The sequence below is a fragment of the Lysinibacillus sp. FSL P2-0066 genome, assembly GCF_037969495.1.
GTDB classification, from domain to species: domain Bacteria; phylum Bacillota; class Bacilli; order Bacillales_A; family Planococcaceae; genus Lysinibacillus; species Lysinibacillus boronitolerans.
On sequence record NZ_CP150202.1, the window covers coordinates 2,136,015 to 2,597,387 of the forward strand.

A 461,373-nucleotide genomic window follows, 5' to 3' on the forward strand; every position below is an offset into this window, starting at 1 on the left:
GAGCTTTCAGGATACTCGAAAATACCGCTATTGTATGACGATTGAACATGAAATCTTTGTTGAGGTGTATGCAACTTGTCTTTTTGATGGTCAGGAAAAGGTAGGTACAATTTTTGTACATCGTGATATCACTAGAGAATATGAAGTAGATCAAATGAAATCCGAATTAGTGAGTACGGTAAGTCATGAGCTGCGAACGCCATTATCAAGCGTACTTGGCTTTACAGAGCTGCTGTTAACGAAAACGATAAAACCCGAACGACAAATTAAATATATCGATACAATTCATAGAGAAGCGGTACGCCTAACCAATCTTATAAATGACTTTTTGGATTTACAGCGAATGGAGTCAGGCAAGCAGCAATATAACATGGAGACACTACAATTAAATGAAATAGCCTTTGAAATTGTCAATCGATTCCGACATGAGCAAAAGCATAATGTCCATCTAATTGATAAGGCAAGAGAGGTCTATGTCAATGCAGATCAAGATAGACTCGTTCAATTATTTATTAATTTAATAGGGAATGCTATCAAATTTTCTCCACAAGGGGGAGATGTGGAGATTTTGTTAGAAAACATAAATAATAGAATTCAAGTGAGTATAAAAGATGAGGGCATTGGTATTCCTAAACAGGATATTGCTCAGTTGTTCCAAAAATTCAAACGAATCGATAATAGTCTTAGACGTAAAATAGGAGGGACTGGACTGGGTCTCTCCATTTGTAGAGAAATCATCTTAAAGCATGAAGGCGAAATATGGATAGAATCCGAAGAAGGACAAGGTACTACTGTGTACTTTACTTTACCACTTGCAAATAACAGTATCACCTTCGATGAAGAGGATGTAATGGAGGATAGCAGTGGCTTAAACATTATGATTGTCGAGGATGACTTAAGCTTAGCTTTACTGTTGTCAGAAGAGCTAAAAAGCAAGGGCTTTACCGTGATTCATCATCATGACCCAAAAAAAGCTTTTGAAGATACACTCAATACGCCTTTACTTGGTATGGTGATTGACATAATGCTTGGCGAAGAAAAGAGCGGCTGGGATTTAGTCCGTGAACTAAGGAAAAGAGAGCAAACAAAAGAGTTGCCAATTATTATATCTTCAGCATTAGATGAGGTAAAAGAAATGGTGGACCAATTTCAAATTAAAAAATACTTAACCAAGCCATATCCACCTGAAGAAATATCTAAACTGTTTGTGAAATAATATGATAGGATAGCTTTATGAGTTCAGTAGCGTAATGATGAACAGCTCATAATATAGCTTACATCATTTAGCCTGTAAAATATTTTCCTAGATACTATAGTAGTATAGAGTAAAAAAGTGATAGTTTTCATAGTAGCATGTCGCTGCTTCTATAATATAAGTCTCATAAAAAATCTTTAAACGGCTACCTCAAAATAGAATAAAAATTCTCTATTAAACTAGGTATTGTTCAACAGTACCTGGTTTTTTTAGTATTGCAGTGTTAATTAAATTAATGTATAAAAATTCATCTATTAAAAAATTTAATTTAAACCCTTTCTAATTTAGGAAAATTGAAGTAAAATAATCCTTATAAAAATACTGCATGTTTATTTCTAATTTCCTAGAAATTATGTGGATGTGCCTATTTATTAAGGATGGTGGTGAAATAATTATGAATATTAAAGATTATAATAGTGATTTTTTGTGGAAAAGTAAAAATATCATCAATAAAAAGTAAAAATAATAAGAACGCTAACTGATCCATGGTAGAAATGGAGGCCTATTCCCTTGATTACGCAGAGGGAAAGTATTACTAGATTAAATAGTGTAAAAATTTTCATTTAAAGGTTTATTATTGAATAAAAGAGGGGATCGTTATGAAGTTCAAATCATTGCGAACAAAAATCTTATTTGGATTTTTCGTCATTCTAATAGGGATTATGATACAAAGTGGTTATATCATTTATTCAAATATCAAAATGAATAAAGAGATTGAAGATATGGTGCATCGTGAGCTGGAATTGTCCATCGTCGATCAGCACTTAGCCAACTCCATTTCGGTGAGGATTGGTGCTGCCAGAGGGTATGTATTAACAGGCGAAAAAGTATACAAAGATACATATGAAGAATATACAAAATTGTCTTTAGCAAACGTGGAAAAAGCTCGTCAAATAATTGAATCGCCAGAACTGGAGGTAGTTGCGGCAAGAGCAAAGGCATGGCGTCAATATGTGGAGGAAAATGTCTTTCCAATCTATGAAGGAGGCAATCCTGAATTAGCCGTTAAAAACCTAATTAGTAAAGAGGATGAAATTAGGGCAGTGCGTGAAGGCTTTGAAGCATTGGCAAGCTCACGCGAGGAGTCGATTCGTCAGGCTGGACAAACATTAATAGAGAATAATGACCGTCTCAATACAATTAGTATAGTGGCATTTGGTATCGTTGTATTATTAGCAATTGGAGCGGGTCTCACTTCTGCATTGTCAATTTCTAGACCTGTTCAGCAAATTTCTGAACGAGTGAAGCTGATTGCGGAGGGTGATTTAAGCCATGAGATGCTAACCATTAAGGCCAAAGATGAAATAGGAGAATTAAGTGTTTCCACCAATATGATGAATGGAAAAATGAAGGACATGCTTCAGCGAATTCAAGATGTGTCCAATGAGGTGGCTGCACACAGTGAACAACTTCTACAATCTTCCATCGAAATAAAGTCAGGAACCGAGCAGGTAGCACTGACAATGAATGATATTGCGGAGGGCACAGAATCACAGGCAAATAATACGAGTGACCTATCCAATCTAATGAGTGATTTTGTCATTCGAATGAATGAGGCAAGTCAAAATGGTGAACACGTACAGAGTAATTCCAATCATGTACTTTCTCTCACGAATTCAGGTCAACATTTAATTGAAGCGTCTACTAATCAAATGACAAAGATTGATGCCATCGTCCATGATGCAGTAGATAAGGTAGAGGGATTAAATCATAAATCTCAGGATATTTCCAAGCTAGTCGTTGTTATAAATGATATTGCCAAACAAACGAATTTATTGGCACTCAATGCAGCGATTGAGGCGGCAAGGGCAGGCGTGCAAGGTCAGGGCTTCGCCGTAGTGGCAGAAGAAGTTCGTAAATTGGCAGAGCAGGTGTCATTGTCTGTTATCGATATTGAACTCATCGTTGGGCAAATTGTAGAGGAAACCAATGATGTCACAAATTCTTTAAAGCGTAGCTATGAAGAGGTACAGCAAGGGACAGAACAAATCTCTTTAACAAATCAAACATTTATCGAGATTGATCAGGCTGTTAGAGAGATGGCCACAAACATTACAAGTGTCTCTCAAAATTTAAATAAGCTAGTAGAAAACTCTGTAAGAATTGATGAAGCCATCGAAGAAATTGCTGCGATATCTCAGGAATCTGCAGCAGGGGTGGAAGAAACCTCCGCAACAATGCAGCAAACTTCGAGTGCGATGGAGGAAATTTCGAATAGCTCCAATCAGCTTGCAAAAATGGCGGAAGAATTAAATAGTCAGGTAGGACAGTTTAAGCTTAACTAAGCATAAAACCAGGTCTCATCAAAAGGGTGAGCCCTGGTTTAAGTGTTGGATACAATTTTTTATTGCGCATCTCATGACTTAGATCAATCCAATACACTGTTTCCCCTCTTGTATGACGTGGATTTTATAATTCACTCGTTTTGATAAATCCTTTTTAAAAGGGTATTATTGGTATTGTTGTAAGTTCAGATTTAGTTAAAGGAGTCGACTCACACATGGAATGTGCATGTCCATCACAAATGACCGATCAGCTAAGAGTAGAAGGGGATATAGGGGCAGACCCAATTTGGTGTCATCGTTGTTTTTGTAATTTAAATATAGAGGATGTCCCACTATCAGCTCCATTAAAACACGAATTAGAAATATGGATTCGACAATATGGAGAATGGATTGATTGGAAGAATGATGGCATTTTTCCGCATGGCGTTGAATTAGAAGACCGATTTAATCAGCAAGGAATGCAGCTAACAGAACGGGTGAGAGCAGAGCTTGCCGATACATACAAGGTATTCTATAAGCCTTCCACTTTTGCGAGGAGATATGCAGATAAGTAATAAGGCAAGGGGGATCGCAATGGAAACAACCGTTTTAATGATTCGACATGCAGAATCACCATTACTCTTTGGAAAGGAACGGACAAGAGGCTTATCTAAAAAGGGTAAGGAAGATGCGAGTGCAATAACGACAGTGCTCCATTCATTTAACATAGATGTGATTGTTTCAAGTCCTTATACACGAGCTATTCAAACAATCCAAGGATTGGCTGATGATCACAAGCTGGAGATACGCATAATTGAAAGTTTAAGAGAAAAACAGTTAAAGGGAGCTTATCAACTTCCTGCCGAAGAAATAGATAAAGCGATAAAAAAATCATTTCAAGACCTCGATTACTGTTTGGAGGGTGGAGAATCGAGCAGGAATGTCCTAAATCGAGCCATGCCAGAAATCATTCATCTATTAGAGAAATATGCAGGTCAAACAATCGTCATCGGTACACATGGTAATATTATGGCAATCATCTTACATTATTTCGATACCCGTTATGGCTATGATTTTTGGAAAAATACATCTAAACCGGATATCTATCAGTGCATTTTTGAAGGCGTACAACTTAATACGGTTCAAAGATTAAATGAGGAAAATATGTTTTGCGAAATTTTCTTCAAAAATGTGTAACCTTTGCCAAGCTGGCACGACTACTGTACTAGTAGAATACAAAACACTAAAGCAAACTAGTAGGTTTCACTTTTCACAAAAAGACCAGGGCTCAAATTTTTTGAGGATACTTGGTCTTTTTGTGTGCTGGCAACAAAGCTGTTGTAATGCTAAAATAAGAGTAATATTTTAGAATTTTCTTGAAATTAATAGCAAGGCGATCAAAATCACGCATAGAAATGGAAAAAATGAAATCCCCCATTGTTTTTTTCAACTAGGCGTAAAAAGGAGTTCAGACATGCAGGCTCGTCCAATTTAAAAATCTCCCAAGAAAAAATAAAATCTTAATTTTGGGGGATAAAACGTGTTTAAAAACCGATCTTTTTCACTTTTATTAACAGGTCAATCTTTAGCGGATATTGGCGATATTCTCTATATTGTAAGCGTGATTAGTATAATTTATCGTTTAACCAACTCGGCGATTGCTACTTCCTTCGTACCGTTTATTATTACTACTTGTATGTTGATTTCCAGTCTGCTAACACCTCTTATTACGGCGAAAATCTCATTGAATCAATTGCTAACCATTTCTCAGGGCGTTAAAACCGCTGTCATTTTGGGCCTCGCCTTGTATGTACAATGGGTAGGTGACCAGCCGATGATTGTCCTTGTGTTTTTATTGATTGCGATGGTTGCGTTTTTGGATGGCTGTGCCAACCCTATTCGTCAATCCTTGCTGCCTCATTATGTGGAAGAAAGGGATTTATTACGAGCAAATAGCATTGCAGAAACGGTTATCCAATCCATTCAAGTGGGTTCTTGGTTTGTTGGCAGTTCCTTGCTTCTTCTCTTTACACCATCACGGCTTATATGGGGTGTTGTCGTCCTTTTTTTCATCGCAACCTTGCTTTTAAAGCTTCTACCAGATGTGGCACCTATGGAACGTCCACAAACAAAGAAATGGTCGTTAATTATGGAAGGGTGGCAATCCATCCATCAAACGCCTGTACTAAAAGTAGCTGCACGTATGGATTTACTGGAATCGATGGCAGGAGCAGTGTGGGTCGCAGCGATTTTACTTGTCTTTGTAGAAGAAGCATTGCAGGCTTCTTCTCAATGGTGGGGTTATCTCAACGGCATTTTTTTTATTGGCATGATCATAGGCAGTATGATTTGTTTAAAATGGACCAAATTTATTGAGCGTAAAAAGGCTATGTTCATAAGTGGAGGTGCGCTGCTATCCGCTATTTTTACATTATGCTTTGCGGTGAGTATCACACCATTTATGGCGTTACTCTGTTCTTTACTGATTGGCTTATGTGGGCAATTAAAAAACATTCCACAGCAAACCATCATTCAAACAAGTATCTCAAAGGAGAAATTACCAACGGTCTATACATCGTTGAATGTCATTGTGACAGGGGTATTCGGCCTTTCATCTTTCATGATGGGCATGTTGTCAGAATGGTATGGGATACGAGTTGTTTTTTTCCTTTCAGCTAGTTTGCTACTTCTCGTAAGTGTGATTGCCTATAAAAATAAAACATCTTTCACGTAAGAAAGAGTAGCCCTTACTTTCAGAGTAGGGGCTATTTTTTAGGAAAAGTTTATATCCTGTTAGTTGATAGTATGGTAAAATATACAAATATTTGTATATTTTAAAAGGAGAAGTAGTATGAATCGTAAAAAAATAAGTTTTATTATCTCAGCACTTATCATCGCAATTTTTATTGGTGTGGCATTAAAAAATGTTTTTTTTCAAGCAACTCTTACACCCGCTATGACTGTTTTGGAGGATGGCACAAAACAAATTAATTATGAAACTGCTTTAACTAAGCTAGATCAATCCTCCACAACGTTTGAAGCTTATAAGGGCAAAATAGTAGTAGTGAATTTTTGGGCGTCCTGGTGTGGACCTTGTCAACAGGAAGCACCTGAACTAGAGGCATTCTATCAACAAAAATCAAAGGATGTCGAGCTACTAGCCATTAATGCCACAGCCTATGATAGCTATAAGAAGGCGGCAGCATTTAAGGACACCTATGATTTATCGTTTCCTATCTTCCTAGACGAAGAGGGAGTACTACAGAAAACGTTTGAAGTGATGAATTATCCTAGTACCTTTATCTTTGATGAAGAAGGGAAATTACAGCACAGCGTGAAAGGTGAACTCACTCAACAACAATTAACACAGTTGATTGATGAGCTCTAAGAACAGAAAAATGAAACTTCTTCTAAAAAGTTGCGTAGAAGAAGTTAAAGAAAAAGGGAAGGGGGCTCTTTGAATGCCACGGAAACACATTCTTATTATCATCATTGCATGGATTGTAGAAATATCGTTGACGTATTGGGTTGCCACAATGTTCTCTGTGCGATTTATCGAAGTGATGTTTTTCACGGGCGTTGCCTTTACCTTAGGAACGTTTTACTTTTCGAGTAGCGGTGGAGCCATGTCAAGGTTTTATACATCCCAAGTGAGTGCACAAACAGGGATCATTCATGAGCGGGAACGGTTCAAGGTTAAACTTGGCCCCGTATTTATAGCGTCACTATTATTTTTCCTTATTGGATTGGTATTCTTTATTTTACTTGTAACAGGCATTATTCCACCACAAAAGGTGTGAAAGTTATTGGCTTTCACATGCAAAAAATCAAGATGGCTAGGTGCTCATTTTGATTTTTTTGCGTTGTATAGAATTTGTAGCGTGCTATATTATAAAGTAGGCTTCAATAATTGTATTTTTACAATGAGAAAGGAATGAAAGGATAACTATTATACTAGAATTACCTTTCATTATTAGTAATTTGTCATGCAAAATATGTATATCTATGGAGGTATACGATATGTTAAAGGAGTTATCAAACCGCAGTGCCCCAAAATCGAAACCAACAAAATACAGAGAAGAGTAGACAGCAAGCACCTGACGTTCAATCGAAAGCTATGCTAGAAATTCAAACGATGGAAAGTAGTATCAAAAGATACATAACAATGCATGGTGACCCCTTGAATGCAGCTGAATATCATTCTTTACTGCAAATGATTAAGAGCTTAGAGGAATTGAAAACAGCGATTAAAGGTGTTTCATTAGACTAGACACATGCTTTTAAATTGGATGATCTGACAATATGGTTTGTCAGATCATTCTAGGATTTATTCCACCGATAATAAGTAAAAGTGAAGTTTTGACCATTCATTTCAAATGATTCTCCGCTTCTATCCAATTGTTTAAAGCCGTTTTTTTCTAATACTTTTTGAGAGGCTCTATTGTTCGTCGTTGTTTGTGCCTCAATGATGAGCATGCCTTGCTGGCGCATAAGGTCTAAGACTAATTGTAAGGCTGTATGGGCAACCCCTTTTCCACTATATTCTTCTCCCACTCGATAACCGATATGACCTAATCGTTGATCCTTATCAATATCGATTACATTGATTCTGCCTATAATTTCTTCAAGCTCATTTTTTATTAGATAGAAAAAGGATAGCTGCTGTGCTTGTTCCTCTAATAGCATGTCGTTTTTTCTTATGAAATTTGGTAATTGGTAATAGTCATCCCCTCGACTTGGTACTGTTTTTTCAAAATACGCCCTATTTTTAACCTCAAAAGCAAATAAGTTTTCAAAATCATCCCTTGTTAATTTTTCTAATCGAATGTTCATGGTATCTCCAATCTAGTTTACTTTTTTATTTTATTATACCTGTAGTCTAGCGCTAATTTCACCTGTTTTTAATTGTTCAGGAGGTGTAGATGTGCGATTAGTACAATGGTTGCGTTCATAGAACAGATGTTATTCATCATTGGATCGTGACCTAGGAGGTGAAATAGGCAAAAGTGAATAGGTGTATTTTGTAAAAGAGTGTTGGATCAGGACAGACATGAATACTGGTTTGCTTCTTTCAGCCATCCACTAAAAAAGGGGGTGTTATCCATTAGCCTTTCTGATGTTTTATAAAAAAGGTTGGTACGGATGACACTATGACGGCATTCATTAAAACATCACCTTTTGCCAAGATCGCTTATGAAAAAGATGGTAGTTATTATTATCTTCTTTATTTTATTGTTAACAGGCTCGCGATTGTTATGGTTGCAATTATTTATACAGTCACATCAACCCTATGCTGAAAAGGGACAAATGGATTTACGAGATTTCGATTTCCAACATCGCACGCTTACATTAGATGGGGAATGGTTATTTTATCCGTCTGGCTGGTTGATGGACAAGGACAATCCTCCGACGTCCACGACATATATACAGGTTCCAGATGGCTGGGACGAAATTTTTCAAGAGGATGAATGGACACCATATGGTTATGGTTCTTATCATTTGAAACTATTGATAGACCCTGAAAGAGCTTTTACATTTAGTATGAGAGTACCAAGTATTCGTAGTGCTGCAGAAATATATGTGGATGGACATTTAATTGCGGCTGCAGGAGAACTAGGTGAAAATCGACAGCAAACGGTTGCCAAAAATGTACCGTTTACCGCTTCGTTTGAAACAAAAGGACGTATTTGAAATCGACATTATCGTGCAGGCTGCGAACTTTCAAGACCCACGGAATGGGGGGATTGTACGTTCCATTAAATTCGGACAAGAAGAGATGATTTTTCGGGAAACACAATTATCTATCACGATGCAGCTTCTAGTAGCAGTTGTGTTAATCTTACATGCTATCTATTCTGTTATTCTGTACTTACTTGGCAATAAGGATAGACGTTTACTATTCTTTTCTGTTCTAACCATTAGTATTATGTTTTTTACCTTTTAGGGAGTGATGATAAGCTTCTCTCTTTTTGGTTTCCAATCAATTATGAATGGGGCTTTAAATTCGTTCATCTTTCGATGGTTGGCATTGGATATTCACTGCTCCAATGTATTGATCCATGGTTACCCCGCCATATCCATCGTGCTAAACAGGGTTTTGCCCTTGTTTGTGCTTGTGCAGTCGTATTGGCGATTCTTTTACCAACACGTTATGCTGTCACAATGCTAGGTGTTTATATTGTCCTTTTAGCTGTGCCTATTGTTATTACACTGGTATTAATGCTAGGAAGGACAATAAAAGATATACGTCATAATGTGTTTCTACTTTTAGCCATCCTTGCTTTTGTCAACAGCATTCTTTGGGATGTCTTGCTGCTTATTACAGGGATTAAGGTGATATCGTATCCATTTGATTTGATTATTACCATTGCCTGTTTAGCCACATTGTGGTTTAAGGATTATGTGAAAGTACATGCCGATACAAAAGAATTTGCACATAAACTACAAAAGGCAAATCGACTCAAGGATGAATTTTTAGCTAGTACTTCTCATGAGTTGCGTAATCCACTTCATAGTATTATCAATATGTCAGAAGCCGTGTTAGAGCGTGAATCAGCCGTTCTTACTCATAAAAGTGTCAATGATTTAGAAACGGTGCTAGCTGTTGGCAAACGCATGTCCTTATTGTTAAATGATTTACTTGATGTAATGAGTCTAAACGAAAATACGAAAAAGCTTCATCTAGGTCCTGTTTCCATACACACAATTGTCGAGGCAGTGTTAGATATGCTTCGCTTTATGATTGAAGGGAAGCCGATTGACTTTGTTAACCAAATTCCAAGGGACTTTCACAAGGTATTAGCAGATGAAAATCGAGTGATTCAAATTGTCTTTAATTTAGTACATAATGCAGTAAAGTTTACCGATGAAGGAGCTATTACGCTATCAGGCTATACGACAGGAGAGGGTATGGCTAAAATTGTTATAGCAGATACTGGCATTGGTGTGGATGCGGAGACAATGCAGCGTATATTTGAGCCATATGAACAAGGTACCATTAGTAAGACCATAGTCGAAGGGGGATTTGGACTAGGGCTCAATATTAGCAAACGGCTTATTGAATTACATGGGGGAACACTAGAGGTACAATCTGTAGTAGGGCAAGGCTCAACTTTTGCCTTTACCTTACCTTTATCGGACGAAGCAGAGATTCAAGGTACCTATGAGAAAGAACAGAATCACAAAAAACAGGAAAGCGTAGTTGAACAGTCAGACGTGGAGAAAAAGCGTTTAACAGTATGTAACCGTCCCCGCATTTTAGTCGTAGATGACGAGCCCATAAATTTAAGAGTAATCGAAACGATATTAACGAATGAAAAATATGAAGTGGTGACTGTGACAAGTGGTTTGAAGGCTCTTAAATGCCTTTTGTCTGAGGAGTGGGATTTAGTGATATCAGACGTGATGATGCCGAAAATGTCTGGATATGAGTTAGTACGTAGCATTCGCAAGCAATTTACAATGACCGATTTACCTGTCTTATTGTTGACAGCGCGCAGTCAACCCCATGATATTGAAAATGGCTTTTTAGCAGGGGCCAATGATTACGTCGTCAAGCCTGTGGATGCCTTGGAGCTACGATCTCGTGTTGAGGCGTTAACAAAGGTGAAGCGCTCCATTCAAGAGCTACATCGTATGGAGGCTGCATGGCTTCAGGCACAAATCGAGCCGCATTTTCTCTTTAATACGTTAAATGCCATATTGACGTTAAGCGAATTAGATAGTGAGCGGACAAGTAAATTAGTAGAGGCATTGAGCGATTTTTTAAGAGAGTCCTATAATTTTCAAAATGGTCAAGCACTTGTTCCACTAGAAAATGAACTTAGATTGGTTCAAGCCTACCTCTATATTCAGCAGGAGCGTTTTGGAAAGCGTATTCAGGTTGTATGGCAACTAGAGGCCGAGACAAATGTACTTATTCCATCACTGACTATCCAGCCATTAATTGAAAATGCATTAAAGCATGGAATATTAAAGCGTTCTGAGGGGGGAACGATACATATTCGTATGATCAATGTTGATACCCATCTTGAAATTACCGTAGCGGATAATGGCGTCGGAATGGATGAAGAGCAATTGGCAAAACTACTGCAGCCTAAAGAACGTTCATCCAGCAGTATTGGTTTAATCAATACCCATAGAAGATTGCAACACCATTATGGTCAAGGCTTACGTATTACAAGCAAGCTTCACGAAGGAACGTCGGTTTCGTTTGTTGTAGTAGCAAAAACACCATTAGATGCATTGCCTCTCGATAAGTATTAAGAGGGGAATGCATCTTTTATTTATTTGCATGTTTGAAAAATATGAATTTAAAGCACAGCCTGAGGCGTCTTCGTTTTAAAATGTGTGAATAAGTAGCATCCCAAAATCACGATGATTCCCCCAATGCCTTGCAGCCAGCTTAGCTGTTCACCGATAAATAAAAAGGCGAGCAATGCTGTAAAAATAGGATTAAAGTTTAGAAAAATACCAGAGGTGGTGGCACCTAATTGTTGAACGCCAATATTCCAAAATACCATACAAACTACTGTAGAGATGACCCCTGTATAAAGAAGCGAAAGGATGAAAGAGGAGTCGATTTCGGAGAAGGTAAAATCCGTAATCGTGAATGGGACTAGGATGAGTACCCCAAACAAACCTGCATACAATGTCGCCATTAACGGAGAGGTTGTTTGCATAGCCCACTTACTACATACAGAATAAAGTCCCCATACGCAAACGGCTGCCACCATCCATAAATCTCCTGTATTCAATTGGAAGTGCCATAACAGCTGCCAATCTCCTTTTGAAAGGACAAGAACGACACCAATTAAAGAGAGTACCATCGCCAGAAGCTGTAAGCCATTTATTTTTTCTTTCAGGAAGGCGAAGGAAAAAAGGGCGATGGACATGGTATTCATTGTAGAAATAAGACCAGCATTCGTGGATGTTGTTCGTTCCAACGCTAAAAATTGAAATAGATTAAACAAGGCAACACCTGTAATGCCCATCAGGAATAATGGCACAAGAGCGGCCTTAGCAGGAATCAATTTCTTCTCTTTCCACCAAACTAACGGTAGAAGGACGATTACCGCAATTAACCATCTGGCCATCGTTAATGTCATTGGAGAAGCATGAGCCACTAGCGTCTTAGCCACAACAAAATTGCCTCCCCATAGTAAGCTTGTGACGAGCATTAAGCCCATATAAAATTTTGCCACAGTATAGGAACACTCCTTTTAATTTCATATATAATAAGAATCATAGCATTATTGGTGGTTTGTCAGTATAATATTTTGTATAGATGGATAAATTCGAAATAATTAAAAGTTATTTAACGATTATTGAAATAATATTTTGAAATCGTGCTAAAAACTTACTTATCTAAAAATAATCAAAAGAGGAGAAAGCGATGGAGGATATAAAAAATAAAGGATTAGATAATGTGGATCTGCTAATCTTAGCGATTTTGCAGCGAGAGGTTCAGATTAGCAATGCGGAATTAGCTAGACGGGTGAATTTGTCCCCACCAGCAACCCATACAAGGGTAAAACGCCTAGAAAATGAAGGCTATATTGATCAACAAGTGGCGATTTTAAATCAGGAAAAGCTAGGTTTTGATTTATTGTGCTATATTTTTATGAGCACAAATATTCATCAGGAAAAGGAAATAGAGGAGTTAGAAAACAGCTTGAAAACAATGACCGAAATTTTGGAATGTCATTGCTTAACGGGTGCCTATGATTATTTGTTAAAGGTCGTAATTCGAGACCGCAAAGGCTTAGATCAATTCATCCGAAAATTAAATAAGCTTGGCATTTCTAGAATTCAAACGAATTTATCCTTACGGGAAATTAAATATTCTACGGTATTACCTATCGAAGAAAGCAGCAAGCCTGAGTGAGTTAACTCAGGCTTGCTGTTTTTTAGTATTCATGAGGATCTTTTGTTATTTTAGAGTGGTGAAATTTACTCATGAAAGGTTAGCAGCCGCTCTAAATCAGTAGAACCCCGCTCACGAGAGATTAGCCCTGCTTCAAATAAAGCAATCACACGCACAAAAATCATGCAACCCATAAGTTGCTTATAGTTGACATGCAACCATTTAGTTGCCTATAATCAAGCTATGAATTGGGATAAAGACGCTGTTTTTAAAGCACTTGCGGACTCGACTCGGAGACTTATATTAGATGAACTAGCTGAGTGTGAAGAGATGACGTTGTATGAACTGACGGTGCGTCTTCTAATGAAACATGAGCTTTCAATTTCGAGACAGGGGATTGCTAAGCATCTCTCTGTATTGGAGGGTGCTGGACTCGTCCTATCACAGCGGAAGGGAAAATATCGAGTCATTTTCTTCAATAAGGAACCCCTTAAAGATTTACTGAAAGGATGGGTAGAGTAAAGCTTACATGTGAAGGATGCTTCTTAAACGACTCAAAAGGAGGAAAATCAATTGAATATTATTGTCAACAGTATCTTTGTACAAGATCAGGAAAAGGCACTAGCCTTTTATACGGAAAAGCTAGGGTTTGTAAAAAAGGTGGATGTCCCAGTAGGAAAACATAGATGGCTAACGCTTGTGTCACCTGATGATTTAGAGGGCACTGAGCTATTACTTGAGCCAGATGAGCATCCTGCAGCAAAGGACTATCAAAAAAAGATTTTCGCTGATGGCATTCCAGCAACAATGTTTGGCGTTAGTGATTTAGAAAAGGAGTATAGCCGCCTACTGGAGAAAGGCGTTGAATTTACAATTAAGCCGACAAAAGCGGGAGAAGTCACACTAGCAGTTTTTAATGATACATGTGGCAACCTTATTCAGATTATACAAAAATAGTGTATAAAAGCGTGTTTTGATAAAAAAATATCAAAACACGCTTTTCTCATTACTCAGCCATTGCCCAATCTTTGTCATCGTTCAAAATGTTTAAATTTTCTTTTGGCTGCGCATTTACGGTCTGTTCTTTGGCTTCTGCTTCCTCGCTGGGCGGAGCTTCTTCCGACGAACAAGCAGATAAGAGGAATAGTAGCGCTATACTTAATGACAGGAATTTCTGCATGAGGCAAACCTCCATCAATCAATCGTTGATATGAATATTTTGCACATTTTCTTACAGAATATGTTGTGTATAGCTGCCATAAAAAAATTTATTTAAGCGACTGTATTACTAATTATTTTGCTAAAGCCGTTACTATCTGCGCTATTAATCAGCTGCTGAATTGCCTTTACAGCTTGTTCAGAGAATAGATACCAGTTATCCTCTGTTGCATCATGTAGGAGAACTTTAGGATAGCCCTGTAATAGTTCCTCAGGGAAAGGTTGATTTAATGTATAGATATCATATTGTTTGACACTGTTCTGATCATGGCTCATAAAATCAAATTGGCCGAGCTTATAATAAGATCCAGGTGCTTCTAAATTGAAGTGCCAATAATATTCTTTTGGAGCCTCAACTTTGTCGCCTTTCTTTTCTTGGAAAATTTTGAAAAGCGCTTGGTGATAGGCATTGCCCTTGATGTCCTGAATGACACCGCCCATTGTCATATGGTATTCATAGCGTAGCACCTTGATTTTTTCATCTTCAATTAGCAATGGTTCAGTCGTAATATTCACTGTGCCATCATTATAATGCACTTGGCTGCCGAATGTTTCAGCAATAAAGCGAATTGGTACATAGGTGCGATTGTTTTTCATGTATGGTTGTACATCCAATTGCTCTTTTTCACCATTTTTAATGACTGTTCGGTTATTAAGATTCAATTTAATGGTTGTTTGATCCATTGTAAGGGTGATTTGGGAATCCTGCCAATGAACTTGCGCACCAAGATTTTCACTGATCACTCGTAATGGCACCATTGTTCGATTGTTTTTTTGCTCGGGTGCTGTATCAGATTTTACCACAACATCGTCGATTTTGATTTGTGTCGTTGCGGCATCAGCAGGTGTTGCTACAAATAATGTAGATGTTAAAAATAGCCCTGTAAAAAATTTTTTCATGGTATATAACCTCCTTATACTTTAACACTTACCACCATCGGAAATTTTACCATAATATTCTTATGTATATAATAAAAACTTTACTATTTTTTCTTTTGGCTGGAAAAGGTTGTGTATCATCATCAATATTTTGGACTTGATTTCGCAGTGTGTCATTTAGATTAAAACCATCGTGTTGCTAGATATCAAAGTAAAGAAGTTGAAATAAAATAACACAAAATCACCACCGCTATTAGCAACTTTTTGACAGTGTATAATCTGTATTTGTTCTCGAATACTAATGCTGAAAGGAGGTTTTTTAAATGAAGTTTTTGACATGGGGCATTGTTGGTGCAGCATTATTTGCTGTGATGAAAGGCTACGGAAAATCGAATCAAGGACAAAAGGATAGCTTTCAACAAACAACTACGCCTGTACAATTAGTCGCCAATGCAAACCCGCTGACAGCCAATACACCAAAACAGTAAAACAAAAGCTTATAGATTATAGGGATCTATAAGCTTACTATTTTTTACATAAATATACTATCATCGGTATAATAGATTGTGAAAATAAATGCTCGATTTAACAAAGCTATTATGACGATGATTTAGAAGAAATTTTGCGATTATTTTAGCCAGTTAAAGTAGCGGCTTGGCATCAGTCTTATAAGCCATCTCAGATTTATAGAAGCAGATACAAAAAAATTGGTCTTACCCATATTCGGATGCTCGTCTTACAACGAGACCATTTTTTGAATGGAAAGGATACCAAATCATGCAAACACAAACAGTTGAGGACAGGGTATATCGTTAATGAAAAGGACAGGTGAAAAGCATGAATTATGTCAAGGTTGTTCTTTTGAAACAAGAACAACAGACCCAGTGTCAAACTCGGTCTGTTGCTTCTTTTAGGCATCGATGAATGGTTAAAATCGCTTGTAAATGCATACCTTCATGAAAGATGGTACGTAACAGTACTTGTTCGATGGTTTGCATACCCATATCAATAGGAGGGAATTCCTCAGCCAATCGATGACCATATCGCTCCTTTAATCGTTCAGGCTGCTGAGCCAAATACATTTTTAACTCCTCAAAGGTTGGCGTTTCGTCGTCAAAGTGCTTAGGCGATGTACCAAAGCCAAACCATTTCTGGAGAGCTTCTAATTCTGTATCCTTTTCTTTTGTTAAAGCCTCTATCCATAAATATTGATCGAGATAAACATGACCCATATTCCAGCGAATATTATTATGAAATCCAGCTGGGATGATGTTCGCTTTTTCTTCTGACACATGCTCGAGTAAGTGAAGCAACTCGCCACGATAATTGGCTAGCTGCTGAAATAAATTTTCTTGACGTTGATTCAAATGTAACCCTCCTTTTTTAATATTATTGGCTATAATACTCCATTTTCCTGCAAAAAAAGAAGAACACTTTTTGTGTTCTTCTCCAATTTATCTACTTTGTGTCTGTAATGCTAAACGGACACCGAGACCAATATAAACGAAGCCAACTGTCTTTTCAAGCCAGCGTGAACTGCCGCTTGTTTTTGTAAAGATTTTTTCGCCAATGAAGCTTGTAATAACTGCGAGTAGGATTGTATATAAAGCACTCATCACGACAAATGTAATACCTAGTGTGAGCAATTGGCTTGTGACAGATTGCTCGTTATGCTGAACAAATTGCGGTAAGAAGGCAAGGAAAAACAGAGCCGTCTTTGGATTAAGAATTTCTGCTAAGAAGCCTTGGCGAAACGAAGTACTAGCAGGACTTTGTTCAACGGTTGGTTGCTCGATTTTCTTTGGTTTTGTGAGGAGCATCTGAATGCCTAAGTAAACAAGGTATGCCACCCCAATATATTTCACCACTTCAAAGGCTGTGGCTGATTTCATTAAAATAGCAGAAAGACCTAAAACAGCCGCTAATGTATGAACCAAGTCACCGAGACCAATGCCTAAAGCTGTATAAATACCATTCTTTTTCCCACTTTTTAGCGTTTGGGTAATGGTAATAATAACCGCAGGACCTGGGATTAAAAATAATAAAAGAACTATTGCGATAAAAGATAACATGCGAAACCATCCTATTCTAATAAACTAATCATTCTAGGGTGAATGCATGAAATATTATATTCTAGCTATTGTACGGCTGTCGATAAAGAAATATTGAAAAAATAATGAAAAATAATTCAGAAAACTAATGAACAATGCTAATATGATTTTATTACCTAGTATTAATATTTAGTGTTAGAATAAGACTATAAAAAATGCTTTGGAGGAATTTTCATATGTTAACAAGTCAACAAATACAAGCTATTTTGCCACACCGTTATCCATTTCTGTTGGTAGACCGTATTGTGGAGTTAGAAGAGGGCAAGCGCGCGGTAGGGATGAAAAATGTGACGATGAATGAAGAGTTCTTTAAAGGTCATTTTCCACAGTATCCTGTCATGCCAGGTGTGCTAATTGTTGAAGCATTAGCACAGATTAGTGCAGTGATTATGCTGACAAAGGTAGGGAATGAGGGACGATTAGGCTTATTGGCAGGAATTGATCATTGTCGCTTTAAAAAGCAAGTAAAGCCTGGTGATCAGCTACATCTAGAGGTGGAGATTACGCGTGTGAAGGGCGCTGTCGGGAAAGGCAGAGGGATTGCAATGGTAGATGGAGAAATCGTTTGTGAAACGGATCTTGTTTTCGCTTTTGGATCATAGAATACGGCGGTGCTCAGTTGAGTTACACATGTATGCTTTATAGCGCCATTTGTATTATGCAAATAACGCTATTAGTGAATATTACGATTGCTAAAGGCGCTTGGAATGGGCTGACAATGTAGCTCTGTACGGTAGGGTTTGTTTTCGCAACAGCTATTTTTGGATTAAGTAGAGGATGGCGAAGAGAGACTCAAAAATAAACGATTTTGCTTCAATTCGTACTATACGGCTCTCTTTCCTTCATATAGTAAATGGAATGAAGTTTTAATGATGAGAGGGTGAGGAGGTTTTATAGCACATAAAGAAGAACAGCTACAGCCAGAGCAAGCATTGGCGCACGATTTCTGTGATCAATTTGTGCAAAAGATGCATAAAAATATATTGCATAAAAAGCTTGATAAGGATGTGTATCAATCCTATTTTGTTATCCTTCAGCAACAATTTACAAGACAAGAGCTACAATTTATCGTCCATCTTTTAAAGGTACAGGCAAATGAGATACTACGCATGAAGCCCATGTTTATTACTATGAGTGGGGCCATTCTATTCGTGTTTACATTCATTGCAACAGCCATAAACAGCAAGGTCATGATGGACGTGTCACTTGTCCAAATTGTAGCATTAGCCGTCTTAAGTTTTCATATCGCCATTATATGGATTTCATTTAAAATTGAAATTGAACATAAGCGAGTGCAAGCAGTAATCGCATTATTAGATTATTACGTAACAATTGTTTCTGAGGGGAGTGACCTTCATGCAAAAGACTGCAGATCGATTTCATGATTGGCTTATAAAAGTATCGGAAATATTTCATGTGAAGATGGAACCAGCTACCTGCTTCGAAAAAAAGAAATAAACGATCATTTATATGATTCAGCTATTGTCAATTTCGAACGATTTCTTCAAATTGAGTATGAAGCTTTCCCCTTATGTAGTGACTACATACGACCAAGTACAATGGGTCGCGTACCATTAATAGAGGATATTTGGACAAGCATGAAAAAAATCAAGAACACCTAGCTGAAGAGACGTTGCCCTTCCATGTAGGATCAATCAACAACATAGGACTTTGGCATGGTTGAACGCGGAGTTTATGGAACATCTGGCACATCCTATCAACCATCAAATTTTAATAAATGAATGCGAAACGTAGGCATTTTTTTATGAAATCCTCAAATAATAAAGTACGAAAAAATTATTTGGGGACGTGAAAATGTGAAAAAGTTTTTATTGCTTTTACTACCACTTAGTCTAATCACGGTGTCGCTTTTTTATGTAAAAGTGAGTTCTTCTGAAAATAAAGGAAGAAAGTATTATGAGGAAGCGGGTCAAATTCTTTGGGAAATTCAGACGGATGAAAAAATCATTGCCTTAACATTTGATGATGGGCCGCATCGCAAATATACAGCGGAAATCCTTGATGTCCTGGAAAAATATAATGCAAAAGCAACTTTTTTTATTGTCGGTCAAAATGCAGAAAAAAATCCTGAGCTGATTACAAGAATGTATGAAGAAGGGCATGAATTGGCCAATCATACCTTTTCACACCCTTTAAGAACCAATGTCGCCAATTTAATGAAAGAAATACAGCAAACTGATGAAGTGATTGCAGGGATTACAGGCTATCAGCCAACATTATTTAGACCAGTTGAAGGACAATATACCGATGCGATGATTGATGCAATTTCAAAAAAAGGCTATAAGGTTGTTATGTGGTCTTGGCATTTAGATACGCTTGATTGGAAAAGTCCTGGTGTCCCTCGGATCGTGAATACGGTTTTAAAAGGTGTGAAGGCAGGTAATATTGTGCTATTTCATGATGGCGGGGGAAACCGAGCACAAACGGTTAAGGCAATGGAACAAATCATACCAGAGCTTGAAAAACAGGGCTACCAGTTTGTGACAGTTTCTGAATTATTGGAAATCCAAAGGACAAATAAGAGAATTGAAAAAAAACAGTAGTGTTGAAGCGATACATCTTCAACACTTCTCTTTATGTAAGGGAAGGATTATTTTAACATTTTTTTAATTTGCTTAAGTTCAGCAATTAAATAATCAATTTGCTTTTGCATGTTATCGACTTTGACTGTTTGTTCACCATTTGACGGAGATGAATTATTGTTGGCATTTTGGAGGGCTTCTAAAGCTAAGCCTGCTGCGATGGTTTGTAAACCATCCCCTAATGTTGATATGGCTGTACCAATATAGGCTAACTTTGCCGCATAAATTTCGAGCGAATCATTATTTTGGTTCGGTTTATTCGTTCTCCCCATTATTTTGCCTCTTTACATTTGTTATTACTTGCATCATATGCGACAACAAGTGAAAAGGCGATTCCGAGTGGTTGAATGATTCACTAAAAATGGTAAAATTAGCACAATCAACGGATTGGGGGACTAGCATTGACACAACATGTAGAGCTGATTGAAATGAATGGTGAGCTGCTAGAGGGGAAAGGCAGCTATTGTTTACGAAGCAAGAAGAAAACAGAGGGCTATCAGAACAAAAACAAATGGCTTAATCAACAATTTGAAAAGGGCTTACATTACATACAAGTACTTGAAAATCAAAAACAAGTGGGTTTTATAGAATATACGGACGCGGAATACTCTTCAAGAGTTGTACATGCAGATGGCTACGTGGTAATTCACTGTTTATGGGTAAGTGCAGTGGGCAAGGGCTATGGCACACGATTATTGAAGAGATGCTTAAAGGATGCCGAGGAACGTGGGAAAAAGGGAGTGGTGGTCATAACGAATGACCAAACCTCCTGGACGCCAAGCAAGGATTTATTTTTACAACATCATTTTCAACATATTGCAACAGCACTCGACAATTTTGAACTATGGGTGTTTCCATTTCATGAAAGCAATGAACGGCCATACTTTCCTGATAATTGGCAGGAACGATTAACGAGGTTTCCTCATTTAACGATTTTACGTTCCTTTCAATGTCCCTATGTAGACGTTGCCACGGAAAATATTCAACTAGCTGCCGAAAAATTAGGGCTGCAGCCAGCGTTAGTGGATCTTCAAACGAGAGAAGAGCTGATGGAGAAATCACCGACGCCATATGGTATTTTTTCAGTGGTTTATAAAGGACAATTGATTTCCTTTCATCGATTAACCGTGCATTCCGTTTATAAAAAACTGCAAAAACTCATGAATAATTCCTGATTGGATGCAACTTTTTTGGACACTGGCACGTTATATTCTTATAGCACTTCTATGATTCTTTGAGTTTTTTGTTGACTGCTACTAGGAAATGAGTAAAATTAAAAGGCAGTACCATAATATGCCTAAACTTAGTAGTATGATGGGTGAATAGGTGCTGGAATGCTAGTTAAAATGAAGCATGATAGGACAAGGTCTGTCATGAAATTTTGACAGTCTTTTTCTTTTCGTCTTCTGGATAACCTGTTAAGATGGTAGTAGTGTGACAAAGTTAGTGTAAATGAGAGTGGTGACAATCAAGATGGATGAACAGAAAAAAGAAAGTACAGAACAGCAGCAGGAGCCGACTCCAGCTGAAATTAAGCCGGCAGGACAATTTATACAACTGAAACCGTTTAAATTTATCATGCTAATGTTCTTTACAATTCTTATTACGGCAGGTTTAACGATTTTTGCGTTAACCTTTGGTGATAAGAAAGTAGTAGAAGTGAAAGTTCCGATTGAACGAGAGGAATTTACAAAATTATATGAAGCATTTGATTTACTGAAAAATAACTATTACAAAGATATTGACGATGAAAAAGTGGTCGATGGTGCAATTAATGGTATGTTTGATGCATTAGACGATCCTTATTCCGATTTCATGGTAAAGGAAGAAGCGGATCAATTTAATTCGGGCTTATCTTCAAGTTTCCAAGGAATTGGTGCAGAAATCCAAGAACGTAATGGTTATATTACAGTTGTGTCACCTATCAAAAATTCTCCTGCTGAAAAGGCAGGCTTATTACCAAAAGATATTATCTTAACAGTTGATGGGAAAAGCATTCAGGGCTTAAGTGCAACAGAGGCAGTTGCACTCATTCGTGGCGAAAAAGGAACACCCGTAAAACTAACGGTAAAACGTGGCGAAAATACGGAACCCATTCAAATGACCATCGTTCGTGATGATATCCCAGTTGAAACCGTTTATGGTGAAATGCTTGATGGCAATATTGCCCATATTCAAATTACGTCATTTAGTGAACAAACGGCCCAAGAGCTTGAAAAAATCCTTGCTGAGTATGAAGGTAAAGGAATGAAGGGCATTGTATTGGATTTACGTCAAAATCCTGGTGGCTACCTAAAGGCTGCAGTTGATATTTCTAATTTCTTTGTACCAGAAGGAAAAGCGATTGTTCAGGTACAAGAAAAAGATGCGGAACCTCAAATAACAAATGCCATTGCAGGTAAAAAATATAACCTACCGATCACGGTACTAGTTGATAGTGGCAGTGCTTCAGCCTCTGAGATATTAGCAGGAGCATTAAAAGAGTCCGTTGGTGCTAAAGTTGTTGGTGAAACATCATTCGGTAAAGGGACTGTCCAAAATGTTACACCATTAAAAGATGGCTCTAATTTAAAATTTACGACAGGTAAATGGTTAACACCGAATGGCAACTGGATTAATGAAAAAGGAATTGAGCCTGATGTCAAAGTTGCGTATCCATCCTATGCCTCTCTACCTTACTTGAATGCCTCTTTAGAAATGAAGACAGGCTTACAATCTGACTCTGTGAAAGCAGCAGAGGAAATGCTTCAGGTGCTAGGGTATGAGCCTGGTGAAGTAGATGGAATCTTCGATGACAATACCGCGCAGGCAGTAGAAAAACTACAAGCCGCGAACAACCTTGAAGAAACTGGTATTTTAACAGGCAATACAACGTATGCATTAATGGATGCGTTACGTGCAAAAATGAAAGCCGATGATCCTCAGTTATTAAAAGCGAAAGAGCTTCTTGTAGGAACAGCCGAAAAAACAGAGGAAACAACAAACTAACAATGTAGCTGTCGCAGCAGTCGTCTTTCACGGCATCTGCGACAGCTTTTTTTATGGGAGGAACGAGAATGAAAGATGTGTACCTATTTAGTGGCTTTTTAGGGAGTGGCAAGACATCCATGCTGACAGATGTCATTCGCCAGCTAAAAGAAAAGAAATTAAAGCCTGCTGTTATTATGAATGAGCTAGGGAAGCTACCATTTGACTCACAGGCAGTGGAAAAGGATATTCCGCTCAAGGAGATGCTAGAGGGCTGTATTTGCTGTTCAGGTGCTGAAAAAACAGAGGCCCAAATTCAATCTCTTCTATTAGATAGTGATTTTGATGTGCTCATTATCGAAACAACAGGTGCAGCACATCCTGTAGAAGCTTTAGATGCCGTTTTTTCACCGCTTTTTGCAGATCAGCTCAATGTGAAAGGCATTATCACGGTGGCAGATTCCAAGCTCTGGCTACACCGTGATACATTAACACCACAAGTGCGCTCTTTATTTATGGAGCAAATTCGCCATGCCCACCTCTTATTAGCAAATAAAACAGACTTATTAACAGAGGCAGAGCAAGGCCAGGTCGTCTATGAACTGCAGGGCTTGAATCCCCATGCCTTTATATTGCAAACAACAAATGGGCGCGTACCACTCAGCTTATTAGAGGGACTGAAGGCAACGACACAGGTCGATAAAGCAGATATAGTTAAAGCACCAATAGCCTCCATGCAGCTAGGCTCTCGCTTAGTGGAATTCTCAGATCGGGAATTTACACAGGAGCAGTTTGAAGATTGGGTGCGTGCATTACCTGAAACGATTTATCGTATGAAAGGCTATGTACCGATTGAGGGCATCAAAAACCCAATGCTGTTCCAATATGCTTATGGAATGGTTCAGTGGCTCCCAGAATATCTAAAAATGCCAGCAAAACTTGTTATTATTGGAGAGAATGTTAGTGCTTTACCTGTTATTGGGGAGAATTGAAGAATAAAGCAACCAGTGAATTTCTGCACGTGAACAACCTGTGTAGCTTTACACAGGTTGTTTTATTTTTATGTAAATGAAATGTAACGATCTTGTAACACAATTGTAATATTAGGCTAACATGAGGCTACGACACTAGCCATCTCTAGGGTGATGCAAAGAAAGTAATGAAGAAAGGCGATTAAAAAATGAGTGTATAAAACATACATTTTTTATTCATATCAGCTGTTTATTTTCTAAAATATTTACGAGTTTAGGAGGGGTGTCAACCCTCTTTCAAACGTAAGTATTTCATAGATTGGTTAAACCTACTAAAAAATAGCGCGAAAAAAACGTGATTTTTCGCGCATTTTCTTCTTCGTTGGCGTAGTTAGCAGATGTTGGTAAGATTTTAATGAAAATCATCCCTTACGATTAGTGGCAGAGAAGGAGGAATTGCAAACATGAAAAAAACACTAACTGCAATTTGTGCAACATTTCTTTTAGCAGCTCCAATTCAAATAGCTTCTGCTGCTGCCAATACAACAGAGGGGAATTCCGTACAGCAATCAACAAACTGTAATGTTTATTATTATAAATGGTCAAACAATAATCATAAGTGGACGATTAAACTTCCACAGGCATCTACACCATCTAATGAGACGCCAACAACAAATAATACAACACCAACAAAGCCAAATAATAATCAATCATCACAAAATGAAAAGCCAGCAACACCACCAACTACTTCAACACCATCAACAACAACTTCAGATGTGGACGCATTTGAACAAGAAGTAGTAAAATTAACAAACGCTGAGCGTACAAAAGCTGGTTTATCACCACTTCAAACAGATGCAAAATTAATGGCTGCAGCTCGTGAAAAATCACAAGATATGCAAACAAATAAATATTTCTCACATACGAGCCCAACATTTGGTTCACCATTTGATCGTATGAAAGCTTTAGGTATCGCTTATAAAGCTGCAGGTGAAAACATTGCTCAAGGTCAACGTTCACCACAAGAAGTAGTACAAGCGTGGATGGACTCACCAGGACACCGTGCGAACATTTTAAACGGTAAATTTACACACATCGGTGTAGGTTATGTGAAATCAGGTAACTACTGGACACAACAATTTATCCAAAAATAATCATTTATTAATAGAAAGATGCTCTATAAGTCTATAAAGGCTTATAGAGCATCTTTTTTTATTGAATTAATGGTAAAATTTGATGAGAAAGGGAGGATAGAATTGAAACAATATAGCATAGCAATGGCGGTTTTCTCATTAGCCGTGTCGTTTTTAATAGGAAGCTGGCTCATCGCCACTAGTTTAAAAGAGCAGCCAAAGGAATCCGTGCAACACCAGCTATTGTCACAACAAGAGGCAGCTGATTATTTAGGAATCAGTGTAGTGGAAGTGCTAAAATTAACAGAAGTGCCAGACGGATCTAATAGTTACATAAGCGAAATCCCTCATGTGAAGGTAGGGAACAATGTCTATTATCCAAAGCAAGCTATGGATCGATGGCTACTGGATATGGAATTAATCGTAGTACCTTAAGAAAAACATATGAACTATTTCTTTGGATAGGGGCATCACCTAATAAAAAGAGCGCTTCTCCCTCGAAAAGGAGCAGTTCTCCAGCGAAAAACGGTCGATGAAACTTTTCTTTCTCTTTTATAAGATAGAAGTTTTTAAACTGTATTTTGGGGGAATTGATAAATAAGTAGTGGGTAAAAAGTAGGGAGAGGTGAGAAGGATGAAAAAGCCGAATCTATTAAAGCAGTTTTTTGCAAAAGAAGAAAGACCACATACGATTGCGCTAGCAACAGCTCAAGACCATCGTTTATTTTCATATGTCATGTCCTTTGCCAAGTATCACCCCGATATGATGATTGTGTTTTCGGCAGATGGCGAAATTATTTATGTCAATCAAGAAGCACTCTTTGAACTATTACAATATCGACCTAGCCATGCGAAGGATTTTAAGAAAATTCTGACTGAGGCAGATTATAAACGATTAAAAAGAGCATTCAATCGAACATTGCGAGGAAAGTCGGTCAAAATTGATATTGAACGACTACAGCATCAAGGACAAAACCTAAGCCTAGTGCTGACGTTTATACCGATCAAAAATGACGACAATCATTCGGAGGGGCTTTATTTAATCATTGAAGATATGTCGACGTATTCCGCCATGAAGCATCAGTTAATGCTCCATGAGAAGCATTTAAATTACGCCCAGCATATTGCGGCAGTTGGGAGCTGGGAGTACTTTATTCAGCATGACAAACTTTATTGCTCAGATAACTTTTATCATATTTTTGGCTTTACGCGTTCAGATAACGATGGGATTGATCACGTTTTCCAGTTCATTCATCCAGATGATTATGAAAGGACATATGATGCATTTAATCATGCGCGAAAAGGGACTAATTTTGACAGTGACTTCCGAATTTATCACGGCAAAACCAATGAACTGCGTTTTTTACAAGCTGCCGCCGAAGTCATTTGGAAGGATGACAAGCCCTTTAAGATGATTGGGGTTGTCAAAGACGAAACGGCTTTCAAACTACTTGAGAAAACGCTAAATGATACGTTAGCCAACTTTCATTCTATCTTTGACAATTTAGATGCAGGGATTTGGATGCGGGATTCCATTCGTGGTAATATGCTGTTTGCCTCTAAAGGACTGGAGGGAATTCTAGGTATTCCATTAGCTAAGCTTTACGAAGACTCAGAAGTATGGATTAATATGATTCATCCTGCACATCGTGAGGAAGTATTAGCGTATACAGATCATCTCGCTTCAGGCAAAAGCTATCAAGTGATTTATCGTATCCTAACGGGGAAGAATGAGACAAAGTGGTTACTGGAGCAAATTGTGCCGAGACTAGATCAGGAGGGGGAGGTCAACCATATTTTTGGCTTAGTAACTGATATTACAAAGGAAATCGAACGAGAAAAGAAGCTGAATTATTTAGTGTATTATGATGAATTAACAGGTTTACCAAATCGATTGAGCTTACATGATAAAGTCGATACATTATGCTTAGCTGGCGAACCCTTCGCGCTATTATATATTTCGATTAACCGCTTTCATATCATAAATAATGCGCTAGGTACGAAAATCAGTGATGAGCTTCTGCGCACGGTGACCAACTACTTTTCCACACTAACAGATGATCGCAGTTACATGGCACGCCTAGACAATCAGCATTTTATCATTGTCATTAAAAAATATGGGAGCAAGCAGCATATTTCCGCGCTGGCTAGCCGTATACTGAAAACCTTTGATACACCTTTTTCGATAAAAGACTATCGCTTGCACCTATCTGCTAGCATTGGCATTGCCTTTTATCCAGAGGAGGGCCTAACGAGAAACATTTTATTAGAAAATGCCTATTCAGCTTTATGCTACGCGCAACAGCAGGGAAGGAATCGTTTTCATATTTATGCCTTTACGGAGGATATTACTTCCTATAAGCAGTACGTGTTAGACCGAGATATGCGACAAGCCATGTTAAATGAGGAATTCGAATTATATTTCCAACCATTGGTGGAGCCGCAAAAGGGGATTATCAACGGCGCAGAAGCATTAATTCGTTGGCATCATAAAGAATGGGGCCTTGTGTCACCTGGTGAATTTATTCCATTAGCGGAAGAAAACCATATGATTCATATCATTACAGATTGGGTGATTAAAAAAGCATGTGCGTTGTTACAGCACTGGAAGCAGCAAGGGCATGTGCTGCGAACAATTAGTATTAAGATATCGCCAATCCGTCTGATGAAAAAGGGCTTTATTCAGTTTGTCCAAGAGCAATTACAGGTAAATTCGATTGACGCGCATTATTTACAATTCGAGATAAGTGAAAGTACCATCTTAAAAAATAGTACAAGTGTAATGACTGTTCTCAAAGAATTACAAGAAGTTGGTGTCAAAATTGCTATTGGTGATTTTGGAACAGGCTACTCATCCTTAGAATCCTTGCGAACATTCCAGCCAACGACACTCCATATCTATGAAGCGTTTATTCGTGAAATTCGTCATGATCGTCCGATTGAAAATGGACTCATTTCAACAACGATTTATTTAGCCAAAATGCTTGGTATTCAGGTAGTGGCAAAAGGAGTTGAAAGTTACGAGCAATTTATCTTTTTAAAGCAGCAAGCATGTGATTATCTGCAAGGTAGCATTTATACGAAGGCTGTTCCAGCAAAAGCCTTTGAAAAAATGCTGGCACAAGGCATTTTAACACCACAAAAAGCTAGTGTTCATAAAAAGCCTGTGGTGGAACGACGCAAATATTACCGCTTTCAATTCCCTGCCTATGTGAAGGGCTTCATGACGATTATTGAAATGAATGAACAAAAGCTAAATATTGGACATACCCCTATCATCATCGAAAATATTAGCTTAGGCGGCATGAAGATACGCTCTTCTTTGAAGCTACCAGTTAATCAAACGATGAAATTTAAATTTAGCTTTATTTTGATGAATCAATCATTTAACCTAGAGGGCACATTTAGATGGACCCTAGAAGAAAAATACCAAATCTACTCTTATGGGGTCGCCTTCAATCTGGCGCAGGAGGATGAAGGAAAATTAGCACCGATTATCAATCGAATGACCGCCCTGCATAATCACCATGAAAAAATAGAGGGAACGCCCTTTATGTATGAGGATATTGAAGCTTATTTTAAAAAATAGCGAATCATGAAGATGCCCAAATGTTCTAGTGGGCATCTTTTTTCATGGTGTGGAATCACACGATCTAAGCGTTTGAAATACATGAAAGATGCTTATACTCTCCAGTAGAGGAGGCGTTTTATGGATAAAGTGGAGTATATGATGAAAAGCCTACAAAAAGCATTCTACCATTCCTCGGATTTGACCGTCAGACAAATAGATTGGCATGAAGGAGACACGGCTATTTTATGCTTTTACGCTTCTCTTGTTGATGCGAAGGAAGTACAAAAAATACTGGATACGATTTATGCACGTTTAGATACAGAAAAACCCTTTTGGAGTGAAACCCTCCTTACAACACTCGATAATTTTGCGCTACCGCAAGCAATTGAACGAGTTTGCCAAGGTGAAACGCTCGTGATTTTGCCTGACATGGGAAAAATGCTGACTTTAGCGATTCCCAATGAAGTTCGTCGTAACCTTGAGGAGCCAAACAATGAACATATTCTGCGAGGCTCCCATGAAGGGCTTGTGGAGCGGGCGGATACTAATTTAACGTTGATCCGAAAGCGAGTGAATAATCCCGCTCTTGTGGTCAAATCTTTTACAATTGGACAACAAACGAACACAAAGGCTTATTATCTCAATATGGATGGGGTCATAAAGCCTGAAACCTTACAAGAGATGGAAAAGCGGATTGCGGACATTAAAATCGACTATTTTTATAGTATTGGCCAGTTAAGTGATGCCCTTGAGGATTCTGTGTTATCGCCATTTCCACAATTGTTAAATACAGAGCATCCAGATCGTGTCGTAGCTCATTTAGTGGAGGGTAAAGTTGTGGTCATGACCAATATTTCGCCGTCTGCCTTGATTGGCCCTGTGACATTTTTCTCTTTCTATCAAACACCTGATGACTATAATAGTCGGGTATTGGTTGGCTCTTTTTATAAAATAGTTCGTTTACTGTCGTTTGTAACGGCGGTTTTTTTACCAGCATTTTATATTGCTGTGATTAGCTTTCACTTTGAGGTATTACCGTTAGAATTAAGTAATCAAGTGAAAAATGATGTTAATGATATCCCTTATCGACCGCTAATTGAAGCACTGATACTTGAGATTATTATGGAGCTCATACGAGAATCAAGTATTCGCTTGCCACAATCAGTAGGGCAAACGATTGGGATCGTAGGAGGATTAGTGATCGGTGATGCCATTGTAAGTGCGGGACTCGTGTCAAACTTAATGGTCATTGTTGTTGCCTTAACGGCCATTTCAAGCTATGTTGTCCCGTCCGTTGAATTGAATAGCACGATTCGCATGATCCGTTTTCCGTTTATGCTACTTGCCTCATTATTTGGGTTTTTAGGCATTGTGGTAGGAGTTGTCATCCTATTAATTCATTTAATTAGTTTAACGTCATTGAAACAGCCGTATTTTTCACCTATCGTACCATTTCAACCGAAAGCTGTTTATAAAATTTTTTTACGCTGGCCATTTATTAGACCGACAGTCCAAGTTACTTCCTTTCAACCACCGAAGGATGAAAAGGGAAAAAATGAGGATACACCATGAATTTTTCTCTATCAAAGGCACAATTTTTTTTACTACTCTTTATCATTCAGACAGGTGTTGTCTACATTGCCTTTCAAACACCGTTAATCATATACAGTCAACATAGTGCATGGTATGTCTTCTTCCTTGCTAGCATCTTCCATTACGGCTTGCTGTTATTTTTTGAACGCTATTATCAATTTTTCTTTTTAAATGGGTTCTTTCGCTGGGTCTATCTGATCTATTGGTTATTAATAACAGCTGTATTAATTGCCTATATGGGGTATGTTCTGGCCTCATGGGTCTTGCCCCGAACACCTGAATGGATTGTTGTCATGATGATTGTAGGGCTATCTTTGTATGCCAATTTAGTTAGACCAGAAACCATCATCAATATTGGTGTCATGCTAATTCCTATCATTTTCCTCTTTGTCATTTTTTTAATGCTGGCTATTCCAGATTTAACGTGGAGTAATCTTTTTCCCGTTGAGTGGAATAATACTAGGCAAATCATGGCGGGCATGATTCATAGCATGTATGCCTTTTTTGGGATTGAAATGTACCTCCTTTATCGTCCATTTCTCAAACAGGATTTACAGGTGAAGGGAAAGCCCTTATTGATTTATCAACTCGTCATTTTTATCTTTTATTTTATTTCGGTTGTCTTTACACAAATGTTCTTTGCTTTGGAGGAGGTTCAACTAATACCAGAGCCTATTATGTATATTTTAAAATCACAGGAAGTGACTTTTGTAAAACGGCTGGATATTTTTTTCATCTATATTTGGCTTTCTTGGTCCATTGTTACGGTCATGATCTACGGTTTGTCCTTTCGTGTGCTTTATTTGTCAAAAAAACGGAAGCATCCGAAACGAATTATTGTTTTTTTTCATCTTCTCTTAGCCATCCTGCCGCTATTTGTCATGCAATTTCAGCGCATTGAGTTTATCAAAAATTCTATACACTACGTACTCATTGTGTTTACGATTCTACTACCAATGATGATAATTTGTTGGAATAAATGGAGGGGAAAACGTGTATCGTAAAGGGATTATGCTCCTCTTGTCTATGTTACTTTTAGCTGGCTGTTGGGATGAACGACTTTATAAAAACGCTTCCGTTGTGACGCTCGTTGGGGTGGACGGATATATAGGGGCATACAAGGGATATTATGCCTATCCGAATACAGCAGCTCAGCAAAATGAAGTGATTGAAGCGGACGGCATTTCACCAAGAGATGTACGGAATCAAGCCAATTTAAAAGTAGAACAAACACTTGATTTATCTGAACTATCGACCATCCTTGTATCGGACCAAACGGTAAGAGAGCCTCTTTATGATATTTTGGATATTTATTTTCGTGATCCCCAAAACCCGATTTCGATAAAAATTGCTGTAACAGAAGGGGATGTCAAGCCGTTTATAGAGCTAACAAAGGATTTAGCAGGGGGGGCAGGAGGCTATTATGAACGTTTTATGGAAAGCACAGAGGAAAATACAATTTTTCCGAAATTAGATTTACAGACGGTTGGCTCCATGCTATTTGAACAGACAATTGATATAGCACTTCCGTATATTCAGTTAAGTGAGGATAAAAAGCATGCTGTTGCGGCAGGTGTCGCTTTGTTCTCAGGTCAAACGTTTACGGGTACAATATTAACACCAAAACAATCTCTCACGATGCTTCTCTTAATGAATCAACCTAGCAAACAAGCGCGGATGAGCTATATGTGGAAGCATGATGGAAAATCGATGCCAATCACGGCTGATGTTATTCATATCAAGCGTCAATGGACGGTGAATGAGGAATTAAAAAGAATAGACATGGATTATCTCATAGAGGTAGAAATTGAGGAATTTGCACATGACCATTTATATAAAGACCCCGTTTTCAAGGAGGTTCAGCAGCTGATTCAAAATCAAATGCAGACAGAGTTTGAGGAGGTTTTGCGGATTCTTCAAGGTCAGCAATCGGATACGTTGGGAATTGGTCGATATATTCGTGCCTATCACCCTAAAATGTTTCAGAAGGATTGGCATACTATCTATGCATCCTTACAGCTAGTGCCGTCTGTTCAAGTGAAAATCATTCGTACAGGTGTTTTACGTTAAAAATCGCCTTTCTCAAGTTTGGAGAAAAGGCGATTTTTTATTAAACAGTTACTCTTTTTTGAACAATCAGCAGACGGATTAATAGAGTAACGGCGCCCATTGTTAAACCTGCCACAAGGCCAATCCAATAGCCAAATGGGCCGAAATCCGTATGTGTGGCAAGGGTGTACCCAACTGGCAAGCCAATCACCCAATAAGAAATAATGGCCATGATAAATGTGATCATGACATCTTTGTAGCCTCTCAATGCGCCTTGCACTGGTGCTTGTATCGCATCAGATAGCTGGAAAATGGCTGCATAGACTAAAAATTGTACAGCATACTCAAGAACCATCTGATCTGTCGTATACATATGCGCTACAGGTTCACGTAAAATAAATAAGATGCAAGCTGATATAAAGCTAAATAGAATGGCTGTACCGACACATAGATAACTATACATACGAGCATCTCGCATGCGACCAGCGCCGATCTCAAAACCTACTAATATTGTGACACCCATAGAAATACTGAGCGGAACCATGTATAACAGAGAAGTGAAATTGATGGCAATCTGATGGGCTGCGATGATTTCTGTGCTAAAATTACTCATCATCATGGTCACAGCAGAAAAAATACTTGTTTCTGCAAATAGGGAAATACCGATCGGAACCCCAATCAATAAAATTTCCTTCCATCGAAGCCATTCAAGCTTAGGCCAATCATGAAACAGACGGAATCGTTCGAACGGTACTCGTTTAGCGATGATCCATACTGTAATCATGAATATTAGCCAGTACGTTATTGCTGTCGCTACACCAGCTCCGATGCCGCCAAGCTCAGGCGCACCAAATTTGCCGAAAATAAAGATATAGTTCAGCACGATATTAATGGGTGTTGTCATTAAGGTAATGATCATCGTGACCCGTGTCTGACCAAGGGCGTCAATAAAGCAACGCATAACAAAAAATAAGAAAAGTGGCAAAAGACCCGCACACATCGCATAGATGTAGCCTTTTGCAATGCTATGTACAGCAGACTCTAAGTTCATCTTACTAAGTATCCAATCAATGCCAAAGAAGAGTCCTGTAAAAATAAGGATCGCCAGCAATATGGCGACATAAATGCCTTGCTGGACTGCCTTTTTTGCATCCATCTCTTTTTTCGCTCCCACAAGCTGTGAGACAATTGGCGTAATAGCTAGGAGTATACCTGAAAGTCCAGTATAAATTGGCATCCAGATAGAGGAACCAATCGAAACACCTGCTAAATCAACCGTCCCGTAACGACTGGACATTAAAATATCAAAAAATGAAATAAGATAAATAGCTACCTGTGTCACTAAAATAGGGACAATCATTTTTAAGAGTAGCACGTATTTTTCCTTAATTGTGGATGTTTGATACATATTTTCTACTTCCTTCATGAACATAATGAACAAGTATAGCATATGTAAAGAGAGAAAAGCTGAAATTTTCATGCTTCATCTATATCTTTTCGTCAGCATATAGTAAAATAGAACACTGTAAACAAAAAGTAGTGCTAACTACAATGGTTTTTAAGGAATAGGAGAATTTGTGTGAAACAACAAACAATCATTTTAACCGGTGGTGGGACAGCTGGCCATGTATCGTTAAATCAGGCGATACTCCCGTCTTTACTTGAACTTGGTTATGATGTCCACTATATTGGCTCAGAGCAAGGTATTGAAAAAGAATTAATTGGCGAGGCGTTCCCCGATGTTCCGTTTTATGGCATTGCGAGTGGTAAATTGCGTCGTTATTTCTCAATGAAAAATTTTACAGATCCATTTAAAGTGCTTGCTGGAATGATGCAGGCTTTTCGTATTATAAAAAAAGTGAAGCCACAGGTTGTCTTTTCAAAGGGTGGGTTTGTCTCTGTACCTGTTGTGATGGCGGCGAAATTAGCGGGTGTGCCAGTTGTCATCCATGAATCTGATGTAACACCTGGTCTTGCCAATAAAATAGCCTTACCTTTTGCTTCACATGTTTTTACAATTTTTGAAGAAACACTGAAGCATTTACCTCAAGAGAAGGCTACTTGCACAGGCTCCATTATTCGTCCTGAGTTATTTGAGGGAGAAAGAGCAAGGGGGCTAGCTTTCTGCGGCTTTTCTACTTTAAAGCCTGTGTTACTTGTTATGGGAGGGAGTTTAGGCTCTGTTGTCTTAAATGAGGCACTACGTAAAAACTTACCAGAGCTCCTAAAGCAATTTCACATCATTCATTTATGTGGGAAGGGGAATTTTGACCAATCACTGGAGGCAATGCCAGGCTACAAGCAATTTGAGTATGTGACAACAGAGTTACCTGATTTATTGCATGCTGCAGATTTTATTGTGTCACGAGCAGGCTCTAACTCCATTTTTGAATTTTTAGCGCTTCACAAGCCGATGCTATTAGTACCTCTCTCAGCGCAAAAAAGCCGTGGGGATCAAATTTTAAATGCCAACCTGTTTAAAAAACAAGGTTACGCAGAAGTGTTACAGGAAGACGAGTTGACGAAGGAATCTTTTATGAAGTCTGTTCATACACTAACAGAGCGTAAAGTGGAAATGGTGGAGACAATGGCAAAAACGCAAAAGCCAAAAACACCAGATGAAATGGCGTCATTAATTTTACGTTACAAGAAATAAGTATTATTTGAAAAAAGAAAAGAAGCTGTGAGGTAGGTCGAAACGACAAAACCTTATAGCTTCTCTTTTATATATATCGCACACTACATTGCTTGCTCTTCGCCCTCTTGCAATTGATGTGCCGTTGTTAGGTAGAATAAATCTTTTGGAATTTTAAATAAATTAAATTGTGCCTCACCGCTATTAACCTGCGCTAATAATGTTGGATGACTTTCATTGGCGCTCACCACATAAGGAAGCTTTAAAGCAGCACGTTGTGATTTTAAATTTTCAACACGTATACGGAGAAAGACCGTATGAAAATTATAGTCAAAAAATAACTCGTTCAAAAATAACATTTTTGCTTTTTGATTATAACCTTTACCTTGGTAAGGGAGTCCAATCCACGTTCCTAGAAAGCCTGCACCGTCCTCCACATCGTGAATACTAATGGTGCCGATTGGTTGACCCCAATCATCAGTTATGGTCCTCGAGATAGCGAGTCCTCTCGCTTCCTCTTCAATCAGTTGTTTTGTCATAAACCAATATTCATCAGCGGATGTGGCTTTTTGACGGACAAAAGGGAATACAGAAGGGTGTGATAATAGCTCATAAAGCTCTGTACATTCATGCAGGTCTCGATGTTTAAGCATACGAAACGCCTCCTTTACTAGGGTAGTTAAAACAATTCCGTTGAAGCATAAAGAAGAAAACTAAAATTCGTACTGGAATTAAAACCCAAAGAACTAGACGTTATAACTATGATATTCCATAATCTCCCGCTGTCTTACTGATTTCGACCATACCGAAAAAAGGCTAGTTTTTTAAATATAATATAACATATAATCTGCTTGATGCAATTATTTTGCTCGTAAAAAACAAAATTTGAGTTTAATAGTCAGTAAATTCTGATAAATGAAACGAGATGATCGATAATATTGTTGTTTTATAACATTAAGCCTATCCTATCAATTTTATCTAATATTAATCATTTATCTACATCTTTAGTAGTATTGGTTACTTGTTATAATAGGTAATATATCAAATGTTATCCTTAAAAGGATATAAATTTTATGATTCTAGAAAGGTAATTTTTTATTTTTATGTTATAATAGTAGTATTATTTTTAATCTCACGAAACATACATATGAACATTTCTATCATGATGGCAAGGGCTTTTCTGGAGGTGACAGCATGGAGTATATTTTAAGCGAAGATTTCTTTAACTCATTATTTATTGGCAAGGATTTTGTTTTTCTCGTGAAAAAAGTAGGGGACGATTATCAATATATTCGCTTAAATCAAGCAGCTCAAGATCTGTTATCGAATGAGGCGATTGGCAAAATGATTTCGACCGTTACCTCAAAGCGTAATTTTTCGATCATTCAGAAAAATTATGATGAGGCAATTAGAGAACATAAACAGGTTGACTATGTAGATTATGCATATGTTCAGTCGGAGGTTCGTAAATATGAAACATCCGTCAGACCGTTGAAATATAAGAATGAAGACTATATATTAGCCATTACGAAGGAAATACTCTATGACCGTAGTATTGAAGATAAATTTTTATTTATGCGGTCCATGTTTGACCATGCCTTTTTTTCTACGGTCATTTTATCGGCTGAGGGCATAATATACGAAGTGAATTCAAGCTTTATGGATGATTTTCAATTAGATAATGAAACCGTCAAACAAAAAATGTTTGTGGATTTACCAATTATTCCAAAAGAAGAAGTTGAACAACTTAAAATTTGTTTGCAAAAAGCTGCAAGAGGGGAAAACGTTGGCGAGAAGTTCATTAAATTGCATACAATGGACCAGCAGGAACGCATGTATTTGCTGTCACTATCACCAGTGATGCAGGATGATAATTCCTTTGCCATATTTCTAATCATGCAGGATTTTACACAATTTACTATACAAAAAGCAGAATTACGTTCGAAGTCTCACGGGCTAGAGGTATTTAAATCGGCATTAAACTCAGCTACGGCCATTGCCGTATTAGATAATAAAGGGAATATTACTGAAGTGAGTGATATGTTTTTACAGGCTTCTGGCTACACGGCAGAGGAGTTAATCGGTCAGCCCTACGCATTAATCGAACCTCGATTCCGTGGGCAAAATCTTTTACAAATAATTGAAGATAAGCTGGATACGATGGGGATGTGGCGTGGAGAGCTTTGTTATCGAACGAAATATCATGCCGATTACTGGGTAGAAGCTACCATCGTTCCATTAAAAGATGAGTTTGGTCAAATCGAACAAATTTTAACCATTAACTATGATATTACAGATAAGAAAAGAATGTTCACAGAATTAAAAAATATTGAACGTACTTTCCGGCTCATCACGGAAAATACAAATGACTTAATTGTGATTACAAATGAGGATGGCATCATTATCTATGCTTCCCCGTCGTATGGTATTTATTTAGGGTATGAAAATGTAGAGCTACAAGGACAATTTTACAGTGACATTATTGATCGAGAAAGTAAAGGCGAGTGGCAAACATTCTTAAATAATTATACGGGACAAACAGATTCACAGTTTGAGCTTTTACTGAAGGCGAAGGATGGAACACCGATATGGACAGAAGGAAATGTCACAGTTGTGCATGATCCTGAACGTGAAAAGGTTTCGCAAATTATGATGGTGTCTCGTGAAATTACGCATCGCAAAGAAAGAGAAAATGATTTGCTGTATCTAGCCTATCATGACGCCTTAACACAGCTACCAAATCGGCGCTTTTTACAAAAGGAGTTTCCTAAAATCCTAGCAGAAGCAAATGAAAATCAAACTTGTGTGGCGATGCTCTATTTAGATGGTGACGATTTTAAAGAAGTGAATGATCGCTTTGGCCATGAGACGGGCGATGCGTTTATTCAGCGATTCGGCATTTCCTTGAACAAAACAGTTCGAAGCCATGATCTAGTTATTCGAATAGGTGGCGATGAATTTATTGTCATCTTAACTGGCTTAACGAGAGATCAAGAAAAAAGACATCATCAAATTATGCATATTATTCGTCGGATACGCGATGAATTAGCAGAAGGCTGGATGATAGAGGACCATCTTTTTACACCCACTGCTTCTATTGGCATTGCCTATTACCCAGACCATGCACAAACACTGGATGAGCTAATGGATTTAGCTGACCAAGCATTATATAAATCAAAGGAATTGGGGAAAAACAACCTCTCTATTTCCGACATACACTAAAAAAGTCTGTCCACAAGGTTTTCCTTGTGAGACAGACTTTTTATTTGATGTTATGCTATAACAGTATAGGGATAAATATCCTACATCGTTATTTTGGAATAGAAGGTGATACGATGCCTAAGAAGATATTGTTGGTAGAAGATGAGAAGCATATTGCTCGTTTTGTTGAACTTGAATTACAGCACGAAGGCTATGAAGTGAAAACTGCCTATGATGGTCGAGAAGGATTGGCTTTGGCAACATCCGAAAATTTTGATGTACTTTTACTGGATGTGATGTTACCGAGCATTAATGGAATTGAGATTTGTCGTCGTATCCGTACACAATCACAAGTGCCGATTATTTTATTAACGGCACGAGATGCTGTGATGGATCGTGTAGCAGGACTCGATGCAGGGGCAGATGACTATATCGTCAAGCCTTTTGCGATTGAAGAGCTGCTGGCTAGAATACGGACGATTTTACGTCGTGTCACACCAGAGCAGACAAGCAGTGAATCTTTATGCCTAAGGGATATTGAAATAGATGTAGCAGCCTATGAAGTTTTCGTTCAGGGGAATAAACTTGACCTAACAAAGACAGAATATGACTTACTGAAACTATTAATCGAGCACAAAAATAGAGTCTGTACACGAGAGCATATTTTAACATCGGTTTGGGGTTATGATACGGATATTGAGACCAATGTGGTAGATGTTTATATCAGACATTTACGAACAAAGCTCCCAGGGGCAATGAACGATTATATTGAAACCGTTCGCGGTGTCGGGTATGTGATGCGAGAATGAATAGATTAAGAAATTATTTGCGTCAGCAGTCGTTGCAGAAAAAATGGATGCTGACCTCAAGCAGTGTCATCTTTATTAGCTTTACGATTATTTGTGTAGTCGTCTATCTTTCTTTGCATACATGGTTATTAAACGATGAGGAGAGTAAGGTCAATCGGACAAGTAAGGATATCATCTCTTTTTTTGAGTCACAGGGTCCTACAATTACCATTCAGCAAATTCAGCAAAATACAGGCTTGCTCAAATCGATTGCGGATCGTGATGAGACGGTCCGAATATTTAATGCAGATGGTGTGGATATTTTACGGATCAATGATACCTCTGCTGCTGCACCACTTAATTCGTTGCAAGAAATTTTTGAGATGACCATTGATAAGCAGGATGTGCTGGTCATCAATGAACCGATTCGGATGGGCTTTTTCCAAGGCTATATTCAAGTGATTCATCCGTTAACTAGTTTTCAATCTCTCATGCATTATCTCTTGACAGCCATGCTGATTGCAGGGTTAGGAGCCTTAGTGTTATCTGGCTCTATTGGCTATTATCTAGCGAACTATTTAATGAAGCCACTACATGAATTGCGTGCATCCATGAAAACAGTAATGGATCAAGGATTTAATGAGCCAATACAGCTAACCTATACATCACATGACGAAATTGGAGATTTACTGAAAATGTACAATGCCATGATGAATGAGCTCCAAATCTCATTTACCCAGCAGCAGCAATTTGTCGCGGATGCTTCACATGAGCTGCGTACGCCTATTCAAGCAATTGAAGGGCATCTTTCTCTTTTAAAAAGGTGGGGCAAACATGATCCTGCCATATTAGAGGAATCCATTGATACCTCCTTAACAGAAATTGCACGTATGCGCAAAATGATTGAGGAATTATTAGAGCTTGCACGCCGTGAGGAAAAAGATGAAACAAGTGAGGCCAATGCACTAGTGGTCATTGAAGCAGTAATGGATGAGCTTAGGCTTGTTCATCCACAAGCGCGAATGTCGCTGTCGAAACATGGTGAAATCGGTCCATTATTTATCACCGAAAATGCACTAAGTCAAATCGTCCGTAATATAATAGAAAATGCTATTCGTTATTGTGAAAAAATTCCTGAGATACAAATTTCTATTTCTGTTGCTGGAAATTATGCATGTTTAGAAATTGCTGATAATGGTATAGGAATAGCACCAGACAATATTCCGTTTATCTTTGATCGTTTTTATCGAGTGGATGAAGCAAGAAATCGCCAAATTGGTGGAACAGGCTTAGGGCTTAGTATTTCGAAGATGTTACTTGAAAAATACAATGCAACAGTAGAAGTCAAGAGTGAGGTTCATATTGGAACCGTTTTCTCGCTGAAAATCCCACTAAAATATTAAGAAAAATACACGCTTTATTTCATTATTCTATCCTTTGCGAAAAAAATTGCTTAATTTGCTAAAAAGAGTTGTATTTTTTGTGAAGAGTAGTAAGATTGAGATGGAAAAAACGTTCTTTAAAATATGGTAAAGTAGTGTGAAACATTCTTTTAAAGAACGGCTAAATATTATATAATTAATTGCAATTTAATTAATGGAACTGCCGAAAGGCAAAATTTGGAGGTCATTTTTCATGTCGAACAACGTTACAACTGTAAGTTCTCCATGGTCAGCTTTCTCTGGTCCTAACCTAGGATATGTGATGGAGCAATACGACTTATTCTTACAGTCTCCTGAAGAAGTAGAACCGGAGTTAGTTTCTTTATTCCAACAATTTGGTGCACCAGTAGTAGTAGAAGGTGAAGTAGCTGTAGCTAGTCATACAGCAGCGGCTCCTGCTGGCGATTACAAAAAAGTGTTAGCCGCTGTAAAACTAGCAGATGCAATTCGTTCACGCGGTCATTTAGCGGCAGATATTTATCCTCTGAAAAACCGTGAACTACAAACAGCTCAAATTGAAGAAAGCGCGTTCAACTTAAGCGCTGCAGATTTAGCTGAAATTCCTGCAGCAATCTTCTTCAAAGATGTGCCAGCAAACGTGAAAAATGGTAAGGATGCAATCGACTATTTAAAAGCTATTTATACAGATAAAGTAGCATTTGAATATGGTCACGTAGTAGCTACTGAAGAACGTGATTGGATTCAAGCGCAAATCGAATCAGGCTCATTCAAACAAGCATTATCTGCGGATGAGAAGAAAGCCTTATTAGATCGTTTAACTCGCGTTGAAAATTTCGAGAAATTTATTCATAAAACATTTGTAGGACAAAAGCGTTTCTCTGGTGAGGGCTTAGACACGCAAATCGTTCTATTTGATGAAATCATTAAAACGGCAGAAGCGAAAAATGTGGAAAACGTACGTATTGGTATGGCACACCGTGGTCGCTTAAACGTTTTAACACACATTTTAAATAAACCTTATGACATGATGTTCTCTGATTTTGCACATGTTTCCAATGATTTATTTATGCCAGAGCATGGCCGCCTTGAAATTACAAAAGGATGGACAGGTGATGTGAAATACCACATGGGGGCTTCTTACAACCGTGAATCTGGTATGAACGTGAAATTGGCTTACAACCCATCTCACTTAGAAGTAGGCAATCCAGTCGTACTTGGTGCTACTCGTGCAACACAAGATGATACGTCTAAACCAGGGCAACCTGTTTTCGACCGTACAAAGGGCTTAGGCATTCTTGTGCATGGTGATGCTGCCTTCCCAGGTCAAGGGATTGTAACTGAAGTGTTAAACTTCGCTAAAACAGAAGGCTTTACAACAGGTGGAACAATCCACATTATCGCAAACAATATGATCGGTTTCACAACGGAACATTATGATTCTCGTTCTTCTGTGTATTCTTCTGACCCAGCAAAAGGCTATGAAGTACCAGTAATCCATGTCAATGCAGATAGCCCAGAGGCAGTAGCACAAGTTGGTCGTTTTGCAGCAAACTACCGTCAAACATTTGGCAAAGACATTATTGTGGACTTAGTAGGTTACCGTCGCCATGGTCATAATGAAACAGATGACCCAACCGTGACAAACCCAGAAACATACAAATTAGTGTCTAAACATGAAACAGTGCGTGCATTATATGGTGCACAATTAGTGGCAGAAGGTCTTGTAACTGCTGATGATGTAGCGGCACTAGATACAGCTATCTATGCAGAAATGCAAGCAGCCTATGACCACGTCAAAGAAATGGCAGAAAAAGATGATCATCATCATTTAGAAATGCCAGAAGAATTAAAAGTAGAGTTCCCACAAATTGATACAGCAGTAGGTGCGGAACGTTTAGAAAAAATCAATGAAGAGCTTTTAGTGTTTGAAGAAAACTTCGAACCACAGAAAAAGCTTGGTAAAATCTTAGAAAAACGCCGTGATGCTTACGCGTCTGCAAAAGTTGACTGGGGTCATGCTGAAACTTTAGCGTATGCAACGATTATTCAAGATGGCACACCAGTACGCTTTACAGGTCAAGATGCACAACGTGGTACATTCTCTCAACGTCACTTAGTACTGCATGATAAAAACAATGGCAATGTCTTCACACCACTACACCATATTTCTGGTGCGAACGCATCCTTTACAGTACACAACTCTCCACTGACTGAAGCTGGGGTGGTAGGCTTTGAGTATGGTTACAACCTAGAAAATAGCCATGTACTAACAGTATGGGAAGCACAATTCGGTGACTTTGCGAATATGGCACAAGTGATGTTTGATAACTTTATTTCAGGGGCACGCTCAAAATGGGGTCAAAAATCTGGTCTAGTTATCCTTTTACCTCATGGTTATGAAGGTCAAGGTCCAGAGCACTCTTCAAGCCGTATGGAACGCTATTTACAAATGTCAGCTGAAAATAACTGGTTTGTAGCGAACTGTTCAAATGCAGGAAACTACTACCACTTATTACGCCGTCAAGCAGCATTATTAGGTACAGAAGGGGTACGTCCACTTGTAGTCGTATCACCAAAATCATTATTACGTCACCCATTAGCTGCGGCGAATGCTGAGCAATTAGCAAATGGTTCATTCCAAGAAGTGATTGAACAACCAGGCTTAGGGGCTAAACCAGAAGCTGTAGAGCGTATCGTTTTAGGTACAGGTAAAGTGATGATCGACTTAGCAGAGCGCGTGAAAGACGGCGAAGGCTTCGATCACCTACACATTATTCGTGTAGAACAACTTTACCCATTCCCAAAAGAGCAAGTAGCTGGTATCATTGCTAAGTATCCTAATGCAAAAGAGATTGTTTGGGTACAAGAAGAACCTAAAAACCAAGGCTCATGGAATTATGCATTAGAAACATTATATGAACTTTCAGAAGGTAAAAAACTTCGCTATGTAGGCCGTCCTGCAATGAGCTCAACTTCTGAAGGGGATGCAGATTCTCATAAAGCAGCACAAGCAGCTCTTATTGAAGAAGCGGTTGCTGAGCCAGTAAAGGTTAAATAACATATATCAATTTTTGAAACCGGGCTACTTGCCCTTAAGCAGTAGCCCTTCTATGTGCGTCATGCACGTTAATCAAAGGAGGAAATGAAAGTGGCTGAAATTAAAGTCCCTGAATTAGCAGAATCGATTACAGAAGGTAGTATCGCACAGTGGGTAAAAAAAGTGGGCGATCGCGTTGAAAAAGGTGAATTCATCGTTGAACTTGAAACAGATAAAGTAAACGCTGAGATCATTTCTGAAGAAGCAGGTGTATTAACACAAATTTTAGCTGAAGAAGGCGATACTGTACTAGTTGGTCAAGTTATCGCAGTAGTAGAAGCAGGCGAAGGCGCAGCAGCAGCTCCAGCAGCGGCAGCACCAACTGAGGCAGCACCTGCACCAGCAGCGCCACAAGCAGCACCTGCACCAGTTGCAGCAGCTCCAGTAGTAGAAGAAACTTCTGGTGAGCGTGTAGTTGCATCTCCAGCAGCACGTCGTCTTGCACGTGAAAAAGGTATTGACCTTGCCGCGGTATCTCCAGTAGATCCACAAGGACGTGTACGTGTACAAGATGTAGCAGCTCATGGTACAGCACCAGCTGTAGCACCAGCAGCAGCACCTACATCCGTAGCAACTTCAGGTGGCCCAGTAGTATTCACACCAGCAGCTAATTCTGACCGTGTAACAATTGAAAAAATGAGCCGTCGTCGCCAAACAATTGCAAAACGTTTATTAGAAGTTAAACAATCAACAGCAATGTTAACAACATTCAACGAAATTGACATGACAAACATCATGGCACTTCGTAAACGTAAACAAGAAGAGTTTGTAAAAGCAAACGACATCAAACTTGGTTTCATGTCATTCTTCACTAAAGCTGTTGTTGCAGCACTGAAAAAATACCCATACGTAAACGCTCAAATCTCTGGCGATGAAATTCATTTAAATAACTTCTTTGATATCGGTATTGCTGTATCGACTGAAGAAGGTTTAGTCGTACCAGTTGTACGCGATGCAAATAGCAAAAACTTTGCAGAAATCGAAAAAGATATCGCTAACTTAGCGACAAAAGCTCGTGATAAAAAATTAGGCTTAAATGACATGGCTGGTGGATCATTCACAATCACAAATGGTGGTGTATTCGGTTCATTAATGTCAACACCAATTATGAACGGTACACAAGCTGGTATTTTAGGTATGCACTCAATTGTAAACCGTCCCGTTGCAGTAAATGGTGAAGTTCAAATCCGTCCAATGATGTATGTAGCACTTTCATACGATCACCGTATCATCGATGGTAAAGATTCTGTAGGATTCTTAAAAACGGTTAAAGAATTAATCGAAAATCCTGAAGATTTATTATTAAATTCATAATGTCATTAGACCCTGCGAACAATGTTCAGCAGGGTTTTTTGTGCATGACGAAAGGTTTGGCCAATTCTAGTTTTGAAAGAGTACTAATGTTATATCGTTAAGAGGAGCAAAAAAGAAATAAACACAACTTTTCTCACATAGATCACGTAGTCTATAATAAAAATTTGTTGTAATTTTCAGAAATATCGACGAAAGCTCAACGATTTAAAATGGATACAGAACGCGCAATATCCTAATATTGTCATTAGTCAGAAAAATGTCAAAATCGTCTTGACGAACATATTAGTTTTATAGTAGTATCTAAATATCAATTAAATAAACAAACCTCACGGATTTTTACCAGTGAGGTAGAGGCGCGGTATTTATTAGTTCATTGTTGAGTACAAGCAAGCGAAGACGCAATGAAGAAGGAAATATCGCCGAAGTATAAAAGGAGCTCGTACTTTTATACTGGGTCTGCAGTGAATAAGTGCAGGACTGTCCTAGTAAATGGATTTCCAGATTTACTAGGTTGTGCTATCTCGGAAACATGGAAATTATAGTGAGGATTTGGGCAACTGTCATAAAAGGTAAGACCTAAGTTCAATATACTTAGGTCTTTTTTAGTACAGTTGTCTTATTTTTTTACAGAAAAGGGGAGTTTTTCATGAAAAGAAAATGGTTGTTAGTAATGATCTCTATCATGACGGCAATTGTGCTAGCTGCATGTGGCACGAGTGACAAAAAAGAGGGCGGTTCAAGTGATGCTGGAACTGACAAAGAAGAAGGCGGCGGTGAATTCCGAATCGGAATGGAGGCTGGCTACCCACCGTTCAACTGGACACAGCAAGACGATGCAAATGGCGCAGTGAAAATTGCGGATAATGCAGAGTATGCAGGTGGCTATGATGTACAAATGGCAAAGAAAATTGCTGAAGGTTTAGGCAAAGAGTTAGTCATTGTTAAAATGGAGTGGGACGGATTAGTTCCAGCGCTACAATCGAACAAAATTGATGCAATTATCGCAGGTATGTCACCAACAGAAGAACGTAAGAAAACAATTGATTTTACAGAAAACTATTATACTTCTGATTTTGTTATGGTTATTAAAAAAGGTAGCAAATATGAAGACGCAAAATCGATTCAAGACTTCTCAGGTGCTAAAATTACATCACAATTAAATACATCTAACTACACAGTGATTGACCAAATTAAAGGTGTAGAAAAACAAACGGCAATGGAGAGCTTCCCAGCAATGCGTGTGGCTTTAGAAGCAGGTAAAATTGATGGCTATGTAGCTGAACGTCCAGAGGGCATTTCCGCTTCTGCTGCCAACGATAAATTCACATATGTAGCATTTGAAGAAGGCTTTGATACAGACCTCTCAAATACTTCAATTGCTGTAGGCTTACGTAAAGATGACGCAAATCGTGAAAAAATCAATGAAATCCTAAAAGGCATTTCAGAAGATGATCGTCAAGCGATTATGGAAGAAGCTATTTCTCAACAACCCGCAGCACAATAATGACATGGCACGGACTAGCAAATAGTCCGTGCATGATCATTTCATCATTATCAAAATGAGAACCTCTCTACATAATGATAATGTCCTAGCGTGACAAATCATAGAATGGTAGAAAGAGCTAGGGCACAAAAAAATAAGCAAGCAAGATGACATTGTTAGGAGGAACATCATGAGTCTTGAATGGATACTTTCAATTATTGAAAACAACTGGCAAATGTTTTTACGAGGTGCGTATTATACGTTACTGATTTCGAGTATTAGTACAATTATTGGTGCATTTATCGGATTTTTCATCGGAATTATGCATACGATTCCAGTTCGTAAAAAAGGTGTGAAATTTTATAGCTTAAAGCTCATTAATTTTATACTGACATGCTATGTTGAATTTTTCCGTGGTACACCAATGATTGTACAGGCTATGGTTGTCTACTACGGATTAGATATCGCATTCGGTATCGATATGCACTTTATTACAGCAGGTATTTTAGTCGTTTCCCTCAATACAGGGGCTTATATGGCAGAAATTGTTCGTGGCGGTATTGTCTCCATTGATAATGGTCAATACGAGGCAGCATCAGCAATTGGCATGAATCACTTCCAAATTATGCTTCATGTTGTCTTACCACAAGTAGCGCGTAATGTTTTACCAGCGACAGGTAACCAATTAATCATGAATATTAAAGATACAGCCGTATTAAATGTCATTGGGGTAACGGAATTATTCTTCCAAACAAAATCAATTTCGGGTAACAACTTCCGTTACTTCGAATCATTCTTCGTTGCATGTGTTCTTTATTTCATCATGACATTTACCGCATCTCGCATCCTTCTGTATGTTGAAAAACGTCTAGATGGTCCTGATGCCTATCAAAAAGAACAAAAAGAAGCCGTATAGGGGGACGCACAAATGGCAGTCATTAAAATCGAGCATTTAAGTAAATCATTTGGACGTAACCAAGTGTTAAAAGATGTGAATTTCCAAGTGGAAAAAGGGGAGGTAGTTTGTTTAATTGGCTCCTCTGGCTCTGGTAAATCCACATTGCTTCGTTGCATAAATTTATTAGAAACGCCAAGTGGCGGTCAAATTATTTATAAAGGGGAAGACATCCTAGATGAAAAGCACAATATTCAAGAATATCGCACACATTTAGGCATGGTGTTCCAGCAGTTCAATTTATTTAACAACCACAATGTCATAAGTAATTGCACGGTGGGCCAAATCAAAGTGTTAAAACGTTCGAAAAAAGAAGCAGAAGAAACGGCGCTTAAATACTTGAAAATCGTTGGCATGGATCAATATGTGAATGCCAAGCCCCGTCAACTCTCAGGCGGACAAAAGCAGCGTGTGGCCATCGCTCGTGCCTTATCAATGAATCCTGATGTAATGCTATTCGATGAGCCAACATCCGCATTAGACCCAGAAATGGTGGGTGAGGTATTAAAGGTAATGCGTCAGCTAGCAAACGAGGGCAATACGATGCTCATCGTGACACATGAGATGGAATTTGCCAAAGAAGTAGCAGATCGTGTTGTCTTTATGGATAAAGGTGTAATTGTGGAAGAAGGCCCTCCAGCACAAGTATTAGTCAATCCACAACATGAACGTACGAAGGAATTTTTAAAGCGTACATTAAAATAAGCACAAAAAAGTGAGTCCAACCTGTTGGACTCACTTATTTTCTAGAATTCCATTCTGCATAAAGTACAAAGCAGATTGCGAATGCTACAGCAATGATAAAAAACCATTGCGGTACACCACCAAAACTCATCATAACACCTCAAATTTTCATTTTTTTTGGATAGAATAGGTATAGTATTTCTTTTTTCTCCACAAAAGACCAAAAATATTATAAAATAAGCAATAGACATTAGCTTTTGCTAGTAAAGAGAGGTAGAGAGAATATGTTACATTTAAAATGGAAAGATGCGCCAACATTACGAACGGTTACTTGCAAACATACAAATGCATCGAAATACTTAGTATCAAACGTGTTAACAGTAGGCAAAGAATATGAAGTGAAAAACGAAACAGAAGAGTTCATTTTTATTATCGACAACACAGGAAATGTCGGCGGCTATTATAAAGATTATTTTGAATAAATAAAAACAGGGTGGTTCAGAGCATTTGCTGAGCCACCCATTTTTTTTAATCCCGCTGATAGCCTTGAGCACCCGCTACATCTTGCAGCTGTTGTTTCTCTTGTTCGGTTGCTGTATGCAGTGCAAAGACATCCTTAATCGCTGTTTGTAATTCTCGCTGTGTTTCTTTAAATTTCGAAACTTGCTGTTCAAACGTAGGACTTGAGAAGCGATCATGGGCCCTTGATAATCGTTCTTCTAAACGTGCATAATGATGATCCATATGCATGGACAGCATCATCGCCAGTTGATTTTTCCAGAGCGGAATTAAGGTAACGATAGAAAATTCAATTTTTTCAGCTAACGTTTGATTGGCCTGCTGAATCATACGGATTTGAGGAGCTGTTTGGAGCGCGACTTGCTGTGATACTTGTAAATCATAAATACGTTGATCCAGTCTTTCAATTTGAGCAGCAAAGTCATTTAATTGCTGGATCGCAAGTGGCTGTTTGCTTGCTTGGACACTCGTTATTTGTGCAGGTAGCTCTACCTCAATGGCTTGCTGCTTCTTCATTTGTCCTGCGGCAATGGCAGTTGCCAATTCCTCAAAAAATCCTCGATTATGGGCATAAAGCGCCTCTAGGTTTTCAACATCCTTTATCAGCTGGAGCTGTGCACGTTCCAGCTGTACACCAATACGCTCCACCTGTATACTAATACGTTCAAATTCTGTTAGTGTTTGCTTTACAGTAGGCTCGGTTTTGCCAAAGATTTTTTTGAAAAAGGTTTGCTTCTTTGGTTCCAAGGCTGTCGGATCTACTCGATCTAACGTCTGCATTAAAGAATCAAGCATTTGGCCAATTTTTGTAACGTCCTTTTGTTTTACTTGAGCAAGCATGCGGTCGGCAAATTGAGACAGAGCTCGCTGTGAATCTTGCCCAAGGGACAGCAATGATTCAAAATCAGTCAAATCAATTTGACTGGCATATAGTAATGCACGACTTTGTGCAAGAGGCGATAGCGTTTCATAAGTCGCCATCGCCTCGTTTTGTGGAGTTGTTTCTAAATAGGATTGGACTAGTGGAGAAAGCCCTGGTATGGTATTTAGTTGAAATGCGTGTTCGTTTGCTGTCATTTATCATCGCCTCGCCAGTCCAATTGTTCTCTACGTCTAAGATTGGAACGATTTGCGAATTCAATCTCCATTTGCAGATGATCGATATCATTAGCAAGCGCATCCTTTAAATCAATTTGAATTGTATCATTCAAATCTGTTAGGGTTTCACGTGTTTTTGATAAGGTCAATTGAATTTCCTTATCCTTCACAGGCTGCTTTGAAAGCATCGTATATTTATCCGTTAATTCCACAGCAGAAGGTAAGTGTGCATAGAAAAATGGTTCCACATTATAAAATTTACGTGGGTCTGTCTTGACGATTTTGACGATATTTTTGGAGATACGTGTCATTTCAAGTAGTTGTTTAAAAGCAGAAACAGAACGTACACGTAAATAGTTTTGACTCAATGTTTGAATATGCTTATTAGCTGTTAATACTTGTGTTTCAATATGTTTGAATTCTTCTTTTGTGATGCCTGCTATTTGCATGACTTTCTTTTTTTGTCTATGTTTCAGCAACGCTGTACTCGTCGCATAGGAACCCGCAAACAGTAAACCACCAAGGAAGAATCCAGGATTTGCCGCAATTGCTGCGATAGAAACAGTCGTGAGCGAAATAAGAAAGCTGGCACTATGTCTAGAGAAAAACTGTCCGACACTAAGCATTGTTTCATCCTCCTTGCTTTTCAATATGTCTATCTTCTTATACGAAATAATCGACATAAAGTTTCATTGAAAATTAATCCCTTACATAAATTTTACTGCTATTTGTGAACTTTCTCAATGATAATACATAGAATAAGTGAGTTGTTTCGATGAATAAGTCGGTTTTGTAATCCTAAGGAGCCATTTTGGCATCTGAATGAGCGATTTTTTGCAATTCGGTCTTTGCATAGAGGAGCGCAATTTGATTCAAGATCGCTTCTGCCTCAGAGCGAGCGGTTAAATGAAATCCATAAGCTAATAAATGGAATTTTAGAGGCCTTGTATGAAACTTTTTCCAAATGAATTCGTAATTGATACAAAGGGGGATATAGGATGACGAAAATTTTTCTGGTGTCTATTACTAAAAATATCGATGAACAAGTAAGTGAGCAGAAAGTGAAAGAAAAAGTCTTTGAGAAAAAATCAAAAGTAAAAGCCTATTTAAACAAAGAAGGGTATATGAAGGAATCTAAAAATCAATATGTGAAAATCACTGATGAATCGATATTAGTTGCTGCAATTCAAAAAATAAAAATCAAAAAATGATGATGAGGTCATGTTCTTAAGAGCATGACTTTTTTATGATTTTAAAAGCCATTTAACCCTAACAAAAAAGCCAGACATTAAACAATGTCTGACTCCATACGTATATAGCCTTTTAAATCATCGTATAATTCTAAAGAAAATGAATTGGAATCGGCTTGGGGGCTAACGCCTTTTTGGACAAAAAGAAGAAATTCATTGAGTGCCTTTTCTGAGCCCTCCACTTCCACTTCAATTTGTTCAGCGTCATTCAATCGACAGTATCCTTTTAACCCTAATTCAATAGCTTTTTGCTTGATGAAGAAACGGTAGCCTGTGCCGTAGACATCACCAAAAAATTTTATACTTGCTCGTTTGTTCAAGGGAATACCTCCTACTTCATGAGGGAGAGGGGCGAACCTCCCCATTATTGCATGACACGTTCTTTTTCTAAATAGGCAATTAAGTTATTAATGTGATAGAGTACATGCTTGGATGCCTCATCGACCTCTTTTAGATGAACATCAGCTTGCTCGATATGACCCGCTTTATGGGCTTCAGCCGCAAGCTTCGCTGATTCATGGACGCGCAAATGATAGCCATCTAATTCATGATAGTCCTGTAAATGACCGAAACGTTCGACTGTCCGAGGTGCTGTGTACCATTTGCCAAGTCGACAGTCTCGATGAGAAGAAACATCGCTTGGATCAACGTTTTCTAGACCAAGGAACATGTTATAAATGCGCCATTTCCATAAGATATGATCCGCCTTCGATAATTGTAAAAGGGCAATAGATGAAAGCTGTACATTATTGTTTGCAATAAGATCATTACGGAAGCGGTTAATTTCTTTCCCTAATAAATGAATATCGCTGGAAGTATTATGACTATAATCACGAATATCTTCCTGCAAGCTTGAAATTTGGATCATTCTTGCTGAGACTTCATCAATCGCGGCTGCTTGTTCCTGGGAAATGGCAGCTGTATTTGTGACATCTAAATTAATACCCTCAATCGCTTGAACAATGGCATTTAATAATGGTAACGAATCTTTTGCTTCTACGGTTGCTTCTTTAATAATAGCTGTTGTATCTGTAATCGAGTTAGATACATCGTTGGAATAACTCTTTAAATGATGAACATTGGCAGAAACTTCACTTAGCGCAGATACCGTGTTTTCAGCAAGCTTTCGTACTTCCTGTGCAACGACCGCAAAGCCTTTTCCATGCTCACCTGCACGCGCTGCTTCAATGGAGGCATTAAGCGCGAGTAGGTTGGTTTGATCGGCGATTTGGTTGATCAATGTGACAACTTGCTCAATATCATTTACCCGTTTTTGCAGTTCTGAAAATGAGTCTACAATGGAAGTAAAGGTTTCTTCTGTTTTAAAAATCTCCGACAAAGCATGCTCAATTGCGTTTTTACCTTTCGTAGCATGGTCAACAGATTCAGTTGTTTTCTCGGATATATGGGAAGACATGCGTGCAACCTCATTGATAGAGGCAGCGATCTGTTCTGTTGCAGCAGTAGAGGATTGAATCTCCTCATTTTGCTTATCTAGGCTAAAAACTAAATCCTTCATGTACATAATTTTGGCATTGACATCCATTAAAGAGGATACTTCTCCCACCACATTTTCAATAATGCGCTCTGTCAACACTTCCACTAATAATTCTTGATCAACATTGACAGCGGATTGGAATGATTTCATATATTGAAATGCTTTATTCGGCTTGATTCCAAAATTATATAAAATATATGTAGTAATATAGAAGGCAAATTGGTTGAAGACAACAATTAATTTACCTGGCTCATATTGATGCTTGCGAAATAGATTGAAAAATTTGACAGTTTCGTCTACATAATGATCATCACGAGTTGCTAAGAAAAACTGCGTTAAGTATTGATTAATATTTTCTTCACTAATGATTAATTGAGAGGTAGGGGAAATCTCGCTTAAATAATGATGAAAAATGGCATTCATGGAAGGGGTAATATCTTTGAGCTTTTGATAGAGTGCCTTTAAGTGCTCCTCATCTTGTGAATTGAAATGATTGAATGCCAGTGTTTGGTAAAATCGGCCTGTTGCATGTAAATCTGTACCACGTTTTAGTAGTTCTTCTAGCTCTGCTTTAGGTCGAATACTTGAAAACATAAAAAAACCTCCAAAAAGTATGTATAATAAGGTAATAATAGCATAATTCAGGTGGTTTTAATAGACATTTCAGTTGTGTTTGCTAAAATGAAACTATCTTATGACAGCAAGGAATGGGCAAATATGTATACAATTATTTACATGAAAGCAGACTATGAGCCTTGGTGGAAATTTGAAGGCTGGGAAGCTTATATTCAAACAGAGGATACATTTGACACGAAGGAGCTCTTTGAACGTGCATTACAGCAAAAATTAGCGCATTTTCGTTCCTCTTACGATAATGAGGCAACGAAAGAGGAGCAATATTGGGCTTTTTGGTCTGAGGATGAAAGCTTTTATTGTGAGGCTTGCGATGATGATGCACAAGTATATCATGGAATAATTGCGTGTAAAATAGAAGAGAAGTAAAATAATTTTGAAAAAAAGTAAAAAAGATTTTTTCTTTATTTGACAAAATTATGAATGGCAGTTATACTTGAGTTAACAATTTAATTGCTTCACCGGAAACATGAATTCACATATTACAAAAAGTGATCGCGTTAGTTCGGTACTCTTTGTAATATGTGAATTTTTTTCAATCGCTGAAGAAATTACATATTGTTCACTTTTATTTTTTGGAGGTTTTCTTAAATGAAACAAGGTACAGTAAAATGGTTTAACTCAGAAAAAGGTTTTGGATTTATCGAAGTTGAAGGTGAAAACGACGTATTCGTACACTTCTCAGCTATCCAAGGCGAAGGTTTCAAAACTCTTGACGAAGGTCAAAAAGTGGAATTCGAAGTTGTAGATGGCAACCGCGGACCACAAGCTGCTAACGTAACTAAACTTTAATTCTCAGTAATTAAAATTACTTCGTTAAACCCAAGACATCCTATGCAAATAGGATGTCTTTTTTGTATCATTTGTAAGTTTAAGGATTACAAATCCTATTTTAGGTTAAATATATAGTAGTGGCGGATAGACTTGCAAAAGTGAAGGATAGCATTGCCAAAGTAGCGGATAGCGCTATAAAAGTAGCAGATAGCCATACGAAAGTAATGGATAGCTACACAAAAGTAGCAGCTAACCCCATAAAATGAAGATTAGTACCGCCAAAATACCGCATCACTTGTAATGAAGGAGGCAGATGAATGTGAATAATGAAGAAAAATTACCTGATGAACAGGAGCAGCAAGATTTTTATCAGAAACTACGTACAAAATTAGTAGCGTTTCTTGGATCGAAAAAGGGAAAAAGTAATAAGTTTACACCATATTTAATGTTTGTGCCTGATTTATTTCATTTATTAATTAAAACCGTAACCGATGCGGGTGTGGATAAGAAGAGTCGTGCATTAATTGGGGCATCCATTGCGTATTTTGTATTGCCAATGGATTTAATGCCAGAAGGACTGCTAGGCTTTGGTGGCTATTTAGATGATGTTGTACTAGCAACTTTTGTAATAAATACGATTATTAATAAGTTGGGCCCAGATGTAGTGGAAAAGCATTGGACAGGGGATGACAAGCTCTTACATGTGCTACAAAAGGTAGCAGAAGTGAGTGATGAGGTTGTCAGTAAAATTCCTGTAAAATCGCCAATTGCTCAGTTTGTTAAGCAAGAAAGTAAAGACAAATAATATTATTATGTAAACTTAAGATACCCCAAAAAAAGAACCTGTCATCAGCAGGTTCTTTTTTATTGCTTCTCTAATAAATTACGGAGCTGTTGTACAGGTACAAATAGGCCAACGCGACCAATGGGCTCATATTTCATCGTGGCAAAGATAATCCCAATGACCTCACCATGTTGATCGATTACAGGGCTACCACTATTGCCACGATAAACAGGAGCTTTTAGCATCCTAACTGGCTCCTGCCAATCTTCTAATTGAATGGATTCTAGCAAGGTTCCTTCATTAGCAATGCCGGTGAATGCAAGTGGATTTCCAATAAAATAGACATGTTCATTAACCGTGTAAGGTGGATCTTCTGCAAGAGGTAGATAGGGCAGTTGCTCGGCTTGCACCTGGACGAAGGCTAAATCTACAGCTGGATAGCTCTCGATTAATGTTGCCTCCATCAATCCCTCATCAGGAAAGACGACTGATAATGTTGTGGCATGTTCTACTACATGGGCGTTGGTGACAATCAGACCATCTGGTGAGATGGCAAATCCAGTGCCTTTACTGGAGCCTGTTGAAATTTCTACGACTGCCTTTTTATAGGTTTGTATCTCTTCTTGTGCAGAGAGCCGCGTTGAAACCTTGATAAATTCAAGCGCAGGTATGGAGTAGATTTGAAAAATGAGGGCAAAGGTATTGAAAAACAGCACCAGGGCCATACCCCACACAATCCAGCGTACAAGAGGCTTTTGTTTTTTGGGCTTTTTTCCATGAATGCGTTCTTCTCTCGCTTGTGCCAATGCTTTTTGCTGTTCCTCAAGTACAAGTTCAATAAATTCTTCTTCCGTTAATTCATCTTGCTTTGGTGTTGCATTATGTATATCACTCATTGATTGGCCCCCTTTGCTAAAAAACAGACGCCCAAGCAGGACGCCTGTTTTCTTTCAATTATTCTATTTTTTGCAAGGTTGATGTCACAACAAATGGCTCATCTTGCTCTGTTTCCATCCTATCCTCTTTTCGAATTAGACCAATGTTCTTTGCAAAATATTTGGTTGTGGTCATTTGTTCTTCAGAGCGACTTAGCTGGATGACATCTCGATAGACCGTTGTACCAGTATCAACAGTAGCAGAAGTTGATTCAATGGTCCAACCTTGAAAGCTTGTCCCGACTTGCAATGGCTTTTGAAGTATGGTTTCCATTACAGGATAAGAAGCTGCCTCAGCTGTACTTGGCATGCTTGGATTACTGTCAACAGGTTCTCGATAGACAAGATCAATACTTGTATCCGTTATGCGATAGATTTTTAATAGTGTCACTCCACCATTATCCTCTATTTGTACGATATGCTGTGTATCGAGATAGGTAGTTTTTAGTGTGAAGCTGGCAAATTCATTTCCTTCCCCTTGAAAAGAAGCAACAGATCCATCAGGTGGAAAATAGGAGAGAAGTGACGTGTGATCTTGTTCTACTGTTTGCTTGTCCTCCACAGCCGGAGTTGGTGATGGCACCGACCCTTCCTGGACTTCTTCACGACAGCCAGCAAGTAAAAATGCTACAGAAAGTACTAGAACAGGGTATCTCATAGGCAAACTCCTTCGCTATTTTCTTTTATTATACGTGAACGAGAAGTGTTATACGAATGAAATGAGATATTAATGCAATAATATTATTATGTAAACTAAATAATAGAAACTTGTAACAGCATGGAAAATTATCTATGATAGAATTGAAATTAAAAAATGGGGGGCAAAGACATGTATAGACAAGTAGATGATTTCTTACAAGAATGGTCCAATGCATCAAACGGAACACTGCAGGTATTACAGGCTTTAACAGATGATAAGCTAGATCAAAGTATTGTAGAGGGTCACAGTACACTTGGCTGGTTAGGCTGGCATTTAGTTGGAGCAGCAGGTTATTTTAGCTATCTTGCAGGTTTAAAGGTGCCGTCGATTCGTCAAGAAGATCCTGTGCCAACGACTGCGGCTGAGATCGTGACAGCCTATGAAAACGTAGCAAGAGGTATTAAAGAGGAAGTGGCTAAGCTTGCTAATGAAGATTTATTAGAGGTTGTAAATGGCTTTACTGCGCCAATGCCAAAAGGGGCTATATTACGTGTATTAATCGATCATCAAACACATCATCGTGGACAAATGACGGTTCTGCTACGTCAAGCAGGTTTACCAGTACCTGGCGTGATGGGGCCAACAAAGGAAATGCAATAATCACGTGAGCGGCGGATAAATAGTTTATCTGCTGCATTTTTTTAAATTGACACTTACCTACTAGTAAGTTAGTATAAAGCCATGACAAATAGAAAAATGGAAATTATAGAGTTAACATTGAAGAATATTCAGGAAAAAGGATTCACATCATTTAGTTATGAGCATTTAGCAAAGGAGCTTGGCGTCACGAAGGCCAGTATTCACTATCATTTCGAGAAGAAGGGAGATTTAGGGATTGCTGTTTGCGAAAGAATTCAACAAGGGTTAGAGAGAACTTTTACATTGATAAAGGAGTCCACTATGCCAGCTGAGGAAAAGCCGTTTGCCTTTATTATGCAACGCATAAAATTTCTTGAGCAAGATGGCATTTGTCCTATCTCAGCGTTGCAGGCAGATTATCAAGAATTACCGCAACCAATGCAAGATAAGCTTCAGCAGCTTAGTCAAATGGAAATCGATGTCTTTGTTGAGCTATTGAAAGAAGCAAAACAACAGGGCGCACTCCAAGCTACTAATGATTTGGAGGCTCTCGCTATATTACTTATTTCGAGTACGAAAGGGGCATTACAATATAAACGTGTTGTAGGAGAAGCATTCTTTTTAAAGATGCTGGAGCAATTAAAGGAACTGTTAAAGTAAGACATGAAACGAAAAGGAGCGATGTGCATGGTACGAAGAGTCGTTGTGACTGGCTATGGTGTTGTTTCCCCGTTAGGTAATTCGGTATCAGCCTTATGGGAGAATATTAAAGCAGGAAAATCAGGGATTCAAAAAATTCAAGGGGAGGCATTCAGCGGCATTCATACGCAAATTGCTGGGACGAGTACGGATTTCGATGCAACGCAGTATATGGATAAAAAAGAAATCAGTAAGTACGATCTTTTTGTGCAATATGCTGTTGCCGCTGCCCAACAAGCTCTGACACAAGCCAATTTAAATATGGAGCAGGTAGATAAGGAGCGTTTAGGCGTTTACATTGGCTCTGGCATTGGGGGCATTGAAACGATTTTAGAAAATCATCAAGCGATGCTCAATCAAGGGCCTAGGAAGGTGTCACCATTTATGGTGCCAATGATGATAAGCAATATGGCTGCAGGAATACTAGCAATTAAAACGGGCTTTAAAGGACCAAGCTTTTCACCTGTTTCAGCCTGTGCGACAGGAAACCAAGCGATTGGAGAAGCTTTCTTAGCGATTCGACATGGCTATGCGGATGGCATTTTAGCTGGCGGAGCGGAGGCACCGATCAATCCACTTAGCTTTGCAGGATTCTCACGCATGAAAGCCATGTCCACTAGAAATGATGAGCCAACAAAGGCCAGTCGACCATTCGATAGCGAGCGCGATGGCTTTGTCATGTCTGAAGGAGCTGGCATCGTATTCCTAGAGGAGTATGAACACGCCAAACAAAGGGGCGCTACAATTCTCGGTGAGATTGTTGGCTATGGTGTGACAACAGATGCTTATCATATTACAGCACCTGATTTTACAGGTGCCGCCAATGCCATGAAGCTGGCATTAAAAATGGCAGCTATCGATCGGGTAGCTATCGATTATATCAATGCACATGGTACAAGCACACCAGAGGGAGATAAATCTGAAACGAAGGCGATTAAATACGTTTTTGGTGACCATGCCTATCAACTAAAGGTCAGCTCCACAAAGTCAATGACAGGACATCTATTTGGCGCGGCTGGTGGAATTGAAGCCATTATTACATTGAAAAGTATAATGGATGGCATTATTCCACCAACAATCAATTATGAAACACCAGATCCCGAGTGTGATTTAAACTATGTTCCTAATGAGGTGCTTCATCAAGACGTTAACTTTGCGCTATCCAATGGGTTTGGCTTTGGTGGTCATAATGCTGTGCTAGCATTTAAAAAATTTGAGGAATAAGGCATTCGCTATTAGATAAAAAGAGTGGTATGAATTTGATTGTTCATACCATTTTTTTACGCTTGTTCTATCAACTTGAAAAGAGAAGAAGGAACATAAGCTATGGCAAGTCAATAAGTTTTCTTTATGACAAATGGCTAGAAATTCGTATTATAACTTATATTTAGAGTATGGTAAATTCAAAGGAAAAAGGGGGATGGATAATGCGAATCTTTGATGCACATTTTCATATCATTGACTTTAATTTTCCGATTATCGAAAATCAAGGATATACACCACCAAGCTATATAGTAGCGGATTATCAAAAGGATACAGTGAATCTTCAGATAGCGGGAGGCGCCATTGTATCAGGATCTTTTCAAGGATTTGACCAAGCCTATCTTTTAAAAGCATTGAAACAACTGGGTCCCACGTTTTGTGGGGTAACGCAATTACCTAATACGGTCACGGATGATGAAATTGTGCATTTACATAACAATGGGGTACGGGCATTACGCTTTAATATAAAACGAGGTGGCTCAGAGGATTTATCACAGCTAGATACCTTTGCACGACGGGTTTATGATTTGGTGGGCTGGCATAGTGAATTATATATCGATGCGAAGGAATTACCCGAGATAGCCTCGACAATTGAAGCATTACCAGCCATCTCCATCGATCATTTAGGGCTGTCGGAAGAAGGGCTACCACATCTATTAAAGCTTGTTGATAAGGGTATACGTGTCAAGGCGACTGGCTTTGGTCGTGTAGAGCTAGATGTGCAGCATGCGTTACAAGCGATTTATCATGTTAATCCAGATGCGCTTATGTTTGGAACAGATTTGCCATCCACAAGAGCCAAACGACCTTTTAACAATGCGGATGTTGAATTGATTCAACAGCTTTTTGATCAACAGGCTGCTGATAAAATCCTCTATGAGAATGCGCTACAATGGTATTTCCAACGTTGAATAGGAGAAAAGAATCCATTTTGACATCAAAATGGATTCTTTTTTGATTGTGACGGTACTAAGCATTTCGATAGTTGGCAAACATAATTTCCTTATAATACTGGTCTAATTGAGGCATACCCAGCTCTTTTGCGATCATTAGCTCAGCCTCACGGTCATATGCTACTCTAATAAATTGGATGGCATTATTGGACTGTGTTCCATCTAGGATGGCATAGGAAGCGGAAGTTAAGTCAAGTGAATTACCAACACTCCCAACATTACAAAGAATTCCTTGTTTATATGTATGTAAAAAAGTTGTATGGATATCACCATAGAACACAATATCAGGTTGTTTCTTGTAATGGATTGAATTGGTTACTGCATTATTCTCAAACATAGATAAACGCTTTTCAAGTGGATGACTCGGTAAGATACGTTCAAACTCGCTTCTTGGGGATGCATGGAAAAATCTAATAAGCTGGTCATTTAATTCAAGATCAATATGAAAGGGTAATGACCCGAGATACTGATAGTCTTTTGTTGTTAATCGATCTTTAAACCATTGTAGAAAATCATTGTCAGTAGGGGATTGAATAAATACATCCCAATTGCCTCGAACGACTTGCTCACAATTCTGTTGGATGAGCTCTATACATGCAGATCCTTGAGGACCCTTGCCAATTAAATCACCTAAACAAAAAATTCTGTCAATTTTTCTTAAACGAATGTCTGCTAACACGGCCTCTAATGCCGTTTTATTTCCATGAATATCTGATATAATGGCAATTTTTTTCACAACGTTTCCCCCTCATCAATGCTATACTCTATCATTCTATAAAAATCCTTTAATACCTTTATAAACCATATAAACGCAAAAGACAAAAAAATCCTCTACCACTGTTGGTAGAGGATTTTTGTAAAGCTTAGCTTAAGCCTTGGCTATCTTTCCACTCTAAGAATTCATCATATGTTAATTGCTTATCTAAAATAGTACCGTCTTCACGGATTTCGATGACACGGTTAGCAATTGTTTGGATGAATTGATGGTCATGAGATGTGAAAATCATTGCGCCTTTGAAACGAATTAAGCCTTCGTTCAATGCTTGAATAGATTCAAGGTCAAGGTGGTTCGTTGGCTCATCTAATAAAATAACGTTTGCTGTTGCAAGCATCATTTTTGATAGCATACAACGTACCTTTTCGCCCCCTGATAGAACAGCAGGGGATTTCTTCACTTCTTCACCAGAGAACAGCATACGTCCTAGGAAACCACGTAGGAAGCTTTCTGTTTCATCGTCTGGAGAATATTGGCGTAGCCATTCTACTAATGTTTTTTCAGAACCTTCGAAGTACTTGTCATGATCGTTTTCGAAGTAGCTTTGAGATGTCGTTACACCCCATTTAAATGTGCCAGCATCTGCTTCTTTTTCTTCCATTAAAATATCTAGAAGTGCTGTTTTCGCCATTGGGCTACCAAGTAAAACAATTTTATCTTCTTTGTTCATCGAGAAGCGAATGTCCTTGAATAGTGTTTCGCCTTCATGACTTGCCGTTAGGCCGTCTACTGTTAGGACATCGTTACCGATTTCACGGCCGATTTGGAAGTTGATGAATGGATATTTACGGCTTGATGGCTTAATATCATCCAGCTCAATTTTATCCAGCATTTTTTTACGAGATGTTGCTTGCTTTGATTTAGAAGCATTCGCAGAGAAACGTGCGATGAACGCCTGTAGTTCTTTAATTTTCTCTTCTTTTTTCGCATTTTGGTCTTGTGCCATTTTTTGCGCTAATTGAGAAGACTCATACCAGAAATCATAGTTCCCTACATATAATTGGATTTTAGAGAAGTCCAAATCCGCAATATGTGTACATACTTTGTTTAAGAAGTGACGGTCATGGGATACAACAATAACTGTATTCTCAAAGTTAATCAGGAACTCTTCCAGCCATTGAATTGCCTTTAAGTCAAGGTGGTTGGTAGGCTCATCGAGTAATAGCACATCAGGCTGACCAAAAAGGGCCTGTGCAAGTAATACTTTAACTTTGTCAGAACCTTCAAGATCGCCCATTAGCATGTAATGAAGATCATCTGAGATACCTAAACCGTTCAATAGTGTAGCTGCTTCTGAATCAGCTTCCCAACCGTTTAGCTCTGCAAATTCACCTTCTAACTCTGCAGCACGCATGCCATCCTCATCTGAGAAGTCTTCCTTTGCATAGATAGCGTCTTTTTCTGTTTTCACGTCATAAAGGCGTTTATTCCCCATAATAACTGTGTCGAGCACTGTATGCTCATCGTATTCGAAGTGGTTTTGTTTCAGAACAGATAAACGTTCGTCCTTACCCATCGATACATTGCCTTCTTGCGCTTCAATTTCACCAGAAAGGATTTTTAAAAATGTTGATTTACCAGCACCATTTGCCCCAATTAAACCGTAGCAATTGCCTGGTGTGAATTTTATATTTACGTCTTCAAATAGTTTACGATCGCCATAGCGAAGACCTACATTACTAACTTGAATCATGCAAGTTCCTCCTTTTTTCACAATGGCTCTAGTATAGCATGAAATATGTTCCATAGTCTATAAACATTATTAAATCAAGGTTTGGCGTCGGTGAAAGAAGGATGCTTAAGCGAAACAAGAGAGTTGAGGGTGAAATTGGAAAAATATGAACGGTTATTATGTGTGTATTTAATCGTTTGTAGGGAGAAAAACAGGTAAGTAAATAAAATAAATTTATCCCTAATTTATTACCTTTTAATTTTCCACAAAGGGGAGATGTCTCATGCCTAGAAAAGTAAAGGAATTGAGAATGGATGATGTTGTTTTTAAGCCAAATTTAAAACCCTCATTATCTGAAAAGAAGGATACCATTCAAAAGACTGATTCTATTTTAATTGAACAAGCCATCGAAATAGTAAATCAACAAATGAAATTACAAGGACTAAGACACAAAACTTTGCTTGTATACAATCACACTATGCAGAAATACGTTGAGTTTTTAAATCTTAAAACAGTAGATGATATCAATAAAGAAGGATTCATGGATTGGTTAGAATCACTTAATCATTTAGATAAAGTAACTCAAGCAAACAGATTTAGATTTGTATCGGCAGTTTTAACAAGGTTTTATGATAATGGTTGGATTAAAGGTAATAAATTTTGGAAGGACATTAAAATTAAAGTTGATAAAAAAGTCAAACAAGCAGCACAAGAAAAGGAATTAGAGATTTTGTTATCAGTAATTGATGCAACCAACTTCATAGGTTTTAGGGATTTGGTTGTTGTGCTTTTACTTTATAGAACAGGGATCAGAATAAATACCTTGGCAAGTTTAAAAGAAGAGCATATTCATTTTAGTGAAAAAATGCTAGTGCTTTCGGGAGATATAATGAAGAATCACAGGGTTTTAAAGTTACCACTGGATGATGAATTGTTAGCATTATTAAAAAGATTAATTCAACAAAATGAAGAAGTACGAAAACGTTACAAAGAGAAGAATGACTACGTGTTTATCACGAAATCAGGAAAATCAACTTTAAATTCCTATGCTCATAATAACGCAATATCTAAACGCCTTTATCATTACGCTAAAAAATATGGTCTTAAATCGGTAAAACCACACAATATTCGAAGAACTTATGCAACGAATTTAAATCGAAAAGGGGTAAATATAGCGGTTATAAGTAAGGCTTTGGGGCATAGTTCCTTAGTAGTTACTGAACGTTATTTAGAAGTAAATGTTGATGAAGTAGCGGATACTTTACGTAAATATTTATGATTTTAAGCAAAATAAAAAGAGGGGAAGTGTTCCAGCACTAACCCCTCCATACTCATTTAGCAGCAGCCAATACAACTAAATATGAGCGATTATATGCCTTCATTTTACTTCAAAAAAAGTTAAAATGCAAAGGTCTAGTTTCCTATTCTCAAAAATAGGTTCGTTCCGTCTTGGTTGCCCACTAACAGGACGTTAAACAAAACTGGACAGGTTTGTCGTACCATTGCACAAAAACGACTATATCACAGCAAAACTCTTTTCTTGTTCAGGGTGTGATGAATTGGTGAGAGCCACCATAAAGGGCTAGGGGGATTACGGGCATGTTACGGCATGGGTAATCACATTCACGCTATATTTAATTGCAAATAGCACATACAGGACTGTAATTGTATGAGGATGTGACAGATGAAAATCTGCTACAGAATAAGACGATTAGAAACCTCAGACACGACATGACGGTGTAATTGGTAGTTACTTTATGTCTAACTTACTTTTAATAGTTTGCTAGATATAAGGTAACTACTTTGCGAATATTTCCTAGAGCAGCAGCCATTCTGGTGTAATGGGGTTCAGTTGTCAAGCGTTAAATAATATTGATAGCAATTAAATATACTAGAGTTATAGAGTAACTAGATAAATTGTATGGAGAGAATATATGACGTCTTAAATCAATTGGAATTAATTAAATATGAGATGCTTGAAAATTGGGGGTTGTCAAAAGCAAAAAGTAGAATGTCCAAAAGCAGACACACCTCTTGACACTTACTCTCCCTAGTGTTACAAGAGTCGATGACAATTGGTATATATGATAGAGAAAAAATCTAAGCATCTATAATGGTATTTATCACAGTGGATAGACTACCTAATTAGAAACTTATTTATCACAATGAATACAAGTTAGGAAAATAGAAACACTACAAACCATTGATACACCAACAATGTAGTCATATTTGAAAGAGTATGATGTGCTACAAACAGCGTCATATCAACGTTTGTTAGCGTTTTTCAAGAATTGTCTACAAAGGAAGAAAAAACTGTCATTTTTGCATAAAAATTGCGGTAAAAGTATCCATGAACGTTGATATGATAATGTTTTCAAAGTTCCGTATAGGAAGGATATGTGTATATTCAGAAGCGTAGCGCAATCCTTACTCTCCCAATGGTTACAAGCGTCGATAACATTTCGTATATATGATAGAGAAGAAAAATAAGCATGTTTTGCGTGCTAGAACAGAATAGCGTATTTATCACAGTGGATAAAGAAAAGAAATATGTCCAAGTTTAGAAACTCTCTTAACTATTGATATATCAACAACATGTTCAAATTTGAATGAGTATTAAGTGTTATAAATAGCGCCACATCAACGTTTGTGAGTGTTTTTCAAAAATATTCGTTAAAGGAATAAAAATAAATAAACTTTACCGTTTTAGAAACGCCACGAACCCTTGGTACATCAACATTCTTCTAAAATTTCATTTTCATGAAACCATTATAGATAGCGTCCTATCAACGTTCATAGACGTTTTTAGAGAATGTTCTCTAAAGGAATAAAAAACGTCATTTTTGCATGAAAACCTTCGCAAAAGTATCTATAAACGTTGATATAACAATATTCTTAGTGTCACCTATAGGAAGAATGCGACAAGTTAAGTGTGAAGTAGTTGTATGGTATTTATCACAGTGGATACAAGTTGGACATATGTCAAAAGAAAAATATATTAAATATAATATGAAAAGAAAATAACCACCGTTGCACATACACCTCTAGACTTACTCTCCCAACAGTTTATAAGGTATCTAGTCTAAATACATATATGATAGAAAGAATAATAAAGCGTACACTAAAGCACTTAATCAATACGATTGAGTGTTTTTATTATGCTTTAGTTGTCTAGTGCCATTTAGTATTTCCTTTGTTGAGGGTAGATTAATTTCTACTCTCTATTTTTTTTAGCAAATATTTAACCTAGGTTAAATAATTCCAATTGATTTAAGAAGGTTTAATAGTTAGATGACAAATACTATTAGATTGTATTTTAAACGTCTATATTAATACGCTACGTACTTAAAAGTACAGGGTATTTATATATAAAAAATAACAGAAAGTAGGTAATTTAATGCCAGAGGAACAAACAAAAGTAATTGAGCAAGTTGCGGAAGTCGAAAAAGTAGATGCTCAAAAAAGAGCAGAAGTTGAAAAACTGGAGGAAACAGAATCCCTCGAAGAACGAGTTGCTAAGATGCAAGAAGAAAATCAGAAGTTGCAAGAACAACTAGAAGAACAGCAAGTCCAAGCAGAAAAGAATAATCTTATTGCAAGTTTAAATGCTGAGGGATTGAGTCAGTTTGTTGGTTTGTTTGATTTAACAACTACAGATGATAAAGTAGCGTTTCTTAAAAATGCAGTAAATCAAATTTTAGTAGCCAATGCATACCAACCTAAGCAACAAGCCAAGCAAGAGGCATACGAGCAAGCCATTAATGATGGTGATGTTAACGGTGCAATCAAATTTAAATTAAGTAAATTTTTCGGTAAGTGAGGGTGCGAATAATTTTTCGTATCCTTTTTTAATACAAAAAAACTATAACAAACAGAAAGTAGGAATTTAATAATGATTACAAGTCAAAACGGTTTCACAGCAACAGAGTCAATTTCACTATCTCAGGAGTTAGCATTACTAGGGGTACAAGATTGTCCTCTGTCCTCTTTATTGCTTTCAAAAGGTGTCGAAGCAGCAATGTCAACTGTCTACACATGGAAGGAAAAATCACTTGCTACAGATGGTGAAACAGATGCTATCGAAGGTGCTGATACTGTTACTTTCCAACAATCTGATAAACGTGAATTAAGTAATATTCTACAAATTTTCAAACGTGCTGTAAGCGTGAGTGGAAGTGCTGAAGCAATGCAATCAACTAAATTTAATGAAGAGATTGCAGACCGCCTATTAGAATTAAAAATGAAACTAGAGTCAGTATTGATTAATGGTCTTAAAAAGGATGGTTCTAAAACACCCTTCATTAGAAACATGAGCGGTTTGATTGAGATGGCAGATAATACTAATGCTAAATCAAATACAGATGTAGAAGCGTTAATTAAAGACGGTATGCGTCAACTTTGGAATAACAAATTAACAGGTGGAACATATTACGCTTTTGTTAATGCAGATGTAAAAGACAAAATTGACGGTATCTACAAGGACAAATATTCCTATCAGCATAAAGAGACGAATTTCGGCTTATTAGTCGAAACGATCAATACTAACTACGGTATTGTCAACGTTGTATTAAGTCGTGATATTCCTGCTGATAAAATTGTTTTATTTAATGACTCATACGTGAATATGGCAGCGTTACGTCCTGTAACGTTTACACCATTAGCAAAAACAGGTGATAATACGAAAGGTCATGTTCTAGGTGAGTATACTCTGAAGGTAGGTAGCCCTAAAGCAGTAGCAGTTTTAACAGTTACGGAATAGTACATAGTTTACAAGGAGGATTCCCCTTAATTGGGGTGTCCTCTTTTTTATTAATTTGAGGATATATAGGGGGAGCAATAAGGATGTCAAAGGATGATTTATATGTAATGCGTAAACGTAAAAAAATTAAATTAAAAGATTTATCAGCGCATATGGGTATTAGTATCAGTTTACTAAGTCGATACGAGAATAATTTATACAACTTTACAGAACGTAACCAAAAAATGTATGAGGACTACATTATTAACGAATAAGTGATAAAACAAAAAATTAAACGAAAGTGAGTTGAAAAGGTTGGTTATTAATTTAAACTACTTCTCCTTGATTCCGCTCTAATTATTTTTAATAGGATTATATGATTAAAAATGATAAAAGTTAAAAAAACAATCAATAAATTGTTAATTTAATTGCAATGTATATTGTATCTAATACTAGATATACGTTGCTTTGAGGATATAAGGAGGAGATTTAATTATGATGAAACAAGAAGTAGAGGTGGTTGTTATTAATGCAATCGCTAATGAATGGAAAAAAATATTAAGGATATGTTCCCACAATGGAGTAAAGAAAAACAAGAAGGTCATATGCTAATGGGTACTGATGATTTAGATTCTCAAGGTGGTATTTCATTACTAAATCAAGTATTTGGGTATGAGCAAAATGGATATGTAACTAGAGATGGAATTTATGTGATTGATACAGAGCATAGAAATCATATTGGTGTAGATTTAGCAATGATACATAACAGAAAGACTTATGATAATCATGTAACAATGTTAAATAAGGATAGTTTTGTAAATCCTAATAGTGCTAATGTAAATGCGATTATGAAGATCAATCAAAAGGACAATTACACTCAAAAATGTGCATTCTCAACAATGTTGCAGATTTATAGTTTATTTGATATTCCACTACCTAAAACGGATGAAGGTAAGATGTTCTTACTGTCAATTGATAGTAGCCACCTAGGACATTACGCTCCAGCATTCAAACGTATACATAATGAATGGTTGGAAAAGTTAGATTTAACTGAATTAATAGACATACTTAATAAATATTCAAAAGCAGAAATCTCAAACATGCGTAAAGGTGAGAAATTAACTTTTGAAAACAATATACTTACATACAATAAAGAATATAAAGATTGGGCAGAAAAGCACCTAGGTTATGAAATTATCCTTCCAAAAGGTGAATTTACTCAAGTTGTAGAGTTTAAACAGGAATATGACCCAAGTATAACTTTAAAATTAGACATTACACATGATAAAAATGTATTTTCGTGTGCAATGACTACTGGAAAACATGTTTCATATTCAAGAATTAAAAAAATAATTAAACCTGCAGCATCTTAATTTAGTGCTACACTGTCAGATTGAATAAAATACTATTATTATAAGAATAGAAAATGTAAACAAGAAATGGAGAAATTAAACATGAGCAAATTAAACGATAAAAATTTTTACTATTGCTATGATGCAAATATGTCACGATATTTAGCAGAAAATAATATCAACTACATTGTAAAGGCTAAATCATTGAAAGATGGTCGTATCTTTACTATGTACGAACGAGATAAAACGTTTTACGATGTGCTACATGATTATTCATTAATTACAAAAGCACAATAAATTTGAATACATAAGGCATGATTCAGTTTTGAGTTGTGCCTTTCTATATACATATAAAATATTATAAAAAAGAAGGTAACTAAGAGATGAAATTAAAAGAAAACTTACAACAATACAACTTATCAGTAGCAATGCCAAATGAATTATTTCCACAACTATTACAGATGAAAGAAGATAAGGAATTGAAGCCAGTACACATTGGTTTTGCTTATTCCTATATCTATTTACAAACGTATATGTACCGCTATTCAACTTATGATAGATATGTACCTAGTGTAGAGGAAATTAAAGAATTATTTGGTTTCAATGCTAATGAACAACGTGTAAATTACATAATTAAGAAGAATGGATTACTTGAGCAAAAGGATATTCTTACTACTACAAATGAATTTCCTGTAATTAATGAAATGGTATTCGATGAATTTGATAATAGAGTACCAAAAATCACAACAATTCAAGAGTTTTGTAAGGAAATTCAATTTGAAACAGTTGATGAGTGGAGAGAACAAATGGGAATCACTCGCAGAGCAACATGTAAATATCCAGTATTCGGATTTGAACGTGAATATGACGATGGATATGTAGAAGGTACATTCTTTGACATCTCAGATACTACTATGATTGATATGGATACTTTCCTATTCTGCATGAACCATGAAGATTTAGGTGCAAATGGATTCTATGTATATGCTTATTTATTAGATAGAAGTAACAAATTTGATGATGATTTTAATGCTACATACAAACGTATTTCCCAAGAAACAGGAATTGGATTAAATAGTATTACAAATATAATGAATGCTTTACGTTCACATAATCTAATTACAACAGTACATAATGTAGAATATTTCAGTTTTGCAGTACCTAAGAAAGATAGAAAAGCATCTACTCATAAAGTAAATGTGAGTGCTAACTTTTCAGCCGACAAGATTGAATATGAAAAACTTAAATTTATATCTAGTAAATGGTATAAAGAAAAGTTTAAAGATAAATTTAAATATGAAGATACATTTACACATGATGGAATTGATATAGATTTTAGCGATTTACCATTTTAAAATTGTGTTTTTCTAAAACCATACACTTTTAACTATATATATAATATACTTTACCTTTTATATTAATACTCTACTATATATAAGAAATGGGAATATATATTATATATATTATTAAAATGGTATGGTTTTAGAAATTTAATTAGTCGTAGTATGAGGAGAGACCTGACTGTAACATTATTACTATCAGGTGCAAACTCACCTTATCCGCAGTTACTGAGTGGAACAACGAAATTGGGTAGTCCGAAAATATCGGATTACCTTTTTTTAATTGAAGGAGGAAATAAAATATGAATATATATGAAGCATTAAATACAGTGTCGTGGAAGAAGAAAGAATATTTTTTGTGGAAGCATAATTTAAGTGTCCTGAGAGAAGTACCATTAACAGAAGAAGAAATATGCAATAAGATCAAAAGTAAAAGTTTATCTTACATGAAGAAGTGGGAGAAAACAGAGGAATATCACAATTTAGTCAATATTATGATTGAGTCACAGGCAGGTAAAGATTTAGAGGATATTTATGCCGTTGTAAAGGAAAAAGCCTTAACAGGTGATGAAAAGTCAATAAAGTTACTTTTAGGCCTTCAAAAGCAAGTACAGGCTTATAACAAACAAGCAAATAAAGGGAAGCAGTCCACTAATACATATGATGAGTTGGAGTTAGAATAAGATGGATGCAAAGATTAAAAAAGTATTCGATAGTTTCCCACTATTTGCGAAGAATTTCATATACATAACAGATAATAATAATGATGTAGTTAAATTTGAATTGAACGATGCACAGTTAGAAATTGATGAATTAATGCAGCGTAACAGGTTTATAATAGTTGGGAAAGCAAGGCAATCAGGTATTTCTACATTTACATTAGGTCGTGCATTATGGAGAGCATTGACTAAACCAAATGAGAATATCCTAATTGTTTCTTATAAGGGTGATAGTGCTACAGCGTTATTTGAGAAGTTAAAACAGATGAATGATGCTATACCTAGAGATAAATATCCTAATCTGTTCCCAGCCATTTTAAGAGACAATAGGGATGAACTCTGTTTCAAAAATGGTTCTAAAATTAAATCGGTAACTGCTGGTAATAAAGATATAGGTAGGGGATCAACATACAGTTACGTGCATTTAAGTGAGATGGCTTTTTATAGTAATCAAGAAAAGCAATTATTATCTGTAGAGCAATCTTTAGCAAAAGGTGAACATAGTCAATTAACAATTGAAACAACTTCTAATGGCACAGGCAGTCATTTCTATCGCATGTATATGCAAGCCATGAAGAATAAATCTAAGTATATCGCTTATTTTGTACCTTTCTATCATAAGTTATATGCCAAACAATTTGCACATGATTATTCAGAATCTATTGCTTGGTATAAGGCTAATAATGGTGGTAAAAAATTAACTAGAGAGGATTTGGATGAGGAAGAAATGGCATTACATAAGTTAGGTGCTACATTAACTCAATTAACGTGGAGACGTTGGAAGATGTTAGATTTAGAATCAGAAAGTGACTTTTATCAGGAGTACCCTTCAAATCCATTAGAAAGTTTTATTTCGACAGGTAATAGCGTATTCAATCAAACTAAGGTATTACAACGTTTATCTTATGCAAAAGAGCCAATTGATAAAAATGAAGTACGCTCAAACTTACCTGAGAGCATTCGACAATGGGCTACTAAGGGTATTACATTGTTCGATTCTCCACAAGTGGGGAAAAAATATTACTTTGGAGTGGATACTGCATCTGGATCAGGTGGAAATAATGATAGTAGTACAATTGTTGGCTTTGATGATGAGGGGCAACAGGTTTTAACATTTGAATCGAATAAAATAGCAGTATATGAATTTGCGGAGTTGATTGACGTTTTAGGACGTTGGTATAACTACGCTTTTTTAGTTGTCGAAAAAAATAGTTATGGTTTGCCAGTTATCGAGCGATTAAGAAAAGAATCTGGATATGAAAATATGTATAAGCAGAAGATTTTTGATGAACGTGGTAAGAAAAAGTTACAACTAGGTTACATGACAACAGAGAAAACGAAAGCAATTATGATATCCGACTTTAAAGAACAATTTGAAAAGGGCTTAATCAATATTGAATGTAAGCAACTTTTACAACAGATGCAAATGTTCATAGAGAATAACGGGAAATTAGGAAACAAACGAGGAAATACAGAAAAAAATCACGATGATTTAGTGATTGCTGCATGTTTATCTGTACAAGGTATGAAGGTAAATAAATGGTATGTCTGATTTAAATGGAAAATGTTCAGTTTAAATTTGAAATTAAGAGGAATTATTCACCTTTATGTCGAATGTAGTAGATAGAAAGGAGGTATTTAAGTTGAATATTGAACAATTAATCCAAAGAGGTTTAGGTTTTAAAGGTAATATTAATAAAACAACTTTTACTAATTTTAGTGAATGGACTACTGAATGTACTTTATATTTACAAGATAAATATAATTCAAAAGATAGTACTAAACAATTCATAGAAAAGTCCAATAGTATTATTGATATTTACTTATCAGAAGAAATAGTTTTAGAAGATACTTTAAACTACATCATAGGTTTATTACAAGGTGTAAAGAATCATGAAGAAAAAAATAGTGAGCAATGGGGTAACTTCTTCGAAGAAATAAATAAGTAATATATTAAACACTCTCATTAGTGAGGGTGTTTTTTATTTTATCAAAGAAAGGATGTAGAAAATGAATTTAGAATACTATATTGCAGTCAAACATAAAAATAAAGTCACATGGTTTGTTGAGGAAGTAACTTCATTCGAGAATCAAAGTCGTATATTAAACGTTTCGGAAATACGTAATTACTTGAACGGTGAACATGAAATATTGAAACGCAAATCTTTTAAGTACAATGGTGAGGATGTTCAACCACGTAGAATTGTGAATCAAGTTGCTAAGACTATCCTGAATTTCAAGACACAGTATTTATTAAAGAATAAGGTTACTCTAATTGGTGATGAGAGTATGGTTAAAGAATTTAATAAGGTGAATAAATTAGGTAAGTTTGATGAAAATAACGTGCAGATTCTTTCACAATTACTTAAATTTGGTGAAGTATCAGAGTATTTATACATAGATAACAGTGGTCGAATTAAATCTAAGTTGATTAGTGCCGATAATGGCATACCTGTCTATAACAACTATAACGAAATGATTGCATTTATAGAACATTATACGTTTGATGGTATCACTTACTATAACTTATATACAGGTGAAAGCGTTCAGGAATGGTCAAATGAAGGGGGTAAGACATTCACCAAATTGGGGGAGCGTCCATCTCTTAGTGGTTTACCAGTACACTATAAAACAGTAAATGAACTTAGTGATCGTATTGGTAGGTCAGATTTAGATGATTATATTGGAATCTTAAATAATTTAGAAGATTTAATTAGTAAGTATACGGACTCAATATACAAATTTATTAATCCGATTGCCGTCGTAACAGGTCAACAACTTACTAATACCTCTATACCCTCTGAAATCGTTGGTACAGGACTTACATTGGATGATGGTAGTACATTTTCGCTTGTAAATGGTCAATTAGATAGTAAGTCATTCGATTTAGTTTATAAGACACTTATGCAGAATTTATTAGATGTATCTGCTACACCCTCAGTTGCTTTTAATAAGAGTGACGTATCTAACTTATCGTCTGAATCAATCCGTATGATGTTTTCATTAGCAAATGTACAAGCAGGAGTAAACGAGACGTACCTTAAAGAAGGTTTCTCAGAACGATGGGAAAAGGTGCAGCGGTTATTAAAATATAAAGGTATTACTGTATCAGATGATGAGATGATCTCCTTAGATTTTAACTTCCAGTATGATATGCCAAGTAATCATAAAGAAATTTTAGATAACCTTAAAACTCAATTTGACATGGGTGCTATTAGTGTAGAAAGTATCGTTGAAATATCGCCTTATGTCACAGATAAATCACGTGAGATGAGTCGTTTAAAAGGTGTAGAGTATGATGTACATAATGGTAATGATACAGTTGGTACAGTTTAGTTATAAATGAATAACACAGAATAACATAGAAGCGTAGTATAGAAAAGTGGGAAATAGGTGTGTACGAGTTGAGTTAAAATGTAGTAGTGACAAGGGAATTTGCTTTATAGTGAATATGCTAAAAAACTCACGCTCTGTTATATAAAATAAACACGTACCTACTTTCCAATTTTGAAAAGTAAAATGTTATTAACTTACTATTAATAAATTAAATAAAAAAAGGATTGAATAATTATGACAATAGAACAGTTATCACAAGTAGCATTGTCCCCAGCAGTTTGGGCTATGTGTTGCATAGTATTAGTAGGATTTATTTTAAAGAAGGTATATGAAAAGAGTGATAAGCAAGAAGATAAATTAACTACTTTGCATGATGAATATAGAGCAGAATCTAAGGAACGTGAGAATAAGTTAATGGAGCATCTATCCGAATCAAATAAGATACAGGAACAAACTTCTAAATCATTATTACAAGTGGAGAAGTCATTAGTTTCATTAGAACAAGGATTAAATTCATTAGATGATCGAGTAACTAATATTGAAAGAAATGGTAATGTATAAAACCACATAATTTTATGCATGATTTCATGTGACTACTTAGTATTTAGTATTCTAAAAACGTTGATATATCAATGATGTATAAAAAATGTATAAAGGTAAAGTTGTGTACAGTAGACAAACGTTGATATATCAATACTTCTTACTTACTTTTAGTTTACATAATCTTATATTATCGGAAGTAAAAACTGTATATTGTATGCATATGAATTTAACAATTAGAAAGGATGATTGAATGAATATTACTAATTTACAACGATTGAAGATGGACATACAAGGCATTGAGTTAGATGATAAGCAGTTAACTATATACCTTGCAGAGAACGGACTACAAGCAACTGATACATATAATACAAATGATACATCTAACTTAAAAGGTATCTATGCTACTGCTCTATCAGTGTTAGAGGGAGTGGCTAACGATATAACGCTAATGAAGTCAATAAAACTAGACGACCTTACAGTGAGTGAACTCCATGAGTCATTGAGGGCACGTATAGACCAACTAGACAATAAGATTAGACAGATTAAAGTAAGCAATAATAGTAGCAGCACATTCCTTTTTTACAATTGAGAGGTGATTATATGAAGTTATTAGATGATAAATTAATTAAAGATACGATCAAGTCAATCCAAACTCCATATAATTTTAACTTTTATGAGGAAAATCCATTTTCGATTAATGCATTTATTAGCAATTCTACATTTAGCCCTAATAGTAGTTATCATATCCATTCCTTAGAATTATTTAAGAGTGGTGACTATACTAAGATCAATGAGCATAGCGATAATATCTACATGGTTACGTCTGACGTTTTAGAAATGCGTGGGGGGAAGTATAAGGGAACATTAGAGTATTGTAACTATGCTGTACCGTGGATTGTAATAGAGAAAGTAAAAATAGGAAATGACCATTTAGGACGTCCAGTATATGAAGATAGAGAAGTGTTAAAAGGTTATATAAATTGTATTTTAAAATACAAAGATTTTTCAATCTCATCTAATGAAGCGATTAATCTAACTAAACCTATTTATGAAATTACAGTAAAAGATAATGATGCATCTCGAGGATATTTTAAATTAAATGAAAGTACATATGAAAAGGTAGATATATATGGTAAACCATTCCGTATTATCAATGTGGATTATAGTAAGAAAGGATTAATTAACTTAAGATTAGAAAAGTATTGACAAGAAGCGGATACCCCTAACTTTTTATTTTGTACGCTACCATATCAATTTTCACACGCCCATAAAAATAGGTGTTTCCTGACTTTGTTTTTATTGGTAATATATAACTACAAAATACATTGGGAGTGGTATTATGGGTTATTTCACAGGATGCATGATTCAATTAGTTGGGTTATTTTTATTATTCATTTTAGCGCCTACTTTAGGCGGATTTGCATGGATAGTTTTTAGTATTTTTGTGTTTGCAGGTATTATTGTTGGATTTAAATTGGCTTCTAATAGGATTACTGAATTGAAACAAGAAATAGATAAAAAAATGGATATTGTTAATCCTGAAAAGGGTACATTAATAGATACAAAATCATATATTGCATATAATTATGAATCAAAAATTGTGTTGGATGATACCAATAAGCAAATGGGGTTATGGTTAAACACTATAAAAAATGTTGTTTTTTTGTCAAAAACATCAAGTAAATATGATTTTAAATTTATTTTGCTACCATTTAAAGATATTTTATCTGTTGAAATAATGGTAGACGGAGTTTCAGTAACTAAAACATCAAGAAGTTCACAACTAGGTGGGGCATTGGTTGGTGGAGTATTAGCAGGGGGAATAGGGGCGATAATTGGTGGTACTTCTGGAAGCAAAACTACAACAGAAGATGTTAAACAAATTAATTTACTAATAACTGTTAATGATGTCCATAATCCGATCTATATTGTTAATTTCTTTTCTTCTAATGTAGATACTGGTTTACAAATTACAAACCATAAAGACGCAATGATGGTTTGTAAGGAATGGTATGGTATTTTGACTCATATTATTAAAGCAGATAATTCAAGTGAAAAACTTCCTTCTAATTCCACCACTTCGGAAACAGTTAATATGTCTGATAAATTAAAAGAGTTAAAGCAGTTAAATATAGATGGTATTTTAACCGATGATGAATTTAATAAACAAAAACAGAAAATACTGAATAGATTATAAAGGATTATATTAGAGGGGTAATTTCCCTCTTTTTTTATTGATTAGAAACTTGAAAACGTAGCAATAAATAGTGTATAGTTGGAATATAAAAGGTAATTAAATTTAATTAGTAGATGTTTTTCTACCTTACAAACGAATTTAATCCATATAAACCTCTATATATCAACGTTTCTTCGCTAATGATTTAGTTAAACTAGACAGAAGTGAATTTTATATTTACGTCTTCAAATAGTTTACGATCGCCATAGCGAAGACCTACATTACTAACTTGAATCATGCAAGTTCCTCCTTTTTTCACAATGGCTCTAGTATAGCATGAAATATGTTCCATAGTCTATAAACATTATTAAATCAAGGTTTGGCGTTCTTTCCACATTTTTTGTTAAACATAAACTGAATAAAGATACAATAAAAAAATTAAATTTGGTGTAACTTTCTTTGAGAGTGGAGCGTCTATTGTAGTGTGATTAACTATTTTTGAAAAAGAATAGAAAAATGACATCATTTTCCATGGGGATTTTAGTTGCTTATTCACAAAGGTTTCGTCTAAAATGATTCTGACTGTTTATATGTCAAGTAAATCATCACTGGTGCCCACAAGACCATCCCCGTTTTGAATGCCAGCTACTCGTGGCTCTTTCATTTATCCTAGATTGGTGTTGCTAATGTTAGACTAAAAACATCACAATCCTCATAAATGATTTCATTCATTTATCTTGATGATAATTTCATAGAGAATGCTATAAGCTAAAAAATTATTCATTTGTGGTAATGATATGCCTGCGTTCAACTAGGACATTCAGCCCTTGAGGCGGGAATGATGATTAAACAAACACATTGATGGTAAATTTAACAATTGGAGGTATATTATGGGTAAGGGCTTATTATGGACAGCCACTTGTGTAATAGTAGTTTTACTTGGGTTTGGTAGCTACTATTTTATTAAAGAAATAACAAACTCTATGGCATACAATAAATTAGTGGATGAGTATAAAAAGCCAGAACCAATTGAACATATAGAGGCAGAATATGATGTTATTGTCATCGGTGGTGAACCAGAGGGTGTTGCTGCTGCTGTTGCTGCTGCTCGAAATGGTGCAAAAACATTGTTGGTCGAAAAACGACAAGAGTTAGGTGGATTATTTACATATGGTATGCTGAATTTCCTCGACATTCCTCGTGATGGCCATAACAACTCGATAAGTGAGGGAATATTTAAGGAATGGCATGAGCTTGTTAGAGGGAATGACGCTTTTGGCATTGTAGGTGCTAAGGCAGCCTTTAAAAAGCTGATCGATGAAGAGCCCAACTTAACTTTATCCGTGCAAACCGAGATCGTGAAAGCGAATGTTAAACAACAACAATTAACGTCCGTGGAATTAAAAAATAAGTACGGTACATATGTTGTGACGGGGAAATCTTTCATAGATGCTACACAGGATGCTGATTTTGCAGCCATGTCAGGCGTTCCATTCTTTGTGGGTGGAGAAGATATTGGCATAAAGGATAAGCGTATGGCTGTGACTTTAATGCTGCATCTAAAAAATGTCGATTGGGATGAAGTAAAAAAAGCGGCTAAGTCTGGTGTATTTGGCGGTGCTAATTTAAATCATACCGTTATGTGGGGCTTTACAAAGCTGCATGATGAATACAAGCCATTACAAGAGGGTACAAGATTACGAGGGTTAAACTTAGCTCGTGTAGATGATGAATATTTCATCAATGCCTTACAGATTTTTGGTATTGATGGCTTGAATGAATCCTCCAAACAAGCGGCTATTGCCACTGGGAAGAAAGAAACGTTACACATTCTAAAATATTTACAAACAAACTTCCCAGGATTTGAAAAGGCTGAAATTGTTAGCTATCCAGAAGAACTCTACGTCCGAGAAACAAGACATATTTGGGCAGAGTATCAATTACCAATGGCAGACCTTTGGAAAAATAGTGATCAGTGGGATAGCATTGGCATTGCCTCTTATCCAGTCGATGTGCAAGCGCAAACGCCTCATGATTACGGCTATGTGATCGCATCACCAAAGCAATATGCCATTCCATTCCGTTCATTAGTACCGAAGGACATTGATGGCTTACTGGTTGTCGGACGCTCTGCTGGTTACTCATCACTCGCGGCTGGTAGTGCACGTATTGTTCCAACAGGGATGGTGACAGGTGAAGCGGCTGGGACTGCGGCTGCTCTTGCACAGAAGCACGATGTAACTTTTAGAGACATGAGTAAGGATAAATCATTAATCGCTACATTACGAAAGCAATTAGCTAAACAAGGTGCCTATGTTGATTCATTTTCAATTGAGTACCCATATCAAGGAGAATGGTATGATGAAGCCATTCAAACGCTCATTAATTACGGCCTTGTAGTGGGTGGCTATGATAATGACCTAAAAGTAGATAGTAAGGCGACAAAAATAAAGTTTGCGAAAATGTTAAAAGAGAGTATGCTACGTGCTGGTAGAGAAAGTGCATTAGAAATGAAGGATCAGCTCGAAATTGTTATCAATAAAGTTTATAATCAAGGTGATGAACCCATTGAGCGAGATGAGCTAGCCCAATATTTGGCTGATGTCCTCATCGGTGAATCCAATGCGACTAGCTGGGATACGTTAGTTGAAAAAGGAATCGTCACGGAGAAAGTAGCGAAGAAAGTCACTGATAATAAGAAATTAAAATTAAAAGAGATGTATGCGATTATGGCTGATGTTATTCATTATGTAGAAAAAGAACGTTCCTCATTGTGAGGAGCGTTTTTTGCTGAAACGGCAACGTAAAAAAGGGTTGACGCCAATTAGAAAGTCCTGTAATATATGTCAAAATCATAAAAAATTCGATGAAAAAGAGAGTAATTGATGGGAAGACTGGCAAGCGAGTTAGGGATGGTGGGAGCCTAATGCAGGAACCATGAATGAAGCGCACTTTGGAGAAGATTCTCGAAATAGTAGTAGAGAATAGCGGGGCGTCACCTCGTTAACAATGGAAAGTGGTCATGTCACATGGCAACTAGAGTGGTACCACGGGATTATCATGCTCTCGTCTCTAATTATAGAGGCGAGGGCTTTTTTATTTAGATAGGAGGAGCAAGATGAATAAACAAATCGCCGATAGTATAGCAGTCGTATTAAAGCAGCAAATAACAGGGGAGGAAATATTGTCACTATTAGAAAAACCAAAAAGCTTGGAGCTAGGGGACGTGGCCTTTCCATGCTTTACCCTAGCAAAAGTGTGGAAACAGTCACCACAAAGTATCGCAGCACAAATAGCAAGTCAATTAAACCATGACAGTATCGAGCGTGTGCAAGCCGTTGGTGGCTATGTCAATATTTTTCTAGCTCAGCAACAGGTAACGCAACAGGTGTTGAGCAAGATTCTACGCGATAAGCAACAATATGGTACTAGCTCAACAAAGATGGGAACGGTCGTCTTGGATTTTTCATCTCCTAATATTGCCAAGCCCTTCTCAATGGGACATTTACGTTCAACGGTTATCGGCAATGCCTTAGCAAATATAGCAGAGAAAAATGGCTATCAAGCGATTCGTATCAATCATTTAGGGGACTGGGGTACACAGTTTGGTAAGCTTATTGTTGCCTATCAGCTTTGGGGGGACAAACAGGCTATTTCAGCGTCACCGATTAAGGAGTTGCTAAAGATTTATGTGAAATTTCATGAAGAGGCAGAGCAAGATCCAACATTGAATGAACAGGCTCGTGCCGCCTTTAAAGCATTGGAGGATGGTGATGCAGAGGCACTAGCATTGTGGCAATGGTTCCGAGATGTGTCATTAGATGAGTTTCAAACAATCTATAAGCTGTTAGGAATTGATTTTGATGCCTTTACAGGTGAAGCCTTTTACAATGACAAAATGACGCCCGTTGTGACAGCGCTAAAAGACAAAGGGCTACTCGTAGAATCAGACGGTGCGTATGTTGTGGAGATGGAGGAGATGCCTCCATGTTTAATAACGAAAACGGATGGTGCCACGCTGTATGCGACGCGTGATTTAGCAGCCGCCCTGTATCGTCAACAGCACTATCAGCCCGAAAAGATGTTCTATGTCGTTGGTAATGAGCAGTCCCTCCACTTTAAACAACTTTTTCAGGTCATCGAAAAAATGGGCGATCCTTGGGCAAAGAATCTGCAGCATGTCCCATTTGGCATGATGCTGAAGGATGGCAAAAAAATGTCGACTCGTAAAGGCAAGGTGGTGTTATTAGCAGATGTGCTAGCTGAGGCCATTGCGACGGCAAAGCGTAATATTGAGCAGAAAAATCCTCATCTTTCAAATAAAGAGCAAGTAGCACAGCAAGTGGGGGTTGGAGCGGTAATTTTTAATGATTTAAAATCCCATCGTCTAAACGATATTGAATTTTCAATCGAGCAGATGATGAATTTTGAAGGCGAAACAGGTCCATATGTACAGTATACGTATGCGCGTATTTGCTCTATTTTAGATAAAGCGAAAGCTCCGACTCAAGGTAAGATATTGAATTCTTTAGGAGAGCTGGCTTGGCCGATTATCTTATTACTAGAACAGTTTCCCAAAACGGTAGCTATGGCTTTTGAGCAGGCTGATCCGTCTCAAATAGCGAAATATGCCTTACAATTGGCACGCTTATTCAATAAATATTATGCACAGCACAAAATAGTAGCAGATGATGAACAGCAAGCATCCCGTCTTGCACTATGTCAGAGTGTCGCCATTGTTTTAAAAGAGTCATTAGCCTTATTAGGTATTGAAGCACCAGAAAATATGTAATAAACAATAGCCATTTAAAGGCAAACTGGCCAATGATTGACCATCCTTCGAAAACATGATAAAAGGATAGAGGAATCCATGCAAGCTTTTCATAAATGAAGGCTGCGTAATAGTAGAGAGGATCGAACAAATGGCTAAAAAACAATGGACCATTTCACTCACCTTCGTAGTCATTAGTATATTTTTTGTTGCACTTAATATGAGACCAGCCGTCACGGGAATAGGACCTCTTTTTAACATCCTCATGACATCCTTACATGTCTCGAATACAAGCATGAGCTTTCTCACAGCGATTCCCGTTTTTTGTATGGGATTATTTGCTCCATTGGCTGTCCCGCTTCAGCGAAAAATGGGCACGAAATCAGCTATCACCCTTTTAGTGGCTATCCTGGTCGTCGCGAATGGGCTACGCTTTTTCCAAGCAAGCTATCTCTTGCTCATCGTGACAAGCTTTGCGGCAGGCTTAGCGATTGCAATGATTGGTCCTATTCTAAATGCTTATATTAAGAAAAAGTTTCCAGAACGCTTTACGACAGTAGTCGGTATCTATTCATTCGGTATAGGCGTAGGGGCTACTTTAAGTGCAGCCTTAACCGTGACTTTTTATCAGAGTTTCAGTAATAGCTGGACAATCGCCCTTGGTATGTGGTCAATCCTTGCGATAGTTGCTCTCGCTATCTGGCTAGCGGCAATTCCATCCGAACACAACGAGCAGCTACACCAAGTAACTGCGTCAGAAGATGTCCGTAATCCGTGGACATCTAGACGTGCCTGGGTAATCTTACTGTACTTTGGTTTACAAACATCACTTTTTTTCTCAATCATGTCATGGCTTACACCGCTATTGCAGGATAAAGGCCTGTCATTAGAGGCAGCAAGTACCATGCTGACCATTATGTCGATTGTACAAATGATAGGGAATATGGCGGTACCAATGTTCATGGAAAAATGGCCCAGTCGAATGGCATGGCTACTAGTGTTAAGCTTTGTTGGCGTGATAGGATTTATGCTGCTGTGGCTGACAACAGGTATTTACCTATGGCTGGCTGTTTTATTAATTGGTATTGTGTTAAGTGGGCTGTTTCCAATCGGCCTATTGTTGCCTCTTGATGAAGCCAAAAATGATCAGGAGGCCACTAGTTGGTCATCTATGGTGTTGGCAGGAGGCTTTATGGTAAGTGCCATTATCCCCATTCTAATAGGCGTTTGCTATGACCTAACTAGCAACCATATATGGACGTATCTGATCTTTGTACTATTAATGCTCGGCATTCTAGTAACGACAGGACTATTAAGGAAAAAATCATTGTAAGAGACATGTGTCAGGTTGCACATGTCTTTTTATGTGAAAATTATTTTGTGGGTATGATATCCTTCCATCCTCATAGCAAATTTCGTCTTTCACCAATATTAATGGGTAGAAAGAAATGACTTTAGGGTAGTTGCTACATTTTTCTAATATTAATTAACTTATAATAATATTATGTAAACTTGAAACATTACTAGTCCTTGATTATGATAGAGAAGAGAGAATGTAGAAAAGAAAGTTTTGGTGAAGGTATGTATAAAAAAGTGCTCATTTTAGGAGCGACAGCTTTTCTTGTAGCAGGCTGCGACAGTCAAATAGGGACAGGATGGTTTCAAAATAAAAAGGCAGAGGTGGAAACAGAGGGAGCTGTGACGAAGCAACAGGAAAAAATTGTCCCAGAGGTCAAAGTGATTGGAGAGCATGGTGTTGGAGCAGGCATTATTATCAGACAACAGGATGATCAACTGTATATTTTAACGAATGGCGCACTAGTGGCATCCAAACCAACTGCCCTTGTTCAATTTGGTCAGGACAAGCTGGTAGCAGCAACTATTCATGTTATGTCAACCGCCTATAATATGGCCCTGTTACGAGTAACCTATCAAGCGGATGTGCAAGTGCCCAAGCTATATGATGGTGAGCTCAATCAGCTAGCTGTTTATGTGAATGGCTTACCCTATACGATTCAAAAATACCAAGATAAAGTTGCGGCTTATTATATAGAAGCAGAACAATCGATACCTCTAGGAAGCCCTGTTATGGAGGCTGAAAATGGCGCCATTGTCGGTCTATATTTTAATCGACAACAGCAAGGAGAATCCCAGCCATACATATTGCCTATAAAGGAATTCCAAGCATCCATTGATGAATGGATTGAAGAGGGCATGACAGCCAATGTACGACTTTCCCAATCGAAAAACTTGTACCCCTATATTGAACAAGGGGATAAAGAAGCTGTACAGCAAGCAATCGAACAATATGGAGAAAATGTATTTGCATATAATACCGATGAAATTAAGCTATTTTTAGATACGTTTCACAAGTATTTAAAGGGGGCAGTGACAACTCAGGATGCAAGTGTGATGAAATCGATTGTCGGCACAGAGGCTATACAAGAAACCTTGGCTAGTATGGTTGCCTATTATGCTTCCAAGCAAGCCAAAATTCATTTCTCCGACACGGATATTCAGGCAATTCGTGTAGAGGGACAGCGTCTTATCGTACAGGCTAAAACGGAATATATCCTAACGAATGCTGCTGGACAGGAGGCACTTGCCTACTCCAATATGGTGTATGAGTTAGAAAAAAATGAACAGGGCGAGTACAAGCTACTTGGTCTCACAAACAAGGAGTGAATTTTGCATGGAGCAAGCTAGACAAATGCTACAGCATCATTTTGGCTATGATACCTTTCGCCAAGGACAAGCCCAAATTATTGAACAAACATTACGAGGGCAGTCAAGTCTTTGTGTCATGCCAACAGGTGGAGGGAAATCCATTTGCTATCAAATTCCAGCGTTAATGCTTGAGGGGTTAACCATCGTGATTTCGCCTCTGATTTCACTGATGCAAGATCAGGTGGAGGCTTTACGTACAGCGAATATTCCAGCAGCCTATATCAATAGTACGCTGACAGCACAGGAAGTGGATGAAACCATGCAGCTTGCTCGTGCAGGTTATTTAAAGCTCCTCTATATTGCACCTGAACGACTGGAAAGTACGACGTTTCTTCAAGCATTGTCGTATTTATCTGTCCCATTACTTGCGGTGGATGAGGCCCATTGTATATCGCAATGGGGGCATGATTTTAGACCAAGCTATCGTTCGATCCACAAGCTTTTTACGCTATGGCCACAAAAGCCCACTGTTTTAGCGCTGACAGCCACGGCAACGCCAACGGTTTGTGATGATATTCGTCAATTGTTAGCGATTGATGAGCAGGCAACGGTCATGACAGGCTTTTCACGTGAGAATTTGGCACTTTCGGTGTTAATTGGTGAAAATAAAGAACGGTATGTAAAAAATTATGTACAACAAAATAAACAGGAAGTGGGCATCATTTATGCAGCTACACGAAAAGCGGTGGACGCCATTTATGATGTGCTGAGCCGCTCTGGTGAAGCCGTTGCGAAATATCATGCAGGTCTATCAGAGAGCTTGCGGATGGCTGAGCAGGAGCGGTTTTTAAAAGATGAGGCACGTATCATGGTGGCAACGAATGCTTTTGGTATGGGGATTGATAAAAGTAATGTGCGCTTTGTGTTGCATTATCAAATGCCTCGTAATATGGAGAGCTATTACCAGGAAGCGGGACGTGCTGGCCGAGATGGTCTGCCAAGTGCCTGCATTTTACTGTATGCTTCAGGGGACGTTCAAACACAGCGTTTTCTTATCGAACAGTCACAGGATGAGGCACGTATTACACAGGAGCTAGCTAAACTACAAACAATGGTCGATTATTGCCATACAGAGGGCTGCTTACAGAATGCGATTTTAGCGTATTTTGGAGAAGTAGAGGAGGAGCCATGTGGGCGTTGTAGTAACTGTATTGACGGGCGAGCAGTGACAGATGTGACAGAGGATGCGCAAAAGGTGCTGGCCTGTGTTGTGCGTATGGGACAAAAATTCGGTAAGACCATGGTGGCACAAGTGTTAATTGGCTCTAAAAATCAAAAAATAGCTGAATTTGGCTTTGCCCGTTTATCGACCTATGGCATTTTAAAAGGACAATATGCCTCAAAGGATGTCTCCAACTTTATCGAATTTTTAATTGCAGAGGGCTTGCTGGCCGTGAAGCACGGTACATTCCCAACAATTTATGTATCAGCTGAAGGCAAGGAAGTGCTACTTGGCAATCGACAGGTCATGCGGAAGGAAGCTGTCACAGTGAAGAAGCTGGTGGATAATGATCCATTATTCGAACACTTACGGGTATTACGCAAAGAGATTGCTGATGAGGAAAAAGTACCGCCATTTGTTGTATTTTCCGATAAAACATTGCGTGATCTATGTGATAAAAGACCAACCGTATTGGAGGATTTACGACAGGTGAGTGGTATAGGCGAAGTAAAATTTGAGAAGTATGGTCAACGCTTCTTTGACGCACTACAATCGTTTTTAGAGGCCTCCGTTTAATAAATTTGTTGCCATCGCATAGAAAAGAGGTGTCTCCAACTTGTGAGACCCCTCTTTCTTTATTATTTTTCCCAATGCTTCGCAATGAATGTATCTCGCCCAGAAACGGCACGGTCTTGCTGATAGTGTGCTGCCTCTTTTTTATAATAATCCTGATGATAGTCCTCTGCTGGATAGAAGCGTTCAGCATTGCGAATTTTGGTTACAATAGGTTTATCAAAGCGTCCGCTATTGGCAAGCTTTTCTTTCGAGGCCTCTGCGATTTGCTTTTGCTCATCTGTATAGGTAAAGATTGCGGTTGTATAGGATTCGCCACGGTCATGGAATTGTCCATACGCATCCGTCGGGTCAATTTGCATCCAATAAATATCAAGGAGCTGCTCATAACTAAAAATAGCAGGGTCGAATTCGATTTCCACTACTTCTAAATGACCTGACGTTCCTTTTTTGACATCTTCATAGGTTGGGTTTTCTAGGTGGCCACCCATATAGCCTGAAGTGACTTTATGTATACCGTCCCACTCGACGAATGGCTTGACCATACACCAAAAACAGCCACCAGCAAATGTCGCTTTTTCTATCATTTGAATCATCCTTTCTTTTGTGAAAATATTATAGCATTGTTTTACGCCAAACTGTGCAAATGGGTGTAAAATAACGTTTAGATAGAAAAACATGGAATAGATCCTTTTTAAAATGAAACTTTCTAGCTAATCAATCGTTACATTAACTATATCAAAATAGAGGAGTTAGTTGTTATGGAAGAGCAAGATTATACAAGACGCTCCCAACGTCCTAAAAAGCGTCGATTACGTAAAGGGAGAGCATTTTTTACACTATTACTATTGTGTATCATTGTGATTGTCGGCTATTCGGTCATGCAATATCGCAGTGGACTAGAGCTAGCCAATGACACGAAAGTAGCACAGGAGGATTTTACTGGTGATAGCATCAAAGGGGATATCGAAAACTATTTGATTTTAGGGGTCGATACACGTGGAGAGGAAAAATCACGTACCGATACAATGATGGTATTATCCTGGAATAAAGCAAATAACGATATTAAACTCGTATCCTTTATGCGTGATATTTACGCGGATATACCAGGCTATCAATCCTATAAGCTTAATACAGCCTACTACCTAGACGGTGTTCAGCTATTAAAGGATACATTGACAAATATGTTTGGCCTACCGATCCATCATTATGCACTGATTGATTTTAAAAACTTTGAATCATTAGTGGATATTTTAGCACCAAATGGTGTGGAAATGGATGTTGAAAAGGATATGTCTGAAAATATTGGGGTAGAGTTAAAGCAAGGTGTTCATCGTTTAAATGGTCAGGAGCTACTAGGCTATGCGCGTTTCCGTCATGATGCAGAAGGCGATTTTGGGCGTGTTGCACGTCAGCAAAAAGTAATTGAAGCATTAAAAACAGAGTTATTAACACCTTCGAATATGCTGCATTTACCAAAATTTGTTGGTGCGGCACAGGGCTATATCACAACAGATTATTCATCTACTGAGGAAATGCAGCAAGTGCTAAAATTGCTATCAAAGGGCAAGGTAAACATTGAGAAAGCAACCATCCCTATCGAGGGGAGCTATCGATTCCAAAACTTTAGCCATGCGGGCGATTCCATTGTCATCGATGTAGAGCAAAACAAAGCCTTTTTAAGTGATTTTTTAGGTATTTCACTAGAGTGATGTTTCGCAAAAACCAGCATTATCCTGTAATATAAAGGTAGAGCATTTGGATTGGGGTGGATATATGGAAAAAGAGAGACCAAAAGAGCGTTCAAGCCTGTTAGCAACCAAGTTTATTCGTTTTTTAGGTGGTAGAAACCTATTATTTACACTGGTGATTTTATTACTGGTGGCATGTGTTATTTTTATGTTTAATCAAGTTTCCTTTATCTTTACCCCGCTACAAGTTTTATTTGAAGTAGTCATTTTACCTGGGGTACTAGCCGTCATTGGTTACTATTTATTACGCCCATTGCTGGCGATTCTAGTACGATGGCGTATCCCAAGGATATGGGGTATTTTAATCCTCTATATTGCGGTCATTGGTGTCATTACATTACTTGTGGTGCTAGTCTATCCATTTTTACGCGATCAGTTCACTAATTTAGCACAGGAATTCCCAGAGTACTTCATGGCATTTACGCAAAACATTGTAGAATTCCTGAATCATTCACGTTTTAATGAGTACTTAGATAAAATTAGTTTTAATTTTGATGAAGTTTTGAATAACTTCACAACAGATATGGTAAAAACAGTGAAGGATATGGCTACCAATGTAGCGCAGGGTGTGGCATCTGGTATTACGGGCTTCCTATCAACGTTAACAGGTATTGTGCTATCACTTGTAACGGTGCCATTCATCCTGTTTTATTTACTAAAAGAGGGCGAAAAATTACCGAAATTTATGCTGAAAGTGTGCCCGCCACGTATGCGTAAAGAGGTAACTGAGATTTTCCATGACATGGACAAGCAAATTAGTTCGTACATACAGGGACAGATTTTAGTATCCATGTGTATTGGAGCAATGGTGACGATTGGCTTCTTAATTATTGGCATGAAGTATGCTTTATTGCTCGGCTTCCTTGCGATGATTACAAGTGTGGTGCCCTATTTAGGACCCGTTATTGCGATCACACCAGCAGTCATTATCGCTCTTGTTACATCCCCATTGATGCTGATTAAGCTAGCGATTGTATGGACAATCGTTCAGTTAATCGAAGGAAAGTTCATTTCTCCGCAAATTATGGGGAAATCACTCAGTATTCATCCAATTACGATTATCTTTGTGCTATTAACGGCAGGCTCGTTATTTGGTGTCCCAGGTGTTATTTTAGGGATTCCTGGCTATGCGATCTTTAAGGTACTTGTCACGCATTTATTCAAGCTCTTTAAGCAGCGCTATAACCGCTACGAAGATGACGTTCATCAAAAATATGATATCTAACAAAACAGCTACTGCTAGCAACGCAGTAGCTGTTTTTTGCTGTGGAAAATCGCATTATGCTATTCTATTAGTAGAGCTAAAACAAGGGAGAAAGGAAATGGCATACATACCGATCAATTTTCAAGAGAAATTGGCTAAATTTCAAGAGCATTGGTCTCCAAAGGTCATTGCTGAAATGAACGATTATCAATTCAAACTCGTTAAAGTTCAGGGGGATTTTGTTTGGCATAAGCATGAGGATACGGATGAGGTGTTTATTGTCCTTGAGGGGCATTTAATCATCGAATTCCGAGATGGCCAGGTAAGCTTGCACGCAGGAGAGATGTTTGTGGTTCCTCGCAATGTGGAACATAAACCCTTTGCTGCTTCGGAGTGTAAAATTCTGCTTGTAGAGCCAATGGGTGTCGTGAATACAGGTGAGGAGCAATCAGCACTTACCGCTGAAAATGATGTGTGGATTTAACTATCATAGAAAAACCCTTCCAACTAAATGTTAGAAGGGTTTTTACATTGACTAATTATTGCTTTGCTAATAACTGTACTTTTGCTAAGCGATCCACGGCTTCTTGCAGAAGTTCCTTTGGTTGGACTAATGCTAAACGTAAATAGCCTTGTCCAGCTGTACCAAATACGGTTCCTGGAACTGTGACAACGCCTACTTGTTCAATCAATTGAAAGGCTAATTCTGTGCAATCGATAGCATAGGGATATTTAGCCCATACGAACATTCCACCATCAGAGGGTGCTGCTTCCCAGCCTAAAGCTTGTAAGCCATTCATTAGCGTTTTATGGCGCTCAGAGAAAGTGGCACGTAAGCTTTCCGTAATTTCCTCAGCGTTATCCAGTGCGACGACAGCCGCATCCTGAATAGGCTCGAAAATACCGAAATCTAAATTTGATTTTAATTGCTTAATAACAGCGATCATTTCTGCATTTCCTGCGATATAGGCAATACGTGTACCAGCAAGACTAAAGCTTTTAGAGAGGGAGTTAATCTCCATACCGACCTCTTTTGCTCCTGGTGCAGCTAGGAAGCTAATAGGGCCATCTCCTGTAAAATAGAACTCTGAATAGGCTGCATCATGGAGGACGATGATATTATACTTTTTAGCAAAGGCGATGACTTTTTCAAAGTATGCTAATGACGGCATCGCTGGTACAGGATTTCCTGGTAAGTTTAAAATCAATAGCTTTGCTTTCTGTGCAATTTCTTCTGGTACAGCGTCTAAATCAGGTAAATAATCGTTGTCGGCTGTTTGAGGCATGTAATAAGGTGTTGCGCCAGCTAAGTGAATCCCTGCGTCATATGCTACATAAGCTGGGTTTGTGGATAAGACGATGTCTCCTGGATCACAAAAGGCGATGGGCAAATGGACTAAGCCTTCTTGTGATCCAATGGTTTGAATAATTTCTGTTGCGGGATCTAAATCAACATTACTACGACGCTTATAGTAGCGACTTACTGCGTCATAAAAACGCTGTGTGCCAGTCAGTGTATAGCCGTAAGATTCAGCTAAACCTGCACGATAGGAAAGATGCTCACGTATTTTGGCATGTGGAGGAAGATCAGGGCTGCCTAAGCTTAAGTCAATTAAGGTCATGCCCTTTGCTTGCTGTTCTCGAGCAAAATTTTTCAAATCTCCGAAAATTGCTGGTGTAAATAATGACATTTTTTTAGATGGTACGATTTTCAAAACTAGTACACTCCTTGTAGTTGTATAACAGAATAGTAGTTCACATTTTATCATACTGAAGCGCAGAAAGGGACAGATATTCTGAAAAAAGAAAATATTTATATAATGAAGAGGATGTGTGCATAGACTAGCGAAAAAAGATTTTCTACTATTGGGAGAAGCTACTATAAATTCCTTCAAAGAGGAAAGTGTATTATACTGAGTATAAAGCTTTTCAGGTGGGGGGAGCCTTATGAGAACAGAGCAAGAAATGTATGGTTTAATTCTGGCCACTGCACAACAGGACACTAGAATTCGTGCTGTTTACCTAAATGGCTCAAGAGCAAATCCGAATGTTCCAAGGGATATGTTTCAAGATTTTGATGTTGTGTATGTCGTAACAGACATAGCCTCTTTCTTACAAGATGATAAATGGATTCACGTATTTGGTGAGCGGCTGATGGTGCAGGAGCCTGATCGATTGGATAAGGGGCTTGGCTTGGACAAAGACTTTACTTATAGCTATACATATTTAATGCTACTGAAGGATGGGCATCGCATTGACCTTCGCTTATTATCGATACAAGCTATGCTAGATGAGTATGGGCAAGACAAGCTGACCGTCCCTTTACTCGATAAAGATCAGCTTTTGCCACCTATCTCTCCATCCTCAGATTGTGACTATCATATTAGTCCACCAACTGTGGGGCAATTTGCTAGCTGTACGAATGATTTTTGGTGGTGTTTACAAAATGTAGCCAAGGGCATTTGGCGAGACGAACTCCCATATGCCAAGCAAATGTTTGAGGAAACGACAAGGCAGTCCTTGCATCAAATGCTTAATTGGTGGATTGGTCAGCACTATCATTATCAGATATCTACAGGCAAAATGGGGAAGTATTTAAAAAACTATGTGCCAGCTAATTATTGGGCATTGTACGTAAAAACCTATGCCGACGCTGATTATGCTAACATGTGGAATGCCCTGTTTGAGGCATGCACACTCTTTCGAAGTATCGCAAAGGAGGTAGCCCATCACTTTCAGTTCGCGTACCCTCACGAGGATGATGCTCATATGTCAGCCTATTTGAAGCATGTACGTACATTACCACCAGATGCAAAACGATATTGTAAGGGGGAAGAGGGCAGTGAAGGTTTATTCATTAAGTGGACCAAGTGGCACAGGCAAAAGTACAAGTGCGCTGGCCTTTGCCCATAAATTAGGGGTGGAGGCCATTGTTGATGATGGATTACTCATTGTGAATGGTGTCAGGGTTGCAGGCGTTTCTGCAAAATTTGAAAAAAATACAATTACCGCTGTACGACGCGCCATTTTTACAGATCCTGTTCATCGTGAGGCTGTCCAAAAGGCGCTAGCTCATCATCAGGTACAGTCTATTTTACTGATAGGTACATCGACTAAAATGACGAATAGTATTGCCAAGCAGCTAGAGCTAGGTCCGATTGAACACTATTATAATGTAGAAGATGTCCGTTCATTAAAAGAAATTCAAAAAGCACGCTTTATCCGTCAAACACAGGGTAAGCATGTTATGCCAATTCCATATAGACAAGTGGAGCAAAATTTCTTTAAACGATTGGTGCAAAAGGGCATGGAGATTTTTTCATCGAAACGTGAAAAAATCGGAGAAACGACAATTGTACGCCCTGATTTTCAGCGGGAATATATAGAAATCAGCAAGCATGTTTATGTACAGCTACTGACATACTGCTGTAGCCAACAAGCAATTGTACAAAAGGTGGAGCAGGCACAATTTGTGCTAGGAGATCAGGTTCAAGCTATCCTCACTATTCAGGTAAAGCTACCGATCGATTATCCACTAGCAGCACGTTTATTGGCATTACAACAAGCTGTGCAGCAAGACTTTTATCTACATTTTGGCTATGAATTAGATGCTATTCATGTACATGTGAAAACGGCTTTGCAAAAGAAAAAAGCGTAAAAAAACAGGTACTCTGCTCGCACGTTGGCGTTAAGAGTACCTGTTTTTTACTTTGGTTGGCGGGTGAACCGTGGCTGGCGTTTTTCCACAAAGGCACGACAACCCTCCGCGAAATCACTGCCTACAAATGGTGAAGAGCCTTGCCATAAGGTCGGCGCACTATCGAGACATTCTTGAACAGATTGCTTCACGGCAAGTAAGGATTCAGGCGACATTCCTGCAACAAGCTTACCCATTCGAATCATGTATTTATTTAAATCTTTTTCAGCTACTAGGTAGTTAAGCATTCCAAGCTTGAAGGCTTCCTCTGCTTTAAACATTCGTCCTGTAAAGACTAAATCCTTGGTTGTGGCAGGGCCAACGAGCTGGACTAAACGCTGTGCAAATTTGTTGTTTAAGGTGATTCCTAATTTACCGACAGGAATACCGAGCTTGGCCTTGTCCGAGCCAATGCGGATATCGCAGGCCAAGGCTAATTCCAAGCCAGCACCCATCGCAGGCCCATTGATGACGCCAATCGTTGGAATTGGGAGACGCTCAATGGTAGAAATGGTTTTTTCCATATGTACAAAGGCTTCTTCAGCTTGTTCAAGAGAAATGGCATTGAACTCTTTAATATCGGAACCCGCTGTAAAGTTTTGGCCAGAGCCCCGTAAAATTAGTACTTTATTTTTCGGATTATCTAATACTTGTAGGGCAATCTTGGCTAATTGATCCCACATGTTTGCGGTTAATGCATTTTTTGCTTGTGGTCGATGAATCGTAATTATCGCTAGTCCAGCTGTTTCTTGATAAATAATTTTCGCATCTTCTGCTTCCAGTCGAGTCGTTTTTACTTGCATATCGGAAAGCCTCCTACATGTTAGTGTCTACCTTTATTATATAACACAATCAACGATAAACACGAAATGATACGAATTTTCACATAAAATTGCGTTGTTATACAAGAATGTAGGGAATAGTAAGCATTTATTGTACTACAACAGGGGAGCGGAATTTACTATTGTAAGAAAGCAAAAATTATGAGAAACTACTTTCGGAACATATGTTTCTTCATTATGTAAGGGGCATTTAAATGGTAGAAGCGGGTTTATGTTATGAAACTACAGATTATCCGACATTACAATATAATAAAATGAAATTAAACCTACGCACCCAAAATATAGTAAAATATAAATAACTCACGCAAAGTAAACAAGGAGGGGCGATATGGTTACACTCAAGGACGCATGGAATAGCTATGTATTACTGCTGCAATCATTGAAAAAAAGTGCTGCCACAAAAAAACAATACAATATGGATGGGCAGCAATTTTTAACATTCGCCCATAAGCAAAACTACTTGTATGTAGATCATCAATTGAAACATTTATTACAGCTCTACTGCGACTATTTAAAGGACACCTATAGTAATATCAACACGTTTAACCATAAAATAGCGACATTGCGAGGCTTTGTGGACTTTATTTTTTTACGAGAATGGGTGGAGCCTTTTGATTATCAGCATCTTTTACAGCCGAAAAAAAGACAAAAAGAGACACTGCAAGCACTGACAAATAAGCAGATCATGCAAATTGCAAACGTATGGCCCACCTATTTTCAATATGCTAAAACAAAGGAGCATGCATGGCTGGCAAGACGCAATGGCTGTATCGTTCAAGTGTTGATGGAAACAGGTTGTAAGCCTGCCGAGCTCGTTCGCATGAAATGGACACACTTTAATGAAGAAAAAGCGACTCTTTTTATAGCCAACCGAAATGGTCGTCGAGAAATAAAGTGTTCAACGATCCTCATGGACATGCTCGCACAGTATAAAAAAGAGACGAGCAATTTACATGAGCAAGAGGTGGGAGAATGGGTTTGGGTAAGCGAGGCAAGTATAGCGAAGCCAATTACTACGAAAACAGTTGAACGCATTTTTCAAACGATATCCCAAGATATAGGGAAGAATATAAGAGCCACTGACTTGCGTTATACGGTGATGCAACGGGCGTTTCAACAGGAAAAAACACTGGAGCATATTCAACAAGAAATGGGCTATGTACGAAAATGGGTGCTAACAGAAAGACAGCAGCGCCTAGAATAAAAGCGTGCAGTAATCGCGATTTATCACCATTACTGCACGCCTTTTATAAATGATTCAATGCTTTGACATTCACTTTCACTGTTAAATCATGCTTGCCTCCAGAATATACACCTTCCACAGGGCTAATGTCACTATAATCGCGACCAATACATAAAATAATATGGTTTTCTAATACTTCCACATTATTTGTGGGATCAAGACCGATCCAGCCAATGCCTGGAATCATGACCTCTACCCAGGCATGTGTTGCAATATCGCCGATGAGGGCAGAGTTTTCATCGACATATAGATAGCCACTGACATAGCGAGCCGGTATTCCTTTCGCCCGTAAAACAGCAAGCATGACATGGGTGAAGTCCTGACAAACGCCCCGTTTTAGTGCAAAAGCTTCACTTGCTGTTGTCGTGACATCTGTTGCGGTCGGGTCATACTCAAAGCTAGCATATAAATACTGCATTAAATTAAGCGAAAAGAGCACAGGATTTTCAGCGTGACCGATCGCATGATAAACTTCCTCTAATTGCTGCTCTGTCATAAATGTAAAATGTGTTGCTTTTAAATACGGTAAATAATGCTCATAGAATAGCTGTGAATGAAAGATTGTCTGCATTTCGGGTGAATATTGTATACGATGAATAAATGGTGCACGCTGAATACTAACAATTGAAGATGTATGAATTTCTAGTATTTGATGTTGCTCTGGTATATAAAAAGAACCAACTGTATTGCCCCAAATATCCGTATGCTCACGGGTTAGAGAGGATGGCGTGATGGCAATTCGATAAGATAATAATCGCTGACGCTCATCGCTACGCGGCTTTAAACGAATCGTATTCAAGCTTTGATCGACTTCAGACTCATATTGAAAAATATTTGTATGCTGAATTTCAAATTTCATCGTGTCCGCTTCCTTCTGCTTACTGACTTGCCTGTTGAAAGGGAGCTGTGGTGAATTCCTTTCAAGGTTGTACGCTGGGTTCATATAAATGATAGATTGTCGAAAAGGCTTCACTAAAAGCCATACATTGAGACAATCTTTCCTCCATCAGTTTTAGGGTTTCCTCAATAGTCATTTGCCAAAAATCAATATGATCGATTGCAAGAACGAGGCTACTAATATCCGACTGAAGCGTTAAAAATCGTGAGGATAAAGAATCGTGTTCAATAGCCGTTATGGCTTCTTCTATTTTCTTTACACAGAACATCACAGAACATGGGAAATGCACATCTTGGACTAAATACCGAATGACCGTTAGTAAATTGGTCTGGCGATGCTTCCGCATGTAGGATTCTCTAGCTGCGGAAAGCTCCAATAAAAAGGTACCATCATCCTCTAACAGTGATGTGCCTGTTAGCTTCTGTTGTTCTACGATTACAACGATCATCCGAATGGTTTTTTCTGCTCGTTCAAGCCATTTGCCGACCTGCATAAAATAGAAGGGAAGATCGCGATCCATTGTACCCTCAATTAGCCCTGTCTCCATCCATAAAGTCTTTCGAACATCCTGTAAAAAATCTTGAAGGGCAATGAGTGGAATAGGTCGCTCTCTTTTTAGTATGGACTGTTGCTTTGTTAAATAAAAGGAATTTTGAATTTCCCAAAGTTCCGTTGGCATACTATCACGTGTAACTCGTGCATTTTCCCGAATAGCACGTAATGTGGCATGAAGGGCATTACCGTTTTTCTCAGAAAACAGAAGATAATCAATCAATGGGTTAACACGAATCGTTGTGTAATGTGCTAAATACTCCTCCTTAGAGGCACAAATATTTAAAACAGCCTCCCAATGATCAATATAATCATGTTCTTGCCCTGATTGCTCCAACATATTCAACAGCTGTACCTGTAATATATGTGCATTTGTTTGTGTACGTTCACTATAACGTGCCATCCAGTACAACGCGTCGGCTACTCGACTTAGCATGCTGCAATTCCTCCTTTAAAATCCACGTATCCTTTGCACCGCCCCCTTGAGATGAATTCACAACAAGAGACCCTTCTTGTAGTGCCACTCTAGATAAACCGCCAGGCAACACATAGCAATCCTCACCCTTCATAACATAAACACGTAAATCAACATGGCAAGGATAAAATCGCCCATTCTGGAAGGCAGGGGCTCTGGACAATTTAATCGTTGGTTGTGCAATATATTGATAGGGCTGATCAATAATTTTTTGCTTAAACAAAGCAATCTCTTCTTTATTTGCATGTGGACCAATTAACATGTCATAGCCACCAGAGGCTCCTACATTTTTAATAACGAGCTTGTGTATATGCTCTAGCACCCATTCACGCTGACTGTCATCTCCAAGATGATAGGTTTTCACATTTGGTAGAATAGGTTCTTCCTGTAAATAATAGCGAATCATCTCAGGCACATAGGCATACATTGCCTTATCATCTGCCACCCCATTCCCAACGGCATTCAAGATGGATACATGACCTGCTTGATAAGCAGCCATTAAATGTGGAACACCTAATAAAGAATCCTCACGAAAGACAGTAGGATCTAAAAAGTCATCATCAATTCGACGATAAATAATATCGATTTGCTGTAGGCCATAAATGGTTTTCATATAGACCTTCAAATCCTGTACAACTAAATCACGGCCCTCGACGAGCTGGATGTTTAAATGCTGGGCTAAAAAAACATGGTCATAATACGCAGAATTGTACATGCCTGCTGTTAGGAGGACAGCTTTAGGCTCTCTTTCTGCTTGCAAGGAAGGTGGGCGATGTGTAAGAAGTGCTTTTTTCATATAAGCCATCTGTTTATCAAGAGGACGAATCGTATGCTTGGAGAAAAATTCAGGGTATACTTCCTTCATCACATCTCGATTTTCAAAGACATAGGAAATGCCAGAAGGGTTGCGTAAATTATCTTCGAGTACATGATAATCACCTTTTTCATCCCGAATTAAATCAATCCCTGCTAAAAAGATATGATTCGCAATTGGTACTTGAAGTCCTCTCATGGTTGGTTTGAAATATGGGTTATTTTCGACAAGCTGTCTCGGAATAAGACCGTCCTGAATGATCTTTTGCTGTCCATAAACATCCTGTAAAAATTTATTGAGGGCTTCCACGCGCTGTTTGACCCCTGCTTCAATCATGGACCATTTGGTTTGAGGAATAATAATTGGGACACAATCAAAAGGCATGGTACGTTCTGTTCCGTCTTGTGCACCATATACCGTAAATGTAATCCCTTGTCTGAGAAAGCTCGCTTGCGCTTGTCGGTATTTTTCTTCAAGTTGCTCCCGCGAAAAAAAGGATAGCTTATGATGAAAAGATCGATAATGAGGCTTTGGCTTATTGCCATCAAACATTTCATCGAAAAACAGACTAGAATCATATAAATTCATCATATGGATCGCCTCCGAATTCAAGTAGTAGTGAAAACATGTTACACTGTGAATAAATACATAAAAGGAGCTAACAACCATGACCATCATTAATTTAATGCAAGCGTATGAATTAGATAAACTATCCAAATTAAATTTATCAGACGAGGAGATTTTACGAGCTTTGCGTTCGGGGGATGTATCAGCTTGGCAAGAACAAGTACCAAACTATGAATTTAGTGAGACAATGGCTCTTTTTCAGGAAGGGGAACAAAAGTTCTTAGATGCGTACAATGGCCATTATCGAATCAAGTATGTAACATTACCAGGCATCCAACGTTTATTGCAGCTACGCTTTCAATTAGAAGAAGGGGAGGATTACCAACTATTAGAAACAGGTATCCAGCATTTAACGTGTGATGAGGAGACAGTCACAAGACTTCAGCAAATGTTATCGACAAACTGGTCACTAACAAAACAAGAAGATGGGACTTATTCAGTTTTTGTAAAATAATTCCATGTGTGTTGTGAGACGAATTGACATGGACAGTTACCCATCTACTGTTTTTTCAACGCGTCTCACACAGCAAATAAAGTCTACTAGATTTTAATATTCATTTATCGTGAACTTTATGCCTAAAATCCTATAACTGTCACAAAATAGTTGTAACAAAAAACCTCTTTTTAAAAAGGGTTTTTTTATTACCCTCAAATAGAACATTTGTTCTGTAGTGCGTAAAAGGGCATTTTTTTTCAATAAAGTTCCCAAATTTATATTTGGGAACGTTTTTTCATGGTAAAATAGAGCAAATAGAGGTGATGAGCATGCAAAAAACAAAACAACCAAAATTCATGAAGGATTTTCTTGTCTATTTAACAACCATCAAAGGAAAGTCTCAGCGCACAAGAAAAGAATATGAATATGACCTGACCTTATTTTTTCGCTTCTACAAAGCTGTCCAGGAGGATTTGGATATAGAGAATTTATCCACCATTGATATTGGCACTATTACAATAGAAGAAATACGCGAAATGAAATTAGAGGATCTTTATTTATTCATGGAATATTGCGAAGTACAGCGAGGCAATTCAGCTGCTGCAAGAGCGCGAAAAGTGGCAACATTAAAATCCTTTTTTAAATATTTAAAAGGCAAACGTCGACTTATCGAGGAAAATCCAGCAGATGAATTAGAAACACCAAAGATAGGCAGAAAACGACCTATTTATATGAACCTACAAGAAGCTACACAATTTATAGATGGGATAAAAAGCAATCAGGCATCCCCGAGAAATTATTGCATGATGATGTTTTTCTTAAATTTAGGAATACGTGTCACCGAGCTATGTCAGCTTAACAAGACATCCATTCAAGGACGTTATTTAACCGTAATTGGGAAGGGCAACAAAGAGCGCACAGTCTATTTAAATGATAGCTGTATGCAGGCACTTGCTGACTATGAAAACAGTGGGAAGACACCCTATAAAGGAGAAGGCGAGGAGCCCCTTTTTGTGTCACAAAAGGGAACACGCTTTACACGTCAAACCGTTGCCAAAATCGTTAAACGCATTAATCAGCAGTCAGGTCTTCAAAAAGAACGTCTTACACCACACAAGCTACGCCATACATCTGCAACGATGATGTATAAAGCAGGGGCAGATATCCGTAGTTTGCAGCACATTTTAGGGCATTCTAGCGTCGCAACCACGCAAATTTATACACATATTGAAGATGAGCAGCTACAGCATGTTTTAGAGAATAATCCATTTAATATTGTTCGTGAAAGATGATTTTCACCCCTCCATATCGAATATATAGAAGAAGACCTAATGAAAGGGGTAGCCTAAGTATGTCAAACGTCAAAGATCATCTTGATGCCACAAGAACACAATTGCTTCAGGAGATTCACTCATTGGACGATACAGCCTTTAATAAGAAACCAGATGCACAAAGCTGGAGTGTAGCGCAAATCTGCCACCATCTCGTATTAGTAGAGGAAGCAACAAAGAAAGCCATTACATGGGGATTAAAGGCAGAGGAACAGTCAACACCCGCTCGAAAAAATGTGCAGCTCATCTTAGATCGAACAAGAAAGTTCCAAGCACCGCCTATTGTAGAGCCAGCAGAAGAGCCCTTCACTGTTCAAGCGATGCTGGATTTACTCGCTACAACAAGACAGAACCTCCTCGCTTTTTTGCAAACAATCGAGGAACCCGAAGCATTAGCTAAGCGCGCTGTGCAGCACCCAGCCTTAGGAGAATTACCACTCGACCAATGGATTGAAATGGTCTATATGCATGAGCAGCGTCATATCAAGCAATTACAAGAAATCGTTAGAAAATAGCATGTATCAAAGGAATTTGGCCACTGGGAGTGAGCTAAATTCCTTTTATTGTTATTCAATTTTTCTGTTATAATCTCTTGACGTGCTACATAATCTGTTATATATTAAATAAAAATAATAAAAACTGTTATAAAACAGATTTCGTTAGAGGAGGAATTTTAAATGTCAAAATATCGTGAAGGTTATGAATTTTATTGTGAAATGTGTGAGCGCTACGGATTAGAGCCAATTTCTTTCCGCTATTATGTATTACAATTATCACAGCAACAACTTTCAGCTTACAATATGCAAGCAAAACAATTAGGAATTTAAAAGGATGTGATTATGACGGAAGCCGCCGTGAATATTTTATGAAAAGCCCAGCCATACTAAATAAAATGGTCTGGGCTTTCGTGATTTCATCAAGAAATTTCAGATAATTTATTGACAAGTATAGTAGTCTGTTATATATTTTTAAACAAATAATATTTCTGTTATATAACAAAATGAACTAGATATTATAGTAGCGAATGGGAAAGGAAGTTATGAGGATGACGGATTATCGAGAAGGTTATGAATTTTATCGTCAAGTATGTGAGGAGCATGGGCTAGAGCCTATTAATTTTCACTATTACATTTCAAGTTTATCCCAAGAGCAATTAGATGCCTACAACAAGCAGGCGAAATCGATAGGGGGTTCAATAGAATATGAGGTCTCTTAACATCTAAAATGCCTTACTTCCTATGCGGGACAGTAAGGCATTTTACTTTAACAAAAATTTTACAAGACATCAAAACGTACTATATGAAACTTTTATATTTTGTATTAAAAAGATAAATAGCCTAAATAAACTAACTTATATAGTTCAAAAGTATTGAAAAACTATATATTTAGACAATTTCAAGGTGTTTAGATACACTAAATTTTGTCTATTTTATTAAAAACTATCAAATGCTGCTTTGAATGTTTTTGAGATTTGGGTTGAATTAACTGCTTTTTTAAGACTATAATATAATTACATAAAAAAGGGCGATATACCACAACTTTATACCTCGCTGTAAGATAAAGCAAAAGTACCAAACCCTTCATATTTTAATGAATGGAGAATGAAAATGATGAATATCACGCCTAGTAGTGTTAATCAAATGAACTACAGTCTAAAAGAATTACAAGATATCTTTTCCGCCATGAATAGTTCCATCATTGTAGCGATTACAGATCGCACCGGAAAAATTACTTTTGTTAATGATCATTTTTGTAAAATTTCAAAGTATACGCGTGAAGAATTAGTTGGCCAAGATCACCGTTTACTAAATTCAGGCTTTCATCCTAAATCTTTCTTTAGAGAGATGTGGAAAACAATCGGTAATGGCGATATGTGGAATGGCGAGGTGTGCAATCGTGCGAAAGATGGCAGTTTATATTGGGTGAAAACAACGATTTTTCCGTTCCTAGATGAACGAGGAAAGCCTTATCAATATATTGCCATTCGCGTAGATATTACAGCGCAAAAGGACATTAAAAAAATTACTCATATTGCCTATCACGATGAACTAACAGGGCTACCAAATCGTCGCAAATTAGAACAGCGTTTAGAAAATGAATTTCATCAATCTCGACGTACAGGAGAGAAGTTTGCGTTATTTTTCATTGATGTGAATCGTTTCAAACACATTAACGACGGACTTGGTCATATTATTGGCGATATGTTTTTAGTGGAAATGTCCAATCGTCTGCGCAATATTGATCATACATCGAATTCTTTCTATCGCCACAATAGCGATGAATTTGTCATGATTTTAAATGATGTCAATCGCATTGATGAAATGGCTAAGGAAATTATTGGCGTCTTCAATGAAAGCTTTATTGTCGATACCTATGAATTTTACGCGAGTATTAGTATCGGCATCAGTGTATTCCCAGATCATGCAAACTCTGTGGAAGAATTATTGAAAAATGCGGATATTGCTATGTATGCAGCAAAATCTACACGAGGCAATCAATATCGACTCTATCGTGATAATATGGACGAGGCCAATGATAAATGGCTTTTGCTTGAAACAAAATTACATCAAGCATTAAAGCAAGATCGTCTAGAATTACATTATCAGCCAAAGATCGACTTAAAAACGGATTCTGTTATTGGTATGGAGGCATTGCTACGCTGGTATGACCCAGAATTAGGTCATATTCCACCAGATCGTTTTATTCCATTTGCAGAGGATTGTGGGCTGATTAATGATATCGGTGTCTGGGTTTTACGTAAAGCCTGTGCTCAAGCTCGTCAGTGGAATGAATCACATGAATTGCTATTGCGTGTAGCTGTGAATATTTCGCCGATTCATATTAGTACAGGTGGCTTTGTAGATATGGTGCGTGGTGTCATTGCAGAAACAGGCATTGACCCTCATTTATTAGAAATTGAAATTACCGAGATGAGTATGCTTGATTATACGGAAGATTTAATTGATACGATCAAGCAATTACGAGAACTAGGTATTACTATTTCATTAGATGATTTCGGGACAGGCTATTCATCGTTAAATTACTTAAAAAAATTCCCAGTGGATGTGCTTAAAATTGATCGTGCCTTTGTCCGTGATATCGTACCTGAAAAGTCAGGAATCGCTATGATTTCAGCCATGATTTCATTAGCCCATGCCTTAAACCTACAAGTAGTAGCTGAGGGTGTAGAGGAGGAAGCTGAATTAAACGTCCTGCGTGAGCATGGCTGTGAGTATGTGCAGGGCTATTATTTCAGTAAGCCTTTATCCGTAGGAGATTTTACGAATCTCATTGTTAATACTGTCACAAATAAATCCAGCTATTAATTGCTATTCCTGAATGATTTTGCTAAAGTGGGATAAAGTAAAACTGTAAACAAGATAAACCATTTGATGATGTGGCCAAGTAAGTAAGAATTGTGAAACAGAAAATATAGCAACTGCTGAGAGCTATATCACCGCTTCTTCACTGAACACCTACCACGGAGATGTTATGCAAACATAACCGAGTCGTTTTCGTTACCAAACGTGAGAGGGCTTTAAATTCTATTTAAAGCTAAATCAAGGTGGTACCACGTCATCCCAGCACAAAGACGTCCTTATTCAGAGGACAGCTTTGTGCTTTTTTCTTGATTCAACAGCATTCATTTTACAAAATTGGAGGAGAACACATGTCAAAACAACTAGAAGATTTTTCGAAATGGTATATTGAGACCATCCAAAAAGCCGATTTAATGGATTATACACCTGTTCGAGGCTGTATCGCCTTTAAACCAGACGGCTATGAAATTTGGGAGCATATTCAGGAGGAAATGGATCGCCGCTTTAAAGAGACAGGACATCGTAATGCCTATTTCCCGATGCTTATTCCTGAATCCTTCTTCCAAAAGGAAAAGGATCATATCGAAGGGTTCTCACCAGAGCTTCCTTGGGTAACCGAGGCAGCAGGAGAACAATTAGAAGAACGGCTAGCGCTTCGTCCAACATCTGAGACGATGATTGGTCATCTTTACTCTAATTGGATTAAAAGCTACCGTGACCTACCGGTGCTGATCAATCAATGGGCAAATGTCTTCCGTTGGGAAAAGAAAACACTGCCTTTTATTCGTACCTCTGAATTTTTATGGCAAGAAGGGCATACAGCGCATGTAGATGAAACCGATGCTCGTCAGGAAACAATGCAAATGCTAGACATTTATAAAGAAGTGGTAGAACAGGTGCTAGCAATTCCTGTCTATGATGGACAAAAAACCCCTTCTGAGCGTTTCGCAGGGGCTGTCGATACGTACTCTATTGAGGCAATGATGAAAAACGGCAAGGCTGTTCAAGCAGGAACATCGCATTATTTAGGAACAAAATTTGCTGAAGCCTTTAATATCAAATATTTAAATAAAGCAAACCAGCATGAATATGTGCATACAACATCTTGGGGTACTTCTACACGCTTAATTGGCTCGGTTATTATGGTGCATGGGGATGAGCAGGGACTTGTTTTACCTCCACGTATCGCACCAACGCAAGTCGTTTTAATTCCAGTAGGTCCATGGAAAAAGAACCCTCAAATCATGGAGCATTTAGATGAGATTTTTGCGGCCTTAAAAGCGAAGGGAATTCGTGTACGTCTGGATGACTCAGACCAATCACCAGGCTATAAGTTCAATGAATGGGAGCTAAAAGGCGTACCTGTTCGTGTTGAATTAGGGCCACGTGACCTAGAAAATAAGCAAGCTTTACTGAAAGCGCGTGATGAAGAGGAAAAACGAACTGTCGATTTAGCTACAATCATCACAGCTATTGAAGAAGAGTTAACAACAATGCAAACGCGCTTATTAGAAAAAGCTCGTCAATTCCGTGAAGCAAATGCTCACACAACGATAGACACGCTTCCACAATTACAGCAGCACATTGACACTGCCAAAGACAATGGAACAATCCCAGGGTGGGTGCTTGCTGGATGGTGTGGTGAGGATGCATGCGAGGAAAAAGTGAAGGAAGAAACAAAATACACATCTCGCAATATTCCATTTAATCCACCAACAACGAAAACGACATGTATTGGCTGTGGAAACGAAGCAAAACATATAGTTTGGTTTGCACAAGCATATTAATATCGTTCGAACACCCTCCTATTTTGTAGGAGGGTGTTGTTGTTAGATTATGATAAAATAAAGGGACGTTATGACTTGCCATAAAGAAATGAGGATATGCATGGTGAATGTACAAGCATTATTCAATAACTATCTAAATATCAAATTCAATCGGGGATTACAAGCTGTTCCAATGGAGGACTTTGAGTATGCTGTATTAGACGATCATAGCGCAGAGCTCTTTTTTAGTGCTCATGAGCATGAAACATTTTTGGCGTGGGCAGAGGAGCTTCAACCACCAGATCCGCAGTACAGTGATATGCCAAATGAGAAACCTATACTCTCATCGAAATTCCATCAGCTCGATGTTTACGATGAGCAAGTATTTTACTATTTAATCTATACTATTAACGCTACGACGAAGATTGTTCCGCGTAATCGTTATAATAAGATGAATGACTTGATGAAAAATTATTGTTTCTTCCAGCTATCTCAGCTAGCGTCTATTACTAGATTAGACGATAAGCAAAGACGACAATTAAAGGATTTTTTCTTCTTTTTCTATCTGTATGCGCATCCAGTGAATGAGGAAACGCTATACGCCTTTTCTTTTCTCGACCAGACGTTAGTGCATACAAAAACGAATATCCATCTAGGGCAATATATTTCTCTTTACCATGATTATTTTAATGAGCATTTCTACAACTATCAGGAGCAATTAGTCATTGCGCCTGAAGACATAGATGCTTGTAAGCACCTCACCTTAGAGCTCTTACATACTTTAGAGGGGAAATCCAAGAAGCTCGCGATGCCTTATGAGGAAGGACTAGGGGAAATCATACTATTGCTGAATGATGTCAACCATTTTTTACATATGTATACGGAAAATAAACTAGCATTCTTTCAACTGCTACACAGCACTGTGCTAGAAGAACAGACAAATCCTTATCGAGAACATTGCGTAAGTATGTTATTACAAAATTATGCTACTTATATTTTGTCTTTCCATTTCGGTGAGCTCGATGATTTAATCGAGTATTTTCAGGACCACCCATTACCATGTAAGCTCATCCTCAATAAATTGTTTGCCGAAACGATCTTTTTACAGAAAATCATGAGGCAGTCCAATATGGACATCAACAACTATCCGAAAATTACTCAGTTTTTCGACGAGGAAGCTAAAAAAATCTATCTCGATAAATAATAGGGAGGAACGTAAAATGACAGATAGCACAAACTGGAAAAATAATGCGCTGAATCAAAAATTTATTGCTTCATTTAGTGGTGGAAAGGATAGTGTCTTAGCTTTATATAAAGCATCACAGGAGGGTCAAGCAATGGGTCTTATCGTGATGTTGGAGGAAGAAGGGCAACGCTCAAGGTCGCATGGAATGCCACCAGAAATTATCCAAGCACAAGCCGACTCTATTGGGCTACCTGTCTATACGGCTGCTGCAAGCTGGGCCGAGTATGAGCAAGTGTTTATTGGTCTTTTAGAAAATGCAAAAAATCAAGGAGCTGAGGTATTAGTTACAGGTGATTTAGATATGCCTGCACACGGCTGCTGGCATGATCAAGTGACAAAAAAGGCCGGATTAAAGCTTGGTATGCCTTTATGGGAAATGAACCATCGGGAAGCTGTCGATGAATTTATTCACTTAGGATTTAGCACGATGATTGTCACAGTTAACCTATCGTTAGGTATGACCGAAGCAGATTTAGGAAGAATCCTTACTAACGATTTTGTTCAGGAACTCGAAGCTCGCGGCATTGACCCTTGTGGTGAGGGCGGAGAATTCCATACAACCGTCTTAGATGGACCGCTTTTTCAGCAGCCAATTACTGTCCGGAAATGCCCAGTAATACGAGATGGAGACTATGCATTTTTACCTTTGGAGCTTGCGTAAGTCACTCAAGATAACCTTTAATGTGATGACCAATTCATTACATTAAAGGTTTTTTGATCTCTTCTTGTCTTTTTATTTCATATGTAATAAAATTATTACATATGAAAGATATATTTAAAGGTGATGAGCTGTTAACAGTATTGGGTGCGCTGTCAAATCCTTATCGTTTAAAAATTATTGCCATTCTTCATCAAGAAAAGCAATATGTTAGTCAACTTGCAAGAGAGTTAGGAATTAGTAGACCATTACTTTATTTGCACTTACAGAAATTAGAGGAAGCCAACTTAATTAATGGCTATCATGAGGTTTCTGAAAGTGGTAAAGCAATGAAGTATTATACCCTAAACCCTTTTAGCCTGACCTTAAATGCTGATGTCATTTCCCAAGTTGCAAACGACATCACGGATAAAAATAGTAAGGAGTAGACTTTGTAAGAATTATATAGAAAAGGAGTTTCAACAAATGTCATCAATGTCGATAGTTTCTGTAGTTTCTTTGCTGCCACTTATCGTTCTTATTTTAATTTTTATTTTTGTGTTCAGTGTCATTCGTCGAGCGGAGCGCCGTGCCGAAGAACAACTAAAATTAGATAAAGAAACAGCTCAATTGCAACAACAGCAAATTCAAGAAATAAACAAACGCTTAACGAATATCGAAAATATACTGAAACAAGTGGATTAGGGAATACTACCGTTTGTAGGATTATTGTCCTGTATTAAATATTTGAAGAATTTTCTTTTCAGATAATCAGTCTAAGGATCATCCTTTGTCTACGTATGCTGGATAGTTATAAAAAATGAATTAGTTTAGTAAAAGTACAAGGTGCTCACCTCTGTACTTTTTTTGTATTTCACCTATATCTTTTTTGGTGATTAGAATACATAGCATTTTGTCTAAAATAACATTTGACTGGACACTAAATGGTGGCATATAATTAAGACACCATTTAGTGTCCTATTAGAAAGGGTGGTGGTTTTGAGTAACAATCATCAAGAGCGTGACGTCTATGTAGCTATCGCTGATCCAACAAGACGAACATTGATTCGTTTATTAGCAGAGGCAGAGGAGTTACCGCTTCACGAATTAACCGCTCAATTTGATATGGGGCGTACGGCCGTATCGAAACATTTAGCCATCCTGAAAGATGCAGGTCTTGTTCTGGCTCGCAAGGAAGGTAGAGAGACGAGGTACCGCTTGAATGCTGCTCCATTGAAGGAAATACAGGATTGGGTCTCGTTGTATGAAGGATTTTGGAAAGAAAGAATATCAAAACTACAGCTTTTATTGGAGGAAAACAAATGAAACCAGATGTATCCTTAGATTTTAAATTTACAAGTTCAATCGAGCAAGTATGGCACGCTTTAACTGATTCAGAGACACTTGCAAAATGGATATGGAGCAATGACTTCCAACCCGTTGTGGGGCATAAATTTCAATTTCGTGCTGAACCAAACGAATGGTGGGACGGCATTGTAGATTGTGAGGTGCTGGAAGTAGAAGAGCCTCACAAATTATCTTATACGTGGACAAGTGCTGGCGAAACGACTACAGTAACTTGGACATTAGCAGAACAATCAGATGGCACAATACAGCTTCACCTCGATCAAAGTGGCTTTAGCGAAGAAACAAAGGCTCGTCAAGGAGCAATTGAAGGTGCTAAATACGCTTGGACAAATATGGGTGCCCAGCTTGAAAAAGTATTAGCCTAGTATTAATTAAATGACAACAGGAGAGCGCAATTCCGTAGCAAGAATTGTGTTCTTTCATTTTCAGTTCCATCTTTTGATATTTTAAAATGGAAGGATAACTAAATGAAGATTAATGAACTAATTGCCAATAATATCAACCGTTTAGATGTCGTTTTACCCGAAGATCAATCGTTAGCGATAGCAGGTTTGTCTGGCTCAGGGAAAACGACATTTTGTCAAACGATTGGGGAAGAGTCAAAAAAACGTCTCGTCTCTTTATTACCAAAGGCTGAATATCAATATTTGTTTCCAAACATTATGGAAACGAACTTCAGTGCCATTAAAATGGAGGACATGCCTCTTGTACTTTTTCTAGGAAAATCCTCAATCTCTAGCAACCCACGTTCCACGATTGGTACACACACAGGTGTTTTTAAAGAAATTCGTAATCGACTGGCAGATGAATTTCATCTTTCTCCAGAGATGTTTTCCTTTAACAATGCGTTAGGCTGGTGTCCTGCATGTAAGGGGCGAGGCACGACAAAAAATGTAGAATGTAAAAAATGTTTGGGTAAGCGCTATTGCCCAGAAGTGGAGCAGCATAAAATCACTTTATGGAATGAACTCTATAGTATTTCTGATATTCACAATTTAAGTATAGAAGCCATCTATTCCTTATCAGAAGAATTAAATATCAGCGAAGAAAAACAGCATATTCTTCACAATATTATGCAAATGAATATTGGCTACTTAACATTAAATCGCATTATAGGGACTTTATCAGGTGGAGAATTAACAAGACTGTACTTAGCAGAATTCATGGCAACAAGCGAAAATACAGTGATTATTGTTGATGAAATTTCTGTGGGTCTGGACCATAACACCTTACTAAAAATTTTAGAGCAAACTATATATGCTTTGGCTGTATTTGTTATATCTGCTATTGTTGCCGCTTTCGCATCATGAATACCCATACCTGTAAAGAACATAAACGATGCGAAAATGGGTAGTAACCATTTTTTCTTCAATTCATTCTTACTCCTTTCAAAAAGCTTTCGCCTTTTTGAACTAAAGTAAGAATAGCATGAAATAGGGTAGAGTTATTTTTCAATAATATTACCGATTACCCTTCAACACCAAAATTGAAACCTTAATTTTAATTGTGTAAAACTTTTGCAATAATAATGGGCAATTTTACTAAAAATATATGAAATTAATGGATTTATAGGGACATAAGTGTTAATTTAAACGTTTTATCCAATTGAAAAATCGTTATTGTAATAGTGGCTTTCCAGCATAACGGTTATTTAAACATTATTATTTTTAGGTGATACTACGTTATGACACTAAGGATAGTGGTAGAAAATTCTGCTTTTATGTAGCTCCCGTAACTGCAAAGTCGTTTACTGTTAGATAGGAAAAGTTAGCCTTAATTTATGTTTTTGAGCAATGGATACGTTAAACTATATAAAATAAGTAGGTTCAACATGAAGAAATACAGCTGCGAGCTAATGAAATAATAAGGAAACATAAATCGAATGAATACTAAAGGAGAAGGAGGTATTCCATTGCAGCAAATTTTTAATGAATTAATAAAACAGGACATCAAGCCATTTCTAATCAAGCTAGGCTTTAAAAGGAAAGGATTGAATTTCTATCGAACAACCGAAAACCTTATCTATCTGATCAATTTCCAAAAATCTTCTGGTAATACAGTCGATACGATGATGTTTTATGTGAACTGTGGGATATATGCAGCAGAGCTAGCACAGCTACAATCAAGAGAAATGGTGACAGCACCCAAAGAAGCAGAATGTCACTTCCGAGCAAGGATTAACTCCATTGTCGAAAATGCACCTGATCGATTTTCCATCACAGCCACTACAAATTTGGAAGAATTAACAAAATTATTGCTGCTGGGGTTAGAGGAGGTTCATAATTTCTATGAAACGATGACTTCTGCAAGATCCATTGTTGATTATTACATTGCAGGTCCATTTCTGCACTTGGGCGAAGAAAGCTTTCATTTGTTATTACAAGCCAATGATGTTACAACAGCTAAGCTCTACTATAATGCATTGCAGAAAAAGCATGGAACCGAACCAAGATGGCCTATTTTCAAAAATAAATACCAAGCCATTTTCAATCAATACGCAGTGGAACTTGAGGAAAATTAGGCATCACAAAACCAGAACTTATTTTTGAGCGAGTAACTAGTTTTATAAGTTAGGATTTATTCAATATGTTATCTAGTATTCTTCCAGTTATCGGCATAAAAAAATGGAGGATATAGCCACCGAAGCAAACGGTTAATAATGTACCGACACCGATTGGACCATTAAAAAAGATAGCCAACATGAAAAATAAAAGATAAATAAGAGTTCTTGAGAAAAAAATCGTTTTTCTAGTTAATTCTTTGATAATTAAAGTAAGTCGATCTACAGGAATTGGTGCAAAATTTGTATGTAAATAAGTCGCCGTTCCTAACCCAACTATAACTAAACCAGTAGTAAAACAGACAGCTTGGCTAAACCAAAGATCTGGGGACACTATATCATGTAATAAAAATAACCACATATCAATCCCTATGCCAGTGATCAATGCAGTAACCAACCCTAAAATTTCAGGTCTTTGTCTAGCTAATAGGGAATTACTACCTATTAATAGGAGAGCTAAGATGATTTCCCAACTACCTACAGTTAGCCCCACATTTTTAGATAATCCTACTAGAAGCGCATCGAAAGGTGATGTGCCGAGTTTAGATTGAATCGTGAGCGAAATACCTAGCGTTAAAATTAAAATGCCCACTACATAAAAGACATATTTCAACAAAAAGATCTCCTCCTACTATTTTTATTGCAAATACAACAAAATTGCGTTAAATTGACTATATACTCTTTTTATTGCATTTGCAATATAAAATCCAGAAAGAGTTTACAACAAAGGAGTGGAATCAATGTCTGTTAAATTAGAGAAGTGTGAGCACGCAGATTTAAAACAGCTTCAAGCAATAAGTATTGAAACATTTAATGATACATTTAAAGACCAGAACTCCCCTGAAAATATGAAGGCTTATTTAGAGCGTGCCTTTCATAAGCAACAGCTAGAGAAGGAATTGGCCAATTTGGATTCAGCATTCTATTTTATCTATTATGAGGAAGAAATAGCTGGCTATTTAAAAGTAAATGTCAATGAAGCACAATCCGAACGAATGGGAGATGAGTCATTAGAGGTGGAGAGAATTTATGTTCGACATCAATATCAAGGAAAAGGGCTTGGCAAATACCTTATGAATAAAGCAATAGAGGAGGCTGTGGCCCAAAATAAAAAAAGCATTTGGCTAGGGGTTTGGGAGAAAAATGACAGTGCCATCGGTTTTTATCAGAAAATAGGCTTTGTCCAAACCGGCGCCCACTCATTTTATATGGGTGACGAAGAACAAATTGATCTTATCATGACGAAAACACTTGCCTAAATTTTATGGCAGAAACGTTGATTCTCAACATTTCTGCCTGCTGTTTTAATTGCTTCTATTTTTCTTCATGGCCTCAGCCACCGCATCAGCATGGGGATTTTCCTCTTTATAAAGTTCCTTTATAATATTGGCGTAATCACTAGCATTCCGATTTTGACTTAATTTATAGGCTGCCTGCACTTCTTCCACCTTTATTTTAAACCCTTTTATTCCTTTCATTTCTTGCTGCAAAAGCTCAGGAGATAGTTTATCCCATAAAACAGGATTTTCACGGAATGACTCATATTTTTCAAGTAAGCTAGCCAAATCTTGTTCTAAATCTATTCCTTCAATCAGACTGGCCTTTCCATATATATGGACAGCTTGATAATTCCAGGTTGGCACATTTTCTTGCTCATACCAAGAGGAAGAGATATAAGCATGTGGACCATTAAATATCACGAGAATATCTTGTACTTCCTCAAAGGTCTTCCATAAAGGGTTACCATAGGCTAAGTGACCAGTCAGATAATAGTCACCTTCGATTTTTTTCAGCAACACGGGTATATGGGCTGCAATAGGCTTACCTTTTCGAATTGAAACGATTGTTGCAAAGGAATTATGTTGAATAAATTCTTTGATTTCTTCTAAATCCGATACTTTGTAATACTTAGGAACATACATGGAAACCTCTCCTTATACATAAAATCATCGTGAGTTTTTTGAATAAACAAATAATTATGTAGGCACATCTTTACATTTTCTACTCAACGATGTAGATTTTATTATAATCAATCACTGGCACCTCATAAAAGTGCCAATAACGCTATTTCTAAAGGAGCCAAGAATCATGCTCGAAATAACCCCACACCTGAATAATGAGGAACCACTTTACCTTCAATTATATAACTATATAAAAGCCGAAATCCAAAATGGAAAGATAAGAGCTCAAAGCAAATTGCCGTCTCAACGTAGTCTAGCTAAACATTTACAAATTAGTCGCAACACGGTAGATGCAGCTTATCAGCAGCTCCTTGCAGAGGGCTATGTGGTTAGTAGAGAAAGAAAGGGACTATTTGTAGTTGATCTTGAAAAAGGTTATTTTCAAGGGGACCCTCAGCATTTTAAGCCACAATTAGCGACTCAGCAGAAACAAGACCGACCAGCAATTAAGTACGATTTTAATTATGGGGATATTAATTTAAAAGATTTTCCCTTTAAAATATGGCGTAAATTATCGATGCAGAGCCTTGATGAAGAACAGGCTCAACTCCTTTTATATGGAGATCCACAGGGAGAGCTGGAATTAAGAAATTATATGGCAAGCTATCTTTATGAAGCTAGAGGGGTGCAATGTCGTGCAGAGCAAATTGTTATTGGGGCAGGCTTGCAGTTTCTGCTAGGTATCGTATGTAACCTAATTGGACGAAATGAGCTTTTTGCTATGGAAGATCCAGGTTATTATCGCGTTCGTTACCTGTTTAAAGATAATGGTATAAAGGTGAAACCAATCGCTCTTGATGAGCATGGTATTCATATCGATCAATTAAGAAAAAATAACATTAAGGCCGTTTATGTCACACCCTCCCATCAATTTCCACTTGGAACGGTTATGCCGATCTCAAGAAGATTAGCATTACTAGAGTGGGCAAGGGAAGAAGATGCCTATATCATCGAGGATGATTATGATGGGGAATTTCGATATGCTGGAAAACCGATTCCTGCTCTACAGGGATTAGATTCGAGTGATCGCGTCATCTATATGGGCACCTTTTCAAAATCTTTGATTCCATCCATTAAGCTAAGCTATATGATATTACCAAGAACATTAATGGATTTATTTCATCAGAACAATTACTATGTTCAAACTGTGTCCAGACTCCACCAGCATACGTTACAGCTATTTATAGAGAGTGGGTATTGGGAGAGACACTTGAATAAAACAAGGAATAGTTATAAGCGAAGATATGAGGCTTTAGTAAAGTCCATTCATCAAACTTTCGGGGAAAATGGGAAAATATATGGGGCCAGCAGTGGCTTACATATTTTACTTGAACCAAATAATAAGATGACTGAAGAGGAATTGATTAATACAGCAAAGATGGCCGGCGTTAAGGTCTACCCAACATCCATTTTTTATGCAAATCCCTCGTTCGTACAGCCCGCTAAGGTATTATTGGGGTTTGCTAATTTGGCGGAAGATGAGATAGCCATGGGCATTAAGCTAGTAAACCATGCTTGGTTTAATAGCTCTACTATGACATGAATCTCTTTCAAAGTTCTATTTCCACATTTCTTGTATATACATAATAGAGATAAGTGGGAGGGGGATTTTCATGCAATTTTATTATGGCAATCAAATGCCATTACGTGTATTAGATGAAGCTGAATTTTGGAAGCACCAAGAAGAAGAGCATACAGTAGTAATAAGAGAGCTTGTGAAAGATTTGGAGCAGCCATATGTCGATGCGTTAAAGGAATGGGAAAAGGCTTTCGCTCAAACACATCAGCAAGTTGTAAGATATATAGAAACCGTCAATCGTTCACAGGGACAAGTTTCTCCAGCTTTATTTCAGGATATTTTACAGCTGACTTCCTTCTGTCTTCAACAGAGTGATCAATTTATCCAGTTTTGCCGAACGCTTATGCAAGAAAGTCAACCGATAAGCGCCAATCCGACAGCTAAAGTTGTATTAAATCATATCATTGTAGAATCCGAATATTTTATCGGAATCGCTCAAACCATTTTGTATCAACAGAAATACTAGGTCATGCGTCTGGAAATGGAGTTTGGAGAAAAAACACTTGCCACACTCCATTTTTAGGACGTTTTCACCATCACAATATTAACTATTCGGAATTTTCTCTTTATATTTAAAGGAAAGGAGACTTAAAGAATAATTTTTAAGTGTATCTGTGTGAACAAAGTCATTTAGAATACTTTCAATTGAATGACAATGTTGATTGATTAAATTAATTTCTTCTATATAATTTGAATCAATCAATACTTCTTTTAATGTTTTAAACACTACTTTCTGCTCGTTAAATAAATAAACCAGTTCAAACCTAGTGTTCAATATTAGAGTGGTAATCTCAGGGAAAATAATTCGATCCTTTAGTACTTCAAGAATGGAATTCACGGATTTTACTCCATCAATAGTTTGTAAAGATGAAAAAACACCATTTAATAACTCTTCAAAATCAACCTTCATCAAAATCCTCCATCAATCAAAATCCTTTCTGATCATAACATTTTTTTAGAAAAATTTTAATGATTAATATTTTCCTTCAATAATGTGGAAAGTCTATTTAGACAATAGTAATTTATTGAAAACAATTCACTTCACATGTTTCCAGAGGCTAATAAAAATTTTTAATTCGCTTACAATCATTTTTTTAAAATAACAACAAACGAAACATCAAGAAAGGTATTATTATTGTTTGTTTAGATTTTGTTCAAACACAGTATGCTACTATCTCAAAAGGGGTTGATTGTAAAAACAGTGAGCAATATGATGTAAAGATACATCATAAATGATCGATCTTTGGGGGCACGAAAATGAAAAAAAATATCATAATTATTGTAAGTATAATCATGCTTTTTGTGATTGTTTTTTTTATTGGTAATTGGCATTATTTCTCCACTAATCAGCCAAAAATTATACATAAAGGTGTAGGAGAGTTAGAGGAAGAGCAATTATTAAAGCCTGTAAAACTAGAAGGAGAATGGGCCTTTTATCCAAATGTATTAATTTCTTTGGGAGAAAATTTTGATAGCTATCAACATAAAAAACTGAATTTAAATATACCCTTTAATTGGCAAGCATATGTAGAGCCAAATGAAGAGGGGCTTTCGGTGGGAACCTATCACGTCAACATAGAGGTACCATCAGATGGAGTTTACGGCCTATATATTCGAACGATTCGTCAAGCTAGTCGTGTATTCATTAATGGCGTTGAAGTAGGGGCTAAAGGAAATCCAAGTACTGTTTTAAGCGCATATGCATCTGAAAATGATGATAAATATACCGTTTTTTCTCCTAGTGTCAATAAAAGACTAGACGTTGTCATCCATGTTGCAAATTACAATTATCCTCAGGCTGGAATTGTTTATCCTATTGAATTTGGTACGATGAAGGCTATTCAAAAGCATTATCACTGGAAAGTGTTTTTAGATATAGTAGTGAGTATAGGTCATATTATAGTTGGTGCGATCTATGTCTTTACATTTTTACAGAATCGCAAGCGTAAGGAAGAGTTATTCTTTGGTCTATTTACTATTTCATTAGGATTTTATATGTCGTTTATCAATCAAAAAGTGTTTTTCCTGTTATTTACTGATCTATCGACGGTCAATCAATTACGTCTGCAATTAGGAATCATTCCACTCGCATTGCTTGCTTTAACATTTTTTATAAATGCGATGTACCCACAATTACTAGAAAGAAAAATTTTATACACGCTTGCCATATTACTTGGTATCGTGTTTGTTATGTACGGTATCTATAATCCCTTTACAAAAAATGAAAGGGCCTCCTCAGAATTTGAAATGATTATGAGAAAAATAATCTATATCAGTGTCACGGCTCCAGTTATTTTCTATAATATATGGTTGCTTATAAAGGTCATGCTAAAACGTTTAGAGGCTGTGCGTTATGTGCTAATAGTTATTACAGCGATTAGTTGTTATTCTATTTTACTCATTTGTAACTTTTTATTTGGGATGCCTTTTGACTATACAGAATTTATGTTATTTTTACTAATATTATTTGGCTTTGCCTCATTATTAAATTATCGTGCCAATCAAGCTGTTTTAAAAATAGCAGCATTGTCAGAAGAATTGCTTGAACATAATCAAATGAAGAATGAATTTCTTCTGAAAACTTCGCATGAACTCCGTGCCCCCCTAAACGGAATATTAAATATATCCAGATCCTTAATGGAAGGTGCTCAAGGACCATTAAAACGATCTCAACAGGAGCAAGTTATTCTAATTCATAGCGTTACACAGCGCATAGGTCATTTAGTAGAAGATTTATTGTTTTCTTCTAATCAAATGACAGGAGAAGTAAGGATTAGTCTACGCAGTGTATCTCTATCTGTTATACATGAGGTAGTAGCCGAAATTCGTAGTCTTATGCCCAAAAATAGTCAAGTAAGGGTAACAGCAGAGATAAACTTAGATTTGCCAAAGATCTACACGGATGAATTACGCTTTAAACAAATTTTATATAACTTGCTGCATAATGCGATTAAATTTACACAAAATGGAACAATCATAGTCACTGCGCATGTTGAACAGGAGCAGATGGTCATCCAAGTAAGTGATACAGGCTGTGGAATTCCGACACAAGAATTAGATCGTATTTTTAACGCCTTTTATCAAGGAAACAATCATCATAATAAAGAAGGGCTAGGTTTGGGACTAAGTATTACTAAAAATATTGTTGAAAAATTAAATGGTAACATTTATGTGACAAGCACTGTAGGGGAAGGGACAACATTTACATTTACAATGCCCCTCTCAACACTAGAAAACGTAAGTAATGAACAAGCTATCATTACATCACATACAGATACAGAAATACAGCTTCGACTGCCCCTTATTTATAAAGGAAGCGATAAAAAAATACTGGTGGTAGATGACAACCATGTCAATATAAAAACTTTAACGGAAGCACTAAGTTTAAAGGGATATACAGTGATCGCCTTAGATAACGGCTTTGATGCGATCGATTATATTAAAACCAATCATGTAGATTGTATGTTAATCGACCTAATGATGAATGGGATGTCAGGTTATGAGTTATGTAAACGTGTACGTAAACAATATGATATGCTGGAACTACCAATAATTATCTTAACTACAGTTATGAAGCAATCTGACTTACTGCAAACGGTAAAAGTAGGGGCGAATGATTATCTACAAAAGCCGATTTCTACCGATGAACTTTTTATTCGTATTGAATCTTTATTGGCTGTTCGACAATCATCAATCGATGCAATCGAAGTAGAAATGAACTATTTATATTCACAGGTCACACCACATTTTGTATATAACACACTTAATACGATTATTGGTTTAAGTTATACAGATATGGAAAACACACGTGAAGCTCTTTATTGTTTAGCCACTTATTTCCGTGCAAAACTGAATGTTCATTATCGAAATAGCATTGTCCCCATCGATGAGGAGATGGAGCTTGTAAAAGCCTATTTATCAATTGAAAAAATGCGCTTTGGAGATCGTTTACGTATTAAATATGATATTGACGAATCGATACAATTAGGAATCCCTGCATTGTCCATTCAACCTTTAATTGAAAACGCAGTGTTCCATGGTATCTCTAAGAAAGTAGAGGGAGGGACCATAGAATTAAGCCTACAGAGAGAGGGACAATTTGTAAGAATTAAAATCTATGATAATGGTGTAGGAATTTCAGAAGAAAAATTGCACCAATTGCTAAATGAAGAAAGTACAAGAATTGGCTTTATGAATCCATTAAAGAAATTTAAATTAATAAAAAATGCTAGTTTACGAATTTACAGCGAAGAAGGAAAGGGAACAACAATTGTCATTTTATTACCAGAGGGTGGTGTCACATGAATATAATGATCGTTGATGATGAAAAATTGGCCATTGATGTTTTATCTATTATGGTTAAACAACTTGCCCAATTTCAGATTAACATTAAGGGAACATTTACAAATCCAACTGAGGCCCTCCAGTTTCTTGAAAAAGAAATAATTGATGTAGTGTTTTTAGATATTGAAATGATTGACACACACGGTATGCAACTTGCAAAGCAGCTCCTACACAAGCAACCATCCTTACAAATCATTTTTGTTACAGCTCATACACAATTTGCCGTGGAGGCTTTTGAAGTAGAAGCAACAGATTATTTATTAAAGCCAGTACAGGAAAAACGACTGATTAATGCGTTAACAAAAGCACAGAAAAAAATGGTCGTGACGGTGGCGCCGAGGGATGAGAAGAAAAACTCATTATATGCGCATACATTAGGCAGCTTTTATCTACTGGATGTTCAACATAATGTGATTAAGTGGCGAACAAGAAAAGTACGTGAACTATTTTTATATTTACTATTTCACCAAAAACGGCCTATGTTAAATGCAGTTCTTTTAGAGGAATTGTGGCCAGATTTGAACTTTGAAAAGGCAGCTAGTAATTTACATACAACTATTTATCATTTAAGAAAGATATTAAAGGACAATGGTATTCAAGATCCCATACTCTTGGTCAATAATCACTATAAATTAAATGCGGAAATTCAAACTGATTATGATGAGCTGAATCAACTATTGGAGCAGGATCAACATGATGAGAAATCCATTCAGCAGTTATTGAATTGCTATGAGGGTGATTTTTTAATAGATGAGGAGTATTTATGGGTTAATCAAATCAGGCTTCGCTTAAAGCAATCTGTATTACATGTGCTTGAACAGTATATTGCACGTATAGACGCTGCCCATACTTTATTAAAGTATAATTGCCTACAAAAGCTATTAGAGCTAGACGAATACAATGAACAGTATATGTTTCAATTGTTAGAATTCTTAATTCAACAAAATAGGAAACAAGAATGTATAAAATTCTTTGAATCTATAGAGGCAAAATTAGCTGAAATTGATCTCGCTGTGCCAGAAAAATTTTATAGAAAATACAACGAGTTCTTACTCAACGTTTAGAAACGATTTCGGAAAAGTAATTTCTGTTTTAATAGTAGGTAATAATTTTATAAAAAGGAGATGCTTTCGGCATGCAAAAGATTGAAATAATTGAGCTTCACCATATTGAGCAAGATTTGGAGAGGCTTACTGAATTATTGATTATGGTCGTAGATGAAGGAGCATCCGTAGGTTTTTTACCTCCACTCACACAAGAACAAGCGATAAAATATTGGCAATCTGTCTTAGCGTCAGATGTCTTACTGTTCATTGCGAAAATAAATAATGAAATTGCAGGTAGTATTCAATTGCATTTAACTAGCAAACCAAATGGCATTCATCGTGCTGAAATTTGCAAGTTAATGACACATCCCAACTTTAGACGCAACGGTATTGGACGAGCGCTGATGCAACAAGCAGAGGAACGAGCAAAACAAGAAAACCGCTCCTTGCTAGTTTTAGATACGAGAGAAGGGGATCCTTCTAATAAATTATATAAATCATTAGATTATCAAGAAGTAGGGAAAATTCCGCAATATACTATTTCACCAGATGGAGAATTAGAAGCAACCGTAATTTACTATAAATTAATTTAATCCATGGTATTGAATATAACTTAAAACGTGTAGAAAGGGAGCTAGTATATGAACGAAGCACAATTATTTAAGCAAATGAAAATGTGGCGTAATTGGACTGTTGAATTTCTACGTACAATCCCTGAGAATATTGTTGATCAGATACCCATTGGACATAAAAACACTATTCGTTGGAATGCTGGTCATCTATTAGTTGGTTGGGATCATACCGTTTTTCCAGCTGTTTCACAAGAAAGGCATTTGCCCCTATCCTATCATGTCATGTTTCCTAGTGGCAGTAATCCGGATAACTGGACTGAGCAACCGCCACCAATGGATCAAATCATTAAGCTCCTAGAGGAACAACCTATACTTATTGAACAAGCTTGTGCGGGACATTTACATGAACCGCTAAAAGAGCCTTTTTTAGGTATGAAAACATTGGGGGATATGGTTGTCTTTCATATGAACCATGAAAGTCTACACATGGGCATTATAAAAAGTATGATGCAAATACTCTTAAAGAATGAAGCCTAACTGATGGAATCAGTTGGCTTCATTTTTTCTATATATACCAAGGCAACAGATCCTCCATTTTCCTACCTGGTTTACTTGCTTTATCTGTTACGATCCATGTGCCGTCTTTCTTTTGCAGTTGATAGCTTACATTTGTACCATCCGCCCTTTTAAAGAGCATATAGCCTGTATCACCCTTGATGTAGGTGACAGGGTCTATGACATTTTTGTATGGTATCTTTCGCTCAGGAAATAAAATGGTGGTCACTATTTCCTCTGCAATCGTAGCAAGGGGTTTCATATCATGATTTATTTCAGCTTGATATTGCAATTGATCGTATCGGTAGGAAGTATACGATGATAAGTCCAGCTTAAAACTCTGCTGTATATCTAACAGTGTTGCCCTATAAAATGCGTCTATTGCTTTTTCTACATCATCCGCCTCATGTATATAGCGAATTGTGCTGACCCCACTTGGACTGATTTCAAATGTAATGATTTCCTTACTATAAGGCGGGGAATGTGCATGCTCAAAGGTGGTAACTTCCACGCTAACTTTAAAGCTAAACTGACTTTCTTTGACAATCTTTAAAATTTTCACATCATACAAGCCATACTGCTTAGGATATCCGTAGTAATGATCAATTTCCTTTTCGATAAATGGATTAAGGATTGTAATGAATGTGTCCCTGATTAGTTGATCATCAGTTTGTTCACTTTGCGCATAGATCTTACATGGCAGAATCAATATAGTTAAGATAGCCATTAAAACATAAGCAAATTTTTTCATGGAATAGTGACCTTTCTGCAGGATGATACTTTATAGAGTGCACCAATCACAGTAAATTATCGAGCATTTTTAAAGAAAGGGAGTTGAACAATGGAAAAAATAATAATGCCCTTTTTATGTATGCTTTTGTTATTTCCAACAGCTACTTCGGGATCAGAACCTGAAGGCTTCATATGTCCAAATCCAGATGTATTGATGAAAACAACGGAGAAAGACAAAGACGAGCTTAGTCAAGCATTAGCTGACATCATTCCAAAAGTATATGGCTCAAGCCCTAATTATCAGGAGTGGCAAATTGAGGTGATAAAGCCCATGCCAATATTAACTGGCATGGAGAAGAATTACTATAAAATGGCGGTGAACTTCTGTGGAGAAAATGTGGCTAATCACTCCTGGTTTGTTCGATTAAGGTTTCCAAGATTACTGCCAGCGCAAAGTGCATCACTAGGTGAGCTATATATCGTGAAAGAGACAACTACTAAATGGGTTCATTGGTTTCAATATCATTAAAAAGGAAGAATCCATAAAATGGATTCTTCTCTTTACGACATCGCTATCGTTTTCGTTGCTACAGTTTGTTGAAATGCCTGATCATGCTCAACAATCACCATTGTGAGATGAGAGCTTTTTATGAGCTCTTCAATCTGCATGCGTGAATAGATATCAATAAAATTGAGTGGTTCATCTCAAATATATAAATGAGCCTTCTCACACAAGCTTTTAGCAATTAGCAGCTTTTTCTTTTGCCCACCGGAATAATGAGAGATATCCTTCTCAAATTGAATACGCTCAAAATCCATCTTGCGCAGGATTGATTTAAATAACGTCTCATCAATACCATGCTCTTCAATAAATTCCGAAAGCAATCCCTTTAAATGGGATGTATCCTGCTGAACATAGGAAATGACTAGACCTGAAGCTAACTTGATGGAGCCTGTATGTTGGATGGGCTTACCTAGAATAAGTTTTAACATACTACTTTTTCCGCTTCCATTTTTGCCATCTAAAACAACTCGATCCCCTTGTGCCACTTTGAAGCTAATAGGCTTATTCACGATATGGTCATCGTACCGAATCGATACATCCGTGACAACAACCATTTCTTTTGATGGATATGCCAATGGCTCTACTTTCAATGACTCGGTTTTTTCAACATTTTTTAGCAGTTTTGATTTTTCCTCAATAGCTCTTTGTTGTCTGGATTCCAGGTTCTTCGCTCGTTTCATCATTTTGGCTGCTTTATGTCCAACAAAGCCTTTGTCCAGTTTGGAACCTGAATTGGTTGTGCCGTTTTTGGAGGCTTCCACTTGATTAGACCAACCTGACGAACGCTTTGAGGATTGTTTTAATCGGTCGATATCTTTTTGCAGTCGTTGATTGGTTACTTCTTCGTGTTCCTGCTGACGATCAAAATTTAACTTCCAAGAAGAATAATTTCCACTTTGAACGTCAATATTGGCTCTATTGATCGATAGGATATGGTCAACACAGCCATCTAAAAAGCTTCTGTCATGTGAAATTAAAATAAATCCTTTTTTCCTGCGAAGATAATCTGAAACCGTCTTTCGTGCATCCGTGTCTAGATGATTGGTTGGCTCATCAATTAATAAAAATTGACCCTCTGTCAAAAACAACGCAGCAAGCAGCACCTTTGTTTGCTCGCCATTGGATAATGTTTTAAAAGGTCGATACATGACCTCTGCATCTACATGTAGGTAAGCTATTTCACGTAGACATTCCCAATCCTCTGCCTGAGGACAAATTTCCTCAAATATTTCGTGGGTATATTTATTTGGATCTGAAACAGGGTAGGGGAAATAAGTAAAGTCTACAGAAGAGATGATTTTTCCGCTATACTCATATTTTCCTAATAACAACTGAAAGAATGTTGTTTTACCTCGCCCGTTTCTACCGATAAATCCAAGTTTCCAATCCGTATCGATTTGAAAGTTGACATTCTCAAAAATATTGTCAAAGCTGCTTGGATAAGAAAAAGTTAGGTTTTGTACTTGTATAATGGACATGATAATTCCTCCTTTGTATTACAACAGTTTACTTTTCATACAAAGTCGGTCTATCCATCTATGTTTTATTTCTCCGTATAAGCAGATGGATATTAACGACTTATACGGAGTGTTACATGCGTCACAATAGTTTCTGAATCGCTCATATTTTTCCTCTCCCTTTATGAGTAAATGAAAGGTACAAAATCAACTATGAAAGCAAGAAAAAATCCCTCCAATTGTGCATTGGAAGGATTAGTCTTTCACTGAATAAATGCGATTTGCCATTTGTGTCATGACAAATAAAATGCAAACTGATTGTTAAAAATGGATAGACTAACCCTATATTTTGTGTTTGAAATCATTCAATTCAAATAAAAATATAGTTTAGTTCTTCATTGTCCATTCATCAGTCCTCTCATAATTGTCTTTTACAGAATACAATGTAACCTTATTTTCATTCAGTACGATACAATAATTCCTATAATATTTATAGAAATAATTTATATCACTAACGTCGCATGAATTTTGATTGAATTTTCTGTTTTCAATTTCTTGCGTTTTTAAGAAATTGAAAGACACTTAAACAAAAGTAGTAAACACCCTTTTTTTACTATAACCTTTGACTGGGGCAACTGAGGATTCAAAATCCTTATGGTACTGTATTTCCTTCTATTTTCCGAAGCCAAATACGTGCCGGTTTCCATAGTACTGCTTTTAAGTACCTACTAATTTGTAGATACGTCCGTGAACTGTTTGTGTGAAGCTGTGCTAGCACGTTTAAGCAGTATACGATCATCGCAATGAACACCTGATTGTGCACAGCTTGCTCGCTTTGCCCGTAGAACTTTTTAATGTTCAGATGCTGTTTCATCCACTTGAAAAACAGCTCAATTGCCCAGCGTGACTTATACAGTTCAGCGACTTCATCTGCACTTAAATCAAAACGATTTGTTATCAGATATAGCTCTTTACCATTTGGATCCAGTATTTCGATACGGCGAAATACATTTTCAGCACGATTTTGCGTGTTGCCAATCAGAATCATTTCATCCGATAACACAGATGACTGTTCAGATACTTCAAACGATTCAACCACACGTGTTACGGCGTTTTTTCGTAAGCGTGAGACAAAGAAAAATCCATCATCTGTCATGCGGTCAAAACGCTCATAATCTAAGTAGCCTCGGTCAAACACGTACATGCATTCCTTGTCATCAACGAGAATTTCAAGCTGACCACGATCATGTTCTTTCGCGTTCGTTAACACCGCTTTATCAGGGTACGAACAACCTTTTTCTAGATAAACAAGGCGCAAATGTAACTTCACACCTGATTTTGTTTTACGGAATTCAGCCCACCTATGATTTTTTAAGTTCAATGGCAATGTGCTGGAATCAATGATTTTCAGTGGTGTTGTGATGATTCGACGCTGCTCAAAAAGTGTTTTCTCATGAATTTGCGTGACTAAGTCTAGAAAAATGTGTTGGAAAAACTCAGATGGTACTTGATTTAATCGTCGACCTAACTGCGAAAAACTGATGGACTCTAAATACGTTGCTTTTTGTAAGTCGTCTGATAACAGCGTATCACTGATAGCACGTAGACTTTCGGTTTCATTCAGCTGGGCAAACAGTAATAATCTTAAGAATGAAGCGATGTGAAGCTTCTTTGTAAAGTAATTTAATTGATGATTTTCAACTAATTTTTCCATTTGTGTAGAAGAAATAGGTGAAAACCATTGTTCAAATGATGTTTTTCGTGTAAACTTGTCCATGCGTATGTCCTTTATTTTGGATTTGGATGGTTTACTACCGCCCAACCATTATAAAGGATTTTTTTATGTCAGGATTGGATTACAGAAAATTCAGACTTAATGGAAACGTTGAATTATTTTAATGCGACGCTAGTGAATTTATATAATAGTTGAAAAATAATTTCTACTATTCTGAAATGTGTGCTATAGTAGGAGCATAATTGAATATTGTGTAAGACTTGGTGCCAAATGAAAGTTTGGCTTAAAAGGGAAGTCGGTGCAAATCCGACGCTGTCCCGCAACTGTAATTCGGAGCAAATCACAAATGCCACTGGAGAAACTGGGAAGGCTGTGAGGCGTGTTGATGGAAAGCCAGGAGACCTGCCAATTTCTAGTACACACCAAATACCTACGTGGAAATAGGTGGTGAAAAGTGACCAAATAGGCACTGTGCGATAACGTTTATGCGAAAGTAGATACTTTTTCGTATTGTTTTAGCATTATTAATTTTAACATGCAGCCATTTTCCTAATAGGAGAATGGCTTTTTATTTTTTCTAAAAAAGGAGCTTAAAAACATGAACTATACAAGTACATTGATCGGTTATCCCTATATAGGGGAGGAACGCGAATGGAAAAAAGCACTAGAAGCATTTTGGCGCAATGAACTTTCTGAGGAGGACTTTGAGGAAAAATTAAAGAAAATCCGTTTATCAAGAATAAACAAGCAGCTGCAACTTGGAATCGATATGGTGACAGTTGGCGACTTTACGTTTTACGATAGAATGTTAGATACAGCTTTGATGTTTGGTTTAGTTCCAAAGCGCTTTAACTGGCAAGGTGGTAAAGTCGATTTTCATACCTACTTCAGTGTAGCAAGAGGAGACAAAACAGCCGTAGCTAGTGAAATGACAAAATGGTTTAATACAAATTATCATTACATTGTTCCAGAGTATGAGGGACAAGCCTTACAACTAACAGAAAATAAAGTGTTAGCCGACTTTTTAGAGGCGAAGGAAACTTTCGGTATCATTGCGAAGCCGACACTAATTGGTCCCTATACATTTTATAAGTTAACGAAAGGCTACAACAAATTAACACAGGTTGAGTACTTATTAGCTTTATTACCACTCTATACGCAGGTATTAAAAGAATTAGTGGATGCAGGTGCCACTTGGATTCAGCTAGAAGAGCCATCCCTCGTCTTAACACTTGATCCAGCAGAGATAAAGCTGGTGAAAGAAATGTATGACCAGTTAGCCACTGCCGTTCCTGAGGCTAAAATAATGCTACAGACTTATTTCGAAGCTTTAAGTGCCTATGAAGCATTAAGTACATTGCCTGTTCAAGGATTCGGTTTGGACTTTGTTCATGGCTATAAAGGAAATATGGCGTCACTTCGTCAATTTGGTTTCCCGCAGGATAAAGTATTAGGAATAGGGGTAGTGAATGGCCGTGATATTTGGCGTTCAAACCTGGCGGAGGTCAATGCGACAATTCAAGCCATTGAACAGCTAAGTCATGCTGCTGAACTATGGATTCAACCATCAAGTAACCTACAGCACGTTCCAATCACAACCTCTCTTGAAAATGATCTTGACCCTGTTTTAAAGCAGTCTCTGGCCTTCGCAGATGAGAAAATCGTAGAAATCACGGGGCTGACTAAATTCAGACGAGATAAAGATGGTTCCTTACAACATAATTTTTCAGAAAGTATGAAGGCGATTGAGGCTCTAAAAAATCATCCAATCCGCCAAAATAAGTTAATTCATCAAGCCGTTCAAACTGTGACAAAGCAAGATTTTGAACGACACAGTAATTTTACGAAGCGACAAACGATCCAACAACAAGCCTTAGGATTACCGCTGTTTCCAACAACTACAATCGGTAGCTTCCCGCAATCAGATGAAGTGAAAAGAAATCGTAATGCGTGGCGAAAGAAACAATTATCGAATGAAGCCTATGAAACATTTTTAGAAGACGAAACAAAGCGCTGGATCACTATACAAGAGGAATTAGATATCGATGTACTTGTTCATGGTGAATTTGAGCGTACAGACATGGTAGAATATTTTGGTGAAAAATTGACTGGCTTTGCCTTTACAGAAAAAGCATGGGTCGTTTCATACGGGTCACGCTGTGTGAAGCCTCCGATCATTTATGGAGATGTTGCGTGGGCCTCACCAATTACCGTAAAAGAATCAGCCTATGCTCAAAGCCTAACAAAGCGATTTGTAAAGGGCATGCTGACAGGGCCAGTAACGATATTAAATTGGTCCTTTGTGCGCGATGATCTTTCCCGTCAAGATGTCGCTTATCAAATTGCATTAGCACTTCGCAAAGAGGTGGAAGCACTAGAAAACGCAGGAATTTCGATTATTCAAGTGGACGAGCCAGCGTTAAGAGAAGGTTTACCGCTTAGAAAGGAAGAATGGGGGGCTTACTTAGATTGGGCTGTCAATTCCTTCAAGCTTGCTACATCTAGTGTCAAAGATGAAACACAAATCCATACACATATGTGTTACTGCGAATTTAATGATTTCATCGAACCGATTAGCGCACTAGATGCAGATGTGATTTCCATTGAAACATCGCGAAGCCATGGGGAACTTATTTCTTCACTACAAGTGCAACCCTATAATAAAGGAATTGGCTTAGGCGTCTATGATATTCATAGCCCTCGTGTACCAAGCGAGGAAGAAATGCTCACTATTATGAAAGATAGTCTACAGGTGCTGGACCGTCATCAATTCTGGGTGAATCCAGATTGTGGCTTAAAAACGAGAAAAGAAGAAGAAACCGTTGCAGCTTTAGCCAATATGGTTGCTGCTACTAAAACGTTGCGTCAAGCTGTACAGCAATCTACATTAAGATAACGAAATGATTTTTTAATCTACTACATCTACTCTCCAATTACGAAGACTAGGGTGAATCCCTAGTCTTTTTATGTTATTTATTATATTCAGAAAATAAAATTGACGTGACCATGCGAGCATGTTATGTTTATTACTAATTTCATAGCAATCATTACAAGTTTGAGTGAAATCGTCTTTCATTCAATTAAAAGGAAAATGGGTGAAATCCCCATGCTGTCCCGCAGCTGTAAATGAGTAGTTTTGTTTCAAATACCACTGAGTGAGTACTTGGGAAGGTGAAGCAAAATGATGATTCATGAGCCAGAATGCCTGCTTGTAAGAAGATTCATTGATGATCTACGAAAGATAGGGAGATGGATGGAGACTTGTTCATCGTGGGTTTTTCTGTCCTTATTCTTTTTTAGAATAAGGTTTTTTTATGCCTTCTCTTCTTCAACAAGTAGATTTATTTGTACTACGAATAGAGATAGGAGACAGAAAATGAGATTGACAAAGTATTTACTTCCTTTCCTGCTTGTCCTGACGTTCAGTTTACTTGCTGGCTGTACAGGCATGGATGAAGAAAAGGAAAAGACCTCAGCAAACCAAACAGATGAAAAAATGATAACGATTGGCTGGCCATTAGATGTAGGTCCATTGAATCCTCATACATATTTACCGAATCAAATGACTGCCCAAGCAATGGTTTATGAATCCTTGGTGGAATACAACGATGATGGTACTGTTACGCCTAAGCTCGCCGAAAGCTGGGACATCTCAGAGGATAAAACTTCGTATACTTTCCATCTAAGAAAAGATGTGAAATATTCAGACGGCACCACATTTAATGCAGATAATGTCATTCGTAACTTTGACGCCGTATTAGCGAATCGAGATATGCATTCTTGGATGGGGATGGTTAACCACATGAAAGAGGTTGTAAAAGTGGATGATTTTACAATTCGTCTGCAATTGGATGAGCCATATTATCCTGTCTTAAACGAACTTGCCTTTGTCAGACCTTTCCGTTTTTTAGGGGATGACGGATTCCCAGATGGTGATATGACGCAAGATTCTATCAAAGCACCGATTGGAACAGGCCCTTGGGTATTAACTGAATACAAAAAGGATGAATATGCATTATTTAGTCGCAATGAAAACTATTGGGGAGAACAACCATTAGTAGAACAAATAAAAGTAAAAATTATCCCAGACTCAGAATCTATTTCATTAGCATTTGAAAACGAAGAATTAGATTTAATTTATGGCCGTGGCATTATTAGTTTAGATAACTATACGTATTTAAAAGACAGTGGCAAATACAAAACTGCTACCTCTGAGCCTTTATCTACGAAAGCACTGCTATTCAATACACAATCTGGTCCATTATCTGAGTTAAAGGTACGTCAAGCCATTCAGTATGCTATTAATAAGGAACAAATGGTCGACAGTATTACACATGGTACGGAAAAAGTAGCGAACACATTGTTCTGGGATGCAATTCCTTATGCCAATATAGATTTAGCACCTATTGTATACAATCCAGAAAAAGCCCAACAATTGCTAGATGAGGCAGGGTGGACATTACCGAAGGGTGAAAAAATTCGTTCAAAAAACGGACAGCCGTTGACTTTAGATTTGATTTACATTGCATCCGATGCGATTCAAAAACCAATGGCAGAATTAATGCAAGGTGAACTCGCAAAAATTGGCGTTCAGTTGAATTTAGAAGGGGCAGATGTAATGGTCGGTCTTCAAAAATTGATGGATGACCAGGTAGATATTAATTTCTGGCGGACCAATGGACCACCTACAGATCCACATAGCTTTGCAAATGAATCAGCTACACCAAATGCTAGTGGTGTGTATGAGGCGAAATTAGGCTTAGCAAACGCCAAAGAAATCGATACGAAAATTCACCAATTATTAGTAGGGACAGATGAAGAGGAACGCGTGCAGCTTTACACAAATATTTTAACGATGTTTCATGACCAGGCACTCTTTTACCCTATTTCTTACGAAACAAATAATGTGATTTATCAACCATCTCTAAAGGATTTTGCCCCACGTGCATCTGAATATGATATACCTTATGCACAAATGGCTAAAGAAAAATAAAAGTGGAGGAGAGAGTGTGTCTAGCAGAGACAGCTCTCTCTTTATCATAGGATTGAGTAGGAAGTGACAGCATGTACGAATCGACATGGATGTTTTGTTTAAAAAGAATTTTAACATTGCCCTTTGTCTTATTAGGCGTTTCCATCCTAACCTTTGTATTTATTCGTTTTGTTCCAGTAGAGCCTGCTGAAGTCATACTACGTTTGGCAAGGGTTGCGCCAACAGAGGAAGCCATTCAGGCATTGCGTGAGGAACTAGGGACAGACAAGTCGTTTCTTCTTCAATATTTGCTATGGGGAAAGGGCGTATTACAGCTAGATTTTGGAACATCTTTTGTTAGTAAATTACCCGTGGCACATGAGCTATTCACGAAATTACCCGCAACCATTGAATTAGCTATTGCTGCGTTTATCCTCATTTTAGGGCTAAGTATTCCATTCGGGGTAATAAGCGCATTGTATAAGCACACCATCATCGATAAAATCATACAATTCTTTTCCATCTTGAGTGTGTCGATTCCAACCTTTTGGTTAGGTTTCCTATTACTCTATTTATTTAGCTTAAAATTAGGACTCTTTCCGACAAACGGGAAGGGCACACCTGCTCATTTAGTTTTACCCGCCTTCGCACTGGCGTTACCAACAATTGGATTATTCGTTCAGTTTATCCGTTCAACCATCCTAGAAGAATTACAACAGCAATATGTTCAATATGCACGGCTAAGAGGATTAAAAAGCTCTGTGATTCTTATCCGTCATGTGTTGCGAAATGCTGCTATTCCCTTGACTCCCTTGCTAGGCATGACCCTTGGCAATCTATTAGGTGGAGCCGTGATTGTGGAGCAGGTTTTTAGCTGGCCAGGACTCGGCAGGTACTTAATAGAATCCATTATGAACAGGGATTATCCAGTTGTACAATGCTATGTATTAATTATTGCGGTTATCTATGTGCTTGCCAATTTATGTACAGATATATTGCATCGTTTATTGGACCCTCATCTAATGATGAAGGGCAGGAGAGATTGATATGAATTTCTTACGAAGAAAAAGTAGCAAGCTAACAGGATTAATCAGTCTATCCCTCCTTGTTATCATTGGCTTGTTAGGGCTATTTGCGCCAATTTTAATGCCACACGATCCTTTAGCTGTCGATATAGCTAAGAAATTTTCAGTTCCGTCTTGGGACTATCCATTAGGTACAGATCATTTAGGACGGTGTATCTTGTCACGCCTCCTTTTAGGTATTCGATATTCATTAGGATCAGCGCTCGTCATTCAGCTAATTGCCATTGTTTTAGCTATCCTACTAGGTGCCTTTGTAGCGTTGAAAAGGGGCTTAATCGATTTCCTTTTTATTCGACTATGTGATAGTTTATTAGCCTTTCCGACACTCGTACTTGCATTTGGGCTGTTAGGTATATTAGGTCCTAGCCTAAAAAACGTTTTAATAGCGCTCATTTTTACACAGCTCATTTATTATGCAAGAATGGTCCGAAGTTTGTTTATTGGCATGAATGAGAAAGACTTTGTTCAAGCTGCAAGGATTACTGGCACTACAGGTATCCAATTAATTAGACGTCATTATATACCCAATATATTGCCAACTATTGTCACGATAGTTACATTTGACATAGGAAAGGTAATTTTAGAAATTGCGAGTTTTTCCTTTATCGGGCTTGGTGTACAGGCGCCGATTCCAGAATGGGGCATGATGATCAATGAAGGGAAGCAATACATGCGGCAGCATCCTGAATTAATGCTTTATCCTGGGCTTGCCATTATCCTTGTTGTGTTATTGTTTAATCAATTAGCAAATCGTTTAAAAAAGTTTGACTAGGAAAGGGGAAGTTATGGAGAAAGTTTTAGAAGTGAAAGACCTAACAGTCAAAATCGGACAGAAAAATATATTAACCTCTATCAATCTGACAGCTTATAAAGGGAGAGTCCTAGGAATTATTGGGGAAAGTGGCAGTGGAAAATCTATGCTTTGCCATGCCATCATGCAAACATTGCCATCCGTAGCGCATGTCAGCCAGGGTGAAGTACTCTATCTGCAAGAAAATTTATTAAATGTTTCAGCTGCTAAATGGAGAGCTTATCGTGGCCGGCATCTTTCGATGATTTTGCAAAACCCATCCGCTGCATTCGATCGTATTCAAACGATTGAAGGTCATTTTCGAGAAACCTTAAAAGCGCACTTTAAGCTTACAAAAAAAGAAATGAGACAGATCGCCCTTGACGCTTTGAAAAAAGTTCATTTACCTTATCCAGAGCAGCTTTTATCCTACTATCCTTTTCAGTTAAGTGGAGGTATGCTGCAGCGAGTAATGATTGCCCTGTCATTGGCGATACAGGCCTCTCTCTACATTGCAGACGAGCCTACGACTGCTCTTGATACCATCAATCAAAAACAAGTATTAACATTATTTAATCAAATTCGCTCAGAAACAGATGCTACCATACTCCTTGTCACCCATGATTTAGGTGTAATTGCTGAACTTGCTGACGATGTGGCTGTGATGTATCAAGGAGAAATCATTGAGCAAGCAAATGTTTTTGATTTTTTTGATGTGCCTCAGCATCCTTATACAAAGAAACTTTTACAAGCAAGAATGCTATGATAGAGGTGATAAAATGACGCTGCTAGACGTAAAAAATATTGATATGCATTATGCGCAACGAACAGCCCTATTTCAACGAGGAGCAAAAATTCCTATATTACAGAAGGTAACATTCTCACTTCAGGAGGGCGAATGTCTTGGCATCGTCGGTCAAAGTGGTTCAGGAAAGAGTACATTAGGACGCATTATTTTAGGAATTGAACGACCAACAAATGGGGAGATATTTTTTCAAGGAATCAACTTATACGAATCTACCAGCAAGCATATAAAAATAATTCGGAGAGATTTACAAGCTGTTTTTCAAAATAGCTATCATTCATTTAATCCAAAGCAGACGATTTTTGAAATACTAGAAGAACCGTTTTTGAATTTCGAGCATTTCAGTAAATTAGAGCGACGACAGAAAGTAAGGGAATTACTAGACTGCGTGGAGTTAGAGTGGGCAATGGCTCAAAACTATCCCTCTCAGCTCAGTGGGGGACAACAGCAACGAGTCAACATAGCTAGAGCTCTTGCATTAAAGCCGAAACTGATTGTTTTAGATGAAGCCATTAGTAGTCTTGATATGATTTTGCAAAAGACGATTATAGAGTTACTACAATCACTGCAAAAAGAGCTACAGCTATCCTATATATTTATTTCGCATGATTTACAGGCCACACGTTTTATGTCAGATCGCATCCTTGTGATGCAGCATGGTCAGCTAGTGGAGGAGATAGGCAAGGATGGGACATATCAGCACCCCGCTTCACAAGAATTACACAATGCTATTTTACCATCACACCCACGAGAAAGAAAAAAGAAGGATAGACCAAATTAAGCAGAAACTCCATTTTGATTTTTTAAAAATGGGGTTTTCTTAATTATTAAAGTAATGCAGAAAAATAATTAATAATATCAATCACAAGATTAACTTTATTTATATTTTAATTTAAAAAGTTAATTTTTATTATTTACTTCTTTAAATTCTTTGTTATATAATCAATTTAACTTAAAGGAAGGAGTTCACTATGGCTTATCAAGTAATCACAAATTGCCCTGTTTGCAGTAAAACATTGAAAATTACCAAGTTACAGTGTTCTCATTGTCACACGACCATTGAAAATGAGTTTGAATTGTCTAAGCTAGCATCCTTATCAAAGGATCAGCTTCATTTTGTGGAAGTATTTTTAACCTGTCGAGGGAATATTAAAGAGGTTGAAAAGGAACTGGGAGTTTCATATCCAACAGTTCGAGGCAAGCTAAACGATATTATTTCATCCCTTGGCTATGCTGAAAAGAAGAAAAATGCAGTAGACGAGAAAAAAATTGTAAGTATGCTAGAAAATGGCGAAATCACAACAGATGAAGCCATCAAGCTTTTAAAAGACGAATAGGGAGGAACGAACCATGAAAGAGGAAATTACAAAAGTATTAACCATGATTCAAGAGGGAAAAATTGATGCGGATAAAGGATCAGAACTGATTCAAGTGCTACAACAGAAAGAAGAATCAGAGAATAAATTTGTGGAAAAAACAAAGTATTTAGATAAAACGTTAAAGGTCCGTGTAGTATCCACCGAAAATGATAATGTCACGGTAAATTTGCCGATTAAACTTGTCAAAGCCGTACTGATGGCAGGACACAGCATCGCTGCGAGTATTCCACAATCAGAAAAATACGTGAAAGATATCGATATCAATCTTCTTCTTGAAGCGATTGAAAATGAATTAGATGGACAAATTGTAGATATAAAATCAGCAAACGGGGATACCGTTGCAGTCTTCATTGAGTAGAGGCGACGAATGATGCATGTAAAAGTGAAAGCAAAAGACGTTCGCTTTACCGTCCCAGTTCCCTATACTGTGGTAACCATTGTCCTCTCCATTTTAACTTCTAAATGGATTCAGCAACAAGCCAATAAGTGGACAAAGGCATACTTCGAACGAAAGAAAATAGACTTTACCTTTCCGCTCATCGACAAAGAAATGCTCAAGCCGATTATCAAGGAACTAAAAAATTATAAAGGACTCGTGCTAGTCGATGTCAAAGCTCAGGACGGGACTGAGGTTAAGGTTAGACTATAATATCCAAAAAAGAATGATTAGAGCATGTTCTATTAAAAAGCATGCTCTTTATTATTTTAAAGAGCGTAATTTGCAAATGAACTACCTAAATCCCACAATTTATCTTCTAAATTGCTTAATAGCAGTTTCGTTCTCTTCTCAAGGTGGTCTGGTAGCTCATTTTTACTGAAATATGTAAGTTTTAAGCTCTCATCATCCTTCATCTCCAAAGTACCCCTTACATTTTTTGCAACATAAAGATGAATAACTGTATAGACTTCATCCCCATTTGGATATTGAAAATAATAATCTGGCCCTGAAAAAACACCAATCAAGTCAAATTCATTAGCCACAAGTCCTGTTTCTTCATGAAGCTCACGAGAGCAGCAGCCTCTTCTAACGTTTCGTTTAGCTCCAATGCACCGCCAGGTAATCCCCAATCCAACGTATCTGATCGATGTTGAAAGAGAATTTTCATGTCATCGTTAATCACAAGAATGGTCGCCCCAACACTAATAATAGGTCTACCACCGATGTGTTTCCTTAATTCTGAAATATACCCCATATTGGCCTCTCCTATCCATCCATCATAAAAAACTATTCGCCTTTCTTCTTGTAAAAACCTCTTTTTTCTTTGTAATGCTTGAAAATGGATAGATTGTGATAAATGTATAATCTTTTTTGTGCGAAATATTGCTAAAAAACGTAGAATAGTTCATTAAAGATGAAAAATAGCTTTTTATAATCAGTCTTTTCTGAATTTTACCTATATTGATTGTTTTGAAAACTCTATGTTAAGGTAAAAAGACAAATTGAATATGCTAAATTTTGGTGGTTCAAATAGGAGTGGATTCTATTTGATTAAAAGGGAAGTTGGTGAGAGTCCAACACTGTCCCGCAACTGTATTTAGGAGCTCGATAACAAAGCCACTGTTTTGTTTATCAAAATGGGAAGGTGTTATGGGAGCGTTGATCATAAGTCAGGAGACCTGCCACGAAAGAAGCATCAATTAACCTACGAGGATAGGGAGGTGTTAGCTACTGCATGATTGTGAATTCATGTTAAATTCACTGTTTTTTTGGTCTGTCATGCTTTTGTAGATTAACAACTTCTAAAAAGGGATAGAAGTTGTTTTTTTGTTGTTCTGTCGTGTTTGAATGGTAACGCTTACAAGAATAATTAAACAAAGGGGCTGTCATTAAATGGAGTTAAATTATTCACCAGGTCTTGATGGGATCATTGCTGCTGAAACAAAGCTATCTTTTTTAGACACTGTAGGAAGTCAAATAGTTATTCGAGGCTATGACTTGATTGAATTATCACAGCGATATTCGTATTTAGATATTGTTTACTTATTGCTGCATGGAGAAATACCAACTACCGAGCAACAGGCTGACTTACAGGATAAATTGAAAGCTCATTATCAGGTACCACAAGAGATATTTCAAATTTTCAAGCTATTACCTAATGAAACACACGCGATGGATGGGCTGAGAACAGGAATTTCTGTTTTAGCAGGCTTTGATCAGCACATCAATGATCGTTCGACTGAAAGGAATTTATCGCGAGCATATAGACTTTTAGGTGGTATGCCCAACATCGTAGCAAATAGCTATCGTGTATTAAATGGACAAGATGTTGTCGAGCCGGATAGTCAACTTTCCTATAGTGCCAATTTTTATTACATGATTACGGGTAGAAAGCCAACTGCGTTAGAAGAAGAAATTTTTGATCAGTCACTCGTTTTATATAGTGAGCATGAGATGCCAAATTCGACGTTTGCGGCTCGTGTCATTGCTTCTACACAATCTGATTTGTATGGCGCTTTAACGGGAGCTGTCGCATCATTGAAAGGGAATTTACATGGAGGGGCTAACGAGGCAGTCATGTACATGCTTCTTGAAGCAAAAACAGTAGAAGGCTTTGAAGCATTGTTGAAAAACAAGCTACAAAATAAAGAAAAGATTATGGGCTTTGGCCACCGTGTCTATATGAAAAAGATGGACCCAAGAGCACAAATTATGAAAGAAGCCTTGCATAAATTATGTTTGGAGCAAGGGGATGATCGCTTATATCACATGTGTGAAGCTGGTGAAAAAGTGATGGCACAGGAGAAAGGGTTGTATCCAAATTTAGATTATTATGCAGCACCCGTGTACTACATGCTTGGTTTACCAATTGAAATCTATACGCCAATCTTCTTTGGCTCACGAACAACTGGCTTATGTGCCCATGTGATTGAGCAGCATGACAATAATCGATTATTTAGACCTCGTGTCAATTATATTGGCGAGCGTCATAACCTTGAAGAATTGTCGGTATAATCAAGTTTTAACAACTCGCCATAAAGCTGATGGGCATTCTGACCAATGCCTATCAGCATACTAGTATATCAAACTCAAGCCTTGAAAGGAAGATATAGATGATTAAAACAAATGACATAACGAAGACAGATCAATTACTTACAGATATTGCGGATTATGTACTAAATACAAAGATTACAAGTGAAGAGGCATACGAAACGGCACGCTATGTTCTATTGGATACTTTAGGCTGTGGCATTTTGGCCTTACAATATCCTGAATGCACGAAGCTTCTTGGCCCAGTAGTACCAGGCACAGTCGTTCCTAATGGTACACGTGTTCCAGGAACATCTTATGTTCTTGATCCAGTTAAAGGCGCGTTTAATATCGGTTGTATGATTCGTTGGTTAGATTACAACGATACTTGGCTCGCAGCTGAATGGGGGCATCCTTCTGATAATTTAGGTGGCATATTAGCTGTGGCAGATTATTTAAGTCGCGTGCGTGTGGCAGAGGGTAAGGAGCCTCTTAAAGTGAAAGATGTTTTAGAAATGATGATTCAAGCCCATGAAATACAAGGTATTTTAGCACTAGAAAATAGCTTAAATCGTGTTGGGCTAGATCACGTTTTGTTTGTCAAAATTGCAACAACAGCTGTTGTGACAAAGGCATTAGGAGGCACGCATCAGGAAATTGTCAATGCATTGTCCAATGCCTGGATTGATAATTCAAGTCTGCGAACATATCGTCATGCACCGAATACAGGTTCTAGAAAATCATGGGCTGCTGGGGATGCAACAAGTCGAGCAGTGCAATTAGCGATGATGGCTGTGAAAGGCGAAATGGGCTACGCAACGGCCTTATCTGCACCAGGCTGGGGATTCCAAGACGTTCTCTTTAATAAACAAGAATTAAAGCTTGCTAGACCACTTACATCTTATGTGATGGAAAATGTACTATTCAAGGTTTCTTATCCAGCTGAATTCCATGCACAAACAGCTGCAGAATGTGCCGTTCATTTACACCATGAAGTGAAAAATCGTTTACAGGACATTGACCGCATTCAAATTACGACACATGAATCAGCAATACGAATTATCGATAAAGAAGGGCCTCTTCTTAATCCAGCTGATCGCGATCACTGTCTTCAATATATTACAGCTATTGGTCTAATCTTTGGTGATATTATTGCAGATCACTATGAAGATGATGTGGCAGCAGATCCACGCATCGATGATTTAAGAAATAAAATGGTGGTTGTGGAAAACGCTCAATATACAATCGATTACCTAGATCCTGAAAAACGTTCGATTGCCAATGCTGTTCAAATTTATTACAACGATGGTACATCGTCTGAGCTTATTGAGTGTGAATATCCATTAGGACACCGTTTCCGTCGTGAGGAAGCATACCCTCAAATCATTAATAAATTCCAGCAAAACATAGGTACTCATTATTCACAAAAACAATTACGTAAAATTAATGAGGTTTGTGTTGATCAAGAGCTACTTGAGAATCATGCCGTCCATGAATTTGTTAATTTATTTGTTTAACTATCTAGACGATTTTGGACGTACTTATGGTGAGACATCATTGATTATTAGGGGGTTTTTATAGATGGCGTGGATTGTAAACGAAGCGATAACACAAAAACAACTGGCGGAGCAATTTCGAGCACTCATTAAACGTTCAACGATTTTGCAAATACCAGGCGCTCATGATGCAATGGCAGGTTTAATGGCTAAAAAAGTTGGCTTTGAGGCACTGTATCTATCTGGCGCTGCCTACACAGCCAGTAGAGGGTTACCTGATTTAGGAATGATTTATTCCAATGAAGTGGCGGAGCGAGCAAACGATGTTATTCGTGCTACGAATTTACCAATGCTCGTAGATATCGATACTGGCTTCGGTGGTGTACTAAACGTTGCCCGTACAGCGTGCGAAATGGTAGAGGCAGGGGTTGCTGCTGTACAGCTAGAAGATCAAAATCTTCCAAAAAAATGTGGTCACTTGAATGGAAAAACGCTTGTTTCCCAAGAGGAAATGATACAAAAAATAAAGATGATTAAGCAAACAGCCCCTACCTTAGTGATTGTTGCCCGCACGGATGCGAGGTCTGTAGAAGGCTTAGAACAGGCTATCTTAAGATCTAAAGCCTATGTAGCAGCTGGCGCAGATGCTATTTTTCCAGAGGCTTTACAAACAGAAAAAGAGTTTAAACAATTCGCCAGTGAGCTGGATGCTCCCTTATTAGCTAATATGACTGAGTTTGGACGAACGCCTTATTATACCGCAAAGGAGTTTGAAAAAATGGGCTATTCGATGGTGATTTATCCCGTTACCTCCATGAGAGTTGCAGCCAAAGCCTATGAGCAAGTGTTTGCCTTAATAAAAAACACAGGAACGCAGAAAGATGCTATTGAGGATATGCAAACCAGAAGTGAATTATATGAAACCATTTCCTATTACAAATTTGAAGATCTAGATAGTGAGTTGTCGAAAACCATCTTACCAAAAGAGGAAGTAAAGTAGGAGAAAAGTTGTTTTTCTCCTATTCTTTCAAGGAGGGCTAGCATGGATAAACTAGAGGACAAAATGAACATCTTTACACCAGAGGACTTTCAAGATGAGGAAGAGCTTATCGCAAAAACGGCAGAGCTCTTCATTAAACAGGATGTCTCACCTAAAATTACAGCTATTGAAAAGCATCAATATGAAGTTACTCGTCATTTATTTCAAAAAGCAGGTGACCTTGGTTTACTAGCCATTGAGATACCTGAAGACTATGGTGGGCTGGCACTCAATAAAAAAATTTCAGGGCTCGTTGCAGAAAAAATGGGCTATGGCGGCTCATTTAGTGTCTCTTACAATATTCATGCTGGAGTCGGGACATTGCCCTATGTCTATTTTGGAGACGCGTCACAAAAGCACAGATACTTACCAAAATTGGCCTCAGGGGAATGGATTGGAGCCTACGCACTGACAGAGCCGGACGCAGGTTCAGATGCATTACATCCCCAAACAAATGCGATTTTAAATGGAGATGGCTCAGCATGGATCTTAAACGGTGAAAAGCAATGGATTACCAATGCGCAACTAGCAAATATCTTTGTTGTTTTTGCAAAAACAAGTGAAGGCATGACTGCTTTCATTGTCGAACGTACCTTTACAGGGGTATCTGTGGGACAGGAAGAAGAGAAGATGGGCATTAAGGGATCTTCGACGGCTACCCTTATATTAGAGGATGTTAGCGTACCGAGGGATAATGTACTTGGCGAGGTTGGAAAAGGCCATAAAGTGGCGATGAATATATTGAATATGGCACGTCTAAAGCTAGCTTTCTCCAACATTGGCACTGCCAAGCAGGCTCTACAATTAGCTGTGGGTTACGGGAAGGAACGGAAGCAATTTCACAAGCCAATTGTTGATTTTACTATGATACAGGAAAAGCTAGCGGACATGGCCATTTCAATATATGGGGCAGAAAGTGCTGCCTATCGGACAGCTGGAGAAATAGATGATGCGATTAAGTTAGCTAGTAAAGAGTCGATGGTTCATAAAATAGCTGATTTCGCTTTGGAATGCGCCCTTAATAAAGTCAATTGCTCAGAAGCCCTTGGCAAAATTGTAGATGAAGCTGTACAAATCCATGGTGGCTATGGCTATATGCAAGATTATGAGGTAGAACGATTGTATCGTGATGCGAGGATTAGCCGTATTTTTGAAGGGACAAACGAAATCAATCGTTTAACCATTGCGAAAATGTTATATAAAAAATATACGCTCGCACCTTCTACGTATAATGCACCAGCAGCCGAGCAGCCAGCTGAAATAAATCAGCAATACATCCAACTTTCCAATTACTTAATGCAAGTAGCTCTTGCTGTCATTACAGACGCACAGATCCATTTGGAACAAGAGCAGGAATACATGCGTCTGTTGGCTGATATGGCAAAGGATCTTTATGTTATGGAAGCTTCTTTACTGAGAACAGTAAAAAATGCAAATGAAAAAACAAAGTACTTGATGACTGATATCATTTGTCAGGAAGGCTACCGTAAAATAGAAAAAAGTACAATTGATATTATTTGTGCTGCTGAAACAAACGAACAAAAGCGAAAAATATGGCTAGATGCAATTCAACAGCTAAACATCCCGCTACATCAAAATCTCTTTATGAAAAAGCGAGAGATTGCAAGAAATATTATTAACAATCCAAAATCGATAAGTTAATTGTTATTAAATAGGAGGGAAACGATAATGGTCGATACTTTTGCCAATGTAAGCAAGGAAGGTGCCATCACGATCATTCATTTAAATCATCCACCAGCAAATACTTTATCATCTACATCGATTGAAAATCTTCGACTCATTCTCAAAGAGTTAGCTGTGGACGAACAAACGAATGCTATCATTATTACAGGCTCCGGACGATTTTTTGCCGCTGGTGCAGATATTAAGGAATTTGTTTCTGCCTTTGGGCAACAGGAAAAAGCATTGAAGATGGCTGAGTCAGGTCAAGCACTATGTGATGAGATTGAAGCCATGAAAAAGCCTGTTATTGCTGCTATTAATGGTCCCGCTCTTGGAGGAGGATTAGAGTTAGCATTAGGCTGTCATTTCAGAATTGCATCAAGTAATGCCATTCTTGGTTTACCAGAATTAAAGCTGGGCTTATTACCGACATTCGGAGGGACTCAACGATTGAGCAGAATAACGGGACAAGCAAAGGCACTCCAATTAATTTTAACAAGTCAACAATTAAGTGCTGACGAAGCACTCCAATTAGGTATTATTCAACTGAGGACGGAGCCAGAGGAGCTTCTACCAATTGCAAAAGCTATTGCGAATTCCTTCGTTGAGGGTAAAAGTATGACAAGTGTGTCCCGTACAATTGAATGTGTTATACAGGGTGGCAAAGATCATCTCCATAATGGGCTGGAACTTGAACGAAGACGTTTTGCCGAGTTGTTTTTAACAGAGGATGCTAAGGAAGGAGTTCAGGCATTTATTGAAAAAAGACAGCCAGATTTTAAACATTCTTAAAGGAGGGAATCGATATGACGAACGAAGTACTATTTTCTGTCAGTAACGGTGGTGCAGCAAGCATTACACTAAATCGTCCTAAAGCCTTAAATTCACTTTCTACTGAAATGCTAAAGCCCATTCGAGAAAAGTTGAAGGAATGGCAAGCAAATGATGAGATTAAGTTAATCATCCTAAAAGGAGCTGGCGAGAAGGGATTTTGCGCAGGGGGTGACATTAAAACACTTTATAAAGCTCGCTCCAGTCAGGAAGCTTTCAAAAATGCTGAAATCTTTTTTGAAGAAGAATATCAAGTAGATATGGCTGTCTACCACTACCCTAAACCAATTATCGCTTGCCTAGATGGCATTGTCATGGGTGGTGGGGTCGGTTTAGCCAATGGGGCCAGTCATCGAATCGTTACTGAACGGACAAAATGGGCTATGCCAGAAATGAATATTGGTTTCTTTCCGGATGTTGGCGCTGCCTATTTCTTAAATCAAGCACCAGGCTATGTAGGATACTATTTAGCCTTAACAGCATCGATTATCCAAGCTGCAGATATTCTCTTTGCTAAGGGCGCAGATTGCTACATGATGAGCGATCAGTTAAACACTTTCCTAGCACATATTGAACAATTAGACTGGCATACATTGGAGACCAGTACAACGCTACGCCAACTAATGGAGGCCTATTCAAGTACATCTTTAACAAACAGTGATCTTGCCAACCTCCAACATAAGATCGATCAGCATTTTTCAAAAAATACAGTGGAAGAGATCGTTGAATCCTTAGACAATGACGCAAGTAAATTTGCACAAGAAACAAAGCAGTTACTTCTATCTAAATCTCCATCATCGTTAAAGATTACGTTAAAGCAACTAATAGATGCGCGCGATAAATCACTAGAAGAATGCTTTGCAACAGATTTAATCTTGGCTAAAAACTTTTTAACACATGAGGATTTCTTTGAAGGTGTACGCTCTGTCGTCATTGATAAGGACCGAAATCCACAGTATATCTATCAAACACTCAATGAATTTACAGATAAAGACCTCGAAAAGTTTTTTCAAGATCATCATGTGACAGTAAAAGAGTAAGACCAAGTGGATTTTCTATTCATAAACGTGGAAACCATTTACTATTTAAAAGGTAGATGGTTTTCTGTTTGTAGTAAGATGCAAAGTAAGTTAGCAAAGAGATTGGTATGTTATACTATAAAAAACGGAATAACAGGATAAAGGTACAAATTCATAATGAGTTTGTTTAAAAGGGAAGTTCGGTGAAAATCCGGCGCTGTCCCGCAACTGTAATTCGGAGTACATTTTCAAAGCCACTGTTATGTCATGTAATGGGAAGGGAAAATGTGTGATGATCATAAGCCAGGAGACCTGCCTTTGTCTAGTACAGCCAAAAAACCTACGAGGATAGGGGGTGTTGAGTGTGACGAATTTCCTTCATCATACTCATAGTGCGACAACCAAGAAGAGGGTCTCTATTCAGTATAGACGACTTATTTTATATTGGTTGAAGAACTATGTAGTATTTATGTCATAGCTAGCATCTAACCTTTAGAAGGAAGATGCTTTTTTTATGAACGATAGGAGTGAACTAGATGACATCACATTCAATATTATTTTATGAAAATCAAGTAAAGCAACAAATCATGAACAACCTTTCTAGTGAGCACAGTATTTCCCTACAAACTTATATCAAAAAATTAATACAAAAAAATCCTGAAGATTACAAAAGTATTAATTATGCCTATTTAAATATAAAACGCGAATTAGTCGGTACAGTATAATGCTGATAGATGATAAAATTGTAGAGGATAGTATTGATATTGATCAAGACACTCTATTTAGAAATTTGGATCATTTTGAGATAGAGAGATGCTTTGTATTAGAATATTTAGAAATGCTTTTAAGATGGAATAAACAAACACACGCTATATCTGAAGAGAAACTTCAAAAGCTTTGGATGAAACTGATAAGAAAATATAAATTTTCTCTTGATGAATGGGAAAGAAATGCTGGGAATAGGAATATTCATTCTTACCTTGTGAAAGAACAAGGACATGGTTTACAAAGATTAATTCGTTTTTACAGGGAACGGCATGGAGTGAAATGGTTAGAAAATGCCTTTGATTATGGGATGACATTGCTATTGAAATTTGGTGAAATGCCAGCATTAGAAATGTTTTTCCTCACAAATTTAATATGTTACAAATGGCAACTAGATTACTTAGAGGATGAAGAAGTGCAACATTACTTTTCTCATTTAGCAAATGGGAAAGTGAAAGAGGTCTATAATAGCTTTAGGGCTTACGATAGAGAACAAAATCTTTTAACTGCTACTAAATTATATAAACTTATATCCAAATATAATCCTCAATTTCATACAAATTCTGCTGCAACGCCGGAATTTTATAAGGAATTGGCCCTGTTTATTGAAAGGAAATAATATATTCGTAGTGTCAATCAGTCTATTTTTCTTCAGAATCTAGACTGTTCTATGTTAGCTATTCAACTAGATTATCATAGTCATTCTACAATTAATTAGATTTGCTGTAGATCGATTTTAATAGAGAATTTCATACATCATTTAAAATAAATAATTTAATTAGGAAGTAGTAATTATTGATAATCTATTTCGTACTACATAATTAAAAATACTGAATAATCCAAAAATAAAGAAGTTTAGAATCTTGATTTACTTTTCATTTGAAGGATGGTACACTTAAAACTATTGAACAACAACTATATATTGTGTTCGTTTTACAAAGGTACTACTATATGTAGTTTAAAAGGGAAGTTCGGTACAATTCCGACGCTGTCCCCGCAACTGTGAAGCTGACGATGATTGCAACCACTGTGCATTTGCATGGGAAGGGAATCAGAGAATGAAGCAAAGCCAGGAGACCTGCCTTTATAAAACAAATTTATCATTTCTTCGGGGATTAAGAGATGGGAACGTCAGTATTTTTGGTATGTTAACGTTTCCATTTAGCCTATCTCTCTAGAGGAGATAGGCTTTTTTATTTTATGAAAAGAGGGATTTCTATGAAACTTTATACGAAAACAATTTGTCCAAAATGCCTATGGGTAAAATCTGAACTACAACGTGCAGGACTTGAAGCTGAAATTGTTAACATTGATCACGATGAACAAGCAAAGCAAACGATTATTAATGCAGGTTTTTTAAGTGTGCCTGTTTTAGAGATGAATGGAACTTTTATAGGAGATGTTCAGGAAATTGTTTCTCAAATTGAGTTGATTGCCCTATGATCGTATTCGCTAGTCGTACTGGCAATGTGCGCAATGTGGTATCCAAATTAAAGGCAGAATGTATCGAGCTCTCCGAGGAATTGCGATTGAACAAGCCATATCTTTTAATTACCTACACAGATGGTTTAGGTGACATTCCAGCAAAGGTACAACGTTTTTTAGAAAAAAACAGGGATTTTTGTAAAGGAGTAGTTGCCAGTGGGAATAGTAACTTCGGTCATCATGTATTTGGCGCTGCTGGTGAGAAAATCGCTGCTACGTATCATGTACCCCTAGTAAGGAAATTAGATTTACGAGGTAATCAAACGGATTACGAAGCAATACAAACGTTTTATGAAACGAGGGTAATGGGATGAAAACCTATTTAAAGCTTAATAATGACGTACTGAATCGTTATAGTACAACTGGGTTACTTGAGTTAGAAAAGGACCGCGAAGCTACGCGCCGCTACTTTTTAGAGTATGTTAACGTACGTTTGCGTTATTTTATAGATATTGAGGAAAAAATCCGCTATTTAGTTGATGAGGGCTACTATGAGAAAGCATTTATCGACATGTACGAGATGGAATTTATAAAGAAGTTGTACAAAAAAGCCTATGATTATAATTTCCGCTTTCCATCCTTTATGAGCGCAAGTAAATTTTATGATAGCTATGCTATGAAAAGTCGTGATGGGGAAGAGATCTTAGAAAAATATGAGGATCGTATAGTCATTATCGCTTTGTATTTGGCTCAAGGAAATACAGCTCTAGCAGAACGCTCTGTCGAAGCGATGATGGAAGCTTATCAGCCAGCAACACCAACTGCTTTAAATAGTGGCAAGAAAGCACGTGGTGAATTAGTTAGCTGCTTTAAATTATCAATGGATGACTCCATGAATAGTATTGCCGAAAATATTGGCTATTGTTTAGAGCTATCACGCCTTGGTGGTGGGGTTGGGGTCAACCTAACAGATTTACGCCCTTTAGGTGATCCAATTAAAGAGATATTAAATCGTGCAAGTGGTGTCATCCCAGTAGCAAAACTGTTAGAAAATTCTTTCAGTTATTCGAATCAGCTAGGGCAACGAAATGGCTCAGGTGTTGTCTATCTAAATATTTTCCATGCAGACATAGAAAATTTCATTTCATCAAAAAAACCAAATGCGGATGATAAAATTCGTCTTGCTACACTTTCAACAGGAATTATTATACCAAGTATTTTCTTCGAACTGATGAAACGTGATAAGGATATTGTTTTGTTTAGCCCATACGATATTTTTAAAGAATATGGCAAACGGATGTCTGAGATTTCCATTTCAGACATGTACTACGAGCTACTTGATAACCCTAAAATTCGTAAAATTAAACGTTTAAATGCACGTAAGCTTTACACAGAGGTGAAAAAAGCACAATTTGAATCAGGCTATCCGTTTGAAATCTTTGATGATAATGTCAATAAGGTACATCCTTTAAAAAATATTGGACGTGTCAAAATGTCCAATTTATGTACAGAAATCTTACAAGTACAAGAGACAAGTATCATTACGGACCAGGATCAACCAAACGACTATGGATTAGATGTATCGTGTAACTTAGGTTCCATCGATATCCATGCAGCAAGTAAAGTGAAGGATTTCGGCGCATTAGTCGATACAGCGATGCACCTATTAACAAATGTATCGCAAATGACACATATTAAAAATGTACCGTCTGTTGCAAAAGCCAACCAATTAATGCATTCTGTAGGGCTTGGCTGTATGAACCTCCATGGGCATCTCGTGACGGAGGGCATCCTGTACGGCTCAAAAGATTCGATTGATTTCATGGATCACTTTATGGAAGCGATGAACTATTATTCTTTGAAATCTTCGATGGAAATGGCGAAAGAAAAAGCTGCAACCTTCTACCGATTTGAGGACAGTGATTATGCATCAGGTAGCTATTTTGACCAATATATCAATAAAATTGACGAAGAACTATCACCTGTTGTATTGAAGGCGCTTGGCAATATACCAATCATTACGAACAAGATGTGGGAAACGTTAAAGCAGGATGTAATGCAATACGGTCTATTCCATTCCTATCGTTTGGCTATTGCCCCAACTGGTAGTATTTCATATATTCGTAGCTGTACGGCTTCAATCGCACCATGTACAGAGCGCGTAGAGGTTCGTGATTACGCCGATAGTAGAACCATTTATCCAATGCCTCATTTAACAAATGACAATAGTCATTTATATGTGGAGGCGTATGATGTGAATCCTTATGATTTAATTGATTTATATGCAGCTTCTCAAAAGCACGTTGACCAAGGTATTTCCATGACGCTTTATGTAACGGACAATTGGACAACCGAACAATTGGCTAAAGTATACATTTATGCGTGGATCAAGGGCATTAAGTCTGTTTACTATGTTCGTCAACGATTACAAAGCTTAGAGGAGTGTGTAGCATGTCAAATATAATTTATGAGGCAGTCAATTGGAATAAGGCAACAAGTGAGCTTGCCCAAATATTTTGGGACCAGCAATGGAAGCAAATTTGGTTTCCAGAAGAAATTGCGGTCAGTAAAGATATTAAACAATGGAAAAGCTTTGAGCATCAGGACACATATAAAAAAGTATTTGCAGGATTAACCTTACTGGATACTGTACAAACAAATATCGGAATGAATCGTGTTGCCGCTTATACAGACGATTTACAGGAAAAGGCTGTCCTAACCGTTTTTGATGCATTCGAGGCGATACATGCCAAGTCCTATTCTTATATTTTCACAACGCTTTGTACAAACGAAGAAATCGACGAGCTATTTGAGTGGGTCAAGAAAAATGAATTTCTACAGTATAAGGCCAATAAAATAGCAGACATTTATAATAGTATTGAAGAAGGCAATCCAGAGAGCTTATGGAAAGCGATGTTCTCATCCGTTATGCTTGAATCTTTCCTGTTTTATTCTGGCTTTTTCTATCCACTCTACTTAGGAGGACAAGGCTTCCTACGAAATAGTGCAGAAATTATTTCACTCATCTTGCGCGATGAATCTATCCATGGGGTAGCAGTTGGATTTTTTGCTCAAAATCTATTCAAGCAATTTTCAAAGGAAAAGCAAGAAGAGCTACATTTATGGGGCTATGAGCTATTATTAGATTTATATCAAAATGAAATGAAGTATACAGATGATATTTATGCGGAAACAGGATTATCACCTGAAGTGCGCGCATATGTACGTTATAATGCAAATAAAGCTTTAATGAATGTCGGCTTTGAAGCCATGTTCCCAGAAGAGGAAGTCAATCCAATTGTGATGAATGGGATTCGTAATGAAGGCTCCACATATGATTTCTTTTCACAAAAGGGTGCTACCTATGCCAAGGCAAAAGTTGCGCCGATCACAGATGACACATTCAATTTTAATCGTTAAGGATGAAGAACAATGAATCTAGAAGTAAAAATTAAAAAAGTTCACGCTGAAGCCATGCTACCGATACAAGCCAACCCTGGTGATGCAGGCATGGATCTCTATTCCATAGAAGCAGTAGAAATCCCAGCAGGCGTAGCCAAACTCATTAAGACAGGTATACAGATTGAATTACCTAAGGGAACGGAAGCCCAAATTCGACCAAGAAGTGGATTAGCATTAAAGCATAGTGTAACTGTACTGAATAGCCCAGGCACTATAGATGAAGGCTATAGAGGAGAAATCGGTGTTATTTTAATCAACCATGGTCAAGAACCATTTATTGTAGAAAAATCAATGCGCATTGCTCAAATGGTTATTCAATTTGTTCCTTCTATTCAATTAGTGGAAGTAGATGAATTATCTCAAACGGTCCGTGGAGAATCTGGATTTGGTGCAAGTGGTACGAAATAGCGTACCTATATATAAACCTCATAAAGTTTACTTAAAAATCCTGCTTAAAATGCAGGATTTTTTTGTTACCGTTGCTAATAGCAGAAGGAAATAATAGGGTTCATATGGAATGAAGTAATGATAGCGAAGTAAAGGAGCTAATAATCATGAAAAAAAATATGTTCAGGTATTTTCCTTATGTTGATTGTCATTCTTACATCGATCACAACTGCTGCAGCAGCTAGTAGTCAACTAAAAGTGGACGGTATGACAGTACAAACGGATGTGAAGCCCGAAATAAAAAACAATCGAACAATGGTACCTTTACGCGTGATTAGTGAAAATTTAGGGGCTAAGGTGCATTGGTCGGATGGGCAAGTGATACTGACCCAAAGTGAGATGAAAGTCAGTTTAAAGTTAAACAGTAGTAAAGCCACAGTAAATGGAAAAACGGTATTATTGGATGCAAAGCCATACTTAAAGAATGGACGCACCATTGTACCATTACGTTTTCTAGCAGAAATCTTTGGCTGTAAAGTTCATTACGATCATTTAACGATCTCAATCGATACAGAGCCATTGATGATTAAGGGTGTGGAAGTGAAAGCATTACTTCATGAATACCACATGACAATGGGGGGAGTAGTCGAGCAAATCAATGGCAATGCCTATATGGAAGAAATGCACCGTATATTTACTAAAAATATGGGCAAGAAGATAAAACAGCCTAACGACTACACATGGTCTGTGCATAGCACCGTAATTGGGGGCTATTATAAAATGGGCCAATATGATTTCTTGAACAAGGAAGGTAGTAGCATAGCACGTTATGATCTCTATTCGTTGGTGCAATCTTCAGATAAACCTTTGACTGGACAGCCAGACGTGTTGATTTATGACGCCACTGTTGACCAATGGTATGAGTTTAACAAAACTGCCAGTGACTCTATTTATTCGTTAATGGAAACTGCCACGAGAAATGGCTTTGTGACAGTTATTAGTAATACAGTTCCTTGATTATGAATCCATTAAAAACGCAATAGAAGAGCACATCTATGAATAAGATGTGCTCTTCTTATTAAAAATGCTAATCATTTTTATTTAGAAAAGTACTAGGCATGACTACAAGGACTACTGTTCCACGAGCACAAAGCGTATCCTGCGCGTAAACTTCAGTTTCTACTTTCCATTTCTTCGGATGAATTTCTTCAACAGTGCCAATTGCCTTTAAGGGAACATCTTGGGGTGTTGGCTTGAGGAAATCTACATTAAGGTTAGCCGTTACAAATCGAGGTGGCTCCACTCCATCACCAATTTCATGTCCATTTTTACGATGCAAGGCAAGCGCTGCCGACCCTGTTCCATGGCAATCAATTAATGAAGCAATTAAACCACCATAGATAAATCCTGGAATACCCATATATTTTGATTCAGGTGTATAGATTGTAATCGTCTTATCACCATGCCACCCCGTGCGAAGATGATGACCATCATCATTCAAACGGCCACACCCATAACACCAAGCGATATCATCTGGATAAATATCTTGAATTGCTTTTTCTACTTTTAATTCTTCCATTCTTCTCTCCCCAATACTCTAGTATTATTTGTTTCTAATCGAACGTTAATCATTTAAGTATAATTAATCATTTCCATTCCATCAATAAAAATCTAAATATTCCATCTATTCAAACTATTTAAGAAAGCACGACCATGAAGTTGGACAAGTTTTATTACTGACAGATGGGGAGGGCTGGTATCAGGAAGAAGGAAAAGCTGCATAGCTTGTAAAACGCTGGCATGGTGCAACTAAAGAAAGATGGTATACTAAGGTCGTTACGTTTTTCTTTTACCGTGCTGAAGAAGGAATTAAAGGAGTCAAAAGGTATGTCATTAGAAAATATAATCGATTGTATTTGCAAGGAAGCAACTAATAAAGACAGTAAAAAATTAGAAGAATTACTAGAGCAATTGTATGATTATGAAAGTGCTAAAATACTCGATATTTACCCTTATCAGATAAAAAGTAATAAAAAATATAGTCAAGTAGAAGTATTCTTCGATAAATTGGAGATGGTCGATTTCCAAGAAAAAACGCAGGATTATCATTCTTATCAGAAAAGCCTAGAAAAATTCGAGAGATTTTTTGAATTGATGTGGTTAAAATCATCTGAATTTTATGCATTTTATTACATACCAGATCCTTTATATAAGGATCAATTGTATTATAAAGTCTACGAGAATGAGTGGAATAAAATTATCCCTAAAGATCTTACAGAAGGCATTTTATTAAACATTGATGAGTACACAATATTAATTTCACTAATAAAATTAGCTGTTTCGGACCATCTCCATCTACATATCATTTTACCTGAGGAGAATATGGTATTTAGTGGGAATGGATTAGCCTTTTTAATCTATAGCCAGCGTAATCTTGAGCTATTTGAAAAGATAGCTAATACGGAGGGGCTCTATATCCGTTGAAAAAGTGATAGAACATTTCCAGCAACATGGAGCCAGATAAATATGAAACATACCCTAAAAAATAGCAACAATCTATGTTGCGTACAGATCGTTGCTACTATTATTTAAAAATCATTTATTTTGCTCTCGATAATTAATGGCCTCTTTAAATTCATCGGTAGCTAGGATGTTGTAAAACATATTTCTACTGTTTACGTTTGCTATTGTCCCAGTGTTTGTATTATCAATCCATAGATAGTATTCATCATCGTTTAGTTTGATCTTATACTGCGGAGCAATTTCGTTATCAACCTCACCGAATTCTCTAGCTTTTTTAAATGTTTTTTCTATAATTTTAACATCTTCCGTATTAGAGATTTGTTGTAAAGTATCGGGTTGTACTTCATCGAAATTAATTAATTCTTGAATTTCTATCACCTTTGATGCTTCTTTCTGATCGTTACAAGCAACTAACGCTAAAGAACAAATCATTAACAACAAAATTGTCTTTATTTTCACCTTGATCTTCACCCCTCTTTATTCATTCTAGTATATTCCCTTATGAACACTTCTTCAAACCGCAAACCCTCAAAATATTTACATATTCTAACAGTCTAAAAAAGGTTTAACCATAGAATAAAAACTTATCTGAGAGCTTTCCCCTTGAATGGAATTTATAGTATGCTGATTAAAAGGGAGGAGAGGGATTTTATGGTTAAACAATTGATTGTTGGGGATACAATACAGGAATTGGCTTCTACTCGTCGCATACTGGAACGCTTGCCCGACGAGCATTTGACATGGAGGCCACATGAGAAATCAATGACACTAGGAGGTCTGGCCACGCACCTAATCAATCTGCTAAACTGGCAAATGGCTATTTTACAGTACTCAGACTTTGATCTTTCCACCGTTCCGTTACGACGAGAGGCATTAGAAAAGCGAGCTGACATTCTGGATGAGTTCGATACAAACGTAAGAAAACTGGAAATGATGCTTACTGAATGTGATGAGAAAACGCTCGGAGAGGTATGGACACTACGTCATGGTGACCATATTATTCGCCAGGAGCCTCGAGCAATTGCGTTCCGCACCTTCGGATTAAGCCACATGGTCCATCATCGGGCGCAGCTTGGGGTATACTTGCGACTTCTCGATATTCCAGTACCAGGCATCTACGGCCCCTCTGCAGACGAAGAAGCCTAGTAAACTACTTCCATGAATCGCTATTTAGAAAGGTATGAGGTGTTCGATTGACTAAGATAATGACGAAAACAGAACGATTAATTATTCGATTAATGGAAGAGGGAGATTACTCTTCTTGGCTTACGCAATATGAAAATCGTTTACCTTCCCAGCATAAATACGATGAAGGTAAATTAGATATGAGCATCTGTACGAAAGAATGGTTTATTGATTTAGTTACTAAGCATCATCAGATGGCTGAGGATGATAAGGTGTATGTATTTGGAGTATTTAGAAAAACAGATAATACGCATATTGGTTTTGTAGACTTTTCCACAATTATGAGGGAAGAATTTCAATGGGCTAGGTTCGGGTATACCATTCATAACCATTTTTGGAGAAAAGGTTATGGTAAAGAGGCTGTAAAGGCAGCGATTGATCTAGCATTTGAAAAATTAAATTATCATCGAATAGAAGCTCATATAAACCTCGACAATACGGCATCTATAAAATTAGCAGAAAATGTTGGGATGCTTTATGAATGCACGAGGAAAGGATTCATATACGAGGACAACAAGTGGACTGATCAGCTGGTTTATTTTATAAATGCAGAAGACATTTAAAAGGGAGGAGCTGTATGTACGACATGGAGAACTCTTTAGAAGTGCAAAAGAAAGAGGATATAAAAATTTCAATAGTCATACCAGCCCATAATGAAGAAAAATACATTGGAAAGTGCTTAGAATCTATTTTAAAGGCTTCCAAATCCTTTGAAAATCAAGTAGAGATTATTGTTGTTTTAAATCGCTGTACAGATAGAACAGAGCAAATTGCAAAATCGTATAATTGTATCCTACTAAAAAATAGCGATAAGAACCTTTCGAAGATTAGGAACGCTGGCGTTGATATAGCAAGAGGGGAAATCATCGTCACAATTGATGCCGATACACAGATGAACGAACATGTGTTATCGAAGGCAGTGGAGAACTTAATCACAGGTAAGTACATTGGCGGGGGCGTTACAGGAAAGTTTGAAAGAATGTCCTTAGGAATTTTTGTTTCAGCTTTGTTATTAATCGGACCAATATTTTTAAAATATGGTGCAATTTCTGTAGGCATCTTTTGGTGCTACAAAAAAGATTTTCAAGCAATTAATGGATTTAATGAAAATATGCTCATGGCAGAAGATGCCGATTTTGCTAAACGATTAAAAGATTGGGGAAAAAAGAACGAAAAAAAATACGGAACAATTCAAAATGGAATGATCACTTCAAGCAGAAAATTTGATAAGCATGGAGACTGGGTTTTACTTAAACGTCCTAAAATGATCCTAGCATACCTTAAAGGTACAGATCAGAAACATGCGAATGAAGCATATTATGAAAATGAAGATAGATAAAAAGAAACCGTAACGTTAATCGAACAAGGATTAACGTTTTTTTGTTACGATGCAATCATTCTAGCTATATTAAAGAAAAGAATTGAATAATTTTTTATAATAAATTATTCTTTATTACATCAATATTGATGATTCATTTTTGCGAAAGGATTGGGATTGATATAGCTGACGTCAATGTGTCAAACCCAAAAAGTCAGAATGATGAATAACTTTGAAGATTTAATCGGAAAAGAGTATGCCAATATAGCAGGCATCGCTATTAGAAAAGATAATCATTTAATCTATGAAAAATACTTTCATGGGTACACCCAAGATGATGCTTTGCATATAGCATCTGTCACTAAAAGCATCATCTCCATTCTTATTGGTATGGCAATTGATAAAGGATATATAAAAAATATCGAACAGCATGTGTTAGATTTTTTTCCGAATTATACAGTGAAGCGTGGCGAAAAAACCATTCAAAACATCACCCTAGCAAATTTGTTGTCAATGACTGCACCCTATAAATACAAGTCAGAGCCTTATACGAAAGTATATTCAAGCGATGACTGGGTAAAAGCTGCATTGGATTTACTAGGGGGCAAAGGTAGTATTGGGGAGTTTAACTATTCTACCGTTGGCACACATATTTTATCAGGTGTTCTTACAAATGCCACGGGTCAATCTGTCCATGATTTCGCTACAGAAAACTTGTTTAAACCTCTTGCAATCAAAGCTCCCTCCAATACAACTATACAAAATAAAGAAGACTATTTCGCTTTTCTGAAGGATAAATATGTCACTGGCTGGATCATAGACCCTAAAGGAGTAAACACAGCTGGCTGGGGGCTTACTTTAACGCCACGGGATATGGCGAAAATAGGGCAATTATATTTAAATGGAGGTGTGTGGAACGGACAGCACATCATTTCTTCCAAATGGATAGAGGATAGCACAAAAGAGAAAAGTCGATGGGGAGAGTTAGCCTATGGTTACTTGTGGTGGATCGTTGATGATTGCTATGCAGCTTTGGGGGATGGTGGAAATGTAATCTTCATAAATCCTCAAAAGAAGATGGTCATTTCGATTACTTCGCGCTTTATGCCACGTGCCAAGGATCGTGTTGAATTGATTAGAAAGCATCTAATGCCATTGTTTGAATAACAGCTAGACTATAAAAAGTTACGGTAAATACACTCCATTTTGATCATCATCAATCAAAATGGAGTTTTTATAATTAATATAAGGGTATTAATGAATCAATTTTGTCAATCATCCTTAATGGGCATAAAAGCAAAATAACAAAAGTGAATAATTACAAGCCATCCAAAACAGTTTTGGGGATCCGTTCAATTTTGTTCAAAATGACATTTTTAAAATCAATTAAAGTTTCGCATTTTTAATCAAAATTTTTTTAAACTAACAAAAATACTTGCAACACCCATTGTAGTACTGTATAGTACTAATTATGACAAAGGTAAAATTAATGAATCAAAAACGTGTAATTGAAGTAGCTGCAACATTATTTTTAGAAAAAGGGTTTGCTTATACAAGCATGGATGAATTAGTTCGTGTAAGCAAAGTTTCAAAGTCTAATGTATATTATCACTTCTCTAATAAGGAAGAATTGTTGGAGGGGGTCGTTGATTATTGGATTGAAATGTATCAATCTGCAATAGATGACTTACTATCTCAAAACCAATTATTAGTTGAAGATCGTATCCAACTGTTTTTAAAACAAATAACACAAGGAGTTCAGACGAGAGAATATAAGGGGAGCTGTCCATTTATTACGCTTTATATTCAAAGTCCTACAAATGCCACAAAAGTAAAAGAAAAAATAGGTCTTTTTTTTAAAGGCTTACAAACAAAGGTTTCTCTGTTACTTAAACAAGGGGTAGAGAAGGGTGAATTTAGAAAGACAATAAATATTGACGAGGTTGCATCTCTTTTTATAACAAATCTTGAAGGAGCGCTATTTATTTCAGAAACACTGGAGGATGCAACTGTAATCATGAAAACAGCAGATCATTTGTTTAACTTGCTTCGGTAAAAGAAGCATTTTTTTTACATCGAATTAGTACTGAATAGTACTACAAGGAGGCTTTTTATGAGAACAGTATTTTTAACAGGTGGAACAGGTTTTATCGGAAAGCAATTAGTGAAGGAATTAGCCAAAGAGCATGTTACAATTCTTCTATTAGTAAGATCGAAAAGTAAAGCAACACGCATTTATCAAGAAAGAGGCATCTTAAAAGAGGCAAATATGCACTTTATTGAAGGTGATTTAACGAAAATAGACTTAGGTCTAAGTGCTGAAGATAAGGAGTTGGTATTGAAAACGGATGTGATTATTCACGCAGGAGGCCCCATGGATATTCAAGCGACAAGCAAAGAGGCAGCCTCCGTATTTTTGAATGGTGCCCAACATATTAGTGAATTCGCTAAAAATATTCATCAATTGAAGGGATTGCAACAATTTATTCATATTGTAGGCTATATGAGTCCCTTTGATGATAATAATAGCAAGGTTACGATAGATGTATTTAAAGAAGGAAACAATTTTTTAAAAATAAAAAATCCATATGAGCGAACAAAGTTTTTAGCAGATCTATATATCCGTCAGCAGGCATCAGCAGTAGGTTATCCGCTGTCTGTCATTAATCCGCCAACTGTGGTCGGTAGTAGTAAAACAGGGAGTACAGAGCAGATAGCTGGATTAGGTTTGCTTGTGACAAGTATGCGAAGAGGGCTCATGCCAGTGATTCCAGGAGGTAAGGGATATAGGTTGCCATTGATTTCAAACGATGAGTTTGCGAAGTTTATTGTGCAGGTTTTCAAATTGGAGCAGCCGGCTATTCAAACATATACACTTGTTGATGACAAAGAGAACGATCCGAACATTGCTGAATTATTAAGTGTTATGTCGGAAAGTATGAATATGAGGGCACCAAAAATCTCTGTTCCAATGCCGCTTATGAAAACAATAATGAAAAGTGGAGTAAGTAAAATAACAAACATTCCTTCTGATGGACTGAATTTTATGACAAAACGAACATTTTCAAATGTTTCGGTGAAAAACATGATGGGGGGAGATTGGTTTAAGAAGACGAGTGTCATGAACTTTTTCCCTGCCGTAGTAGCTGATCTGGATTATCGATTGATGTATCAAAATGCTGAGCATCATCATTTATTTGAGCGAACATTATGCGATAACCATACCCTTTACCAATTACAAGGAGAGGGAAAACCGTTTATTTTATTACATGGTTTATTGAGTGATGGAGAGGATTTATTTCCTTTAGCGCAAGAGCTTCATGAAAAAACGGGTCAACCTGTATGGATCTTGGATCTTCCAGGTTTGGGACGTTCTCCTTTTAAACGAGAGAAAAATCTTTTAAATATCTATTTGAATGTAGTGAAAAAGTTATTGGAGAAAGCTACTAACGGTGCCCATCTAATTGGCCATTCATTTGGTGCATATATTCTTTTGGAAGCATTAGTACAAAAGTACATAGATAAGAAGCATACAATTACTTTACTTCAGCCACCTATTGCTAAAAAAAATGCTAAATCCATAAATGTTCCTCAATTTATGAACAAATGGACATTGAAATTGGCAACAACTAATTTGATAGAGCGATATCTTTTAAGTAATGGTTTATTTGAAAGTATAGAGAGCATCCCTGAACATTATATTGAAAAACTAAGTAAAAGTTTTACTTCTCCTAGAATTTTAAATACTACGGTTCAGCTTAATAGTTTACTATCGAAAAACGTTCAAGGTGATTTCAATGAAGTAACAAAGTATAATCTTCACATTATTTGGGGGGATTCTGACAGAGGCTATTCTGCTCCTTCACATCTGGGTAAGGTTGATTTTGTTCCATATGGTCATCATTTTCCTCTTAGCCATCCGAGTGAAACGGCTAATTTGGTAATAAAAAATAGTAGTACTAGCAGATGAGCGTGTGGGATAAATAAAAAGCATGAAAATGAATTTGCAAAAGAAGATGAGATCTTGCTTCGGTAAAACGAATCCTTTGATATTGCATTCGAAAAGTATACACCTAACCAGTTGTCGAAATTTATGTGACGACTGGTTATTTAGTATTATTCTTCAGAATTGAGGAATCAAGAAGAACAAATTCAATAAAAGGAAACTAAGATATACCGATGCAGTATATTGTTTTATTTATAGAAAATCTCTTTTTAGAGTATGGGGAAGACGAAAGAGGCTACGATATTTTTTATAAAACGATTTAATAGATATCGAGGTGATTGAGGATTAATATCTTTTTCAATGAGCATTCGTAAATAAAAGCTTATGTTCATTTGTCCTCTTATTGGATATTGCAGCTGAAAACAACTTTTTTAATTGAGAAAAATAATTAATACTTTATATGTTTATTAACAATAAGGTTTTTTAACATATATTAAATTTTTTCATTAAACAATTGGGCCAATTGTGGAGTAACGTCAGGACATAAAAAACTTCTAACTAATAAACATACTATGCACGTTATTCGTTAGAAGTTATCATACTCCATTTAATAGTAGGCTATCCCATAACCTCATCGAATCGGTACGAGTCATGCCATAAGATTAATTGGACTGGTTCGATATTGCCTCAAAATAGTCTAGAACTACCTCGCGGAATTCCAATGAAGCTTGCGTCATGTAGCGACTTTTATGCCATAATAAAGCGATATCACGTACAAGTTCATGATTCTCAACTTGCAAATATTTAATCTTTCCCCATGATATTTTTGCGGTGCTTGGTATGAAGGCAAGACCAATTTCAGCTTCTACAAGAGTGATTAAACGTGTAGGTTCATCGCCCTCATACACATATTTAAGGTCAATTCCAGCCGATTTGCATACAGCGTCTACTAAATCACGAGTGCCGTATCCTCTTTTCACACCGACAAAGCATTCATCCTTAAGTTCTGTTAAACATACGCTACTTCGGTCTGCCAGCCGATGCCCATTAGGAACAGCAACAAGAATGGGATCAACATAGACAACTTGACATTCGATGTCTTCTCCTTGAAAAGGGGAGGACGACAAGCAAAAATCGACTTCGCCTCGATTTAAAAGCGTGACCATTTCCAGTGTGGTCAGCATTTGCACATGAAATTGGATATTAGGACGTTTTTTACGAAACTCTCGCATAATCTGGGGCAAAGTGCTTGCAGTGGTTACCGCAAGCTTGAGTGTGCCAGATTCCGCTCTGGACAAATCGCTAATCTCCTGCTTTCCCTGTTCCAACTCGAACAAAGCCCTTTCCGCGCGACGGATGAATTTGTTGCCAAATTCATTTAATCGCAGTTTCCTGCCTGTGCGATCAAATAAAGGTACCCCTAAATCTTCTTCCAGACGCTGTATCGTTTTGCTTAGCGACGATTGCGTTACGTGGAGACTTCGTGCAGCTTCGGTTACATGCTCTAATCGAGCTACCTCTAGAAAATATTGTAGTTGAAGAAGTTCCATTTCTTTTTCTCTCCAATCATTCCTTTGGATCAATGATATCATAACTTTAAATGCGTTGGAATGAATGTAAAATTTCAAGTAAGATATCAATGGAACAAATATAAAGGGGGGTAAAAAATGAATTCTCGTAGCAGGTGGTTAATGATATCCGTTGGGCTAGGAATATTATTAAACCCTTTAAATTCATCCATGATTTCTGTTGCTATTGCTAGGTTGCAACATGTGTATAGCATTGATTTTACTACTGTTTCTTGGATTGTGTTTTCATTTTATATCGCTAGTGCTATCGCCCAACCTATAATGGGGAAGGCTAGTGATGTATTCGGTCGGAGGAAGATATTTCTTGCTGGTCTTGTTGTATCTTTAGTTTCTTCAATTCTGGCTCCATTTTCTCCAAATTTCGGATGGCTTATAGTGTCTAGAATCGTACAATCAATCGGAACTAGTATGCTGATTGCAGTTGGAACAGCTATAGTACGTATTCATATTACAGAAAAGCAAGCAGATGCTTTAGCAGGTTTATCGATTTTCCTATCCGGTGCGGCAGCTATAGGACCTTTTGCCGGAGGAGTACTTATTCAATGGTGGGATTGGCCAGCGATCTTCCTCGTCAATATCCCGTTTGTAGTGGCGAGCTTTATATTAGCTTGGAAAATGATTCCTAATGATGGATCAGCAGCAACGGTTTCACGTGACATGTCGTTTCGAAAATTACTGGGTGTGATTGATGTGCCAGGAATTCTGCTCTTTGCGGTGGGGCTGATTGCCTTTCTAGTTGGCTTGCTGTCAGCGAAATCATCTGGGCATTTCTCTATGTGGAATATCATTGTTGTGCTAACCGGGCTCGTTGCGTTGGGAATATTCGTACGACATGAGCTAAAAACAGTGTCGCCATTTATTCCTTTACGCACCTTCGCCAAATACCCAGGGATGACATGGGTCAATATACAATACTTGCTAGTTAACTTACTTTATTATTCACTCTTTTTTGGGATTCCATCATACCTGCAAATGGTGCGGCATGTCAGTGAATTCCAGACAGGGATTCTTATGTTAACCTTGGGCTTGAGCTCGATTGTCGCTTCACCAATAGCAGGGAAATGGGTCGGTAAATCGGGACCCAGACCTGCATTGATTGTATCCTCATTACTGATGGTAGTAGGGGCAGTGTGGATCGTGACATGGACGCAAAGTTCACCAGTCATCAGTGTGTGCCTGGCGTTAGCCACATTCGGTTTTAGCAACGGGCTAAACGCTGTTAGTATGCAGGCAGCTCTGTTTAAAAGCTCTCCAAAAGAAATTGCTGGTGTAGCATCTGGCCTATTTAATACATCGAGATACTTGGGAACAATTTTATCTTCACTGTTGACAGGTATCATTATGGGAGATGCGTTCAGCTTTACAGGATTCCGATTGCTGGGAGTTTTCCTAACGGTCATTGCATTGGTCTTAGTATTTATAAGTCTGCGACTCAGATATTCTGAGCAATTGGATGAACCGAGTACAAGCAATTAAAACAAAAAATAAAAATAGGAGTTGAATGTTATGACAACTGTTATCAAGGATGGTCCTAATGGGATCAAGCTTGGCAGGAAATGCAAAAGGATAAACAACCCCAAGGTGAAAAAGTCATCCAGAAGTGGAATTCGAGAGCGCAAACTTTCGCCGCGAATACCTTTGGAAATGCAGGTCAAAAACGGACGTAGCAAGTTATTTAATGGCTTAAACAGATCAGTGTCCGTTTAGGGAGCGAAGGTTCTAGACAGGTGTCGGCAGTTGAACCGTCTTCGTCTATGAACGTACTGCTAAGGGAACATGCGCTCAGCAATGTATGTGAGCATAGTATGTGATCGAGGCATTATGGGAAGACATGGATGTTGATCAAAAAGGTTGAAACAAGGAATAAGTACGTTGCAGTGTGCTTTTACATTTTACATCCATTCCGTCTCACTATTATTAGTATACTTTTTAATGAAACATAACTTCCTATAATTTATATTATGTAAACTAAAATTATTGGCGAGGAGGAGGGCTTGGATACGTCAACACCCCATAATACAATCGTTCGCTTTTATCTAGAGGCTGGAATTTTCTTGTCCCAGCCTCTATTAATTGCTTCATTACAATGAGTCACTTCATCAAGTTTAACTTTATTATCTAAAATAGCCATACAATTTCCATATATAATCGGAAATTACATTTGAATTATATTCAGCCAAACTATACGCATAATCAAAACCATTATTTAGTATATCGTGTAACTGAACGATCGGATTATAGAAAAAATAAATTTCATCTGAGTTCTTACTATCCTGTAATATTTTATAACTCATTTCTTTCTCTTCTTTACCAAGATGATAAAGATACATTACAATTATTTTTAAACTTTCTCTTTCGGATTTTTTACTATTTGCAAAACGGAAATCTTCTAATGACTCTATTTGTTCTAGAAGGCTACAGAATATATGTTGATTCATACCATACTTTAAATATAAAGCATATAAAAGATATACAGACTCCAAATAATCTATTATTATCAAATCATTGGGTGATCTCATAACCACAACTTCATGGTCTTTTTCGGGTGATGCAACTTTTTTTAAACCTTTTTGTGTTCTGTCCTTTAAATATTCGTTCAAAATTTTATTGTCAGAGATATCAAGCACAAAATTGTCAATCCTGATTTTTTTATCTTCGTTAAATGTATTTTTTTCTTTTAAATCAAAGATTATACACTTTTTCTCTTTGGTTTTGGCTATTTTATACTTAACTGCATTTAAGATATAAGGGTTTTTTAATATTTTAATATGGAGTTCATTGTCCGTATATTTGTTATATTTAAGTAGACAAACACCTAATGACTTTGAATAACTCAATAAACGTCTATCATTACAATTGTTAACCTCTTTTCGAATTTCTGTTGCAATATAATCATCAAGCTGACTTAATCTAATTACAGGCCGTTCTTTTTTAGGAATTTGGTATCTTCTATGATTACCATCAATATTTTCACTATCTTCTATTCTAAATAACAGCATATATTCTCCTTTATTCAATTTTACATAAATTTTTCGGTGTTCTGTGACCGAGTTTTCGACACATGGATTTAAAAATCTATTTTGCCACTCTATAACTATTTGACATAAGTCATTTCAACTTTCTCAGTAATTAAATCTTGTTAATATAAAAATGCTCTTTCGCCTTAAATTTAGTTCTCTAAAAGGTAAACAATATGTTCCAAACTAAATTGTTTTACTGTTGATCTTTGCGCTACTAATTTCAATTTATACCTCAGTGGCTACTGAAGATAGCTCTTACTTTATGATATTGTAGGTTGTTATTCCTTTTTTCCTTTTCGAGTAATTCGATAGAGCCACTTAAATATTCTTGAACCACCATCAATTTAAATTCTTCACTATATTTAGTCATATAAATCATCCCAAAAGTTAGTTTTTCACTCTAACTTTTGGGGTGCAGGACCGAATTGCACCAGATTGTTGAAGACCGTTATTGAACTAAAGCCTCCGTTACTTTAATAAGGATGTGCTTTAAAAGTAATCGGGGATATGTAGTGATATAGAGTCAATCTCATTTTCTTTTGAGTAATACATACAAACACTGTCTTTATATTTTTGACAATCATTAGGTAGTTCAATAAAGCCTAATCCTTTATAAAATTCTATCCCAATATCACTATAAAGGAAAAAGTTGTTACAGTTTTCTTCCAGTTCTAGTTTATTTATCATTTCTTTGACCAATAAAGAAGCGTATCCTTTTTTTCTTAATAATAAGGGAGTAGCGATTGAACCAAGCCCTTTTACAATTTGGTCTTCAGAAAGATTTAGTTCATATACGATGAGGGAGCTTAATAGTTGCTTTGTATCTGTTGCTTCAAGAACGTACCACTTTCCCTTTTTATACTTATTGGAAGCCTGGCACAAAGTTATATATTCTTCATATGGCATATTATCTCCCCAAACATCATAGCCCATCTTGTAAATTTCTATCATATCCTCTTTTGTTGCTTCCCTAATTTTTTTCAAAGAACCTCTCCTTTTGTTTTAAGCGATTATACATTCTTTTCGACATTAAGTTTATCAAAACCTCTATTCTTCTAAAGCTAAACTGCTCCATTATCTTAAGTACATTTTTTTAAAAAACTCCACATAGAAATTAACACAAAACACCATTTAAAATTTAGAAGTGTAATTTAATTAAATGGCCCTTTAATGAAACCAAGCGCCGATTTTTATTACAGAATCGCGCCCGATTGTTGAATATGTTTTCGAAATAGTGAAAATAAATATTAAATAAAGGAAATATCCTCTTGAAAGTAGAATATTACCCTACAACCATAATTAACTATTCCGATGAGGAGGATTTTTGTGCGTCCACGACCATTATTTATTGAAAATCCAGAGCATGATAGGTATGTTAGTCTTGTGCCAGATGGAGATATTGAAGAAATACTGAGTAAGCAACGAACTAATACCCTTACCCTCTTAGGCAGCGTATCAGAGGAGTTAGCAAGGAAGACGTACGCACCAGGGAAATGGACTTTAAAAGAAGTGATTGGGCATATGACCGACTCGGAACGTGTGATGTCGTATCGAATGCTTGCCATTGCACGAAATGAAAGTGCACCACTCCCAGCACTGGATCAGGATCAATACGTTTCTGCGGCAAACTTCAACAAATTATCTTGGGAACAATTACTAGCTGGTTTAGATACGGTACGCTCCAACACGTTAAGCCTGATTTCAACTATTGATGAAGCTGCGTGGGTTCGTAATGGAACTGTAATGAACAGCCCCGTTTCGGTAGGTACCATTGCATATGGCATTGCCGGGCACGAGTTACACCATATGAAAGTGATTAGTGATAAATACTTATAAGTCTCTTTCTATTAATGAAAAAACTTAATTTCTCATTTAATACTGAGAAATTAGGTTTTTTAATAGTGGAACTTCCTTAGCGTTATAAATCCGCATTTTCCTGACGTTATCTCTATTTATAAGTTTCTTATTTTATTTAATTTCTTATTCAATTATATGGCCCTATAACAAAAAAAACCCATTTCTACATGAGTGTCTTAATTGAATGAAAGTTTTTTAAAAGTATTTACTGTATAAATCCTGTCTTAGCTTTCCGCTTAGCTGAGCGTACATCTTTGTAGTCTCACTCTTTTCATGACCTAGTAAACTTTGAATGACATCAATTGGCGCACCGTTATTAATCTTAGCTACAGGATTTTTTAGAGTATAACCTTCTTCATGTGACCACCTAAATAATGATTTAACACAACGAATCCTATGTCCTAAACTGGAAGGCTTTAAGTGGTCTCCTGATCGTATTAAATATTCTTTTAATCTATCTGTATTAAATTCGTTCATATCAATATCACCAAATAATCGTAATAATAGATTGTATTGAAAACAATATGTTTTTAATGTAAGCGATGAATATCCCTCGATTTTTTTATCCTGTTGTTACCTTTTCCATGCTTCGGATAATAACCTGTGTCTTTCACTCTCCCATCTATAAATCTATTAATTCTAAATTTTATTATGTTCAATGAAAGATTTTTTCATACAAGGATATTCAACAACCTAAAAAATAGTGATAGTTTTGAACTCTAATTAATCTAAAAGGCACTTTCCATATTTCCAGGAAAGCGCCCTATTGTTGAGTACCTTATTGAAGATAAGCACCCGTTAGCCGAATAACAACCTTCTTATTGAAAACATTATTAAATACTTAATAACTAAACATACTTACATACTTCATAAAATCTTAAGTTTTATACTTAAAGAACCTTAAGATTTTCTTGCTACAATGAACAAGGCAAATTATTAAGGAGGTTACGTTACAATGGATTTGATTAGTATAGTATCGGGTCTTTTACCGTATGTAAAATATTCTATTTTTATCATCACAATCTTGATAATTGGATACTTTATATATAGAAAATTTTATCAGGGGAAATATCCAATACGTCTTTCTAAATTTGTTCTCATCACTTTACTTATTTGTTGGTTCATTGTAGTATTTGGAATCACTACTCTCAGTAGAGGGGCAAATTATACAGATCAGATTAATTTCAGTCTATTCACTAGTTATGTAAATGCATGGAACAAGTGGTCACTGACTGAATATCAATTAATCATCTTTAATATGTTAATGTTTGTACCGTTAGGCGTACTATTACCGTTGATTCATCATAAAAACAAATCATTTTGGCGTGTACTCATCATATCAATTGCTTTCACGTCTTGTATTGAAATTTCCCAATTGATTACAGGTAAAGGGATTTTTGAATTAGACGACCTTTTGCATAATACCATTGGGAGTTTAGCAGGGTACTTTATCGTGATGGTATTCATTTTATGGACCGAACAACGAAAATTAACATTTATACCGATTGTGAAAGCTATTTCTATTCCAGTAGTTTTTATTACGTTATTTGGCGTAGCAAATGTGGTATATAACGCTCAAGAATTTGGGAATCTGCCATTCATACCTGCACAAAAACAAAATATGGAACACATACAGATGCAACTGGAAACTGAACTTTCCAATAAATCACCTAACGCATGTGTTTATTACAATAAAGATGTGAATGATATAAAAAAAGGAAAATTAATTGCCCAATCCATTGCTAAACAATTTAATTTGAAACAACAAGGTGGCATACGGATTGAAGTGGATAATCGTATATTTACATTTCAAGACGATGAAGGCAGTAACTATAATTTAACTTATTTCATGTCAAATGGTTCTTGGTCCTTATCATTCGATAATATAAATGATGACCCCTTAAAAGTTGATATTAAACAGAAAAAGCAACTTTTAGAAAATTGGTTAAAAAGTGAAGGATTATTACCTAATAACGCTATCTATCAGCAGCAAGATGAACGTACAATTCGTTGGGATTTAGCTGAACCAGAGAATTTACAATCCACATGTGAAGATTTCTCTAAAGGTCTGGTTATGATTAGTCTTTTTAATCAGCAAGTACCCGACATATTATTTGACATCAGTGACAATGAAATGGTTGCGAAAAAGCAATTAATTTCACAACAGCAAGCATATAATGTAATGGTAAACGGAGAGTTTAGCACATACAATCCTTTACAAAAAGGTGATACATTAACGATAACGAATGTTCGTCTAACATATACTTATGATACAAAAGGTTATTATCAGCCCGTATATGTATTTACATGCAATGTAAATGATTCAGACTACATAATTGAAGTTTTAATCTCAGCTATTCAGTAAATAAAAAACTGAACTTGCCCAAATGGTGAACACTAAAAAAGTGTAGCTATTCGGGTTTTTTGTTCAACATCCCTTATTCAATTAAACTGGCCCTATTCTTGAAGGAGAAGCGCAATCTCTACTCTAGAATTGCGCCCGATTGTTGAAGAATAATCTCGAAGCTTACATCATTCCTTCGATTTTAGCTCTACACCAGTGAAAGGTCCTTCTTCTAAGCAAGAAAGACCACAAGAAGAAGCAAAGGCTGAGCTAGTTGATACGGTAGCACAATCAAGTAACAATACCAATACTCCCCCTATTTCTCCTATAGAGAAAGTAAAAAAGGAACAAGAAAAAGTCATTATTTCAGCTGAACAAGAGGCATTAGCAATGTTATTTTCCACACAAAAATAAATACCTTAATGAAGTAGGCATATGCTTACTTCTTTTTTTATCCCCTTTTATCCGTAGTAAAGACCACAAAAAAACAAGGATAGTATAAGCTAACCTTGCCCAGAAACTTAGGATTTTCTTTCATATTTTGCATTATAGGCTTGTATTGCTACTGTCGCGCCTAATACAAATAACACACAAAATAAAGCATATATTGTTAAACCAAATTTAGGTGGGTTGTTTAAAACACCCAAAATTGAAGATGCCATAACTGGAATGCTTGTCTTTATAAGGACTTTCATTGGTGTGTATTTTTCAGATTTATTATAGTGTTCTTTTGCAAAAAGAAAATAAATGGCTTGTAAGAACAGATACAAGATCGTCGTGAAGTTATTTACATACACTAAACTATTGAATAGTTCTGTTTTCCCATATTCTGAGTATCTAAAACCTATTAATACTACGGTGTATAAGAACAGAACCCACATGAAAACTACTAAGGTTAACGGTGGTTTAGCGGGTTCATGCAATTCTAATTGGCCATCTACTACGGAATAATAATCTCCCCAACCTGATATTTTTACATCAGTGCTGCGCTTATCATAGAAGCGGTACGCAAGTTGCCTACCCACTAACTCTTTGTTTGTTTTGCCATTCGCTTTCTTTTCCTTGTACCAGTTAAGGTGAATAAGAGGTAACGGAGCTTTTTCATCCCTACCTGCTAATACACCACTTAATGATACTCTTTCTACCGCTAATGACTGGTTGTAACTCAACTCACCTTTTGTATCTTTAAGTGATTCACTCCACACATAAGATAAGTCCATTGAGGTATCAGATGCATTAGTGTCATTATTTGCTACTTCTATTGCAAGGATCAGTTTCATATCTTTGCACCCCCTCTCTAATATCTAGCATACAACTAGTTAAATACTAAAATCTACTAATATGTTGCTAAGATTTTCCTTACCGTTTCACACTACTTTAATTCAAGTTATCCCTTCTAAACTAAAAAAACTAGTTTATGCTAGTTTACTTTTATCTAAAAATAAACTAGAAAAGATATAGTGGTTCCTTATTAAAGGAAAGCGCCCTATTCTTGAATAAGGTACAATCCCTAAATAGAATAGCGCCCAATTATAGTATAACAACATACAATGTTTTCGAGTTGTTCATTAGTTGTTAATGCCACTCTAACCTACATAAAAACTAAAAAGATGTTTTATTCATTCAATTTAGTGGAATACATTGAATGTGAACATATTAGGAGGGATAAATAATGACAGTCAAATTGACAGTAGAAAACGTTGTACAGGCAAAACAAGAAGTGGAGAAATTAGAAGCCCAAGGATATCTTCGAGATAACATTTACATCTTTGCGCACTATGAAGAACGTGAAGAGGATATTAACGAAGCACTCGGGACAGAAGAAGTTGGTATTGGCGAGCAAGGGTTCCTGACTTCTATGAAGAATCTGGTGAATTCCCGTGGAGATGAACTCCGCAATGAGTTAGCTTCTGTTGGATTAAGTGAATCGGAAGCTGCACAATTCGAAAAGGAACTGGATACAGGTAAATTGGTCATAGTTGCCAAAAAGTAAAAACAAACCCGGGAACCCAATCCCGGGTTTGTTTTTACTTTAACAAGTTCTTCTCGTATTCCGTGGACTCTGTATTTCGATAGCTTTTCAACCAATTCAGTATAAAAAAACATCTTTTTTTATTGTCAATGATCTGTTCGAGGAAATTTAGAGTCTTCTTAACAATAAGGCCCTATAAAAGGAAAAAACGCTTCCTAAATAAACGCGCCCTATTGTGGAAGATAATAAGCACATCTCTTCTTTAACTAACTTATCATTAGTAGAAGATTCTATCTCCTAAAACCCAATAGTTTTTCGGGGAAAATAATTATTCAATCCATATAATTAAATGTATGATTGGACTTTGTAATATTCAATATCATGCGCTGTTCCTGTCTAGAGCTTTTCTCGATATAAGTAAATATGATGAAATATTCCACACGCTCATCTGCTAGTACTACTATTTTATTACCAAATTAGCCGTTTCACTAGGATGGTTAAGAGGAAAATGATGACCATATGGAACAAAATCAACCTTACCCAGATGTGAAGGAGCAGAATAGCCTCTGTCAGAATCCCCCCAAATAATGTGAAGATTAAACTTTGCTACTTCATTGAAATCACCTTGAACGTTTTTCGATAGTAAACTGTTAAGCTGAACCGTAGTATTTATAATTCTAGGAGAAGTAAAACTTTTACTTAGTTTTTCAAATTAATAAAAAAATTGATCAAAAAAGCTAAACTTTAATGGACTTTACTGCTAAAAATTAATCTGATTTTGAACAAAGTTGAACTGAACCACAAAACTGTTTGGGATGGCTTGCAATTCTTCACTTGTGTTATAACGCTAGGTTCATATATTTTTGAAATCTAACTACAGCATTATTCTCTAGTGGTCTTTATTTTCAGCATAACGAAATAATGAGAAAAAATGTTAAGTTCCGAAGAGATATTGCTCTTGACGTTATGAAACCTATCGAGATTCAGTAACACGTACCTTTACCCGTCTCGATCGCTCTCACAGCACAAAATATTTTACATAATACAGAATGAATACCTCATTGATTTTCTACAACTATAGACTTCAGCTTTTTCTTATTCCTACAATATTTGTATGTATTAAATAACTCATAATACTATCCGTATTTGACTAAACCATCTACAAAATCAATTCATGATAATAAAAAGTTGATAAGGTGAAACACACCATATCAATTTTTTATCCTTTGTAAACTACCCATGAGTTGTTGTTCTATATGGACAAGAACTTTGCGTCCATCCCATTTCTCTTCTTAGTTTTTAAAAGGACTGCTAGCTTTCGCTAACAGTCGAATTTTTAACAACATGTATTTGATTGATTAACAAGATTAATACTACATACCCCTGTTTCTGGTAATTCCAATTCCACACGTTTCGACGCTTCTTCATCTCCTGATAAATAAGCTGTTATGGAACGAACCTGTTCGTAGCCTGTGGCCATTAAGAATGTAGGTGCGCGTCCATAACTTTTTGCACCGACAATGTAGAAGTTCTTTTCTGGTTGTCGTAGTGTTTCTTCTCCATGCTCCCTTACTGTGCCACAACTATGCTCATTAGGATCAATTAAGGGCGCTAATGCTTGCACACTTTCTGTTGCTGAATCAATCGAAAGGCGTAATTCGCTGTTAATTGATAGGTCTGGTCGATTTCCTGTATTGACAATAAGCTCTTCAAATCCTGTTAATACTTTTTGTTCTCCGTTTATAGTACCAACAATATGGATGTTCTCTTCTTTCTTCACCTGTGAGATATAGAAAGGAGTTATTACTTCAACCTTACCTGTATCTACTAACTCATGGATGCGAATACCCAGTGCGCCACGTGCTGCCAACGCATCTTTTTCCTCCCCGCCATAGGCCTCTTCTACAGATTTTTTACGCATAATCCACACAAGCTTTGTTGCAGGATTATCTTTTTGTAATTCAGCCAAAGCTAATAAGGTATTGATCGCTGAATGACCACCACCAATGACAGCAACCTTCTTATTTGCATATCTCTTAGGGTTCGTATTTATATCTGGAATACCATACTTAATGTGATCTGCTAATGCTTTTTCATTTTTCAGCCAAATACCTGTAGAATTTGCTGGGTTTGGATTCCCCCATGTTCCTGTTGCATCAATAACTGCTTTTGCCTCAATAATATCGATATCATCCTCTTTTTCAACATATATATTAAAGGACTGATTGAATCGATTTTTTGATTTCATTTTATCATTAAATTGTCTTGATATACCTACTACTTTTGAGTTCAATCGGATACTTGGTTTTATTTGTGTTAACTCTGCTAAAGGTTTTAAATAAAGATCTATTAATTCATGCCCCGTAGGTATTGTTTCTAAGTTAGGTTCTATCCAATCAGACCCCTCTAATAATGATTTAGCAGCTTTATTGATGTTATAACGCCATGGAGAAAATAATGTGACATGACCCCAAGTACGAATATTGTGTGCTATTTCATTGCCAGCCTCAAGTAAAATAAATGACTGGTTCTGCTCTACTAGATGAGCAGCAGTAGCTAACCCGATAGGACCTGCACCAATTATGACAATCGGTAAATTCTTATTGGAATTATTAACAGTCTCTTGGACTTCAATAGCGTTAGTAGTACAACAAGATTCATGTTGGTTGATTATTTTAAGTGTTTTCATCATTAATTTCTCCTCTATTTTCTTTATATAAGCATTCCCTTATATAAAATATATTTTTTACGCCTAGCAGTTAGCTAGACGTTGTAAACTTTGTAATTAAAAAATTTCAATTTCACACATTGTTTTATCAATTTCTTTTATAGCTTTTTCAAATTGCAAACATGTCGAAGTGCCGTAACGATCCATATCTCCTTTAAAAAAGAAATCAAAAGCAAATTCTTTAGCCTGTATCAATGTGTATTCTCTACTATTCATAATTAACTTTAAATAAGCGATAAAATAATCTTTAGTTAATACGCTAGCATGGTTAACTGTCATTATCGTATCCTCCATTCAACAGATTGAATAATTGCTAACAGAAGTATTACAGCTGCTCAGCTATAAATTGTTCAATCCGTTTTCCAATTGCATCACGTACAGTTTGGAATACAATCCATTTTTCTTCATCTGTACCTGTCGCTTTCGCAGGATCTTCAAATCCCCAATGCTCACGACGAACGTGAGGAGGTGTCATCGGGCATTTATCTGCTGCATCCCCACATAACGTGACAACTAACGTTGCACTGTTTAATGTCTCAGTATCAATTACATCTGATGTATGATTCGAAATATCGATGCCTACCTCGGCCATCGCTTTTATAGCATTCGGGTTTACACCATGTGCTTCAATACCCGCACTTTTAACTGTCCAATTGGTAGGTTAATTTCTTTGCCCATCCTTCAGCCATCTGACTACGGCATGAGTTCCCTGTACATAGGAAATAAAGTGTATTTGTCATAGTAATTGCTCCTTATAATTTAATGGTTTTAAAGTATTTTTTCTGCCAACGTAGGGCAACCCATACAAGTCCTATGAGAACAGGTACTTCTACAAGTGGACCAATAACAGCAGCAAATGCCACGCCACTATGCAGGCCAAACACACCCACTGCAACCGCAATCGCTAGCTCAAAATTGTTACTTGCAGCTGTAAAAGAAAGAGCTGCTGTGACAGGATAAGATGCCCCAACTTTATGGGAAGAGAAGAATGACACAGCAAACATGATCACAAAGTAAATAAATAATGGAATAGCAATTCCCACTACATCAAGTGGCAGTTCTACTAATTGCTCACCCTTTAAAGCAAACATCATCACAATCGTGAACAACAGTGCAATTAGAGTCAGTGGTGAAATCTTCGGTAAGAACTTTTCCTCATACCACTGTTTCCCTTTTGTTTTAATCCCTATCCAACGTGTGAGGAACCCTACAGCAAACGGGATACCTAAGTATATAAGTACGCTCTTAGTAATCTCCCACATAGAAATGGATACATGGAAATTCTCTAAACCAAACCAACCAGGTAATACATTTAAGAAAAAGTAAGCAAAAATTGAATAAGTCACGATTTGAAAGATGGAGTTAAACGCTACTAAACCAGCTACATATTCACGGTCTCCACGTGCTAAATCGTTCCATACAATGACCATTGCAATACAACGAGCTAAACCAATCATAATCAGTCCAGCCATATACTCTGGATAATCGTGCAGGAAAATGATGGCTAAAAAGAACATTAAGAACGGTCCGAGTAACCAGTTTTGAAAAAGAGAAAGTAAAAGCACTTTCCAATCCTTAAACACACGCCACATTTCTTCATACTTTACTTTCGCTAATGGTGGGTACATCATGACAATTAACCCGATAGCAATCGGTATGGAGGTTGTGCCAATAGACATGGCCTCTAATGCTTTTCCAATATTAGGCATTGTCAAACTTAATAAAACACCTATTCCCATCGCAACAAATATCCATAAGGTAAGGTAACGATCTAGAAAAGATAGCTGCTTGGTTAAAGAATCATTACTCATTTATATTTCCCCCTACATGACAACAATCTGTGCCACAGTTGCAACCCTTTAAAGGCTGAATTTGTTCTAAAATGCCCTTCATCAATGGAGTTTGATCCTCTACTAAACGGTAATGTTTCCAAGTCCCTACTTTTCGTTCCGTAATAATGCCTGCCTCCTTTAATTTTCGTAAATGTTGACTAACAGCTGGTTGCGATATTCCGAGAACATCTACAAAATCACATACACATACCTCCCCATTCTTCATGCATGCAAGTAATTTAATGCGGTTTAAATCTGCAGCTGCTTTTAGTTGTTTTTCAATTAGTGTATTTTCCATTTATCTGCACTCCTTATATAATTATTTGCTTATATATTATTTTAAATAAAATCACCTCGTTAAAGAAAGGTGAATTAATCCATATATAACTATATTCTTATATTATGATTTAATGTTTTGAATTGCAACAGATTTTTATCCAATTTGACGTTGCTTTGAAATAAAGTTTGAGCAAAAATGCCTCGCAAACCTTTATTTCAAGTTAAATAAGAAGAATCCCTTTTTGAAAAAGATTGATCAAAAGGGATACCTCTTGAGCAGTTTTAAGTTAGGTTTTTATAAAAAAGTTTGATTGTTTTCTACATGTGTTACTCCACTATCGCGCCCTATTATGGAAAATGTATAACTAATATTTCACCTGCATATTATCTTGTAGTATTTTCTCTGCAAGTTTAATGTTTTCTTTTAGAAATAAAGGTAGTTCCGTATGTGCAAGAACCTCTGATGTAGTCATCCAAATAACATCATCCACTTCTTCAGTACTTTTAGCGTAAGGTTCTCCGGATTTATGATGACATAGGAAAACTATATCGATTACATTTATCCCTGATTCTGTCACGAAGGAAGAGCTATTTACATATTTAATGCCTGTAATTTCGCTACCTACTTCTTCAAAAACTTCTCGTTTTAATGTTCTTTCCAGAATATCAGACGAATCACCTTCAATTTCACACTTTCCTCCTACTAATGAGAGACCTCCACCAGCATGCTCCTCCTTTTCACTTCTGCGGATTAAAAGCCATTTCTCATTGCGACGAATAGCCCCTTCTACATTTACTACAAACATAAAATACCCCCTAAAATCTAAAATTTATACTTTATCCATAAACACATGGCCCATTTTATTTCGTAGACGCATTTTTTTCTGCAGAAATGCGCCCGGTTATAGAATATTCACAATATTCTGTTAATAATATCACACACCAATTATTACCACCACGACTCCAGCACTTTAATTTGAACTAATAAAATAGATTTTTAAAATGAAAATCCACCATCAACATTCCACAAGAAAGGGAAAGAACAAATTGCTATGCATTTCATTGTCATTAGCTACTTCATTTGTATTAGTAAATAAATGATAAACAAACCCTCTTGTATTTTGTTTGCTCTAAAAGGCGTTTGACGCAATTAAATTATTAAAGCACATTTGCTCAACATTTTGATTAACGACATCTTTGGTGCATGGATTGGTGGAATGCTTGTTGTATGGTGAAGTCCTAAATTTTCTGATTTCTGATTCGTGCAATCATTGCGGAAAGCTCCGTAAGCTAAATAGATCTTTTATTTTACATCTATATGGTTAAGTGAACCAAGATGTAAACAATTATAAATGGTGACTGTTTTTATAATAAAGGCGGCCTTCCACAAACTAATCTGTGGAGGACCGCTTTTAATTTGTTCTTATTTACTTAACAATCCTCGACTCTTGAATTCAGAAGAACAGAACGCTATTCAACAATAGCGCCCAATTGTTGAAGATTGTTATCTAACTAAAGCACTCTAACGTTTAAGTGAAACTGTTCACAACTTATAATCAGTGTTTTAGGAACTCGGATAACGCCTGTTCCTCACCATCTAACATCGAAGTAACGATTGTCATAAAATCTTCAGCTCCAATTTCAAAATGACCTCGACGAAATGGATATCCCCAATTGCGATTTCCACGCGTAAAAGTGAGCTGGTTTAACAACAATGCAATCTTAACTTCTCGACAAGGAATATAACGCATATCTCTGCGAAATGGCACAAACGACTCCGACACTTGATGTTTGTAAGCACCGTTATCCGTAACCTGACCAATAGCAGTAAATGCTTGAACTGGCTTCCCTTTGGACATGTCTGTGCGAGGGGAATAGTATATCAGCCAATCACCTGGAGACATTTTACGCAAAGGTGCTGCCTTACCGTGACACAACTGTGCAAAACCACCTTCTATGGCTAAATTCACATGAGAAGCGGATACAACGCCAATCCAATATCTGCTTTTCTGACTTGTTATATTCGACATGATGCATCCCCCTACTCTTCAAATACTAAACTTTTCAACCGATCCAGTTGTAAAAAATGGTGTCTGTAATGCATTTCAATCAACATAAACCATTCCTGCGCGTTTAAAGCACCGAACGCCGGATGAAGGATCTTGTTACTTACAGGCGCTTGTAGTAGAACTGATTCCGTATTCCTCATCCGTTCCACTACACTGTGAAGGCCTTCTACCAAATGCTCCATGCTCTCTGGTGGTTGCGGAGTATAAATCGGCGAAGCAGGGACATTAATACGAACAGCAGGAAATTGTTCTAGTTTAAAAACAAACTTGCCCTGCTCAGTTTTTTCCTTCTCTGGGTTCAATGTCGATTCGCTACCACCTAAACATTGCTCGACATTATGTAGATGCATGAAAGCTGATTGAATTAAATGTACATACATCTGTCCAATGGACCAATCTTCTTCGCTTTGCTTTCTATGTAATTTATCCATATTGAGTTTTGTCAGTTCTGCCAAATATCTTTCTACTGTAAGTTCAAATGACGTCAATACTTCCTTTGTACTTTTCATCCTTCAAGCAGCTCCTCTTCTTCTTGGTATAGTCACAGTATAAAAAAACACTACTGACAGGTGTATGTCAGTAGTGTCAGACTGTAGACAAACTCAATAAATTTTGAGTTTGCCTACAGTCTTTTTTCTTTTACAATAAAATAAAGTAAAGCCGTTGATTTCCACTACGGGCGGACGCTTTCCGCGGGCGGGGTCGAGCTGCTTCCCTCGCTTCGCTCAGTCCAGGATCTCGACTTTCCCGCTTTTCCCGCAGGAGTCGCCACCCTTCGTTCCAATCAACTTCTACATAAAGAATTATTGATAAAAAGTACACTTTCGAGGTGATCAACCATGATGACGAAAAATCAAATCAATGAACGTGAACAATTAGAAATGCTAACGATTGATCAATTAGTTCCCCAAGATCATTTAGTACGAAAACTAGAGGCGGCTATTGATTTTTCATTTATCTATCCTTTAGTAGAAAACCTCTACTCTGCTAAAGGACGCCCTAGTATTGATCCTGTTGTTCTCTTTAAAATGACGTTTATTCAGTACGTTTTTGGTATACGGTCCATGCGTCAAACCATCAAAGAAATTGAAACGAATATGGCGTATCGTTGGTTTTTAGGATTTGGCTTCCATACAGAAGTCCCGCATTTCTCTACCTTCGGTAAAAATTATGTCCGTCGCTTTCAAGACACTGATATATTTGAGCAGATATTCTATCGTATATTAAAAGAGATTATGCATCAAGGACTCCTCCATGCAGACCATTTATTTATCGATTCTACGCATGTGAAAGCGAGTGCGAATAAACGAAAGTATGATAAAAAAGTTGTGCGAAAAGAAACACGGGCTTATGAAGAGAAACTTCAATTAGAGTTAAATATGGATCGTGAGGAACACGGAAAAAAGCCCTTTCCCCCGGAGAAGTTTGAAAAGGAAGAATGGAAAGAAATAAAGGAAAGCACGACAGATCCTGAAAGTGGCTATTACGTGAAGGATGAACGTACGAAACAGTTTGCGTATTCTTTTCATGCAGCGACAGATGAAAAGGGCTTTGTCTTGGGTGCCATTGTAACTCCGGGAAATGTGCACGATAGTCATGTATTACAGCCACTTGTGGAAAAAGTCATTGAAAACGTTCAAAAACCATTAGCTGTTGCGGCAGATGCAGCCTATAAAACACCAGCGATTACGAATTTTTTATTAGAGAATCAAATGTTGCCTGTTCTTCCTTATACACGTCCTAAAACGAAAGATGGATTCTTCCGAAAGCATGAGTATATATATGATGAGCACTATAATTGTTATCTTTGTCCACAAGGACAGATATTGAAGTATACGACAACGACTAAAGAAGGGTATCGTCAATATAAATCGAATCCTTTGATTTGTGCGAAGTGTCCAAGCCTTTCCCAATGTACAGAAAGTAAGCATCATCAAAAACTCATTCAACGCCATATTTGGGAGTCGTATGTGGAGGAAGCTGAACATTTACGCCATTCCTATGACATCAAACAGATTTATGCAAAGCGCAAAGAAACGATTGAGCGTGTATTTGCGGATGCAAAAGAAAAGCATGGTATGCGATGGACAACCTTAAGAGGTCTAAAAAAATTGTCCATGCAGGCGATGCTTACTTTTGCTGCCATGAATTTAAAGAAACTGGCTACTTGGACGTGGCAAGTAGCTTAAAAGAGCAACTATGCTCGAAAAGTATGTTGGAATCGGCAGTAATTTTCCAATTTTTGAAAATGACATAGGAAGAAAAATGACAAAAGCCATCGAGAGTGAACTTCTCGATGGGCTTTTGTCTACAGTCTGACACTACTGACAGGTGTATGTCAGTAGTGTTTTAAAATTTTTTTCGCTACTTCCCGAATCTTGAAGCGTAAAGACTTCGGCTCAATCACCTCAATATCTCCGCCCCAGCCAAGTAAATGATGTAATAGTTCCTCTGGATATCGAACACGAAATTGAAAGATTAGATCCTCCTTCCGCTCCTCAATGGATTCAATATAAAAATTAACTGCCTCAATGATTTTGTCGGCAATTTCGGGGTTTGCCCTCATTATTATTCTTTCATCTCGATTGTCAGGTGGCCGATAGCTACTTAGGTCAAAATCATTTGGTAGAAGAAATTGATCTTCCAACACAGAAAGGTCGGACATCCGGGACAAACGGAAATGTCGCATTTCTTGCCTCATATCACAGTATGCTAGTAAAACCCAATTTTCATGGACAAGTGTTAATCCATATGGAGAGACCACACGTTTATTTTTCCGATTTCCATCTGTTCCTGGCATTTTTTTAATATACATAAAACTGATTTTGCACTGTTTCAAAATTGCATCGCGAACTTGATTAAGATACGTTTTTACCCGCTCTTCAGTTGACTGCTCACCTATATGAAGCAGTCGCATTGTTTCCCGAACAAGCCTTGACTCATTACGAACTGACTCCGACAAAGTAGCCTCGATTTTGCGTTTAGCGGACCTTGCATTAATACCATAATCTGTATCCAACCTTTGCTCGATAAAATCAGCTCCCATGAGCAGGGAGACGGCCTCTTCTGCTGTGAACCTAACCGGGGGTAGAAAATATCCTTCCATTAAGGAATAACCCTGACCAGGGGCGCCTAAAATGGGAACCCCAGCCTCACTTAGTGCTTGAATATCCCTATATATCGTACGTACACTTGTCTCAAATTGAGAAGCTAAATCTTCTGCTCTCAATGTTTTGCTTCGCTGTAATTCAAGCGTGATCGCAAGCTGCCTCTCCGTTTTATTCATTTTTTTCCTCCACAATTTCAGCATTCTATTACAGTACTTGCCCAATAATTGAATAACAGCAAGCAATATTGAAGCTGTATTCCTAAAAATGAGCTGCCTATGCAACTCCGTGTTCTTCAAGCAAAGCACCCGTTTTAGCTTAAATATTTTCTTTCATATGTTTGGTGTTAATCAGATTTAATAACCTCCCATAACGCCGTTTTATTGCTATCCTATTTCAAAAGTGTTACTGCCTCTTCAAAACATGCTCTTTGGATAATGATATATCTTTTGTAGGAACTTTAACACCAAATGAAAATTCTTTTAATACTTAAACGACTTGTCCCCAAAGGAAATTCCCAACTACATCTTCTACTGCTAGTGAAGAACTAGAATCTAATGCAATATATGGATAATCTCTTGTAAAGCCAGCTTCTTCAAATGCTTCTCGTTTAGTAGGAGTCTCACCCTCTTCTTCAGCACCAGCTAATCCCTGCCAATATCCATAATCACTTCTCTTAAAAATTGCATATTCAACTCGTGAAAGTAAACACCGAGTGCGCCATGTGCTGGCCAAAGCATCTTTTTCTTCGACCTATAGGCTTTTTCTACAGACTTTTTACGCATTCCACACTAGCTTTGTTGCAGAATTCTCTACTTGTAATTCCGCAAGTGCTAGCAATAACAGAATGGCCACCACCCAAAACTGTAATTTTCTTTCGTATTTATAGTTGGGATACCATACTTTATGATCTGCTAATACTTATTCATTTTGTAATTATATCCCTGTAGAAATTACTGGATTTGGATTCCCCCCATGTATCGTAGCATCCATAACAGCTCACACTTCAATAATTAGGAAAGCTTTGTAAAAGATGTTTACAAACAACTTAAATTTAGATATACTTACAAAGTAAACAAAAAATTCTTAAGGAGGTCGAATAAAATGATCGTTATCGTTAAATTGATGTCATTGGTAGCTACAACTTCATTAAAAATGAAAATCACACATTCGACCGCATCGGAATGGATCGCTTAAGGTTTTTTTTGTAAATAAGCATACCCATACCGCAGGGAGAAGTGTGCCCCTGCGGTATTTTTGTGCCTTTTTTCACCGTAGAGGAGTCTCTCTGCGGTTTTTTTATTTTTCATGGCACTTTAAGGAGGTGATAATAAATGATATTAAACTTTTTTGCGCTCACGATAACTATTACAAAACGTAAGGTCTCTCTTGAGAAAGCACTTCATGATGAATACGTGAAAAAAATCTTTGAAGAGAACCGAAAAAAAATTGACGATTATATTCGTATTCGTCAATATTAATCTTGTTAATTAAAAAACATGAAAGGTGGGAATTGAATGTTTTATATGATCAAAAGACGTTATGCAGTTTTATGGCTGGAGAAAGACACAACCACCAGATGAAGTAATATAAAGTGATAATATAGCTAATTTTATAATCTCAGATGAGCTAACCCGTTCTAATCTAGGACGGGTTGCTTACTCCAATCGCAATGTTAATTAAGTTAAAAAGAAACTTATAAACTAACTATTCCAGACTACACAGCGATAACCCTTCTTGCTTAGAAATTCATTAAATCCTTATTACTTTAACCTTCCCAGTTAGTTAAGTACATTACTTTTCCAACTAACCTAATTTTCAACATAATTCCTTTAAAAACGTTATTCAATTAAATAGCCCTTAAACTGAACAATGAGCTTTCCTTTTTCCAGGAAAGAGTCCGATTGTTGAAGATCGTTGTTATTAAATTAAAGCACACGTTAGTTTAAGAAGAACAAAAGGTTAACGCATCGTCTAAGATTAATTTTGAAAGTTTATGGTCATTAATTACAAATGGTATTTCAGAGGGTTCTACCCAAATTCGAGCAGATGATTCATGTTCTCGGAGAAAAGGTAAGCATTCGGTAACATCCATTCTAAAAAATGCCTGATAAGCAATCAATGGATATTTTCCACTTGAATCAAAGGACAGATTTTCTTTATGGCTTACTTCAATTGAACCTATGTATTTAATTGTTCCCTTTACATACCCCTCTTCATATGTTTCGCGTAGTATAGCTTCTTCTACGTTCTCCCCAATCTCTACGTGTCCACCTGGATAATTAAACCCTCGATTTTTTATTTGTGATAATAACACTTTCCCATCTCTAAAGCACACTGCATGAACACTCGTCACTATGAAAGATTCTGTTAATTTCATTCGAGGCATCCAAGTTAGCTTCACATTATTTCCACCCCAGTCTACAAAAATCGTCTGCATATATCTATCCCATCTCCTGTTAAATGCAATTTATCACCTAATATTAACTTTCTACACTGTTTCAAAAATCCCTCTTATACAACAAACCGGAAATAGATTTTAAAACGTGGTAAATATAAGTTCTTTATGTTGCATCAATTGTAGAATATATTACGAGTAACCATTCTTATGCCAATAGAATATATTTGGAATTTGCATATTGGTCCGTTTAAAAGAATGAGGCTTCTGACTCTTATTCGAGTTCTCGTCATCTAGTAGATTGAAAAGTCTTATCAGCAAAGCCTCTCTCATGGTAATAGATTTCTTGATTGTTTTACAACTTGTATTCCACAATCTGGCCCTTTAATGAAACGAGCGCTAATCCTTATTACAGAATCTCACCCTATTGTTGAAGATCGTTTTTCTTATTGAACTAACGTATTTGTTCGTTAAATGTAACTCTTCACATTTTACTTAATATTATAAAGGTGAATAGAAAGATAAGTTATAATTTAGTTTAGTAGTTGTAAAAGTATGTTATTTATATTATTCTCTTATAATTTTTCAAAAAGGAGTGTTTATGAAAAAGATTATTGTTGTTGTATTAATGATAATTATATTATTCTTAGGATCCACAACACAAAGTTATGCACTGTCAGATTCGAAATCTGCGGCAATACAAGCGTTGCTAGATGATGCCTCTCGTATATCAGGTGTGCCAGGAATTTCAATCTCAATAATTGTCGATGATGAAGTGTTCTACTTTTCTTCAGGGTATGCTGACCGTGAAAAGGGGTTGACTGCAAGTGAAAATACACTCTATGAGTTAGCCTCAGTCAGTAAAGCTTTTACTGGTATGGGTATTATGCTGTTGGAAGAGCAAGGGCTGCTCTCAATGACGGACCCTGTGCAAAAATATTTACCTTGGTTTACGTTAAAGTATCAAGGAAAACCTGTTGATACGCAAAGCCTTACACTAAATAACTTTCTTCACCATACCAGTGGTCTAACAAATATTAGGCATACTCAAAATATTCCACAAGGCAATACACCGGATATGTTGCAAAAGACTGTGGAAATGCTCGTAGATGCTGAATTGGCGTTCCCTCCTGGTGAACAGTATAACTATGGAACCGTTAATTATGACGTATTGGGTTTGGTTATTGAGATTGTGTCGCAACAAAGCTATGAAGACTTTATGAAGGAACAAGTATTTCAGCCGTTAGGTCTTTACCAGACGTATGTTTATAAAGAAGATGCCCAAGCCACTGGACAGTTGGCACAAGGCTACCGTTCTTCCTTTTTTATGACAACTCCATTTAAAGCTCCGGATTATGCTGGGAACAAACTCGCAGGCTACATCATTTCTAATACAAAAGATATGGCACGTTGGATGGGCATACAGATGGGTATTGTGCAGGACATACCCGAAATATTTCACACGGTTATCGAAAAATCACATAGGGGTGATATGTCTGTCTCGGCTGTCAACGATATGTATTATGCGGCAGGCTGGTCGGTAAACGCCGACCAAACAATTATCGAACACACTGGGGGCAATCCAAATTTCCGAACCGAAGTAGCCATACTGCTAAATGACAGAACAGCCGTCTGCTTGCTGAGCAACGGCGCAAATACCAATATAAACTTGGTACTAAAAGTTAAAGATATATTAGACGGCAATCTAACTCAGTCATATGAAATAAGTGGCACACAGCTTTTGGATATCATTTTGTCGTCTATCACTATTATTCTTTGCCTATTGGCTGTTCTGCTATTTCTCTTAGGATTACGAAAAAAGAAAATGAATAAGAGACAGCCAATGACAAAAAAGAGAATAATCATAACAGTTATTTTCCTGATGGCTACGATTGTCCTTGGTATACTGTGCTATGCTATCGATTGGTCAACGATACTTATTTGGCAAACATATAGTATTCTTACAGCGTTGATTTCGTCAGCATTATTAACAGCCAGCATTACATGGTTTGTATACACGCACCGATAAAATGCCTCGCTCCCAAGTTAACATAATGTTAAGTAATTAAATTTCAATTTATTGGTATGCTTAATTTGAAAAACATAAGGCACTTCGGTGTTTTTTTAATACCATCGACAATTTTCCCAATCAAACCTAATTACTATTGCTTCCACTAACCTGCTCTGTTCGTGGAATAAAAACAACAATATTATTTTTACAAAAGCGTCGTTAGGTAACATTTCTTAAAAGACTGTTATTCAACAAGCTTGCCCGTTTGTTGAACAAAAATTAGTTTTCAGACTAATGGTAGCTTATTTAATTGTTAAGTTACAAAAAGGTCGTATCCTAGAAGTCTTTAAAGCAACAGAAAGCATTTAAATGGCTCGAAATGGCTTTATCTGGTGTTTTAAGTCGTTTAAAATCCACTCTTGAATGACATCTAAAAAACCTCCAAATATATGGAGGTTTTTAAACTATTTTTATTTTACTTCAACTTGACCCATCATCCCATTTTCTTCATGTTCAAGGACATGGCAATGGAACATGTAAATGCCCTTATTATTGAACTTCACTGCTAATTTAACTGTTTGACCAGCTTCAACTGAAACCGTATCCTTCCACCCTTTTAAATTTAAAGGCGGTTCTTTCCCATCAATCGACACGATTTTAAATTGAGTGCCATGTATGTGGAAAGGATGTGTCATGCCACCCATCATATCAGGTTTATTATAAATTTCCCAAATTTCAGTATCTCCCTGTTTTTGAGTGAAATCAATGCGATTCATATCAAACTGTGAACCATTGATTGAAACCATTGTGCCCATACCAAAAAGTTCAAGTTTCTTTGTAACTGGTAAGGTTTTTTCCTCTTCCGTAACACCAAAATCATTTAACTTTTGTGCAATGTTACTTGTACTTGCAGCTTTTTGTTCAATTTTAAATGGTAAAAGGGTAATTCCTTCTTCATTTATTAATGCTATATCAGTTTTGTCATCCATCTTTGAAAAATCCACTATTACCTCTGCTCGCTCACCTGGTGTTAAGGTAATTTCTTTCATATCAGTTGGTTGATTTAAGAAACCTCCATCAGTAGCAATTTGTTGGAATGTAGCTCCATTATTCAATTTAAACGTATAATTACGAGCATTAGAACCGTTTAATAATCGTAGTCTTACTTTTTCTTTACCAACAGTAAGTTTAGGATTTAAGGTACCATTAATTAACAAAGTATCCCCTATTGTACCATCTTCATTCAGCACTGCTTGATAATTTAATTGCTTTTCTTCAGTAAATTGTCTATCTTGGAATACTAACGGAAAATCATTCACACCATACTCATTTGGTAAATTGATTTTTTGCGAATTTTCATCATCAATATAAATTAAGCCCGCTAAACCTTTATATACTTGCTCTGCTGTAGCACCTTCTGGATGTGGATGGAACCACAGCGTAGATGCTCCTTGATTAACTGTAAAATTCACATCTTCTGTTACACCTGGCTCTAAGACTTGATGTGGACCGCCATCACCATTACCAGGGATTTCTAATCCATGCCAGTGAAATGTTGTTGGTTCAGATAAATCATTTTTAGTTCTAAACGTTACCGTTTGATCTTTATGAATACGAATGATTGGCCCTAAAAAAGAACCATTATATCCATATGTCTCTGTTTTAGTTCCCTTAAAAATTTCTGTCGTACCTTGTTGAGCAGTAATATCAACAATTCCATTTTTAGGTTCAATTATAGGTGGGAGCGCAAGCTCATTTTCCCCAGTTGAATTATTTAATGCTAATGGATTGTTATGACTCGCATGACCATTTTCCATGCTACTATCTTTATTATCCATACCCTCCATGTTTTTCATTTCTTCATTACTCATATTGGAATGGTCCATACCAGACATAGTAGAATGGTCCATATTTGAATTATTATTAGATTCCGAATTACCCGCACTACATCCCCCAATTATAATAGCGCCTACCAATAATGAAGCAATCAAAAGTTTAGATTTCATTATGTTTCCTCCTTTTATTCTTTACATAGGCACTATAACAAAGAAGTATGGAGAAATTATGGATTTGTAATTAAATGAGACAAGTATTAACCACTCTATCTAAGAAAACATTGATATGACTTTTTTTACTTCTTAACTTTCCAAATCAAAATGATAATTGACATTAATAAGATACTTATTACAATTTTCCCTATTAAATTTACTTGCATAAAACCATATACGGCTCCTGCTTCAAAGATTAAGGCTGGTATTTTTCCAATAGTACTAGCAAGCGCAAATGTGCCTAAAGACACCTTAGAAAATGCACTAGTAAAAGTCACAAGACCTGATGACATAAAAGGTAAAATCCTTAAACTAACAATTATCCAAAATGCATCAGATCCTTCCAACTCCTTTAATTTTAAAAGTTTAGGGTGCAATACAAACGGTCTTTTCCATTTATTGATTCCTTTTCTAAATAAAATAAAGCTAATAACTGCACCAATTGATTCACCGATAATAGAAATCAGCAAACCGTTGAATACGCCAAAAAACACAAGGTTAGCAGCTGTAACAAAAACACTTGGTAGTACACCTATAATACTTACCAAAGTATTTATCATTAAACTAACCAAAATTGCAAATAATCCCGATTGTTCTAGTAATTGAAGTAATTTTTCTTCCATGATTCAACGCTATCTTTTTTAACCTATTACTTGCATATAAGGAACTATTGTTAATAAACAACAACTGCCTGTTCGCCTAATGCGTCATAGCTATTAAAAAATGCTCCCTTATCCAATATTTTAATTCCCTTACGTAGATGCATTATTTCCTATCATTTCCCACAGATAATAGTACCATTGTATGTAAATTTAAGTTTGATGGGACTCACCTGTATCCATCCCCCTTCAATCTTTGGTGATGACTGGTATTCCCTGTTAAATAATTTGTTATTTCTTTTATTGTACTTCCACTAAAATTTTTTGCTTGTAAATCTAACGTTCTCTCTGTGATAAAATTATTAGCGGCTTTGACAATTGCTAGTGTCTACATAAAAAAGATGTTCAATTTGTCAAAATCGACTCGTCAAACATCTTACGGAGAAGATAAGTTTCTTCTGCGGAATCAATTCTCGCAGTTTCCCCCTTTCATCCCTTTCATTTTGTAAATGTAGCAACTATAATTATTTAGTCTGGTAGAATTAGTTCCATGTAATTCTTTATATCTTGTTCTTTCATTTCTCCAGTGATTATTTTTTCTATTGTCCATTGTCCCCTCAGAATTAATAAGAATAGTCGTTGGTAATGGATTGATATTATATGCTTCCATTACACTTTTATTTTTATCTATTAAAACCGGAAAAGTTAGCCCTTTTCGGTCGATATAATTTTGAACCACGAAGTCGGATTCTGCTATATTTATAGCTAATACCTGTATACCTTTTTCTTTATATTCATTATAATATCTATCTATAATTGGAAATTCTCTTTCGCAAGGTTTGCACCAAGTCCCCCAAAAGTTTAAAAAGACGCCTTGTCCTTTGTATTCTTCCAAATTATGTTTATCACCCATGCATATCAACTAGAGTAAAATTTGGAGCATTGTCCCTATTTTTAATACTTCATTTTTATCTTGAGTTAAAGTTGTATAGACTGTGAAGAATATTGCCCCAAATAATACAATTAATAGAATTGAACGCATAAGAAATCTTCTCTTTTTTTTTATCCATAATTAAGTTGAGTTCCTTCCTCTCTTAAATGATGTAAAACTAGAAACCAGTAAACCCTCCAAAAATCGGTGTTAAAAACGCAATAATTTTAGTCATCATATCAAAATACAATAAAATTCCCATAACAATCATTATTGCACCACCTATTTTCATAAACCGTCCATTTTTTCTTTGAAGAAACTTCATTTTTCCGATAAATAAAGACATTATAAGGAAAGGTATAGAGAAACCTAGCACATAAAATAGCATGTACAACATCCCCTTCTCAGGATCAGACACTCCTAAAGCTATTACTCCTGCAAGAATTGGTCCAGTGCAAGGTGTCCATCCTGCTGCGAAACCCATTCCAATCAGTACCGAACCAAAATATCCTTTGGGCCTTTTTTTAAAATGAATCTTTTTTTCAGATTGTAAAATATCGATTTTAAAAAAACCTAGAATAACTAATCCAAAAAAGACCATGATAATTGCTCCAATTTGTCTTAGGAACTCTTTATACTGAATAAAAATCTGTCCGATAAAAGAAGTTGAAAAACCTAGTGCCATAAAAATAATAGAAAAACCAAGTAAAAAAAGCAGGGTATGTATCAGAGATTTTCGCCTCAAAATCCCTTTTTCTTCTTTTAGTTCATTAAAGGATATTCCTGTCACATAAGATAGAAAAGCTGGATACAATGGTAATGAACAAGGTGATACAAATGATAATAATCCAGCACCAAATGCAAGAAGTAAATTTAATTGTTCTAACAAATACGCTCACTCAACCTTTCTATAGTCAGTTTGAAAATAAAGTATAGACTATAAATATGGAGAATATATGCATATGCTGAGTTATATGGAAATGTATTGTTGATACCTTTCTATTTGATCATTAATTTAAATTAGGATTAAAAATAAAAATGAGCCGTGTTTCAACTATAGAAACACAGCTCATTTAGCATAGAATAAATTTTTCATTATATTCCTGGGTTTAAAGCATAATCTAACAAGAATATTAGATAGGAGTCAGACATATATTGATTTTAGTATTTCATACAAACAAAAATCTATTATTCTATTCATGATGGAATTTTATTATAAACGAAATTTTCTATAAAGATAGGATGATGACAATTATTGAAAAGTCGGTTCTTGCTATGGTTATTTTACGTGTATTGTCTGGGAGTATTGAAGTAAGTGCTGGATTGTTGATGCTAAAGCTGAATAATTTAGAAAAAGCATTTTATATTAATACAATGCTTGCTTTGGTTGGTCCAACAGTTTTAATCGTCACGACGGCAATTGCATTATTTGGACTAGCTGATAAAATTCCTGTGACGAGAATCATTTGCTTATTTACGGGTATAACACTAATTATTCTTAGCTCACATATAAAGTAAATACTAAAATTCACCAAAATCATACAAGTGTCAGAATATGATTTTGGCGAAAATATTAGTAAGTAGATTGATCTTAACAACCTTTTGGACCCAAGTTTTCTTCTGTATCGAACATTTATTTTATAGCATGATTCCATTCATTTGTTAAACTCTTTTATGAATCATCAGTCCATTAAAAAAATAATTATTCTGTAGCGTGTGACGACGCTGCTTTTTTTTATGTATAATTAGCCTTTACTTACACAAATTTATATTAAGTGTTTCGCACGCACTTATCCGGTTGTGGCGTTGGTTGACCGTCACAACCTCCCTCAATATGGGTTACATTACCTCAGTAACCCATTTTTAAATTCTATTCAGATTTAACATTGCACTACAAGGTATTAGTAAAGATGTTCCTCTCTCTTTGATTTTCTCTGTAGTTAAGGAACACCTATTTCCTTACATAACTCAAATCTCCTGCATCCTTCCCTATATATTCAATTTTTTAGAAATGAATGCTCAAAAAATGTCTTTTGCAGATGAATCATTTGACTATATTGTAGCTAGTTTAATTCTTTCTGTGGTTCCTAATGAAAATAAATGCTTTGAAGAGATGATAAGAGTTTTAAAGAAGGATGGTAGAATTCTTATCTTTGATAAATTTGCTCCTAAAAATCAAAAACTAACGCTAACAAAAAAATTGGTAGGGCCATTTATAAGTATGTTAGGAACAGATATTGGTCGAAGTTTTGAGGAGTTGTTTAAACAAAATGATCAAAGGCTCAGAATTATAAGAGATGAATCTGTTATGTTAAAGGGTATGTATAGATATATTGAAGTTCTTAAACTTTCTGAAGGGCATATTTAACGTTTTGGAGAAACTCATCCAAGAAGCTCAAGCATCTTATCAAGAGTTTAAAAACAACAGTCAGCCACCATGAATTGGCTGATTGTTGTCTTAGTAATTGAATAACCTTATAAACGTTGAATACCATGTACTATCGATTTAAGTCTCCCGTGATAAATTGTTACTCTATTTGTTTTTTCATGAGTTGTTTTGAAAAGTTAAAGGATCGAATTTCGCTAACAAATGTGGAACCTAATAAGAATACCCCGCCGATAATTTGTACTAGGGTCATTTGCTCTTGCAATATCATTGCAGAAATCAATATTGCTACAAAAGGATCGACATAACTGAGCATCGCAATACTCTGCCCTTTCAATTTTTCCATTCCCGAGAAAAACAACCAAAATCCAATCCCTGTATTAACGATACCTAAAATTAAAATAAAAGGAATAGATGCGCTTGATAATCCAAAGACCCCAAAGCCTTCTGTCAAAAAAACATACGGCAGCAGTAATAATGCAGTCGTTCCAAGTTGAATAATGGTCAGCTCTAGCTTGTCCATCTCTTTAATAAATTTGTTTAACAGTAACAATGCCGCATAAAAAGCAGCTGCCATCAATCCAAAGGTAAGTCCAAGAACATCATCTGATTCCGTTGCACCCACCCCTTCTCCTACAATCATTATCATCCCGATAATTGCTATGACAATGCATATTATTTTTTTAATGGATAATTGTTCCCTAAGTACAACAGGTGAAAGAATCATTACAAATACTGGCGCAAAGTAATATCCTAGTGTGGCATTGGCAAGTGACGTGTGGTCGTAGGATTGATAGAGAAAAATCCAGTTTCCTCCCAATGCAACGCCTGAGAGAATCAAAAATAAAGCATTCGATTTTACTAAATTCCAGGATATTTTTTTCTTCATTATGGAGAAGATTAGGAGTAAAAATAAGCATCCTAGTAAACTACTTAGTAAAGCTCTTTCACTCGCCGCTAAATCAATGTAACGCACAACTAAACCGATTGTGCCAAAAATAATCATCGATACGATAAATTGAAATTTAGATTTCATGATTTACTCCCCTAACCTACCGCAATTTAATAGGTACTCTTAGGTGCTTTTTCCTCTCTCTTCTTCCACTCCCTCTCCACTTGCTTTTGTAATGGGAATAGCATAGCATACTTATATGTATTACAAAATTGAATGTTTGTCATGGGATACATAACAAAATAGCATGCAAGGGAGATAGCGTTATGAATATCCAAAAATATATGGCCTTTGTCAAAGCAGTAGAATATGGGAGCTTTACAAGAGCTGCTGATGCATTAAACTATACACAGTCCGGCATCAGCCGTATGATTAACGATTTAGAATTAGAATGGGGAATTTCCCTTTTTGAACGAGGTCGTGCCGGAATCAGTTTAACATCTGATGGCTTAAAGTTACTGCCCCAATTACAGCGTATATGTAATGAGCATGAAATGTTAATGATGCAGATTGAAGACTTACTTGATATCCAATCAGGAATCATCCGAATTGGTACATTTTCTAGTGTAGCAACACATTGGCTACCTCATATGATCAAATTCTTTAAGCAGGATTATCCAGGGATTGATTTCGAGTTACTATTAGGAGATTACACCGAAATCGAAAGCTGGATTATCGAAGGTAGGGTCGACTTTGGATTTTTACGACTGCCAACAAAAGCGGAAATGGAAACAATCTTTGTGGAGCAAGACCGTTTGTTGGTAGTCATTCCTGAAGATCATCCTCTCGCTGATTGCGATAAATTTCCTATAAGTGAACTATTGAACAGTCCATTCATGCTTTTAGAAAAAGGCGCAAAAGCGGAAATCTCCGAAATTTTCGACAGGCACAATATCTCGCCGCAAATTTCTTTTACAACATGGGACGACTACGCCATTATGTCAATGGTGGAAAATGGATTAGGAATCAGTATATTACCTGAACTGATTTTAGAACGCATTCCTTACCAAATTATCGCGAAAGAGCTAGAAGTTCCTGCTTTTCGAACTATTGGAATTGCGATGAGAGAGCAAAAATCGCTTTCACTTGCAGCAAAGAGATTTATAGAATATTTATCCTATCGAAAGAGAAAATAAGAAGTTTAGCTATTATTTTGCACTACGAAAAAAGCGTATTCGAAAAAATCTCGAATACGCTGCATTAATCCTCCACCGCTTCTAAATAGCCTTGCTGTAAACATGTATCCGTCATAAACTGCTTTATCCCTGCATCAAATGACAATTTGATCGTGCTACTTGTGATGGCCAAAATTTCGCCTTCTCCAAACATCACATGCTTTACCTTGGAGCCGACGATTAGCGCTGACTCCGTTGTAATTGTCCGATCATTACGGTATTGCTTCGGTGCTTTCCTTGGACTTTTCGACGCTTTCTTTGGCAACTCCTGAGGTGAGACGATTTGTTTTAACGCGTTCATAAACATCGATGGCACCACACTTGCTTTAAAGCGCTTGTTGTACGAAATTAATTCCAAATGGCGAATTGCACGTGTGATACCGACATAAAAGAGCCTTGTTTCTTCCTCTATCGCTTCTTCCGTCTCACTAGGTAAAATCCCATCAATTAAGTCAATCAAATATACACGGTCAAATTCCAAGCCCTTTGAACTGTGTAAGGTTGTTAGTGTAATGGCATTCTTTTCATTTTTCAGATGAGATGTACGTGCTAAATTTTCAAGGTACTTCAAACGACCCGCAAATTCGGTCATCGTCGCTGTATGGCGAGCAATTAGCCCAAGTACATCCACAATATCTAGTAAATTTTCATAATTAAAACCGAGGTCCTCGCTCATTTTCTTTAAGGCACGTTCATAACCAAAGTCATAACGGATATGCTCTAGCATGGCTGTTGGTGTTGTTTGATCAAATTGAATGCTATCATACGTTTTGCGAATTCGCTTAATATATTCTGGCTGATATTCCTTTAATTCCACATGCTCTAACAATCGTGTGAATACACAGCCATCCTCCTGCACTTTCTGCAGTGCCTTTAATTGCGTTGGTGTAAGATAAGCATTCATTTTTCTGTAAACTTTTTCAAATATCGAGATATTTTTTGTATTGTACGCTAGACGCATGAAGTTCATAATATCCTCCACAACCCAATGCGTAAAAAAGCGAATGGTGGAATCTTTCATATAGAAAGGCAAACCCGCTCTGTCTAACGCGTCCATAAGTGGAATGGCTGACGTATTATTTCGATATAAAACAGCCGTTGAGCCAGGCTTAGACAAATTTTTTAACTGATTCACTACATATTTAGCCTGTAAACTGTAATTCTCTAGGATTTTAAATGAGATTGGCTCTGCTGCAGGATTTTGCGTAAACATTTGTTTGTTATATCGTTTTTTATTTCGCTGAATGAAAAGATTGGCTGGCTCTACAATCGAGGCAGATGAACGATAGTTTTGTGTCATTAGTAAAACACGTGCCTCTGGATAAATCTTTTGGAAATTCAACAAATAATCTGGCTCTGCACCGCGCCAGCTATAAATGGCCTGATCCTCATCGGCAACGACGCATAAATTTTGATGGACTGTGACGAGCTTCTCGATGATCGCATATTGAACAGGCGATGTATCCTGACTTTCATCCGTTAAATAAAAATCGTATCGACGTTGATATTGCGCCAACACCTCTCGATTTTTCGTAAAAATATCATTCGCCATTAACAGCATATCGTCAAAATCAATGAGCAATCGGTCACTAGCTGTGCGCTTATATTCCTCATAATGCTGTAAAATCTCGACTTTTCTTGGCACCTTTACTTCTGCAATTGCCCATTCCTGTTCTGGCAGCATTTTATTTTTGATGAACGTTATGTACGTCAGTAGCTCGTCTAACTGATCTTCCGTAATTTTCGAGCCATTTAATTGTTCAAAAATCTCACGAAGCACTCGTTTTTTTGACATAACACCAGGCTGATCCGCTTCTTCCATAATCCCATAAGAAATGCCCTGACGTTCAAGTGTCTCCCGCACAACTTGAAATGCTAAACTATGAATCGTCGAAAATTCAACTGGTGGCAAATGCGGAAAAAACTTTGCAAAACGTGCCTTCATATCATTTGCTGATGCCTTACTAAATGTGACAGCCTTGATGCGAGCAGGCTTAACACCAAGCGCCTCGATCATATAGCCAATACGCATAATAATCGTCGTCGTTTTTCCTGAACCAGGAGATGCCAGTAGTAGCAGCGGTCCATTCGTCTGCAACACCGCCTGCTTCTGCACATCATTTAGATAAACGCCAAGTGACCGCTCCTTTTCCTCAAAAAATGCTTTTTGCGCTGCATTCATATCAATTACTCCGTTCTAAAAAAATCTATTTTCTATTATACCAGATGATATGGATTAACTTCCTAAGATCATTAAAAGCAACTAAATGCAGCTCGACGACTACTCATTCGAGTGATGATAGCAATTAAGGGGATTGTTTGCCTCTCCATCATTTTTAGATCATATCAAAAAAAAAGCGTATATACGCTTTTTAGTAGCTCGTTAGTGAAATTTTTTATTTGGCTATCCATTCATATTGAATATCAGCTAAATTCTCTTCATTTTCATGTCCTCTCCCTATGATTTTAAATCCATGTTTTTCATAAAATCGTTGGGCATTTTCATTAACCTCAAATGTATATAAAGTTAATCGCCCATTTGATTGTGCTTTTACTTTATCTAGTAATGTATGACCTATGCCCATCCCTTGATAGTCGACATGAATATATAGTTGGCTTATTTCGCCTTCGTTATAGGCTATCATTCCAACCACTTTTTCATCCATTAACGCTAAATCGATGTGAAACTGTTCAGCTAATAGATGATTTAAGAAATATACATGACTTTCAAAGGTGTGAATTTCTTTCTGACCAATCGCCTGTTCCTTACTATCTCGCCACATAGCAACTGTTTGTTCAGCATATTGGGGGTTATATTGCGTAATAATTATGTTGTGTTGGTTCACTACTGTACCTCCTTAAGTGCTATCTGTTGTTGGTGCATTACCATTCTTCACAATTACTTCGGATACCTGGTTATTAAAACATATAGCTTGTTTACTTTCATCTTATATTATTTTGATGATCTAAGAAATAAATTAGGTAAATTTTCAGTCATACTGTACTCCTTAATAAAGTAAAGCACATTACTTGAAGAATTAATTTGTAAGTTCTACGGATAAAAAAATATCTTCCACTCACACTAATGGTGTTGGAGGTGAGATGAAAATGGGAAATAATAAACATAAAAATAATAAAACGCAAGACAACAAAAAACAGCAAAATCAAAATCAAAATGCTAACAATGAACGTAAAAACAGAGAAGAGTTTGCTGAAGAAGTAGATTTCAGTCAAATTCAAAATGAAAACAAACGTTAATCATATGATCATGTGAAAAAACCCTAATACTCACTTCAGTAAAGATGGGTATTGGGGCTATTTTTATAATCCATCTATTACAGCATTTTACGGCTCAAACCCAGCCTGACTTATATAAACATGATTTTCTGGAAAGATTTCAATAAATCGGTTGTATACTTTTTTTATTACATCTGGTCCATACCATTCTTCTAAACCAAGTTGGTCATATTTTTTCTCAATCTCAAGTTTTCTTGTGCGTTTTCCACCACTGCCATCTCCCATGAAGTAGTCATCTATACATACCCGATCGACGAGTTGCTTCAATTTCAAAGGAAAATATTCTCCACTTGGTAAAATGGGCGCGATAGCAACTTGGGTCGGAATGGCCGCAGCTGCTAATTTTTCCAATGTCTTAAAACGCGCTTGGATTGAAGGTGCCATTGGCGTAAAATGTTTACGTATCGTTTCCGAATCTGTCTCAATTGTCAAACTTACTCGTACTTTATCTTTAAATTGTCGCAGCAAATCAATATCTCGACTGACAAGTGGACTTCTCGTTTGTACAAATAAGAAGTCAGGGGGATCCTCTAGCATCACTTCGAGTAAAGATCGCGTCACTTTTTCCTTATGCTCTATTGGCTGATACGGGTCTGTACTTGAGGACATAAAAATGGTTACAGGCCCTTTGGCTTTGGCACGATGAAGCTCCTTTTTTAACACATGCGCCGCACCGTTTTTAACATCGACCCAACTTCCCCATTCCCCTTCTCGAAAAAGAGATACAGGCATTTGACGTACATAGCAATAGGAACATCCAAAGGAACAGCCTGTATAAGGATTGAGTGAATGCGTATAGCCAGAAAGAAAGCCAGTCCCTTTATTCAAAATGGTTTTTGGATGCTTATAGAATAATTCGCTTTTCATACGGACCCTCCATTCCATGTGTAGCAAGTATTATGCATTGCTAGACGAACCTCGCTCTTCAAGGGCCAAGAGCAATTTCTTCATTTCTAATCCGCCCCGATAGCCAGTTAAAGAGCCATTCTTTCCTGTTACACGATGGCACGGTACAGTAAGTAACACTGGATTAGCCCCAATAGCTGCTCCAACAGCACGAACAGCTGCTGGTTTATTGATAGCATGGGCAATGTCTGAATAGGATTTGGTCTGCCCATAAGGAATTTCACAAAGTGCTTGCCAGACTGCTAGCTGAAATGGCGTACCTTCGTACTCAAATGGGATAGAAAAGGTTTGCCTCTTTCCTGCTAGATACTGAATGATTTCATGGACATAGGGTGCAAGCTTTTCCTCATCTTCAATAAGAGGACTTCCTGGAAAGCGTTTCTTCGCCCATTCAAACATTTCCTCGAATGGTTTGTTCTGTGAACCTACAAACACAAGGCCCTTGGAGGTAGCAGCAATATAAAAATGCCAATCCTCAAACTTGAGTAAAGACCAAAAAAGGGTTGGTTTATTTTTTATTTCCATCATTTATTTCCTCCATTTTTCTCATTTGACGAAATTGCGCTGGGGTCTGACCGGTTTTCTTTTTAAATAAAGTAATAAAATAGGGCGCATTCGCCATACCCACACATATGGCAATATCGCCTATTGCTTTATTCGTCTGAATTAAATACTTTTTAGCCGCGTGTACGCGAACTTGTTGTATATACTCAACGGGCGTCATGCCTTTAATCTTTTTAAATGTTCGATGCATATGATAGGGACTCCCATGACAAATCATTGCTAAAGATTCTAGCGTTAATTTTTCAGCGAAATTTTGATCAATGTATGCTGTGATAATATCAACCCACTCGCTATCAGGCAAATTTTCATTAGTTGGCTTGCAACGTTTACAAGGGCGAAAATTTGCGCGGAGTGCTTGTTCTGCAGTTGCAAAAATACATACATTCTCTTTTTTCGGAACGCGAGACTTGCAGGATGGTTTACAAAATATCCCTGTTGACTTGACAGCATAGAAAAATTGATTGTTGTACGCTGTATCATTCGTGATAATGGCTTGCCACTTTTCATCTGTCATCATTTCTACATTATTCAAAGTTTTATTTTCATCATTCATAGGATCCAGCATTTATCTCACCTCTCCTTACAATATACTCCCTAAAAATTCACAATGTACAATTCTGGATATGGAATAGCAAGATATTGAAGTTTTTTTATTTAGAATCGTGAAAAATGATGCCAAGACCGTATCGATCTCCAGCAGTAATCGTACTTACTCCATGACGAACCGTATGTTTATAATATCCCCTTTTACCTAGAACAGGTCTATGGTTCGTAGGAAAGATGAGTGCACTGCCCTGATCTAACGTAATAACATGTCCCCTACTCTGAGCACGTGGAATTTGTTCCACTAGGATTGATTCTCCACCAGAAAAGTCTTGTTCGCGTTGATTTAATACAAATACTACCTGAAACGGGAAGAAGACATCGCCATATAAATCTTGATGCAAACAATTAAAGCCACCTGTTTCATACTTTAAGAGTAACGGTGTCGGTCTAGTTTGTTCAAATTCTTCACAAGTGTTCAAAAAATCTTGAAGCTGAGCAGGAAACTGCGCTGTTTTCTTTAAATAACCTAACCATCGATTAGCTGTTTTGGCCAATTCTTGATAAAAGGACTCTCTTAAACTTTGGATAATTTCAGGCAATGGATAGGAAAAATATTTGTATTCCCCCTCCCCAAAGCGATACCTCGTCATATTAATGGTCGTTCTATATGGCTCTTCCGTACTATACAACCCTATTAAGAATTCACATTCCTCTTTTGTTAAAATTACTGGAAGCTTTGCAAATCCTTGTTTATCTAGTTCATGTTGAATGGCATCCCACTCTAAGCTGCCAACACGTGTTTGAATATCTTGGACTATTTTTATTCCCTCCTTGGCCTTCTTAATAACTAACACTATAACCCCATCAATAGAAAAAAATAAGGCGTTTAGAATGGAATAGCAAGATAACAAAATGAGTAAAGCTACTTTTATGATAAAGTAAACTAGCAAACTGTGTATGTTGAAAAGGAGAATGAAAAAGTGATATGGCATGACGTTGACGATGTGATAATCATTACCTTACCAGCAAATTTTGATATGAATGCGAATCTAGGCTATTTAACAAGAGAAAAAAATGAATGCATGTATGAAATAGAGAACGATATCATCACAAAAGTGATAGCCATTGGAGAAATGCAATCTTTAGTAAAGATAAGCGTAATCGATAATCAACAAATGGTTGTTCAATTCCTAAATGGTTCTAGGCCTATTGAAAAGAGGGCGCGGGAAAAAATTGCAACATATATACTTGAATGGTTTGATCTTGATAACGATTTAACGCCATTTTATGAAATGGCAAATGCAGATCCATTACTTCAAATACCTGCCCAAAAATTCTATGGATTACGAGTTATCGGCATTCCCGATTTATTTGAAGCGTTATGCTGGGGCGTTTTAGGGCAACAAATCAACCTTGCCTTTGCTTACTCTTTAAAGAGACAATTTGTAGAAAGCTTTGGCGATTCTATCGAATGGAAGGGTAAAAAGTATTGGGTATTCCCTCCGTACGAACGAATTGCACAGTTAACACCTACTGACCTAGCAGCTATTAAAATGACAGTTAAAAAAAGTGAATATATTATTGGCATTGCAAGACTAATGGCAAACGGAGATTTATCGAAGGACCAATTAATGAACATGAATTTTAAAAAGGCAGAAAGAAGCTTAATCAAAATACGAGGAATCGGACCTTGGACAGCCAATTACGTGCTAATGCGTTGCCTGAGGTTTCAGACAGCTTTTCCAATCGATGATGTGGGTCTGATTAATTCAATAAAAACATTACGGAATATGAACCGAAAGCCTACGAAAGAGGAAATCTTAGCGCTCTCGATACCATGGAAAAACTGGGAATCCTACGCTACCTTCTATTTATGGCGTGTTCTTTACTAAATATCATCACCTTGATTTGAGCATGTCTTGAAAAAATGAATCAAAACATGCTCTTATGTAGCTACGTTTTATTCAATGGATACAGAATGCTTATTAGAGCTGTAATTCTTTGATACAATCAATGGTTGTTTTTATAAACTCTTTGACAGCGGGAAGGGATTGCTTCTTTGAGCGAGTAATCATGCTTATTTCTCGGAAAGGTTCGGGTAAGAGAGGTTTTACAATGGTCCCTTCTAAATTATAGGGTAAAGCTAGTTCTGGTATGATTGTAATGCCTAATCCTTCACGTACCATTGCAATGATTGTTTGATTTTCCTCCACATTAAACTGTATGTTTGGGGAAACTTCTTGTTCCTGTAAAAACTTCTTAACACTCACTTCACATCCTAGCTGAGGCATAATAAAAGCCTCCCCTTGAAGTTCTTCCGCCTTTACTTGTTCATTGATTGCAAGATGATGATGAAACGGTACGATTGCTACTAATCGATCTCTTACTATGGTAATAGCCTCCAAATGGTCCATAGAGTTACTTAAAGATGTAAACCCTATATCCACTTTCCCCTCTTCTACCCAACGTGTAATTTGGTCATAGCTCCCCTCATAAAAATTTATTTCAATTCCCTTAAACTCTCCTTTAAACCGTGATATGATCGTTGGCAACACTTTTGAAGCGAAACTTGAAAAGCTGCCAATATTTATTTTTCCGTTTTGTATTCTTAAAATAGAAGCGGCTTCTTGTTTTATGCTTTCTGCTTCGGATAAGATATTTCTCATATTGTTGATGATACGTTCTCCACTATCTGTTAACGAGATGCCATTTCTTCCTCTATTCAAAAGTTTAATACCGAGTTCTGACTCTAATGAAGCGATATTATGGCTTATGCCCGATTGTGTCATCGCCAATATTTCACCTGCTTTTGTGAAATTTCCAATATCGACTACTTTGACGAATATTTCTATTTGCAAAAGGTTCACAAGCTAACCTCCGTATAAGATTTAACTTTCCATTCGACTTCCTCATGTTTAAGATTAAAAACATGAATTTTACTTATCAATTCTATCATACTACAATAATCTTAGAATGAAGGAGGAGATAGCAATGAAAAAAGTGGTAGAGTTTTTTTATGTTGATGCATTCACCACAGAAACGTTTGGAGGAAATCCAGCTGGCGTTATACCTCATGCAGAAAATTTAACAGATGAGGAAATGCTAAACATAGCCAATGAATTAAACCTTTCGGAAACGGCCTTTCTTTTACCATCAACAAATGTAAATGCAGATTATCAAATAAAATATTTTACTCCTACAAAAGAAGTTGACTTTTGCGGTCACGCTACGTTAGGTACAGCATGGTTAATGGCTAATAAGTACAATTGGATTGATAAGGACGAGAAAATAATCTTTGAATCAAACATTGGACTAATTCCTGTAAAATGGATTACGGAAAACAATCACTTAAAGAGCGTGTCCATGACTCAAGTACGTCCCCATATAAAAAGTATAGACATTAGCCCTGAAGTCGTTGCGGACCTTGTGGGTTTAGAGGAAACGGACATTGATGATCGATACCCGATAAAAATAGCGAACACAGGGGTCCCACATCTTATGGTTCCCGTTAAAACACGTCAAGCAATTGATCAAGCAGAACCTAAATTAAATGAGCTTAAAAAGATGAACAATCATTTTAACATATCAACCACTCACCTCTTTACCTTTGACACAAATGGGGAATTTGATATTTATACAAGAGATTTTTGCCCAAATATAGGGATCGATGAAGATCCAGTTACAGGGGCAGCAAACGGTGCATTAGGTGGTTATTTATATCTAGAAAATATACTAGCTCCACAAGAAAAACATCAATTAGTAATTGGGCAAGGACATACGATTAATAGACCTGGGACTCTTTATGTCACGATCACACCTGATGAGGAGAATGCTGTTATTGAAGTAGCAGGAGCAGCAGTTGTTTCAATAGAAGGAAAAATACTTTTATAATACTATTTTTCTGAATTTTCTGTGTTAATTATCATCATAAAATAAACTTCTCTAAATTATTCACTTAAATTTAGAGAAGTCTTATTTATGCCAAATAAAGTGGTTAGTTCAATGCATTTAAATGCGTTTTTAAGTATTGCAAAAATGGTTGCTCCATGAGATCGGTTTTTCGAGAGCAAATAAATAAACTTTGCTGAATAGCTGCCTGCTCAACATACACTTGAGCAAGTTTCCCGTTTGCTATACTTTCATCTACACTATAGGACGGAGCTAAAGTCATGCCGTACCCCGCTTCCACTACTTTTATGGATTCGTGTAAGCCCTGCATTTGAAGCCCTAATTTAGGTAATGGCGCATTAAATGTGTAAAAAATGGACTCCAATAAATCGAGTGTCGAGCTACCACGTTCCCGATAAATAAAGTCCTCGTTCGATAATTCATAGATGGAGACCGTTTGATTTGCTAGAGGATGTGAGGGATGGACTATAAACCAAAACGGGATATCTAATACCTTTTCAAATTGTAAATCTTCATGGCCAATTTTGCTTTGAACGACAAAACCAAAATCTACTTCATAATTCAGAACTTGCTCCTCCACAGATTGAACATTACCTAACGATACAAAAAATTCAATTTGAGGATGAGCAAGCTTGTATTTAGCGATGATAGGCGGAAGTATATAATTAATAGGGATATAAGAGGACGCTATATGTATTTTGTCTTCCTTTGCTAAAAACTTCCCAAGCTTCTCATCGATTTGTGCTTCTAAGTAAAATAAACGCATGCCCTGCTCGTATAAAAACTTCCCCCTCTGGCGTTAATTGAATTCCACGCCCTTTACCTTCAATCAATTTTGCCCCTATTTCATTCTCTAATTTTCGAATTTGTATGGTAACAGCAGGTTGACTTAGTAGCATACTATTCGCTGCTGCAGTAATTCCGCCAAGCTTGGCTACATTCGTAAAGATCCTCAATGCATGTAAATTCATTCCATTCCACCCTTTCTATCCATAAATAATATTTATGAATAAGCAATAATTATATATTTGTTTTATGTATAGTTTACCAGTAATTTAAGTATTGAGGTGATTGAATGGAAATTTTACTACAGGAATGGTTAACAGTAAAAGGAGTTATTTTATTTACAATTGGTTTACTCGCAGCTATAATAGGCGTGCTTTTTGGGGCAGCAGGCTTTATTTTGATGCCTTCATTGTTACTCGTCGGCATTCCGATACATACAACCGTTGCCGTTAATAAATTTGCGACAGGCTTATCAGCCCTATCAAATGTTGTTTCATTTGTCATAAAAGGACAATTATCTATAAAAAAATATTTTTCTTTCATGATTGTTGCTAGTATAGGAGGAGTATTTGGGGCATTATTCGCAATCCTTTTATCGGAACAAATTATGAATGTGGTCGCTTGTATAAGCTTAATATTTGCATTTCTAATTGTCCTTTGCAGTAATAAGTGGATTGTCAAAGATGTAAAAGAAACAGAGGAACAACCCTTGAGCAAGCTCATTCCATTTGCAATCTCCATATATGACGGTGGTTTTGGACCAGGTTCAGCTCTTATGAATATAACCTATTTCCTGAAAAAACAATACCATTATTTAAAAGCAGTCGAGTTAACAAGAATGCTCTCGTTATCAAGCTGTACAGGTGCTTTTCTCTTTTATTACTTTACTGGCATTGTTGATTGGGGAATTGCTATCCCTGTTTCACTTGGCTCTATTGCTGGCTCTTTCTTAGGTTTAAGGATCATTCCGTATATCCAAACAAAATGGATTCAAATTATTTTACCGATCATTTTTTTGTTCTTAATTGTTCAAGTTGTGTCGGATTTAATAAAATAAGCGAAACAAGTCCTACCTTTTTTGCCCCAAATTTAAGGATATCTAAGGTAGAGCTTGTTTAGAATCCGCAATTTACGTTAGAAATAGCTACTGTTAGTAGAATAGACGAACAATTTTAGCAATAATAATTTGCATAGGTTTTATTTATCTACCGCCACTCACATTTATAATTTCTCCAAGGATGTAATTTGAGGCATCAGAAGAAAGGAAGGCAATTACTTCTGCTATCTCTTTAGGCGCTGCAGCTCGTTTAATGGGTACAGAGGAAGCCATCCGTTCAAGCCGATTGTCGCCAGGAGCAAATTTATCGTGAAAGGGTGTCTCTACCATTCCAGGAGCTACCCCGTTCACGATAATTCCATATTCAATTAATTCTCTGGACATACCAATCGTCATTGTATTGATAGCTCCCTTAGCCGATGCATAATGAATACTTTCCCCTGCCCCACCAATACGTGCAGCTGCTGAAGAGATATTAATAATTTTTCCGCATTTCTTCGGAATCATATGTCTTAATACAGCTTGAGAGCATAAGAGCACACTATTGACATTTAGCTTGAATGTTTCTTCCCATAGCTCTTCACTCATCTCCATAAAAGTACTTTGACGGATGCCGCCTCCAGCGTTATTCACTAAAACATCAATCGTGCCGAATGAAGAAATAGCCTGCTCAACCATTGCGTTCACTTCTTCTTTATTCACAATATTAGCTTGAATAGCAATGGCGTCTCCTCCTTTTTCTTGAATTCGTTGCAGAGCTTCGTTGGCACCTTCCACATTTGTATGATAATTGATAATTACTTTAGCCCCGTATTTTGCCACTAGCTCAGCCGTGGCAAATCCAATCCCAGAGCTTGCACCTGTGATAAGAATAACCTTTCCTGACAAGTTATGCATAGCGTCCCCCCTAACGTTTTTAATAGTAATTCGTTCATAAACAACTCAATGCACACGCACCACGATCGTTAGTCACATGATGCTACTGCTAGTATATTTTTTAATGATCGTAACGAAAATCGCCACAAGAAATACAATCAAACTATTAATGAGTAAATAATAGGCAATGTTCAATCCATAGAATAACGCAAAGGGATCACGAATTATAATTAGTGCTATTACACTCCCTAGTCCACCAAATACACCTGCCAGTAGTAAAATGATGAAAGCAGCATGATATAGATTTTTCTTTTTTCTGAAGAATAGAAATCCAATCACATTTGCACTAACGATCAAAAAGCCTATTAGTATAAAGAAAAAACCTTCCATTCAACTCCCTCTTTTCAAAACGATTTCGTCATGGGATAACTATTCCTTCCCCATGAATTAAAGTGGTCCACCCTCAAAACCAATAGGCCAACCATTTTCTTTAAATTTCACTTTATACTGAAATTCAAAGTGACCCTCATAAATAAAAGCTAAACTAAAGCCTGAAAATATATAACTATCAAAGTTAGCCATATTTCCAAAGCATATCGTCGATAAATAATAGCTGTTTATTTCTTGATTAGGAAAAAACTTATGTAAATACGCCAATGCGCAGCTTATATGTAAATGGAGTTCATCGAAAATTCTTTCCGCTAATTCGATGATCCCCACCTCAGGATTTTCATTATTTCCTTGGATAATTATCTCCACATCTTCCCATTCCCCGATATTCATACTGTATAACCACTGTTCCTGAATAAGATACTTCTCTTTATCGTATACAGGGGGATTGACTAGGTTTATTTTTTTGATGTCATCTTTAGTTAACGGTTTTGCAAGAATAAGCTTATTATGCAAAATGTCTTTGATATTAGAGACCATATATTTTGATTTGTTTAATTCTAAAGAGTCCATTTTCCACCTCCGTTTAAAGTAATTATACCCTTATCGCTCTACAACCATTGTAAGTTCAAAAAGAAAAAAGTGCTAGCTTTGTAACTAATTACAGAATAGATAACCGCTTCAAATCTAAACATATCGTTACCTCTGTTATAACTAAATCAGTGCCTATTTAATCTATCATCTATCAAGTTGTTCAAAAAAAGAAGCCCCCAACCCTTGCATTCAAAATAGCAAAACAGCTATTCAAAAAGGTTCGGCCTTTTGAACAGCTGCTACATTTTATTGCAATGGAATGTTTACTTCAATATTTTCCCCAATCGGATTAGGGTAATAGTTTAAATATAGCTTAGCTTTTCCATTATATTCTTCAAATTGTGATGTCTCCACTACATACTGCTCGTCTCGTGAAATCGTCAAACCTTTGAATTCTAGAGGCGTACCATCTTCTTTTATGGCGTCAGAAAGCATTAATAATTTGCCCTCATTATTTTTATTCATCTTAACTGCTATACTTTGCTGCACTATTGAAATGTCCCCCTTAAAATAAGTAGGCTTCGTGATTATCTCTTTTGTGCCAAAATCAACTTCGATAAAATCCTCACCCTTTGGCACAGCTTGAACGGCGCCAATCATAACCGTCAATGACGCTGGATCATCGAAATAATTACTTTGCAAATAGAGCGTAAATTTGCCATCGCGAATATTTCCGTCAGCTGAAATGTCATTTCTAATACTATCTCTACGTTCACCACTTTCTGTCATGATGGCAACATCATCCAGCGCTAATAGTTGCATTGTATTATCTTTGGCTACTTCTATATCGAGTGCCACTTTTAATGGCGAACGGCGAATTTGTGTAATCGTAAATTTCTGCCCATTGACATCGATCGTACGATTTGCAGTAAAAATTTTCTCCTTTGCGATCTCGTTTTTCAGTGAAAACGGTAAAGATATTTCAATGTTCCCCTTCTCTTCATCATGAAAATGAAATACTGCTTTAAAATCCTTTGAAGTATAGGCGATAGGCTTTAAAAAATTATATTTCACGGATGAAGAGATGTATGTTTGATTGCTTGCATTCATGGTAAACGTACAGCCGCATTCAATCTCCTTATCTCCTTGAAACAATTGAACTTTCTCTAGGTTTAATTTTGAAATATCAAATGAGGCATCAGCGTCATAGAACAGGACAAATCCTAAATTATCGGCAATCACGCCCTGCAATGTAAGTGCTAAACCTTTTCTAGATTGCGTCACATTGATTTCTTCATAGTATTCATGGTCTACAATATCTTTTATTCCTTTATCTATTGCAATCGCTGTTACAATTGCTTGAAAGCCAGGTATTTTTGCAACTTGGCTAGCAATCGTTGGTGAAACGCGAATTGAAAAGAGAAGGCTTAGACAAAGCATGGAGATGAATGTAACCGAAACAATGCGCTTCTTTCTTCTTTTTTCTCGTTGAACCTTCCGAAACATGTCCATGCGAACTTGTTGCAGTTTCTCCTTTGGAACGTCAATTAATGGTTTACTCATAGCCAGTCCTCCTTTTCTCTAGCAAAGCTTCTAAGCTTCTTTAAAATGTGATGAAGCTTCGATTTCACAGTACCCTCAGGAATTTGATTGAGCTCAGCAATTTCTTTATTTTTCAATTGCTGGAAATACTTCATATAGACGAGTTGCTGCTCTGACAAAGATAAATGTTCCAATAATCTCTCCATATCTGAATAAATGACCCATTCAGATAAATGGTGTTCCTCAATTTGAACAGTTGGCGGACGTTTTCGTAAATGGTCTTTACAGCAATTGATTAAGACGCGCACAAGCCATGTTCTGGCATATTCGTGCTGTTGAACGGTATGCATTTTTTTGAGTGCCTTGTAAACAAGCTCCTGCATGACGTCCAGCGTGTCTTGCTCATTTTTCAAATATGTAAAGGCCATGCGATATAAAATATCCTCATCCATTTCAATCAGTGAAAGTATCGCTTCTTGATCTCCACGTATAGCACGCAGATCTAATTCAAATTTCATCCTTTTTCGCCTCCTTCTCTCATTAGACTCTATGTTGTTTCATTTCGTTCAAAGTTTTTAATATTTTTTAGGATCCTGTTATTACAACACTTCTCCCCATGAATCGTAAGAAGCGATTGCTCTAATTGAACAATCGCCTCTTCCCCTTACCTGTATGTATTGGTAAAAATTAAACACCATAATGAATCATCCATTTATCTTGTTTTATTGCTTCAGCTATTTTTTTGATTAATTCTTCAAGTTCTGCAGATTGGTACTCGACATTGGCTTCACTCACCATATTTAAAAATTGTTTATGAGAGCTCGGTGGTATCAAGGTTATCCCCCAATAGGCGAGACTTTTAAATGGCCTATTTGTGTTGTGTGCAAAAGTTTCGAGGTGATGTATTTTTTTGCCAAAATCCTTGGAAAGCAGTTCATCAAAGAGGTCACCATCTACACCGATGCAATTGTATTTTTCAGGTTCATAAGCAGCATATTCCTTGTCTTTTTCTATACAAGCAATGATTCCAAACTCATGAATGTATGGCATAGTATCGCAACCTCCAATTCCCTTTATGCCCGGCTAATGATTACGTTTCTTGCAAGAGAATCTTTGCAAGACGAAAAATGCCTTCCTCAATGGCTTGCTCGTCTATTTTAGCAAAGCCTAGTACCCATCCTTTTCGAGTATTTTCTAAGCAATACTTGCTCAGTGGATATACACGTATCCCATTTTCGAGTGCGAGGTTCGTCATTGCTTCTTCATCAAACGATTCTTCCGCTTCAAGAAGCATATGCAATCCCGTTTCAATGCCACTTAGCTTGAAACGTTCGGCTAGTCCTGTCGCCATGATTGCCTTTGTCATCGCTTCATGTCTACGTCGATAGACATTTCTGGCTCTCCTCATATGACGCATAAAATGACCGTGCTCAATAAAATGAGCAAGTGTTAATTGCTCCATAATGGGAAGATGTCGATAGGTTAATTGTTGTACTTGCGCTAGCTGGCGGATGGCATCTTTTGGGCCGATCACAGCCGATATTCGTATGCCAGGAGCAACCATTTTAGAAAAACTCATCATATATAATGTGTTGTGAGGTTGTTGGCTAAACAAGGTAGGCAGCGGGCCACCTCGATACCTGAACTCACCATCATAATCATCTTCTACAATCCAGAATTGATTTTTCGCGGATTTTTGCAGTAATTGTTGTTTGCGTGGCTCAGACATTATGACACCAACCGCACATTGGTGAGAAGGTGTAACAAAAATAAGCTTGGTTTGTGGATCAATCTGCTCTACTTGTACGCCATACTCATCCACGGGTACAGCAACAACATTCATACGCCGATATTTCATGGTCATCCAGGCTGCCGGAAAGCCTGGATCTTCAACCGAAACCGTTTCTCCTTCCTTAAGAAGGGCTTGGGCAATTAGATCGATGCTATGCTGTGCGCCAGAGGTTAAGATGATTTGGTCAATCTCTACATGTACACCTCTTTCAAATGTCAGGTAACGTTGAATCTGTTCACGCAGCGGTGTAAAACCGTAGGCATCGCCATAGCCCCAATTGGTCAGATCTGTTTCTGCTGAGGCCTGTAAAAACGATTGGCGCCAAATTTTTCGGAAATGCTCGTCTAAATACGGCTCATGGGGACAAAAATCAATTGCTACGTTTCCATTTTCTTTGCCTCTAAACCAACTGTTCAATTCATCTACTGCCGTGTTTAATAAAGGTAATGCTGGCGTTGATGGCCCTTGAGGAATCACCTCCTCTTGCAAGTTAGTTTTATATCCCCATTCACTCACCCTTGTTCCACCACGCCAATTTGTCACGGTATATCCTCGACTAAATAATTCCTCATATACAATTTGTATAGTTGAGCGTGAAACACCTACTAATAAGGCGAGTTCTCGGGATGGAGGAAGTAACTCCCCTGGTGGCCATTTGCCTGTTGTAATATGATGAATAGCTTGGTCAAGTAACTGTTGCCATATAGGATTTTTATCGTCTCGGTTAACTTGTAACATTCAATTCACTTCCAGTTAGAATAGAGATTGTTAAAATATGCGAAAATTAATAGTTTTGTACAGTCAATAAGTATTATACTATCAAATCGATCATTTTATAGATATAGGATGTTTGTAGTCCACTTTCCATCATCTAATTACATGATAACATCCTTTTAAAGGCTACATCCGCAGCATGAATCGTTCTATCAATATCATGTATGGAATGAGCAGTCGAGATAAATATGCTTTCATATTGAGAAGGAGGTAGAAGTATACCCTGTTTAAGCATTTCTTTATAAAAACGGCGAAACATCTCAGCATCTATTTTTTGAGCATCATCAAAATTTTGTAAGGGATGATCGATGAATGCGTAGCCAATCATTGTCCCAGCTTTCGTTGTTTTAAGTGGAATATGATTGTTATGAGCTACTTTTGATAAGCCTTGAATAAGCCGCTCTGCTAACGCTTCGATATACGTATAACTGTTATGATTTAATTTATTGATTGTGGTATACCCTGCTACCATAGCGATTGGATTACCCGATAAGGTTCCAGCCTGATAAATACTACCTTCAGGTGCAATGTGATTCATGATTTCTTTTCTTCCACCATATGCTCCAACAGGCATCCCCCCGCCAATGATCTTGCCTAAACATGTTAAGTCTGGTTTTATGTCATAAAGCCCTTGAGCAGAGTGGTAATCTATACGAAAACCAGTCATGACCTCATCAAGTATAAATAGTCCACCATATTTTGTAGTGAAAGAACGTATTGCTTGAAGAAATTCAGGGTTAGCTGGTATTCCCGCCATATTGCCTGCAAACGGTTCTACGATGACTGCTGCAATTTGTGGGCCATATTTATCAAAGATCTTTTTCAGGACTTCAATATTATTATAAGGAATGGAGATTGTATGCTTAGTGATCTCTACAGGTACACCCAGACTATCAGGAAGGCTGAAGGTAGCAATTCCTGAGCCTGCCTTTACTAATAGATGATCACTGTGTCCATGATAGTTTCCATCAAATTTCACAATCATGTCTTTGCCAGTAAAGCCTCTAGCTAGTCTAATGGCACTCATTGTCGCTTCTGTACCAGAATTCACCATTCGAATCTTCTCTATGGAAGGAATGCGAGTCGATATTAATGTGGCTAGCTTATTTTCTAGTAAAGTTGGCAAGCCAAAACTTGTCCCCCTGTAAATGGCTTCAAGAAGTGCATCTGAAACTTCCTTATCTGCATGTCCATGAATTAATGGTCCCCAAGATAGAACATAATCTATATAGCGATTGCCATCAATATCATATATGTTCGAGCCTTTCCCATGACTTATAAAAATTGGCTCCATCCCAACTGATTGAAATGCTCTCACTGGGCTATTTACCCCACCAGGCATAAGTTTTTTTGCTATTTCAAAGGCTTCTATTGATTTCGTACTATCGATGTTAAAAACCACCTTTCGCAGTGATATTATCTTTGTCTAAATTGTTGTCCCTCGTTTATGCTTTGCTGTTTTCTGAGCAATGGAACATTCATTAATAAATGTGCGCCCAAACCAGCTACAAGCCCCCAAAATGCCCCGCCAACTCCAAGTAAAGTAACATTTGCGGCTGTTGCCAAAAAAGTAATGAGTGCTGTTTCGCGTCCAATAGGATTTGTTAAAGCATTGGCAAGGCTACTACCAATTGTGCCTAGCAACGCTAATCCCGCTAATGTTGCAATGAACGTAGCTGGGAGAATTAAAAACAATGCAGCCAATGTTACCCCAAAAATTCCGACAATTATATAAAAAATGCCACAAACAATACCTGCAATATAACGTTTTCTTGAATCCTCATGAGCGTCCTTGCCCGTACAGATGGCTGCTGTAATTGCTGCTATGTTAAAAGCATGCGATCCAAAGGGTGCTGTCAGGAGTGATCCCAATCCTGTTACAATCAAAATCGGATTGGCACTCGTTTTAAATCCATCATTTCGCAACACTAACATGCCTGGCATGTACTGTCCTGTTAAGGTAATAATAAAAAGCGGCAAAGCGACACCCAATAATGCATGTAGAGAAAACGTTGGCGCAACAAATACAGGAGACGCGAAGGCTAACTCGATATGGCTGAAATCTACCTGCCCCATACTTATTAAATAAATCAAGCCAATGACTAGAATACCGACAATTGCATAGCGAGATGTAAACCTTCTTAGTACGATATACGTAGTAAACAGGACGATGACAAGTAAAGGTTCCACTTTCGCACCACCAAAGGCTGAAATACCAAATTGTAATAAAATACCTGCCAGTAGACCTGAAGCAATACCTGGAGGAATAAGTTGGACAAAACGTTCGAACATGCCTGATAAACCTAACAAAACAAATGCTATTGCAGAAATAATATAAGCTCCAATGGCTTCAGCATATGGGGTAACAGCTAAAGCCGAAACAAGAAACGCCACGCCTGGTGTTGACCAAGCTGTAATAATGGGTTCACGATACCGGTAACTTAGCCAGATACCCGTTACCCCCACACCAATGGAAATCGACCATATCCATGATGCAGTCATTTCTGGACTTAGACCGGCAACCTTTGCAGCCTGAAACACCAAGATAAAAGTGCCCCCATAGTTAACTAAGACAGATATAAAAGCAGCGATGGTGGGCGACAGGAAATCACGTACATTCAGTGAAACGGATGTTGAGTTCATACACTTTCCTACCTTTCTACAAATTATTTTAATCACTTCTTCATACTAGGAATTCAGCACGTATTCGCGTCCTTTAAGAACTGTTCCCTTCCTATATGGAATGTCGTTTTCCTATTGTCATTAGCCCTCTTTATGTAACGTGACCTTCCAGAAAAAATTTCAATTTGCTTGATTCCCAGTAACAATTTACTTGCCGCTATTTGATAAAATGTCAATCTACCTGAACTAAACAGTAGCACTTCCCCTCCTTGCTAATAAATGAACGGTCTTAGCATAACGTAATACGGATTGATAAAAAACATCCAAAACTGCGAATTTGAGCAGTCCATAAAATTAGGTATAATAAAATAACCACTATCCCTATAGTGTAGTTTTATAAAAATGACTAATCGTTAAAAACAAACATTGATCATTCATATTAAGTTTGATAAAAATCCTGTGTTGAAATGCAGGATTTTTTTGTCAACAAACGGGCCATTTAATAGAATAAAATACAATAATTATTGGACGCGAAGATTGTGAAGATTACTTAAACTAATGGTGCAGGTTAGTTGAAGTACCATCTCCTTTTTATATTGGAACTTTCATCTAAATACAAACGTTAAACTTATAAATTCTCTACTGTTATTAATAGTTTTGTGAAATAGAAAGGGGACTTTTATGAAATCCAATCTTTTGGTGTGGGTATTTTTTCTTCCTTTATTCTTATTTTTCAGTTTAATGCTATATATTGAAGTTTCAATTTATTCAGCTTTGCCTCCAGAACTAGGTGGAAGGGGTTTTTGGATAGAATTTAAAAATGCTTGGTATCGTTCAATTTGGTTTTATGCAATAGTATTGTTATTTTCCTTCTTGCTTTATTTGAAGTTTTTACATAAAGGAAAATAAAGAATTAATAAACTTTTGCTGTTGAACTAACGGGATGCTTTAGTTTAGCAAGAATTATGCTTATAATCTTCCACAATCGGGCGCGATTCTGGAACAAGAATCAGCGCTTTTTTTAATTAAAGGGCCAGATTATTGATAAACCTTTTCAATAAAATTGGACATTATTGTTGAATTATTGAGTAAAAGATTTTGAAGCTTTTCACTTAAACTAACGGGGCAGTTTAGTTCAAGAATTGATAGACGAAAAGGGACTAAAATATGGTAATATTATTTACAAATAGTCTTTTTTACATAAGGGGGATTTTTTTGAAAAAATATCTAAAAATTGTTGTTGTTTTTATTCTAATAATTTCATGTCTAACCCTTACTTCTTGTACAAAAACAGAAAAAGAGCAAAAAATACTTGACAAAGAAATGGTGTTCTCATTTGAGCACCCTCAAACCAAACAAAAATACAAAATCATTTATGCCAATCAACTGTTTTATCCGTATATTGAAAAGGTCAAAGATAATCCGAATCTTTCAACCTCGGAAACCTTAGAACTGTATAATAATGAGATTATTCAACCCATATATCAAGATTGTTTTGAAAATGGAGAATACCTTCATATGGCAGAAAACCTTCTTAATACGATTCCTAATGGGTTAACAGAAATAGAAGTGGTAAGTGAAAAAATGGAGACTCGTAAAGCAGAAATCAATCAACTTATACAAGAATCCCTTTTGAAATCAGCTGACCTCCTACCCTCTCAAAGTGATGTAGCAGTTTGTGTATTCCCTTCCTCTACCAATAATAGGGGGGCATTCGCAGTAGGGGCGGGCAAAATTATTATCCCACTTAATCTAAATGGTTTGGGGGATGCTTTAAAGTCAATCGTTGCCCACGAATACCATCACAGTGTTTGGGCGGAAAAGCATGCCAATGGGGACAGGTTTTCTGTTTTGGATAATATGGTTTTTGAAGGAAAAGCGGTCATGTTTGAAAAATCTGTATATCCTGTCTACGACTATACTCCGATTTACTTGACTTACAACAAGGTTTTGTGGTCTAAAGTTAAACCTGATTTAAAAAATTATGACAGTAATCGTAGTTTAGAAATTTTAAATGGCGGAAAAGGGTTGCCGATATCTTACGGCTATAGTGAAGGTTACAAGATGGTTAAATCCTATCTTGACTTAAATCCTGATAAAACTCCAGAGGAATGGACTGCCTTAAGTGCAAAAGAAATTTTTGAAAAAGGAAACTATCTTGAAAACTATAAATAACAAATCTATGAATGAATTGACATATATTATAGGGGTAAATATATATTAAGAATTAGTTAAAAATAATTGAGTTGCGTATGCAGCTCTTTTTTTCTTATTGAACTAACCAGGTGCTTTAGTTCAAAAACGATCTTCAACAATCGGGCACTTTTCTGAAATTAGGAAAGCGTCTTTCTTCATGAAAAGGGCCAGATTGTTGAATAACAATTAGGTCACCAAAGGACGCTTTGGGAGCTTTTTTGTTAATGGTATAATATATTTAAAATTCCTTTATTAGGGTTGTTTGTGCGAGAACTATACTGTCAATAGATTGTCTTGGAGGAGAAGTGATTTTAAATGAATAGACGAAAATTGTATTGGGTATTACTTGTTCCTAGTGTTCTTATATATATTGTAACTTTAATTTTATTGCCTGAAAGTAAAAAGAATTATTCTGTATTTATAATTCTCTTATTTTGGATTGTTTATTATGGTGTTATTAAAATAAATGATTTGAAAAACAAACGAAGAAAATTATAGGGCATTTAATTGAAAAACCGATCTTCAACAATCGGGCGCAATTCTTTAATTAAGAATGCGTCTTTTTTCATGAAAGGGCCATATAGTTTGTAACATACTTTTGTCCCTATAGATACATCCTCATTGATTATTCAATACCTTTTTATAACGAAAGGTGTTTTTATTTATCTCGTTTTTAGTTAATCCTAGCTGAATATTGATTACAACAAATGCACCTATTCTGATGGTTTGTTGAACAGTCAAATTAAAGAGGAAATTCCTCAATTAGATGTAGATGTATTGTATTTAGCGGTCGTGGAAAGCTTTTTGAGGCAAAGCTTACGATACATAAACACAAGCAGAGCAAACAAAAATCGTTCGTTTAGATGCGTTAAGCGTTGAAAAGCAATTATCTTTTCGAAAACAACAACCAAAGAAATAGTAAAGCGTATTTTGAATTAATCAAAACACGCTTTTTTTATACTCAAATGAATTATTCTTTTATTATCATGTGCCTTCAAGTAGCGTTACCTTTAGATGACTTACAGTTAAAACACCAAGAAGTTGTGTACTGTCGCTACGAAAAGACTTACATAAAACATTTGTCACTGCCGTTTCACTTACGTTACATAAAACATTTGCTGAAAGAAGTTATACTGCAAACGATTTACTGTAAAACAATAGTTTTCGCTCGATCCTCATTGACAGTATAAAGGAAGAAGTTTAATGTAATATCTTTTTCTTTTATATTTTTAAATGTTTCTACTTGTTTGTGTGTTCTTAACACTCCGTCATTAGAACGAGTTTCAGCAAAGATTCTTTTGCCATTCTCATAAATAACATTTTGTGTAATACCTCCAAATTGCTCGTTCTTACTTTCTGATTCAACAATTAAATCATTACCTTTCGTATAGTAGGTAATATCAATTGGATACCCGTTTAATTCTGCATTTAGAGTCTTTGGAACTTCAGAAATATTTCTTAGCTCTACTTTGTCTTGCTTTCCAGCTTCATAAGAAATCTTCGCATCATTTAAAGTAAGAGAAATTTCTTTATTCGTAATATCCTTTATCAGCCCCATTGTTTCAAAAGAAATATAATCTTTAAAATTATTTCCCGATAATTCCTGCTCACCAATTCGTAATTTAAACTGACGATAGTTGAAATGAGCTATATTAGAATTAGAATCTATATATTTTTCATCAAAATAAAGCTTTACCTCACTCGGTGTAATAACAAGCTCGTTAAATTGAAGTTGCTGAGAGCCTATCTCAATTGTTTCGTCTATATCCATAACAAATGTAGATTTTTTAGCAAGATCCTGATTGTATTGGAAATCCAGGCTCCACGTATCTGGTTTATAACTTACTGTATCAGTATAACTTAAAAATACCCCTAATTTTTCTACCACTTCTTTTTGAATTTCTAGTGAATCACTACTTTTAATGACATTTGGTTTTGGACGTTTATGAGTAACGCCAAAACTCGCAATGTTTTCACCTTGAATTTTATAAGATAAATATGCGTTTTCTATGTTATTGGACTCCTCCAGATCGATAAGATAATCCAATGTATATTGCCCGTTTTGATATCCATTTGAAGTGAATTCTATATGTGATATTCCATCTTGATTTATAGTAATCTTTTCAGGGAACGCGTTCGATTGAACCACATCTTTTAACTCTACACTTTTCAACTGTGTCTCCTTTACACCTCCAAGTTGAAGTGTAACATTGCTGTTGTGCGGGATTCCCTCATCTGTATGTAGAATCCCTACTAATTGATCCGTTTCCTGATTATATACTGCGTTAGCCTCCAACTTTATTTCTTTTTCGTCATTTATTTTGAGTGATGCTTGTTCGAAATCTGCTGCATCGATTGGATAATCATGATCAATATCTAAGCTAAAGTTAATAGTAGTACCATTTTGATCTGAAATTACATTATGGATATTTAATACACCAGCTTCGTTTTCTACAGTTTTATTGACTTCCTGTCCAAAGCCATTTTCTAAAGAAGTAATAATGCCTGTTCTATTCATATTTCGCATCCAGTCCAAGATTTCTGTTGTATATTTAGCAAATACAGGTGTGGCTGATAAAACAATTGTGAACATAATGGCGGTTAATATAACTTGTGGTTTATAGCTATGTTTTTTAGTTTTATAATTTTGATTTTGTTGTTTACGGATGATTTTACTCCACATTTCATTCTCATTAGGATAATCTACTTGATCGTACTTCACTTTTTCTTTTATTAAATCGTCCATATTATTCACGATGATCCCTCCATTCAAATAACAAATTTTCATCTATTTGGATAAACTCTTTCGTTAATTTTTTACCTTTAAAAAGCCTCGATTTAACCATTCCCTCAGGGATTTTTAGAATTTCAGCGATTTCTCTATCTTTACAGTCATGCACATATTTCAATATCATTACCTTTCGTATACGAATAGGCAATTTGTTCATTAAGCCGACTAACTCACTTTTATTTTCATTGAGCTGTATTGTACGCTCAATATTTTGGGATTTGTCAACTCGCATCAATGATAGGAATTCAAAATTTTCTTTTAATAGCAGTCTTTTCATTTTCTTTAAGTAATTTCGAGACATATTCATAGAAATACTAAGTAACCAAGATTTTTGATTTTGTATAGATTGGAAATCTTCACTCAAAGCTTTTGCAAATACATCCTGACAAAGGTCCTCTGCATCGTATTTATTTTGAAGCATGTAATAGCAAGCTCTGAAGACGTCCTTATAATATGTTTGAAACAAGACCCTTTCATCGCTAATTTGTTCCATATTCCCACCTCCTTTTCCGTTTTCTACACAAGTAACAATTTAGCATTATAAATAGTTCATTTTTTCAAATGGATCATCTGCCTTCGAATTTGATGGAGAAAGCACCTTATCTATTCAAAAACACTTATTTTAATTATAAATCTTCTTTAACTAACGGCGTGCTTACTTTAACAAGCAAAAGACAAATCACCGACTTGATATTCAGCAATCGGGCGCGATTCTGTAATAAGAATCAGTGCTCGTTATCATTAAAGGGCCAGATTGTGGAGTAATACTACACAAATAAATTAGTATGAATGTTAAAATATAGATATATTTGTAGAAAGTTCACATAAATTTACTGAACAGTTCAGTGTATCAATTTTTTTACAAGTCATTCAAAATAGGAGATTAAAATGGATATTGTCTTAAAGAAAATGTCAGAAAAAGAATTTACAATTTATTTAGAAGATAAGGTAGAGAGATATAGCAAAGTTCAATCAGAATATGTCCATGAGGTAAGTAGCGAAGATCCGCTTTCAAAAGCACGTAAACAGTTATATAATCTACTTCCTCAAGGAATAGAAACCTCTAATCATCATTTATATAATATATATGAAGATGATTCGTTAATTGGATTTGTTTGGTTAAAGGTTGAAAAGGAAAAGAAAAGTGCATTTCTTTATGAGATTTTTATTTTTGAAGAATACAGAGGTAAAGGTTTCGGGACTAGAGTGATGAAAAATGTTGAGGAGTGGTTAGAACGGGAAGAAATTTATTACTTCAAACTTCATGTTTTTGGAAGTAATGAAGGGGCTAGGAAACTATATGAGGAACTCGGATTTGAAATAGCGGGAATAAATATGCTCAAAACTATCAACTGACATTTAGTAATTTGTTATATGGAAGTAACGAGGGCTTTAGTTGAATCACAACCTTCTACAATCGGGCGCAATTCTTATAAAAGGATTTGTGTCTTTTTAGTTAACATCTTTAAAAGCGGTTTTGCATACTTGAAAGATATTGTGCAGTAAGGTGAATGGCTAACTTGGAAAAAAAGAAAGCTATATGTAGGGTTCTTGCCCTGTTTGTTATGAAAGAATTTTTCGAACTGAAATAGAAGGCGAAACAATAAAAACAGTTAATAACACGGTTTATTGTATCGATTTTACAAATGAAATTTATTTTGAAAACCGGTTTTAAAAAAGTAATGGAATACCATTTGGAAATGTAAATTTAATATGTTTGACCTTCTAAATATCCTTGAACATTAATCGTAAATTCTGATAGATCAAAATTGTGCTCTTGTATAACATTTGTAGCTATCTTTTGGATTTTCATCTTAGTACTTTCATCGAGATTTTCAACAGGTAATTTAATAAGTATTTTAGCTTCTTTTTCAGATATAGCATTAGGTTCTATCGCAAATGTTTTGTAGTTATTTTCAATTAATTTAAGCCCAATCTGACCACCTAAATCGTCTACTCTAGATTTAAAATCTTGCGTTTCAGAAAGAACATTGATTACATTGATTTTAATTTGCTCTGGGTTAAATTTGTTTTTCTTTATTACACTAGAAGCTACACTCTGTACCTTATCTTTTAAAGTTTTATCTACTTTTTGTTCAATAGGAAATTTTACTGTGAATTCAACAGGTGTACTGTCTAATTCCCCGTGTTGTAATGTAAATTGTAAGTTTTCTTTCTTTAATTCTTTACTAATATTATCCACCAACTTAGAGCGTTTTAATTCTTCTTTACTGATGCCAAGAGTTTCGGTTTGAACTTTTTTAATCTCATTTGCGAATGAATGAGATTCTTTGACAAAAGAAGCAGACAGAACTACTACAGAAACACAGACTAGAAATACGAATATTTTGATCAAGTGGTTTTTTCTCATTTTATTTAACAGCTCCTTTTTAGCTATAGTCATAATATGAGAAAATTACTGGTATTTATTCAAATTGATTAAGGGGATTTTTGGGTATTAAAATCAAAAACGAATTTAAAAACGTAAAATTTATGATTTGCTTAAAGTTTGGGGCAATGATTTCTGGCTAAAAATACGCTACTCAAATCCGAGTAGCGCTTACGGAACAATATGAGGACATCATGCAATAGCTTATTCTTCAATAATAGGGCGCAATTGTGGAACAACATAGCTGAAAAATGATCAAACTTTTTTATAAAAATCTCATACTTATCTAAAGAGAGTAACTCCATTTTGATCAATTTTTCAAAATGGAGTTTTTGATGTTGCTATTAAATAAGATTAGAGCTATTTGTTAATCCATCTTTATTCCAAAGCTACATCTGACTAGAGTTAGTGGTGCTTGCAGTGATTTGATGTACTAATTTCTGAAAACCAATACTATGTATGTGGGATTTTCTCAATATTGAACATCTCCCCTAAGGCAATTGGATTTTCTTTAGCGGTAATATGTTGAGGATCAATACGGTAAACTTGAACAGGCCCTCCGAAAACGGCTGATCGATATTTGTCCACGTGTTGCTGGGATAAGGGGCGATTATAGTAACCAGGTACATATTTATTTATCATCTCTTGCAACATGTGTGTCGCTTCATCCAAATCGAAAATAGGCTGAGCCTTGCCAAAAACCATGACACTCATATAAGCCGTGTCCGTCTTTGCAGGTACTGGATTTGTAATGGTTCCATATTCATCACAAACCGTAAAGCAAACCTCTGGATTCTCTTCCATCACTTGATTTCGTCTCCCGCCAGTGGCTCCATGGAAATAAAGCACTCCATTTGTCCACACAAAATTAAGGGGGACAACATACGGCAAATGACCATCAGCCATACCCAAATGCCCAATGCGAGCTTGCTGCAAAAATGCCTCAATTTTGTTCTTATCCAACACTTCTCTTACTTTATAACGTACCTTATCCATTGATATCACTCCTACTTGTAGTATGATGTGATTTTATCAACCTTTGGATTGAATAAAAACGTCCATAATTACAGCAATTAAGCAATCCATTTTCCAACTTGAACCAAAGACAAAACCACCGTTCGAACAAATAATGCTCAAACGATGGTTTCTATTGTTTAGGAGATAGGTAATTATAAACTTATTGGCTGACTAACTTTGCTATATTTACCTTCAAAGAACGCAAGTGGTGAACCATCGCTCATCTCAATATTGGGCTACATCTATCCTATAAAAGGAGAAGCCTTGAGGTTTGCGGTTATTACAAACAAAATACAATATAAAGACTATTTCATTTTTACGATAATCTTCCCCTTTGCTCTACCTGACTCCGCATATTCCATCGCCTTTTGAGCATCTTCAAATGAAAAAGTTCTATCAATGACTGGTTTGATTTTACCAGATTCAATTAAATCGGCGATTATGCGTAATTGATCGCCACTTGGTTTCATAAATAAGAAGGAATATTGAGCATGATATTTCTTTTCAAGTGAGGTCAGTTTATGACTTGCTGCTGAAAATAATAATGTTTTGAAAAATCCTGAACCATATTCTTTGGCGAAACGAGCATTCGGCGTGCCTGATACGGAGACAATTTTTCCACCATCCTTGATAATCTCGAAAGATTTTTCTAAGGTCTTTCCTCCAAGCGTATCAAAGACTGCATCATAATTTTTCAGTATAGCTTCAAAGTTTTCTTTCTTATAATTAATCACTTTATCTGCACCCAAAGATGTAACTAAGTTTGCACCAGCTTCGCTAGCCGTTGTTGCCACTGAGGCGCCCATTACTTTTGCTAGTTGTATAGCAAAGGTACCTACACCACCAGAGCCAGCATGAATTAAAATCTTTTGACCTTTTTGTAATTGCATGATGTCATGTAAAGCTTGGTATGACGTTAAGCCAACCAGTGGGATTGATGCAGCTTCCTCAAAGCTCAAATTTTTAGGCTTTAGGGCTATGTCATCTTCATGAATCGAGATATATTCCGCAAAAGTACCAATTTTACTCTTCCTTGGACGTGCATAAATTTCATCTCCTACTTTAAAGCGCGTCACTTTTTCGCCAACCTTTACGACGACCCCTGAAAAATCATTTCCAAGGATCAGTGGCATTTTATAGTGGATTAACAGCTTTACTTTCCCATCACGGATTTTAAAATCAATCGGATTAATACTTGCTGCATGGATTTCAGCAAGTACCTCATATTCATTTATTTCAGGTGTAGGCACTTCTGCCATGTGCATTGGGGCTTTGCCATATTGATCTATCACCATTGCTTTCATCGTTCATTCCTCCAGATAACCTACTAATTGTCAATAAAATTCCGTTAACAACGTCTCAATATCCAACACCAGATTTTTTAACGAACCTAGTTTTGTCCGTATATCTATATAGTAAAAGTTTTTTGTACCTTCTTTGCGCATTAAAATAACACCAGCATCTCTCAAAATTTTAAGATGATGTGACACAGCTGGTCGAGAAAGATGTGTTTGTTCCGTGATTTCACCTACACGCAATCCCGTTTGACAATCTGTGCTCATTAATACCATTAAAATAGCTTGTCTGGTTTCATCACCAATTGCTAATAGTACCTTTTGAGAATTTATAAAGTCGTCCTTAATCAAGTTAAGCTGGTCCTGTTTATTCATTAAAATCCCTCCTCTTACTAATCTGTTGAATAGTTTAAGTTAATGAACCATTGCTGCATATAACGATATAATATTGCCGTATTCGCTGCAATATTGGGAAAGTAAATCGAGACGAATGATTTTTAAAGGCGTACACCTTACTTTCCCCTCTTTCCATAAAAAAACACAGAAGTCACATGGACTTCTGTGTTATTTGCTCTCCTTAATAAGAGCCTTCATATCTCCAACGATTGTTTCAACTGGTACGTTTGTCGCGCCATCATAGTCTTTTACAACTGTGCCGTCTGCGTTTACTAAATAATAGCTCGACATATGTATGACTTGGTCTGAGTTAGGATCGTTTTTAACTAATGAATTAAATGATTTACGTGCAAATTGTTCAATGAATTTTTGTTGATAGCCAGTTAGTAGCTGCCATTTGCTTTCATCTACAACATTATACGTATTTAAGTAATTTGTTAAAACCTCAGGCTTATCCACTTCTGGATCGACGCTAAATGCCACAATTTGATAATCTTCAAGGCCTTCATCCTGTAGTGCTTGTTGAACTTCTGTCATATTAAATGTCATGGGTGGACAGATTGTCGTACAGTTTGTAAAAATAAACATGGCTAGCCAAGGCTTACCTTTAAGATCATCTAGGGTCACTTGTTCATTTTTTTGATTTGTTACTGTGAAATCTTGAACCTCGAGATTTAATGTTGGTTCAAACTTGTAACTACCGCAAGCAGCTAGAATGCTACTAAATGCTAGAACTAAAACTAGCAATATACTTTTCTTTGTCATTAGTGGTGCCCACTTCCCTTCATTTCATCACCTTATTTTATTCATTATAGAAGCTAAACACAAGATAATGGACTTACACCCAGATGGCTATTTGTATAACATGTGAACATTAACTGATTCTGGAATTCCACCTCACTAATTCTTCCAAATGACACATCCTTTTTAAAAATTTTTTCATAGCTTTTTTTATCATTTTCGTTATTTCCCAAAATCTCAGATAATTGTTATATAACAAATTATTTCTACTTAACAAGCTCCCATGGAATTTAATAGCAGAATAATAAAATACAGAAAATTCTCTTTTATGTTTGTATTTTCTCCTACATTCATTTTAATCAACAACAAACTATTTTAACAATATTATTTCACCAGAAAACCGCACGCTCTTTTAAACAGAATTTTTCTAATAAATCCTTATTATTTCTATGTTATTTCCACAAAACAGAAGTGACTAAAAATTATAAAAACTCAAAATTTAGTATTGCATTATAGGATTCTCCCCCATAAAATAAGTGAATATAACGACGAACGAAAAAGAAATATGTCGTTTAAAACAGAAATATATAACTTTAGGGGGAATAATAATGGCGAATGTTTCAAGCAAAAAACAGGCCCAATCAATTGATTATCATGCAATTGAAGCAATGGAATCGTTTAATAGCTTTGTAAAAAAGAAAAATACCTTTCTTTTCTCGATTACCGCAGTGTTTTTAATTCTTTATATCCTGCTTCCGATTCTTGCTTTCCAGCCTGTACTACAACAAAAATTCTTCGGAAATATTACGGGTGTATGGGTCTATTCTGCAGGATTATTTATCATGACCATTGTGCTTTGTACAGTATATGTAAAAAAAGCTGCTTCATTCGATAAAGCTGCAGCTGCAGTGCTAGCAGAGTATCAGGCGAAAGGTGGAAAATAAATGAACATCGTATCCATAGGTTTCTTTTTAGCTATTGTTGGCTTAACACTTGTTGTTACCTATATTGCAGCAAAGCGCACATCCTCTGCGGCTGATTTTTACACAGCTGGTGGTGGATTAAAGGGGTGGCAAAACGGCTTTGCGATTGCTGGTGACTATTTATCTGCGGCAGCCTTTCTTGGGGTGTCTGGTGCAATTGCCCTAACTGGCTTTGATGGTTTCTTCTTCTCTGTAGGCTATGTAGTAGCGAATTTAGTACTGCTTTATGTCATTGCTGAGCCAATGCGAAACTTAGGACGTTATACATTGGCAGATATGTTAACGGCTCGATTCAATGAAAAACGAATTCGTGGCGTGGCAGCGTCTGGTACAATTATTATCGTTATTCTTTATATGATTGCACAGCTAGTCGGTGCTGGTGCATTAATTAAGCTATTATTTGGCATTGAGTATTGGATTGCCGTTTTAATTGTCGGTGTTATGATGACAACTTATGTATTGTTTGGTGGTATGACAGCGACTTCTTGGGTGCAAATCATTAAAGCAAGTCTATTATTATTCGGGACGGGTCTTTTAGCGGTATTAGTGCTAATGAAATTTGACTTCTCTCTTATGAAGATGTTCGACACAATTGCAGTAGATCATGGCGAAAAATTCCTTGTTCCTGGAATAAAGTACACAAGTACAATCGACTCTGTTTCGATGATGATGGCTTTAGTTTTAGGAACATCTGGTTTACCACATATTTTAATGCGTTTCTTTACAGTAAAGGATGCAAAGACAGCACGTGCCTCTATTTCTTGGACAACTTGGATTACAGCTATTTTCTTCTCATTAACAATTTTCTTAGGGTTCGGTGCATTAAACTTTGTAGGTTTAGATCAAATTCTTGCTGAAAGTAAGGCTGGTAATACAGCTGCTCCACTTCTTGCGCATTACTTAGGTGGAGATGTATTGATGGCATTTATCGGGGCAGTAGCATTTGCGACAATTTTAGCCGTTGTTTCTGGTTTAGTACTGACAGGGGCGTCTGCCATTTCTCATGATATTTATGGAGAAATCATTAAAGGCGGTAAATTAACAGAGAAGCAACAGGTAGTAGCAGCACGTACAGGCTCTATTTCGATTGCAATTGTCTCTATTATTCTTGCTCTGTTTGCACAAAGTTTAAATGTTTCATTCCTAGTATCATTCGCCTTTTGTATCGGTGCATCAGCAAACTTACCTGTGATCCTTTATACAATCTATTGGAAGAAATTTAATTCTACAGGTGCTGTAACTGCGATGGTAACGGGGCTAGTTTCATGTTTAATTTTAGGAGCAATGGGACCAAATGTGTGGAGCCCTGTTGAAGGTGCGGCTATCTTTGTTGGACAACCACTTGTGCCACTTGCTGTTCCTGCAATTATTACGATTCCATTAGGCTTTATTGCTGGATACTTAGGTACTGTCCTTTCATCTAACAAAGTGCCACAGGAAGAGGCAGAACGTATTTATAAAGAAATTCGTGTGAAAGCAAATACAGGTGTGTCTGTCTCTGATATTTCACATTAATATTTATACACCTCCTGCATAATGAATTCTAATTCAAAAAATGCAAAAAAATAGGCAAAAAATTCGATTTTTGGTCGAGTTTTTCGCCTTTTTTGTTATTCAATATCTACCAATTTATTTATCGAACAATATTATTTCACTTCCAAAAAACAGAAAAAATCCAATTTTCACTAGGTAAATAGTGTTTATTTTCGATTGAAAAAACAAGATTTTTTTGTAAATTTACCCTTCATTTTTTGTCAAGAATCTAGATTTCTCTTCACTTCATTTATTTATCTGAATTTTCTAAAACCCTTTCTATTCTTGAGTTTGCGCCATTTTTTCTCTTCTAGGAGTATTTTCCGAAAAATTTTTTTTACATAATTTTTCTGAAATGTATTGCAATTTTGTGAACTGTTTCATAAAATGAAAATGTGAATTCACTAAACTAGCAAAATCAAGTCTTGAGGTAGAAAAAATATACACAAAATGGGGAATGTTAATGGCGAACAATCAAGCAAAAAAAGGTATCGTGATTGACTATGATGCAATTGCAAACCAAGAATCATTTAAGTCTCTTGTACGAAGAAAGAACTCTTTTCTTTGGTCTATGACTGCCATATTTTTATCGGCATACATGTTGTTACCAATTCTGACATCGTACACGACAATTCTACACCAAAAGGCATTTGGGGAAATTACTTGGGTGTGGATCTATGCAGCAGGTCTTTTCATCATGACATGGGGGTTATGTCATTTATATGTAGCAAAGGCAAACAGCTTCGATAGAGAAGCAAAAGCGATAATCGCTGAATACGAGAACGGAGGTGGCCGCCGATGAGTAACGGAATGAGTTTTACAGCCATATTCTTCTTCGTAGCCATTGTTGGTTTAACATTAGTTATTACATGGTGGGCATCTAAACGTACATCTTCAGCAAGTGATTTCTACACTGCTGGTGGTGGCTTAACAGGCTGGCAAAATGGACTAGCTATCGCAGGTGACTACTTATCAGCTGCATCCTTCCTAGGTATCGCTGGTGCTGTAGCATTATTTGGATTTGACGGATTCTTCTTCTCTATTGGTTATTTAGTAGCTTACTTAGTGGTATTATATATCGTTGCTGAGCCATTACGTAACCTTGGGAAATTTACTCTAGCTGACATGATTACAGCGCGTTTTGATAACGCCAAAGTTCGTGGAACAGCTGCTTTAAGCACTATTACAATTGTTTTATTCTACATGATTGCACAACTAGTTGGTGCAGGAGCACTTATTCAATTACTTTTAGGAATCGACTATTGGATCGCTGTATTAATCGTAGGTTTCATGATGACAACTTACGTACTATTCGGTGGTATGACAGCAACATCTTGGGTACAAATTATTAAAGCTTGTCTTTTAATGTTAGGAACAGTTATTATTTCGTTCTTAGTATTAAAAGAGTTCGGCTTCAGTATCTCTACTATGTTTAAAGAAATGACAACGGTTACTGACAGTGGCGCTGCTTATTTAAACCCAGGTCTTAAATATACAAATGGACTTGATACAATCTCGATGTTAATTGCGTTAGTATTAGGTACTGCGGGTCTTCCACATATCTTAATGCGTTTCTTCACAGTAAAAGACGCGAAAACAGCTCGTTCATCTGTTATTTGGGCTACTTGGATCGTAGGTATCTTCTACATTCTAACAATTTTCTTAGGCTTCGGTGCAGCAGCATTCGTTGGGAAAGAAGATATTATCGCAGCAAACGCTGCTGGTAACATGGCTGCCCCACTTCTTGCAGAAGCACTTGGTGGCGACATTCTATTCTCATTCGTTTGTGCAGTAGCATTCGCAACAATTTTAGCGGTAGTAGCAGGTCTTGTACTTTCTGGTGCATCTGCCCTATCTCATGATATTTATGGACAAATTATCAAAAAGGGTAAAATTACAGAAAAAGAGCAAGTTCTTGCAGCTCGTATCGGTTCGATTACAATCGCTGTTATTTCTATCCTATTAGCACTTGGTGCACAAACATTAAACGTTGCATTCTTAGTATCTTTAGCATTCTGTATTGCAGGATCGGCTAACCTTCCAGTTATTATTTACACAATTTATTGGAAACGCTTTAATACAGCAGGTGCTGTTACTGCGATGTTAACAGGTTTAATCTCTGCGTTAGTATTAGTTGCTATGTCTCCAAACGTTTGGAATCCAGTTGAAGGTAAGGCAATTTTCGTTGGTGATCCTTTAATTATGTTAACGAACCCAGCCTTAATCTCTGTACCACTTGGTTTCCTTGGTGGTTTCATCGGCACATTACTTTCTAAAGAAACAGATGATGCGAAGTATCGTGAAGTTGACGTTAAAGCAAACACAGGTATTTCTGTACAGGACGTATCTCACTAATACACTCGACAGCCTCGTAAGTATCTTGCTTACGAGGTTTTACTTTTTCTTCCCTATTCGCTACTATAGAATTAAAAATGAATTGGAGGCGATGCTCATGTCACAATCTAAAGCTAAAAAGAAGCGGATGCACATTAAACGCACAGTTGGTAAAGATGTTGAAAAAAATCGACAATCTATCTCTTTTAGTACACATGAACGTCTAACGAAAACAAAAAACGAAAAATTAGAGCATGATTATACGAAATATAAAAAGCAGTATAAGGACGAATAACTCGTACCCTATACTGCTTTTTCTTATTAAAGCCGATAAAATGTTTTCGTGTTTTGCGTAATAATTTTGGCCACTTCCTGTGTTGATAGCCCTTTGATGGAGGCAATCACCTCAATCGTTGAGTGCATCATCCAGGGAGATGTACGCTTCTTCGTAAACGGTCCCTCAAACGGCCAAGGACCATCCGTTTCTACCATCATCAAATCAATCGGATAATCATAAATTAGCTGTTGAATTTCCTCTTCGTACAAGCAATCTGGCGTAATGGAAATAAAATAACCACACTCTATCATGCGCTTCACAATAGCTTCATCCCCTTTAAACCAATGAAAATGGGCTTCGTGAAGCTGATGCTTTTCCAGCAAATCACACACAATATGGGCGTCCTCATATACTGCGTGTAACACAATTGGCTTGTCCAGCTCCTTCGCCAATACAACAAAACGCTCTAATAGCGCCACATAGGGACGTTCATCAATCGCTTGCTCTTGTCTTAAATAATAAGGTAGACCCACCTCACCAATAGCAACCATGTCATCCTGATGCGAACGAATCCAATCGAATAAAGCTGCCTCATCATTTGGACTTAGTAAAGGCTGTTCAGGATGAAAGCCAAAAGCAGCCTTTACTTGCTGATAGCTGTTCGCTAAACGCAACGTTCTTTCACAAGAGGCAAGTTGCATACTAACCGCGATGACAGCTTTCACTTCTTCTAATAAGGAGGGAATTTCCTCATCGGTGTACTGATCCAAATGAATATGCGCATCAATCAACATACATATCACCCTTTTCCTCCTGTAAATACATAAATAATTGTTGCTTTAACGCTGTGAATGCTGCAGAATGTCGAATCTCCTCTTTCCGGGGTCTCTCAAATGGCACGATGATTTCCTTTTTAACGGTTGCTGGACGCTTGGTTAAAACAAGTATGCGATCGGCTAAAAAGAGAGCTTCCTCAATGCTATGTGTAACAAATAGAATGGATTTACGGTACTCTTCCCAGATGGATAAAAGCCATGCCTGCATTTCCAGTCGAGTAAACTCATCCAACGCAGAAAATGGTTCGTCTAAGCATAAAATCGGTTTATCACTGATCATTGCACGAATAAAGGACACACGCTGCTGCATACCTCCAGACAGTTCGTTCGGGTAGGCATGGATAAAGGAGGCAAGACCAACTTTTTCCAACCATTCCTTAGCACGTTCAACATTCGGTTTATTGTGTAATTCTTCTACAAGCGTGACGTTTTCTACTATTGTACGCCAGGGTAATAGACATGGCTGCTGTGGCATATAGCCAATCGTTCCTTTTTTTCGCTGGATATCCTCTCCATTTAATAAAATGGCTCCTTGATCAATTGGCGAAACACCACCAATTAATTGAAAAAGTGTGCTCTTCCCACTGCCCGAAGGACCAACTATGGCCACAAACTCGCCATCCTTGACGTCAAACGATAGATGATTGAGAACTTGCAGTGTATCGAAGGATTTAGCGATGTTTTGAATGCTGAGCATGATAGCCTCTCCCCTTCACCATGAATTTTTCAATCAAACGAATACCACTAAACAATAGTAAGCTCAAGAGAACAATCGCAAAAATTGCCACAAATACGCGATCCGTACGGAAGGAGGACTGGGCTAGGGTCATGTAAACGCCAATACCCTTTTTTGCACCAAGCCACTCCGCAATGACAGCCCCCATCACACTATATGTAGCCGCAATTTTAATGCCTGAAAAAATAGCAGGATAGGCATGAGGCCATTCTAGCTTCCAAAAGGTTTGTGCCTTTGTAGCACCAACCATAGCAAAATAATGCTTTAACTCAGGTGCTGTTTGCCTGAATCCATCCATTGCCGCAATGACAATCGGGAAAAAGCACACAAGACAAATAATGATAAGCTTCGGTAATAAGCCGAAGCCAAACCAAATAATAAGCAGTGGTGCCAAGACAAGAATAGGAACATTTTGCGACATAATAAGAATTGGATAAAACAGCTCCCGAATGAATGTAAACCGATGCAACACTACTGCCACCGTTAGCCCACAAGCAATGCCAATGGCCAAACCTAGTAGGGCTAATTGCACCGTAGCGAATGCATGTGGTAGAAAGGTATGATATGACTGGAGTGCCTCCGACAAAATACTACTTGGCGCGGGTAATAACCAATGTGGAACTTCAGCCATACGCACGATTAGTTCCCATATGAATAAGAGGAAGGCGATAAAAATTATCGTCCTTCCCTTCTGTAATGCACGTTTCATTACTGATATTTCTCCGTTAATGTATCCATCGTAATACCCGTTGGCTGATATAAAATTTTGACTTGTGTAATGACATTAATGGCACCAAGCTCAATCATCTTGTCATTCATTTTTTCAATGATTTGGAGCAATGTTGACAGCTCACCCTCCATCGTTGTTTCCAATGGATGTACCTCATATTTCACTCCAGAAGCATCGATCACCGCAATTGCTGCATCGACATATGGTATAACATCTTCATATTTCTCTGTCTTCGGAATGATTTGTACACTGATTAATGAATTTGCCATCTTATTTGGCCTCCTTTTTAGGTAAGAAATCATTAGTAAAGGCTTTTTTCGCATCAAATTCGCCCTCTAGTACTTGATTGCTTAACATCCATTTCGCGTAATTTTCCCACACAGAAAGCTTTTGCTCTCCCCATTGCTTGGCATCGTCCTGGTATTTATTGGCCAGCCACTCCTGACTTTTATGCACTAACGCTTTATCTAAATCAGGAGCTGCTTCGATTAAAATATCAGCCGCTTCACTTGGGTTTTCAATTGCGTATTCATAGCCCTTCGATGCAGCTGCCAGAAAGGCTTTCACAACATCAGGGTTGTCCTGTATCATTTTTTCATTTGTAGCTAAAACTGGCGTATAATAATCTAATTGATCACTATAATCTGTAAGATATAGCATATTGATCTTTTCCCCACGCAGCTCAGCTTCAATACCAGTCCATGCATAATAAATCCAAGCAAAATCAATATCTTTTTCCATCATTGTGAAGAAATCTAAATCGCCTGCATTGACGATATCTAGCTTGTTAATATCTGCATTTTCCGTCTGCATTAGTGATTGTAAAACGGCTTGCTCTAATGGCGCACCCCAACCACCATAGGTTTTTCCTTCAAAATCCTTTGGCGATTTAATGCCCTTTGAAGCAATAGAGGCAAAGCCAGATGTATTATGCTGTATAATAGCTGCGATTGAGACCAGCGGCACATCCTGTACTCGTGCCTGTGTTATGCCTTCCTGATAGCTCACGCCAAAATCCGCCTTTCCAGAAGCAACAAGCTGATCTGCACCCGCCTCACCAGGCATGATAATATCAACATCTAAGCCCTGTTCCTCAAAATAACCGAGTTTTTTGGCAACATATAGTCCTGTATGATTTGTATTCGGCGTCCAATCCAGTACCACAGACACCTTTTTCAGCTTGTCAGCAGCCTGCTTGTCACCCTTGTCACTGCAGCCTACTAATGTCAATAGTGCTGCGAATAGAATAAATAACCATTTTTTCATGCGAAAGCCTCCCAGTTTGTAATATGAAAGTGTTCATGAATGAATGTTGTCACCAGAAGAAAGCGTATACAATGTTGGCAAGCTGTTGCTTGAAAACATAAAAAAACGCCTAGGATTCCTCCCAGACGTATTGCAATCAATCTTCAAAACTTTGCTTTTTTGAATAGATGTTCCCTACGCTGGTACGAGCCAAATCAGGTTCAAAGGGTCAGCGTCTATCGGACACAATCTCAGCTAGCAATTACTAGCCCCCCTACATTCTTTCGCTATGAACTTTTCGATGATTATTATACCCATAGTTTCACATAAATGACAAGGTGCTATTTTTTGAATAAGCTTAAAGCCCAGCACTCCTTAGAGACTGGGCATACATTTAGCTTGGTTTCTGTTCTTTTTTGGCTGTTAAAACATGAGATATTGCTCCATCTGTTGCAATATCCACTTTAAATGAACCATTGGAATGGCGATCCGCACGAGATAATGCTTGTACGTCAATCACCTCTTGAACACCTTTTTCAGTTTCAATCACAACCTGCTCCTCGTCTGTTGCTTGAACAACTGCCACAATTCGGTGAGGGTTTGCTTTTAACTCTGTTAATACTTTTAGTCCACGTTTTGCACGACTTGCTACTTCAACTTCAGCGACATTCATTTTCTTCACGGCCCCACGCTGTGTCACAATGACTACATATTGGGTAACATCAGGCTGTAATACATTGACTCCAACTAAGGCTTCTCCATCTTTTAGTGTGATCCCTTTCACACCGCCTGTTTTCACACCTGTAACTGGTAATTCCTCCATCGGGAAACGAATCGCATAGGCTGTATCCGTTGTGAGCATTAGCTCCACGTCATCTGTTACAAACGATGCATAGATCATCGCATCACCAGCCTTGACGTTCATCGTTTTAATTGGCTTTGAATAACGTGTTACCGCATAGTCTGCGAGTGGTGAGCGCTTAATTTGGCCATCTTTTGTGGCTGTGAAGACATACGTATTTGGCTGTTCAAATGTTTCGAAGCCATAAACCGCAATAATGGATTCATCTTCCCCTGTTGGCACAATACTTGAAATATGCTGGCCGAGATCCTTCCAGCGTATATCAGGCAGCTCATGAACAGGCTGATAAATATAATTGCCTCGATTTGTGAACAGCAATAGATGGTGCTGTGTATTTAAGTTTGCTTCATACAATAAATAATCTGAATCCTTCATGGCAAAATCTTGCCCATTTGAAGCGGCATGAGAACGTGTGGATGTACGTTTAATATAACCATCCTTCGTTACTGTTACGACAACCTCTTCACTTGGCACAAGGACATCCAATGTAATTTTAATTTCTTCAATTTCTTGCTCAATCTTCGAGCGGCGTGGTTCTGTAAAGCGTTTCTTAATATCTAGCAACTCTTGTTTAATAACACGCACAAGCTTAGCCTCACTTTGCAGAATCCCCTCTAGCTTCGCAATTAACTTATTTAACTCGTCCTGTTCCTGACGTAGCTCCGTAATATCCGTATTCGTTAAACGGTATAATTGCAGGCTTACAATGGCCTCTGCTTGTACCTCTGTAAAATCAAACTTCGCTTGTAAATTAAGCTTCGCATCCTTCTTATCATTAGAAGAACGGATCGTCGCAATAACTTCATCTAAAATGGAAAGAGCTTTAATTAATCCATCTACAATATGAGAACGATCCTTTGCCTTTTGTAAATCATAAATGGAACGGTTTGTTACCACTTCTTTTTGATGGGCGATATACGCATCTAGTAATAATGGCAATGTCATCATTGTTGGACGACGATTATGGATTGCAATCATATTAAAATTATAAGCTACCTGTAAATCCGTTGTTTTAAACAAGTACTGTAAAATTCCTTGCCCAGGTACATCTTTTTTCAGCTCAATCACGACACGTAAGCCTGTACGGTCTGATTCATCTCGAATTTCCGCAATGCCTTCTAGTCTTTTATCTACACGTTGCTCATCAATTTTTTTCACAAGATTCGCTTTATTTACATCATATGGTAACTCAGTGATAACAATTTGCTCTTTACCACCCTTAATTGGTTCGACAACTGCTTGTGCACGAACAATGATTTTACCTCGACCTGTTTCATACGCCTTCTTGATACCATCTACACCTTGAATGATTCCACCAGTTGGGAAATCTGGCCCTTTAATCACCGTCATCAATTCATCTACAGTAGCATTAGGCTTTTCTAAGCGCATTAACACAGCATCCAGTACTTCATCCAAGGCATGTGGTGGAATATCTGTCGCATACCCAGCGGAAATTCCTGTAGAGCCATTGACTAAAAGGTTAGGAAAACGTGCTGGTAATACAGTTGGCTCCATATCCTGATCATCAAAGTTTGGCACAAATTCAACCGTTTTCTTGCCAATATCTCGTAGCATTTCAGCGGCAATAGCTGATAGTCTCGCCTCTGTATAACGCATTGCAGCTGGAGGATCGCCATCTACCGAGCCATTGTTCCCGTGCATCTCAATGAGCATATGACGTGCCTTCCAGTCCTGACTCATCCGTACCATCGCTTCATACACAGAGCTATCGCCGTGCGGATGATAGTTACCAATTACATTACCCACTGTTTTTGCGGATTTACGGAACGGCTTATCATGTGTGTTGCCTTCCGTAAACATCGCATATAAAATACGGCGCTGTACTGGTTTAAGACCGTCACGTGCATCAGGCAACGCGCGGTCTTGAATAATATATTTACTATAGCGACCAAAACGGTCACCCATTACTTCTTCTAACGGTAAATCTTGAAACTTTTCTGTACTACTCATGCTTGGTCCTCCTCTTGTTGGATGAATTCATTCTCTAAAATGTTAGAATCATCCTCCATACCGAAGTCTACATTGGCTTCGATCCATTTACGACGTGGTTCCACCTTATCACCCATTAACGTCGTGACACGTCTCTCCGCTCGTGCACCATCCTCGATTGTGACACGAATCAATGTCCGTGTTTCAGGGTTCATCGTTGTGTCCCACAGTTGGTCTGCATTCATCTCACCAAGACCTTTATAACGCTGTAATATGTAACCCTTTCCAACCTTCTTGATGGCCTTTTGTAAATCACTTTCTGTCCAAGCATATTCAATGACTTCTTTTTTCCCTGTACCTCTTGAGACTTTATAAAGCGGCGGTAGTGCGATATAGACCTTCCCAGACTCAATGAGCGGACGCATATAACGATAGAAGAATGTTAATAGCAAGACTTGAATATGTGCCCCATCCGTATCCGCATCGGTCATGATGACTACTTTATTGTAGGCAGAATCCTCCACCGCAAAATCCGTACCAACACCTGCCCCAATCGCATGGATAATCGTTGAAATTTCTTCGTTTTTCATAATATCCTGTAGCTTGGCTTTCTCTGTATTGATTACCTTCCCGCGCAATGGCAGAATCGCTTGGAATGTACGGTCACGACCTTGTTTAGCAGAGCCACCCGCAGAATCACCCTCGACTAAATACAGCTCATTTTTTGCCGCATTACGTGACTGAGCTGGTGTTAATTTTCCAGATAAAATCGTACTACCCTTTTTGTTTTTCTTGCCATTTCGTGCATCCTCACGCGCTTTACGAGCTGCTTCACGCACTTGCTGCGCTCGAATCGCTTTACGAACAAGAGAAGCTGATAATTCTGCATTTTCCTCTAGCACATACAAAATTTGCTCAGACACTACACTATCCACTGCAGAACGAGCCTCACTTGTCCCAAGCTTGCCCTTTGTTTGTCCTTCAAATTGTAGTAAGTGCTCTGGAATACGAACAGATACAATGGCCGCTAAGCCTTCACGAATATCTGTCCCCTCAAGGTTTTTATCCTTGTCCTTTAACAAGCCAATTTTTCTTGCATATTCATTAAAGACACGCGTCAATGCTGCCTTTGCACCCGTTTCATGTGTACCACCATCTCGTGTACGAACATTATTAACAAATGATAAAATCGTTTCCGAATAACCATCGTTATACTGGAAAGCAAACTCTACTTCGATGTCATCCTGTACGCCTTCTACATATTTTACTGGATGAAGGACATCCTTTTCCTCATTCAAATACGCAACGAAAGCCTCAATGCCATTCTCATAAAAGAACACATCGCTCTTGCCTTCCTCGCGCTCATCAATTAATTCAATTTTTAAGCCCTTTAATAAAAAGGCTGATTCACGTAATCGTTCCGCTAACGTATCATAATTGAATTTTGTGACAGAGAAGATCGTTTCATCTGGTAGAAAATGAACAAGCGTTCCTGTCTGCTTCGTTTGCCCAATATTTTCAAGTGTTGTGACAGGATGTCCACCATGCTCAAAGCGCTGTCGATACTTTTTGCCATCACGATGGATTGTCACCTCTAAAAATGTTGAGAGCGCATTCACAACGGAAGAACCAACACCATGTAAACCACCACTTGTTTTATAGCCGCCTTGACCAAATTTACCGCCAGCGTGTAGCACAGTAAAAATAATTTCTGGTGTCGGTTTACCCATTTTATGCATACCGGTTGGCATCCCACGGCCAAAGTCGCGTACACTCATACTTTGATCTTTATGAATTGTGACAATAATATGAGATCCAAAGCCAGCCAGTGCTTCATCCACCGCATTATCTACGATTTCATACACAAGGTGATGAAGTCCACGGCCATCCGTCGAACCGATATACATGCCAGGTCGTTTGCGTACCGCTTCTAATCCTTCTAATACTTGTATAGCGTCATCATTATAGACGCTAGGTGACTGTTTATTCGTCAAAAAAATTCCCCTCCAAAAAACAAACACATGTTCTATTTATGTTCTCATCCTAATAATAATAGCATTTCCTGTCAATAGTTAGCGACAGGTCCAATAAAATTTTAAAATTTGCTCACAGTTTTGATCATATTTATTAATAGTAAACATCTTCAACAGTTGCTTAAAATTGGTATTTAAGCAAGGCAGACTGCTTCTAGCTTCCAACATCATTTGACGCCTTGAAGCCTACATAGTTGCAAAATAAATTTGTGTTGCTTGCAAATAGTAGCACACACTACCTCGTGCCTTGCGATTAAACTGGTTAAAGTTAGACTTCTATTCTACCAAAGGAATGAGCGATTGACAAAATTGCCATTTTGCCTATATTTTTAAAAAGGTTTTATCGCTTCCTACAAATTTATGTCTAAAAGCCTAGTCCTCGCTCATAGATTCTCTTTTGTATTGAATTCAAGACTTCGAATGAAATCTCCTTCATAACATTGTAGATTAGCAAGAAAAAGTGTAAAATACTTGATACAAACTATTAGTACCAAGTGATGGACTATGAATGAAAGGAGTCCAGCTATGATCAATGGACTTATTATTTTATGTGCTTATCTAATCGGCTCTATACCTTCTGGATTATGGATAGGCAAAATTTTTTATAACACCGATATTCGTGAACACGGAAGCGGTAATCTTGGTGCGACCAATACTTTTCGAACGTTAGGGAAAAAGGCAGGTATTGTTGTTACGGTGATGGATGTCTTAAAAGGGACTGCCGCTGTCTTACTCGTGACACTTCCCGTTTTCTCTGATACTACACTCCATTCTTTATTACTGGGGCTTGTCGCCGTAATCGGTCATATGTTCCCGATCTTCGCCAACTTCCGTGGTGGGAAAGCTGTGGCAACATCAGCGGGTGTATTATTAGGCTATTCTTGGCCACTCTTTGTCCTACTATTTATTACCTTTATTGTGACATTAAAAATCACAAAAATCGTCAGCTTAACATCGATGATAGCCGCTTTAGTAGCGCTTATCTATGCAATCGTTTATTATTTTATTACAGGTGACTTTGCATTAGGCATCTTGGTAGCCTTTTTATTTACCTTTATTATTTATCGTCACCGTGCCAATATTGCACGTATTAAAAACGGCACCGAACCAAAGGTAAAATGGCTGTAGGAAGAGAGGAGCATTTGAAATGAATATTGCATTGACAGATGAAGCCCTACAATGGTTCAAACAGGAAATGGAAGTTGAACCGGGTGATACAATTCGTTTTTATGCACGTTATGGTGGCTCTAGTCCGTTTCATGAAGGCTTTTCGCTGGGAATGACACGTGAGGAACCCATTGCCATTGGTGTGCAGACAGAAATTGATGGTGTCATCTATTACATTGACGAGAAAGATCTTTGGTTCTTTAACGATCACAATTTACATGTTGATGTTGATACAAGTAAAGATGAATTACAATACGACTATCGTACATAAAGCAGTCTGTCCTTTCAAGTATTGAAAGGACAGACTGTTTTTTTATTTATTCCAAAACAAAAGGGATGTAATTTTGCCACAAATAGCTAGATTTTTCATGCCCTTTTCGTTTATCTCTCCAATAAATTGTCCACTCTATAGGTAATGAACGACCATTTGAGGAGGAAAACACACATGTCCATGTATAACAATGCCGAGACCTCCCCATCCCAGAACGATTTATTGTATACTTCCCTTTCTAAAAATATCAAAATCATTCAACAGTCACTAGGGCATAGTAATGATATTATTATACGTGAAATTAGGATTGGAGAAGCTGAACCACATAGCCTTGCCATTATTTCCATTGATGGCTTATCGGATAAAACGACTATTTCTGATTCTGTTATCGATAAACTGATGGCAAATATTGAAGAAGAACAAGATATTGAAATAACGACAATTAACCAATATGTTCGGAATTCCTATTTAACGGTAGGCGATGTGACGAATATTGAGCATTTCACAACACTCTACAGTGCCATTCTCAATGGTGAAACGGTTATTTTATTGGATGGCTTCGCTGAGGGGATTGTGACAAGTACAAGAAGTGCCAAGGATCGAGCTGTCACAGAGCCATCGACTGAATCCGTTATTCGCGGACCGAGGGAATCCTTTACCGAAACAATAAGGACCAATACTGCGCTTATCCGTCGCAAAATAAAAAGTCCGAATCTCTGGATAAAGTCACGTGTTATCGGGGATGTGACGCAAACGGACGTAGCAGTAATGTATATAAACGGTATAGCGAGTGACAAAATTGTAGCTGAAGTATTGGCTCGATTAGATCGTATTAATATCGATGGCATACTGGAAAGCGGCTATATTGAGGATTTTATTCAGGACTCAAAAAACTCTATGTTTCCAACCGTCTACAACTCTGAACGTCCTGATGTTATCGCTGGTGAATTATTAGATGGCAAAGTGGCGATTCTCGTTGACGGCACACCTTTTGTCTTAGTCGTACCAGCGCTATTTACATCCTTTTTACAATCAGCAGAAGATTATTATCAGCATTGGATGATTAGCTCGCTTATACGTATCCTGCGTTTCTTTGGTATCAGTCTAGCGTTAGTAGCACCATCCTTGTATGTGGCGATTACTACCTTTCACCAAGAAATGCTTCCAACACCCATGTTAATTAGTATTGCATCGCAAAGAGAAGGTGTACCCTTCCCTGCTGTTGTTGAGGCCCTCATTATGGAGATAGCCTTTGAGGTACTAAGGGAAGCTGGATTACGGATGCCAAGAACAATCGGGCCTGCGGTGTCCATTGTAGGAACTTTAGTTATTGGGCAAGCTGCTGTTGATGCGGGCGTTGTCTCCGCTGTAATGGTAATTATTGTGGCCTTAACGGCGATTTGTAGCTTCCTATTCCCTGCCTATGGCTTATCGAATACGATTCGTGTGCTACGTTTCCCATTAATGATTTTGGCTGCAATGTTTGGTTTATTCGGTGTAATGTTTGGCATTATGCTGATTATTCTCCATTTATGTAGCATTCGTTCATTTGGTGTACCATATTTAAGTCCCTTTGCACCTTTGGTATTACAGGATCAGAAGGATGCCTTTGTGCTGTTCCCGCGTAGAAAATTACTTACACGACCTCGTTTAGTCAATCAAAAAAATATTGTTAGAGGACATAACTATGTCAATGTAAAAGGCAGGAAATAACTTCAGGATAAATGAGGAATGGAATATGGCAAAATTAAACTGGATTTGCTTACTATGTATCCTCACTTTACTGTTAAGTGGTTGCTGGAGTAAGCGAGAATTAAATGAATTAGCCATTGTGGTAGCACTAGGCATTGACAAAATAGATGAGGACTATGAAATTACAGTTCAAATTGTCGATCCTGGTGAAGTCTCAGTGCGACAAGCTTCCACTCAACGTTCACCTGTCGTTAGCTATCATTCGAGAGGCGAGACTATCTTTGAGGCCATTCGCAAAATGACGACCATTGCTGCTCGAAAACCCTATTTTGCCCACCTCCAAGTGGTTGTGCTTGGGGAGGACCTTGCCGAAGAAGGAATTAGTGATGCACTTGATTTAATTGTAAGGGACCATGAATTTCGTAAGGATTTCGACGTTACCATGTCTCACGAAGCAACAGCGAAAGAAGTGTTAAATGTACTTACACCCATCGAAAAGGTTCCTGCTAATAAATTGTTAAATTCTCTCGATGTCTCTGAAAAAGCTTGGGGCTCCACAATAGCTGTTAATATTGATGAATTAGTCAATACGCTAAGCAATAAGCAGAAAGGGGCGTTAATTTCTGCTATTGAAATTCATGGCGATAAGAAATTAGGGGTAGATCAAACAAATGTACAACGTGTTAAAACACCTGTGTTGTTACAATATGCGGGATTAGCAGTCTTTAAAGGTGATAAATATATGGGGCTATTGACAGAGAGCGAAAGCAAAAGTATTAGTTTTCTTAATGACAAAATTCAAAGTACGATTGAAATCATCGCCTGTCCTAATAAAGGGACCTTATCTACTGAAATCACCCAATCCACTACAAAAGTAAAAGGGTCCTTTAAAAACGGGAAACCCAAAATTGATGTTCATATTAATGTAGAGCAGAATGTTGGAGAGGTCGAATGTGATATCGATCTTACCAAAAATAAATCGATTGATTATGTTAATAAAAAAACAGCCAAAGGTATCGATGAACGCGTTGAAAAAACATTAGAGAAAATCCAACAGCAATATGAAGTCGATGTCTTTGGTTTTGGTGATGCCCTACATCGTGCAAATCCAAAGCAATGGAAAAAAATCAAGGATGAGTGGACTTCCATTTTTCCAGATTTAGCAGTGGCCGTTCACGTGAAGGTAACAACACAAGGTTTGGGCACGTTGCAAAATTCATTATTAAGCAAGCCAAAGGAGGAGTAATGGAATGGTGCTAGCCGTAGCTTTCCTGATTATCGCAATCATTGTTGCACTTATTTTTATACCAAAGTTAAAAAAGCAACAGGATAGAAAAGCCGTTGTCGTATTCACCATTTTACTACTCATTGGAACTGCTTTAAATATGGGCATTGCCCTGAAAGTCCATATACCGAGCCCTTTAGATTTGATCACCTTTATCTTTACACCTATTAGAGATTACATTGTTTCATTTACAAAATAGATGAATGGAATTTGAAACGGAGGGTAGCTAGATGGAAAAAGAGATCATTAGTTCAAGACAGTTTACAATCGTTACCTTCCTCTATTCTATCGGTACAGCGATTTTAATTATCCCTTCGAGTATTACTGGTGCTGCTAAGCAAGATGCCTGGATTGCGGCAAGCATTGGTGTTCTGCTTAGTTTATTGCTTGTAAAATTATTTTTAACACTTGCCAATCAAACACCGTCCCTAAACTTTATCGAGGCCAATGAAAAAATTCTCGGGCGTTTTTTTGGGAAAATCACAGCGATTTGTTTCCTGATTATGACCTTTCTTTCCGCTGGAGAATTACTCTATTTTATCGGTATTTTCATGAAAACGGAAGTTATGCCAGAGACACCGACATTAGCATTTGCCCTACTGTTCAGTATCATTATTATGTATGCCGCTTATTTAGGGATTGAGACCTTTGCCCGTTCGGCAGAAATCCTTTTTCCAATGTTTATTTTTATATTTATTTTTTTCATCATTAGTATTAGCCCTCAAATTACATTTGAGAATATTCAGCCACTGCTAGAAGCAACGAAAACATCTATGCTTTATAGTATTACACGCTTTATGAGTATCTTTTCCTTTCCTTTACTTGTGTTATTGATGCTATATCCTGCTAGCGTCAATGTACAACCAGCTGCGCAGAAAGGGCTATATATCGGGACCATCCTTGGCGGAGTCGTCTTAATTACGTTGATTGTCCTATCGATTCTTGTACTAGGGCCTGAAAATACTGCGGCTAGAACATTTCCTAGCTATGCCTTAGCGCAAAGAATATCTATAGGGAACTTTTTGCAGCGTATTGAAATTATCATGGCTTTTATGTGGATATCTTCCATTTATATTCGTACATTTATGTACTTCTATACGACCGTTGTGGGCCTTGCACAAATTTTGAAAATCAAGGATCATCGTCCACTTATTTTACCGATGGGTATCATTGTCATTGGACTTTCCCAAATAGTACATCCAGATATTGTGCATTCCACTAATTATAATAATGAAATTTGGCCAATCTTTTCCTTTATTTTCACCATTTTATTACCTATACTTTTGCTGATTGTAGCAGTCATTCGAAACCGCAAGTCCAAGGCTCAAAATAATGAAACACCTCAGCAGGAAACAAAAAATGACAATCAAAAAGTCTAATTTCTTCTACGTTAGAAAAGAAATTAGACTTTTTATTAATTAAATATGATATTCGATTTCATCTACAAAATCCCATTCATATGGTGTTTCTTGGTAAACATAGTAGTTCAACCAGTTAGAGAATAATAAATGGGTATGGGCACGCCATGTATTCATCGGCACTTGTGTTGGATCGTCATTCGGGAAGTAGTTTACAGGAACGGCGATATCTATGCCCTTCGCCACATCGCGACTGTATTCATCGGCTAGTGTTGTCGCATCATACTCTAGATGCCCCGTAATCATAATATTTTTATTATCTTTTGATTGTACAATAAATACCCCTGCATCCTCTGAGTAAGATAATAGTCGTAAATCGGGATGATTGCGAACCTCGTCAATCGAAACAGATGTATAGCGAGAGTGCGGCGCAGTAAATAAATCACTAAAGCCTCGTACCAAATCCACTGTTAAATCTGTAATCACATGGGAGTAGACGCCTGAGCATTTAGCAGAAAGCTCGACCTTCCCAATGCCATAATGGTGATACAATGCAGCCTGTGCCCCCCAACATATATGTAGCACGGATGTCACATTCTTTTTAGACCAATCCATAATTTCTGAAATTTCCTGCCAATAGTTAACCTCTTCAAAAGCCATTTTCTCTACTGGCGCACCAGTAATTATCATACCATCATAGCGTCGATGACGAATCTGGTTAAACGTTGTGTAAAATAGCTGCAAATGGGATTTACTCACATTTTTTGACTCATGTGTGGCCGTATTTAAAAAGGTAATATTTACCTGTAATGGTGTATTTCCTAATAAACGTAGTAATTGGAGCTCTGTTTTTTCTTTTTCAGGCATTAAATTTAAAATTAATATATTTAATGGACGGATTTGCTGTGTTTTTGCACGATCCTCTTCCATGACGAAGATTTTTTCCTCACGTAAATGTTCTCCAGCTGGTAAATTTTTCGGAATATTAATTGGCATCTTGCTTTCCCCTCTCTATAATCACTCTCTTTTAGCAAACCTTGCTTGCGTAGAATGCAACGAAATTAAAAAATCCTCCTCATTCCATACGAGATAGAATGAGAAGGATTTTTTCACGTCCACTCTTATCTCTCAAAGGAAAAAATCCTTTGCTGGAATTAGCACCTTTCTAACAATTGTTAGAGGTTGCTGAAGCGTCATCGGGCCAAATCCCTCAGCTTCTCTTGATAAGATTATTTAATTATCTTGAATTGTAACACGAACTAGTTAGAATATCAATAATTCATAGAATATTTTGTGATTCATGTGCATGTTCCTTGCTCATTTGATGTACACTAAGCTTGCTATATGTGGTGTTTCTACATTTAAAATTTATGGTAAACATGCCGTAATTATGTTACCATATACTTTTAGTAAGAGAGAGGAACGTGAATAGTTTGATTAAAATTGAATTTCCAAAACCAGATCTAGTAATCCGTCAACGTGAACAAGATTTAAAACCAGGTGATGTGCCAATCACACCTTACTTCGGTTTTATTGACTTCCATAAAATTACACGTGATAAAGGCGGCATTTTCTTATTCTATAATGACAAGAATGAGCTATTGTTTGTTGGGAAAGCACGTAAAATTCGTCAACGTATTAAAAAACATTTCGAGGATAATGTATCTCCGATGAAAAACCATCGTGATGAAGTGTTCAAAATTGAAGTCTATGAAGTGGAAGATCCAATGGAACGTGAAATTTACGAAACATATGCGATTAATACTTTCCGCTCTAAATATAACGTAGACAAGGTCTTTTATTAGACATCACGCAAAGAAACCGAAATCTCATCGAGGGATTTCGGTTTCTTTTATCACATAATGGTCATACGATCAATCGGTGTACTGTGACCGTTTATTCGCAAATCAATGGTATCAAGCTCAGGATTCTTGACGGTGATTTGAAAAACATAGGGATGTGCCTCTTTCCTTTGCTCGCTGCCTTCTTCTAACTGGATGATAAGTCTATTTCCCTCAGCCGTAATATCTGCCAATACATTTCCCTTTGAATAATAAACGAGATAATATGGTGCATCATTTTCATGCAATAATTGAATTCGATCAGTAGCTACAATATTTTTTTGGACAATGTCTGGGACAACCGTTAGCTCATGAATCGTTGGTGGATCGGTAGGTGGTGTAGCATTACAGGCTCCTAGCATTAGTAAGCTCATTAAACCTAGCAACACGAATTTTTTCAAGTTACTCCCCTTCCCTTATACGACTATTCTAAGAAAAAAGCTTTACGCTCCTTAGCAATCCAGTCTTCTAACTCCTGATCATCACGTTTTACTAATCGATTGATGAGCACATCATGCCATATATAATCCTCTAACAAATAAATATGAACGGGATCATTGGTGATAAAGGCCGTCTCTTGCGTAGATGGAGAATGACCATAAATCATTTCTTGACCATCTACCGATAAGATAAACCAATGCGGTGTAGACGCTTTTTTTGTATAATGTGTGGCTCTATGCTGGTCAATCGAGGCTAGATGTTCTCCTACATACAAGGTAATGCCATGAACAGGAACATGCAGCGCCACCTCTTGCAAATCTCCACGTAAGGCATCATACATATCTTCCCACATCGACAGCATCACTTTTTTCTTCGCCTTCTTTAGAAGTGACTGACAATAGTTGATAATGGATTCCTTGCCCTTCAGCATGACCACTTTAGGCTCAGCTTCCTGCACTTTTTCCTCTAGTTTTTCTAATTTCCCGCTTATTGACGTAAAATTCGACTCCCAGCGCTGTTGCATTTGCTGTAAGAATACAGACACAGGCATCGCCGAATAAGTTGTTTGTTCTGCAGTCTCTTCTTTTAACACAATACCCTTTTCTACAAGGTTATTTAAAATATCATACACTCTTGCACGAGGTATGCCAGAATTTTTACTAACCTGATAGGCGCTAACATGACTTTGCTGAACAAGTGCCGTATAGGCCTTTGCTTCATATTCTGTAAAACCCATTTCTTTCAACTGGGTGATTAATTCCTCCATGTAATCCCTCCATTATCTTTATTATAGGCTACCTTTGTGAAGATTTGCCAATGAAAAAATAAGGGTTTACAGCGCAAATAAAATTAGTTACTATTTCAGTAGTAACTAATTTCAAAGAGGTGTAATATGTTGTTTGAAGTCGATGTACATATTTTGATACTGTTAATTTCATTTGGATTTCTGGCGGCTTTTATTGACTCAGTCGTGGGAGGGGGCGGGTTAATTTCACTACCAGCCCTACTATTTGTCGGCCTCAATCCAGCCGCTGCTGTTGCCACTAATAAACTAGCAGGAGCTATGGGCTCGCTCACTTCCTCGATTTCCTTCTATCGTTCTGGTCAGCTGGACATTCGCTCTGTCCTCAAATATTTTCCACTAGCATTTATCGGATCCTTATGTGGTGCATGGACTGTGCATCTAATCAATCCAGCATTACTTAAGCCATTAATGCTTGTTATGCTGGCAGCTGTTGGGATTTATACAATCTTTAAAAAGGATTGGGGCGCTGTTGCTACTGTAAAAAATCTCTCTAAAACCCATTTATTTTTATTTATGCTGCTATTATTTGCTATTGGTTTTTATGATGGATTTCTTGGTCCTGGTACAGGCTCCTTTTTAATCTTTAGCTTCCTACTGGTAGGCTTTGATTTTTTAAAGGCGGCTGGTAATGCGAAGTTTTTAAATTTGGCGAGTAATGTGGCTGGCGTTTGTATGTTTGCTTACTTAGGCCAAATACATTATGTTTATGGTTTAGTAATGGGCATTGCGCAAATTGGTGGGGCTATGCTTGGCTCGCGCATGGCGATCAAAAAAGGAAGTGGCTTTGTCCGTACGCTATTTATTGTCGTTACAATGACATTACTTGCGAAAAATGCCTATGATTTTATGATGCATTAAAATAAACGCCACAGAATTTGAAATCTGTGGCGTTTTGGCGTTAAATCATAAGCTTTTCGTTTTTAAATTTATGACTAGTGGACAAACTAACAATCACAAAAATGAAGAAGGATGCGACAATTGGTATTGTGACTGTATGCATCCCAAAGACAGAAGGATAAAACCGATCAATCATAATATACAACAACATACCTGAAATCATCGACGCAATCGCTCCGTATTTATTCGCTTTTTTCCAATACAAGCCTAAGACTACTGTCCAAATAAAGACAGCCTCTAGTCCACCGAAGGCAAATAAGTTCAACCATACTAATAAATCAGGTGGATGGAGTGCAAAGAGGACAACCGCTAGGCCAATGACTGTTGTTACAACAAAGCTTGCACGCTTAATCTCTGCATCACTAGCTTTCGGCTTCATATAATTTAAATAGATGTCTTTGACAACTGTAGAGCTGACAAGCATTAGTAAAGCATTAACCGTTGACATTGTGGCAGCCATTGGTGCAGCTAAAACGATTCCTGCTAAAAATGGCGGTAATACCTTCAAGGTCAGAAGCGGCATGACTTTATCCCCAATCTCAATGCCTGGTAAGACAGGTCGGGCTAACACCCCAATTAAATGCATGCCAAACATGATTGTCCCTATGGCAATCGTGCCAATAAGAATCGCTTGATGCATACTTTTCGAATCCTTATAGCTCATCGCACGAACCGCAATTTGTGGAAGTCCAACAACCCCTACACCAATAAGAATCCAAAATGTCGAGACATACAGAGGCGTTAAATCTCCTTGTGCGCCAAATGGTGACACAAAGTCAGGATTTTCAGCGACCAGTGAGGCCATTATATTGTCGATGCCTCCACCTGCCACAATGGTGCCGATTAATAAAATAATTGTACCAATCACCATAATTGAACCTTGGACCGTATCTGTTAGCGCAACCGCACGGAAACCACCAATAATCACATATACTAACACGGAAATCGCAAAAATAAACAGTGCTGCTGTGTAGCTTAAGCCAGTTAATGACTCAATTAAGCGTGCACCCCCAACCCATTGAGCCATCATAGCCGAAAATAAGAAAACAATGATGCTAATGGCTGATAAAATAACAATGACATGGCTTTTGTAGCGCTCGCGTAAAAAGTCGATTAACGTAATGGCCTGGTAACGACGGGCAATAATGGCGAATTTTTTCCCTAAAATCATGAGCACAAAATAGCCTGCTGGTAGCTGAGCCATAGCCAGTAATACCCACCCAAGTCCTTTTGTATAGGCCACACCTGGTCCTCCGATAAAACTACTCGCACTGCCGTATGTAGCAATCATCGTCATCGCAAGGATAAAACCACCCATTTCACGACCACCAAGGAAATACTCCTGTAGGAATGAATTAGAGGAGCGGACATGCTTATTGGCCCAAATACCAATTCCAAATATAATAATTAAAAATAATAGCAATGGAAATACAACTTGCCAATGCATTAGCGATCCACCTCCTCATCATCAAATGGTACCTCTTTGAAAAAGAGTTTCATCACAATCCAGATAAGAAGGATCATAAAGCCTGTCCCAGCGATACAGCTATAGAAAAACCAGGCAGGAAAACCAAATACATACGTATAATTTCTTGGATCTCCTGAACCTAGTCCATAGGCAAAGCCAAACCAAATCGCAAAGTTGACAAGGACGAGTCCAATTCCGATTAGCGCCTCTCGATGCGCTATTTTAAAGCGTTGATCTTTCACATGTAATCCCCCTAACCTACTCTATTTTACTGATATGTCGGTCTGATGGGAAGAGATGTGAGTAAATAAGGATAAGTTATATAGAAATGATTTTGTTATACTAAGTAAAATGTAAAGTTGGTTGATTCTTACATTTTCAAAAAAACCTAACTATCCCTCATAATTATGTAAACATCTAATACAAACTGATAATGGGAAATAAGTAAAAACCTTCGTCCATATAATTAGACGAAGGTTAGTTAGTTAGAACGGTCGCTTTTCCCAAGGCTGCAGCGTCCCAACGATATGAATAGGTCGATCCTGTTGAATAGCAGCAACGACACCTTGCGATATTTCCTCATGCGTAAGCCATCTCGCATGACCTTCTTCCATCATAAAACCTAGCTGGATTTGCCTGTATTGCGTACGAGCATGGAGCTTCAATTGCTCTTGGACTTCAATTAAATTCGCCTTACTCCCCAACACATGAAACAGTTTCCATTCCCCGTTATTCTCTATCGAAATTACATTGGAGATGTTCTCTAATGACGTGTCCGCATAGGAATGTAATCCAAGCAACGACCAATTCAATGGGCCCATTATGCGCGAGTGTTTCTTCTAGCTTCTCTTTTAATAAGGCGATATCACAATAATCAACTAAAATCGGTGTTAGAAGGGAGGGATTTTTTGTTCTATTTCGCAAGTCTTCCATTCGATGAGCACTACGTCCAATTACTGAGACATGATAGCCATTATTCACTAACCAAAGTGATGTGTCAGCTAACATCCCTGTTCCACCAATAACTAATGCGTGGGCCATTTATGTGTCCCTCTCTTATTTCGTATTTTAGAAAGACGAGCGTGTCCTCCTTGTCATTATCATACTTAACAGATAGATGAGTCGACAAGCTTATGCAATGCCTTTTTATCGATTTTACCAACGCTTGTTTTTGGTAGTTCGTCTAAGAATATCATTTGTTTTGGCATCTTATAACGTCCTAATTGTTGATGACATAGCTCGTTAAGATCATCTAATATGGAGGCTACTGGGTGGGGACAAACAATAAAAGCTGTCACGATCTCACCCCAATAATCATCACCTACACCAATCACGGCCACCTCTCGCACATCTGGATGCCGTAGTAGACATTGTTCTACTTCCTGAGGATAGATATTTTCACCACCTGAAATTATCATTTCTTTTCTACGCCCAACAATATAAAAATCGCCTTCCGCATCCATCATCGCTAAATCCCCTGTTTTCAACCAGCCATCTTGCAGGATATTGGCAGTTTCTTGCTTGTTATTCCAGTAAAAGCGAAACATATGCTTCCCTCTTACCAATAGCTCTCCTACTTCTCCAGGTGCACAGCTTTTTCCTGTGTGATTGATGATTTTAGCTTCATTGAATTGCATGCTTTTCCCGACAGCCCCCTTTTTTGCATAGGCACGCTCTCGGTCAATATAAAAATTATTGGGTCCTGCTTCTGTTAAACCATATCCCTCTTTAAAAAATAATCCCTTATTATAAAAAGCATCGTAAATAGGATGAGGGCACGGGGCACCGCCAGATAAAAATACCTTCATGGAAGGAAATTGATTTTCCTGAAAATACTTCGTAGCAATCATTGCTTGATACATAGTTGGCACAAAAAGAGAAATTGTCGTTTGATATTGGTTCGTTGCTTGTAGTGCCTCTTCTGCATCAAATTTATCGCCAATAATGACCGTTCCTCCCGCCATCAGTAAGGGAATGCATAAAGCATTTAAGCCACCAGTATGAAACATCGGCATATAATTTAATGTCCGATCTTGAGCATGTAAACCCCAGCTAATAATAGTATTCATGGCATTCCAATTGACCGACTGAAAGGATAACACTACCCCCTTTGGCTGACCCGTCGTGCCTCCTGTATAAATCATTAACCATGGATCATCCACATCCACGTCTTGCCTACTTGGTTGTATCTCCTTCTCATGCTGGCTAACATGAAGTGAAAACATTTTTTCTAATACTAAAGGACAATGACTAGCCTTGTCGTATAATAGGATGGCAGGGGTCGCATCCTCTACAATTTGTGTTAGCTCCTCCATACTTAAGCGCCAATTTAACGGCACATAAATAAGCCCACGTAGCCCACAGGCGAATAAAACAGCAAACAATTGGATATGATTTCTCGCAAAAACAGCGACTCTACTTCCTTTTTGTAGCTGCTGCCGTTCGAAAAATTGACTCCATTTGCCAATTTCCTCAGATAATTGCTGGTAGGTCCATTGTTCCTTTGACGTTAGATTAATCAAGGCGATGTGGTGAGGTGTTAAAGCTGCACGTTTTAAAATCCATTCTTGCTCAACAAACATCTTGACTACCCCCTATCACATCATAATCGCGCCATCCACATGCAGAGTATGCCCATGAACGTAGGAGGCTTCCTCAGATGCTAAAAATAAATAGGCATTGGCAATATCTCGTGGTGTCCCTAAGCGTTGTAGGGGGACGATTGATCGCATTTGAGCCAAAATATTTTCAGGCATTTTTTTGACCATATCTGTTTCTGTAAAGCCAGGTGCCACTGCATTAACATTAATGCCCTTACGCCCTAACTCCTTCGCCCATGTTTTTGTCATACCAACAATCGCTGCTTTTGTCGCTGCATAATTGGTTTGACCAACATTGCCATATACCCCACTAACTGAGGATGTATTTATAATTTTCCCTTCACCAGCCGCTACCATATAGGGAATGACCTCCTGTGTACAATGAAAGACTCCTGTCAAATTGACATCTAGCACCTGCTGAAATTGATCCTCCGTCATTTTTGTCAGCATGGCGTCTCGTGTAATTCCCGCATTATTCACTAAAATATCAATGCGTCCTGCCTGTTCGATCACTGCCGTCACTAGCTGTTTAACGCTCTCTCTACTTGCAACATCTACTTGTATAAATACAGCATTTTCACCTAGTTGTTGTGCTGCAAGAATGCCTGCTTTGTCATCAAAATCGGCGATAAACACCGATGCCCCCTCCTCGATAAAACGCTCAGCAGCCGCATAGCCAATACCATTTGCAGCGCCTGTAATGATAGCCACTTTATTGTTCAAACGCATACTGTCTTCCTCCAATTTCTAAAAAGGCTTCAATTTCAGCTGTTAATTGTGCTAAATCATCGATCAACGGTGAATGCCCACAATCTTTTAGGCTTACAAACTGTGCTGTTTTGCCTAAATCATGTAATAACTCTGCATTCATTTCCTCTGTAATCACCAAATCACGATCCCCTCGTAGCACTAAAATGGGGATATGAAGCAACATGGCCTCCCGAGAGCCTTTTACCACATCATTGTCAACAGCACTTATATTAAATGTATTGAGCGCATGATATACTTCTGCTAAATTGCGCTGTGTAAGCATATCCTCTACATATTCTTGATATTTTCCTTCATTTGGTCGATGATGCGTATAAATTAATGCATTCCATATAGACTGTAAGCCTTCCGCATTTTTTGCATCGTAGTAGCCTTGAATAAGCTTTGTTTTGGATGTATCCACCAATACCTCCTCATAATGATAGGCTCGCTTAAAGGAGGCTGGATTGCCTGTTCCTAAATCCGTGTAAAATGGGTAGCCACGTGTAGAAGCAGACGCAAGTAAAATCAGTCGTTGACAGTGTCCTGGATAATTTGCTGCAAACTGCATACAGACTGCTCCACCTGTTGACCAGCCAATCATATCAAAGCTTTGCAGTTGCAGTGCATCCACAAATAGCTTGACATCATCACTAAAATCTTTAATCGCAGTGATTGGCTTAAGATAGGATGATTCACCAAAACCACGTAAATCTAGCGCGTAAATGGTATATTTCTCGTCTAAAGCATCCATCAGAATATCCCAATGCTTAGAAGATGTCATATTGCCATGTACCAACACTAAAGGATGACCTCCACCTGATCGCTTGCGATAGGCCATTGTTTCTCCATTTGCTAGTTGAATCGTTTTTACCATGCCATTTCCCCCTTATCCCCAACGTATTGTGATAGCTCCCCATACATAGCCAATGCCGGCACTAACAAGCGTCACAATATCGCCTGCTTGCAGTTGATGTTGCTCCTGTGCTAGCTGTAGAGACAAAATTTGATCGATTTGACCAATATGTCCATAGTCTTGCAAATAAATAGACTGCTCCTGCTGTAAGCCAAGCTCCGCTAAAATATAATCATGTGCAGATCGTTTCATATGCAGCATCGCTAAATAATTGAGCTGTTCCTCACTGTATCCACTTTTCGCTAAAGAACTGCGAATGACCTTCAAGAAATTACTTAAAGATTTTTGTTCTAGCCGCTCCTTCATCCCAATGGGGTCCAAAACGTCAAGCTTATATAAATTTTCGGTTAAATGAGATGGAGTTAATGGATTTTTCGTTCCTCCAACTGGCACGACTACATCCTCTGAGAAAGAACCATCCGTTATAATATCTGCCTCTAGTAGCAGATTTTTTTCATAGTTTTTTTGTAATAACATGGCGCCTCCACCTGCGCCCAAATTGTACATAAAACGCGTTCGAGGATTGCTGTAATCAATAAAATCAACATTGCGATAACCACCTGCTAACAGAATGGTTTGTATCTTGTCATCTGAGGTCATTAAGCTTTTCGCCACTTTCAATGCCATGATTGTTGTGCCACAGCGTAATTGCACATCAAATGCCCAAGCATTAACTGCACCTAGCTCCTCCTGCATTTTAATGGAGGCTGTCCAGAGTGGATATTCCTTATGCTCCTCCCCCATATAAATGACAACATCAATATCCTTGGGGTCTATATTTGCCTTTTGAATCGCCTCCTGTGCTGCCCAGATACCCATTTGCACTGTATGATCAGACTTATCAGGGATTGGCTTTTCATGGATGCCCATTTTTTGACGGATAATGTCCTCAGGAATATTGGAAAGAGCCGCAATGTCCTGCGATGTCATCTTTTGTTGAGGTAGATAAATACCTGTACTAACAATACCAACTGTCATTCAAATCGCTCCTTTTCCTGTGGCTGGGGACCTGTCGTTTTTTGTTGCTTTAGCCTTCCTCGCCACTTCCAAAAGAGCAGTCTTAGTGAGCCAATAATACCTTTTGGGAAGAAGATAACAGCTAAAATATAGAGAATCCCAAAGAAGATAATCCAACGTTCGAAAATAGGATAATCTCGTGCAAGCCCTGACAGTGCATGCTGCGCATATTCGATGACTGCCGAGCCTAATAGCGGTCCCACTAAAGTACCAACCCCACCGATAATCGTCATTAACAATGCATCCAGCGTAATATCCATTGCCATGACACTTGTGTTGACGAAGCGTAATGATACTGCATATAAGGAGCCTGCAAAACTCGCTACAATGCCTGCCACAACAGAGGCAATGACTTTGTAGTGCAACGTATTAAAGCCTAAGGATTTCGTCCTTTGTTCATTTTCACGAACGGCAATTAAAATACGACCTGTAGGCGAATGAACAAAGCGATAGAGCGCTAAAAAGATAACAACTAAGCTTGCTAGCACAAAGAAATAGAAGGTCATTCGATCTCTAAATAGATCAGGTGCTCTGAATGTAAAGCCATCATTGCCATACGTGACAGAGCGCCACTTTTCAGCTAATACTAAAAATAACCCCGAGAAGGCTAGCGTCAACATCGCAAAAAAATGACTTTTTAAGCGCAAGGTCAATAAACCTACTAAAAAACTAATGAAGCCTGCTAGTATCATGCCAATAACGATAGACAGTACAAAGATCAAGAGTGTGTTATCCATCTGCTTAAGCATGACTGCTGTTGTATAGGCACCAATGCCGAAAAACATGGCGTGCCCAAAGGAGACGATGCCTGTATAGCCTAGTAAAATATCATAGCTCATTGCCAATATCCCAAATATAAAGATTTGTGTGAGTAAAATAAGTAGTGTTCTTGAATCATTGACAAAAGGAAGGATAATAAAAATGGCAAGTAACAGGAAAAATGCGAAAGAGCGTAAGGATATTTTCTTATTCATGATGTTCGCTCCTTTCGCATCGCAAACAGCCCCTGTGGACGGAAAATTAAAACGATGGCCATTAAAATCATATTGACCGCCAGTGACAGCACAGGGACATAATAAGCCATAAAGCTACCTGCAAGCCCCACTAAAATCGCTGCAAGCAAGGAGCCAGAAAAGCTACCCATGCCGCCAATTACCACGACAATAAAGCCTAAAATAGCATACTCCATGCCCATTTCTGCATAGATCACACCTGAATAGGGAGCCATCAGCATTCCACTTAGTGCGGCCAAAGCTGCACCCACCATAAAGACGTATAAAAAAACACGCTTAATATGAATACCGAGAGCCTGCGCCATTTCCTTATCCTGGACACCAGCACGAACGATCAAGCCAATCTTTGTGCGCTTCAGCATGTATTGGAAAATGCCAAAAATCACAAACCCTATGACAATAATAAATAAACGATATTTAATGATGATCACATCACCAATTTCCCAGCTTCCTGCTAAATAACTCGGTGTTTTCACTGCCACCCCATTTGGGCCAAAGACTACCTTAATAAGCTCCTGTAAAACGAGCATTAGCCCTAAGGTAATTAAAATTTGCTGAATATGATTGCCGTAAACAGGTGTAATAATGAATTTCTCTGTCAGCAGTCCAAGCAACGCTCCAGTCACAATCGCGCCTATAATCCCAACGATAAAACTTTCTGTCAACATATAGGTAAAGATGCCCGCATAGGCCCCCCAAACAAATAACCCACCATGTGCAAAATTTAATACATCCATTAAACCGAAAATTAATGTCAAACCAGCTGCTAGTAGAAAAATTAACATTCCAGTGGCCAAGCCATTAATGATTAAATTGACCAATAGCTCCAATGATAGTCACCCCCTCTATCCAATGCCAAGATACTTGCGTTTTAGCTCTTCATCATAAATCAAATCCTGCATATTGCCTGAATTTACTGTTCTACCATCATCGATTAATGTATAGGTATCACCAATTCGACTAGCCATTATAAAGTTTTGCTCCACCAGAACAATGGACGTTTTCTTTTTCATTTCCACAATCGCTTCCATCACTTTTTCTACCACAATAGGTGCAAGTCCCTTGGAAGGTTCATCTATCAAGATTAATTGGCTATCATTGATAAAGGCTCTTGCCATGGACAGCATTTGCTTTTGACCACCCGATAAATGCCCACCAGCCTTTTTCCAAAACTTCTTTAAGTCAGGAAACAGCTCTAGCACATATTGCTGTCGCTCTAATGTGGCTGTATCCTCCTTGCGCATCGCTACCTTCATGTTTTCCTCTACTGTTAAATCTGCAAAAATCCCTTGATTTTCGGGTACATAGCCGATTCCTAATTTCGCCACCTTATAGGTAGGGCTTTTTTTAATTGATTGGGAGCGAAAGGCAATGTCACCCTTTGTTGCAGGCGTTAAACCCATTATTGTTTTCAGAGTGGTCGTTTTTCCTGCGCCATTGCGTCCGAGCAGAACAGTAACCTGCCCCTCCTTCGCTTCAAAATTAACGCCCTGCAAAATATGATATTGACCAATATGCGTGTGCACCTCATTTAATGTCAGTAAGGTGGTCATCGTACAGCCCTCCTAAATATGCATGTTGCACGGTATCATTATTCATAATTTCCTCTGGTGAGCCATCTGCTAATAGCTGACCATTGAACAACACCATAATAGAATCCGATAAATCCAAAATCATATCCATTTTGTGTTCAATGAGCAAAATGGTTTTATCCCCCTGCTGTTTTATGCTTCGAATAATTTCTAAAATCGTAGGTACTTCCTCTAATGACATCCCTGCAGTTGGTTCATCGAGCAGTAGAATTTCTGTATCTAACGCGAGTAGCATGGCAATCTCAAGCTTTCTTTTCTCGCCGTGGGATAGCATTGTTGTCAGGGCATCTCGTTTATTGTCGAGTAACACAAGTGCCAATAACTCCTCCGCTTTGTCCGTCATCGCCTGATAGCTTTTATAATGGCGGAATAGCTGATACCGAATTCTCTCCTTGGATTGTACGGCTAAACGAACATTTTCGAGAACTGTTAAGTTTGGAAAAACATTGGTAATCTGAAAAGACCGTCCCAATCCCATTCGAGTTCTTTCAATGGCCGATTTTTGGGCAAGTGATTGCCCTTTAAAATAAACATCACCCGCAGTTGGCTTTAGCTCACCACTAATCAAATTAAAGAAGGTTGTTTTCCCAGCACCATTCGGCCCAATAATGGACTTTAAATGCTTCTCAGGCATTTGAAAATTAACGCCATCCACAGCCGTATGTCCCCCAAAACGAATTGTTAAATTATCTGTATATAATATAGGCTCCATTCTCTACTCCCTTCCTTCTCACATTTATGTAGAGAGACAGCCATGCTGCCTCTCAATTCTTTAATTCATAACGGGAGGTGCTGTTTCTTCAGGGCTAAGCTCCCGAATAAGTACTGGTACGGGATAATCCACACCATCTTGTTGCTCTAAGCGAATCGAATACATGGATTGTAGAGCCTGGTGATCCTCTTCACGGAATGTCATCGTCCCTTTTGGTGTTTCAAAGGACATACCCTCCATAACGTCAATTAACTTGTTTGCGTCTGCATCCCCATCTGATTGTTTCAATGCCTCCACAATCGCAATCGCCGCAGACATGCCGCCTGGCGTAAATAAATCGGGCACTTCATTGAAACGCTTTTGATGTTCATCTACTAACCATTGATTGACATCATTTTGAGGAAGTGTATGATAATACACCGAGAAGCCTTCCATCCCAACCAATGGATTCATAAATTGAAGCGCAATAATATCCGGTGCTCCCGTCGAAATTTTAATGCCCTTTTCTTGAATTTTAAGATCTGCAATTTGATTCCATGGTGAATTCGCCCCTGCCCAGACCACAAACAAATAGTCCGGCTTCGCATCAATCACCTTTTGCAAATTGGAAGTAAAGTCTGTTGCCGCAGGATCGGCATACTCCTCTAGTACAATTTCAGCCCCTAATTTCTCCGCTGCCGTTTTAAAGGCATTCACACCATCCCAGCCAAACGAATAATCTGGCGCAAATGTAGCAATCTTTACACCTTTGCCTGCAATAGCCGCTGCTGCCGCATAGGCATCCTGTGATGAATTACGCCCCGTACGGAAAATATACTCATTGAACTCTGAACCTGTAATACTGTCAGCCACTGCAGGCTCTACCACCATAATTTTTTCATACTCCTCGGCAAGTGGTAGAACAGCGAGCGTATCACCCGAGCTTGAAGAGCCGACTAAAAAATCAACCTGATCATCTTCTAAAAGCTTTGTCGCTTTTTGCACAGCCACCTCTGGCTTTGTCTCCGTATCCTCATATACAATTTCTATTTTCTTACCATTGACCTCCATCGTGCCGCCTGTTGCATACTCAATTCCTAAATCAAATCCTCGCTGCGTCTGCTTCCCATATGACTCAAGCGCCCCAGTTAACGAGGCAAGCACACCAATCTTAATTGTGCCGCCTTCCGCAGTGACCGCCTTCGTCTCTCCATCAGAAGAATCCGCTTCCGTTGCACCCTCTTTCGTTTCCCCATTACAAGCCACCAACACCACAGCCAACATCACTAAAAGCAACCAATACCACTGCTTTCTCATCCCATATCCCCCTTTAAAATAAGCTCCCTAGAAAGCGCTTTCTTGCTATGACAACACTATATAAAAGTCCAGTTACAAATTAGTTACAAGCTAGATGGCTCAAATATGAACCACCTGGCTCTGTCCCGAAAGTGATAAAAGTGGGAAACCAAATCTATTTCTATCCTCCAAGATAGCGAAGCAGAACGGCAACTAAACAATATTTCTCAAAACAAAAAGCAAGAATGTTTAGAAATCAACATTCTTGCTTTTTTAGAGTCCACATTTATTTTTTCTTATAATTCGCTTCTAATTCTTAGCTACATTTAATTGCATTGATACATCCAAATTGCTTTTTTCCGACAATTGTAGATGTGTTTGCGGATTCGGCCAATTTACAAAAAAATTCCTTCAGCATATCCATTTAAGATGGAATACTGCATAGCTGTACACCCCTAAAATCGTACGCTTTATGATGACCATTCCTGTTTCAACATACTATACAATAATGAATCTCGCCAAACGCCATCTTTCATTAGCATGTTTTCACGTAATATTCCTTCCTTTGACATTCCTATTTTCTCTAATACTTTGGATGACCCAATATTTCGAGGGTCGCAGGTTGCATAAATACGATGGAGCTTTAATGTTTCAAAGCCGAAAGTCATCATCAATTTCGCACTCTGCGTTGCTATTCCCTTTCCCCAATAATCAGGATTCACGATATAGCCAATTTCCCCGACTTCATTTGCAAAATCCCTAATCATGATTTCGACCGCACCTATTAACGTATCTTGATAAATAATAGCAAAAACATATCTTTCCCTTGGTGTTTGAGTTGCTTCTTCGAGAGCATCCTGAATAAATTCTTTTGTATCCTCTTCTGAATTCGGTCCCCATGTTTGATACCTGCAAACAATCTTCTGGGAGGCATATTTATGTACATCAACCCAGTCTTGCTGCCTGAATTCTCTTAAAAATAATATATCATTTGCAAGTATCATTGTTAATTCATCTCTCCCTCTACACGATTCAACCATTCATTCATCAGCTCGGTAAACAATTCAGGTTGTTCGATCTGCAAATTGTGGCCAGCACTATCTAAGATTGCAAAGGTTGCTCTGGGGAACTTCTCTAGAATCGAAAAGGCGTCCTTATAGCCAACAACAGAATCTTGTTTTCCAAGTAAAAAGAGACTTGGCTTATCAAAGGACTTTTCGTCAACGGCAAATGAAAATCCGTAGCTTTGTTGAATTTTTTCTAAAAATGCCTGATCCGCTAGATTACACCCTGCCAACACCTCTGTTGAATAACGCTCCCAATTATAGGCATCTAAGACAACTTGATGAGACATAAAATCATCTTGCTCCTGCTGACTTAATGTTGATAAAAAAGCTGTGTCTGTTTGTACAATACAATGCGGTGGCACCGTACGTTGTTCTTTTTCAGGAATGATGAGAGGACAAATAAAGGCAGTACCTAAAAGTTGATCCACTGATTTCCTCATAATACCGCGCGCTAAATAGCCACCATAAGATTCACCAACCAACAAGTACGATTCTTGTGGAATGATTGTGTGTATCAATTCAATAATCGCTTCTAGCATTTCATCCGAGTTTTGAATTGATGAATAGTCTGTTGTCTTTCCCATTCCCGGAAGATCCAGATAAATACGTTTCCACCCTTCACGTTCTTTAAAAACAGGCTCCATACAGCCCTTCATCAAACGATGATCAGGAGAAAAACCATGTAGCATGATGATAGGTATCCCTGTTCCAATTATTTCATAGTAAATATTCGCTTTTTTCGTCTGACAAAATGGCATTGTTGTTCCTCCAGATAGGTTACATTTTTTTTATAGTTTATATAGACTACGCCACTGTTGGAGCGGGTTGCCCACTTTGACGCTACTTAGGAGCAGCTCTACTCTCAGTTTGAGCGCTTTGTCTTCACTTAGGAGCGACTCTACCCATAGTTAGAGCGCTTTATCTTTTCTTAGGAGCGGCTCTTCCCTTAGTTAGAGCGCTTTGTCTACACTTAGGAGCGACTCTACTCATAGTTAGAGCGCTTTATCTTTTCTTAGGAGCGGCTCTTCCCTTAGTTTGAGCGCTTTGTCTACTCTTAGGAGCGGTCCTCCCCTCAATAGGAGCACTTTTATATTACTTAGGAGCAGTTGAATCACTTCGCTTAGCCTAAACAACATCGGCTAACCCATTATCAAATCATAGACCGTCATGGTGGATTCCATCGGGGTTGTGTTTAGCTCCTGTTGTAATTGTTGGACACATTTTTCATACCATTTTAAGGCCAGGGAGCGGTTTTGGAGTTGGTAGTGGCTGTACATGAGCAGGCGATACGCTTCCTCCCAGAGTGCATCTTCGCGTAACATCTTTTCTGCGAAAAAAATGGCTTTTTTATATTGCTGTTGTCTTGTTGCATTTTGTGCTAGTCGTTCCAAGACTTCGATATATAAAAATTGTAGCTTTTCACGGTCCTGCGTTAGCCAATCGATTTGCTTTTTTTCCGCATAGAGCGCATCCGTATAGCTCGCTTCCGCTAATAAGAGCCACTCATTGGACAGCTGTGGATCAAATTCCTCCATTCCTAAGCTGTAATAATAGTGAAAGCGTTCAACATCAATTTGAAGAAAAGCAAGATTTTGTAATTGATACATATTATTTTTCCGCTGAATGAAAAAGCTATCTTGTCTTGCATGACGTTGTGGCTCCAACACTTTAAGTAACGTATTTAACACCACCTTAAAATCTCGATCTAAGGACTCGACACTGCGTTCGGGCCATAATGCCTGTGCTATTTCTTCCTTTGGAGTAAATCGATGGCGATGACAGTAGAGGTACACGAATAATTCCTTCGATTTATCACGTTGCCATTCTTTGTCTTCCAGCTTGCGTTGTGTACGAATTAAATTTAAACTCCCAAAAAGATTCATCTGTACTTCATCATGCGGATAACTGATGCCATCCTCGACCTGAAAATAACTTTGCAATGCTATGATAGACGGATGCTCCATTTGGCATTTTTGACTAAATTGCAATAGCTCGTAAAAAATCATTCGATTGCTCGGACCCAGTATCGTTGGCCTTTGTAAGAAGTATTCATAACCATTTGAAACAACTAGTTGTGCAAACTGTTGAAAATACTGTTGAAACGGCTTCTTATTACACTCTTGCATGGCAATCACTGATTGATAAAATACTACATGCATCAAGCCATTGCGATCACCGCACTCCTGAAATAGTTGCTGTGTCTTCTTTAATAATTGCTTTGCTCGCCCTATTTCTTGCTCAGAAAGTATAATTTTTACTTCTGCTAAAAGTATAAGCGCAGTCATCCAAGCATCTTGAACTTGCTCCGTTTCCTGTAAGCCCAGTGCTAAATATTTCTTAGCCTCTACCATATCACCTAACAAATGTTTGACAATGGCTAACCCCATATATGGCTCCGCCTTCACACGAGAAATATTAATGGCATTCATGAGGGTCAACGCTTTTTCATAGGCTTGACATGCCCCATAATGATCTGGGAAATCCATTAACAGCAGGGCATGAGCCTTTCTGATATAGCCAACCGCCTCTATGAAAATAGACTTCTCTTTTAATCCTCTTCGAATGCCATGCTGGGCAGCATACCAGGCTTCTTTGCCTTGACCTAACAGTGCATAAACGAAAGCTGCCAGCAGTTCACTTTCTCGATGGGTTGAAACAAGCTGAGGCGGTAATTCAAGTCGCTGCGCTAATAACTCCTTGGCCTCCCGTAGTTGTCCTGTTCGTAGTAAAACACGTACATCAACATTTGCTCGCTGTATGACATCCGCTGGCAATGCGACGTCCTCTATAAAGAGCTGTGCACCCTTGGCCTTCCCTAGATTCACTAAATTTTCAGCGTATTGCCGTTGAAGTTCTAGTAATTCCTCTTTGCGCAATGGTGTATGTTTCGCTAGCTCTAATGCTTTCTCGAGGTATGGCTCTGCTAAAGCAGGTTGAATGGTGTCTAAGTAAATATGAGCTATCCCAGCTTGAGACTTTGTCATAAATAGGTGATCCCGCTGCTTCTGTGCGAGGATTGCACATTTTTCATAGGATTGTTTCGCTTTTTCATAATAAGCTCGGTAGCGATGACATTCACCTTCAAAATAATTTAATTTATAAAATTTATCTTTTTCCTGTGTAGTGAATCGATTGATTTTTTCGAGCAACCATTCAAATTGACCAGCCCGTACGATTGATTCTGCATGAAGCTGTAACAGCTCTCCGCAAAAATGATGATCATTCGTTTTAAAGGCATGATACAGGACAGCTTGAATATTTTGATGTTCTACATAATACAATGCTGCTTGTTTATGAAGGTCCGCATGTTGTGTTGGATACTGTCGCCATTTCATTTCTAAAAATCGACTAAACAATGCATGAAAACGATAGAAGCCATCTGTTGTCACAGGTTGGATAAATAAATGACGCTGAGTTAGTGCATTCAGCATTTGCGCAATCTCAGCGCCATAAAACGCTTCCAATAGCTCCGCAGAAAAGGTCGGAAAAATCGCTAATTTTAAAATCGTCTCCTGCTCAGTAGCAGTCATCCTACTATAAACTTCCTCTGATAAATAGGTGAATAGCTCATTTGTGGGAATCGTCAGCCAATGATCTAGCGAAGCATGATGCCATTGCTCTGCCAATAAGGAAATGCTAATGGCCCACCCTTCAGTGATCTCTAATACTTTTTTCATTTCAGCCTCGGATAAATGTACATCTACATATTCTTCAAAAAACACTGCAATCTCCTCAGTTGAAAATGCCAGTTCATCCTCTTTTATAACGAGCCATCTTTTTTGAAGCTTTAATTTCCTCATAATATCCCAATTGGGTAGTGTTCTGGAAGCCAAAATAAAATGAATGCTGGGTGGAGCAAATTCAATGATTTTTTCCATGAAATAATTAATAGGAAAAACATGATCTACTAGGTGAAAGTCGTCAATCACGATGAGAAGAGGCTCGTCTATATCGCAGAGGCAATTGACAAAAAGCTTATACCATCGATTGAGCTCATCCATTTTTGGAAAGCGCGATAATTGATTCCACCCATCAAATGTATGACCAAAATTCGGTACGACGCGCTGTATACTAAAAAAGAGGTGCCTCAAAAAGGGTAATAAATTATCATCTTCATCAGAAATACTATACCAAGAAAACGTACTTGATTCGGTTGCAAGAAATTGAGTTAGAATGGTTGTTTTACCGTACCCTGCACCACTATGCAAGAAAGTACAAGTATGATGATGGCTTTTCTTTAACGTTCGCATTAGTGTTGCTCTACTAATACAATGCGTGGATGGATTTGGGGCCATACATTTTGATTGAATAATAATATCTGCTGTCATATAAACATAACCTCCATATTTTGTAAGGTTACAAAGATTTCTACAAAAATTCAGATTATTAAATTATTGACAGTTTACCATATTTTTTATGTATTTTTATAGGTTTAATCCCCCACTATTTTTTGTTGAGGGAATAGAAGTAGAAATTAGTTTGCATTTTCTTCCTAATTTTAGTATTCTATTATATTACTAAAATTTAGGAGGAAAGTGGATAAATGAACAGTCTTGATAGAGCCATGCAAAGAAAACAACAAGCAGAAAGAGTTTTAACTGACTTACAACTGATTCAGAAATGGCGTACTGTAGGCGATTGCTTTGTAGTAGGGGCAGCTGCTTATAATTTGATGGTTGCCCCCGATATTGACATTGAAACATTTTGTGATGAACCTAATCCTCACATCATCATGATCGAATTAGCCATGCTTACACTGAACAAGAACGTCATTGAACTTAAATATAGAGATTATACGAGTTCCGATTTTAATGGACATTATTTTAAACTGCTTTACCGAGCGGAGGAAGTTGAGTGGAATATTGATATGTGGTTATTTTCAAATAGCCAAAAAGGGGCCATTTCTAAAGACTTAGTACCCTTTATGAAAAACCACTTAACAGAGGAAACTAGAAAAGCTATTCTCGATATAAAGGAAGCAATGCTACATCTTCCTATACCATACGCCTCCATTTTTATTTATCAAGCTGTCTTAGAATTTGGTATTCGACATGTAGATGAATTTTTACAATGGACAAAACATCATTCCACAACTGTACCGTTTCATTGGCAACCTACTATAGCAAACATTTAGGCTTAAAAAATTCCCGATTATCAACTCTATGATAATCGGGATCATTCGTTAAGATTATAATAATTCTTTACGTAATTCAGCAGCTGATTTTGGCGAAAGTAGGCTGAATGGGATATCAAATACTGTTTTCGCCCCTTTATCACCCGCTTGACTTAAACGGTGTGCTGCACGTGCATAAGCCACTAATACGCTAGATGTAAAGTTTGGATTACTTTCCAATTTTAATGAGAATTCGAGAATTTGTTTATCGTTTGCACCACTGTCACCACTGCGAATGACAAAACCACCATGTGGCATACCCGTATGATTTGCTTTAAATTCATCTTCAGAAATAAAGTTCACTGTTGTATTATATTCATCGAAATAGTTAGGCATTGTGACAATTTCTTGTTCAACCTTTGTTGCATCTGCACCTTCTTCTAGCACAACCCAACATTCACGTGCATGTTTTTCACGTGTTGTTAATTCAGGGTTTTCACCGTTACGAACTCGCTCTACCGCTTCTTTAATCGGTAATGTGTATTGAACAGCATTTTTAACACCTTCGATACGACGGACAGCATCTGAGTGTCCTTGACTTAAGCCATCGCCCCAGAATGTATATGTTGTACCAACTGGTAATACTGATTCTCCTAATAGACGATTTAAAGAGAATAGACCTGGATCCCAACCAACTGAGATAACAGATACTTTACCAGATTTTTGTGCCGCTGCATCTACAGCATCGAAAAATTCAGGAATTTTCGCATGTGTATCGAAGCTATCAATTGTATTAAACCATTGTGCAAAATGTGGACCTTGCTCTGGTAAATCTGTTGCAGAACCACCACATAAAATCATAACATCAATGTCGTTTTGGAATTTTTCAGCGTCATCTACTAAATATACGCTCGCATTGCTTGCTACGTTTACTGTCGAAGGATCACGTCGTGTGAACACCGCTACTAATTCCATATCTGGATTTTGTGAAATGGCATACTCCACACCACGTCCTAAATTTCCATATCCTACAATACCTACTCGAATTGCACTCATTAAAAATTCCTCCTAACGATTTCGCGACTTTGTGAAAACTTTCACGTTAAATCTAATTACAATAATACTTCGTGTTAGAAAAATTCACAATAGTTTGTGTATGAGTTTTTTTAAAAGAATATATATCAGTTTTCTATGGTTTTTATTCCATAATGGTATGAATACGGTTACAAATTACTAAATCTTCCATGAACCTTAAAGTTATTGTAAAAGCCTTGTAAATAACGGCTATTTTCCCATCTAGTCTTGTACAATAAATGTAACGACAAAAGGGGGCATGTTGAATGAAAGGTACTGGTTACTCATCAAGCACTGCATTGGCACAAGGAGAACTACTTGCATTCCATATGACACAAAACTCAATGAACAAGCATAGTGAAGCGATACAAAGTGGCAATAAGCCGCAAGGAGATTTTCCATCAAATAATCATTTATGTATCGGTGTTTTACCTTTTGACGTTTTAGAAAACATCCCTGACCTCTCTATCCGAAAAAACAAGGTAAATGAAGTGGACTTTTACCATAGCGGCAAGGATATCGCTCGCTGGCTAATTAAAAAAAGTGAATACAACAAAAATGGATTTGACTTCATCTAAAGAAGTCAAATCCATTTTCAATTTATAGCTTATAAAACTGTAGCGATGTGTTTCTTAGCTGTCATAACTAAAAATAGGAAACACCGTGAAAAAATTAAAATAGGAAACCTTTATGGAATGGTTGTTTTCATAGTATTTCCTGTGCAAGCTGGGCTAGACGGGTTTTATCAATAATTTGATAGCCCGTCTTACGCTTTTCCAAAATCCTCTCTTCACAAAACTGTGCCAAGACATATAACAAATGGCGATAGGAGACCCCTAAATACTCACAGATTTCCGTATGCTTTTCCTTGTAGACACCTTGGTCGGCAGATAATTGGATAAAGGCTGCTAAGCGATTTTCCAACGGATAGGCCTGATTTTGTGTATATTTAGATGTCATTTTTGTCGCTTTTTCCCCTAAAAATACACAAAGTCTACGTAAAAACAAGGCATCCGCAAGTAACTTATCCTTACATGACTGTGTAATTGAATAGCAAATTGTTTTGGTGACGGTTTGTATCCCCTTTGTATACCTAGCCTCATTTAATAATTCAATTTCCCCCATAAAAAGAGGAGCTTCTAGGTATTCAATAAGCGAAACCTTCCCATTTTTATGTGTCATATAGAGCTTCGCCTTTCCTTCTATCATGTAATACACTGTGTCTGGAAAGGAGCCTTCCTGGAAGATCCACTCACCCTTGTCAAACTGACGGACTTCTAAATAGGGATTGATATCAAATGAGAAAAAATCATCGATCGGATATTTTTCAAGATAATGGGTACGAGCTTCAGCTGTTAAAATATGCATTTTTTTCTCTCTCTCCTATAAAAAATATGAGATATCTCACATTATTGTAGCGATGAACATGCTATTATTCAACATAGTTAATGGAGGTACGAAAATTATATGAACAATCAACGATGGCTTTCTCAGAATTTCTTTACATTTTTTATCACGTGGGGCATTTTCTTACCCTACTGGACAGGTTGGCTGGTGGATGCCAAACATCTAACCGTCTCGCAGGCAAGTGTAGTGATGGGCTGTGGGCTACTAGCTCGTGCCACATCCAATCTTTTCTTCTTCCCAACACTTGCAAAATATGTACACAATAAACGACTCATTACAATTTTAGCAATAGGCTCGTTGCTAACTGCCTTGCTCTATATTCCAAGCACAGGCTTTACAGCATTATTAATCGTGACCATTTTATTTAGTGTTTTTTACCCAGCTCTATTACCTGCTGTGGAAAGCAGTGCCGCTACGCTTGTGCAGTATGGCAATATTCATTATGGTAAAAGCCGTTCCTATGGTTCATTTGGCTTTGTCATCGCTGTTTTAATTATTAGTATGCTGACAGGCGTTTTTGGAAAGAACATCATCTTCTGGAGCATGATTATAGGGTTGGTGGGCATGTTACTTATGCAACAATTAGCAACACCAAAGGAATTACTCGTAGTACCAACAAAAGAACAGCGTGCAAAATCATTGTCGATGAAAACACTATGGACGATCAAAGGCTTCCCGATTGTTTTATTCATCGTGATCTTGCTACAGGGTGCACATGCCTCCTATTATAGCTACGGTTATATTTATTTAGAAGATTTACAGGTTGATCCATTCTATATGGGTATGATTATTAATATCGCTGTTATTTGCGAAATTCTTTACTTTATGAAGGCTGATACGTTATTGACGAAATGGCGCTCATCATCCTTATTACTCTTAGCAGCGAGCGGCTCTTCCCTACGTTGGTTACTTATCTTTTTGTTCCCAAATGTCTGGGTATTTATAGCTTCTCAAACCTTGCACGCATTATCCTTTGCATTAGCCCATTTTGCCTTTATTCGCTACTTAACAAAAGCGCTACCAAAGGAACAAATACCCAATGCACAGGGGTTATACTCTGCATTAGCTATGGGCTTAAGTACCGCCATCCTGACGTTTTTAGGTGGCTATTTATACGAAATATCGCCAGGTCTGTCCTTCGCAGCCATGCTCATATGTACAATACCAGCCATTGCTATTTTGCTCCTGACACGCAAAAAATATCAATATTAAACTAAAAGCAGGCGAGAACATCCTCACCTGCTTTGATTATTTCGGATAATAGGAAAAACCAGGATATTTCACTACTGGCCATTTTTCTTTTCTGAGTGCCTCTAGCAGCTCAGGACCGACCTGCAAATTACTTTGCACCAATTCTGTCGGAGTTAAGGCCATCCATTGATTTAAAGACACATCTTGGAATCGATCACTTTTAAACATTTCTAAAAACCATAATGGCTCTGTTCCAGTATTTTCAATATAATGCCCCGTGGCAAATGGTACATAGCCAACATCTCCCGCCCGATAATCAAATGTTCGAGCCGTTCCATTTCCTGTGAAAACTGTCATACGTCCTTTTCCTTGCAGATAATATTGCCATTCATCGTTGTTCGGATGCCAATGCAACTCCCGCATCGCCCCTGGCTCAATTTCCACCAGTGCAGCCGCGATATTTTTAGAGATTGGGAAATTAGTCGAATCGACAATGCGCACACTGCCTCCAGGTGTTTTCAATGGTGGCTGTGCCAAGAGACGATGTTTAAAGGTTTGCGGAACCTCCCCATAAGGAGATTGCACTTTCTGTGATTCGATAGGACCTGGCACTCGATCCTGATAAATATACACTTGTTCACCCGGAATGTGATCGAAAGCATGAATAGGAACCCCAAAATTCGCTGATAACACTTCTTTTGGCGTATGAGCAAACCAATCCGAGATAGACAGTGTATTCAGATCAGAGAAATGCCCATCATCAAATACTAATAAAAATTCGCAGCCGTCCTCAAGCCCTTGAATGGAATGAGGAATGCCAGGTGGAAAATACCATAAATCACCGGGTCCCACATCCGCTATAAAGTTACAACCATTCTGATCGACAGCTGTAATGCGAGCATGGCCAAGCAGCATATAAGACCACTCTGCCTGTTGATGCCAGTGCAGCTCACGTACGCCTCCTGGTGTCAAACTCATGTTCACACCCGCCAAAGTCGTAGCAATCGGCAATTCACGAACCGTAATTTCCCGAGACCATCCACCTTGATTTAAGGTCATATGCGTGTCGGAAAACGAGTAACGCAAATTTGGAATCAAACCCGCATCGGTCGTTGGTGGCACCAACATATCAGGATTTTCTAAATCCCTCATAACATCCCGTGGCCCCTTATCCACCCCTCCAGCCCCATCACCTCGAATAGGCTGAGGCACCTGAAAATAACCCGGTGGCAAATTCTCCAATCGTTCACCTCTTTATGTTCGTAATCAAACTAAAATACTTCTATTCTTCTAAAATGTATGGATACAATGCTCGGATTATTCACTTTCTTTTCTGCTGTTGAGATGAGTGACTGAGCGTGGATACTTGATTAAGAGAGGGCTTGCTATGTTGATCACTTCTTACAGAATTTGGAGCGGGGGCCTCATCTTTTTGATCACTTTTCAATCACTTTGGAGCGGGGGCCTCATTTTTTGATCACTTTTCAATCACTTTGGAGCGGGGGCCTCACTTTTTTGATCACTTTTCAATCACTTTGGAGCAGATTCCTCTCTTTTGGATCACCTCTTACTCACTTTGGAGCGGGTTTCTTACTTTTTTGATCACTTCTCACTTTCTTTGGAGCGGATTCCTCTCTTTTGGATCACCTCTTACTCACTTTGGAGCGGGTTTCTTACTTTTTTGATCACTTCTCAACCACTTTGGAGCGGGTTTCTTACTTTTTTGATCGCTTCTCACTTTCTTTGGAGCGGGGACCTTACTTTTTTGATCACTTCTCAACCACTTTGGAGCGGGGTCTTCATCTTTATGATCACTTTTCAACCACTTTGGAGCAGATTCCTCTCTTTTTAGATCACTTCTCACCCACTTGGGAGCGGATTCTTGAATTCCATGATCACTTCTCACCTTATTTAGAGCGACCTCCTCACTTCCACGTTTCCCTAACCTCAGAACAAGTCCTTACTTACTCTTTCGTACCATAGCCGCAACCACACATTCATGCAGGATTCGTAAGCCTTCTTGTAATTCTTCAAAGGTTGCATAGGCATAGGATAGCCGAATATGGTGATGATCGTGTGGATCGTAGATATAGCCTGGATTGATTAATACTTGTTGCTGCAATAGCTTCATAAAAAAGTCTTTATCTACAAGTGGCTCATGAAACTTAAGCCAAATATAAAAACCTCCCTTTGGTTTGCTCCAATTCGCCACCTCTGTAAATTTCTCCGTTAACAGCTGTTCCGTAAAATCGGCTCGCTCCTGTAATTGTTGACGTAATCCAGCAAGATGCTTTTCATATTTTCCTGATTGCAGCCAATGAAGGACAATTTCTTGTGAAATGGCACTTGAGCCATAGTCTGTTTGCATTTTTATATCGGCTAATCGCTCAATGACAGTGGTTGGACCAATGAGCCAGCCAATGCGTAGCCCAGGGCTTAAGGTTTTCGAGACGCTGCCAATATAAAGAACTTGTCCACTATTATCCATGGCCTTAATCGGCGGTGACGTCTCTTCAAAAAGCAATTCATGGTAGACATCATCCTCTATAATCGGAATGCGTGATGCCTGACATGCTTCATATAGCTGTTCTTTTTCCCGTCCTGTCCACACATGACCTGTAGGATTATGTAAAGTAGGTATGGCATAAAACACGGCTTGTTTCTTTCGTTTCCTTTGCGTCAATGTTTGGGCAAGTTGTTCATCACGATCAATACTAATCATTTGCATGCCGACTGACTGAAATGGATGGACTGAATTTAAATAGGAGGTTGGCTCTTGGAACACAATGGACCCCTGTTCTAATAAGCCAACAGCAATCAATTGAAGTGCCTGAAGAGCACCTGAGACTATACAGACGTTTTGAGGCTCAGCAGTAATGCCTCTTTTTTGGACATATTTACAAATAGCTTTACGAAGCTGATCATTGCCTTGTGGCGAAGAGTAGCCTAATGCTTTGGATTGAAAGGATAGCTCTCGCAGTGAAGCTTCTATTTCCTTGGTGGGCAACAAGCAAGGTGCTAGCTCTCCTGTTCCTAAACGAATTACATCATCACGCTGTTCGTATTCATTAATTAATTGGATAGTGTGGTAGTTTGGCTTATGGATGCTTGTTTCGATATAGGTTTGCCAATTCGGCTGTGTTTGTTGGATTAATGCATGCCAGGAATTGTGCGTAACATAAACACCAGAGCCTACTTTTGCTTCAAGAATGCCCATTGCTTTTAATTCCTCCAAAGCCTGCTGAACCGTGCTACGATTCACATCGAACTGCATGGCCAACTGTCTTTGGGTAGGTAGTTTTGTCCCTGCAGCCCAGTCTCCTCGTTCCACATTGGCTGTTATCCACTGTACAATCTGCTGCTGTAATGTATTATCACTTCGTCTATTTGGCTGCCAGCTCATGTTCCTTCTCCTTCCACTATAAAATTGGGTGGATAAAAAACCATCCAATTGGTCGTTTTCTTTTAGTTATACCATATCTAAAATGAGTAAAGAAAGGAGGTATGATCGTTGGAAGCTTTTCTTCATGGAATCATTTTAGCATTTGGACTTATTTTGCCACTAGGCGTACAAAATGTTTTTGTTTTTTCACAAGGTGCTACACAACCAACTTTATTGCGCGCTTTGCCAGCAGGTGTGACAGCTGCGATCTGTGATACACTGCTTATTCTACTTGCGGTATTCGGTCTGTCATTAATAGTTCTACAGTTTGAGTGGCTACGTATCACTTTAATGATTATGGGTATCATTTTTTTACTTTATATGGGCTATAGCATTTGGCGTTCAAATCCAGTAAACACTGAAAATAGCGAAGCATTGCCTATAAAAAAACAAATTCTCTTCGCACTCTCTGTGTCACTGCTCAACCCACATGCTATTTTAGATACAATCGGTGTCATTGGTACGAGCGCATTAAAATATAGTGGAACCGAGCAAATGATGTTCACCGTTGCTTGTGTGTTCATTTCCTGGCTATGGTTTTTCGGTCTCACATTGACTGGGGCCTCGTTCAAAAAACTAGACGGCTCTGGAAAGTTGATGCGACTATTTAATAAATGCTCCGCCGTCTTTATTTGGGCAACAGCATGTTATCTCGCAAGTGGCTTATTATAGCATACATAGAAAATGCTCAGGAATTCCCTGAGCATTTCTTTTATAGAGAGACAAATAAAGTGAGCTTTTCATTAAACAATGCCGTCTCAATGGAATTTGCATGAGGCCATACCTCACCATAATGAATAGCTTTGACTAATACATTGGCTTGTAATAAAGCTTCGTGCTGCTGAATGATGGAAAGTACCTCTGGACTACCATTAAAGGCAATCAATACATATTGCGTCACTGGTAGCTGCCATTTTTTTCGTGCATCTTGTATTGTACGAATCAATTCTCGCATTTGCCCTTCTTGTAGTAGGCACTCCGTTAGTTGTACATTCATCAAGACACGGCAAGTGCTATCCTCCGCTAAAATATAATGGTCCTTGACGATTGATTCAGCTATTACATGTTCCCTTAATAATGTTAGCTGTTGACCATCCATCATGAGATCCACAGTTTCATGATGTTGTAGCTTTTGTTTCTCTTCCTCTGTTAATGTCACCACATATTCTTTTACTTGATTAACCTTTGGACCAAATGCCGCTCCCGCTGTTTTAAAGTACAATTTATAATGCACGCGTTCATAGGCTGAAAAATCATGTGTCCATCTACAGGCTTTGATGTTTAACTCATCCTGAATGAGCTCGCTATAGGCTTGGTAATCCAACAGTTCACCTTTTAAGGCAACAATGAGTTCACTTAAAGGCTGCTTGACCTTTATTCCCTGACTATTGCGAATGCTACGTCCAAGTTCCACAACTGTTAAGACTGTTGCCATTCCTTGTTCAAGCTTCACATCTACTAGTTGATCGTCGAATAATGGGTATTTCTCAAGATGAACACTTTTCCTACATAATTGACGGTAAATATCCTCTGCTATAAACGGCGTAAACGGAGCTACTAATTGACAAATGGATGTCAGTACCTCGTAAAGTGTACTAAATGCACCCCGTTTATCTGCTGTCATTCCATTTGCCCAAAATCTAGCACGTGAACGACGGATATACCAGTTGCTTAATTCTTCCACCAATTGACCAATTTCCCTTGTAGCCTGTGTAAATTGATAATCATCCATGGAGGTTGTGACAAGCTGAATAGTGTGATGTAAGCGAGACAATATCCAATGATCTAGCTGTGAACGTGTACCTTTATTTGTAGCATCATACGTAAAGCCATCGATCTGGGCGTACATGTCATAAAATGTAAACGTATTGTCGAGTGTATCCACCAGCTTAGATTTCGCATCTAAGACAATTTTCTTAGAAAAACGCTTTGGATTCCATGGTGAGCTATCCACTAAAAATGCCCAACGTAGAGCATCTGCTCCATACTCCTCGATTAACTCAACAGGCTCTAATGCATTGCCTTTACTTTTGGACATCTTCTGTCCATGTTCATCGAGTACATGCCCTAGCGATAGCACATTTTTATAAGGTGGTTTTCCTGTAAACAAGGTCGATACTGCTAATAAGCTATAGAAAAATCCTCGCGTTTGGTCGATTCCCTCAATGACCACATCTGCTGGAAATTGATGATGAAAGTTCGCAACATCTTCAAAAGGATAATGCTGTTGGGCAAATGGCATCGAGCCACTGTCAAACCAAACATCAATAACTTCAGGCGTACGTCTCATGTCGCCTTGGCAGACAGGACAGGTACAGACAATGTCATCTATAAATGGCTTATGGAGCTCTAATTGTTCATCGACAGCTCCTTTGGCTAATTGTTGTAGTGCTGCAACACTGTTAGGTGCCTCCTCATGACTGCAATCCTGACAGACCCACACATTGAGTGGTGTCCCCCAATAACGATTACGACTAATATTCCAATCCACTAAGTTTTCTAGGAAGTTGCCAAATCGTCCATCCTTGATATGGCTCGGGTACCATGTCACCTGCTGATTATTTTGTAAAAGCTGCTCTTTTACTGCCGACATTTTGATAAACCAGCTATCTGTTGCATAGTACAATAATGGTGAATCACAGCGCCAGCAATGTGGGTAGCTATGCTCATATTTTTCTTTAGTAAATAAAAGCTCTTTTGCTGCAAGCATTTTAATGATGTCGACATCACAGTCCTTTACAAATCGTCCAACAAGCTCAGGTACCGCTTCTGTATAACAGCCTTTAAGATCAACTACATTGACAAAGGACAAGCCATGTTGCTGCACCGTTTTATAATCGTCCTCTCCATAAGCAGGTGCTATGTGTACAATTCCTGTGCCACTTTGCTCTGTCACATAATCTGCCATGACAACGATATGCCCTTTATCGACGGCTAGATAGGAAAATGGCGATCGATAGGAAACACCTGCAAAATCCTGACCGTCATGCTCACTTAATATCTCAACAGGCTCTGAAAAAACCTTTGCTACCAACGATTTGGCTAGTATATAGATGCTGTTTGCATGCCTTACACGGACATATCGAAGAGCAGGATTCATAGCCAAGGCTACATTGGCTGGTAATGTCCAAGGCGTCGTTGTCCAGCCTAAGAAATATTCGTCTCGATCCTCTAGCTTAAACATTGCAGTAACGGATAAATCTTTGACATCCTTATACCCCTGTGCCACCTCATGAGAGCTTAAGGAAGTTTGACAACTAGGACAATAAGGTGAAACGTGATGTCCCTTGTATAACAGTTTTTCCTTGTGAACATGGCTTAAAATATGCCACACTGATTCGATATAGTCATTACTAAGTGTTAGGTAAGGATCATCCATGTCGAGCCAGTAGCCAAGTTGCTCTGTAAAGGTACGCCATTTTTGCTCATAGGTAAAAACGCTCTTTTTACATGCTTGAATAAATGGCTCCACCCCATAGTTCTCAATCTCCTGCTTTCCTGAGATCCCTAATGCCTTTTCTACCCCTAATTCGACAGGTAAACCATGTGTATCCCAACCAGCTTTTCGTTCAACCAAATAGCCTTGCATCGTTTTGTAACGTGCCACCACATCTTTTATGGTTCTACCAAATGCATGGCCGACATTGTGGTAAACCATTCGCTGTTGGGGGTCCCTCATAAAATACAAAGGGCTGCTGTCCAGCACGATTACTTACGGATTTGGCGAAGGTCCCTTCTTGCGCCCACAATGTACGAATCCTTGTTTCTCGTTCCACTGTTGTTTCCTTCTTTTGTTCTTTCTGCATATTAGTTCCTCCTATACAAGCAAATTTGTATAAAAGGCATACAAAAAACCCCGTCCCTAGGTAAAGGGACGGGGTTAACCGCGAATACCACCCTAATTCTATTGACACAATGGCCAATAGCGCTCAGCAACGTACAATCATACGTGTTCTTTTTAACGGTAGACACCCGGATTAGCTTACTCGATTCAGCTAATCTTCTCAGAGAGGATTTTCATGTAACACCTGCACACCGACTTCCACCAAATGTCGGCTCTCTGTAGAACAAAGTGAAACACTACTCTTTCTCATCAACGAATTTGTATGCTTTTATTGTCACTCATCTTAGCAAATTACCAATTGTCTGTCAACGGTGGACAACCTAAAAAATTTCGTTGAGACAAGTGGCAATACTTTGATGGAGATCAGCATATTGTGGCTGATGAATGGTTTGAATCAAAAAGCTCTTTAGCAATGTTTTACTATTGAATAGTACTATTCTGTATTGTTCCTCACTCAGCTGTTCCTTTAATATGGCTAAGGTTAATGGCATTTGCTGCACTATATGGATGACTTCATTTTGTTCCAGCCCCTGCTCCAACATTGCGAATATAGGCACTAATAGTCGTTCATCCTCATCATGGATAAAAACGTAATCCGGTTGTAAATAGATGGACCATAATGCATGTAACATATCCGGATAGGCTGTTTTCAATGATTTTGGATTTTTCACCAGTTCATCGATAGCATCTGAAACATGCGCCACACTATGTGCCCATCCCTTGCCAGGCACATAGCCTCTTACATCCTTTTCAGATGATACATAGCTTAGTAACTTTGTTTGACAGTCCGCTATGCTAGCCTTGGATAAAAAATTATCCTGTAGATCTCTTGCTAAAATAAGCACTACTAATAATGATGTAAAGGAGCGAGTAAAGACCCAATCTGATTCCTTTTCTCCAATTCCCTTAACTAATAAATGGTTTAAGCTATAATCCCATAACTCCGTTAAGGAACGATGGTCTAGCAAGTTTTTTTCTAAAATCCATTCATAAAAGCTGCCATAAATATAAGTATCTCGTAGCTCACTATCAATAGAACCGATATGTGCTAACATGGAATGCACAAGCTGCTCTTGATTTTCTAGCTCCATTGTTGCTTGCCCCTTTTTCAATGCCTTTAAGCGATCCTTTAATTCTTCTTCCTTCAGTACATCTTGTATCAACTCTTTGACTCCCCTTTGCTTATTAATTTTGATATTCACTTTCTCGGTATATCCCATCTAACTTCCAGCTCTCATTAAAACGGACATATGTAAATTCCTTTTGCCAATTATCATGGTGTACAATCACCTTACTGCGCCAAGGAAAGGTAAATGCATTCACCTGCCCCTTTCGCACATCAGCTATATCATCCGCTACTTCAAGAAGCGTCGTAGGCTTCATTGTATTGTGCATCAAATAAAGCTGTCGGTCAGAACTATCCTCAAGCTCCTGCATTACTTGCCGATGGAACGCAATCACCTGCTGATTTGTCTGATAAAGTGAATAAACGAGTGAGCTCCCAAATAGCAGCATCAATGTTGTCACAATCACAACATGCTTTTTCTTTAAGCCTATATAAAATGCCCACTTCTTTTCCTTGTTGTATAAATGGATATAGATTGCTAGAGTAATTGGCCATAAAAATAGTAGCTGCCAAAAGAGGACAACCCAAAAAATTTCTCCATCCGAGACAAAATATCGAATGCAAAAGTAATTCAACAGCCATAAGGGCATTGACCAACGCCAAAAGGATTCTTCCTGTGACATACTTTTTAAATAAATCAGTAGAAGAGGTAAGCTTAGGAAAAACGCTGTCGCATTATCTAATATAGCAAATACCAAATCAACACCTCTATTTTAGAAAAATATTACAACTATTGTATATGAATCCAACTTTAAAGAAAAGGCTAGACATTCTAAAATCCTTGAATGTCTAGCTTCTTGTTATTGAAATTCCTTTACTATTTTCATCTCTACGATATCCTTATAATCAATGAATGGCTGAGCGTCATCGTTCCCAATCGACTGTCTATACTGGACTTCTACTCGGTCACCAACTGATAGTGTTTTCGGGACATCCACTAGAGGGAACCATGTACCATTTCTATGTTTCTGCACTAATTCATCTACAGATTTTTGACCAATCTCGCTATCTAAGACGCCCGAGACAACTAAAAATTCATGTTCCTTGATCGCTAAGACCGTTCCACTTCTGATGAGCTTCATTTGGCTGTCCTTTTCTGGGATTTTATATTTTTCTCGTAAGGAGGCAATGTCTTTATGATAATGTTGTTCTAAATAATTCATGGCTTTTTGCTCGACAAGCCATGTACGAATGGGATTACTTACCTCCTTATAATCGGCTTGGCTTGCCTCCCATAATAAGTCAAATGTAGCCATTTTATAGGCAATTGGCTTGCCATAGTTCTCTATAAACCCTTCGTTTGTGACTTGCAACATTTGCAGAAGCTTCTCATAAGTTGGCCGAGTATCGTTTTCATAGCTCCACTCTTGCATGAACTGTTCGAGTGCCTTATCTATTTGCTCTTGTGTAGGTACTAGTTTTTTCGATTGCGCATAAACAAAGGTTGATTCAAAATATAAAAAATTATCAAAGCTTGCCTTATATAAACGATTCTTTCCGTTCATAAAAGAATCAAGTTGTAAATACAGCTCTAAGATCCTCTCATCTAATACGGGTGGAATAGTAGAAGCTTGCTGTTGTTGTTCATTATATTGCTGATATATAAACAGCCCTATGCAGACACTTAAAATCATAGCCAAAACACCATATGGCCAGCGTTTTGCAGGTTTTTTTTCATGGCGTTGGTGTAAATGCTGAACCACATTTGTCATCACACGCTTTTTGCTTTCTGATAAATCCCTTACTACACGAGCATCCATTTTACTCATGCAGAAGCACCTCCCATTCAACATGCTGTAATTGTAGCTTTAATAACTCTCGTCCACGACGTAGCCTTGTTTTGACGGTGCTTTCAGGAATAGTTAACAGCTCTGCAATGTCCACCACAGGCATTTCTTCAAAATAAAAATGTATAATGACCTCTCGCTGCTTGAAGGGGAGAGCTAGAATCGCATTTTCAATCAAAGTACGTTCATCTTGCTGTACAAGCATATCTCTTCTCATAACGGTTTGCTGTGGAAAAATCTTCTGTTGCACTTGAATTTTCCGATAGGTCCAGCTGCGTATATAATCTTTACTTCGATTACTAACTAATTTCGATAAATACGCCCTTAGCTCCCCACGTTCCTCATAGTTTTGCTGATTATCATAGAATTTAATAAAGACATCCTGTACGATATCTTCAGCGCTTTGTAAATCTCTCACATAGTAAAAGGCAAGACGAATAAGCCTCTCTGTATGCTGTTCCATTATTCTTTCCAGTTCATGAATTAGCAACATTCTTCCTCCTCTCTACCCTATAAACGGTGCTCACGGCTTCGAGGTTTGCTTTTTTTGTCATTTACCCCAAATCATTGTCAGCAAATGGGGTAATCACCTGTTTTTCCGTTGAAGATAACACGATATTAGTAGAGGGTGTGCCATAGGGCATAGCCGCATCAATAAATTGTTCTAATGTTTCTACTGAATAGGTTGCTAGTTGAACAATATAGCTAATTTCTCCTGCCACCCGATAGCATGCCAAAACATCAGGATGGGCATTACAAAATGAAGAAAGACTTTTACAATCAATGGATTTAAATAAAATAATAGCTTCAATCGTACGCTCCATCTTTTTCAAATTTACCTTTGCATGATAGCCTTCAATCACACCCTGCTCCTCCAGCTTTTTGACTCTTTCAATAACAGCAGGAGAGGATAAATGAACGGTAGTAGCTAATTCCTTCATCGAGATTTTGGCATTTTGCTGTAACTGCTGTAATATTTGTGTATCAATATGATCCATGGTCCATCACCTTTCTAAATCAATTATTTATGACATAATACCTTTTCAAATAAGGTTTTTTACTTAAAATCCATTATACAACGTATGTAATCTTTTCTCCCTTTTGTTTACAATAATATCAATAAAGGAGGCAAAACAACTATGAAAAAAATATTGTTATTATTAGCAAATGGCTTTGAAGCGGTGGAGGCGAGTGTCTTTACTGATGTGCTCGGCTGGAATAAGTGGGAAGGTGATGGGACAACAGAGGTGGTTACAGTCGGCTTGCATGAACAGCTGCAATGCACATGGAATTTTAAAGTCACTCCTGAAAAATTGCTCCATGAAATTGTATTAGAGGATTTTGATGCATTAGCGATTCCTGGTGGCTTTGAGGAAGCAGGCTTTTATAAGGACGCCTTTAGCGAGGAATTTCAGGCAGTCGTTCGCCACTTTGATGAACACAAAAAACCGATTGCAACAATCTGTGTAGCTTCTCTTATTTTAGGCCACAGTGGAATTCTTCAGCATCGTCAAGCAACAACCTATAATCATCCAACAAGTAAACGTATAGCACAGCTAAAAGGCTATGGTGCGGCAATTATCAACGAGCGCATTGTGCAAACTGACCATATCATTACCTCCTCCAATCCAGGAACAGCCTTTGATGTTGCCTTTCGCTTACTAGAAACACTGACATCCGCTTCAAACACAGCGAAAGTAAAAGAATTAATGGGCTTCCACTAAGGCATAAAAAAGTAGGTTTACGCCAATATACTTGGCATAAACCTACTTTTTGTATTATTTGCTTACTGGTGTTGTTTCTGATGCACTCAAATCCATTTCCTTTGCATTGTCTAGTACATCTTTTGGAATTGTAATTGTAGTTACCGCATTGAAATCATGATATTTAATCGTTGTTTGCTGTCTTGTTTTGATCGAATTGCCTTCTACTTGCATCTTTAATGTCATATCCATAGCAATTTCTTCTACATCGAATGTTTCTTTATTAATCAATAATTTATATGTGAGACCATCAAAGGAAATGTTACCCATTTGCGCCTCTAAATCGGCTTCCATTCCTAAATCCATTGCGCCAAGCTGCTGCTTCACTAGCTCTGTGAATTTATCGCCAGAGCCTTTTAATGTTAATTCATAACGGTTTGCTGATTCTACTAATGTAAAATCTTCGGCAAATGCTTGTAGCATCTCCAATTGTTCAGTTGCATCTGGCTGCATCCCTGTTTGGCTCAGTACATCTTCAAATAATTGTTTCGGGAACTTTACCCAGGCCTTTTGTTCTGCCTCATACATATACATACCATCTTTAGCCGTCATATACATTTTAATTGGCAAATTAATCGCTTCACCACTTGTTGGATCTGTTAAAGCCATTGAACCATCAGCAAAGAATTGCATTGGCTCTGTAACAATTTCCATCTTCATGTTGCCTTTAGAATCCATTTTCATGGTTTCCTTACCATCGTTTGCCTCTACTGTCTGAGAGATCGTCATGGTAGCCTTCATGCTTTTTAGCTCTTTTTGCTTGGCTAATGTTTTCGTAAATACTTCCTCTAACAAAGCACTATCCTTTGTTGTAGTAGGTTGTTCTTCTGTTACTTGCTCCTCTTTAGGCTCTTCCTCTTTTACTTCTGTTGTAGGCTGTGTATCCTCAGCTAAGCCTAATGCGTTCACAATAAATGTTGCTAACTGACCACGAGTAACATTTTTATCTACACCAAATTCTGTGGCAGTAACACCCTTCGCAATGCCTGCCTCATACAGAGCTGTTACTGCATCAGCAAATGGACTATTTTGCTGTACATCTGTAAATGGACTTTTACCTTCCGCTGTTAAACCTGCAGCCTCAGCTACCATTACCGCCATTTGACCACGAGTAATTGTATCATTTGGACGGAATGTATCATCCTCATAGCCTTGTACAACGCCAAGATTAACTAATGTAACAATCGCTTTATAGTATGGGCTAGATGAGTCGACATCCTTAAAATTCGGATTCTCGACAGTCATATCCGTTGTAGTTAGATGAAAAGCACTTGCTATCATCTTCGCTGCCTGTCCACGTGTTACATCCTTTGAAGGCTTAAATGTACCATCTGGAAAACCATTAATGATATCTGCTGCATGCAATGTGGAAATACTGTTAAAATGCGCATAATCTTCACTCACATCTGAAAATGGACTAGCCGCCGAAACAGGTACTACCGCCACAGCAGTAACCGCCATTGCAGCTGTAGCCGCTGTATAAAGCTTATGTTTCTTCTTTGTCATAATCAATCTTCCCCCGTTTATGTAAATTTAATGCTTGCCTATTAATTTTATCGAAAGAATGGGGAAAATGCTAGGTTCATTGGAAATTAAATTATAATTATCCATTATATCCGTCATTTGGTGCTATTTATACATATTTTGGTCACTTCTTTCCAACACTCTCTTAATAAATAAAAAAACCGACCTCCTAAGAGATCGGTTTTTATGATGATGATTACTCAGCAGCTTTTGCGCGTAGAACCATTTGTAGGATACCACCATGACGGTAGTAGTCTACTTCTACTTCTGAGTCGAAACGAGCTAAAGCTTGGAAAGTTTTAACTGTGCCGTCTTCAGATTTAGCAGTTACTGTTAAGATTTCACGTGGTTTTACGTTGTCAGTAATGTTAACAGAGATTTCTTCTTTACCAGTTAAGCCTAATGTATCAGCAGATTCACCTGGCATAAATTGAAGTGGAAGAACACCCATCATTACAAGGTTAGAACGGTGGATACGCTCGTAAGATTGTGCGATAACAGTTTTCACGCCAAGTAGGAATGTACCTTTCGCAGCCCAGTCACGAGAAGAACCCATACCGTAGTCGTTACCAGCAAGTACGACTAAGCCAGTACCTTGCTCTTGATATTTCATACATGCGTCATAGATGTACTCTACTTCGCCTGTTGGCCAGTAAGTAGTGAATCCACCCTCTGTACCAGGAGCAACTTGGTTACGGATACGGATGTTTGCAAATGTACCACGCATCATTACTTCGTGGTTACCACGACGAGAACCGTAAGAGTTGAAGTCACGGATTGCAACACCGTTTTCAATTAAATATTTACCTGCAGGTGTATCTTTACCGATTGCACCAGCTGGAGAAATATGGTCAGTTGTGATTGAGTCACCGAACTTCGCCATAATGCGTAAGCCGTCTAAGCCTTTAATAGCTTCTGGCTCTTTTGCAAGACCTTGGAAGAATGGTGGGTTTTGGATGTAAGTTGATTTGTCATCAAATGTGTATAGAGACTCAGTTGATGTTTCAATTGCATTCCATTTTTCGTTCGCTGTGAATACAGTTTCGTATTCTTTTTGGAATAACTCACGGTTAACAACAGTACCTAATACTGCATTAACTTCTTCAGTTGATGGCCAGATATCAGCGAAGAATACTTCGTTACCATCTTTGTCTTTACCGAATGAATCTTTTTGTAGATCGATATCCACTGTACCAGCAAGTGCATAAGCAACAACAAGTGGTGGAGAAGCTAAGTAGTTAGCTTTTACAAGTGGGTGTACACGACCTTCAAAGTTACGGTTACCAGAAAGAACTGAAGTTACGAATAAGTCATTTGCTTTAATTGCTTCTTCGATTTCAGGTAATAATGGACCTGAGTTACCGATACATGTTGTACAACCATAACCTACAGTGTTGAAACCGATTTGGTCAAGGTATGTTTGTAAACCTGAATCTTCAAGGTAACCAGTTACAACTTTAGAACCTGGTGCTAAAGAAGTTTTTACCCATTTTGGCACTGTTAGACCTTTTTCTACAGCTTTTTTCGCCACTAAGCCCGCAGCAATTAATACGTATGGGTTAGAAGTGTTTGTACAAGAAGTGATCGCAGCAATCGCAACAGCACCTGTTGGAATTTCTACATCGCCTTCAGCGAATTTCGCTACAGAAGTTTTTTCGAATTCATCTTCTGTTAAACCGAAACCTTGTGTACCTTGTGGTGCCACTACTGCTTCTTTGTAACGAGAACGCATTTGAGAAAGTGGAATTAAGTCTTGTGGACGTTTAGGACCAGAAAGGTTTGGTTCGATTTCAGCTAAGTTTACTTCTAAAACGTCAGTGTAAACTGGCTCTAATGTTGGATCGAAGAACATGTGGTTCGCTTTTAAGTAAGCTTCTACAACCGCGATGTGCTCTTCGTCACGACCAGTTAAACGCATGTAGTTTAATGATTCTTCGTCGATTGCGAAGTAACCACATGTAGCACCATATTCAGGAGCCATGTTAGAGATTGTCGCACGGTCAGCTAGTGGTAATTTAGATACGCCAGGTCCGAAGAACTCAACGAATTTACCCACTACGCCACGTTGACGTAATACTTGTGTTACTTTTAATGCTAAGTCAGTAGCAGTTGTTCCGTTTGGAAGATCGCCAACTAATTTAACACCGATAACTTCTGGAATTGGGAAGTATGAAGGCTGACCAAGCATACCTGCTTCAGCTTCGATACCACCTACGCCCCATCCAAGAACGCCGATACCGTTGATCATTGTTGTATGAGAGTCAGTACCTACTACTGAATCTGGGAATGTTTCGAATGTGCCATCAGCATTTTCGTTTACGTGTACAACTGGAGCTAAGTACTCTAAGTTTACTTGGTGAACGATACCAGTTGCTGGTGGTACAGCACGGAAGTTATTGTAAGCAGTTTGAGCCCATTTTAAGAAGTTATAACGCTCAGCGTTACGTTCAAATTCTAGGTCCATGTTTGCTTGTAATGCAGATGCATTACCGTATTTGTCAACTTGTACTGAGTGGTCAATTACAAGGTCAACTGGAATAGCAGGGTTGATTTTGCTTGGGTCGCCGCCCATTTCTTTCATTGCAGAACGAAGAGATGCAAGGTCAACAACTACTGGTACACCAGTAAAGTCTTGTAATACAACACGAGAAGGTTTGAATGGTACTTCTGCCTCTGGGTCAGCACCGTTACCCCATTTCGCTAATTCGTTTACGTGTTCTTCTTTAATTACATACGCATCATATTGACGTAAAACAGATTCTAATAATACTTTAATTGAGTAAGGAAGGTTTGAAACTTTTGCAACGCCAGCTTTTTCAATCGCAGCTAAGTCATAGTAATTGTAAGTTTTACCATTCACTTCGAATGATGCACGGCTGTTGTGTAAATTACCTTGTGCCATTTGCGGATCCCCCTAATATATCTTTTTGAAAAGGCTTTAAAAATGTGTAGCATCTTTTCTCCAATACCCATGATAGCGCATTTATATTCATAAGTAAATTACATTAATATTATCTTTTTTGATAAGCATAACTTATGACCTTGGTTTCTATCCTAATGTTTTTAATTTTTTGATGTGCATAATATCAAGGTTTAGTATTAATGAGGGTTTCTATACCTGTCTAACGAAGCATATCTAAATGTATTTAACTGGGGCACTTTTTGGGGCACTTGCTGGGGCACCTGTAACTTTTTTTAAAATGGTGCCCCAGTTCGTAAAAATGTGGATAAAGAAGGTTTGGACAGGTACTCTCTTATAAGGAATGAACGATATAAATTCCTTTAAAGTTAATATTATTTCTTTGCCACTATCTGTGGCATTTTTATTTTTTTAAATACAAACAACATTCTAATATATTAATACATTTTTATTATTACAAATAACTACCAAGAGAGTAAATACATTATGGAGAATTCTTTTATTTGACACTTTTTAATTCTCTAATAATTAGCGATCTGTTTTATCAACAATACTGTTATTTGCCTCCCTAGTACAAAAGTGTTTTTTTTTATAGTTTAGAACCAAAACGGTAGGCGAATACTAAAGGTACACTTTATTAATAAAAGTAGGCGAAAAAATGACAATGAATAAATTATTATTTCTTATTTTATCCTCTACTCTGCTCCTGGCAGGCTGTTGGGATGTAACGGAACCTCAAAGAATGTACTATATCAATGCCGTTGGGGTTGATTTTGAAGACGATAAATATAAAGTTTACTTACAAATTATCAATTTTGCTGATGTAGCTAGATCACAGCAATCGGGCGGTGATGTTGAACCTGCTGAAGTCGGGTATGCTGAAGGTAAAACAATTGAAGAAGCGATTTATAAATTGTATCGTTCATCTGATCAAGAGATCTTTTGGGGGCATATGAGATACCTAATATTCTCAGAACGTGCCATGGAAAATGAACGAAGCATTCCTGTTATTGATACTTTTATTCGTTTTCGAGAGACAAGATATCATATCTGGGTCTATTGCACAAAGGATCCTATTAATGACTTAATGCTAGTAACACCAATATTGCGAAATTCTATGACAGCTTCAAAGTTAAGTAATCCACTTAGTACTAATAAACAATTATCATTTGTTCAACCTATAAATTTGAGGGAATTAATTATTGGTTTAAATGAACCAAGCCATGAGGTTAGTATACCTTATGTGAAAATAATGAAAAATTGGGAAAATGATAAGGAACAAACGGAGGAAACCTCTTTTTCTGGCATAGGTATTCTCTCAAAAGATGGGGTTAAAGGTTTTATTACAGATTCCTCCACAAGAGGGAATCAATGGATGAATGACGAGACAAGTCGGGGAGAAGTCACAATTAAAATAGAAGGTGGTGAAAGGGATTATCTAACTATCGATTTAGATCATTTAAATCTCGAAGTTAAACCAATTGTTAATAAAAACAATCAAGTTCAATTTGAAGTTGATATCAAAATACAAGGAATACTCAATGGATTTAAAGGAAAAATTACTACGGATGAAGTGAGAAAAAATATCGCTCAACAAATAGAAAAGGAAATTAAAGAAACGTATCAAGAAGGTCTAAAACTAGATGCTGATGTATATCGTTTATCAGAATATCTATACAGGAGTAATGTAAAGGTGTGGAAAAAAATCGAGCATAATGGAAAAATACCTTTAACGGAAGATTCAATAAGTAAAATAAATGTTGATGTTAATAAAATAAATCCAGGAAGAAAAACTTTTGATGAGACAATTGAAGAATAACAAAAGCCCGTTACCTTAATTGGTAATGGGCCTTTGAATTACAAGAGAGCTGATATTATCATTTTACTTCGTATAATTTTGTTATTTTACTTTCATTGTTATAGACAAGCTTTAAATTTAAAAAATCCGCAATATCACGTACTTGAACATGCGTCCTACCATCTATAATCACAGCTGGAATAGTTTTTGTATCATTAAACATAACTTTAGCTTCTATAATTTGAGCCCCTTTTACTTCCTCCAAGCCATTTAAAATGTCTAGCTTGAATTGTGCCTCGGAGATTCCCATACTCGCTAAATAATCATAAGGATCTCTATGAGTTGTACCTTTTAGATTGTCAGTAATCCATCGATGTGACTTGATACCTTTACCTGCCCCATCCAATACAACTGGTATACCTGCCTCTTTTGCAAGTTCTCTCAAAAGCCAAATATAAGCTGCATAATCTTTTTTAAATTGTTCTTTGTCATTTGTTCGAGCCAACTCAACCTGTGCGTAGCTAAGTGGATTCCCTTTTGGACCACAACCATACTGAACACGATTAACTGGCGCAATTTGCACGATACGTCCTCCTCCACCTACCCAGTGGGAAGTGAATGCATTCGCTTTATTACGATTCATATAAGCAATTTCATTTTCTAATGCGTTCGGTCCACAATTATTTGGATTGCCAGACTCATGAGCAATTACATATTTAACACTATCTAAACGTTCATTTGGCAATCCTGACATTAAGCGTTTTTCAATGGTGTAAGTCATTTAGCATCATCCTTTGGTTTTTTGTATTTTAAAGCTTGTACACTATCACTAACCTCACTAGTTGTTGGGTCTATTACAATACCTAACAAAATCAAAATGCTTAGAATAGTATTAAAAATAGCAGTGGCTTGTTCACCAACCGCTTCTGGTAAACTGTATCCAAATGCTGCTGTTACTTGTTGAATTAATAACAACAAAAATGCGAACAGTGATGCTAAAAATGGTTTGTGTTTTAAACGTACTTTCCAATTGATTTTCATATTAAATCATTCCTCCTTTTATTATAAAGGTCAACAATGCTCCCACTAGTCCACCAATAACTAATCTTAAAATCCAAGTTGTATTATCTTTAATTCCACCAATGTCTTCTCTAATTTCCCTGATATTTGATTCAGCTACGGCTAGGCGAGTTTTCACATCAGTCATATCATGTTCTAACTTCCCAATACGTTGTTCATCCATTAGTTCACCTCGGAAATCAATATAAAAGCCCTTCTCAAACTGTGAAGGCATAAAAAATAACGCTAAGCTTCTACTTGCGCCTTGAAATCTTGCTTCGTTATTTCTTTGTATTGTTCAGTCGTAATTTCACCGAACGGATTTGCATCAGTTTTTACTGCAATTTTTAGTTGTTCAGCAGTCACCCACTTGAACATAAAAGCGATTTGCCAAAACTCCATCATTCACCACCACCCTTCATTGAAATTACATCTAATTTCAGTTGTGTTAGCTGCGAGCCTAAGTTATTAATCAAGAGGTTTTTTTGTATATTCTTCATTTTTTCTTGTGCCAGTTGTTCACCTAAAGACATTACTTGATCTTCTGTAGTAGGTATTGAACCCACTTTTTCAAGCGGACCCCATGAGCCATCAGGTAATCTTCTACGTCTTTGCATTATTCAACCACCCCCATAATTAAATAAACTTTATTGTCAATATTTATGTTGGGTCTAGTTGTGGTTAATTTAAGGATGATATTGTCCTTTGGTTCTACAGTTTCATGGTAGTATTCATCTTCCACAATCCCATCATTAACTGGTACTATTTTTTCTGGGTCTGCTTCAAGTAATATATATTGCTCCTGCTCGCCAACCAATGTCATTGATAATTCAACTTTTAAATCCAATTCCTCGTCACGTTGAACCCATATTAAAACGCCTCTTGCTGAACCTTTAGGAGGGGAAATCTTATACCTCGCTACTGATTGCAAAATAGGCGTTTTCACTGTGTTTTTATTAAGTTTTATCGTCTTACTTGTCTTAGCATTATAGTTGTCAATTACCTCAACCACAATCGTATTTTCACCAACAGCAAGTTGACTAAGTGTTATCTCAAGTTCCCATGTTCCACCTGGTCCACTATAAATTTGAACTGGATTTCCCGTGTTGATGCGGTATGTTACTTTAACACTTGCATTCACGTCTGGATCGCCTGCTGTACCTTTAATTTTAAATTTATCGCTATTATTACTGCCACTTGGTGTAATGGGATCAACTGTTAACAAAGGTGCTCTATTTGGTACAACATAAAATGTTCGTGTTATTGCGGATGACTCTGCACCATTGCTATCTATAGCCCAGACTTTTAATGTTTGGGCTATCCCATCTACTAAAGCTCCTGTAATTACTGTCGCACCATCATACAATCTGCCACCTTTAAAGATTAACTGTTTAGATAGGTCAATTTGAATTTGGCTAAGATTAGTTGTTAATACTCTTTTAGGATTTTCATTAATTTGATAATAAACAGTAACCGATTGATCTGGATCTTGGTCTATTGCCGTACCTGTGACGTTTAATGTGTCATTTTCATACAAGGTTATATTATTAGTCGGTCCCGTTACAGTTACCGTAGGTGCCTTGTTATCCTCATAATCCACGGTGACGATATATTGAAAATAATAGGCATATGTGCGGGTATCCACTGCAGGTTTTGTCACAGTACCTTCATAGCTATAGGTACAATACGAAGTTTTAATCGCTCCGCCCGTATTAGGTAATACTGCAGGACAACTACCTGCAGAAATTCGTCCGTTAGAACCACCATCACTATGCGCGATTACAGATTTTAAGCTTAATGTCCCGCTGAAGCCTTGCCCATCACTATATGATGTTGTCGAAGGTATACTCCCACCAGGACTGACAGAGCCACCTGAAACGCCTGTTTTTGTCTGTGCTGGTGTATAATCACCACCTGTTTTTTCACTCCTTGTGTACGTACCACCCGACAATGAAATCGTAACTTCGTTTCCATTAATTGATGTAACGACAGCATTACCTGTATTCGCCTTAACTGATATGACTTTAGTTAAATTAGGTATGGTTATCTTAAGAGTTTGGGAACGACTTGTAGATTCCGTAGATGTAAACGCCTTTGTTACCAAGTTATACCACCTCCACAATTTCTAATCTATAGGTTTGCCAATTACCTACACCCATTTCAGTGTTTACTGTATCTATTGAAACGTTACTTCGAGCCATCTTAGCACCTTTTTTATATGCATTTTTGAGAGCTTGTACTGCGATAGCGCTTGTACCCACAGCTGCAATGAACACATCTTCACTATGTTCATCATCAAATATTGTGACTTGTGAAAATTGTTTAAAACCACTTACAACAGTAGTACCAATAGTCACAGATTCAATAATGTCTGTCAAAGTGTTGTCTAATATAATTTTATTCCTATTACCATCTAATGTATCTGCAAATGTGCCACCATTATTTGGGACACGGCCATCAAGTTCCATCTGGATCTGCATACGTTGCATTTGGCGAGCTTGTTCTATCAAAAAACGGTACGCATTATACAGGCCCCACTCAAGATAGTTTCCATATTCAGCCCAAAAAATTGTGCCCTCTTCAAGCACTTCACCAGTGTTGGGGGTCAGTTAAATCGTCCTCCCATTCCACTCGCTTATATGGATTTGTTTTAAAATTTAAAGGAATCTCTCCTGTCATAAATTCAGCCATTTACTTTCACTTCCTTTGCTTCAACAGTGAGAGGGAATAAGCTGTGATTCCTATTCACGTTGTGCAGCACGATTTTCCCAATACTTACTCATTGTCAATCACTTCCGTTTGAAACTGGCGCTGTTTCTCCAAAGCCTCTTGATACTCATCTATCTCTTTCTGTTCTTCCGCTTTTTGTTTGGCTAACCTATCTTCAACTTCTGGCGTGTACCATGGATGATTTTCACGGTTTGTTTGATTATCAATAATCCCTACTGACTTCTCACACATTTCAACCGCTTCTACTTCATTAATAATAATGTCACGATTAAAAACAAATTTTACTCTTTCTTCAGTAAAATCACCTTCTCCAATCATTTGCAAATAATGTGTAATGAACCACATCATGTGCTCAATACTCGACTGCATTTCACTTTCTAAAATGTTGCAATCCATATCTAAATCACTGTAGCGGAATTTAAGTGCCACCCCTGATGCATTGCCCAAATTTTCATGTAATGTATCAACACCACGGCCAAGCTCATAAATAGTTCTGCGTGTACGTTCAAGTTCTTTTTCATTAGCTTCAGTTTGAATCTCAGCCGATAATTTATCAACATCACCATTTTCATCTATTTTGACCGCACGATAGACATTAAGATCGTGGAGAAACCCTTTTAAATCGACCCCACCATAGTTAATGAGTTTATAGATATTAGGAATATCCGCAAGCACATCTGCATTTGTCGAAGCTTGTGTATTGTAATTGTCGACGAGTGATTTAATTAGCTCAATCAAAGGCTGCTCTTCTTCGTTATACCTGAAATGAATAAGGGGTATCTTTTCCCATAACACCGGTTGATCACCTAATAAAAAGTGATAGCCTTGTTTTCCTCCCGCTGGAACATCTGGGATGAGTGTCGAACCTTCAAATACGTAGTGATCAATCCCATCACTATGATAATGTTCAACCTTTTTCAACGTCTTTTTGGTCGTACCTTCATAATGATTGTTTTCGTATACTCTTAAGAAAGACTCAATTTTCATATTTTCAGAGTCAGCATAAAACGATATGATCTGCTCGGATGGGAAACGCATAAAGCTAAGCTCCCCAACTTCATTAAAGTAAGGATACAAGTAAGCAACACCTTTGTTAATTGCCTCTTTTCCTACTTTACGCAAGCGGTTAATCATGCCAGCATCAAATATGTCATCTAACTTTTTCTGATAACCTTCATTTTCACTAGTGACTGAAGGTTGCTTCGACAGAACATAGCCAATCTTTTGATCAACAAGTTTCTTCACGTAGCCATGTATCAGCTTTAAGTTGGACTTCCACTCTGCATCCCGCTTCTTTTCTTCAATGTCCATCTTATTTTTGTAATACCTATCACCCGTTAACATGAGCTTCCGTTTAGGAGAATCCTCCCACTCCTTTATCTCATTAAGCAACACTTGTTCATTTTTAATAACGCTTTCCACCATTCGTTTTATCACCTCATCCATCTGTTCATGCCAACGTGGTCTATATAAATCCTCAATTAGCATTTAATCACCTCACTTTAGAACGGATAAACTACCTTTTTTAAATACGACTGTGTTAACAAAATATCTATCACTATCCATCTGGTGATCATTATGTTTTACTGGCTTATCCTCTCCACGATCTGCCGCTTTTTCATCCCAAATGTAAGACGAAAACTCACGAAAGGTTTCTTTACAGCAATCGTTATACTTGATTAAACCATTAATAAGCGCATTGCCAACATTTCTAATACCTTCTAACACATCATTTTTCGCCTTTATCACACGTATACCATTCTGTTTTAGAAGTGTGATAAACGAAGAAGCGGACGGGTCAACAATAACACCTTGGAAGTTTTGAATACTCTCAATGAAGTCTAATAAGTCTTTATAATACTCTTGGTCCGTCTTTTGTTTACTCCTCTTACGGCCGTCATAATGATATTCTTTAACCTTGTACCAAACTGCATCAAAAAAGCCCCACAGACCGAATGTTGTAGGGTTCTGAGTGCCGTAGTCGACACTGACATAGTATTTCGTATAGTTACGTGGTATCGTCTCGACTGCATGCAATTTCTTATCAAACATGTCGTAGATAACGCCCTCTGCCAGCACCCATAAACCAAGGATGAAACGTTTATAAAACACACCTTTATACATGCGCTTGTACCGGTCTTTAATACGCTGTGATAACGAAAGGTTATCATCCATCGTAAAGTGCAGATGTAGCATGTTCTTATCTTCTAGTTGATCTAAGTACTCTAATTTGAACCAATGGTAAGGACCAGCTGGGTTACAGTTAAACCAAAACTTAGCTCCATCAACAGAACATCGAGCAGTTGCTTAGTTAACAAATGATTGAGGCATAAGGGCTACTTCGTCAAAGAACATTCCAGCGAGTGTAATCCCTTGGATAAGATCCTGTGACACCTCATCTCTTCCACCGAAAATATAAAAATAGTTCACCTTGCCATTTCGAGTGACAGTGAACATATTTTCTGAACGATATTCTTTTACTTTATAACCACGGGACTGCAGCATCCGCTTCAAAGGTTTGAAAACGTTACGCCTGAACGAACCGATTGTTTTACCGGCCATACCAAGGTTTTCATCATCAAACGTTTCCATTGCCCACATAACGAACGATAGAGACATAACGATTGTTTTCCCAGCACGAACAGAACCATCACAAATAAGGCCATTTTTATCCTTGTGAGGGGAATCAGATTGCCACCATTTGAGTACTTTGAGTTGTTTCTTGCTAAACGGCTTGAATTTGAATAGAGCGGGTTTCTTCCGTTTACTCATCCCAATCCACTTCCGTTCCCTTCAGCGCCTCTAGGAAGCCATCATCTTCGAACTCATCTTCGTAATCACCATTTTCTTTACGAATAGCGATTTCCGATAGTACGATGTCTGCTTTTGTTTTCTCCATGTTAAGCTGCATCTGTTCCAGTTTGATCCTGCGTTCATCATCATAATCCGCCATCTCAACAAATTGACGAAGAACGCAACTCCCCAATTGCTCTCGATTGAGCAGTGAGTAGTTGCGCCTGTCGTTCCCATGCAAATTGGAATTCATATTCTTCTTCAGTTACAGCCTGCTCTACGCCTCCACCATCCTCCTTAGAACGTGGATAGTATTCGTATTTTGCTTTTTTGAGTTCCTTTATGATTTCGTCTTTTGATTCAACATGCGTAATTCGTTGAGCCCTTATGATTGCAGCATACTGTATCTGTATTTGGTCCCAGATTAAATCGGCTGGAGAACGTTCATTCATCGCTTCCATGATTTCAAGTGTTTCCTCTGGGAGAAACTTTGAGAAGAAGCCATGAGTAACAGCGTTCTGATTTTGCTTAGGTGCACCATGCCCCTTTGCATTATTGTTACCTGCAGGAGCACCTCTACTTCGTTTAGTAACGTTACCATTGGATTTAGTAACGTTACCTTTCAATTGGTCGTCCCATTTATCTTGGTTCTTCCACTTTCTAATCTGTGAATCGGATAATTCTAACTGCTCAGCAATATCCTTTAGGAGCATTTGCCCTTTGCTTTCAAGCCACATTTGAAAAGCTTCGTCACGCTTCGGATTTCTTGGTCTAGCCATATCTCATACACCACCACCTCCATCATCATTTGTTTGTTTTGTAATCACCTCATTATGCTAGTTGCTTTTGTAAAGTAAAAAAAGACGTCGTTATGACGTCAATTAATTCAATCGAATAAAATTTTTGCTGCATCTAATGGAGTTGTCTCTAATATCTTTTTTACTGTGTTCTCAACGGCTTTTTCGACAGTCTCTCCACTGCCGATTCCAATTCTTTCTGGGTAACCTAAATAGTTCACTTGTACCCTAACCTCTTTTGAAAATGGTATTTTTTCGATTTCAGCATATTCAAAGTCATGTCCATATAAATGTATTTGTTTAATTGAATCATTAGCCATTGTCTCATCCTCCTTTAACCATTATTATAAGTTAATTGGAAATGAATTGTAATGTGTATTTCACTCTCAAAAGTAAGTACCGTTGCCCAGCAGCTAAAGGGGAGGAAACTACTCGATACTCACTTTTCAGGGGCAAAATAAAAACACCCCGAAGGATGTTAGTATTTATTAATATCTATTTTCTTTATTTTATCTCTAGCAACAAAACTAGTTTGTCCTTCTAAGAAAGAATATATTAAAAATTCGTTAGTAGAGTCGCCAAACAGATAACTTAAGGCACTTAAAGAGCTATCGCCTTCAATTTCCACTTCAATATAAGGCAATATTTCACCTTCTGTTAGATATACCTGTATTCCGAACTTATTCATTATCATCACCTCCTGTCGTAATCCAATCATAACCTAGAAGATGAAATATATGTAATAACTTTTTGCTCTCAAAACCACACCAAACTCCGCCCTATTGGTTACTAGTACATGCCAGTGCTCTTTGGTATCTAATGTTCCTGAGATACTCGGTCACCCGTAAACCAGTCCATTTTATTTGTATGGCTGTTTGATGCAGTTTTCAAAGCAAAAGAAAAAGCCACAACCCATATTGAGCGTGACTGATATTATCCCCTTTAAGTAGACAATGTTAAAAAACCTACAGTACGCTGTAGATAAACATTTTACTTAAAGGGGATTTTCTCTATGTCGCGAAAAAATAATACGTATTCAAATGAATTGAAGTTAGAAATTGTACAAGCCTATTTAACGAGCAATGAAAGTATGCAAAAGATTGCGGATCGATATGAAATTCGCAATGTTTCACAAGTGAAGGCCTGGGTGAAAAAATTTAAAGAAGTTGGATCAATTGAAGCCTTTAATCGCCTTCCATCTACGGGTTCTGGAGCGAAAGGTGTGAAGAATCCGTTAAAAGGAAAACGTACCCACTTTAAAACTGTAGAAGAAGAACGTGATTACTATAAGGCACAGGTAGAATACTTAAAAAAGCAGTATCCAAATCTGTAAATGGAGGAATGCCCACTTATCCAGACCGTTATCATATTATCGAAGAAATGAAAGATCGGTATTCGATTACATGGCTCACTGAAATGGCGAAAGTTGAACGTTCAGGTTATTATAGATGGCTTAAAAATGGCAAGGTATCGTTACGTAAACGTGATGATATCCTTTTAAAGGAGCATATTTTAGCGATTCATCAAACGCATAAAATGTATGGTTATCCTCGTATGAAAATCGCTTTACGAGACAAAGGATTTCATGTGAATCATAAGAAGGTCTATCGATTAATGAGTGAGTTGGGTATTCAATCGATTATCCGTAAAAAGCATCGTATATGGGGAAATCGACTATCACGTGTATTTGATAATGTGCTGGCGCGTAATTTTAAGGAGCGTGTAGAAAATGAGGTGCTCGTGACAGATATTACATATTTACCGACGAAAAATGGTTTTCTCTACCTATCAGCTGTACAAGATTTATATAACAACGAAATTGTCGCCTGGAAAATTAGTGAGCGTAACGATTTAGAATTAGTCATGGACACACTACAGGAATTGACGGCAAAAAGAAAGGTGTACCGAAGCATCATCCATTCGGATCAGGGCTTCCAATACACATCGATTAAGTATCATCAGACCGTAAGAAAACTTGGCATGATTGGCAGTCATTCTCGCAAAGGAAACTGCCATGATAACGCTTGTATCGAGTCGTTCTTCTCGCACTTTAAAAGCGAGTGTTTGTATCTTTTACACGATAATACGGAAGAAGCAGTGAGGCAAGCCGTTGAGCAATACATCTACTTTTATAACTTCCAACGCTTCCAAAAACGACTCAACCACCTGGCACCGATAGAATATCGACACCAGATGGCTGCTTAGTCTTTTTTAAAGCTGTCTACTTGACAGGGGTAAGTCCAGACTTATGTATTTATTATTGATTCTTTAACTTTCTTTAATAGTAATTTTCAATTCCTTCCCCATCCACAAAACAACACTTACCTTTATCTGTTAAGGTTAGATTGATATATCCTAATTTGTCTTCATCAGAATAATCTTCTCCTTGTATATACCCGAAGCTTATTAACATGTATATCCCTTGTAGTTCTTCTTTTGGCATATCATTAATTTTGTTACTAAAAAGGAATTCTGTTCTTCCATTTTTAACTTCTTCTAATATTTTCACTTCCACATCATTCATCTCGAACATTCTAAGCATCTTTAACCCCCCTCCAATATACCTATATACATAATAGGATAAATGGAATGTATTCTCATTAAAAGAAATATAAAACATAACAAAAAAGACCCATCGCGTTGATGAAGGCTTTTTTCTATTGTGGAATCCTATTTATCGAGTGCTCTTTTCCGACTCGTGGCAGAGCGTACCACGTTATTTTGTAACGAATTGTGTTCTAGTTTTATAGTGCATTTCCGTGCACTTGTTGATGTAGTAAGTTTGACTGAAATTATGGAAAGTGGACGAAGTTCACATAGTAACCACTCCTTCAGTTTTATTTGCCTATTCCCTATATCTCTTAAAAAATATGGACCGGCCATGTATGTCTTGCTCCGAACAAGTTTGCTCGGCGCGGGTCGGTCGTCGGTCTGTCTTTCCCTAATATTTAGGTTTTGATAAATACCAAGGGAGGAAACCTTTACCGCACCGACCTACCTCCGAGTTTACATCAAATTTTTCCTATCACAAAACATGCTAGATGTTTTCCATTTGTTCCTTTTGTTACATTTGTTCCAAATTACAATTCTATTCCTGTTATCTTTTTAATAATTCTAGATATAAATTATATATAGGCCATCCCATAACCTCTGCTTTATTAGTAACATCCATTTTATCCAATAGTCTTTCTGCAGGCGTTTTCAAACCTAAAATAACATTTACTACAAATTTTTTAATCTGATCATTTTCTTTTTCTAAAATATCATATAAAAAATCTTCTTCATGTTTCTCAAATGGTTTTAAATTTCGTCTTTTTATTTGAAGTAAGTTCATTCTATAAATAACGTTATCTTGCCTAGTTTCGATTAATCCATTTAATAATGTTTCTGCTAAATTCAGAAATCTATGATCTTTTATTTCATCGTAAACAGTAATTAGATCTATAGCAATTTGATTATTAAATTCTAGTGATTTATCATGCTTATCTAAGCTAAATGACTTTTCATAAATCTCAAAATCAAAGTTAGTTAAAGTAAATAAATCTTGTATTTTGGCAGAACTATATATACTTACTTTATAATAATCATCTGAATTAGGATTAAACTCCCCAGAATTTTTAGGTATAAATGCAGCCATCCTGTCAAATATGTTTTTATCAAATATATTGTAAAATAGGTCGTCTTTACTATCTTTAAATAGCAACAAAGTGATATAATTTGACAATTTCAATCGTTGTATACTATTTGATTCAATATCCGAATCACCATTAATAGCATTATAGTTTATTGCTTTATAGTTCTTATTAATAAAAATATCGTGTATTCCATTAAATAACTGTTCTATATCTTCATTTTGATTGAACTGATATTCACTACTAATACCTATTCTCTCGCAAACACTCTGCATTTCACTGTATTTTACAATATCATCATCAAGCTTTTGAAAGTTTTCAATTTCATTAATAGAGGCCGTAATATTATATATTTCAAAGGGAAATTTATTATTTTCTAATATATACTTTAGTACTTTCAATGAAATTAAATAAGAACTAATAGTTTTTAACCTACCCATCTTTATATTTCCAGTTTTATTTTTCTTTGATAGACTAAATTTTAGTGTATCTTCAACTAAAAGCGTAATTTCATTGTTAGATTCTGTTAAATTATACTTTACATTTGTTTCTTTTCCCGAAAGAGTTATTGTCTCCTCTGTAGAAAAGTTTATTACTTCAGGTATTATTGCTTCAATAGGATATTCAACATCACCTTCTATTCCGTAAACATATGCTACATTATCAAACAAGTTAAAATTATTTACCTCACTAGGTGCCACATCATATTCAATTTTATATTTTTCGTATTCTTTTCTATTTCCCAGTTCAATAAAATTACTTGGTTGTTTTCTTACATTTTTTATATGTTTCCTACATATGTATTCTAAATCCCCGTCTTTTAACATTTTAAAATCGACTGATAAAGAATTTTGTTTTTTTCTTTCAATTACACCTAACAACCTTTCGATTTCAAGTGGAGTCATTGAATAATAAAAAGATTGCATCTTATTATTTTTTTTATTTATTGTAACTACTAAATATAGAACACCTTTCCCCGTTTTTTTGTAAATTTCTAAATCTGATTTATTTATAGGATGAGTTATCTTACTATCAATTTTAATTTTCTTAAATAAAGTTGTCCCTTTAATTTGTACTTTTACACTGTCTTCTATATTTTCCTTCTTTATTTCATTTGAATTGTAAACATAGATTTCTCCATCAAAGCAGGGGGTTTTATCATTAAACTGTACTTCACTCACCAATTTATAAGGCTCTAGTAGAATAATACGATTTATTTCCAAACAAGCTAAATGTTCTATAATTATTTTATCCATCTTGATTAATCCTCCTTTTATTCCTGGACTCTCTACTTTATATTTTATACCATAATTTTCTATGACCCTACTAAAATTAGTTTACAAATTAAAAGGCTTGTGAAACCTATTTAATATAGATTTCCAAACCTTTAAATTATTTAATGCTTTTTTACTTTATTGTTCTATCATCTGTTTTAATATATTATTTCTTACTCTAAAAATTGTTGTACTTGAAAGTTTCATGTGCTTACCAATCGCTCGCATACTATTCCCATCAAGCAATCTATGAAGCACCTCAATTTCTCTATCTCCATGTACTAACAAAATACGCTTTTGCACCTCTGCAATCTTTTGCTCATATTCCTTAATTCGATAATTTAGCGAGTATACGCGACGTTGAACTTCTGTAAATACTGGATCACTTGTGCCTCCACTAGCCTTTGGCAATGTTGCCTCAATCCCATACATAGCCGTTTTAGCCCCAATGTAGCTATTGTTATCAACTTTCGCTACTGGCTGTCGTGCTTCCTCAATGGTTTCAACCATCCATCGATAATTCTCAATCCACTGAAGTAAATTCTCTTCGTAACTGTTGTTTGCCCTTTTAACATAGGTTTGCCCTCCTAAGTTGTGGTATAATGACTTATCTGACAAGCCATCAAAGGGCATAAACCAATTCGAGCTGTAGCGTCTGATCACGCTGCAGTTTTTTATTCTTCAAAAGGCAATAAACTATAAAACCCAAGTTTCCTTAGCATATAAATAATAGTGTTAAGCTAAACTAGTTTAACTTGGCACCTCCCTATTTGTTACTTAGGGTCACTACTATCCCAAGTGACCCTTATATACTTTTGGATAATTTTTATATTTCTGTATAAAAACAAACAATTTTGTAAATGGTGATTGTAACTGTTATGAATTTCTCTAAAATTGATTGATAATTAATTCCGATTCATAGCAGTTTCTACTTTTGTTCACTAGCAAGCTGTAGCGTGTGACGACGCTGCGGCTTTTTCTATGTTATAATTTACATAAAATACATAACGAGGTAATTCAATGGACATATTTACAGAAATATTGAGCGCCGGAAGTCTGTGGTTTTTTATACTACCAATGATCTTACTGCTAGTTGTAATGATAGGATGTGCAATGATTTATAAAATCCTATTGGGTAATATTTTGCCGACAAAGATTTATAATTTCTTACTTGGTCCAATTGCCCTTCTTGGATTCTTTATTTGGGCTATCCCAATGAACATGGGATTTTATGAGTTTTTTAGAGCGATATTATAATCGCTCTATTTTTTTCGTTAAATCCTCATATTGTTCAATAAATTTAATCTTCTAATGCTCTAATTACAAATTCTCTTAAACTTAAACTGTCTGATTCTAGGTCAGATACCAAGTCGTCAATTTCATCCTCTGTTAAATTTTCATCACAGTTTTCTGCTACAAAACTATAAAGTTCTACACTACTACCTTGTAGCTCTTTTATAAAATCATAAAGTTCATTTTCAGACATATTAATCCCTCCTTGCTGTACAAAATCTTTCGAATCGGACTAACAAATCAGCTGGAGATGACCTGTTTTATCTGCAACTAAATCTGTTGCATAATCTTCTTTAATAATGACCTTGAAAATAGCTTCTAATACTTGTACAACAATGCTGTTTCCAGCCAGTGCGTATAGTGTTGCATGTAGGCCTGTCTTAATAGGAAACTCTCTAAGCATCAAATTCGAAATCTTTATCATCGAAGCCCATCAAGCGCCAACATTCACGCTCTGTTAAATATCGATACTGTTTTTCTGCTACCTTTACTACCCCTGCATTTGGACACCGATCTTGACGCTCTGTGATTGTCGTACAATAACTATCAATAGTTTCGATAAAACGGTGTTTTTTCTTAGCTGCTTCAACTTGTTCTGGTGTTGCTAGGTCCTTCAAACGACTAAGCATTGATGGAATATTTATCATGTATCGCTCGTCCGTCACATCATCTTCTAAAAATTCGTTTATATGGCGCAGTTGTCGCTTTTCAAGTTTAGAAAAATCGAAAGCTATGCCGCCTAAAATTGATATACAAAAAACACGCTCTCTCGATTGCGGTATTCCAAAATCCATAGCATTTAATATTTCAAATGAATTGGTGTAGCCTAGTTTGTTCATTTCTTGTAAGTAGTTATTAAAGATAGGCATGACACCCTTATCCAGTACACCCTTCACGTTCTCCCAAATAACCACTTTCGGCTTCCACTCACCCATTTCAGCGATAATACGGAGAGTTTCGAGCATTAATTCGGAACGAGAACCCTTTTTTGCATCTTTTCGATTAGCATTGCTACGACTGTTGTCCTGACAAGGTGAACCATGGACTAAAATATCAGGGCGTAAATTCCAACCAACCACATTTTGTTGTTCATACCGATGCGGATTCATTGCGTTATATGCCTTAACCCTATTTTGTTTCCACTCAACATAATCAATTAATTTATACTCGACACCCATATTTTTCAGCGCCTTTGCATCTGCTCCTATACCGCCAAAAAGGGAAAGTAATTTAATCATTTTTTCACCGCCTTTTGCTGAACAAAATGTTTCAAGATTGATTATGATAGACTGCCTTCCCAAAGCACTGTCATTTCTTCATGTTTTTCTAACTGCGTAAATACAAAGTTCATATCCATTAAGTTTCCATCTTCATTTGTTCCAAGTGCCATACGTACTGCTGCGTACACTTCTGAAACAGGTTTCGCTTCTTCTGTCAGTTCCTCTAGTTCAGATTCATCGCCCACATTGTGCCACCGTGAGAAAAACCTTTATGCGAGAATCCTTCGTATGCATAAATTTCTTCACCTGTTCTATGGTCCACTATATAAACTCGATTGTTTTTCAAAATCATAGAAGCTGTTCGGTTATTTGAACCTGAATAGAAGAAACGGCGACCACGTTCTGAAATGAATTTAATAAGATTATTAACTACTTCTAAGCGCTCTTTCTTGTCCATATTCCTTCACCTCAATCACTGAACACTTTCTTTCAATTGCTCCCATCATCCCAATTCCACAAGCTCAATTGTCCTTTAGCTGGCACTGGCTCAAGTAAAACTTGCACTGTATTCAGCTCCCAAGCATAACGACCGTCCATAAAATCACCAAAGTACAGTTCGTCACCCTCTAATTTTTTTCCGAATTCCATGCCTGCAGCACTTAACTCGTTCGGTATTAAATGGCATTCAACTAATTCTGCAGTAGCAATGACAACTCCAAGTGGTAAATCTTCATTTTTAATTCCATGTCTTTGAAGCGCTCTCTTAATTGGCGGATATTCACAATATTCCTTATCCATTGTTTTACCAGCGTGGATAGCAATTGGACCTCGATATTTCGTCTGCCAGCACGTGTCTCGAACCGCTTCTCACCTAAAGCAATAAGAGTAGCCTAAGGTTGTTTAATTGTGATTGCTTTCATTTATATTCTCCTCTAATTCGTCTTTGTAGACCAAAAGACGTGCGGGTTTGTAACCTTCGAAATGACTAGTCAACATATCCACTTTTCGATTTGGAGCATATCCACCTTTAGAAAGTTTCTCTGTTAACTCACACCATTGTGGTCCAATAACAGCAAGTACCCCTTCGTCTACAACTTGTAGTGTGGCATTTGAAATAATTCGTACATGCTCCCACCTTTTTGGATATTTTCGTGTCAATTCTTCCTCTGTAAAGTCGATTACTTTCATGGGCACTAATCTAAGTAATCTACAAATGAACTTTTACTTCGGGACCAAACATGGGTATTAAATTCACCTGATCTGCAGCCATTAACAAAATTAATGATCCCTTTGGTAGATTTCGCTCTGATTTACTTCCTTCAAATTGGACAACTGGTGCAGAACTTGCTTGTAAAAACCATGGGCGTTCTAGTTCTTGCTTTCGTAATTCATCACGAAAACTTAATTGCTCATTCATTTTAGTCCCTCCTAAAATAAGCTCAACTGCTCATATTTTTGCTTCTTGACAGGTAATTTCACTATTTCAGATATTTCGCACTCAATTTTTGTCGTTTGGTTCACCTTTTCCTGCTTATCGTTCACCATAACAGCTTCCAGTACGGGTCTAGATCCAACTTTTCTAATAGCCTGTAGTTCATCTCCTATTAAAAGCACGCTACTTATGTCCTTCCTATCTACAAGCTCATTTCTCTTAATTGATATGCAACCATAAAAATCCTCAATCACCGTTGCCTGCTCTCCATTTTCATAATGTTTATGCCTGATAAGTGATGCGTCTATAATTTCTACAATGTCACCCACCTCAAATATGGTAGCTGTGTCTTTTACTGATTTTTCAGGATTTACAATACGCTCAAAACATTCTGTACGTTTATATGCGCCGATTGGAGGACCATCTGGACGATGCTTAAAAAACACACTGTAGTAACCATCTGCTCGTGGCTCCGTAATGATGTATTCCTCGTCAATTCGATAAAAATGTGAGGGTGGCTTCACTACACGGGCCAAATATTTATTAAGTACTTGCATCGGAGTATCAATTGAAACATCCACTAACTCAAAGTGATTCTTTTGGTAGGTTCCAAAGTGAGATCCGGGTCTAAGGAAACGGCTAGCACAATATGCATGACCGCCATGTGGGAAAAGATAGTAAAGTTCACCTTTTGTAAGATTAGTAGAACCACCAGTATCAACACATTTTCCCTGTAACATCCTCACCACCTACTTTCGATAAATGGCAGCAAGTAGTGCATTGTATAGCCATACATCGATACAGCTTCGCTTGCATGTTCTTCAAATGTTTCAAGCGGGATCGATTTGCGCCCACCACTTTTAGCTGTATGCCAAGCTGCTTGAAGCGGTGGAAATGGTAAGCGATAGATTTATCTAACTCGCTACCTAAAAGCCTTGGAAGCCTCTTACTTGTTGCCTTAAATCATCCATAAAAATAAGACAACCATTCCATGTGCGATTAGTTACCTCACATGACACAGTTGCCTTTGTTTCAATTCTTATCATCCTCATTGATGATCCAATAACTCCATTTTTTACGAAATACATTCTGTCACCAATGTTTAGTTTTTTAGGTTGCCTGCCAGAATTGTTCGTATCCACCTTGTTCATAAACAAAAGTTTCTTTATCATCATTTACATATTCACTCTTAGGAATCGTTACTACGATGTCCAATGGCATCACCCCATTATGCTAATAGCTTGAAAAGGCCTGTACTTTTTAGTACAGATCCAAATATTATTCTTCTGATTCAGTTTCATACTCCTCTGGTTCTTCAGAACAAGAAAAGCATTTGTTACCATTCATAGCAATTCATTATAAAATTCACTACATTCAACCCAACGTACTTCTTCTAGAATAGACATACAATCACCTCCACCCCTATCTTAGTAGATGTGGTAAAGTTTTTGCTCTCAAAAGCAAGTACCGACGAATCAAAGGGGAGGAAACTGCTCGATACTCACTTTTCAAAGCAAAAGAAAAAGCCTTCCTTAGATGGCTTCATGAATTTTGATTCTTTTTTCTTTATCTATAAACACCGATCAACCAAAAGCAGTCCAAGCTATAAACAATCCAAATGTCACGCTAGTACTTACGATAATCGGTACAAAAAGAAGACCTACATATTTTAATCTTTTATCCCCTACATTCTTACGAAAACCTAATAAACCTAACATAAAGCTCATAATAAAACAAAGTATCCCCGTAGCAAAAAATACATAAAAAAGCGTTAACTGCATAACGGAATAGTCTTCCATTCCTCTTTGTATCGCGCTGAAACCTGAAGTGATAAAAGATAGTATACCGATAACTCCAAGAATTATTGAATACATAGAAAACTTATTCATAAGAACACTCCTTCAGTATTAGTAGTAAGAACGAAATTACAATTTCATAAACCCCTTACACACTATAATAATCAGGAAGAGAATAATTTGGAACCATATACTACAAATTCCACTCTCAAAACCACACCAAACTCTGCCCTCTCAACTCATAGCGTTTTGGCTGTTTGATGCCGTTTTCAAAGCAAAATAAAAAACACCTCGATAAGAGATGCTTTAAGGGGGCAAGTCGTCAGTAGCTTCTTCAAATCTTAATACAACACCCTCATTTTTCACTTTTTCTAGTTCTTCAATATAGTCTTTTTTACGTTCATCGAGTCTGGAATCTAGGGAGTCTTGAAAGGCTGGAAATAGATTGTCATCTACTGGTTTACCCAAATAATCACCTCAAATTCTCAAATTTTTACTCATTATAGAATATATTAATATTTTCTGACAATTCATTTAGATACATTTGATTATTAGGGCTGACAAGACAAATAAACTTTTGTCTCACCAAAAATTACTAACTATGTTTTATTACCTATTTTTTATAAAAAAACAGATAAAGAAAAAGCCTCTTCTCATGGATGAAGGCTTTAATATTGTGATAATCCTATTGTCGAGAGCTCACTTGCGACTCATGGCAGAGCGTACCACGTTATTTTGTAAGGAATTGTGTTCTAATTTTATAGTGCATTTCCGTGCCTTGTTAATGTAATACCAAGAGAGGAAAACCTTACCGCCCGACCTACCTCCGAGTTTACATATATATTTTTTCTATCACAAAAACATGCTACATGTTTTACATTTGTTCCTTTTGTTACATCTGCTACATATCCTTTATATTAACGTATTTTTTACTTTATCTCATTAAGTATTCTGGCTATTTTATATTCCCCATTTATTTCTACAGCTATTACACTATCAATATTATTCGTAATTTCCTTATTTTTTATTTTGTATAGATTAGTTCCTTCACTAAGTCTGTATCCCTCTTGGTGTTTAGTGGGTAATTTTTTTGTTTGTAATACAATTTCCCCGATCTTTTCTTCCAATTCAATTTTATTTATGGGTTCATTAGTGACAAAATAATTATTTCCGTCCCAATTGAAAACTGGATTTGATAATTTTTCATTTTCATTACACCCACTTAATAATACAAGAGTAAAAAATAAAGAAAATACTATTATCTTTCTCATCAGCTATCCCCCACCTTGTAAAAAGAAGGAGGGCGCACCCTCCATCTCTTTTATTTGTATAGAATTTTCACATAAGTATCCTGTGCGCTTGGGAAGTTCTCGTAATAAGTTCTCAGATAAATCCCAGCAGGATTATATTCCTCTACTTTATACTTTGTTACATTATACTTTCCGTATACTGCTGGTCTACTCCATCTATTGTAATCGGCACTAACGTAATAGCCGTTACCCCCAGCAGAACTGATCGAAACTGAGACAAAACCGTAAGATACAGATACTCCAAATGATGTTGTAGACGTGCTAAACCAGTACCCGCTTGCGCGATTATAATCCTTGAAGCCTGGATGCCATCCAAAGTTATAATCTGATGATTCAGTCCATGAGCTTACCTTTGTATAGTATTTTTGATTACAAGTAGCACATAATGGAGAAATACCCTGTACATCAGTTTCTTGATTAACGTTTACAGTAAATTCATCCGGTAATTCTTCGTAAACTGTTACTACTGTCCCATCGATTTCTTTAGTTTCCAATACGGCAGGAGAAAGGCTGTCTAAATTCCTTTCACTATCCACTAGTGCACCCAAAGCAGCAGGTTGGTTTAAAAAAAACAGTGGCAATACTAAGATTGTAAACAAAACAGATAAATAAACTTTCTTCATTGCTCTTTACCCCTTTCGATTATATTATGCACCGGTACAATAATATGATTCTATTATTTTCCTGAAAAACCTCTTTTTTTACATATTATTTATAAAATGGTTAATAATTACTAATATTCATTAGATAATTTTATAATAAAGTTTTTTTATCATTTGGTCTATGATTCTTTGTTTAGCTAAGTGGATTACCTATTGGGCCACAACCGTACTGCACACGATTAATTGGCGCAATTTGCACGTTACGCCCACCACCACCAACCTAATGAGACGTAAATGCTTTTGCTTTATTTTTGTTCATATATGCTATTTCTCTTTCTAAAGCATCAGGACTACAATTTTTCGGATTTCCTGATTCATGGGCAATAACATATTTTGCTGCCGTGAGCGCCAGATTTGGTAATCCAGACATCAACTGTTGCTCAATAACGTACATTATTGTTCACCTTCCTTATTAGCTGCCTATAATCAAATCAAATGTGCCTGATGCTGTTAGTCCTGCTATAAAGCCAGAAATCAACATAACGTACAGTGGAAATTCAGCTAACGGCCATAATACCAAACCAATAAAAATACCAATCACTACTGATGTGATTGGCATGTTTTGAGTATTTAGATTAATAGTCTTTTTAAGTACCTCCGCAACTGCTAAGACAATTGCAACCATTCCGATTGCAATCATAAAAATATTTGTTAATCCATTTTACGCACTCTCCTTGTTAAAAGTATGTTTTTCAATACGGTCAATTCGACCCTCTAATTTCGAAAGACTTGAATGAATTCCTTCTAATGCATTTGCTGTCCTTTCTTGTGATTCATTAGAACGTTGTAAATGCGTCATTAATGCTTTTTCCCGCTCTTTTGATTCATCACGATGCGATTGAAAATGTAGCGTCCAGCAATCAATACCGCGCTTATTAATCTGATTGATAAGTAAATCCACGGATTTAAACTATTGGCCACTTTTTCAGCTATACCTGCCCCTGTTATTACTAAAAGCTCCACTGCCCTCAACTCTACATAAAAAATAACATTGCTCGGCACAGCATTACTTAGGTCTTGTTTTATAAAAATTGCCCTCCACGATTACCGTGGAAGGCATTAAAATTAACCTTAACTATGTTACGTTTAATTCGTTCAAGAATATACCCCACCTAATTATAGGTGAGGTAAAATCGATTACTTCCCAATTGTAATTGTAAAAGTAACGATTATTTTTTGACCATTTGAACCTGTTAATTCTAAATCAAATGTACCAGATTGACCAACACTATATCCTGTACCGATAGATATAGCTTTGTATGAGCCAGTAAACGTTACGTTTTTCCCTACTAAAGCCCCCTTTAAGTTGGAGATTTCACCAATAGAAAAGCTTCCATTATAGACAGAAGTTTCAATTAGGTTACTATCATCATCCTCGAGGTAAAAAGGAGCATACATATATGCAAAGTTTCCACCGTTATTAGCCTCATATTCTGTAAGATTAAAAGAAGCTGCAAGAGGTGTTATGTCGCTATTCTCGTTTTATACCCTTTTATAACACGGTTTTATAACGAGCCTTCACCGTACAGGCGACTTTCATCGCATACGGCGATCCGTCAACGATAGATCTTTATACTTATTTCCCCTACCGTCATCATAAATACAAATTTAAAGTTAATCAATAGAATCACGACAAGGTAAAGAAATCTTAACATACCCTCTCATTATTCACTTCACCACCGATTGACTTTGTTAATAGTACTTCTTTCATTTTACTATCACCTATCCTTCGCCAATTTTTGTGTAAATAAAAAGCCATAAGGCAAATAGAAATTCAGTAATATGTTTCGTTGCCCATCTCGATTGCTCTCATAATGTAAAATTAAAGCCCACTAAAGTTGTGAGACGCAATGAGAAAAGGATACGTCGATATGACGTATCCTTTATAAAGATTGAATTCTACACGTATTATTAAAATCAACGATTCATCATTTTAATTTAATCCATTAATTTGAACACAGTTACTTTTTGATAATCAATTAGTGGAGCATGAACTTTATTCCTCAAAACCTTTAACATTTTTTCATTTTCCCCATCTACCACAAAGGTAAGATATTTCATTGGTGTTTGCTCTAATTGTAGTAAAATAGCGTGCCAAAACAATGTCAAGCTTCTTCCCAATGATTGATATCTTTCTTTAACAAAAAGATTATCATACATTAGCAATTGATTCGTAGTTGGTAACACAACACACCAGCCTACTAATTCCTTATGGTGGCGTAAAATCAAACTATTAGTCGCTACTGTATCATAACAAAGTGGATGAAATCTAGTTGGAAACCAAACATTTTCACCTTTTTCAATAAAATCAATATCTTGTGGTGTTAACTCTTGAATCGAATGGATAGTAAATCCTTCTTTTAAATGATTTCGATTAAAGATGGGTAGTTCTTTAACTTTTAGCGCATCTAGTATAAAAACATGCTGAGCTATTTCCTTTTTCCACTTATCAGAAGATATAACATTGTTTTCATTAAATTCTACTTCAGATACTTGGACATAGATATCCTTATTACAAGTTCCATATTCATCTGCAAAATGAGCTAACAGTACTTCTAGTTGGGTATGATGGAGTTTTGTAGAAACAACGATATTTAATGATTTTTCTTGTTCTTCAATTGACCATTCTTGTTCAACGCTTTGTTTATATACCATAGTATTTCACCTTATTCTAGCACTGGTGTCACAGATTGTGATTCAACCTCTACCCCATTTACACCTTTTAAGGATCCCTTAGTATATGTTACGTTAGCCACAGTACTCTTTGGAGCGAACTCTACCGTAATATACTCATCATCAATTTGATTTGGTGTTTGAGGTAGGTTTGTACGATAAGTATTAAACAACGAACCCATAATTGGATTATAAGGATTATTAATGTCAAAAAATTTAAATTCCCCTGGCACTACAGTCAAATCATTGATAGGTTGTGAAAATTTTATTTCTGCCTTAGTGTACTGATTGTTACTATTTCTAAAGATATTGATGCTTGAAATTTGTGGAGCTACATTGCTGTTCTCGTCTTATACCTTCTCTATCTCAGCTTTATAACGAGCCTTCACCGTACAGGCGACTTTCATCGCATACGGCGATCCGTCAGCAATAGATCTTCAAAACTTATTTCCCCAGTTTAAATATATTCTATCAAGGTTAAATTTAGGTTAAAAAATCGAAAAAATTTAACGCTAAGCCTTTATCTAATGTATTGAAGACAACTTCACGTAAATTAGGGAGGGTTACTATAAGAGTCTGTGATTTGATTTGTTGATTCCGTAGATGTAAATACTTTTTGCGTCACTTTATACCACCTTCACGTTAACTATTTGCCAATTACTTACGCTCATTTGAGCATTAATCGTATCAATCTCAACATTACCATTCTGATTACGTTGGTAACCTGTGCTTGTAAAAGGTTTAGAGCAACATCGCCTTTATGTTCTTCGTTTGTTAAATGTAAGCTTAAAAAGCCAAGAATCCAGGCATACGTTTGAATAAAAATTTGATACCGTTACTTCGTAGTTCATAATAACTCCCCCATTTTTTACAACATTTTAAGTTGAATTATCTTTAAATAACGTCTCCAACTCTAACCATTTTAGGGATATATTAAGCAGATTGTAACTTTGTAAATTATGATATATTTATCCATGTTTGTTGGCCAACAAATTTTAATTTTTAGATATTATAAGGAGTGATTTGCTTGAAAAAGAGATTCTACTTGGTTTCAGTATTTTTTATTTTATTAACTGTATTTTGGATATAAGTTGAATTCTCTGTTAAGACTGAAGCTGTAGAAGATAAACAGCCTCAAACAGTCCAAAAAATTGCCTCAAATGCCGAAAATTCTTTACCAAAGAACTTACATTTTAATTTAAAAGTTAACACCGAATATTTAGAATTGCTAAATAATAGTAGCCGAGTATTAGTAGAAGGGAATAGAAATAAATTTGGTGGAGATCTAGGTCAATCTTCTATCAATATACATATAAAGGATTTCAAGATTTTACAAACAACTAATAATAAAGAAGTATTTGAAGCTTCTACAAATGGAGTCATTAAATCTATTACTGCAGAAATTATAATTTTAACGGTTCTGGTTTAATGTATAAAATCAAACTGTCGGACGGAGAATGGGTTTATTCTGGATCATTTACTTCATAGGCAATTATTATGTAAATAGTGTAGCGCAATTAATAGACACATTAATTTATGGATCTTCTTATAGGGTTACACACTCAATATCGAATAACGCCCATGCTGGGAGAGTTATATTTAATAATGTAGATACATCTGTTGTTGATGTTCCAAGTACAACAGCTTATAACCAAATTTGAATATAAATATGGAAAAACGCCAAAGAGAGTTGGTGCTACTTTCTCATTTAGTTATATCACCAGTTCTAAAGTCCATTTGACTGCTAGCGCAGATACAAACTATGTACTATCTATTCCAGGTGCACCTTTTCAGCCTCCATTAGTAATAGGTGTAAAAACAGCAGAAGCTGAAGTCACACATACTATAGGCAGTTTATAAAAATAGTCATTATTCACTGGTTGTAAATTAATCTCAACAATATGGGAGGATTTAAATTGAAAAAAAGGTTTACATTTATAGTCTTACTAGCGATTATATTTGCTCTAACAACTTTACTGTTAGGAGCTTATATGAAAACACAGTATGAACAAATTAGATACTATAAAACCTCTTTTTTTATGGGAACGCAAGATTTGTTAGAAAATTATCAATCGATTTTAGATTTCGAGAAGAGCTACTTAATGGAAAAGGATATTAATAAAAAGCAACAAATGCTTGAAAATCATAGTAATTTATTGTTCTTATCGGAGAATCATTCTGATTCTATAAGAAGTTTATTATATAAACAAGTCAATGTTGATGAATTTGTAGAGTTAGAATCTAATGTTAGAATGGAGGCTAGTTCCTTCCAAAGTTCCTCATCGGATAAAGAGAGACAGACACATGTCAAAAAACTTGAAACAGCAATAGCAAGGTATAAAAATTTTATGGATGAAAATATGAAAGCAAAGGACGTTTGTATTTATGATTCTTGTGATAAATAGAATTTTACTTACAGACCGTTCGCCTAAATGCAAACTCTATAATTGAACACAAAAATGAGTTCGTTTAAACCGAACTCATTTCATTCTGTTAATAAACTATTTAGTCCATGAAATTTTTGTTAGCTTGAAAGTATAATTTTCGTATGTTTCACCTTTAAAACCTAGGTATAGGTTCTGCGATAGTTAGGTAGCCAACCAAATTTATAACGTAACATAAATAGTTTCATAAACATACTCCTTTATTATAAATTCATATCAATTTACTGACAGCCCATATTGACTTTCACACATTTGTTCTTCCTCCATCAACTTCAAATTCCAAATTGTGCAATAATCGAAAAACGATCCATACTTCCAAATATTTGTAAGTTGCTAACCGATAACAGGAGTTGTTATGAAATGAAAACACATTTTGAAATTGGACATTTCATGTTAGCTGGAACAAATTTAAAAGTCTCTAACAGTCGAAGGGATCGTTGCAAATTACGTTTTAAAAAAGACTATTTACGATAAAACCTGTACTCTTATTATTTTATAAGTGACATGACTTTACTGAGAAAGTGAATTAATTTCTTTATTACGAATATGAACAACTCCAGTATTACTAACTTTTATATTCACTTCTGTTATGCCTCTTTTTAAAATATGTTCTATTGCATATCTAATTTCCCATTCTTTAACCTGACCAAGATCATTTGAAATACTAGCATGGCTAGACTTTTTATTTTCACTATGAATAATGACTGTCCCTTCACATTCGTATACCTTTACAACACCACCCATAAATCCGGAAGCAATAGTTACAACATCGACTCTTTCTTTTGTGATATCTCGAAATATTTTAGTTGGAAAATTATATATTTTCGCCATTTTGACCTCTCCTTCCCTAGAACATTTGTTTGTATTTATAATAGAACAAGCGTTTGTGTTATGGCAAGGAGAAATTTATGAAAATATAAAAAGTATATTATGTAGAATTTACTTTCATCTCAGTTTGGCCATTATATGTTGTCACCCTATTCTCTTAAAAGGTTTAGAGCAACATCGTCTATTAGTGCCTTCGTATTTTTCGCGGGTTAAATGCAAGATTGATAAACGTTTAATTAGTACATTTTCGAGCTTCTGTTTTAAGAAAAATCGTACTGGTACGTTTACTAATAACTCAAACTCCCATTCTTTTTACAGATATTTTTACATAGAAGGTTATATACCATTCCATTAAATCGATTACAGACTTTCATTCTATGTACAATTTAATCTTCTAATTTTTGATAGTTCTTTAACCACTCGTAATGCATGCATAGTACCTACTTTTTAATCAATTTCAAAACCAATAGTTACCATATGTTGAAATCAATACCAATATATGTTTAAATGTAAATTACTAGGGGATTATACTAGAATGGAGGAATAATAATGATAAAAACAATTAAAGGTCGCATTTTTGGATTTGGTCTTCTCTCAGCTTTACTTGTTTCATTTTTCATCTATCCATCAGGTAATGTTTCAGCAGCCGAAATCAACGTTGTTCAAAACTCTAGTAGTATAGACAATGTTAGTCCAGCTGCTGTGTATACTAAATATGTCACAGTTAATAAAAGAACTTCAACGTTTCCACCTGGACAAATTTATCATGTTGAATGGGATGGAGATTTTAAATACGCAGGATACCTAACAAGATTTGATTATGCATACGATCCTGATGCAGGTATTTACTTTGCAACATATAAAGGAAATATTACAATTCAATAAAATCGAATAAACACCTAATCCCCTAGAGGTTTAATAAAGCATAAATAAGCATTCTGGTCACTTTTAATAGAAGTGACCTTTTTCTTTCTATTTATCCTCGGTGAACTTAATTAATTGTCTGCCTTTTCCTCGCTAGTACGCTTTTAATATGTTGGTGTCATGTAAAACTTGATTAATTTTTCATCAACCTTGAATTGATTATCTGTAGACAAACTCAATAAAGTTTGAGTTTGTCAGTCTGAAACCTTCTTCTCTGTTTTAATGAAGGTTTGATTTATTTAGTAAAGTCTCAAGGGCAATGTTCACATTTTTTAAGAAGCTTCTTTACAAATCATTAGTAAATTGCCATCCATATCTTTGAATACAAAATAAAAATTATCCTGAATCTCTGTAACAAGTTCAACATTATTTTCTTTCATAAATTGGTAAGAAGCTTCAATATCATCGGTCAAAAGCTGAATTGATGGAACTTGGTAAGTGGAAATATCACCATCTTCATTTCTCCACTTTGGCATGGAATCTAGAATTAATCCAGCCGTACCTTTCATGGGTACCACGAATAAATGTCCAAAATATTCTTCTCCCCCTTCCAAACCTAGTATTTTTCTGTACCATTCTTTTGCTTTCTCTAGGTTACGAACTGGGATAAATACACCTCCGATTCTGTTTTTTATTGGTGATTTGTCGTCATGGCTAGTCATAAATACATCCTCCTTAATAATTCATTTCTACTTGTGGAACTCTATATTTTTTCTATTCAACGTGATATTCTACTATTCCTTCTTGCCTAACCTACCCGATAGGTTGAAGGAACAACACTTTTAGAATTAACTAAATTGAAGCAGCTTTAAAAATTGTTTCTCATCCTGAATATCGTAGTACTCGGAAGTTTCATTTATTTGCCAATCGCTCGCATACTTCTTGAGGATCCATCTTTATCACTTTCTAAATAGAAAGTAGTCATTTTTATTTTTCACACTACCCTTTTATACTTCAAGCCACTTGTCATATAACCCCTTAAACATAATTTATGTTGAGATAGCCAATATCGCCCTACGATTTACCAAGCTAAGCTATCCCATCATCCATAACACAAGATAGCTTTTATTGTATAAGAAGCCTTGATTGCTCACATTAATATGAGTGTTTCGCACGCACTTATTAGGTTGTGGCGTTAGTTGACCGTCACTACCGCTCTCATTTTAGGGTTACTTGATCAGAGGCCCTTTTTTAGTTTCCTAAAGTATACAACAACAGCTTTAAATTATTGAATATATTCTTTTCCTTTACTTTCTAAACACAACTAACAATTTTCTCCTTTATTTTTCTCTAAAAGTTGCTTTATTTTATTATCTATATTTAATAAAACTTGTTTAATTTGTTTAATCTGATGTTCTCTTTGTAACATCTGCTCATACTTTTCTTGGAATATAACTTTTATTTCAAGTAGATTTTGTGTTTCCTCTTTTGTCAGTTTTTTATTTTGATCAATATTTCTCGACCAATCAAAAAGCATTTTGATTTCTTGGAGAGAAAATCCCGTTTGTTTAAGTTTAAGGATTGCTTCCACTGTATCAATGTCTTCCTTGTTATAATTGCGGTGCTTATGATTAATTTCTGGATGCAATAAATTCATTTTTTCATAATAACGAATAGTATCTTTACTAAGACCAGTACATATTGCAAATTCACCAATTTTCATTATGATCCCCTTCTATCATATAAATTTATAAACCATTAGGGCAATTATACAATGGAAAATGAAACGAATGATATGATGGCTGAATGTAATTCGTCCATTTGATAACCTTCCTTCTGTAACTGCTAGTATATGTAACAAGATAAATGCAATTAACAGTAATATAAATAACCAATCTTTGTTTGGTATACATAATATTAAGAGCATACTAATTGATACGATAACAAACATGAGTGTTCGTACTTCAAATCCAACTTCTTGCCATTTTTTTATCCCTGCCACTCCTATTAAAACCGCGTATAACCCAATTAGTATATTAGTTATAATTACCATCTCCATCACTCCATTCTTTGATAACATTCATCTTAAAAGATGGAGCTGACTCCATGTCAACAAATAATAAACAACTTACTTTCACTTTCAAATAGGCTAAAAAATAATTCCATTAAGCTCAAGTATCATAACCTTCCTCACGAAACACCCTAGTCTAGCCCTTGAACAAGCTTTGGTTTAATTTCAAAGATTTAGGCCCCCCCTAAATGTTTTATAATCGATTTATTAGTACGACCGTGCTAAAATAAATACATGAGTAAAAAAAATAAAACAACTAACCAAAAAGAAATGTCGTTTATTGAAAAAGCCCGTAGAACTCAAATTGTGGAATGTGCTATTGAAACCATCGCAGATGTAGGATACGCCCAAGCTTCTTTAGGTCAAATAGCAAAGCGTGCACAAATCAGTAAGGGGGTTATCTCCTATCACTTTGCAAACAAGGGGGAATTATTAGAGCAAGTTATTTACGATTACTACATGGCATGTCAAGCCTATACTGCACCTCTAATAGAAAATCAAAAATCTCCTATCGATATGCTTAGAGTGTATATAGAATCAAACCTTCGATTCATAGACGAAAATCGGCAACATGTTTTCGCTGTTATTGAAATTGTTTCTAATGAAAGAACTGCTGATGGCAAACTTCGATTTGCAGCGGATCATGATGATACTATTTTTCTTCCAATTGAAAACATTCTTACACTAGGAATGCATGAGGGTGTTTTCCGAGAATTCACCCAATTGTCTGCGAGAGTGATGGCGTTAGCGATAAGAAATTCCATTGACGGGTTCACCATTGAATTAATGAGAAATCCCCAGTTAAATGTTGAGGAATATATGAGAGAACTGATAACAATATTCGATAAATCAACTAAAAAGTAATAGGAAAGACTTGAGGAGGATAGCTATGCATTACTATGAGGTCATTTGTTCTAGTTGTAGAAAAAAATTCAGAGTATATGAGGGGTCACTGAGATTCAGACAGTTAAAGGAAAGAACCGAGAAGATTTTTCGCTGCGAAGAATGTTATAGTAAAATTCGAATGGATGCCATTAAAAATTTTTTTAGATAGCTCTTTAGGGCGGTCTATTAGAGGTTAGGAAATACAAATTGAATAAGCACAAAGCCTAGGCCCAAATTAATGAGTATCTGGGCTTTGTGAAATCATTTAGGTCTATCTTTACTTACAACTATGCTATCGTCAGTCGTTTCTTAAAACAAATTCCATCATTTCCTATACCTATTCATATATGCTTTGCAAAAATAAAAAACATCAGGCATCAGGAACAACTACTATGCACAACGCATTTAAAAAGAACACCCACGTTAGACGTTCTTCCGATCAATTTTTCTTGTTTAAATCATCTGGATAAATTATCGTGTTAATTACATCTCCATTTGATTCATCTTTAAAAATTACTTTGACTTTATAATCCTTTTCATCCACACCATTAAATAATTGATAGTACATACCTGTTAAAGCTAGTCCGAATGAGGCCATTGTGTCAAAACTATTATCAAATTCTTCTTTGTTTACAGATAAAGTGAATTCTGAAAAAGACTTGTCATAGGTTACATCTTTAATAGATTTGAACTCTTCACTTGCTTTAAGCTCATCTACACTTGCTAGAATGCCTTCTTTTAAACCTTTCATCATTTCTTTATGTTCTTTTTCAGACAATTTATAAGTTAAAGAACCATCATCATTCTTACTGACTTCCTCAATCCCACTGCTTTTTGCCTTTGAAATAACAGAATCAATGTCCTGACCTTCAAAAAATATAGCTGGAATCGTTACTTCTACATCTCCACCATCTTTGCTACCTTTTTCTTGGCCCTCACTACAACCAGATATCATAACACCTAGTAATAAAATTAATGGTAGTATCCATTTTCTTGCCATTCAATCTCCTCCTCATACACCAATATACAGAATTTGAAGAGATTACACTATACTTTATTGACATAAGGCTACTATTTATTAGCCGCTTCTACATTTTTTCATTGCATTCAGCCTTGTTCACTAATGGCTGCAATGGATAAGGGATTTTTACTAATCGTTCAATGCTTAGTAAATTTGACAAATATTTTGATATAATCAATCATGTCGTTGTTTTACATTTTCTTCAACAAAGGTTGTGATGAATTTTTATGTTTGCAGTACTTTTGGCTATAAGTATTGGAGCTATTCTTGCTGTGCAAACAGCCATTAATGCTCAATTAAGAAAGTTTGTGATTTCTCCTTTTTTAGCTTCATTGATCTCCTTCGCTGTTGGCGTCATCTTCTTAACTATTACATTAGTAAGTAGTGGTACATCACTGGGGATTCCCTTAGATTTATTGTTGAACCAACCTATCTATATATGGTTGGGGGGAATTGGTGGCGCTATTGCGATAACTACTAACATTCTCTTGTTTCCTAAATTGGGAAGTGTGCAAACAACTATCCTACCGATCTTTGGAATGACTCTCATGAGTATGTTAATCGATCATAATGGCTGGTTTAATGCAACACAATATTCCTTTGGATGGAATCGAATCTTTGGCATATTACTAGTCTTACTAGGCGTCCTTTTAGCTACAGCTATACGAAGCAAGAAAAATGAACAGTATTCTCCCCAAACAAATAAGGAGAGTGTGCGGAATCTATGGATTTGGCGCATAGTAGGGATTCTAGCAGGAATGTTACTAGCTATCCAAATCGCTGTTAATGGGCAATTAGGAAAAGTTCTTCACTCTTCTTCTCATGCTGCCCTTGTTTCATTCTTTGTTGGTACTATTACCTTGAGTATAATTGTTGGGTTAAAGGATCGATCTTACTCAAATATTAAAGAACCTTTTAAACAAGCTGCCCCTTGGTGGATCTGGATTGGCGGGATTCTAGGAGGATCTTATGTTCTCATCAATGTGTTTCTTGTCAATCAAATTGGAAATGGCCAAACTGTAGTCCTTGCTTTATTCGGTCAAATCACTGGTAGCTTGCTGGTACAGCAATTCGGATTATTTAACTCGCTAAAGAATCGAATTCAACCATTACAAATAATTGGTTTAATGGTGATGATAGCCGGTGTATTTTTAATCAGGATATTTTAAATAATTTTCTTTGCTAACCTTGATCGATGCAGCTCTTTTTCAAAAATGGATGCGACAATTCTCCCAAAACATAAAACCAGAGTTCATCTACAAAATGTAGCTTAAACTCTGGTGACAATGGTGGTCTAACTTTATTTTATGAATTGCCTCATGATTATTTCTTCGCCGATACGTCCTATTAGCCTTTCATTCGTATCTTCAAACCCTACTTTTACATATAGTTTCTGTGCTGGTATATTATCTTTGTCTACAACTAAAACAATTTCATCACAATTAGGAAATTCTGCTTTAACAAACTCAACTAGTAATGTCATTCCTTGTTTTGCATAGCCCTTCCCTTGTTCTGTATGATTAATTGATAATGCAGATAATAGCATCGCATTTCTATTCGTAGAATATTTCTTAACTCGTTCATTTGCATTTAGGAGAAAGAAACCAACAGGTGTATTTTCACTTAGAATTACAATGCGATGCTGTCCTTCATTAATTTCCTCAAAATTGCTCGGCAGTGCAGAAAATTGTTTTTGCTCTTCAGTAAGTACAAAAGCGTTCAGTCCTTGCATATATTCACTTGAAAAATGTTTTAATTCAACCTCTTTCAATTTTTCCATTACATAATTCTCCATTCACTTTTTCTATACTTTACCATTTTATTAGGTTGTGGTCATTCATTTATTTGAAATTTCGAAAAACAATACGTTCGTTAGATAAATAAATCACGTAAAAAAATGCCCAGGCTCACATTAATTTGAGTACCTAGGCTTTGGTGTTTCTTAGTATATTCATCCTAATAACGTTTTTGGATTTGCCGCTTTTGTTAGCAATGTATGTAAACTTTACTTGATTTCGTTCACTAACACTGCCGTATTTGGAGCAACAATCGCTTCAATGCCCGAAGCTTTGTAGCTAACTCGGATTGACTCGTTGCTTTTATATAAATGGAAAGTATCCGAACTAAAAACAAATTCCCCGTTCTCATCTAAAAGCGGTGAATAGGTGATATCATAATGGAACTTTATGTCCTTTGCATCGGCTGGCATATCTCGTTCAGGTTGATAATCCTCAGGAACTTCCGTTGTAACGTATCTAAAAAATAGTTGTATGTCGTTTTCATCTATTTTTTTCCAAAGGTCATATGTATTTCCTTGCGCCTTCATACCATCAAAATAAGTTGTTTCCTTTTCTTTATCAGTAAGGGGCAGATAAGGAACGGCTGCTTTTGCTAATTCCGTTATTTTTATTCTTTTCGTTTCTTTCCCTGCGGCATTATAAACCAATAGTGTTTTGTCTATACTTCCAAACAAATCATCTCTTTTTCCAACTAGAAGATGGTTTTGAAAGGTTAAAAACACCTCATCATTTTGCAAATCTACATTATATTGATTTACAACTTTATTCATCTCTTTATTCATGAAATGTTCTTCAAGGATATATTTTAAATTTCCTAATCCCAATAAAGGAATTATTGCTGCGATGATGATGCTTAAAAACAACAAACCAAATTTTTTGGATAAACTAATCTTATTTTTAATAAAGATGATTGGAATACCCACCGCAAAAGTAAAACCTAATAAGCCAACATATGCAAAAAATTGCATCAACCCTAATTCATCTTTTTCGTACATATTAATATATACACACATACCAAGTAGAATGATAGCGATTAATCGTATCAATTGATTTTTCATAAAATACTTCCTTCCTTTTACAAACCTCTAAAAGCTATTATCAGCTCTGTTAAATAAACTGGAGGAATTATTTCCTTCCTGTATATTTGTTACGTATTAACTTCCGATAGCTATATTTGCTCCTAAGCTATGTACCATTTTTCTATCGTTTTATAGTGACTAATTAGCGTTCTATTCCAATTCCATAGAATACTTTACCTATCAAATCTTAACAATGTCTTGCCTTCTTTTATATATGTAATTTTTCCCTTTTTCCACTTCCCTTCTTCATAAATGGAAGGAGCATTACTTTTAGAAATGTACAACTAACTAATAGAAATATCGTTATTGTAAATATTGGAGGAGACTGGAATGGTGCATAAGAGATTTTTTCTTACTTTATCGTATATTGTTTATTTTGTAACCGTACTTTTCTTAACTTATAGTATCCAATGGTTGACTGTGCTTTTTATGTGAGGTATTCGATTTGCAGCTGCAGAAAGTTATCCAGGGGATTTGAGTAGTATTTCTTTAGTTTTATGGAGCTTCTTATTTTCTAGCATTCATTTTATAATTATAACAATGTATTTTTCCTTAAAATCATTTTTATAGTACATATCAGCAAGATAAACTGCTAAATCCTCGTTACTTATGGATAATACTACTCTTTAGGATCAATATCACAAGTGTGTCTCTACCATCTCTAAAAATATAAAAGACAGCAAGTATTAAAATCTCATTGGTTTACTTTCTCTTGGATATTGTTACAGGGATAGTGGCAACCATTAATATTAACCCTAGAGAGAGGATATTTTAAACATTCATTCGTTGAATACCCCAATAAATAAGGCATACCTATTAAAGCCATTACTACTCCAACTACAAACAAACCCATTTCAATTTTTCTAATTATATTTCCCTCCCATCTCTTACCACTTTTTATTCATTTTTCCCTACAACCAGAGAGGCTTTATCTAAGGAGCTTCTTTAAAATAAAAGACACCCCTCAGAATGATATGCTCCCCATTAGGTAGACAGATTAAAAAATAAAATCTGTTTATCTAAGGGGAGTTTTTTCATGGCTCGAAGTAAGCATACAATTGAAGTGAAATTAAACGTTCTTCATTTATTAAATGAAGGCTATTATTCTATCAACGAATTATGTGAAAAATTCTTAGTAACTAAGCAAACTATTCAAATTTGGAAGATTAAATATGAAGTACACGGAGTAGAGGGACTTATCGAAGCAACCTCTTGGACGAAGTATTCCAAAGAATTAAAACTAGAAGCGGTAGAAGATTATCTTAAAGAAAGGTTAACTTTACTGGAGATTCTCGCTCAATATAAGATTAGCAGTATCTCTGTTTTAAAAAGCTGGGTGAAAAAGTATACTAGTCATAGTGAAATAAAAGATTCGGGTAAAGGAATGAGCCAAACTATGACTAAAGGAAGAAAGACAACGTTTGAGGAACGTATTCAAATTGTCAACTACTGTTTAAAGAGCCAGAAAAATTATCAATTAGCAGCACAAGCCTATGATGTTTCGTATCAACAGGTATACCATTGGGTGAAGAAATTTGAAGCGACTGGTGAAGAGGGATTACGTGATCATCGCGGTCGAACAAAAAATGAAGTTGAATTAACAGCCGAAGAAAAATTAAGGTTAGAAATCAAACGAATCGAGCGTGAAAATGAGCGCTTACGTGCTGAAAATCTATTTTTAAAAAAGTTAGAGGAAATCGAAAGGAGGAGTCACTAAGCCAAATTCGCTTACAACAACGCTATTTAGCAATTCAAGAATTACACCAAGAGGAGAAACTTGCGATTCTTTTATTATGTGAAATCGCGGGTGTTTCGCGCGCTGCTTACTATAAGTGGCTAAGTCGCAAGCCATCTAACAGAGAAGTTGAAAATGAAGCCATTTCAAAGGATATTGATCTCCTTTACCACCAAGTAGATGGCATTTACGGCTATCGTCGTATGACGTTGACAATCAATCGTCAACGAAAAGAAAATAATCAAGCGACGGTTAACGAAAAGCGTATTTATCGTTTAATGCAGGTGAGTGGATTGAAGTCCGTTATTAGGCGAAAGAGAAAGCCTTATCGTAAATCCCCAGCACATCATGTGGCGGAGAACGTATTAAATCGGGCATTTACCTCGGAAAAGCCAAATGAAAAATGGTGTACAGATGTCACAGAGTTTAAGTATGGAAACGGGAAAAAAGCTTATTTAAGTGCAATTATCGATTTATATGATGGTTCAATTGTAAGTTATGTGTTCGGTCATTCGAATAATAATTCCCTTGTTTTCAAAACAATAAAATCAGCTATTCAATCATTACAATCAGGCGAGCAGCCATTAATACATAGTGATCGAGGTTTTCAATATACATCGAAGGGATTTAAACGAATTGTGGAAACAGCCAATATGACACAAAGTATGTCCCGTGTTGGTCGATGTATTGATAACGGACCAATTGAATCATTTTGGGGCACATTGAAGTGTGAGAAGTATTATTTGCATAAGTTCGATTCATATGAAGAGTTAAAACTAGCGATTGATGATTATATTCATTTTTATAATTACTATCGTTATCAGAAACGATTAAACGGCTTGAGTCCTTTAGAATTCAGGGCTCAAGCCGCTTAATACATTTTTTATTATTTCCACTGTCTACTTGACAGGGAGCAGTTCAGAAATAAGGAATGTCTAATTTTTTATCTATACACATCTAAAAGATTTAACAAATATCTTTCTAATTCATTAATCGCAAACAAAACTTCCTTATGAAGTCTATCCTCGACAATGCTATCCTCATTAAGGACCTCTAAGTATTTATTCACTTCTACAAAGAATTTTTCATACTCCTGTAAAAACTCATCAATCGTTTGATCACCAGGTGTTACAGATAAATAAATGGTTTTAAATAAATTAAAATCACTATATGCATTACTTAAAAAATAGATAGCCAGTATTCTATCGCTATTAATATACAATTTCACAAAAGATAGATTTTGTTTCAATTTTTTCAATGCATTGATAAGATTGTTCGTTTGCTTCAACATATTTGCCGTATTACTATACATCTGATAATCACCTCCATCTTTATAATAAGCAGAAAACCAACAAATTGGAATAATTTTCTGCAAATTACTAAACGAAAACTTCCTTTATAATACAATTAAATCGACATATTCATTAATAATGCTAAATGTATTACCGCAAGGACCCCCATTGGATAAATTATGGATCTTGAAAAGCTATTTTTAAATTCATTTCGAGGATGCCTTTCAAAAAATACATGCAGGATTGCATGAATGATAAAGAATAAATCAACGATCCAAAAAATGATGGTTTGATACTGACTGAAAAGTAAGGAAAGGAATAATACGTATAGAAACAGGTGAATAAAAGTGAATACTATCTAAGCCTTTGAATCTTCCATATCTTTAAATATTATAAACAATCGCCACTCAGAGCGTCTTATTGCATCCATTTCGTGCAAAAGAAATAAAGAAAAGTTAAATAAAAAAAGAATGAGTAATAAATCAGGCATCTAAAACCTCCTGCAGTATATATACCAAATGTTACTATAAAACCACTATCGGAATACTAAGTAAACACGCCTAAATATGTCGATTTGTAGGCTTTCATTCTTTCCCTTATATTAAGCAATCGAGTGGAAAAAATCACCTTGCAGTTCTGTATTCTTTAGTTCTTCATATGGATGATTATCAGTTATAACCTTTTTTACTTCATTCATTTTTGCATAAAGACATTTAAATTCATCTTACATTTAGTTCCAAACGGGCACCATTCTAAAATTGGCCACTTTCCTTCAGTAACCTTCTAGGAGTAAACCCCGAGACAACTACAAAGCACACAATCAGAAGGCTTTTCGTTGGTAAATACTATGTGTAATTCCCCAAGAAATAATATAGATTAGCATAATGAAAAGTGTCGCCCCTGTATATAAAACCGTGACGGATGTATTATCTACAAAATCAATGATTGCTGTTAAGTGTTCATTCATATACAAAGCAATAGGCCGTGAAATCCAAGTTAAGAGGATAAAGCTAATAAGTATAACCGTTGTAATATAGCCCTGTTTAAATATCTGAAATAATGGGAAGGTAAGCGCAGCAAATAGTAAGAATAAACCACTCCCAATTGCAATATCAGCCATCGTAAAATGTTTATTGAAAGCAAGTAACGCTAGACTTGTCACGCCTATGGATAAAATCATATATGCGATGGCACCAAGATAGCGGGATGCAATAATTTCCGTACGTGTGTATGGTAAGGAGTTTAATAATATATTTGTCTCAACTTTTTCATCGTATGCATAGGTATTAAAGGGAATAAAAATACTGGCAACTAGGAAAATTAAAACTGGTGGTGCGCCCATTAAAATAAAGAATACGATAAATGGAATATAGAATAATAGCTGCCTTTTCTGTAGTATGACATCGCGTTTAATTAAGTTAAGCATGATGGATGCCTCCTTTAAAGTAATACATGATATCTTCCAGAGAGGCACGTTCAATAATCACTGTGTCTCCGAAAATATTTTTCACTGCTTTGATATTATCCGTTAATGCTTCAAATCCTGTTGATGCACGATGAATATGAACAAATGCCTTTTCAGTGTCCCTATCAAGAAGATTTAATTCCCCTTTAACAAGCGCATAGTTTTCAGCAACATCGTGAATAGACTGATTAAATACTAATTTCCCTTTCTGTATAAACGCTATGTAATCTGCAATACGATCTAAATCAGTTGTAATATGCGTTGAGAAGAAAATGGTGCGATTACCATCAACCATTAATTCCTGCAATAAATCTAACAGCTCCCGTCTAAAAATGGGATCTAAACCTGCTGTTGGCTCATCCATTATAATTAGCTCTGCATGATGTGAGAGTGCTATTGCCAATGAAGCCTTCATTTGCATCCCTTTAGAAAATGTTTTTATCGCTTTATTAAGCGGTAATTCGAATTGTTCTACGTATTGATCAAATAATGGATCGTCCCAATGTTTGTAAGCAGGGGCAACTATACGTTTTATATCTTTTAAGTTCAGCCCTTCAAAGAATATATTGCCATCGTAGACAAATCCGATGCGCTCCTTAATCTCCTTCTCATGCGTCTTGTAGTCCAATCCGAAAAGCTTAACTTCTCCAGCATCTGGTTTTAATAGATTCATCATTGTTTTTATCGTTGTGGACTTACCCGCTCCATTGGCTCCTATGAAACCTGTTACAAAGCCTCGCTTTACCTGTAAATTTATATTATTGACGGAAAAACCTTTAAACTTCTTTGTTACATTCTTTAATTCGATTACATTCTCCATCCCTTTCACTCCTCGTATAAAATCTTCAATAATTCCTTTAGCTCCTCAAGTGATAGGCCAATTTCTCTGCTATTCGCTATGACCGCACTCAGCTGTTCCTCAATAACCTTCAGCTTCTTTTCTCGTATAACCTCTAAATTTTGCTCCGCTACAAAAGAACCTTTGCCGACAATAGAATAGATAAAGCCCGCCTTCTCCAATTCCTCATAGGCCCGTTTCGTCGTTATTACACTTATTTGTAAATCCTTTGCAAGGTTACGCATAGAGGGTATTGCAGTGCCCTCATGCAATTCACCTGCTAAAATAAGCGATTTAATTTGATTCGTAATTTGTTCATAAATTGGCTCCTTTGAACTGTTCGAAATAATAATTTGCATGCCAATCCCTCTTTTTTATTTTTTTGAGAATATAGTTGAAATAATATCCCCTAGTGCTGCAATCAGTATAGCAATAATATGAATTGTGATGAACATATTAAAAAAGGGAAAGGAATAAGGCGTTATCCATTCGGTGAAAAGCCTCGAATCTAATATCCATCTTCCCATTCTGGCAAATAAATCATTACTATCGTTTATGTTTGGCTCCAGCACAGTGCCATCGACCATGATAAAGATCAATTGAACAATTAAAAATATACCGATAGTGATGATCCATCGTTTTAACAAATTACTGTCATGCGTTTTTTCAGTGCCTATCACTTGATCAATTCACCCCTCACTAATTCATTAAAGAGACAAAACGAATTATTATATATTGTATATATACTATATAAACATTATATACACAAATAAAAAATTAGTTCAACCATTTTTTCGGTGTAAAGGAAATTTTATGATTTATGGCATTCAAATACATAGAAGGAGCCTGTTTTGATAGCTATTATCAAAACAGGCTCCTATTAGCTACTTGGCCATTTCTTGTGTCTTGTCATTCAAATCTGTTCATTCTACAGTTTCTATCTGATAAATTATGCTATAATGAATCATCTGACTAAACTGGCAAGACAATGGCTGTAGCGTGTGACGACGCTGCGGCTTTTTTATCCTTAAATTATTAATTTAAATATTTACCGTGCTTGGGTAGCGCGATTTGTTCAAAATGATCGACAAGTTTTTTAAGATTGCTTGTCAGTTCTTCACCTTTCATCGGTAATCCATGCCCTGTGATCGCATTGGATGGTTTTAGTAAGGCTAATTTTTCGATAGATGCTCGGGCAGCCTGCCAATCAGTTGTAAAATATTGAGGAGGACCGCTGATTTCTTTTGTTTGTGTAATCACCTTATAAAGTGATTCTTGTTTGACCGTAACAAACGCATCACCAGCAATAAGTGCCTTATCCTTTTCACGGAATAATGATATATGCCCTGGTGAATGGCCTGGCGTATGAATCCATCGAAAACCTGACATAAAGGGAACACTACCATCAGAAGGTAAGGCTTTGATGTTATCACCTAAATTTATAGCTTCATTTGGAAAAATAGGTGACAATTTAGCAACCAAGCCGTTATTTACAGTTGGATCAGGCTCTGGATAATTTTGTTTTCCAGTTAAAAAGGGTATCTCTAATGTATGCGCATAGACAGGAACATCCCAACGCTCTATTAATTCTATAATTCCTCCGACATGATCAAAATGACCGTGAGTCAATATGATTGCCTTCGGTTGAGAATTAGAACCATAACGTTCTTCAACAACTGAAATAATCTCCTCTGCACTTTTGGGCATCCCCGCATCTATTAGCACAAAATCTTTCATCTGCGGTTCGCCATAAAGTACAATGTTTACAATTTGAATCGTGTATTGATATAAATCAGGTAATAGTTCTATGCCTACGCCACTTCCAACAGAGGTTGCTGGAATAAATTTATAATCTTCTCCGTAATTCAAATTCTTGTCCATTTAAAATCCTCTACTTTCAATTAAGTCAGCATTTCGATTTAGGTGTATTTATGGAAATGCCACAATCCGTAGATTGTGGCATTTTATCTTCTTACTTCTTTTCTTTTTTATTGAATGGCTGTTCTTTCTTTTGCTCTTGTTCCTCTTTTACTGCTTCTAATTCTTCAGGATTAAATTCTATTGCTATTTCTTCTTGCTCTAATTCATTTTTTTGCTTTTCTTTTGTCAAAACACTCACCTCCACTATGCTTTAAAATGTCCTGATTAAAAAGATCTATACTGTTCATTTCTTAAATAATTTATATCTCATGTATAAATAGACAATAAACAACCATTATATAAGTGCGTAGTGTCTCACTACTTAAAGAGCTGCAGAGATTTTTTATCTCTGTGGCTTCTTTTAATTTTTACATTAAATATTTTAAGTAAAGGTGAATTTTACTTCTGTTTTCATCCATACTAACATGGCTTTAATGGCGAAAAATAAGAAAAGGATGTGTACAGATGGGTATTCTTGGTGGAAATCCAAAAGATGAACCGTTGCATTATGGTGAGGTATTTAGTGTTTGGTCGAGTTTAATTGCAGACTATGGTATGATTTCTGGCTATCAAACGTTTTATAATCATGCTGGTGATGAAGATCTAAAAAAAATTATTGAAGATATCATTGAAACATGCAGGGAAGAAGTTAAGCAATTAGAAAAAATTCTAAAAACAAACGGGATTGCACTACCTCCTGCTTCACCTGAAAGACCTGTAGCAAGACTGGAAGATATTCCTCCAGGTGCTAAGTTTAATGATCCAGAAATAAGCGCTGCTCTTACTGCTGACATAGCAGCTGGATTAGTTGCATGTAGTCAGGCAATGGGTACTTCTACTCGTGAAGATATCGCATTGATGTATGGGCAATTCCATATGGCTAAAGCTCAACTTGGTGCTAAACTTTTACGTTTAAACAAAAATAAAGGCTGGCTTGTACCACCACCATTACATGTTAATTATCCTGAAAAATAAAGACTGTATTTGAGTCAACGGGTGTTCTTCCAAGGACAGGTATTATGAGATGCGTTCTAATCAGACATTTAGGGCAACGCTAGCTTTTCTGCTTGTTCGATTAAAATGCATTTTCCAAAGCATTAGAAGCTCTAGGCGTAGATTTTGGGAAACTATTTCCTGTACCTAACTACGATAGCAACAAATACCCTGAGTGTAGAATGTTTCATAATACGTATCGGAGAAATCTTCCCTACTATATGCCAGAGATGCCAAATGGACACAGTCCTGGCCTTAATAATTAAAATTATCTTAAGCTGTAGCGTTTGATGACGCTGCAGCTTTTTAAATGTATAAATAGACTATATTTACACAAACTATTAATGAGTGTATCGCACGCACTTCTTAGGCTGTGGCGTTGGTTGACCGTCACAGTCTTATTTTTTAAATTTATTTTGAAGGCAATAAACTATACAAAACAAAGTAGCTTTTCATATAAATAGTAGTGTTAAGCTAAACTAGTTTAACTTGTACCTCCCGAATTGTTACTTAGGGTCACTTTCAGCCGAGTGACCCTTAAATATTTTCTAATTTAGTCAAATCAGGTTTAAGGAGAATGGTTGGCTATGCGCTTTCTATAATTCTACATATTCTAGATTATTGAAAGGAGGGACTTTATATGGGATATGAAGTTTATGGTTCCAACTATGGCAAGCACGATAATTTATCATTCGCTCTAATTGTTGTCCTCTTTATTCTTTTAATTATTGCAGGCGCTACTTTCTTGTATAAATAACAATTACATTCTACTTGTAGAATGCCGATCTATTATTCTTCAATATTCATACTATGAACAAAGGGTCGTCTCCCACCCTGGTGACCCTTTTTTACTACTTACTTTGTAGCATAGAAGAATGTGTTTGTTGCTTATTGTACTAATCTAACTAACAGTTCATAGAATATATCAAGCATATTTAGGGCTAAAACTAGCAAAGGGGAGTGCCTATGAGCATTGATTTTATTACACTTGCACCAACAATTATGCAGGTGTTTAAAGCGGGAGATTCGAATCCGAACAAAGTAAAGCGTATTGTTTATGGACAAGCTACCTCTGACGCAAATGGAATAGCCACATTTTATTTTACAGACAATGCATTAGCTAATGGCAATCCTCTTTTATCCTCTATTGATTATGCAGTGGCAAGCGTATACTCGACAAATCCAACGATAAACTTAAGACCAAGCGTTCAAATGAGAGAGAAGAATATGAATGGGAAATATGTCTCTGCTAATATTACAAATATTAGTGGTGTGACAGTATTAGGAATTAGTGTGTTAGGTTCGGAAAATCCGGTAAGTGGCGTGATTGTAGATTTTATGGTTTTAGGTAGTTTTGATTTGTAAACATCATACTAAAATACAAAATCTCACACCCTCTTGAAAAATTTTATGTACCTTCTTTTTAAATGTGGATGGGTCAATAATTAGTTTCAGTTTTCCGTGATTTTATGAGCACTTTTGAAATGCAGGTTGTTTACAGGAAATTTTCTTACTAAGGGGCTTTGGGAAGGGGCATTAATTTTAATAAACAATAAAATTTCGATATATAGTGAGGTAAAAAATATAGACAAAGTCGAATAAATCGACTTTGTCTACGGAAACCACTCTATTTAAGAATGTTTTTCTTCAATTAAAAATTAAAGTTTTACGATGTTAGCAGCTTGTGGTCCGCGTTGACCTTCTTCAACTGTGAATTCAACTTTTTGACCTTCTTCAAGTGATTTGAAACCTTCACCTTGGATAGCTGAGAAGTGAGCGAATACGTCTTGTCCGCCTTCTACTTCGATGAAACCGAAACCTTTTTCTGCGTTAAACCATTTTACTGTACCTTGTGTCATTTAAATGACCTCCAATAATGTTATTAAATAAAATCATACTACTTCCAAAGAAAAAAATTCACATATTACAAAAAGTAACTAACAAAACACGATTACTCTTTGTAATATGTGAATTTATTATTTCTTTTAAGAAAGATTCTATTACATACAGTATATGATAAAAAATCGTATTAGTCCAGTGTAAAGTGAATTTTTTTATCAATGAAAGCTAAAACCTACACGTACCACCTATTTACAAGGTTAAAATTAGTCATTTCACCGCCATTAAGAAGCTACAGATTATTTATTGAGGTGTTGGAAACTACATTACCTTGGCCATCATTATTGCTGCTCACAGCTAACATCGTGCCTTCAGCCTTTAGCCCAACAGTTTGACGATAACCCGCAGCTATAAGTAGCTAGAGGCAATTGTTAGCGATATTCCTTACCTCATATTTTTTTGATGTTGAATATTACATTTTAGGACTCAATTGCCCTATGCTTCCTTAGGCTCCACATGGACATGCACTTCATAAACCCCTTGCTCTTCCACCATATTTTTTTCAACAACAGAAGCAACATCGTGAGCTTTCGTAATATCCAACTTGGCATCTACTAGAATAACCACATCAATAACCTCGTTATTACCATAATTTCTTCCTCTGATTTCCTTCAATCCCTTAACACCATCTATTTTTAAAATAATCTCTTTGTATGTTTGAAGAATTTTCTCATCAAATCCATCCGATAGTTCATGAGAAGCTTCCTTAAAAATCTCCCAAGCTGTTTTACAAATAATGAAACCTACGACAATCGCAGTTACTGTATCTAACCACGGCATATGTAGTTGTGACCCTAAAATTCCTACAGCGGTTCCAATACTTACCCAAGCATCTGACAAATTATCTTTCGCTGCAGCCATAACGGCTTTACTATTGACTTTTTCAGCCAATTGTTTGTTGTAACGATAGACAAAGTACATCACCAATGCTGATCCTAACCCTACATAGGCTGCAATCATATCTGGCGATTCCTTTCCGCCTTGAAAAATGGAAGAAAAAGCACCCACTAATACTTGAATACCCACGGCCATCATAATAAATGAAGCGACCATTGAGGCAATGGTTTCACTTTTCCAATGACCATAGCGATGATCATGATCTGCTGGTTTTTGTGAAAGCTTTAGTCCAATAAGTACTGCAATAGAGGCAATAATATCTGTCGTATTATTCAATCCATCTGCCTTTAAAGCCTCTGAACCACTCATGTAACCAATGCCAACTTTTATGATGGATAAAATTATATAAGCAATAATACTGATGATGGCACCACGTTCACCTAATTTAAGATTATTATATCTTTCTGCTTCCAATTCACTTACCTCCCACTTACGTACATTACCATCATAACAACCCAACATCGAGTGGGTCTACAGCAACCTTTTTGCCTTACTGTAGATAAGTAGGAGGAAGATAAAAGTGTTGATTAGGGGAAAAAATAAAGCCCTTAGGAAGAAACTCAGTCACTGGTTCAAAACCTAGAAATTATTATATTAACCGAATAAAATAGTAGTGTATCTGTTCTTTATGATTTTTTCCTCCAACGAACACACCTAACCAATCTTGGTCATTTCCAATCCGGAAGTGACCCTTTTTTTAAGCAAGTAAAAAAGCCTTGCCACAAATCATAGCAAGACTTTAATCTCAATTATCCTCGCAGAAATCCGCCCTCCGAGTGGATTATTTGTCCAGTGATCCAGGTAGCCTCCTCGCTAGCGAGAAAGCTAATCAATTTGGCCACATCCTCTGGTGTCCCAATCCGCCCCATTGGAAATTTAGGTAATAGATAGCCTCTAATAGCATCGTTCATCCATGTAGAATCTGTTGGCCCTGGATTGACAGCATTTACGGTAATGCCCAATGGTGCTAGCTCCTGTGCTAATGATCTAGTAAAGGCTGAATTGGCCCCTTTCGTTGCTACATAGGCTAGTTCTCCCATCATAGGACCTAACTCTTGACCAGATGTCATATTAATGATTCTCCCTGAGATAAAATTAGCTTTTTCAAAAAGACGCGCAAATTCCACACAAAGGAGTAAGGTTGACCTCATATTCACCGCGTAATGATCGTCTAATGTTTGAGCATCTAACGCTAGATAACCATCTTGTGCTGAATGGGCAGCGTTATTTATTAAAATGGAAGGTACGCCTAGTTTTTCGTCAACCGTTTGGAGTATCGTTTTTGGGGATTGGGATTGCGATAAATCAATCGACATTTCTTCACAAGAAACACCCATGCTCAAAATCTCCTGTTTGAATCCTCCTATCCAATTAAGATCAGCATGCCAGTGTGTAAAAAATATATTGACACCATCCCCAGCTAATCTTCTACAAATAGCTGTTCCAATATCTTGTGGGTGGCTTGCACCTGTAATGATTGCTATTTTTTGTTGCGTTTTACTCATTGTTTTTACCCCCAGTATATTTGGGACGCTTTCGATGGATTATTAATAAAGGTCTGCTCCGTTTTTAGAAATCAAAACGCGAAGAATTTGCCACATGTAGAGTATGTATTCCCCTCTTCATCTAATCTGAATTCATACCAAACAAAATTCGTGATAATTTTCTAATCTAAAATTTTAATCTGATTTTGAACATCAATAGAAAAGGCTTCTACATCAAATTGATGCTGCTTTATCGTATCTTCCGCTAACTGTTGAGCCTTCTTTTTAGCCTTGTCATTTTTCTCATCTGTTAAATTAATCCTTACTTGAATCTCCTCGGATGTCATACTATGGTCAACGCTGAAGGCGCCAAAATTTTGTGCAAACATCGCCTCAAATAAATTGGCCATGACATCATTATAACTAAGCCGAGTTGAAATCGCTGCTGCTGGCTCATAGAGATTTTTTAACGTTATTTGAAAAGAGATGGGGTTTAATTCATTAGCTTTGATAACGTCCAATATGGTTTCTTCTATATGTTGCTTGGCCTTGCGATCGACCTTGTCGGGTAATGACACAAGAAGTTCTATTTTGCTATTGGGTAAAATTCCATAATCTAATTGAAAGCTATAAGCTTCTTTGCGCAATGCATGAGAAATCTCACTGATTAAAAATTGATATTGCTGAATATAACGCAATAATTCATCATTACTAGGTTGTGACATTGGAATATTTGTTTTTTCAGCATATTGAATAGGTGCATTTGCAAAAAAGAAAAATGCACCACAAACAATGATTAAAAGAAGAAACCATAACGTAAATAACTTTTTAATAAACATATATAGCCCCCTTATTCGGGACTATATGCCAAATAGCTAAAGTAAATTACGGTAGAATTTTATAAAACAATACGCGATCTTGATTTTCGCCACCATAATTACTATGAATGGATATATTTTCTATCACCTTGTCACCTTTTTCCATTCTAAAGCCCAGATTCGTGTGGAAAGCGATGGATACTTCATTAATAGGCGACGTGACACATTTCACAATATTTCGATGGTACTGCTTCACCACATGAAAGAATACATCATATAATCTTTTTGCAATATTCTGTTTTCTGTAATCAGGATGGACCCCAACAAAATGGATGAATGCTTCATTTGTCTTGGATTGCGATAAAAAGCCAATGAGGAAGCCAATGATTTCGCCATCCTTCTCCATAATAAGGCTCGTATTTGTAAAGTGATCAAAAAATAATTTAGGCAGCTTATCTGACATATTCCTACCGCCCCACCACTCATTAATTAATGGGGATAAAGTATAATAATCTGAACTCTGTACACTACGAATGTTCATGGAATCAATCCTCCTTTTTAAGTTATACAACAGCAATACAGTAACCATAAACAGGTATGGATAAAACAATGCAGATGAATACCATCTCTATACCCTCTATCTAGGAGGGATAATCCTATTCTTATTTTAACCTACCATTTATTTCAATATCAATGGTTCGCTCATCCCTTTGCCATTACTAATGACTTTAATGTGTTGCTTAAAGCCTGAATGTGGTTCGTTGTATCTGTCATGCTTACTAGAAGCTGATTTTCGTCCTCCACTGAGTGTAGAATCTCACCAGTAGAAGCTGCATTTTGCTCCGTCATGTGATTCAGTTTTTCAATTTGCATTTGGATTACCTCGAATTGTGAGATGGCACTGCTTAATTCATGCATCCCTCTTGTTAAATCTGTATTCGTTTCCGTAAAAGAATCCTTTAAACTATTAAAGAAATGACTGACATCCTGTAAAAGCTGTTCTCCATACTGTAGCGCCTTTTCACCGTCATCAGAGCGTTGATGAGCCTCTGTTGATTTTTCAAACAAGGTTTTCGTCACATTGGTAATGCTGACAGTAATTGCAGCGCTTTCCTCTGCTAGCTTACGTACTTCATCTGCAACAATCGCAAATCCTTTACCATGCTCCCCCGCTCTAGCCGCTTCTATCGCAGCATTTAATGCCAATAAATTAGTCTGTTCTGCAATATGGGTAATCCCCTTTAAAAGACTATCCACTGTTTGTAGGCTATGTTGTAGCTCGTTGACAGTTTCGGCAGTTGAGGCCATTGCATGACTCATAACGCTCATTTGAGTCATTGCATCCTGCATTTTATCCCATCCCGCTAATACTTCTTGTTGTAGCTCAGTAGATTTAGCGACCGTATCCTTTGAGATCGTCAAAGTTTTATTGACAAAATGAACCGAGTCGCCCATAGTGCCATGAATCATTTGTAAACTAGATACCTCCTGCTGAATACTTGCAGAAATATCCTCAGTCGCTACTAAAATTTGCTTACTAGAGCCAGAAATCCTCTGCATGGTTTGTTGGAATTGCGTGACATGCATGTCTAATGCCTGACTGCTCTTTTCAATTTCCTGAAACGTATTTTGTAATTGATTGAAGGATGCTTGTACTTCATTTTGCTGAATTTCTGCATGTTGAATCAGTTCATTCCCCCATTTTGCCAGCAAATAAAGGGCAATGATAACCCCATTCATAATCGCCAAAAGTGTCACAAAGACAATGGTGTCATCGAATGGCCCTAACAATGATGACGAGTTGACCAAATATAAAATGAAAAAACTAAGATTTGTTAGAATCCCAAAGAAGACAATCAATTCTTTTTTAAAATACAGAGCAATGATGGCCACTGTGCACAGTAAAATATAATGCTTATTTAATGAAAAGCTATCAAGCAAAAATAGTGTAAACACAACACTTGATGGAATGAGGCCAAAAATAAAGCCTTTGACATACGTTTTAATAGGTAAAAAATAATTACATACTGCCAAGGCAATGACAGCTAGCCCAATAAATAAAAAATGCAAGCCCTTTGATAGAATCATTGGTCCACATATTAAAATGGCCAAAATTGAGATAATAGCCAAATTTACACGATGAACTTTTCGTGTATCATAACGAATTTTATGCTCCATTACTATCCCCCTAAAAAAATGAATAGACATTCAGTTTAATTTTCTATTATTATATAGTATAACAACTACTTTTTGTAGCTAAATATTGCATTTATAAGCAGAATTAGCTTATTTTTGAAATAAAAGGGGGAAATTGAATTGACTAGCGTCCAACAAATCGCACCAAATTTCTACTGTATCGATACACATGATTTAGGTCGAGAGCAGCGAACAAGCTCCTATCTATTAATCGATGAAAAGATTGCTCTTATCGAAACTTCGGCCAGTCCATCCGTACCTTATATTATGGAAGGGTTACAGAAATTAAATATTGCAGTAGAGGATATAGACTATGTCATCGTGACACATATTCATTTAGACCATGCAGGCGGAGCAGGGTTATTTTTGCAAAGCTGTCCCAATGCTAAATTAGTGGTTCATCCACGAGGCGCAGCCCACATGATTGATCCCAGTCGTCTTATCCGCAGTGCTAAAGGGGTTTATGGCGCTGAATTTGACCGCCTTTTTGATCCAATTGTACCCATTGACGCTACAAGAATTATTGAAGTTCTTCACGAACAGCGTTTACAATTAGGTCAACATCATTTAACGTTTTATCATACTGAGGGGCATGCTAAGCATCATGTTTCAATGCTTTATTCCGCAACAAATGGCTTGTTTGTAGGAGATACAACAGGTGTTCGCTATCCCGAAATGGATGAGGAAGCAATTGATTTAATCATTCCGTCCACCTCTCCAAATCAATACAACCCTGAAACAATGGAACAATCCTTAAAATTGTACGAAAAGCTACAAGCAAGTGAATTATACTTCGGCCACTATGGGGCTTATAAAAATCCAGCTGAAGCCTATCGTCAGGTGCGCTATTGGACACCACTCTTTTTAGAAGAAGGTAGAAAAGCACAAGCAGCATCAAGCCAGTTCCAGGAACAAGTTCACTACTTAGATGCACGCTTAAAGGAGCTTTTATTCAACTATCTACAGGAAAACGGCATTCCTTCAGATCATCCTGTCTATCAAACCATCCCATTTGATACGATTGTGTCCGCAATGGGAATACTAGATTACCTAGAAAAAGTAAATGCACAGGTTCCACTCAAATAGGAAAAGAGGTGTCTCCAATGATTTTGGAACACCTCTTTTTTAGTTTCGCTTTTAGTATTGGTCGAAGCGATCTTTTTTGGAAAATCCGCTCTCTTTTTTATCAAAATGCTCTAAAGTTTACTGTCTTTATACCTTTAAACGATCTAGAACTGCTCGAAAATCTTGTTGCTCCCCTACTTCACGAAATGATTGAAAGGGATTGCTCATTTTTTTCATGCGCTCCATGACATAAGGAATCGTAAAAAGCTCTGGCGTAAGGTTTTCATTGACCTCCTCCCAGAGAAGCGGTGTTGCTACTAAACCCATTTCATTGCCTCGAGTGGAATACGGGGCAATGATGGTCTTGCCCTCTGCATGCTGGACATAATCTAAATATAATTTTTCATGACGATTCTTCTTTAAACGCTCAATTGTATATAAATTGGGCTTTTGCTCACATAAAAAGCGACAAACAAATTCTGTAAATATACGTACCTCTTCATAAGTAAATGTATTTGCGGGTAAAGGAATATATAGCTGTAAACCTTTTCCACCTGATGTTTTGACAAAGGATTGTAGCTGAAAATAATCAATAATGTTCTTTAAATCAAGTGCTCCTGAAACGGCTAATGGAAAATCTTGTGCTGAGGGAGGATCTAAATCGAAAACAATTTCTGTCGGGTATGGTGAATGATGTGTTTGAAATGGAATGTGGAGCTCTAATGCCAGCTGATTTCCAAGCCACAATAAGGTTTCTAAGTTATTACACACGATATAATCAATATCATCCATCACGGCTGTTGCCACAAAATCAGGCATTTTTTCAGGTCTACTTTTTTGATAAAAACTTTCACCTGGAACACCATGTGGATAGCGTATTAGCGTTAGAGGGCGGTCCTTGAGAAAAGGCAATAAATAGGACGATATATTTTGCAAATAGAACAAATATTGATCCTTTGTAATACCCATTTTTGGCCATACAGGCTTGTCTGGATGTGTGATAGCAACGGAGTCAGGGATAGGATACAATTGGCGTTGCATGTGCTGCCAATGACACTCCTCAGGTAATAAATCTAATCGAAAGCCATGAAATCTAGGTTCCCGAAGCTTACTACCATCAAAATCAATACAGGCAATGTCAACACAAATAGAAGGCTCAAGTTGCCATCGCTCCTTCTTACGCAGTCCATTAGTCTGAAAGAATTTGACAAGTGTTTGATGCTCTTCCTCTGTCATACCATGCTTAAACGTAACAACTTCTCGTAATTGATTGTCCTCATAAATCGCACCATGGAAATAGCTATTGCTATGGTCATATTGGGTGACAATGACTGTGACATAACGCCAATTTTTTATCTTTAACCAATGTTTTGATCGTATGTTTCCAAGCCATTTACTTGTTTTCTTCTTAGCAACAATGCCTTCTCCATTGTAAAGCTTGATGGACTGCCATAAGCTCTCATGCTCCTCACTACCATGTATGATTTGGATAGGCGTTGGATTCTCATAGTCCACGCTTGGCCAATTGAACTTTGTAGCAAGCTTGACCAATTGTTCTTTCCGCGTCTTTAAATAGCGATTTTGGAAAGGTTCTCCTTTAAGGGTTAAAACATCAAATGCTAGATAGTGAAAAGGAAATGAATTAGCATGTTCCTGAATCACGTCTTGATTTTGCATTCTCCCCCTCTTTTGAACAACGGCAAAATCACTTTTATAATGATTGCGTAAATAAACTAACTCCCCATCCAAGGTAAGAGGTAAAAATGATTGAATCGATGCATGTATTTGCTGACAAAAAGCTAAAATTTCTGGAAACAGGTGATTTAAATTTCGACCATTTCTACTAATGAGCTGCGGCTCCTCATCCCACACGAATAAGCAGCGAAAACCATCATATTTCGTTTCAAATAGCCATTCATCCCCATTAGGTATTTCGTTTGTTTCTGTTAAAAGCATTGGTCTCATCCCACAATACCTTCTTTGCTTTTTATCTTCAGTGTTTGAAGATTTCATTTTAAGATACATAAAAAACCTCAAAATACATCATAGTAAGAAAAACGAGGTGACAACAATGCATACAGTGTGGAAAGGCAGTATTTCCTTTGGACTGGTCAATATTCCTGTGAAACTACATGCTGCTACTGAAAATAAGGATGTCAAATTGCGCCAGCTTCACAAAGACTGCCATACGCCGATTAGCTATAAAAAGGTTTGTGAGGGCTGTAACCAAGAGGTAAAAGATGAAGATATCGTGAAGGCTTATGAATATGCCAAAAATAAATTTGTTGTGTTGGATCCAGAGGATTTAGAAAACTTGCGTAAGGAAAATGAAGATAAGGCTGTGGAAATTATTGATTTTGTGCAATTAACTGAAATCGATCCGATTTATTTTGAACGCACCTATTTTTTATCACCCGATTCGACGGGTGCCAAAGCCTATTCATTGTTACGAAAAACATTAGAACAATCAGGGAAAATTGGCATTGCTAAAATCATTATCCGTTCTAAAGAGCAACTTGCCATCGTGCGTGTTTATCAAAATGCCCTCGTAATGGAAACAATTCACTATCCAGATGAGGTAAGGAGTATTGGCGATGTTCCAAACATTCCAAGTGAACAGGATGTAGTACAAAAGGAGCTTGATACAGCGCTTATGCTAGTGGAACAACTAACAACTACATTTAACCCTGAAAAATATACAGACGATTACCGCAATGCTTTATTAGAACTAATTGAAGAAAAGAAAGCTACAAATACAATCGCTACAAGTGATAAACAACGTCCAATCCCTGAAAATGTCACGGATTTAATGACAGCACTACAGGCTTCATTAGAAAAAACGAAAAAGCCAGCTACAAGAAAACGGACAACACGGACAAAGAAAAATGCCTAAGAAAGAACAAGCGTATCCTGACATCGGGATACGCTTTAGAATTGTCGAAAATAGGAATCTAAATCCTTTTTGCGCTGAATCATTAAAAGTTTAGCCAATACAGCCTGTTGCTGTTGAAAGAATTTAGGTTTTCCTACCCGTTCAAAGCGTTTATTCCAACGAAACATTTTAAAGAAAATCGAAAAAGTTGGTTGATAATGGGCTTTTTCGATGCCCATTTTTTGTTTCATAAATCTTTTTATAATACGAAAGATCCGAATTTTATAAGGGGTATCGAGAAAGATAATGTAATCCGCTTGTTGGAAGCTATCAATTACCCACTCCTCTTGATGGATCCCCTCTATAATCCAACTGTTCGTTTGGAGAATGATTTGTAAGTGCTCTTTTTTTTCTTCATCTGTTCTTGGTATATCCCCTGATTCCTTTCGAATCCATGCCACATTATCAAGCTCATAATAAGGAATTTGCAAGGTTTTAGATAATTTCCTCGCCAATGTCGTTTTTCCACTGCCAACCGACCCAATAATATGTATTTTTTGTGGAAACGTTTTTGTCATTGAACCCCTCCTTTATATGTACCTTTATTATACAATAAATTTCATCTTACATAAGTTTTTCCGAGAACATAGGTTCCCAATTATGGTATGATGAAGGAAAAATAAGGAGACTCTTAATGCATGACAATACATGAGCAAATGTTGCTACAACAAATAGCTGGCCTCAGCATTGCCTATATAAAGGATGGTGAGCTTCAGCAAGCAGATTGCTTTGGTCTATTAGAGGTTGGGAAAACTAACAGAGTCAATACCGAAACCATCTTCAATGCCTGTTCAATTAGTAAACTACTTACAGGCATTTTAGTGATGAAGCTGGTCGAGCAAGGTATAGTGGATTTAGATGAGGATATTAATCAAAAGCTCACATCCTGGAAGATGCCAGATAATAGCTACACTCAGGCAAAAAAAGTTACATTACGACATTTGTTAAGTCATCAGGCGGGGATTATTGACCCTAAAGGCAGCTTCTCTCCCTTACATTCACTATGGCAGAGGCCTTCGATGGTTGACTTATTAAAAGGGACAACTCCTTATTGTCCCATACCAATCGATAGTAAATTTGAGGCTGAGCAAGAATTTCATTATTCCGATGCTGGCTTTTGCATTGTTCAATTGCTAATGGAGGATATAATAGGCTCAAATTTTTCAACACTCATGACAGACCTGATTTTTCGACCACTAGCCATGACAAATAGCTTTTTTTCTTCCGCAGTTCCAACTGCCAATACAGCAAGTGGTCATCATAAAGATGGCACCGTAACAGCACAGAGATACCCTATTTACCCGTATGATGCAGCTTGTGGATTATGGACAACACCGTCAGATCTAGCAAAATTATTACAAGAGGTAATGCAGGCTTTAAAGGGAAAAGGTACACTTGGTTTAGCTTCAATCCATGAGCTAATTCGTCCTCAGGGCTGTAAGGAATGGATGGGCCTTGGTGTATTTCTTGATGGTGCTGGTGAGCAGCTTGAAATATCCTCGCTTGGCTGGGGTGTTGGCTATCAATGTCTGCTAGTGGCCTATCCCCACCTAGACAAAGGCTTTGTTGCCATGACTAACACCGATACAGGCGTCCATCAAATGCAAGGTCTCTTAGGAGAAATCTATCGTTCCTTTATCAAATAAAGAAGAGGCTTGATTTAAGCCTCTTTCCTTACCTCATAATGCAGTTGTACCATTTGACCATATCGTTTTGTTTCCAATAGCCTTAAGTTTTCGAATGGACGTGGAGATGTAAACAACGGTATACCTGAGCCCAGTAAATGTGGTGTAAGCGTAATAATCCATTCGTCAATTAGCCGCTCCTGTAAAAAAGCATCTAGAATGGCCCCTCCCCCTACCATCCAAATCTTTGTGCCTTCTTGCTCTTTTAAACGTTGAGTAAATGTGATGACATCCTCTTGGACAAACGTCACATGCTCATTTTCCCCAGTTTGAGTTGTGGAGAAAACATAGCATTTTTTATCAGGATAAGGGAACGGATCAATGTGCTCTAGGATATAATCATATGTCCGTTTTCCCATAATGACGGTATCAATGGTTTGATACATATCAGCGTAGCCATTATCTCCATCTCCCTCGGTTTCCTCTAGCCACTGTAGATCATCATTTTCCTTGGCAATAAATCCATCTAAACTCCCTGCAATAAATACCAGTATTTCTCGTGACATTACTTCAGCTCCTCTTCTTTTGAAAATCTCTTGTACAATCTCTATACTAACTATAAAACATGACAACTATTGGCATGATTAAATAAAAAGGTGAAAAAATATGAGCAAAGCTAAACGATTAATTGATATTTTGTTATTTGTCAGTGCAAAAAAGAAATTTACAGCGCAGGAAATTGCCGACACCTTCCATATTTCCGTGCGAACGGTGCATCGTTACCTGTTGGATTTAAGTGATATGGGTCTACCCATTTACGCGGAACAGGGAAGATATGGGGGCTATACGGTGCTATCAAATGCCATTCTCCCCCCTATATTATTTACCGAGGAAGAAGCGGTCGCTATTTTCTTTGCATTCCAGTCTTTGCATTATTATCGTGATTTACCTTTTAATACTGAAATGCAGTCTGTCTCTCAAAAGCTGTATGAATCCTTACAGAAGGAAGCCAAGAAAAAGGTGGATACGCTGCAATCCTATATTGCCTTTTGGAACCCTAAAAGAGCCATTACAACACCACTCTTAACTGACGTTTTAGAGGCTATCATCAACCAATCACAATTGCATATCCACTATGAATCGAAGTCTGGTATGACCTCAAAGCATATCCAGCCTATTGGCGTGTACGCTCATGATGGCTTATGGTATATGCCTGCGCTACTGCTATCAAATGAAAGAATATTACTCTTCCGTGTAGATCGAATTAAAGGCATAAAAGTTGGTGAAGCAAACCATAAAACGACGATGAATTTGCAGCAATGGCTAGAAACTGACTATGAGCCTCAGCAGCCAATTCGCTTATATGTTGAATTATCAAGCGAGGGCGTTCGTCAATGTTTAAGTGAGCCCCATCTGGAAAAAGCGGTTGTTCGACATAGTGATGGAACAGGCTATATCGATACGATCATCGATCAACATGAGCTCCACTTTAATAGCTCCCTATTCTTTCGCCTTGGTCAACATGCGGTTGTCAAAGAACCGCAAGCATTAATTCAGCTTTTGCGTCAGCATGCACATGAGCTATTAGCGATTTACCCCGAGCCAAAAGAACCTCAATAAGATGACAATTTTGTCAGATTCACGTAACATTCATCGTTACTACTTTTGATAGAGCGTCCTTATAATTGGGTTTGAAGGAGGAGATTTACGTGCAACCGACCAACAGTAATAAACGAATTGATACATTAGATTATTTAAGAGGGTTCGCCTTACTAGGCATTATTCTAGTCAATATCCCCTCGTTAATGTGGATTGAACCACCTAAATTGGCAAACGATATTGCCTATAGCCGCTTTCTAACACTTTTTGTAGAGGGTAAATTTTTTATCATTTTTTCATTTTTATTTGGAATAGGATTTTATCTCTTTATTTCACGCGCTCGGGCGAGGGGTGAAAAAGCCTATGCCTTATTTAGCCGTAGACTTTTGATTTTACTGCTTATGGGGATTGTTCATTTTTATTTCCACCCAGGTGAAGCCTTAACAGTCTATGCTATCTTTGGCTTTATAGCCTTACCTTTTTATAAAATGCGCAAAGGCATCAATCTCATCCTTGGGTTCATCCTATTAGCCATCACTGCCTATTTTGGTCTAAAAATTTTAATGCCATTTCCACTAATTTTGCTTGGTCTAGCTGCAGGACAATATCATTTATTTGAAAATATCACATTACATCGATTTAAAATCAGGTTAGTGACGATTGTAATGGGCTTGATAAGCATGGTTAGCTGGTTTTATCAATGGCAGTATGTCCCTGAACCCCTTATCAACATCCAACATTTGCCCAAGGATCAGCTAGCAGCTCATATTACTAATATCGAGCAATTTTCATTAATTGGACTACAGTTTAGCCCATTCGCTTCTGCCTTTTACATGGGAACAATCATCCTATTATTACAAAGTACTTTGTTCCAGCGACTATTGGCACCGTTAAAAGCATATGGGCGCATGGCCTTGACTAATTACCTGGGGCAAACAGCGCTCATTCTCTTAATTGGCCATACTTTCGGTTTAATTGGACAACTTCGCTATCTTGAATCTTTGTGGATTTGTTTAGGCATTTATGGTTGCCAATTGCTCTTTAGTAAGCTATGGCTATACTTTTTCCGCTTTGGCCCTATGGAATGGCTATGGCGAATCGGGACATATTGGACAATTCCTCCCCTACGACAAAATACGAAAGATTATTTATCGTAAAGGATAAACACCTATCAGCTTGGTGGTAAACATCATATATTGGTAATGTACCCTACTCGCTTTCCATCTTTGCTCATATCTTCAGCAAGAAACACATCCCCATTTTATTTAGTCACCAACGTGACTAATTTAAAAACAGCGTTAAGCCATTGTTAACGCTGTTTCTTTTAGTTTATTAAGTCTAATAAGAAATAAAAGTGAATCATTCGGGTACTTTGTGGGGAATAGGTAATTGAATGCTAATTAGGAGATAAACATACAAGTCACTGGATTTTATAATCCAGTGACTTGTATTCATTGCAGTTATTTTTTCTCTTTCAAGCGAGTATGTCTCTTCATCTTAATAATTGATTCACTGTACTAAATACGGGTTAATGCGCCATCAGGTTTAGGAATTTCTTGAACTGTTATTTGATTCATTTTACAAAAATGTTTAAAGAATTGTTGTGCCAACTCTCGTTCTTTTGGGTCACTTTTCAGCGCAATGATATCAAGTAAAATTTGTGCCATCCATAAATTTTCGAAATAACGATATTTCCCTGTTTTCCATGTCATTTTTTCGGGGAATTTTTCATTGATATAATATTGCCAGAAAAGCAGCTGATTCGATTCCTGTTCTGTCAGTTGAATTCTGTATTTTGAATGAGCAGGAATATGTCCATCTTCACACAGTTTACCAACAAAATTTTCATTCACCATATAGACACCTAAGATGCGTCTATCTTTTTCAAGCTGACTGGAATCTCTTGCTGTTAAAAGGACAGCGCTATTTTGATGCAAACGGCTCGGCTTGTTTGGGTTTCCTTTGTTAGTACCACTCTTTAATATACCCGAAAAAACTTTCCACTCTGAAAAAGAACGATTCTGTTCCTCTGAATCACACCAAAAAACCATCTGTGATGCAGGATGAAGTTTATGGTTACTCATAAGTTTTTCGTGTTCCAAGCGAAGTAACAGTTCTTTTCGTTGACGTTTCTTTTCCTCTTCCTTCCGCCCTTCTTCTTCTTCTCGCTCAATTTCCTTTTTTTGTATAATCTCTTCAAGTAACTTAGCATCACTTTTATCATGTATTGTTAGGTGCTTTCCAAATACATCTGGAAAAACAAACCTTTTATTTTCAGATGCAAAATGTATTTCAATACTCGAATCATTTTGTTTAACTATACTACCTATGCCAAAACGCTTGTGTGTAACTTTCTTATTAATTAGATTCATTCATCTAGTCCTCCTTATGGAATAAAAAAACAAGTTACTATTAGATAGTAAATTTTTTTAAATAACTAAAACAATTTTGTTTTTAAAAATTAAAAAAACGTATCCAAATTCTTTCTGCAAAATAGGACATCGGAATTCGAAATACGTTTATAAAAAAATGATCGTAAGACTATTATAACATTTTTAAATAAAATTACAAATTTATTATTGACAACACATTTTCTCATGAGTTAAAATATTTATTTATTCTCTGAATGAATTGGAAAAAGACCATAGACTTCTGAAAAACGCCTTCTAAAATCCCACTTACCCTTGTTACATATATAAGTTGCTTTTTATATTATTTGATGCAAATAAATTCTTCACCTGTTTCTTATTCTAAGCATACACTGCAAATAATACCCTTTTTTGTAGGGAGGATTATATGAAGCAAAATAAAGGTAATCGGAATAGTGAGGGATTGGAATCCGTGAGTCATGCAGCTAGGCTGGCTGTCATTGCGGGGGCGATTACAACACTTGGAGACGCTCTATCGACCATTGCGGCTGGTCTTGCCCTAGAGGATGAGTTGAAGGAAAATGAAAATAATAGCAATGAAATTGACAAACTACAAAAGCAAATTGACGAATTAAATTATGAAATGAAACAATTAAAAAGGATGTTACGTTAATACAGATCTGTACACAAAAACGACAATACCACATGGATATTGTCGTTTTTCAGGCTATTTAGCAGCCCAAAGTTCAATCTCTATTTTAATATCTGGTAGCCCTAATGCAGATATATAGGCAATCGTCATAGAAGGATAAGAATGACCAAACATCATTTCCCATTGCTGATCGAAATGATGCCAATCAATCTCCTCTGTCGCCCATATATTCACTTTTACCACATGAGAAGCATCCAATCCCTCAGTTGCTAAAAGCGCTTCAATATTTTTAAATGTATTGATCGTTTGTTCATTTAGTCCTACAGGCAGTTGATCATCTTGAACAACCCCTATTTGTCCAGAGAATGCATACATTGTTGCATCTTTCGGAATGATTGTGATGTGGCTATATTTACCAACAGGGCTAGGTACCTGCATTGGATTTTTACGTATTATGTTTGTTTTCATATTCTTTTCTCCTTTTGGATTGTATTTTTCTAAAAAAGGGCAGACTTATCCCTCGCTCATTGATTTTAGAAAAAAACAGCTGTGGAGAACCCTATACCCATGCTTAAAAAACGAATAGCTCTTTTTTTCATGTGAATTCTCCTCCTTGTTCCTAAAGTTATATTCACCTTACCATTTTTATCCTATACGATCAACGAAATACCAAAACTATTTTTGCATGTCATCGATTATTTCTCAGGCAATTAACTATTCAATCATAGCCATCACAACATATATATAGTAGTGTAAAGCTATATTAGCCTTACACCTCCGAAATTGTTACTAGGGTCACTCCATCCCAAGTGTCCCTTTAATAGAACTAGGTACCCCTCATTGGCGTACCTAGTTTTTTGTTTATTTTGGGGTCGTGCCGTACTTATGTTGGCTAAGATTGCTTGCAGCTTTTATCTCTAATCAATCGTATTTTTTTAAGCTGAGGTGTAGAATTTTTCTGCTGAAAGATACCATAGCCAATATATGACCTATAAGAAGACCAAATGAGAAAATATTTAAATATAATTACACTCATCACACTTCCCTAAAGTAATCATTTTGCATTAAGCTCAAATATTAGAGATTCTTTGTCTAAGACATTGTTTATACAACAAATATAGAAATGAATGCTATATGCAACAAAAATGTTAAGCTTAGTAAGCTTAACATGATTAAGAGATAAAAATATGAATCCCTCCTGTAATCACACTTATTGCGGCTATTGTCATATGGATTGTTCGTAAGCTTCGATTTTTTCTATTGTTGAATAAATTCGTTCCTATAATAGCAGTAATTAACAAAAGAATAATTACAATCAAGCCCATAATTCCTTCATTCTCCAATTCACCCTCATTAAAGTACATGATTAGCCCATGACCAATACCTAGCAACAATGCCATTGTGCCAAAAAGAATATGATATCTACCTATTAACTTTGCTACGGATAAATATAGCCCTTTAGATTGTGGAAAAGTACGAATTACAGACTTCAAGAAGGTTCTAATAGGAAAAATCATACCCGCTGCACCAATTCCTATGAATGCACACCAACCAATTAATTCACCAAGGTCCTCATAACGCCCTTCTTCGTGTTGTTGTCTACCGTTACCCTCATCATACTCATCTCTTCCTTCAAAAATATCATCAGCATAAATGGGATTTACATCATACAAAAAAAACATCACTACCAATACTATCCCAAAAATTTTTAAATAGCGCATAGGAGATCTCCTTCCATATTGAGGTTCAACATTAGTCTAAGCAACCAATATGAAAAAAATCTGAAAAACGGTACTAGAAAAAATTACGATATTTAATTTAAATTTCTTTTTTGGCTTAGAATAAGTAGAAGATTGGTCGCACAAAAAATTCAGGTGGATTTCATAATGTTGTTATAAATTAGTTATATTGAATATAAAAAAGGTAGGAGGAGCTTCGTTGAAAATACTGATAGCTGAAGATGATAATCGATTAAGAAAAAACATTGTTCACATCATTCAAAAAGAATTTCATCAGGTGGATGCTGTAGATAATGGTCAGCATGCATTAGAATACATACTGTTTCATACATACGATTTAGTCATACTAGATTGGATGATGCCAGAAATAAGCGGTATTGATGTGTGCAAAGAAGCTAGAAGAAATGGTTATGAAGGAGGCATTTTAATACTAACAGCAAAGGATGATAGCAATGACATTATCTGCGGATTAGATGCAGGTGCTGATGATTATGTTGTTAAACCATTTAAAATGGAAGAACTCTTAGCGAGAATACGTGCCATTTTAAGAAGAAAAAATAAATCCATTCATCAAATCATTCAAATTGATGATTTAAAGTTATATTTGGATTCCAGAACACTTTTTAAAGATAATCAAGAAATACTATTGACTAAAAACGAATTTTTATTGTTAGAGTACCTTTTTATCAACAAAGGCATCATTCTTACTAGAGAACAAATTTATTCACAAGTATGGGGCTTTGATCATGAGATGACTAACAACAACCTTGATGCGTTAGTAAAATTAGTTCGTAAAAAAATCGATTATAATCGACCAAAATCCATTATTGAAAACATTAGAGGAATAGGATACAGAGTGAGGTAGCATGTTTAAGAAAACTCGTAAAAAATTAACTTTATTTAACTCCATTAATTTTATAGGCTTTTTCTTTGCTTTTCTTATTATTCTTTATTTTTCATTAGTTCAACTAATGAATTACCAACAAATAGAAGAACTAGAAACTTATTATAAAGAACAATATCATGACTTTTTTGAGCACAAAAATGATAATGAAGGGAAATTAGAATTTAACCCAAATGGTATGTATTTTTACTATATTTATACAAAAGACCAGATACTAGTCCACGGTGACGAAAACTATCAAGGTTTATTTAAAGATCTAGAAAAAATCATTCAAACGGAAGATCCTTCTAAACGTTTTGTAAAAAATATAAAGTGGCGCGATAAACATCTTTTAATTTTATCGAAACCCATTCAGCCGAACGATGAATTCCTTGGATATATTGTTATAGGCAAATCGACCACATCACAATATCATTTTTTTCAAAAAATGATCTTACTGTTTATTATTTTAATTATAATTTTTACGATAATAATTGGATTTTTAAGTTACTACATGGCAGGAAAAGCCATGATCCCCATTCAACATGCACTTGAAAAACAGAAAAGCTTTGTTTCAGATGCTTCTCATGAGTTAAGAACACCGCTAAGTGTATTTTATAGTTCACTCGATATTTTAGAAACTGATGAAGCTAATAATATGAGTGATTTCGGTAAAGAATTGATTGAAGATTTAAAGCATGAAGCAGAGTTAATGAAAGAGCTATTAGATAAACTATTATTTTTAGCCCGACATGACAAAAATCGTATTCATTCAACTAAAGAAAAAATCTCCTTAACAGAGTTGCTAATAACGATTAGTAGGAAGTTTAAACGAGCGTTACCGAAATCAATCGTTTTCGAAACAGAAATCCAACCTAATGTTGAATTTATTGGAAATTCAAATAATATAACTGAATTAATTTATATATTATTAGATAATGCCGCTCAGTACACACAAAGAGGATCAATCTATCTAAAGCTTTTACAAACTGATAAAATGATATATATCTACATTGAAGATACAGGCATTGGGATTTCTAAGGAAGACCTCCCTTTTATTTTTGATAGATTTTTCCGGAGTGATGCAGTGAGAAACAGAAACGGAACAGGACTAGGACTTGCTATAGCTGATTCTATTGTTCATGATCACGGAGGAACATTCACAGTTCAAAGCGAATTGGAAAAAGGTACAACATTTTGTATTCAATTTCCTCTTTATACTAAAAAGTAGGCTCTTCATCATTACATGATGGATAAACCATAGAATGGCATTACATGTATCAGTAGTGCCATTCAACTAGTTTATTTTTTTGAGCTACTTTGGCAGTCTAGCTAACATGGAGAAACTGCCTTTCATCCATTCAAGCACCGCTTACTTGCTAACCCCTTGCTTTTGATCTTTCTTCTTAAACCCATCACTCATCAACCTTACAAGTAGTGCGGTAATTATAACCATTACCGTACTGCTATAAAATAAAATTACCAACATTTGATTAGAGTCAGTACCAATGAATAGCCCATGTATAAGTGATAATATCCAAGCAGGTAAAACAAGAAAATGCATCTTCTTCCAAAGTGAGAAGTTCATTTTATTTATCCATATATCTGATGTTAAAAGAACTATTAAAAATAAATAAAAAGCTATGGTTCCTAGCCCAGACAACAATGCCTGATAGTTAGCGCTAAAAGGTAATAGGATTTCAGAAATAGTATAGGGTTCGTATTGATCAATCATTAGTAAAAGTAAATGTACAATAACAGTTATAAATCCCATCCATCCACTCATTTGATGTAATTGAAAGTATAAGTTTTTATTGGACTTGAGAGTAGAAGATTTCCTTAGTAAACCAAAAAAAATTGACATACTGAAGTAAAAATAACTTAAAAGCCCTAATAATCGAATCCATTCCCAAGTACTAAATAACATCTAATTTTTCTCCTCCTTTCAGCCAATATATACTTCCATCATCTTTTGCTATTAAGCAAGCACAAGGCATCTGTAGTTTGTCAAACCATACTTGTAATTCTTGTTCATTTAATAAAAAAGCCAGTTTTGTTGCCACTTCTGCTTGACATAATGAGTTTGTTATTATCGTTGTTTGAAGGATTGGGCTAATGATTACCTCTCCGGTTCTTCCATCTAATAAGTGATGCTTTTCTTTCCCCTGCTGTTTCCAACTTCTGAATATACGATTCGATGTGGCAATTGCTCCATTTTGAATTCTAATTGAACTGATCTCTTCGTGTATATGAAATGGATGAGCAATCCCAATGGTCCATGTCTTTTTGCCTGACGACCACATTTTCATATCTCCACCACCATCTACAATTCCAAACTCTGGAGAAACCTGTCTAAGCCAATCAGCTATTTTTTCAACTACGTATCCTTTGGCAAATCCACCTAAATCAATTAATTGATTATCCGTTTTTAAAACTTCATTGTGATCCAAAAAAAGAAATGGCTTATTTGTTTTTTTTTCTATTTGTATTGGCTTATACGTTGATTCTTGAAAAGGAAAGGATCGATCATACCCATGTTGTTCTAAATGTAATTTTAAATACGGAGAAAATATATTATTAGTTAATGTATAATAGTTGTCTGCTGCTTTTAAACAATCATATAATGCAGGAGAAATTCTACCTATTTCTCCTACCTTTAGTTGATTAATTTGATTTAACTCATTATTTGGCTCAAATCTCGACCACTCTCTTGCAACGTATTGCAACCATTTTACCACTTTGTCTTTCCAATCCATTTTTTGCGTTCCAGCAATTTCAATATAAAAGTTTGTATTCATCGTGTTTAATGATAGGGTATCCAAGCAACTTCAACTCCACTTCAAACTATGTTTAGGATCGTTTGGTAGTTCGATCGGTACGAATTTTATTTTGTTGTAGTTGATTCACTCCAACAATTTCAAAATTTGTCCAATCTAATTGAACAAGTTCCTTTTCTCGGTCTGACATTTTTTTTGATTGTTCATTTGTCAAATTTAGATCAGCTATGTTTTTATCTGATGGAACATTATTAAATTGCGTTAATAGTAAAGAAGATAATATTACTCCAGAAGTGCCTAATATCCATTTAGCTTTCTTTTGATCTTTCATTCAATCATCTCCCTTTTTATTTTAATAACTTCAATACAACAGCGTTATTCATTTCTTGCCATTCAGCCACATAGCCCAAACCATTTGAAATTACACTAATTGGAACATATATATTATCATTCAAGTAAAATGTAACAGCTGGTATCGGTGTTTTTATCTCGTTATAGTACACTACATTTGTCCCCGCACGAAAAATTAGTTCTGTACCAGCTTTATTAATTTCCAATATTTTACTATCATCATAATTAACTACTTTTGCACCTAAAAGTTCAGCAACAATTTTACCTGGCACATATATTTCACCATCTAAAGGAATCAAGTAAAGTGACACTGTATTATTATTATTTTCTAGTTTTAATTGAATTTCTTTCGCTTCTTTTAGGGGTAACTCTCCTTTATTTACATAAGTCGATCTTGTCCAAATATTCCATGTATTACTATTTGTTTCAGGGTCTATTTGGTCATAATATTCATATTCATCCTCTTCTTTATAATAATCATAATCATCATCTTCCTCGTCATCATCATAATCATCATTGTGCTTTTTATGAACATCACCCTCGTATTTTTTATAATCTTCTTCATCATCCGCATTTGCTATGTTGGCATCAAGAAATGGCCAAATTAAACTAATAATTAGCAGTATTTTGATAATCTTCATTTTTTCAGCTCCTTTATGATATTTCCATCTTAATTAAGCTAAATGAAAAAATACTGAAAAAACAAAATCATTCATTACAAATTTAACAAATGTATAGACTGCCATTTTTGTTTCGATAGAGGTAGTTAATTTTCTATGAGAATTTAAATAGCATTCTTGATTGAAATCAAAAAAAAATTGCCTTCTGCAAATATAGAAGGCAACTTCAGTATTTTACTAGGCTTTTAGGATTCTCCCCCATAATACCTAATACATTTAATTAAAATAAATAGATCGAATTGCAATTTGTACCCATGAAATGTTGTCACAAAAGAAATTAGTAATATTATCTAAAGATTTTGTTTTCATAAAGATAGTCATAGGAAAGGTCAACAAACAAATATTCATGCTCGTTAATGGCAATGGAGAATGTTCTTGTAATTTCCCCTGTTTCAATATCCCGATACAATTCAGAGATTTCCCCACTTTGATCGTTGCGCATTTTGATAATCGTTTGAAGGAAATAAGGGCGCCAGCTCCAATTTTTATTGATGGCACGTGGCTGTAGCTCCCAGTTCCCATCAATTCGCATAACGTTAGGCGTTAACTGGAACCCATCCTCATTACAAATATAGAGACGGAAGGAGTAGTTATCCAATAATTCAGCTAAGTACTCTAAATGGGAGACATTGTCGCTTGTTGGTTTCACACGGTGAACAATCGCCTCTAATTCCTCCCTTAATTTTTTCAGCTGCAAATATTGCGCCTCCAGCATTTTCTTTTCGGAAGTAATAAATTGCTGGCATTCTTTTTTAAAACGTTCCTTTAATATATCCTTATCAACAAAAGTCATAGCTGGATTTGCTAGGTATGGCCCTTGATAAAACCTACCACCATTTTTCCAAGCAAATTGTAGCTGATAAACCGTTTCAATATCCTCAAATAATAGATTTGCTCCAATTTTATAAGCAAGGCTACCAATGGCAGAAATCATGTCCGATTGAGCAGACCAAGAATCATAATTTAAATCACGTGTATTGACCTTTAAGATATGTGGTGCCAATAGCGCAATATGCTCTAAATGACTTTCGGCTCCTACTTCCTGAACGGCAATTTTCACCCCAAACGTCGTAAAATAGCGTAGGGCGTGATGTAATTTGTTAATATCCCCTATAAATCGATGCTCTGATACGACAAGTACGATACGTTGTAAATCTTTTTCCTCTATATATTGTTGGATAATATTAAAATGACTTTCACCAAAATCTTGCATTAATAAATTTGGATTGCTTGGAATATAAATATCAATTTCTGAAGCAATTTCATCAATTTTGGCTAATGCTGCATGTAAAATTTTATGTTCCATATCAATTCGATATTCTTCGGGAATATCTTCATTGTTGACAAAATCTTTCAAATTAATTTGCTGACCTTGAATTTGTAGATATCCGGAAATTTCGTAGGCAATCACCGTATGCGCGTCTGCGCTAAATATCGGTTGATAATACCCATGTATTTGATCTAAATTTGTTAACACTTCAATTGCGTCCATCATCGAAACCTCCAATATGAATAACGTTTTCATTGTTATTCAAAAATAACATTACATTTATCATGACTAGCTCAAAAAATGCTCTCTGACTGTATAATAAGTTGTTTAAAGTAAAATCGCAACTTCACTTCCCAAGATTTTTGGCCAAGCCGTCCTAACCTTTAACCATCATAAATGCCAGTATGTGATTTTTATCAATGCTAACGACTTTCCATCTTGCAGCTTTATACTTTTGTCCATCCAAGGCTGTCTCTCTTATTTTATTTCTCCCTTTAATCTATGCAACTCGACGCAATGACAGCCGTGATAATGGATGATTATTAGCCTATACCAGCCAATTAATTCAGTCATTTACCCAGTATTTAAGGACAATTTTATGAAAAAACAGTATCCCAAAAGGACAACAAGGCTCCTACTGGCATACTGTTTATTATTATTCAGACATAAAGAAATACCAAATCAGAGCGATTACTGCTAATGATAAAATAACAGCAATCGTTACACGAAGCGGTGAAATAGGAGCATTTCCGCCAACTCGACCCGTTTGTCCATTCACCATAAAGCGGTAAATCTTCTCCTTATAGCGGAAAGAGGATAACCAAATCGGTAACATTAAATATTTGTATGTAATATCATCATGGTTTGTGGAAAAGCATAGATTGGATACTACATCTGCACTATTTTCCCAACGAATTTTGGACGTAATCTGCGCATGGAGGTGATCATGAATTTCATTTTTTGCTTGGTTCCAGCCATCCTGCAAACCAACACTGTAACGCTCTGATAAAAATCCAGCTACATATTGTGGTTTATAGGCCTTATTATTAAGAAGATTAAATGGTTCAATTTTTCGCATCATGTTCCGATCATAGCGAGTCGTGGCACTCACTAAATGATCGTCTATAAACTCCTGATAAAAACCACTTGTTGAATACCAATCTGTTTCAGTATGCGTTTTACCATCTTTATCCGTAACTGTTCGATGTCGTCCATATCTTGCGGAGTATCTGGAGCTTGTTTTGGAGTCAAACGTCCAATACGGGAGATATACCCCTTTAAAGGCATCAGGCTTGGCATTTATTTTGGCAGCCTTTGGTGTAAACCATCGACCTTTGATCCATTTCTGAAAATGTTCTCCTGCCTGCTTATCCGTTACTTCGAAAGCACATACGCCATTGGGAGCAAGCGTATTTTCAGCGCTCGCCTCCATGACCTGATTTGAGCCACAGTAAGGACAACTGTCAGCGACCTGCAATGCATCATAAATTGTCTCGGCCGCACAAGCTTTACAAATAACTGTTTTCTTCTCCACGCCCCAATTGAAATTCCCACGCTCCTCTGCTTTTAAGAAGTCCATTTCCTGAGCAACCTTTTCCTCTTCTTGCTCAGGGGCTGCAATTTCAGATTCAAATCCACAATATGGACAAGTCAGCTTACCTGTAGCAGGATTAAACTCAATTGATGCACTACAGGATGGACATTCCGCATCAAAGTCAAGCTTTACTTGTTTGACATTTTCAACTTCTTGCGTTGACATAGGTCATCATCTCCTTACTTGACATCCTTTTCATCAAAAACATCGCCGCATTCTGGACAGAATTTAGGCGGATTGGCAGGGTCCTCTGGTGTCCACCCACATTTATCACATGCATAGAGTAAAGCATCAGCTGGTTTTTTAGAGCCACACTCGCTGCAAAACTTTCCTTTATTCACCGCTCCACATGTACATGTCCAGCCCTCTTCCGCTGGTTTTGCTGCGCCGCAATTCGAACAGAATTTGCCCGTGTTGTCATGACCACATGCACATGTCCATGTACCAGGTGCATTGGCTGATTGATTTTGCATCGCAGCCTGAGCCATTTGTGCTTGCTTATTTTGCTCATTCATTTGATATAGCTGACTAGCATTGACGCCACCTGCTTGTGAAGCCATATTCATCCCCATGAAGCCTGCCATAGCCCCACCATCATTGTTAGCAGCCGCAATCATCGCTTCTGCCTGAGCGCCTGTTAAATGGGCAGCAGCCATACCTGGATCACGCATGACCGCATTGCGTTGTAGTTGTTTTATCATGGCTTCGTCTTCCTCAGAAGCCTTAAGGGTACTAATCCCAAATGACACAACAGCTAAACCACGTGTAGCAAGCCACTTTTCAGATAATACCTTATTGAGTGCGTCTGCTAATGCAACCGTATGCGCAGGTATTTCACTATAACGAACGCCACTTGCTGAAATTTGCGCAAAGGCTGGCTGTAACGCTGTCATTAATTCTGATTTTAACTGGCTATCAATGGCCTCTCGCGTAAATTCACGCTCTACATTTCCACATACATTTGTATAGAATAATAATGGATCAATAATTTTATAGGAATATTCACCATGGCAACGAATGGCAATATCGATATCTAATCCGATATTACGATCAATCACACGGAATGGAATTGGTGCAGGAGTACCATATTTATTGCCAACTATCTCCTTTTTATTAAAATAATAAACTCGCTGATCTTTAGCAGGTTCGCCACCAAATGTAAAACGCTTGCCTATCTGTTTAAATGTTTCCATAATGCCATGAGATAAATCTGAGCCGTACATAATCGAAGGCTCTGTTGATGTGTCATAGACATATTCCCCAGCCTCTGAAGAAAACTCTACAACCTTCCCCTGCTCAACAATCATCATACATTGCCCTTCATTGATGGCAATAATAGAGCCATTACTAATAATGTTGTCATTGCCCTTATTTGAACCTCGTTTAGAAGTGCGCTTAACACCCTTAGTTACTAGCACATCTGAGGATAAGGCTTCACAATAAAAATACTCACGCCATTGATCCTCTAAAACACCTGTTAATGCCCCAACGCCTGCTTTTAATAAACCCATAAATATTCCCACCTTCACATTGATGTTTAGCTTATTTTAACATCTCTTCATACTATGTAATACGCAAAATCAGACAAATTGTTTCATTTTCTTCCGATCAACTAAAAAACGAGAAGCTCCGATGATATAAATCACCAGAACGTTCTCGTTACATTTTGTATTAGGCAAAGGCAGCTATTATTACAAGCACCCACGCAACAATAAATAACATGCCACCAATTGGCGTAATCGCACCTAGCTTTTTCACACCTGTCACGGCAAGCACATATAAACTACCAGAGAAAAATACAATCCCTGCAAACATCAAGTATACTGCCCAAGAAAGCAGACTAGAGCTTCCTAAAAATGCCTCATTGGATAGAATGCCAAGGGCTAGAATCCCTAAAGCATGATACATCTGATATTGCACAGCCGTTTCCCAAATGGCTGCATAATGCGGTGAGGCAAACTTATCCTTGAGTGCATGTGCCCCAAAAGCACCTAAAACAACACCAAGAGCTGCCAAAATAGCGCCTAAAGCTAAAAACATTTCCATCTATTGTTCTCCTATTTTGCCTCAACAGCAATTTCTTTATATTTAGCATCCCAAGCAGGGTCAATCTTACTTAAAGATACCGGTCGCAATGTATCCTTATGCGCAAGAATATGTACGGATTGAGCTGTGGCTGCTACCGTGCCATCCTCATGTAAAATTTCATAGCCATACGTAGTTCGTAAACGATCATGCTTTTCTACCCAAGTGCGCACCGTCGCCACTTGTCCATAATGCATGGCTGCTTTATACGAAATCGATAAATCCATCACCGGCGATACATAGCCATCTTTTTCTAACGCAGCATATTCAAAGCCCGCATCACTTACAAGCTGGGTACGCCCAATTTCCATCCAAATGATGTAGTTCGCATGGTACACCACGCCCATTTGGTCGGTCTCTGCATACCGTATTTCAATCTGTTTCTCACTCACAAACATTTTCTTCACCTCGTCCTACATTATAGCGTAAAAGTATTGATTTGGTGGGGTTTTTGCTCTGAGGAAATTGGAACGGTGAAAAATAGAGCGTTGCTTTTCTTGGTATTTAAAATAAATATGGATTTTTCTAATATAAATTTTTATTCCATATAAATTCATATAAACACTTTTAAATGGGGTACCACTTTATGAAAAATTGAATAAATATGCACGAGCAGTGACAATACAGCACCTACAAAAACACCTTGTACTCATTTGAGCGCCTGGCTATTAATTTATTGCTTCTGGAACTTTATCGAAATCAAAACCTTTAACAATACTATTCTTAAAGAACCTGATGCTGTTTTTTCTAAATATTGAACCTTGTATTTTAATCTCAGCTCCAACTACATCATATCGCGTTCTTCCTTAGTTTCAATCTGTTTAGAGCGTCCTGTCCAGGAGGGCCATGTTCACCTTTCTCGCACTTTTGAACAAACATTGCCCAATCAGCATTTGAAAGCACAGGTAATGAAGGGGGTCTAACTCCTTTATTGTCACGTAAAGCCATATAACCGTTACCTTCTAAAGTAACAAAGTTGTTCTATTTGTACTGTGTTTCGCTGTTCCACTCTTTTAATTTACTAACTCTGTTACATTTAGTAAAACTATATTAATTGTATTAGTGGCTGTCTGTGCTGCTTGATTTGTATTACCTGTAGCTACATTTGCATCTTGTGTAGCTTTTACAACATCAATCTTTAACTGCGACAAGTTTGAAGCCTCTTGATTGGCATTATCTGCTGCCTCTTGCGCTTACACTGCTTTTTCATTAGCATAGTTAGCCTTTTCATCAGCAAGCAAAGCACTAGCATTCGCTAATTCTGCGGCTGTTGTAGCTAATGCCGTCGCTTCTTCCGTTGCTGTTTTAGCTGTCCTAGCCTCTTGTGCCGCTGTTAAAGCTTGCTGTATAGAATCATTAAGGCGCTCTAATAATTCACCAATGTTCTCACCTGTTAGTATATCGATTTGTTGCTGTAGGTTGTTGATCTTTCCGAGCATTTCCTCTCTCAAGTTATCGGTCAAACCATTGGCTTCACCGATCAAGGCTTCTAACAGCCCGAAATTATAGTTCAAATCGTCTCGATGTCCTTTATCAAAATAGATAAAGCTTGATGAACTAGCTTTTCTCGTGCGGCTTCTTTTTGAGACTGCTCAAATTGTGCTTTTAAATTGCGTAACTGTTTTGATTCTCAGATTCAGGTGGATAGCGTTTAGCAATCTCATCTTCTAATTTCTTTGGAAGGGTTTTAGTTTCATAGGTTTTAATAGCATCAGTTACTCTAGTATCAGCAATTGACTGTAGCCATTTCTTACCCTCATCATTGTCATTTAGAAATGATTGAACTGATTCAAGTGTCAATGCAGCCCCTTGACCATCTCCGCCTGATGCTGACTCCGGTGTAGGTTCAGGCGTTGACTCCGGATTAGGATCTCCTTCTCCAGCAAGCATTTGAATATCTATAGGTATTAACGTTTTAAGAGTGAATAGATTTTGATTCATAATTTCCTCCTTGCCCAATTTAGTTATTCGTAAGAATCCTTAAACTGTTCGAAAGTGTATTTGTTCTCGTTCTTTATAACGTCTGCGAGAATAAAGACAAAAATAAAAAGCCATTCAAAATGAATGACTTGTGTAGATTTTATAATTATGAGAACAAGTCTAAAAAACATGCTTGAAAAAACAATTTCCAAAATATGCTCTAATATCCGTAGAAGTTGAAACCAAAGCTACACTAAAGTACCTCTATTTTTAGTATTCATTAGAAACTAGATACATATTTGTTAAAGTAATATTCAAATATCTTATAAGTGACTTGTGCTTCACTGATATTTACCTTAAGAAGATTTTCAACGTCTATTACCTGAATTTCTTCGATATTTTTACTGTATTTAGAATTTTCATAAGCATTAAGCTGGTCATAAAAAAATTCACAATGGATTGAACAATGATAACCGTCACTATACACTCCAGCATTAATAAGAAAACTTGCCCAAGATATTTGACGGTGCCTATATTTCAAAAATAAACAAGCCAAATAGAAATCATTTAATTCAGGAAATTTTTCAAAAGGTTCAGAATATGCAAATTCATTTACAATTCTTACTGCATTGTTTTGAAATTTTGTTAATGAAAGTTCTATAATCCAGTAAGGAGGACTTTCAGATTTATCTATAATATCATCACAAAATAAGGAATAATGCTTATATGATATTAAGCCAGAATCAATCATCTCCCCTATTTTCCAAGCAAGAGATTTGTTCAAATTAATTTGCAACATTATCCCTCCTTTATTTTTTAAATTATGTGCTAAAAAAACTCACTACCGTTGCTTAACTAAACTGCTCTATTAGTTTCAGTGCATTTCTTTATCAAATGGAGTTTGATTCTAGAAATATGGGCCCTTTTAATCCTCTAAATACGAAATAGGATATGGAGAGTAAACTACTGTATCTCCATCTTCATCTCGCTTTAAAATTATGATAAAATCTGCCCCATTACTATCATCCCCTCTAGGGATTGGAGTAATCAATGGAGGGCACCTTAATTCATTATATTTTTCTAATGTCCCATTAAAGTTATTAAGAGCAAACGTGACACGTTTATCTATAAGAGCAAATAATTTATCTACTCCACCTGTTTGCAAATCAAAATAGTCAGGGTTCTTCTCTCTTTTTTCAATTAATTTCTCCTTGTATTCATTAACTGTTAAAAAACAAAACTCCCAATCAAGTGGAAGAAGCCCTCCACCTAACCAATAAATATTCACCATTTATACCTCCTCACCAATAATTTTAGTAGCCTTTAAAACCACCTATCAATTTTAACATAATTATCCAACGATGAAATCACCTATAATAAAACACGAAGGTTATCTAAATAACTCAAACTTCACCATTAAACTGTTTTCTCCAACCTTCGTTACTCACGAATGGTATCACAACGCTAGGGGGCTTAATCTGTTTGTATGCTTTGTTAAAAGCTTGTTTGTATGTCAAACCTAAATCAGGAAGAGAATAATTTGGAACCATATACTACAATTTCCACTCTCAAAACCACACCAAATTCTGCCCTATATAGCCAGTGCGCTTATTGCCGTAAAAACGCCCCCACTTTCCCAATCCAAGGCATTGAGTACCCGTCTAACATCCAGTTCAGTACATATAGTTCTCTGTCTCCAGTAACCTTATCTAGAAGCTTCTGAACCTCTAATAGCTTTTTCTCATATTCTGCAACACGCTTTATGTTCTTAGATCGTCTAATAGCTTCCTGCATATTTGGATCTCCTACACCGCCTGCTGCCTTTGGTAATGTAGCTTTAATCCCATACTGTGCCGTTTTTGCCCCTATAACCATTTCTGATCGTATTTCTTTGATGGCGTTAACCATCCAGTGGTAGTCTGTAATCATTGAAGCATCGTTAGTGTTCTTTCTTTTAATATAGGTTTGCCCTCCTAAGTTGGGGTATAATGCTAATGACTAAGCCATCAGAGGCATAAATTAATTCGAGCTGTAGCGTGTGATGACGCTGCGGCTTTTTCTTTTACTTATTATTGAACAGTTTTTTCAGTCACCATCGGCATTAAATGTATATGTACAATTCATTTGAGAAAGATTCATTAAATCCATTGATTTAATGAATCCGTTTGCAAATGGATGAAATAAAAGTTAATACAATATTTCATCAAATTGGGGTACTTTTTGAGGTTCGCTTTTACTGTGACCCCTCCCTTCTCTTATATATCAACGTTTTACTCTTTTTTCTAACAAGGTAAAAATTTGTTGCAAATGATTAAAACCAGGTGCTCATTAGAGTGCCTGGTTTTTGGTTTATTGCTTTAGAAACTTTATCAAAATCAAAACCTTTAAACGATACAATTCTTAAAGAACCTGAAGCTTGAAGTTGCAGTACAGTTTAGGTTCCAACCACGTCATATCTCTATAAACCTTTATAAAAAGACGCTTATTTTGAATACTCAACCAACCATTTGAATGCCTGTTCGTAATTATCGAAAAATTCAACAGACTGTTTTGTGTTGGATTGCTTTAAATGGTTCATTATCTCTCCCTCTTCAAGAAGAAACGCAATTGCTTTGCTGTGTTTTAGCATTGTTTTATTAAAGAACTTATCTTTCCATTCTTTTTGAATAGAAAAATGATCTGGGATGTATCCTTTCCTATCTACCAACAATTTGTATTCTCTACCTTCAGAAATAAACTGCTGACATATCTTTTCAAAATCATTAAACCAATCATTAACGTCTTCCATTTTTATTTGACCTATCAGGTGAGTAACGATTATATCTCCTGAAACTTCGGTGTTGACATTTTTTACTATCAACTTAGAATCATCTCCCTCAGTTTCTATTATGCATTAAAACCATCTAAACTCAACATTATACCGCCTGCCGTTTACTTGCACTTCATAAAACCATATTCGATTTAGACAATAAAAAATAACGCTAAGCTTCTGACTCCTTGCCCAATTTAGTTATCCGTAAGTTTGCGAGAAAAAAGACAAAAAAAGCCACTCAAAATGAATGGCTCAATCACAAGCTTAGTATACATTTGTTAGTGGCACTACGATTTATTGTAATCGCTCTAAATCCTGATATTCTTTCATATAAGGACCATCTTCTGCAACGAATGAATGATACAATGCCTTTACTGCGAAATTTTTTTCTAAACCCATTTCAGATTTTAGCTTTTTTAATTCATCATGCAATGTTCGATGTTCATTGATAAGCTTTAGCATAATTGTCTTATTATATTTCATTACATCCGTCCTTTTTGTTTACAACATGAAAGCTATAATACACTATTTTCACTTATAATCGCAAGAACAGCCTTGAAAGAAGCAACAGATGATCGTGTATATCCGGTCTTACTACACCTCACCACTAAATTTTTTCTTCACTCTTCGTAACCCCTAAAAGGCAATGTAACGCTTGGTGGCTTAACCTTCTTGTACGCTTTGGTAAAAGCTCCCCCTGTAAGTTAGCCCTAAAACTAGACTAGTGCATGCATTATTGTTCAGTAAACTTACACAGTTTAATAAAAAGCGATAAAGTACATATTTATAATAAAAATCAAAGGGAAGAAAAAAATGATCCTACATCTACTTTTGGCCTTTCTAATTCCTTGGATTATAGGTATACTGCACCTCTATAAGAGAGATAAAATGTTACTCTTTTTATTTGCTCCATATTTTAGTGTTTCTGCTTATATAATAAATACCATAGGTTTTTATTTTGATTTTTGGGAAGTACTACCTTTCCCTAATCAGAAACATTTAGCTACATTACCTTTTGATTTAGGGATATATCCAGTCTTGGGATGTTACTTAATCTACTTCATAAAAAAATTAAACAGAGCTTATTTGGTTATCTTTTTAATGTCATTGTTCACTACTTTTTTAGAAATGATTTTCTTATATTTCGGACGAGTAATTTACAAAAACGGTTGGAATGTCTACCTTACGTTTTTCTCGTACTTGTTCCCTTATCTATTTTTATACTGGTATTACAAATTTTTAATAAAAATAAATATAAAAATATAAGCTGTAATGTGTGATGACGCTACGGCTTTTTTTATTTATCTAATGACATGAAATAACCAAAATTGTAATTCCTCCTTACATAAAATACCATAACATTAAAAAGACCACTATATTAAGTGATCTTTTTAACATGGAAATGATCTGTAAACTGGGGTAATACCCTTTCTCTTAAAATAGATGGGCTGGCCATGTATGTTTATTAAAGCATTCCTTTATAATATTTGCGCCCATTTGTGGAATATTGTTTATAAGGTTAAAGCAATATATCGATTTTCGTTTGATTAATTTTGAATCCCACATTTAATCCTCTAAATAATCAAATTTTCTCGCGTGTTCTACTTCCTGAATGGAAACTTGACGTGTTAGCTCATCTGTTTCGGAGATATGGTATGAATCCCATTCGTCATTAACGGCAATTTCTTCTGGGTCTTCATATAATTCATCATAATCTTCAAAATCCCCTTCAAAATCGGAAGGTGTTTCGGAAGTTCCATATTTCGCTACAACCTGAAACACATCTTCATAATCATGAATATCATCCTTGTCATCTCGGCCAGCAAAAGAATTGTCAACTGGAGGAAGCATCACTTGCTCTTCAACCGGTCGATCTGTTGGAACGTCTTTTGCAGTATGTTCAATACAAAAAGAGGTATAAGGCAGTGCCACCAAGCGATCATATGGGATATCTTGTTGACAAACATCACATACACCATAGGTACCATCCTCAATCTTTTGTAAGGCGGTATTTACTTTTGCTAACTCATCATTGTCATGGACTTTTAACGCCATATCTTTTTCACGTTCATATAATTCGGTACCTAGATCTGCTGGATGATTATCGATTGTTGATAATTCATCAACAGAATCCCGTAAACTGCCTCGTTCTAAATATTCATCATCTGTATCCATTCTTCGTTGAAGCGAGTGTTTTTGCTCAATTAACATATTTTTCAACTTTGATATCTTCTTCTCATTTAGAATAGTCACCACGTCCTTTTCATTATTATGAACGAATTTGATTGAATTATTTGTTTTAAAGGATAAGTTTAAAGACAAAAAAGAAAAGAACAAAATTTAATTAAAATCCACTATACTCTTTAATAAATATCCCAAATATAGAGAGCTATATGAATAAGAACATATTTATATCCGCATGTTTTAGATTGTCCTAAAAATTATTGCCTTCGAATAAAATGCAATTACATTGACCGCGTGTGTTTGATTTCTTTTTGTCTCTTTCATTTAGAAACACCTTCCCTTTGTCGTTTATGTACAAAATAAAAACGACTGAACATTTTAAGTTCAATCGTTTCTCATTTCAGAATCTTTTCTTTTTCTATCTTCACGTGCAATTGTACATTTGCAAAACTAAAAGCATTATTTTATGATTTAGTTCTAATAACAAAACGAGGTTCATAATCACTAATTACTTCAAAAATACCATCATTGTAACAATAAATATGATGCTCAACGTTAGGAATTTCTTTACTGCCCAACCAAGGTAATTGATCAAACCATTCAATATAATCTGAATTGCTCATTTTGTAAAACCATTCAGCAGATTCATCGAAAGATGACTCTCGTTCAATTGCATCATCGACGAGTGGCACTAGATCAGATCGAGGGATTTCTCCAGCATATCTAAAAGACCAAACATAATCTTGAATTTGAGACATTCTATCATAAATGATATCAACCTCAGAACCTTTTATATCAATTAATGTTAGACATAAACCCAAATCAGTGTAATTGAATTTAGCATTTACTATTTGAGCCCTTACTAAACTGGTTATTGGTTGCCAAATATGAAGTCTTCGGCTACACATATAATCACCTCTCTGCTTCCCTCAAAAGTATACGATTTCAGAAAAAAATTTATTCTCTGTATTATTCATACCTTATTTTATCTGTGAAAGTACCATTAGGATAACTAAGTGTAGTTTGTTTTGTTGATGTTGATGTATACATAGCAACAGTCTTACCATCACTCGTTTTTGTTTTCGTTGTAGGACTTTGAATTACTGTTGTTCCTGGCATTCTATTAAAATGCTCAATTGCTCTAGCTGTCCCACCCGAAGTTACGTAATTATTAATTTTGTTTGTCGTATTTGTCAATGTTGCTAATCCGCGAATTGCTTCCCACATTTGTGTTCCACTACAATAAGGTGTGATTTCAACACTTAATGTTTCAAGCAAGTTGTGTGGTTCTGGATTATTGATAATTGCAGACTCTGCCATAAAATCTATCTCAGAATCTATCTCTGGATTTACTTCAGGATTTACTTCTGAATCCACCTCTATGCTCATTATTCCACATAGAGCTGGTGATGCACTTGCTTCATTTTGTAGACCCGAAAAAACTAGGATAAAGATGAGTAGAGTTCCAAAAGCCTTTATTAATCGATTCAAATTAAACACCCCTTTTCCATAAATTTAACCAATTATACCAGTAAAATCTAAAAATTACAAATAATTTGATAATATATATATTAATGGTATTTTTATTTACAAAGTATAACTTTTAAGTTATACAAATTAAAAGATGAAAAGAATGCACCCCATCTCCATATTAGGATTATGTTATCCCACTCATATTGAATGAAGGCTTACTTTTCCTTAAATCTAAGTATCGACCCAATGTTACTAACCACAATGTAAACTCAATCGTTTATCTAATGATTGAGTGTATCGCAAGCTTTTAGAGTCATACCAGCCCTGTGGCACTAGTTATTTTCCTCATATTGTTCAGCTTCCTAAGATAGCTCCACTATTAGGTGTTCTACTAAGGTTCTATGTCATGAAAAATAGGTTAACCTTCTATTACATATTTCACATTACTTACTAATCCAACCCACACTTTTCTTTAATTTATAGAAATGATTAATAAGACTAGAGAGTATACAGAATGCTACATACAATGAAAATATAATCTGCAGATTATACAAATTCTGTTTATTTGGAGGTGAAATAAATGCCTTTAACTACTGGCCCAATTGAAAATACAGGAAATCAACCAGCTAATGCAGCTAGTGTTCGTGTCAAAATTCTCAACCTTACGGGAGGTTTATTAACTGGCGTAGTAAGAGTTTTTAGACTAGATGGGTCAAGACAATTATTATCAACAACTCCTTTTGCCGCTATTGCTAATGGTTCTACTTTTGTAACGCCTGGTGTAGTTGGAGCTCAATATGAAGTTGAAATTGTTCCAAATCAAAATGGTGGAATATATAGCGTTTATGGACGAACAGCTTCAGGTGTAATTATTGCTGCCCAACGGTTTGTGAACTCAGAACTAACACCGATTCTTTAGACTTTAATGTTAAGATTATAAAAGCCCTGTACACTGTTATAGGGCTTTCCATATTCATTCATTTACCTCCAGCTTCTCTCCCCCTTACAGCACATTTTCTTTTTGACATGAACTTCAAATTGTCCAGTTAATCCCCGTGCATATCCGAAAATCTATCTCACTCCTACTCTATTCCTCCTGTACCACCTTGAATTAGAACTAAAATGTATTTTTACAGTCGATAATTCATATTTTGTGAGTAATAGGATTATCATTCTATTTAAAGTAATGTTCAGTAAAGTTTCTTTGTTTTATGACACTCACAAATAGGTTAACTAAATATTTGATTTATGTTAACCTATATACATACCATTATTTGGAGGTGTGTTTTTTGACTGACAAAAATAAAATATTACTTAATTCGGTTGGTGGTTTGGCTTTATTTACTTTAGGAGGGTATAGAATCTTTACTAACAATTTAGAAGCTATGTCCATACTAGTAGCGTATATTTTCTTTATTTGTGGATTTATAGGCTTTGTTTTTAATGTAGTAAAGTTGTCAAAAACTCCACGTACTTAGCATTGCTTCGTTGCAATGCTTTTTTGTTTGCCATAGTCATTCATCCTTTCATCTGTACCAAAGAATTGATTTGGTTGGGTTTTTTCTCTAAGAAAATTGGAACGGTGAAACATAGAGGGATGCTTTTCTTGATCGTTAAAATAAATAACGATTTTTCTAATATGCTATTCATTACCATCTAAACTTCTATAACTGAAAATGGAGAGACATTAAAGATTTCAGGGTTCGTTATTTTAATTATCGGTTTAAAATTTTTTATTTCCTAATATGGGCTTTATAAAAAGTAAAAAATAACCAAGTACTCATATGAACACTTGGTTATTTTTATATGATTATTTTCAATGTTATAGGTAAACCCAGCACCAAATCCAATATAGACTAGTGCTGGATTGTTTTTTAGATACTACTTAAACTCAATTTCCTCTGCCGAAGCCCCTTTAGTATACGTAATGGTCGCTCCATCAGGTAAATTTCGAATTTCTTTCACATTTTTTCCTTCGATAATAATTTCACCAATTTTCGTACCTTTGAAGTCAATAATTGCATTTCCCTTTTTGGGACTAATCGTTACTGTTTTGTCTGCAAATCCTTCACCATGGAATTCTGCATATTCACTAAATACTGCAATTCCATTTTTAATATTCGTATTTTTCCCTAACGTTAGCGAAATACTTGGACGATTCATTATTAATTTACCTGTTTTGTAGTTATCAAAGTTGTATACATTTTCAGGTATGATTGGTGTTGGGATTTCCACATTCCCTGCCTTCAAATCAATTTGAACTAATACTGGGTCATGATCTGATGCACGACCTTGTGCTTCTGAAAAGTTCGCATTTATATGAATCAAGTCAATTTCTGTAACGTCAGCAAGATGATTCGAAACTAAAATATGATCCAACACTTGATTGTTTCCTTGGAAAAAGTACGTAAAACGATCTTGCTCTGGGGCTTTATCTACCATATTCGTTAAAATATCACCCTTTAACGTTTCAAGCGCTGGTGTGAATTCAAAGTCATTCATGTCCCCTGCTACAATGATATTTAAATCTGGATTAATGGCAAGTCCTTCATCGATAAAATCATTGATGGCTTGAGCAAGTTGAATACGTTTCTTAACTGATTCTAGCACTGGTGGCTGAGTTGGTCCCCAAAGTGAACCATCCCCACCTTTAGAATTTAGGTGAGCTCCGATAATCACTACACGTTCATTCTGGAATTCAAATTCCGCTGCAATTGGTTTTCGTGTATCTACAAATTTTGATGGATCAACAAAGCCAGGATTTAAAGTAAGGTTTCCAGCTGCTGTCCATGTATTTTTTTGATCACCCATCCCCTTTATACCTGACACTAATGAAACGCGCTCCGGGTTATATAGGTAGCCTACACGAATATTACCACCAGGTGCACCACCTACTGTATTGTTAATTGGCATGACATCAATCCAATCATAAGCAGGCCCACCCGCAGCTTTAATTGCATGAATTAATCGCAGATAGCTTTCCGATGCATCCGCATTTCCTGAATCAGTTTGCCCATCATTATCTTGAACTTCGACCAATGTAATAATATCTGGTGATTTCATATTATTCACAAATGTCGCTGCAATTCTGGCTACTTTTTCGTTTGATGTATTGGCAGGATTATTTGAAAAGTTTTCGATATTATAGGAAGCGACATTTAACTTGTCCGCTACTGGTTCAAGATGCGTCACTTCTTGCTGAAGATTCGCTTTTGTCACCTCTGGGAAGACTTTATTTGTGTTCAGTCGATAGCCATCTGTAAAATTTTCTACAAATCCGATAAGGGCTTCATTAAAACGATCACCTGAATCATAATTTTTCCCAGCTACCCCTTCAAGCATAATTTTTTCTGGGTTATAATCATCGGCCGCTATATTTAAACCACCATTCACATTGAATGTATTATTTGTTGTGCTCGGTACAACAATTGGAGAATCATTATTATAAATCGGTCCAATGACTCGCGCATCTGGGAATGATACCAGCATATACTCGATGGATTCCCAAAAATCGATGCCATCTTCTTGTGGGTCAAAAATCGCAAAGCCATCATTATCGATAATTTTATTTGGCGGGAACAGATCCTTCCCTATCACAAGGGCTTCTGGAATTCCTGCTGTACCTGTTTTTGTAATATTGGCTGCTGAAATTTGTGTATCTGTCAATCGAGAGTTGCCACCCGCCTCTATTACATTTCCTGATACTTTAATAAGGTCCCCTACAGCTACATTATGTCCTGTCTTATTTACTTTGATAGCAGTTGATTTTACGCCATCAAACGACGACTCGTTTTCTTGCATAATAAAGCTTGCTGAATTTATAACGAATGTTACAATTCCTTCTACATCACTTACTGTTAAATCGACATATGGTGATTTATGGCTAGCCCCTTGAATATCGCTAATCTTGGCATTTTTAGTATCAATAATTTCATAAACAAATGTAGCAATCGCACTGTTTGTTAAACCTTCTTTTACCGCAATCGCTTTAATCGTCATTGGTTTATTAACAAGGATTTCCTCTGTATACTTTGTACTTGCTGTTGTTGGTGTAGAGCCATCCACTGTGTAATAAATCGTTGCACCTTCTGTCATTGTAGAAAGCGAGACTTTCGTGCCAGCTGTTACGCCTCCAACGTGAGAAGCTTTGATATCCTGCACCTTTGTTACATCCTCAATAATGCGAAGTGGGAGCAGTTGATGGTTTGTATATTGACCCACAATCCCTGTAATTTCCCCATACGTTTTTCCACTCACTAAACCTGAGTCTCGTGTTTTATCGTAAATAGCAAAAGTTCCTACTTCGTCAGTTCCTGTAAAGTTTTGACCCGAACCAGTAATGGCAACATTTTTAATTGTAACGAGTCTCGATTCATTGTCTTCTGCAACCTCATTACTTTTAATAATGTGTGGCTCTGGTATTGTCGATGGAACAGGCATGCCAACAAGTGAAATATTCGTTAATTGCTTTAGACCACTATATTCAGCTACTTGACCTTGCACCGTCACCCGATCACCGACATTTGCGGCAAGACTATCCACAGGATAAATGGCTATCGCCGCACCATCATCTTGTATGTGCGCTGTAGCCGTTTCTAATTTCGCTGTCACAATACCTGATACGATGACAGTTTGTCCGATTTCTTTATTTCGTGCTTCCGTAATGGAAATAACGGTCGGCTCTTCTTTCACTGTAAAGTTAAAGGACGCAACTTCACTATCGTCTAAACCAGTTGCAGTAGCAAATGCTTTAATTGTCATGGCTTTATTTACAACAATACCCGCTGCTGCATCATACACCTCACTAGCTATTGACGGTTCAGAACCATCGATTGTGTAATAGATTGTTGCATTTGGTGTATCTGTAGATAATGTTACTTTTGTTCCTGCGTAAACTTCGCCTGCTGCTGGTAAAGCCTTAATATTCCCTACTTTAGTTGGCTCATAGTTTGATACTAATTGGAAGCTTTCCGCGCTTAACGTCTTTAATTGATATGTCCCATTAAAAATTGACGCAATCCCTGTCACTGTGATGACATCATTGTTATTGAATCCATCTGCTTCAAACTGAGAGAACTGATAGCCTGTACGATTATCATGGCGAATTAACAGCTCGTTATTTGCTGCATCGACTGCTTTAAATTCAAATGTACCATACGTACCAGATGGCGCTAAATCTTTAATCTTCACATTTTCAAGTGTAATTAATTCACCTTGTAAACTGTCATCAATCGGAAGAGTCACTGTTTGTGGTGCAGGTGCTGTCCCTGTAGAAAGTCGTTCAATTGTCGGAGAATTAAATTGAACTTCTCCACTATATAAACTAGTTTTCCCTGTGATTTTGACAATATCTCCGACAGCTAAGCTCCCTGCTTCTGCAGAACTAGAGAAGACATATACCCCTGCTGTCTCATCCTGTACATAGAAGGCCTTGCCTCCCCAGCTACCAGGTGTTGTCGTAACCGTCCCTTGAATTTGAACTGTGCGGTCAGTTCCAACAGCTGCACGAGCTTCGGCAATGGTTACTTCAGTCTCGGGAGGATTTGGTTCAGTTGTATCGTCCCTAACAAACTCCATTGAAGTTGGTGATTTTAGCCCTGCATGGTTACTAAAGTATTTTTCTAGTGAACCTGTTATTTTAACTTTTTTCCCAAGATTACTTGGATTAGTAAATAATCCGAAATTGGCTCTATAGGAGCTTGGTAATTGAATATACAGCATTTTCGTGACATCTGTTTCACCCGGTGTATCGGCAATGGCAATATTTGTGTCACTATCTGCTATCACAGAATAAGAAGTTTCACTTTTGGCAAACCCTACTATATATCCTTCTACAGTAACATTACTCTTAACTATGGTTGGATCAAATTGATTGACCGCTTCCCCCACTCCAATAGTTTCTGTTTCAGCCCTTACAACTGTGAAGTAAGGTGAAATCATCGAAATTACAAGTAAAAATGATAACGCTATTTTGGTAACGATCTTACATTCATATTTCTTCATTCGCTTAGCTCCTTATGATTTTAATCTAAAATAAATCTGTTCCTTAACTTGTTTTACATGGAAGTTATTATTCAATTACTGTACATCCTTTAAACTACAGCTTCAGATGTAATTGGTGCTACTACTACCGCTGAAGCTATTAATGCATATAAATACTTAGAGTAATCCCTCCTATTCATGTTTAATAAAGATAAATTCTCAATCCTATTAACAAAATTAATGGTAATTATCAAACAATCCCAAAATATTGTTTAACATAATAATTTTAACAGAAAAATAATAAATACTTTGTTATTTAATGTGAATATTCTAAATTCTATGTAAAATAGTACATATTTATCTTTTACAATAGTCATGAGAATAGTAGTTTTCTCATAAATTCTCGTATGAACAAAAGCGCTAATGTACCAGCTCAGCTCTGGCAGACAAAGAAACCCTTCACTACTTTTGTACAGAAACATTGAAATGGTCGAGGAGATATAATTACTTAGACGTGGTCAGCTCGTTGAAAGATTGTTTCTTGACTCATTCCTAACCATCTCTCCTTTCCCCAATAATTAATCATTCGTATGAAGCATCGAGATACAATAGCCTATCATTGCTGTCATAGTGCATAAAAAAAGCCCTCCATTAGTGGAAGGCTAAAGTAAATCCGTTTGTTTTGTATAGTAAAGAACATCCATTCTTTTAAAGGTTCATCTTCTTCCATTTACGAATTTTGGTTCTGAAGTTTGTAAATGGAGCGACTGAGTTAATATGCACCCATTTCCAAACAGGCCAATTCGCTTGTGTTTTTGCCCATCGTCTTTGATCAACTTCAAATAATTCCTTTTCTGAAAGGGTTTTTAACCACTCACATAAATGATTGACAGCTTCATTAAGCATTGATTGTTGTTCCTTTAAAGAGTACTCTCCATATTGTTTATAAAAAGAATTGTACAATCCACTTAGATTCTTCCACTTATAGCCCTCTGCAGGCGTATGTACTTCTTCTCCATGTTGTTCTTTTTGCTCCCACTGAAGCAAAAGATTTATCCAACCAAGTTGATAAGAAAGATTTTCAGACGGCGTTTTATCAACCTCTTTAATCCGTTTGTTTTTCACGTTTTCTGGTATATCTTTAAATTCTGCAATATATTTTTTATACTTTTCGTTAATCGTACTAATCAGTTCTTCTTTGTTGGCATACTGTCTCACGCTATTTCCCTCCCTTCCATCTATTTCATAATTTTAGCAAAAGTAAATGATTTCCTTCTATAAATAACGATTTACAATTGCTAAAAAAATAATTTTCCAAAATTGATAGCGTCGAACCTTTCGGTGGATGTATAAGCATCCATAATTTACACACACTAACCTTGAGTGTATTACCCATATTGAATGAAACAGGGGTTTTACGGTCTTCATTTCTTACTGTTTGATGATTAAAAATAGAGGTGCTTAATATGACTACATTCGGAAAATGCTTATATATTTCATTCTTTATTATCATATTTTTATTTACAACTATTTGGAATTATATTAAAAATGGGCATTGGGCTTTACTAGAAAATTTATTCTTTGCCTTTTGGGTAGCCAGTTTCTTATTCATGGCCTTGTTGCTTAGAAGTAAAAAAGATGAATCAGAAAAAGCTGAAAATAGAAGCTGATTTGCCTCTTTTTAGGAACTTTTCAATTGTTAAAACTCTCTCCTATATTTGCTGTAGCTCTAATAAGCTACAGCTTTTTTTGCACCAAATTCATCCGTACATTCCAACTTCAGAATGTTATACTATTTGAAAAATACTTTGGAAGGGAACGTGAATGATGGAGGCTAAAACCATTTTGTTAGATCAACTTTTAGCTAATGCAAATGACCGAAGTTGGTATATCTCATTTTCTGAAGTCGTAGAAGGGCTATCTGAAGCAGAAGCCTTTTGGAAACCTGATTCTTCTAGTCATAGTATGGCTGAAATTGTCCAGCATCTAATCTATTGGAATGAAATTTGGCAAATGCGGTATAGGGAAAATCAAGTAAAAGCCCCTTTTCAAGCGAATAATGCGAATACGTTTCTTGTTAAAGATGAAGTAACTTTCTTTGAATTAAAAGAAAAGTTATTACATATCCTGCTTAAGTGGCAAGAATTAATTGAGGAAGAGCAACTTTTATCTATCGTGAATGGGTTTCCTGTGAAAGCGGAGTGGTGGGCCATCATATCTAATGCCGCGACCCATAATGCCTATCATATTGGACAGCTTGCCTATTTACGTAAAATGGAAAAATAGACAATTATATGTTACACTCTTGAAATAGTACTACTTTTAATAGTCCTATTTTTGTTTGCTGCCGCTTATTTAACTCAAATAACACCAAAGGGAGATGCATGTGAGCCTAGAAGAAATTACACAGATCTATTCATTTTACTTCTTCACGACACCAATTTTAGTAAGATTAATTGTATTTAATTTTATTTTTAAAGCCCATAAACATACTATGGTTATTTTATTGGATACTATTGTTTTAGTATCAACCACTATTTGGCTAATATTGATTAGAGATGTCATTTTCCCTTTGCCTTCGTTAACTTTAAATGTATTTAGTGTACTTTACATCCTATTGATTATTGACATTTCTCTCAATTATTATCGCTTAAAAAGGAAGAGCTCCTTGAAGTGAAAAGCCAATTTATACATAGAAACAAGCTCTAAATAAAAGAAAAAAGCATCTTTTTCAAGATGCTTTGATCTTACTATTGGGGCAATTCTTCTGGTGTTTTCTCAAATTCAAGTATATGTCCATCAACTTTTGCTCTTTCTAGTTCCTCAATAAATTCTTCCTTACGTTCATCAAGTCTGGAGTCAAGTGTGTTTTTGTAACCCGGAAATAGATTATAATCTACTGGTTTCCCCATAAGTTCACCTCTTATTCTCAGCTTTTTTATTTATTATAGGGTATATTGATATTTTCTGACAATTGTTTACGTCAATTTTGATTACAAGGACTGACAAGACAATATAACGGAAGTCTTATAAATAACGCCTACCTATACTTTATTGCCCATAAAATTATGCTGATAATTCGAAACAGCAAGGTTTGTCTTTGCCTCTAAACGTGCAATTTTCACAAACTTTGTAGATAATCTCCTAACTGTTCCTCCCCTTTTTTACGTAAAATCTTAAGAATTCTTCATAATTTTTCTCAATAATTATTAATAATTACCATTTACAATAAGAACAGTCGACAATAGATTAACATAGTTAGGAGCATCTTGTTTTGGGCGTTACAGATATTATGAATAACATTCGGATTTTAATGTTGCCAGTCATCCTTATTATTGGCGCGGAGTTCTTACTTATTGGACTTTATTATTTCCTCTATCATAAAAACCAACAGTCAAATCGAAAAAAAATAAACTTTAAGCAATTGATACTGGGAGCACTCTTTATCGGCTATATTGTATTTGTATGTGAACTAACGATTTTTGGACGTGGTTCTTCTCATTTCATGCAAATGAATCTTCAACCATTCAGTGGCTATATAGATGCATGGAAGAAATACTCGTTACGTGATCTTCAAAATTGTATTTTTAACATTTTAATGTTTGTGCCACTAGGCATTTTCTTACCTCTACTTTTCACTAAATTTAAATCGTTTAAATGGCTTCTTCCTGTAGTGGTAATTGCAACTTTATCCATTGAAACGTATCAAACACTCACAGGAGCAGGGATTTTCGAGCTTGATGATTTAATCAACAACTCGCTTGGTGGGATTATGGGATACCAGCTATATAGACTAGGATCTTCTATTGTTCAGCATAAAAAAGTAAAAATAAAAAGTTTAGTCGGAAATCTGGCCATACCTCTCATAATGGGGGTAATTTTTGTTGGCATGATGATTGTCTACGCTCAGCAGGAATTTGGTCATTTAGCAATTAACGCCTATACGAAATCGAATATGTCGGAAGTTGATGTAACCACCTCATTAGATTTACATGCAAAGCCTACCGTTGCCCCAGTGTATAAAAAAATAAAGCATACAGATGAAGTTGAGACCCTGTTGCAAAAGAAATTTGATTTATCAGAGTTAAGTCGGCAGGAAATTAGTGGTGATCGTGAGGTTTTATTAAAAGACAAAGCGGAAAACTCGTATACGTTATTTATTAATTCAGAGGGAAATTGGTTGCTAACAGACGATCTTTATACGCCAGTGCAACCTTCTTTAGCTGTCCAAGAAACACTTGTGAAGAAGGCAAAGAGCATGATGGATGAGCTTTCTCTCCTTCCTAAAGATGGGGAGTTTACAGCTTTGGATAATGGCGTATTTGAATGGACGCTTCCTGACCAAGCTGAATTGAACCAAGATTATTGGCTTGGTGAAGTAGACCTCGGTTTGAAGCCAGATGGTAGTATGTATTCATTATCGTATAATATTCATGAGCATCAGTTGGTCCGTGAAGTAAATATTTTGTCACCTGCAGAGGTGTATGAGCGAATTAAGCATGGCGAATTTCCACAGATAAAATATAATGCACTCGTAACAGAAGAAGAACTTTTGATAAAAAAAGGCGATCAACTTACTGTCGATTTAATAGAGCTCTCGTATATGTATGATACAAAAGATTTCTATCAACCTATATACAGAGTTTCTGGTACATTAAATGGAAAAAGTTGGTTCACTCTGATTCAGGCGAGAAAGTAACTTTTTCTAATACTGTAAACTAAGGAAAGCCCAGACTTGATACTGGGCTTTCTTTTGATATGAGTTGAAACAGTTAATTTCTCTTTCAACATCTCAAAAATTGGAATACTGCTATCAAAATAGACACCATCAACAAACTTAATTTGTTGCCTAGGTGTCCGTTCAATTAAAGATAAGAGAGTTGAATATACTATTTATATTGAGAGTATAGAGGAGGGTTAGAGAATGTTCGGTAAACATACATGTCAGGACTGTTGTCCAAATGAAATGGAATATTTCCCAAAAATTGTTGCCCTTCCTGGTCCTGTTGTTCCTGTCCCTTCACCAGATCGAAGTGTTTTAGCGTACGGATCCCTTAGAGGAGATACATTGGGCCTTTTATCGCCTGAGGCAACACCCGTCACTTTCCAAGTGGTTGGTCCGCTATCAAATGTTGCGGTTAGCCTATCTGGGAATGAATTGGTCGTTCAAAATGACGGTGTCTATCAAATCACCATTTCGATCAATGCACAAGCAACTGCGTTACCTGATCCTGATCAACCATTTTTCACAGTTAGCATTACCGTCAATGGGCAACCTATTTTTTTAAACGGCATTGCAGTCTTTAATGTTGTCAATAGAAGTAGCTCAGCCTATGTGGTTCAAGCTACATTAGCTGCAGGCGACTTGGTGGGAGCCAGTGCAGCTTCAGATTCCTTCGTCGCTAGTTATGCTAACCGCTCCTTAACGATTGTTCAATTGAGTGGCTAGATTAAAGAACAGTAGCTCTCATCTCTAAATTTTAGAGATGGGATTTTTTTGTTTTCAAGAGGAGAGTATTCGGCTCCCTTTAATACTTCATTACATATTTCATACTCATTTATCTCGTGACTTCCAAGTCGCATATAAACAAAAAACCAGCTGCTCTCTTTTGGGGAGCACCTGGTTTTATTGTGAAAGTGAATCTTACTAACTAACTTAGTTTTGATTCGTTATAATACTACGACAACTTGAGGCGCTGAACAAGTTAAAATATTTTCCAATAGAATTTTAGGGAGAATTAATGTTTTTTCGAGAAAATAAATCATTCTATCAAATTTTATAGTATTTCTTATTTTCATTAAAATAAGAAATCATGATCTCTTAATTGTCTAAAGGCGGCTGATGACATAGTCTCTTTTATCCATGATTGTTCCTGTATAGGTTGGATGCCCATTTGCTATTTTCACATAACTAACTGAATGATTTCTGCTAAAGCATGAAATCCACGTCATCATTCTCGCATGATGATTCTGAAAGCAATACAAACCAGACATTGTCTGTTACAAACATACAGGTCTCTATGGTTTTATTTCTCCCTTTAATAACTTTTTTGTGCTATTAATCAAACATGCAGAAGAATCTTAGTCTGCTAAATTAACATGAAACAAAAAGACCAGTCACTCTTTTAAAGAGAACTGGTCATTTTGCGTTTAGGTTGAAGACTATGAAAAATCTTCTTTCATAGATTAACATTTTATACTGAACAATATCTGAACAACAAAAAAGACTAGATTCTCACATGATGATGTAAGCTCTAGTCTTTTAAGTGAAAGTGAATCTTACTAAATCTTGTCTAGCTTTAGATTCAAATTACAATACGAATGAACAGGCTAAAGGTTTCATAAATTCTTTATTTTTTCGTTAAAATATAGGACCACCACCACAAAAAGACCAGGAACACGAAAAAAATGTGAATCCTGGCCCTTTTGTGAAAAGTGAATGTTACTAGTTTGCTTTAGTTCTTTGTATTCTACTGAAGAGTTAGACGGCTGATGTTTTAAAAAGTTACACATTCTTAAAAATTTTTTACGCTACAAATTAAATTGCAAAATCAAACACGTCCTCAGCGCCATCTACCATACTAATCTTCTTTATCTGTATCTATACGATGTAGTGTTATAGTGGAATTTTCTAATAGATCTGTAGCAAAAGAGCTTTGATCTTCCTATGCCACTAACAATTACTGCTAAGAGTAAAGATAAGGCTATTGTATTTTTTTCATATTACTCCTCTTTCTCAACACCTAATACTTGACAAAAATATAATTTTATGCTAAAATTTACATTTATATTAATATTATATATAATAGGATTCTCCTGGCCAGGGGAATCCTATTTTTTGTTAAGGAGTGTTGGTATGAATCAACAGGAATATAGTATCACTTCATTAGTTGCTGCCTTTAGTAGAGCCTACCATAGCCAATTTGATACGCCGAAAATTTTTGATGATTATATAGCCAAAGAATTGATTTCACAAGAAGAATATCAAAATATCCAAGCTAATTTGATACAAGGCATTGAATTTTTTAATAAAGATATCGCTACAAAATTTAAAGACGATTCAAAGGAATTAATAAAATGGATAACACAAGTTCAACTCTCACCGACTCCTTTGGCACGTGCTGCTTATTGTGAAAGGGTCTTGCATAGCGAAATACAGCTTGGTGTCGAGCAATATGTCATCTTAGGTGCTGGCTTTGATACTTTTCCCTATCGTCAGGAGCAAGGACAAACCATGCTGGAAATTTTTGAGGTGGATTATCCCACAACACAGGAATCAAAAATGAAAAGATTACAGGAAGCTTCTCTCCCCCTCTTGAATTATCTGCATTTTGTACCGATGGATTTTACAAAGCAATTTCAATCTCAATTATTTTCAGAGCAAGGCTTTCAATCTAAAAAAACATTTTTTAGTCTGTTAGGTGTGTCCTATTATTTAACAAAAGATGAATTAGCAAGTTTACTCAATCATCTATTTGCCTTAGTTCCATCAGGTAGTTCCATTGTTTTGGATTATGCTGATGAAACACTCTTCACGGAAAAAGGACTCTCCAATAGAGTAGAAAACATGGTCAAAATGGCCGCAGTTGGTGGTGAGCCAATGAAATCATGCTATGCTTATGAGGACATGGAGAGGATGCTAGATCGATTAGGTTTGCTTATATATGAACATCTATCTCCTACAGCGATTCAAGAGCTGTATTTTCAAAATCGAACAGATTACTTATGTGCTTTTGAAACTATCCATTACATGCATATTGTTAAAAAATAGGTCCATCCCATTTGATTTTATAAAATTCTAAATTTTCTTTTTATTACCCAGGCAATTAACTATTTCAATATAGAGAATTAGTATACTATAGTAGTGTAAAGCTAATTAGCCTTACACCTCCTAGATTTGTTACTAGGGTCACTGTTAACGCAGTGACCCGCTTATAATGATTGACAAACACCTAAAGGATTCCCATCAGGGTCATAGAAGGTAAAAAATTTGGTGTCCCCTTCTCCTTCTAAAGCCTCGACCTGAACATGATGATCCACTAGAAATAAATAGGTCTCTTCAATATTTTGAGAGAGGAAGTTCACATATTTCCCCACACCAAAGTGATTGTCTGGAAAATGACATGGCTGATGCTCCTTAGCTTTTACTAAGCAAATGACCGTGGGGGATTGTTCAGTGATTTTCATAACTGCTGCGCCCTCTTCTATATATTGAAGCTTAAATCCGAGTATTTCCTCATACCATTTAGCCGATAATTTAGGATCTTTTATTGGAATAAAAATGGCCTCTACACCTTTAAATAAGGATTGTTTCATTTTTCTTACCTCCATTTCACAGTTTGTTTTCTTCATTTTATTCTCCTTCAAAAAGATTCATTGAGATTTTCATTATTGATTATTTTGCCTGTCTTTTGCTTATCCTTAATAGTATCCGAAATGTCTTCTTTTCCTGGAGGAGGTGTCCACCATTAAACACAAGGTATCATTCATCCTATTGCTGTCAGTACTTCTTTTACTAGGTGGATGCTGGAATAAGCGGGAGTTAAACGAACTAGCTATTGTTACGGCTGTTGGTGTGGATAAATCGGACGAGCAATTCGAAATTTCTGTTCAGATTGTTAATCCAAGTCAAGTGGCTTCGAACAAAGCATCTGGCATTCAAGTCCCTGTTTTTACCCACCATGCAAAAGGTAAATCATTATTTGATGCCATTCGAAAATTAACAGCGCTAACACCTAGAAAGCCTTATTATGCGCATGCCCAAATTATTATTATTGGTGAAGAAATGGCAGAGGAAGGTATGAATAGCATTTTAGATTTATTTCAAAGAGACCCAGAAGGACGAAGTGATTTTAACTTTATTGTTTCTCATGATTCGACTGCACAAGAAATATTAAGTGTTTTAACCCCTTTAGAGGATGTGCCTGCTAGCAAAATGTTTAAATCATTAAAGGTTTCTGAAGCAGTATTGGGCACAACAGAATCTGTTATTCTTGATGATTTAATTCAATCGTTAGGCAGTATTGATCATAGTGCCGTCTTACCCTCTATTCATATATACGGTGATGCAGATGCTGGAGATTTTAACTCGAATATAGAAAAAATTGATAGCCCTGCACAATTAAAATATGGTGGACTGGCTATTTTTAAAAATTATAAGCTCATCGGCTATTTATCAGAACAAGAAAGCAGAGACTATAATTTTTTAAATAATAATATAAAAAGTACATTTGAAATTATTGCTTGTCCTGAAGAAGGGAAAATCTCAACAGAAATTATTAATTCTTCTACTAAAATGACGGGTCATTTTCAAAATGATGTACCCTCAATTTCCATTAAACTTGATATTGAGCAAAACGTTGCAGAGGTAAGTTGTTCTTTGGATTTAACAAAATCAAAAACCATCGATGCTTTAAATAAAGAAACGAGCAGACAAATCAAGGAACGATTAGAACGTACACTGCAAACAATTCAACAAACCTATCAAGCCGATTTATTAAAATTTAGTAATGTATTACACCGAGAGGACTATCGAGCATGGAATCGAATTAAAAAGAACTGGCAAACCCTCTACCCTAATCTTGAAGTTCAAATTGAAGTCAATGTGCATACAAAAGGAGTAGGAACTGCAACAAAATTAAAGCTTGACTAATTCGTAAAAATGACCAGTACTCTTTTAAGGAGTACTGGTCATTTTAATTAACGTACCGCTTCAAATGTTAGGAGTGACGTTTCTTCAGTTGGTTGTTGAAGGAACTTATAATTCGCTGAACAAGTTATATCAGAGAAGCCAACACTTTGTAATAGAAGCTTAAATTCCTCAATCCCATACCAGCGCAATAAAAACTTTTGCAGTTCGGTATCCCTTAATGTACCTTGCTGCCACTTTTCATATTTTAAAACCATCAACGTATATTGCTCCACCCAGTTCATGGCAATCGATTTTCTTTCAAGTGTAATTCCTTCATCTTGTGAAATTTGATGGTAGGATGTTGTAATTTCACCTGTTTTCCAGTCTGTAGGAAGTAATAAATCTACTAGGAGTCGTCCACCAGGAACAAGGTGCTGATACATAGCAGTTAAGGATGCTAGCGCTTCTTGATGATTTTCAATTAAACAAAACGAGCCTGTAGGCATAACAATGGCTTCGTATTGCTGACCTAAGGTGAATTGGCTAATATTTCCCTCATACAGCACTGGCGTCAATCCCCGTTCTTGGCATCTTTTTCGACAGGATGCAAGCATTTCTGGGGAATAATCAATTCCCTCTATATCAAAGCCTTTTTCCAAGAAAGGAATAAAGAAGCGTCCAGAACCAACCCCAGCTTCTAGTATCTTCCCCTTTACACCTTGCAGTCGCTCTAGGTAATATTCAATATCCCCACCAAGGGAATATCCAACTGGTTTCGTAAAATCATAAAGTGCTGTGCTTAATGGTCCATAATTTTTGTACATATTGTCTCCTCCGATTATTTGCGGAAGAAATCATTTAATCTATTTATTCTCCCGCACCTTTCTTATATTCAATGGGAAAACAGAGCTGACTATCATTATCTATCACTCACTTTCTTGTAAATTTAGTTAAATTATACATTTATTTATTGTTTCAATCAATGTTTCTATTGATTTCCTATACATTACAATTTAATGTACAAATTAGCACAAATTATCAAAAATCCCTTCCTATTAAACAGTACCATTGAGTTAAGAAAGGATGATGGTATGGATTATTTTGAAAGAATTCAAAACGCCATAGAGTTTATTGAGGAAAACCTACAGGAAAAATTGACGATTACAGATATTTCTTCTCAGTCATACTTTTCAGCATTTCATTTCCAACGACTTTTCCAAGCCATTACAGGTTTTTCAGTGCAGCAGTATATTCGCAATAGGAGGCTCTCTGAAGCGGCTTCCTTATTAGCTACAACAACGCAGAATATACTTGAGATTGCAATCAACTTTCAATATGGTTCTCAGGAGGCATTTACACGGGCATTTGTTCAGTATTTTGGTGTCACACCTGCTAAATACCGTAAAGGGGCCAACTCCATACTACTTCAACCCAAAATAAATTTTTTGGATTATAAATTGGAAGGAGAACTCCCTATGCAGCGACCAGAAATACTGCAATTACCTAAAAAACGTATTACAGGCTATGAATACAAAACGTCCATACAAGACGAACAGTACTATGCAGACATTCCAGGCTTTTATTTAGATTTTGGGCAACAGCAGTATTATGAGCAAATCTCACATAAAGTAGCTCCCAATATGGCGTATGGCATTTCTACAAATTTTCAAGAGGATGGTCAATTTTCCTTTATTGTAGGAGAGGAAGTCGAAACGTTTGAGCAACAATTAGAGGAGGGCTTTATCCAACTTGAAATTCCTGAGGGTAAATATGCGGAATTTACGTTAAATAGCACTGCAGAAGGAATTCAAAATACAAGACGTTACATTTACGGAATATGGTTGCCAAATTCTAATTATCAGCGCGATACGGGTCCTGATTTTGAAATAACCGATGTCATGCAATCTATCTATCCACATGAGATGAAAATGAAAATCTACATTCCCATTAAAGAATAGTAAAGGAGCAAGGTCGATGATAATTGAGAAAGTATTTAAGCAGTTCCCTACCCTACATTCAGCTAATTTACAATTTAAAAAAATTGAAGACTCACATATACAAGAGCTATTTGCTATTTATGATAATGACAAGGTATTTGAGTATTGTGGCATCATCCCAAAACATAACCTTCAAACTGTGCAAAAAATGATTGGCCATTTTGAACGTGATTATATGAAAAAAAGCAGAATTAAATGGGGAATCTTCGAAAAATCACAGAGTGAAAAACTTGTAGGAATTATCGAAGCAATGGACTTTAATCAAAAAGTAGATATGGTAACAATTGGTTACTACTTAGCTGAAGCATTCTGGGGAAAGGGCATTGCATCAGAGGCAGTTGCAGTCATCGTAAAATTTTTAATGGAGGAGGTAAATGTTAATCGAATTCAGGCAGAAGTCATGCCTTTAAATGAACCATCGAAAAAAGTTTTGCTAAAAAATGGATTTTCGAAAGAGGGTCTTTTGAGACAAGCTTCATTATGGTCTGGCAAGGGGGTTGTTGATTTAGAGATATACGGACTATTGAAAGGCGATTACGACTTGAAAGGTTAAACTCTACTAATGAGTTTAGCCTTTTCTTATATTGTACAGATAAATGGACATTTTACCATCTCCCAAAGGGCTCTTTCACATAGACTAGAAATAGATGACTCATGCTAGCAAGACATTGTAATCATAAAGGAGCGTTTTAGAAATGGATGGAAACAGATATTTAACACGAATGGATGGGGAATTTAACAATTATCATAAGTTTTCTAAATGCTATTGTGAATCAAAGAATGTTTACTTTGGTCACTCTCCCAGCGTAGATCATCCTATTATTGAGGAAGATTCTTATAAAATCAAATATTATAATAGTCCCCAATTTGAAAAAAAATATCAGAAACAAAACCAAGTTAAAAATCATTGTCAAAGCTGTATTTGCAGTCACTTAGAAAGTTTTGAACCAGGGACTTTAGTAGATGTATATCTCTCAGACGGCATCCAATTTTTAGGAATTCACTTTATCTATCTTGTCCCGCAAAGCTGCTGTGGATACTTCCTTCAAATCGATGATACAGTACGGCCAGTCATTATGGACTGTCAAAACATTGAGGCAATACGCAAAGCTTGTTGAGATAGTTAATACTTTGGCTCTCCTCTTTTAGATATTAAAATAGGCTGGTTAATTGCATAACCAGCCATTCGACTACCCCTCGTTTATCCATTGAATTAGTTGTTCATTAAAAAATACAGGTTCTTCAAACATAGGATTATGACCACTTTTTTCAAAAATGACTTTCTTTACATGAGGAATAGGGTCCACTGCATCCCATAATGATATAGGGGCAACTAAATAATCATACCTGCCTAGACCTACAAAAATCGGCTTGTTTACTTGATGCATTTGTTGTAAAAGGTTCTGCTCCGCAAAAGCTACTCCCCATAGATAATCAATAATTTCCATATTCGGATGAACGTTATCCCACATAGCGGTTGCATTGAACATATAATCATAAAAGCTATGTGCCCCCATCCGAATACACATATGAACAAAGCGTCGCTCAGGCTCCTTCTTTAAATCCTGCTCCAACAAGGCTATATCGTGCGCAAATTGATGTTTACGCGCTGTACTTGCATGTGCCTCAAAATAAGACAAGCTTTGCTGCTGTCTTTCTTGACTATTCGTTGTTGCCGTATTTAATAGAACGATTTTTTGAACATGCTGGGGGTAAGCTTTGGCATACGCCATCGCCATAAATGCATGGCCTGAATGCCCTAAAACAATCAAATCATCTAGCTGAAGGATTTGTCTTGCATACTCCATATCCTTCACTATTTTGTCCAATGTATATTCTTCTTGCGTAAATGCTTGAGCTGGCTTACCAAAACCTCGATGATCTAAAAAAATTACCTGGAAATGTTGGTAAAAGTTTTCTGAGAACAGACGTGGATAATAAACACTACTCCCCACCACTAAAATTGGTTGGCCTTGCCCCTTTATACAATAGTTTAATTCAAATCCATCACACATAAGTTTTTGATATGTCATCATCTTCATCCTCTTTTCTATTTTTGTATCATCACTCCCTTTCCTCTTGGTTTTCCCGTGTTTTTTCCATTGAACGCTCTAGCATTCTATCACCTCAGTAGATGTTACTATTTACATTAACAATATCATTCCCACAGATTCCTATCAATGAAGGATCGTGTATACTTAATAAAGGGAGCGTGTCTATAAAGGAAGATCTAATAAAGCGTTTGAGGTCATTTTGATAAGCATCCAACGTTAGTGGGTAAACCTGCAAGTAAATAATAGATGCACAGCAACAACTGCATGCAATTATGTAGCATTCATTGAAACATTTGGAGGGCTTAGGCAGGTTTAGCAATTCATGCTTTTTCTAATGGATCCACTGCAGGAAACGAAACCGTTGTCGATTTAACACTGGATTTTCGTCAACAACTTAAAGAGAGTCTATCTCCAACTATTTTAGAAACCAGCTATTTATTTCAATGGATGGTGGGGCTAATTCCATTTTCATCGAGCCATCAGGCCATGTTTTTAGGAAAATAATTATGGAGAAATTAAGCGAATAGCTGATTCATTTGAGTTGTTGATAGAAGATTGTTTTTATGAATGGTAAGTTACTTAAGTAAAGAAGAGGTTAAATATAATGGACAAACAATTAGAACACATTCTTACATTAAGAAAAAACGGACAGCTTGAGGAAGCAAATCAATGCATGGTGGCACTGGTCAAGGAACATCCTCAAAATGCTTATTATCAATTTCAATGTGCTTGGACATTTGATTCTTTAGGGCAGGAAAAAGAGGCTGTTCCGCACTATGAAGAAGCGATAAAGTTGGGGCTAGAACCAGAAGTTTTAGTGGATGCCTACCTTGGTTTAGGGAGCACCTATCGGACTATTGGACAATACGAGCAAGCAAAACGGATCTTTGAACAAGCCATTCACGAGTTCCCGAAGGCGGAGCATATCAAGGTCTTCTATGCCATGACACTTTATAATCTTGGCGAACATGCAAAATCAATGGAAACATTATTGAACACTATATTACGCACAACCAATCATCAAGGCATTCAAGATTATAAAAAAGCTATTCACTACTACAGTGATAAGCTAGATCAAACATGGTTATAAAAAACAGGCCCTATTTAGAGCCTGTTTTTAGCATTATTATATGGAAGTTTGCTTTTTGAATGTAGAAGATAACGCCATAATCAAGAATGTAAGTATACCGCTAAAGAAAAATAAATAGCTCAATGGAATTAAAAAGAAGTTTTTCTCTACTACCGTACCATCTGCTAGTATCTCATCTCCTAAAATGCCTTTTATAAATAAACAAACGATCCCCATGATCATCGGAATTGTGGCAAGTAAATATTTTTTCATTATTTCTTCCTCCATATTATTAAATCCTTGTTGTTATTGATGATAGCGTTATTTTTATTATAAGTCAATTATTTTTTATCGAAAAACAATAAATTATTATTGATTAACATCTCTTACAAATAAGAACAAACGTTCCTACTCTTTTGATTTCTTGTACGTGATTTATTATGTTTTTTGAGTAAATGTTGTGCGAGTTAGCATAATTAATTATATAAATTAATGTCGGATAATCTGTTATATTGGGCTATAAAAAAAACAGCTACTTTGTTAAAAGTAACCGTTTTTCCATAAACTATATTGATTTAGAAGCTTGTTGTATGAGGGCAGCGACCATTTTATCCATCTGAGCAAAGCGATCATCCTGCGTTTGTCCTTTAACATAGCGATAATAGATTTGCTGACAAATAACGGCTAATTTGAAATAAGCAAATGTACAGTAATAATGAATGGCTGACACATCTCGCCCACTCTTCTCCGCATAACGATCAATAAATTGCTGTCGGGTATAAAAGCCTGGTAATACAGTTACTGGTGGTTCTCCTAGTGCATATAATAGCATTTTCGGGTCATCCGCTTGCATCCAATAGCTCATTGCTACACCAACATCAGCAAGTGGGTCCCCTACCGTTGTCATCTCCCAATCAAAAAGACCAATCATTTCGCTATAGTCCTTAGAGAACATCGCATTATTCAATTTATAATCATAATGAATAATGGTTGCCTCATTATTGGAGGGAAGATTGTTTTTTAACCACTCTGTTAAAATCACTACTTCTTTATGTTCTGCGGTTTTTGCTTTTTCATAGCGCTCGATCCAGCCATGCACCTGTCTTTCAAGAAATCCGTCAGGCTTTACCATATCCTTTAACGGTGTGTCCTGATAAGGGATCGCATGTAATGCAACTAAAGAATCAACCATTATCTCGGACAACTGACGTGCCAGTTCCTCTGTGGGCTCTGTGCCTTTTGGAAAATGTGTGTCAAGGACGATACCTTTTTTGCGCTCCATCAAAAAGAAATCACTACCAATAATGTCTCGATCCTCTACATAGACATATGGTTTTGGAACCGATGGTAAAAATGGATGCAGTGCCGATAAAATCGTAAATTCCCGCTTCATATCATGCGCTTTTTTGGCAACTGGTCCAAGCGGAGGACGACGCAGAACAGCTTCAAAATCAGCAATTTTTAAACAATACGTCAAATTGGAATGCCCTGCACTAAATTGTGTGATTTCAAGCCTATCCTGTGGAAGCTCAGGGAAATGGCTCTCTAAAAAGGCATGTAATTTATCTACATCTAAACGTTCACTTGACCTTACTTGCATCGTATCCATTTTCTTTCCCTCCTTAAATAATGGAGCTCATGCCCCCATCTACTACAATGACATCCCCTGTTACATAGTCCGAAGCTGGTGCTGCTAAAAATAATGCTACGCCCTTCAAATCATTTTCTGAGCCTAAGCGTTTTAGCGGTGTAACACCCATCAAATAGTCTTGCCCACGTTCAATTAACACATTGGACATTTTCGTAGGGAAAAACCCTGGGGCAATGGCATTGACATTGACACCGTGTGGTCCCCATTTGACAGCTAAATCCTTCGTTAAAGTGATGACAGCCCCTTTACTCGCGTTATAGGCAATCGTATCCATAAAGGCTGGTAGCGTACCACCTAGTCCTGCGATAGAAGCAATATTAATGATTTTGCCACCTTTCTGCTCTAGCATAATTTTGCCAACTGCTTGGCTGAATAAAAATGTCCCGTTGACATTGACATCAAATACTTTTTGCCAGGCTTCGTAAGGCATATCAATGGCTGGTGTTCCCCATGATGCACCACTGTTATTGACCAAAATATCAATTCTACCAAATGTTGTAATCGTTTGGGCTACCACATTGGCAATATCCTCTGGCTTTGTGACATCACAGGCTAGCGCTAATGTTTGAACACCAAGCCCTGCTGCAACCTCCTCACATGCCTCCACCTTTCGTGAGCACAAGACCACATTGGCTCCAGCCTCTGCAAATCCTTGTGCAATTTGTGCGCCGAGTCCACGTCCACCACCTGTCACAATCGCTGTTTTACCTTTTAAGCTAAATAACTCTAGGACCGTCATTTCACCAGCTCCTCTTGTTTGTTGGCATGCTTCTTCAATTCTAGTTTAGCAATGGTATTACGATGCACCTCATCCGGTCCATCCGCTAAACGTAATGTACGAGAATTCGCCCATTGTGCAGCAAGCGTTGTATCAGGGCCTACCCCAGCAGCACCAAATGCTTGGATAGCTCGATCAATGACTCTGAGTGCCATATTTGGAGCAACTACCTTAATCATAGCAATTTCAGCTTTTGCCTCTTTGTTGCCCACCGTGTCCATCATATAAGCAGCCTTCAATGTTAAAAGTCTTGCTTGCTCAATATCCATCCGAGATTCCGCAATGCGCTCTCGCATTACCCCTTGATCTGCTAATGGTCGATGAAATGCCTGCCGCGCTTGCACACGTACACACATTTCCTCTAATGCACGCTCTGCGGCACCTATAAGACGCATACAGTGATGAATTCTTCCTGGCCCTAGTCTGCCTTGTGCAATGGCAAAGCCTTTTCCTTCACCCCATAAAATATTGTCCACTGGTACGCGCACATTGGTTAATGTAACCTCACCATGTCCCTCTGGTGCATGATCGTAGCCAAAAGCCGTGAGCATACGCTCCACCTTTACCCCTGGTGTATCCATCGGTACAAGAATCATAGACTGCTGCTCATGGATAGGGGCCGTTGTATCTTTATGCTTGCCCATAAAAATAGCCACCCTACAGCGAGGATCCCCAGCACCGGTTGTCCACCATTTATGGCCATTTAAAATGTATTCATCTCCATCTCGTTCAATGCTCGCCTCAATATTTGTAGCATCACTGGATGCAACGGCTGGCTCCGTCATCGCAAAACACGACCGTATTTCGCCTCGTAGTAATGGTTCAAGCCACTGCTTTTTTTGCTGTGCCGAGCCATAACGTACTAGTACTTCCATATTGCCTGTGTCAGGTGCATTACAGTTAAACACTTCGGGTGCCAGAAGTGAGCGTCCCATGATTTCACATAAAGGGGCGTATTCTAAGTTGGTTAAACCTGCCCCATATTCACTATCTGGTAAAAATAAATTCCACAAACCTGCCTGTTGTGCCTTCTGCTTCAGCTCCTCCATAATAGGTGGAATCGCTCCCCAACGATCCTCCATTGCCTCGACCTGTGCAGCATAAACAGCCTCATTTGGATAAATGTATTGCTCCATAAAATTCGTCAGCTTGTCCTGTAACTTCACAACTTTTTCACTATAGGAAAAATTCATCGGAAGATACCCCCTTTGCTTGAACTTCGTAAAATGAATGAATGTTCATTTTCATTCTTACAATAAATGTTACCGCTATTTTTCTAGTAAAGCAATGTTCTATTTTTGAATTTTCTAACAAAACAAAAAATTCATTACTATGGACTTACATCGTTTTATTTTCAAAAAACTGTAAAATATCCTTCAATAATTGTCGGATGGCTAATGGTAAATGACGGTTTTTTAAGTACACTAGATAAACATTCCGATTTAAATTCACGCCCTCAATTTCTTTTTTTACAATCGTTTTTGCAGTCGGACCTTGCAAGTAATTTTCAGGTAATATGGTCACACCTAAATGTTCTCGTACGAGCGATACAGCCGTTTCAAAACGCTCAATTTCAAATTGAATATTGATGCTTTTACCAGCCTGTTCAAATGATGTTAAGATATCTCGTCTTGTTTGAAAGCCCTCGGTACTAATAATAAATGGTTCTTCACAAATATCTGAGATGGTTATAGTATCCTTTTGGGCTAACGGATGATGTAAAGGTAACACTGCAACCAACCGCTCTTCATATAAGGTTTGAACTTCCAACTCTGGATCATCCATTAGCTGATTAGTGATGATTACATGCGTTTTATAGCTTTTCAAGGATTTTTTCACCCGCTTACTGCCTAAAATATCGACTAAATGAAATTTCATTTGAGGATAGTCTTTTTTATAGTTGGCAATTACTTTCGGAAGCCAATGCTTGATCGATTCCATGACCCCAATGGTGATATCTCTTGTACCATGAACAATCACTTCATTCATTTCAATTTTCAGCACTTCCATATTTTTCACAATAACTTTTGCTCGTTCAAAAAGTAATTCTCCAGCTTCTGTTAATTGCAGATTTCTAGTATTTCTTTCTAATAAGGGGGAGCCAATCTCTTGTTCTAATTTTTTGATCGCATTACTTAAGGAAGGCTGCGAAATATGCAGTCTTTCAGCGGCTTTCGAGAAATTCATCTGTTCTGAAACAGCGATAAAGTAGTGTAGTTGTTTAATGTCCACCTATAGATACCTCCAGTATTTATAGTTAAAAGCTATAGATTAATATTAATTATATATTAGTAATTATAATTATGTGAATATATAATGAATTACAACAATACTTTTTCTACAATAATATTCACAATGGGGTTGATAAGTTTATGTACACAATGACAGATCAAAAACAATGGAAAGGCCGAATAGATTCAACAACAAATAAAAGCAGCTTTCGTTTACATCAACAAGTAAAAAGAGTCGCGATTAATGATGTAAGCGCTTCAGATAAGAAAAGTGCTGCACTCGTTGGTTTTATCTGCGATGAAGGGGTACGTCGAAATCAAGGCCGTGTAGGGGCAGCAAATGGTCCCAATGCGCTACGAGAAGGCTTAGCAAGTTTACCGTGGACATTTGAGAACGATCAGCAAATTATTGATGTTGGCAATATCGTTTGTCTAAATCATGCTTTAGAGGAGGCACAGCGTGAGCTTGGTGAAGTCGTAGCAGCAGTACTACAAAAAAACTTATCATGTGTTGTGCTAGGTGGCGGGCATGAAACGCTGTATGGCCATTATTTAGGCGTTCGTTCTGCTCTACCAAAGGAAGCTAAAATCGGCATCATCAATATAGATGCTCACTTTGATTTACGACCATATGATGAACAACCTTCGTCAGGTACGATGTTCCGTCAAATTTTAGAGCAGGATCCACACGCTGACTATTTTGTTGTTGGTATTCAACGCTATGGCAATACAAGAGAACTTTTCGAAAAAGCTGATGCATTAAATGTGAAGTATGTTTATGAGGATCAAATGACGGTAGCCTACCAACAACAATTAACGGATGCATTACAACATTTTATGGATCAGCATGATTATATTCTTTTAACATTATGTATGGATGTATTGAATGCCGCATTTGCTCCAGGTGTAAGTGCTCCCTCACCGTTTGGGCTTGACCCATCGACTGTGCGCTCTATTTTGCAACAAGTCACTTCACACCCTCACACCCATTCATTTGATATTTGTGAGGTCAATCCGTTATTAGATGAAAACGGACGTACAGTGAAATTAGGTGCCTATTTTGTATATGAGGCACTGAACAACTTACTTAGGGGGCAAGGTTCATGATCGAAATTAATCAAATTACAACGGTATTCCTAGCTGTTGCACTCTTTGCATTAGGAAGCTTTCTTATCAATAAAATAGGCTTTTTAAAGCGTTTCTGTATCCCAGCACCAGTGGTTGGTGGTTTATTGTTCGCTGCTCTTACCACTATCTTAAAAACAACGGGTATTTTAGAAATATCACTTGATACTTCTTTACAAAGCTTATTTATGATTACTTTCTTTACGACAATTGGCTTAGGTGCAAGCTTTAAACTTGTAAAGCTCGGTGGTAAATTACTGATTATCTACTGGCTAGCATGTGGCTTCCTAGCGTTAATGCAAAATGTCATTGGGGTATCACTGGCCTCACTTATGGGGATCCATCCTTTAATCGGTATGATGGCGGGGGCCGTTTCTATGGAGGGTGGTCATGGCGCTGCAGCGGCATTTGGCCAAACCTTAGAAGATTTAGGGATTTCTTCAGCTATGACAATTGGTGCGGCTGCCGCAACATGTGGTCTAGTTGCTGGTGGCTTAATTGGTGGTCCAATTGTCAAATATTTAGTAGGTAAATATAATTTAACACCAGATGAACAAGAATCGGAAAAAGTCGAATATGAAAATAAACATGAGCAAATTACATCGGATTCGTTCTTTACACAAGTCTTATTAATTACTTTCTGTATGGCTGTTGGTACGTATGTCGGCACACTATTCTCAGAAGCAACAGGTTTTGTTCTGCCAGGCTATGTAGGAGCTATGTTTGTGGCTGTCTTAGTACGCAATATTATGGATAAATTCAAACCTGAAGCCATTAATATGAAAAGCATTTCATTAATTGGAGATGTCACATTAGGTGTATTCCTTTCCATGGCACTTATGAGTATCAAGTTATGGGAAATTGCTGATTTGGCACTACCATTATTTATCATTGTTTTTGCGCAAGTATTCTTTATTGTTGTCTTTAGTATTTTTGTGTTATTTAAATTACTTGGCAAAAACTACGATGCTGCTGTTATGGTAGCAGGTTTTGCAGGACATGGTCTAGGCGCAACACCAAATGCCATGGCCAATATGTCAGCCGTTGTGCAACGCTTCGGTCCTTCTAAAAAAGCCTTTCTTGTCGTACCGATTGTCGGCGCATTTTTAATCGATGTTTTTGGTATTCCTATTATTATTACAACTATTAATTTATTTAAATAAAAAAGAGCTTTGCAGTCGTCCTGAGTAGACAATTGCAAAGCTTTTTTATTATTGTAATATCTCACTTACTGTAACAAATTCATAGCCTTGCTTTTGTAAATAAAGAATGACATTTTCTAAACCATTGGCTGTTGTTTGATGGATATCATGCATAAGAATAATACTCCCATCTTTTACAGAGGCTTTGACATACGCTAATATTTTATCTGGATTATGATGTTTCCAATCTAGTGTATCGATCGACCACAAAATCGAGGGGATTGTCATGACAGAACGTACTTGGTCATTGGTCGCCCCATAGGGTGGACGGAAAACGGTTGGATATTGCCCAATGGCTGCATAAATAGCATTACTTGTGCCATTGACTTCTTGTTTAACGCCTGCTATTGACAGGGTCGTTAATTTTTTATGGTTCAAGGTATGATTGCCGATTTCATGCCCTGCTTCATAGACTTGTTTAACGATTGCAGCATTTCTTGACACATTTTTACCTACCATAAAGAATGTAGCCTTGGCATCGTATTTCTTTAACGTTGCCAAAATTTGTGGTGTCACCTTAGCATCTGGCCCATCATCAAATGTTAAAGCTACCCGTTTTTTTGCGCCTTTCGCTACTGGTACACCTTTATTATAAACTTTATTATCTATTAACTGAATATCGGCTAGCTCAGAAGCTTTGACATACCCTTTTTGGTCGCCTGCTTCTACATAAGCCCAACCAGCAAGTGTTATGTAATACTGGACAGTCGTTTTATTGGGAAGTGTACCAAGAACTTCTCCGTTTGGACTAGCTGTTAAACGTAATTCAGCACCAGCAACAGCATTAATTTTTTTCTTCGTTGGAGCTGGTTTTTTTAATGCGTTTGTCGCTACATACCCTATCTCCTCGCCATATTGAACGAAAGACCAACCACCAGGTGCTGTGCCATACACATAAATCATTCGTCCCTCATAGAGCTGTCCTACATGCTGGGCATGTTGACTTGGGGCTGTAAATAATGTTGTACCACCCTTTTGAATCACTAGGTATCCCTCAGACTTCAACTTGACTAAAGCATCAGATGTGACATAGCCCTCCTGCTCTGGCGTTTGAATATGTGTCCATCCTTTACTTGCTTGTGTTACTGAGACAAAGCTTCCTTTTGTTAGTTCACCGATCTCCGCGCTATTCGTAGAAGCTTCTTCATACATAACCGTATCCTTGACTACCTTTTGAATTACCACTGACCCTTCTGCACTTGCTGAAAGTTGCCCAGCCAATATGCACATCATAAACGCCAAAACGATTGCATAGGATAAATATTTTTTCATTGTTCTCCACCGCCCTTAGATGTCTTCCATGTCTGTTTGCTAAAAAATTGCTAAGATTTAACTTTCATTATAGAGTAAACAACTCTGCCATAAAATAGTAATAATCAACTAGATTCCCTATTACGATGTTGCTACATTTTTATTTTAGTAAATACTTATACATTCCTCCTTCCCTTTTTTCTACGAAACTATGCAGAGATTATGATAATAAAATGATGGTGGCTTATCTTGTAGATTTTTTGTTAGCTCCTATTTTAAGAATTGATCATCTTCATGCTGTTCCGAAGAATAGAGGGTACTACCGACTTAGGTGAGCGGCTTTCTCCTTATTTGGAGCGGTTCATCACCTTAATCTCGTATTTGACGGCTGTTACCCACCACCGTCCTTTAAATATCCCCCTTTCTATTAAGACGCTGGAAACCATGAAAAAGTTGAGGTTTTTTCATTAATATTCCTCCTATAAAGCTTCGAAGGCAGTTAGGGCATCTTCAATATGTGGGGGTGGGTTCCATATATAACTAGGAGCATTGGTTGTAATGAATAAAAATGATTTCCCTTCTTTCTCGATTATGGTCGCTAGACACAGTCCTGCTTCTGGGGTATACCCTGTTTTTCCACCTATTATCGGACTGTCTAGACCCGGTAATTTTGTAAATAATGAGTTTGTGATGATTAATTGATTGGGAACATAGGTTGTGTAGCTTTTTGAGGTAAATATTTGATAAAAGATAGGATTTTCTAATGCATATTGCAGAAGCTTGCTGATATCCCGCACGCTGGATACATGAGCCTCATCATGTAGACCACTGGTATTAACAAAATGTGTGTCATGCATGCCTAATTCTTGCGCCTTGTTATTCATCAGCTTGACAAATTTGTCCTCACTGCCAGCGACAGCATCTGCAAGTGTTCCTGTTGCATCTGCACCTGAGGCAAGGAGTGTACCATACAATAAATCCTCCATCGTGACAAAATCTCCTGCTTGAAAGCCTGCCATCGAAGCATTTTGTGCCGTATAGTTCGCGATCGTTTGGGGCTCTACAATGGTTTGTGTTTGTAAATTATCTGTCATCTCTATGGCAACGATGGCTGTCATGATCTTTGTTAAGGATGCAGGATAAATAATAGCATCCGCATTTTTTTCGTATAATACATCGCCCTGTTCATTGAGTAACAAAGCATTTTGACTATGTAATGATGGCAGTTCTAGATGCGTGAATTCATATGTTTTGCTTGTAAAATAAAATAAGAAAACCATGATACAAATACAGCCGAATAACATCCATTTTTTCATAAAAAACGCCTCCTACACATTATAAGAGGCGGCATTTCTGAATATTCCTTGAGAAAAATGGGATGTGCTCAAATATTTTCACAGGTAAAAATCATCATCAACATTTGAACTAATTCTTGTAATCTCTTTATTTGTTAATTTGAACATTACATCTTGAGAAACCTCTAACTTGAGCGTCTCTTCTTTGCTTAGACTCGCATAGACGCCGCGTAAAATACGACCAGTCAAGCCATGCGAGACAACAATCACTTTTGAAAGTGGTTGAATCGTTTCAAGCAAAGCCGTTAATCTGCTTACAACAGCTTCATAGGTTTCCCCATCTGGTGCACGAAAATACCAATTGAAGGCATCCGTGTTCGTTAACAAGGTAGGCCATTTTTGCTGTATTTCCGCCATGGTTAAACCAGCCCATTGTCCCACAGCAACCTCTGTTAAACGTGGATCCTGCCTCACCTTGTTGCCGTCATAGCCAAGTGTTTCACAAAGTATGGCTGTGCTTTGCATGGCTCTTCCCATTGGACTTGATAGGATGGTCCAGTCATCTGCATCACCAATGAGTGATTTCAGCATGCGCGCATTTTGCTGAACCTGCTCCCGACCACGCTCAGTGAGTGGTGAATCAAGCTGTCCTTGATATCTCCCTTGTGTATTATAAGTCGTCTCACCATGACGAAGTAAGTAGATCATTTGCTCCATTTTATTTCCCCCCATACTGCTCCCCCTGTTAAAGTAAAATTACTGTTAAACTAACACCAGCACATAAACAAAGCTAAGAAACAAGCATAAAGGACTATACCATTTTGAATCATTTTGAGCAAACTTGGAATGCTTAATCGTTTTAAAAATACCAACATATTTAAAATCACCAATTGCTCGTAGCAAAAATACTAGCGCACAAACGATGCTTCCTACTTTTGAAAAACTAGAGGCTTGAAAAAATGGCATGAAGCCCCCTTGAACAAGGATGATACCACTTGCTAGCAGCACCAGCATTGCAACAAAGAGCGTTCCCCATTTTCTAGGAGTAAAAACGGCTTGGTGGCTGCCTTCTTTCATAGGAATAACAGCTTCTGTACCCCATCGACCACCAAAGGCCCAATAAATATGTAGGACACTAATAAGCCATAATAGTCCCACTGCGACAATTGATATAATAAACATGTACTACCTCCTCTTCACAATTCCATACGCTATCGTATGTTTTGGCGTTAAATATAGTCCCTCAAAGCTTATGTCAGCTCTGAGAGACCTTCTTATTGTATTAACAGCTTAATCATTTTTTCGAGATCGAAATGAGGATTGGCATCAAATCGTGTCATCCAGCCTATATAGGTTAAATAAGCCAATCTTGCACGATCAGTGGATTCGTCTATGCTTATCCCATTTTTTTGATAGAGCGTCGCCACACAGGCTATTCGCTGTTCCTCTATTTGAAAATACGCGCTGCGACATCTGAATCATATTTGGCCCAAGCATAAATGCCTATCTCCATTTTTTTATTTTTGTGAAAACTTATCCGTAAAAGCTGCTCTAAAGTAGCATCAACTTGCTCCATATTTTGAATAATAGCCTTTGTTGCATGGTTTTCCCAATAGTCTAGCATGGCATCTAATAGTTGTTGACGATCACGAAAATAATGATAAAAGCTACCTTTACTAATGTTTAATGATCGAGCAAGTGCTTCAATACGTACTTTATGGATCCCCGCTTCTGCTAATTGCTCTAGACCCGCTCTAATCCAATCCTCTTTCGTTACTTGCATGATTGCCCTCCAAAAAATACGCTAACGTATGTTTTGTCTTATATTACCACTTTATACATCACTCATCCACTTTTATCGTTTTTATGGCGTACATTAATATGATTATTTACTGTAACATGAACTGTTACTAGTCGTGGTAAAATACATGCACACACTAAAATAAACACTAATAGCTTTTTCATGCGTCTACTCCTTGTCTTAAAAAGTATTGTCAAACAACTTTTCTGCAATGCCCTGTAAAATATCTTGCTCCTCAAATGTCATGAGTTCTTCTCTAGAGATTGTTGCCTGTTGAATCAATCGGTTTGATTGGATCGTCACTAGTTTTTCAAACAAGTTTCGAATATAACGCCCATTCGAGAAATTAGGAATGGTTTCAATCGGCATATGACGAAGCTGTGTTTTCATATGTTGGGCAAATGCTTCGCCAAATCGATAATCGTTCGTTTGACAAAGCATCGCAAAAATATCATAAAGTTCATCCGTGCTAAAATTATCAAATTGTACAAAATGATTAAAGCGAGATTTAAAGCCTGGATTAGATTGTAAAAATTCTTCTATTAGCTCTGTATAGCCCGCAACAATGATTACTAAGTCATCACGTAGATCCTCCATTGCCTTTAATAAACTATCAATCGCTTCCTTCCCAAATGCATCCTGCTTATCATTTATTAATGAATAGGCTTCATCAATAAAAAGTACCCCGCCCTTTGCTTTGTTAACGACTTCCTGAACCTTTAACGCTGTTTGTCCAACATAGCCAGCGACCAATCCTGCACGATCTGTTTCCACAAAATGCCCACTTGAAAGAACACCAAGATGCTTGTAGATTTGGCCAATAATGCGTGCCACGGTTGTTTTACCTGTGCCTGGATTGCCCGAGAAGACAAGATGATACGTAATAGGAAAGCTTGTTAAGCCATGATCCACACGCAGACTTTGAATTTTAATAAAGTTTATTAAATTATGTAATTCCTTCTTTGCATTCGGAAGACCTACAAGACTATCTAATTGTTTTTGTAGCTTGGCAATCTCTTGCTCGACTTCAGGTGTAATGCGTAACCGCTCATCGTTGATAAATTCACCACTATAAATAATTTTGCCTTCTTCATTAAAATAATCGCCTCGTCCATGTTTTTTGCCTTGAACGAGGTCACCAATATAGGAAGCTTGCCCATTGGCATAATAGAGCGTTCCTTGCCCTGTCATCATATCCTCTTTAAATTGCCCTTCCGCTTCTAGAATTCCATCTCTAGCATATACTTTGCCTTTACCATGCTTTAGGTCCTCAAAGAAATGACCTTCATAGTGGAGTGTAGTTACGCCACGTGCAAGCTCCTCAGCTGTTGGTGATTCCGTAGGATAATACAGCTTGCCAGCCCCTTGCATATGATGCCAAATAAAATCACCCTCATATTGTAAAAATCCATTTGGATAGTATTGCTTGCCTTTTCCCTTTTTCATGCCGTGGACAAAGTCACCCTCATACTGCGGTTGATTTAAATGTGGGTACTGTGCTCTTAGTGTTTGATAAGGCCTAATTACTTCTTCTTCATAATATAAAACACCATAGCCGTCCATTAAATCATTGCGAAAATGACCTTCATAATGGATATGACCATCCTTATATAAAATGCCATGACCCTGTTTTTTATTTTGAATGAATTCACCCTGATAAATGAGTTGTCCTTTCAAATACATAATGCCATTGCCTTGCTTCATATGATTGACGAATTCACCCTCGAATAATAATTCTCCCTCTTGATCAAATAACGAGCCTTTGCCGTCATAAATATCGTGACCGAAATCATTCTTTTTGACGCCACCTCGATACATGATGATTCCACTTGGGTAAAATAGTTCTTTTTCTTCATGATTATGTGTCATTTAATTGCCTTCCTTCATCATTTCAGTATATGCTCAATTATAGCGTGGAAAAGAATACATATGTGCGAATTTTTAGAATTTAAGGAGACGGGCATGAAAAAAAGATACAAACTACTTCTAGGCATTGTACTACCACTACTTATTCTGTATATCTCGACAATGCTGTTAACACGAGACACTGATTTTACAACAGAGGTAACAGAACGTCTCGACCTGGAGGAAATTCATGAGATTGAAATTATTCGTTCCTCAGATGAAAAAACAGTGATTATTACTGATGCAGCAGAGATCGATCAAATTATGCAGCCATTCAAGGACCTACCTTTAAAAAAAGTGTGGTTTTCTAATTCCGATTCTAATGAAGCTTATTGGCTAACACTATCGATTAATGACAACAGAGAAATTGGCTTGCGTTTAGACGATGACCAGCATTTATTCGTTTATTTATATGAGGAAAATTACATGAAAGATTATAAGCTCACTAAGGATATCGATATGACATTCATTAAGCAATTGTTTCAGTAAGCGTAAAAACCCGTGCATGTACGCATGGGTTTTTATATGTAACGATAATTTTGCTGCATAGCTTGTAAGGTCTCAATGATCTCTTCTCTCAGTTCAATTGGCTCTAATACCTCCATATCGGCTCCTTGACTTAACAACCATTCTTTCATGCCATATGCTAACACTTCTGCCTCAAAAACATATTCATGATCATTTTGTGAAACAAGGTGGGCTGTTGGGAAACGACTGTAGACTATTTGAGGAGAACGGCCTTTATAGAGAATCCGTATATGAGTAAGGTCATTAGCGTCCTCTACTTGTAATGGATGGACAGATGGAGCTTCAAAATTGATAGCCATTTCACGAAAATGCTGAATACGATCCATTCTGTAAACAGTTGGGGTGTCTTGATTATCTCCTATTAAATAAAAATAATGTGTTGAAAAGATAACAGCGAGTGGCTTTAAAATTTTTGCAGTTGGAATAGCTTCACCCTCCTGTAAATAATCAATGGTAATGACCTTTCTCTTTTGAATGGCTGTTGAAATTCCCCATATCAAGGACAATAATGACTTGTTCTGATGGATATCTTCATATACAATTTTTTCATTTAATAACAGTTGATCCTCTGCTACACGTGAGAGAAGTTGATTAACGATCTCACCGATATCCGATTTTACGAGAGCTTTTGAGGCAATCAGTATTTTAACGATGATTAGTACCTGTTCTTTAGATAAACGATTGTTTTTTGTATTTATTAATTTATACACTTTTTCTGTACGCACATATTGTAAATGGTAATCTAGCTTAGCCTTTTCTAGATATGTACGAATTTCATCGATATCCCGTTGTATGGTTTTTTCACCAACCTGATGTGTCAATGCTTCTTGCTTCTTGTTGATTCCTTGGCCATCCATTAATCGATCAAACATCGATAGAATGCGATAGCCTTTGCCTTGTTGTGAATCTACCATATATCCCACTCTTTCTTCTATCATGCCCAGCTCGCAATACATTGGACATAAATAGCCTTCCTGCTATTAATTACGCCTCAGCATAATTGCGTCCAGCTTGCTCGAAAAGCTCCATATGAGCGTTTTCTGCTGGATCAAGAAAAACTTCTACTTTATTGGTATAATTTGTACTATACGCATCCTATAAAAAATCACCATTCAAGCAGCACAATAGACTGTATTTTTGACATAATTAACTAAAATTTTACAACATTTTAGTTGAATGTGTCACTTTTTAACCATTGAAAAAGAACTTCCATTGAATGAAAGTCCTTCTACTCTTTTATTTGAATTTTACAGCTGTTCCATATACCAATACTTCGGATGTACCATCCATAACAGATGAAGTAGCATAACGAACGCCTACAACTGCATCTGCCCCTAATTGTTTGGCTTCCTCTACCATTGCCTCTGTGGCAATTTCACGAGAGCGCACAAGCATTTCCGCATACTCCTTCATTTCTCCACCTACAATATTGCGAAGTCCTGCTATCATGTCACGACCAATATTTCTAGATTGAACAGAATTCCCTTTCACCAGCCCTAATGTTTCCGTGATATCTTTTCCTGCCACAATGTCTGATGTAGCTAATAGCATCATGATGCCTCCCCATTCTCTAGTTTTTGTATGGCTTCCACAGCCTCTTCAATAGAAGATGTAATCACGCCATTGCGTTTAATTAACCCCACAACAAATAAATTACGATAAACAAACTGATTCTCTAGCCCATCTCGGATCAGTGCCTCTATTTTTTGCATATTGTCCCGCCCCTGTTGACGAACATCTGTTAGCACACCAATAATGGGACGATTCAGCATAGAAAATGCACCTATCTCTGCGGCAACGCCTGAATCAATTTCCACCCCATCTAATACAGCTATCAGAACATCGCTACTTTGGAGCATCTCTAAATCTGCTTGGGCAATCGCTAAGCTATCTGCATAGGCAGATTTATCATTGATGGCCTCATTCTCCTGAGGTACGTATAATGCGATGCCTGGCACTGCCTCACGAATAGCTGCTGCCAATTGTTCATTTACAAAACGATCGCCTAACGAAAATAACCCATTTGCTAAATATGCTTTCATGTATAAAACTCCTTAACCAATTGTTTTTTCAAATATAATTTTATGTCTGCCTTTTTCATCAATAAATGTTGAAAGTATATTGAAACCATGCTTGAGGTTGGTAATGAGCATGGTTTTGAATGTATTTCTTCCATATGTACGAACTTTGTGAAAGCCTAAAGTCTTGATATGTTCATGCTGTTGTTTCATTAATTGACTTGCAATTCCCTGACCTCGATATGCTACATGAACGCCACCCAACCAACTATAAAAAATACCATCTGGATGTGGGTAGCCTAGTTTAAAGCCGATCAATGTGTCACCTTCCACTGCCAATATGCAAAGAAGGCCTTCTTTCTTTTCTAGCTTTTCGAGTGGCAAATTAGCTCCATCAAAAACGTGTGCGTGGATTTCCTGTAATTGTTCAAGCCAAGCATAGGGTATGCCTTCTATTGTCACAATATGCATATTCATCACCTCTGTCTGTCATTATAGCAGTTCTATAGCCTGAAGAAAAAGGTAGGCATCTGCTCCAAAAGCAATTATTATCACTGCATAAAAGTAACTATTTTCCATCTAAGCTATTTTCGACACCCACCAAATTCAGTATACTTGACCAAAATACAAAACAATAGCTAGGAGGAAATCCGATTGACACCATTTACTAGTTGGTTAACCAATTCATTGCGCCCCTATTTCGGCCTACATACTTTAGAAGCACATTGGGAAACAATTCAGATTCGAGAGGATTATTTTATTTGCCTTGAAGGTGATCTCATTAAAAAAAGAATTTTCGTGAATGAGCATAGCTACCAAGAAGCGGATGTCGACATTTTAACGCGTAAGCGTGAAGTCATCGTCCCTCAAACCGCGCGTGGAAAAGAAAAGAAATTGAATTACACCAATATCTCCGCTGTGAAAGCTGCAGGCGTTGTTTTTTCTGCTGGTCTAGGTAATGAAAACCATCCATCTAGCTATATCACAGCTCGTAACACTAAAACATATTATCAGCTACCATTAACAGGCTTTGAGCATTTAACGACTAAGTCGGCTCTCTTGAATTGGTTACAGCAATTTCCCTCCCAGCTACCTGCAGATTACACAGACAAGCTAGAAAAGCTAACTAAAATGAAAAGTTTACGCTATAAGACGGTACCAGGTGATATTTTTCGTGTAGAAATCGATTTATTTGTAGATGGCTATGTGCTTGTCATTGGTGACTTACGTCAAATGCAAAAGGATCATCTATTTGGAGAAGATAGTATTTGGCATAATGTAATGACAATGCCATTGTTTGTACGGCCCTATTTGTTGACAACGACAGAGCGCCTGCCTTCTCTTGAGGAAATCATATCTGCTCCATTGGCCCCTCAAACACATATTGTGATGGATGACCATTTTATGCGAGGATGCTATGAAAAGATTGGCCATAAAATGTTAACAGAATCCGATATTGTATTTCCAATGGGCTATGGCGTGACACTAAACTATGGGAAAGAGCCTCGATACCGTTTATCCTGGGGAACAGGAACAATTAGTAAACCTGCACCTTCTACCTCCTATCAAACAGCTAGCCGCTTTACCAATCATGGTGTCTATGCAGGCGTTTCGAGTGATTGGTTGAAGCAAGAGGAAGGAATTGTAACAGAGTCGCTAGATCATCCACCTTTCCGCGAAGATCGTCAGCGAGCACTAGCTGAATTTAGTTTACCTGAAGATATCTCCTATGATGACTTTAATCGTCAAACGGGCGGATTGACCCGCACCCAATATATTCATTACCTCAATAAAACCTATCATCGTACACACAAAAAATAGAGGGAGCTTCTAGATGCGCCCTCTCCACTTTTTCATCGATGGTTGATTTCATCCAATAATTACTTATAATATAAAGATATCATTAACCAACTCCATCACTTGAGGTGCATTTTGTATGTATTTTGGCATTATCCCACTGATTCTTTTCATCGTTTTTCTTATTTCTTACTTCAAAGACCCAAGAAAAATGATCAACGGACTATTATTTAATCTATTTATCTGTTCATTTCTGCTATTCTGCGTCATGCTATCTTTAGCATCTGACCATTACTTTTTAAGGCTTATTGTCATTATTCCACTGATTGCCCTTTTCATCTTAATTCCTTTTGGTATTGTTGCTTTAATGTTTGGTTTATTTTTAAATGCGAGAGTATTAATGAAGCGAGAAGGTAGACGTTTAGCCAATTCCTTAACATTACTTGTGGCGATTGGCATTTTACTTTTTATCCTATTACCGATTATCAATCCAGCAAGTTTGTTTTCAGTCCACCTCCAGCCCATTTTTGGTGGAATTTCACTCATTACGTTTTATTTTTTTATCCATCTATCCAATTTTTTATCTGCTTATTTTCTCTACCAATTCAATCGCCCTCGATTGAATCAAGATTTTATTATTGTGCTAGGCAGTGGATTAATTAATGATAAGGTGCCTCCACTTTTAGCTAGTAGAATTCAAAAGGCAATTGATTTCTATCATAAGCAAGCAGCAGTGACCACTCCGCCTACCATTATTTTCTCTGGTGGACAAGGTCCTGATGAAAATCTACCCGAAGCTGAAGCGATGCAACGATATGCAATTGAAAAAGGTATTCCCATTGAGCATACACTCCAGGAGAACCGCTCCGTGAATACCTATCAAAATATGTTATTTTCTAAGCAGCTCATGGATGATCGGAAGCAGGGTGAAGCCTACAACAGTATTTTCACCACGAATAATTTTCATCTTTTTCGTGCGGGTATTTATGCAAGACTCGCAGGCTTAGATAGTCAGGGCATTGGCTCTAAGACAGCCTTTTATTATTGGCCTAATGCGATGATTCGTGAATATGTAGCGATTGTTGTAATGGCACGAAAACGACATATGAAAATGATTGGACCTATCGTGATCATTTCGATTACGCTATCTCTATTCAGCTTTTTCTTTGTATAAGAGTTCTAGCAAAAGGATTCGTACACTTTTTATAGAAAGTGTTTCGAATCCTTTAGCTACTGTTATACCCAAAATTTCTTCATCTGTTGTTCATATAATGTTTCATAGTAAAATTTTCGAGGATAGCGTTGCTCTTGTAATACCTGATAGAGAATGGATTGACCTTCCTCATAGCGAATCCCCTCCTCACAATTATCAAACAGTTTTCGTGTTAGCTGTCTTACTAGGTGAACATCTTTCGTGTTCACTCTCCAGCCAAATTGAATTAAATCCAGTTGATCGAGCGGATCTCGATAAGTATCAAGTACCACACAGACATGTGGCTGCTGCTTATTCGCAAATACCAAAACATGTCCTGTATGAATGGATTGACCAAAATAACGTTCGTAAATCTCCGCTATCGGTACTTGGATTTCAAGCACATTCATGATCGTCTGTAAAGTTGGATGTACTATATAGTCATCGCTTGTCTCATCTGGGTATTCAACCAACTCTGTGATTGAAGCCATTATCCAAAAATCATAGGTCACTTCCAATCACTCCATCTATTTTTATTGTGGCAAACGGTTAATCGCTTGTTCCACAGTTTGAATAAGATAGGCTAAGTTGGACTGCCATTCAGGCCAACTCTTGGACTCTTGCCATAATTCTACAATCTCTCTACTACCATGTTGATCAGGTACTTCATCTCGAATGTCCTGTAAATACCGCAATATAAATGTCAAAGAGCTTTCATCTACTACCCATTGTATTTGTCTATCCTTACTTTCTTGACCATAAATAGTTCCCGTATTCAGATATTGACTATAAAGCTCTGCCAAAGCCAGGGCACTCATATCGTAGAAAAAATCTATATCCTCCAATGTTTTACCAAAAAAGCCTTGCTGTTTCATTGCCTGTACAATACCCGATAATGTTAGCTGATTGGATTCCTTATGCTGTTCCATAAACTCCTGTAAAAACGCCACTACATCTAAACCTTCATCACTTTCCAATGCTTTGTATCCCCAAGCACCCATCTCACTGCACCTCTCTTTTTTAATCTAGTAAAGCTCTGGTAAACATAAAATCTGTACATTATTAGTGCATGACCATGGCAGCGGTCCATTATGGTATGCGCTCTTAAAATGCCTTCGCTATATCAATAATCCTCAGCATCCTTTGGTCCATTTTTTGATCGAATACTGCTCCTTTTTATAGGTAGGAGCCAAAGTAAAACTTCATCTTTTCCTGTGAATAGCCATCCTGTCCTCTCCAAGTCGCCATTGACATAAAATCAGTTCCACGTCCACGCTCCTTGCGATAATCATCCTTTGATACGAGTAGTCCCGCATAACCCCAGATTTCCATGATCACATCTCCTTTGTTAAGTATTTCTCATGAAGCTGTTGCAATCCTTGTACACATTCATCATGGGAAATCGTTAATCGATCAAACATCAAGCCCTTACTTTTAGCATATTGAAAATCTACTTCTGTATAGGTATAACCACCTGAACGCCATCCACCAGATTGCCAATAGGTTTGCATTAATATTTTCTTTGCTTTTTGGTCCATTACTCTCTCCTCGCTAGCTAGCACTTTAATTTTTCTTGTAAGGTTAGTGCCATCTCTTTCCATGGTCGCTTCCAATCGGAACTCGCTATCTCTTCCTCTGTTAGTGCTAGCCAATATTCTCCTTCCATTAGCTCAAACATATCTATCATGGTAATAGGGGCACAAACTGGATTAGCTAATGCTGTGAGCATAGGCTCGGGGCCATCATCCCAGTTATAGCTATTGACAATGGCATGTAAAATAACAGCTGATGATAAATTGCTTATGCGCTGGCACATTGTATTGTGAGAATCCTCGTATAAAATGGCATCAACTTGCTGTTGTTCTTCTGCATTCAAAGTGAGACGGATTGCACCTGGTGTATCTACCAATAAATCAGCTACTCTTGCATGCTCCCTTGCTGCAAACCAAGCTGTAGCGGTAATCCCCTCTGGCTCAGATAAATTTACACCCTTTGCAAGTAGTAAAGAAATCACTTCTTTCTGCTTAAACTTTACCGCTTTTTTCAGTGCTGTATCACCAAGCTTATCTCGTGCCTCCAAGTCTATATGCTGTGCCAAAAGAAGCTTGATTCCTTCATGTGGCATTCGATTTGTTATAAAAAGCATCAACGGTGTTCTCTCTCGTGCATCTCGCTCATTTACATCTAATTTACTAATGGCCTCCCGAACGACCTCTAAATCCTTGGATTTACTCACTTCCGTCCATTCCATTCATCTACCCCCTCTCAGGAATCCATCCATTGCAGTAATTTCTCAAGTTCTTCCCTTATTGGTGCTGATTCTTGCTTTAGTCGCTGAGCAAGCTTCTTGGAACTTCCAAATATTCGATATAAAACAAATGGACGCTGATAATCTGCTTTCTTTTCAAGCTCTTGTCCGAGTGCCACGAGCAAATCTAAATCCATGATGTCAATGTCCTTTATTGGCTTTGCTGATTCACTTGCACCAAGTAAAATAGCTACAAACACAGGCATCCTCTCTACTGATAAGCCATGAGCTTCAAGAAAAGCTTCCGCATAAGCATCTTGCACGGATTGATGCTCTGTATCAACGAGTAACATATATCGTTGAACAAGCGGAAAATAATCCTTACTATAAAGCCCTAATCCAAAAACCGCATAGGTGCTGGGCATAGCTGATTTTTCGCTCGGCTCAACATCCTGGTACCAAGCAAATTCCTCCATAGCAAGCTGGGCATAGTCCGCTAATAAAGGGAAAAGATTTGGATATTGTAGGCAATTGGCGAAAAATTGATGAAGCTTTGATTTTGCTACCTTTTTAATAGGAAGATAATTTTTCGCTTTACTCTTTAAAGTCAGCTTATAGCCCTTTGGAAAACCTTCTTCTAACAGTTGAATGATATAGTAAAGGGCTTCACGATAAGCGTTTTCCTCTTCTACCATCACTCGTATATCAATCGTTTGTAAAATATCATTTGCCTGTCCTTCGAATACATCCCGCTTTCTTATACTTTCAAAACGACCGCTTCCTTTTTCCAAATAATTAGCTGCCTGCTGCGAGCCAAGCTGCCTCGCAAGTTCCAAGTATTCTAATCGAGTGGCTGGCTCTTTTTGACCAATCTTCAACGCGATATAAAGAAAGAAATCTAGTTTTTCCTGCTCTAGTTGCTGTACCGAATCCTCTGTTTTCAATACCCACTCTTTTCTATAATCGCCTGCTTGTTCAAAATAGTGCGTTAAAAAATGCTCCTCTGCCCACTGCTTAAAGGCCATTGTATAATAATAAATCCATTTGTCTAAACGTTCTTTATTGGCCCGATGCTTTTCTTGAAGCCGATGAATAAGTGGTTCGACTTCCTCAGCTGTTTGATGGAAAAAATGTGGATTGACCAAATGCTGCGCAAGGAAAAATTCATCATTGTCACTTGGTCTGACTGGTAGCTCTGCCATCACCTTTGTTTCTATAAAGCTTGCCAGCACTTGTTTCGTAGACGCCAGTTTACGATTATTCAACAGCTCCTTTTGATAATGAAGCACCGTTTTATCATGCTCAAATTCAAGCACGACCTCAAAGCGGTAATCAAAAAATCGGGGACCGTATTGCTCAGATTGAAATACTTCCTCTGCTTTAGTACATAAAGCACTAAAAAGCTCTTCAATCTGCTGGACATTTGTAAATTCTTGTATGTATGAACCCGCTTCCACCTTATAGGAGCTATCACTCCAACTAAATGGCTCATAAACATCTATAAAGATTGTGCCATTAGGACTTTTCCCTTTTTTCCAGGCGACTTTCAAATATTGAAGGATGCCTGCTTGTAACCTACTTTGCTCTTTTAGGTCTGTTATTCGTTTACTCTCTTGTTGATAAACAGCCGTGAGTTGCTCCCACACAGCCGCTAGAAAATGCTCTACACACTGCTTCACTGTAAAACCTCCCTTTCTATTGTTAGAGAAAAATCTCCCGCTAAAGCTAGCGAGAGATCCATCTTATCCGATTGTTTTCACAACCGCTCCTTCTTGATTTTTAATATGTGTCTTCAAAATTTGAAAGCTTACACCAGCTAAAGAAGAAATAGTGAATTGACTTTCTTGCGGTATCAGCCTCTGACTTAATTCTTCTACCGCTGCCTTGTTCAATGTGATCTTAATCTCTTGACCATTCTCAGAATAACCTACCTGAGGGCCTGCTCTAAATATGATCGTTATTTGTTGACCGACTAAGCTAAGATCTTTATCTTTCAAAATGCGTCCACGTAATAATTTACTAATGACAGCTGCTTGCTTTGCCCCGAGTTGAACGACATTAGACGGTTTGTTAAACCAGCCCTTTTTTTCTACTTCCCAAGCGAGTTGATCTACGAAAAGAAACCCCGTATTCGAACCATCTTCCTCCATTCCTCGCGCAACTGCCTCGGCAACTTCAGGATTTTGTAAGAGAGAAGTTCTTGTTAAATCCGTAATATAGCTTGGTATTTGCCGAATGCCAGCCTGTAGCACACCAAGCGTATTCCATGTCTGCATCGCTTCTAACTCATCCTCTGAAATACCAACCATTTGGATAAACTCCATCTTGCCATTTGGTGTATCGATTTCAGCAAGCTCTGGATCATGTGTAAAGGCTAGTGCAGTTAATTGCGTGTCAGCATCGAGACAAATTGGACCATTTGCATCCAAATAATCTCCCGCTCTAAAAACATTCCCACTATTAAACACATATCTGCCCATATTCTGTAGTAAATTCAATGCCCAAGCAGGTGGCTCGTCCTCATCTAGTTGACGTACTAGTCGAAATGTTAATTCAAATCCATATCCACTATAGTCCTTGTTTTCAAATTCCTTTTCATATAGTTCCGAGAAGCCATATGTAACAAAATGCCAATGTGGAATGGATGTTTCACTTTTATAAACACTAATTCCATCTAAGGGATCTTGTCCTCCTAGTGAATAGGGAATCAATGTCCCATAATGCTTTGGCTCCTGCTCACCATATACCTGTGCTAATGCCTGATCAATCGCATCCCAACCAACTGCTGCTATTTCATCACTCATGTCCATATCCTCCTTGCTGATATTCACTCGTAGAACGTACGTATCTATTATTTATGATAGCAATTTTATGGTGATTCTTTTAACAGGAATAGGACTCATTTTCCAGTTTCCAGCAACTAGGTTTATTGACATTCTATATGGGGTAAATATGACTAATATTGATGACGCCTTAGCTTGCTCGAAAAGTATTGGGGCACCATTGAATCAAAAAGTACAACTTGTCTCACCACTAATAAGGAAGGGCGTTTTCTGCTGAAAGATAAAAAGACAATCCTCTTGCAAAAGAGAAGATTGTCGCGTGAGTGTTTATTTTTCTATTTAAACGTCAGGTAGTGCATCTATTCATTAACCATATAGCATAGCTGGCTCACGAACTGTTTGTAAATAATCTGCCAGTTTCCCTGCAAATACTTTCTCTAAATACGGTAATTGCGCTAGGCAATGAGGCGTCATTAATGCTGGGTTTTGATATATTTTTAGCCCTCCCACCTTTAGTAGCGTCGCTACAAACTGGGAACAAAAATAAGCACGCTCACGTCTCACTTCCTTTTGCATCATCACACCAAAAAGTCCGATAAAATTATATTTATAGCGATCTCGATTCCAGTACATATAACGGACAATTTTCATCATGTCTAAATATTGATAATGTGATATACGACAGCGATAAATAACACAATCCGCACACTCAAATAGCCCTCTTTCTGCATCCTCTCGTAAAAAGCCCCCACTTAACGGATTGTTCAATTGCCTTCGACCAAAGCTATACATCTCAAATAGTCCCTCATCAAAGGCTATGGATGCATGATTCATCTCCTTGCCCGTATACATGCCGATCGCTTTTGATAATAACGTCCCTGTTTTGGTTAATACTATGTAAATCGTATGTGCCATATCTTCACCTACTTCAATATTCTCTCCTACTACCAATACGTTTTAAATCTTCAAATGGTTTCGTAAATTTCCTTTTTTTATAATTATACATAGCGAATCTTAAATATTTCCTAGTAGAACCTGAAGATTTTCTTAAGATTTAATAGGCTGGAAGTGTTTTTAGTATTTGATTATGACGATGAAAGGATGTTGATTTTTTTACTACCTTTATTTATATGAGCTTACTTGTAGTGTTATGTGTGAGGGGATCGCGAAAATTTTTTCTAAGGGAAGGCATTCATTTATCCCTTTTATAAAAAGACGCTACTCAATATTGAGTAGCGTTCACTGAGTAATCATGCATTTAAATCTGTTATAGCTGGGACATTAATTTCTTTTACACAGGAGACTGCTGATAGATTAATTATACATTGCACAAGAGATACAATATCCTGTACGGGGATTCGTGTACCTTCATATAAATGAATGGCTTTTTCAGCTCCCTCTTCATAGGGTACTTCTGCTGCCAGTTCACCAGGATTAATGCATGTGACAGAAATTTTATCTTTCCTTAAATGTTCACGCAGTGCATTTGTAATGCCCCTTACGCCGAATTTAGATGTGACAAAAGAAACTTGTGCATTGTTTGTGTGATCTAAGCCCGCTGTAGATCCAATTAAAATAACCTTTCCCTGCTTTGCTTGTCTTAGGTTAGGTAAAAGTGCCTGAATATATGTAATAGTAGAGGTTAGATTGATATTGATTAATTTTGAAATATCCTCTACTTCATCCTTATCAAATGTATAATTATCTTCAAAACCATGCTTTTCCCACACACCCACATTATAAATTAATACATCGAGCGGAATGCCTTGTAACACTTCTTTTAAAGTGGAAATTTGTTGTTGACTAGACAGATCAATGGATAGCCAATGACGATTTACTCCGTCATTTAGTTCTAAACTATTAGGTCTCGTTCGTGCTACCATCCATACTGTATCTCCTTTGACAGGTAAACCCTTAACAAACGCATCTCCCAATCCTTGACTAGCTCCAAATATAATAAAATTCCTACTCATATTATCACCCATTCTCATCACTAAAATGTAGTTACCTGTATCTTTTACTCTACCTAAAGCTTGGTATCTATCAATTATCTTTGAGTGAAAGGAATTTCTGCCATTCAAACCTCTCATAACGGAAAAAATTCAATAACTTTCACCTTATTCGATCTTAACTTATTTAATGCTAGTAATCTCTTTTTATCACTTGTAAAGGTAACCTACAGTTAACCTTATTTTACTTTTTCACCACTCTCTATCTTACTTTATATTTAATCATAATTAATAAAATTTATAGGATTAAGCATGCTATCATTTTGTGGGTAGTGGTTAATACAGGTGAATGATGAAAAGAAACAATTACGTTCGTTTTATTTTGTTTTCATTTTTTTAGTGAATCACCTACCTGTCGTTGCAAATAGTTTTGAGAATATAAAAAAACTCCCAAATTAGCTGCAACAAGAAGCCATCGAATGTTGAAAAAATAACAACACCAGATGGCTTCCTCGTTTACAGGTTATTCATTAGCCCAAATTGGATAATATGACTCGTAGATTGGGTAGCTATAATAAGGTGGTCTTACGCCAATCGTTGGTGTTAACCAGGTGTCTTTCAAATAATGGATCTCTAATGTAGACGCTTCATTTTCTAATAATCGTGTCACTTCTGGGAAAAATTCAACCTCCATTTTCAGTCCCCCTGTTTCCTTCACTGCTTGTTTGGATGTTTAACACAAAAAGCTAAGCTTTCATAGTATATGTTGAAAAGGAGGGATTGGTTATTACTAATCCGAATGACAAGGACTATCGTGAATTATTAGCACAAATCCACTTTTATCAAAAGTGGTTTGAGGACAATAAAAAGGAAGATCCGTACCCGCAATATCCTGTCTATGGGAAGATTACACAATATAAAGAAGTGCCACTTACTCAACCTGAACAAAGACAATTACGCCAACCGGGATTGGAAAGCTTAATGGTCCCTAAGCCCATCATTGAAAATCCTCATTATAAAGGGAGTGGTAAATTAAAGGGAAAAGTCGCGCTTATTACTGGGGGTGATAGTGGGATGGGTGCGGCTGCTGCCATTGCCTTTGCGAAAGAAGAGGCTGATGTGGCCATTGCTTATTTAGATGAGCATGAAGATGCGCTAAGAACGAAAAAAAGAATTGAAGAATTAGGACAAAAATGTCTGCTGCTTCCTGGGGATCTTCGCTTTAAAAAACAATGTGTAGACATTGTTTCCGAAACGATAAACACTTTTGGTCAATTGGATATTTTATGTAACCATGTTGGGATTCAATTTCAGCAAAATGAGCTGACAGACATCACGGATGAACAGTTTGATGAAACCTTTAAATTAAATGTATATGCTCACTTCTATACGACAAAAGCTGCTCTCCCTTATTTACGAGCAGGAAGCTCCATTATTGGCACTGCCTCCGTTGTGGCTTATGCAGGAGAACCTTTACTCATCGATTATTCCGCTACAAAGGCGGCAATCGTAGGCTGGACTCGTTCCCTAGCAAAAAGCGTTGCCAAAAAACAGATTCGTGTGAACGCGATAGCCCCTGGTCGTATTTGGACACCACTTATACCTTCTAGCTTCTCCTCTGATGAAAACGCCTTACACGGAACCAATTTATTTAACCGAATGGCTCAGCCCTTTGAAGTCGCCCCTACTTTTGTCTATTTAGCATCAGATGATTCTAGACATGTTACAGGGCAAGTCTTGCATGTGGATGGTGGCGAATCAACCAATTCATAATTGACGCCATATGGTTTAATAGCAAGACTTAAAATATGTGACAAAATTTTCAACCATAGCAGGCAAGGGAAAAACACCTGTTATTTATCCATGATGCCTCGGATTCTACCTATAATAAAAGCTTTACACCCTTATTTCAATTACTTTTCAATTTACTTACAGTGGTAATGTTCTTAAGTTCTTTCACATACATTAATGTCGGGATAGCACCTTTAACATCGCCCCCAAGATGTTTTTGTACAATGCTATCCCTTTTTACATACTCTGTTTAGTTTTTGAAATTTCCCCAAGTTTTAATTCATTAATAAGCCGTTGCATTGTTCTTGGGAAGGTTCTCCTCATTCCAATCATCCTAATAGGACTGTGCGGCATTACATAAGCCACTGCGATTTAAAACCGTAGTGACTTATTGTTTGTTTTTTCGATTGAGAAATTCCTATCATTATGCTGCATGTTTTACTAGTTCACGTTGTAATCAGTAAAAGTGCTCTTTAATTTTGAACTTTCACAAATAAATGTCACCAAAATAGTTATTGATAGTGTTCCAAGTATTTTCCTTCTTCGAAAATTTCTTGTGCACTTAAGGCTGTCCAATCCTCTGGTGTTTGATCAGGATGCAAGTCAAGATAGGATTTAACCATCTTATAGCCTTCACTGTAACCATAATTATACGGTAATTCTTTGCCACCATGGACAATCTCTAAGGAACGTTTTAAGTTAGACTTGTTTAAATCTGGTTCAATTTGAGACCATAATTCCTTATTGTAGGTCAAGTCCACCGAAATCAGGTTGATGTCAGGAAATACGGACTTTTGGAACATGACGGCTTTTCCTTCGAAGACTATATTATCCAAAATCGAAAACGTGTTAACTTTATTCGTATGCTTCTCCGCCCAAACGCTGTGATGGTATTCATGGGCAATGGTTCCCTTTAAATATTCATCTGAACCACCTAGAGAATACGGAATGATAATTTTGCCCGCCCCAACTGCGAATGGTATCCTATTATTGGTTGCGGAAGGGAATACGCAAACGGCTACATCGCTTTGAGAGGGTAAGAGATCTGCGGATTTCAAAAGCGATTCTTGAATGAGTTGATTGATTTCTGCTTTATGCGTCTCCATTTTTTCACTCACCACTTGTATTTCTGTTAGCCTGCTAGGAACCGTATTAAGCAGAGTTTCTGCCATATGATAATATTCCCCATTTTCAAAACAATCCTGGTAGATCGGTTGAATAACTTCCTTTTTATACAGATCCAGAGTTTCCGAGCTTGAAAGATTCGGATTCTCTTTGACCTTTTCCATATACGGATAAAACAGTTGATTGGCATGAATGATTTTGTATTTTTGTTTGGTTTGAGGGTGCTCAAATGAGAACACCATCTCTTCATCATCTGTTATTTGCTTTTTCTCATGAAGTTGGCTCTCACTTTTTTCTGTTGGTGTACAGGCAGCAAGCATAAGTAGTAAGAGACCTAGAATAAAGGTGATTCCCTTTTTAAATTTCATCCATTCTCCTCCCAATCGTTAATAACTAAAATTCTTTATAACCCCATATATAACTTATATTACCATAAAAATAGTAATGAAAGAATGATTGATTTGTCAGTATTTAGTTAGCATCTCCACAAACAGAGTGTATGATTTTGTGAAGGTAAGAACCTCTAGCCACGCCTTTCATATATTATAGTGAAAGGAGTGGCTATTGTGCCTTGGCAACATAAAATTCCGTATTTAATCGGTCAGCCTGTTGGTGTTTCTTTTACAAATGGTCAAGGAACTTCTGGTGTCCTCTGTGGCGTATCAGGAGGAAAACTGTTTGTTCTTGAATATTTGTATCAAAGTCAATTTGCCTTAAAGCAATACGACCTTCATATGATTCATGATGTGAACGGCTTCCCCCCTTGTCATACGCAGCAGCCGTTATACTAAAAAAACATCCTAGAACGGATGTTTTTTTACATCGTGTTGAATACCAAAACAATTAGTAGTATTTGTTTCATTATTCTTGATGCTATACAGGCTAACAACTAACTCAAGCTACTATTCCATCATAATAATAAAGTAAAGCTTGCACCGCTTTATTCCCGAATGAAGGGACAACTCATTTTTTCTCTACTCGCTAATACCCCCCTTTTGTCCAATACATACTTTAAAAGAAAGAAAGAAAGGAGGTGTGTTTCATGAGTTACTGTAATTTCAATAATTACTGTGGCGGGGACAATGGAAGCGGCAATAGCTCTACATTCGTGCTTATTGTTGTACTATTCATCCTTCTTATTATCGTTGGTGCTAGCTTCATGTGTTAATTGATTGTCTCAGGCTTTAGCCTCTGTTCATTACAGAAGCTAAAGCCTTTTTACCATGAATCGCTACCACAGCTATTCAAATCTCCTCCCCTTTTCGTTTTTTTCTAGCTCATTTATTTTTACTCACAATTAAAAGTTAGTCATTTAGATAGATAACTATCTTAAACCGCTAGCTTCACATAATAATAGTAGTGTAAAGTTCTTGTAACTTTACTTTACACTCCTTTTGGTACTTGGGGTCACTTTCGTCCGAGTGACCCTGTTCTAGCAACACACATTTAGTTTCTCCTTTTCCCTATCAAGCGGAATCATCGGAACATTCCTACAACAAATTCGTTTTTATAGGAAGGAGGAAAACAATGGGAATTAATTTAAATCTCTGGTCATTTATCTTATCTTTGGGCTGTATTCTATTATTTTTTCTATCAGGTTCAATGAAAGACTTCTTTGACACCTATCTTCATTTCCATCCATTACTGTTGACACTACTCTTGTCTATTGCCTGTTTCTACCTAAGCCTGGTCGGTATGAAAAATGTTAAAAATTTAACGACCTTGCTTCGAGGAATTTTAACAATGGTCATTACACTTATTGTGATGATTAGTATTTCTTTTATTTTACTTTTTGGTACCCTTTTAAGTTAAAATGACCTACCCCCACATTATTTTAATACAAGCCTCCTTGACGAACGTTTGTTCTATGGGTAAACTATTAGAAAAGGAGGCTTTTTTATGCAAGAAACAACGAATATTGAGTTAGTACATTTCTCTGAAAGCTATGTAGAGCAGTTAAATCGTTTTGAATTACCTGAAGAACAACACCAATTTACGGCACTTCCTCAAGAGATTTCAATCGAGAAGGTCGGACAGTATCCAATTGTGATTTTAAGTGGTGGCGTACCTGTCGGCTTTTTTGTGCTTCATGCAACGGACAGAGTCCAACAATATTCTAGTAATCCTCAGGCAATGTTACTAACTGCCCTGTCCATCGACCATCAGCAGCAAGGTAGGGGCTATGCTAAAAAGGCTATGTCTGCACTTGCTGATTTTGTGAAGCAGGAGTTTAAAGAATGTAATGAAGTAGTGTTAGTCGTCAATCATAAAAATATAGCTGCACAGAATTTATATGTCAAAGTAGGCTTTATGGATCATGGAGAAAGAAGAATGGGACCTATTGGTGAACAAATCGTTATGAATTTGCCATTGTAAAGAAATCGTCACTCATTTGCTTTTCAAAATGCGAGACGTACCTTACAAACAATGGAATTCTATTTTCCCCTACCATCTCTAAGAATTTCATTGTTACACCTCCACTCCCTGGCATATAAGCTTTTCCTTCACGAATTCAACTGCTATGGGGCATGTTTATACAGTATAATAAAGTCAATTAGCTATAGAAAAGGTGGAACTAGACATTGAAAAAAGAGATGTGGCTATGGTTATTAGGAATTTCTCTACTAGCTGGATGTAGTGTTACTGTTCCAAATGAGACAGTAAACACCCCTGCTGAACAGGTCTCATCACAGCTGGAGATACAGCATGAGGCTCCATTGATCGCCGTTTCCGATGATGAGAAGGTGAAATTATTTGCACGAAATGAAGCACAAAATGAAATTACAGAGGTAACTTTAGATATTGGTGGTAAGCGGAAAAATTTTGACTGGACAATCCCTGATACAGGAACTAAACCTCAGTTATTCTATACAGATCTGACAAATGATCATAAGGAAGAGGCTGCTATTATTATCCAAACTGGACGAGGGACAGGCCTCAATCACTATGAGATTCATGTGGTAAATGGAGAGGATTTATCGGAGATGAATGTCCAACATTATGAAGACATCGTTGCACATACTATTGAATCAACGATTACGAAAAAAGATGATGGCACATTAGCGATTACGATGAAAGCACAGGGAAAAGAATCTACATTTGATTATGACTTTGATCCAGCACCAGATATCAATCAAGCGCAACTTGCTTTCGGTGGTGTGGTCATTTATACAGTAGAAAATCAAAAAATAATGTTAAACATCCCTGGATCGATTGGCATCTCACCTATTTATGTAGCCGATGTTCGTATTACCTATCAATTTAATCGTACTAACAATGAGTTTCTTGTTGAGCAAATTGATGTGAAACCTATCGAGAATAAAGCCGCCAAAAGCTGACCACTCCTGTCATCAGCTTTTGGCTTTTTCGTCGTAGACGTAAGCCTAGGCATTGTGTAAATGTTTATTCATTAGCTCTTCGACTTGGGTTTTTAACGCTTGATTGGCATAGCGTAGTACCTCATCATTGCCTGCGGTAGCCACCTGCACATCACTAAAATAATCATCAATTCGATGCCAGCCAACTAATCGTATTTTTTGCTGGGCGAGCTGACGTTTTAATTGAAAATAATCTTTGTGTAGCTGCTTTAATAAGGCATCCATAGCAGGTAAAAATACACGCTTCATCTTAAAATGCTCCGCCACTGTTAGATCGTGCTGCAAGGATTTCACAGCTAAATCAAGCAGCAAATATTGATGTAATAATCGTCGTTGCTCTCCATTAATCACATCCATCATCTTCTATACGAGCAGCATAAATGTACCTTAACGGGATGTGCTTCGTTGTGGTAATGGTTTCTAGTAGCAGCTGGTCCTCGTTCATCGCTTGAATGGTACCTCCCCATTGCACATAGTTACCATGTTCCCATATAGTTAACATAATATAGTTATGCTGTGTGAATGCTTGTGTGATTATTTGCTGTAATTCTTCAAGCTCCCATTCAGCATGTTCCCGAGGCAACTCTGTCAACACCTCTTGTTTCCATGCCTTCAAAAGCATTAAATGCTCTGGTAGCATCATCGCTGTCCATTTCATCGTTCCTCTATCTCTGATCATTTTTTCCACTCCTTATGCTAAATGCCCGCCCACTAAGCGATTCCGTGAAATAGCTGTACCAGCGCTGGTATAGGAGGCTGCGCGTAATAAGGCCACCACTCCATATTTTCTACGAATCGCATCCATGACATGACCAATGACCTGTCGCTGGTCCTTACGCTCATCAAATAAATCAAGCTGAATGCTACGCTCTGGCTCTAAGTTTGTCAGTCTAACAGATAATTGACGCGCTGGCTCACCCGCAAAATGCTCATCTAGTAAGTCCAGACAAGTCTGATACATAACAAGGGTCTCATTGGTTGGACTTTCGATGGTTCTTGAGCGATGGAACCCTTTCGTCATCGCATTGCGACTGTAAGAGAGCCCCAAGCTAACAGTCCGCCCGACATAGCCTGCTTCTCGTGTACGTCGCATCACATCCTCACACATTTCTAGGAGTACAACCGCAATATCCTTTCGTGTGTGATAATCCTTCATGAGCATTTGGCCCTTCCCAAAGCTTAACGCCGCATTGTTCACTAATGGCTCACCTAATGTGGAGAGATCAATGCCCCATGCATGGTAATAGTATTGATTACCCATAATACCAAAGCGCTTTTCTAATTCGGCTAAATCGGCATGGGCTAATCCACCGACTGTTTGAATGCCCATCGCATTTAAATTGGCTGCCATCTGTTTCCCAATCCCCCACATATCAGACAACGGACGCACGGGCCAAAGCTTTGTTGGCACATCGGCATAGGTCCATTTGGCAAAGCCTGTTTTTTTTGCCTCTAAATCTAATGCTAATTTAGCCATCAGCATGTTTGGTCCCATGCCAATAGCGGACGGAATGCGGAACTTTTCATAGATGTCTTCCTGAATCAATTTGGCTACCTGCTCAGGCGAACCCCAAAGTTGCTCTGTGCCTGTTAGATCTACAAAGCTTTCATCCACACTATAAACATGGATCGCCTCTGGAGGGACATATTGTGCAATCAGACGCGTAATGGCCATGGACATCTCTAGAAAAAAGGACATTTTTGGTTCAAACAACTTAATGTCTGGATGTTTGGGAATTTCATAGCGCCGATTCCCTGTTTTAATGTTAAATTTTTCTTTCATCACTGGTGATGCAGCCAGTACAATACTGCCAGGTTGTTCAAAATTACCGATGACGGCAATTGGATCTGTCAGCACATCTAGCCCTTCTAGCATGGCAATACAGCTTGCATAAAAGCACTTCATATCAATACAAAAAATATCTTTCTGTGGGAAGTCGTTGTAATTCATATCACCTCAGACTCCCGTTGGAGAATGGGCAGAAGTGCTAGAACATTGTTAATACGAAACGTACGCTTCGCTAGCCTTGTAAAGCAAAAGGCGGTAAAGGAATCACCTTTAATATGGATGATTTTCACACGCCTTTTCGTAATGGCACCTGATTTCGCTATATACATCATGTGAACGATTTGGTGACGATGCATGGCTTTTATCAACTGTTCTTTCATGTTGAATGCTCCTTTACTGACTCTGTTTGCGTTCATGTTGAACAGAGTTTTTAATAACCAAGAACAAACGTTTGTGTTTTTATTATACGCACATATGTTCTGAAATAGAAGTGGTAATTTTAGCTAATTTTCATCCTGACAGAGCTAGCTGTAGCTAGGCATTTGTGTAAGTCTAGGAGCACCTGAAACATAATCTATGATGATGAATAGCTCAATTACATGAGAAAGGATGTAAGTATGAGCTCAAATATCGATTATAGCGCCCCTTCTGCAGCGTTCACTTTTGATGTCAATAAAAGTACGCTTTTTAAAAAAGACTCCCGAAATTACATTAATATTCTCGGTGTGGAACAATTAAATACATTAGAAAATACATCTTTGCTTGATATTTTTTTAAGTAAGGACAATGTCATCGAGCCACATTACCATCAAAATGCAGCAGAGCTTGTCTATTGTATTGCAGGAGCCGCAACGGTTTCTCTATTGAATCCCTTTACCAAGAAAATTCAAAACTATCCTATCAAGCCTGGGCAGGTTGCCAATGTACCACAGGGCTGGTGGCATTATGAAGAAGCCACAGAAGATGACACGCATCTACTTGCTATTTTTGATGCGCCAACGCCAGAGGTCATTTTAGGCTCGGATATCTTAAAATTCACACCAGCCAATATTATGGCCCATACGTATTGTTTAGATGAAGAACAATGGAAGAAAACGATTGCACCGATTGTTCCTACGACTTATATCGGACCAGCAAAAGGCTGCAATCGTGTCCAATCAGCAACCGATCAAGCCCCTTATAAACCAACCATGCCACAGCAATATATGAAACCATGTCCATACCCTTCCCCATACCGTTACCCTTCTATGTATCCTTATGGCACCTACTATTAGCGACCTCTTATACATTTTTTATTGTAAAAGATGAATAGAATGTCATTTACTGCTCCATCCTAATCTTAAATCAACCTAAGAGTTAGGAAGTGTCAGGATGACAATGATAAATGAAAATCTAGCATCACTACGATTTAAGGAGATTTTTAAGCTTTGGTCACAGCTTGGGATCAATCAAGGCTATATTGCTTCAAGTCATGCTTTTTTTAAGCATACGCGTGATAAAAACTTAAAAATCCTTACATTGGAATTTATTCAATGTTTAAAAGAGGAAAATAAACAGCTAACACTGCTATTAAAGGAAAATGGTGTGTTAGCACCAACAGCATCGATAGAATACGGTAAAATGAAAATAACGGATATTCGCGGAAAATCCTTCATTAATGATGGCGAAATTAGTGCTATTTTATCGATGAATATTGCCTCCTCTTTGATTGCCGTAAGCCAAGCTTTAGAACTGGCAGTAAAGAAAACACATCTAACCAAATATGGTGAACTCCATATGCGTTATGCGCTACTTGGAGCGAAATTGATTGACCTAAGTAAGAGTAAAGGCTGGTTGTTAGCCTCTACACACTAAAAAGAAGCCTCCGTTTTATAACTAACGGAAGCTTCTTTTTTTATCTTTATCGATTTCTCACGAACAATAGCTTATACCATTGATTGACTAGGAATGGTAACACCGATAGGCTATAAATAAAGCCTAGCTGTGCTAGTGTTAATGGAGCCACCTCAAAGACCGTTGTAAGCATCGGCATAAACAAAACAATGTGTAAACTTAGCACACCAATGATAAAGGCGAACCATGTATATTTATTCGAAAATATACCAATCGCAAAGATGGATTGTTTGGATCGGGAATTAAAGCCATGCACTAACCTTGACAAGCATAGTGTTGTAAAGGCCATCGTGCTTGCTGTTAGCGTATCACCTGTCGATAAACCGATTTGAAACGCAATAATGGTGGAAATGGCGATTAATATCCCTTCAAGCACAACTTGTGTGGTAAAGGCTTTATTTAATAAAGGGGTATGAATGTTTCTAGGCTTGTCCTTCATTGTTTTCTTATTATTTGGCTCTAAACCGATGGCAATAGCAGGCAGACTATCTGTTAATAAGTTGATGAATAGTAGATGGACAGGTGCGAAAGGAACAGGTAAGCCCAGAACCGTTGCATATAACACGACAAAAATAGCGCCTGCATTTCCAGATAATAAGAACAGAATAGCATTTTTAATATTTGTATAGATGCTACGACCATTGGCAATTGCCTTGACAATCGTTGAAAAATTATCATCCGTTAAAATCATGGATGAGGCATCTTTTGCAACCTCTGTGCCTGTCACGCCCATAGCCACCCCAATATCTGCTTGCTTCAGAGCAGGTCCATCATTGACACCATCTCCTGTCATGGCCACAACATGTCCTTTATCCTGCCATGCTTTAACAATTCGAATTTTTTGGGCTGGTGTAACACGGGCATACACAGAATAATCCTGTACTTTCTCTTGCAGCTCTTGATCAGTTAAGCCTTCGAGCGCATGTCCCTCTATAGCTTCAGCTGGATTTTTCAAAATACCAATTTGTTCGGCGATCGCGGTTGCTGTAATTTTATGGTCACCTGTAATCATGACGGGCTTAATGCCTGCCTTTATGCAGCTTTCCACAGCCTCTTTCGACTCTTTTCTTGGCGGGTCCATCATCGCCACTAAGCCGACAAAGATTAAATCTCGTTCCGCTCGTGGATCGACTTTTTGTAGAGGCAATACCTCCTTATAAGCAATGGCTAACACCCTTAAGCCATTCATAGAAAAATCACGGTTCACCGCCTCGATTTTCTGGCGATGCTGCGGGGTTATCTCAAAAATACCTGTTGATGTTTTGATTCGCGTCACTTTTGGCAAGAGTACATCCAGAGCCCCTTTGGTAATCATGATGGATTGCTTGTCCATCTGATTGACAGTGCTCATGAGCTTCCTCGCCGAATCAAATGGAATTTCAGCCAGTCTTGGATATTGCTCACGTATATTCAATTCATCTAAACCATATTGTTTCCCCAATTTCACAAGCGCAATTTCTGTAGGATCACCAATTTCTTTCTGCTCGCGCTCGACAGCATCACTACATAAAAGCGCTTTTACCATTAACTCTTTTTCCACTGGGTTCGTTGGATTAAGCCAATCATGGGGAATCTTCTTCTGATCTACAAAAACTTCCTGTACCACCATTTTATTTTCTGTTAAAGTACCTGTTTTATCAGAGCAAATGACCGATACACTCCCCAAGCTTTCCACAGCATAAAGCTTGCGAATAATTGCATTTTCCTTCGCCATCTTTTGGGTGCCAAAAGCTAATACGATTGTCACGATGGAACTCAAAGCCTCGGGGATAGCCGCAACGGCAAGAGATACGGCAAACATAAAGGACTCTACTAAGGCTCGTCCTCGGATAAGGTCAATCGTAAAGATTGCTAAACAAATCAGCGTAATCCCTAAGGCTAACTTTTCACCGAATTGATCGAGACTAATTTGTAATGGTGTTTTCTTTTCCTTGGCTGTATCGAGTAAATTCGCAATTTTTCCGATTTCCGTCTGCATCCCAATTGCCGTAACCATCACGATGCCACGTCCATTGGTCACAAAGCTTCCTGAGTACACCATATTTTTTTTATCCGCAATGGTGATATTGTTTTTTCGAATAGGGTCGGTACTTTTTGCCACAGCAATCGATTCGCCTGTAAGAGAGCTTTCGTTGATGTGTAAATTATGGCTTTCTAGTAGTCTTCCATCCGCATTAATATAATCTCCCGCCTCCAACATCAGAAGGTCCCCTACTACAATTTCTTCAGAAGGAATTTCTACTAGTTGATTATGACGCATGACCTTGGCAATGGGAGAGGTCAATGCTTTTAGATTATCTAATGATTGTTCAGCCTTCACATGCTGCACTGTACCTAAAATGGCATTTAAAATAACCACGATCATGATCACAATGGTGCTTTCTACTTCTCCTAGTAGAAAGGAAACGAAGGCAGCAACGAGTAAAATGATGACCAATAAATCTTTGAATTGGCCCATAAAAACAGCCAACGTACTTGTCTTTTTCCCTTCCTCTAATACATTATAGCCATAGACTTGTTGCCTCTTTTGGACGTCATCATCAGTCAAACCTTGCGTGGTGACGTTCAATATCTTCATGACTTCAGCAGTTGATTGTTGATGATATTCAGTCATTGAGTTCTCCTTCCATTTACAAGATTTGAAAGTCTCCTACTATTTTTCTTAAAAATAATATTCGCTCTTAAAATCTCAAACTCCTCAAATCTGTAAATTCATTAACTACAACAATCTATTCCATAGGTAATTAGAGTATGCTAAGAAACCATAGAGAATTTAATTTTGGGAAGTGTACGAAAATAGATTCATGCAAACCAATTAAAAAGGTATTGGGATGGCTTTCCCAATACCTTTCAGGGCTATCGTTCGATTATGAATGATGATGTGCTGACTGATAATCTACGTGCTGCTCCTGTCCAAGAGGTGCCCTTTTAATAGAAAAGATCGCGCAGCCTAATGCACAAAGAACTAGAATCGTACCAAAGCTAGCTAGGTGCATAACAGAACCTGTCCAAGCAAACATTGCGCCACCAACTGCTGATCCGATAGAAATACCAATTTGCAGGGCAGCTGTATTTAAGCTTTGCTGAATATCCGATGATTGAGGATCCACCTGAATTAAGTAATTTTGTAATGGCGGTGTCAGTGCCCAGCTCAACGCACCCCATAAAACCGTAAATACTAAAAACAGTGGAAGGGCAATAATTGTATAAGGAATACTAAATAAGACAATGGCAAAAGCTGAGACAATTAAAATAATGGCTTTACTTGTGCCAATTTTATCACTCACCCATCCACCTACAGCATTTCCACTAACAGAGGCAATACCAAAAATTAAGTAACAAATACTAACCCATGAAGCATTCATATCAAATGCCTCTACTAAAAATGGTGTTAAATAGGCGTAGAGCATGTAATGGCCCGCTAGCATAAATAGGGTAGTTAACTGTGCTGTCAGGATTTTTAAATTCGCCAGCGATTTAATTTGCGCCTTGAGTGGCACTACTTCTCCAATTGGCATTTTTTCAAGTAATAAAGCAATTAATATCATTGAAATCGTTGATAGGATACTAATACCTAAAAATACAGCTCGCCAGCCAAACGCTTCTGTAATAAAAATACCCATTGGCACACCGATCACCAGCGCAGAACTTACCCCCATAAAAACAAGCCCCAGTGCTTTAGCACGATGGCGAGGCTCTACGATTTTAGTTGTAATCGTTAATGATAAAACAATCACTAACGCTGTACTCATAGCTGTGAAAATACGTGCGATTAGCACAATGATAAACGTTGTACTAAAGAAGGTCATTAGATTTCCTAACGTAAAAATAAATAAAGAAATAAGGAATAAGCGCTTGCGTTCCACCTTAGCTGTCAAGGATAGTAGGACAGGCGCAGAAATCGCATAAACAAGTGCAAAAATAGTAATTAATTGTCCCGCTGTCGCTAAAGACACATCTAAATCCTCTGCAATATTTGGCAGGATTCCACCAACAATTAATTCAACTAACCCTACTGCAAAGGTAGTCACAGCAAGAATATAAACTCTCCAATTCATCGTAATCTCCCCTTCGGTACACGTTCATTTTTGTAGGAGATTGTTTTAAAACAAACTAAAAAAATCCTGACTACAAAAATGAAGCAAAGTTTTGTAGTCAGGATTTTATGGTTCCTGGTAGAGACCCTCAATCCATATTATTGAGGTTATACAGATCAAATATTTACTTTAGCTATAGTAGCACATCAAAATTTCATTGACAATAGCTTTTTTCATAGAATTCATTGCCTCTAAAAATCTTTTTGGCAAGAGAAAATTTCGATTTTCTGCTTATATTTCGACGAATTTGACCATATATATAAACATACAATAACTATTTTACGAGGTGATTGTTTGCGTATAGTAGGATTTGTCTGCTATTTTTTAATACTATTTTATGGCGTAGAATTAGTAGAAGAAGCGTTCACAAATGAAGAACCAGCAATGCAATCTCCCATGAAAAGTAAGCCATCGCCCATCAAGGAAACCGTTGAAAATTCAAGGATTTGTGTCTATTATCCCACTTATAAAAGCTGTACCGATTTACCCCAACAATAAAAAAGAGGCTACTCAATAGAGTGACCTCTTTTTTCATCATTTTGAGCCAATATGAAAATGACTAAATGGATAGAGTATTAATTTTGATTCACCATATACAGCATCCTCTGAAATTAAACCATAATGGCGACTGTCACTACTTTTTAGGCGATTGTCACCAAGCACAAAATACATGCCCTCTGGCACTTCTTTTTCATTCACTAATTGCTCCAATGTAAAGTTTTCCGTAATGCGCAATTGATTAGGATCATCCGTTTGACGGTTCACATAATCTTCTTTGTATGCTTTGCCATTGACGTACAATACATCGTCTTTCATTTCCACTTTATCCCCTGGAAGACCAATGACACGTTTAATATATAACTCATCTTCGACAGGTGATTGGAAAACAATTTGATCGAAACGCTCGATTTTACTTGTTTTGCTTACAATAATAATATCCTTATCGTGATAAGTCGGATACATAGATGCTCCCTGCACTTTAATCGGCGCAAATAAAAATTGCTTACAGCCAAAAACAACAACAGCTGTAATGACAATAATTTTGATGTAGGATAATATTTCTTTTTTTAGATTGGATGTTTTTTCCGCTTGCATGCTCATTCCCCGATACTGTTTTTTTAATAGTATAACATTTTCTCACTATTATTGACGAATGAATCACACAAATTGTTTCCTATTCATAGAAAAATAGACAAGGCTACAAAGTAACATTGTCTAGAAATTGATATTTTGCTGTTTCATCGTTATGAATGGTTAGTTTGTGTAGCAGAGTGATGCTGCTCGTTTAATAAATCTACTGCTAATACGATACCCACTGGTAATGCAAATGCTAATAAAATTGTGCCTATAATCATCACAATCACTCCTTTAACCATTTCTAATGTCAGTATACACTTAATTTTCTGATATTTCAAGAAATATCGAAAAAAGATGAATAACAGCAAAAAAATCATTCAACTAGGCATGCACCCTACCTGAATGATTTTTTATCCCTTACATAAATAATTTTAAACATAATACTTGTAGGCCTCTAATTGCTGATTGGACTGGATTTTTTCGCACTTTACGTTTAGGTACATAGCTTTGCATGCAATGATTCAGCGCTGTATACCTCAGCACCTGGGTCCTCCCATTCATTCATCTCCCTCCCCTCGTGGCCAAAAAGTTAACAACTAATATGCGACATTTGTAAGCAACTTGCTTACTTACTTTTTTAAATGGTTTTGTAAATCTGTTTGTATTTTTTGAAGCTCTGCCTCATTCGGAATATAGTACCAAATGCGGTTAATCCTTTCACCTTCGCCCTCTTCAAACGATAACTGCTCAATATCCTTATCCATTTTTTTATAAATACCTTGTAGCTGAATAAGGTCCTTCACTGAAAAATTCATGCGAACATTGTCACCTAGTACATTCAACATATCGGTTGCTTTTAATAATGTTGATGGTGTGGAGGCTTTTTTCATCACCGCTTCAATGATTTGACGTTGTCGAATTTGACGTCCAAAATCACCTCGTGGATCTTCATAACGAATACGAGAAAAAATAAGGGCCTCATTACCATCTAATGTGATTTCTCCCTTTGGATAATGGTAGTCGTCAAAGGTTAAATCCATATCATTATCGATTGTTACGCCACCCAGCGTATCAATAATTTGTAAAAAGCCCTCCATATTAATAAATACATAATAATCGATGGGTATATTTAAAAAATTTTCGACCGTATCCACAGCCATCGGGACGCCTCCAAAGGCATAGGCATGATTAATCTTATCTACTGTATCATGACCAACGATTTCTGTTCGAGTATCACGGGGTATACTAAGCATTTTCATCGTCTGCTTTTCAGGATTCACAGTGATTACAATCATGGTATCGGAACGACCACTATCATCTTTTCGTTCATCGACCCCAAGCATTAGAACCGAAAATGGATCTTTTTTAATCACTGTTTTTTCTTCTGGTTGTGCTGCATCTGTTGTTTGAATAAGTGGTGTATTTATTTTATTCATAGTTTTTTGGATGGTAAAGTAGGCAGTACCTATAAAAATCAAAAAAATTGCTAATAGGCTACCAACAATCCACAGCCATAATTTTTTCTTGCTCTTTTTCTCTTTTGAGCGTTTCATGTTTTTTTCCATACATAAGTCCTTTCTTGCTTAACAATTTTGCCCCTCTTTTTGACGTATTAAGTTGGAAAAAAGTTTATCTAGTCTACTTATATGCATAATGAACGAAAAAAAGACGTACACTAGTATTTACTAAATTTACAACATACTATTCCCTCATTTGTCAATTATCTTCCTTTTACATTCATTCCCCTCTATCAAAATGGTGCTATCTTAATTTATTGAAAATTCATTATTGTTGATATATACTATTTTTCAGATACAACGTCTCTATAATAGAAACGTTTTTTAGGAGGAATCACTCAATGTTTCAAAAAAGAAGAGAGCAGCTCGTTTCCCGTATGCAGCAACAGTCAATTGATGTAGCAGTGCTAGTGCCAGGGTCAAACATGTATTATTTTACAGGTCTTCAGTTAAAGCAAAGTGAACGCCTAACAGTAGTCGCTATTACTGCTCATCATCAATTATACTTTCTCGTTCCACAAGTAGAATTAACAAAAATAGACGTAAGTTATGGTGGGACAATCTTATCCTATTCGGATGAGGAAGGACCCACACAGGCCATCCAGCAACTAAAAAAAGAACTAGCAACAGCGCAGACACTTGGCGTTGAGTTTGACACCATGCGCGTGAAGGAACAGAAAGCTATCGAAAAACTTACATATGACACTTTATGTGATATCGGTGAAACCATTCGTGATATACGTATGGAAAAAGATGAACACGAAATAGCCCTCATGCGTCAGGCTGTACAGATCGTCGAAGAAAGTCTTGCAGCCACATTACCGATTATTCAAGCTGGTATTTCAGAAATGGAAGTCGCAGCCCAATTAGAATATGAAATGAGACGACGTGGATCAGAGGGAACACCTTTTGGAACCATTGTTGCTTCTGGTTATCGAGGTGCACTTCCTCATGGTAGAGCGAGCACGAAGAAAATAGAGACAGGTGAATTAATCGTCATAGATTTTGGCGCGATTTATAAGGGGTATGTGGCGGATATGACTAGAACGGTTGCTTTAGGAGAAGTTTCACCAACGCTCAAAACAATTTATAGCATTGTGAAGCAAGCAAATGAAACAGCCATAGAAGCCATAAAACCGGGCATGACAGCTCATGCCATTGATGATCTAGCAAGAGGCATTATTCGCGATGCTGGCTATGGCGATTATTTCACACACCGACTTGGCCACGGCATTGGTTTAAGCGCACATGAAGAGCCTTATATGATGCAGCGGAATCAACTAGTGTTAAAGCCAGGCATGGCCTTTACCGTGGAGCCAGGTATCTATGTGCAGGATGTTGGTGGTGTTCGTATCGAGGATAATTTAATTGTTACCGAAGATGGTTACGAAAATTTAATGACCTATTCGAAAGAATTAATCATTTTATAAGGTTGGTGTGTACAATGATCGATATGAGGAAAATACAACAGGATATGCCGCTACTTGAACACTATATTTATCTAAACACAGCTGCTGCATCTGCCATGCCACAGCCAGTCGTGGATGCAATGACTAGCTATCTCCAAAAACAAGCAAGTATTGGTCCCTACCTGCCCTCTTTTCGTCAAGAAACGTATGCGCAAGTAGAGCGTATTCGAGAAAAAGCCGCATTGTTCATCGGCGCAATAAAAGAGGAAATTGCCTTTATGCCAAACGGTTCAGTGGCGATTAATTATGTCGCTGGAGGCTTGCAATGGAAACAGGGGGATGAGGTTATAGTGCTCGACACAGAAATGTTGAGTAACTATGTGCCTTGGCTTGCCCTTCAGCAGCAAGGGGTTCAGCTGAAAGTGTTAAAAACCAATGATGAATATATGGTGGATTTATATGCCCTTGAGCAACTCATCACACCACAAACAAAATTGATTGCCTTTGCCCATATGTCCAATGCTGCTGGGGCACTCCAGCCTGCCAAAGAAATATGTCAGCTAGCCCAGCAACACAATGTACTAACATTGATGAATGCCAATCAAACACTTGGTTTAACACCGATGAATGTTGCCGAGCTTGGCTGTGACTTTCTAGTTGCATGTGGACGAAAATGGCTACGCGGTCCTGAAGGATCAGGTATTTTATATGTACGAGAAGCACTCATTCCAACATTGACGCCTATTATGATTGGCTGGGGCAGCACCCAGTGGGATTATCAGAACAATGCCTATTCATTTTTAGAAACAGCTAAACGTTTTGAGCCAGGTTGTCCGATCATTCCAAGTATTTTCGGATTAGGGGCAGCTATTGATTATGCGAACAATATTGGTATCCACCACATATATGATCGTGTAAAGCAGCTAACAAACTATTTAATTGAACAGCTTGCCACCATTCCAGGCATTGTCTTATATGGTCCTCAAAATAGTGCTCATCGATTATCGATTACGCCGTTTAACATTGAAGGGCTGTCACCAGATGAGCTAACCAATGCTTTAGCAGACCAAGGGGTCATCATTGAAGCTGGCACATTTATGGCGAATACCATTATGGAACGCAATCAGATTACTAAAATGGCACGTTTTTCACCACACTATTTTAATACGTTTGAAGAAATCGACACAGCTGTATCCATCATGAGAGAAATCCAAGCAAAGGCTCAAGATAGACATTAACTATCTTGAGCCTCTTTTTCATGCTTATTCATGATATAATTTAAAGCTGTATTGATCGAAATACCGTTGAATATTCATCGCTCCATATTGAAGAACATTCACCATATCAGGTAACTTCTCCTCTGTTGGCTTACGATAAATAGGACCAGCAATTGTTAAAGAGGCAATGACTTCTTTTTTACTGTTAAAAAGAGGTACACCGAGCCCAAATACGGAATGAGAGTACTCTCCCGTCGAAAAGCACCAGCCTTGCTGTTGTATTTTTTCTAAATCGGCTAACATTTCATCAGGGTCAGTAATGGTTTCAGGCGTTAACCTTTTCATCCCATGCTCCATGATTTCTTTTTTTCTCTCTTCAGGTAGATAAGCCATGATGACTTTACAAGATGCCCCGATATGTAGTGGTGTCCGCGTGCCAATCGACACCGAAAACTTAATGGTTTGAGAGCTCTCAGCTATTTCCACTGTGACACCATCTGTTCCATCCAGCCATGTTAAAAATACGGATTCCTTGATGGTATCTGCAAGGTTGATCATAATTGGTAAAACAAAGTCAGAAAGATTTAATTTATCTTTAACCATCTGACCATATTCTAAAAAGCGAAGCCCTAATTCATATTTTTTTGTCTCAGGATTTTGAATAAGAAAGCCTTGTTTTTCGAAGGTTGCTAAAATCCGATAAATAATGGAGTGACTAATATCCATCTCTTTCGCTAGCTCACGAACACCCCATGTAGGATTTTCTTTATTAAAATATTTCAGTACCTCCAATGAGTTATCTAATGTTTTTAATGTCATTTCACACCTCAAATGTCTCTATAATAGAACCGTATTTTGATTATAAAATGAACACGGACAATTTTCAATAAATTCAACTATTTTACAATTAGATTTTAAATAAACTATTTAATTCAAGCAGTTCATATGAACATTCGGATTGTGCTGAGCATGGCTATCACGCAAAAAAGGAAGGCTATCCGCTAGAATCCCCTTTCTATCCGTCACATTTTGAGTTTTATCCACCAGTTATCCGCCTAAACAATGAAAAATCAACCCACCTCTTAAAAGGTAGGTTGATTTTTTACATGGCTATTTCTGCTGGATACCCTGTACTAATTTTTCTTGAATCCGCAAGTATTGGGCAATTTCCTCATCATCTAATACTTCAAAAAGCTGTACAAAGACCTCTTTCCCGATAGATTGAGCCTTTGCTAAAGCACTTTGACCCTCATCTGTAATTTGTAAACGAATGGTGCGACGGTCAGATGGATCATATAGTCTTTCTGCTAATCCAAGCTTGACCAGCTTTTCAGCAATGCTCGTCATCGCACCTTTTGTATAGCCGATTGTTTCAGCTAATTCTGCTTGTTTTTGAGGGCCTTTGACATGTAGCTCATTTAAAACTAAAATTGGTGAAATTCCTAAAGGATATGGGAACGCTTTTGTAAAACGTATAATATTCGCATTGTTCACCTGTTCAATCATATGAATCAGTTTAAAAATATTTGTCTGTTTCAAAAAAATCCTCCTCAAACGCTGAGAATTAATGAAGCATTAGTGAGCCTCCATCCACCATAATCGTTTGACCTGTAATGTATTGAGAATCGTCAGAAGCTAAGAAAACAGCTACTCGACCGATATCTTGCTCAATATCACCAAAACGACCTAACGGAATTTTACTTCTCACCGCTTCATAATACTCTGGCTGTGCTTTTGCCCATGCTTGTACACCTGGTGAATCAGCAAGCGGACTAATGATATTGACATTAATACCAAAACGTCCCCATTCATTTGCGGCCACACGAGAAATACCACGAATGGCTTCCTTAGCAGCGGCATAAGCAGCCTGTGTTTCATGACCTTGAATGCCTGCTCCAGATGCAAAGTTAATAATATTACCCTTAGTTTCTTTTAAATGCGGTAGTGCTGCTTGCATTAAATAGAAGGTTGGATAAAAACCTGTCCCAAATGACAAGTCAAGATCTGCTTGTGTAGTTTCTTCTATTGTAACTTGTTTAGCAGCATGAGCGTTATTAACTAGCACATCTAGTTTACCGTATTTTTCTACGACTGTATCAATAATTTTTGGTAATTGGTCGCGTTCCATTAGATTAGCCTGTAAAAACATAGACTTTGGCGACATTTCTTGTAATTCTTTTGCCATTGCCTCGCCTGCTTCTGTATTTAAGTCAACAATTGTAACAATCGCCCCTTCCTTTACCATAGCTTTTGCCATTCCACTACCAATACCACCTGCACCGCCAGTAATGATGACCATTTTGTTTTGTAGTTTACCCACTGCAACAACATCTCCTTCTTGTTTCTCTGTTAATAGTTTAACATTAAACTATTTAATTTTAAACTAAATTGCTTCAGATAAAAAAGCCTATTCTGGAGAAGTTAATCCAAAATAAGCTTTTTCTAAAATTGATCTTTCCTACATGATTGTGCCGATTACTCTTTTCCAGCGCTCTATTTCTGATTTGATATTACACCAAATATAGACCCTTTAATGTAGGGTTGTCCTTGTAATGACTGCAATTGCTCTGGAGTACCAGTTACTACAGCCCCACTTATTTTCACATCACTTTTCTCCAGGGTGCCATTTTCCCCTACTAAAGCTTGATAAATCTGGTTTGTTTCCCACTCAAAGTTCTTGCTTTTACGCAGAAGCTCAATGTTTCGAATAAAGGTCTCAACCTCATCGTTTGAAGAGCGTCGAGGTTTTGGTTTGGATTGCTCTGATTGAAAGCCATAAATGTATGGATCATTGGCTGAAATCGTATTCTGTCCTTGCTTAAAAAAATCTAGTGTATCATCTGTATAGGCATCCACCCACCACCAATCTACTTGTACTTCAGAAGGTAGCTTGCTTTTAATTTCATCCAAACTATAAGCATCATCAAAGGAAATAGCTATTTCTACTAAAGTATTTTTCTCCAATTGGCGCAGTTCACTAATCTTATCTTGATAATGGTCGTAGGAAATCTTTGGATGATAAAAAAACATTTCTCGGTCACCTGTGTAGTCATTAAACCGTTCGAATTGATATGTTTCTGCCAGTGATTCTGAACCTTCTATTTGAATGGGGCTAGAAATGGCCGTTCGTGTAAGCGTTCCAAATAAATTATAATCGCTTTTGATAGGCTTCCAAATATAGGGCCGATGCTGCTCTCCAAGCACCTTATAGGTTGTTGTTGTTATCTTCCCTCCCAGCAAATGATCGTCATAAACCTGATTACTAATTTGGACATTGGGCCCACTTATTTCGTTAAACAAATGAATATCATCCATTACTTTTTGCGCACTATTTAACGATAAAGTTCTCAACCCATACCATAATGCTATTAGCACAATGGGGGTAACGATTAATGTAATCCCAATCATTTTGACTGTTGACCAAAACCTGGCCTTTCTCATTATTTTTTTCGTCTGTCTATCATCAAATACAAATTCATTTTCTTCTTTATTCATCATGAATATCCTCCTTAAATCGTTCAGTAAATTCTTCCCTAGCACGTCTGACATGCGTTTTGAGTGTGTTTTCATTCTTATTCATCAAGGCTGAAATTTCCTTATACGATAATCCCAGCTCATATTTCAGGATTAATAATTCCTGATGTAAAATGGATAGCGTTTCGAGCGTGTTTTGTATGTCCTTTAATTTTTCTTTTTTTAGCATTTGGATCTCAGGAATGTGAATCAATGATGTCAATTGAACTTCCTCTAATTCTGTTGTTGGATGACGTTTTTCTTGTCTCTTGAGATCATAAAATTGATTGGTTGCTACACGATATAACCAGCTCATTACTTTATCTGAATGAATTCCATTTTTATGTAATAAAAATTTATAACATGTATCTTGGACGATATCTTCTGCATCCTCATGGGCTAATCCACGTTTTCTCAAATAACGATATAGCAGCGTTCCTGCTTGCTGTAGAAACGCATTCATTGATTGTTGTACCATGTCTACCTCCCTTCTGCCTATACAACGCAGAACTCCATGAAAAGTTTACATATTACTAAAATTCACCATTAAATTTTTTAGTATAGTGAAAACCAACTACATTTATTTTCAAATACATACAAGCATCTTTTTAATTTGACAAGAATATACTGTAGCAGCTAGCTAAAATCACTTTCAAGAAAGGAGTTGTGGATAATGGGTGCTAAATGGATAAAGGTTTCAGTCTTTTATTTATTGATTGTTTTTGCTTTTGGCCTGTTTATGCATTATACGGTTCAACTTCAATGGAAAGCGACACATGCTCATATTGGTGTGGTAGGTTGGCTGACTACTGGATTCATTGGTTTAATTTATTCGATTTATAAAAATGCTGCGGAGACAGGTCTCGCTAAAGCACAATTCTGGCTTTACAATCTTGGTTTACCCTTCCTTTTTATTGGCATGATGATGGTGTATTGGGATGTACCACGCTGGTTATTTGAGCTTTTTGTGTCCGGTGGTGGTATTGCTGTAGCGCTGTCTGTTCTGTTATTCTTTGTCAATGTTTTCAAATATGTAAGATAAATAGAAAAGCCCCGCTTCAGTTGAAGTGGGGCTTTTCAAGCTATTACTATTGTTGTAAGGAGTTCGCCTGCATTTGATACATCTTGTCATAAATTCCGCCAAGCGCTAGCAGTTCATCATGCGTGCCGTTTTCTACAATTTTTCCTCGATCAAGTACAAGGATACGATCTGCATTTTTAATCGTTGAAAGTCGATGGGCAATAATAAACGTTGTCCGTCCTTTTTTCAGGACATCCATCGCATGCTGAATAATTTCTTCCGTTTCCGTATCAATATTCGATGTCGCTTCATCCAATATTAAAATGGCTGGATCAAACGCCAGGGCACGTGCAAACGAAATCAACTGACGTTGTCCTGAAGATAAGGTACTGCCCTTCTCAATAACTGGCTCCTCATAGCCATTTGGTAAATTAGCTAAAACACGTTCTCCCCCGACAGCATTTAAGGAAGCTACTATTTTCTCATGAGAGATGCGCGGGTTGTTTAAGCTAACATTGGATGCAATCGTACCCGTAAATAAGTAAGGGTCCTGTAGCACAATACCCATATGTTCACGCATCGTTTGACGTGGAACAGAGGTAATATCAATGCCATCAATGGTAATTTTGCCTTTTGACGGGTCGTAGAAGCGGAACAGCAAGTTCATAATGGAACTTTTCCCTGAACCTGTATGACCAACTAAAGCAATTGTTTCACCTTGATGTGCTTCAAATGACAGGTTTTTCAGCACATATTCATTATCTTTATAGGCAAAGGACACATCTTCGAAAACCACATTTCCTTTATATCGTGGGATACTCTTTTCAGAAACAGGTTCACCTTTCGTATCTAGCACCTCGAAGACACGCTTGCCTGCAATGAGTGAACGCTCAAGCTGTGAAAATTGATTTACAATATTCGTAATCGGATTAAATAGCTTTGTTAAGTAATCAACAAATGCATACAATGTCCCTGCTGTAATCACTTCAGTTGCTGTAAAGGAGCGTGTACCAAAGTAGAAAATAAAGACCGTAAACATGATAAGTCTTAGCGTATTCACAAGGTTAAAGGATGTAGCTGAATCAAGCACCAGCAGCTTACGCTCATATGCATAATGCTCATTATTCATGTCATCAAATTCCTTCGTCATTTGCTGCTCACGACGGAACGCCTGAATAATTGTCATGCCCTGAATGGATTCATTAATCATGGCATTAATATCTGCAATTTTTGTACGAATGACATCGTTGTATTTAGAGGCAAATTTTCGATATAAAATCATCCATACATAAACAATTGGAATCATGGTTAAAGCAAGCATTGCCATTTTCCAATTTAAAATAAAGAGCGCTATATACACCCCAAAAATAGAAATGAAGCTCGTCACAAAATTGGATAGAACCTGTACATATAAATTCCGAACTGCCTCTGTATCGTTTGTTACACGCGCAACAATTTTACCCGCTGGTAAATTGTCGAAGTATTGGATCGGTAAAGTTTGAATATGTTCAAAGACATCTTTACGTAATTTTTGGATGACACGGTTTGCCCCAATTTGCAAATAAATATACATAAAATAACGTAATATGGCTGTTGCAATGGCTAAAAGTAAATACACAATGAGCAACCATGTAATCGGTTTGATTTCTATATGACCGATTGTCATGTAATTATCAATAATATGTTTCGCAATAAACGGTCCAACAAGCTCCGTGAATACGGCAATTGTTAGGAAGAATAAGCCTAATAGTATCGGCTTTTTAAAATACATCGCATAGCGTGTTAAACGTTGACTCGTACTCATGAGGCACCTCCTTCTAGCTGCTGACGGTCAAATTGCTCTTTATACCATCCTTGTTGCGCAAGAAGTTCCTCATGTGTTCCCTGCTCTACAATTTGCCCATCATCCAGTACGATGATGACATCGGCATGCTGAATACCAGACAAGCGATGTGTCGTAATAATCGTCGTTTTACCTTGACGTTCACGCTGAATATTTTCAATAATTCTTGCCTCTGTCTTCGCGTCGACAGCGGAAAGCGAATCATCCAGCATTAAAATTTCAGGATCTTTAATTAAAGCACGAGCAATAGACACACGTTGTTTTTGACCGCCTGAAAGAGAGACACCCTTTTCTCCAACAAGTGTTTCAAGACCCATTGGTAGATTGTCTAAATCCTTTTCAAAATACGCGGCACGTATCGCCTGCTGCAACTCTGCTTGTGTTGCATCTTCTTTCCCAAATAATATATTTTCACGAATAGTGCGTGAGAATAGCACATGATCTTGTGGTACATAACCAATCCAGTCGAGGATCTGCTCCTTCGTTTGAGCCGTAATATCGATACCGTCAATGGAAAGCTGTCCCTGTCCGATTGGGTATTCTCGCAACAATTGGCGTAGGAAGGTTGTTTTACCTGCCCCCGTTTTACCAACAATGCCAAGGGTTTGACCTTTTTTCAAGGAAAGGGAAATCTGCTGTAGGTTTTTCACCTGACTCATCGGATATTGGAATGTTAAGGCATCAAAGCCAATCGCATTTGGTGTCGCAATCATTTGTGGATTCGGAATATTTCGAACATCCGCCTCGTAGTTCAAGGTTTCCTGCACACGATCTAGTGAGGCATTCCCCTGCTGCATAACATTGATGAGCTCACCAATCGCAAATATTGGCCAAACAGCCAAACCTAAATAAACATTAAACGTGACCAGTTGCCCAACCGTCATCGCCTCTGTTGCCACTAAATGAGCCCCGTAACCAAGTGCTACAACATAGCTAATGCCTGTTCCAACTTTTGTAATTGGGCCAAATAAAGCATTGATTTTTGCTGTATGAATATTTTTCGCATACACGACTTCACTCATCTCTGCAAAATTAGCCTCATCCTTTTTTTCCTGCACATAGGCACGCACCACTCGCACTCCTGCTACAGATTCCAGCACACTATCGTTTAGCTCCCCAAAAGCATCTTGTGCCTTCATATATCGCTCATGAACAATTTTTCCTAAATATTGAATGAGGATCGCCATAATAGGGACTGGTAACATGGCAAAAAATGTGAGCTTCCACGAAATCATATAGCCCATCGCAAAAATGATAAAGCCCATATAAATCGTTGAATCAATCAACGTCATAATACCAAAACCAGCTGTCATGGATACGGCATTTAAGTCATTTGTTGCACGTGCCATCAGGTCACCGGTACGGTTTTTCTCATAAAATGTTGGGGTCATGCGTAAAAAATGCTGCATTAAATTACGACGTAAAATTTTCTCAAGGTTGATAGCCCCTTCAAATAGTCGGAATTGCCACACAAAATTTAATAAATAGCCCCCAATAATAATTCCAATAAAAATCAAGACATACTTTGTTAAAATAGCTGGTGTCATTTCTCCTGCAGTCAATAGATCTATAATAGAACCGAGTAAATAGGGAGGGACAACCTCTAATCCACTGGCAACCATTAGTAGAACAATGGCCACCGTATATTGCTTCCAGTATTTTTTAAAGAACCAGCCTAATTTACTTAACACATCAAACATACATCATAACCTTCTTTCCTCCGTGCTGTTGTGGATAACTACCCACTTTCTAGAAATTCCTTTTTGAAAATCATTCGTCTAACTGTTTTTGTCATATACATACACTCCTTTTTTGTTTGCACTACAACCTTTTTTGCACAAAAAAAGACACATACCCTAAAAGAGTAAGTGTCTCTTATAAAAGGCAGGATAATTCCATACCTAGTTCTGCAATAGTAAATAAAGCGTTAGGCACGGACAATGTATGTAACTGTGATTGAATTTGATACTGATAAAATTAACATTGTCATGCCCTCCTTTAGTTTATTTGTTATAGTGTTCTTGAAGATTATCACACTATAGAAATATTTGTCAACTATCACCCTGTTATTTTTTATCATTTTCAGGAAATAGTTAGCGCTTTAAAGCATTAAAATGCTCTAAGGAAACAAAGGGAGAACATGCTTAAAATTACTGTGTTGTCTATAACCTTACAATAAATCTACGGCACAGACATTAACCTAAAGACTGAAATACAAGACTAGTGATTTTGATACCAAATAGCAGACAATAGAATATTCTCTTTGCATCTTTTGCACTCCTTCAATATGCTTATCTCATCATCTTTATTTATTTAGTTAATTATTATTTAGTTAATTATTATTTAGTAGTGTCGGGTTTTCCGTTTATGGTTTAGCCGTCAGCGGGTTTTCCGTCAGCGGATTCACATAAGATGGATAAAGAAATGTCCATGTAATAAAATCTATTTCATTTTCCATATATAATATTTCGAAATATTATTTCGTGAGCATTTATACCTTTCTATACACTATATACATTTTAAAAGTCGATTTTGGGACATAACTTGAATTGAAATATTTCTAAAATTTTTGTCTCATGATACACTTTCTTTATAGTCATTTTCAGTAAGGGGTTTTTATGTTGAGGTCATTTCTAGCGGTGGGAATTGGTGGAATTCTTGGTGCCATCTGTCGATATAGCCTTAGTCTCGCCGTTCCAAATACAGAAGTATTTCCATTCACAACACTGTTTATAAATTTACTAGGCTGCTTTTGCCTAGCATGGCTTTTTACTTCTTTTATAAAACGCACACCTATTATACTAGGAATAGGTACAGGGTTTTGTGGAGCTTTTACTACCTTTTCGACATTTTCCTTAGAGACACTATTACTCCTAGAAAATAGCCAGTGGCTACAGGCTGTACTCTATGTTACAGTAAGTGTTTTAGGTGGATTAGCCTGCACATGGCTGGGAATACGATTTGCTAGGGGGCGTATTGCATGATGTTAGTCGGAATTGGTGGTTTTTTTGGCGCTCTTTCTAGATTTTATTTAGGAAAATTACTTGTACATCCCTATCCATGGGCCACTTTTATTATTAATAGTACAGGCTCCTTTGCCCTTGGTTTCTTATTTGCCCTACATCTTAGTGATTGGTTATGGCAATTAATTGGCATAGGTTTTTTAGGAGCCTACACAACTTTTTCTACTTTTGGATTTGAATGTCTACAGCTTATAGAACAACAAAAATGGAGACAAGCCATTAGCTATATTGCCAGTACCTTGTTAATTGGCATACTTTGTGCAGCTATTGGTTATCTAGTCGTATAAAAGAGGGTGAACTAGTGACACAGCCATCAAAGGAGTTACTACAGGAATTAGAAGTTGAAATAGAGCAAACGCTCTATTCATTGATTGACCTAGAGTTAGAAGAAAATTACGCTACCATGAATACACAATTTGCCCAATTACTTGCCAAGGTTCAGGCTGCCCAGTTAATTGATTACAAGCTAGATGTTCTCGTTGAACCTCAAGCTTTTGCAACTGAAACTTGTATTCTTTTACAGAGCCTCATAGAAGCAAAGGCGAGGCCCAATAAAAGACATAAGCTGTTAACACATCGCATGATTTTGAAAATATGGTTACGAAAAAATCAACGATTCATGAGGGAGTTTCTACCTCAAATGTTTTAGGCGCCACTTGAATTTGCAAGGGCGCCTTTTTTATATTTGTAGTTGTTGCAACACTTCTTTTATTTTTCCCTTCACTGTCAGATCAAATGGGGTTGTCTGCTGTGAAATATCTAAATTAATATAAACGGTTTTTCCTGTTGTCATCATAGGTAGTTGGTTGACGGGATATACCTCAAGGCTCGTTCCAATGACAAGGACAAGTTCAGCTGTTTTGATTGCCTCCATTGAACGGTGCCAACTTGCTTGTGGTAGGCTTTCTCCGAAGAGCACAACATTTGGACGAAGTTTCCCACCGCAATGGGCGCAACTAGCCTTATTCAAGAAGCTTGCCATGACAGCCGCCTGCTGGCAACGATGACAACGAATAGACCGGATCGAACCATGTAACTCCTCGACAGATTGACTTCCTGCCAATTGGTGAAAACCATCCACATTTTGAGTAGCGATTAGAGACACTAGACCTCTTTGTTCCCAATCAGCTAATATATGATGTCCCTCATGGGGAGCCACCTTTTCTAGGTTTTCGATACGTGTTTTATAAAATTCATGAAATAATGAGTAATGATCTGTTAATGCTTCCGTTGTCGCGACAGTTCTTGGATCCATTTGTTTCCACCAACCAGATGCTGAACGGAAATCAGGAACCCCACTTTCCGTTGACATGCCCGCTCCTGTTAGAATCACTGTATTATTTGAGGATAGTAACCACTCACGTAAACATTCTATTGTCATTTTCCCCCTCCTTTTTTCGAATTAAAACTACCTTCACCTATTTCGACAATCAACCTATTTTTCCTTTGCATCGTTATAGAAATGTTTAAAAGGAAGCTTCCATTTTAATTTATTATTCACCGATAACATGCGAATCACTACTATAAAAATAACTATGATCGACAATTCAAGCGGACTGTCCCACCCCAACCATATACAAAGGGCACATACAAATGTTAGGACGGCATGAATTTCTTCTCGTAATGCAAGCGGCGCTCTACCAGCTAACAAATCTCGCACCATGCCTCCGCCAACACCAGTAAACATCGACGCTATAATAATAATGCCGAGGTCGTGATGCAAGCTTTTTGCTAACAATCCGCCTTGTATTGCGAAAGAAGCTAGGCCAATCGAATCAAAGAAATAGCCCCAGCGGTTCCAGTGATGAATCCAGTTCCTTTTGACAAATAAAATGGTCGTCAGCGTGACTAAAACGACTAATAAGGATTGCCGTTCCCATATATCTGACACAGGGATATCCAGTACAACGTTGCGGATAATGGAACCACCATAAGACGTTGTCAGACCAAGCACAAATATGCCAATAAAAGAATAGTTGGCCTGTAACGCTACAAATGCTCCACTAATGGCGTAGGCAATAATGCCAATGATATGTAATACCGACCATGTCACATCATCCATCTCCTTTTTACTATACAAAAAAGCCCACCATAAAATAGTTGCGCATTGAGTACGCAAGCTATTTTATGGTGGGCTAATATCCTAGCAGTAGTACCTACTAATTTATCCATCTCACCATGTATCATAAAAAATATAGCGGCTGAGCCATACTAAATGACACAACGACCATAAAATTTCCTAGTTAGAATTGTAATTGATTTTTTTATTAAACTCAATATGAATTTTTGATTATAGCGTTTCATACATGACTTGGCCCATTAAAGAGACGTCATAATCTCCTAATGCAGCTACTTCAGCTTGGAAATCAGGTGTCTTTAAAATCTCCTTCACCATATCGATGAGTGGTTGATTTTCTGGTGTTTTTAATAACACAATATCGTAACGTTCAGTGACCATTGGTATAAAATCGACCTGAATAAGCTTGGCAATTTTTTCAATGCCTATCCCAACATCTGCGCGTCCATTGGCGACAGCAGAGGCGACATTGAGGTGGCTCATTTCTTCATGGGCATAGCCTGCAATCGTGGATGGTGCGATACCGTGAATGCGCAATTGCTCATCTAACAGAGTACGAGCACCTGAGCCTTTCTCACGGTTGATGAATGTGAATGTCTTTGTTTGAAAATCTTCAAATGAACGAATTTCCAACGGATTCCCCTTTTGAACATAGAAACCCGCTTTACGTGATACAACATTGATGAGAACAAAGGCATGACTGACAAAGATTTTTTTTACATAAGGGGTATTATAATCTCCTGTATCCCCATCAAACATATGCAAGCTCGCAATATCACAGTCTCCATGATACAGTGCCATCACACCATTAAAACTACCTTCATGTGAGCGTAATACTTTTGAAGAACGCCGTTTCTCGATATATTTTGCTAAAATATCTAGCACTAAATCTTGCCCACTCACTATAATTTTCGCATGATTTTTAGTCGGAGTGGCTATGGAAGCCTGTGCAGCAGCTGGCGTACTACCTGTTTTCCGTTTTTGTATATAGGCTTGCAAGTCAGCACGATCTACCCGCATTTGCCGGCCTACGCGAAAAACTGGCAAATCACCCTTCTTCACTAAATCATAAATTGTTAATTTTGAAACCTTTAAAAATTGTGCAACCTCTTCAATCGTATAGGATTGTTCTTGTGACATGTAAAAGTTCTCCTCCTATAAGCCTCTATTTTCATGGTAACGTATTTATAGCCTTATGAACATCTTGACATTTTGTACCCTTACTAACTTTCTTTTTTATTTATATCTGATTATAATTAGTTATGTCTTGTTATAACGAGTTATAAAAGGAGTATATTTATAGTGAAAAAATTTTATCGTTTATTTGCGACACTGTTCGTACTAGTTGGTCTAGTAGCAGCCTGTGGTAACCAAGAAAAAGAGGCGGCAACAAACGAACCTGTGGAACTAACGATTTCTGCGGCAGCTAGTCTACAGGATGCCTTAGAAGAACTGAAAACAATTTATGAAAAACAACACGATACAATCAAAATCCTCTATAACTTTGGTGGTTCAGGTGCATTACAGCAACAAATTTTACAAGGGGCTCCTGCAGACCTTTTCTTTTCAGCGGCGGAGGATAAATTCGATGCGCTTGTAGAGAAAGAAATGATCGATCTAAAGCTAGGAACGGATCTTTTAGCCAATGACTTAGTATTAATCGTGCCTAAAAACAATGAAAAGCAAATTCAATCCTTTGAAGATTTACAACAAGCAGGAAAAATTGCACTTGGTACGCCCGAAACGGTTCCTGCTGGGCAATATGGTGTGGACACATTAAAAACGATGCAACTTTGGGATGCACTCGAATCAAAAGTAGTGTATATAAAAGATGTACGCCAAGTACTTACTTATACAGAAACAGAAAATGTGGATGCTGGGATGGTCTATAAAACAGATGCCCTTGTCTCTGATAAAGTCAATGTCGTGGCAACTGCCGATGAGGCGATGCACGCACCGATTATTTATCCTGTAGGTGTTCTAAAGGCAAGTAAGCATGCGCAAGAGGCGAAGGATTTTTATCACTTCTTACAAAGTGATGAAGCGATGGATGTCTTTGAAAAGTATGGATTTAAAGGGGCTCAATAAAAGATGAGTACCGATTTTTGGTCTCCACTTAGGCTTTCGATCGAAATTGCCTTTGTTGCAGGGATCATCGCTATTATAGCAGGGATTTTAATGGGAAAATGGATGGCAACTCATGATTTTAAAGGCAAGCTAGTGCTAGAAACGGTGTTGCTATTACCATTAGTATTACCTCCTACAGTAGTCGGTTTCCTGCTTATCGTCATGTTCGGGAAAAATAGTATGTTAGGACATTTCATTATCTGGCTATTCGATCAACCTATCATGTTCACATGGTGGGCGGCGGTCATCGCTTCTACAATCGTTGCCTTTCCATTAATGTATCAATCGGCTAAAACTGGCTTTGCCTCTGTCGATCGAGATATTGAAAATGCGGCACGTGTGGATGGAGCGAATGAATGGCAGGTTTTTCTTTATGTATCCATTCCCCTTGCATCAAAGGCACTTGTTTCTGGTGGGATTCTAAGTTTCACACGAGCTTTGGGTGAATTTGGAGCGACTCTCATGTTTGCAGGGAATATTCCAGGGAAAACACAAACAACACCACTAGCAATTTATATGGCAATTGATTCTGGAAACATGACCCTTGCCTGGGCATGGGTTTTGTGTATGATTGCTATTTCCTTCCTTTTGCTTCTTAGTATCCATATCCTGAAAGTATAAAAGAGGTAGTTGGCTTAAGCCAACTACCTCTTCTTGCTCATCCCCCACTGATCGGTGGAATAAAGGCGATTGTGTCACCAGATTTGACAATCGTTGTATCCGTAGCAAATTCCTCATTAACAGCTGTCATGATCTGTTGTAATGATAGCTGAGGATAATGCTTTTCCATCCATTCTTTTAACTGCGCAACTGTCACATCTGACAGCTCTATTGATAGCTTTGACTCACCAAGTGCTTCCTGTAGGTGGGCAAATAATAAGATGTTAATCACAGGTTTTCCTCCTCCTGAATAGCTGGTTTCCCTTGCGGATAAGGAACATTTTCTAATTGGTCACCAATCCACCCTGTCCCGTCCTCCCAATGTTCTTTTTTCCATATGGGCACAATCTGTTTTATGCGATCAATTGCATATTCATTCGCCATATACGCTATTTTACGATGCGGTGATGACACTGCAATCACGACAGCAATATCAGAAATAGCTAAATGGCCAACACGATGGGTGATGGCCACTTTTGCTTCTGGCCACTCTTCTTGTATTTCCTTCGCAATCTGTTCAAACATTTTAATCGCTATCGCTGGATAGGCTTGATATTCCAAATGCAATGTTTTTTTACCATTCGTCATTTCGCGCACTGTGCCGATGAATAATGTAATGGCTCCAGCATTTCGACTAAGGACTTTTTGTCTTACTTCCTCCACATCTATTGGTTGATCGATAATTTCAAATAACGCTGTCGTCATCGTTTTTCCCTCATTTCTGCCAATAAAAATTCCATATATTGTGTTTCATCATGAATCGAAAAAGCAGGGATTGTTAGGAATGGATCGAGTGGATAGCTTGGCCAATAAATCACACAGAGGATATTGGTTACTTGCTGTAGCAGTATTTGGTCCTCAGGCGTGCGCAGCAACACAACCTTCGGATAATGTTCATTTTTATATCCTTCGATCAGCATGATATCCATAGAAAGAGAATCATAGATCGCTAGTATTTCAGCCAATTGCCAGCTATTTTGGTGAATGCTCATACGTAAAGTACCCGCCCCCTCCACTGCTGTGACAGCTGCGCCTGCTTGCTCATGACGACTGCTATCCTTCGAGGTTTCGATCATCGGTACACCACCATGTCCGTGATGCTTTATGGTTCCTACTCTTAGCTCTTCCATTGTAGCCTGCTTGATCAATCGCTCCATCAATGTCGTTTTCCCACTATTTTGATAGCCAACTATCTGTAAGATTTTTCGATATTGTCCCAAGGCCACTCACTTCCTTGCAAATCTTCTAGCAAAAGGACATCCACTTGCATACCCTTTTCATAGCCTCTAGAGCCACCTGGTAAAACAATGAACGCATTGGCTGTCGCTAAAGATGAAACTGCACTCGATTTATCGAACCCAGATGGGACAGTTACGAGCTTCCCTTTTACATATTCGATACGAGCTCGTACAAAGCGTGTAAAGGGATTCGGCTTTGTAAAATCAGCCCCTAAAATCGCTTGCTCTCTGCGTAAATGTGGTTGAGAATGCCCATATGCAGAACGTATAATCGGACGTACAAATAGCTCAAAGCCAACATAGCAGGCTGAAGGATTACCAGAAAGACCAAATAATAATTTGCCGTGGCGAGCAGCAACCGTTGTCACACTACCTGGACGCATCGCTATTTTATTAAACAATACCTTTGCATCAATCGCCTCGTAAATAGCTGGTAAATAATCATAATCACCTACAGAAACGCCACCCGTTGTAATTAAAATATCAACTTCCTGTAGGGCCTTTTCAACACGATCAATACATAACGCAAGATCATCGCTCAACTTGCCAAAATATTTCACTTCTGCTCCAGCACGCTCAATTTGCGCCATCATCATATAGGCATTACTATTGCGAATCTTACCTGGCTGTAAAGCTTCACCTGGCTCTAGTAATTCGCTACCAGTGGCAAGCACACCAATAACTGTTTTACGATAAACAGGTACTTGCTCATAGCCAAAAGTAGCAAGCAGTGCCATCACCCCTGGATTAATCGTTTGCCCTTGCTCAATGAGGACAGTCCCTTTTTGTATATCTTCTCCTCTATAGGAAATGTTGCTTCCTGCTTCAAAAGGTCGTTTAATCGACATATACTTTTGATGATTTTCTTCGAATGTATGGGTTAATTCTAGCATAACCACTGCATCACAGCCTTGAGGTATTGGTGCCCCGGTCATAATGCGGACAGCTTGGTGATCGCCAACTACCTCTTCAAAAACATAGCCTGCCCCAATTTCTCCAACGACTTGAAAACGGACTGGATGCTGTGAGGAGGCTTCCTTACTATCGACGGAACGAATGGCATAGCCATCATACGGCGAACGATCAAAAGCAGGTACATCATGATCGGCTCTAATAGCTTGTGCTAGAAAACGTCCATGTGCTTGCGTTAATGGCACATGCTCCTTTTTTGCTTGAAAGGCATAGTCCATTACACGATGAACGGCTTCTGCCACAGGAATTGGTTGTCTTTTTTCTACCATTTGGCACACTCCCTTAACCTAATAAACGATAATAAATGCTTTTGGCTTTCTGAATATCTTGTATACCATGTATTACAACTCGCCCATCTTGGAAAATAACGATTCGGTAATCGTCCGCTTGGCAAGATAGCAAATAAGGATTGACCTGAACTTCCCCATTGGAACGGAGTTGGTTTGCTAGCTGGTCGAGCGAATAGTGAATAGGCTTAGGTGGTCGAATTTGTACCGCGTCTCGGCCACAAAGGATCTGTAATTTCGTTTGATTTTCATAGGAGAGATAAGGATAGGTCGGCTGATCACCACAAGATGGACAATCAAACTGCCTTATTTTCTCCACATTGATTTCATAGTGTTGATTTTGCCAAACATCAAACGTTAAGTAGCTTTTTCGTAAGGCTTTGTCATCTCCAACAAGCAGTTTAAGGACCTCTGCCACTTGATAAGCGGCAACAATTTGAACTGCTGGACTAATAATGCCAACGGTATCACAAGTCATCCCTGTATGGGGCATCACTTTTAATAAGCAATGCAAACAGGGCGTTTTGCCTGGCACAACCGTGTAAGTTGCACCATAACTACCAACACAAGAGCCGTACACCCAAGGAATACGATACTTTTGCGCAAGGTCATTCATGACAAAGCGAACATCAAAATTATCGGTCGCATCAACCATCACATCTACATCTTCTAGTAATGGTAGCAAAGTCTCTGTGCAAGCATCCATAATGCCGACATGAATTTCTACCTCTGTGTTTATTTGTTGGAGACGCTTTTTAGCTGCGATAACTTTGGGCATTTTTTCTTGTGCGTCTAGCTCTGTATATAATTGCTGTCTTTGTAAATTACTCCACTCAACATAATCACGATCAATGAGGGTCAGCCTGCCAATACCCGCTCGCACAAGCGCTTCTGCACTAGCACTCCCCAATGCCCCCGCCCCTATGATAAGGACGTGTTTTTGTTGGAGGGATTGTTGCCCTGTTTGTCCGATAGGGTGAAATAATTGTTGTCTAGAATATCTATTTTGCATACGTATGAGGCCTTTCTTTCTATGAATTTTCGTTTGACCTTTTCATTTATAGCATTATAATAAAAGCAATGTTTTTTAGCAAAAACGCATTTGAAGGAGGTCTTACTGTGCATCCAACACATCAGCAGCAATCAATTCAAGTTGCCATTTTAACGGTCAGTGATACACGCACAAAGACAGATGATCATGCTGGTCAGCGTATTCAGTCCTTTCTACAGGAAGCTGCATTTGAAGTTGTAGACTACCAACTAACAAAGGATGAACCGCTCGATATCGCTCGTCATGTTAAAAATTGGTGCAGCGATCCAACAATTAATACCATTATCGTTACTGGTGGAACAGGGTTTACACCAAGAGACCAAACCTATGACACCATTCTGCCTCTGTTTGAAAAAGAAATGATGGGGTTTGGTGAATTATTTCGAATGCTCAGCTATGAAGAAATTGGCCCAAAGGCGATGTTTAGTCGTGCCACCGCTGGAAGTCTTCAGCAAACAGCCATTTATGTTTTACCAGGCTCCACAAATGCAGTGACTTTGGCTATGTCGAAGCTCATAGTACCTACTGTCCAACATTTTGTCGGTGAGCTGAAGCGCTTATGAAAATTGCTGGTATTGTGTTAGCTGGTGGTCAATCCTCTCGCTATGGTCAGCCAAAAATGTTTGAGATGTTTGCTGGACAGCCATTATATAAACATAGTCTCATAGCCCTGCAAAAAAATCAGCTAGATCCTCTTATTATCGCTACAAATGCGCACTTACAACATCAGTTTGGACAGGAAAATGTCCAATGGGTCATTGAAAAGCAGCCACATCAAGGCCCTCTTTTTGCTTTACATCATATCATGACAGCCTATCCTGATGTGGATTGGTTTTTTGTCGTAGCGAGCGATATGCCTTATATGAATGCAAAATTTATCCAAAAAATGGTAGGTCTGATTAATGACACTTATGATGCCATTGTTCCGACGCAAGCACTACGCGATCAGCCATTAGCTGCATTATATCGACGTACTGCTTTACCAAAGGCGACACAATTAACGGCACAAAATAAACGAAGTATGAAAGTGCTTTTAGAGCAACTTCGTGTCTGTTATGTCCCTTTTGATGACAATAGCTCAACTTTTATCAATATCAACGCACAACAAGACTGGTCACAAACAAGTAAAAAGGAGTTTAATGATGAATAATTTTACACACTGGAACGAAGAAGGTCGCCCTAAAATGGTCGATATCTCCGCAAAAGAAAGCACGACACGTACAGCCATTGCACGCAGTACGATTCTTTTATCTGATGCGGTCTATGAAGCCATCCAACAAGGTGGCATTAAAAAAGGTGATCCGACGCAAGTTGCGCAAATTGCAGGGATTATGGGCGCTAAAAAAACAGCTGATATCATTCCCATGTGCCATCCCATCATGCTACAGGGCACGGATTTCCAGTTTGACTATGAAAAAGCAGAGAATGGCTATGAGCTCCATATTCAAGCCACTGTTAAATGCAGTGGAAAAACGGGTGTTGAAATGGAAGCGCTCACTGCTGTGTCTGTCGCTGCACTAACTTTTTATGATATGTGCAAAGCCGTTGATAAGACGATGGTCATCAAAGAAACTTATCTTGTTGAAAAAACGGGTGGGAAAAGTGGCACTTTTGTGCACAAATAAACAGAAAAAATTCGGCATTATTGTGCCGATTTTTTTCTGTTTTTTACTCGCTACCCCCCAATATGAGACATTTCAATTTTTGACGTTTTTCTTTTTGCCATCGTTTGTTCATTGCGTTCATCTGAATAACGATCATTTCTTGTTTCCCAAACGTTCGTAATGCACTTGATGATGGCAGCATCATCTTGCCCTGAACGTAACAATTCCCTTAAATCCGTGCCTTCTGTTGCAAATAAACAAGTGTATAATGACCCTTCTGCAGAGAGGCGAGCACGTGAGCAATTGGAGCAGAATGAATCCGTTACAGATGAAATTACACCAATCTCACCTTGAGCATCTTGATACTGATAACGCGTCGCCACCTCTCCTTTATAATTGGGCGCTAATGGTTGTAACGGCGTAAACTGATGGATTTGCTCAATGATCTCTTTTTTGGACACCACATCATCCAAGCGCCAGCCGTTCGAATTCCCTACATCCATATATTCAATAAAGCGTAGAATATGTTGCTTTTCTTTAAAAAACTGTGCCATGGTAACAATATCTTGTTCGTTTTTCCCTTTTTGAACAACCATATTAATTTTTACTTGTAAGCCCGCTTCTGCAGCCTTTTCAATTCCCTCTAACACTGGCAATACCTTGCCTCTATGACCATTCATCTCGAAAAAACGCTCATCATCAAGTGAATCTAAACTAACAGAAACTCGAGCTAAGCCTGCCTGTGCCAATGGCTGCGCGTATTTTTTTAATAACGAGCCATTGGTTGTTAAAGCAATATCTTCTACCCCTTTTATGCGGTGAATACGGGCAATTAATTCGGGTAAATCACGACGTAGCAAGGGTTCCCCACCTGTAATCCGTATTTTTTTCACGCCCAATGAAACAAAGATTTTTACTAATCGTTCAATTTCATCAAAACTTAATATTTTATCAGACGGTAAAAATGCGTAATCTGGACCAAATACTTCTGCTGGCATACAATAGCGACAGCGAAAATTACAACGATCTGTCACGGATATTCTTAAATCTCTTAACGGTCTGTGTAATTGGTCTTGTAGATTCGTCATTTAATCTCCTTCTTTCAATTCATTAGCTGGTAATAGGATGCGTTGTGGGTGTGTATAAATATTCAATGTCTGTTGCCGAATAAAACCAACCGTCGTAATACCAAGCTGCTCTGCTAATTGCAATGCTAATTCGGTTGGTGCTGATTTAGATAGCACGATGGCACAGCCTATTTTGGAAACCTTTAGTAAAATCTCCGATGATATTCGTCCGCTAAAGACGATAATTTTATCTTCCATACGGATGTTGTTGCGTAGGCAAAAGCCGTAAATTTTATCCAAAGCATTATGACGTCCAATATCCATGCGACTTAGGACGATGCCATTTACATCACATAGTGCAGCATTATGCACGCCACCTGTTTTCTTAAAAATATCGGCACTCTCCTGCATCGCATGCATTAAACGGAAACAATCCCCAGTCGTTATTTGCACATCGACTTGATCCATTTTTTTCGCTACTAATGCATCATTCGTAAACACAAACCCTTGTCGACTCATCCCACAGCAAGACGTAATATAGCGCTTGTTTTGCGTCTGTTGGTAATAAGGATTAATATGCTTTGTTTTAATATGCACAAAACCCTCTTTCTCTTGGTGCCAAATTTCCTCAATATCCTCAAAACTACGAATCACTCGTTCAGAAGCTAAGTAGCCAATCACCATATCTTCCACATACTCTGGTGTACATACCATCGTGACAAATTCTTGCTGATTAATTTTTACGGTCACAGCGTATTCTGAAACAATTAAATCATCCATTTCTGTCACTTGTTGTCCTTCAACACGCACAATTTTTCTTGTCATTGCTCGATCCATAAAGCATCTCCTTTATTCACTGATATGCTTTTCAAAAACAAAGACGGAAATCGCAAAATCCTCTTCAATTTTAATATCTGAAAATAAGTGAAGTAATTTGCTGCCCATCAGTTCTTCCATACCCTCTGGTGGCGATTGTCTATATAAATCTTGAATCATACTCGTCCTTGCAGCATGCACCATTTTCAGCCCTTCTGGTGTACTGGCAATAAATTTTTCTGTCGGAGTGATATTTCCGTATAAGGTAGATACAGCCATATTCTCGACAAAAACGGTATGAATACGTTCTGGACCTTTACCGAATACTTCCTTTCTTAACTTTCGAATCATGTCATTAAATTCATGGATTTTTTTAGACATAGCAACGATTCTCCCATCATAATTAAACTTTTTTAGGCAAATGGTTATGTAGGCCACCCTTACAGTTTGTTAATGATATAGCAACTTTTAAAAAAATAAAAGAGAAAATACTTTTTGATAATAATTCTCATTTAATAAATTTTAGATAAATATTGTTCATTTTGAAGGAAAGGGCTATAATATGCATATCAAATGGAATTAATTTATTTTGAACTCTATGTTACGATGTTGCATACTGTTTTTAATAGTTGAATTCTATTGTTATTAAAAAATAAAAGTAGATTGAGTTTTTAGCAAGACCTGCTAAGAATTTTATCCACCATGAATTATTAGCATGTCTAGGACATGTGATTTCATGGTGGATTTTTTTATTTTTTCAAAACCGAGACATGGATAACATGTTATGATCTAGCAATTTACCTATTTTGAGGTAGCTTCAAGAACCATTGGGAATTACAATGATAACAAGACAATCTTTTCAACAATCACCAACTCGATTTGTTATTCCCTTTTGTCTTAAGCTGTACCATGTTAGCCGTTTCGTCTCAAAGTGCAAAAGGAGGAAGTTACCTTGACTCAAATTAATATTAATGGCGTACCGTATGAAGTAAAAGAAGGAGCTACAATCCTTGATACCATTAATCAACATGACATTCCGCATCCACAGATTTGTCATGTGCCCGCTGTTGACCCAATTGAAACATGTGATACATGTATCGTGGAAGTGAATGGCCAATTAGTTCGTTCCTGCTCTACAAAGGCAGTAGACGGCATGAATGTATTCCTAACGTCTGACAAAGCAAAAGCGGCACAAACAGAAGCGATGGACCGTCTACTCGAAAATCATTTACTGTATTGTACAGTTTGTGATAACAACAATGGCAATTGTGCATTACACAACACAGCCGAAATGATGGAAATCGAGCATCAAAAATATCCCTATCAACCAAAAGTGGAACCTCATGAAGTGGACATGTCGCATCCGTTTTATCGATACGATCCTAACCAATGTATCGCTTGTGGTCAGTGCGTAGAGGTTTGTCAAAATCTACAGGTAAATGAAACATTATCCCTTGATTGGGAAGCAGAAAGACCACGTGTCATTTGGGATACAGGCGTTGCTATCAATGATTCTTCCTGTGTAAGTTGTGGTCAATGCGTAACCGTATGTCCATGTAATGCCTTAATGGAAAAATCCATGCTTGGAGAGGCTGGATTTATGACTGGCCTCAAACAGGATATGTTAGATCCGATGATCAGCTTGATTAAGGAAGTTGAACCAGGCTATAGCGGTATATTTGCCGTTTCTGAAGTGGAAGCAGCCATGCGTAGTAAACGCACAAAAAAAACAAAAACAGTTTGTACTTTCTGTGGTGTAGGCTGCTCGTTCGAAGTTTGGACAAAAGGTCGTAAAATTTTAAAAGTACAGCCTTCTGATGGTCCAGTAAATGCGATTTCTACATGTGTTAAAGGAAAATTCGGCTGGGATTTTGTCAATTCTGAGGAACGTATTACAAAACCACTCATTCGTAAAAATAATGAGTTTGTTGAATCATCGTGGGATGAAGCTCTGGATCTAATTGCAACAAAACTAGGTGGTATTCAACAACAATATGGTCCGGGCTCTGTCGGCTTTATCTCCTCTTCTAAAATTACAAATGAAGAGAATTACTTAATTCAAAAAATGGCCCGTCAATTATTTGGAACAAACGATGTCGATAATTGTTCTCGTTATTGCCAATCTCCTGCAACTGATGGTTTATTACGTACAGTTGGCATGGGAGGAGATGCTGGTACGATCAAAGATATTGCTAAGGCTGGACTTGTCATTATTATTGGGGCTAATCCAGCTGAGGGACATCCTGTTTTAGCAACACGTGTGAAACGCGCACATAAATTACATGGTCAGAAATTAATTGTTGCGGATATTCGTAAGCATGAAATGGCCGAGCGTTCCGACATCTTTATGCGTCCAAAGCAAGGTACTGACCAAGTTTGGTTAATGGCTGTTACCAAATATATCATTGATCAAGGTTGGCATGATGAAGCGTTTATTCAAGAAAACGTCCTTCATTATGATGATTTTAAACAAGTACTTGCAACCTATACACTTGATTATGCACAAGAAATGACTGGTATTAGTAAGGAAACATTGATCGAAGTGGCTGAAATGATTCGTGATGCAGATGGTACATGTGTTCTTTGGGGCATGGGTGTAACACAAAATACTGGTGGCTCCTATACATCCGCAGCGATTTCAAATTTACTTTTAGCAACTGGGAACTATCGTCGTCCAGGTGCTGGTGCCTACCCACTTCGCGGCCATAACAATGTACAAGGTGCCTGCGATATGGGGACACTTCCAAATCTATTGCCAGGCTATCAAAGAGTCACAGATGACGAGGCACGTGCAAAATTTGAAAAAGCCTATGGTGTCCCTATTCAACCACAGCCTGGTCGAACTAATATGCAAATGTTAGATGCGATTATGGAAGGGAAAATGAAAGCGATGTATTTAGTGGGCGAAGATATGGCACTAGTTGACTGTAATGCCAACCATGTAGATGAGGTGCTTTCACAGCTTGACTTTTTCGTTGTCCAAGATTGTTTCCTATCACGCACAGCACAATATGCAGACGTGATTTTACCTGCTGCGCCTTCGCTTGAAAAAGAAGGTACATTTACGAATACGGAACGTCGTGTTCAACGCCTGTATCAAGTATTACCAACACTTGGTGAGTCGAAAGCAGATTGGGAAATATTGCAAGCGGTTGCTCATCGTTTAGGTGCAGATTGGCATTATGATCACCCAAGCGACATCTTTGATGAAATGGCGAGCCTGTCTCCCCTCTTCTCACAAGCCAACTATGATGTTCTTGAAGGCTGGGGAAGCTTCTGTTGGGGTAGCCATGATGGTAAGGATACACCGTTATTATATGAAGATGGCTTTAACTTCCCTGATAAAAAAGCTCGCTTTGCTTTAAATGATTGGGTGCAGCCTGTTGAGTTTGAAGCACAATACGATTGTCATATTAATAATGGCCGTATGCTTGAACACTTCCATGAAGGAAATCTAACAAATAAATCGAAAGGTATTCAATCGAAAGTACCTCAAATTTTCGTTGAAGTATCACCAGAATTGGCGAAAGAACGAGGCATTGCAGATGGAGCCCTACTTCGTTTAGTGTCTCCATATGGTGCCTTGAAACTAAATGCTCTTGTTACAGATCGCGTACAAGGAAACGAATTATTCTTACCAATGAACTCTGTTAGCAAAGATTCAGCCATCAACTTCCTAACTGGCCCTGCAGCAGATGTGAATACGTCAACACCAGCTTATAAACAAACAAAAGTACGAGTAGAAGTGCTAAAAGCTAAAGGTAAATCACCACTTCCTCGCACAAACCCACGCTATAAAAAGCGTCATCCTCAAAATGGTGTTGAGGTACAACGAAAATGGAATCGTCCTGGCTACGTTCACTTAACAACCATAAACGAAAGAGAGTGAGAGCATGGCTGTACCCATTACAGGCATTAAAAAACAACAATTAACGGAAGAACAACTAAAGGAACAAAAATTAGACAATCTAAAAGAATTGCTTTCTGAAAATGAAGAAGCTGTCAATCAGGTGTTTAGTATTATGGCTGAATTAAATGAAATCGGTGCACTAGAAGCAGCAATGAAGCTACTTGAAGCCAAAGAGGAAGTAGCCCATATTGCACTAGGACAATTAACACGTAAGCCTGTAACCAATATCATTAACAATATAATGGGTGTTGCGGGAGCATTGACGGAGCTCAATCCTGAAACAACGACTAAGCTCATTGAAGGCTTAAATACAGGCGTAGATGAAGCAAGCAAAGCACTTGAATCGAATGAAAAAGTTAGTGCCTTTAAGCTCATGAAAATGTTAAATGATCCAGATGTCAATCGTGCGCTCAATTTTGGGGTTCATTTCTTAAAGGGACTCGGCAAAGGCTTAAAAGAATAAGGTGGTTCCTAAATGTTAACAAAAGAAAATGTTGTAAACGCATTGAAACAGGTGAATGATCCTGAACTTCATCAGAGTATTGTAGATTTGAATATGGTGCGAAACATCCAAATACATGACAACCATATAGCACTGGATATTATTTTGACCATACCTGGATGTCCGTTAAAGGCAAAAATACAGCAAGATGTGGAGGAGGCATTACAAGCGCTTGGTGCCTCCACTACCATTAGCTTTGGAGCTATGACAGATCAGGAGCGACGCACATTAACAGCCTCACTACAAGCAAAAAATGTAACTGAACAAGGAATGCCAAACATGCTACTGCCTAATTCTGGTGTTCAATTCATTGCCATTACAAGTGGTAAAGGCGGTGTTGGAAAGTCTACGGTGACCATTAATTTAGCGGTTGCACTTGCTCGTCTTGGCAAACGTGTAGGTATTTTAGATGCTGATATTTATGGTTTCAGTATCCCTGCCATGATGAAGATTGATCAAAAGCCTACCATGCTTGATCAAACGGCGATTCCAGTAGAACGTAACAGCGTAAAAATAATGTCGATGGGCTTTTTTACAAATGACAACCAGCCTGTTATGTGGCGTGGTCCTATGCTCAATAAGTGGATTCGCAATTTCCTTGTCAACACGCTATGGGGAGATTTAGATTACCTCCTCATCGATTTACCACCTGGTACAGGAGATGTTGCAATTGATATGGCTGCAATGATTCCACAAGCCCAAGAAATCATCGTGACAACACCGCATCTTGCCGCTTCTCATGTTGCATCTCGTGCAGGCTTGATGGCGCAACATACGAAACACAGGATTCTTGGTGTTGTTGAAAACATGGCCTATTTTGAAAGTGCTGACGGTCAAAAAAACTATCTATTTGGACAAGGTGGAGCCGAACAATTAGCAGATTTATTACAGACAGATGTAATCGCTCAAATTCCTTTTGCTCAACCTGAGGAAAATACAGGTTCCTCGGTCTATGATGAAGAGTCGATAATCGGTGAAGTGTTTACTCATTTAGCAGAAGATCTACTCTATAAATAATAGAAAGCCCTTGATTTGTTTTTACGCAAATCAAGGGTTTTTTCGATCACTTATAACCAGCTTTTTGTAACACCTGCATGAAATAAAAACGATACGTATTTTTTACAAATGTCTCGAGGGGTAGCCCTACATTCACTTGATATTTTGTAAATATAAAATAAAATCGTTTATCCCACTTTAGACGTAATAACTCGCCTGCTTCTTCGCCATACTTCATCGTAAATTCTTCAATCAACGGTTCGATCATCTCATAACAATAGTCTTTTAAATGGGCCGGTGCTTCAATATCCTTATCCCTTTGAAAGCGTATAATCCAATCCATTAATTGCTCATCCATATTTGCACGCCGTCCTTTTAATCAGAGTTTCTTCCTATTAAATTATACTCCTTTTTTGGCGAATCAAAAAAAGAATGATTTTTCCAATATAGTTCACTCATCAATAGGACGATTCCAACGTAGATGATAGTGAACAGCCCTCTTTTTCATTTTTTTGTCCAATACCAGTAATCTATCACCGGCTTGAATAACATAGCTATTCTCTAAAGTCCGTACAGCGGGCTGTTGTTGCTGGGAATTAATGATGCCAATATTGCTTTCCCACAATATTTGATGTTTGTTCATATCATAGTGCAATAACATGTGTTCAGCACTTTCTCGCTGTGTTTGCCTATATGAAACAAGAGCCGTTTTTTCTATGATATCTACATCCACCACTTTTGGTTGTAAATTTGCATAGGCTTGAATGGCTGGCTCGGTTAGGACAGCTTGACTAAAATCTCGAATGGCCTGATAATCCTCGACAGGCTGTGGATGTGTAGCAAAATAACCCGGCAACTCAGTCTCGATGAAAAAACGGGCCGATAGGTAATCTTGAGCCTTCACATCCTCATTTAATGTTTTACCATCAAAGCGATAGAATTTGCCATCGACCCCTTCCAAATATAAATTGTTCGCTAGGACAGCCATTTGATATGCATTATTGCTTAATATTGCTATTAATGACGGATGTAGCGTTCGAAACTCTTTTTCAGAAAGTATTTCTTTGCCTGTTTCCAAATCTAACAGTGATAATTGACCAAACTCATCATCCCGATGATGGACAAGAACACCGCCCATAAATTCCCCAAGCAGTGTTTCTTTATAGGAAGCTGATTTTGTCCATTGCTTTTCACCTGTTTGTAAATTCACAGCTACTAGGAGATGATGTGCAATTAAATGCGTAATCCCATTCGATGTCCCATTATTTTCTGAGCCTTGCACCATTTGAACAGCAATGCTTTGTGAATCATCAGTATAAATCGGCGAATCGGATTTGATGGGAAAGCCTCTCCCCGCTAAGCCAAAAACAATCATTAATAGATTACTGACCAATAAAAAAGCAATGAGCAAAATGCTAGAAGTAACGAGTCGTTTACGTTTCATGACGATAAACAAAACTAGTAGAAGTCCTATACCTAGCACGATGCAGAAAAAAATATCGTGGATAAACCAACCATTTAAACGCCATGAATCGATATATCGTTGTAGAAATTGTTCCACTTCCCTACCCCCTCAAACAACGATTAACTAAAATCTGAATAAAGCACATAACGGTCACATTCCAAGCATTGAAATAAATAGCCTTGATGATGACCTTTGTTCATTAAGGATGCAGAAAGTTCTTCTTTTGAAAAGCCGGTATAATTATCAAATTGATCCTCAATTCCTCGCTCTACTAAATCAGGCCAACCAACATAGCCGATAAACGCACAATAGTCGGAGCAATGTGCCACCCAATTATTGCCCTGCCAGCTTACATAGCCAGGCGTCCGAAAGAGCACTTCCTCGGCAAATGTGGGATTCGTAACTTGGTCATCATCCATTAAGTCTTGCTGGAAAGAACCATCATATTTTTGAGCCGCTTCCCCACTATGGATGCAGGAAGGACAAAGATAATCTACTTCCTCAATTGCATAAATACCACCAGTATAATAGACATCCACTTCTTGCTCGCAACAATCACATACAACGATTTCATCTGTTTCAAAAATTTCAGCCTCTAGAGGGTTTGGTAGATATTTAAACGTTGGAATTTTCGTTTTAAGCTGCTGATGGTCTCTAATTTTTCTTGGCAGCAGAGGATTCACCGAATTTGGTTGATCTATGTAGGTCTGGAGAACGCCATATTTTTTCCGATCCTTTTTATCGTCTTTATTCATAATGACAGTAAATAACTGATATGCCTCAGGATACATTCTAAGTAAACAGTAAACCTCTACTAAAATTCTTACTGTTTCTTCTGTTTGTTGAACCTGCTTTAATTGATCTTTAAAAATATGCATTTGATTAATGGTTATCGGATTGGAAGGATTAAATTTTTGTCTTAGTTCGTGCCATTCTTCCACAATCGTCATAAAAAATAGGCCTCCTTCTCAATTGCTATTTGGCAAATGAATAATCTTTTATCATTTGGCAGATTTCCACTTTATAGTTTGTGTACCATTTGTCTTTACCCAATTGTTGTGCTGTTAAATGCTTAGCATTGTCTTTCCATGCTTGGATAGCCTCTAGTGATTCCCAATAAGACACCGTTATGCCCTTTCCTTCCTCGTTTCTAACACTTTCAACACGAATGAAACCAGGCTGTTGCTGTGCTAAGGCATCGATTAGGTCAGCCATCTTGCCATAGCCATCCCCATCTTGCTCAGTTCTTTGTGATGTAAAAATCACTGCATAATATGTTTCCATTTATTTCTCCTCCTCTATTACTTTTATTGTAAACCATAATGACTTTGACTAAAATCTAAATATAGGACACTGAAAGGATTGTGACAGAATGGGAATTAATCCAAACATGGCAGAAATAGCAGCACTTCTTGGTGAAACGTCAAGGGCAACCATACTTGCTAGTATGATGGACGGTCGTTTTCATACGGCTAGTGAACTAGCTTATATGGCTGCCATTAAACCGCAAACTGCTAGCTTTCATCTTGCTAAATTAGTAGAAGGAAAGCTGATAAAAGTTGAAAAACAGGGCCGTCATCGTTATTTTCAATTGGCTGGTGAGGACATTGCTCAATTTTTAGAATCATTCCTAGCCATCTCTCCACCACCTGAAGTACGTTCATTAAAGCAATCGAGCCAAATCAAGTTATTACAGGATGCTAGAACTTGCTATGATCACCTTGCTGGTAAATTGGGTGTCCAATTAACGGAATCGATGCTGAAGGCAGGCTATCTTACATTGGAGGGTAAACAATTTGTCCTGACAAATGAGGGCACATTATTTTTTACGACATTCGGAATCGATTTAACTGCTTTAAAGAGAAAACGGCGCTCCTTTTCCCATGCCTGTTTAGATTGGAGTGAACGGCGTTATCATTTAGCTGGTGCACTAGGCTGCGAGCTATTAAATCAATTTTTCAACCTTGGTTGGCTATTACGAGTTCCCTCTATTCGCGCCATTAAAGTGACGGAGAAAGGAAAATTAGGCTTTAAAGAGGTCTTTCATTTGGATTTATAAAAGAGGAAAGGGCACGGAGTTATCTCCTAGCCCTTTCTTCACTAAAAGTACGGTTTACTAAATAAATGCCCATGATGATGAGTAAGCCGCCAACCATTAGTGATGGTTTTAACGGTTCATCCAATAACACCCAGCCTGTTAATACGCCAAAAAAAGGAGCTAAAAATAAATAGGCACTTGTTTTTCCTGGATCACTATTTTGCAGAAGATAATACCACCCTGCAAATTGAATGATGGAGGAAAAAATACTAAGCCACAACAGAATCAATAACGATTGTGGATTCACAATAAAAAATGGCTGTTCTAACAATGCGCTTCCAAGTAATAAGAGTAAGCCGCCAAATAGCATCTGATAAGCAGATAAAACCCACGTATCAAATAACACGCCCCATTTTTTCACCAATAGTGTGGCAGTAGCCCAAAAAACAGCTGATAGCAAGCCAAAAAGGATACCTACTTTCAATTCAACTTGTGCCCCCATTGTGATGATCACGCCGATTAAGCCAAATAAAACCCCTATCCATTGATAGAAACGATAGCGTACTTTCATAAAAATGGTGGCAAAAATCACAACTAATAATGGGTTTGTAAATGTTAAAATAGAAGACTCACTTGCCGTGATAGTGCGTAGACTTATAAAAATACACCCCATCACACCTGCCGTTTGAAAGAGCCCGATCATACATAACTTGAACCACTCCTTCCTCGTAATAGGATGAGGTCTCTTCAAGATGATAACAACGATAGCCATGATGATACCAGCCAATATAAAACGAAGTGCAGCTAATAATAGAGGCGAGGCATACGGTAAGCCTAATTTAACAATGGCAAATGATGAACCCATTAAAAAGGTCGTTACTACTAATAAAGCAATAAATTGATAGTTTTTCATATTCTGGCTCCTCATATAATTCATGTTATATGCTAATTATAAACGGAGAGTATTTCAATGCTTATCGAAATATGGATTACAAAGTATAGCAAAGCCAAGTAACTTTGTAGCAGCTTATTACTACCCTTTTTTTAGTGTCGGGATCGAACTAAAAAAAATCTTACCTCTTTAAAAATGGAGAGATAAGATTTTATTTTTCATAAACGCCCTTAAGGTTTCAACAATTTTTGGTGATTTTGTATGGTGTAAATATTGTCCACTATCCAACGTGATTACTGTTCTTGATTAAGCAATCAGTTTGGCAAACCACGCAACATAATGAGCACCTGGAATCAATAATAATTGTGCCATAATCGTTCCTAAAAACCTGGAAAACATCATCATAACAGACATTCTTTTCAGGTCTAGATAGCTTCCTCTCTTATTGATCACATCATCTGCTAGAATGGATATTTTCGGGTCAATAAATAAGATTAATAGTATTGTTGCAATGCCATTAATTAATCCAGATGCCATAACAGCAGTAGTCTTTAATTCTGGTACTAATAATGTGGCATACAATGCAGATAAAACACCTATCGTATAGATAGCTGTAATAACAATATTGATGACAAATAATTTAATCGGTATATCCTGTAGACGAATGCCTTTTAAATAACTAAAATTTGGTGTATGAATATGCTTAATCCCTCGTCTTACATAGTCAAATGTAAAGCCCTTTTTCAATAAAGCCGGGATTGAACCTCTTTCCTCAGCCAAATGAACGATAGCTCTTGAAAAAATGGCTACAAAGGTAGGGATAAGTAAGATTCCTACTATTGTTCCAAGCGAAGCCGCTCCAATAATTAGTCGAAATTGATGTTCTACAAATGTC

477 protein-coding genes, 11 pseudogenes, 9 riboswitches and 2 other annotated features (2 of these 499 running past the window's edge) are annotated in these 461,373 nt (G+C 37.3%); of the genes and pseudogenes, 224 read left to right on the top strand and 264 right to left on the bottom strand.

Annotated elements, in window-relative coordinates:
* The 8 genes from MKZ14_RS10570 to MKZ14_RS10605 form a co-directional block, all read left to right on the top strand.
* Positions 1–1,216 carry the final stretch of an ATP-binding protein gene (locus tag MKZ14_RS10570; protein ID WP_339280925.1) on the top strand. Its footprint begins 1,577 nt before the window's first position, so 1,216 of the gene's 2,793 nt are visible here — the last part of the coding sequence; its start codon lies beyond the left edge, outside the window; the stop codon is at positions 1,214–1,216.
* 638 nt (positions 1,217–1,854) lie between these two features.
* Positions 1,855–3,540, top strand: a complete 1,686-nt coding sequence (locus tag MKZ14_RS10575; RefSeq protein WP_339280926.1) for a methyl-accepting chemotaxis protein — start codon at positions 1,855–1,857, stop codon at positions 3,538–3,540.
* Between the two features lie 215 nt (positions 3,541–3,755).
* Positions 3,756–4,094 carry a hypothetical protein gene (locus MKZ14_RS10580; protein ID WP_016994068.1) on the top strand — a complete coding sequence of 113 codons (339 nt, stop codon included), beginning with the start codon at positions 3,756–3,758 and terminating at the stop codon, positions 4,092–4,094.
* Between the two features lie 19 nt (positions 4,095–4,113).
* A complete protein-coding gene (locus tag MKZ14_RS10585) occupies positions 4,114–4,716 on the top strand; it encodes a histidine phosphatase family protein (protein WP_333004142.1) in 603 nt (200 codons plus the stop codon).
* Between the two features lie 343 nt (positions 4,717–5,059).
* The gene (locus tag MKZ14_RS10590) at positions 5,060–6,253 is read left to right on the top strand and encodes an MFS transporter (protein ID WP_333004140.1); all 1,194 of its coding nucleotides are present in this window, start codon (positions 5,060–5,062) and stop codon (positions 6,251–6,253) included.
* A 117-nt stretch (positions 6,254–6,370) separates the two neighbouring features.
* Positions 6,371–6,907 carry a TlpA disulfide reductase family protein gene (locus tag MKZ14_RS10595; protein WP_333004138.1) on the top strand — a complete coding sequence of 179 codons (537 nt, stop codon included), beginning with the start codon at positions 6,371–6,373 and terminating at the stop codon, positions 6,905–6,907.
* 73 nt (positions 6,908–6,980) lie between these two features.
* The gene (locus tag MKZ14_RS10600; RefSeq protein ID WP_333004136.1) at positions 6,981–7,319 is read left to right on the top strand and encodes a hypothetical protein; all 339 of its coding nucleotides are present in this window, start codon (positions 6,981–6,983) and stop codon (positions 7,317–7,319) included.
* Positions 7,320–7,564: 245 nt separating this feature from the next.
* Entirely contained in the window at positions 7,565–7,789 is a 225-nt protein-coding gene (locus tag MKZ14_RS10605; RefSeq protein ID WP_333004134.1) for a hypothetical protein, read from the top strand.
* 50 nt (positions 7,790–7,839) lie between these two features.
* On the opposite strand, the gene MKZ14_RS10610 is transcribed toward MKZ14_RS10605, so the two are convergent.
* Positions 7,840–8,352, bottom strand: a complete 513-nt coding sequence (locus MKZ14_RS10610; RefSeq protein ID WP_333004133.1) for a GNAT family N-acetyltransferase — start codon at positions 8,350–8,352, stop codon at positions 7,840–7,842.
* A 360-nt stretch (positions 8,353–8,712) separates the two neighbouring features.
* Here MKZ14_RS10610 and MKZ14_RS10615 point away from each other — a divergent pair, with 360 nt between their 5' ends.
* The 3 genes from MKZ14_RS10615 (at position 8,713) to MKZ14_RS10625 (ending at position 11,784) form a co-directional block, all read left to right on the top strand.
* Positions 8,713–9,210, top strand: a complete 498-nt coding sequence (locus MKZ14_RS10615) for a hypothetical protein (RefSeq protein ID WP_333004131.1) — start codon at positions 8,713–8,715, stop codon at positions 9,208–9,210.
* Positions 9,167–9,463 (top strand): hypothetical protein, encoded by a 297-nt coding sequence (locus tag MKZ14_RS10620; protein WP_333004130.1) that lies wholly within the window; start codon positions 9,167–9,169, stop codon positions 9,461–9,463. Before MKZ14_RS10615 ends, MKZ14_RS10620 begins: the two co-directional genes overlap by 44 nt.
* 74 nt (positions 9,464–9,537) lie before the next feature.
* Positions 9,538–11,784, top strand: a complete 2,247-nt coding sequence (locus MKZ14_RS10625; protein WP_333004129.1) for an ATP-binding protein — start codon at positions 9,538–9,540, stop codon at positions 11,782–11,784.
* A 47-nt stretch (positions 11,785–11,831) separates the two neighbouring features.
* On the opposite strand, the gene MKZ14_RS10630 is transcribed toward MKZ14_RS10625, so the two are convergent.
* The gene (locus tag MKZ14_RS10630; protein WP_312125516.1) at positions 11,832–12,707 is read right to left on the bottom strand and encodes a DMT family transporter; all 876 of its coding nucleotides are present in this window, start codon (positions 12,705–12,707) and stop codon (positions 11,832–11,834) included.
* Positions 12,708–12,913: 206 nt separating this feature from the next.
* Between MKZ14_RS10630 and MKZ14_RS10635 the strand changes: the two genes are divergently transcribed.
* The 3 genes from MKZ14_RS10635 to MKZ14_RS10645 all read left to right on the top strand — a co-directional run bounded on the left by MKZ14_RS10635 (position 12,914) and on the right by MKZ14_RS10645 (position 14,341).
* Positions 12,914–13,405, top strand: coding sequence for an Lrp/AsnC family transcriptional regulator (locus MKZ14_RS10635; protein WP_016994056.1), 492 nt, complete (start codon positions 12,914–12,916; stop codon positions 13,403–13,405).
* Positions 13,406–13,627: 222 nt separating this feature from the next.
* Entirely contained in the window at positions 13,628–13,906 is a 279-nt protein-coding gene (locus tag MKZ14_RS10640) for a metalloregulator ArsR/SmtB family transcription factor (RefSeq protein ID WP_036079349.1), read from the top strand.
* A gap of 51 nt (positions 13,907–13,957) precedes the next feature.
* The gene (locus MKZ14_RS10645) at positions 13,958–14,341 is read left to right on the top strand and encodes a VOC family protein (RefSeq protein ID WP_333004128.1); all 384 of its coding nucleotides are present in this window, start codon (positions 13,958–13,960) and stop codon (positions 14,339–14,341) included.
* A gap of 49 nt (positions 14,342–14,390) precedes the next feature.
* Here the strand turns inward: MKZ14_RS10645 and MKZ14_RS10650 are convergent, their stop codons facing one another.
* Both MKZ14_RS10650 and MKZ14_RS10655 read right to left on the bottom strand, forming a co-directional pair.
* Positions 14,391–14,564: a hypothetical protein gene (locus MKZ14_RS10650; protein ID WP_016994055.1), complete on the bottom strand. Its 174-nt coding sequence runs from the start codon at positions 14,562–14,564 to the stop codon at positions 14,391–14,393.
* A 92-nt stretch (positions 14,565–14,656) separates the two neighbouring features.
* Entirely contained in the window at positions 14,657–15,502 is an 846-nt protein-coding gene (locus MKZ14_RS10655) for a copper amine oxidase N-terminal domain-containing protein (RefSeq protein WP_339280927.1), read from the bottom strand.
* Between the two features lie 302 nt (positions 15,503–15,804).
* Here MKZ14_RS10655 and MKZ14_RS10660 point away from each other — a divergent pair, with 302 nt between their 5' ends.
* Entirely contained in the window at positions 15,805–15,969 is a 165-nt protein-coding gene (locus MKZ14_RS10660) for a hypothetical protein (RefSeq protein ID WP_004230164.1), read from the top strand.
* A gap of 399 nt (positions 15,970–16,368) precedes the next feature.
* On the opposite strand, the gene MKZ14_RS10665 is transcribed toward MKZ14_RS10660, so the two are convergent.
* A complete protein-coding gene (locus tag MKZ14_RS10665) occupies positions 16,369–16,848 on the bottom strand; it encodes a DinB family protein (protein WP_258860142.1) in 480 nt (159 codons plus the stop codon).
* 87 nt (positions 16,849–16,935) lie between these two features.
* A complete protein-coding gene (locus MKZ14_RS10670) occupies positions 16,936–17,553 on the bottom strand; it encodes a LysE family translocator (protein ID WP_004230157.1) in 618 nt (205 codons plus the stop codon).
* A gap of 215 nt (positions 17,554–17,768) precedes the next feature.
* Here MKZ14_RS10670 and fabZ point away from each other — a divergent pair, with 215 nt between their 5' ends.
* From fabZ to MKZ14_RS10685, 3 genes are all read left to right on the top strand, one after another.
* Positions 17,769–18,194, top strand: coding sequence for a 3-hydroxyacyl-ACP dehydratase FabZ (gene fabZ, locus MKZ14_RS10675; RefSeq protein WP_016994049.1), 426 nt, complete (start codon positions 17,769–17,771; stop codon positions 18,192–18,194).
* A gap of 330 nt (positions 18,195–18,524) precedes the next feature.
* Entirely contained in the window at positions 18,525–18,977 is a 453-nt protein-coding gene (locus MKZ14_RS10680) for a hypothetical protein (RefSeq protein ID WP_016994048.1), read from the top strand.
* A 432-nt stretch (positions 18,978–19,409) separates the two neighbouring features.
* Entirely contained in the window at positions 19,410–20,156 is a 747-nt protein-coding gene (locus tag MKZ14_RS10685; protein ID WP_258860141.1) for a polysaccharide deacetylase family protein, read from the top strand.
* A gap of 47 nt (positions 20,157–20,203) precedes the next feature.
* On the opposite strand, the gene MKZ14_RS10690 is transcribed toward MKZ14_RS10685, so the two are convergent.
* On the bottom strand, positions 20,204–20,467 hold the full coding sequence (locus MKZ14_RS10690; protein WP_016994046.1) for a hypothetical protein: 264 nt from the start codon (positions 20,465–20,467) through the stop codon (positions 20,204–20,206).
* 129 nt (positions 20,468–20,596) lie between these two features.
* On the opposite strand from MKZ14_RS10690, the gene MKZ14_RS10695 reads away from it, so the two are divergent.
* The 9 genes from MKZ14_RS10695 (at position 20,597) to MKZ14_RS10735 (ending at position 32,500) form a co-directional block, all read left to right on the top strand.
* Positions 20,597–21,370: a GNAT family N-acetyltransferase gene (locus MKZ14_RS10695; RefSeq protein WP_036078961.1), complete on the top strand. Its 774-nt coding sequence runs from the start codon at positions 20,597–20,599 to the stop codon at positions 21,368–21,370.
* Positions 21,371–21,668: 298 nt separating this feature from the next.
* On the top strand, positions 21,669–23,183 hold the full coding sequence (locus MKZ14_RS10700; protein WP_339280928.1) for a S41 family peptidase: 1,515 nt from the start codon (positions 21,669–21,671) through the stop codon (positions 23,181–23,183).
* 68 nt (positions 23,184–23,251) lie between these two features.
* Entirely contained in the window at positions 23,252–24,154 is a 903-nt protein-coding gene (locus MKZ14_RS10705) for a CobW family GTP-binding protein (RefSeq protein ID WP_339280929.1), read from the top strand.
* Between the two features lie 443 nt (positions 24,155–24,597).
* On the top strand, positions 24,598–25,287 hold the full coding sequence (locus tag MKZ14_RS10710) for a CAP domain-containing protein (protein WP_048392912.1): 690 nt from the start codon (positions 24,598–24,600) through the stop codon (positions 25,285–25,287).
* Positions 25,288–25,389: 102 nt separating this feature from the next.
* Positions 25,390–25,701 carry a helix-turn-helix domain-containing protein gene (locus MKZ14_RS10715; RefSeq protein ID WP_339280930.1) on the top strand — a complete coding sequence of 104 codons (312 nt, stop codon included), beginning with the start codon at positions 25,390–25,392 and terminating at the stop codon, positions 25,699–25,701.
* A 199-nt stretch (positions 25,702–25,900) separates the two neighbouring features.
* On the top strand, positions 25,901–28,855 hold the full coding sequence (locus MKZ14_RS10720; protein ID WP_339280931.1) for an EAL domain-containing protein: 2,955 nt from the start codon (positions 25,901–25,903) through the stop codon (positions 28,853–28,855).
* A 120-nt stretch (positions 28,856–28,975) separates the two neighbouring features.
* Positions 28,976–30,409, top strand: coding sequence for a spore germination protein (locus MKZ14_RS10725; protein ID WP_339280932.1), 1,434 nt, complete (start codon positions 28,976–28,978; stop codon positions 30,407–30,409).
* On the top strand, positions 30,406–31,434 hold the full coding sequence (locus MKZ14_RS10730; RefSeq protein ID WP_339280933.1) for a GerAB/ArcD/ProY family transporter: 1,029 nt from the start codon (positions 30,406–30,408) through the stop codon (positions 31,432–31,434). The genes MKZ14_RS10725 and MKZ14_RS10730 overlap by 4 nt, the downstream gene beginning before the upstream one ends.
* Positions 31,424–32,500 (top strand): Ger(x)C family spore germination protein, encoded by a 1,077-nt coding sequence (locus MKZ14_RS10735; RefSeq protein ID WP_339280934.1) that lies wholly within the window; start codon positions 31,424–31,426, stop codon positions 32,498–32,500. Before MKZ14_RS10730 ends, MKZ14_RS10735 begins: the two co-directional genes overlap by 11 nt.
* A gap of 40 nt (positions 32,501–32,540) precedes the next feature.
* Here MKZ14_RS10735 and MKZ14_RS10740 read toward each other — a convergent pair whose 3' ends face one another.
* Complete coding sequence (locus MKZ14_RS10740) at positions 32,541–33,887, bottom strand: MATE family efflux transporter (RefSeq protein WP_339280935.1); 1,347 nt, start codon at positions 33,885–33,887, stop codon at positions 32,541–32,543.
* Between the two features lie 171 nt (positions 33,888–34,058).
* Between MKZ14_RS10740 and MKZ14_RS10745 the strand changes: the two genes are divergently transcribed.
* Complete coding sequence (locus tag MKZ14_RS10745; protein ID WP_036078983.1) at positions 34,059–35,135, top strand: undecaprenyldiphospho-muramoylpentapeptide beta-N-acetylglucosaminyltransferase; 1,077 nt, start codon at positions 34,059–34,061, stop codon at positions 35,133–35,135.
* An 83-nt stretch (positions 35,136–35,218) separates the two neighbouring features.
* On the opposite strand, the gene MKZ14_RS10750 is transcribed toward MKZ14_RS10745, so the two are convergent.
* The gene (locus tag MKZ14_RS10750; protein WP_339280936.1) at positions 35,219–35,767 is read right to left on the bottom strand and encodes a GNAT family protein; all 549 of its coding nucleotides are present in this window, start codon (positions 35,765–35,767) and stop codon (positions 35,219–35,221) included.
* Between the two features lie 541 nt (positions 35,768–36,308).
* On the opposite strand from MKZ14_RS10750, the gene MKZ14_RS10755 reads away from it, so the two are divergent.
* The 9 genes from MKZ14_RS10755 (at position 36,309) to MKZ14_RS10795 (ending at position 48,521) form a co-directional block, all read left to right on the top strand.
* A complete protein-coding gene (locus MKZ14_RS10755) occupies positions 36,309–38,336 on the top strand; it encodes a diguanylate cyclase (RefSeq protein WP_016994035.1) in 2,028 nt (675 codons plus the stop codon).
* A 113-nt stretch (positions 38,337–38,449) separates the two neighbouring features.
* Positions 38,450–39,124 carry a response regulator transcription factor gene (locus MKZ14_RS10760; protein ID WP_036078989.1) on the top strand — a complete coding sequence of 225 codons (675 nt, stop codon included), beginning with the start codon at positions 38,450–38,452 and terminating at the stop codon, positions 39,122–39,124.
* Positions 39,121–40,506 (top strand): HAMP domain-containing histidine kinase, encoded by a 1,386-nt coding sequence (locus MKZ14_RS10765; protein WP_016994033.1) that lies wholly within the window; start codon positions 39,121–39,123, stop codon positions 40,504–40,506. Before MKZ14_RS10760 ends, MKZ14_RS10765 begins: the two co-directional genes overlap by 4 nt.
* A 232-nt stretch (positions 40,507–40,738) precedes the next feature.
* Entirely contained in the window at positions 40,739–43,564 is a 2,826-nt protein-coding gene (locus tag MKZ14_RS10770; RefSeq protein WP_339280937.1) for a 2-oxoglutarate dehydrogenase E1 component, read from the top strand.
* A 90-nt stretch (positions 43,565–43,654) separates the two neighbouring features.
* Positions 43,655–44,917 carry a 2-oxoglutarate dehydrogenase complex dihydrolipoyllysine-residue succinyltransferase gene (gene odhB, locus MKZ14_RS10775; protein WP_048392889.1) on the top strand — a complete coding sequence of 421 codons (1,263 nt, stop codon included), beginning with the start codon at positions 43,655–43,657 and terminating at the stop codon, positions 44,915–44,917.
* Between the two features lie 340 nt (positions 44,918–45,257).
* Positions 45,258–45,444, top strand: a riboswitch (Lysine riboswitch).
* Positions 45,445–45,563: 119 nt separating this feature from the next.
* A complete protein-coding gene (locus MKZ14_RS10780) occupies positions 45,564–46,421 on the top strand; it encodes a transporter substrate-binding domain-containing protein (RefSeq protein ID WP_333004106.1) in 858 nt (285 codons plus the stop codon).
* A gap of 169 nt (positions 46,422–46,590) precedes the next feature.
* Positions 46,591–47,316: an amino acid ABC transporter permease gene (locus MKZ14_RS10785; RefSeq protein WP_004230111.1), complete on the top strand. Its 726-nt coding sequence runs from the start codon at positions 46,591–46,593 to the stop codon at positions 47,314–47,316.
* 12 nt (positions 47,317–47,328) lie between these two features.
* Complete coding sequence (locus tag MKZ14_RS10790; RefSeq protein ID WP_004230107.1) at positions 47,329–48,060, top strand: amino acid ABC transporter ATP-binding protein; 732 nt, start codon at positions 47,329–47,331, stop codon at positions 48,058–48,060.
* A 263-nt stretch (positions 48,061–48,323) separates the two neighbouring features.
* Positions 48,324–48,521 carry a DUF6501 family protein gene (locus tag MKZ14_RS10795; RefSeq protein WP_016994029.1) on the top strand — a complete coding sequence of 66 codons (198 nt, stop codon included), beginning with the start codon at positions 48,324–48,326 and terminating at the stop codon, positions 48,519–48,521.
* Between the two features lie 46 nt (positions 48,522–48,567).
* On the opposite strand, the gene MKZ14_RS10800 is transcribed toward MKZ14_RS10795, so the two are convergent.
* Positions 48,568–49,635 (bottom strand): toxic anion resistance protein, encoded by a 1,068-nt coding sequence (locus MKZ14_RS10800; protein WP_036078996.1) that lies wholly within the window; start codon positions 49,633–49,635, stop codon positions 48,568–48,570.
* Complete coding sequence (locus tag MKZ14_RS10805; protein WP_004230101.1) at positions 49,632–50,282, bottom strand: 5-bromo-4-chloroindolyl phosphate hydrolysis family protein; 651 nt, start codon at positions 50,280–50,282, stop codon at positions 49,632–49,634. Before MKZ14_RS10805 ends, MKZ14_RS10800 begins: the two co-directional genes overlap by 4 nt.
* A 372-nt stretch (positions 50,283–50,654) precedes the next feature.
* Here MKZ14_RS10805 and MKZ14_RS10810 point away from each other — a divergent pair, with 372 nt between their 5' ends.
* Positions 50,655–50,867: a hypothetical protein gene (locus MKZ14_RS10810; protein WP_036078997.1), complete on the top strand. Its 213-nt coding sequence runs from the start codon at positions 50,655–50,657 to the stop codon at positions 50,865–50,867.
* Positions 50,868–50,944: 77 nt separating this feature from the next.
* Here MKZ14_RS10810 and MKZ14_RS10815 read toward each other — a convergent pair whose 3' ends face one another.
* Both MKZ14_RS10815 and MKZ14_RS10820 read right to left on the bottom strand, forming a co-directional pair.
* Entirely contained in the window at positions 50,945–51,226 is a 282-nt protein-coding gene (locus MKZ14_RS10815; protein ID WP_016994023.1) for an acylphosphatase, read from the bottom strand.
* A gap of 44 nt (positions 51,227–51,270) precedes the next feature.
* Positions 51,271–52,998 (bottom strand): globin-coupled sensor protein, encoded by a 1,728-nt coding sequence (locus MKZ14_RS10820; RefSeq protein WP_333004100.1) that lies wholly within the window; start codon positions 52,996–52,998, stop codon positions 51,271–51,273.
* 123 nt (positions 52,999–53,121) lie between these two features.
* Between MKZ14_RS10820 and MKZ14_RS10825 the strand changes: the two genes are divergently transcribed.
* The 4 genes from MKZ14_RS10825 (at position 53,122) to MKZ14_RS10840 (ending at position 54,616) form a co-directional block, all read left to right on the top strand.
* Complete coding sequence (locus MKZ14_RS10825; RefSeq protein ID WP_208644731.1) at positions 53,122–53,406, top strand: DUF1033 family protein; 285 nt, start codon at positions 53,122–53,124, stop codon at positions 53,404–53,406.
* Positions 53,407–53,628: 222 nt separating this feature from the next.
* Positions 53,629–53,829: a cold-shock protein gene (locus MKZ14_RS10830; protein ID WP_004230088.1), complete on the top strand. Its 201-nt coding sequence runs from the start codon at positions 53,629–53,631 to the stop codon at positions 53,827–53,829.
* Positions 53,830–53,948: 119 nt separating this feature from the next.
* Positions 53,949–54,077: a hypothetical protein gene (locus tag MKZ14_RS10835; protein WP_339280938.1), complete on the top strand. Its 129-nt coding sequence runs from the start codon at positions 53,949–53,951 to the stop codon at positions 54,075–54,077.
* A gap of 47 nt (positions 54,078–54,124) precedes the next feature.
* The gene (locus MKZ14_RS10840; protein ID WP_036079005.1) at positions 54,125–54,616 is read left to right on the top strand and encodes a DUF1232 domain-containing protein; all 492 of its coding nucleotides are present in this window, start codon (positions 54,125–54,127) and stop codon (positions 54,614–54,616) included.
* A 59-nt stretch (positions 54,617–54,675) separates the two neighbouring features.
* Here MKZ14_RS10840 and MKZ14_RS10845 read toward each other — a convergent pair whose 3' ends face one another.
* Both MKZ14_RS10845 and MKZ14_RS10850 read right to left on the bottom strand, forming a co-directional pair.
* Complete coding sequence (locus MKZ14_RS10845; protein ID WP_339280939.1) at positions 54,676–55,491, bottom strand: serine protease; 816 nt, start codon at positions 55,489–55,491, stop codon at positions 54,676–54,678.
* A 58-nt stretch (positions 55,492–55,549) separates the two neighbouring features.
* Positions 55,550–56,188, bottom strand: coding sequence for a hypothetical protein (locus tag MKZ14_RS10850; protein ID WP_339280940.1), 639 nt, complete (start codon positions 56,186–56,188; stop codon positions 55,550–55,552).
* Between the two features lie 171 nt (positions 56,189–56,359).
* Here MKZ14_RS10850 and MKZ14_RS10855 point away from each other — a divergent pair, with 171 nt between their 5' ends.
* From MKZ14_RS10855 to MKZ14_RS10870, 4 genes are all read left to right on the top strand, one after another.
* Positions 56,360–56,830 (top strand): DinB family protein, encoded by a 471-nt coding sequence (locus MKZ14_RS10855; RefSeq protein ID WP_312124388.1) that lies wholly within the window; start codon positions 56,360–56,362, stop codon positions 56,828–56,830.
* Positions 56,831–56,911: 81 nt separating this feature from the next.
* Positions 56,912–57,469 carry a TetR/AcrR family transcriptional regulator gene (locus MKZ14_RS10860; protein ID WP_339280941.1) on the top strand — a complete coding sequence of 186 codons (558 nt, stop codon included), beginning with the start codon at positions 56,912–56,914 and terminating at the stop codon, positions 57,467–57,469.
* A 27-nt stretch (positions 57,470–57,496) separates the two neighbouring features.
* Entirely contained in the window at positions 57,497–58,732 is a 1,236-nt protein-coding gene (gene fabF, locus MKZ14_RS10865) for a beta-ketoacyl-ACP synthase II (RefSeq protein WP_339280942.1), read from the top strand.
* Between the two features lie 203 nt (positions 58,733–58,935).
* A complete protein-coding gene (locus MKZ14_RS10870; protein WP_036079015.1) occupies positions 58,936–59,682 on the top strand; it encodes an amidohydrolase family protein in 747 nt (248 codons plus the stop codon).
* 58 nt (positions 59,683–59,740) lie between these two features.
* On the opposite strand, the gene MKZ14_RS10875 is transcribed toward MKZ14_RS10870, so the two are convergent.
* Both MKZ14_RS10875 and MKZ14_RS10880 read right to left on the bottom strand, forming a co-directional pair.
* Positions 59,741–60,460 (bottom strand): metallophosphoesterase family protein, encoded by a 720-nt coding sequence (locus MKZ14_RS10875; RefSeq protein WP_036079017.1) that lies wholly within the window; start codon positions 60,458–60,460, stop codon positions 59,741–59,743.
* Positions 60,461–60,587: 127 nt separating this feature from the next.
* Positions 60,588–62,192, bottom strand: coding sequence for an ATP-binding cassette domain-containing protein (locus MKZ14_RS10880; RefSeq protein ID WP_036079018.1), 1,605 nt, complete (start codon positions 62,190–62,192; stop codon positions 60,588–60,590).
* 262 nt (positions 62,193–62,454) lie between these two features.
* Here MKZ14_RS10880 and MKZ14_RS10885 point away from each other — a divergent pair, with 262 nt between their 5' ends.
* From MKZ14_RS10885 to recQ, 20 genes are all read left to right on the top strand, one after another.
* Positions 62,455–63,450, top strand: a complete 996-nt coding sequence (locus MKZ14_RS10885) for a tyrosine-type recombinase/integrase (protein ID WP_339280943.1) — start codon at positions 62,455–62,457, stop codon at positions 63,448–63,450.
* A 2,118-nt stretch (positions 63,451–65,568) separates the two neighbouring features.
* The gene (locus MKZ14_RS10890) at positions 65,569–65,991 is read left to right on the top strand and encodes a hypothetical protein (protein ID WP_339280944.1); all 423 of its coding nucleotides are present in this window, start codon (positions 65,569–65,571) and stop codon (positions 65,989–65,991) included.
* Positions 65,992–66,063: 72 nt separating this feature from the next.
* A complete protein-coding gene (locus tag MKZ14_RS10895) occupies positions 66,064–66,930 on the top strand; it encodes a DUF5309 family protein (RefSeq protein WP_339280945.1) in 867 nt (288 codons plus the stop codon).
* Between the two features lie 83 nt (positions 66,931–67,013).
* Positions 67,014–67,184, top strand: a complete 171-nt coding sequence (locus MKZ14_RS10900; protein ID WP_339280946.1) for a helix-turn-helix transcriptional regulator — start codon at positions 67,014–67,016, stop codon at positions 67,182–67,184.
* Positions 67,185–67,520: 336 nt separating this feature from the next.
* A complete protein-coding gene (locus MKZ14_RS10905; RefSeq protein ID WP_339280947.1) occupies positions 67,521–68,282 on the top strand; it encodes a hypothetical protein in 762 nt (253 codons plus the stop codon).
* An 81-nt stretch (positions 68,283–68,363) separates the two neighbouring features.
* Positions 68,364–68,558, top strand: a complete 195-nt coding sequence (locus tag MKZ14_RS10910) for a hypothetical protein (protein ID WP_339280948.1) — start codon at positions 68,364–68,366, stop codon at positions 68,556–68,558.
* A gap of 86 nt (positions 68,559–68,644) precedes the next feature.
* On the top strand, positions 68,645–69,616 hold the full coding sequence (locus tag MKZ14_RS10915; RefSeq protein ID WP_339280949.1) for a hypothetical protein: 972 nt from the start codon (positions 68,645–68,647) through the stop codon (positions 69,614–69,616).
* Positions 69,617–69,903: 287 nt separating this feature from the next.
* On the top strand, positions 69,904–70,284 hold the full coding sequence (locus MKZ14_RS10920; protein ID WP_339280950.1) for a hypothetical protein: 381 nt from the start codon (positions 69,904–69,906) through the stop codon (positions 70,282–70,284).
* Position 70,285: 1 nt separating this feature from the next.
* The gene (locus MKZ14_RS10925) at positions 70,286–71,872 is read left to right on the top strand and encodes a terminase family protein (RefSeq protein WP_339280951.1); all 1,587 of its coding nucleotides are present in this window, start codon (positions 70,286–70,288) and stop codon (positions 71,870–71,872) included.
* 91 nt (positions 71,873–71,963) lie between these two features.
* Positions 71,964–72,269 carry a hypothetical protein gene (locus MKZ14_RS10930; RefSeq protein ID WP_339280952.1) on the top strand — a complete coding sequence of 102 codons (306 nt, stop codon included), beginning with the start codon at positions 71,964–71,966 and terminating at the stop codon, positions 72,267–72,269.
* Positions 72,270–72,330: 61 nt separating this feature from the next.
* Positions 72,331–73,656 carry a phage portal protein gene (locus MKZ14_RS10935; protein WP_339280953.1) on the top strand — a complete coding sequence of 442 codons (1,326 nt, stop codon included), beginning with the start codon at positions 72,331–72,333 and terminating at the stop codon, positions 73,654–73,656.
* Positions 73,657–73,890: 234 nt separating this feature from the next.
* Positions 73,891–74,217: a hypothetical protein gene (locus MKZ14_RS10940; protein WP_339280954.1), complete on the top strand. Its 327-nt coding sequence runs from the start codon at positions 73,891–73,893 to the stop codon at positions 74,215–74,217.
* Positions 74,218–74,479: 262 nt separating this feature from the next.
* Positions 74,480–74,788 carry a hypothetical protein gene (locus MKZ14_RS10945; protein WP_339280955.1) on the top strand — a complete coding sequence of 103 codons (309 nt, stop codon included), beginning with the start codon at positions 74,480–74,482 and terminating at the stop codon, positions 74,786–74,788.
* Positions 74,789–74,799: 11 nt separating this feature from the next.
* On the top strand, positions 74,800–75,405 hold the full coding sequence (locus MKZ14_RS10950; RefSeq protein ID WP_339280956.1) for a hypothetical protein: 606 nt from the start codon (positions 74,800–74,802) through the stop codon (positions 75,403–75,405).
* Positions 75,406–75,538: 133 nt separating this feature from the next.
* Positions 75,539–76,396 (top strand): SHOCT domain-containing protein, encoded by an 858-nt coding sequence (locus MKZ14_RS10955; protein WP_339280957.1) that lies wholly within the window; start codon positions 75,539–75,541, stop codon positions 76,394–76,396.
* Positions 76,397–77,265: 869 nt separating this feature from the next.
* Positions 77,266–79,152 (top strand): FAD-dependent oxidoreductase, encoded by a 1,887-nt coding sequence (locus tag MKZ14_RS10960; protein WP_339280958.1) that lies wholly within the window; start codon positions 77,266–77,268, stop codon positions 79,150–79,152.
* Between the two features lie 80 nt (positions 79,153–79,232).
* Positions 79,233–79,452: a binding site (T-box leader), on the top strand.
* Positions 79,453–79,493: 41 nt separating this feature from the next.
* Positions 79,494–81,167 carry an arginine--tRNA ligase gene (gene argS, locus MKZ14_RS10965; RefSeq protein ID WP_333004080.1) on the top strand — a complete coding sequence of 558 codons (1,674 nt, stop codon included), beginning with the start codon at positions 79,494–79,496 and terminating at the stop codon, positions 81,165–81,167.
* Between the two features lie 130 nt (positions 81,168–81,297).
* The gene (locus MKZ14_RS10970; RefSeq protein WP_333004079.1) at positions 81,298–82,479 is read left to right on the top strand and encodes an MFS transporter; all 1,182 of its coding nucleotides are present in this window, start codon (positions 81,298–81,300) and stop codon (positions 82,477–82,479) included.
* Positions 82,480–82,727: 248 nt separating this feature from the next.
* Positions 82,728–83,831 (top strand): hypothetical protein, encoded by a 1,104-nt coding sequence (locus tag MKZ14_RS10975; protein WP_333004078.1) that lies wholly within the window; start codon positions 82,728–82,730, stop codon positions 83,829–83,831.
* A gap of 7 nt (positions 83,832–83,838) precedes the next feature.
* A complete protein-coding gene (gene recQ, locus MKZ14_RS10980; RefSeq protein WP_333004077.1) occupies positions 83,839–85,611 on the top strand; it encodes a DNA helicase RecQ in 1,773 nt (590 codons plus the stop codon).
* A 62-nt stretch (positions 85,612–85,673) separates the two neighbouring features.
* On the opposite strand, the gene msrA is transcribed toward recQ, so the two are convergent.
* Positions 85,674–86,195, bottom strand: a complete 522-nt coding sequence (msrA, locus tag MKZ14_RS10985) for a peptide-methionine (S)-S-oxide reductase MsrA (protein WP_081977511.1) — start codon at positions 86,193–86,195, stop codon at positions 85,674–85,676.
* A gap of 174 nt (positions 86,196–86,369) precedes the next feature.
* Between msrA and MKZ14_RS10990 the strand changes: the two genes are divergently transcribed.
* The 3 genes from MKZ14_RS10990 to MKZ14_RS11000 all read left to right on the top strand — a co-directional run bounded on the left by MKZ14_RS10990 (position 86,370) and on the right by MKZ14_RS11000 (position 89,047).
* Positions 86,370–87,320 (top strand): LCP family protein, encoded by a 951-nt coding sequence (locus tag MKZ14_RS10990; RefSeq protein WP_016992687.1) that lies wholly within the window; start codon positions 86,370–86,372, stop codon positions 87,318–87,320.
* Between the two features lie 64 nt (positions 87,321–87,384).
* Positions 87,385–88,584: an AI-2E family transporter gene (locus MKZ14_RS10995; protein WP_016992686.1), complete on the top strand. Its 1,200-nt coding sequence runs from the start codon at positions 87,385–87,387 to the stop codon at positions 88,582–88,584.
* Positions 88,585–88,681: 97 nt separating this feature from the next.
* On the top strand, positions 88,682–89,047 hold the full coding sequence (locus MKZ14_RS11000; protein WP_016992685.1) for a cupin domain-containing protein: 366 nt from the start codon (positions 88,682–88,684) through the stop codon (positions 89,045–89,047).
* 55 nt (positions 89,048–89,102) lie between these two features.
* On the opposite strand, the gene MKZ14_RS11005 is transcribed toward MKZ14_RS11000, so the two are convergent.
* Positions 89,103–90,278 carry an aminotransferase class I/II-fold pyridoxal phosphate-dependent enzyme gene (locus MKZ14_RS11005; RefSeq protein WP_016992684.1) on the bottom strand — a complete coding sequence of 392 codons (1,176 nt, stop codon included), beginning with the start codon at positions 90,276–90,278 and terminating at the stop codon, positions 89,103–89,105.
* 232 nt (positions 90,279–90,510) lie between these two features.
* Here MKZ14_RS11005 and MKZ14_RS11010 point away from each other — a divergent pair, with 232 nt between their 5' ends.
* The gene (locus MKZ14_RS11010) at positions 90,511–91,476 is read left to right on the top strand and encodes an aminoglycoside 6-adenylyltransferase (protein ID WP_339280959.1); all 966 of its coding nucleotides are present in this window, start codon (positions 90,511–90,513) and stop codon (positions 91,474–91,476) included.
* Positions 91,406–92,221, top strand: a complete 816-nt coding sequence (locus MKZ14_RS11015) for an ATP-binding protein (RefSeq protein ID WP_312124397.1) — start codon at positions 91,406–91,408, stop codon at positions 92,219–92,221. Before MKZ14_RS11010 ends, MKZ14_RS11015 begins: the two co-directional genes overlap by 71 nt.
* Before the next feature lie 47 nt (positions 92,222–92,268).
* Here MKZ14_RS11015 and MKZ14_RS11020 read toward each other — a convergent pair whose 3' ends face one another.
* Positions 92,269–93,063 carry an enoyl-CoA hydratase/isomerase family protein gene (locus tag MKZ14_RS11020; RefSeq protein ID WP_312124398.1) on the bottom strand — a complete coding sequence of 265 codons (795 nt, stop codon included), beginning with the start codon at positions 93,061–93,063 and terminating at the stop codon, positions 92,269–92,271.
* 367 nt (positions 93,064–93,430) lie between these two features.
* Between MKZ14_RS11020 and MKZ14_RS11025 the strand changes: the two genes are divergently transcribed.
* The gene (locus MKZ14_RS11025) at positions 93,431–94,306 is read left to right on the top strand and encodes a site-specific integrase (protein ID WP_333004070.1); all 876 of its coding nucleotides are present in this window, start codon (positions 93,431–93,433) and stop codon (positions 94,304–94,306) included.
* Positions 94,307–94,349: 43 nt separating this feature from the next.
* Here the strand turns inward: MKZ14_RS11025 and MKZ14_RS11030 are convergent, their stop codons facing one another.
* The 3 genes from MKZ14_RS11030 to MKZ14_RS11040 form a co-directional block, all read right to left on the bottom strand.
* On the bottom strand, positions 94,350–95,204 hold the full coding sequence (locus MKZ14_RS11030; protein ID WP_036079044.1) for a transglutaminase family protein: 855 nt from the start codon (positions 95,202–95,204) through the stop codon (positions 94,350–94,352).
* A 61-nt stretch (positions 95,205–95,265) separates the two neighbouring features.
* Complete coding sequence (locus MKZ14_RS11035) at positions 95,266–96,231, bottom strand: alpha-E domain-containing protein (RefSeq protein ID WP_333004069.1); 966 nt, start codon at positions 96,229–96,231, stop codon at positions 95,266–95,268.
* On the bottom strand, positions 96,185–97,675 hold the full coding sequence (locus tag MKZ14_RS11040; protein ID WP_333004068.1) for a circularly permuted type 2 ATP-grasp protein: 1,491 nt from the start codon (positions 97,673–97,675) through the stop codon (positions 96,185–96,187). The genes MKZ14_RS11035 and MKZ14_RS11040 overlap by 47 nt, the downstream gene beginning before the upstream one ends.
* A gap of 76 nt (positions 97,676–97,751) precedes the next feature.
* On the opposite strand from MKZ14_RS11040, the gene MKZ14_RS11045 reads away from it, so the two are divergent.
* The 15 genes and pseudogenes from MKZ14_RS11045 (at position 97,752) to MKZ14_RS11115 (ending at position 110,336) form a co-directional block, all read left to right on the top strand.
* A complete protein-coding gene (locus tag MKZ14_RS11045; RefSeq protein WP_333004067.1) occupies positions 97,752–98,165 on the top strand; it encodes a hypothetical protein in 414 nt (137 codons plus the stop codon).
* A 311-nt stretch (positions 98,166–98,476) separates the two neighbouring features.
* Complete coding sequence (locus MKZ14_RS11050; RefSeq protein ID WP_333004065.1) at positions 98,477–99,439, top strand: tyrosine recombinase XerC; 963 nt, start codon at positions 98,477–98,479, stop codon at positions 99,437–99,439.
* Between the two features lie 59 nt (positions 99,440–99,498).
* Positions 99,499–99,993, top strand: a complete 495-nt coding sequence (locus MKZ14_RS11055; RefSeq protein WP_333004063.1) for a DinB family protein — start codon at positions 99,499–99,501, stop codon at positions 99,991–99,993.
* Between the two features lie 162 nt (positions 99,994–100,155).
* Entirely contained in the window at positions 100,156–100,305 is a 150-nt protein-coding gene (locus MKZ14_RS11060; RefSeq protein WP_053994852.1) for a hypothetical protein, read from the top strand.
* Between the two features lie 218 nt (positions 100,306–100,523).
* Positions 100,524–100,694, top strand: a complete 171-nt coding sequence (locus tag MKZ14_RS11065; RefSeq protein WP_333004060.1) for a transcriptional regulator — start codon at positions 100,524–100,526, stop codon at positions 100,692–100,694.
* Between the two features lie 391 nt (positions 100,695–101,085).
* On the top strand, positions 101,086–102,804 hold the full coding sequence (locus tag MKZ14_RS11070; protein ID WP_258858948.1) for a GGDEF domain-containing phosphodiesterase: 1,719 nt from the start codon (positions 101,086–101,088) through the stop codon (positions 102,802–102,804).
* Between the two features lie 344 nt (positions 102,805–103,148).
* Entirely contained in the window at positions 103,149–104,585 is a 1,437-nt protein-coding gene (proS, locus tag MKZ14_RS11075; protein ID WP_339280961.1) for a proline--tRNA ligase, read from the top strand.
* A 100-nt stretch (positions 104,586–104,685) separates the two neighbouring features.
* Positions 104,686–105,768 carry a hypothetical protein gene (locus MKZ14_RS11080; RefSeq protein WP_339280962.1) on the top strand — a complete coding sequence of 361 codons (1,083 nt, stop codon included), beginning with the start codon at positions 104,686–104,688 and terminating at the stop codon, positions 105,766–105,768.
* Between the two features lie 16 nt (positions 105,769–105,784).
* A complete protein-coding gene (locus MKZ14_RS11085; protein ID WP_339280963.1) occupies positions 105,785–106,471 on the top strand; it encodes a diphthine--ammonia ligase in 687 nt (228 codons plus the stop codon).
* A gap of 101 nt (positions 106,472–106,572) precedes the next feature.
* Positions 106,573–106,896: a winged helix-turn-helix domain-containing protein gene (locus tag MKZ14_RS11090; RefSeq protein ID WP_258858945.1), complete on the top strand. Its 324-nt coding sequence runs from the start codon at positions 106,573–106,575 to the stop codon at positions 106,894–106,896.
* 37 nt (positions 106,897–106,933) lie between these two features.
* Positions 106,934–107,152 carry a hypothetical protein gene (locus tag MKZ14_RS11095; RefSeq protein ID WP_258858944.1) on the top strand — a complete coding sequence of 73 codons (219 nt, stop codon included), beginning with the start codon at positions 106,934–106,936 and terminating at the stop codon, positions 107,150–107,152.
* Positions 107,153–107,446: 294 nt separating this feature from the next.
* The gene (locus MKZ14_RS11100; RefSeq protein WP_016992666.1) at positions 107,447–107,773 is read left to right on the top strand and encodes a metalloregulator ArsR/SmtB family transcription factor; all 327 of its coding nucleotides are present in this window, start codon (positions 107,447–107,449) and stop codon (positions 107,771–107,773) included.
* Positions 107,770–108,180: an SRPBCC domain-containing protein gene (locus MKZ14_RS11105; protein WP_258858943.1), complete on the top strand. Its 411-nt coding sequence runs from the start codon at positions 107,770–107,772 to the stop codon at positions 108,178–108,180. Before MKZ14_RS11100 ends, MKZ14_RS11105 begins: the two co-directional genes overlap by 4 nt.
* A 102-nt stretch (positions 108,181–108,282) precedes the next feature.
* Positions 108,283–109,065: pseudogene (locus MKZ14_RS11110) on the top strand (excinuclease ABC subunit UvrA); the annotation flags it as partial.
* 662 nt (positions 109,066–109,727) lie between these two features.
* Positions 109,728–110,336, top strand: a complete 609-nt coding sequence (locus tag MKZ14_RS11115) for a DUF4304 domain-containing protein (RefSeq protein ID WP_339280964.1) — start codon at positions 109,728–109,730, stop codon at positions 110,334–110,336.
* 49 nt (positions 110,337–110,385) lie between these two features.
* Here MKZ14_RS11115 and MKZ14_RS11120 read toward each other — a convergent pair whose 3' ends face one another.
* Positions 110,386–110,988: a YitT family protein gene (locus tag MKZ14_RS11120; RefSeq protein WP_339281016.1), complete on the bottom strand. Its 603-nt coding sequence runs from the start codon at positions 110,986–110,988 to the stop codon at positions 110,386–110,388.
* A gap of 127 nt (positions 110,989–111,115) precedes the next feature.
* On the opposite strand from MKZ14_RS11120, the gene MKZ14_RS11125 reads away from it, so the two are divergent.
* On the top strand, positions 111,116–111,634 hold the full coding sequence (locus MKZ14_RS11125) for a GNAT family N-acetyltransferase (RefSeq protein WP_339280965.1): 519 nt from the start codon (positions 111,116–111,118) through the stop codon (positions 111,632–111,634).
* A 45-nt stretch (positions 111,635–111,679) separates the two neighbouring features.
* On the opposite strand, the gene MKZ14_RS11130 is transcribed toward MKZ14_RS11125, so the two are convergent.
* Complete coding sequence (locus MKZ14_RS11130) at positions 111,680–112,297, bottom strand: FMN-binding negative transcriptional regulator (protein WP_339280966.1); 618 nt, start codon at positions 112,295–112,297, stop codon at positions 111,680–111,682.
* A 166-nt stretch (positions 112,298–112,463) separates the two neighbouring features.
* On the opposite strand from MKZ14_RS11130, the gene MKZ14_RS11135 reads away from it, so the two are divergent.
* A complete protein-coding gene (locus tag MKZ14_RS11135) occupies positions 112,464–113,879 on the top strand; it encodes a PLP-dependent aminotransferase family protein (protein WP_339280967.1) in 1,416 nt (471 codons plus the stop codon).
* Between the two features lie 70 nt (positions 113,880–113,949).
* Complete coding sequence (locus tag MKZ14_RS11140; RefSeq protein ID WP_258859852.1) at positions 113,950–114,381, top strand: DUF2935 domain-containing protein; 432 nt, start codon at positions 113,950–113,952, stop codon at positions 114,379–114,381.
* Positions 114,382–114,459: 78 nt separating this feature from the next.
* On the opposite strand, the gene MKZ14_RS11145 is transcribed toward MKZ14_RS11140, so the two are convergent.
* Complete coding sequence (locus MKZ14_RS11145) at positions 114,460–114,825, bottom strand: hypothetical protein (protein WP_048392769.1); 366 nt, start codon at positions 114,823–114,825, stop codon at positions 114,460–114,462.
* Positions 114,826–115,172: 347 nt separating this feature from the next.
* On the opposite strand from MKZ14_RS11145, the gene MKZ14_RS11150 reads away from it, so the two are divergent.
* The 4 genes from MKZ14_RS11150 (at position 115,173) to MKZ14_RS11165 (ending at position 120,414) form a co-directional block, all read left to right on the top strand.
* Entirely contained in the window at positions 115,173–118,220 is a 3,048-nt protein-coding gene (locus MKZ14_RS11150; RefSeq protein ID WP_339280968.1) for an ATP-binding protein, read from the top strand.
* A complete protein-coding gene (locus tag MKZ14_RS11155) occupies positions 118,217–119,323 on the top strand; it encodes a response regulator (RefSeq protein WP_339280969.1) in 1,107 nt (368 codons plus the stop codon). The genes MKZ14_RS11150 and MKZ14_RS11155 overlap by 4 nt, the downstream gene beginning before the upstream one ends.
* Before the next feature lie 71 nt (positions 119,324–119,394).
* Complete coding sequence (locus MKZ14_RS11160; RefSeq protein ID WP_048392764.1) at positions 119,395–119,898, top strand: GNAT family N-acetyltransferase; 504 nt, start codon at positions 119,395–119,397, stop codon at positions 119,896–119,898.
* Positions 119,899–119,946: 48 nt separating this feature from the next.
* The gene (locus tag MKZ14_RS11165; protein ID WP_339280970.1) at positions 119,947–120,414 is read left to right on the top strand and encodes a DinB family protein; all 468 of its coding nucleotides are present in this window, start codon (positions 119,947–119,949) and stop codon (positions 120,412–120,414) included.
* 28 nt (positions 120,415–120,442) lie between these two features.
* Here the strand turns inward: MKZ14_RS11165 and MKZ14_RS11170 are convergent, their stop codons facing one another.
* Complete coding sequence (locus tag MKZ14_RS11170) at positions 120,443–121,183, bottom strand: DUF3888 domain-containing protein (RefSeq protein ID WP_333004038.1); 741 nt, start codon at positions 121,181–121,183, stop codon at positions 120,443–120,445.
* Between the two features lie 90 nt (positions 121,184–121,273).
* Between MKZ14_RS11170 and MKZ14_RS11175 the strand changes: the two genes are divergently transcribed.
* Positions 121,274–121,693 carry a hypothetical protein gene (locus MKZ14_RS11175; RefSeq protein ID WP_339280971.1) on the top strand — a complete coding sequence of 140 codons (420 nt, stop codon included), beginning with the start codon at positions 121,274–121,276 and terminating at the stop codon, positions 121,691–121,693.
* A 32-nt stretch (positions 121,694–121,725) separates the two neighbouring features.
* On the opposite strand, the pseudogene MKZ14_RS11180 reads toward MKZ14_RS11175, so the two are convergent.
* Positions 121,726–123,207, bottom strand: a pseudogene (locus MKZ14_RS11180) (Lsa family ABC-F type ribosomal protection protein).
* A 631-nt stretch (positions 123,208–123,838) separates the two neighbouring features.
* Positions 123,839–124,963: an IS4 family transposase gene (locus tag MKZ14_RS11185; protein ID WP_339280972.1), complete on the bottom strand. Its 1,125-nt coding sequence runs from the start codon at positions 124,961–124,963 to the stop codon at positions 123,839–123,841.
* Between the two features lie 202 nt (positions 124,964–125,165).
* Positions 125,166–125,346, top strand: a riboswitch (cobalamin riboswitch).
* 173 nt (positions 125,347–125,519) lie between these two features.
* Between MKZ14_RS11185 and metE the strand changes: the two genes are divergently transcribed.
* The 9 genes from metE to MKZ14_RS11230 all read left to right on the top strand — a co-directional run bounded on the left by metE (position 125,520) and on the right by MKZ14_RS11230 (position 134,601).
* Entirely contained in the window at positions 125,520–127,817 is a 2,298-nt protein-coding gene (gene metE, locus MKZ14_RS11190; protein WP_339280973.1) for a 5-methyltetrahydropteroyltriglutamate--homocysteine S-methyltransferase, read from the top strand.
* A gap of 138 nt (positions 127,818–127,955) precedes the next feature.
* A riboswitch (cobalamin riboswitch) is annotated at positions 127,956–128,149 on the top strand.
* A 148-nt stretch (positions 128,150–128,297) separates the two neighbouring features.
* The gene (gene nikA, locus MKZ14_RS11195) at positions 128,298–129,914 is read left to right on the top strand and encodes a nickel ABC transporter substrate-binding protein (protein ID WP_339280974.1); all 1,617 of its coding nucleotides are present in this window, start codon (positions 128,298–128,300) and stop codon (positions 129,912–129,914) included.
* Positions 129,915–129,985: 71 nt separating this feature from the next.
* Complete coding sequence (gene nikB, locus MKZ14_RS11200; protein WP_339280975.1) at positions 129,986–130,939, top strand: nickel ABC transporter permease; 954 nt, start codon at positions 129,986–129,988, stop codon at positions 130,937–130,939.
* 1 nt (position 130,940) lies between these two features.
* Positions 130,941–131,750, top strand: coding sequence for an ABC transporter permease subunit (locus MKZ14_RS11205; protein WP_339280976.1), 810 nt, complete (start codon positions 130,941–130,943; stop codon positions 131,748–131,750).
* A 13-nt stretch (positions 131,751–131,763) separates the two neighbouring features.
* Positions 131,764–132,534, top strand: coding sequence for an ABC transporter ATP-binding protein (locus MKZ14_RS11210; RefSeq protein WP_339280977.1), 771 nt, complete (start codon positions 131,764–131,766; stop codon positions 132,532–132,534).
* 13 nt (positions 132,535–132,547) lie between these two features.
* On the top strand, positions 132,548–133,354 hold the full coding sequence (locus MKZ14_RS11215) for an ATP-binding cassette domain-containing protein (protein WP_339280978.1): 807 nt from the start codon (positions 132,548–132,550) through the stop codon (positions 133,352–133,354).
* A 190-nt stretch (positions 133,355–133,544) separates the two neighbouring features.
* Positions 133,545–133,910, top strand: coding sequence for a DUF2089 domain-containing protein (locus MKZ14_RS11220; RefSeq protein ID WP_339280979.1), 366 nt, complete (start codon positions 133,545–133,547; stop codon positions 133,908–133,910).
* Positions 133,911–133,923: 13 nt separating this feature from the next.
* A complete protein-coding gene (locus MKZ14_RS11225) occupies positions 133,924–134,310 on the top strand; it encodes a hypothetical protein (protein ID WP_313150193.1) in 387 nt (128 codons plus the stop codon).
* Between the two features lie 9 nt (positions 134,311–134,319).
* Positions 134,320–134,601, top strand: coding sequence for a hypothetical protein (locus MKZ14_RS11230; RefSeq protein ID WP_339280980.1), 282 nt, complete (start codon positions 134,320–134,322; stop codon positions 134,599–134,601).
* Between the two features lie 56 nt (positions 134,602–134,657).
* On the opposite strand, the pseudogene MKZ14_RS11235 reads toward MKZ14_RS11230, so the two are convergent.
* A pseudogene (locus MKZ14_RS11235) lies at positions 134,658–135,145 on the bottom strand (NUDIX hydrolase).
* Between the two features lie 250 nt (positions 135,146–135,395).
* Positions 135,396–135,592, top strand: a riboswitch (cobalamin riboswitch).
* A 191-nt stretch (positions 135,593–135,783) separates the two neighbouring features.
* Between MKZ14_RS11235 and mmgD the strand changes: the two are divergent.
* The 14 genes from mmgD (at position 135,784) to MKZ14_RS11305 (ending at position 150,044) form a co-directional block, all read left to right on the top strand.
* Complete coding sequence (mmgD, locus tag MKZ14_RS11240; RefSeq protein ID WP_339280981.1) at positions 135,784–136,905, top strand: citrate synthase; 1,122 nt, start codon at positions 135,784–135,786, stop codon at positions 136,903–136,905.
* Positions 136,906–137,003: 98 nt separating this feature from the next.
* Positions 137,004–138,437, top strand: a complete 1,434-nt coding sequence (gene prpD, locus MKZ14_RS11245) for a 2-methylcitrate dehydratase (RefSeq protein ID WP_339280982.1) — start codon at positions 137,004–137,006, stop codon at positions 138,435–138,437.
* A gap of 64 nt (positions 138,438–138,501) precedes the next feature.
* Positions 138,502–139,416, top strand: coding sequence for a methylisocitrate lyase (prpB, locus tag MKZ14_RS11250; protein ID WP_339280983.1), 915 nt, complete (start codon positions 138,502–138,504; stop codon positions 139,414–139,416).
* 42 nt (positions 139,417–139,458) lie between these two features.
* Positions 139,459–141,117: an acyl-CoA dehydrogenase family protein gene (locus MKZ14_RS11255; protein WP_339280984.1), complete on the top strand. Its 1,659-nt coding sequence runs from the start codon at positions 139,459–139,461 to the stop codon at positions 141,115–141,117.
* Between the two features lie 27 nt (positions 141,118–141,144).
* Positions 141,145–141,930, top strand: a complete 786-nt coding sequence (locus MKZ14_RS11260; RefSeq protein ID WP_339280985.1) for an enoyl-CoA hydratase-related protein — start codon at positions 141,145–141,147, stop codon at positions 141,928–141,930.
* A 14-nt stretch (positions 141,931–141,944) separates the two neighbouring features.
* A complete protein-coding gene (locus MKZ14_RS11265) occupies positions 141,945–143,009 on the top strand; it encodes an enoyl-CoA hydratase/isomerase family protein (RefSeq protein WP_339280986.1) in 1,065 nt (354 codons plus the stop codon).
* A gap of 124 nt (positions 143,010–143,133) precedes the next feature.
* A riboswitch (cobalamin riboswitch) is annotated at positions 143,134–143,323 on the top strand.
* A 201-nt stretch (positions 143,324–143,524) separates the two neighbouring features.
* Positions 143,525–143,713, top strand: coding sequence for a hypothetical protein (locus MKZ14_RS11270; RefSeq protein ID WP_339280987.1), 189 nt, complete (start codon positions 143,525–143,527; stop codon positions 143,711–143,713).
* Entirely contained in the window at positions 143,713–144,372 is a 660-nt protein-coding gene (locus MKZ14_RS11275; RefSeq protein ID WP_339280988.1) for a hypothetical protein, read from the top strand. The genes MKZ14_RS11270 and MKZ14_RS11275 overlap by 1 nt, the downstream gene beginning before the upstream one ends.
* Before the next feature lie 303 nt (positions 144,373–144,675).
* Positions 144,676–144,854: riboswitch (cobalamin riboswitch) on the top strand.
* Positions 144,855–144,971: 117 nt separating this feature from the next.
* Complete coding sequence (locus MKZ14_RS11280; protein ID WP_016991734.1) at positions 144,972–145,196, top strand: glutaredoxin; 225 nt, start codon at positions 144,972–144,974, stop codon at positions 145,194–145,196.
* A complete protein-coding gene (nrdI, locus tag MKZ14_RS11285; protein ID WP_016991735.1) occupies positions 145,193–145,552 on the top strand; it encodes a class Ib ribonucleoside-diphosphate reductase assembly flavoprotein NrdI in 360 nt (119 codons plus the stop codon). The genes MKZ14_RS11280 and nrdI overlap by 4 nt, the downstream gene beginning before the upstream one ends.
* Positions 145,549–147,642 carry a class 1b ribonucleoside-diphosphate reductase subunit alpha gene (gene nrdE, locus MKZ14_RS11290; protein ID WP_333004029.1) on the top strand — a complete coding sequence of 698 codons (2,094 nt, stop codon included), beginning with the start codon at positions 145,549–145,551 and terminating at the stop codon, positions 147,640–147,642. The genes nrdI and nrdE overlap by 4 nt, the downstream gene beginning before the upstream one ends.
* The gene (nrdF, locus tag MKZ14_RS11295; RefSeq protein ID WP_004229921.1) at positions 147,630–148,598 is read left to right on the top strand and encodes a class 1b ribonucleoside-diphosphate reductase subunit beta; all 969 of its coding nucleotides are present in this window, start codon (positions 147,630–147,632) and stop codon (positions 148,596–148,598) included. The genes nrdE and nrdF overlap by 13 nt, the downstream gene beginning before the upstream one ends.
* Positions 148,599–148,610: 12 nt before the next feature.
* Positions 148,611–149,048 carry a dUTP diphosphatase gene (gene dut, locus MKZ14_RS11300; protein WP_339280989.1) on the top strand — a complete coding sequence of 146 codons (438 nt, stop codon included), beginning with the start codon at positions 148,611–148,613 and terminating at the stop codon, positions 149,046–149,048.
* A 177-nt stretch (positions 149,049–149,225) separates the two neighbouring features.
* Positions 149,226–150,044 (top strand): copper amine oxidase N-terminal domain-containing protein, encoded by an 819-nt coding sequence (locus MKZ14_RS11305; RefSeq protein WP_339280990.1) that lies wholly within the window; start codon positions 149,226–149,228, stop codon positions 150,042–150,044.
* A gap of 70 nt (positions 150,045–150,114) precedes the next feature.
* Here the strand turns inward: MKZ14_RS11305 and MKZ14_RS11310 are convergent, their stop codons facing one another.
* Positions 150,115–150,606, bottom strand: coding sequence for a PaaI family thioesterase (locus tag MKZ14_RS11310; protein WP_339280991.1), 492 nt, complete (start codon positions 150,604–150,606; stop codon positions 150,115–150,117).
* A gap of 308 nt (positions 150,607–150,914) precedes the next feature.
* On the opposite strand from MKZ14_RS11310, the gene MKZ14_RS11315 reads away from it, so the two are divergent.
* Positions 150,915–151,511, top strand: a complete 597-nt coding sequence (locus tag MKZ14_RS11315) for a hypothetical protein (protein ID WP_339280992.1) — start codon at positions 150,915–150,917, stop codon at positions 151,509–151,511.
* Positions 151,512–151,622: 111 nt separating this feature from the next.
* On the opposite strand, the gene MKZ14_RS11320 is transcribed toward MKZ14_RS11315, so the two are convergent.
* The gene (locus MKZ14_RS11320; RefSeq protein ID WP_339280993.1) at positions 151,623–152,009 is read right to left on the bottom strand and encodes a hypothetical protein; all 387 of its coding nucleotides are present in this window, start codon (positions 152,007–152,009) and stop codon (positions 151,623–151,625) included.
* Between the two features lie 192 nt (positions 152,010–152,201).
* On the opposite strand from MKZ14_RS11320, the gene MKZ14_RS11325 reads away from it, so the two are divergent.
* The 6 genes from MKZ14_RS11325 (at position 152,202) to MKZ14_RS11350 (ending at position 158,023) form a co-directional block, all read left to right on the top strand.
* Positions 152,202–152,696 carry a DinB family protein gene (locus MKZ14_RS11325; protein WP_016991742.1) on the top strand — a complete coding sequence of 165 codons (495 nt, stop codon included), beginning with the start codon at positions 152,202–152,204 and terminating at the stop codon, positions 152,694–152,696.
* Positions 152,697–152,743: 47 nt separating this feature from the next.
* Complete coding sequence (locus tag MKZ14_RS11330; RefSeq protein WP_115673611.1) at positions 152,744–153,298, top strand: GNAT family N-acetyltransferase; 555 nt, start codon at positions 152,744–152,746, stop codon at positions 153,296–153,298.
* Between the two features lie 14 nt (positions 153,299–153,312).
* Entirely contained in the window at positions 153,313–154,074 is a 762-nt protein-coding gene (locus MKZ14_RS11335) for a glycosyltransferase (protein WP_333004022.1), read from the top strand.
* Positions 154,075–154,275: 201 nt separating this feature from the next.
* Positions 154,276–155,220, top strand: a complete 945-nt coding sequence (locus tag MKZ14_RS11340; RefSeq protein WP_339280994.1) for a serine hydrolase — start codon at positions 154,276–154,278, stop codon at positions 155,218–155,220.
* Positions 155,221–155,542: 322 nt separating this feature from the next.
* Positions 155,543–156,109: a TetR/AcrR family transcriptional regulator gene (locus MKZ14_RS11345; RefSeq protein WP_053995724.1), complete on the top strand. Its 567-nt coding sequence runs from the start codon at positions 155,543–155,545 to the stop codon at positions 156,107–156,109.
* A gap of 57 nt (positions 156,110–156,166) precedes the next feature.
* The gene (locus MKZ14_RS11350; protein WP_339280995.1) at positions 156,167–158,023 is read left to right on the top strand and encodes an alpha/beta fold hydrolase; all 1,857 of its coding nucleotides are present in this window, start codon (positions 156,167–156,169) and stop codon (positions 158,021–158,023) included.
* 638 nt (positions 158,024–158,661) lie between these two features.
* Here the strand turns inward: MKZ14_RS11350 and MKZ14_RS11355 are convergent.
* Complete coding sequence (locus MKZ14_RS11355) at positions 158,662–159,549, bottom strand: LysR family transcriptional regulator (RefSeq protein WP_339280996.1); 888 nt, start codon at positions 159,547–159,549, stop codon at positions 158,662–158,664.
* Positions 159,550–159,666: 117 nt separating this feature from the next.
* Here MKZ14_RS11355 and MKZ14_RS11360 point away from each other — a divergent pair, with 117 nt between their 5' ends.
* Positions 159,667–161,064 carry an MFS transporter gene (locus MKZ14_RS11360; protein WP_339280997.1) on the top strand — a complete coding sequence of 466 codons (1,398 nt, stop codon included), beginning with the start codon at positions 159,667–159,669 and terminating at the stop codon, positions 161,062–161,064.
* A gap of 638 nt (positions 161,065–161,702) precedes the next feature.
* Here MKZ14_RS11360 and MKZ14_RS11365 read toward each other — a convergent pair.
* Positions 161,703–162,587 (bottom strand): hypothetical protein, encoded by an 885-nt coding sequence (locus MKZ14_RS11365; RefSeq protein WP_036079173.1) that lies wholly within the window; start codon positions 162,585–162,587, stop codon positions 161,703–161,705.
* Positions 162,588–163,097: 510 nt separating this feature from the next.
* The gene (locus tag MKZ14_RS11370) at positions 163,098–163,592 is read right to left on the bottom strand and encodes a GNAT family N-acetyltransferase (protein WP_333004017.1); all 495 of its coding nucleotides are present in this window, start codon (positions 163,590–163,592) and stop codon (positions 163,098–163,100) included.
* 342 nt (positions 163,593–163,934) lie between these two features.
* On the opposite strand from MKZ14_RS11370, the gene MKZ14_RS11375 reads away from it, so the two are divergent.
* Positions 163,935–164,444, top strand: coding sequence for a DinB family protein (locus MKZ14_RS11375; RefSeq protein WP_333004016.1), 510 nt, complete (start codon positions 163,935–163,937; stop codon positions 164,442–164,444).
* Positions 164,445–164,660: 216 nt separating this feature from the next.
* Here MKZ14_RS11375 and MKZ14_RS11380 read toward each other — a convergent pair whose 3' ends face one another.
* Positions 164,661–165,023 (bottom strand): hypothetical protein, encoded by a 363-nt coding sequence (locus MKZ14_RS11380; protein ID WP_333004175.1) that lies wholly within the window; start codon positions 165,021–165,023, stop codon positions 164,661–164,663.
* A gap of 397 nt (positions 165,024–165,420) precedes the next feature.
* Here MKZ14_RS11380 and MKZ14_RS11385 point away from each other — a divergent pair, with 397 nt between their 5' ends.
* Both MKZ14_RS11385 and MKZ14_RS11390 read left to right on the top strand, forming a co-directional pair.
* Complete coding sequence (locus MKZ14_RS11385; RefSeq protein WP_333004015.1) at positions 165,421–166,830, top strand: VanZ family protein; 1,410 nt, start codon at positions 165,421–165,423, stop codon at positions 166,828–166,830.
* A 195-nt stretch (positions 166,831–167,025) separates the two neighbouring features.
* Positions 167,026–167,223, top strand: a complete 198-nt coding sequence (locus MKZ14_RS11390) for a hypothetical protein (protein WP_333004014.1) — start codon at positions 167,026–167,028, stop codon at positions 167,221–167,223.
* Between the two features lie 107 nt (positions 167,224–167,330).
* Here the strand turns inward: MKZ14_RS11390 and MKZ14_RS11395 are convergent, their stop codons facing one another.
* Complete coding sequence (locus MKZ14_RS11395; RefSeq protein ID WP_333004013.1) at positions 167,331–168,089, bottom strand: hypothetical protein; 759 nt, start codon at positions 168,087–168,089, stop codon at positions 167,331–167,333.
* A gap of 392 nt (positions 168,090–168,481) precedes the next feature.
* Here MKZ14_RS11395 and MKZ14_RS11400 point away from each other — a divergent pair, with 392 nt between their 5' ends.
* The gene (locus MKZ14_RS11400; RefSeq protein WP_333004012.1) at positions 168,482–168,802 is read left to right on the top strand and encodes a general stress protein; all 321 of its coding nucleotides are present in this window, start codon (positions 168,482–168,484) and stop codon (positions 168,800–168,802) included.
* Positions 168,803–169,225: 423 nt separating this feature from the next.
* Here the strand turns inward: MKZ14_RS11400 and MKZ14_RS11405 are convergent.
* The 9 genes and pseudogenes from MKZ14_RS11405 to MKZ14_RS11445 all read right to left on the bottom strand — a co-directional run.
* A pseudogene (locus tag MKZ14_RS11405) lies at positions 169,226–169,490 on the bottom strand (nonribosomal peptide synthetase MxaA); the annotation flags it as partial.
* Between the two features lie 627 nt (positions 169,491–170,117).
* Complete coding sequence (locus MKZ14_RS11410) at positions 170,118–171,470, bottom strand: FAD-dependent oxidoreductase (RefSeq protein WP_333004011.1); 1,353 nt, start codon at positions 171,468–171,470, stop codon at positions 170,118–170,120.
* 96 nt (positions 171,471–171,566) lie between these two features.
* Complete coding sequence (locus MKZ14_RS11415; RefSeq protein ID WP_312752987.1) at positions 171,567–171,788, bottom strand: hypothetical protein; 222 nt, start codon at positions 171,786–171,788, stop codon at positions 171,567–171,569.
* Positions 171,789–171,834: 46 nt separating this feature from the next.
* Positions 171,835–172,249: pseudogene (gene arsC, locus MKZ14_RS11420) on the bottom strand (arsenate reductase (thioredoxin)).
* 12 nt (positions 172,250–172,261) lie between these two features.
* A complete protein-coding gene (arsB, locus tag MKZ14_RS11425; RefSeq protein ID WP_333004010.1) occupies positions 172,262–173,320 on the bottom strand; it encodes an ACR3 family arsenite efflux transporter in 1,059 nt (352 codons plus the stop codon).
* On the bottom strand, positions 173,313–173,639 hold the full coding sequence (locus MKZ14_RS11430) for a metalloregulator ArsR/SmtB family transcription factor (protein WP_048395856.1): 327 nt from the start codon (positions 173,637–173,639) through the stop codon (positions 173,313–173,315). Before MKZ14_RS11430 ends, arsB begins: the two co-directional genes overlap by 8 nt.
* Positions 173,640–173,985: 346 nt before the next feature.
* Positions 173,986–174,426 (bottom strand): NUDIX domain-containing protein, encoded by a 441-nt coding sequence (locus MKZ14_RS11435; RefSeq protein WP_333004008.1) that lies wholly within the window; start codon positions 174,424–174,426, stop codon positions 173,986–173,988.
* A 750-nt stretch (positions 174,427–175,176) separates the two neighbouring features.
* Positions 175,177–175,650, bottom strand: coding sequence for an EVE domain-containing protein (locus tag MKZ14_RS11440; protein WP_333004007.1), 474 nt, complete (start codon positions 175,648–175,650; stop codon positions 175,177–175,179).
* 11 nt (positions 175,651–175,661) lie between these two features.
* Positions 175,662–176,198: a DinB family protein gene (locus MKZ14_RS11445; RefSeq protein ID WP_333004006.1), complete on the bottom strand. Its 537-nt coding sequence runs from the start codon at positions 176,196–176,198 to the stop codon at positions 175,662–175,664.
* A gap of 330 nt (positions 176,199–176,528) precedes the next feature.
* On the opposite strand from MKZ14_RS11445, the gene MKZ14_RS11450 reads away from it, so the two are divergent.
* Entirely contained in the window at positions 176,529–177,878 is a 1,350-nt protein-coding gene (locus MKZ14_RS11450) for an IS1182 family transposase (protein WP_339279862.1), read from the top strand.
* A gap of 149 nt (positions 177,879–178,027) precedes the next feature.
* On the opposite strand, the gene MKZ14_RS11455 is transcribed toward MKZ14_RS11450, so the two are convergent.
* Together MKZ14_RS11455 and MKZ14_RS11460 are read right to left on the bottom strand one after the other, a co-directional pair.
* A complete protein-coding gene (locus MKZ14_RS11455; protein WP_333004383.1) occupies positions 178,028–178,975 on the bottom strand; it encodes a YafY family protein in 948 nt (315 codons plus the stop codon).
* A gap of 212 nt (positions 178,976–179,187) precedes the next feature.
* Positions 179,188–179,531: pseudogene (locus tag MKZ14_RS11460) on the bottom strand (NUDIX pyrophosphatase).
* A gap of 599 nt (positions 179,532–180,130) precedes the next feature.
* On the opposite strand from MKZ14_RS11460, the gene MKZ14_RS11465 reads away from it, so the two are divergent.
* Complete coding sequence (locus tag MKZ14_RS11465) at positions 180,131–180,277, top strand: YrzI family small protein (protein WP_081011020.1); 147 nt, start codon at positions 180,131–180,133, stop codon at positions 180,275–180,277.
* A 464-nt stretch (positions 180,278–180,741) separates the two neighbouring features.
* Here MKZ14_RS11465 and MKZ14_RS11470 read toward each other — a convergent pair whose 3' ends face one another.
* Entirely contained in the window at positions 180,742–181,236 is a 495-nt protein-coding gene (locus tag MKZ14_RS11470) for an NUDIX domain-containing protein (protein ID WP_333004381.1), read from the bottom strand.
* A 559-nt stretch (positions 181,237–181,795) separates the two neighbouring features.
* Here MKZ14_RS11470 and MKZ14_RS11475 point away from each other — a divergent pair.
* Complete coding sequence (locus MKZ14_RS11475; RefSeq protein ID WP_333004379.1) at positions 181,796–183,223, top strand: serine hydrolase domain-containing protein; 1,428 nt, start codon at positions 181,796–181,798, stop codon at positions 183,221–183,223.
* Between the two features lie 452 nt (positions 183,224–183,675).
* Here the strand turns inward: MKZ14_RS11475 and MKZ14_RS11480 are convergent, their stop codons facing one another.
* From MKZ14_RS11480 to MKZ14_RS11495, 4 genes are all read right to left on the bottom strand, one after another.
* Positions 183,676–185,211, bottom strand: coding sequence for a multicopper oxidase domain-containing protein (locus MKZ14_RS11480; RefSeq protein WP_333004378.1), 1,536 nt, complete (start codon positions 185,209–185,211; stop codon positions 183,676–183,678).
* A gap of 125 nt (positions 185,212–185,336) precedes the next feature.
* Positions 185,337–185,876 carry a VTT domain-containing protein gene (locus MKZ14_RS11485; RefSeq protein WP_333004375.1) on the bottom strand — a complete coding sequence of 180 codons (540 nt, stop codon included), beginning with the start codon at positions 185,874–185,876 and terminating at the stop codon, positions 185,337–185,339.
* A 442-nt stretch (positions 185,877–186,318) separates the two neighbouring features.
* Positions 186,319–186,747, bottom strand: a complete 429-nt coding sequence (locus tag MKZ14_RS11490; RefSeq protein ID WP_333004372.1) for a redoxin domain-containing protein — start codon at positions 186,745–186,747, stop codon at positions 186,319–186,321.
* 214 nt (positions 186,748–186,961) lie between these two features.
* Positions 186,962–187,672 carry a cytochrome c biogenesis protein CcdA gene (locus tag MKZ14_RS11495; protein WP_333004371.1) on the bottom strand — a complete coding sequence of 237 codons (711 nt, stop codon included), beginning with the start codon at positions 187,670–187,672 and terminating at the stop codon, positions 186,962–186,964.
* A gap of 353 nt (positions 187,673–188,025) precedes the next feature.
* Between MKZ14_RS11495 and MKZ14_RS11500 the strand changes: the two genes are divergently transcribed.
* Positions 188,026–188,301 (top strand): YqhV family protein, encoded by a 276-nt coding sequence (locus MKZ14_RS11500; RefSeq protein ID WP_026023565.1) that lies wholly within the window; start codon positions 188,026–188,028, stop codon positions 188,299–188,301.
* Positions 188,302–188,707: 406 nt separating this feature from the next.
* Positions 188,708–189,151: a methyltransferase domain-containing protein gene (locus MKZ14_RS11505; RefSeq protein ID WP_333004366.1), complete on the top strand. Its 444-nt coding sequence runs from the start codon at positions 188,708–188,710 to the stop codon at positions 189,149–189,151.
* 160 nt (positions 189,152–189,311) lie between these two features.
* Here the strand turns inward: MKZ14_RS11505 and MKZ14_RS11510 are convergent, their stop codons facing one another.
* On the bottom strand, positions 189,312–190,205 hold the full coding sequence (locus tag MKZ14_RS11510; RefSeq protein WP_333004364.1) for a DMT family transporter: 894 nt from the start codon (positions 190,203–190,205) through the stop codon (positions 189,312–189,314).
* Between the two features lie 182 nt (positions 190,206–190,387).
* Here MKZ14_RS11510 and MKZ14_RS11515 point away from each other — a divergent pair, with 182 nt between their 5' ends.
* Positions 190,388–191,257 carry a LysR family transcriptional regulator gene (locus tag MKZ14_RS11515; RefSeq protein WP_339279866.1) on the top strand — a complete coding sequence of 290 codons (870 nt, stop codon included), beginning with the start codon at positions 190,388–190,390 and terminating at the stop codon, positions 191,255–191,257.
* Positions 191,258–191,321: 64 nt separating this feature from the next.
* Here the strand turns inward: MKZ14_RS11515 and MKZ14_RS11520 are convergent, their stop codons facing one another.
* Complete coding sequence (locus tag MKZ14_RS11520; protein WP_339279867.1) at positions 191,322–193,478, bottom strand: ATP-dependent helicase; 2,157 nt, start codon at positions 193,476–193,478, stop codon at positions 191,322–191,324.
* 214 nt (positions 193,479–193,692) lie between these two features.
* Positions 193,693–194,142: a GNAT family N-acetyltransferase gene (locus tag MKZ14_RS11525; protein WP_333004359.1), complete on the bottom strand. Its 450-nt coding sequence runs from the start codon at positions 194,140–194,142 to the stop codon at positions 193,693–193,695.
* Between the two features lie 262 nt (positions 194,143–194,404).
* On the opposite strand from MKZ14_RS11525, the gene MKZ14_RS11530 reads away from it, so the two are divergent.
* Positions 194,405–194,554: a hypothetical protein gene (locus MKZ14_RS11530; RefSeq protein ID WP_016992948.1), complete on the top strand. Its 150-nt coding sequence runs from the start codon at positions 194,405–194,407 to the stop codon at positions 194,552–194,554.
* 87 nt (positions 194,555–194,641) lie between these two features.
* Here MKZ14_RS11530 and MKZ14_RS11535 read toward each other — a convergent pair whose 3' ends face one another.
* From MKZ14_RS11535 to MKZ14_RS11550, 4 genes are all read right to left on the bottom strand, one after another.
* The gene (locus MKZ14_RS11535; protein ID WP_339279868.1) at positions 194,642–195,460 is read right to left on the bottom strand and encodes a radical SAM protein; all 819 of its coding nucleotides are present in this window, start codon (positions 195,458–195,460) and stop codon (positions 194,642–194,644) included.
* A 30-nt stretch (positions 195,461–195,490) separates the two neighbouring features.
* Positions 195,491–196,024: a methylated-DNA--[protein]-cysteine S-methyltransferase gene (locus MKZ14_RS11540; protein ID WP_312127020.1), complete on the bottom strand. Its 534-nt coding sequence runs from the start codon at positions 196,022–196,024 to the stop codon at positions 195,491–195,493.
* Complete coding sequence (locus MKZ14_RS11545) at positions 196,008–196,628, bottom strand: bifunctional transcriptional activator/DNA repair enzyme AdaA (RefSeq protein WP_339279869.1); 621 nt, start codon at positions 196,626–196,628, stop codon at positions 196,008–196,010. The genes MKZ14_RS11540 and MKZ14_RS11545 overlap by 17 nt, the downstream gene beginning before the upstream one ends.
* 85 nt (positions 196,629–196,713) lie before the next feature.
* The gene (locus MKZ14_RS11550) at positions 196,714–197,427 is read right to left on the bottom strand and encodes a 2OG-Fe(II) oxygenase (RefSeq protein ID WP_026023410.1); all 714 of its coding nucleotides are present in this window, start codon (positions 197,425–197,427) and stop codon (positions 196,714–196,716) included.
* Between the two features lie 162 nt (positions 197,428–197,589).
* Between MKZ14_RS11550 and MKZ14_RS11555 the strand changes: the two genes are divergently transcribed.
* Positions 197,590–198,501 carry a DNA-3-methyladenine glycosylase gene (locus MKZ14_RS11555; RefSeq protein ID WP_333004353.1) on the top strand — a complete coding sequence of 304 codons (912 nt, stop codon included), beginning with the start codon at positions 197,590–197,592 and terminating at the stop codon, positions 198,499–198,501.
* Between the two features lie 93 nt (positions 198,502–198,594).
* Here MKZ14_RS11555 and MKZ14_RS11560 read toward each other — a convergent pair whose 3' ends face one another.
* Complete coding sequence (locus tag MKZ14_RS11560) at positions 198,595–199,476, bottom strand: LysR family transcriptional regulator (RefSeq protein ID WP_016992943.1); 882 nt, start codon at positions 199,474–199,476, stop codon at positions 198,595–198,597.
* Between the two features lie 124 nt (positions 199,477–199,600).
* Here MKZ14_RS11560 and MKZ14_RS11565 point away from each other — a divergent pair, with 124 nt between their 5' ends.
* Entirely contained in the window at positions 199,601–200,500 is a 900-nt protein-coding gene (locus MKZ14_RS11565) for a PhzF family phenazine biosynthesis protein (protein ID WP_016992942.1), read from the top strand.
* A 103-nt stretch (positions 200,501–200,603) separates the two neighbouring features.
* On the opposite strand, the gene MKZ14_RS11570 is transcribed toward MKZ14_RS11565, so the two are convergent.
* Both MKZ14_RS11570 and MKZ14_RS11575 read right to left on the bottom strand, forming a co-directional pair.
* The gene (locus tag MKZ14_RS11570) at positions 200,604–201,284 is read right to left on the bottom strand and encodes a LysR substrate-binding domain-containing protein (RefSeq protein WP_238542806.1); all 681 of its coding nucleotides are present in this window, start codon (positions 201,282–201,284) and stop codon (positions 200,604–200,606) included.
* Positions 201,250–201,489, bottom strand: coding sequence for a LysR family transcriptional regulator (locus MKZ14_RS11575; protein WP_238542805.1), 240 nt, complete (start codon positions 201,487–201,489; stop codon positions 201,250–201,252). Before MKZ14_RS11575 ends, MKZ14_RS11570 begins: the two co-directional genes overlap by 35 nt.
* Before the next feature lie 104 nt (positions 201,490–201,593).
* On the opposite strand from MKZ14_RS11575, the gene MKZ14_RS11580 reads away from it, so the two are divergent.
* Entirely contained in the window at positions 201,594–202,361 is a 768-nt protein-coding gene (locus tag MKZ14_RS11580; protein WP_333004348.1) for a sulfite exporter TauE/SafE family protein, read from the top strand.
* Positions 202,362–202,505: 144 nt separating this feature from the next.
* Here MKZ14_RS11580 and MKZ14_RS11585 read toward each other — a convergent pair whose 3' ends face one another.
* The 9 genes from MKZ14_RS11585 to MKZ14_RS11625 all read right to left on the bottom strand — a co-directional run bounded on the left by MKZ14_RS11585 (position 202,506) and on the right by MKZ14_RS11625 (position 210,912).
* Complete coding sequence (locus tag MKZ14_RS11585; protein ID WP_339279871.1) at positions 202,506–203,258, bottom strand: 3-oxoacyl-ACP reductase family protein; 753 nt, start codon at positions 203,256–203,258, stop codon at positions 202,506–202,508.
* A gap of 72 nt (positions 203,259–203,330) precedes the next feature.
* Positions 203,331–203,627 (bottom strand): 3-isopropylmalate dehydrogenase, encoded by a 297-nt coding sequence (locus tag MKZ14_RS11590; RefSeq protein WP_339279872.1) that lies wholly within the window; start codon positions 203,625–203,627, stop codon positions 203,331–203,333.
* 57 nt (positions 203,628–203,684) lie between these two features.
* Positions 203,685–204,200 carry a hypothetical protein gene (locus MKZ14_RS11595; RefSeq protein WP_339279873.1) on the bottom strand — a complete coding sequence of 172 codons (516 nt, stop codon included), beginning with the start codon at positions 204,198–204,200 and terminating at the stop codon, positions 203,685–203,687.
* 267 nt (positions 204,201–204,467) lie between these two features.
* On the bottom strand, positions 204,468–205,724 hold the full coding sequence (locus MKZ14_RS11600) for a DUF4179 domain-containing protein (protein ID WP_339279874.1): 1,257 nt from the start codon (positions 205,722–205,724) through the stop codon (positions 204,468–204,470).
* The gene (locus MKZ14_RS11605; RefSeq protein WP_339279875.1) at positions 205,721–206,221 is read right to left on the bottom strand and encodes a sigma-70 family RNA polymerase sigma factor; all 501 of its coding nucleotides are present in this window, start codon (positions 206,219–206,221) and stop codon (positions 205,721–205,723) included. Before MKZ14_RS11605 ends, MKZ14_RS11600 begins: the two co-directional genes overlap by 4 nt.
* A 169-nt stretch (positions 206,222–206,390) precedes the next feature.
* Entirely contained in the window at positions 206,391–206,753 is a 363-nt protein-coding gene (locus tag MKZ14_RS11610) for a hypothetical protein (RefSeq protein ID WP_036079224.1), read from the bottom strand.
* A 40-nt stretch (positions 206,754–206,793) separates the two neighbouring features.
* Positions 206,794–208,233 carry a PLP-dependent aminotransferase family protein gene (locus MKZ14_RS11615; RefSeq protein ID WP_339279876.1) on the bottom strand — a complete coding sequence of 480 codons (1,440 nt, stop codon included), beginning with the start codon at positions 208,231–208,233 and terminating at the stop codon, positions 206,794–206,796.
* Between the two features lie 133 nt (positions 208,234–208,366).
* On the bottom strand, positions 208,367–209,659 hold the full coding sequence (gene hemL, locus MKZ14_RS11620; protein WP_339281017.1) for a glutamate-1-semialdehyde 2,1-aminomutase: 1,293 nt from the start codon (positions 209,657–209,659) through the stop codon (positions 208,367–208,369).
* A 26-nt stretch (positions 209,660–209,685) separates the two neighbouring features.
* The gene (locus tag MKZ14_RS11625; RefSeq protein ID WP_339279877.1) at positions 209,686–210,912 is read right to left on the bottom strand and encodes a benzoate/H(+) symporter BenE family transporter; all 1,227 of its coding nucleotides are present in this window, start codon (positions 210,910–210,912) and stop codon (positions 209,686–209,688) included.
* A gap of 660 nt (positions 210,913–211,572) precedes the next feature.
* On the opposite strand from MKZ14_RS11625, the gene MKZ14_RS11630 reads away from it, so the two are divergent.
* Together MKZ14_RS11630 and MKZ14_RS11635 are read left to right on the top strand one after the other, a co-directional pair.
* Positions 211,573–211,800: a hypothetical protein gene (locus tag MKZ14_RS11630; RefSeq protein ID WP_036079237.1), complete on the top strand. Its 228-nt coding sequence runs from the start codon at positions 211,573–211,575 to the stop codon at positions 211,798–211,800.
* 306 nt (positions 211,801–212,106) lie between these two features.
* Entirely contained in the window at positions 212,107–213,066 is a 960-nt protein-coding gene (locus MKZ14_RS11635; protein ID WP_312125310.1) for a DUF2268 domain-containing putative Zn-dependent protease, read from the top strand.
* A 1,165-nt stretch (positions 213,067–214,231) separates the two neighbouring features.
* On the opposite strand, the gene MKZ14_RS11640 is transcribed toward MKZ14_RS11635, so the two are convergent.
* Both MKZ14_RS11640 and MKZ14_RS11645 read right to left on the bottom strand, forming a co-directional pair.
* The gene (locus tag MKZ14_RS11640) at positions 214,232–215,833 is read right to left on the bottom strand and encodes a DUF4179 domain-containing protein (protein ID WP_244905032.1); all 1,602 of its coding nucleotides are present in this window, start codon (positions 215,831–215,833) and stop codon (positions 214,232–214,234) included.
* 1 nt (position 215,834) lies between these two features.
* The gene (locus MKZ14_RS11645; protein WP_016995422.1) at positions 215,835–216,371 is read right to left on the bottom strand and encodes an RNA polymerase sigma factor; all 537 of its coding nucleotides are present in this window, start codon (positions 216,369–216,371) and stop codon (positions 215,835–215,837) included.
* A gap of 395 nt (positions 216,372–216,766) precedes the next feature.
* Here MKZ14_RS11645 and MKZ14_RS11650 point away from each other — a divergent pair, with 395 nt between their 5' ends.
* Positions 216,767–217,234 (top strand): GNAT family N-acetyltransferase, encoded by a 468-nt coding sequence (locus MKZ14_RS11650; protein WP_016995423.1) that lies wholly within the window; start codon positions 216,767–216,769, stop codon positions 217,232–217,234.
* Positions 217,235–217,586: 352 nt separating this feature from the next.
* Here the strand turns inward: MKZ14_RS11650 and MKZ14_RS11655 are convergent, their stop codons facing one another.
* The 5 genes from MKZ14_RS11655 to MKZ14_RS11675 form a co-directional block, all read right to left on the bottom strand.
* Positions 217,587–218,249 carry a hypothetical protein gene (locus tag MKZ14_RS11655; RefSeq protein WP_333004337.1) on the bottom strand — a complete coding sequence of 221 codons (663 nt, stop codon included), beginning with the start codon at positions 218,247–218,249 and terminating at the stop codon, positions 217,587–217,589.
* 471 nt (positions 218,250–218,720) lie between these two features.
* Entirely contained in the window at positions 218,721–219,263 is a 543-nt protein-coding gene (locus tag MKZ14_RS11660; RefSeq protein ID WP_066036685.1) for a pyridoxamine 5'-phosphate oxidase family protein, read from the bottom strand.
* A 326-nt stretch (positions 219,264–219,589) separates the two neighbouring features.
* The gene (locus MKZ14_RS11665) at positions 219,590–220,588 is read right to left on the bottom strand and encodes an NADP-dependent oxidoreductase (protein WP_339279879.1); all 999 of its coding nucleotides are present in this window, start codon (positions 220,586–220,588) and stop codon (positions 219,590–219,592) included.
* 30 nt (positions 220,589–220,618) lie between these two features.
* On the bottom strand, positions 220,619–220,954 hold the full coding sequence (locus MKZ14_RS11670; protein WP_054550229.1) for a metalloregulator ArsR/SmtB family transcription factor: 336 nt from the start codon (positions 220,952–220,954) through the stop codon (positions 220,619–220,621).
* 189 nt (positions 220,955–221,143) lie between these two features.
* Positions 221,144–221,740 carry an SCO family protein gene (locus MKZ14_RS11675; protein WP_115673656.1) on the bottom strand — a complete coding sequence of 199 codons (597 nt, stop codon included), beginning with the start codon at positions 221,738–221,740 and terminating at the stop codon, positions 221,144–221,146.
* A 584-nt stretch (positions 221,741–222,324) separates the two neighbouring features.
* Here MKZ14_RS11675 and MKZ14_RS11680 point away from each other — a divergent pair.
* From MKZ14_RS11680 to MKZ14_RS11700, 5 genes are all read left to right on the top strand, one after another.
* On the top strand, positions 222,325–222,660 hold the full coding sequence (locus MKZ14_RS11680; protein ID WP_004227946.1) for a DUF485 domain-containing protein: 336 nt from the start codon (positions 222,325–222,327) through the stop codon (positions 222,658–222,660).
* Positions 222,661–224,214 carry a cation acetate symporter gene (locus MKZ14_RS11685; RefSeq protein ID WP_016993894.1) on the top strand — a complete coding sequence of 518 codons (1,554 nt, stop codon included), beginning with the start codon at positions 222,661–222,663 and terminating at the stop codon, positions 224,212–224,214.
* 481 nt (positions 224,215–224,695) lie between these two features.
* Positions 224,696–225,034: a DUF485 domain-containing protein gene (locus MKZ14_RS11690; protein WP_036079262.1), complete on the top strand. Its 339-nt coding sequence runs from the start codon at positions 224,696–224,698 to the stop codon at positions 225,032–225,034.
* A gap of 8 nt (positions 225,035–225,042) precedes the next feature.
* Positions 225,043–226,587, top strand: coding sequence for a sodium/solute symporter (locus tag MKZ14_RS11695; RefSeq protein WP_333004388.1), 1,545 nt, complete (start codon positions 225,043–225,045; stop codon positions 226,585–226,587).
* Positions 226,588–226,684: 97 nt separating this feature from the next.
* Entirely contained in the window at positions 226,685–226,861 is a 177-nt protein-coding gene (locus MKZ14_RS11700) for a hypothetical protein (RefSeq protein WP_004227938.1), read from the top strand.
* A gap of 26 nt (positions 226,862–226,887) precedes the next feature.
* Here MKZ14_RS11700 and MKZ14_RS11705 read toward each other — a convergent pair whose 3' ends face one another.
* From MKZ14_RS11705 to parE, 7 genes are all read right to left on the bottom strand, one after another.
* The gene (locus MKZ14_RS11705) at positions 226,888–227,637 is read right to left on the bottom strand and encodes a TatD family hydrolase (RefSeq protein WP_333004387.1); all 750 of its coding nucleotides are present in this window, start codon (positions 227,635–227,637) and stop codon (positions 226,888–226,890) included.
* Complete coding sequence (locus MKZ14_RS11710; protein ID WP_339279881.1) at positions 227,627–228,376, bottom strand: ABC transporter ATP-binding protein; 750 nt, start codon at positions 228,374–228,376, stop codon at positions 227,627–227,629. The genes MKZ14_RS11705 and MKZ14_RS11710 overlap by 11 nt, the downstream gene beginning before the upstream one ends.
* The gene (locus tag MKZ14_RS11715; protein WP_339279882.1) at positions 228,351–229,124 is read right to left on the bottom strand and encodes an ABC transporter permease; all 774 of its coding nucleotides are present in this window, start codon (positions 229,122–229,124) and stop codon (positions 228,351–228,353) included. The genes MKZ14_RS11710 and MKZ14_RS11715 overlap by 26 nt, the downstream gene beginning before the upstream one ends.
* Positions 229,124–229,414 carry a thiamine-binding protein gene (locus tag MKZ14_RS11720; RefSeq protein WP_036079281.1) on the bottom strand — a complete coding sequence of 97 codons (291 nt, stop codon included), beginning with the start codon at positions 229,412–229,414 and terminating at the stop codon, positions 229,124–229,126. The genes MKZ14_RS11715 and MKZ14_RS11720 overlap by 1 nt, the downstream gene beginning before the upstream one ends.
* 1 nt (position 229,415) lies before the next feature.
* On the bottom strand, positions 229,416–230,411 hold the full coding sequence (locus MKZ14_RS11725; protein ID WP_339279883.1) for an ABC transporter substrate-binding protein: 996 nt from the start codon (positions 230,409–230,411) through the stop codon (positions 229,416–229,418).
* Positions 230,412–230,565: 154 nt separating this feature from the next.
* A riboswitch (TPP riboswitch) is annotated at positions 230,566–230,676 on the bottom strand.
* 108 nt (positions 230,677–230,784) lie between these two features.
* Positions 230,785–233,223: a DNA topoisomerase IV subunit A gene (parC, locus tag MKZ14_RS11730; RefSeq protein WP_339279884.1), complete on the bottom strand. Its 2,439-nt coding sequence runs from the start codon at positions 233,221–233,223 to the stop codon at positions 230,785–230,787.
* Positions 233,220–235,196, bottom strand: a complete 1,977-nt coding sequence (parE, locus tag MKZ14_RS11735) for a DNA topoisomerase IV subunit B (RefSeq protein ID WP_339279885.1) — start codon at positions 235,194–235,196, stop codon at positions 233,220–233,222. Before parE ends, parC begins: the two co-directional genes overlap by 4 nt.
* 564 nt (positions 235,197–235,760) lie before the next feature.
* Here parE and plsY point away from each other — a divergent pair.
* From plsY to MKZ14_RS11765, 6 genes are all read left to right on the top strand, one after another.
* Positions 235,761–236,363, top strand: coding sequence for a glycerol-3-phosphate 1-O-acyltransferase PlsY (gene plsY / locus MKZ14_RS11740; protein WP_016993903.1), 603 nt, complete (start codon positions 235,761–235,763; stop codon positions 236,361–236,363).
* A 19-nt stretch (positions 236,364–236,382) separates the two neighbouring features.
* Positions 236,383–236,673, top strand: a complete 291-nt coding sequence (locus MKZ14_RS11745) for a HesB/YadR/YfhF family protein (protein ID WP_016993904.1) — start codon at positions 236,383–236,385, stop codon at positions 236,671–236,673.
* Positions 236,674–236,847: 174 nt separating this feature from the next.
* Complete coding sequence (locus MKZ14_RS11750; protein WP_339279886.1) at positions 236,848–238,386, top strand: spore germination protein; 1,539 nt, start codon at positions 236,848–236,850, stop codon at positions 238,384–238,386.
* A gap of 25 nt (positions 238,387–238,411) precedes the next feature.
* On the top strand, positions 238,412–239,611 hold the full coding sequence (locus MKZ14_RS11755) for a Ger(x)C family spore germination protein (RefSeq protein ID WP_339279887.1): 1,200 nt from the start codon (positions 238,412–238,414) through the stop codon (positions 239,609–239,611).
* 4 nt (positions 239,612–239,615) lie between these two features.
* A complete protein-coding gene (locus MKZ14_RS11760; protein WP_016993907.1) occupies positions 239,616–239,849 on the top strand; it encodes a hypothetical protein in 234 nt (77 codons plus the stop codon).
* Positions 239,850–239,880: 31 nt separating this feature from the next.
* Positions 239,881–241,029: an endospore germination permease gene (locus tag MKZ14_RS11765; protein WP_339279888.1), complete on the top strand. Its 1,149-nt coding sequence runs from the start codon at positions 239,881–239,883 to the stop codon at positions 241,027–241,029.
* 39 nt (positions 241,030–241,068) lie between these two features.
* Here the strand turns inward: MKZ14_RS11765 and metA are convergent, their stop codons facing one another.
* Complete coding sequence (metA, locus tag MKZ14_RS11770; RefSeq protein ID WP_004227915.1) at positions 241,069–242,004, bottom strand: homoserine O-succinyltransferase; 936 nt, start codon at positions 242,002–242,004, stop codon at positions 241,069–241,071.
* A 122-nt stretch (positions 242,005–242,126) separates the two neighbouring features.
* Positions 242,127–242,238, bottom strand: a riboswitch (SAM riboswitch).
* Positions 242,239–242,441: 203 nt separating this feature from the next.
* On the opposite strand from metA, the gene MKZ14_RS11775 reads away from it, so the two are divergent.
* Entirely contained in the window at positions 242,442–242,813 is a 372-nt protein-coding gene (locus tag MKZ14_RS11775; protein WP_004227912.1) for a nucleotide excision repair endonuclease, read from the top strand.
* Between the two features lie 50 nt (positions 242,814–242,863).
* Here the strand turns inward: MKZ14_RS11775 and MKZ14_RS11780 are convergent, their stop codons facing one another.
* A complete protein-coding gene (locus tag MKZ14_RS11780) occupies positions 242,864–243,250 on the bottom strand; it encodes a hypothetical protein (RefSeq protein WP_258859648.1) in 387 nt (128 codons plus the stop codon).
* A 23-nt stretch (positions 243,251–243,273) separates the two neighbouring features.
* Positions 243,274–244,056, bottom strand: coding sequence for a TrmB family transcriptional regulator (locus MKZ14_RS11785; RefSeq protein ID WP_036079291.1), 783 nt, complete (start codon positions 244,054–244,056; stop codon positions 243,274–243,276).
* Positions 244,057–244,182: 126 nt separating this feature from the next.
* Here MKZ14_RS11785 and MKZ14_RS11790 point away from each other — a divergent pair, with 126 nt between their 5' ends.
* A complete protein-coding gene (locus tag MKZ14_RS11790) occupies positions 244,183–244,953 on the top strand; it encodes a TSUP family transporter (protein WP_036079292.1) in 771 nt (256 codons plus the stop codon).
* Between the two features lie 40 nt (positions 244,954–244,993).
* On the opposite strand, the gene panF is transcribed toward MKZ14_RS11790, so the two are convergent.
* From panF to MKZ14_RS11870, 16 genes are all read right to left on the bottom strand, one after another.
* Positions 244,994–246,439, bottom strand: a complete 1,446-nt coding sequence (gene panF / locus MKZ14_RS11795) for a sodium/pantothenate symporter (protein WP_339279890.1) — start codon at positions 246,437–246,439, stop codon at positions 244,994–244,996.
* Positions 246,439–246,702, bottom strand: coding sequence for a YhdT family protein (locus tag MKZ14_RS11800; protein ID WP_004227902.1), 264 nt, complete (start codon positions 246,700–246,702; stop codon positions 246,439–246,441). Before MKZ14_RS11800 ends, panF begins: the two co-directional genes overlap by 1 nt.
* A gap of 243 nt (positions 246,703–246,945) precedes the next feature.
* The gene (locus MKZ14_RS11805) at positions 246,946–247,167 is read right to left on the bottom strand and encodes a hypothetical protein (RefSeq protein ID WP_339279892.1); all 222 of its coding nucleotides are present in this window, start codon (positions 247,165–247,167) and stop codon (positions 246,946–246,948) included.
* Between the two features lie 22 nt (positions 247,168–247,189).
* The gene (locus tag MKZ14_RS11810) at positions 247,190–247,501 is read right to left on the bottom strand and encodes a hypothetical protein (protein WP_339279893.1); all 312 of its coding nucleotides are present in this window, start codon (positions 247,499–247,501) and stop codon (positions 247,190–247,192) included.
* Positions 247,502–247,566: 65 nt separating this feature from the next.
* On the bottom strand, positions 247,567–249,042 hold the full coding sequence (locus MKZ14_RS11815; protein WP_339279895.1) for an AMP-binding protein: 1,476 nt from the start codon (positions 249,040–249,042) through the stop codon (positions 247,567–247,569).
* Positions 249,043–249,057: 15 nt separating this feature from the next.
* Positions 249,058–249,789 (bottom strand): 3-oxoacyl-ACP reductase FabG, encoded by a 732-nt coding sequence (gene fabG / locus MKZ14_RS11820; RefSeq protein ID WP_339279897.1) that lies wholly within the window; start codon positions 249,787–249,789, stop codon positions 249,058–249,060.
* Positions 249,773–250,684, bottom strand: coding sequence for an alpha/beta hydrolase (locus MKZ14_RS11825; protein ID WP_016992703.1), 912 nt, complete (start codon positions 250,682–250,684; stop codon positions 249,773–249,775). Before MKZ14_RS11825 ends, fabG begins: the two co-directional genes overlap by 17 nt.
* A 12-nt stretch (positions 250,685–250,696) precedes the next feature.
* Complete coding sequence (locus MKZ14_RS11830; RefSeq protein WP_339279899.1) at positions 250,697–251,701, bottom strand: 3-oxoacyl-ACP synthase; 1,005 nt, start codon at positions 251,699–251,701, stop codon at positions 250,697–250,699.
* Positions 251,698–252,714, bottom strand: a complete 1,017-nt coding sequence (locus tag MKZ14_RS11835; RefSeq protein WP_339279900.1) for a branched-chain amino acid ABC transporter permease — start codon at positions 252,712–252,714, stop codon at positions 251,698–251,700. The genes MKZ14_RS11830 and MKZ14_RS11835 overlap by 4 nt, the downstream gene beginning before the upstream one ends.
* Entirely contained in the window at positions 252,711–253,583 is an 873-nt protein-coding gene (locus tag MKZ14_RS11840) for a branched-chain amino acid ABC transporter permease (RefSeq protein ID WP_004227888.1), read from the bottom strand. Before MKZ14_RS11840 ends, MKZ14_RS11835 begins: the two co-directional genes overlap by 4 nt.
* Before the next feature lie 15 nt (positions 253,584–253,598).
* A complete protein-coding gene (locus MKZ14_RS11845; protein WP_103118208.1) occupies positions 253,599–254,306 on the bottom strand; it encodes an ABC transporter ATP-binding protein in 708 nt (235 codons plus the stop codon).
* Entirely contained in the window at positions 254,281–255,057 is a 777-nt protein-coding gene (locus MKZ14_RS11850; RefSeq protein ID WP_131520136.1) for an ABC transporter ATP-binding protein, read from the bottom strand. The genes MKZ14_RS11845 and MKZ14_RS11850 overlap by 26 nt, the downstream gene beginning before the upstream one ends.
* Before the next feature lie 60 nt (positions 255,058–255,117).
* On the bottom strand, positions 255,118–256,353 hold the full coding sequence (locus tag MKZ14_RS11855; protein WP_339279901.1) for a substrate-binding domain-containing protein: 1,236 nt from the start codon (positions 256,351–256,353) through the stop codon (positions 255,118–255,120).
* A gap of 449 nt (positions 256,354–256,802) precedes the next feature.
* A complete protein-coding gene (locus MKZ14_RS11860; RefSeq protein ID WP_016994508.1) occupies positions 256,803–257,336 on the bottom strand; it encodes a GNAT family N-acetyltransferase in 534 nt (177 codons plus the stop codon).
* A 2-nt stretch (positions 257,337–257,338) separates the two neighbouring features.
* Complete coding sequence (locus tag MKZ14_RS11865; protein ID WP_339279902.1) at positions 257,339–258,157, bottom strand: alpha/beta hydrolase; 819 nt, start codon at positions 258,155–258,157, stop codon at positions 257,339–257,341.
* 381 nt (positions 258,158–258,538) lie between these two features.
* Positions 258,539–261,727: a BTAD domain-containing putative transcriptional regulator gene (locus MKZ14_RS11870; RefSeq protein WP_339279904.1), complete on the bottom strand. Its 3,189-nt coding sequence runs from the start codon at positions 261,725–261,727 to the stop codon at positions 258,539–258,541.
* Between the two features lie 215 nt (positions 261,728–261,942).
* Between MKZ14_RS11870 and MKZ14_RS11875 the strand changes: the two genes are divergently transcribed.
* Positions 261,943–262,533: a hypothetical protein gene (locus tag MKZ14_RS11875; protein WP_339279906.1), complete on the top strand. Its 591-nt coding sequence runs from the start codon at positions 261,943–261,945 to the stop codon at positions 262,531–262,533.
* Between the two features lie 54 nt (positions 262,534–262,587).
* On the opposite strand, the gene MKZ14_RS11880 is transcribed toward MKZ14_RS11875, so the two are convergent.
* Positions 262,588–263,568: a diaminopimelate dehydrogenase gene (locus tag MKZ14_RS11880; protein WP_036079320.1), complete on the bottom strand. Its 981-nt coding sequence runs from the start codon at positions 263,566–263,568 to the stop codon at positions 262,588–262,590.
* Positions 263,569–263,852: 284 nt separating this feature from the next.
* On the opposite strand from MKZ14_RS11880, the gene MKZ14_RS11885 reads away from it, so the two are divergent.
* Complete coding sequence (locus MKZ14_RS11885; protein ID WP_036079321.1) at positions 263,853–264,164, top strand: hypothetical protein; 312 nt, start codon at positions 263,853–263,855, stop codon at positions 264,162–264,164.
* Between the two features lie 127 nt (positions 264,165–264,291).
* On the opposite strand, the gene yeiL is transcribed toward MKZ14_RS11885, so the two are convergent.
* Complete coding sequence (yeiL, locus tag MKZ14_RS11890; protein ID WP_016993644.1) at positions 264,292–264,954, bottom strand: transcriptional regulator YeiL; 663 nt, start codon at positions 264,952–264,954, stop codon at positions 264,292–264,294.
* Between the two features lie 99 nt (positions 264,955–265,053).
* Between yeiL and MKZ14_RS11895 the strand changes: the two genes are divergently transcribed.
* Positions 265,054–266,205 carry an MFS transporter gene (locus MKZ14_RS11895; protein WP_339279908.1) on the top strand — a complete coding sequence of 384 codons (1,152 nt, stop codon included), beginning with the start codon at positions 265,054–265,056 and terminating at the stop codon, positions 266,203–266,205.
* A gap of 36 nt (positions 266,206–266,241) precedes the next feature.
* Here the strand turns inward: MKZ14_RS11895 and MKZ14_RS11900 are convergent, their stop codons facing one another.
* The gene (locus MKZ14_RS11900) at positions 266,242–267,426 is read right to left on the bottom strand and encodes an oxalate decarboxylase family bicupin (RefSeq protein WP_339279909.1); all 1,185 of its coding nucleotides are present in this window, start codon (positions 267,424–267,426) and stop codon (positions 266,242–266,244) included.
* Between the two features lie 718 nt (positions 267,427–268,144).
* Complete coding sequence (locus MKZ14_RS11905) at positions 268,145–269,587, bottom strand: PLP-dependent aminotransferase family protein (RefSeq protein ID WP_339279910.1); 1,443 nt, start codon at positions 269,585–269,587, stop codon at positions 268,145–268,147.
* 108 nt (positions 269,588–269,695) lie between these two features.
* On the opposite strand from MKZ14_RS11905, the gene MKZ14_RS11910 reads away from it, so the two are divergent.
* Entirely contained in the window at positions 269,696–270,298 is a 603-nt protein-coding gene (locus MKZ14_RS11910; RefSeq protein WP_339279911.1) for a LysE/ArgO family amino acid transporter, read from the top strand.
* 40 nt (positions 270,299–270,338) lie between these two features.
* Here the strand turns inward: MKZ14_RS11910 and ileS are convergent, their stop codons facing one another.
* The 7 genes from ileS to MKZ14_RS11945 all read right to left on the bottom strand — a co-directional run bounded on the left by ileS (position 270,339) and on the right by MKZ14_RS11945 (position 277,381).
* Positions 270,339–273,284: an isoleucine--tRNA ligase gene (gene ileS, locus MKZ14_RS11915; protein WP_339279912.1), complete on the bottom strand. Its 2,946-nt coding sequence runs from the start codon at positions 273,282–273,284 to the stop codon at positions 270,339–270,341.
* Positions 273,250–273,432, bottom strand: a complete 183-nt coding sequence (locus MKZ14_RS11920) for a hypothetical protein (RefSeq protein ID WP_339279913.1) — start codon at positions 273,430–273,432, stop codon at positions 273,250–273,252. The genes ileS and MKZ14_RS11920 overlap by 35 nt, the downstream gene beginning before the upstream one ends.
* Before the next feature lie 61 nt (positions 273,433–273,493).
* Positions 273,494–273,732: a binding site (T-box leader), on the bottom strand.
* A gap of 58 nt (positions 273,733–273,790) precedes the next feature.
* On the bottom strand, positions 273,791–274,633 hold the full coding sequence (locus MKZ14_RS11925) for a DUF2785 domain-containing protein (protein ID WP_339279914.1): 843 nt from the start codon (positions 274,631–274,633) through the stop codon (positions 273,791–273,793).
* Positions 274,634–274,655: 22 nt separating this feature from the next.
* Entirely contained in the window at positions 274,656–275,294 is a 639-nt protein-coding gene (locus MKZ14_RS11930; protein ID WP_312125248.1) for a hypothetical protein, read from the bottom strand.
* 102 nt (positions 275,295–275,396) lie between these two features.
* Positions 275,397–276,365: a DUF3221 domain-containing protein gene (locus MKZ14_RS11935; RefSeq protein ID WP_339279915.1), complete on the bottom strand. Its 969-nt coding sequence runs from the start codon at positions 276,363–276,365 to the stop codon at positions 275,397–275,399.
* Positions 276,358–276,873, bottom strand: coding sequence for a sigma-70 family RNA polymerase sigma factor (locus MKZ14_RS11940; protein WP_016994227.1), 516 nt, complete (start codon positions 276,871–276,873; stop codon positions 276,358–276,360). Before MKZ14_RS11940 ends, MKZ14_RS11935 begins: the two co-directional genes overlap by 8 nt.
* Positions 276,874–276,937: 64 nt before the next feature.
* Entirely contained in the window at positions 276,938–277,381 is a 444-nt protein-coding gene (locus MKZ14_RS11945) for an Lrp/AsnC family transcriptional regulator (protein ID WP_016994226.1), read from the bottom strand.
* 141 nt (positions 277,382–277,522) lie between these two features.
* Between MKZ14_RS11945 and MKZ14_RS11950 the strand changes: the two genes are divergently transcribed.
* Positions 277,523–278,107 (top strand): DJ-1/PfpI family protein, encoded by a 585-nt coding sequence (locus MKZ14_RS11950; protein WP_016994225.1) that lies wholly within the window; start codon positions 277,523–277,525, stop codon positions 278,105–278,107.
* Positions 278,108–278,161: 54 nt separating this feature from the next.
* On the opposite strand, the gene MKZ14_RS11955 is transcribed toward MKZ14_RS11950, so the two are convergent.
* A complete protein-coding gene (locus MKZ14_RS11955; RefSeq protein ID WP_339279917.1) occupies positions 278,162–279,652 on the bottom strand; it encodes an S-layer homology domain-containing protein in 1,491 nt (496 codons plus the stop codon).
* Positions 279,653–279,866: 214 nt separating this feature from the next.
* Positions 279,867–282,572, bottom strand: coding sequence for an aconitate hydratase AcnA (gene acnA / locus MKZ14_RS11960; RefSeq protein ID WP_048393126.1), 2,706 nt, complete (start codon positions 282,570–282,572; stop codon positions 279,867–279,869).
* Between the two features lie 676 nt (positions 282,573–283,248).
* Between acnA and MKZ14_RS11965 the strand changes: the two genes are divergently transcribed.
* Positions 283,249–284,409, top strand: coding sequence for a Ger(x)C family spore germination protein (locus tag MKZ14_RS11965; protein ID WP_339279919.1), 1,161 nt, complete (start codon positions 283,249–283,251; stop codon positions 284,407–284,409).
* Between the two features lie 58 nt (positions 284,410–284,467).
* On the opposite strand, the gene MKZ14_RS11970 is transcribed toward MKZ14_RS11965, so the two are convergent.
* The 13 genes and pseudogenes from MKZ14_RS11970 to MKZ14_RS12030 form a co-directional block, all read right to left on the bottom strand.
* On the bottom strand, positions 284,468–285,169 hold the full coding sequence (locus MKZ14_RS11970; protein ID WP_339279920.1) for a peptidoglycan recognition family protein: 702 nt from the start codon (positions 285,167–285,169) through the stop codon (positions 284,468–284,470).
* Entirely contained in the window at positions 285,166–285,429 is a 264-nt protein-coding gene (locus tag MKZ14_RS11975) for a phage holin (protein ID WP_259419501.1), read from the bottom strand. Before MKZ14_RS11975 ends, MKZ14_RS11970 begins: the two co-directional genes overlap by 4 nt.
* 1 nt (position 285,430) lies before the next feature.
* On the bottom strand, positions 285,431–285,631 hold the full coding sequence (locus MKZ14_RS11980; RefSeq protein ID WP_112116168.1) for a hemolysin XhlA family protein: 201 nt from the start codon (positions 285,629–285,631) through the stop codon (positions 285,431–285,433).
* A 62-nt stretch (positions 285,632–285,693) separates the two neighbouring features.
* Positions 285,694–285,849 (bottom strand): XkdX family protein, encoded by a 156-nt coding sequence (locus MKZ14_RS11985; protein ID WP_339279923.1) that lies wholly within the window; start codon positions 285,847–285,849, stop codon positions 285,694–285,696.
* Positions 285,849–286,064, bottom strand: coding sequence for an XkdW family protein (locus MKZ14_RS11990; RefSeq protein WP_259419503.1), 216 nt, complete (start codon positions 286,062–286,064; stop codon positions 285,849–285,851). Before MKZ14_RS11990 ends, MKZ14_RS11985 begins: the two co-directional genes overlap by 1 nt.
* Entirely contained in the window at positions 286,064–287,551 is a 1,488-nt protein-coding gene (locus MKZ14_RS11995) for a hypothetical protein (protein ID WP_339279924.1), read from the bottom strand. The genes MKZ14_RS11990 and MKZ14_RS11995 overlap by 1 nt, the downstream gene beginning before the upstream one ends.
* A gap of 1 nt (position 287,552) precedes the next feature.
* Positions 287,553–287,936, bottom strand: a complete 384-nt coding sequence (locus tag MKZ14_RS12000; RefSeq protein WP_339279925.1) for a hypothetical protein — start codon at positions 287,934–287,936, stop codon at positions 287,553–287,555.
* A 286-nt stretch (positions 287,937–288,222) separates the two neighbouring features.
* Positions 288,223–289,665 carry a phage portal protein gene (locus tag MKZ14_RS12005; RefSeq protein ID WP_339279927.1) on the bottom strand — a complete coding sequence of 481 codons (1,443 nt, stop codon included), beginning with the start codon at positions 289,663–289,665 and terminating at the stop codon, positions 288,223–288,225.
* Between the two features lie 9 nt (positions 289,666–289,674).
* Positions 289,675–290,949: pseudogene (locus MKZ14_RS12010) on the bottom strand (PBSX family phage terminase large subunit).
* A complete protein-coding gene (locus tag MKZ14_RS12015) occupies positions 290,942–291,076 on the bottom strand; it encodes a hypothetical protein (RefSeq protein ID WP_333004202.1) in 135 nt (44 codons plus the stop codon). The pseudogene MKZ14_RS12010 and the gene MKZ14_RS12015 overlap by 8 nt, the downstream one beginning before the upstream one ends.
* A 55-nt stretch (positions 291,077–291,131) precedes the next feature.
* On the bottom strand, positions 291,132–291,749 hold the full coding sequence (gene terS / locus MKZ14_RS12020) for a phage terminase small subunit (protein WP_339279928.1): 618 nt from the start codon (positions 291,747–291,749) through the stop codon (positions 291,132–291,134).
* Between the two features lie 107 nt (positions 291,750–291,856).
* Positions 291,857–292,087: a hypothetical protein gene (locus MKZ14_RS12025; RefSeq protein WP_339279929.1), complete on the bottom strand. Its 231-nt coding sequence runs from the start codon at positions 292,085–292,087 to the stop codon at positions 291,857–291,859.
* A 158-nt stretch (positions 292,088–292,245) separates the two neighbouring features.
* Positions 292,246–292,455 carry a hypothetical protein gene (locus MKZ14_RS12030; protein WP_339279931.1) on the bottom strand — a complete coding sequence of 70 codons (210 nt, stop codon included), beginning with the start codon at positions 292,453–292,455 and terminating at the stop codon, positions 292,246–292,248.
* 324 nt (positions 292,456–292,779) lie between these two features.
* On the opposite strand from MKZ14_RS12030, the gene MKZ14_RS12035 reads away from it, so the two are divergent.
* Together MKZ14_RS12035 and MKZ14_RS12040 are read left to right on the top strand one after the other, a co-directional pair.
* Positions 292,780–293,100, top strand: a complete 321-nt coding sequence (locus MKZ14_RS12035) for a helix-turn-helix domain-containing protein (protein ID WP_016995084.1) — start codon at positions 292,780–292,782, stop codon at positions 293,098–293,100.
* A gap of 8 nt (positions 293,101–293,108) precedes the next feature.
* Positions 293,109–293,972: an IS3 family transposase gene (locus MKZ14_RS12040; protein ID WP_339279933.1), complete on the top strand. Its 864-nt coding sequence runs from the start codon at positions 293,109–293,111 to the stop codon at positions 293,970–293,972.
* A gap of 73 nt (positions 293,973–294,045) precedes the next feature.
* Here MKZ14_RS12040 and MKZ14_RS12045 read toward each other — a convergent pair whose 3' ends face one another.
* The 3 genes from MKZ14_RS12045 to MKZ14_RS12055 form a co-directional block, all read right to left on the bottom strand.
* Positions 294,046–294,309, bottom strand: coding sequence for a hypothetical protein (locus tag MKZ14_RS12045; RefSeq protein WP_339279934.1), 264 nt, complete (start codon positions 294,307–294,309; stop codon positions 294,046–294,048).
* A 555-nt stretch (positions 294,310–294,864) separates the two neighbouring features.
* Positions 294,865–296,655: a hypothetical protein gene (locus MKZ14_RS12050; RefSeq protein WP_339279935.1), complete on the bottom strand. Its 1,791-nt coding sequence runs from the start codon at positions 296,653–296,655 to the stop codon at positions 294,865–294,867.
* 156 nt (positions 296,656–296,811) lie between these two features.
* The gene (locus MKZ14_RS12055) at positions 296,812–297,183 is read right to left on the bottom strand and encodes a LuxR C-terminal-related transcriptional regulator (protein WP_339279936.1); all 372 of its coding nucleotides are present in this window, start codon (positions 297,181–297,183) and stop codon (positions 296,812–296,814) included.
* Positions 297,184–297,693: 510 nt separating this feature from the next.
* Between MKZ14_RS12055 and MKZ14_RS12060 the strand changes: the two genes are divergently transcribed.
* Positions 297,694–297,930 (top strand): hypothetical protein, encoded by a 237-nt coding sequence (locus MKZ14_RS12060; RefSeq protein WP_339279937.1) that lies wholly within the window; start codon positions 297,694–297,696, stop codon positions 297,928–297,930.
* A 43-nt stretch (positions 297,931–297,973) separates the two neighbouring features.
* Here MKZ14_RS12060 and MKZ14_RS12065 read toward each other — a convergent pair whose 3' ends face one another.
* The 20 genes from MKZ14_RS12065 to MKZ14_RS12160 form a co-directional block, all read right to left on the bottom strand.
* Positions 297,974–298,159: a hypothetical protein gene (locus MKZ14_RS12065; protein ID WP_339279938.1), complete on the bottom strand. Its 186-nt coding sequence runs from the start codon at positions 298,157–298,159 to the stop codon at positions 297,974–297,976.
* Positions 298,160–298,198: 39 nt separating this feature from the next.
* On the bottom strand, positions 298,199–298,369 hold the full coding sequence (locus MKZ14_RS12070; protein ID WP_339279939.1) for a hypothetical protein: 171 nt from the start codon (positions 298,367–298,369) through the stop codon (positions 298,199–298,201).
* Entirely contained in the window at positions 298,362–299,204 is an 843-nt protein-coding gene (dcm, locus tag MKZ14_RS12075) for a DNA (cytosine-5-)-methyltransferase (protein WP_339279940.1), read from the bottom strand. The genes MKZ14_RS12070 and dcm overlap by 8 nt, the downstream gene beginning before the upstream one ends.
* 41 nt (positions 299,205–299,245) lie before the next feature.
* The gene (locus MKZ14_RS12080) at positions 299,246–299,431 is read right to left on the bottom strand and encodes a hypothetical protein (RefSeq protein WP_339279941.1); all 186 of its coding nucleotides are present in this window, start codon (positions 299,429–299,431) and stop codon (positions 299,246–299,248) included.
* Positions 299,410–299,643, bottom strand: a complete 234-nt coding sequence (locus MKZ14_RS12085; protein WP_339279942.1) for a hypothetical protein — start codon at positions 299,641–299,643, stop codon at positions 299,410–299,412. Before MKZ14_RS12085 ends, MKZ14_RS12080 begins: the two co-directional genes overlap by 22 nt.
* 32 nt (positions 299,644–299,675) lie before the next feature.
* Positions 299,676–299,984, bottom strand: coding sequence for a 2-oxoglutarate dehydrogenase E1 (locus MKZ14_RS12090; protein ID WP_339279943.1), 309 nt, complete (start codon positions 299,982–299,984; stop codon positions 299,676–299,678).
* Positions 299,985–300,086: 102 nt separating this feature from the next.
* Complete coding sequence (locus MKZ14_RS12095) at positions 300,087–300,374, bottom strand: hypothetical protein (protein WP_339279944.1); 288 nt, start codon at positions 300,372–300,374, stop codon at positions 300,087–300,089.
* A gap of 19 nt (positions 300,375–300,393) precedes the next feature.
* Positions 300,394–300,603 (bottom strand): hypothetical protein, encoded by a 210-nt coding sequence (locus MKZ14_RS12100; RefSeq protein ID WP_016993154.1) that lies wholly within the window; start codon positions 300,601–300,603, stop codon positions 300,394–300,396.
* 11 nt (positions 300,604–300,614) lie between these two features.
* Entirely contained in the window at positions 300,615–301,358 is a 744-nt protein-coding gene (locus MKZ14_RS12105) for a hypothetical protein (protein WP_339279946.1), read from the bottom strand.
* A gap of 843 nt (positions 301,359–302,201) precedes the next feature.
* Positions 302,202–302,507, bottom strand: a complete 306-nt coding sequence (locus tag MKZ14_RS12110; protein WP_333004181.1) for a hypothetical protein — start codon at positions 302,505–302,507, stop codon at positions 302,202–302,204.
* Positions 302,508–302,720: 213 nt separating this feature from the next.
* Positions 302,721–302,882 (bottom strand): hypothetical protein, encoded by a 162-nt coding sequence (locus MKZ14_RS12115; protein WP_016993149.1) that lies wholly within the window; start codon positions 302,880–302,882, stop codon positions 302,721–302,723.
* A 461-nt stretch (positions 302,883–303,343) separates the two neighbouring features.
* Positions 303,344–303,685 (bottom strand): hypothetical protein, encoded by a 342-nt coding sequence (locus tag MKZ14_RS12120; protein ID WP_312126360.1) that lies wholly within the window; start codon positions 303,683–303,685, stop codon positions 303,344–303,346.
* 50 nt (positions 303,686–303,735) lie between these two features.
* Entirely contained in the window at positions 303,736–304,347 is a 612-nt protein-coding gene (locus tag MKZ14_RS12125) for a hypothetical protein (protein ID WP_081977433.1), read from the bottom strand.
* Positions 304,348–304,606: 259 nt separating this feature from the next.
* The gene (locus MKZ14_RS12130; RefSeq protein WP_339279949.1) at positions 304,607–304,780 is read right to left on the bottom strand and encodes a hypothetical protein; all 174 of its coding nucleotides are present in this window, start codon (positions 304,778–304,780) and stop codon (positions 304,607–304,609) included.
* A gap of 18 nt (positions 304,781–304,798) precedes the next feature.
* Positions 304,799–305,026 carry a hypothetical protein gene (locus MKZ14_RS12135; protein WP_016993145.1) on the bottom strand — a complete coding sequence of 76 codons (228 nt, stop codon included), beginning with the start codon at positions 305,024–305,026 and terminating at the stop codon, positions 304,799–304,801.
* A gap of 21 nt (positions 305,027–305,047) precedes the next feature.
* Positions 305,048–305,185 (bottom strand): hypothetical protein, encoded by a 138-nt coding sequence (locus MKZ14_RS12140; RefSeq protein WP_258859619.1) that lies wholly within the window; start codon positions 305,183–305,185, stop codon positions 305,048–305,050.
* The gene (locus MKZ14_RS12145) at positions 305,185–305,349 is read right to left on the bottom strand and encodes a hypothetical protein (protein ID WP_339279952.1); all 165 of its coding nucleotides are present in this window, start codon (positions 305,347–305,349) and stop codon (positions 305,185–305,187) included. Before MKZ14_RS12145 ends, MKZ14_RS12140 begins: the two co-directional genes overlap by 1 nt.
* Positions 305,350–305,523: 174 nt before the next feature.
* Entirely contained in the window at positions 305,524–305,784 is a 261-nt protein-coding gene (locus MKZ14_RS12150) for a hypothetical protein (RefSeq protein ID WP_339279953.1), read from the bottom strand.
* A 540-nt stretch (positions 305,785–306,324) separates the two neighbouring features.
* Entirely contained in the window at positions 306,325–307,041 is a 717-nt protein-coding gene (locus MKZ14_RS12155; RefSeq protein WP_339279954.1) for a hypothetical protein, read from the bottom strand.
* Positions 307,042–307,052: 11 nt separating this feature from the next.
* Positions 307,053–307,292 carry a hypothetical protein gene (locus tag MKZ14_RS12160; protein ID WP_016993743.1) on the bottom strand — a complete coding sequence of 80 codons (240 nt, stop codon included), beginning with the start codon at positions 307,290–307,292 and terminating at the stop codon, positions 307,053–307,055.
* 1,683 nt (positions 307,293–308,975) lie between these two features.
* Between MKZ14_RS12160 and MKZ14_RS12165 the strand changes: the two genes are divergently transcribed.
* Positions 308,976–309,464 carry a hypothetical protein gene (locus MKZ14_RS12165; protein WP_339279955.1) on the top strand — a complete coding sequence of 163 codons (489 nt, stop codon included), beginning with the start codon at positions 308,976–308,978 and terminating at the stop codon, positions 309,462–309,464.
* 549 nt (positions 309,465–310,013) lie between these two features.
* Here MKZ14_RS12165 and MKZ14_RS12170 read toward each other — a convergent pair.
* Positions 310,014–310,334, bottom strand: coding sequence for a DUF1827 family protein (locus MKZ14_RS12170; protein WP_016993748.1), 321 nt, complete (start codon positions 310,332–310,334; stop codon positions 310,014–310,016).
* Positions 310,335–310,880: 546 nt separating this feature from the next.
* On the opposite strand from MKZ14_RS12170, the gene MKZ14_RS12175 reads away from it, so the two are divergent.
* Positions 310,881–311,216: a hypothetical protein gene (locus tag MKZ14_RS12175; RefSeq protein ID WP_036076377.1), complete on the top strand. Its 336-nt coding sequence runs from the start codon at positions 310,881–310,883 to the stop codon at positions 311,214–311,216.
* A gap of 311 nt (positions 311,217–311,527) precedes the next feature.
* Here MKZ14_RS12175 and MKZ14_RS12180 read toward each other — a convergent pair whose 3' ends face one another.
* The gene (locus tag MKZ14_RS12180; RefSeq protein ID WP_339279958.1) at positions 311,528–311,917 is read right to left on the bottom strand and encodes a VOC family protein; all 390 of its coding nucleotides are present in this window, start codon (positions 311,915–311,917) and stop codon (positions 311,528–311,530) included.
* 602 nt (positions 311,918–312,519) lie between these two features.
* A complete protein-coding gene (locus MKZ14_RS12185) occupies positions 312,520–312,918 on the bottom strand; it encodes a MerR family transcriptional regulator (RefSeq protein WP_016993751.1) in 399 nt (132 codons plus the stop codon).
* A 582-nt stretch (positions 312,919–313,500) separates the two neighbouring features.
* Here MKZ14_RS12185 and MKZ14_RS12190 point away from each other — a divergent pair.
* Both MKZ14_RS12190 and MKZ14_RS12195 read left to right on the top strand, forming a co-directional pair.
* Positions 313,501–314,130 carry a TetR family transcriptional regulator gene (locus MKZ14_RS12190; RefSeq protein ID WP_339279959.1) on the top strand — a complete coding sequence of 210 codons (630 nt, stop codon included), beginning with the start codon at positions 313,501–313,503 and terminating at the stop codon, positions 314,128–314,130.
* A gap of 25 nt (positions 314,131–314,155) precedes the next feature.
* Positions 314,156–314,320, top strand: a complete 165-nt coding sequence (locus MKZ14_RS12195) for a hypothetical protein (protein WP_016993754.1) — start codon at positions 314,156–314,158, stop codon at positions 314,318–314,320.
* Between the two features lie 270 nt (positions 314,321–314,590).
* Here the strand turns inward: MKZ14_RS12195 and MKZ14_RS12200 are convergent, their stop codons facing one another.
* Positions 314,591–315,151, bottom strand: coding sequence for a hypothetical protein (locus tag MKZ14_RS12200; RefSeq protein ID WP_016993757.1), 561 nt, complete (start codon positions 315,149–315,151; stop codon positions 314,591–314,593).
* Positions 315,152–315,399: 248 nt separating this feature from the next.
* On the opposite strand from MKZ14_RS12200, the gene MKZ14_RS12205 reads away from it, so the two are divergent.
* The gene (locus MKZ14_RS12205) at positions 315,400–316,341 is read left to right on the top strand and encodes a DMT family transporter (RefSeq protein ID WP_312754619.1); all 942 of its coding nucleotides are present in this window, start codon (positions 315,400–315,402) and stop codon (positions 316,339–316,341) included.
* A 131-nt stretch (positions 316,342–316,472) separates the two neighbouring features.
* Here the strand turns inward: MKZ14_RS12205 and MKZ14_RS12210 are convergent, their stop codons facing one another.
* Together MKZ14_RS12210 and MKZ14_RS12215 are read right to left on the bottom strand one after the other, a co-directional pair.
* Positions 316,473–316,952, bottom strand: coding sequence for a GNAT family N-acetyltransferase (locus MKZ14_RS12210; RefSeq protein WP_016993759.1), 480 nt, complete (start codon positions 316,950–316,952; stop codon positions 316,473–316,475).
* Positions 316,953–317,177: 225 nt separating this feature from the next.
* Positions 317,178–318,029, bottom strand: a complete 852-nt coding sequence (locus MKZ14_RS12215; RefSeq protein ID WP_339279960.1) for a hypothetical protein — start codon at positions 318,027–318,029, stop codon at positions 317,178–317,180.
* 1,057 nt (positions 318,030–319,086) lie between these two features.
* Here MKZ14_RS12215 and MKZ14_RS12220 point away from each other — a divergent pair.
* Positions 319,087–320,660, top strand: a protein-coding gene (locus MKZ14_RS12220; protein ID WP_128568306.1) for an IS3 family transposase whose coding sequence is annotated in 2 segments (ribosomal slippage) — positions 319,087–319,729 and positions 319,729–320,660 — 1,575 coding nt in all. Because the reading frame shifts where the segments join, the coding sequence is not laid out codon by codon here.
* 68 nt (positions 320,661–320,728) lie between these two features.
* On the opposite strand, the gene MKZ14_RS12225 is transcribed toward MKZ14_RS12220, so the two are convergent.
* The 8 genes and pseudogenes from MKZ14_RS12225 to MKZ14_RS12260 all read right to left on the bottom strand — a co-directional run bounded on the left by MKZ14_RS12225 (position 320,729) and on the right by MKZ14_RS12260 (position 325,490).
* Positions 320,729–321,097 carry a hypothetical protein gene (locus MKZ14_RS12225; protein WP_016993763.1) on the bottom strand — a complete coding sequence of 123 codons (369 nt, stop codon included), beginning with the start codon at positions 321,095–321,097 and terminating at the stop codon, positions 320,729–320,731.
* Between the two features lie 95 nt (positions 321,098–321,192).
* Positions 321,193–321,567: pseudogene (locus MKZ14_RS12230) on the bottom strand (DUF6713 family protein).
* A gap of 330 nt (positions 321,568–321,897) precedes the next feature.
* Positions 321,898–322,503 carry an ABC-2 transporter permease gene (locus MKZ14_RS12235; protein ID WP_333006565.1) on the bottom strand — a complete coding sequence of 202 codons (606 nt, stop codon included), beginning with the start codon at positions 322,501–322,503 and terminating at the stop codon, positions 321,898–321,900.
* Complete coding sequence (locus MKZ14_RS12240) at positions 322,496–323,362, bottom strand: ABC transporter ATP-binding protein (protein WP_016993766.1); 867 nt, start codon at positions 323,360–323,362, stop codon at positions 322,496–322,498. The genes MKZ14_RS12235 and MKZ14_RS12240 overlap by 8 nt, the downstream gene beginning before the upstream one ends.
* A gap of 5 nt (positions 323,363–323,367) precedes the next feature.
* Positions 323,368–323,739 (bottom strand): GntR family transcriptional regulator, encoded by a 372-nt coding sequence (locus tag MKZ14_RS12245; protein ID WP_016993768.1) that lies wholly within the window; start codon positions 323,737–323,739, stop codon positions 323,368–323,370.
* Positions 323,740–323,754: 15 nt separating this feature from the next.
* Complete coding sequence (locus MKZ14_RS12250; protein ID WP_016993770.1) at positions 323,755–324,060, bottom strand: YfzA family protein; 306 nt, start codon at positions 324,058–324,060, stop codon at positions 323,755–323,757.
* 355 nt (positions 324,061–324,415) lie between these two features.
* Positions 324,416–325,261: an MBL fold metallo-hydrolase gene (locus MKZ14_RS12255; RefSeq protein WP_258860882.1), complete on the bottom strand. Its 846-nt coding sequence runs from the start codon at positions 325,259–325,261 to the stop codon at positions 324,416–324,418.
* Between the two features lie 91 nt (positions 325,262–325,352).
* Complete coding sequence (locus MKZ14_RS12260; protein ID WP_156113263.1) at positions 325,353–325,490, bottom strand: hypothetical protein; 138 nt, start codon at positions 325,488–325,490, stop codon at positions 325,353–325,355.
* A gap of 275 nt (positions 325,491–325,765) precedes the next feature.
* On the opposite strand from MKZ14_RS12260, the gene MKZ14_RS12265 reads away from it, so the two are divergent.
* The 4 genes and pseudogenes from MKZ14_RS12265 (at position 325,766) to MKZ14_RS12280 (ending at position 327,658) form a co-directional block, all read left to right on the top strand.
* Positions 325,766–326,275, top strand: coding sequence for a DUF3231 family protein (locus MKZ14_RS12265; protein ID WP_016995542.1), 510 nt, complete (start codon positions 325,766–325,768; stop codon positions 326,273–326,275).
* Between the two features lie 31 nt (positions 326,276–326,306).
* Positions 326,307–326,559 (top strand): annotated as a pseudogene (locus MKZ14_RS12270) (manganese catalase family protein); the annotation flags it as partial.
* A 374-nt stretch (positions 326,560–326,933) separates the two neighbouring features.
* On the top strand, positions 326,934–327,050 hold the full coding sequence (locus MKZ14_RS12275) for a YjcZ family sporulation protein (protein ID WP_081977462.1): 117 nt from the start codon (positions 326,934–326,936) through the stop codon (positions 327,048–327,050).
* A 209-nt stretch (positions 327,051–327,259) separates the two neighbouring features.
* On the top strand, positions 327,260–327,658 hold the full coding sequence (locus MKZ14_RS12280; protein WP_312125893.1) for a hypothetical protein: 399 nt from the start codon (positions 327,260–327,262) through the stop codon (positions 327,656–327,658).
* Between the two features lie 293 nt (positions 327,659–327,951).
* Here MKZ14_RS12280 and MKZ14_RS12285 read toward each other — a convergent pair whose 3' ends face one another.
* The 6 genes from MKZ14_RS12285 to MKZ14_RS12310 form a co-directional block, all read right to left on the bottom strand.
* The gene (locus MKZ14_RS12285; RefSeq protein ID WP_004225195.1) at positions 327,952–328,152 is read right to left on the bottom strand and encodes a cold-shock protein; all 201 of its coding nucleotides are present in this window, start codon (positions 328,150–328,152) and stop codon (positions 327,952–327,954) included.
* A gap of 475 nt (positions 328,153–328,627) precedes the next feature.
* Positions 328,628–329,503, bottom strand: a complete 876-nt coding sequence (locus MKZ14_RS12290; protein ID WP_309484780.1) for a cation diffusion facilitator family transporter — start codon at positions 329,501–329,503, stop codon at positions 328,628–328,630.
* A gap of 335 nt (positions 329,504–329,838) precedes the next feature.
* On the bottom strand, positions 329,839–330,594 hold the full coding sequence (locus MKZ14_RS12295) for an SDR family oxidoreductase (RefSeq protein ID WP_339279963.1): 756 nt from the start codon (positions 330,592–330,594) through the stop codon (positions 329,839–329,841).
* Between the two features lie 161 nt (positions 330,595–330,755).
* Entirely contained in the window at positions 330,756–331,412 is a 657-nt protein-coding gene (locus tag MKZ14_RS12300; RefSeq protein ID WP_312125887.1) for a hypothetical protein, read from the bottom strand.
* Positions 331,413–331,458: 46 nt separating this feature from the next.
* On the bottom strand, positions 331,459–331,932 hold the full coding sequence (locus MKZ14_RS12305; RefSeq protein WP_036076394.1) for a GNAT family N-acetyltransferase: 474 nt from the start codon (positions 331,930–331,932) through the stop codon (positions 331,459–331,461).
* Positions 331,933–332,093: 161 nt separating this feature from the next.
* Positions 332,094–333,569, bottom strand: coding sequence for a methyl-accepting chemotaxis protein (locus tag MKZ14_RS12310; RefSeq protein ID WP_339279964.1), 1,476 nt, complete (start codon positions 333,567–333,569; stop codon positions 332,094–332,096).
* Positions 333,570–333,707: 138 nt separating this feature from the next.
* Between MKZ14_RS12310 and MKZ14_RS12315 the strand changes: the two genes are divergently transcribed.
* Positions 333,708–334,673, top strand: coding sequence for an MBL fold metallo-hydrolase (locus MKZ14_RS12315; protein ID WP_339279965.1), 966 nt, complete (start codon positions 333,708–333,710; stop codon positions 334,671–334,673).
* Positions 334,674–334,799: 126 nt separating this feature from the next.
* On the opposite strand, the gene MKZ14_RS12320 is transcribed toward MKZ14_RS12315, so the two are convergent.
* A complete protein-coding gene (locus MKZ14_RS12320; RefSeq protein WP_339279967.1) occupies positions 334,800–336,617 on the bottom strand; it encodes a DNA ligase D in 1,818 nt (605 codons plus the stop codon).
* Positions 336,618–336,723: 106 nt separating this feature from the next.
* On the opposite strand from MKZ14_RS12320, the gene MKZ14_RS12325 reads away from it, so the two are divergent.
* The gene (locus tag MKZ14_RS12325; protein ID WP_016992188.1) at positions 336,724–337,545 is read left to right on the top strand and encodes a Ku protein; all 822 of its coding nucleotides are present in this window, start codon (positions 336,724–336,726) and stop codon (positions 337,543–337,545) included.
* A 35-nt stretch (positions 337,546–337,580) separates the two neighbouring features.
* On the opposite strand, the gene MKZ14_RS12330 is transcribed toward MKZ14_RS12325, so the two are convergent.
* Positions 337,581–338,102 (bottom strand): AAA family ATPase, encoded by a 522-nt coding sequence (locus MKZ14_RS12330; RefSeq protein WP_339279968.1) that lies wholly within the window; start codon positions 338,100–338,102, stop codon positions 337,581–337,583.
* Between the two features lie 120 nt (positions 338,103–338,222).
* Here MKZ14_RS12330 and MKZ14_RS12335 point away from each other — a divergent pair, with 120 nt between their 5' ends.
* Positions 338,223–339,230: a serine hydrolase domain-containing protein gene (locus MKZ14_RS12335; RefSeq protein ID WP_339279969.1), complete on the top strand. Its 1,008-nt coding sequence runs from the start codon at positions 338,223–338,225 to the stop codon at positions 339,228–339,230.
* A gap of 14 nt (positions 339,231–339,244) precedes the next feature.
* Here MKZ14_RS12335 and MKZ14_RS12340 read toward each other — a convergent pair whose 3' ends face one another.
* A complete protein-coding gene (locus MKZ14_RS12340; protein ID WP_339279970.1) occupies positions 339,245–339,775 on the bottom strand; it encodes a dihydrofolate reductase family protein in 531 nt (176 codons plus the stop codon).
* A 100-nt stretch (positions 339,776–339,875) separates the two neighbouring features.
* On the opposite strand from MKZ14_RS12340, the gene MKZ14_RS12345 reads away from it, so the two are divergent.
* On the top strand, positions 339,876–340,829 hold the full coding sequence (locus tag MKZ14_RS12345; protein WP_339279971.1) for a YafY family protein: 954 nt from the start codon (positions 339,876–339,878) through the stop codon (positions 340,827–340,829).
* Positions 340,830–340,918: 89 nt separating this feature from the next.
* Complete coding sequence (locus MKZ14_RS12350) at positions 340,919–341,965, top strand: DUF418 domain-containing protein (RefSeq protein ID WP_339279972.1); 1,047 nt, start codon at positions 340,919–340,921, stop codon at positions 341,963–341,965.
* Between the two features lie 360 nt (positions 341,966–342,325).
* Here MKZ14_RS12350 and MKZ14_RS12355 read toward each other — a convergent pair whose 3' ends face one another.
* A complete protein-coding gene (locus tag MKZ14_RS12355) occupies positions 342,326–343,180 on the bottom strand; it encodes a malate synthase (protein ID WP_312125865.1) in 855 nt (284 codons plus the stop codon).
* Between the two features lie 424 nt (positions 343,181–343,604).
* On the opposite strand from MKZ14_RS12355, the gene MKZ14_RS12360 reads away from it, so the two are divergent.
* Positions 343,605–343,850, top strand: a complete 246-nt coding sequence (locus tag MKZ14_RS12360; RefSeq protein ID WP_258859175.1) for a hypothetical protein — start codon at positions 343,605–343,607, stop codon at positions 343,848–343,850.
* A 54-nt stretch (positions 343,851–343,904) separates the two neighbouring features.
* On the opposite strand, the gene MKZ14_RS12365 is transcribed toward MKZ14_RS12360, so the two are convergent.
* A complete protein-coding gene (locus MKZ14_RS12365; protein WP_339279974.1) occupies positions 343,905–344,297 on the bottom strand; it encodes a RidA family protein in 393 nt (130 codons plus the stop codon).
* Positions 344,298–345,001: 704 nt separating this feature from the next.
* Positions 345,002–345,550: a hypothetical protein gene (locus MKZ14_RS12370; protein ID WP_333006546.1), complete on the bottom strand. Its 549-nt coding sequence runs from the start codon at positions 345,548–345,550 to the stop codon at positions 345,002–345,004.
* Between the two features lie 217 nt (positions 345,551–345,767).
* Here MKZ14_RS12370 and MKZ14_RS12375 point away from each other — a divergent pair, with 217 nt between their 5' ends.
* Entirely contained in the window at positions 345,768–346,433 is a 666-nt protein-coding gene (locus MKZ14_RS12375; RefSeq protein WP_016992197.1) for a response regulator transcription factor, read from the top strand.
* Between the two features lies 1 nt (position 346,434).
* Positions 346,435–347,682: a HAMP domain-containing sensor histidine kinase gene (locus MKZ14_RS12380; RefSeq protein ID WP_333006544.1), complete on the top strand. Its 1,248-nt coding sequence runs from the start codon at positions 346,435–346,437 to the stop codon at positions 347,680–347,682.
* Positions 347,683–347,823: 141 nt separating this feature from the next.
* On the opposite strand, the gene MKZ14_RS12385 is transcribed toward MKZ14_RS12380, so the two are convergent.
* The 17 genes from MKZ14_RS12385 to MKZ14_RS12465 all read right to left on the bottom strand — a co-directional run bounded on the left by MKZ14_RS12385 (position 347,824) and on the right by MKZ14_RS12465 (position 360,423).
* On the bottom strand, positions 347,824–348,378 hold the full coding sequence (locus MKZ14_RS12385; protein WP_333006543.1) for a ferric reductase-like transmembrane domain-containing protein: 555 nt from the start codon (positions 348,376–348,378) through the stop codon (positions 347,824–347,826).
* Positions 348,368–349,273 (bottom strand): FAD:protein FMN transferase, encoded by a 906-nt coding sequence (locus MKZ14_RS12390; protein WP_016992200.1) that lies wholly within the window; start codon positions 349,271–349,273, stop codon positions 348,368–348,370. Before MKZ14_RS12390 ends, MKZ14_RS12385 begins: the two co-directional genes overlap by 11 nt.
* A gap of 28 nt (positions 349,274–349,301) precedes the next feature.
* Positions 349,302–349,559, bottom strand: coding sequence for a hypothetical protein (locus tag MKZ14_RS12395; protein ID WP_281216340.1), 258 nt, complete (start codon positions 349,557–349,559; stop codon positions 349,302–349,304).
* 16 nt (positions 349,560–349,575) lie between these two features.
* Positions 349,576–350,220: a copper amine oxidase N-terminal domain-containing protein gene (locus MKZ14_RS12400; RefSeq protein WP_333006542.1), complete on the bottom strand. Its 645-nt coding sequence runs from the start codon at positions 350,218–350,220 to the stop codon at positions 349,576–349,578.
* 325 nt (positions 350,221–350,545) lie between these two features.
* Complete coding sequence (locus tag MKZ14_RS12405; RefSeq protein WP_258859178.1) at positions 350,546–351,751, bottom strand: EAL-associated domain-containing protein; 1,206 nt, start codon at positions 351,749–351,751, stop codon at positions 350,546–350,548.
* 433 nt (positions 351,752–352,184) lie between these two features.
* Entirely contained in the window at positions 352,185–353,288 is a 1,104-nt protein-coding gene (locus MKZ14_RS12410) for a hypothetical protein (RefSeq protein ID WP_036076414.1), read from the bottom strand.
* A 14-nt stretch (positions 353,289–353,302) separates the two neighbouring features.
* Positions 353,303–354,634 (bottom strand): SPFH domain-containing protein, encoded by a 1,332-nt coding sequence (locus MKZ14_RS12415; RefSeq protein ID WP_312125845.1) that lies wholly within the window; start codon positions 354,632–354,634, stop codon positions 353,303–353,305.
* Between the two features lie 160 nt (positions 354,635–354,794).
* Positions 354,795–355,169, bottom strand: a complete 375-nt coding sequence (locus MKZ14_RS12420) for a DUF423 domain-containing protein (protein ID WP_036076416.1) — start codon at positions 355,167–355,169, stop codon at positions 354,795–354,797.
* 11 nt (positions 355,170–355,180) lie between these two features.
* A complete protein-coding gene (locus tag MKZ14_RS12425) occupies positions 355,181–355,606 on the bottom strand; it encodes a thioesterase family protein (RefSeq protein WP_004225136.1) in 426 nt (141 codons plus the stop codon).
* Between the two features lie 615 nt (positions 355,607–356,221).
* Positions 356,222–356,359 carry a hypothetical protein gene (locus MKZ14_RS12430; protein ID WP_258859181.1) on the bottom strand — a complete coding sequence of 46 codons (138 nt, stop codon included), beginning with the start codon at positions 356,357–356,359 and terminating at the stop codon, positions 356,222–356,224.
* 42 nt (positions 356,360–356,401) lie between these two features.
* The gene (locus tag MKZ14_RS12435; protein WP_312125840.1) at positions 356,402–356,722 is read right to left on the bottom strand and encodes a hypothetical protein; all 321 of its coding nucleotides are present in this window, start codon (positions 356,720–356,722) and stop codon (positions 356,402–356,404) included.
* A gap of 91 nt (positions 356,723–356,813) precedes the next feature.
* Entirely contained in the window at positions 356,814–357,149 is a 336-nt protein-coding gene (locus MKZ14_RS12440) for a hypothetical protein (protein ID WP_333006541.1), read from the bottom strand.
* A 259-nt stretch (positions 357,150–357,408) separates the two neighbouring features.
* Positions 357,409–357,924 carry a hypothetical protein gene (locus MKZ14_RS12445; protein WP_333006540.1) on the bottom strand — a complete coding sequence of 172 codons (516 nt, stop codon included), beginning with the start codon at positions 357,922–357,924 and terminating at the stop codon, positions 357,409–357,411.
* Between the two features lie 129 nt (positions 357,925–358,053).
* Positions 358,054–358,419 (bottom strand): hypothetical protein, encoded by a 366-nt coding sequence (locus MKZ14_RS12450; protein ID WP_333006539.1) that lies wholly within the window; start codon positions 358,417–358,419, stop codon positions 358,054–358,056.
* Between the two features lie 317 nt (positions 358,420–358,736).
* A complete protein-coding gene (locus MKZ14_RS12455; protein ID WP_016994191.1) occupies positions 358,737–359,057 on the bottom strand; it encodes a hypothetical protein in 321 nt (106 codons plus the stop codon).
* A 553-nt stretch (positions 359,058–359,610) separates the two neighbouring features.
* A complete protein-coding gene (locus MKZ14_RS12460) occupies positions 359,611–360,018 on the bottom strand; it encodes an STAS/SEC14 domain-containing protein (protein ID WP_333003995.1) in 408 nt (135 codons plus the stop codon).
* Positions 360,019–360,234: 216 nt separating this feature from the next.
* Positions 360,235–360,423, bottom strand: coding sequence for a hypothetical protein (locus tag MKZ14_RS12465; RefSeq protein ID WP_004225125.1), 189 nt, complete (start codon positions 360,421–360,423; stop codon positions 360,235–360,237).
* Positions 360,424–360,828: 405 nt separating this feature from the next.
* Here MKZ14_RS12465 and MKZ14_RS12470 point away from each other — a divergent pair, with 405 nt between their 5' ends.
* Entirely contained in the window at positions 360,829–361,206 is a 378-nt protein-coding gene (locus MKZ14_RS12470) for a CBO0543 family protein (RefSeq protein WP_309484742.1), read from the top strand.
* Positions 361,207–361,506: 300 nt separating this feature from the next.
* Here the strand turns inward: MKZ14_RS12470 and MKZ14_RS12475 are convergent, their stop codons facing one another.
* The 3 genes from MKZ14_RS12475 to MKZ14_RS12485 all read right to left on the bottom strand — a co-directional run bounded on the left by MKZ14_RS12475 (position 361,507) and on the right by MKZ14_RS12485 (position 363,615).
* Complete coding sequence (locus tag MKZ14_RS12475) at positions 361,507–362,187, bottom strand: TraR/DksA C4-type zinc finger protein (RefSeq protein WP_312125900.1); 681 nt, start codon at positions 362,185–362,187, stop codon at positions 361,507–361,509.
* Positions 362,188–362,588: 401 nt separating this feature from the next.
* The gene (locus tag MKZ14_RS12480; RefSeq protein ID WP_016994198.1) at positions 362,589–363,032 is read right to left on the bottom strand and encodes a hypothetical protein; all 444 of its coding nucleotides are present in this window, start codon (positions 363,030–363,032) and stop codon (positions 362,589–362,591) included.
* Between the two features lie 61 nt (positions 363,033–363,093).
* On the bottom strand, positions 363,094–363,615 hold the full coding sequence (locus tag MKZ14_RS12485) for a hypothetical protein (RefSeq protein WP_339279979.1): 522 nt from the start codon (positions 363,613–363,615) through the stop codon (positions 363,094–363,096).
* Between the two features lie 562 nt (positions 363,616–364,177).
* On the opposite strand from MKZ14_RS12485, the gene MKZ14_RS12490 reads away from it, so the two are divergent.
* Entirely contained in the window at positions 364,178–364,516 is a 339-nt protein-coding gene (locus tag MKZ14_RS12490; protein WP_016994200.1) for a hypothetical protein, read from the top strand.
* 361 nt (positions 364,517–364,877) lie between these two features.
* Positions 364,878–365,075, top strand: coding sequence for a hypothetical protein (locus tag MKZ14_RS12495; protein WP_238542940.1), 198 nt, complete (start codon positions 364,878–364,880; stop codon positions 365,073–365,075).
* Positions 365,076–365,478: 403 nt separating this feature from the next.
* Here the strand turns inward: MKZ14_RS12495 and MKZ14_RS12500 are convergent, their stop codons facing one another.
* Together MKZ14_RS12500 and MKZ14_RS12505 are read right to left on the bottom strand one after the other, a co-directional pair.
* A complete protein-coding gene (locus MKZ14_RS12500) occupies positions 365,479–369,600 on the bottom strand; it encodes a chitobiase/beta-hexosaminidase C-terminal domain-containing protein (RefSeq protein WP_339279980.1) in 4,122 nt (1,373 codons plus the stop codon).
* 687 nt (positions 369,601–370,287) lie between these two features.
* Complete coding sequence (locus MKZ14_RS12505; RefSeq protein ID WP_339279981.1) at positions 370,288–370,797, bottom strand: ClbS/DfsB family four-helix bundle protein; 510 nt, start codon at positions 370,795–370,797, stop codon at positions 370,288–370,290.
* A gap of 248 nt (positions 370,798–371,045) precedes the next feature.
* Between MKZ14_RS12505 and MKZ14_RS12510 the strand changes: the two genes are divergently transcribed.
* Together MKZ14_RS12510 and MKZ14_RS12515 are read left to right on the top strand one after the other, a co-directional pair.
* Positions 371,046–371,249 (top strand): hypothetical protein, encoded by a 204-nt coding sequence (locus MKZ14_RS12510; RefSeq protein ID WP_016994206.1) that lies wholly within the window; start codon positions 371,046–371,048, stop codon positions 371,247–371,249.
* Positions 371,250–371,403: 154 nt separating this feature from the next.
* The gene (locus tag MKZ14_RS12515; protein WP_312125828.1) at positions 371,404–371,865 is read left to right on the top strand and encodes a DinB family protein; all 462 of its coding nucleotides are present in this window, start codon (positions 371,404–371,406) and stop codon (positions 371,863–371,865) included.
* 464 nt (positions 371,866–372,329) lie between these two features.
* Here MKZ14_RS12515 and MKZ14_RS12520 read toward each other — a convergent pair whose 3' ends face one another.
* Entirely contained in the window at positions 372,330–372,491 is a 162-nt protein-coding gene (locus MKZ14_RS12520) for a hypothetical protein (RefSeq protein WP_016993949.1), read from the bottom strand.
* A 362-nt stretch (positions 372,492–372,853) separates the two neighbouring features.
* On the opposite strand from MKZ14_RS12520, the gene MKZ14_RS12525 reads away from it, so the two are divergent.
* The 3 genes from MKZ14_RS12525 (at position 372,854) to MKZ14_RS12535 (ending at position 377,350) form a co-directional block, all read left to right on the top strand.
* Positions 372,854–374,278: a VanZ family protein gene (locus MKZ14_RS12525; protein ID WP_339279984.1), complete on the top strand. Its 1,425-nt coding sequence runs from the start codon at positions 372,854–372,856 to the stop codon at positions 374,276–374,278.
* Between the two features lie 225 nt (positions 374,279–374,503).
* On the top strand, positions 374,504–375,028 hold the full coding sequence (locus tag MKZ14_RS12530) for a hypothetical protein (RefSeq protein ID WP_339279985.1): 525 nt from the start codon (positions 374,504–374,506) through the stop codon (positions 375,026–375,028).
* Positions 375,029–376,435: 1,407 nt separating this feature from the next.
* On the top strand, positions 376,436–377,350 hold the full coding sequence (locus MKZ14_RS12535) for a class I SAM-dependent methyltransferase (RefSeq protein ID WP_339279986.1): 915 nt from the start codon (positions 376,436–376,438) through the stop codon (positions 377,348–377,350).
* Positions 377,351–377,511: 161 nt separating this feature from the next.
* On the opposite strand, the gene MKZ14_RS12540 is transcribed toward MKZ14_RS12535, so the two are convergent.
* Positions 377,512–377,895, bottom strand: coding sequence for a VOC family protein (locus tag MKZ14_RS12540; protein WP_131520058.1), 384 nt, complete (start codon positions 377,893–377,895; stop codon positions 377,512–377,514).
* A 142-nt stretch (positions 377,896–378,037) separates the two neighbouring features.
* Here MKZ14_RS12540 and MKZ14_RS12545 point away from each other — a divergent pair, with 142 nt between their 5' ends.
* Positions 378,038–379,231: a Ger(x)C family spore germination protein gene (locus MKZ14_RS12545; protein ID WP_339279988.1), complete on the top strand. Its 1,194-nt coding sequence runs from the start codon at positions 378,038–378,040 to the stop codon at positions 379,229–379,231.
* Between the two features lie 47 nt (positions 379,232–379,278).
* Here MKZ14_RS12545 and MKZ14_RS12550 read toward each other — a convergent pair whose 3' ends face one another.
* Positions 379,279–380,034: a class I SAM-dependent methyltransferase gene (locus MKZ14_RS12550; protein WP_036076435.1), complete on the bottom strand. Its 756-nt coding sequence runs from the start codon at positions 380,032–380,034 to the stop codon at positions 379,279–379,281.
* Positions 380,035–380,301: 267 nt separating this feature from the next.
* Here MKZ14_RS12550 and MKZ14_RS12555 point away from each other — a divergent pair, with 267 nt between their 5' ends.
* The 3 genes from MKZ14_RS12555 to MKZ14_RS12565 all read left to right on the top strand — a co-directional run bounded on the left by MKZ14_RS12555 (position 380,302) and on the right by MKZ14_RS12565 (position 382,325).
* Positions 380,302–381,168 (top strand): AraC family transcriptional regulator, encoded by an 867-nt coding sequence (locus MKZ14_RS12555; RefSeq protein ID WP_339279990.1) that lies wholly within the window; start codon positions 380,302–380,304, stop codon positions 381,166–381,168.
* A gap of 16 nt (positions 381,169–381,184) precedes the next feature.
* The gene (locus tag MKZ14_RS12560) at positions 381,185–381,760 is read left to right on the top strand and encodes a GNAT family protein (RefSeq protein WP_339279992.1); all 576 of its coding nucleotides are present in this window, start codon (positions 381,185–381,187) and stop codon (positions 381,758–381,760) included.
* 142 nt (positions 381,761–381,902) lie between these two features.
* Entirely contained in the window at positions 381,903–382,325 is a 423-nt protein-coding gene (locus tag MKZ14_RS12565; RefSeq protein WP_312125801.1) for a hypothetical protein, read from the top strand.
* 72 nt (positions 382,326–382,397) lie between these two features.
* On the opposite strand, the gene MKZ14_RS12570 is transcribed toward MKZ14_RS12565, so the two are convergent.
* Complete coding sequence (locus MKZ14_RS12570) at positions 382,398–383,243, bottom strand: alpha/beta hydrolase (protein WP_312125799.1); 846 nt, start codon at positions 383,241–383,243, stop codon at positions 382,398–382,400.
* 622 nt (positions 383,244–383,865) lie between these two features.
* On the opposite strand from MKZ14_RS12570, the gene MKZ14_RS12575 reads away from it, so the two are divergent.
* A complete protein-coding gene (locus MKZ14_RS12575; RefSeq protein WP_257960826.1) occupies positions 383,866–384,351 on the top strand; it encodes a tetratricopeptide repeat protein in 486 nt (161 codons plus the stop codon).
* A 36-nt stretch (positions 384,352–384,387) separates the two neighbouring features.
* Here the strand turns inward: MKZ14_RS12575 and MKZ14_RS12580 are convergent, their stop codons facing one another.
* The 5 genes from MKZ14_RS12580 to MKZ14_RS12600 form a co-directional block, all read right to left on the bottom strand.
* Entirely contained in the window at positions 384,388–384,618 is a 231-nt protein-coding gene (locus MKZ14_RS12580) for a DUF3955 domain-containing protein (protein WP_339279996.1), read from the bottom strand.
* A 277-nt stretch (positions 384,619–384,895) separates the two neighbouring features.
* A complete protein-coding gene (locus MKZ14_RS12585; protein WP_312127338.1) occupies positions 384,896–385,939 on the bottom strand; it encodes a phosphotransferase family protein in 1,044 nt (347 codons plus the stop codon).
* Between the two features lie 13 nt (positions 385,940–385,952).
* Positions 385,953–386,720 carry an SDR family oxidoreductase gene (locus MKZ14_RS12590; RefSeq protein ID WP_339280000.1) on the bottom strand — a complete coding sequence of 256 codons (768 nt, stop codon included), beginning with the start codon at positions 386,718–386,720 and terminating at the stop codon, positions 385,953–385,955.
* Entirely contained in the window at positions 386,717–387,952 is a 1,236-nt protein-coding gene (locus MKZ14_RS12595) for an acyl-CoA dehydrogenase family protein (protein ID WP_339280002.1), read from the bottom strand. The genes MKZ14_RS12590 and MKZ14_RS12595 overlap by 4 nt, the downstream gene beginning before the upstream one ends.
* Positions 387,953–388,097: 145 nt before the next feature.
* Positions 388,098–388,991, bottom strand: a complete 894-nt coding sequence (locus MKZ14_RS12600) for a LysR family transcriptional regulator (RefSeq protein ID WP_312127343.1) — start codon at positions 388,989–388,991, stop codon at positions 388,098–388,100.
* Positions 388,992–389,131: 140 nt separating this feature from the next.
* Between MKZ14_RS12600 and hutG the strand changes: the two genes are divergently transcribed.
* Complete coding sequence (gene hutG / locus MKZ14_RS12605; RefSeq protein WP_339280003.1) at positions 389,132–390,097, top strand: formimidoylglutamase; 966 nt, start codon at positions 389,132–389,134, stop codon at positions 390,095–390,097.
* A complete protein-coding gene (gltS, locus tag MKZ14_RS12610) occupies positions 390,094–391,278 on the top strand; it encodes a sodium/glutamate symporter (RefSeq protein ID WP_339280004.1) in 1,185 nt (394 codons plus the stop codon). The genes hutG and gltS overlap by 4 nt, the downstream gene beginning before the upstream one ends.
* Positions 391,279–391,326: 48 nt before the next feature.
* On the opposite strand, the gene MKZ14_RS12615 is transcribed toward gltS, so the two are convergent.
* The 6 genes and pseudogenes from MKZ14_RS12615 to MKZ14_RS12640 all read right to left on the bottom strand — a co-directional run bounded on the left by MKZ14_RS12615 (position 391,327) and on the right by MKZ14_RS12640 (position 397,533).
* Complete coding sequence (locus tag MKZ14_RS12615; protein WP_339280005.1) at positions 391,327–392,589, bottom strand: polysaccharide deacetylase family protein; 1,263 nt, start codon at positions 392,587–392,589, stop codon at positions 391,327–391,329.
* Positions 392,590–393,047: 458 nt separating this feature from the next.
* A complete protein-coding gene (locus MKZ14_RS12620) occupies positions 393,048–393,884 on the bottom strand; it encodes a serine hydrolase (RefSeq protein WP_339280007.1) in 837 nt (278 codons plus the stop codon).
* Between the two features lie 78 nt (positions 393,885–393,962).
* Positions 393,963–394,580, bottom strand: a complete 618-nt coding sequence (locus tag MKZ14_RS12625; protein WP_339280008.1) for a histidine phosphatase family protein — start codon at positions 394,578–394,580, stop codon at positions 393,963–393,965.
* A gap of 45 nt (positions 394,581–394,625) precedes the next feature.
* Positions 394,626–395,045, bottom strand: coding sequence for a DUF3995 domain-containing protein (locus MKZ14_RS12630; RefSeq protein WP_339280010.1), 420 nt, complete (start codon positions 395,043–395,045; stop codon positions 394,626–394,628).
* Positions 395,046–395,137: 92 nt separating this feature from the next.
* Positions 395,138–395,646, bottom strand: a pseudogene (locus MKZ14_RS12635) (TetR/AcrR family transcriptional regulator).
* A 198-nt stretch (positions 395,647–395,844) separates the two neighbouring features.
* On the bottom strand, positions 395,845–397,533 hold the full coding sequence (locus MKZ14_RS12640; RefSeq protein ID WP_339280012.1) for an AAA family ATPase: 1,689 nt from the start codon (positions 397,531–397,533) through the stop codon (positions 395,845–395,847).
* A gap of 93 nt (positions 397,534–397,626) precedes the next feature.
* On the opposite strand from MKZ14_RS12640, the gene MKZ14_RS12645 reads away from it, so the two are divergent.
* Positions 397,627–398,058, top strand: a complete 432-nt coding sequence (locus tag MKZ14_RS12645) for a hypothetical protein (protein WP_258860571.1) — start codon at positions 397,627–397,629, stop codon at positions 398,056–398,058.
* A gap of 32 nt (positions 398,059–398,090) precedes the next feature.
* On the opposite strand, the gene MKZ14_RS12650 is transcribed toward MKZ14_RS12645, so the two are convergent.
* From MKZ14_RS12650 to MKZ14_RS12665, 4 genes are all read right to left on the bottom strand, one after another.
* A complete protein-coding gene (locus tag MKZ14_RS12650) occupies positions 398,091–399,011 on the bottom strand; it encodes a WYL domain-containing protein (RefSeq protein ID WP_339280013.1) in 921 nt (306 codons plus the stop codon).
* A gap of 322 nt (positions 399,012–399,333) precedes the next feature.
* A complete protein-coding gene (locus MKZ14_RS12655) occupies positions 399,334–399,648 on the bottom strand; it encodes a YbjQ family protein (protein ID WP_016993283.1) in 315 nt (104 codons plus the stop codon).
* The gene (locus MKZ14_RS12660; protein WP_339280014.1) at positions 399,648–400,139 is read right to left on the bottom strand and encodes a nucleoside 2-deoxyribosyltransferase; all 492 of its coding nucleotides are present in this window, start codon (positions 400,137–400,139) and stop codon (positions 399,648–399,650) included. Before MKZ14_RS12660 ends, MKZ14_RS12655 begins: the two co-directional genes overlap by 1 nt.
* A gap of 12 nt (positions 400,140–400,151) precedes the next feature.
* Entirely contained in the window at positions 400,152–400,586 is a 435-nt protein-coding gene (locus MKZ14_RS12665) for a GNAT family N-acetyltransferase (protein WP_339280016.1), read from the bottom strand.
* Positions 400,587–400,769: 183 nt separating this feature from the next.
* On the opposite strand from MKZ14_RS12665, the gene MKZ14_RS12670 reads away from it, so the two are divergent.
* Positions 400,770–401,936, top strand: coding sequence for an immunity 26/phosphotriesterase HocA family protein (locus MKZ14_RS12670; RefSeq protein WP_339280017.1), 1,167 nt, complete (start codon positions 400,770–400,772; stop codon positions 401,934–401,936).
* Positions 401,937–402,051: 115 nt separating this feature from the next.
* Positions 402,052–403,086 (top strand): YdcF family protein, encoded by a 1,035-nt coding sequence (locus tag MKZ14_RS12675; protein WP_339280019.1) that lies wholly within the window; start codon positions 402,052–402,054, stop codon positions 403,084–403,086.
* Positions 403,087–403,148: 62 nt separating this feature from the next.
* On the opposite strand, the gene MKZ14_RS12680 is transcribed toward MKZ14_RS12675, so the two are convergent.
* The 9 genes and pseudogenes from MKZ14_RS12680 to MKZ14_RS12720 all read right to left on the bottom strand — a co-directional run bounded on the left by MKZ14_RS12680 (position 403,149) and on the right by MKZ14_RS12720 (position 410,778).
* Positions 403,149–403,616 carry a hypothetical protein gene (locus MKZ14_RS12680; protein WP_339280020.1) on the bottom strand — a complete coding sequence of 156 codons (468 nt, stop codon included), beginning with the start codon at positions 403,614–403,616 and terminating at the stop codon, positions 403,149–403,151.
* 21 nt (positions 403,617–403,637) lie between these two features.
* Entirely contained in the window at positions 403,638–404,105 is a 468-nt protein-coding gene (locus tag MKZ14_RS12685) for a DUF4259 domain-containing protein (RefSeq protein WP_258860578.1), read from the bottom strand.
* Positions 404,106–404,280: 175 nt separating this feature from the next.
* A pseudogene (locus MKZ14_RS12690) lies at positions 404,281–404,642 on the bottom strand (hypothetical protein).
* Between the two features lie 17 nt (positions 404,643–404,659).
* Positions 404,660–405,355 (bottom strand): DUF4274 domain-containing protein, encoded by a 696-nt coding sequence (locus MKZ14_RS12695; RefSeq protein WP_339280021.1) that lies wholly within the window; start codon positions 405,353–405,355, stop codon positions 404,660–404,662.
* Positions 405,356–405,369: 14 nt separating this feature from the next.
* Positions 405,370–407,031 carry a DUF6138 family protein gene (locus MKZ14_RS12700; RefSeq protein WP_339280022.1) on the bottom strand — a complete coding sequence of 554 codons (1,662 nt, stop codon included), beginning with the start codon at positions 407,029–407,031 and terminating at the stop codon, positions 405,370–405,372.
* Between the two features lie 63 nt (positions 407,032–407,094).
* Positions 407,095–408,156 carry a suppressor of fused domain protein gene (locus tag MKZ14_RS12705; protein ID WP_339280024.1) on the bottom strand — a complete coding sequence of 354 codons (1,062 nt, stop codon included), beginning with the start codon at positions 408,154–408,156 and terminating at the stop codon, positions 407,095–407,097.
* Between the two features lie 345 nt (positions 408,157–408,501).
* Positions 408,502–409,050 (bottom strand): hypothetical protein, encoded by a 549-nt coding sequence (locus tag MKZ14_RS12710; protein WP_026023421.1) that lies wholly within the window; start codon positions 409,048–409,050, stop codon positions 408,502–408,504.
* A gap of 335 nt (positions 409,051–409,385) precedes the next feature.
* Positions 409,386–410,108 (bottom strand): SDR family NAD(P)-dependent oxidoreductase, encoded by a 723-nt coding sequence (locus tag MKZ14_RS12715; protein WP_339280025.1) that lies wholly within the window; start codon positions 410,106–410,108, stop codon positions 409,386–409,388.
* Positions 410,109–410,607: 499 nt separating this feature from the next.
* Positions 410,608–410,778, bottom strand: coding sequence for a hypothetical protein (locus MKZ14_RS12720; RefSeq protein ID WP_167334361.1), 171 nt, complete (start codon positions 410,776–410,778; stop codon positions 410,608–410,610).
* A gap of 137 nt (positions 410,779–410,915) precedes the next feature.
* Between MKZ14_RS12720 and MKZ14_RS12725 the strand changes: the two genes are divergently transcribed.
* Positions 410,916–411,857, top strand: coding sequence for an SDR family oxidoreductase (locus MKZ14_RS12725; protein WP_312124813.1), 942 nt, complete (start codon positions 410,916–410,918; stop codon positions 411,855–411,857).
* A gap of 530 nt (positions 411,858–412,387) precedes the next feature.
* Here MKZ14_RS12725 and MKZ14_RS12730 read toward each other — a convergent pair.
* Positions 412,388–413,368, bottom strand: coding sequence for a DUF2268 domain-containing putative Zn-dependent protease (locus MKZ14_RS12730; protein WP_339280027.1), 981 nt, complete (start codon positions 413,366–413,368; stop codon positions 412,388–412,390).
* A gap of 198 nt (positions 413,369–413,566) precedes the next feature.
* On the opposite strand from MKZ14_RS12730, the gene MKZ14_RS12735 reads away from it, so the two are divergent.
* The 5 genes from MKZ14_RS12735 to MKZ14_RS12755 all read left to right on the top strand — a co-directional run bounded on the left by MKZ14_RS12735 (position 413,567) and on the right by MKZ14_RS12755 (position 416,338).
* A complete protein-coding gene (locus MKZ14_RS12735; protein ID WP_339280029.1) occupies positions 413,567–413,791 on the top strand; it encodes a hypothetical protein in 225 nt (74 codons plus the stop codon).
* A 251-nt stretch (positions 413,792–414,042) separates the two neighbouring features.
* Positions 414,043–414,168: a YjcZ family sporulation protein gene (locus MKZ14_RS12740; protein WP_103118307.1), complete on the top strand. Its 126-nt coding sequence runs from the start codon at positions 414,043–414,045 to the stop codon at positions 414,166–414,168.
* 359 nt (positions 414,169–414,527) lie between these two features.
* Positions 414,528–414,812, top strand: coding sequence for a hypothetical protein (locus tag MKZ14_RS12745; protein ID WP_036076476.1), 285 nt, complete (start codon positions 414,528–414,530; stop codon positions 414,810–414,812).
* A gap of 87 nt (positions 414,813–414,899) precedes the next feature.
* The gene (locus MKZ14_RS12750) at positions 414,900–415,376 is read left to right on the top strand and encodes a GNAT family N-acetyltransferase (protein WP_048392488.1); all 477 of its coding nucleotides are present in this window, start codon (positions 414,900–414,902) and stop codon (positions 415,374–415,376) included.
* Positions 415,377–415,582: 206 nt separating this feature from the next.
* The gene (locus MKZ14_RS12755) at positions 415,583–416,338 is read left to right on the top strand and encodes a hypothetical protein (RefSeq protein ID WP_339280031.1); all 756 of its coding nucleotides are present in this window, start codon (positions 415,583–415,585) and stop codon (positions 416,336–416,338) included.
* Positions 416,339–416,383: 45 nt separating this feature from the next.
* Here the strand turns inward: MKZ14_RS12755 and MKZ14_RS12760 are convergent, their stop codons facing one another.
* Genes MKZ14_RS12760 through MKZ14_RS12775 form a run of 4 tightly spaced genes read right to left on the bottom strand, consistent with a single transcriptional unit; the run spans position 416,384 to position 418,546 of the window.
* On the bottom strand, positions 416,384–416,728 hold the full coding sequence (locus tag MKZ14_RS12760; protein WP_036218671.1) for a hypothetical protein: 345 nt from the start codon (positions 416,726–416,728) through the stop codon (positions 416,384–416,386).
* Positions 416,721–417,056 (bottom strand): YolD-like family protein, encoded by a 336-nt coding sequence (locus MKZ14_RS12765; protein WP_009370357.1) that lies wholly within the window; start codon positions 417,054–417,056, stop codon positions 416,721–416,723. Before MKZ14_RS12765 ends, MKZ14_RS12760 begins: the two co-directional genes overlap by 8 nt.
* Positions 417,057–417,068: 12 nt before the next feature.
* A complete protein-coding gene (locus tag MKZ14_RS12770) occupies positions 417,069–418,328 on the bottom strand; it encodes a UV damage repair protein UvrX (protein ID WP_339280035.1) in 1,260 nt (419 codons plus the stop codon).
* On the bottom strand, positions 418,325–418,546 hold the full coding sequence (locus tag MKZ14_RS12775) for a transcriptional regulator (RefSeq protein WP_036077216.1): 222 nt from the start codon (positions 418,544–418,546) through the stop codon (positions 418,325–418,327). The genes MKZ14_RS12770 and MKZ14_RS12775 overlap by 4 nt, the downstream gene beginning before the upstream one ends.
* 237 nt (positions 418,547–418,783) lie before the next feature.
* Here MKZ14_RS12775 and MKZ14_RS12780 point away from each other — a divergent pair, with 237 nt between their 5' ends.
* Together MKZ14_RS12780 and MKZ14_RS12785 are read left to right on the top strand one after the other, a co-directional pair.
* A complete protein-coding gene (locus tag MKZ14_RS12780) occupies positions 418,784–419,440 on the top strand; it encodes a cupin domain-containing protein (RefSeq protein ID WP_333003872.1) in 657 nt (218 codons plus the stop codon).
* 97 nt (positions 419,441–419,537) lie between these two features.
* Positions 419,538–420,020: a DUF3231 family protein gene (locus tag MKZ14_RS12785; RefSeq protein ID WP_036077220.1), complete on the top strand. Its 483-nt coding sequence runs from the start codon at positions 419,538–419,540 to the stop codon at positions 420,018–420,020.
* A gap of 46 nt (positions 420,021–420,066) precedes the next feature.
* Here MKZ14_RS12785 and MKZ14_RS12790 read toward each other — a convergent pair whose 3' ends face one another.
* The 5 genes from MKZ14_RS12790 to MKZ14_RS12810 form a co-directional block, all read right to left on the bottom strand.
* Complete coding sequence (locus tag MKZ14_RS12790) at positions 420,067–422,673, bottom strand: cation-translocating P-type ATPase (RefSeq protein ID WP_333003874.1); 2,607 nt, start codon at positions 422,671–422,673, stop codon at positions 420,067–420,069.
* A gap of 253 nt (positions 422,674–422,926) precedes the next feature.
* Positions 422,927–424,117 (bottom strand): MFS transporter, encoded by a 1,191-nt coding sequence (locus tag MKZ14_RS12795; protein WP_333003875.1) that lies wholly within the window; start codon positions 424,115–424,117, stop codon positions 422,927–422,929.
* Positions 424,118–424,191: 74 nt separating this feature from the next.
* Positions 424,192–424,291: riboswitch (purine riboswitch) on the bottom strand.
* 399 nt (positions 424,292–424,690) lie between these two features.
* The gene (gene lepB / locus MKZ14_RS12800; RefSeq protein ID WP_048392477.1) at positions 424,691–425,251 is read right to left on the bottom strand and encodes a signal peptidase I; all 561 of its coding nucleotides are present in this window, start codon (positions 425,249–425,251) and stop codon (positions 424,691–424,693) included.
* Between the two features lie 149 nt (positions 425,252–425,400).
* On the bottom strand, positions 425,401–425,511 hold the full coding sequence (locus MKZ14_RS12805) for a hypothetical protein (protein ID WP_016995537.1): 111 nt from the start codon (positions 425,509–425,511) through the stop codon (positions 425,401–425,403).
* A gap of 351 nt (positions 425,512–425,862) precedes the next feature.
* On the bottom strand, positions 425,863–426,798 hold the full coding sequence (locus MKZ14_RS12810) for an LCP family protein (protein WP_036077229.1): 936 nt from the start codon (positions 426,796–426,798) through the stop codon (positions 425,863–425,865).
* Positions 426,799–427,091: 293 nt separating this feature from the next.
* Here MKZ14_RS12810 and MKZ14_RS12815 point away from each other — a divergent pair, with 293 nt between their 5' ends.
* Positions 427,092–428,180, top strand: coding sequence for a Xaa-Pro peptidase family protein (locus tag MKZ14_RS12815; RefSeq protein ID WP_333003879.1), 1,089 nt, complete (start codon positions 427,092–427,094; stop codon positions 428,178–428,180).
* 14 nt (positions 428,181–428,194) lie between these two features.
* A complete protein-coding gene (locus MKZ14_RS12820; protein ID WP_016995615.1) occupies positions 428,195–429,397 on the top strand; it encodes an aminotransferase class V-fold PLP-dependent enzyme in 1,203 nt (400 codons plus the stop codon).
* 24 nt (positions 429,398–429,421) lie between these two features.
* Here the strand turns inward: MKZ14_RS12820 and MKZ14_RS12825 are convergent, their stop codons facing one another.
* The 5 genes from MKZ14_RS12825 to MKZ14_RS12845 form a co-directional block, all read right to left on the bottom strand.
* Positions 429,422–430,195 carry an IclR family transcriptional regulator gene (locus MKZ14_RS12825; protein ID WP_036077236.1) on the bottom strand — a complete coding sequence of 258 codons (774 nt, stop codon included), beginning with the start codon at positions 430,193–430,195 and terminating at the stop codon, positions 429,422–429,424.
* A gap of 291 nt (positions 430,196–430,486) precedes the next feature.
* Positions 430,487–430,882: a MarR family transcriptional regulator gene (locus tag MKZ14_RS12830; protein ID WP_175400760.1), complete on the bottom strand. Its 396-nt coding sequence runs from the start codon at positions 430,880–430,882 to the stop codon at positions 430,487–430,489.
* 58 nt (positions 430,883–430,940) lie between these two features.
* On the bottom strand, positions 430,941–431,696 hold the full coding sequence (locus tag MKZ14_RS12835; protein ID WP_333003882.1) for an SDR family oxidoreductase: 756 nt from the start codon (positions 431,694–431,696) through the stop codon (positions 430,941–430,943).
* A 173-nt stretch (positions 431,697–431,869) separates the two neighbouring features.
* Positions 431,870–432,871, bottom strand: a complete 1,002-nt coding sequence (locus MKZ14_RS12840; RefSeq protein ID WP_339280041.1) for an anti sigma factor C-terminal domain-containing protein — start codon at positions 432,869–432,871, stop codon at positions 431,870–431,872.
* The gene (locus MKZ14_RS12845; protein WP_016994584.1) at positions 432,864–433,367 is read right to left on the bottom strand and encodes an RNA polymerase sigma factor; all 504 of its coding nucleotides are present in this window, start codon (positions 433,365–433,367) and stop codon (positions 432,864–432,866) included. Before MKZ14_RS12845 ends, MKZ14_RS12840 begins: the two co-directional genes overlap by 8 nt.
* Positions 433,368–433,562: 195 nt before the next feature.
* On the opposite strand from MKZ14_RS12845, the gene MKZ14_RS12850 reads away from it, so the two are divergent.
* A complete protein-coding gene (locus MKZ14_RS12850; RefSeq protein ID WP_339280043.1) occupies positions 433,563–433,931 on the top strand; it encodes a hypothetical protein in 369 nt (122 codons plus the stop codon).
* 46 nt (positions 433,932–433,977) lie between these two features.
* On the opposite strand, the gene MKZ14_RS12855 is transcribed toward MKZ14_RS12850, so the two are convergent.
* Positions 433,978–435,714: an ABC transporter ATP-binding protein gene (locus tag MKZ14_RS12855; RefSeq protein ID WP_016994586.1), complete on the bottom strand. Its 1,737-nt coding sequence runs from the start codon at positions 435,712–435,714 to the stop codon at positions 433,978–433,980.
* Positions 435,711–437,453 (bottom strand): ABC transporter ATP-binding protein, encoded by a 1,743-nt coding sequence (locus MKZ14_RS12860; protein WP_339280044.1) that lies wholly within the window; start codon positions 437,451–437,453, stop codon positions 435,711–435,713. Before MKZ14_RS12860 ends, MKZ14_RS12855 begins: the two co-directional genes overlap by 4 nt.
* 918 nt (positions 437,454–438,371) lie before the next feature.
* On the opposite strand from MKZ14_RS12860, the gene crcB (MKZ14_RS12865) reads away from it, so the two are divergent.
* From crcB (MKZ14_RS12865) to MKZ14_RS12875, 3 genes are read left to right on the top strand one after another with little or no spacing between them, the layout of a single operon-like run.
* Positions 438,372–438,737: a fluoride efflux transporter CrcB gene (gene crcB, locus MKZ14_RS12865; protein ID WP_339280046.1), complete on the top strand. Its 366-nt coding sequence runs from the start codon at positions 438,372–438,374 to the stop codon at positions 438,735–438,737.
* A complete protein-coding gene (gene crcB, locus MKZ14_RS12870) occupies positions 438,734–439,063 on the top strand; it encodes a fluoride efflux transporter CrcB (RefSeq protein WP_036077247.1) in 330 nt (109 codons plus the stop codon). Before crcB (MKZ14_RS12865) ends, crcB (MKZ14_RS12870) begins: the two co-directional genes overlap by 4 nt.
* Before the next feature lie 14 nt (positions 439,064–439,077).
* Positions 439,078–439,425 (top strand): hypothetical protein, encoded by a 348-nt coding sequence (locus MKZ14_RS12875; RefSeq protein ID WP_016994590.1) that lies wholly within the window; start codon positions 439,078–439,080, stop codon positions 439,423–439,425.
* 30 nt (positions 439,426–439,455) lie between these two features.
* Here the strand turns inward: MKZ14_RS12875 and MKZ14_RS12880 are convergent, their stop codons facing one another.
* The 3 genes from MKZ14_RS12880 to MKZ14_RS12890 all read right to left on the bottom strand — a co-directional run bounded on the left by MKZ14_RS12880 (position 439,456) and on the right by MKZ14_RS12890 (position 441,993).
* Positions 439,456–440,157, bottom strand: a complete 702-nt coding sequence (locus MKZ14_RS12880; protein ID WP_333003895.1) for an NAD-dependent deacylase — start codon at positions 440,155–440,157, stop codon at positions 439,456–439,458.
* Between the two features lie 54 nt (positions 440,158–440,211).
* Complete coding sequence (locus MKZ14_RS12885; RefSeq protein ID WP_339280048.1) at positions 440,212–440,856, bottom strand: TRIC cation channel family protein; 645 nt, start codon at positions 440,854–440,856, stop codon at positions 440,212–440,214.
* A gap of 210 nt (positions 440,857–441,066) precedes the next feature.
* Complete coding sequence (locus tag MKZ14_RS12890) at positions 441,067–441,993, bottom strand: helix-turn-helix transcriptional regulator (RefSeq protein WP_333003897.1); 927 nt, start codon at positions 441,991–441,993, stop codon at positions 441,067–441,069.
* Between the two features lie 162 nt (positions 441,994–442,155).
* Between MKZ14_RS12890 and modA the strand changes: the two genes are divergently transcribed.
* On the top strand, positions 442,156–442,941 hold the full coding sequence (gene modA, locus MKZ14_RS12895; RefSeq protein WP_333003898.1) for a molybdate ABC transporter substrate-binding protein: 786 nt from the start codon (positions 442,156–442,158) through the stop codon (positions 442,939–442,941).
* A gap of 3 nt (positions 442,942–442,944) precedes the next feature.
* Positions 442,945–443,601, top strand: coding sequence for a molybdate ABC transporter permease subunit (modB, locus tag MKZ14_RS12900; protein ID WP_333003900.1), 657 nt, complete (start codon positions 442,945–442,947; stop codon positions 443,599–443,601).
* 37 nt (positions 443,602–443,638) lie between these two features.
* On the opposite strand, the gene moaD is transcribed toward modB, so the two are convergent.
* From moaD to MKZ14_RS12925, 5 genes are read right to left on the bottom strand one after another with little or no spacing between them, the layout of a single operon-like run.
* Entirely contained in the window at positions 443,639–443,872 is a 234-nt protein-coding gene (gene moaD, locus MKZ14_RS12905; protein ID WP_016991645.1) for a molybdopterin converting factor subunit 1, read from the bottom strand.
* Complete coding sequence (locus MKZ14_RS12910) at positions 443,869–444,345, bottom strand: molybdenum cofactor biosynthesis protein MoaE (protein WP_333003903.1); 477 nt, start codon at positions 444,343–444,345, stop codon at positions 443,869–443,871. The genes moaD and MKZ14_RS12910 overlap by 4 nt, the downstream gene beginning before the upstream one ends.
* Positions 444,342–444,866 (bottom strand): molybdopterin-guanine dinucleotide biosynthesis protein B, encoded by a 525-nt coding sequence (mobB, locus tag MKZ14_RS12915; RefSeq protein ID WP_333003905.1) that lies wholly within the window; start codon positions 444,864–444,866, stop codon positions 444,342–444,344. Before mobB ends, MKZ14_RS12910 begins: the two co-directional genes overlap by 4 nt.
* The gene (glp, locus tag MKZ14_RS12920) at positions 444,830–446,119 is read right to left on the bottom strand and encodes a gephyrin-like molybdotransferase Glp (RefSeq protein ID WP_333003907.1); all 1,290 of its coding nucleotides are present in this window, start codon (positions 446,117–446,119) and stop codon (positions 444,830–444,832) included. Before glp ends, mobB begins: the two co-directional genes overlap by 37 nt.
* Positions 446,120–446,132: 13 nt before the next feature.
* Positions 446,133–447,149: a thiazole biosynthesis adenylyltransferase ThiF gene (locus MKZ14_RS12925; RefSeq protein WP_026023324.1), complete on the bottom strand. Its 1,017-nt coding sequence runs from the start codon at positions 447,147–447,149 to the stop codon at positions 446,133–446,135.
* A 107-nt stretch (positions 447,150–447,256) separates the two neighbouring features.
* Between MKZ14_RS12925 and MKZ14_RS12930 the strand changes: the two genes are divergently transcribed.
* Genes MKZ14_RS12930 through moaC form a run of 3 tightly spaced genes read left to right on the top strand, consistent with a single transcriptional unit; the run spans position 447,257 to position 448,813 of the window.
* Entirely contained in the window at positions 447,257–447,751 is a 495-nt protein-coding gene (locus MKZ14_RS12930) for a MogA/MoaB family molybdenum cofactor biosynthesis protein (protein WP_016991649.1), read from the top strand.
* Positions 447,748–448,338, top strand: coding sequence for a molybdenum cofactor guanylyltransferase (locus MKZ14_RS12935; RefSeq protein ID WP_333003910.1), 591 nt, complete (start codon positions 447,748–447,750; stop codon positions 448,336–448,338). Before MKZ14_RS12930 ends, MKZ14_RS12935 begins: the two co-directional genes overlap by 4 nt.
* Positions 448,331–448,813 (top strand): cyclic pyranopterin monophosphate synthase MoaC, encoded by a 483-nt coding sequence (gene moaC / locus MKZ14_RS12940; RefSeq protein WP_016991651.1) that lies wholly within the window; start codon positions 448,331–448,333, stop codon positions 448,811–448,813. The genes MKZ14_RS12935 and moaC overlap by 8 nt, the downstream gene beginning before the upstream one ends.
* A 50-nt stretch (positions 448,814–448,863) precedes the next feature.
* Here moaC and moaA read toward each other — a convergent pair whose 3' ends face one another.
* The 3 genes from moaA to MKZ14_RS12955 are packed head-to-tail and all read right to left on the bottom strand — an operon-like array spanning position 448,864 to position 451,056.
* On the bottom strand, positions 448,864–449,880 hold the full coding sequence (moaA, locus tag MKZ14_RS12945; RefSeq protein ID WP_333003913.1) for a GTP 3',8-cyclase MoaA: 1,017 nt from the start codon (positions 449,878–449,880) through the stop codon (positions 448,864–448,866).
* The gene (gene fdhD / locus MKZ14_RS12950; RefSeq protein WP_036077271.1) at positions 449,881–450,696 is read right to left on the bottom strand and encodes a formate dehydrogenase accessory sulfurtransferase FdhD; all 816 of its coding nucleotides are present in this window, start codon (positions 450,694–450,696) and stop codon (positions 449,881–449,883) included.
* 12 nt (positions 450,697–450,708) lie between these two features.
* On the bottom strand, positions 450,709–451,056 hold the full coding sequence (locus MKZ14_RS12955) for a DUF2294 domain-containing protein (RefSeq protein WP_004230595.1): 348 nt from the start codon (positions 451,054–451,056) through the stop codon (positions 450,709–450,711).
* 571 nt (positions 451,057–451,627) lie between these two features.
* Between MKZ14_RS12955 and fdhF the strand changes: the two genes are divergently transcribed.
* The 3 genes from fdhF to MKZ14_RS12970 are packed head-to-tail and all read left to right on the top strand — an operon-like array spanning position 451,628 to position 456,104.
* Positions 451,628–454,564, top strand: coding sequence for a formate dehydrogenase subunit alpha (gene fdhF, locus MKZ14_RS12960; protein WP_333003915.1), 2,937 nt, complete (start codon positions 451,628–451,630; stop codon positions 454,562–454,564).
* 4 nt (positions 454,565–454,568) lie between these two features.
* Entirely contained in the window at positions 454,569–455,048 is a 480-nt protein-coding gene (locus tag MKZ14_RS12965) for a DUF1641 domain-containing protein (RefSeq protein ID WP_016991653.1), read from the top strand.
* 12 nt (positions 455,049–455,060) lie between these two features.
* Entirely contained in the window at positions 455,061–456,104 is a 1,044-nt protein-coding gene (locus MKZ14_RS12970) for an Mrp/NBP35 family ATP-binding protein (protein WP_333003917.1), read from the top strand.
* A 46-nt stretch (positions 456,105–456,150) separates the two neighbouring features.
* Here the strand turns inward: MKZ14_RS12970 and MKZ14_RS12975 are convergent, their stop codons facing one another.
* From MKZ14_RS12975 to MKZ14_RS12990, 4 genes are all read right to left on the bottom strand, one after another.
* Positions 456,151–456,441, bottom strand: coding sequence for a hypothetical protein (locus MKZ14_RS12975; RefSeq protein ID WP_016991654.1), 291 nt, complete (start codon positions 456,439–456,441; stop codon positions 456,151–456,153).
* Positions 456,442–456,534: 93 nt separating this feature from the next.
* Entirely contained in the window at positions 456,535–457,644 is a 1,110-nt protein-coding gene (locus MKZ14_RS12980; RefSeq protein WP_312124715.1) for a PA2928 family protein, read from the bottom strand.
* Positions 457,645–457,667: 23 nt separating this feature from the next.
* Complete coding sequence (locus MKZ14_RS12985) at positions 457,668–458,498, bottom strand: CbrC family protein (RefSeq protein ID WP_258860479.1); 831 nt, start codon at positions 458,496–458,498, stop codon at positions 457,668–457,670.
* 25 nt (positions 458,499–458,523) lie between these two features.
* Positions 458,524–458,832: an antibiotic biosynthesis monooxygenase gene (locus MKZ14_RS12990; protein ID WP_016991657.1), complete on the bottom strand. Its 309-nt coding sequence runs from the start codon at positions 458,830–458,832 to the stop codon at positions 458,524–458,526.
* Positions 458,833–458,920: 88 nt separating this feature from the next.
* Between MKZ14_RS12990 and MKZ14_RS12995 the strand changes: the two genes are divergently transcribed.
* On the top strand, positions 458,921–459,607 hold the full coding sequence (locus MKZ14_RS12995) for a helix-turn-helix transcriptional regulator (protein WP_333003920.1): 687 nt from the start codon (positions 458,921–458,923) through the stop codon (positions 459,605–459,607).
* A 19-nt stretch (positions 459,608–459,626) separates the two neighbouring features.
* Here MKZ14_RS12995 and MKZ14_RS13000 read toward each other — a convergent pair whose 3' ends face one another.
* Together MKZ14_RS13000 and MKZ14_RS13005 are read right to left on the bottom strand one after the other, a co-directional pair.
* Complete coding sequence (locus MKZ14_RS13000; RefSeq protein ID WP_333003921.1) at positions 459,627–460,499, bottom strand: DMT family transporter; 873 nt, start codon at positions 460,497–460,499, stop codon at positions 459,627–459,629.
* Positions 460,500–460,784: 285 nt separating this feature from the next.
* Positions 460,785–461,373: the 3' portion of a lipid II flippase Amj family protein gene (locus MKZ14_RS13005; RefSeq protein ID WP_016991660.1), read on the bottom strand. 227 nt of this gene lie beyond the right edge of the window; only the last 589 of its 816 coding nucleotides appear in the window; its start codon lies off the right edge, out of view — the gene reads right to left on this strand; its stop codon occupies positions 460,785–460,787.

What these genes read in the sequence shown, in the direction of transcription:
- MKZ14_RS12855 (WP_016994586.1), bottom strand. Translation starts at nt 435,714, where the DNA reads ATGAGTACGAGTCAACGTTTAACACGCTATGCGATGTATTTTAAAAAG.
- MKZ14_RS12665 (WP_339280016.1), bottom strand. Translation starts at nt 400,586, where the DNA reads ATGCATATTGTGACAATAGAAGGCATACCCTATGCTTGGCTTGAACAA.
- MKZ14_RS11315 (WP_339280992.1), top strand. Translation starts at nt 150,915, where the DNA reads ATGTCATTAGAAAATATAATCGATTGTATTTGCAAGGAAGCAACTAAT.
- fabG (WP_339279897.1), bottom strand. Translation starts at nt 249,789, where the DNA reads ATGCGTTTGAACAATAAAGTGGCTATCATTACAGGCGCTGCAAATGGT.
- MKZ14_RS11355 (WP_339280996.1), bottom strand. Translation starts at nt 159,549, where the DNA reads ATGGAACTTCTTCAACTACAATATTTTCTAGAGGTAGCTCGATTAGAG.
- MKZ14_RS12630 (WP_339280010.1), bottom strand. Translation starts at nt 395,045, where the DNA reads ATGTTTATTATATCAATTGTCGCAGTGGGACTATTATGGCTTATTAGT.
- MKZ14_RS12215 (WP_339279960.1), bottom strand. Translation starts at nt 318,029, where the DNA reads ATGAAAAATCAATTGATACGATTAATCGCTATCATTCTACTTGGTATG.
- MKZ14_RS12015 (WP_333004202.1), bottom strand. Translation starts at nt 291,076, where the DNA reads ATGGAGAAAACAAAAGCAGACATCGTACTATCGGAAATCGCTATTCGT.
- MKZ14_RS11815 (WP_339279895.1), bottom strand. Translation starts at nt 249,042, where the DNA reads ATGTTTGTTGAGCAAGAATGGATTTTAAAACGTGCAGCTTTAACACCT.
- MKZ14_RS10620 (WP_333004130.1), top strand. Translation starts at nt 9,167, where the DNA reads ATGTACCGTTTACCGCTTCGTTTGAAACAAAAGGACGTATTTGAAATC.
- ileS (WP_339279912.1), bottom strand. Translation starts at nt 273,284, where the DNA reads ATGGTTTACCACAATGTCGGCCATGCATTTGGTAGAACCATAAAAGAT.
- mmgD (WP_339280981.1), top strand. Translation starts at nt 135,784, where the DNA reads ATGGAGTTAAATTATTCACCAGGTCTTGATGGGATCATTGCTGCTGAA.
- MKZ14_RS11165 (WP_339280970.1), top strand. Translation starts at nt 119,947, where the DNA reads ATGAACGAAGCACAATTATTTAAGCAAATGAAAATGTGGCGTAATTGG.
- MKZ14_RS10635 (WP_016994056.1), top strand. Translation starts at nt 12,914, where the DNA reads ATGGAGGATATAAAAAATAAAGGATTAGATAATGTGGATCTGCTAATC.
- MKZ14_RS12675 (WP_339280019.1), top strand. Translation starts at nt 402,052, where the DNA reads ATGTATTTTGGCATTATCCCACTGATTCTTTTCATCGTTTTTCTTATT.
- MKZ14_RS11895 (WP_339279908.1), top strand. Translation starts at nt 265,054, where the DNA reads ATGAACAATCAACGATGGCTTTCTCAGAATTTCTTTACATTTTTTATC.
- MKZ14_RS12595 (WP_339280002.1), bottom strand. Translation starts at nt 387,952, where the DNA reads ATGAATTTTTCCTATAGTGAAAAAGTTGTGAAGTTACAGGACAAGCTG.
- MKZ14_RS12255 (WP_258860882.1), bottom strand. Translation starts at nt 325,261, where the DNA reads ATGGACAAGAATTTGAATTACGGAGAAGATTATAAATTTATTCCAGCA.
- nrdI (WP_016991735.1), top strand. Translation starts at nt 145,193, where the DNA reads ATGATCGTATTCGCTAGTCGTACTGGCAATGTGCGCAATGTGGTATCC.
- MKZ14_RS11475 (WP_333004379.1), top strand. Translation starts at nt 181,796, where the DNA reads ATGAAAAAGATTATTGTTGTTGTATTAATGATAATTATATTATTCTTA.
- MKZ14_RS10770 (WP_339280937.1), top strand. Translation starts at nt 40,739, where the DNA reads ATGTCGAACAACGTTACAACTGTAAGTTCTCCATGGTCAGCTTTCTCT.
- MKZ14_RS12550 (WP_036076435.1), bottom strand. Translation starts at nt 380,034, where the DNA reads ATGTACAAAAATTATGGACCATTAAGCACAGCACTTTATGATTTTACG.
- MKZ14_RS12125 (WP_081977433.1), bottom strand. Translation starts at nt 304,347, where the DNA reads ATGAAGAAAGTTTATTTATCTGTTTTGTTTACAATCTTAGTATTGCCA.
- crcB (WP_036077247.1), top strand. Translation starts at nt 438,734, where the DNA reads ATGATGTTAGTCGGAATTGGTGGTTTTTTTGGCGCTCTTTCTAGATTT.
- MKZ14_RS10720 (WP_339280931.1), top strand. Translation starts at nt 25,901, where the DNA reads ATGAAAAAGCCGAATCTATTAAAGCAGTTTTTTGCAAAAGAAGAAAGA.
- nrdF (WP_004229921.1), top strand. Translation starts at nt 147,630, where the DNA reads ATGTCAAATATAATTTATGAGGCAGTCAATTGGAATAAGGCAACAAGT.
- MKZ14_RS11280 (WP_016991734.1), top strand. Translation starts at nt 144,972, where the DNA reads ATGAAACTTTATACGAAAACAATTTGTCCAAAATGCCTATGGGTAAAA.
- MKZ14_RS10925 (WP_339280951.1), top strand. Translation starts at nt 70,286, where the DNA reads ATGGATGCAAAGATTAAAAAAGTATTCGATAGTTTCCCACTATTTGCG.
- MKZ14_RS11160 (WP_048392764.1), top strand. Translation starts at nt 119,395, where the DNA reads ATGCAAAAGATTGAAATAATTGAGCTTCACCATATTGAGCAAGATTTG.
- MKZ14_RS12500 (WP_339279980.1), bottom strand. Translation starts at nt 369,600, where the DNA reads ATGAAGAAATATGAATGTAAGATCGTTACCAAAATAGCGTTATCATTT.
- MKZ14_RS10765 (WP_016994033.1), top strand. Translation starts at nt 39,121, where the DNA reads ATGAATAGATTAAGAAATTATTTGCGTCAGCAGTCGTTGCAGAAAAAA.
- proS (WP_339280961.1), top strand. Translation starts at nt 103,149, where the DNA reads ATGTCAAAACAACTAGAAGATTTTTCGAAATGGTATATTGAGACCATC.
- crcB (WP_339280046.1), top strand. Translation starts at nt 438,372, where the DNA reads ATGTTGAGGTCATTTCTAGCGGTGGGAATTGGTGGAATTCTTGGTGCC.
- MKZ14_RS11980 (WP_112116168.1), bottom strand. Translation starts at nt 285,631, where the DNA reads ATGGATGAACAACGTATTGGGAAGTTAGAACATGATATGACTGATGTG.
- MKZ14_RS12170 (WP_016993748.1), bottom strand. Translation starts at nt 310,334, where the DNA reads ATGGCGAAAATATATAATTTTCCAACTAAAATATTTCGAGATATCACA.
- MKZ14_RS12655 (WP_016993283.1), bottom strand. Translation starts at nt 399,648, where the DNA reads ATGCTATTAGCTACATCAGACATTGTGGCAGGAAAAGATATCACGGAA.
- MKZ14_RS12385 (WP_333006543.1), bottom strand. Translation starts at nt 348,378, where the DNA reads ATGTTATTTAGTACTTGGGAATGGATTCGATTATTAGGGCTTTTAAGT.
- dcm (WP_339279940.1), bottom strand. Translation starts at nt 299,204, where the DNA reads ATGATTAAATTACTTTCCCTTTTTGGCGGTATAGGAGCAGATGCAAAG.
- MKZ14_RS12530 (WP_339279985.1), top strand. Translation starts at nt 374,504, where the DNA reads ATGTTCGGTAAACATACATGTCAGGACTGTTGTCCAAATGAAATGGAA.
- MKZ14_RS11765 (WP_339279888.1), top strand. Translation starts at nt 239,881, where the DNA reads ATGGAAAAAGAGATCATTAGTTCAAGACAGTTTACAATCGTTACCTTC.
- MKZ14_RS10725 (WP_339280932.1), top strand. Translation starts at nt 28,976, where the DNA reads ATGGATAAAGTGGAGTATATGATGAAAAGCCTACAAAAAGCATTCTAC.
- MKZ14_RS12240 (WP_016993766.1), bottom strand. Translation starts at nt 323,362, where the DNA reads ATGGAGAATGTAATCGAATTAAAGAATGTAACAAAGAAGTTTAAAGGT.
- MKZ14_RS11750 (WP_339279886.1), top strand. Translation starts at nt 236,848, where the DNA reads ATGTCCATGTATAACAATGCCGAGACCTCCCCATCCCAGAACGATTTA.
- MKZ14_RS11040 (WP_333004068.1), bottom strand. Translation starts at nt 97,675, where the DNA reads ATGATGAATTTATATGATTCTAGTCTGTTTTTCGATGAAATGTTTGAT.
- MKZ14_RS12830 (WP_175400760.1), bottom strand. Translation starts at nt 430,882, where the DNA reads ATGATTGAACAGGTGAACAATGCGAATATTATACGTTTTACAAAAGCG.
- MKZ14_RS11030 (WP_036079044.1), bottom strand. Translation starts at nt 95,204, where the DNA reads ATGAAATTTGAAATTCAGCATACAAATATTTTTCAATATGAGTCTGAA.
- MKZ14_RS12085 (WP_339279942.1), bottom strand. Translation starts at nt 299,643, where the DNA reads ATGGACAAGAAAGAGCGCTTAGAAGTAGTTAATAATCTTATTAAATTC.
- MKZ14_RS12210 (WP_016993759.1), bottom strand. Translation starts at nt 316,952, where the DNA reads ATGGAAAAATTGAAAGAGGTTGAATTAAAACATTTTTCAAGTGAATAT.
- moaA (WP_333003913.1), bottom strand. Translation starts at nt 449,880, where the DNA reads ATGACGAATCTACAAGACCAATTACACAGACCGTTAAGAGATTTAAGA.
- MKZ14_RS11325 (WP_016991742.1), top strand. Translation starts at nt 152,202, where the DNA reads ATGGTTAAACAATTGATTGTTGGGGATACAATACAGGAATTGGCTTCT.
- MKZ14_RS10640 (WP_036079349.1), top strand. Translation starts at nt 13,628, where the DNA reads ATGAATTGGGATAAAGACGCTGTTTTTAAAGCACTTGCGGACTCGACT.
- MKZ14_RS12585 (WP_312127338.1), bottom strand. Translation starts at nt 385,939, where the DNA reads ATGGATACGATGCAAGTAAGGTCAAGTGAACGTTTAGATGTAGATAAA.
- MKZ14_RS11105 (WP_258858943.1), top strand. Translation starts at nt 107,770, where the DNA reads ATGAAACCAGATGTATCCTTAGATTTTAAATTTACAAGTTCAATCGAG.
- MKZ14_RS11435 (WP_333004008.1), bottom strand. Translation starts at nt 174,426, where the DNA reads ATGTTTGTAGTAAATGTAGAAGGGGCTATTCGTCGCAATGAGAAATGG.
- MKZ14_RS11455 (WP_333004383.1), bottom strand. Translation starts at nt 178,975, where the DNA reads ATGAATAAAACGGAGAGGCAGCTTGCGATCACGCTTGAATTACAGCGA.
- MKZ14_RS12995 (WP_333003920.1), top strand. Translation starts at nt 458,921, where the DNA reads ATGGGAATTAATCCAAACATGGCAGAAATAGCAGCACTTCTTGGTGAA.
- MKZ14_RS12560 (WP_339279992.1), top strand. Translation starts at nt 381,185, where the DNA reads ATGATAATTGAGAAAGTATTTAAGCAGTTCCCTACCCTACATTCAGCT.
- MKZ14_RS10655 (WP_339280927.1), bottom strand. Translation starts at nt 15,502, where the DNA reads ATGAAAAAATTTTTTACAGGGCTATTTTTAACATCTACATTATTTGTA.
- prpB (WP_339280983.1), top strand. Translation starts at nt 138,502, where the DNA reads ATGGCGTGGATTGTAAACGAAGCGATAACACAAAAACAACTGGCGGAG.
- nikA (WP_339280974.1), top strand. Translation starts at nt 128,298, where the DNA reads ATGAGATTGACAAAGTATTTACTTCCTTTCCTGCTTGTCCTGACGTTC.
- MKZ14_RS10795 (WP_016994029.1), top strand. Translation starts at nt 48,324, where the DNA reads ATGTTACATTTAAAATGGAAAGATGCGCCAACATTACGAACGGTTACT.
- MKZ14_RS12910 (WP_333003903.1), bottom strand. Translation starts at nt 444,345, where the DNA reads ATGACGACAGCGTTATTTGAAATTATCGATCAACCAATAGATGTGGAG.
- moaC (WP_016991651.1), top strand. Translation starts at nt 448,331, where the DNA reads ATGAATAATTTTACACACTGGAACGAAGAAGGTCGCCCTAAAATGGTC.
- fabZ (WP_016994049.1), top strand. Translation starts at nt 17,769, where the DNA reads ATGTTAACAAGTCAACAAATACAAGCTATTTTGCCACACCGTTATCCA.
- yeiL (WP_016993644.1), bottom strand. Translation starts at nt 264,954, where the DNA reads ATGCATATTTTAACAGCTGAAGCTCGTACCCATTATCTTGAAAAATAT.
- MKZ14_RS11920 (WP_339279913.1), bottom strand. Translation starts at nt 273,432, where the DNA reads ATGCAGAAAGAACAAAAGAAGGAAACAACAGTGGAACGAGAAACAAGG.
- MKZ14_RS10580 (WP_016994068.1), top strand. Translation starts at nt 3,756, where the DNA reads ATGGAATGTGCATGTCCATCACAAATGACCGATCAGCTAAGAGTAGAA.
- MKZ14_RS10990 (WP_016992687.1), top strand. Translation starts at nt 86,370, where the DNA reads ATGGAAGAGCAAGATTATACAAGACGCTCCCAACGTCCTAAAAAGCGT.
- MKZ14_RS12200 (WP_016993757.1), bottom strand. Translation starts at nt 315,151, where the DNA reads ATGGCAAGAAAATGGATACTACCATTAATTTTATTACTAGGTGTTATG.
- MKZ14_RS12570 (WP_312125799.1), bottom strand. Translation starts at nt 383,243, where the DNA reads ATGATGACATATCAAAAACTTATGTGTGATGGATTTGAATTAAACTAT.
- MKZ14_RS12935 (WP_333003910.1), top strand. Translation starts at nt 447,748, where the DNA reads ATGAAAATTGCTGGTATTGTGTTAGCTGGTGGTCAATCCTCTCGCTAT.
- MKZ14_RS11155 (WP_339280969.1), top strand. Translation starts at nt 118,217, where the DNA reads ATGAATATAATGATCGTTGATGATGAAAAATTGGCCATTGATGTTTTA.
- MKZ14_RS12335 (WP_339279969.1), top strand. Translation starts at nt 338,223, where the DNA reads ATGACAATACATGAGCAAATGTTGCTACAACAAATAGCTGGCCTCAGC.
- MKZ14_RS10575 (WP_339280926.1), top strand. Translation starts at nt 1,855, where the DNA reads ATGAAGTTCAAATCATTGCGAACAAAAATCTTATTTGGATTTTTCGTC.
- MKZ14_RS11965 (WP_339279919.1), top strand. Translation starts at nt 283,249, where the DNA reads ATGACAATGAATAAATTATTATTTCTTATTTTATCCTCTACTCTGCTC.
- MKZ14_RS11650 (WP_016995423.1), top strand. Translation starts at nt 216,767, where the DNA reads ATGGATATTGTCTTAAAGAAAATGTCAGAAAAAGAATTTACAATTTAT.
- MKZ14_RS11905 (WP_339279910.1), bottom strand. Translation starts at nt 269,587, where the DNA reads ATGAGCTGGCAGCCAAATAGACGAAGTGATAATACATTACAGCAGCAG.
- MKZ14_RS11230 (WP_339280980.1), top strand. Translation starts at nt 134,320, where the DNA reads ATGATGCATGTAAAAGTGAAAGCAAAAGACGTTCGCTTTACCGTCCCA.
- MKZ14_RS11345 (WP_053995724.1), top strand. Translation starts at nt 155,543, where the DNA reads ATGAATCAAAAACGTGTAATTGAAGTAGCTGCAACATTATTTTTAGAA.
- nikB (WP_339280975.1), top strand. Translation starts at nt 129,986, where the DNA reads ATGTACGAATCGACATGGATGTTTTGTTTAAAAAGAATTTTAACATTG.
- MKZ14_RS12320 (WP_339279967.1), bottom strand. Translation starts at nt 336,617, where the DNA reads ATGAGACCAATGCTTTTAACAGAAACAAACGAAATACCTAATGGGGAT.
- MKZ14_RS12300 (WP_312125887.1), bottom strand. Translation starts at nt 331,412, where the DNA reads ATGTTTATTAAAAAGTTATTTACGTTATGGTTTCTTCTTTTAATCATT.
- MKZ14_RS12810 (WP_036077229.1), bottom strand. Translation starts at nt 426,798, where the DNA reads ATGGAAAAAAACATGAAACGCTCAAAAGAGAAAAAGAGCAAGAAAAAA.
- MKZ14_RS10995 (WP_016992686.1), top strand. Translation starts at nt 87,385, where the DNA reads ATGGAAAAAGAGAGACCAAAAGAGCGTTCAAGCCTGTTAGCAACCAAG.
- MKZ14_RS10850 (WP_339280940.1), bottom strand. Translation starts at nt 56,188, where the DNA reads ATGAGATACCCTGTTCTAGTACTTTCTGTAGCATTTTTACTTGCTGGC.
- MKZ14_RS12205 (WP_312754619.1), top strand. Translation starts at nt 315,400, where the DNA reads ATGTTTGCAGTACTTTTGGCTATAAGTATTGGAGCTATTCTTGCTGTG.
- MKZ14_RS11565 (WP_016992942.1), top strand. Translation starts at nt 199,601, where the DNA reads ATGAAAAAAGTGGTAGAGTTTTTTTATGTTGATGCATTCACCACAGAA.
- glp (WP_333003907.1), bottom strand. Translation starts at nt 446,119, where the DNA reads ATGGTAGAAAAAAGACAACCAATTCCTGTGGCAGAAGCCGTTCATCGT.
- MKZ14_RS11760 (WP_016993907.1), top strand. Translation starts at nt 239,616, where the DNA reads ATGGTGCTAGCCGTAGCTTTCCTGATTATCGCAATCATTGTTGCACTT.
- MKZ14_RS12000 (WP_339279925.1), bottom strand. Translation starts at nt 287,936, where the DNA reads ATGCAACGTATGCAGATCCAGATGGAACTTGATGGCCGTGTCCCAAAT.
- MKZ14_RS11470 (WP_333004381.1), bottom strand. Translation starts at nt 181,236, where the DNA reads ATGCAGACGATTTTTGTAGACTGGGGTGGAAATAATGTGAAGCTAACT.
- MKZ14_RS11830 (WP_339279899.1), bottom strand. Translation starts at nt 251,701, where the DNA reads ATGACAGTTGGTATTGTTAGTACAGGTATTTATCTACCTCAACAAAAG.
- MKZ14_RS11410 (WP_333004011.1), bottom strand. Translation starts at nt 171,470, where the DNA reads ATGAAAACACTTAAAATAATCAACCAACATGAATCTTGTTGTACTACT.
- MKZ14_RS12280 (WP_312125893.1), top strand. Translation starts at nt 327,260, where the DNA reads ATGAGCATTGATTTTATTACACTTGCACCAACAATTATGCAGGTGTTT.
- MKZ14_RS12175 (WP_036076377.1), top strand. Translation starts at nt 310,881, where the DNA reads ATGATAAAAACAATTAAAGGTCGCATTTTTGGATTTGGTCTTCTCTCA.
- MKZ14_RS12650 (WP_339280013.1), bottom strand. Translation starts at nt 399,011, where the DNA reads ATGGTAGATTCACAACAAGGCAAAGGCTATCGCATTCTATCGATGTTT.
- MKZ14_RS10785 (WP_004230111.1), top strand. Translation starts at nt 46,591, where the DNA reads ATGAGTCTTGAATGGATACTTTCAATTATTGAAAACAACTGGCAAATG.
- MKZ14_RS11050 (WP_333004065.1), top strand. Translation starts at nt 98,477, where the DNA reads ATGCAAAAAACAAAACAACCAAAATTCATGAAGGATTTTCTTGTCTAT.
- MKZ14_RS12625 (WP_339280008.1), bottom strand. Translation starts at nt 394,580, where the DNA reads ATGGAGCAAATGATCTACTTACTTCGTCATGGTGAGACGACTTATAAT.
- MKZ14_RS12360 (WP_258859175.1), top strand. Translation starts at nt 343,605, where the DNA reads ATGAAGCAAAATAAAGGTAATCGGAATAGTGAGGGATTGGAATCCGTG.
- MKZ14_RS12890 (WP_333003897.1), bottom strand. Translation starts at nt 441,993, where the DNA reads ATGTCACAAGAACAATCCTATACGATTGAAGAGGTTGCACAATTTTTA.
- nrdE (WP_333004029.1), top strand. Translation starts at nt 145,549, where the DNA reads ATGAAAACCTATTTAAAGCTTAATAATGACGTACTGAATCGTTATAGT.
- MKZ14_RS11025 (WP_333004070.1), top strand. Translation starts at nt 93,431, where the DNA reads ATGGTTACACTCAAGGACGCATGGAATAGCTATGTATTACTGCTGCAA.
- MKZ14_RS11305 (WP_339280990.1), top strand. Translation starts at nt 149,226, where the DNA reads ATGTTGATTGTCATTCTTACATCGATCACAACTGCTGCAGCAGCTAGT.
- MKZ14_RS12515 (WP_312125828.1), top strand. Translation starts at nt 371,404, where the DNA reads ATGATGGAGGCTAAAACCATTTTGTTAGATCAACTTTTAGCTAATGCA.
- MKZ14_RS11875 (WP_339279906.1), top strand. Translation starts at nt 261,943, where the DNA reads ATGAACAGTCTTGATAGAGCCATGCAAAGAAAACAACAAGCAGAAAGA.
- MKZ14_RS11675 (WP_115673656.1), bottom strand. Translation starts at nt 221,740, where the DNA reads ATGACAAAGAAAAGTATATTGCTAGTTTTAGTTCTAGCATTTAGTAGC.
- MKZ14_RS12780 (WP_333003872.1), top strand. Translation starts at nt 418,784, where the DNA reads ATGAGCTCAAATATCGATTATAGCGCCCCTTCTGCAGCGTTCACTTTT.
- MKZ14_RS11725 (WP_339279883.1), bottom strand. Translation starts at nt 230,411, where the DNA reads ATGAAAAAATGGTTATTTATTCTATTCGCAGCACTATTGACATTAGTA.
- MKZ14_RS10740 (WP_339280935.1), bottom strand. Translation starts at nt 33,887, where the DNA reads ATGTATCAAACATCCACAATTAAGGAAAAATACGTGCTACTCTTAAAA.
- MKZ14_RS10800 (WP_036078996.1), bottom strand. Translation starts at nt 49,635, where the DNA reads ATGACAGCAAACGAACACGCATTTCAACTAAATACCATACCAGGGCTT.
- MKZ14_RS12295 (WP_339279963.1), bottom strand. Translation starts at nt 330,594, where the DNA reads ATGAGTAAAACGCAACAAAAAATAGCAATCATTACAGGTGCAAGCCAC.
- MKZ14_RS11670 (WP_054550229.1), bottom strand. Translation starts at nt 220,954, where the DNA reads ATGAATAAACAGGACCAGCTTAACTTGATTAAGGACGACTTTATAAAT.
- MKZ14_RS11870 (WP_339279904.1), bottom strand. Translation starts at nt 261,727, where the DNA reads ATGACAGCAGATATTATTATTCAATCAAAATGTATGGCCCCAAATCCA.
- MKZ14_RS10630 (WP_312125516.1), bottom strand. Translation starts at nt 12,707, where the DNA reads ATGGGCTTAATGCTCGTCACAAGCTTACTATGGGGAGGCAATTTTGTT.
- MKZ14_RS12730 (WP_339280027.1), bottom strand. Translation starts at nt 413,368, where the DNA reads ATGAAATTTAAAAAGGGAATCACCTTTATTCTAGGTCTCTTACTACTT.
- MKZ14_RS12150 (WP_339279953.1), bottom strand. Translation starts at nt 305,784, where the DNA reads ATGTATGCTCCTTTTTACCTCGAGGATGATGATAGTAACCTAATTGAA.
- MKZ14_RS10600 (WP_333004136.1), top strand. Translation starts at nt 6,981, where the DNA reads ATGCCACGGAAACACATTCTTATTATCATCATTGCATGGATTGTAGAA.
- MKZ14_RS12410 (WP_036076414.1), bottom strand. Translation starts at nt 353,288, where the DNA reads ATGTCAACGCAAGAAGTTGAAAATGTCAAACAAGTAAAGCTTGACTTT.
- MKZ14_RS11835 (WP_339279900.1), bottom strand. Translation starts at nt 252,714, where the DNA reads ATGAATAAGAAAATATCCTTACGCTCTTTCGCATTTTTCCTGTTACTT.
- prpD (WP_339280982.1), top strand. Translation starts at nt 137,004, where the DNA reads ATGATTAAAACAAATGACATAACGAAGACAGATCAATTACTTACAGAT.
- MKZ14_RS11140 (WP_258859852.1), top strand. Translation starts at nt 113,950, where the DNA reads ATGCAATTTTATTATGGCAATCAAATGCCATTACGTGTATTAGATGAA.
- MKZ14_RS12815 (WP_333003879.1), top strand. Translation starts at nt 427,092, where the DNA reads ATGTTTCAAAAAAGAAGAGAGCAGCTCGTTTCCCGTATGCAGCAACAG.
- MKZ14_RS10970 (WP_333004079.1), top strand. Translation starts at nt 81,298, where the DNA reads ATGGCTAAAAAACAATGGACCATTTCACTCACCTTCGTAGTCATTAGT.
- MKZ14_RS11600 (WP_339279874.1), bottom strand. Translation starts at nt 205,724, where the DNA reads ATGAGTAAACCATTAATTGACGTTCCAAAGGAGAAACTGCAACAAGTT.
- MKZ14_RS11175 (WP_339280971.1), top strand. Translation starts at nt 121,274, where the DNA reads ATGGAAAAAATAATAATGCCCTTTTTATGTATGCTTTTGTTATTTCCA.
- MKZ14_RS11575 (WP_238542805.1), bottom strand. Translation starts at nt 201,489, where the DNA reads ATGAATTTACATGCATTGAGGATCTTTACGAATGTAGCCAAGCTTGGC.
- MKZ14_RS11590 (WP_339279872.1), bottom strand. Translation starts at nt 203,627, where the DNA reads ATGGAAGGTTTTTTCTTTATACTAATAGGCTTTTTGATCGTTAGTGCA.
- MKZ14_RS12470 (WP_309484742.1), top strand. Translation starts at nt 360,829, where the DNA reads ATGTTACTCTTTTTATTTGCTCCATATTTTAGTGTTTCTGCTTATATA.
- MKZ14_RS11035 (WP_333004069.1), bottom strand. Translation starts at nt 96,231, where the DNA reads ATGCTAAGTCGAGTAGCCGACGCGTTGTACTGGATGGCACGTTATAGT.
- MKZ14_RS11955 (WP_339279917.1), bottom strand. Translation starts at nt 279,652, where the DNA reads ATGACAAAGAAGAAACATAAGCTTTATACAGCGGCTACAGCTGCAATG.
- MKZ14_RS12060 (WP_339279937.1), top strand. Translation starts at nt 297,694, where the DNA reads ATGGACATATTTACAGAAATATTGAGCGCCGGAAGTCTGTGGTTTTTT.
- MKZ14_RS10885 (WP_339280943.1), top strand. Translation starts at nt 62,455, where the DNA reads ATGCCTAGAAAAGTAAAGGAATTGAGAATGGATGATGTTGTTTTTAAG.
- MKZ14_RS10895 (WP_339280945.1), top strand. Translation starts at nt 66,064, where the DNA reads ATGATTACAAGTCAAAACGGTTTCACAGCAACAGAGTCAATTTCACTA.
- MKZ14_RS12135 (WP_016993145.1), bottom strand. Translation starts at nt 305,026, where the DNA reads ATGATTGCAATCGGAATGGTTGCAATTGTCTTAGCAGTTGCGGAGGTA.
- MKZ14_RS10955 (WP_339280957.1), top strand. Translation starts at nt 75,539, where the DNA reads ATGGGTTATTTCACAGGATGCATGATTCAATTAGTTGGGTTATTTTTA.
- MKZ14_RS10755 (WP_016994035.1), top strand. Translation starts at nt 36,309, where the DNA reads ATGGAGTATATTTTAAGCGAAGATTTCTTTAACTCATTATTTATTGGC.
- MKZ14_RS11080 (WP_339280962.1), top strand. Translation starts at nt 104,686, where the DNA reads ATGGTGAATGTACAAGCATTATTCAATAACTATCTAAATATCAAATTC.
- MKZ14_RS11825 (WP_016992703.1), bottom strand. Translation starts at nt 250,684, where the DNA reads ATGGTAAAAACGATTCAACTAGCAAATGGAGAAACAATGGCCTATCGC.
- MKZ14_RS11335 (WP_333004022.1), top strand. Translation starts at nt 153,313, where the DNA reads ATGTACGACATGGAGAACTCTTTAGAAGTGCAAAAGAAAGAGGATATA.
- MKZ14_RS12235 (WP_333006565.1), bottom strand. Translation starts at nt 322,503, where the DNA reads ATGCTTAACTTAATTAAACGCGATGTCATACTACAGAAAAGGCAGCTA.
- MKZ14_RS10900 (WP_339280946.1), top strand. Translation starts at nt 67,014, where the DNA reads ATGTCAAAGGATGATTTATATGTAATGCGTAAACGTAAAAAAATTAAA.
- MKZ14_RS11145 (WP_048392769.1), bottom strand. Translation starts at nt 114,825, where the DNA reads ATGAAGGTTGATTTTGAAGAGTTATTAAATGGTGTTTTTTCATCTTTA.
- MKZ14_RS12185 (WP_016993751.1), bottom strand. Translation starts at nt 312,918, where the DNA reads ATGAAAATTGGTGAATTTGCAATATGTACTGGTCTTAGTAAAGATACT.
- MKZ14_RS11510 (WP_333004364.1), bottom strand. Translation starts at nt 190,205, where the DNA reads ATGAAATCTAAATTTCAATTTATCGTATCGATGATTATTTTTGGCACA.
- MKZ14_RS12775 (WP_036077216.1), bottom strand. Translation starts at nt 418,546, where the DNA reads ATGAAAGAACAGTTGATAAAAGCCATGCATCGTCACCAAATCGTTCAC.
- MKZ14_RS12715 (WP_339280025.1), bottom strand. Translation starts at nt 410,108, where the DNA reads ATGAGTAGGAATTTTATTATATTTGGAGCTAGTCAAGGATTGGGAGAT.
- MKZ14_RS11275 (WP_339280988.1), top strand. Translation starts at nt 143,713, where the DNA reads ATGCTGATAGATGATAAAATTGTAGAGGATAGTATTGATATTGATCAA.
- MKZ14_RS12695 (WP_339280021.1), bottom strand. Translation starts at nt 405,355, where the DNA reads ATGGAATGGACGGAAGTGAGTAAATCCAAGGATTTAGAGGTCGTTCGG.
- MKZ14_RS10650 (WP_016994055.1), bottom strand. Translation starts at nt 14,564, where the DNA reads ATGCAGAAATTCCTGTCATTAAGTATAGCGCTACTATTCCTCTTATCT.
- MKZ14_RS11545 (WP_339279869.1), bottom strand. Translation starts at nt 196,628, where the DNA reads ATGCTGGATCCTATGAATGATGAAAATAAAACTTTGAATAATGTAGAA.
- MKZ14_RS11085 (WP_339280963.1), top strand. Translation starts at nt 105,785, where the DNA reads ATGACAGATAGCACAAACTGGAAAAATAATGCGCTGAATCAAAAATTT.
- MKZ14_RS11060 (WP_053994852.1), top strand. Translation starts at nt 100,156, where the DNA reads ATGTCAAAATATCGTGAAGGTTATGAATTTTATTGTGAAATGTGTGAG.
- MKZ14_RS11535 (WP_339279868.1), bottom strand. Translation starts at nt 195,460, where the DNA reads ATGAAAAGCGAATTATTCTATAAGCATCCAAAAACCATTTTGAATAAA.
- MKZ14_RS12455 (WP_016994191.1), bottom strand. Translation starts at nt 359,057, where the DNA reads ATGATTACAGACTACCACTGGATGGTTAACGCCATCAAAGAAATACGA.
- MKZ14_RS12265 (WP_016995542.1), top strand. Translation starts at nt 325,766, where the DNA reads ATGGGTATTCTTGGTGGAAATCCAAAAGATGAACCGTTGCATTATGGT.
- MKZ14_RS12685 (WP_258860578.1), bottom strand. Translation starts at nt 404,105, where the DNA reads ATGGGTGCTTGGGGATACAAAGCATTGGAAAGTGATGAAGGTTTAGAT.
- MKZ14_RS12490 (WP_016994200.1), top strand. Translation starts at nt 364,178, where the DNA reads ATGCCTTTAACTACTGGCCCAATTGAAAATACAGGAAATCAACCAGCT.
- MKZ14_RS12245 (WP_016993768.1), bottom strand. Translation starts at nt 323,739, where the DNA reads ATGCAAATTATTATTTCGAACAGTTCAAAGGAGCCAATTTATGAACAA.
- MKZ14_RS11655 (WP_333004337.1), bottom strand. Translation starts at nt 218,249, where the DNA reads ATGAGAAAAAACCACTTGATCAAAATATTCGTATTTCTAGTCTGTGTT.
- gltS (WP_339280004.1), top strand. Translation starts at nt 390,094, where the DNA reads ATGATCGAAATTAATCAAATTACAACGGTATTCCTAGCTGTTGCACTC.
- MKZ14_RS12405 (WP_258859178.1), bottom strand. Translation starts at nt 351,751, where the DNA reads ATGGACGCAATTGAAGTGTTAACAAATTTAGATCAAATACATGGGTAT.
- MKZ14_RS11625 (WP_339279877.1), bottom strand. Translation starts at nt 210,912, where the DNA reads ATGAACTCAACATCCGTTTCACTGAATGTACGTGATTTCCTGTCGCCC.
- MKZ14_RS12750 (WP_048392488.1), top strand. Translation starts at nt 414,900, where the DNA reads ATGCAAGAAACAACGAATATTGAGTTAGTACATTTCTCTGAAAGCTAT.
- MKZ14_RS12555 (WP_339279990.1), top strand. Translation starts at nt 380,302, where the DNA reads ATGGATTATTTTGAAAGAATTCAAAACGCCATAGAGTTTATTGAGGAA.
- MKZ14_RS10975 (WP_333004078.1), top strand. Translation starts at nt 82,728, where the DNA reads ATGTATAAAAAAGTGCTCATTTTAGGAGCGACAGCTTTTCTTGTAGCA.
- MKZ14_RS12795 (WP_333003875.1), bottom strand. Translation starts at nt 424,117, where the DNA reads ATGAATTGGAGAGTTTATATTCTTGCTGTGACTACCTTTGCAGTAGGG.
- MKZ14_RS12040 (WP_339279933.1), top strand. Translation starts at nt 293,109, where the DNA reads ATGCCCACTTATCCAGACCGTTATCATATTATCGAAGAAATGAAAGAT.
- MKZ14_RS11540 (WP_312127020.1), bottom strand. Translation starts at nt 196,024, where the DNA reads ATGGAAATAAAAAATAAACCAACCCTTTTTTGGTCTTTACTCAAGTTT.
- MKZ14_RS12790 (WP_333003874.1), bottom strand. Translation starts at nt 422,673, where the DNA reads ATGACTGAATATCATCAACAATCAACTGCTGAAGTCATGAAGATATTG.
- lepB (WP_048392477.1), bottom strand. Translation starts at nt 425,251, where the DNA reads ATGCAAGCGGAAAAAACATCCAATCTAAAAAAAGAAATATTATCCTAC.
- MKZ14_RS12195 (WP_016993754.1), top strand. Translation starts at nt 314,156, where the DNA reads ATGCATTACTATGAGGTCATTTGTTCTAGTTGTAGAAAAAAATTCAGA.
- MKZ14_RS11570 (WP_238542806.1), bottom strand. Translation starts at nt 201,284, where the DNA reads ATGCGTTTATTTTACTTAGAAGCACAAATCGATGAGAAGCTTGGGAAG.
- MKZ14_RS11865 (WP_339279902.1), bottom strand. Translation starts at nt 258,157, where the DNA reads ATGCCATTTTGTCAGACGAAAAAAGCGAATATTTACTATGAAATAATT.
- MKZ14_RS11055 (WP_333004063.1), top strand. Translation starts at nt 99,499, where the DNA reads ATGTCAAACGTCAAAGATCATCTTGATGCCACAAGAACACAATTGCTT.
- MKZ14_RS11260 (WP_339280985.1), top strand. Translation starts at nt 141,145, where the DNA reads ATGGTCGATACTTTTGCCAATGTAAGCAAGGAAGGTGCCATCACGATC.
- MKZ14_RS11530 (WP_016992948.1), top strand. Translation starts at nt 194,405, where the DNA reads ATGGGAAATAATAAACATAAAAATAATAAAACGCAAGACAACAAAAAA.
- MKZ14_RS12365 (WP_339279974.1), bottom strand. Translation starts at nt 344,297, where the DNA reads ATGAAAACAAACATAATACGTAAAAATCCAATGCAGGTACCTAGCCCT.
- fabF (WP_339280942.1), top strand. Translation starts at nt 57,497, where the DNA reads ATGGTACGAAGAGTCGTTGTGACTGGCTATGGTGTTGTTTCCCCGTTA.
- MKZ14_RS11640 (WP_244905032.1), bottom strand. Translation starts at nt 215,833, where the DNA reads ATGGACGATTTAATAAAAGAAAAAGTGAAGTACGATCAAGTAGATTAT.
- MKZ14_RS11225 (WP_313150193.1), top strand. Translation starts at nt 133,924, where the DNA reads ATGAAAGAGGAAATTACAAAAGTATTAACCATGATTCAAGAGGGAAAA.
- MKZ14_RS12155 (WP_339279954.1), bottom strand. Translation starts at nt 307,041, where the DNA reads ATGGTATATAAACAAAGCGTTGAACAAGAATGGTCAATTGAAGAACAA.
- MKZ14_RS12480 (WP_016994198.1), bottom strand. Translation starts at nt 363,032, where the DNA reads ATGTGTAGCCGAAGACTTCATATTTGGCAACCAATAACCAGTTTAGTA.
- MKZ14_RS12005 (WP_339279927.1), bottom strand. Translation starts at nt 289,665, where the DNA reads ATGCTAATTGAGGATTTATATAGACCACGTTGGCATGAACAGATGGAT.
- MKZ14_RS12575 (WP_257960826.1), top strand. Translation starts at nt 383,866, where the DNA reads ATGGACAAACAATTAGAACACATTCTTACATTAAGAAAAAACGGACAG.
- MKZ14_RS10805 (WP_004230101.1), bottom strand. Translation starts at nt 50,282, where the DNA reads ATGCTTAGTGTCGGACAGTTTTTCTCTAGACATAGTGCCAGCTTTCTT.
- MKZ14_RS11855 (WP_339279901.1), bottom strand. Translation starts at nt 256,353, where the DNA reads ATGAGAAAGCAGTGGTATTGGTTGCTTTTAGTGATGTTGGCTGTGGTG.
- MKZ14_RS11970 (WP_339279920.1), bottom strand. Translation starts at nt 285,169, where the DNA reads ATGACTTACACCATTGAAAAACGCTTAATGTCAGGATTGCCAAATGAA.
- MKZ14_RS12370 (WP_333006546.1), bottom strand. Translation starts at nt 345,550, where the DNA reads ATGCGCTATTTAAAAATTTTTGGGATAGTATTGGTAGTGATGTTTTTT.
- MKZ14_RS11785 (WP_036079291.1), bottom strand. Translation starts at nt 244,056, where the DNA reads ATGGAGGAATTAATCACCCAGTTGAAAGAAATGGGTTTTACAGAATAT.
- MKZ14_RS12065 (WP_339279938.1), bottom strand. Translation starts at nt 298,159, where the DNA reads ATGTCTGAAAATGAACTTTATGATTTTATAAAAGAGCTACAAGGTAGT.
- MKZ14_RS10705 (WP_339280929.1), top strand. Translation starts at nt 23,252, where the DNA reads ATGAAAGATGTGTACCTATTTAGTGGCTTTTTAGGGAGTGGCAAGACA.
- MKZ14_RS11810 (WP_339279893.1), bottom strand. Translation starts at nt 247,501, where the DNA reads ATGGCCCACGCATTAGTTATTGGTGGAACAGGGATGTTAGCTGACACA.
- MKZ14_RS11125 (WP_339280965.1), top strand. Translation starts at nt 111,116, where the DNA reads ATGTCTGTTAAATTAGAGAAGTGTGAGCACGCAGATTTAAAACAGCTT.
- MKZ14_RS11660 (WP_066036685.1), bottom strand. Translation starts at nt 219,263, where the DNA reads ATGGATAAGGTACGTTATAAAGTAAGAGAAGTGTTGGATAAGAACAAA.
- fdhD (WP_036077271.1), bottom strand. Translation starts at nt 450,696, where the DNA reads ATGGATCGAGCAATGACAAGAAAAATTGTGCGTGTTGAAGGACAACAA.
- MKZ14_RS10830 (WP_004230088.1), top strand. Translation starts at nt 53,629, where the DNA reads ATGAAACAAGGTACAGTAAAATGGTTTAACTCAGAAAAAGGTTTTGGA.
- MKZ14_RS10890 (WP_339280944.1), top strand. Translation starts at nt 65,569, where the DNA reads ATGCCAGAGGAACAAACAAAAGTAATTGAGCAAGTTGCGGAAGTCGAA.
- MKZ14_RS10700 (WP_339280928.1), top strand. Translation starts at nt 21,669, where the DNA reads ATGGATGAACAGAAAAAAGAAAGTACAGAACAGCAGCAGGAGCCGACT.
- MKZ14_RS12330 (WP_339279968.1), bottom strand. Translation starts at nt 338,102, where the DNA reads ATGACAAAAACGTTTCCACAAAAAATACATATTATTGGGTCGGTTGGC.
- MKZ14_RS11950 (WP_016994225.1), top strand. Translation starts at nt 277,523, where the DNA reads ATGAAAAAAATATTGTTATTATTAGCAAATGGCTTTGAAGCGGTGGAG.
- MKZ14_RS11845 (WP_103118208.1), bottom strand. Translation starts at nt 254,306, where the DNA reads ATGACCACCTTACTGACATTAAATGAGGTGCACACGCATATTGGTCAA.
- MKZ14_RS11255 (WP_339280984.1), top strand. Translation starts at nt 139,459, where the DNA reads ATGGATAAACTAGAGGACAAAATGAACATCTTTACACCAGAGGACTTT.
- MKZ14_RS12450 (WP_333006539.1), bottom strand. Translation starts at nt 358,419, where the DNA reads ATGGTGAATATTTATTGGTTAGGTGGAGGGCTTCTTCCACTTGATTGG.
- MKZ14_RS11000 (WP_016992685.1), top strand. Translation starts at nt 88,682, where the DNA reads ATGGCATACATACCGATCAATTTTCAAGAGAAATTGGCTAAATTTCAA.
- MKZ14_RS10855 (WP_312124388.1), top strand. Translation starts at nt 56,360, where the DNA reads ATGTATAGACAAGTAGATGATTTCTTACAAGAATGGTCCAATGCATCA.
- MKZ14_RS10945 (WP_339280955.1), top strand. Translation starts at nt 74,480, where the DNA reads ATGGACATACAAGGCATTGAGTTAGATGATAAGCAGTTAACTATATAC.
- MKZ14_RS12965 (WP_016991653.1), top strand. Translation starts at nt 454,569, where the DNA reads ATGGCTGTACCCATTACAGGCATTAAAAAACAACAATTAACGGAAGAA.
- MKZ14_RS12400 (WP_333006542.1), bottom strand. Translation starts at nt 350,220, where the DNA reads ATGAAGATTATCAAAATACTGCTAATTATTAGTTTAATTTGGCCATTT.
- MKZ14_RS11680 (WP_004227946.1), top strand. Translation starts at nt 222,325, where the DNA reads ATGGCGAATGTTTCAAGCAAAAAACAGGCCCAATCAATTGATTATCAT.
- MKZ14_RS12025 (WP_339279929.1), bottom strand. Translation starts at nt 292,087, where the DNA reads ATGGCTAATGATTCAATTAAACAAATACATTTATATGGACATGACTTT.
- MKZ14_RS11135 (WP_339280967.1), top strand. Translation starts at nt 112,464, where the DNA reads ATGCTCGAAATAACCCCACACCTGAATAATGAGGAACCACTTTACCTT.
- MKZ14_RS11630 (WP_036079237.1), top strand. Translation starts at nt 211,573, where the DNA reads ATGAAATCCAATCTTTTGGTGTGGGTATTTTTTCTTCCTTTATTCTTA.
- MKZ14_RS12090 (WP_339279943.1), bottom strand. Translation starts at nt 299,984, where the DNA reads ATGGATAAGGAATATTGTGAATATCCGCCAATTAAGAGAGCGCTTCAA.
- MKZ14_RS12645 (WP_258860571.1), top strand. Translation starts at nt 397,627, where the DNA reads ATGAAAAAAAGATACAAACTACTTCTAGGCATTGTACTACCACTACTT.
- MKZ14_RS11615 (WP_339279876.1), bottom strand. Translation starts at nt 208,233, where the DNA reads ATGTTACAAGTTAACCGAGACGATAAAAATCCTATATGGCAACAGTTA.
- MKZ14_RS11415 (WP_312752987.1), bottom strand. Translation starts at nt 171,788, where the DNA reads ATGACAGTTAACCATGCTAGCGTATTAACTAAAGATTATTTTATCGCT.
- MKZ14_RS12880 (WP_333003895.1), bottom strand. Translation starts at nt 440,157, where the DNA reads ATGACAATAGAATGTTTACGTGAGTGGTTACTATCCTCAAATAATACA.
- MKZ14_RS12860 (WP_339280044.1), bottom strand. Translation starts at nt 437,453, where the DNA reads ATGTTTGATGTGTTAAGTAAATTAGGCTGGTTCTTTAAAAAATACTGG.
- MKZ14_RS12520 (WP_016993949.1), bottom strand. Translation starts at nt 372,491, where the DNA reads ATGGGGAAACCAGTAGATTATAATCTATTTCCGGGTTACAAAAACACA.
- MKZ14_RS12590 (WP_339280000.1), bottom strand. Translation starts at nt 386,720, where the DNA reads ATGACGGTCCTAGAGTTATTTAGCTTAAAAGGTAAAACAGCGATTGTG.
- MKZ14_RS12710 (WP_026023421.1), bottom strand. Translation starts at nt 409,050, where the DNA reads ATGGCACATACGATTTACATAGTATTAACCAAAACAGGGACGTTATTA.
- MKZ14_RS12070 (WP_339279939.1), bottom strand. Translation starts at nt 298,369, where the DNA reads ATGCTTAGAGAGTTTCCTATTAAGACAGGCCTACATGCAACACTATAC.
- MKZ14_RS11090 (WP_258858945.1), top strand. Translation starts at nt 106,573, where the DNA reads ATGAAAGATATATTTAAAGGTGATGAGCTGTTAACAGTATTGGGTGCG.
- MKZ14_RS12720 (WP_167334361.1), bottom strand. Translation starts at nt 410,778, where the DNA reads ATGGAGGTTGAATTTTTCCCAGAAGTGACACGATTATTAGAAAATGAA.
- MKZ14_RS11170 (WP_333004038.1), bottom strand. Translation starts at nt 121,183, where the DNA reads ATGAAAAAATTTGCTTATGTTTTAATGGCTATCTTAACTATATTGATT.
- MKZ14_RS12805 (WP_016995537.1), bottom strand. Translation starts at nt 425,511, where the DNA reads ATGATTATAGGCACAATTTTATTAGCATTTGCATTACCAGTGGGTATC.
- MKZ14_RS11755 (WP_339279887.1), top strand. Translation starts at nt 238,412, where the DNA reads ATGGCAAAATTAAACTGGATTTGCTTACTATGTATCCTCACTTTACTG.
- MKZ14_RS10625 (WP_333004129.1), top strand. Translation starts at nt 9,538, where the DNA reads ATGGTTGGCATTGGATATTCACTGCTCCAATGTATTGATCCATGGTTA.
- recQ (WP_333004077.1), top strand. Translation starts at nt 83,839, where the DNA reads ATGGAGCAAGCTAGACAAATGCTACAGCATCATTTTGGCTATGATACC.
- MKZ14_RS11605 (WP_339279875.1), bottom strand. Translation starts at nt 206,221, where the DNA reads ATGAAATTTGAATTAGATCTGCGTGCTATACGTGGAGATCAAGAAGCG.
- MKZ14_RS10880 (WP_036079018.1), bottom strand. Translation starts at nt 62,192, where the DNA reads ATGATTCAAGTTAGTAATGTAGGTCTTCGCTATGGCGATCGTAAACTA.
- MKZ14_RS10840 (WP_036079005.1), top strand. Translation starts at nt 54,125, where the DNA reads ATGAATGTGAATAATGAAGAAAAATTACCTGATGAACAGGAGCAGCAA.
- MKZ14_RS11445 (WP_333004006.1), bottom strand. Translation starts at nt 176,198, where the DNA reads ATGAAAAGTACAAAGGAAGTATTGACGTCATTTGAACTTACAGTAGAA.
- MKZ14_RS11360 (WP_339280997.1), top strand. Translation starts at nt 159,667, where the DNA reads ATGAATTCTCGTAGCAGGTGGTTAATGATATCCGTTGGGCTAGGAATA.
- MKZ14_RS11070 (WP_258858948.1), top strand. Translation starts at nt 101,086, where the DNA reads ATGATGAATATCACGCCTAGTAGTGTTAATCAAATGAACTACAGTCTA.
- msrA (WP_081977511.1), bottom strand. Translation starts at nt 86,195, where the DNA reads ATGATAGAAAAAGCGACATTTGCTGGTGGCTGTTTTTGGTGTATGGTC.
- MKZ14_RS11610 (WP_036079224.1), bottom strand. Translation starts at nt 206,753, where the DNA reads ATGCCATACATTCATGAGTTTGGAATCATTGCTTGTATAGAAAAAGAC.
- MKZ14_RS12415 (WP_312125845.1), bottom strand. Translation starts at nt 354,634, where the DNA reads ATGGGTTTATTAAAAGCAGGCGTTGGGGCATTAACAGGTGTTTTAGAG.
- MKZ14_RS12440 (WP_333006541.1), bottom strand. Translation starts at nt 357,149, where the DNA reads ATGAATCAAAATCTATTCACTCTTAAAACGTTAATACCTATAGATATT.
- MKZ14_RS12030 (WP_339279931.1), bottom strand. Translation starts at nt 292,455, where the DNA reads ATGAATAAGTTCGGAATACAGGTATATCTAACAGAAGGTGAAATATTG.
- MKZ14_RS12340 (WP_339279970.1), bottom strand. Translation starts at nt 339,775, where the DNA reads ATGTCACGAGAAATACTGGTATTTATTGCAGGGAGTTTAGATGGATTT.
- MKZ14_RS13000 (WP_333003921.1), bottom strand. Translation starts at nt 460,499, where the DNA reads ATGAAAAACTATCAATTTATTGCTTTATTAGTAGTAACGACCTTTTTA.
- MKZ14_RS11665 (WP_339279879.1), bottom strand. Translation starts at nt 220,588, where the DNA reads ATGAAAGCAATGGTGATAGATCAATATGGCAAAGCCCCAATGCACATG.
- MKZ14_RS12045 (WP_339279934.1), bottom strand. Translation starts at nt 294,309, where the DNA reads ATGCTTAGAATGTTCGAGATGAATGATGTGGAAGTGAAAATATTAGAA.
- MKZ14_RS10690 (WP_016994046.1), bottom strand. Translation starts at nt 20,467, where the DNA reads ATGGGGAGAACGAATAAACCGAACCAAAATAATGATTCGCTCGAAATT.
- MKZ14_RS12660 (WP_339280014.1), bottom strand. Translation starts at nt 400,139, where the DNA reads ATGAAAGCATATTTAGCAAATGGGTTATTTTCGTTAGGCGATCGTTTT.
- MKZ14_RS11395 (WP_333004013.1), bottom strand. Translation starts at nt 168,089, where the DNA reads ATGAAACTGATCCTTGCAATAGAAGTAGCAAATAATGACACTAATGCA.
- MKZ14_RS11860 (WP_016994508.1), bottom strand. Translation starts at nt 257,336, where the DNA reads ATGATACTTGCAAATGATATATTATTTTTAAGAGAATTCAGGCAGCAA.
- MKZ14_RS12425 (WP_004225136.1), bottom strand. Translation starts at nt 355,606, where the DNA reads ATGTTTGTGAGTGAGAAACAGATTGAAATACGGTATGCAGAGACCGAC.
- MKZ14_RS12620 (WP_339280007.1), bottom strand. Translation starts at nt 393,884, where the DNA reads ATGAAAAAATGGATGTTATTCGGCTGTATTTGTATCATGGTTTTCTTA.
- MKZ14_RS11130 (WP_339280966.1), bottom strand. Translation starts at nt 112,297, where the DNA reads ATGTATGTTCCTAAGTATTACAAAGTATCGGATTTAGAAGAAATCAAA.
- MKZ14_RS12395 (WP_281216340.1), bottom strand. Translation starts at nt 349,559, where the DNA reads ATGAAAGATCAAAAGAAAGCTAAATGGATATTAGGCACTTCTGGAGTA.
- MKZ14_RS11880 (WP_036079320.1), bottom strand. Translation starts at nt 263,568, where the DNA reads ATGAGTGCAATTCGAGTAGGTATTGTAGGATATGGAAATTTAGGACGT.
- terS (WP_339279928.1), bottom strand. Translation starts at nt 291,749, where the DNA reads ATGGCTAGACCAAGAAATCCGAAGCGTGACGAAGCTTTTCAAATGTGG.
- MKZ14_RS12985 (WP_258860479.1), bottom strand. Translation starts at nt 458,498, where the DNA reads ATGACGATTGTGGAAGAATGGCACGAACTAAGACAAAAATTTAATCCT.
- MKZ14_RS11265 (WP_339280986.1), top strand. Translation starts at nt 141,945, where the DNA reads ATGACGAACGAAGTACTATTTTCTGTCAGTAACGGTGGTGCAGCAAGC.
- MKZ14_RS12190 (WP_339279959.1), top strand. Translation starts at nt 313,501, where the DNA reads ATGAGTAAAAAAAATAAAACAACTAACCAAAAAGAAATGTCGTTTATT.
- MKZ14_RS12740 (WP_103118307.1), top strand. Translation starts at nt 414,043, where the DNA reads ATGAGTTACTGTAATTTCAATAATTACTGTGGCGGGGACAATGGAAGC.
- MKZ14_RS12275 (WP_081977462.1), top strand. Translation starts at nt 326,934, where the DNA reads ATGGGATATGAAGTTTATGGTTCCAACTATGGCAAGCACGATAATTTA.
- MKZ14_RS11020 (WP_312124398.1), bottom strand. Translation starts at nt 93,063, where the DNA reads ATGCAAGTAAAAACGACTCGACTGGAAGCAGAAGATGCGAAAATTATT.
- MKZ14_RS12615 (WP_339280005.1), bottom strand. Translation starts at nt 392,589, where the DNA reads ATGAAAAAATATTTATCCTATGCAATCGTTTTGGCGTTTATGATGTGC.
- MKZ14_RS11220 (WP_339280979.1), top strand. Translation starts at nt 133,545, where the DNA reads ATGGCTTATCAAGTAATCACAAATTGCCCTGTTTGCAGTAAAACATTG.
- MKZ14_RS11500 (WP_026023565.1), top strand. Translation starts at nt 188,026, where the DNA reads ATGATGACAATTATTGAAAAGTCGGTTCTTGCTATGGTTATTTTACGT.
- MKZ14_RS11480 (WP_333004378.1), bottom strand. Translation starts at nt 185,211, where the DNA reads ATGAAATCTAAACTTTTGATTGCTTCATTATTGGTAGGCGCTATTATA.
- MKZ14_RS11485 (WP_333004375.1), bottom strand. Translation starts at nt 185,876, where the DNA reads ATGGAAGAAAAATTACTTCAATTACTAGAACAATCGGGATTATTTGCA.
- argS (WP_333004080.1), top strand. Translation starts at nt 79,494, where the DNA reads ATGAATAAACAAATCGCCGATAGTATAGCAGTCGTATTAAAGCAGCAA.
- MKZ14_RS11430 (WP_048395856.1), bottom strand. Translation starts at nt 173,639, where the DNA reads ATGGAAAATACACTAATTGAAAAACAACTAAAAGCAGCTGCAGATTTA.
- MKZ14_RS10610 (WP_333004133.1), bottom strand. Translation starts at nt 8,352, where the DNA reads ATGAACATTCGATTAGAAAAATTAACAAGGGATGATTTTGAAAACTTA.
- MKZ14_RS12955 (WP_004230595.1), bottom strand. Translation starts at nt 451,056, where the DNA reads ATGTCTAAAAAAATCCATGAATTTAATGACATGATTCGAAAGTTAAGA.
- MKZ14_RS11790 (WP_036079292.1), top strand. Translation starts at nt 244,183, where the DNA reads ATGTTGTTTGAAGTCGATGTACATATTTTGATACTGTTAATTTCATTT.
- MKZ14_RS11095 (WP_258858944.1), top strand. Translation starts at nt 106,934, where the DNA reads ATGTCATCAATGTCGATAGTTTCTGTAGTTTCTTTGCTGCCACTTATC.
- MKZ14_RS12180 (WP_339279958.1), bottom strand. Translation starts at nt 311,917, where the DNA reads ATGACTAGCCATGACGACAAATCACCAATAAAAAACAGAATCGGAGGT.
- MKZ14_RS10810 (WP_036078997.1), top strand. Translation starts at nt 50,655, where the DNA reads ATGACGAAAATTTTTCTGGTGTCTATTACTAAAAATATCGATGAACAA.
- MKZ14_RS12050 (WP_339279935.1), bottom strand. Translation starts at nt 296,655, where the DNA reads ATGGATAAAATAATTATAGAACATTTAGCTTGTTTGGAAATAAATCGT.
- MKZ14_RS10845 (WP_339280939.1), bottom strand. Translation starts at nt 55,491, where the DNA reads ATGAGTGATATACATAATGCAACACCAAAGCAAGATGAATTAACGGAA.
- MKZ14_RS12325 (WP_016992188.1), top strand. Translation starts at nt 336,724, where the DNA reads ATGCATACAGTGTGGAAAGGCAGTATTTCCTTTGGACTGGTCAATATT.
- MKZ14_RS12785 (WP_036077220.1), top strand. Translation starts at nt 419,538, where the DNA reads ATGACAATGATAAATGAAAATCTAGCATCACTACGATTTAAGGAGATT.
- MKZ14_RS12310 (WP_339279964.1), bottom strand. Translation starts at nt 333,569, where the DNA reads ATGGAGCATAAAATTCGTTATGATACACGAAAAGTTCATCGTGTAAAT.
- MKZ14_RS11690 (WP_036079262.1), top strand. Translation starts at nt 224,696, where the DNA reads ATGGCGAACAATCAAGCAAAAAAAGGTATCGTGATTGACTATGATGCA.
- parC (WP_339279884.1), bottom strand. Translation starts at nt 233,223, where the DNA reads ATGAGTAGTACAGAAAAGTTTCAAGATTTACCGTTAGAAGAAGTAATG.
- MKZ14_RS12305 (WP_036076394.1), bottom strand. Translation starts at nt 331,932, where the DNA reads ATGAACATTCGTAGTGTACAGAGTTCAGATTATTATACTTTATCCCCA.
- metE (WP_339280973.1), top strand. Translation starts at nt 125,520, where the DNA reads ATGAACTATACAAGTACATTGATCGGTTATCCCTATATAGGGGAGGAA.
- MKZ14_RS11720 (WP_036079281.1), bottom strand. Translation starts at nt 229,414, where the DNA reads ATGGCAAATTCATTAATCAGTGTACAAATCATTCCGAAGACAGAGAAA.
- MKZ14_RS12640 (WP_339280012.1), bottom strand. Translation starts at nt 397,533, where the DNA reads ATGACACATAATCATGAAGAAAAAGAACTATTTTACCCAAGTGGAATC.
- MKZ14_RS11850 (WP_131520136.1), bottom strand. Translation starts at nt 255,057, where the DNA reads ATGGAGCCTATATTATATACAGATAATTTAACAATTCGTTTTGGGGGA.
- MKZ14_RS12820 (WP_016995615.1), top strand. Translation starts at nt 428,195, where the DNA reads ATGATCGATATGAGGAAAATACAACAGGATATGCCGCTACTTGAACAC.
- MKZ14_RS11885 (WP_036079321.1), top strand. Translation starts at nt 263,853, where the DNA reads ATGAAAGGTACTGGTTACTCATCAAGCACTGCATTGGCACAAGGAGAA.
- MKZ14_RS12380 (WP_333006544.1), top strand. Translation starts at nt 346,435, where the DNA reads ATGTTTAAGAAAACTCGTAAAAAATTAACTTTATTTAACTCCATTAAT.
- MKZ14_RS11185 (WP_339280972.1), bottom strand. Translation starts at nt 124,963, where the DNA reads ATGGACAAGTTTACACGAAAAACATCATTTGAACAATGGTTTTCACCT.
- MKZ14_RS11310 (WP_339280991.1), bottom strand. Translation starts at nt 150,606, where the DNA reads ATGGAAGAATTAAAAGTAGAAAAAGCAATTCAAGATATTTATCCAGAT.
- MKZ14_RS12105 (WP_339279946.1), bottom strand. Translation starts at nt 301,358, where the DNA reads ATGTTACAGGGAAAATGTGTTGATACTGGTGGTTCTACTAATCTTACA.
- MKZ14_RS12140 (WP_258859619.1), bottom strand. Translation starts at nt 305,185, where the DNA reads ATGACGCATTTACAACGTTCTAATGAATCACAAGAAAGGACAGCAAAT.
- MKZ14_RS11935 (WP_339279915.1), bottom strand. Translation starts at nt 276,365, where the DNA reads ATGAGTAAAATGGATGCTCGTGTAGTAAGGGATTTATCAGAAAGCAAA.
- MKZ14_RS11645 (WP_016995422.1), bottom strand. Translation starts at nt 216,371, where the DNA reads ATGGAACAAATTAGCGATGAAAGGGTCTTGTTTCAAACATATTATAAG.
- MKZ14_RS11715 (WP_339279882.1), bottom strand. Translation starts at nt 229,124, where the DNA reads ATGAAACGTGCATTACAGAAGGGAAGGACGATAATTTTTATCGCCTTC.
- MKZ14_RS12970 (WP_333003917.1), top strand. Translation starts at nt 455,061, where the DNA reads ATGTTAACAAAAGAAAATGTTGTAAACGCATTGAAACAGGTGAATGAT.
- MKZ14_RS12055 (WP_339279936.1), bottom strand. Translation starts at nt 297,183, where the DNA reads ATGGTTGAAACCATTGAGGAAGCACGACAGCCAGTAGCGAAAGTTGAT.
- MKZ14_RS11270 (WP_339280987.1), top strand. Translation starts at nt 143,525, where the DNA reads ATGACATCACATTCAATATTATTTTATGAAAATCAAGTAAAGCAACAA.
- MKZ14_RS12925 (WP_026023324.1), bottom strand. Translation starts at nt 447,149, where the DNA reads ATGCAAAATAGATATTCTAGACAACAATTATTTCACCCTATCGGACAA.
- MKZ14_RS10750 (WP_339280936.1), bottom strand. Translation starts at nt 35,767, where the DNA reads ATGCTTAAACATCGAGACCTGCATGAATGTACAGAGCTTTATGAGCTA.
- MKZ14_RS12355 (WP_312125865.1), bottom strand. Translation starts at nt 343,180, where the DNA reads ATGAATCTAATTAATAAGAAAGTTACACACAAGCGTTTTGGCATAGGT.
- MKZ14_RS10760 (WP_036078989.1), top strand. Translation starts at nt 38,450, where the DNA reads ATGCCTAAGAAGATATTGTTGGTAGAAGATGAGAAGCATATTGCTCGT.
- MKZ14_RS11450 (WP_339279862.1), top strand. Translation starts at nt 176,529, where the DNA reads ATGATGACGAAAAATCAAATCAATGAACGTGAACAATTAGAAATGCTA.
- MKZ14_RS11685 (WP_016993894.1), top strand. Translation starts at nt 222,661, where the DNA reads ATGAACATCGTATCCATAGGTTTCTTTTTAGCTATTGTTGGCTTAACA.
- MKZ14_RS10670 (WP_004230157.1), bottom strand. Translation starts at nt 17,553, where the DNA reads ATGTTATCTTTTATCGCAATAGTTCTTTTATTATTTTTAATCCCAGGT.
- MKZ14_RS11205 (WP_339280976.1), top strand. Translation starts at nt 130,941, where the DNA reads ATGAATTTCTTACGAAGAAAAAGTAGCAAGCTAACAGGATTAATCAGT.
- dut (WP_339280989.1), top strand. Translation starts at nt 148,611, where the DNA reads ATGAATCTAGAAGTAAAAATTAAAAAAGTTCACGCTGAAGCCATGCTA.
- MKZ14_RS12770 (WP_339280035.1), bottom strand. Translation starts at nt 418,328, where the DNA reads ATGAATTACAACGACTTCCCACAGAAAGATATTTTTTGTATTGATATG.
- MKZ14_RS11695 (WP_333004388.1), top strand. Translation starts at nt 225,043, where the DNA reads ATGAGTTTTACAGCCATATTCTTCTTCGTAGCCATTGTTGGTTTAACA.
- MKZ14_RS12345 (WP_339279971.1), top strand. Translation starts at nt 339,876, where the DNA reads ATGAGCAAAGCTAAACGATTAATTGATATTTTGTTATTTGTCAGTGCA.
- metA (WP_004227915.1), bottom strand. Translation starts at nt 242,004, where the DNA reads ATGCCAATTAATATTCCGAAAAATTTACCAGCTGGAGAACATTTACGT.
- MKZ14_RS12845 (WP_016994584.1), bottom strand. Translation starts at nt 433,367, where the DNA reads ATGGTACAACAATCAATGAATGCGTTTCTACAGCAAGCAGGAACGCTG.
- MKZ14_RS11945 (WP_016994226.1), bottom strand. Translation starts at nt 277,381, where the DNA reads ATGGATCATATTGATACACAAATATTACAGCAGTTACAGCAAAATGCC.
- MKZ14_RS12840 (WP_339280041.1), bottom strand. Translation starts at nt 432,871, where the DNA reads ATGAATAAAGAAGAAAATGAATTTGTATTTGATGATAGACAGACGAAA.
- plsY (WP_016993903.1), top strand. Translation starts at nt 235,761, where the DNA reads ATGATCAATGGACTTATTATTTTATGTGCTTATCTAATCGGCTCTATA.
- MKZ14_RS11515 (WP_339279866.1), top strand. Translation starts at nt 190,388, where the DNA reads ATGAATATCCAAAAATATATGGCCTTTGTCAAAGCAGTAGAATATGGG.
- hutG (WP_339280003.1), top strand. Translation starts at nt 389,132, where the DNA reads ATGTACACAATGACAGATCAAAAACAATGGAAAGGCCGAATAGATTCA.
- MKZ14_RS10710 (WP_048392912.1), top strand. Translation starts at nt 24,598, where the DNA reads ATGAAAAAAACACTAACTGCAATTTGTGCAACATTTCTTTTAGCAGCT.
- modB (WP_333003900.1), top strand. Translation starts at nt 442,945, where the DNA reads ATGAGTACCGATTTTTGGTCTCCACTTAGGCTTTCGATCGAAATTGCC.
- MKZ14_RS10615 (WP_333004131.1), top strand. Translation starts at nt 8,713, where the DNA reads ATGAAAAAGATGGTAGTTATTATTATCTTCTTTATTTTATTGTTAACA.
- panF (WP_339279890.1), bottom strand. Translation starts at nt 246,439, where the DNA reads ATGCATTGGCAAGTTGTATTTCCATTGCTATTATTTTTAATTATTATA.
- MKZ14_RS10870 (WP_036079015.1), top strand. Translation starts at nt 58,936, where the DNA reads ATGCGAATCTTTGATGCACATTTTCATATCATTGACTTTAATTTTCCG.
- MKZ14_RS12420 (WP_036076416.1), bottom strand. Translation starts at nt 355,169, where the DNA reads ATGGAAATGTTTTTAGCTTTAGGCGCTATTTTGGCAGCTCTTGGTGTT.
- MKZ14_RS11400 (WP_333004012.1), top strand. Translation starts at nt 168,482, where the DNA reads ATGACAGTCAAATTGACAGTAGAAAACGTTGTACAGGCAAAACAAGAA.
- MKZ14_RS11700 (WP_004227938.1), top strand. Translation starts at nt 226,685, where the DNA reads ATGTCACAATCTAAAGCTAAAAAGAAGCGGATGCACATTAAACGCACA.
- MKZ14_RS12120 (WP_312126360.1), bottom strand. Translation starts at nt 303,685, where the DNA reads ATGAGAAAGATAATAGTATTTTCTTTATTTTTTACTCTTGTATTATTA.
- MKZ14_RS10950 (WP_339280956.1), top strand. Translation starts at nt 74,800, where the DNA reads ATGAAGTTATTAGATGATAAATTAATTAAAGATACGATCAAGTCAATC.
- MKZ14_RS12130 (WP_339279949.1), bottom strand. Translation starts at nt 304,780, where the DNA reads ATGTACGTTATTGAGCAACAGTTGATGTCTGGATTACCAAATCTGGCG.
- MKZ14_RS10660 (WP_004230164.1), top strand. Translation starts at nt 15,805, where the DNA reads ATGAAGTTTTTGACATGGGGCATTGTTGGTGCAGCATTATTTGCTGTG.
- MKZ14_RS12825 (WP_036077236.1), bottom strand. Translation starts at nt 430,195, where the DNA reads ATGACATTAAAAACATTAGATAACTCATTGGAGGTACTGAAATATTTT.
- MKZ14_RS11710 (WP_339279881.1), bottom strand. Translation starts at nt 228,376, where the DNA reads ATGCTCAGCATTCAAAACATCGCTAAATCCTTCGATACACTGCAAGTT.
- MKZ14_RS10790 (WP_004230107.1), top strand. Translation starts at nt 47,329, where the DNA reads ATGGCAGTCATTAAAATCGAGCATTTAAGTAAATCATTTGGACGTAAC.
- MKZ14_RS11210 (WP_339280977.1), top strand. Translation starts at nt 131,764, where the DNA reads ATGGAGAAAGTTTTAGAAGTGAAAGACCTAACAGTCAAAATCGGACAG.
- MKZ14_RS11150 (WP_339280968.1), top strand. Translation starts at nt 115,173, where the DNA reads ATGAAAAAAAATATCATAATTATTGTAAGTATAATCATGCTTTTTGTG.
- MKZ14_RS10935 (WP_339280953.1), top strand. Translation starts at nt 72,331, where the DNA reads ATGAATTTAGAATACTATATTGCAGTCAAACATAAAAATAAAGTCACA.
- MKZ14_RS12990 (WP_016991657.1), bottom strand. Translation starts at nt 458,832, where the DNA reads ATGGAAACATATTATGCAGTGATTTTTACATCACAAAGAACTGAGCAA.
- MKZ14_RS10920 (WP_339280950.1), top strand. Translation starts at nt 69,904, where the DNA reads ATGAATATATATGAAGCATTAAATACAGTGTCGTGGAAGAAGAAAGAA.
- MKZ14_RS10940 (WP_339280954.1), top strand. Translation starts at nt 73,891, where the DNA reads ATGACAATAGAACAGTTATCACAAGTAGCATTGTCCCCAGCAGTTTGG.
- MKZ14_RS10595 (WP_333004138.1), top strand. Translation starts at nt 6,371, where the DNA reads ATGAATCGTAAAAAAATAAGTTTTATTATCTCAGCACTTATCATCGCA.
- MKZ14_RS12705 (WP_339280024.1), bottom strand. Translation starts at nt 408,156, where the DNA reads ATGAGTGATGAAATAGCAGCAGTTGGTTGGGATGCGATTGATCAGGCA.
- MKZ14_RS11705 (WP_333004387.1), bottom strand. Translation starts at nt 227,637, where the DNA reads ATGTTGATTGATGCGCATATTCATTTGGATCAGTACACCGATGAGGAA.
- MKZ14_RS11585 (WP_339279871.1), bottom strand. Translation starts at nt 203,258, where the DNA reads ATGCATAACTTGTCAGGAAAGGTTATTCTTATCACAGGTGCAAGCTCT.
- MKZ14_RS10730 (WP_339280933.1), top strand. Translation starts at nt 30,406, where the DNA reads ATGAATTTTTCTCTATCAAAGGCACAATTTTTTTTACTACTCTTTATC.
- MKZ14_RS12095 (WP_339279944.1), bottom strand. Translation starts at nt 300,374, where the DNA reads ATGAAAGTAATCGACTTTACAGAGGAAGAATTGACACGAAAATATCCA.
- MKZ14_RS12465 (WP_004225125.1), bottom strand. Translation starts at nt 360,423, where the DNA reads ATGAAATATAATAAGACAATTATGCTAAAGCTTATCAATGAACATCGA.
- MKZ14_RS11465 (WP_081011020.1), top strand. Translation starts at nt 180,131, where the DNA reads ATGATATTAAACTTTTTTGCGCTCACGATAACTATTACAAAACGTAAG.
- MKZ14_RS12565 (WP_312125801.1), top strand. Translation starts at nt 381,903, where the DNA reads ATGGATGGAAACAGATATTTAACACGAATGGATGGGGAATTTAACAAT.
- MKZ14_RS10910 (WP_339280948.1), top strand. Translation starts at nt 68,364, where the DNA reads ATGAGCAAATTAAACGATAAAAATTTTTACTATTGCTATGATGCAAAT.
- MKZ14_RS11990 (WP_259419503.1), bottom strand. Translation starts at nt 286,064, where the DNA reads ATGCAAAGACGTAGAAGATTACCTGATGGCTCATGGGGTCCGCTTGAA.
- MKZ14_RS10780 (WP_333004106.1), top strand. Translation starts at nt 45,564, where the DNA reads ATGAAAAGAAAATGGTTGTTAGTAATGATCTCTATCATGACGGCAATT.
- MKZ14_RS12285 (WP_004225195.1), bottom strand. Translation starts at nt 328,152, where the DNA reads ATGACACAAGGTACAGTAAAATGGTTTAACGCAGAAAAAGGTTTCGGT.
- MKZ14_RS12540 (WP_131520058.1), bottom strand. Translation starts at nt 377,895, where the DNA reads ATGAAACAATCCTTATTTAAAGGTGTAGAGGCCATTTTTATTCCAATA.
- MKZ14_RS12975 (WP_016991654.1), bottom strand. Translation starts at nt 456,441, where the DNA reads ATGGATGAGCAATTAATGGATTGGATTATACGCTTTCAAAGGGATAAG.
- MKZ14_RS12100 (WP_016993154.1), bottom strand. Translation starts at nt 300,603, where the DNA reads ATGAATGAGCAATTAAGTTTTCGTGATGAATTACGAAAGCAAGAACTA.
- MKZ14_RS12035 (WP_016995084.1), top strand. Translation starts at nt 292,780, where the DNA reads ATGTCGCGAAAAAATAATACGTATTCAAATGAATTGAAGTTAGAAATT.
- MKZ14_RS11385 (WP_333004015.1), top strand. Translation starts at nt 165,421, where the DNA reads ATGGATTTGATTAGTATAGTATCGGGTCTTTTACCGTATGTAAAATAT.
- MKZ14_RS12765 (WP_009370357.1), bottom strand. Translation starts at nt 417,056, where the DNA reads ATGATCAGAGATAGAGGAACGATGAAATGGACAGCGATGATGCTACCA.
- MKZ14_RS12850 (WP_339280043.1), top strand. Translation starts at nt 433,563, where the DNA reads ATGGGTGCTAAATGGATAAAGGTTTCAGTCTTTTATTTATTGATTGTT.
- MKZ14_RS12225 (WP_016993763.1), bottom strand. Translation starts at nt 321,097, where the DNA reads ATGTATAGTAATACGGCAAATATGTTGAAGCAAACGAACAATCTTATC.
- MKZ14_RS11440 (WP_333004007.1), bottom strand. Translation starts at nt 175,650, where the DNA reads ATGTCGAATATAACAAGTCAGAAAAGCAGATATTGGATTGGCGTTGTA.
- MKZ14_RS11365 (WP_036079173.1), bottom strand. Translation starts at nt 162,587, where the DNA reads ATGCTGTTATTTAGAATAGAAGATAGTGAAAATATTGATGGTAATCAT.
- MKZ14_RS10860 (WP_339280941.1), top strand. Translation starts at nt 56,912, where the DNA reads ATGACAAATAGAAAAATGGAAATTATAGAGTTAACATTGAAGAATATT.
- MKZ14_RS11045 (WP_333004067.1), top strand. Translation starts at nt 97,752, where the DNA reads ATGACCATCATTAATTTAATGCAAGCGTATGAATTAGATAAACTATCC.
- MKZ14_RS11215 (WP_339280978.1), top strand. Translation starts at nt 132,548, where the DNA reads ATGACGCTGCTAGACGTAAAAAATATTGATATGCATTATGCGCAACGA.
- MKZ14_RS12745 (WP_036076476.1), top strand. Translation starts at nt 414,528, where the DNA reads ATGGGAATTAATTTAAATCTCTGGTCATTTATCTTATCTTTGGGCTGT.
- arsB (WP_333004010.1), bottom strand. Translation starts at nt 173,320, where the DNA reads ATGAGTAATGATTCTTTAACCAAGCAGCTATCTTTTCTAGATCGTTAC.
- MKZ14_RS11975 (WP_259419501.1), bottom strand. Translation starts at nt 285,429, where the DNA reads ATGAAAATCAATTGGAAAGTACGTTTAAAACACAAACCATTTTTAGCA.
- MKZ14_RS11595 (WP_339279873.1), bottom strand. Translation starts at nt 204,200, where the DNA reads ATGGACTCTTTAGAATTAAACAAATCAAAATATATGGTCTCTAATATC.
- MKZ14_RS12535 (WP_339279986.1), top strand. Translation starts at nt 376,436, where the DNA reads ATGAATCAACAGGAATATAGTATCACTTCATTAGTTGCTGCCTTTAGT.
- MKZ14_RS11745 (WP_016993904.1), top strand. Translation starts at nt 236,383, where the DNA reads ATGAATATTGCATTGACAGATGAAGCCCTACAATGGTTCAAACAGGAA.
- MKZ14_RS11010 (WP_339280959.1), top strand. Translation starts at nt 90,511, where the DNA reads ATGAGAACAGAGCAAGAAATGTATGGTTTAATTCTGGCCACTGCACAA.
- MKZ14_RS10905 (WP_339280947.1), top strand. Translation starts at nt 67,521, where the DNA reads ATGGGTACTGATGATTTAGATTCTCAAGGTGGTATTTCATTACTAAAT.
- MKZ14_RS11350 (WP_339280995.1), top strand. Translation starts at nt 156,167, where the DNA reads ATGAGAACAGTATTTTTAACAGGTGGAACAGGTTTTATCGGAAAGCAA.
- MKZ14_RS10825 (WP_208644731.1), top strand. Translation starts at nt 53,122, where the DNA reads ATGTATACAATTATTTACATGAAAGCAGACTATGAGCCTTGGTGGAAA.
- MKZ14_RS11520 (WP_339279867.1), bottom strand. Translation starts at nt 193,478, where the DNA reads ATGAATGCAGCGCAAAAAGCATTTTTTGAGGAAAAGGAGCGGTCACTT.
- MKZ14_RS11065 (WP_333004060.1), top strand. Translation starts at nt 100,524, where the DNA reads ATGACGGATTATCGAGAAGGTTATGAATTTTATCGTCAAGTATGTGAG.
- MKZ14_RS12110 (WP_333004181.1), bottom strand. Translation starts at nt 302,507, where the DNA reads ATGAATAAGTTTTCTATGTATTCAATAATTCTTGGAGTTATCGGTATA.
- MKZ14_RS10915 (WP_339280949.1), top strand. Translation starts at nt 68,645, where the DNA reads ATGAAATTAAAAGAAAACTTACAACAATACAACTTATCAGTAGCAATG.
- MKZ14_RS12510 (WP_016994206.1), top strand. Translation starts at nt 371,046, where the DNA reads ATGACTACATTCGGAAAATGCTTATATATTTCATTCTTTATTATCATA.
- MKZ14_RS11985 (WP_339279923.1), bottom strand. Translation starts at nt 285,849, where the DNA reads ATGGAGTTTTGGCAAATCGCTTTTATGTTCAAGTGGGTGACTGCTGAA.
- MKZ14_RS11580 (WP_333004348.1), top strand. Translation starts at nt 201,594, where the DNA reads ATGGAAATTTTACTACAGGAATGGTTAACAGTAAAAGGAGTTATTTTA.
- MKZ14_RS10960 (WP_339280958.1), top strand. Translation starts at nt 77,266, where the DNA reads ATGGGTAAGGGCTTATTATGGACAGCCACTTGTGTAATAGTAGTTTTA.
- acnA (WP_048393126.1), bottom strand. Translation starts at nt 282,572, where the DNA reads ATGGCACAAGGTAATTTACACAACAGCCGTGCATCATTCGAAGTGAAT.
- MKZ14_RS10820 (WP_333004100.1), bottom strand. Translation starts at nt 52,998, where the DNA reads ATGTTTTCAAGTATTCGACCTAAAGCAGAGCTAGAAGAACTACTAAAA.
- MKZ14_RS12580 (WP_339279996.1), bottom strand. Translation starts at nt 384,618, where the DNA reads ATGGAGGAAGAAATAATGAAAAAATATTTACTTGCCACAATTCCGATG.
- MKZ14_RS10585 (WP_333004142.1), top strand. Translation starts at nt 4,114, where the DNA reads ATGGAAACAACCGTTTTAATGATTCGACATGCAGAATCACCATTACTC.
- MKZ14_RS11340 (WP_339280994.1), top strand. Translation starts at nt 154,276, where the DNA reads ATGAATAACTTTGAAGATTTAATCGGAAAAGAGTATGCCAATATAGCA.